This is a genomic window from Streptomyces kaniharaensis (genome assembly GCF_009569385.1).
GTDB classification, from domain to species: Bacteria; Actinomycetota; Actinomycetes; order Streptomycetales; family Streptomycetaceae; genus Kitasatospora; species Kitasatospora kaniharaensis.
In genome coordinates this window covers 395,165-779,833 of the sequence record NZ_WBOF01000003.1, presented here as the reverse complement: position 1 = coordinate 779,833, position 384,669 = coordinate 395,165, and the positions used below count along the sequence as shown (strand labels likewise).

355 protein-coding genes, 1 tRNA gene and 8 pseudogenes (1 of these 364 running past the window's edge) are annotated in these 384,669 nt (G+C 72.4%); 168 read left to right on the top strand and 196 right to left on the bottom strand.

All coding sequences use genetic code 11. The features are described 5' to 3' along the window. The 3 genes from F7Q99_RS34735 to F7Q99_RS34725 all read right to left on the bottom strand — a co-directional run. Positions 1-192: MBL fold metallo-hydrolase (locus tag F7Q99_RS34735; RefSeq protein ID WP_153469303.1), on the bottom strand; the 192-nt coding region annotated here is incomplete at its 3' end. Between the two features lie 209 nt (positions 193-401). Beyond that, positions 402-956 (bottom strand): hypothetical protein, encoded by a 555-nt coding sequence (locus F7Q99_RS34730; protein ID WP_153469300.1) that lies wholly within the window; start codon positions 954-956, stop codon positions 402-404. Positions 957-984: 28 nt separating this feature from the next. Beyond that, entirely contained in the window at positions 985-2,289 is a 1,305-nt protein-coding gene (locus F7Q99_RS34725; RefSeq protein WP_195911370.1) for an MFS transporter, read from the bottom strand. A 101-nt stretch (positions 2,290-2,390) separates the two neighbouring features. Between F7Q99_RS34725 and F7Q99_RS34720 the strand changes: the two genes are divergently transcribed. The 3 genes from F7Q99_RS34720 to F7Q99_RS34710 all read left to right on the top strand — a co-directional run bounded on the left by F7Q99_RS34720 (position 2,391) and on the right by F7Q99_RS34710 (position 5,249). Next, on the top strand, positions 2,391-3,488 hold the full coding sequence (locus tag F7Q99_RS34720) for a DUF5937 family protein (RefSeq protein WP_326847476.1): 1,098 nt from the start codon (positions 2,391-2,393) through the stop codon (positions 3,486-3,488). A gap of 38 nt (positions 3,489-3,526) precedes the next feature. Beyond that, positions 3,527-4,402 (top strand): PhzF family phenazine biosynthesis protein, encoded by an 876-nt coding sequence (locus F7Q99_RS34715; protein WP_153469297.1) that lies wholly within the window; start codon positions 3,527-3,529, stop codon positions 4,400-4,402. Positions 4,403-4,520: 118 nt separating this feature from the next. Further along, the gene (locus F7Q99_RS34710) at positions 4,521-5,249 is read left to right on the top strand and encodes a dienelactone hydrolase family protein (RefSeq protein ID WP_153469294.1); all 729 of its coding nucleotides are present in this window, start codon (positions 4,521-4,523) and stop codon (positions 5,247-5,249) included. Between the two features lie 80 nt (positions 5,250-5,329). Here the strand turns inward: F7Q99_RS34710 and F7Q99_RS34705 are convergent, their stop codons facing one another. Further along, positions 5,330-5,593 carry a ferredoxin gene (locus tag F7Q99_RS34705; protein WP_153469291.1) on the bottom strand — a complete coding sequence of 88 codons (264 nt, stop codon included), beginning with the start codon at positions 5,591-5,593 and terminating at the stop codon, positions 5,330-5,332. After that, the gene (locus F7Q99_RS34700) at positions 5,590-6,807 is read right to left on the bottom strand and encodes a cytochrome P450 (protein WP_153469288.1); all 1,218 of its coding nucleotides are present in this window, start codon (positions 6,805-6,807) and stop codon (positions 5,590-5,592) included. Before F7Q99_RS34700 ends, F7Q99_RS34705 begins: the two co-directional genes overlap by 4 nt. Before the next feature lie 543 nt (positions 6,808-7,350). Here F7Q99_RS34700 and F7Q99_RS34695 point away from each other — a divergent pair. The 3 genes from F7Q99_RS34695 to F7Q99_RS34685 all read left to right on the top strand — a co-directional run bounded on the left by F7Q99_RS34695 (position 7,351) and on the right by F7Q99_RS34685 (position 9,597). Continuing rightward, positions 7,351-8,436: an S-(hydroxymethyl)mycothiol dehydrogenase gene (locus F7Q99_RS34695; RefSeq protein ID WP_153469285.1), complete on the top strand. Its 1,086-nt coding sequence runs from the start codon at positions 7,351-7,353 to the stop codon at positions 8,434-8,436. Between the two features lie 73 nt (positions 8,437-8,509). Then, positions 8,510-9,139: an MBL fold metallo-hydrolase gene (locus F7Q99_RS34690; protein WP_153469282.1), complete on the top strand. Its 630-nt coding sequence runs from the start codon at positions 8,510-8,512 to the stop codon at positions 9,137-9,139. Between the two features lie 56 nt (positions 9,140-9,195). Continuing rightward, positions 9,196-9,597, top strand: a complete 402-nt coding sequence (locus F7Q99_RS34685; RefSeq protein ID WP_153469279.1) for a pyridoxamine 5'-phosphate oxidase family protein — start codon at positions 9,196-9,198, stop codon at positions 9,595-9,597. Positions 9,598-9,606: 9 nt separating this feature from the next. Here the strand turns inward: F7Q99_RS34685 and F7Q99_RS34680 are convergent, their stop codons facing one another. Together F7Q99_RS34680 and F7Q99_RS34675 are read right to left on the bottom strand one after the other, a co-directional pair. Continuing rightward, positions 9,607-10,011, bottom strand: coding sequence for an SRPBCC family protein (locus tag F7Q99_RS34680; protein ID WP_153469276.1), 405 nt, complete (start codon positions 10,009-10,011; stop codon positions 9,607-9,609). Then, on the bottom strand, positions 10,008-10,325 hold the full coding sequence (locus F7Q99_RS34675) for a metalloregulator ArsR/SmtB family transcription factor (protein ID WP_153469273.1): 318 nt from the start codon (positions 10,323-10,325) through the stop codon (positions 10,008-10,010). The genes F7Q99_RS34680 and F7Q99_RS34675 overlap by 4 nt, the downstream gene beginning before the upstream one ends. Positions 10,326-10,553: 228 nt before the next feature. On the opposite strand from F7Q99_RS34675, the gene F7Q99_RS34670 reads away from it, so the two are divergent. Then, positions 10,554-10,961: a YciI family protein gene (locus F7Q99_RS34670; protein WP_153469270.1), complete on the top strand. Its 408-nt coding sequence runs from the start codon at positions 10,554-10,556 to the stop codon at positions 10,959-10,961. Between the two features lie 7 nt (positions 10,962-10,968). After that, the gene (locus F7Q99_RS34665; protein WP_153469267.1) at positions 10,969-12,114 is read left to right on the top strand and encodes an RNA polymerase sigma factor; all 1,146 of its coding nucleotides are present in this window, start codon (positions 10,969-10,971) and stop codon (positions 12,112-12,114) included. Between the two features lie 108 nt (positions 12,115-12,222). Here F7Q99_RS34665 and F7Q99_RS34660 read toward each other — a convergent pair. Continuing rightward, a pseudogene (locus F7Q99_RS34660) lies at positions 12,223-12,545 on the bottom strand (RibD family protein); the annotation flags it as partial. 239 nt (positions 12,546-12,784) lie between these two features. Beyond that, positions 12,785-12,973 carry a hypothetical protein gene (locus F7Q99_RS34655; RefSeq protein WP_153469264.1) on the bottom strand — a complete coding sequence of 63 codons (189 nt, stop codon included), beginning with the start codon at positions 12,971-12,973 and terminating at the stop codon, positions 12,785-12,787. Between the two features lie 87 nt (positions 12,974-13,060). Here F7Q99_RS34655 and F7Q99_RS42120 point away from each other — a divergent pair, with 87 nt between their 5' ends. From F7Q99_RS42120 to F7Q99_RS34620, 7 genes are all read left to right on the top strand, one after another. After that, positions 13,061-13,633: an IS110 family transposase gene (locus F7Q99_RS42120; protein ID WP_230211151.1), complete on the top strand. Its 573-nt coding sequence runs from the start codon at positions 13,061-13,063 to the stop codon at positions 13,631-13,633. A gap of 266 nt (positions 13,634-13,899) precedes the next feature. Beyond that, positions 13,900-14,457 carry a site-specific integrase gene (locus F7Q99_RS34645; protein ID WP_230211150.1) on the top strand — a complete coding sequence of 186 codons (558 nt, stop codon included), beginning with the start codon at positions 13,900-13,902 and terminating at the stop codon, positions 14,455-14,457. Positions 14,458-14,637: 180 nt separating this feature from the next. After that, complete coding sequence (locus tag F7Q99_RS34640; protein WP_195911382.1) at positions 14,638-15,213, top strand: hypothetical protein; 576 nt, start codon at positions 14,638-14,640, stop codon at positions 15,211-15,213. Positions 15,214-15,228: 15 nt separating this feature from the next. Continuing rightward, a complete protein-coding gene (locus tag F7Q99_RS34635) occupies positions 15,229-15,540 on the top strand; it encodes a transposase (RefSeq protein WP_030060918.1) in 312 nt (103 codons plus the stop codon). Next, the gene (locus F7Q99_RS34630) at positions 15,537-16,202 is read left to right on the top strand and encodes an IS3 family transposase (protein WP_153469261.1); all 666 of its coding nucleotides are present in this window, start codon (positions 15,537-15,539) and stop codon (positions 16,200-16,202) included. Before F7Q99_RS34635 ends, F7Q99_RS34630 begins: the two co-directional genes overlap by 4 nt. Next, complete coding sequence (locus tag F7Q99_RS34625) at positions 16,169-17,566, top strand: IS30 family transposase (protein ID WP_153469258.1); 1,398 nt, start codon at positions 16,169-16,171, stop codon at positions 17,564-17,566. Before F7Q99_RS34630 ends, F7Q99_RS34625 begins: the two co-directional genes overlap by 34 nt. 37 nt (positions 17,567-17,603) lie before the next feature. Further along, on the top strand, positions 17,604-17,873 hold the full coding sequence (locus tag F7Q99_RS34620) for an integrase core domain-containing protein (protein ID WP_153469255.1): 270 nt from the start codon (positions 17,604-17,606) through the stop codon (positions 17,871-17,873). Positions 17,874-17,937: 64 nt separating this feature from the next. Here F7Q99_RS34620 and F7Q99_RS34615 read toward each other — a convergent pair whose 3' ends face one another. Further along, a complete protein-coding gene (locus F7Q99_RS34615; RefSeq protein WP_153469252.1) occupies positions 17,938-18,486 on the bottom strand; it encodes a winged helix-turn-helix transcriptional regulator in 549 nt (182 codons plus the stop codon). Between the two features lie 98 nt (positions 18,487-18,584). On the opposite strand from F7Q99_RS34615, the gene F7Q99_RS34610 reads away from it, so the two are divergent. The 5 genes from F7Q99_RS34610 (at position 18,585) to F7Q99_RS34590 (ending at position 23,508) form a co-directional block, all read left to right on the top strand. Continuing rightward, positions 18,585-19,370: an SDR family oxidoreductase gene (locus tag F7Q99_RS34610; RefSeq protein ID WP_326847475.1), complete on the top strand. Its 786-nt coding sequence runs from the start codon at positions 18,585-18,587 to the stop codon at positions 19,368-19,370. A gap of 25 nt (positions 19,371-19,395) precedes the next feature. Beyond that, the gene (locus F7Q99_RS34605; protein WP_153469249.1) at positions 19,396-19,755 is read left to right on the top strand and encodes a nuclear transport factor 2 family protein; all 360 of its coding nucleotides are present in this window, start codon (positions 19,396-19,398) and stop codon (positions 19,753-19,755) included. A 557-nt stretch (positions 19,756-20,312) separates the two neighbouring features. After that, on the top strand, positions 20,313-20,771 hold the full coding sequence (locus F7Q99_RS34600) for a hypothetical protein (RefSeq protein ID WP_326847474.1): 459 nt from the start codon (positions 20,313-20,315) through the stop codon (positions 20,769-20,771). After that, the gene (locus F7Q99_RS34595; RefSeq protein ID WP_326847473.1) at positions 20,768-22,645 is read left to right on the top strand and encodes a GMC family oxidoreductase; all 1,878 of its coding nucleotides are present in this window, start codon (positions 20,768-20,770) and stop codon (positions 22,643-22,645) included. The genes F7Q99_RS34600 and F7Q99_RS34595 overlap by 4 nt, the downstream gene beginning before the upstream one ends. Next, a complete protein-coding gene (locus tag F7Q99_RS34590) occupies positions 22,642-23,508 on the top strand; it encodes a hypothetical protein (RefSeq protein ID WP_153469243.1) in 867 nt (288 codons plus the stop codon). The genes F7Q99_RS34595 and F7Q99_RS34590 overlap by 4 nt, the downstream gene beginning before the upstream one ends. Before the next feature lie 174 nt (positions 23,509-23,682). On the opposite strand, the gene F7Q99_RS34585 is transcribed toward F7Q99_RS34590, so the two are convergent. The 3 genes from F7Q99_RS34585 to F7Q99_RS34575 form a co-directional block, all read right to left on the bottom strand. Beyond that, positions 23,683-24,003, bottom strand: a complete 321-nt coding sequence (locus tag F7Q99_RS34585; protein WP_326847472.1) for a mycothiol transferase — start codon at positions 24,001-24,003, stop codon at positions 23,683-23,685. A gap of 251 nt (positions 24,004-24,254) precedes the next feature. Next, the gene (locus F7Q99_RS34580; RefSeq protein WP_153469239.1) at positions 24,255-26,342 is read right to left on the bottom strand and encodes an HAD-IIB family hydrolase; all 2,088 of its coding nucleotides are present in this window, start codon (positions 26,340-26,342) and stop codon (positions 24,255-24,257) included. 81 nt (positions 26,343-26,423) lie between these two features. Next, positions 26,424-27,347: a carbohydrate kinase family protein gene (locus F7Q99_RS34575; protein ID WP_230211149.1), complete on the bottom strand. Its 924-nt coding sequence runs from the start codon at positions 27,345-27,347 to the stop codon at positions 26,424-26,426. Between the two features lie 114 nt (positions 27,348-27,461). On the opposite strand from F7Q99_RS34575, the gene F7Q99_RS34570 reads away from it, so the two are divergent. After that, positions 27,462-27,971 carry a TerD family protein gene (locus F7Q99_RS34570; RefSeq protein ID WP_153469236.1) on the top strand — a complete coding sequence of 170 codons (510 nt, stop codon included), beginning with the start codon at positions 27,462-27,464 and terminating at the stop codon, positions 27,969-27,971. Between the two features lie 31 nt (positions 27,972-28,002). Here F7Q99_RS34570 and F7Q99_RS34565 read toward each other — a convergent pair whose 3' ends face one another. The 3 genes from F7Q99_RS34565 to F7Q99_RS34555 are packed head-to-tail and all read right to left on the bottom strand — an operon-like array spanning position 28,003 to position 31,024. Beyond that, on the bottom strand, positions 28,003-29,721 hold the full coding sequence (locus tag F7Q99_RS34565; RefSeq protein WP_153469233.1) for a GMC family oxidoreductase: 1,719 nt from the start codon (positions 29,719-29,721) through the stop codon (positions 28,003-28,005). 14 nt (positions 29,722-29,735) lie between these two features. After that, complete coding sequence (locus F7Q99_RS34560; protein ID WP_153469230.1) at positions 29,736-30,143, bottom strand: sugar dehydrogenase complex small subunit; 408 nt, start codon at positions 30,141-30,143, stop codon at positions 29,736-29,738. Between the two features lie 11 nt (positions 30,144-30,154). Further along, complete coding sequence (locus F7Q99_RS34555) at positions 30,155-31,024, bottom strand: thermonuclease family protein (RefSeq protein WP_153469227.1); 870 nt, start codon at positions 31,022-31,024, stop codon at positions 30,155-30,157. A gap of 246 nt (positions 31,025-31,270) precedes the next feature. Between F7Q99_RS34555 and F7Q99_RS34550 the strand changes: the two genes are divergently transcribed. Then, positions 31,271-31,570, top strand: coding sequence for a DM13 domain-containing protein (locus tag F7Q99_RS34550; RefSeq protein WP_195911369.1), 300 nt, complete (start codon positions 31,271-31,273; stop codon positions 31,568-31,570). A 125-nt stretch (positions 31,571-31,695) separates the two neighbouring features. On the opposite strand, the gene F7Q99_RS34545 is transcribed toward F7Q99_RS34550, so the two are convergent. Further along, positions 31,696-31,926, bottom strand: coding sequence for a three-helix bundle dimerization domain-containing protein (locus F7Q99_RS34545; RefSeq protein ID WP_153469221.1), 231 nt, complete (start codon positions 31,924-31,926; stop codon positions 31,696-31,698). Positions 31,927-31,974: 48 nt separating this feature from the next. Between F7Q99_RS34545 and F7Q99_RS43485 the strand changes: the two genes are divergently transcribed. From F7Q99_RS43485 to F7Q99_RS34520, 6 genes are all read left to right on the top strand, one after another. Beyond that, positions 31,975-32,607, top strand: coding sequence for an acyl-CoA synthetase family protein (locus F7Q99_RS43485; protein WP_326847485.1), 633 nt, complete (start codon positions 31,975-31,977; stop codon positions 32,605-32,607). Continuing rightward, the gene (locus F7Q99_RS43480; RefSeq protein WP_326847484.1) at positions 32,529-33,005 is read left to right on the top strand and encodes an AMP-binding enzyme; all 477 of its coding nucleotides are present in this window, start codon (positions 32,529-32,531) and stop codon (positions 33,003-33,005) included. Before F7Q99_RS43485 ends, F7Q99_RS43480 begins: the two co-directional genes overlap by 79 nt. Positions 33,006-33,221: 216 nt before the next feature. After that, complete coding sequence (locus F7Q99_RS34535) at positions 33,222-34,136, top strand: alpha/beta fold hydrolase (protein ID WP_153469218.1); 915 nt, start codon at positions 33,222-33,224, stop codon at positions 34,134-34,136. 42 nt (positions 34,137-34,178) lie between these two features. Continuing rightward, positions 34,179-34,916 carry a MerR family transcriptional regulator gene (locus F7Q99_RS34530; RefSeq protein WP_326847471.1) on the top strand — a complete coding sequence of 246 codons (738 nt, stop codon included), beginning with the start codon at positions 34,179-34,181 and terminating at the stop codon, positions 34,914-34,916. Between the two features lie 431 nt (positions 34,917-35,347). Beyond that, positions 35,348-35,725, top strand: a complete 378-nt coding sequence (locus tag F7Q99_RS34525; RefSeq protein WP_153469212.1) for a hypothetical protein — start codon at positions 35,348-35,350, stop codon at positions 35,723-35,725. 190 nt (positions 35,726-35,915) lie between these two features. Beyond that, a complete protein-coding gene (locus tag F7Q99_RS34520) occupies positions 35,916-37,469 on the top strand; it encodes a Na+/H+ antiporter (protein ID WP_153469209.1) in 1,554 nt (517 codons plus the stop codon). Between the two features lie 50 nt (positions 37,470-37,519). On the opposite strand, the gene F7Q99_RS34515 is transcribed toward F7Q99_RS34520, so the two are convergent. From F7Q99_RS34515 to F7Q99_RS34485, 7 genes are all read right to left on the bottom strand, one after another. Further along, on the bottom strand, positions 37,520-37,723 hold the full coding sequence (locus tag F7Q99_RS34515; protein WP_153469206.1) for a hypothetical protein: 204 nt from the start codon (positions 37,721-37,723) through the stop codon (positions 37,520-37,522). A 75-nt stretch (positions 37,724-37,798) separates the two neighbouring features. Then, the gene (locus F7Q99_RS34510) at positions 37,799-38,002 is read right to left on the bottom strand and encodes an NAD(P)/FAD-dependent oxidoreductase (protein WP_195911368.1); all 204 of its coding nucleotides are present in this window, start codon (positions 38,000-38,002) and stop codon (positions 37,799-37,801) included. A gap of 403 nt (positions 38,003-38,405) precedes the next feature. Next, positions 38,406-39,242 carry a transposase family protein gene (locus F7Q99_RS34505; RefSeq protein WP_326846942.1) on the bottom strand — a complete coding sequence of 279 codons (837 nt, stop codon included), beginning with the start codon at positions 39,240-39,242 and terminating at the stop codon, positions 38,406-38,408. A 71-nt stretch (positions 39,243-39,313) separates the two neighbouring features. Then, the gene (locus tag F7Q99_RS34500; protein ID WP_153463723.1) at positions 39,314-39,817 is read right to left on the bottom strand and encodes a hypothetical protein; all 504 of its coding nucleotides are present in this window, start codon (positions 39,815-39,817) and stop codon (positions 39,314-39,316) included. A 481-nt stretch (positions 39,818-40,298) separates the two neighbouring features. Then, positions 40,299-40,727, bottom strand: a complete 429-nt coding sequence (locus F7Q99_RS34495) for an Hsp20/alpha crystallin family protein (RefSeq protein WP_153469202.1) — start codon at positions 40,725-40,727, stop codon at positions 40,299-40,301. Positions 40,728-40,771: 44 nt separating this feature from the next. Further along, a complete protein-coding gene (locus F7Q99_RS34490; RefSeq protein ID WP_230211148.1) occupies positions 40,772-41,185 on the bottom strand; it encodes a CBS domain-containing protein in 414 nt (137 codons plus the stop codon). Positions 41,186-41,196: 11 nt separating this feature from the next. Then, a complete protein-coding gene (locus F7Q99_RS34485) occupies positions 41,197-41,880 on the bottom strand; it encodes an OsmC family protein (RefSeq protein ID WP_326847470.1) in 684 nt (227 codons plus the stop codon). Between the two features lie 255 nt (positions 41,881-42,135). Between F7Q99_RS34485 and F7Q99_RS34480 the strand changes: the two genes are divergently transcribed. Both F7Q99_RS34480 and F7Q99_RS34475 read left to right on the top strand, forming a co-directional pair. After that, a complete protein-coding gene (locus tag F7Q99_RS34480; protein ID WP_153469196.1) occupies positions 42,136-42,333 on the top strand; it encodes a hypothetical protein in 198 nt (65 codons plus the stop codon). Positions 42,334-42,465: 132 nt separating this feature from the next. Further along, entirely contained in the window at positions 42,466-43,452 is a 987-nt protein-coding gene (locus tag F7Q99_RS34475) for an Acg family FMN-binding oxidoreductase (RefSeq protein ID WP_153469193.1), read from the top strand. 139 nt (positions 43,453-43,591) lie between these two features. Here F7Q99_RS34475 and F7Q99_RS42110 read toward each other — a convergent pair whose 3' ends face one another. Together F7Q99_RS42110 and F7Q99_RS34465 are read right to left on the bottom strand one after the other, a co-directional pair. Next, entirely contained in the window at positions 43,592-45,235 is a 1,644-nt protein-coding gene (locus tag F7Q99_RS42110) for a serine/threonine-protein kinase (protein ID WP_230211147.1), read from the bottom strand. A 365-nt stretch (positions 45,236-45,600) separates the two neighbouring features. Then, a complete protein-coding gene (locus tag F7Q99_RS34465) occupies positions 45,601-47,004 on the bottom strand; it encodes a flavin monoamine oxidase family protein (protein WP_230211146.1) in 1,404 nt (467 codons plus the stop codon). Positions 47,005-47,452: 448 nt separating this feature from the next. Here F7Q99_RS34465 and F7Q99_RS34460 point away from each other — a divergent pair, with 448 nt between their 5' ends. Beyond that, positions 47,453-47,992 carry a TetR/AcrR family transcriptional regulator gene (locus F7Q99_RS34460; RefSeq protein ID WP_153469190.1) on the top strand — a complete coding sequence of 180 codons (540 nt, stop codon included), beginning with the start codon at positions 47,453-47,455 and terminating at the stop codon, positions 47,990-47,992. A gap of 194 nt (positions 47,993-48,186) precedes the next feature. Here F7Q99_RS34460 and F7Q99_RS42875 read toward each other — a convergent pair whose 3' ends face one another. From F7Q99_RS42875 to F7Q99_RS34440, 4 genes are all read right to left on the bottom strand, one after another. Further along, on the bottom strand, positions 48,187-48,885 hold the full coding sequence (locus F7Q99_RS42875) for a helix-turn-helix domain-containing protein (RefSeq protein ID WP_153469187.1): 699 nt from the start codon (positions 48,883-48,885) through the stop codon (positions 48,187-48,189). 14 nt (positions 48,886-48,899) lie between these two features. Then, positions 48,900-49,760: a universal stress protein gene (locus F7Q99_RS34450; RefSeq protein ID WP_153469184.1), complete on the bottom strand. Its 861-nt coding sequence runs from the start codon at positions 49,758-49,760 to the stop codon at positions 48,900-48,902. A gap of 260 nt (positions 49,761-50,020) precedes the next feature. Continuing rightward, entirely contained in the window at positions 50,021-50,524 is a 504-nt protein-coding gene (locus F7Q99_RS43930; RefSeq protein WP_326847469.1) for a hypothetical protein, read from the bottom strand. Between the two features lie 82 nt (positions 50,525-50,606). After that, positions 50,607-52,340: a SulP family inorganic anion transporter gene (locus F7Q99_RS34440; protein ID WP_153469181.1), complete on the bottom strand. Its 1,734-nt coding sequence runs from the start codon at positions 52,338-52,340 to the stop codon at positions 50,607-50,609. A 233-nt stretch (positions 52,341-52,573) separates the two neighbouring features. Here F7Q99_RS34440 and F7Q99_RS34435 point away from each other — a divergent pair, with 233 nt between their 5' ends. From F7Q99_RS34435 to F7Q99_RS34415, 5 genes are read left to right on the top strand one after another with little or no spacing between them, the layout of a single operon-like run. Then, positions 52,574-53,716, top strand: coding sequence for a 4Fe-4S dicluster domain-containing protein (locus F7Q99_RS34435; protein ID WP_153469178.1), 1,143 nt, complete (start codon positions 52,574-52,576; stop codon positions 53,714-53,716). Next, positions 53,716-54,522 (top strand): FAD/NAD(P)-binding protein, encoded by an 807-nt coding sequence (locus F7Q99_RS34430; RefSeq protein ID WP_153469176.1) that lies wholly within the window; start codon positions 53,716-53,718, stop codon positions 54,520-54,522. The genes F7Q99_RS34435 and F7Q99_RS34430 overlap by 1 nt, the downstream gene beginning before the upstream one ends. A 5-nt stretch (positions 54,523-54,527) precedes the next feature. After that, positions 54,528-55,325, top strand: a complete 798-nt coding sequence (locus F7Q99_RS34425) for an NADH-quinone oxidoreductase subunit B family protein (protein WP_153469173.1) — start codon at positions 54,528-54,530, stop codon at positions 55,323-55,325. Continuing rightward, entirely contained in the window at positions 55,322-56,617 is a 1,296-nt protein-coding gene (locus F7Q99_RS34420; protein ID WP_153469170.1) for a Ni/Fe hydrogenase subunit alpha, read from the top strand. The genes F7Q99_RS34425 and F7Q99_RS34420 overlap by 4 nt, the downstream gene beginning before the upstream one ends. Before the next feature lie 5 nt (positions 56,618-56,622). Further along, the gene (locus F7Q99_RS34415; RefSeq protein ID WP_153469167.1) at positions 56,623-57,123 is read left to right on the top strand and encodes a hydrogenase maturation protease; all 501 of its coding nucleotides are present in this window, start codon (positions 56,623-56,625) and stop codon (positions 57,121-57,123) included. A 185-nt stretch (positions 57,124-57,308) separates the two neighbouring features. Here F7Q99_RS34415 and F7Q99_RS34410 read toward each other — a convergent pair whose 3' ends face one another. From F7Q99_RS34410 to F7Q99_RS34390, 5 genes are all read right to left on the bottom strand, one after another. Further along, on the bottom strand, positions 57,309-58,283 hold the full coding sequence (locus F7Q99_RS34410) for a hypothetical protein (protein ID WP_230211145.1): 975 nt from the start codon (positions 58,281-58,283) through the stop codon (positions 57,309-57,311). Next, a complete protein-coding gene (locus F7Q99_RS34405; protein ID WP_153469164.1) occupies positions 58,280-58,891 on the bottom strand; it encodes a cytochrome b N-terminal domain-containing protein in 612 nt (203 codons plus the stop codon). Before F7Q99_RS34405 ends, F7Q99_RS34410 begins: the two co-directional genes overlap by 4 nt. Continuing rightward, positions 58,884-59,057 (bottom strand): hypothetical protein, encoded by a 174-nt coding sequence (locus F7Q99_RS34400; RefSeq protein ID WP_153469161.1) that lies wholly within the window; start codon positions 59,055-59,057, stop codon positions 58,884-58,886. Before F7Q99_RS34400 ends, F7Q99_RS34405 begins: the two co-directional genes overlap by 8 nt. A 90-nt stretch (positions 59,058-59,147) precedes the next feature. Continuing rightward, positions 59,148-61,508 (bottom strand): phosphoenolpyruvate synthase, encoded by a 2,361-nt coding sequence (gene ppsA / locus F7Q99_RS34395; protein WP_153469158.1) that lies wholly within the window; start codon positions 61,506-61,508, stop codon positions 59,148-59,150. 169 nt (positions 61,509-61,677) lie between these two features. Then, the gene (locus F7Q99_RS34390; RefSeq protein ID WP_326847468.1) at positions 61,678-64,599 is read right to left on the bottom strand and encodes a cation-translocating P-type ATPase; all 2,922 of its coding nucleotides are present in this window, start codon (positions 64,597-64,599) and stop codon (positions 61,678-61,680) included. 407 nt (positions 64,600-65,006) lie between these two features. On the opposite strand from F7Q99_RS34390, the gene F7Q99_RS34385 reads away from it, so the two are divergent. Continuing rightward, positions 65,007-65,723, top strand: coding sequence for an ABC transporter ATP-binding protein (locus F7Q99_RS34385; RefSeq protein ID WP_153469155.1), 717 nt, complete (start codon positions 65,007-65,009; stop codon positions 65,721-65,723). Between the two features lie 3 nt (positions 65,724-65,726). Continuing rightward, positions 65,727-68,663, top strand: a complete 2,937-nt coding sequence (locus F7Q99_RS42870; protein ID WP_153469152.1) for an ABC transporter permease — start codon at positions 65,727-65,729, stop codon at positions 68,661-68,663. 296 nt (positions 68,664-68,959) lie between these two features. Here F7Q99_RS42870 and F7Q99_RS34375 read toward each other — a convergent pair whose 3' ends face one another. The 7 genes from F7Q99_RS34375 to F7Q99_RS34345 form a co-directional block, all read right to left on the bottom strand. After that, positions 68,960-70,498 carry an ISL3 family transposase gene (locus F7Q99_RS34375; RefSeq protein ID WP_456114939.1) on the bottom strand — a complete coding sequence of 513 codons (1,539 nt, stop codon included), beginning with the start codon at positions 70,496-70,498 and terminating at the stop codon, positions 68,960-68,962. Between the two features lie 39 nt (positions 70,499-70,537). Beyond that, a complete protein-coding gene (locus tag F7Q99_RS34370) occupies positions 70,538-71,194 on the bottom strand; it encodes a CBS domain-containing protein (RefSeq protein WP_153469149.1) in 657 nt (218 codons plus the stop codon). A gap of 29 nt (positions 71,195-71,223) precedes the next feature. Further along, entirely contained in the window at positions 71,224-71,757 is a 534-nt protein-coding gene (locus F7Q99_RS34365) for a flavodoxin family protein (protein WP_153469147.1), read from the bottom strand. A 92-nt stretch (positions 71,758-71,849) separates the two neighbouring features. Beyond that, entirely contained in the window at positions 71,850-72,695 is an 846-nt protein-coding gene (locus tag F7Q99_RS43475) for a universal stress protein (RefSeq protein WP_326847467.1), read from the bottom strand. 63 nt (positions 72,696-72,758) lie between these two features. Then, positions 72,759-73,637 (bottom strand): universal stress protein, encoded by an 879-nt coding sequence (locus F7Q99_RS34355; RefSeq protein ID WP_153469144.1) that lies wholly within the window; start codon positions 73,635-73,637, stop codon positions 72,759-72,761. Between the two features lie 189 nt (positions 73,638-73,826). Then, positions 73,827-76,379, bottom strand: coding sequence for a cation-translocating P-type ATPase (locus F7Q99_RS34350; RefSeq protein ID WP_326847466.1), 2,553 nt, complete (start codon positions 76,377-76,379; stop codon positions 73,827-73,829). 12 nt (positions 76,380-76,391) lie between these two features. Further along, a complete protein-coding gene (locus tag F7Q99_RS34345) occupies positions 76,392-76,637 on the bottom strand; it encodes a DUF1918 domain-containing protein (protein ID WP_153469141.1) in 246 nt (81 codons plus the stop codon). Positions 76,638-76,955: 318 nt separating this feature from the next. On the opposite strand from F7Q99_RS34345, the gene F7Q99_RS34340 reads away from it, so the two are divergent. Then, positions 76,956-77,567, top strand: coding sequence for an Rv1733c family protein (locus F7Q99_RS34340; protein WP_153469138.1), 612 nt, complete (start codon positions 76,956-76,958; stop codon positions 77,565-77,567). Positions 77,568-77,604: 37 nt separating this feature from the next. Here F7Q99_RS34340 and F7Q99_RS34335 read toward each other — a convergent pair whose 3' ends face one another. Then, entirely contained in the window at positions 77,605-79,965 is a 2,361-nt protein-coding gene (locus F7Q99_RS34335) for a glycoside hydrolase family 65 protein (RefSeq protein ID WP_153469135.1), read from the bottom strand. A 256-nt stretch (positions 79,966-80,221) separates the two neighbouring features. Between F7Q99_RS34335 and F7Q99_RS34330 the strand changes: the two genes are divergently transcribed. Next, a complete protein-coding gene (locus tag F7Q99_RS34330; protein WP_153469132.1) occupies positions 80,222-82,945 on the top strand; it encodes a bifunctional acetate--CoA ligase family protein/GNAT family N-acetyltransferase in 2,724 nt (907 codons plus the stop codon). 5 nt (positions 82,946-82,950) lie between these two features. After that, positions 82,951-83,667 carry a CBS domain-containing protein gene (locus tag F7Q99_RS43470; protein ID WP_153469129.1) on the top strand — a complete coding sequence of 239 codons (717 nt, stop codon included), beginning with the start codon at positions 82,951-82,953 and terminating at the stop codon, positions 83,665-83,667. 2 nt (positions 83,668-83,669) lie between these two features. Here F7Q99_RS43470 and F7Q99_RS34320 read toward each other — a convergent pair whose 3' ends face one another. Continuing rightward, positions 83,670-85,094 (bottom strand): MBL fold metallo-hydrolase RNA specificity domain-containing protein, encoded by a 1,425-nt coding sequence (locus F7Q99_RS34320; RefSeq protein WP_153469126.1) that lies wholly within the window; start codon positions 85,092-85,094, stop codon positions 83,670-83,672. A 161-nt stretch (positions 85,095-85,255) separates the two neighbouring features. Here F7Q99_RS34320 and F7Q99_RS34315 point away from each other — a divergent pair, with 161 nt between their 5' ends. From F7Q99_RS34315 to F7Q99_RS34305, 3 genes are all read left to right on the top strand, one after another. Next, positions 85,256-85,951: a CBS domain-containing protein gene (locus tag F7Q99_RS34315; RefSeq protein ID WP_153469123.1), complete on the top strand. Its 696-nt coding sequence runs from the start codon at positions 85,256-85,258 to the stop codon at positions 85,949-85,951. A gap of 10 nt (positions 85,952-85,961) precedes the next feature. After that, complete coding sequence (locus F7Q99_RS34310) at positions 85,962-86,564, top strand: CBS domain-containing protein (protein WP_153469120.1); 603 nt, start codon at positions 85,962-85,964, stop codon at positions 86,562-86,564. 123 nt (positions 86,565-86,687) lie between these two features. After that, the gene (locus tag F7Q99_RS34305; RefSeq protein ID WP_153469118.1) at positions 86,688-87,278 is read left to right on the top strand and encodes a pyridoxamine 5'-phosphate oxidase family protein; all 591 of its coding nucleotides are present in this window, start codon (positions 86,688-86,690) and stop codon (positions 87,276-87,278) included. Between the two features lie 402 nt (positions 87,279-87,680). Here the strand turns inward: F7Q99_RS34305 and F7Q99_RS34300 are convergent, their stop codons facing one another. The 4 genes and pseudogenes from F7Q99_RS34300 to F7Q99_RS34290 form a co-directional block, all read right to left on the bottom strand. After that, on the bottom strand, positions 87,681-88,379 hold the full coding sequence (locus F7Q99_RS34300) for a response regulator (protein WP_153469115.1): 699 nt from the start codon (positions 88,377-88,379) through the stop codon (positions 87,681-87,683). Between the two features lie 79 nt (positions 88,380-88,458). Continuing rightward, positions 88,459-89,139, bottom strand: coding sequence for an Rv1733c family protein (locus F7Q99_RS34295; RefSeq protein ID WP_153469112.1), 681 nt, complete (start codon positions 89,137-89,139; stop codon positions 88,459-88,461). Between the two features lie 309 nt (positions 89,140-89,448). Then, a pseudogene (locus F7Q99_RS42065) lies at positions 89,449-89,575 on the bottom strand (alkene reductase); the annotation flags it as partial. Positions 89,576-89,763: 188 nt separating this feature from the next. After that, positions 89,764-90,678 carry a glutaminase gene (locus tag F7Q99_RS34290; RefSeq protein WP_153469109.1) on the bottom strand — a complete coding sequence of 305 codons (915 nt, stop codon included), beginning with the start codon at positions 90,676-90,678 and terminating at the stop codon, positions 89,764-89,766. Between the two features lie 158 nt (positions 90,679-90,836). Here F7Q99_RS34290 and F7Q99_RS34285 point away from each other — a divergent pair, with 158 nt between their 5' ends. Together F7Q99_RS34285 and F7Q99_RS43830 are read left to right on the top strand one after the other, a co-directional pair. Next, positions 90,837-91,178 carry a hypothetical protein gene (locus F7Q99_RS34285; protein WP_153469106.1) on the top strand — a complete coding sequence of 114 codons (342 nt, stop codon included), beginning with the start codon at positions 90,837-90,839 and terminating at the stop codon, positions 91,176-91,178. 204 nt (positions 91,179-91,382) lie between these two features. Further along, a complete protein-coding gene (locus F7Q99_RS43830) occupies positions 91,383-91,829 on the top strand; it encodes an SDR family NAD(P)-dependent oxidoreductase (RefSeq protein WP_407697912.1) in 447 nt (148 codons plus the stop codon). Between the two features lie 112 nt (positions 91,830-91,941). On the opposite strand, the gene F7Q99_RS34275 is transcribed toward F7Q99_RS43830, so the two are convergent. From F7Q99_RS34275 to F7Q99_RS34250, 6 genes are all read right to left on the bottom strand, one after another. Then, positions 91,942-94,551, bottom strand: a complete 2,610-nt coding sequence (locus F7Q99_RS34275) for a TniQ family protein (RefSeq protein ID WP_153463676.1) — start codon at positions 94,549-94,551, stop codon at positions 91,942-91,944. Further along, the gene (locus tag F7Q99_RS34270) at positions 94,548-95,684 is read right to left on the bottom strand and encodes an ATP-binding protein (RefSeq protein ID WP_153463678.1); all 1,137 of its coding nucleotides are present in this window, start codon (positions 95,682-95,684) and stop codon (positions 94,548-94,550) included. The genes F7Q99_RS34275 and F7Q99_RS34270 overlap by 4 nt, the downstream gene beginning before the upstream one ends. Continuing rightward, positions 95,681-97,852, bottom strand: a complete 2,172-nt coding sequence (locus F7Q99_RS34265; RefSeq protein WP_326846940.1) for a helix-turn-helix domain-containing protein — start codon at positions 97,850-97,852, stop codon at positions 95,681-95,683. Before F7Q99_RS34265 ends, F7Q99_RS34270 begins: the two co-directional genes overlap by 4 nt. Continuing rightward, positions 97,849-98,601, bottom strand: a complete 753-nt coding sequence (locus tag F7Q99_RS34260) for a TnsA-like heteromeric transposase endonuclease subunit (protein WP_153463685.1) — start codon at positions 98,599-98,601, stop codon at positions 97,849-97,851. The genes F7Q99_RS34265 and F7Q99_RS34260 overlap by 4 nt, the downstream gene beginning before the upstream one ends. Before the next feature lie 102 nt (positions 98,602-98,703). Next, a complete protein-coding gene (locus tag F7Q99_RS34255; RefSeq protein WP_407697903.1) occupies positions 98,704-98,928 on the bottom strand; it encodes a hypothetical protein in 225 nt (74 codons plus the stop codon). Between the two features lie 329 nt (positions 98,929-99,257). Beyond that, a complete protein-coding gene (locus F7Q99_RS34250; RefSeq protein ID WP_153469103.1) occupies positions 99,258-100,079 on the bottom strand; it encodes an alpha/beta fold hydrolase in 822 nt (273 codons plus the stop codon). 290 nt (positions 100,080-100,369) lie between these two features. Here F7Q99_RS34250 and F7Q99_RS34245 point away from each other — a divergent pair, with 290 nt between their 5' ends. Both F7Q99_RS34245 and F7Q99_RS34240 read left to right on the top strand, forming a co-directional pair. Further along, positions 100,370-101,173: a helix-turn-helix domain-containing protein gene (locus tag F7Q99_RS34245; protein WP_153469100.1), complete on the top strand. Its 804-nt coding sequence runs from the start codon at positions 100,370-100,372 to the stop codon at positions 101,171-101,173. A gap of 174 nt (positions 101,174-101,347) precedes the next feature. After that, positions 101,348-101,965 carry a TetR/AcrR family transcriptional regulator gene (locus tag F7Q99_RS34240; RefSeq protein WP_153469097.1) on the top strand — a complete coding sequence of 206 codons (618 nt, stop codon included), beginning with the start codon at positions 101,348-101,350 and terminating at the stop codon, positions 101,963-101,965. A gap of 59 nt (positions 101,966-102,024) precedes the next feature. Here the strand turns inward: F7Q99_RS34240 and F7Q99_RS34235 are convergent, their stop codons facing one another. Then, entirely contained in the window at positions 102,025-102,480 is a 456-nt protein-coding gene (locus F7Q99_RS34235) for a cupin domain-containing protein (protein WP_153469094.1), read from the bottom strand. Positions 102,481-102,564: 84 nt separating this feature from the next. Here F7Q99_RS34235 and F7Q99_RS34230 point away from each other — a divergent pair, with 84 nt between their 5' ends. The 3 genes from F7Q99_RS34230 to F7Q99_RS34220 all read left to right on the top strand — a co-directional run bounded on the left by F7Q99_RS34230 (position 102,565) and on the right by F7Q99_RS34220 (position 104,452). Then, entirely contained in the window at positions 102,565-102,765 is a 201-nt protein-coding gene (locus F7Q99_RS34230) for an SDR family oxidoreductase (RefSeq protein WP_230211144.1), read from the top strand. A gap of 309 nt (positions 102,766-103,074) precedes the next feature. Next, positions 103,075-103,221 carry an RICIN domain-containing protein gene (locus F7Q99_RS34225; RefSeq protein WP_153469088.1) on the top strand — a complete coding sequence of 49 codons (147 nt, stop codon included), beginning with the start codon at positions 103,075-103,077 and terminating at the stop codon, positions 103,219-103,221. 250 nt (positions 103,222-103,471) lie between these two features. After that, on the top strand, positions 103,472-104,452 hold the full coding sequence (locus tag F7Q99_RS34220) for an alpha/beta fold hydrolase (RefSeq protein WP_153469085.1): 981 nt from the start codon (positions 103,472-103,474) through the stop codon (positions 104,450-104,452). Positions 104,453-104,614: 162 nt separating this feature from the next. Here the strand turns inward: F7Q99_RS34220 and F7Q99_RS34215 are convergent. After that, a pseudogene (locus tag F7Q99_RS34215) lies at positions 104,615-105,118 on the bottom strand (ABC transporter ATP-binding protein); the annotation flags it as partial. A gap of 92 nt (positions 105,119-105,210) precedes the next feature. Beyond that, positions 105,211-105,567, bottom strand: coding sequence for an STAS domain-containing protein (locus F7Q99_RS34210; protein ID WP_153469082.1), 357 nt, complete (start codon positions 105,565-105,567; stop codon positions 105,211-105,213). 355 nt (positions 105,568-105,922) lie between these two features. Between F7Q99_RS34210 and F7Q99_RS34205 the strand changes: the two genes are divergently transcribed. Continuing rightward, the gene (locus F7Q99_RS34205; RefSeq protein WP_326847465.1) at positions 105,923-107,632 is read left to right on the top strand and encodes a GAF domain-containing sensor histidine kinase; all 1,710 of its coding nucleotides are present in this window, start codon (positions 105,923-105,925) and stop codon (positions 107,630-107,632) included. 27 nt (positions 107,633-107,659) lie between these two features. Here the strand turns inward: F7Q99_RS34205 and F7Q99_RS34200 are convergent, their stop codons facing one another. The 5 genes from F7Q99_RS34200 to F7Q99_RS34180 all read right to left on the bottom strand — a co-directional run bounded on the left by F7Q99_RS34200 (position 107,660) and on the right by F7Q99_RS34180 (position 110,993). Further along, positions 107,660-108,064: a pyridoxamine 5'-phosphate oxidase family protein gene (locus F7Q99_RS34200; RefSeq protein ID WP_153469079.1), complete on the bottom strand. Its 405-nt coding sequence runs from the start codon at positions 108,062-108,064 to the stop codon at positions 107,660-107,662. 113 nt (positions 108,065-108,177) lie between these two features. Then, a complete protein-coding gene (locus F7Q99_RS34195; protein ID WP_153469077.1) occupies positions 108,178-108,876 on the bottom strand; it encodes a response regulator in 699 nt (232 codons plus the stop codon). A 172-nt stretch (positions 108,877-109,048) separates the two neighbouring features. Beyond that, entirely contained in the window at positions 109,049-109,345 is a 297-nt protein-coding gene (locus F7Q99_RS34190; protein WP_153469074.1) for a hypothetical protein, read from the bottom strand. Between the two features lie 81 nt (positions 109,346-109,426). Then, positions 109,427-110,062 (bottom strand): Rv1733c family protein, encoded by a 636-nt coding sequence (locus F7Q99_RS34185; protein ID WP_153469070.1) that lies wholly within the window; start codon positions 110,060-110,062, stop codon positions 109,427-109,429. Between the two features lie 58 nt (positions 110,063-110,120). Continuing rightward, the gene (locus tag F7Q99_RS34180; RefSeq protein ID WP_153469067.1) at positions 110,121-110,993 is read right to left on the bottom strand and encodes a universal stress protein; all 873 of its coding nucleotides are present in this window, start codon (positions 110,991-110,993) and stop codon (positions 110,121-110,123) included. 431 nt (positions 110,994-111,424) lie between these two features. Here F7Q99_RS34180 and F7Q99_RS34175 point away from each other — a divergent pair, with 431 nt between their 5' ends. From F7Q99_RS34175 to F7Q99_RS34155, 5 genes are read left to right on the top strand one after another with little or no spacing between them, the layout of a single operon-like run. Beyond that, positions 111,425-112,846: an amino acid permease gene (locus F7Q99_RS34175; RefSeq protein ID WP_407697911.1), complete on the top strand. Its 1,422-nt coding sequence runs from the start codon at positions 111,425-111,427 to the stop codon at positions 112,844-112,846. Between the two features lie 20 nt (positions 112,847-112,866). Next, entirely contained in the window at positions 112,867-114,090 is a 1,224-nt protein-coding gene (locus tag F7Q99_RS34170; protein WP_153469061.1) for an arginine deiminase, read from the top strand. A 19-nt stretch (positions 114,091-114,109) separates the two neighbouring features. Beyond that, entirely contained in the window at positions 114,110-115,114 is a 1,005-nt protein-coding gene (gene argF, locus F7Q99_RS34165; protein WP_153469059.1) for an ornithine carbamoyltransferase, read from the top strand. Positions 115,115-115,116: 2 nt separating this feature from the next. After that, positions 115,117-116,112, top strand: coding sequence for a carbamate kinase (locus tag F7Q99_RS34160; protein WP_153469056.1), 996 nt, complete (start codon positions 115,117-115,119; stop codon positions 116,110-116,112). A gap of 24 nt (positions 116,113-116,136) precedes the next feature. Then, positions 116,137-116,907, top strand: coding sequence for a ribosome hibernation promotion factor (locus F7Q99_RS34155; protein WP_153469053.1), 771 nt, complete (start codon positions 116,137-116,139; stop codon positions 116,905-116,907). 274 nt (positions 116,908-117,181) lie between these two features. Here F7Q99_RS34155 and F7Q99_RS34150 read toward each other — a convergent pair whose 3' ends face one another. Then, positions 117,182-118,054, bottom strand: a complete 873-nt coding sequence (locus F7Q99_RS34150; protein WP_153469050.1) for a universal stress protein — start codon at positions 118,052-118,054, stop codon at positions 117,182-117,184. 415 nt (positions 118,055-118,469) lie between these two features. Here F7Q99_RS34150 and F7Q99_RS34145 point away from each other — a divergent pair, with 415 nt between their 5' ends. From F7Q99_RS34145 to pflA, 5 genes are all read left to right on the top strand, one after another. Further along, complete coding sequence (locus tag F7Q99_RS34145) at positions 118,470-119,276, top strand: universal stress protein (protein WP_230211143.1); 807 nt, start codon at positions 118,470-118,472, stop codon at positions 119,274-119,276. Between the two features lie 132 nt (positions 119,277-119,408). Beyond that, positions 119,409-120,272, top strand: a complete 864-nt coding sequence (locus F7Q99_RS34140; protein ID WP_153469047.1) for a universal stress protein — start codon at positions 119,409-119,411, stop codon at positions 120,270-120,272. A 239-nt stretch (positions 120,273-120,511) separates the two neighbouring features. Continuing rightward, complete coding sequence (adhE, locus tag F7Q99_RS34135) at positions 120,512-123,175, top strand: bifunctional acetaldehyde-CoA/alcohol dehydrogenase (protein WP_195911367.1); 2,664 nt, start codon at positions 120,512-120,514, stop codon at positions 123,173-123,175. Positions 123,176-123,191: 16 nt separating this feature from the next. Further along, the gene (gene pflB / locus F7Q99_RS34130; protein ID WP_153469044.1) at positions 123,192-125,456 is read left to right on the top strand and encodes a formate C-acetyltransferase; all 2,265 of its coding nucleotides are present in this window, start codon (positions 123,192-123,194) and stop codon (positions 125,454-125,456) included. 74 nt (positions 125,457-125,530) lie between these two features. Then, positions 125,531-126,337 (top strand): pyruvate formate-lyase-activating protein, encoded by an 807-nt coding sequence (pflA, locus tag F7Q99_RS34125; RefSeq protein ID WP_153469041.1) that lies wholly within the window; start codon positions 125,531-125,533, stop codon positions 126,335-126,337. 81 nt (positions 126,338-126,418) lie between these two features. Here pflA and F7Q99_RS34120 read toward each other — a convergent pair. Then, positions 126,419-126,610: pseudogene (locus F7Q99_RS34120) on the bottom strand (Hsp20/alpha crystallin family protein); the annotation flags it as partial. Between the two features lie 14 nt (positions 126,611-126,624). On the opposite strand from F7Q99_RS34120, the pseudogene F7Q99_RS34115 reads away from it, so the two are divergent. Beyond that, positions 126,625-127,026, top strand: a pseudogene (locus F7Q99_RS34115) (type VI secretion system ATPase TssH); the annotation flags it as partial. A gap of 220 nt (positions 127,027-127,246) precedes the next feature. On the opposite strand, the gene F7Q99_RS34110 reads toward F7Q99_RS34115, so the two are convergent. After that, positions 127,247-127,441: a hypothetical protein gene (locus F7Q99_RS34110; RefSeq protein WP_153469035.1), complete on the bottom strand. Its 195-nt coding sequence runs from the start codon at positions 127,439-127,441 to the stop codon at positions 127,247-127,249. Positions 127,442-127,650: 209 nt separating this feature from the next. Between F7Q99_RS34110 and F7Q99_RS34105 the strand changes: the two genes are divergently transcribed. The 11 genes from F7Q99_RS34105 (at position 127,651) to F7Q99_RS34060 (ending at position 134,107) form a co-directional block, all read left to right on the top strand. Further along, positions 127,651-128,067, top strand: coding sequence for a hypothetical protein (locus F7Q99_RS34105; RefSeq protein ID WP_326847464.1), 417 nt, complete (start codon positions 127,651-127,653; stop codon positions 128,065-128,067). 534 nt (positions 128,068-128,601) lie between these two features. Then, positions 128,602-128,976, top strand: coding sequence for a hypothetical protein (locus tag F7Q99_RS34100; protein WP_153469032.1), 375 nt, complete (start codon positions 128,602-128,604; stop codon positions 128,974-128,976). Positions 128,977-129,257: 281 nt separating this feature from the next. Continuing rightward, complete coding sequence (locus F7Q99_RS34095) at positions 129,258-129,617, top strand: zinc ribbon domain-containing protein YjdM (protein WP_153469029.1); 360 nt, start codon at positions 129,258-129,260, stop codon at positions 129,615-129,617. Positions 129,618-129,908: 291 nt separating this feature from the next. After that, positions 129,909-130,571: a 2-phosphosulfolactate phosphatase gene (locus F7Q99_RS34090; protein WP_326847463.1), complete on the top strand. Its 663-nt coding sequence runs from the start codon at positions 129,909-129,911 to the stop codon at positions 130,569-130,571. 146 nt (positions 130,572-130,717) lie between these two features. Then, entirely contained in the window at positions 130,718-130,894 is a 177-nt protein-coding gene (locus F7Q99_RS34085; protein ID WP_153469027.1) for a hypothetical protein, read from the top strand. Positions 130,895-130,915: 21 nt separating this feature from the next. Beyond that, a complete protein-coding gene (locus tag F7Q99_RS34080) occupies positions 130,916-131,263 on the top strand; it encodes an ArsR/SmtB family transcription factor (RefSeq protein WP_153469024.1) in 348 nt (115 codons plus the stop codon). 56 nt (positions 131,264-131,319) lie between these two features. Next, positions 131,320-132,975, top strand: a complete 1,656-nt coding sequence (locus F7Q99_RS34075) for a SulP family inorganic anion transporter (protein WP_153469618.1) — start codon at positions 131,320-131,322, stop codon at positions 132,973-132,975. A gap of 22 nt (positions 132,976-132,997) precedes the next feature. Further along, on the top strand, positions 132,998-133,159 hold the full coding sequence (locus F7Q99_RS34070) for a hypothetical protein (RefSeq protein ID WP_153469021.1): 162 nt from the start codon (positions 132,998-133,000) through the stop codon (positions 133,157-133,159). 8 nt (positions 133,160-133,167) lie between these two features. After that, a complete protein-coding gene (locus F7Q99_RS34065; protein WP_153469019.1) occupies positions 133,168-133,338 on the top strand; it encodes a hypothetical protein in 171 nt (56 codons plus the stop codon). Continuing rightward, positions 133,335-133,466 (top strand): DUF6126 family protein, encoded by a 132-nt coding sequence (locus F7Q99_RS42060; RefSeq protein ID WP_230211142.1) that lies wholly within the window; start codon positions 133,335-133,337, stop codon positions 133,464-133,466. Before F7Q99_RS34065 ends, F7Q99_RS42060 begins: the two co-directional genes overlap by 4 nt. A gap of 50 nt (positions 133,467-133,516) precedes the next feature. Then, on the top strand, positions 133,517-134,107 hold the full coding sequence (locus F7Q99_RS34060; protein WP_326847461.1) for a GNAT family N-acetyltransferase: 591 nt from the start codon (positions 133,517-133,519) through the stop codon (positions 134,105-134,107). A 106-nt stretch (positions 134,108-134,213) separates the two neighbouring features. Here the strand turns inward: F7Q99_RS34060 and F7Q99_RS43465 are convergent, their stop codons facing one another. The 8 genes and pseudogenes from F7Q99_RS43465 to F7Q99_RS42040 form a co-directional block, all read right to left on the bottom strand. Then, positions 134,214-135,272 (bottom strand): hydrogenase large subunit, encoded by a 1,059-nt coding sequence (locus tag F7Q99_RS43465; protein ID WP_326847460.1) that lies wholly within the window; start codon positions 135,270-135,272, stop codon positions 134,214-134,216. Between the two features lie 130 nt (positions 135,273-135,402). Then, positions 135,403-135,696, bottom strand: a pseudogene (locus F7Q99_RS42045) (NADH-quinone oxidoreductase subunit C); the annotation flags it as partial. A 3-nt stretch (positions 135,697-135,699) separates the two neighbouring features. Then, on the bottom strand, positions 135,700-137,163 hold the full coding sequence (locus tag F7Q99_RS34050; RefSeq protein ID WP_153469016.1) for a proton-conducting transporter transmembrane domain-containing protein: 1,464 nt from the start codon (positions 137,161-137,163) through the stop codon (positions 135,700-135,702). After that, a complete protein-coding gene (locus F7Q99_RS34045) occupies positions 137,163-137,822 on the bottom strand; it encodes a hypothetical protein (protein WP_153469013.1) in 660 nt (219 codons plus the stop codon). The genes F7Q99_RS34050 and F7Q99_RS34045 overlap by 1 nt, the downstream gene beginning before the upstream one ends. A gap of 29 nt (positions 137,823-137,851) precedes the next feature. Beyond that, complete coding sequence (locus F7Q99_RS34040; protein ID WP_326847459.1) at positions 137,852-138,805, bottom strand: respiratory chain complex I subunit 1 family protein; 954 nt, start codon at positions 138,803-138,805, stop codon at positions 137,852-137,854. Beyond that, positions 138,802-140,823, bottom strand: coding sequence for a proton-conducting transporter transmembrane domain-containing protein (locus F7Q99_RS34035; RefSeq protein WP_326847458.1), 2,022 nt, complete (start codon positions 140,821-140,823; stop codon positions 138,802-138,804). Before F7Q99_RS34035 ends, F7Q99_RS34040 begins: the two co-directional genes overlap by 4 nt. Then, positions 140,820-141,302 carry an NADH-quinone oxidoreductase subunit B family protein gene (locus F7Q99_RS34030; RefSeq protein WP_153469606.1) on the bottom strand — a complete coding sequence of 161 codons (483 nt, stop codon included), beginning with the start codon at positions 141,300-141,302 and terminating at the stop codon, positions 140,820-140,822. The genes F7Q99_RS34035 and F7Q99_RS34030 overlap by 4 nt, the downstream gene beginning before the upstream one ends. Positions 141,303-141,801: 499 nt before the next feature. After that, positions 141,802-141,942, bottom strand: coding sequence for a hypothetical protein (locus F7Q99_RS42040; protein ID WP_230211141.1), 141 nt, complete (start codon positions 141,940-141,942; stop codon positions 141,802-141,804). 484 nt (positions 141,943-142,426) lie between these two features. On the opposite strand from F7Q99_RS42040, the gene F7Q99_RS34020 reads away from it, so the two are divergent. Beyond that, positions 142,427-142,915 carry an ATP-binding protein gene (locus F7Q99_RS34020; protein ID WP_153469011.1) on the top strand — a complete coding sequence of 163 codons (489 nt, stop codon included), beginning with the start codon at positions 142,427-142,429 and terminating at the stop codon, positions 142,913-142,915. A gap of 143 nt (positions 142,916-143,058) precedes the next feature. Here F7Q99_RS34020 and F7Q99_RS34015 read toward each other — a convergent pair whose 3' ends face one another. The 4 genes from F7Q99_RS34015 to F7Q99_RS34000 form a co-directional block, all read right to left on the bottom strand. Beyond that, positions 143,059-143,451, bottom strand: coding sequence for an ArsR/SmtB family transcription factor (locus F7Q99_RS34015; protein WP_326847457.1), 393 nt, complete (start codon positions 143,449-143,451; stop codon positions 143,059-143,061). 70 nt (positions 143,452-143,521) lie between these two features. Continuing rightward, positions 143,522-143,869 (bottom strand): STAS domain-containing protein, encoded by a 348-nt coding sequence (locus F7Q99_RS34010; RefSeq protein WP_326847456.1) that lies wholly within the window; start codon positions 143,867-143,869, stop codon positions 143,522-143,524. Between the two features lie 326 nt (positions 143,870-144,195). Further along, a complete protein-coding gene (locus tag F7Q99_RS34005) occupies positions 144,196-144,525 on the bottom strand; it encodes a hypothetical protein (protein ID WP_230211140.1) in 330 nt (109 codons plus the stop codon). 99 nt (positions 144,526-144,624) lie between these two features. Then, a complete protein-coding gene (locus F7Q99_RS34000; protein ID WP_326847455.1) occupies positions 144,625-145,260 on the bottom strand; it encodes a LysE family translocator in 636 nt (211 codons plus the stop codon). A 217-nt stretch (positions 145,261-145,477) separates the two neighbouring features. Between F7Q99_RS34000 and F7Q99_RS33995 the strand changes: the two genes are divergently transcribed. Then, complete coding sequence (locus F7Q99_RS33995; protein WP_153469005.1) at positions 145,478-146,575, top strand: ArsR/SmtB family transcription factor; 1,098 nt, start codon at positions 145,478-145,480, stop codon at positions 146,573-146,575. 167 nt (positions 146,576-146,742) lie between these two features. After that, positions 146,743-146,814, top strand: a tRNA-Glu gene (locus F7Q99_RS33990). Positions 146,815-146,893: 79 nt separating this feature from the next. Here F7Q99_RS33990 and F7Q99_RS33985 read toward each other — a convergent pair. Continuing rightward, the gene (locus F7Q99_RS33985) at positions 146,894-147,907 is read right to left on the bottom strand and encodes a tyrosinase family protein (protein ID WP_153469002.1); all 1,014 of its coding nucleotides are present in this window, start codon (positions 147,905-147,907) and stop codon (positions 146,894-146,896) included. A gap of 1 nt (position 147,908) precedes the next feature. After that, complete coding sequence (locus tag F7Q99_RS33980) at positions 147,909-148,256, bottom strand: hypothetical protein (protein ID WP_153468999.1); 348 nt, start codon at positions 148,254-148,256, stop codon at positions 147,909-147,911. 281 nt (positions 148,257-148,537) lie between these two features. Here F7Q99_RS33980 and F7Q99_RS33975 point away from each other — a divergent pair, with 281 nt between their 5' ends. From F7Q99_RS33975 to F7Q99_RS33965, 3 genes are all read left to right on the top strand, one after another. Beyond that, complete coding sequence (locus F7Q99_RS33975; protein ID WP_153468996.1) at positions 148,538-148,777, top strand: hypothetical protein; 240 nt, start codon at positions 148,538-148,540, stop codon at positions 148,775-148,777. Between the two features lie 951 nt (positions 148,778-149,728). Continuing rightward, a complete protein-coding gene (locus F7Q99_RS40625; RefSeq protein ID WP_195911366.1) occupies positions 149,729-150,688 on the top strand; it encodes an alpha/beta hydrolase in 960 nt (319 codons plus the stop codon). Positions 150,689-150,783: 95 nt separating this feature from the next. Next, entirely contained in the window at positions 150,784-150,930 is a 147-nt protein-coding gene (locus tag F7Q99_RS33965) for a hypothetical protein (protein WP_153468991.1), read from the top strand. 13 nt (positions 150,931-150,943) lie between these two features. Here the strand turns inward: F7Q99_RS33965 and F7Q99_RS33960 are convergent, their stop codons facing one another. Both F7Q99_RS33960 and F7Q99_RS33955 read right to left on the bottom strand, forming a co-directional pair. Continuing rightward, on the bottom strand, positions 150,944-151,408 hold the full coding sequence (locus tag F7Q99_RS33960) for a pyridoxamine 5'-phosphate oxidase family protein (RefSeq protein WP_153468988.1): 465 nt from the start codon (positions 151,406-151,408) through the stop codon (positions 150,944-150,946). Positions 151,409-151,416: 8 nt separating this feature from the next. Then, entirely contained in the window at positions 151,417-152,145 is a 729-nt protein-coding gene (locus F7Q99_RS33955) for a sigma 54 modulation/S30EA ribosomal C-terminal domain-containing protein (protein ID WP_153468985.1), read from the bottom strand. A gap of 209 nt (positions 152,146-152,354) precedes the next feature. Here F7Q99_RS33955 and F7Q99_RS33950 point away from each other — a divergent pair, with 209 nt between their 5' ends. Next, positions 152,355-153,578, top strand: a complete 1,224-nt coding sequence (locus tag F7Q99_RS33950) for an IS4 family transposase (RefSeq protein WP_326847156.1) — start codon at positions 152,355-152,357, stop codon at positions 153,576-153,578. Here the strand turns inward: F7Q99_RS33950 and F7Q99_RS42035 are convergent. Continuing rightward, on the bottom strand, positions 153,481-153,924 hold the full coding sequence (locus F7Q99_RS42035) for a helix-turn-helix domain-containing protein (RefSeq protein ID WP_407697902.1): 444 nt from the start codon (positions 153,922-153,924) through the stop codon (positions 153,481-153,483). The two genes, F7Q99_RS33950 and F7Q99_RS42035, sit on opposite strands and share 98 nt — an antisense overlap. A gap of 249 nt (positions 153,925-154,173) precedes the next feature. Next, complete coding sequence (locus F7Q99_RS33945; protein WP_153468982.1) at positions 154,174-154,389, bottom strand: helix-turn-helix transcriptional regulator; 216 nt, start codon at positions 154,387-154,389, stop codon at positions 154,174-154,176. 57 nt (positions 154,390-154,446) lie between these two features. Here F7Q99_RS33945 and F7Q99_RS33940 point away from each other — a divergent pair, with 57 nt between their 5' ends. The 4 genes from F7Q99_RS33940 to F7Q99_RS33925 all read left to right on the top strand — a co-directional run bounded on the left by F7Q99_RS33940 (position 154,447) and on the right by F7Q99_RS33925 (position 156,754). Further along, complete coding sequence (locus F7Q99_RS33940; protein WP_153468979.1) at positions 154,447-154,587, top strand: hypothetical protein; 141 nt, start codon at positions 154,447-154,449, stop codon at positions 154,585-154,587. Between the two features lie 42 nt (positions 154,588-154,629). Further along, entirely contained in the window at positions 154,630-155,412 is a 783-nt protein-coding gene (locus F7Q99_RS33935) for a TetR/AcrR family transcriptional regulator (protein ID WP_153468976.1), read from the top strand. Between the two features lie 186 nt (positions 155,413-155,598). Next, complete coding sequence (locus F7Q99_RS33930; protein ID WP_153468973.1) at positions 155,599-156,168, top strand: COG4315 family predicted lipoprotein; 570 nt, start codon at positions 155,599-155,601, stop codon at positions 156,166-156,168. A 64-nt stretch (positions 156,169-156,232) separates the two neighbouring features. Beyond that, complete coding sequence (locus F7Q99_RS33925) at positions 156,233-156,754, top strand: DUF6529 family protein (protein ID WP_326847454.1); 522 nt, start codon at positions 156,233-156,235, stop codon at positions 156,752-156,754. Positions 156,755-156,898: 144 nt separating this feature from the next. Here F7Q99_RS33925 and F7Q99_RS33920 read toward each other — a convergent pair whose 3' ends face one another. The 3 genes from F7Q99_RS33920 to F7Q99_RS33910 all read right to left on the bottom strand — a co-directional run bounded on the left by F7Q99_RS33920 (position 156,899) and on the right by F7Q99_RS33910 (position 159,732). Then, entirely contained in the window at positions 156,899-157,123 is a 225-nt protein-coding gene (locus F7Q99_RS33920; protein WP_153468967.1) for an SbtR family transcriptional regulator, read from the bottom strand. A 35-nt stretch (positions 157,124-157,158) separates the two neighbouring features. Further along, positions 157,159-158,676, bottom strand: coding sequence for an MFS transporter (locus tag F7Q99_RS33915; protein ID WP_326847453.1), 1,518 nt, complete (start codon positions 158,674-158,676; stop codon positions 157,159-157,161). Positions 158,677-158,967: 291 nt separating this feature from the next. Next, the gene (locus F7Q99_RS33910; RefSeq protein ID WP_195911364.1) at positions 158,968-159,732 is read right to left on the bottom strand and encodes a DUF4184 family protein; all 765 of its coding nucleotides are present in this window, start codon (positions 159,730-159,732) and stop codon (positions 158,968-158,970) included. A 264-nt stretch (positions 159,733-159,996) separates the two neighbouring features. On the opposite strand from F7Q99_RS33910, the gene F7Q99_RS33905 reads away from it, so the two are divergent. From F7Q99_RS33905 to ligD, 3 genes are read left to right on the top strand one after another with little or no spacing between them, the layout of a single operon-like run. Next, positions 159,997-161,040, top strand: coding sequence for a DUF3048 domain-containing protein (locus F7Q99_RS33905; RefSeq protein WP_195911363.1), 1,044 nt, complete (start codon positions 159,997-159,999; stop codon positions 161,038-161,040). Next, positions 161,037-161,540 carry a DNA polymerase ligase N-terminal domain-containing protein gene (locus F7Q99_RS33900; protein ID WP_326847452.1) on the top strand — a complete coding sequence of 168 codons (504 nt, stop codon included), beginning with the start codon at positions 161,037-161,039 and terminating at the stop codon, positions 161,538-161,540. The genes F7Q99_RS33905 and F7Q99_RS33900 overlap by 4 nt, the downstream gene beginning before the upstream one ends. A 54-nt stretch (positions 161,541-161,594) precedes the next feature. Further along, positions 161,595-162,530 carry a non-homologous end-joining DNA ligase gene (ligD, locus tag F7Q99_RS33895; RefSeq protein ID WP_153468959.1) on the top strand — a complete coding sequence of 312 codons (936 nt, stop codon included), beginning with the start codon at positions 161,595-161,597 and terminating at the stop codon, positions 162,528-162,530. 20 nt (positions 162,531-162,550) lie between these two features. Here ligD and F7Q99_RS33890 read toward each other — a convergent pair whose 3' ends face one another. Beyond that, positions 162,551-163,330 (bottom strand): HAD-IIA family hydrolase, encoded by a 780-nt coding sequence (locus tag F7Q99_RS33890; RefSeq protein WP_153468956.1) that lies wholly within the window; start codon positions 163,328-163,330, stop codon positions 162,551-162,553. Between the two features lie 51 nt (positions 163,331-163,381). On the opposite strand from F7Q99_RS33890, the pseudogene F7Q99_RS33885 reads away from it, so the two are divergent. Then, positions 163,382-163,657, top strand: a pseudogene (locus F7Q99_RS33885) (histidine kinase); the annotation flags it as partial. A gap of 125 nt (positions 163,658-163,782) precedes the next feature. Here the strand turns inward: F7Q99_RS33885 and F7Q99_RS33880 are convergent. The 23 genes from F7Q99_RS33880 to F7Q99_RS33775 all read right to left on the bottom strand — a co-directional run bounded on the left by F7Q99_RS33880 (position 163,783) and on the right by F7Q99_RS33775 (position 187,810). Then, positions 163,783-164,187 (bottom strand): pyridoxamine 5'-phosphate oxidase family protein, encoded by a 405-nt coding sequence (locus tag F7Q99_RS33880; protein ID WP_153468953.1) that lies wholly within the window; start codon positions 164,185-164,187, stop codon positions 163,783-163,785. Between the two features lie 92 nt (positions 164,188-164,279). Then, positions 164,280-165,377: a hydrogenase expression/formation protein HypE gene (gene hypE, locus F7Q99_RS33875; protein ID WP_326847451.1), complete on the bottom strand. Its 1,098-nt coding sequence runs from the start codon at positions 165,375-165,377 to the stop codon at positions 164,280-164,282. Next, positions 165,370-166,494, bottom strand: a complete 1,125-nt coding sequence (gene hypD, locus F7Q99_RS33870) for a hydrogenase formation protein HypD (RefSeq protein WP_326847450.1) — start codon at positions 166,492-166,494, stop codon at positions 165,370-165,372. Before hypD ends, hypE begins: the two co-directional genes overlap by 8 nt. Further along, positions 166,491-166,778 (bottom strand): HypC/HybG/HupF family hydrogenase formation chaperone, encoded by a 288-nt coding sequence (locus F7Q99_RS33865; protein ID WP_153468950.1) that lies wholly within the window; start codon positions 166,776-166,778, stop codon positions 166,491-166,493. Before F7Q99_RS33865 ends, hypD begins: the two co-directional genes overlap by 4 nt. A gap of 6 nt (positions 166,779-166,784) precedes the next feature. Further along, positions 166,785-169,103 carry a carbamoyltransferase HypF gene (hypF, locus tag F7Q99_RS33860; protein WP_326847449.1) on the bottom strand — a complete coding sequence of 773 codons (2,319 nt, stop codon included), beginning with the start codon at positions 169,101-169,103 and terminating at the stop codon, positions 166,785-166,787. Further along, the gene (gene hypB / locus F7Q99_RS33855; RefSeq protein WP_153469583.1) at positions 169,100-169,852 is read right to left on the bottom strand and encodes a hydrogenase nickel incorporation protein HypB; all 753 of its coding nucleotides are present in this window, start codon (positions 169,850-169,852) and stop codon (positions 169,100-169,102) included. Before hypB ends, hypF begins: the two co-directional genes overlap by 4 nt. Positions 169,853-169,857: 5 nt before the next feature. Next, a complete protein-coding gene (gene hypA / locus F7Q99_RS33850) occupies positions 169,858-170,235 on the bottom strand; it encodes a hydrogenase maturation nickel metallochaperone HypA (RefSeq protein ID WP_153468947.1) in 378 nt (125 codons plus the stop codon). A 133-nt stretch (positions 170,236-170,368) separates the two neighbouring features. Then, on the bottom strand, positions 170,369-170,473 hold the full coding sequence (locus tag F7Q99_RS43825; RefSeq protein WP_407697901.1) for a DUF6893 family small protein: 105 nt from the start codon (positions 170,471-170,473) through the stop codon (positions 170,369-170,371). Beyond that, the gene (locus tag F7Q99_RS33845) at positions 170,467-170,973 is read right to left on the bottom strand and encodes a hydrogenase maturation protease (protein WP_326847448.1); all 507 of its coding nucleotides are present in this window, start codon (positions 170,971-170,973) and stop codon (positions 170,467-170,469) included. Before F7Q99_RS33845 ends, F7Q99_RS43825 begins: the two co-directional genes overlap by 7 nt. Next, a complete protein-coding gene (locus tag F7Q99_RS33840) occupies positions 170,970-172,394 on the bottom strand; it encodes a hypothetical protein (protein ID WP_153468944.1) in 1,425 nt (474 codons plus the stop codon). The genes F7Q99_RS33845 and F7Q99_RS33840 overlap by 4 nt, the downstream gene beginning before the upstream one ends. Further along, a complete protein-coding gene (locus tag F7Q99_RS33835) occupies positions 172,391-173,035 on the bottom strand; it encodes a DUF6084 family protein (RefSeq protein WP_326847447.1) in 645 nt (214 codons plus the stop codon). Before F7Q99_RS33835 ends, F7Q99_RS33840 begins: the two co-directional genes overlap by 4 nt. After that, positions 173,032-173,679, bottom strand: a complete 648-nt coding sequence (locus F7Q99_RS33830; RefSeq protein ID WP_230211139.1) for a DUF5947 family protein — start codon at positions 173,677-173,679, stop codon at positions 173,032-173,034. The genes F7Q99_RS33835 and F7Q99_RS33830 overlap by 4 nt, the downstream gene beginning before the upstream one ends. Beyond that, positions 173,676-174,143: a thioredoxin gene (locus tag F7Q99_RS33825; protein WP_153468941.1), complete on the bottom strand. Its 468-nt coding sequence runs from the start codon at positions 174,141-174,143 to the stop codon at positions 173,676-173,678. Before F7Q99_RS33825 ends, F7Q99_RS33830 begins: the two co-directional genes overlap by 4 nt. Continuing rightward, entirely contained in the window at positions 174,140-175,924 is a 1,785-nt protein-coding gene (locus tag F7Q99_RS33820) for a nickel-dependent hydrogenase large subunit (RefSeq protein ID WP_153468938.1), read from the bottom strand. Before F7Q99_RS33820 ends, F7Q99_RS33825 begins: the two co-directional genes overlap by 4 nt. A gap of 80 nt (positions 175,925-176,004) precedes the next feature. Then, positions 176,005-177,051 (bottom strand): NADH-quinone oxidoreductase subunit B family protein, encoded by a 1,047-nt coding sequence (locus F7Q99_RS33815; RefSeq protein WP_153468935.1) that lies wholly within the window; start codon positions 177,049-177,051, stop codon positions 176,005-176,007. 133 nt (positions 177,052-177,184) lie between these two features. After that, a complete protein-coding gene (locus F7Q99_RS33810) occupies positions 177,185-178,873 on the bottom strand; it encodes an enoyl-CoA hydratase-related protein (RefSeq protein ID WP_153468932.1) in 1,689 nt (562 codons plus the stop codon). A 238-nt stretch (positions 178,874-179,111) separates the two neighbouring features. Further along, the gene (locus F7Q99_RS33805) at positions 179,112-180,452 is read right to left on the bottom strand and encodes a patatin-like phospholipase family protein (protein WP_153468929.1); all 1,341 of its coding nucleotides are present in this window, start codon (positions 180,450-180,452) and stop codon (positions 179,112-179,114) included. Next, complete coding sequence (locus tag F7Q99_RS33800) at positions 180,449-180,907, bottom strand: hypothetical protein (RefSeq protein ID WP_195911362.1); 459 nt, start codon at positions 180,905-180,907, stop codon at positions 180,449-180,451. The genes F7Q99_RS33805 and F7Q99_RS33800 overlap by 4 nt, the downstream gene beginning before the upstream one ends. Further along, entirely contained in the window at positions 180,904-181,389 is a 486-nt protein-coding gene (locus tag F7Q99_RS33795) for a hypothetical protein (protein ID WP_230211138.1), read from the bottom strand. The genes F7Q99_RS33800 and F7Q99_RS33795 overlap by 4 nt, the downstream gene beginning before the upstream one ends. A 63-nt stretch (positions 181,390-181,452) precedes the next feature. Next, a complete protein-coding gene (locus F7Q99_RS33790) occupies positions 181,453-182,382 on the bottom strand; it encodes an acetoacetate decarboxylase family protein (RefSeq protein ID WP_153468926.1) in 930 nt (309 codons plus the stop codon). Next, positions 182,379-183,461 (bottom strand): lipase family protein, encoded by a 1,083-nt coding sequence (locus F7Q99_RS33785; protein WP_230211137.1) that lies wholly within the window; start codon positions 183,459-183,461, stop codon positions 182,379-182,381. The genes F7Q99_RS33790 and F7Q99_RS33785 overlap by 4 nt, the downstream gene beginning before the upstream one ends. Then, entirely contained in the window at positions 183,458-185,329 is a 1,872-nt protein-coding gene (locus F7Q99_RS33780) for a hypothetical protein (protein ID WP_153468923.1), read from the bottom strand. The genes F7Q99_RS33785 and F7Q99_RS33780 overlap by 4 nt, the downstream gene beginning before the upstream one ends. A gap of 30 nt (positions 185,330-185,359) precedes the next feature. After that, positions 185,360-187,810, bottom strand: a complete 2,451-nt coding sequence (locus F7Q99_RS33775; RefSeq protein WP_153468920.1) for a GMC oxidoreductase — start codon at positions 187,808-187,810, stop codon at positions 185,360-185,362. Between the two features lie 441 nt (positions 187,811-188,251). Here F7Q99_RS33775 and F7Q99_RS33770 point away from each other — a divergent pair, with 441 nt between their 5' ends. Further along, positions 188,252-188,962, top strand: coding sequence for a hypothetical protein (locus F7Q99_RS33770; protein WP_153468917.1), 711 nt, complete (start codon positions 188,252-188,254; stop codon positions 188,960-188,962). A gap of 93 nt (positions 188,963-189,055) precedes the next feature. Here the strand turns inward: F7Q99_RS33770 and F7Q99_RS33765 are convergent, their stop codons facing one another. Beyond that, entirely contained in the window at positions 189,056-190,744 is a 1,689-nt protein-coding gene (locus tag F7Q99_RS33765) for a serine/threonine-protein kinase (protein ID WP_153468914.1), read from the bottom strand. Positions 190,745-191,202: 458 nt separating this feature from the next. Between F7Q99_RS33765 and F7Q99_RS33760 the strand changes: the two genes are divergently transcribed. After that, a complete protein-coding gene (locus F7Q99_RS33760) occupies positions 191,203-193,938 on the top strand; it encodes a SpoIIE family protein phosphatase/ATP-binding protein (RefSeq protein WP_153468911.1) in 2,736 nt (911 codons plus the stop codon). 152 nt (positions 193,939-194,090) lie between these two features. After that, a complete protein-coding gene (locus F7Q99_RS33755; protein WP_153468908.1) occupies positions 194,091-194,717 on the top strand; it encodes a TetR family transcriptional regulator in 627 nt (208 codons plus the stop codon). Positions 194,718-194,766: 49 nt separating this feature from the next. Here the strand turns inward: F7Q99_RS33755 and F7Q99_RS33750 are convergent, their stop codons facing one another. The 8 genes from F7Q99_RS33750 to F7Q99_RS33715 all read right to left on the bottom strand — a co-directional run bounded on the left by F7Q99_RS33750 (position 194,767) and on the right by F7Q99_RS33715 (position 202,057). Further along, positions 194,767-195,948, bottom strand: coding sequence for an NAD(P)/FAD-dependent oxidoreductase (locus tag F7Q99_RS33750; protein ID WP_326847446.1), 1,182 nt, complete (start codon positions 195,946-195,948; stop codon positions 194,767-194,769). A gap of 34 nt (positions 195,949-195,982) precedes the next feature. Further along, positions 195,983-196,177 carry a ferredoxin gene (locus F7Q99_RS33745; protein WP_153468905.1) on the bottom strand — a complete coding sequence of 65 codons (195 nt, stop codon included), beginning with the start codon at positions 196,175-196,177 and terminating at the stop codon, positions 195,983-195,985. A gap of 32 nt (positions 196,178-196,209) precedes the next feature. Further along, positions 196,210-197,460, bottom strand: coding sequence for a cytochrome P450 (locus tag F7Q99_RS33740; protein ID WP_153468902.1), 1,251 nt, complete (start codon positions 197,458-197,460; stop codon positions 196,210-196,212). Then, on the bottom strand, positions 197,457-197,900 hold the full coding sequence (locus F7Q99_RS33735; protein WP_153468898.1) for a hypothetical protein: 444 nt from the start codon (positions 197,898-197,900) through the stop codon (positions 197,457-197,459). The genes F7Q99_RS33740 and F7Q99_RS33735 overlap by 4 nt, the downstream gene beginning before the upstream one ends. Positions 197,901-197,984: 84 nt before the next feature. Then, entirely contained in the window at positions 197,985-199,553 is a 1,569-nt protein-coding gene (locus F7Q99_RS33730; protein WP_153468895.1) for a sensor histidine kinase, read from the bottom strand. 238 nt (positions 199,554-199,791) lie between these two features. Next, positions 199,792-200,694: a hypothetical protein gene (locus tag F7Q99_RS33725; protein WP_153468893.1), complete on the bottom strand. Its 903-nt coding sequence runs from the start codon at positions 200,692-200,694 to the stop codon at positions 199,792-199,794. 441 nt (positions 200,695-201,135) lie between these two features. Then, positions 201,136-201,480: a hypothetical protein gene (locus tag F7Q99_RS33720; RefSeq protein ID WP_153468890.1), complete on the bottom strand. Its 345-nt coding sequence runs from the start codon at positions 201,478-201,480 to the stop codon at positions 201,136-201,138. A gap of 28 nt (positions 201,481-201,508) precedes the next feature. Next, a complete protein-coding gene (locus F7Q99_RS33715; protein ID WP_153468887.1) occupies positions 201,509-202,057 on the bottom strand; it encodes a nucleoside-triphosphatase in 549 nt (182 codons plus the stop codon). A 206-nt stretch (positions 202,058-202,263) separates the two neighbouring features. Between F7Q99_RS33715 and F7Q99_RS33710 the strand changes: the two genes are divergently transcribed. Then, positions 202,264-203,421 carry a baeRF2 domain-containing protein gene (locus F7Q99_RS33710; RefSeq protein ID WP_153468885.1) on the top strand — a complete coding sequence of 386 codons (1,158 nt, stop codon included), beginning with the start codon at positions 202,264-202,266 and terminating at the stop codon, positions 203,419-203,421. Between the two features lie 147 nt (positions 203,422-203,568). Further along, complete coding sequence (locus F7Q99_RS33705; protein WP_153468883.1) at positions 203,569-204,174, top strand: GNAT family N-acetyltransferase; 606 nt, start codon at positions 203,569-203,571, stop codon at positions 204,172-204,174. Between the two features lie 207 nt (positions 204,175-204,381). Here F7Q99_RS33705 and F7Q99_RS42865 read toward each other — a convergent pair whose 3' ends face one another. The 3 genes from F7Q99_RS42865 to F7Q99_RS33690 all read right to left on the bottom strand — a co-directional run bounded on the left by F7Q99_RS42865 (position 204,382) and on the right by F7Q99_RS33690 (position 207,733). Continuing rightward, positions 204,382-204,789, bottom strand: coding sequence for a hypothetical protein (locus tag F7Q99_RS42865; RefSeq protein WP_153468880.1), 408 nt, complete (start codon positions 204,787-204,789; stop codon positions 204,382-204,384). 19 nt (positions 204,790-204,808) lie between these two features. After that, the gene (locus F7Q99_RS33695; protein ID WP_153468877.1) at positions 204,809-206,530 is read right to left on the bottom strand and encodes an Ig domain-containing protein; all 1,722 of its coding nucleotides are present in this window, start codon (positions 206,528-206,530) and stop codon (positions 204,809-204,811) included. A gap of 138 nt (positions 206,531-206,668) precedes the next feature. After that, the gene (locus F7Q99_RS33690) at positions 206,669-207,733 is read right to left on the bottom strand and encodes a phosphatidylinositol-specific phospholipase C domain-containing protein (RefSeq protein WP_153468874.1); all 1,065 of its coding nucleotides are present in this window, start codon (positions 207,731-207,733) and stop codon (positions 206,669-206,671) included. A 667-nt stretch (positions 207,734-208,400) separates the two neighbouring features. On the opposite strand from F7Q99_RS33690, the gene F7Q99_RS33685 reads away from it, so the two are divergent. Then, a complete protein-coding gene (locus F7Q99_RS33685; protein WP_153468871.1) occupies positions 208,401-209,465 on the top strand; it encodes an alpha/beta fold hydrolase in 1,065 nt (354 codons plus the stop codon). 18 nt (positions 209,466-209,483) lie between these two features. Here the strand turns inward: F7Q99_RS33685 and F7Q99_RS33680 are convergent, their stop codons facing one another. From F7Q99_RS33680 to F7Q99_RS33660, 5 genes are read right to left on the bottom strand one after another with little or no spacing between them, the layout of a single operon-like run. After that, positions 209,484-210,794 carry an NAD(P)/FAD-dependent oxidoreductase gene (locus tag F7Q99_RS33680; protein WP_153468868.1) on the bottom strand — a complete coding sequence of 437 codons (1,311 nt, stop codon included), beginning with the start codon at positions 210,792-210,794 and terminating at the stop codon, positions 209,484-209,486. Then, the gene (locus tag F7Q99_RS33675) at positions 210,791-211,582 is read right to left on the bottom strand and encodes an ABC transporter ATP-binding protein (protein WP_153468865.1); all 792 of its coding nucleotides are present in this window, start codon (positions 211,580-211,582) and stop codon (positions 210,791-210,793) included. Before F7Q99_RS33675 ends, F7Q99_RS33680 begins: the two co-directional genes overlap by 4 nt. After that, on the bottom strand, positions 211,579-213,429 hold the full coding sequence (locus F7Q99_RS33670; protein WP_230211136.1) for a dipeptide/oligopeptide/nickel ABC transporter permease/ATP-binding protein: 1,851 nt from the start codon (positions 213,427-213,429) through the stop codon (positions 211,579-211,581). The genes F7Q99_RS33675 and F7Q99_RS33670 overlap by 4 nt, the downstream gene beginning before the upstream one ends. Positions 213,430-213,436: 7 nt before the next feature. Continuing rightward, positions 213,437-214,405, bottom strand: a complete 969-nt coding sequence (locus F7Q99_RS33665) for an ABC transporter permease (protein WP_326847445.1) — start codon at positions 214,403-214,405, stop codon at positions 213,437-213,439. 14 nt (positions 214,406-214,419) lie between these two features. After that, entirely contained in the window at positions 214,420-216,003 is a 1,584-nt protein-coding gene (locus F7Q99_RS33660; RefSeq protein WP_153468862.1) for an ABC transporter substrate-binding protein, read from the bottom strand. Positions 216,004-216,215: 212 nt separating this feature from the next. Here F7Q99_RS33660 and F7Q99_RS33655 point away from each other — a divergent pair, with 212 nt between their 5' ends. From F7Q99_RS33655 to F7Q99_RS33620, 8 genes are all read left to right on the top strand, one after another. Then, positions 216,216-217,910 carry a DUF885 domain-containing protein gene (locus tag F7Q99_RS33655; RefSeq protein ID WP_153468859.1) on the top strand — a complete coding sequence of 565 codons (1,695 nt, stop codon included), beginning with the start codon at positions 216,216-216,218 and terminating at the stop codon, positions 217,908-217,910. Between the two features lie 300 nt (positions 217,911-218,210). Beyond that, positions 218,211-218,564 carry a DUF5132 domain-containing protein gene (locus tag F7Q99_RS33650; protein WP_153468856.1) on the top strand — a complete coding sequence of 118 codons (354 nt, stop codon included), beginning with the start codon at positions 218,211-218,213 and terminating at the stop codon, positions 218,562-218,564. Positions 218,565-218,755: 191 nt separating this feature from the next. Beyond that, on the top strand, positions 218,756-221,053 hold the full coding sequence (locus F7Q99_RS33645) for an ABC transporter ATP-binding protein/permease (RefSeq protein WP_153468853.1): 2,298 nt from the start codon (positions 218,756-218,758) through the stop codon (positions 221,051-221,053). A gap of 106 nt (positions 221,054-221,159) precedes the next feature. Then, a complete protein-coding gene (locus tag F7Q99_RS33640) occupies positions 221,160-245,249 on the top strand; it encodes a non-ribosomal peptide synthase/polyketide synthase (protein ID WP_153468849.1) in 24,090 nt (8,029 codons plus the stop codon). A gap of 3 nt (positions 245,250-245,252) precedes the next feature. Beyond that, positions 245,253-245,468: an MbtH family protein gene (locus F7Q99_RS33635; protein ID WP_153468846.1), complete on the top strand. Its 216-nt coding sequence runs from the start codon at positions 245,253-245,255 to the stop codon at positions 245,466-245,468. A 10-nt stretch (positions 245,469-245,478) separates the two neighbouring features. Beyond that, positions 245,479-246,756, top strand: coding sequence for a cytochrome P450 family protein (locus F7Q99_RS33630; RefSeq protein WP_326847444.1), 1,278 nt, complete (start codon positions 245,479-245,481; stop codon positions 246,754-246,756). A 64-nt stretch (positions 246,757-246,820) separates the two neighbouring features. Continuing rightward, a complete protein-coding gene (locus F7Q99_RS33625; protein ID WP_153468843.1) occupies positions 246,821-247,567 on the top strand; it encodes an SRPBCC family protein in 747 nt (248 codons plus the stop codon). A 49-nt stretch (positions 247,568-247,616) separates the two neighbouring features. Further along, on the top strand, positions 247,617-247,805 hold the full coding sequence (locus F7Q99_RS33620; RefSeq protein WP_153468840.1) for a hypothetical protein: 189 nt from the start codon (positions 247,617-247,619) through the stop codon (positions 247,803-247,805). Here F7Q99_RS33620 and F7Q99_RS33615 read toward each other — a convergent pair. The 5 genes from F7Q99_RS33615 to F7Q99_RS33595 are packed head-to-tail and all read right to left on the bottom strand — an operon-like array spanning position 247,774 to position 253,772. Further along, positions 247,774-248,250 (bottom strand): acyl-CoA thioesterase, encoded by a 477-nt coding sequence (locus tag F7Q99_RS33615; RefSeq protein WP_326847443.1) that lies wholly within the window; start codon positions 248,248-248,250, stop codon positions 247,774-247,776. The two genes, F7Q99_RS33620 and F7Q99_RS33615, sit on opposite strands and share 32 nt — an antisense overlap. Before the next feature lie 4 nt (positions 248,251-248,254). Continuing rightward, positions 248,255-250,636 (bottom strand): bifunctional salicylyl-CoA 5-hydroxylase/oxidoreductase, encoded by a 2,382-nt coding sequence (locus tag F7Q99_RS33610; RefSeq protein WP_195911381.1) that lies wholly within the window; start codon positions 250,634-250,636, stop codon positions 248,255-248,257. A gap of 11 nt (positions 250,637-250,647) precedes the next feature. Continuing rightward, the gene (locus F7Q99_RS33605) at positions 250,648-252,354 is read right to left on the bottom strand and encodes an AMP-binding protein (protein ID WP_153468837.1); all 1,707 of its coding nucleotides are present in this window, start codon (positions 252,352-252,354) and stop codon (positions 250,648-250,650) included. A gap of 48 nt (positions 252,355-252,402) precedes the next feature. After that, on the bottom strand, positions 252,403-253,293 hold the full coding sequence (locus F7Q99_RS33600) for an acyl-CoA thioesterase (RefSeq protein WP_230211135.1): 891 nt from the start codon (positions 253,291-253,293) through the stop codon (positions 252,403-252,405). Continuing rightward, the gene (locus F7Q99_RS33595) at positions 253,290-253,772 is read right to left on the bottom strand and encodes a cupin domain-containing protein (protein ID WP_153468834.1); all 483 of its coding nucleotides are present in this window, start codon (positions 253,770-253,772) and stop codon (positions 253,290-253,292) included. The genes F7Q99_RS33600 and F7Q99_RS33595 overlap by 4 nt, the downstream gene beginning before the upstream one ends. A 145-nt stretch (positions 253,773-253,917) precedes the next feature. Between F7Q99_RS33595 and F7Q99_RS33590 the strand changes: the two genes are divergently transcribed. The 3 genes from F7Q99_RS33590 to F7Q99_RS33580 all read left to right on the top strand — a co-directional run bounded on the left by F7Q99_RS33590 (position 253,918) and on the right by F7Q99_RS33580 (position 256,220). Further along, positions 253,918-254,334 (top strand): RidA family protein, encoded by a 417-nt coding sequence (locus F7Q99_RS33590; RefSeq protein WP_153468830.1) that lies wholly within the window; start codon positions 253,918-253,920, stop codon positions 254,332-254,334. 54 nt (positions 254,335-254,388) lie between these two features. After that, positions 254,389-255,276 (top strand): fumarylacetoacetate hydrolase family protein, encoded by an 888-nt coding sequence (locus F7Q99_RS33585; protein ID WP_153468828.1) that lies wholly within the window; start codon positions 254,389-254,391, stop codon positions 255,274-255,276. Between the two features lie 95 nt (positions 255,277-255,371). Further along, positions 255,372-256,220, top strand: coding sequence for a PaaX family transcriptional regulator (locus F7Q99_RS33580; protein ID WP_326847442.1), 849 nt, complete (start codon positions 255,372-255,374; stop codon positions 256,218-256,220). Here the strand turns inward: F7Q99_RS33580 and F7Q99_RS33575 are convergent. Further along, complete coding sequence (locus F7Q99_RS33575; RefSeq protein ID WP_153468825.1) at positions 256,156-257,619, bottom strand: MFS transporter; 1,464 nt, start codon at positions 257,617-257,619, stop codon at positions 256,156-256,158. The genes F7Q99_RS33580 and F7Q99_RS33575 overlap by 65 nt on opposite strands. 171 nt (positions 257,620-257,790) lie before the next feature. On the opposite strand from F7Q99_RS33575, the gene F7Q99_RS33570 reads away from it, so the two are divergent. From F7Q99_RS33570 to F7Q99_RS33560, 3 genes are all read left to right on the top strand, one after another. Then, positions 257,791-258,138, top strand: coding sequence for a YciI family protein (locus F7Q99_RS33570; RefSeq protein WP_153468822.1), 348 nt, complete (start codon positions 257,791-257,793; stop codon positions 258,136-258,138). Further along, complete coding sequence (locus F7Q99_RS33565; RefSeq protein ID WP_153468819.1) at positions 258,135-259,388, top strand: RNA polymerase sigma factor; 1,254 nt, start codon at positions 258,135-258,137, stop codon at positions 259,386-259,388. The genes F7Q99_RS33570 and F7Q99_RS33565 overlap by 4 nt, the downstream gene beginning before the upstream one ends. A gap of 78 nt (positions 259,389-259,466) precedes the next feature. Continuing rightward, positions 259,467-260,813, top strand: coding sequence for a DUF2254 domain-containing protein (locus tag F7Q99_RS33560; protein ID WP_326847441.1), 1,347 nt, complete (start codon positions 259,467-259,469; stop codon positions 260,811-260,813). A gap of 46 nt (positions 260,814-260,859) precedes the next feature. On the opposite strand, the gene F7Q99_RS33555 is transcribed toward F7Q99_RS33560, so the two are convergent. Then, positions 260,860-261,036 (bottom strand): hypothetical protein, encoded by a 177-nt coding sequence (locus F7Q99_RS33555; RefSeq protein WP_153468813.1) that lies wholly within the window; start codon positions 261,034-261,036, stop codon positions 260,860-260,862. A 95-nt stretch (positions 261,037-261,131) separates the two neighbouring features. Here F7Q99_RS33555 and F7Q99_RS33550 point away from each other — a divergent pair, with 95 nt between their 5' ends. Further along, complete coding sequence (locus F7Q99_RS33550) at positions 261,132-262,310, top strand: cytochrome P450 (RefSeq protein ID WP_407697909.1); 1,179 nt, start codon at positions 261,132-261,134, stop codon at positions 262,308-262,310. Positions 262,311-262,363: 53 nt separating this feature from the next. After that, a complete protein-coding gene (locus tag F7Q99_RS33545) occupies positions 262,364-262,723 on the top strand; it encodes a nuclear transport factor 2 family protein (RefSeq protein WP_153468807.1) in 360 nt (119 codons plus the stop codon). Between the two features lie 143 nt (positions 262,724-262,866). Here the strand turns inward: F7Q99_RS33545 and F7Q99_RS33540 are convergent, their stop codons facing one another. Beyond that, positions 262,867-263,616, bottom strand: a complete 750-nt coding sequence (locus F7Q99_RS33540) for a FadR/GntR family transcriptional regulator (RefSeq protein WP_326847439.1) — start codon at positions 263,614-263,616, stop codon at positions 262,867-262,869. A 347-nt stretch (positions 263,617-263,963) separates the two neighbouring features. Here F7Q99_RS33540 and F7Q99_RS33535 point away from each other — a divergent pair, with 347 nt between their 5' ends. From F7Q99_RS33535 to F7Q99_RS33520, 5 genes are read left to right on the top strand one after another with little or no spacing between them, the layout of a single operon-like run. Next, positions 263,964-265,406, top strand: a complete 1,443-nt coding sequence (locus F7Q99_RS33535; protein WP_153469539.1) for an amino acid permease — start codon at positions 263,964-263,966, stop codon at positions 265,404-265,406. Further along, on the top strand, positions 265,403-266,761 hold the full coding sequence (locus F7Q99_RS42010) for a glutamine synthetase family protein (protein ID WP_230211133.1): 1,359 nt from the start codon (positions 265,403-265,405) through the stop codon (positions 266,759-266,761). The genes F7Q99_RS33535 and F7Q99_RS42010 overlap by 4 nt, the downstream gene beginning before the upstream one ends. Further along, positions 266,758-267,468, top strand: a complete 711-nt coding sequence (locus tag F7Q99_RS42005) for a gamma-glutamyl-gamma-aminobutyrate hydrolase family protein (protein ID WP_326847438.1) — start codon at positions 266,758-266,760, stop codon at positions 267,466-267,468. The genes F7Q99_RS42010 and F7Q99_RS42005 overlap by 4 nt, the downstream gene beginning before the upstream one ends. Then, on the top strand, positions 267,465-268,838 hold the full coding sequence (locus F7Q99_RS33525; RefSeq protein WP_153468801.1) for an aldehyde dehydrogenase family protein: 1,374 nt from the start codon (positions 267,465-267,467) through the stop codon (positions 268,836-268,838). Before F7Q99_RS42005 ends, F7Q99_RS33525 begins: the two co-directional genes overlap by 4 nt. Before the next feature lie 5 nt (positions 268,839-268,843). After that, complete coding sequence (locus tag F7Q99_RS33520; protein WP_153468798.1) at positions 268,844-269,611, top strand: 3-oxoacyl-ACP reductase; 768 nt, start codon at positions 268,844-268,846, stop codon at positions 269,609-269,611. Positions 269,612-269,723: 112 nt separating this feature from the next. On the opposite strand, the gene F7Q99_RS33515 is transcribed toward F7Q99_RS33520, so the two are convergent. The 9 genes from F7Q99_RS33515 to F7Q99_RS33475 form a co-directional block, all read right to left on the bottom strand. Beyond that, positions 269,724-272,300 carry an SCO7613 C-terminal domain-containing membrane protein gene (locus tag F7Q99_RS33515; RefSeq protein WP_153468795.1) on the bottom strand — a complete coding sequence of 859 codons (2,577 nt, stop codon included), beginning with the start codon at positions 272,298-272,300 and terminating at the stop codon, positions 269,724-269,726. A 209-nt stretch (positions 272,301-272,509) separates the two neighbouring features. Then, entirely contained in the window at positions 272,510-273,250 is a 741-nt protein-coding gene (locus F7Q99_RS33510; protein WP_153468791.1) for an ABC transporter ATP-binding protein, read from the bottom strand. Next, entirely contained in the window at positions 273,247-274,110 is an 864-nt protein-coding gene (locus F7Q99_RS33505) for an ABC transporter ATP-binding protein (RefSeq protein WP_153468788.1), read from the bottom strand. Before F7Q99_RS33505 ends, F7Q99_RS33510 begins: the two co-directional genes overlap by 4 nt. Beyond that, on the bottom strand, positions 274,110-275,453 hold the full coding sequence (locus tag F7Q99_RS33500; protein WP_230211132.1) for a branched-chain amino acid ABC transporter permease: 1,344 nt from the start codon (positions 275,451-275,453) through the stop codon (positions 274,110-274,112). Before F7Q99_RS33500 ends, F7Q99_RS33505 begins: the two co-directional genes overlap by 1 nt. Continuing rightward, entirely contained in the window at positions 275,450-276,379 is a 930-nt protein-coding gene (locus F7Q99_RS33495; RefSeq protein WP_153468785.1) for a branched-chain amino acid ABC transporter permease, read from the bottom strand. Before F7Q99_RS33495 ends, F7Q99_RS33500 begins: the two co-directional genes overlap by 4 nt. Positions 276,380-276,485: 106 nt before the next feature. Continuing rightward, positions 276,486-277,673, bottom strand: coding sequence for a branched-chain amino acid ABC transporter substrate-binding protein (locus F7Q99_RS33490; protein WP_326847437.1), 1,188 nt, complete (start codon positions 277,671-277,673; stop codon positions 276,486-276,488). Positions 277,674-277,926: 253 nt separating this feature from the next. Continuing rightward, positions 277,927-278,415, bottom strand: a complete 489-nt coding sequence (locus F7Q99_RS42000) for a DUF1275 family protein (protein WP_230211131.1) — start codon at positions 278,413-278,415, stop codon at positions 277,927-277,929. 225 nt (positions 278,416-278,640) lie between these two features. Further along, a complete protein-coding gene (locus tag F7Q99_RS33480) occupies positions 278,641-279,942 on the bottom strand; it encodes a HEAT repeat domain-containing protein (RefSeq protein WP_153468782.1) in 1,302 nt (433 codons plus the stop codon). A gap of 96 nt (positions 279,943-280,038) precedes the next feature. Then, positions 280,039-280,701: a TMEM175 family protein gene (locus F7Q99_RS33475; protein ID WP_153468780.1), complete on the bottom strand. Its 663-nt coding sequence runs from the start codon at positions 280,699-280,701 to the stop codon at positions 280,039-280,041. A 274-nt stretch (positions 280,702-280,975) separates the two neighbouring features. On the opposite strand from F7Q99_RS33475, the gene F7Q99_RS33470 reads away from it, so the two are divergent. After that, complete coding sequence (locus tag F7Q99_RS33470; protein ID WP_153468777.1) at positions 280,976-281,875, top strand: endo alpha-1,4 polygalactosaminidase; 900 nt, start codon at positions 280,976-280,978, stop codon at positions 281,873-281,875. A 39-nt stretch (positions 281,876-281,914) separates the two neighbouring features. Here F7Q99_RS33470 and F7Q99_RS33465 read toward each other — a convergent pair whose 3' ends face one another. Both F7Q99_RS33465 and F7Q99_RS33460 read right to left on the bottom strand, forming a co-directional pair. Then, positions 281,915-283,087, bottom strand: a complete 1,173-nt coding sequence (locus F7Q99_RS33465) for a CopD family protein (protein ID WP_153468774.1) — start codon at positions 283,085-283,087, stop codon at positions 281,915-281,917. 67 nt (positions 283,088-283,154) lie between these two features. Further along, the gene (locus F7Q99_RS33460) at positions 283,155-283,820 is read right to left on the bottom strand and encodes a LuxR C-terminal-related transcriptional regulator (protein WP_153468771.1); all 666 of its coding nucleotides are present in this window, start codon (positions 283,818-283,820) and stop codon (positions 283,155-283,157) included. 157 nt (positions 283,821-283,977) lie between these two features. On the opposite strand from F7Q99_RS33460, the gene F7Q99_RS33455 reads away from it, so the two are divergent. Beyond that, a complete protein-coding gene (locus F7Q99_RS33455) occupies positions 283,978-287,154 on the top strand; it encodes a bifunctional cytochrome P450/NADPH--P450 reductase (RefSeq protein ID WP_407697900.1) in 3,177 nt (1,058 codons plus the stop codon). Positions 287,155-287,418: 264 nt separating this feature from the next. Beyond that, positions 287,419-288,186: a hypothetical protein gene (locus tag F7Q99_RS33450; protein WP_153468769.1), complete on the top strand. Its 768-nt coding sequence runs from the start codon at positions 287,419-287,421 to the stop codon at positions 288,184-288,186. Between the two features lie 149 nt (positions 288,187-288,335). On the opposite strand, the gene F7Q99_RS33445 is transcribed toward F7Q99_RS33450, so the two are convergent. Next, positions 288,336-289,070, bottom strand: coding sequence for an SDR family oxidoreductase (locus F7Q99_RS33445; protein ID WP_153468766.1), 735 nt, complete (start codon positions 289,068-289,070; stop codon positions 288,336-288,338). A 136-nt stretch (positions 289,071-289,206) separates the two neighbouring features. Here F7Q99_RS33445 and F7Q99_RS33440 point away from each other — a divergent pair, with 136 nt between their 5' ends. From F7Q99_RS33440 to F7Q99_RS33425, 4 genes are all read left to right on the top strand, one after another. Next, on the top strand, positions 289,207-289,815 hold the full coding sequence (locus tag F7Q99_RS33440; RefSeq protein ID WP_153468763.1) for a TetR/AcrR family transcriptional regulator: 609 nt from the start codon (positions 289,207-289,209) through the stop codon (positions 289,813-289,815). Positions 289,816-289,824: 9 nt separating this feature from the next. Further along, a complete protein-coding gene (locus tag F7Q99_RS33435; protein WP_153468760.1) occupies positions 289,825-290,409 on the top strand; it encodes a TetR/AcrR family transcriptional regulator in 585 nt (194 codons plus the stop codon). A 69-nt stretch (positions 290,410-290,478) separates the two neighbouring features. Then, positions 290,479-290,922: an MBL fold metallo-hydrolase gene (locus F7Q99_RS33430; protein ID WP_153468757.1), complete on the top strand. Its 444-nt coding sequence runs from the start codon at positions 290,479-290,481 to the stop codon at positions 290,920-290,922. A 195-nt stretch (positions 290,923-291,117) separates the two neighbouring features. Next, positions 291,118-292,326: a serine hydrolase domain-containing protein gene (locus F7Q99_RS33425; RefSeq protein WP_153468754.1), complete on the top strand. Its 1,209-nt coding sequence runs from the start codon at positions 291,118-291,120 to the stop codon at positions 292,324-292,326. A 135-nt stretch (positions 292,327-292,461) separates the two neighbouring features. On the opposite strand, the gene F7Q99_RS33420 is transcribed toward F7Q99_RS33425, so the two are convergent. From F7Q99_RS33420 to F7Q99_RS43460, 3 genes and pseudogenes are all read right to left on the bottom strand, one after another. Beyond that, positions 292,462-292,647: a DUF397 domain-containing protein gene (locus F7Q99_RS33420; protein ID WP_153468751.1), complete on the bottom strand. Its 186-nt coding sequence runs from the start codon at positions 292,645-292,647 to the stop codon at positions 292,462-292,464. Between the two features lie 2 nt (positions 292,648-292,649). Next, positions 292,650-293,141: a DUF5753 domain-containing protein gene (locus tag F7Q99_RS41995; protein WP_326847483.1), complete on the bottom strand. Its 492-nt coding sequence runs from the start codon at positions 293,139-293,141 to the stop codon at positions 292,650-292,652. 185 nt (positions 293,142-293,326) lie between these two features. Further along, positions 293,327-293,521, bottom strand: a pseudogene (locus F7Q99_RS43460) (helix-turn-helix domain-containing protein); the annotation flags it as partial. A gap of 140 nt (positions 293,522-293,661) precedes the next feature. Between F7Q99_RS43460 and F7Q99_RS33410 the strand changes: the two are divergent. Next, a complete protein-coding gene (locus F7Q99_RS33410) occupies positions 293,662-294,126 on the top strand; it encodes an ATP-binding protein (protein ID WP_153468748.1) in 465 nt (154 codons plus the stop codon). After that, positions 294,116-294,271 carry a hypothetical protein gene (locus F7Q99_RS33405; protein ID WP_153468745.1) on the top strand — a complete coding sequence of 52 codons (156 nt, stop codon included), beginning with the start codon at positions 294,116-294,118 and terminating at the stop codon, positions 294,269-294,271. The genes F7Q99_RS33410 and F7Q99_RS33405 overlap by 11 nt, the downstream gene beginning before the upstream one ends. A 367-nt stretch (positions 294,272-294,638) precedes the next feature. Here F7Q99_RS33405 and F7Q99_RS33400 read toward each other — a convergent pair whose 3' ends face one another. The 4 genes from F7Q99_RS33400 to F7Q99_RS33385 all read right to left on the bottom strand — a co-directional run bounded on the left by F7Q99_RS33400 (position 294,639) and on the right by F7Q99_RS33385 (position 299,029). Next, complete coding sequence (locus tag F7Q99_RS33400; RefSeq protein WP_153468742.1) at positions 294,639-295,163, bottom strand: P-loop NTPase family protein; 525 nt, start codon at positions 295,161-295,163, stop codon at positions 294,639-294,641. Between the two features lie 248 nt (positions 295,164-295,411). Then, on the bottom strand, positions 295,412-297,055 hold the full coding sequence (locus F7Q99_RS33395) for an MFS transporter (RefSeq protein WP_153468739.1): 1,644 nt from the start codon (positions 297,053-297,055) through the stop codon (positions 295,412-295,414). A 99-nt stretch (positions 297,056-297,154) separates the two neighbouring features. After that, complete coding sequence (locus F7Q99_RS33390; protein WP_153468737.1) at positions 297,155-297,799, bottom strand: hypothetical protein; 645 nt, start codon at positions 297,797-297,799, stop codon at positions 297,155-297,157. Between the two features lie 117 nt (positions 297,800-297,916). Further along, on the bottom strand, positions 297,917-299,029 hold the full coding sequence (locus tag F7Q99_RS33385) for a Vgb family protein (RefSeq protein ID WP_230211129.1): 1,113 nt from the start codon (positions 299,027-299,029) through the stop codon (positions 297,917-297,919). 439 nt (positions 299,030-299,468) lie between these two features. Here F7Q99_RS33385 and F7Q99_RS33380 point away from each other — a divergent pair, with 439 nt between their 5' ends. The 4 genes from F7Q99_RS33380 (at position 299,469) to F7Q99_RS33365 (ending at position 302,524) form a co-directional block, all read left to right on the top strand. Continuing rightward, the gene (locus F7Q99_RS33380; RefSeq protein ID WP_153468734.1) at positions 299,469-300,005 is read left to right on the top strand and encodes a hypothetical protein; all 537 of its coding nucleotides are present in this window, start codon (positions 299,469-299,471) and stop codon (positions 300,003-300,005) included. A 1-nt stretch (position 300,006) separates the two neighbouring features. Further along, positions 300,007-301,119, top strand: a complete 1,113-nt coding sequence (locus F7Q99_RS33375) for a hypothetical protein (protein ID WP_153468731.1) — start codon at positions 300,007-300,009, stop codon at positions 301,117-301,119. Positions 301,120-301,221: 102 nt separating this feature from the next. After that, the gene (locus tag F7Q99_RS33370) at positions 301,222-301,935 is read left to right on the top strand and encodes a molybdopterin-dependent oxidoreductase (RefSeq protein WP_326847436.1); all 714 of its coding nucleotides are present in this window, start codon (positions 301,222-301,224) and stop codon (positions 301,933-301,935) included. Next, positions 301,919-302,524: a cytochrome b/b6 domain-containing protein gene (locus F7Q99_RS33365; protein ID WP_153468727.1), complete on the top strand. Its 606-nt coding sequence runs from the start codon at positions 301,919-301,921 to the stop codon at positions 302,522-302,524. The genes F7Q99_RS33370 and F7Q99_RS33365 overlap by 17 nt, the downstream gene beginning before the upstream one ends. 34 nt (positions 302,525-302,558) lie before the next feature. Here the strand turns inward: F7Q99_RS33365 and F7Q99_RS33360 are convergent, their stop codons facing one another. Continuing rightward, positions 302,559-303,026 (bottom strand): GreA/GreB family elongation factor, encoded by a 468-nt coding sequence (locus F7Q99_RS33360; RefSeq protein ID WP_153468724.1) that lies wholly within the window; start codon positions 303,024-303,026, stop codon positions 302,559-302,561. Between the two features lie 151 nt (positions 303,027-303,177). Between F7Q99_RS33360 and F7Q99_RS33355 the strand changes: the two genes are divergently transcribed. The 3 genes from F7Q99_RS33355 to F7Q99_RS33345 all read left to right on the top strand — a co-directional run bounded on the left by F7Q99_RS33355 (position 303,178) and on the right by F7Q99_RS33345 (position 306,452). Continuing rightward, entirely contained in the window at positions 303,178-304,086 is a 909-nt protein-coding gene (locus tag F7Q99_RS33355) for an N-acetylglucosamine kinase (RefSeq protein WP_195911361.1), read from the top strand. Positions 304,087-304,344: 258 nt separating this feature from the next. After that, complete coding sequence (locus tag F7Q99_RS33350; RefSeq protein ID WP_407697908.1) at positions 304,345-305,541, top strand: family 2 encapsulin nanocompartment cargo protein terpene cyclase; 1,197 nt, start codon at positions 304,345-304,347, stop codon at positions 305,539-305,541. Positions 305,542-305,567: 26 nt separating this feature from the next. Further along, on the top strand, positions 305,568-306,452 hold the full coding sequence (locus F7Q99_RS33345) for a geranyl diphosphate 2-C-methyltransferase (RefSeq protein ID WP_153468718.1): 885 nt from the start codon (positions 305,568-305,570) through the stop codon (positions 306,450-306,452). 72 nt (positions 306,453-306,524) lie between these two features. On the opposite strand, the gene F7Q99_RS33340 is transcribed toward F7Q99_RS33345, so the two are convergent. From F7Q99_RS33340 to F7Q99_RS33330, 3 genes are all read right to left on the bottom strand, one after another. Further along, a complete protein-coding gene (locus F7Q99_RS33340; RefSeq protein ID WP_230211128.1) occupies positions 306,525-307,094 on the bottom strand; it encodes a hypothetical protein in 570 nt (189 codons plus the stop codon). A 56-nt stretch (positions 307,095-307,150) separates the two neighbouring features. Continuing rightward, positions 307,151-307,744 (bottom strand): DUF4291 domain-containing protein, encoded by a 594-nt coding sequence (locus F7Q99_RS33335; protein ID WP_153469518.1) that lies wholly within the window; start codon positions 307,742-307,744, stop codon positions 307,151-307,153. Between the two features lie 143 nt (positions 307,745-307,887). Further along, positions 307,888-308,736, bottom strand: coding sequence for an SAM-dependent methyltransferase (locus tag F7Q99_RS33330; RefSeq protein ID WP_407697907.1), 849 nt, complete (start codon positions 308,734-308,736; stop codon positions 307,888-307,890). Between the two features lie 152 nt (positions 308,737-308,888). Here F7Q99_RS33330 and F7Q99_RS33325 point away from each other — a divergent pair, with 152 nt between their 5' ends. Together F7Q99_RS33325 and F7Q99_RS33320 are read left to right on the top strand one after the other, a co-directional pair. Further along, complete coding sequence (locus tag F7Q99_RS33325) at positions 308,889-309,566, top strand: RNA polymerase sigma factor (protein WP_153468708.1); 678 nt, start codon at positions 308,889-308,891, stop codon at positions 309,564-309,566. After that, entirely contained in the window at positions 309,563-310,267 is a 705-nt protein-coding gene (locus tag F7Q99_RS33320; RefSeq protein WP_195911360.1) for a hypothetical protein, read from the top strand. The genes F7Q99_RS33325 and F7Q99_RS33320 overlap by 4 nt, the downstream gene beginning before the upstream one ends. A 79-nt stretch (positions 310,268-310,346) precedes the next feature. Here the strand turns inward: F7Q99_RS33320 and F7Q99_RS33315 are convergent, their stop codons facing one another. Then, complete coding sequence (locus F7Q99_RS33315; protein ID WP_326847435.1) at positions 310,347-311,978, bottom strand: alpha/beta hydrolase; 1,632 nt, start codon at positions 311,976-311,978, stop codon at positions 310,347-310,349. A gap of 168 nt (positions 311,979-312,146) precedes the next feature. Between F7Q99_RS33315 and F7Q99_RS33310 the strand changes: the two genes are divergently transcribed. From F7Q99_RS33310 to F7Q99_RS33295, 4 genes are all read left to right on the top strand, one after another. Beyond that, the gene (locus F7Q99_RS33310) at positions 312,147-313,511 is read left to right on the top strand and encodes an MFS transporter (protein ID WP_153468702.1); all 1,365 of its coding nucleotides are present in this window, start codon (positions 312,147-312,149) and stop codon (positions 313,509-313,511) included. Positions 313,512-313,566: 55 nt separating this feature from the next. Beyond that, positions 313,567-314,418: an SAM-dependent methyltransferase gene (locus F7Q99_RS33305; RefSeq protein WP_153468699.1), complete on the top strand. Its 852-nt coding sequence runs from the start codon at positions 313,567-313,569 to the stop codon at positions 314,416-314,418. A gap of 659 nt (positions 314,419-315,077) precedes the next feature. Beyond that, a complete protein-coding gene (locus tag F7Q99_RS33300) occupies positions 315,078-315,305 on the top strand; it encodes an antibiotic biosynthesis monooxygenase (protein ID WP_230211126.1) in 228 nt (75 codons plus the stop codon). 190 nt (positions 315,306-315,495) lie between these two features. Further along, the gene (locus F7Q99_RS33295) at positions 315,496-315,714 is read left to right on the top strand and encodes a hypothetical protein (protein WP_153469515.1); all 219 of its coding nucleotides are present in this window, start codon (positions 315,496-315,498) and stop codon (positions 315,712-315,714) included. A 210-nt stretch (positions 315,715-315,924) separates the two neighbouring features. Here the strand turns inward: F7Q99_RS33295 and F7Q99_RS33290 are convergent, their stop codons facing one another. Next, positions 315,925-316,446 carry a helix-turn-helix domain-containing protein gene (locus F7Q99_RS33290; RefSeq protein ID WP_326847434.1) on the bottom strand — a complete coding sequence of 174 codons (522 nt, stop codon included), beginning with the start codon at positions 316,444-316,446 and terminating at the stop codon, positions 315,925-315,927. 168 nt (positions 316,447-316,614) lie between these two features. Here F7Q99_RS33290 and F7Q99_RS33285 point away from each other — a divergent pair, with 168 nt between their 5' ends. Then, positions 316,615-317,016 (top strand): alpha/beta fold hydrolase, encoded by a 402-nt coding sequence (locus F7Q99_RS33285; protein ID WP_153468693.1) that lies wholly within the window; start codon positions 316,615-316,617, stop codon positions 317,014-317,016. Positions 317,017-317,116: 100 nt separating this feature from the next. Here F7Q99_RS33285 and F7Q99_RS33280 read toward each other — a convergent pair whose 3' ends face one another. Both F7Q99_RS33280 and F7Q99_RS33275 read right to left on the bottom strand, forming a co-directional pair. Next, entirely contained in the window at positions 317,117-318,496 is a 1,380-nt protein-coding gene (locus tag F7Q99_RS33280) for an FAD-binding oxidoreductase (RefSeq protein WP_153468690.1), read from the bottom strand. 245 nt (positions 318,497-318,741) lie between these two features. Then, positions 318,742-319,158 (bottom strand): ArsI/CadI family heavy metal resistance metalloenzyme, encoded by a 417-nt coding sequence (locus tag F7Q99_RS33275; protein WP_153468687.1) that lies wholly within the window; start codon positions 319,156-319,158, stop codon positions 318,742-318,744. Between the two features lie 88 nt (positions 319,159-319,246). On the opposite strand from F7Q99_RS33275, the gene F7Q99_RS33270 reads away from it, so the two are divergent. The 3 genes from F7Q99_RS33270 to F7Q99_RS33260 are packed head-to-tail and all read left to right on the top strand — an operon-like array spanning position 319,247 to position 320,843. After that, on the top strand, positions 319,247-319,633 hold the full coding sequence (locus F7Q99_RS33270; protein WP_153468684.1) for an ArsR/SmtB family transcription factor: 387 nt from the start codon (positions 319,247-319,249) through the stop codon (positions 319,631-319,633). Continuing rightward, positions 319,630-320,379, top strand: a complete 750-nt coding sequence (locus F7Q99_RS33265) for an aquaporin (RefSeq protein WP_153468681.1) — start codon at positions 319,630-319,632, stop codon at positions 320,377-320,379. Before F7Q99_RS33270 ends, F7Q99_RS33265 begins: the two co-directional genes overlap by 4 nt. Before the next feature lie 44 nt (positions 320,380-320,423). Then, positions 320,424-320,843, top strand: a complete 420-nt coding sequence (locus F7Q99_RS33260) for an arsenate reductase ArsC (protein WP_326847433.1) — start codon at positions 320,424-320,426, stop codon at positions 320,841-320,843. A 39-nt stretch (positions 320,844-320,882) separates the two neighbouring features. Here F7Q99_RS33260 and F7Q99_RS33255 read toward each other — a convergent pair whose 3' ends face one another. Together F7Q99_RS33255 and F7Q99_RS33250 are read right to left on the bottom strand one after the other, a co-directional pair. Next, positions 320,883-321,647, bottom strand: a complete 765-nt coding sequence (locus F7Q99_RS33255; RefSeq protein WP_153468678.1) for a YqjF family protein — start codon at positions 321,645-321,647, stop codon at positions 320,883-320,885. Between the two features lie 100 nt (positions 321,648-321,747). Next, entirely contained in the window at positions 321,748-322,143 is a 396-nt protein-coding gene (locus tag F7Q99_RS33250) for a cupin domain-containing protein (protein ID WP_153468675.1), read from the bottom strand. Positions 322,144-322,195: 52 nt separating this feature from the next. Between F7Q99_RS33250 and F7Q99_RS33245 the strand changes: the two genes are divergently transcribed. From F7Q99_RS33245 to F7Q99_RS33235, 3 genes are all read left to right on the top strand, one after another. Continuing rightward, positions 322,196-323,188, top strand: coding sequence for a helix-turn-helix domain-containing protein (locus F7Q99_RS33245; protein ID WP_153468672.1), 993 nt, complete (start codon positions 322,196-322,198; stop codon positions 323,186-323,188). A 394-nt stretch (positions 323,189-323,582) separates the two neighbouring features. Next, entirely contained in the window at positions 323,583-324,332 is a 750-nt protein-coding gene (locus tag F7Q99_RS33240; RefSeq protein WP_153468669.1) for a hypothetical protein, read from the top strand. A gap of 178 nt (positions 324,333-324,510) precedes the next feature. After that, positions 324,511-326,082, top strand: coding sequence for a purple acid phosphatase family protein (locus F7Q99_RS33235; protein ID WP_326847432.1), 1,572 nt, complete (start codon positions 324,511-324,513; stop codon positions 326,080-326,082). Positions 326,083-326,169: 87 nt separating this feature from the next. Here the strand turns inward: F7Q99_RS33235 and F7Q99_RS33230 are convergent, their stop codons facing one another. The 5 genes from F7Q99_RS33230 to F7Q99_RS33210 form a co-directional block, all read right to left on the bottom strand. After that, on the bottom strand, positions 326,170-327,564 hold the full coding sequence (locus F7Q99_RS33230) for a cytochrome P450 (RefSeq protein ID WP_195911359.1): 1,395 nt from the start codon (positions 327,562-327,564) through the stop codon (positions 326,170-326,172). Positions 327,565-327,658: 94 nt separating this feature from the next. Beyond that, positions 327,659-328,273, bottom strand: a complete 615-nt coding sequence (locus tag F7Q99_RS33225; protein ID WP_153468663.1) for a GTP-binding protein — start codon at positions 328,271-328,273, stop codon at positions 327,659-327,661. Further along, the gene (locus tag F7Q99_RS33220; protein ID WP_153468660.1) at positions 328,254-328,622 is read right to left on the bottom strand and encodes a DUF742 domain-containing protein; all 369 of its coding nucleotides are present in this window, start codon (positions 328,620-328,622) and stop codon (positions 328,254-328,256) included. The genes F7Q99_RS33225 and F7Q99_RS33220 overlap by 20 nt, the downstream gene beginning before the upstream one ends. 19 nt (positions 328,623-328,641) lie before the next feature. Next, positions 328,642-329,028, bottom strand: coding sequence for a roadblock/LC7 domain-containing protein (locus F7Q99_RS33215; RefSeq protein ID WP_153468658.1), 387 nt, complete (start codon positions 329,026-329,028; stop codon positions 328,642-328,644). A 17-nt stretch (positions 329,029-329,045) separates the two neighbouring features. Then, entirely contained in the window at positions 329,046-330,671 is a 1,626-nt protein-coding gene (locus F7Q99_RS33210; protein WP_153468655.1) for a sensor histidine kinase, read from the bottom strand. A gap of 474 nt (positions 330,672-331,145) precedes the next feature. Between F7Q99_RS33210 and F7Q99_RS33205 the strand changes: the two genes are divergently transcribed. Continuing rightward, complete coding sequence (locus F7Q99_RS33205; RefSeq protein WP_153468652.1) at positions 331,146-332,078, top strand: class I SAM-dependent methyltransferase; 933 nt, start codon at positions 331,146-331,148, stop codon at positions 332,076-332,078. Then, positions 332,065-332,649 (top strand): GNAT family N-acetyltransferase, encoded by a 585-nt coding sequence (locus F7Q99_RS33200; protein ID WP_153468650.1) that lies wholly within the window; start codon positions 332,065-332,067, stop codon positions 332,647-332,649. The genes F7Q99_RS33205 and F7Q99_RS33200 overlap by 14 nt, the downstream gene beginning before the upstream one ends. Here the strand turns inward: F7Q99_RS33200 and F7Q99_RS33195 are convergent. The 4 genes from F7Q99_RS33195 to F7Q99_RS33180 form a co-directional block, all read right to left on the bottom strand. Further along, positions 332,595-332,936, bottom strand: coding sequence for a DUF5713 family protein (locus F7Q99_RS33195; protein ID WP_153468648.1), 342 nt, complete (start codon positions 332,934-332,936; stop codon positions 332,595-332,597). The two genes, F7Q99_RS33200 and F7Q99_RS33195, sit on opposite strands and share 55 nt — an antisense overlap. A 32-nt stretch (positions 332,937-332,968) precedes the next feature. Then, entirely contained in the window at positions 332,969-334,483 is a 1,515-nt protein-coding gene (locus F7Q99_RS33190; protein WP_153468645.1) for a hypothetical protein, read from the bottom strand. Between the two features lie 259 nt (positions 334,484-334,742). Continuing rightward, positions 334,743-336,125: an amino acid permease gene (locus F7Q99_RS33185; RefSeq protein ID WP_153469509.1), complete on the bottom strand. Its 1,383-nt coding sequence runs from the start codon at positions 336,123-336,125 to the stop codon at positions 334,743-334,745. A gap of 206 nt (positions 336,126-336,331) precedes the next feature. Beyond that, positions 336,332-337,339, bottom strand: coding sequence for an NADP-dependent oxidoreductase (locus tag F7Q99_RS33180; protein WP_153468642.1), 1,008 nt, complete (start codon positions 337,337-337,339; stop codon positions 336,332-336,334). A 180-nt stretch (positions 337,340-337,519) separates the two neighbouring features. Between F7Q99_RS33180 and F7Q99_RS33175 the strand changes: the two genes are divergently transcribed. The 3 genes from F7Q99_RS33175 to F7Q99_RS33165 all read left to right on the top strand — a co-directional run bounded on the left by F7Q99_RS33175 (position 337,520) and on the right by F7Q99_RS33165 (position 339,438). Continuing rightward, positions 337,520-338,086 carry a Uma2 family endonuclease gene (locus F7Q99_RS33175; RefSeq protein WP_326847429.1) on the top strand — a complete coding sequence of 189 codons (567 nt, stop codon included), beginning with the start codon at positions 337,520-337,522 and terminating at the stop codon, positions 338,084-338,086. 102 nt (positions 338,087-338,188) lie between these two features. Next, positions 338,189-339,043 (top strand): IS5 family transposase, encoded by an 855-nt coding sequence (locus F7Q99_RS33170; RefSeq protein WP_153468636.1) that lies wholly within the window; start codon positions 338,189-338,191, stop codon positions 339,041-339,043. Then, a complete protein-coding gene (locus F7Q99_RS33165) occupies positions 339,040-339,438 on the top strand; it encodes a hypothetical protein (RefSeq protein WP_326846958.1) in 399 nt (132 codons plus the stop codon). The genes F7Q99_RS33170 and F7Q99_RS33165 overlap by 4 nt, the downstream gene beginning before the upstream one ends. A 116-nt stretch (positions 339,439-339,554) precedes the next feature. On the opposite strand, the gene F7Q99_RS33160 is transcribed toward F7Q99_RS33165, so the two are convergent. Together F7Q99_RS33160 and F7Q99_RS33155 are read right to left on the bottom strand one after the other, a co-directional pair. Continuing rightward, positions 339,555-339,944 (bottom strand): SCO5389 family protein, encoded by a 390-nt coding sequence (locus F7Q99_RS33160; protein ID WP_153468633.1) that lies wholly within the window; start codon positions 339,942-339,944, stop codon positions 339,555-339,557. Positions 339,945-340,054: 110 nt separating this feature from the next. Continuing rightward, on the bottom strand, positions 340,055-341,593 hold the full coding sequence (locus tag F7Q99_RS33155) for an MFS transporter (RefSeq protein WP_153468630.1): 1,539 nt from the start codon (positions 341,591-341,593) through the stop codon (positions 340,055-340,057). 337 nt (positions 341,594-341,930) lie between these two features. On the opposite strand from F7Q99_RS33155, the gene F7Q99_RS33150 reads away from it, so the two are divergent. Beyond that, a complete protein-coding gene (locus F7Q99_RS33150; protein ID WP_153468627.1) occupies positions 341,931-342,917 on the top strand; it encodes an Acg family FMN-binding oxidoreductase in 987 nt (328 codons plus the stop codon). Positions 342,918-342,954: 37 nt separating this feature from the next. Here F7Q99_RS33150 and F7Q99_RS33145 read toward each other — a convergent pair whose 3' ends face one another. The 3 genes from F7Q99_RS33145 to F7Q99_RS33135 form a co-directional block, all read right to left on the bottom strand. Beyond that, positions 342,955-343,392: a universal stress protein gene (locus F7Q99_RS33145; RefSeq protein WP_153468624.1), complete on the bottom strand. Its 438-nt coding sequence runs from the start codon at positions 343,390-343,392 to the stop codon at positions 342,955-342,957. 199 nt (positions 343,393-343,591) lie between these two features. Then, positions 343,592-344,857, bottom strand: coding sequence for an APC family permease (locus F7Q99_RS33140; RefSeq protein ID WP_153468622.1), 1,266 nt, complete (start codon positions 344,855-344,857; stop codon positions 343,592-343,594). Positions 344,858-345,121: 264 nt separating this feature from the next. After that, positions 345,122-345,322 (bottom strand): hypothetical protein, encoded by a 201-nt coding sequence (locus F7Q99_RS33135; RefSeq protein WP_153468619.1) that lies wholly within the window; start codon positions 345,320-345,322, stop codon positions 345,122-345,124. Between the two features lie 188 nt (positions 345,323-345,510). Between F7Q99_RS33135 and F7Q99_RS33130 the strand changes: the two genes are divergently transcribed. Next, positions 345,511-345,972, top strand: a complete 462-nt coding sequence (locus F7Q99_RS33130; RefSeq protein ID WP_153468616.1) for a hypothetical protein — start codon at positions 345,511-345,513, stop codon at positions 345,970-345,972. A 234-nt stretch (positions 345,973-346,206) separates the two neighbouring features. Here F7Q99_RS33130 and F7Q99_RS33125 read toward each other — a convergent pair whose 3' ends face one another. Then, positions 346,207-346,740 carry a flavodoxin family protein gene (locus F7Q99_RS33125; RefSeq protein ID WP_153468614.1) on the bottom strand — a complete coding sequence of 178 codons (534 nt, stop codon included), beginning with the start codon at positions 346,738-346,740 and terminating at the stop codon, positions 346,207-346,209. 213 nt (positions 346,741-346,953) lie between these two features. Here F7Q99_RS33125 and F7Q99_RS33120 point away from each other — a divergent pair, with 213 nt between their 5' ends. From F7Q99_RS33120 to F7Q99_RS33110, 3 genes are all read left to right on the top strand, one after another. Beyond that, positions 346,954-347,631, top strand: coding sequence for a response regulator (locus F7Q99_RS33120; RefSeq protein ID WP_153468612.1), 678 nt, complete (start codon positions 346,954-346,956; stop codon positions 347,629-347,631). A 110-nt stretch (positions 347,632-347,741) separates the two neighbouring features. Then, positions 347,742-348,023, top strand: coding sequence for an SHOCT domain-containing protein (locus F7Q99_RS33115; RefSeq protein ID WP_153468610.1), 282 nt, complete (start codon positions 347,742-347,744; stop codon positions 348,021-348,023). Between the two features lie 22 nt (positions 348,024-348,045). After that, on the top strand, positions 348,046-349,026 hold the full coding sequence (locus F7Q99_RS33110; protein ID WP_153468608.1) for an Acg family FMN-binding oxidoreductase: 981 nt from the start codon (positions 348,046-348,048) through the stop codon (positions 349,024-349,026). 147 nt (positions 349,027-349,173) lie between these two features. On the opposite strand, the gene F7Q99_RS33105 is transcribed toward F7Q99_RS33110, so the two are convergent. Next, positions 349,174-350,889, bottom strand: a complete 1,716-nt coding sequence (locus F7Q99_RS33105; RefSeq protein ID WP_230211123.1) for a sensor histidine kinase — start codon at positions 350,887-350,889, stop codon at positions 349,174-349,176. Positions 350,890-351,082: 193 nt separating this feature from the next. On the opposite strand from F7Q99_RS33105, the gene F7Q99_RS33100 reads away from it, so the two are divergent. After that, the gene (locus F7Q99_RS33100; RefSeq protein ID WP_153468604.1) at positions 351,083-352,126 is read left to right on the top strand and encodes a zinc-dependent alcohol dehydrogenase family protein; all 1,044 of its coding nucleotides are present in this window, start codon (positions 351,083-351,085) and stop codon (positions 352,124-352,126) included. A gap of 89 nt (positions 352,127-352,215) precedes the next feature. Here the strand turns inward: F7Q99_RS33100 and F7Q99_RS33095 are convergent, their stop codons facing one another. Further along, complete coding sequence (locus F7Q99_RS33095; protein ID WP_153468601.1) at positions 352,216-353,082, bottom strand: hypothetical protein; 867 nt, start codon at positions 353,080-353,082, stop codon at positions 352,216-352,218. A 215-nt stretch (positions 353,083-353,297) separates the two neighbouring features. Here F7Q99_RS33095 and F7Q99_RS33090 point away from each other — a divergent pair, with 215 nt between their 5' ends. Next, the gene (locus F7Q99_RS33090; protein ID WP_153468598.1) at positions 353,298-353,726 is read left to right on the top strand and encodes a hypothetical protein; all 429 of its coding nucleotides are present in this window, start codon (positions 353,298-353,300) and stop codon (positions 353,724-353,726) included. Between the two features lie 36 nt (positions 353,727-353,762). On the opposite strand, the gene F7Q99_RS33085 is transcribed toward F7Q99_RS33090, so the two are convergent. After that, a complete protein-coding gene (locus F7Q99_RS33085) occupies positions 353,763-354,305 on the bottom strand; it encodes a GNAT family N-acetyltransferase (protein WP_153468595.1) in 543 nt (180 codons plus the stop codon). A 230-nt stretch (positions 354,306-354,535) separates the two neighbouring features. On the opposite strand from F7Q99_RS33085, the gene F7Q99_RS33080 reads away from it, so the two are divergent. Then, positions 354,536-355,153, top strand: a complete 618-nt coding sequence (locus tag F7Q99_RS33080) for a TetR/AcrR family transcriptional regulator (protein WP_153468592.1) — start codon at positions 354,536-354,538, stop codon at positions 355,151-355,153. Between the two features lie 45 nt (positions 355,154-355,198). Here the strand turns inward: F7Q99_RS33080 and F7Q99_RS33075 are convergent, their stop codons facing one another. Together F7Q99_RS33075 and F7Q99_RS33070 are read right to left on the bottom strand one after the other, a co-directional pair. Continuing rightward, on the bottom strand, positions 355,199-355,984 hold the full coding sequence (locus F7Q99_RS33075) for a slipin family protein (RefSeq protein WP_326847482.1): 786 nt from the start codon (positions 355,982-355,984) through the stop codon (positions 355,199-355,201). 133 nt (positions 355,985-356,117) lie between these two features. Further along, entirely contained in the window at positions 356,118-357,536 is a 1,419-nt protein-coding gene (locus F7Q99_RS33070) for an MFS transporter (protein WP_153468589.1), read from the bottom strand. Between the two features lie 137 nt (positions 357,537-357,673). Between F7Q99_RS33070 and F7Q99_RS33065 the strand changes: the two genes are divergently transcribed. The 3 genes from F7Q99_RS33065 to F7Q99_RS33055 all read left to right on the top strand — a co-directional run bounded on the left by F7Q99_RS33065 (position 357,674) and on the right by F7Q99_RS33055 (position 360,627). Then, positions 357,674-358,600, top strand: a complete 927-nt coding sequence (locus F7Q99_RS33065) for a LysR family transcriptional regulator (RefSeq protein ID WP_153468586.1) — start codon at positions 357,674-357,676, stop codon at positions 358,598-358,600. Positions 358,601-358,787: 187 nt separating this feature from the next. Continuing rightward, positions 358,788-359,450, top strand: coding sequence for a pyridoxamine 5'-phosphate oxidase family protein (locus F7Q99_RS33060; protein WP_153468583.1), 663 nt, complete (start codon positions 358,788-358,790; stop codon positions 359,448-359,450). A gap of 22 nt (positions 359,451-359,472) precedes the next feature. Next, entirely contained in the window at positions 359,473-360,627 is a 1,155-nt protein-coding gene (locus F7Q99_RS33055; RefSeq protein WP_153468580.1) for an MFS transporter, read from the top strand. A gap of 68 nt (positions 360,628-360,695) precedes the next feature. Here the strand turns inward: F7Q99_RS33055 and F7Q99_RS33050 are convergent, their stop codons facing one another. From F7Q99_RS33050 to F7Q99_RS33025, 6 genes are all read right to left on the bottom strand, one after another. After that, entirely contained in the window at positions 360,696-361,055 is a 360-nt protein-coding gene (locus F7Q99_RS33050) for a zinc ribbon domain-containing protein YjdM (protein ID WP_153468577.1), read from the bottom strand. Positions 361,056-361,152: 97 nt separating this feature from the next. After that, complete coding sequence (locus tag F7Q99_RS33045) at positions 361,153-362,061, bottom strand: DUF4190 domain-containing protein (RefSeq protein WP_153468574.1); 909 nt, start codon at positions 362,059-362,061, stop codon at positions 361,153-361,155. 172 nt (positions 362,062-362,233) lie between these two features. After that, positions 362,234-362,977: an SOS response-associated peptidase gene (locus tag F7Q99_RS33040; RefSeq protein WP_153468571.1), complete on the bottom strand. Its 744-nt coding sequence runs from the start codon at positions 362,975-362,977 to the stop codon at positions 362,234-362,236. A gap of 105 nt (positions 362,978-363,082) precedes the next feature. Beyond that, positions 363,083-364,465 carry a pyridoxal phosphate-dependent decarboxylase family protein gene (locus F7Q99_RS33035; RefSeq protein WP_153468566.1) on the bottom strand — a complete coding sequence of 461 codons (1,383 nt, stop codon included), beginning with the start codon at positions 364,463-364,465 and terminating at the stop codon, positions 363,083-363,085. A 127-nt stretch (positions 364,466-364,592) separates the two neighbouring features. Next, positions 364,593-366,971 (bottom strand): RICIN domain-containing protein, encoded by a 2,379-nt coding sequence (locus tag F7Q99_RS33030; RefSeq protein WP_153468563.1) that lies wholly within the window; start codon positions 366,969-366,971, stop codon positions 364,593-364,595. A gap of 199 nt (positions 366,972-367,170) precedes the next feature. Next, positions 367,171-372,252 carry a hypothetical protein gene (locus F7Q99_RS33025; RefSeq protein WP_153468560.1) on the bottom strand — a complete coding sequence of 1,694 codons (5,082 nt, stop codon included), beginning with the start codon at positions 372,250-372,252 and terminating at the stop codon, positions 367,171-367,173. Positions 372,253-372,308: 56 nt separating this feature from the next. Between F7Q99_RS33025 and F7Q99_RS33020 the strand changes: the two genes are divergently transcribed. Then, positions 372,309-373,436 (top strand): hypothetical protein, encoded by a 1,128-nt coding sequence (locus F7Q99_RS33020; protein ID WP_153468557.1) that lies wholly within the window; start codon positions 372,309-372,311, stop codon positions 373,434-373,436. 67 nt (positions 373,437-373,503) lie between these two features. On the opposite strand, the gene F7Q99_RS33015 is transcribed toward F7Q99_RS33020, so the two are convergent. Together F7Q99_RS33015 and F7Q99_RS33010 are read right to left on the bottom strand one after the other, a co-directional pair. Continuing rightward, entirely contained in the window at positions 373,504-373,845 is a 342-nt protein-coding gene (locus tag F7Q99_RS33015; protein WP_153468554.1) for a hypothetical protein, read from the bottom strand. A gap of 69 nt (positions 373,846-373,914) precedes the next feature. Continuing rightward, the gene (locus F7Q99_RS33010; protein ID WP_153468551.1) at positions 373,915-375,102 is read right to left on the bottom strand and encodes a hypothetical protein; all 1,188 of its coding nucleotides are present in this window, start codon (positions 375,100-375,102) and stop codon (positions 373,915-373,917) included. A 442-nt stretch (positions 375,103-375,544) separates the two neighbouring features. Between F7Q99_RS33010 and F7Q99_RS33005 the strand changes: the two genes are divergently transcribed. Both F7Q99_RS33005 and F7Q99_RS33000 read left to right on the top strand, forming a co-directional pair. Further along, positions 375,545-376,486 carry a TIGR01777 family oxidoreductase gene (locus F7Q99_RS33005; RefSeq protein WP_153468548.1) on the top strand — a complete coding sequence of 314 codons (942 nt, stop codon included), beginning with the start codon at positions 375,545-375,547 and terminating at the stop codon, positions 376,484-376,486. A gap of 100 nt (positions 376,487-376,586) precedes the next feature. After that, positions 376,587-376,976 (top strand): ribonuclease domain-containing protein, encoded by a 390-nt coding sequence (locus tag F7Q99_RS33000; protein ID WP_153468545.1) that lies wholly within the window; start codon positions 376,587-376,589, stop codon positions 376,974-376,976. 163 nt (positions 376,977-377,139) lie between these two features. Here F7Q99_RS33000 and F7Q99_RS32995 read toward each other — a convergent pair whose 3' ends face one another. Together F7Q99_RS32995 and F7Q99_RS32990 are read right to left on the bottom strand one after the other, a co-directional pair. After that, the gene (locus F7Q99_RS32995; RefSeq protein ID WP_153468542.1) at positions 377,140-377,469 is read right to left on the bottom strand and encodes an effector-associated constant component EACC1; all 330 of its coding nucleotides are present in this window, start codon (positions 377,467-377,469) and stop codon (positions 377,140-377,142) included. After that, positions 377,457-377,684 (bottom strand): hypothetical protein, encoded by a 228-nt coding sequence (locus tag F7Q99_RS32990; RefSeq protein ID WP_153468539.1) that lies wholly within the window; start codon positions 377,682-377,684, stop codon positions 377,457-377,459. Before F7Q99_RS32990 ends, F7Q99_RS32995 begins: the two co-directional genes overlap by 13 nt. Positions 377,685-377,840: 156 nt before the next feature. Here F7Q99_RS32990 and F7Q99_RS32985 point away from each other — a divergent pair, with 156 nt between their 5' ends. Together F7Q99_RS32985 and F7Q99_RS32980 are read left to right on the top strand one after the other, a co-directional pair. Further along, positions 377,841-380,303: a helix-turn-helix domain-containing protein gene (locus tag F7Q99_RS32985; RefSeq protein ID WP_326847428.1), complete on the top strand. Its 2,463-nt coding sequence runs from the start codon at positions 377,841-377,843 to the stop codon at positions 380,301-380,303. A 117-nt stretch (positions 380,304-380,420) separates the two neighbouring features. Next, the gene (locus F7Q99_RS32980) at positions 380,421-380,864 is read left to right on the top strand and encodes a hypothetical protein (protein WP_230211122.1); all 444 of its coding nucleotides are present in this window, start codon (positions 380,421-380,423) and stop codon (positions 380,862-380,864) included. Positions 380,865-380,900: 36 nt separating this feature from the next. Here F7Q99_RS32980 and F7Q99_RS32975 read toward each other — a convergent pair whose 3' ends face one another. Beyond that, the gene (locus tag F7Q99_RS32975) at positions 380,901-381,812 is read right to left on the bottom strand and encodes a glutaminase (protein ID WP_153469497.1); all 912 of its coding nucleotides are present in this window, start codon (positions 381,810-381,812) and stop codon (positions 380,901-380,903) included. 344 nt (positions 381,813-382,156) lie between these two features. On the opposite strand from F7Q99_RS32975, the gene dnaK reads away from it, so the two are divergent. Together dnaK and F7Q99_RS42860 are read left to right on the top strand one after the other, a co-directional pair. Then, the gene (dnaK, locus tag F7Q99_RS32970; RefSeq protein WP_153468536.1) at positions 382,157-384,013 is read left to right on the top strand and encodes a molecular chaperone DnaK; all 1,857 of its coding nucleotides are present in this window, start codon (positions 382,157-382,159) and stop codon (positions 384,011-384,013) included. Positions 384,014-384,087: 74 nt separating this feature from the next. Continuing rightward, positions 384,088-384,351 (top strand): DUF6213 family protein, encoded by a 264-nt coding sequence (locus F7Q99_RS42860; RefSeq protein ID WP_195911358.1) that lies wholly within the window; start codon positions 384,088-384,090, stop codon positions 384,349-384,351. Positions 384,352-384,402: 51 nt separating this feature from the next. On the opposite strand, the gene F7Q99_RS32960 is transcribed toward F7Q99_RS42860, so the two are convergent. Further along, positions 384,403-384,669, bottom strand: the end of a protein-coding gene (locus F7Q99_RS32960; RefSeq protein WP_326847427.1) for an AI-2E family transporter. 903 nt of this gene lie beyond the right edge of the window; the window shows 267 of its 1,170 coding nt (coding positions 904-1,170); the start codon falls outside the window, past its right edge; its stop codon occupies positions 384,403-384,405.

Below are 384,669 nucleotides of genomic sequence, written 5' to 3'. Positions count from 1 at the left end.
GTCGCCGTGGCTGACGAACACCGTGGTCAGCCGCTTGCCGGTGGCCCGGATCCGCTCGGCCAGCCGGCGGCCGTCGGAGCGGGTGAAGCCGGCGTCCACGAGGAGGGCGTCGTTCGGGCCGGTCACCAGGACGGAGGTCTTGTTGAGGGAGCTGTCCGGGCTGTCGATCACCTCGAAGTCGAGGGCGCTCATTAGAGGACCATCCCTTCTCTCTCTCCGAGCGCTTCGCGCAACGGGTACCTCTCGACGACGCGCTCACTTCGTCCGCTCATGGGTGACGGGTCCTTCCTCGGGGCAGGGCAGGCATCGCGCCCAGGATCGGCGCTGGGCGGCCCGCCCGCATCCGGAGAAGGGTCAGCGTCGAGAAGGGCCAGTGGCGAAGAGGCCAGTGGCCAGAAGGGTCAGCGGCGCCAGAGCGTGAGGTCGCTGCTGGTGGCCACTGCCAGGGTTCGGCCGGACGGGGAGAAGCCGGCGGCGCGGAAGGTGGACCCCACCGAGTTGAAGACGTACCACCAGCCCTTTCCGTGTCCGGCCTCCCAGGGGCCGTTGGAGAGCAGGACCCGGTGGTTCGGCCACTCCGGAGAAGCGACCTCGACGTTCCAGCCGCCGCCGCGGTTGTGCAGGCCGCCGCCCCACGTCCCGGCCACGGGGATCCGGACGTCCGAGACCGGGCCGAGGCCGGGGCAGGAGAGGTCCGGGCCGTCCGGGTCCTCCTCGGGGTCGTAGTCGCGCTCCAGCTTCTCGCCGGTGACGGCGTCGAAGAGGCCGTGCCCGGTGACGGACACCACCAGCACCAGGTCGTTGCCGGTGGCAGGGTCGGTGGCGAAGCCGATGCCCTGCAGTCCGCCGACCGGGATCAGGCCCCGGCCGACGGGCTGCCACGGCTTCGGCGGGGCCGTCACCTCGGCGGCGAGGACCAGGTCGTGGAGCCGTTGCTGGAACGGGTGGAGTGCCATGCGGATGATCATCCCATCGGTGCGGGCGTCACTCCGCCGGGCCATTCCGCAGCACCGCGAGCGCCCCCAGCAGCGTGGCGACCGCGAGCGTCGGCCACAGCACCCCCGGCCCGGCCGCCAACAGCGCCGTCAGCACCGCCGGCGCCGCCGCCCGGCCCACACCCATCGACAGCTCCCACCGGGCCAGCGCCCGTCCCAGCAGCTGGGGCGGCGCGGCGGCCGTGACCAGGGCCGTGCCCGAGCCGGTGTAGAGGATCTCGCCGAGCGTGAACAGCACCGAGACCACCGCGATCCCCGCCGCGCCCGGGGCGCCGCCCAGCGAGCCGGCGGCCCAGAACCCCAGGTACGACAGCGCCAGCACCACGCCGGCGGCTGCCATCACCACGCGCCGGGGACGGTTCGTCAACCGCAGCACCAGGGCCAGCTGAAGCGTGATCACCAACACCGTGTTGCCCACGAACACCCCCGACGACCACGCCGGGGACGCCTGCAGACGCAGCACCAGCAGCGCGGGCAGCGCCACCTCCAGCACGTCGAAGCAGAAGGCGTACGGCAGGTTGGCGACGCCGAGCAGGGAGATCCGCCGCATCGGGGTGTGCGGCCCGGCCTCCGTACGGCTCGCGGACGCCCGCGGCGCGGTCACCCGCAGCGAGTGGACCAGGACGGCGGCACCGAGGCAGGCCACCCCCGTCACCCCGGCGAGCACCCGGATCGCACCGGCCCCGCCGCTCACCACCAGCGTGGCCAGCAGCGCGCCCGCGCCCAGACCCGCGTTGCGCAGCGACCGCCCGGCGGCCAGTGCCGCGTCCCGCAGCCGGCCCTCGGTCAGCGTGCTCACCACCGCCGCGTGCGTGGCCGGCCAGGACTGGCTGCCCACCCCGATCAGCACCGCCGCCACCGTGAACCCGGCCAGACCGCCCGCCACCAGCAGCGTCAGCGCGCCCGCCGCTCGCACCGCCAGGGTCGCCGCGGCTGGGAGGGTCCGCCCGCCCCGGTCGATCCAGCGGCCGGTCAGCGGTACCACCAGCAGGCCCGCGACCATCCCCGCCGACATCGCCAGCCCCGCCGCGCCCGCGCTCAGGTGCAGCACGCCGATCCCGTACAGCAGCAGGAACGGCCTCAGCAGGCCGGTGCCCACCGCGTCCACCAGCAGCGCGCCGGCGTACCGCGGCCCGCCGGCGGCGGTCAGCAGGGTCACCAGGGCGGACGGCCCGCGGCGGCTCTCCCCCAGCCTTGGCGGCTGGGAGGTGCCCCCGCCGATCGGCAGGGCGGGCGGCTCACCGGCCCGGGCGGCCGCGTGGTCGTGGACGGCCTTCTCCTGAATCAGACTCATGGCCGACACCGTCCGCCCGCGCAGGCCGCCCGGGCACGTCGATTGACGGTTCCCGTCAATCGACGACGGGGCCCGTCACCGCTGGTGGCAGGATCGACCGCGTGAGTTTGACCATCGACATCACCGGCCTCCCCGACGAACGGCTCGTCTTCACGCCGTCCCCGCTCGCCGAGCTCAACGCGATGCTGCACGTCCTCGCCGAGCCGGGGCACCACCCCGCGCTGCACGGCTGGGCGTCCAGTACGACCGCGGCCATCCCGCCCGAGCTGTCCGAACGGCTCCTGGAGGCCGACTTCCTCTGGCGCTCCTCCCGCGCCGACTTTCTCGTCCCCGGCCTGCCCGGCGCCACCCTCGCCGAGGAGCTCGACGCCGTCGACCGGATCGACGACGAGCTCTTCGTCGCCGCGGCCCTCATCACCACCTGCGGCTCCTCCCGTCTCACCCACCGGATGGCCTCCCCGCTCACCGACCCGGCCGCCAACGAACGGGCCCGCGAACTCGCCCTCGCCCGCGGCCCCCGCCAGGCCGCCTTCGCCGACCGGCTGCTCGCCGACCCGCCCGCCGTCCGCGCCCTGGTGCGGCGGATGCTGGAGGACTGCCAGGCCGCGTTCTTCGCCGACGCCTGGCAGCGTGTCCTGCCCGACCTCGCCGCCGACGCCCGGCACAAGGCCGACCTGCTGGTGCGGCGTGGCCTCGGCGACGCGGTGGCCGCCATCTCCCCGTCCGTCTCGCTGGAGCAGGGCACCGACGGGCGGCGCCGGATCGTCGTCGACAAGCTCCAGGACAACACCACCCGGGCCGCCGACAGCGGGGGAGTCACCTTCATCCCGACCGCCTTCGGCCGCCCCCACCTGCTCGTCGTGCACGCCGCCGGCTGGCGGCCCGTCGTGCAGTACCCCGTCGCCGAGGCAGGACTCCCCGAACCCGTCTCGCTCGCCCTCGTCCAGCAGCGGCTGGAGGCGCTCGCCCACCCCGTCCGGCTGCGCCTCGCCCGCACCATCGCCCGCGGCCCGCACACCACCGGCGAACTCGCCGCCGCCTGGCAGCTCACCGCCCCCGAGGTCTCCCGCCATCTCGCCGTGCTGCGCAAGGCCGGACTGCTCGTCACCCGCCGGCGCGGGCGCTACATGCTGTACGAACTCGACCTGGCCGGCAGCGCCCGGCTCGGGTCCGACCTGCTGGAGGCGGTGCTGCGGTGAGCGGGAACACCCGGCGGGCGCGCGGTGTTCGTCCGGGCATGACCAACGACGTCACGCCTGCCGCGCCTGCCGCGCCCGAGATCCTCCGCTACGCCGCCTTCGCCACCAGCCCCGAGGGCGGCAACCCGGCCGGAGTGGTGCTGGACGCCACCGGACTGTCCGCCGAACGGATGCTCGCCATCGCCGCCGAGGTCGGCTACTCCGAGACCGCCTTCCTCGTCCCCGGCGAGGCCGAAGGCGCCTACACCGTCCGGTACTTCAGCCCGCTTGCCGAGGTGTCGTTCTGCGGCCACGCGACCGTCGCCGCCGCCGTAGCCCTGGCCGAGCGCACCGGCCCCGGGCGGTACGTCTTCACGACCCCGGCGGGCGAGGTGCCGGTCGAGGTGGACAAGGACGCCGACGGCGTGCTGCGCGCCACCCTCACCAGTGTCGAACCGACGGTTGAGGAGGTCACCGAGGCCGACGTCGCCGAGGCGCTCGCCCTCCTCGGCTGGGCCGCCGCCGACCTGGACCCGGCGCTGCCGCCCCGCCTCGCCTACGCCGGCGCCCGCCACCTCGTCCTCGCCGCCGCCACTCGCGACCGGCTCGCCCGCCTCGACTACGACTTCGACGGCCTCGCCGCCTACATGAGGGCCCGTGACCTGACCACCCTCCAGCTCGTCTGGCGGGAGAACGCCCACGTCTTCCACGTCCGCGACCCCTTCCCCGTCGGCGGTGTCGTCGAGGACCCGGCCACCGGTGCGGCCGCCGCCGCCTTCGGCGCCTACCTCCGCGACCGGCACGCCGCCGAGCCTCCGGCCGTCCTGACCCTCCACCAGGGTGACGACCTCGGCCGCCCCGGCATCCTCCGCGTCGAACTCCGCCCCGACGACCCCCGCATCCGCGTCTCCGGCGCGGCGGTGGCGATCGGGTAGGACCGCGCGCGGCCACCAGTCCACTGCCAAAGTCCCACCCTGGAACGGGAGTCGGCCGGCTTGACGATGGCACTACGATGCGTTGCGACGCTTTCCGGCCGAATCTACGGGGGATCTGATGACTGGTCAGTGGCAGGAGCTGGGCACGCCCGGCGGGATCGAGGCGTACGTGCACCGCCCCGAGGGCGAGGTGCGCGGCGCGGTGGTGGTCTGCACCGAGCTGTACGGGGTCAACGACTACATCCGGGGGATCTGCGCCGAGCTGGCGGGCCTCGGGTACGTGGCCGTGGCGCCGGACTTCTACTGGCGCAGCACCCGTCGCACCGAACTCGGCTACAGCGCCGAGGAGCGGGAGGCGGGCCTGGTGCTGATGCGCGCTCTGGAGCGCGACGAACTGGTCGCCGACGCCGCCGAGGCGCTGGCCGCGGCCCGCGGCCTGGCCAGCGGGCACGGGGTGGCGTTCCTGGGAACGAGCATGGGCGGGCACATCGCGGTGCGCGCGGCCACCGAGCTGCGCTTCGAGCTGGCCGCCGTGTTCTACCCGGGCTGGCTGCTGAACCCCGGCTTCCCGTTCGCCGGCCCGGAGGCGCCGCTGGCGACGGCCGAACGCATCGCCGCCAACGGCGTGTACCTGCTGGGCTTCTGCGGCGAGCTGGACCACATCCTTCCGCAGGAGGAGTGGCGGGAGGCGGAGCGGCGGCTGACCGAGGCCAAGGTCGACCACGAGCTGGTGACCTACCCGGGTGCCCGCCACGGCTTCGCCGCCGACCGTCCCGCGGACCACGACGCCGCCGCCACGGCGGACGCCTGGCGGCGCGTGCACGAGGCCCTGGCTCGTCACCTGTAGGTCGTCTGTCGGTCGTCGAACGGATCAGCGGCCGGGCGAGTGTGCGGTGCCGTCTCCGTCGGGACGGCACCGCAGGGCGCTCACTCCGCCGGGGCGATCCGGTGCCCGCCGCGCGCCGAGTACAGGGTCAGCGCCTCGACCGGGCAGAAGTCGACGGCCTCGGTCAGTTCCGGTGTCAGCTCCTCGCCGTCCGCGCCGTGTCCGGCCACCGGCTCCGCGAGTCCGTCGGCGCCGAGGGCCAGCGAGCCGGGGGCGCTGAGGGCGCACATCCCGGAGCCGATGCAGCGGTCCCGGTCGACCCGGACGACCACTGCGTCGGCGCCCGCCTGCGGCCCGGCCGTCACCAGGCGACCTGGAGGGCGTTCGGGCTGCGGGTCAGCAGGCCGCGCCGCCAGTCGATCTGCTCGGTCGGGCGGGCGAGGCGCAGCGAGGGCAGCCGCCGGGCCAGCCGGTGCAGGGCGAGTTCGAGCTCCATCCGGGCCAGCCAGGCGCCGAGGCAGTGGTGCGGCCCGGCGCCGAAGGTGTACATGGGCGCGGCGAGCGGGGAGAACAGTTCGGTCAGCAGGTCTCCGGTGAAGACCTCCGGGTCGACGTTGGCGGCGCCGGTGTCGGCGGCGACCACGCTGCCGGCCGGTATGACGACTCCGCCGATCTCGACGTCCTCGACGGTGCGCCGCAGCAGGCCGGGCAGGTGGTCGGCGTCCCCGAGCGGAACGGCCCGCAGCAGTTGCTCGGTCGCGGCGGCGGCGCTGGCCTCGTCGGAGGCGAGCCGCTGCCAGGCGTCGCGGCCGTCGCCGAGGAGGTAGACGAGGGCGTTGCCGAGGGTGGTCATGGTGGTCTCGTGCCCGGCCACGACGAGGCCGATGACCAGGGTGATCAGCTGCTGTTCGGTGATCGAGCCGTCCTCGGCGGCGGCCGTGAGCAGGCTGCTGACGAGGTCGTCGCCGGGCCGGTCGCGGCGTTCGGCGATCACGGAGGCGCCGAAGGCGGCGAACTCGGCCATCGCGTTGCCGATCGCCTCGGCGCTGTGGGCGATGGTGGAGAGCGCGTGGTCGCTCCAGTGCGCCAGCCGCTTGCCGTCCAGGCCGTCCAGCCCCATGAGCCGGCTGATCACCGCGACCGGGAGCGGGCGGGTGTAGGCGGCGACGATGTCGGCGGGCGGGCCCTGGTCGATCAGTTCGTCGATCAGTGCCTCGACCACGGAGGCGACCCAGGGCCGCCAGCGGGCGATGGCGCGCGGGGTGAACGCCCGTTGCACGGTGCGGCGCAGTCGTTGGTGTTCGGTGCCGTCGATGTTCAGGAGGCTCTGCGGGGCGTCGAGGAGGTTGGGCGTGAGCGAGACGGGCGGCGCGTCCGGCGCGTAGAGCGGGGCGCGGCCGAGGCGCGGGTCGGTGAGCACCTGCCGGACGTCGGCGTGGCGGCTGACCAGCCAGACGGGGGTGCCGGTGGGCAGCGCGCCGAGCCGGGGCGGGCCGGGCTCCAGGTGGCGCAGGCAGTGCAGCGGGACGAGCGGGGCGGTACCGGTGCCGGCACCGGTCGCACTGTTCTCTGCGGACATCCGTACTCCAGACTCCAGGGCGGTGGGCCGCGGGGGCGGCCCGACGGGGGGTGGAACCGGGGAGGTGCGGGGGGACGGGTGGGGCAGGCCGGCGGACGGCTCGGCTCTGGCCGGCGAGGTCGCGCACGGTCGGACGGACGTGGCGCGCGGTGGCGCACGGTCGGGCGGGTCGGGTGCGGTGGGCGTGCCGTGTGTGCTGAGCGTGGTCACGTGGACCGCTTCTGCTACGACCGTACGTGGGCCGCGGTCCGCCCGTCTGCGGTACTTCCGGCCAAGGGCGATGCTTTCCGGGCATTCGATGCGTGCTGACGGGCGCTCAGCGCGGCCTGCACGCCCCTTCGCCGGGCCGGGATCGCGCCGGGGTCCGGGTATGCCGCCGGCATGTGCGGTGACACGGTGGCCCGGATCGCCGCGGCCTTTCCCCGGCTGTCCCGGGTGGTTCCCCGGGACGGCGGCGGCGCGGGCGATACGCTTCGTGGGCAAGTCGTTTGACGCAGGTCACGCCGGGTGCGGAGCCGCCCCGGCCGACGGAGGTGGAACAGGATGGCCCAGCAGGTCAAGGCAGTCATCGCGCGTGCCAAGGGCGCGCCCGTGGAGGTGACCACGATCGTCGTGCCGGACCCGGGCCCGGGCGAGGCCGTGGTGCGGATCCAGGCCTGCGGGGTCTGCCACACCGACCTCCACTACCGCGAGGGCGGCATCAACGACGAGTTCCCGTTCCTGCTCGGCCACGAGGCCGCGGGCGTCGTGGAGTCGGTCGGCGAGGGCGTCACCGAGGTCGCCCCGGGCGACTTCGTGATCCTCAACTGGCGTGCGGTGTGCGGCCAGTGCCGTGCCTGTCGGCGGGGCCGTCCGCAGTACTGCTTCGACACCCACAACGCCCGGCAGAAGATGACGCTGCTGGACGGAACCGAGCTGTCCCCGGCGCTCGGCATCGGGGCGTTCGCCGAGAAGACCCTGGTCGCGGCGGGCCAGTGCACCAAGGTGAACCCGGCCGCCGAGCCGGCCGTCGCGGGCCTGCTGGGCTGTGGCGTGATGGCGGGCATCGGCGCCGCGATCAACACCGGCGGCGTCGGCCGGGGCGACTCGGTCGCCGTGATCGGCTGCGGCGGCGTGGGCGGCGCGGCGGTGCTGGGCTCCCGGCTGGCGGGCGCGGCGCGGATCATCGCCGTCGACATCGACGACCGCAAACTGGAGACGGCCCGCACGCTGGGCGCCACCCACACCGTCAACTCCCGTACCACGGACCCGGTCGAGGCGATCCGCGAGCTGACCGGCGGCCACGGCGCGGATGTCGTCGTCGAGGCGGTCGGCCGCCCCGAGACATACCGGCAGGCCTTCTACGCCCGGGACCTGGCAGGCACCGTCGTCCTGGTCGGCGTGCCGACACCGGAGATGACGCTGGAGCTCCCGCTGCTCGACGTGTTCGGCCGCGGCGGCGCGCTGAAGTCCTCCTGGTACGGCGACTGCCTGCCCTCCCGGGACTTCCCGATGCTGATCGACCTCTACCTCCAGGGCCGCCTGGACCTGCGCGCGTTCGTCACCGAGACCATCGAACTCGACGCGGTGGAGCAGGCGTTCGCGCGCATGCACCAGGGCGACGTGCTCCGCTCGGTGGTGGTCCTGTGAGCGAGCGGAGCGAGCGAACCATCGAGAGGTGCGCGTTGCGCGAAGCGCCTGCCGAGCGAAGCGAGGTAGGCGTATGAGCGTCCGCGTGGAGCGTCTCGTCACGGCCGGAACCTTCGAACTCGACGGCGGCAGCTGGGAGGTGGAGAACAACGTCTGGATCGTCGGCGACGACGCCGAGGCGGTGGTGATCGACGCCGCCCACGACGCCGACGCGATCGAGGCCGCGCTCGACGGGCGCCGCCTGCTGGCGATCGTCTCCACCCACGCGCACAACGACCACATCGACGCGGCCCCGGCACTCGCCGCCCGCACCGGTGCGCCGATCCTGCTGCACCCGGACGACCTGCCGCTGTGGAAGCTCACCCACCCCGAGCGCCTCCCGGACGGCGAACTCGCCGACGGGCAGCGGATCGAGGTGGCCGGCACCGCACTGACCGTCCTGCACACCCCCGGCCACGCGCCGGGCGCGGTCTGCCTGTACGCGCCCGAGCTCAGCACCGTCTTCACCGGCGACACCCTGTTCCACGGCGGCCCGGGCGCGACCGGCCGGTCGTTCTCGCACTTCCCGACGATCATCGACTCGATCCGCGACCGCCTGCTGACCCTCCCGCCGGAGACGGTGGTGCGGACCGGCCACGGCGACCCGACCACGATCGGCGCCGAGGCCCCGGCCCTGCCGGACTGGATCGCCCGCGGTCACTGATGCCCCCATGGCCCCCGGGGGCTTCGTGTTTCCCCGGGGGCCGTACGATCGCGGCCATGGCCCACGACCCGCGCGACCTCGACGACGCCTTCCTCGCCTTCTGGCGCGAGCGCCACATCTCCACCCTGACCACCCACCGCCCCGACGGCTCCCCGCACGTCGTGCCGGTCGGCGTGACGTACCAGCCGGAGACCGGCGTCGCCCGCGTGATCACCAGCCGGACCAGCCGCAAGGCGCGCAACGTCGCCGCCGCCGGGCCCGAGGGCATGCGCGTCGCCGTCTGCCAGGTCGACCGCGCCCGCTGGTCGACCCTGGAGGGCGTCGCCGTCGTCCGCGACGAGCCCGAGCAGGTCGCCGACGCCGAGCGCCGCTACGCCGAGCGCTACCGCGAGCCCCGGGTGAACCCGGACCGCGTCGTCATCGAGATCACCGTGGACCGCGTCCTCGGCCGCGCCTGAGCCGGATCCTCATTCCGCCAGGGCGGGTGCGATCCGCCGCAGCACGCCCGGCCAGCCCTGCCCCATGCCCTGGTGCGCCTGCCGCCCCATCGGGGTGTCCAGGTCGAAGCCCGCGTGTTCCAGCAGCAGCCGCGTGCCGTGCCCCTCCGGCACAAGCCGCCACGTCACGGTGGTGTCCAGCGATCCCTCGGCGAAGCTGTAGCTCAGCAGCCGCTCCGGCTCGACCGCGATCACCTCGCACGGCTGCTGCCCCCACGGCCCCATGTCCAGCGTGAACCGATGCCCCACCACCGCCCTGACGTCCCCCGGCGCCCACCACCGCGCATGCAGCTCGGGTTCCGTCAGCGCCTCCCACACCCGCGCCGGCGGGTACGGCAGGAACTCGTCACAGGTGATGACGGACTTCTCGGTCATCGGTTGTCCTCCTCGTCCAGAAGCTCGCGCAGCGAACGCATCCGCGCCCGCCAATAGCGCTCAAACGGGTGGAGCCACTCCTCGACCTCGGCGAGCGGGGCGGGCTCCAGGTGGTAGTACCGATGCCGACCGCGCGGCTCCTCGCGCACCAGCCGGGCGTTCTTGAGCACCGCCAGATGCTCGGAGACCGCCGGCCTGCTGAGCTCGAAGTCGCCGGCCAGTTCACCGGCCGCCCGTGGCCCGGCTCGGAGGCTCTCCAGCAGCTTGCGCCGCACGGGGTTGGCCAGCGCGCTGAAGACATCGACATCCGCCATGCCACCACCATGCGTCGGAGACTCCCGACATGTCAACTTCTTCCGACGCATGTCGGGATCTGGCCGGCGGGCCTTGATGAGAGCGGGGCGCACCCACGCAGCGCACGGCAGGCTCATCCACGAAAGCCCGAAAAATATTCGGACGGCGATGTCGAGAACCCGTGACCGGCTCCGTCCCCGGGGTGAACGCGACCACAATGGGTCGCACCAGCACCGAGGAGAAGCACCATGGCCAAGTACCTGCTGCTCAAGCACTACCGCGGAGCCCCGGCCGCGGTCAACGACGTACCGATGGACCGGTGGACGCCGGAGGAGATCTCGGCGCACATGCAGTACATGTACGACTTCGCGGCCCGGCTCGAGAAGACCGGCGAGTTCGTCGACGGTCAGGCGCTGGCCCCCGAGGGCGCTTGGGTCCGCTACGACGGCGAGGGCCGCCCGCCGGTCACCGACGGCCCGTTCGCCGAGACCAAGGACCTCATCGCCGGCTGGATGGTGATCGACGTCGACAGCTACGACCGCGCCGTCGAGCTGGCCGGGGAACTGTCGGCCGCCCCCGGGGCGGGCGGGAAGCCGATCCACGAGTGGCTGGAGGTGCGCCCGTTCCTGGCCGCGCCGCCCACCATCACGGAGTGACCCGCTGATGAACGAGGCCCTGATCCGGAGCCTCACGCCGAGCGTACTCGCCGTCCTCGTCCGCCGCGGAGCCGACTTCGCGGCGGCCGAGGACGCCGTGCAGGACGCGCTGGTCGAGGCCATCCGCGTCTGGCCCGCCGACCCTCCGCGCGACCCGAAGGGCTGGCTGGTCACCGCGGCCTGGCGCAAGTTCCTCGACGCCACCCGCGCGGACACCGCCCGCCGCCGACGCGAGGACCTCGTCGACCAGGAGCCGGCACCCGGCCCCGCGCCCGCGGTGGACGACACGCTCCAGCTCTACTTCCTGTGCGCCCACCCGTCACTGACACCGGCATCCGCCGTCGCGCTCACCCTGCGCGCCATCGGCGGGCTGACCACCCGCCAGATCGCTCAGGCCTACCTGGTACCCGAGGCGACCATGGCACAGCGGATCAGCCGGGCCAAGCGCACCGTCTCCGGCGTGCGGTTCGACCAGCCCGGCGACGTCGCCACCGTGCTGCGCGTCCTCTACCTGGTCTTCAACGAGGGCTACTCCGGTGACGTCGACCTCGCCGCCGAGGCCATCCGGCTCACCCGGCAGCTCGCGGCTCAGGTCGACCACCCCGAGGTGGCAGGGCTGCTCGCCCTCATGCTCCTCCACCACGCCCGGCGTGCCAGCCGGATCGCGCCCGACGGCAGCCTGGTGCCGCTCGCCGAACAGGACCGCACCCGATGGGACACCGCGTTGATCGCCGAGGGCGTCGAGATCCTGCAGGCGGCCCTCGCCCGCGACCGGCTGGGCGAGTTCCAGGCCCAGGCCGCCATCGCGGCACTCCACGCCGACGCGCCCACCGCCGAGGAGACCGACTGGGTGCAGATCGTCGAGTGGTACGACGAGCTCACGCGCCTCACCGACAGCCCGGTCGTCCGCCTCAACCGCGCCGTCGCCGTCGGCGAGGCGGACGGACCGCACGCCGGCCTGGCGGCACTCGCGACGCTTGACGCCGCCCTGCCTCGCCACACCGCGGTCGCGGCGTACCTCCACGAACGCGACGGCGACCTGGCGACGGCAGCACGGCTGTACGCCGAGGCGGCCCACAAGGCCCCCAACCTCGCCGAACGCGACCACCTGACACGCCAGGCCGCCCGCCTCAACGCCCACTCTCGTCGCTGACGGGCCGCGCTCGAGTGCGCCGAAGTCGACGGTGGGGGCCGGTGCTGACGACGTCGGCAAGGCCGTCGAGCGTCTCCCGGACCTTCGGTGCGGCAGCTCAGTGGTCTAGACGACCTTCTTGTCGCCGAAGTGCCAGAACTTGAGGTCCCGGCCCAGATCGCCGCTGGCGGAGATGGTGACCTTGAGCGGGTAGTCGGGCTTGCCGGCCGCGATCCGGTCGGCGCGGCGCTTGTCGCTGTTGACCAGCAGACGGGGATCGCCGCTGCGCAGGGTGTTCCGCCGATGAGGATGGCGTCGGATTCGGCTCGTACCTGGTCGACGCGGTCGAAATCCTCCGCGTTGGACAGCAGCAGGCGCTCGGGGGAGGCGTCGTCGATGTGACCGTCGACGGAGGTCGCGACCCTCAACAGGACGAAGGGGCGGGAGGCCATCGGCGGTCCATTCTCTCGGGACAACGGGGCTCTGATTGGTCATCACACTTCATGGAGCAGGATGCTGTCGAGCGCCTGCCGGAAGTGGGCGACTTCCGCTACGCCTCGACACCCTTGCAGCAGGGTGTCGAGGTGCGCCAGCTCGGTGAGGATCCGGGCCGACCTGGTCGTCGTCGCAATCGACAGCGCCGAGGTAGCGGTTGTGGCGGCGTGCTCGGGACCGTCGGTGTGGAACTGGGCTATGGCCGAGCGGGCGAGGCGCGCTGGGCCTTCACGTAGGGCTCGTTGAGCCACCGGCCTCGGCCGAACGGTGCCTCCGGCGGCTTGGCGAGCAGCGCGAGAGCTTGGTCGAAGGCACGCTGGGCTGTCTTCTCGTCGCCGAGCAGTGCGTGCCCGTGGGCCGCGTACACCGCGCCCATGGCGTTCAACCGAGTTCCCGAGCCGGCCAAGCGCTGGGCCGCTGCGGCGAGGTCGATCGCCTCGACTGAGTCCTGCTGCCGGTGACCATCCCCGGCATGAACACCCGGGCGGCCGAGGTGGTTCTGGCGGAGATCGGCGCGGACATCACGCGGTTCCCCTCGACTGCCAACCTGGCCTCCTGGGCGGGAGTCTGTCCGGGGTCGACGACGCTGAATGGCAGGCCCGGGGAGCTGGTCGCCTCGATCGCGAGTCGGTGGTGCTCGGCGGGAAGGTCGTCGGTGGTGAGGACGGTGGACCCCGCGCCTTGCGACTTGTTGCCGGGCGCGTCCGGATCGGCCTGTACGTGTTCCCGCGCGCAGCACCCGGTCGCCGAGGACCACCACCCGAAACTGGTGTGCCCGTCCTTGGTGAAGTTGCGCGCCTCGCGGGAGAGTAACCAGTCCTGGCCGGATGCGGCCGACAGGCCGTGTGGCGCGACCAGCCCAGCGACGATGGATTTCTCGTTGCCTGAGGATGCGAGATCCTCCGGCAGGCGGGAGCCACCGACGGCACGGACCGAGACCGACCTCGCGATCCGCATCCAGCGGCGTGATCGAGCAAGACAGGGCGCGCTGAATCCGTGTCACTCCGGTGACGTCCACCGAGGTCACCGAGATACCCACTGGTAAAGATCAATTGGGATCGGACGTTCGATCACCGACTTGCGGCGGCGAGCAAACCACCTTGCCCGCTGGCGGAAGTGCTCAGCGGCTCAGGACTGGTGCTGTGCGACATCCCGCGAGTTCACCTGAGCCCCGCTGAGTCCCTGCGCCCGTGGCCAGGGGGTTGTTCCTCCTTCGGGTGCTCTGCGGACTTGTGACGTGACTTCGGGATTCTTGAAGCGTTCTCCTCATCCGACCGATCCACAGTCGGGCCGAAGGTGAGGGGGCTTGGGTTGGCGGCGCTGGCAGTCGTACGGGACCTGCGCGAGCACTGGGCGCCCGCGTCGGCGGAGGAACTGAAGCAGTTCGAGACCGACGCGCTATTCGGGTTCGTCCTCGCACGCGCCTCGGCAGGACTGGCTGACGGCACGATCCGCGGGGATGTCGGGCATCTGGACCAGTCAGGTCCTGGCACGAAGGACGCCCAGCTGCGGATCCCGCCGAGTGAGCCAGAGGTCGGAACGCTCTTCGCCGGCTGGGGTGGTGAGCTGGCCACGTGCCGAAAGTTCGCTCCTACCGCGCGGAACTACACCGCCTCGAAGCTGCTGTCCCAGGTCGGCCTGCGGGTGAGCGAGGCATGCGGGCTCGATCTGGACGACATCAAGTGGGACCTGGGCCGCTTCGGCAAGCTCCACGGCCGCCACGGCAAGGGCACCCGCGGATCGGGCCCGCGTGAGCGCATGGTGCCGCTGATCAACGGCGCCGACCGGACCCTTCGGTGGTTCATCGAGGACGTCTGGGGCCAGTTTGACGACGACCACACCCGCCTCGGCGCCCCGCTGTTTCCCTGAGCGGAAGAACGCCGACGGCTCCTCGCGTCGGATTGGCGACGACGCCCTGCGAGGTGGACTCAAGGACGCGGCCAAAGCGCACCTGCCCGCTTGGGGCGAGAAGCTGACCCCACATGTCCTGCGGCATTTCTGCGCGTCCCGACTCTACGGTAACGGTGCGGCGGCCGGGTCGAGCCGACCGTGCTCCAACCGCTCGCACCCGACAAGATCGACCGCTCCGTCGCCGCGGCCACCACCCCTGCCGCCAGGCTTGTCCTCGCTCTCGCGGCGGTGCACGCGGCCCGGGTCGCCCAGATCGCCACTCTCATGCTCGACGATGTCGACATCGGGAACCGCCGCCTGACCATCGCCGGCCGTGTCCGGCCCGTCGACGATCGCACCCTGAAACTACTGCTGGCCTGGCTGGAATACCGGCGCGAGCGCTGGCCGAACACGGCCGACCTCCACCTGCTGATCAACAACCAGACCGCTACGGGCACTGGTCGCGCCAGTAACCGCTGGATCCGTGGGCCCCTGCGCGGCCAGGAGGCGACTTTGGAACGGCTCCGCGTCGATCGACAACTCGAAGAGGCCATGGTCCAGGGCCCTGACCCCCTCCACCTTGCCGAGGTGTTCGGGCTTCACGAGAAGATCTCAACGACTGGGGAGGGTTGGCAGGTATCACGCCGGCGACAAGCCGGTGCCGCGAGGCTGGTCAGGTTGAGCTGCACTGATCTTCGTGGAGTCCTTGAAGCCTGGGTTACGATCCAGGCGTAAGGAGAGCCACGAGCAGTGCCAGCACCACGCAAGTACCCCGATGAACTCCGCGAGCGCGCCGTCCGCGAGGTCCGCTCGACCGGCCGCCCGGTGGCCCATGTCGCCCGCGACCTCGGCATCCACAAGGAGGCCCTGCGGTCCTGGGTCCGCCAGGCCGAGGCTGACGCCGGCGAGCGCGACGACCGCCTGACCAGCTCCGAACTGGAAGAGCTGAAGCAACTCCGTAAAGAGAACGCCGAGTTGAGGCGGGCCAACGAGATTCTCAAGGCCGCCAGCGTGTTTTTTGCCCAGGAGATCGACCGTCCCCGGACGAGGCCGAGCAGGTGATCGACCACCTGCGAGAGGGCTTCGGGGTCGATCCCGTGTGCCGGGTGCTGGACCTGTCGCCCTCGACGTACTTCGCGCGGAAGACGCGGCCGAAGTCCGCCCGCCGGTTGCGCGACGAAGAGCTGATTCCGTTGGTCACAGCCGTGTGGGAGGACTCCGGCCGCACCTACGGAGCCCGCCGGGTCACCCGCGCGCTGGTCCGCGCCGGCCACGCGGTGGCCCGCTGCACGGTCGAGCGGCTGATGCGGGAGCTCGGGATCGAGGGCGTCATCCGCGGGCAGCGGCGTCGCACCACGGTCCCCGAGCCGACCGCGCCGCGTCCGCCGGACCTGGTCAACCGGCGGTTCACCGCCGAGCGCCCGAACCAGCTGTGGCTGGCCGACCTGACCTACATCCGCACCTGGTCGGGCTGGGTCTACGTGGCGTTCGTCCTGGACGCGTACTCCCGCCGGATCGTGGGCTGGCAGGCCGCCACCCACATGCGCACGGACCTGCCGCTGGACGCCCTGGAGATGGCGCTGTGGCGGCAGAAGATCAAGAAGGACGCCGGCCTCATTCATCACAGCGACCGCGGGTCACAAGGTGGATTCAACTGGTCGTCGCAACACCTCGATTGTGGAGGTGTCGGATGGGGCGGCCTGCGGGGTGGACGACGAAGGTGACGGGGCGTCCGGCGATGCGGTCGCCGGGCCGGCCGCCGGTGCGTCGGGATGTGGAGCGCGCGTTCTGGTTGAAGATCGCCGAGGGACTCACGAGCGAGGATGCCGCGCTGGCGTGCGGCGTGTCCGGGCCGGTCGGTTCGCGGTGGTTCCGCGATCGTGGCGGGATGCCTTCGATCCAGCTCAGTCCGCTGTCAGGTCGGTATCTGTCGTTCGCCGAGCGCGAGGAGATCGCCCTGCTGAGGGCCCAGGACACCGGCGTGAGAGAGATAGCCCGCAGGCTGGGGCGCTCGCCGTCGACGATCTCTCGGGAGCTGCGGCGCAACGCGGCCACGAGGTGCGGGCGGCTCGACTACCGGGCCTCGATCGCGCAGTGGAAGGCCGAGCTGGCGGCAGGCCGGCCGAAGACCGCGAAGCTCGCGGCCGACGAGCGGCTGCGCGAGTACGTGCAGGACCGGTTGGCCGGCTTGATCCAGGCTCCCGACGGGAGGCTGGTGCCGGGTCCGGCGACGCAGGAGTGGAAGGGGCGGAACAAGCCCCGCCGTCAGGACCGGCGTTGGGCGACGGCGTGGAGTCCGGAGCAGATAGCGAAGCGGTTGCTGGTCGACTATCCGGACGACGAATCCATGCGGATCTCGCACGAGGCGATCTACCAGGCCCTCTACGTCCAGGGCCGCGGCGCGCTCGAGCGTGAGCTGGTCACGTGCCTGCGGACCGGGCGTGCCCTTCGGGTTCCGCGCTCGCGCGCCCGCCAGAAGGCGGCCGGTCACGTCACGCCCGACGTGATGATCAGCGAGCGTCCCGCCGAGGCCGAGGACCGGGCCGTCGCGGGCCACTGGGAAGGCGATCTGATCATCGGGACGAACCGGTCCGCCATCGGCACGCTCGTGGAGCGCACGACCAGGTTCACGATCCTGGTCCACCTTCCGCGGATGGAAGGCTACGGCGTCGAGCCAAGGGTGAAGAACGGCCCCGCGCTGGCCGGCTACGGAGCCGAGGCGATGCGCAAGGCCCTCACGGCCCAAATGGCCAATATCCCACAGCAGTTGCGCAGATCGCTGACCTGGGATCGAGGTAAGGAGCTCGCCCAGCACGCCCAGCTGAAGGCCGACACAGGCATCGCCGTCTACTTCGCCGACCCGCACAGCCCCTGGCAGCGGGGCACGAACGAGAACACGAACGGGCTGCTGCGGCAGTACTTCCCGAAGGGCACGGACCTGGCCCGCTGGACCGCCGGCGACCTCGAAGCCGTCGCCGGCGCGCTCAACACCCGGCCGCGGAAAACACTCGGCTGGAGAACTCCTGCGGAGGCCCTCGACGATCAGCTACTCTCGCTCCAAACCAGCGGTGTTGCAACGACCCCTTGAACCCGGTCAATACGTGTCCATTCGCTACACAGAGCGATTGGTCGAGGTCGGCGCCTCGGCGTCCGTGGGCTCCGTCGCCGATTCGTACGACAACGCGATGGCCGAGGCCCTGAACGGCACGTTCAAGGCCGAACTGATCGAGCATCAGGGTCCGTGGCGGGACTTCGACGAGGTCGAGCGGGCCGTCTTCCAGTGGGTCGCGTGGTACAACGGTGAACGACTCCACTCCGCCCTCGGCTACGTTCCGCCCGACGAATACGAGCAGGCGTACTGGGCGAGCCTGGAGGAAGTCCCGCAGACCGCTTGATCATACGATCGCGGACTCCACGAAACTCGGGGCAGCTCAGGTGCAGCCCGTGCTGCGGCCCTGCTCAAGGCTGTACGAGATCTTCCGGGCCTACTTTCGCCTCTTCCGCGGGAATGGCCGGCCGTGCCGCGTAGCGGCTGCGCATCGCGTCGCTGGCTGCGGGGCCCGCGGTGAAGACGTAGGCGGCGCTGTCGTCGAGTCGGCGGCCGGTTTTGGCGTCGACGACCACGGGCTCGACTTCCTCGCCGCTGTGCGCGTCGACGAGGATCATGCTGCGCTCCGTCGGCGTGAGGCGGGAGTTGCCCCACGCGGCCAGGGCGACGATCACCGGGCGCAGGGAGCGCCCGAGTTCGGTCAGGACGTACTCGTGCCGGACAGGGCTGGTCTGGTAGGGCCGACGCTCCAGCAGACCGTCCGCGACCAGGGTCTTCAGCCGGGTGGTGAGCATGCTGGAGGAGATGCCCAGGCTCTCCTGGAACTGGTCGAAGCGGGTGTAGCCGTCGAAGGCGTCGTGGAGGATCAGCAGTGTCCACCACTCGCCGACGTGTTCCACCGTCGTGGACAGCGGGCACTCCCGGTCCTCCAGCCTGATCCGGCTTGCCACGGCGACCATCCCCTCCGTTACTGCTAAAGTCGAAGTTAGTAGCTTCTATTTTAGCAGTAGAGACGGGAGTGGCGCCTCGTATACCCGCGCCCGGGACGGAGCACAATGTGACCACCTTCATCAGCGAATCCCTCGAAGGCCGACGCGCTCTGGTCACCGGCGGCACCAAGGGCACCGGAGCCGCGATCGCCCGGCGGCTCGCCGAGGCCGGTGCGACCGTGCTGGTCACCGCCCGCAGCCGCCCCGACAACGTCGAGGAGAAGACGTTCATCGCCGCCGACCTGTCCACCGCCCAGGGCGCCGCCCACGTCGCCTCCGAGGTGGACGCCCGCATAGGAGGCGTCGATATCCTGGTCAACACCCTCGGCGGCTCCCAGGCGCCAGCAGGAGGATTCGCCGCGCTCGGCGAGGACGACTGGGCAAGGGAGCTGAACACGAACCTGCTGGCCGCCGTCCGCCTGGACCGCGCGCTCCTCCCGCACATGATCGCCACAGGCAAGGGCGCGATCGTGCACGTCACCTCGATCCAGCGCCGCATGCCGCTGTGGAACGGCACCCTGGCCTACGCCGCCGCCAAGGCCGCCCTGACCACCTACAGCAAGGGCCTGGCCAACCAGGTCGCCCCGCACGGCGTCCGCGTGAACACCGTCTCGCCCGGCTTCGTCCAGACCTCGGCCGCCGACAACCTCGTCACCCGGATCGCCCACGAGGCCGGCATCAGCCAGGAAGCGGCGCTGGGCCGGCTCATGGACTCCCTGGGAGGCATCCCGCTCGGCCGTCCCAACCGGCCCGAGGAGGTCGCCGAACTCGTCGCCTTCCTCGTCTCCGACCGCGCCTCGGCCATCGTCGGCGCCGAACACGTCATCGACGGCGGCACCACCCCCACCGTCTGAACCCGCCACCACCATCAGGAGCGTCATGCACGACAACCAGCCCCGGACCATCACCCCGGACGACCTGCCCGAGGTGATCACCCGCTACCTCACAGCGCACCGCGTCCACGACACCGCCACCGCGGTCACGACGTTCACCGACGACGCCACAGTGATCGACGACGGCAACACCTACCAGGGCAGCGCCGCGATCGAACGGTGGCTGGACCGATCCGCCACCGAATTCACCTACACCATCCACCTCACGAACGCCCAGCAGACCGACACGGCCCACTACATCGCCACACACCACCTCGAAGGCAACTTCCCCGGCGGCACCATCGATCTCCGCTATCGGTTCACGCTGCGCGACGACCTCATCGAACACCTCGCCATCGAACCCTGAACCCGCTCCCACACCACCTATTCCCGGCCAGGGGAGAGGCTCCACCCACTCCAGACCGCCCCGTCCCAGCCCTCGTACCCATCCAGCCACCTGACCAAGAGCCAGCCCTCAAGTTCGGCAACCCGCAGATCAGCACTTGCACGCCTGAGGAATCAAGGCGCGCAACTCCGGGGCCATCCTCAGCACAGGGTGAGGAGATTCAAAGGTCTCCGTCTCCATCACCCCGCGAGTTGACCCGGAACCGACGGGGCCATCCCCCAGAATCCGGGCACCGCACCCTCGGGTTCGCGCTGAAGAATCTTCAGTTTCCACGAACTCGCGGGCGTCCTTCCACCGAACTCCGTTCCCGCCCCGGGAGATCTGCGCCGTCCTGTCCGCCACCGCCTGGCATCGGGGTCAGGGTGGTGCGGACGAGGCGTGTGGGCCGGTCCGCGCGCCGGTAGGCGTCGGCGGTGTGATCCGGCCGATTCGCGAACGTGCGCATGATCGTGACCGGACCGAGGAATGATCACGGCGGCATTTGAGGTCATGCGCATGGCGATCACTGGGGGCGGACAGTGCTTGTTGATCACTTCATAGCGATCTCGGCGGAGCTGACCGGCTTCAGCGCCGAGGAGCTGCGTGCGACCGGCATGGCGGGTGTCTATCGGGCGGTGGTGCTGGAGCGGGCGGGCGCGGAGCGTCTGGGTCGGCTGGAGGCTGCGGTGACCGGTGCCGGCGATGGTCCGTTGGGTCTCGACGAGGAGCCGGAGCGCGAGTTGGCCCGGGCGGTGGCACACCTGTGGTATCTCGGGACCTGGCCCGGGCTGCGGGTGCCGGAGGACTCGAAGGCGCAGCGGCTGGCGGGCGAGCCCTTCGTGGTCTCGTCGCGCGCCTACACCGAGGGCCTGGCGTGGCGGACCTTCCACGGGAACGCACCGGGCACGGCGGCTCAGGGGCACGGCAGTTGGTCCACCGCACCCCCGGCCGGAGCTACCCGCGACGCGGACGCCGCCGCACCTGCGGAGCGCCGGTGAGCGCGCCGGAGGCACGGCGTTGGGATGTGATCGTGGTCGGTGCCGGGTTCGCCGGATCCCTGGTCGCCGGACAGCTCGGTGAACGGGGCTGGCGCGTCCTGGTCCTGGAGGCCGGCCACGGTGCACCCGACGCCCAGCAGGGGCACCTCGATGCGCTGGAGTCCTACCGTTCGGCCATGGCCAAGGTCCCCAATTCCCCGTACGCGACGAGCGGTGCGGCTCCATCGCCCGACGTAACGGACCTCTCCGGCAACACCGACGGCGGGTTCGACGCGGGCGGGTACTTCGTGCAGCGCGGTCCGCTGCCGTACGCCAGCGGATACCTGCGGGCCAACGGCGGTACCGGGCTGGCCTGGACGGGACTCGCTCCGCGCATGCACCCGGAGGACTTCCGCGCCGGGGACTTCGGGCACGGCCGGAACTGGCCGATCGGCTACCAGGACCTGGAGCCGTACTACCGGGCCGCCGAACGGGAGATCGGGGTGGCCGGCGACGTCGACGAGCAGCGCGAGGCCGTCGGCCTCCCGTTCCCCGACGGCTACCGGTACCCCATGCAGGCGATCCCGCGCAGCTACCTGGACCGGGTGATGGCGCAAGCCCTGGACGGCAGGCCGGTGCAGGACCCGGCCACGGACGGCCCGACCCGCCTACGGGTCGCCACCACACCGCACGCCCGCAACGGCCTGCCCAACCCCGCCCCCGGCGCCGGGCAGCCTGCCGGGGGGAGGCTGTGCCAGGGCCACGCCAGCTGTGTGCCGATCTGCCCGTCCCAGGCCAAGTACACGCCCCTGAGAACCCAGGCCCGGTGGGGCCCGTCCGTCACCCTGGTCACCCGGGCCGTGGTCACCCGCGTCCGGATCGCCGGCAACGGCCGGGCCGCGGGCGTCGAGTACCAGACCTACCACGAAGACGCCGCCACGCCCGCCGCCGTCAGTACGCACAGCGCCGACGCCGACCTCGTCGTCCTGGCCACGCACGCGATCGAGAACGCCAAACTCCTCCTCGCCTCCGGCGCCGCCAACAGCAGTGACCAGGTCGGCCGCAACCTCATGGACCACCCGGTCCTGCTGACCTGGGGACTGATGCCCCACCGGATCGGCCCCTACCGGGGCCCCGGCTCGACCTCCGGCCTCGAGGGCTTCCGCTTCGGCGCGGCCAGGGCCCGTCGCGCTCCGTTCCGGATCGAGATCGGCAACTGGGGCTGGACCTGGGCGCTCGGCCCACCGGACGGGCGCGTCGCCGAACTCCTGCGCAGCGGCGGCCCGGACGGCCGCGGCCTGTTCGGCGCCGAGCTCCGCCGCACTCTCGGCGACCGGATCGGCCGGGAGTTCGCGTTCCAGTTCGAGATGGAACAGGACGCCGACCCGGCCAACCGGGTCACCATAGACCCCCGCCAGCGTGACGCGCTGGGCAACCCGCGCCCGGTGCTGCACTACGACCTGTCCGACCACGTCAAGCGCGGCATCGCCGCCGCGAAGAGCGTCTCCGACCAGCTCTTCGCCCTGCTCGGCGCCGAGGACCACACCCGCTTCGAACCGGGACCGGCCTGGCCGGGCTACTTCGAGTACGAGGGCCGGCCCTACGCCTACCGGGGTGCCGGGCACGGTGCGGGCACCCACGTCATGGGCGACTCGCCCGCCACCTCCGTGGTCGACCAGTGGCAGCGCTGCTGGGACCACCCCAACCTCTATACCGTCGGCTGCGGCAGCATGCCCACCGTCGCCACGTCCAACCCCTCGCTGACCATGGCCGCTCTCGCCCTGCGCAGCAGCGACGAGATCCACCGCGACCTGCTCGCCCGACGCCGCCCCGTCTCCGTCCGGGGCGCTGCCGGCGTCGCCGACCCCGCACTCCAAGGAGCCGACCGCCCATGAGCCCGGACCAGCCGCTGCCCCTGCCGCCCGTCCCCGCGCCGTACCAACTGCCCTTCCACTACGGGGCGCTGCACAACATCGGTCTTGACTACCTGGTCGATCCGGATCCCGTTCGGGAGGTCCTCGCCGAACACCATCCCGACCTGGTCGCGGCCGACTTCGACGGACGGGCCTGCGTCTCGCTCAACTACCAGCTCTACTTCGCCCAGTACCCGAACGGTGGCGGCATCACCCAGGAGATCGAGGTCAACATCGTCGCCCACCCCGCCGGTGCCGCCGGCCGCCTGCCCGCGCTCGGCTACGACCAGTACGCGCGAGGCTTCGACCAGACCAAACTCCTGGGCATCGCCCGCATCCACGTCCTGTGCGACAACCCGCTCGCCATCGACGCCGGCACCAAGCTCTACGCCGAACCCAAATACCCCGGCTGGTTCGAGACCACCATGCCCTCCCTCAACGGCCCGGCGCAACACAGGACCTGGTCGATCACCTGCAAGCAGGCCGGCCTCACCGTCGACCGCACCGGCATCGACCGCCAGGACCACACCCTGTTCTCCTTCCAGGCCGACCTGACCGGCCTGACCCCCGAGCCCGTCAACAACACCCCCATCACCGGCTACGGCACCGACCCGCTGGGCGGCCTGCTCGCCGGCCCCATGAACGTCTACCAGCCCTACCAGTACCACCCCCTCGACGACACCAACCGAGCCCGGGTCCGGCTCACCGTCGCCGACCCCGCAAGCAGCGTCGGCCGCCACCTCACCGACCTCCTCGGCAACTCCCTTGCCGCCGGAGTCTGGACCTACCAATCGGCTCCCGTGGCCGCCCACAACCGGCCCTACTACATCCCCGCCAAGGTGTGAGGGATTGAGAAGGCGGTAGTCATGACATACACGTTCGGGGGCACCCGGGGCGCTTCCGCTGGTGGGCCACGCGTGGCAGTTGATGCGGCAGCCGCTGGGTTTCCTGGAGTCGCTACCGGCGTTCGGTGACCTGGTGGAGATCCGGCTGGGGCCCACCCGGGCGTACGTGCCGTGTCACCGTGAACTGGTGTGGCAGGCGGCGTCCACGATGTCGCGGGATCGGGCGCACTCCTCGTGCCAGGTCTCGAATGCCTCGACCGGGTCCGCGGTGTCGACGTCGAAAGCACCGCCGTCGCTCCGGGGCCAGTGAGCACTGCTGTTCTCGCCGTTCAACACGCTCCGGAACCAGGTCCGCTCGACGTCGGCCATGTGCCGGACCAGACCGAGCAGGGACAAGCCCGAGGGGGTCAGGGCCCGTTCCCTGAGCTGGTCGGAGGTGAGCCCCGCACATGCCATGGCCAGCGTGTCGCGCTGGCGCTCGAGGAAGCCGCTCACAGGTGGCCGATGCGCGGGCGCGGGCCGCGATGTGCTTCGCCGAGCTCGCCGTGATCATTCCTTGGACCTGACGCACTCATGCATGGCCACGCTCATCGGTTGGATCACGCCGCCACCGCCCAACGGCGCGCGGGCCGGTTCGCGCGCCGCCGCGTCTCCTACGCCAAGGAGTTCGGCATCCGCATCCGGCCGGTGGGCCGGCACCGACCGCGAGGTCGTTCGGTCCCGCGGAGCATGTCCATGAGGCGTGGTCAGGACACGGGATCGGGGCGGCGGATCGCGTGGATGATCTGGGCTGCCCAGCCGGCAGGTCGTTCGTGGCCGAGGAGGGTGGCGAGTCGGTGCATGCGGGTGCGGCGTTCCGTGGGGGTGAGGGTGAGGGCCTTGGCGAGGACAGCGGTGAGGTCGTCCGGGGAGCGCGGGTCGGTGAGGAGGGCCGCGTCGCCGAGTTCGGCGGCGGCGCCGGCGTGGCGGGAGAGCACCAGCACGCCCGGCCCACCCACGCGATGGGAGGGGAGGGTGGCTTGGGCGGCGATGAACTCCTTGGCCGTCAGGTTCATCCCGTCCTGCAGTGAGGTCACCCACAGCACGTCGGCGGCCAGGTACTCGTCGACGACCTCGGCGAAGGAGAGACTTCGGGGGAGATAGTCCACCGGGCGCCAATCCTGCTTCTTCCATGCGTCGTTGACCTCGGCGATGCGCTGCTCGAGGAGGGCACGGGTGGTGTCGTAGGCGGTGAGGCCTGGTTCGGGCGGCGGGCAGACGAGCCGGAAGGTCAGCCGTCCGCGCAAGTCGGGCCGCTGGGCCAGGAGTCGGGCGATGGCGTCGACCTTCTGCACGGGGGCCTTGGCGTAGTCGAGGCGTTCGACGGACAGCACCAGCTGCGCTGCGCCGGCTCGGGGTGATGGTGTGCGGGTGCGTGCGAGGGCTTCGATAGCGGGGCGGTCGACGCCGAGTGGGCAGACCTGGACGCGTGGTCGCGGGGGCAAGCCGGCCAGGGTCCGGCGGAAGTGGTCGGCGAAGGCGGCGGTGTGGAAGCCGGCCCAGTTCAGGCAGGCGAGCGAGGCGCGCAGTTCGGCGGCGACCGGCAGGGTGGCGAAGACGTCCGGGGGAGGGAAGGGGGTGTGGTGGAACAGCCCGGTGCGCAGGTCGGGACGGGCTGCGCGCAGGAGGCCCGGGACCAGCCAGAGGTTGTAGTCGTGCAGCCAGACCGTCGCGCCGGGAGCGGCCAGGGTGCTGATGTGTTCGGCGAAGCGTGCGTTGACGGTGCGGTACTCGGCCCAGGCTCGGTCGTCGAACACCAAGCGGCCCGGTTCGGACATCAGGACCGGCCAGAGGGTTTCCTTGCAAGCGTGGTGGAAGTAGCCGCTCCACTCGTCGGTGGTGAGCGGTACGGGGGACAGCGGCGGCGCGGTGGGTTGCTCGCGGGTGACCTTGGGATGATCGCCGGTCAGGGCGGTGACCCAAATGCCTCCCGGCAGGCCGTCGGTGAAGGCGCTGGTCAGGGTGGGGAGGATGCCGTTGGGGCTGGTGGGAGGCTGCCAGCTCTCGCCGGTCCAGTGCAGGGGCGGGCGGTGGTATCCGACCACGAGTGAGTGGCGGGGTTCGGGCCCGGTGCGGGCCGGGGCGACCCAGCCCAGTGTTCGGAGCGCCGCGAGGATGCCGGCCGCGCCCCGCTGGTGCGGGCGGTGGACCTGGGGATCGTCGGCCACCGCCGCGAGCAGCGCGGGTTCGGCGCCGGCGACGACCACCCCGTGGGCGCCGAGGCGGAACAGTGACAGATCGTTGAGTGAGTCGCCGGCGACCAGGATCTCCTCGGCCGGCCAGTCCAGTTTGTCGGCCAGGGCCCGCAGTGCGCTGCCTTTGGAGGCCGCCGGCGGCAGGACGTCGAAGTAGCGGTCCGCGGAGTACGTCCAGCTGCAGCCGAGGGCGTCCACCGCCTCGGTGAGCTCACCGGTGAGGTGCTCGGGGGCCAGGTGGTACGAGCAGCGGCCGTCCTGGATGACGCCGTGCTGGTAGGTGAGCCCGGGGAAGCGGCGTAATGCGGCCCGGACGCGTTCCTGCCCCGGCCAGCCGGCGCGTAACTGTTCCTGCAGCGGTTCGACGGTGGAGAAGTCGGTGCCGTCGAGCACGGTGGCGCCGACGTCCGCGATGATCCACCGCGGCCTCGGGACGAGCGGGTCCCGCAGGACCTTGCGGATCGACGTCAGTCCGCGGCCAGTTGCGAACACCACGGTCACTTCGGGATGACGGGCCAGCGCGTCCCGCAGCCGGCGCCGGTCCTCCAGGTCGCCGCCGAGTAAGGTGCCGTCCAGATCGGTGACCAGAATTCTCGACATCCGACGGACGCTAACACGATCGCACAGTGGGGTGAAGTGTTCACCTCATCCGGCCCATTGTGTGTGTCGAGGGCGGTGAGGTCACGAGACCGGGTGCTGCTGCCCGCTGTCGAGGTCCTCGGCGTGAAGGGCCGCACTGGAGCCCGGGCCGGTGGTCGCCGCAGCGCCGCAGGCCGCCGCGGCGGCGAGGCAGGCCGGCAACTCCCAGTCGGCGAGCAGGCCGTGGACGAATCCGGCGTTGAAGCAGTCGCCGGCCGCGGTGGTGTCCACGGCCCTCACGGCAACGGCGGGGACGTCATGGCGCTTGCCGTCCCGAACAGCGGCAGCCCCGTCCGAACCCCGCGTGACCACCAGGGTCGGCACCAGTGCGGCGAGTTCTGCGATTGCTTCGTCCAGGTCGACGGCGCCGGTCAGGCGCAGGGCTTCGGCGACGTTCGGCGTGAAGACGTCCACGTGTGCGAGGGCGCGGCGTACCGCTGGATCGTCAAGAGTCACGGGCGTGTCGTGGCAGTCCATGACGACCAGCGTGCCGAGCCGCCGGGCAGCCTGGGATGCTTCCAGCACCTCGGCGTCCCAACGTAGTTGAGGTAGCATCAGAGCCCGGGGCCGATGCCTGTGCAGCAGCGGGACGAGCGGCTCGTGGGTGACCGGATCCTGGTAGCTGACCATGGCCCGGTCGCTAGGAGAGGACAGGGCGACGGTCAGGCTCCTTACCGGGAAGGGATGGTGGCGGAAGGCCGTCTCGACCAGCCCCTCAGCGCGTGCGGCGGCCAGCACCTCGCCGCTGAACAGGTCCGTGCCGAAATCCGCACTCCACACCACATCACGCCCGAGCCGGTGCATCGCCATGGCCAGCGTGTAGGCGCCGCCGGGCACCAGCGCGAAGCCCTCAGCGAACACCTCGCCACCAGGCTCCGCCGACTGCGGCAGGCCGTGGAACACCAGATCCGCGAAGTACGCTCCTATCACGAGCACTTCACACCGGCGCACGCCGTTCGTCTCCATCCGACGAGCATACGGTGCGGCCTGCGGCATCACGCTCGGTCGGCCGGATCTGCCTTGGGAGGCACTGGGGGAGCCGCGGCCTGAGCGGCGGGCACGAGCTGCACGTCAGGCCGCCTGACGGAGATCACCGCCTACATCGGGCTTGGCCTGCTGGACCGGCCCGGCGTCCGCACGGTCGAGGGCAGCGGAGAGTACCTTGACGGCTTCGTCGGCGACAGTCCCCGGCAGCCGGGGCTTCCGTTCTACAACCAGCCGCAGGCCGTTGGCGACACAGCCAGGCTGTTCGCCAAGCAGGTCGAGGGCGGACGAACGGTGGAGCGGGCCGCTCTCGTGCTGGAGGCGCTGCCGGACACGGTTCGACGCGTGGTCGTCTCCGTCAACATGGACGTGGAGACCGGACTGTTCTGCGATGCGCTCACCGGAGCGACTTTGACCGTCGAAGTCGGTGACAGCACCTGGGAGTTCCAACCTCCGGGCGATGCGGAGATCAAGGCGATGGCCGTCGCGGAGATCTACCGTCACCGCTCCGGGAACGAGCAGGTGTGGAAGTTGCGTGCCGTCGGCCTGGGCTGGGCCGATGGGCTCGCGGGGCTGGCCCGCGACCACGGCGTGGTGGTCGACTGAGGGAGCCGGGCCACGCCGTGGTGCTCGGTGGTCAGGGGGTGGTTGCGAGGGCGTCGGCGAGGGCGTCTGCTGTGCGCAGGGTGAGGGCGGCGACGGTGAGGGTGGGGTTGGCGGTGCCGCCGGTGGGGAAGACGGAGGAACCGACGATCCAGATGCCGGGGTGGTCATGGGAGTTGCCCCAGGCGTCGACCACGGCGCTGGCCTTGTCGCCCATGCGCATAGTGCCCATGAGGTGGCCGGCGCCGTTGTACTTGAGGGTCGGCTGGACGGGGTCGATCCGGGTGGCGCCCGCGGTGTCCTCAAGGTGCTGCCACATCCGGCGGGTGACACTGTGGCCGTAGGCGAGGGCGCGTTTGGAGTAGTCGTCGAGCTTGTAGGCGATCTTCGGGTGGGGAATGCCGAGGGCGTCCGTCTTGTCGGAGAGCGTGACGCGGTTGTCCGGGTTGGGGAGCTGTTCGGTGGAGATGCTGATCCGCAGCATCCTGGTGACCTTGTCGGCGACGGCCTGCTGCAGCGGCTTGCCGAGGAGTTTCACCTTCTTGTTGGTGTCGTCCCACAGGAAGCTCTGCAGGGTCTTCTCGGGGGAGCCGCTGCGCCCCCAGCCGTCGTTGCCGATGGTCATGCGGAAGGCGCCGTTGTTCTTGCGGAAGTCGCCGTCGCGGAAGGTGTCGACGCCGAGTGCGGACTGCGGTCCGCGGAACGGGTAGACGGGCTGGCCGAACAGACCGATCATCTCGGCGGAGTGGTGGTCCATGAGGTTGCGGCCGACCTGGTCGCTGCTGTTGTTCAGGCCGGAGAGCAGCCAGAGCTTGGGCGTCTCGATCGCGTTCAGCGCCAGCACCACGTGTTTGGCGGTGAGCTGCTGTTCGGCGTGGTCGACGGTGGTCCAGTCGCGGAAGAACACGGTGTACGGCTGGCCGTCACCCGCCGGCGGGACGATGCGGGTGGCCACGCTGGCCGTCCGCAGCTCCACGCCCAGTTCGTCGCGGGCCTTGTTGACGTGGATGGAGGCGTCGTACTTGGCGCCGGTGGGGCAGACCGGAATGCAGCTGGAGTTGCCCTGGCAGGCGCTACGCCCCCGGTAGGGCTGAGAGTTGCGGGCCTGCGGGGTGGTGACAATCTTCACCGGGATGCCGTCGATCGGCTTGATCGTCGACAGTGCGGTGCGGGCGAGCTCGTCGCCGTAGCTGGGGGCCATGCCGGGCATCGGGTAGTCGCCGCTGCGCGGGGTGATGCCGACCCACTCGGTGGCGTTGCCGGAGATGCCGAGCTCGTTCTCGGCCTGCATGTAGTAGGGCTCCAGCTCGTCGTAGCTGAACGGCCAGTCGACGCCCACGCCGTACTTCGTCTTGAGCTGGAAGTCGTTGGGGACGAACCGCGGGGTGTTGCCGCGCCAGGCCCAGGTACTGCCGCCGATCATCCGCTGGAAGCCGCTGGCGAAGACGTCCAGTTTGCCGTCCTCGTCGTAGTACTGGTTCATGACGGTGAAGTCCGGGACGCCGTCCGAGGAGGGGGCGAACTTCTCCTTGTTGTTGGGCAGTTCGGCGTACGGGGAGGGGACGGACTTGGTGGGAGAGATCTGGTAGGTGTCGACGAAGGCGGCGCGCTCGCCGGGGGTGGTGGGGTTGTTGCCGGCCTCCAGGATGAGGATACGGGCATCGGGCCTGGTGGCCTTGAGCCGGCAGGCGGTGAGGGAACCGGCCACACCGGCGCCGACGATCACCACGTCGTATGGGGCATTCGGGTTCACGGGATCTCCTCGGCTCAGGGGTGCTGGGTCCAGTAGCCGTAGCCGCTGGCCGCCGGGGGTACGGGGGCGGTGGCGAGCGGGTGGGCCTTGATGACCTGCCAGATCAGGCCCGACTGGTACTGCTGCGGGGTCGCGGGCGCGTCGGGCGTCTCGTCGGGCTTGAGGAACTGGGCGGTGTACCAGGCCGTGACGGTCTCCCGGGTGACCCGGGCCAGCTTGGGGTCGGCGTTGACCGCGGTGGTCAGTGCGCCGAGCGGGTTGCCCTGGGTGGCGGCGGCGCGGTAGGCGGTGAGCAGGGCGGGGAGGTCCTGCGGGTAGGCGTCGGAGAGTCGGCCCCGGTAGGCCTCGGCGAGTTGTTCGTCCAAGCCTGTTTCCCCGGTGAGGAGTTCGGAGAGGGCGAGGAAGTCGGTGGCATCGCTCATGATGGGGCTCCTCAGCCTTCGGCGTAGACGATGTCTTCGGGCTGGTTGGTCATCCGGATGGCGTTGCCGTTGATGATCTGGACCAGCGGTTTGAGGGTCAGCTCGGGGGTGTTGGCCGGCAGGACCTTGAGGTTGTCCTCCTTGCCGGCCAGGTAGGCCGGGAAGCAGGCGAGCGTCTGCTCGACCAGGTTGAAGTGGTCCACCAGCCGTCGGAACAGCTTCGGCAGGATCACGACGTCGTTGGTGAGGGAGGACATGCCGGTGATGACTGCGCCACCGGTCGCGGTGGTGACGTCCTTGGGCCAGAGCCCGAGTCCGTTCGTCCGGGCCTGCCTGGCGACCGTGGTCAGCTCGGTCCGCAGATCCTGGGGGAGCTTGCTGTAGAAGGTCGGGTAGACCAGGCCGAGCGAGAGGAGGTGGTGGTTGGCGGTGGTGCGCAGCAGCGCCACGTCCACTTGGACCTGGGTGCCGTCGGCGGCCGGCGGCGCACCCGCGCCGATCAGCGCGACGCAGCGACCGAGCTTGTCGGCGCCCTGGGTGAGGATGAACCCGGGGGTCTGGGCCGGGGTGGCGGCGGTGACCTTTTCGCCGGTGCGCTGGACGTTGCTGAAGCCGAGGAAGGTGAGCAACTCCTCGGCGGCCTTGTGGGCGAATTCCAGTGGCTGGGCGACGCTCGGCCCGGTCCGGTCGTAGTGGGTTTCCAGAGCGTCGATGCCGTCCAGTCGGAGCCGGGTCTCGCCGGTGGTGGCGTTGTGCTTGGGCAGGGTGCACGCCGGAAGCTTGTTCCAGACGGTCGGGTCGGTGGGGACGAAGTGGATGGTGTCGCCGTCGGGCTCAGAGCCGATGATCTTGTACGAGCCTTGGACCAGCAGCATGGTCATGGCAGCCCCTTTGGGGGTGGAGGGCGGAGCCGCCTGTGCGGTCGGTCGGCAAGGTGCGATCTTCGGCGATGCCGCGGTCACAGTCGGCTGAGGCGCCGCTACTGTACGTTCGCACCCGATCGACTTCAATCACCACCGGTGGCGAGCCGTTGCTGCCGAACGGCGTCCGTTCACTGCGTCGGCTGGTATACCAGGAGAGCCGGGTGTCCGTCGGAGCCATGCGTGAGCGGGTAGTAGCTACCTACGGTGGGTCCCGGTGTCGACGGCGACGACGTGGGCGCCGTCGGCGAGATGGGCGCGAACCTCCGCACCTCGGAGGGGCCCGACGTGCGTGTCTACCTCTCCGCCAGCTCCGCAGCCGAATCTCGCGCGGACACGCTCGGTGACGGCCCCGTGGAACTCGACCGCCTGAAGGGCAACCGCGGCAATCAGAACTACACCGTCCCGGCTGGCACCGATTTGTCCAGGATCCGCAGTGTCGTCATCTGGTGCAAGCGGTTCTCGGTCACCTTCGGTGCGGCCGACCTCGCTGCGGCCCCGAGCTGAGCCGCTGCCCAGCGCAGGGTGCGTAGCTTCATGACAGGCGAACCCGGCAGGGGTCGACATCTGGCGGCGCTACTGCGCCGCGGCCTCCCGCCAGCGCCCGGGGTCAGCCCTCGGAGGGTCCGGGGTCAGCTCTCCGGGGCAGGCCGGGCGTCAGGTGACGGCAGTTCGAGCCGGGGTCTGGCGCGGCGCTCCGTCAGGAACGGGACGAACGTCCGGACCTTGGCGTCGCGTAGTTCGTCGTAGGCACCCACGACGAGAGTGTCCACGATGGCCGCGTCGGCCTCGGGGTGGGAGGCCTTGAGCCGGGCGGCGGCCAGCCGCATCGCCACCTCGTCCTCGGGCGACACCCAGGTCACGACATCGACCCCGCCGCCGGCGCATTCGGGGTCCGCCCCGAGCTGCTCGTGGACACATTCCTGCAGGACTGCGCCCCCGAGGTCCAGGCGCAGGCGGCGGACCACCTCGCCCGGCAGAGCCTTCAGGTGACCGGGCAGCCGGTCGGGGCGGACGCATGGCAGCAGGTGCCCACGACCTACCTCGTCTGGCTCAGGACCGGGGCACCCCACCGCGGCTGCAGCGCGAGTTCGCCCGCCGGGCCGACAACGTCGTTGAGCTCGGCGCCGGCCACCACCCGTTCCTCTCCCAGCCTGCAGCGGAGCCGCAGCGAGTACGGCCAGCCGCAGAACTGGCATCCGATCGGCGCCATCGACCCGACCTGCACGAGCATGCCGTACGGAAAGCCGCTCACCAACCAGCACTTCGAGGTCCTCGACAGCGCACTGCGCCGTCGGCCAGGCTGGGTGGCGGGGGAGTTGTACATCGGCGGGCTCGGCGTCGCCATGGGGTACTGGCGCGACGAGGAGCGGACAGCGCGCTCCTTCGTCACCCACCCCCGGACTGGCCAGCGTTTGTACCGGACCGGGGACCTCGGACGCTACCTGCCGGACGGCAACCTGGAATTCCCCGGCCGCGAGGACTTCCAGGTCGAGATCCACGGCTTCGGGTCGAACTCGGCGAGATCGAGGCCGCCCTGCTGAGCCACGAGAAGGCCGCCGTCGTCGTCACCGCCGTCGACGCACCCGGAGGCGGTAAACGGCTGGTCGCCCACCTCACCCCGGCGGACGCCCCGGTCGCGGAGCTGCGGCGACACCTGGCCGGGAAGCTGCCCGGCTACATCGTGCCCGGCCAGTTCGTCGCCGTGGACGCCTTCCCGCTGACCCCCAACAGGAAGCTCGACCGCGCGGCTCTGCGTGGCCCTGAGCACCGGCAACCCGAATTGAGCCCTGGCCGGGTGGCCTCGTCGAACCCGGCGAGGCCACCCGGCCAGGGGACTTACGTCATCCGGTCCCCGCGACGTCCCGGGCCAGCCGAGCCGGCCACGTCACCTGATCACCGAGCCCGGGATCGGCTACCGGTTCCAGCCCTGATCCGGTGACTCGAACGCCGGCGGTGATGGCCGACGGTCGGACACCGGCTACGAGCGCCTGCCGGAGGTGAGCGAAGCGCACCTGACCTGGGCACTCATCACCTTGCGACTCGGCGTCTGACGCGCTCACGACGGTGTACCGCACATTGAACAGCTCTGTGCATTGCGGGTGTTGCGGCGGAGGGGCTTGACTTTGACCCTGCGTCAGGGTTGGAGCCTTGGCGCATGACGAACGAGAACACTTCCTCGACCCTGCTCACTCCTCCCCTCGGCGGCTTCCAGGAGGTCGACGGCCGCCGCCTCTACGTCCACCGCTCGGGCAGCGGCGGGCCGGCCGTCGTCTTCCTGCCGGGCGCCAGCGCCATCGGCCTGGACTACTACGGCATCCAGCAGGAGGTCGCGCGGTTCACCACCGCGGTGGTGTACGACCGCGCCGGCACTGGCTACAGCGACGAGGCGCCGCTGCCGCGCTCCGCCGCCGAGGTCGCCACCGAGCTGCGCGAGCTGCTGCGCGCCCAAGGCATCCCGGGACCGTACGTCCTGGTGCCGCACTCCCTGGGCGGCGCGTACGCGCACCGCTTCGCGCAGCTGTTCCCCGGGGAGGTGGCCGGGCTGGTCTGGCTGGACGCCTTCCACCGGGACTGGGACGACTTCGTGCCCGCCGAGGCGAGCCTGGCTGCGAGCGTGGAGATGTCACCCACCGAGGAGCAGCTGCGGCAGGCGCTGCCCGCCATCCGCCAGATGTGCGTCGAGCTGCTGGTGGACTACCCGCAGGACGTGCGGGACGCGGTGATCGAGTACCACGTGAGCGACCGGTGGATCCACGTGGGCATCGCCGAGCGGGTCTCGATGCCCGGCCTTGCCGTCGAGCTGAAGGCCGCGGAGGACCTGCCCGACGTCCCGGTGATCGCGCTCACCCCGATGGGCATCGACCCCGGCCAGCAGGCGCTGATGTCCGAGGAGACCCTGCAGGCGATGCACGACGGCAAGGCCCGGCTGGACGCGGCGATGGTGAGCGCTGTCTCGCGCGGGGAGCAGCGCATCCTGCCGGATACCGGTCACAGCCAGCTGTGCTTCGAGCGCGCGGATGCCGTGGTGCAGGCGATCCGTGACGTCGTGGACTGGGCGGGGCGCGCCTAGACTCTGGCCCGGCCATACTTCCGAAGACCCAAGGTGGAGACGGTGCTCACGATCAGTCAGCTCGCGGCGACCGTAGGCGTGACCGTGCGCACCGTCCGCCACTACCACCACGTCGGGCTGCTGCCCGAGCCCGAGCGCGATGCCTCCGGCTACCGACGCTACAACGCGCAGGCGGCGGTGGACCTGATCCGGATCCGGACCCTGGCCGACGCCGGGGTGCCGTTGGCCCGTATCGACGCAATGCTGAACGCGCAGTCGGCCGAGTTCGCCGCGGCCGTCACCGACCTGGACGCCGAGCTGCAGCGCAAGATCGACCAGCTCGCCGAGCACCGCCGCCGGATCGCCGACCTGGCGAGCGGCGAGCGGCTCGCCCTGCCGCCCGAGGTGATCGCCATCCTCGACCGGATGCGCGCCCTCGGGGTCAGCGAACGGGCGGTGCGGCTGGAGCGCGACACCTGGATCCTGCTGCAGGCGCTGGACCCGGAGGCCATGCAGCAGGGGATCAAGGAGAAGAACGCCAGCTTCGACGACGCCGAGACCGTGCGCCTGTTCCTCGTCTGTGACCAGTCAATGGACTGGGATCCACACGATCCCCGTGTGGACCGGCTCATCGAGGACCTGGACGCCTGGGAGATCGACCACGGACGCGACAGCAGCCAGGTGGGGAACCTGGAGGTGATCTTCTCCCGGATCGCGGAGGCATCACCGACGTGGCAGCGGATCCTCGCCGTGCTCGCCCACCGCGCCAAGGAGCGCCGAACGGCCGGGCACGACTGCTGAAGCCCGTGCCTTGGTCACGTCCAGCGGTCGATGCACACAGATCGGCACCGGCGGTCACGCCTCCTCGTCGCCCCCTCGGCGGCGGCGCGGTCCACAGGAACAGGCTGTGATCAGCTGCCGGACATGCGTCACCGCCAATGCTTCGTCAAGATGACCGTCGCCTGCGTCAAGGACGCGTCAGGGTGGACGGACGGACGTTCGACGGGACCGAGGTTGATCTGCGAGGAAACGGTTCGCCGTCCGGGCGTGGGGCCTGTCGGTAGACCGTTTGCCGAATCCCGGCCCCGGCGGGTTCCTCCGGGGGAAGGTTCGGCGGCCAGTGAAACACAGGGTGAGGGGGCGCGCGGCGATGCCAACGGGTACGTCGGGCGGTACGGCTGTCGTGGGAAACACGGTCGCGTCGGAGACGGCGCGAGGGGAGACAGCCGTCCGTGCCACTCCCCGCGCCGCGCGCCCCCCGTCACTGGCTCGGCCGTTCCTGGCGCAGCCGGGCGTGGTGGAACACCCCGCGCCTGGTGCGCACTCTCACCGGGCTGTGCGTGGTGGCGCTGGTCGCCGCCAGCTCGGCGACCGCCGCCGTTCTGGGCGAGGCCCGGGACGGCACGGATGTGATCGGCCACCAGGCCGCGCCGCAGGTGGTGCGCTCGTTCCCGGGTGGTGAGGCCGGCGACCGCGCCGCCGTGGTCCACTTCACCTGCGTCACCAGGTCCGCCACCGGCGGCACGGGACAGACGTGGTACTACGCGGCGACGGCCTCCGTCACGAACGCCAGGGCCGACTCCGGCCCGTCGGGAGGCCGCGGAGGGTAGCCGCCCGCGATGGGGTCGCCCCGGTTCGCACCGGCCGCGCTCCGGTGGGCAGGCGAAGACGCCCTGCCACCCCCCGCTAATGTCCCGATAAGATGACCGTAGGTGTGCCGGGAAGCCTGGTCGGCTCGGGGGACGACTGCGGCGATCGGCGGCGGTGACCCCGTTCGTTGTGATGAGGTCTTACCCGCCGATGCGCGTTGTAGGAATCGTTCTCGTCCTGGTGGTTCTGGCCACGACCGTGGCCACGTTCGCCCGGCGGCTGCGTGTGCCCGCGCCCTCCCTGCTGGTCCTCGTCGGCATCGGAGTGGCACTGATACCCGGCGTTCCCGTCCTGCACGTCCCCCCGCAGGCCATCGCCATGGTCGTCCTGCCACCACTGCTGTACGCGTCCGCCGAGGAGCTTTCGCTGCGCGACCTGCGCACGGTGTGGCGGCCGGTGACGATCCTCTCCTTCGGCCTGGTCTTCGCCTCCGCTGCGGCCGTCGGTTTCACGGCCGTCGCCGTCGCCGGGCTGCCCCCTGCGATGGCCTTCGTGCTGGGAGCCGTCCTGTCCAGCACCGATCCGGTGGCCGTCACCGCGCTCGGGCGCCGCCTGGCGCTGCCCGGGCGCGTCCAGGTGCTGGTGCAGGCGGAGAGCCTGTTCAACGACGCCACCTCACTGGTGCTGTTCAAGGTCGCCACCGGAATCGCCGTGGCGGTCGGCGCCTCGGTGAGCCTGCCGGCGGCAGGCGGGGAGTTCCTGCTGCTCGGCGGTGGCGGAAGCCTGGCGGGCGCCGCCGTCGCCGGCCTGGTGTGGCTGGTGCGCCGCCGCACCACCGACCCGGTACTGGAGACCGTGATCGCCCTGGTCACCCCGTATGTGGCGTACGTGCTGGCCGAATCCGTGCACACCTCCGGTGTCACCTCGGTCGTGGTCGCAGGAGTCCTGCTCGGCCGCTCCGGTCACCGCCTCACCGACGCACACATCCGCCTGCAACTGCACGCCGTCTACGCGGTGGTGGTCTTCCTGCTGGAGAGCGTCGTCTTCAGCATCGTCGGCCTCGAACTGCCCACCCTCGTACGGGACCTTCCCGCCGGAACCGGCTGGTGGCCCCTCCAGGCCCTCGCCCTGGCAGGCGTGCTGATCGCGGTGCGCGTCGTGTCCACCCTGCCCCTGACCCGCGTCATCAAGCCCACCCAAGGACGCGGCCGACTGTCCTGGCGCGTCGCCGGGGTGGTCACGTGGGCCGGCACCCGCGGCGTCATGCCTCTCGCCGCCGCCCTGTCCATCCCCCTGGTCACCGACGACGGCACCAAGCTCACCGGACGGCCCCTCGTCCTGGTGCTCACCACCTCGGTCGTCGTCTTCACCCTCGTCGTCCAGGGGCTTACCCTCGCCGCGGTCGTCAACCGCTCCGGCCTCGCCCTCGAACCCGAGCACACCGCCCGCGAGGAGGACGACGCCCGCGACGCCCTCAACCACGCCGCCCTCGACCACATCGACCACCTCGCCACCCTGGAGGCCATGCCTGAAACCGCCATCGACCGGGTACGCCGCGGCCTCACCGCCCGCCTCGACCGCACCCCCGAAACCCCCGACGGCACAACCGCCGACGCCGCCTACCGCCAGCTGCGCCACGAGGTCATCGCCGTCCAGAGCACCGAACTGCACCGCCTCTACGACGAACACCGCATCAGCGACACCACCCGCCGCCGCCTCCAGCACGACCTCGACCGGGAAGAGGCCGCCCTCGGCACTCCGTGACCCTGTCGGCACTGCGAAGGCACGGCGGGGAGGCCCTCTGCGGAGGAGGTTCAGCGCGGGCGTCGCGCCGGGGCGAATGCCGTGAGGGCTGCGCAGACGGTCGAGCCGAACAGCATGCCGACCCACGGCACCTCGCCGCCTGGGCGATGCGTCGCCAGCGCGCAGACGAGGTAGCTGAGCGCGCCGCCGACGAAGAAGAGGACGAAGGCGCGAAGCGCGGAGCGCCACTTGGGACTCGCTGTTCCTGAGGTCACGACGGGGATTATCCACCCGAGCCGGCGGATGCCGACGGGCGGTGCCGGACGGCCCGCCCCGGCGCGAGCCGTGGGTCAACCGCCAGTCCGGTAGCGGCGGATGAACGCGACGGCCATGGCACCCTCGCCGACGCCCGAGGCGACGCGCTTGATCGAGTGGGCGCGAACGTCTCCGGCCGCGAACACGCCTGGGACGCTGGTCTCCAGGTACGGGTCGCGCGCCAGCGGCCAGGAAGCCGGTCGTTCGCCGGAGCCGATCAGGCCGGACAGTGAAGACAAACCCGCGCTCGTCGCAGTCCACGATGCCGCCCAACCCAACCGGTGCGGGGCCGCCCGCCGATGAACGTGAAGACGGGGCTTCGTTCCGAACGTTCCTGGCCAGGGGCGGCCGGAGGCGTACCAGTGGAAGGCCGCACTCGTGGCTGTCGACGAGTCCATCGGGCGGTGACCCCTCGGCTGCGAGGAAGCCCGGCCGGGGACGCTGAGGTGGGTACACGGCCAGGTGTTTCTCGTGGCAGCCCTTCGCGCCGTCAGTTGATCTCACATGGCGGCCGCGAGCGGCTCGCCGTCAGAGCACTGAGGAAGTTTCATCGTGATTCGTGCAGGTCACCGGTCCTGGTGTGACGAATAATTGGGGTGCTCGCGCAGCTCATCACGGTGATCACCGCGCGGAGATCATCCGTCACCGTGCCACCTGGTGGTGCGTCAGCACCAGCAGGGCCCGCACGAGTGCGGTCGCGTGCCGCGGATGCATGCGCACCTTGGTCAGGATCCGGAAGGTCTTCAGGTTCGCGAAGCCGTGCTCGACCGGCGCTCGCAGGCTGCTGACCAGCCGGTTCACGACCTTCTTCGGGGACGAGAGGCGCTTTCCGCCGCTCGCCTTGAACCCCGTGATGACCGCCGGCTGCTCCTGGTCCCCGTCGTCCAGGCCGACGAACCCCAGGTCGGCCACCGCACCCAGTCGAAGTTCCCGCAGCCGCGCGCACAGCTTCTCGTAGCGGGCGGCCGTGATCTCGCTGCAGGCGCCCCGGCGGGCCGAGGAGATCCACAACAGCCGCCCCTTCGCGTCGGTCAGGGCGAGGAACAGCAGGCCATGCGCCTTGTGCTTGCCCGAGTAGTTCTTCCGGTTCGCCCGGCCGGTCCGCCGCCGGGTACGGATCAGCGTGCCGTCCAGAAGCACCACGCACCCGCTGTCCTTGGCCACCTTCGCCAGCGCTCGGTCCAGGCGGGGAGAGCGTGCGGCCAGCAGGTCGATCACCTCCAGTACCCACCGGCGCACCGTGGAGGCCGAGACCGCGTTGCCGCCGGCCAGGTCGGCCAGCCGCTCGTCGTTGCGCAGGTGGGCCAGTGCGATCACGGCGATCCGCCCGGCGTCCAGCTTGCGCCAGCGGGAGCGGATCGTCTTGCGGTGGGCGCGGATCAGGCCGGCCACGTAGTTGACGGTCCGGCTGGACAGCGGCAGGCGGACGGAGTAGACAAGGCTGACGGTGTCCCCGGTGGGGCTGGTCCTGGTTTTCACGAGCTTCCCAACTCCCGCCGGGGTAAGCCGTGTTGCGGCGGGAATCGGCCGTTATTCCGGGACCGCGCGCCCTACCGGGGCAGGTAGCGTCCGGCCGCGGTTCGGGTGATCCAGCCGCGTTCGGCCAGCTTGCGCAGCTTCCCGCGCACCGGCTCCACCTTCGCCGGCACCGGATCCAGTCCCAGCTCACGGGCCACGTCCTTGGCCTGCAGCGGGCCGTCGCCGTCCGCGACGATCCCCATGATCGCCTGATAGTCGGCCGGCAGGTCCTGCGGGCCGCTGTCCTGGCCGCAGTGCGGGATCAGCAGCTGGCCTGCGGCGCCCGGCGTCACACCGGCGCCGGGCGCGGGCGCGGCGGGTTCTCCGCCGGTGGCCTCCTCCAGGGCCTGCTGCCAGGCCTCGGCGTCGGGATGCCCGGCGTCAGCGTCCTCCTGGTACTGCCGGTAGACGACCTCAGCGGCCTCCAACCGAGCCACTTCGGCCTCGGTGTCTGCCAGCTGCTTGCGCAGCCGCTCAACGCGTTCTTCCAGCACCACGCGGCGCTCCAGCAGCCACACCATCAGGTTCTGAGCCATATCCCCTCCCGCGCGGGCCCACCACAGCCCCTGCTCGCACAGTAGGGGACCGGCACACAGCGTGCAGGAGATCCCGGGAAGACAGCCAGAAAGGCTGACGGATGATCTCCGCGCGACGATCACCGTGATGAGCTGCGCGAGCACCCCAACCACTTGTCACACCAGGGCCGGTGACCTGCACGAATCACGATGGAACTTCCTCACTTGTCCGCGCCGTCACCCGGATCAGGCCGTCCTCGTCTGCCACCTCCTCGATGACGAGCGCCGACAGGCCAGAAAGCACCACGCTCACAGGCTCGTTGACAACTCGCACACCATGCCAACGATGCCCGTCACCCTTCGTTACCGCCGATTACGGTGCCTGGACACACCCGGGTCCTGCTTGGTGCGCGTTGGTGTTGTGGTCTTCGTGGTCATCTTCGGGCCTCCGGGGCGCGCTGAGCCCGGGGCACGGTGCCCCGGGCCCGGTCAGGGGCGGGGATCAGCCGCCTCGGGTGATCTCGACCTTGCGGGCGGGCTTCCCGGCCTCGCCGATCGGCGCGCGGACGGTCAGGACACCCTGGTCGTACACGGCGGTGACTTCCTCCTCGCGGACGCCGGCGGGCAGGCGGACGCTGCGGGTGAACGAGCCGTAGCGGAACTCGGAGCGCTGCTTCTCCTTCTTCTCCTCCGCGCGCTCGGCCTGGACCGTCAGGACGCCGTCGCCAACGCTGATCGTGATGTCCTTGTCGGGGTCGACGCCGGGGAGTTCGGCCTTGAGCTGGTAGACGCCGTCGGTCTCGGACTCCTCGATGCGGAGCATGTGCTCGCCGACCGGCATGCGGAGGTCGACGGGGAAGTCTTCGAGGAGGTCTGGCAGGGACGGCCACCAGTAGCCGAAGGGGAATCTTCTGAGCAGGTCACTGGCCATGATGGCCTCCCACGGGACAGGTTGTGATGTTTCCTTGGTGCTGGTCAGACCACGTTCTCGCGCAGCACGCTGCGGGAGACGGGAATGAGCAGGTCGAAAAGCCGCTGGACGACGTCGCGCAGCAGGTCGTCGACCGTGAGCATGCCGATCGGGCGGCCGTCGTCGAGTACAGGGAGGCGTCGGACGCCGGCGCTTCGGAAGGTGCGGTACGCGGTGTCGAGGTCGTCGTCGGCGCCCACGGTGGTGACCGGTGCGGTCATGAGGTCCGCGACCAGCCGCCCGTAGTCGACCCCGTGGGCCAGCCCGCGGAGGGTCAGGTCGCGGTCGGTGAGGATGCCGCACAGCTGGCCGTCCCGGTCCGTGACGAGGACGCAGCCGATCGCCTCCTGCTCCATTCGCAGCGCTGCCTCGAAGGCCGTCGCCGTGGGGCCGACGGTGACCGGCGGTGCGGTCATCATGTCCACCGCCTTCATGACACCAGGGCCTCTCCGGTGTCGTTCAGTGAGACCGTGACATCCGGCGGGTTGTCGAGCGTGTTCTTCACCGTGCAGTGGCGGATGACCGCGAGCAGCCCGGGCGCCCGCTCCGGTGGCAGGCTGGGGGCGGTGACCTCGATGGACACCGAGGCGATCCGGGCCGGGCGATCCCGGGCCATGGTGTAGTCGGCGGTGACGTGGAGACCGTCGCGGCTGAGACCGTGCCGGTCGAGGTAGCCGCCGGCGTAGTGGGCCGTACAGGAGGCCAGCGCGGAGGCGCACAGCTCGACCGGGGTCGGTGCGGCGTCGCCGCCTCCGGCCTGGGCGGGCTGGTCGACCGCCAGGGCGTGCGACCGAAGGCCGATGGCGTACAGGTCGCCCGCCACTGGATCCACCTCGATCCGCCCGGGCCGCAGCGAGTGGGGGTTCTCGACGGCGGCGGCCTGGCGGAGCAGCATCCCCGCCAGCTGCCTGGCCTCGGCCGGGGTGAGCGAGGCCCAGACCTCGTCCGTGTCGTACGGTTCGCAGGCCGTGTCGAGGACGACGCGGCCGACATCCGGCAGGACCTCCGGGGCGAACCGGGACACCGCGATGGTCCGCCCGCAGGCGGTGTGCATGAGCTGCTGGGTGGTGGTGCGAGCGTCGTCGGTCAGCACGGCCGTGCCTCCGGTGTTCACGTCCCGGCACGGTCAACCGGGCCTCTGCTGTCCAGGAGACGGCCGAGTGGCGCGCGGGGGCAGGGCCGTTCGGCCCGCCACTGGGCCCCATCGGTCGGGTCCGCCGGGGCGGTCAGGGCCTGCCCGGTAAGGGTCGGACGCGCCGGCGGACAAGGGCGGTGGAGACCCCCACACAGGGGCCCTGAGCCTCTCGGGGCCACCGCACCGTATACGTCACTGTGGACGTATCCCCTCAGGGGAAGAGAAGGTGAAACGGTGATCATCTCGGAGACGGCGGAGTTCCACATCGGCGACCGCGTGTGCGTGTACCGCGAATCGTCGTACGGCACGATCGAGAGCGCCGTGGTCGTGGACGTCCCTGCGGACCACAGCCTTCGGCTGGAGTTCACCGACGGCCACTGCAACCACCTGCGCAGCGGCCACATCGAACTGCTGGCGTCCGCCTCCCGCTGAAGATGCCCGTCATCGGCGCATCAGGCCGCACGTCCGCCGGCCCAGGGCAGGGCTGTCGGGCCCTCGCCCGGAGCTCACGTCCGGGCGATGCTTGTATCACCGGCGCTTCCAGCCGGCGGGGAGTGAGTGACCATGACAACCGAAGCCGCCCTCACCACTGCGGATCTGCGCCTGCTGGCCGAAGCCGGCGGCGCGGCGCCCTCACTGCACAACAGCCAGCCCTGGCGTTTCCGCCCGACGCCCGACCTGCGAGGACTGGAGGTCCACGCAGACCTGCGCCGGGCCGTCCCGGCCGCCGACCCCGACGGCAGGGCGCTGCACATCTCGATCGGCGCCGCCCTGTTCAACCTGCGCGTGGCCGCCGCCCACCTCGGCCGCGAGGCCGCCGTCCGGCTGCTGCCGGCCGGTGAAGGCGCGCAGCCGCGAGCCGTCCTCGACCTCTCCGCACCGACCGACTGGTCACAGCCCCTCGGAGCCGACCTCTACCCGGCCATCGCGAGGCGCCACTCCAGCCGGCAGCCGTTCACCAACCGGGACGTCCCCGAGGCACTCGTCGCCGACCTCATCACCGCAGCCCAGGACGAAGGCGTCACACTCAGCATGCTCGAAGAGCACGGCGTACGCCGCGTCCTCGCCCTCACCTCCGAAGCCGAGGCCCGCATCGCCGCCGACGTCACCCGCGAAGCCGAAACCCGCCACTGGCTGCGCCTCGAACCCTCCTACGACGGCATCCCCCTCACCGCCCTCGGCTCCCACGACCGCGACGCCCGCGTCCCGATGCGCGGCTTCACCGGCCACCCACCGCGCCACACCACCCCCGCCGAACGCTTCGAGGCCCTGCCCCAACTCGCCACCCTCACCACCCACCTCGACCACCAAGCCGACTGGCTGCGCACCGGACAGGCACTGGAACGCGTCTGGCTGCTCGCCACCGTCCACGGCCTGCGCGCCTCCGTCCTGCACCAGGCCGTCGAGATCCCCGAGACGCGCTGGCGCCTGCGCGACCCCGCCGACGGGCCCGCCCACGTCCAGCTGGTCCTGCGCCTGGGCTACGGCCCGCCCGGTACCGCCAGCCCGCGCCGCCCGGTGGAGGACACCCTCGATCCGCCAGCGGAGTAGAGGACGTTCCTCGTAGGCCCGTTCGAGCAGGCCGACGCCTTGGCCGAGCAGGCCGTGTGATCTGCTTCCCAGCGTTCGCGGGTGGACTGGTCGCGTACGGGCCCCGGGCCGGGTCGTACAAGACCCGGGCGCGACTGGGTCAGGCCGAACGGCGGTAGTAGGTGATGGAGACCTTGACCGGACCGTCGCTCGTGGCGGTGGTGAGCGTGCGGACGACGGCGATGTCCTGACCGCCGGGAGAGCGGACACAGAAGCTGCGGTCGGCACGAAGGGCGGCAAAGGGCAGGGTGGAGGTGGGCTCGGCTTCGACGCCCTTGAGGCAGTCGGAGAGCGTGAGAGGTCCGGCGGGCGCGATGTAGGCGTCGCTGTCCTCCGGGATGACGAAGGCTCCGGACTGACGGGCCAGGTACCAGGCGGAGGCGTCCTGGGTCACCTTCCCGGCTTTGATGTCGAACTCGTGGTCGTGGTCGGGAGAGGTGAGTTCGCGGTCCGTGTAGGCGACGGTGTAGCCGGAGACAGCGGCCTGCTGCGGGGACGCGGAGGAAGAGGCGGGGGCGGGTGCGGTGGACGGGGGGAGGCTGCTGGTGGCGGCAGCGGGTTGTTCGGCGGAGTCGTCGAAGTACTCGAAGTAGTCGAGCAGGAAGAACGTCGCCGCTGCGCCGACGAGGAGGGCCGTAGTCGTCAGGAGCGCCGTGCGGGCGCCCCGGCCCGCGGTTCTCGCGGCTCGGCGGCTACCGGCGGGGACTGAGCCCGGGCGGGCCGGCTCCGTCTCCCGGCGGGTGGGTGCCGGGGCGGGCGGGACGGGTGCGGCCCCGGCGCCGGCCGGGTCGAGGATGGTGGCGGGCGGTGCGGGCGTGGTCGGGAGGTCGCTGTGACGGTTCAGTTCGCTGCTGACCTGCCGGGGCAGCCAGCCGTCGGAGAAACGCAGTTCGCCGCCGGTGGCGGGGTGGCGGCGGGCGGCTTCCACCAGCCAGGCGGTGCCCGGCCGGTCCTCGGGGCTCTTGGCCAGGCAGTGCCGGACGAGGTCGTGCAGGCCGTGCGGAAGCGCGGACAGGTCGGGCTCCTCGTGTACCGCCCGGTAGAGCGAGATCGGCTCGGGCCCGTCGCCGAAAGGGGTCCTTCCGGAGGCTATGAAGGCGGTCAGGGCACCGAGGGCGAAGACGTCGGTGGCCGGGGTGACGGGCAGTCCGAGGGCCTGTTCGGGGGCCATGAAGCCGGGCGAGCCGATGCGCAGGCCGGTGCCGGTGAGCGGGCTGGCGTCGGCGGCGCGGGCGATGCCGAAGTCGATGACGCGGGGGCCGTCGGCGGCGACGAGGACGTTGCCGGGTTTGAGGTCGCGGTGGACGACGCCGGTGGCGTGGATCGCCTGCAGGGCCTCGGCGATGCCTGCGAGCAGGAGCAGTACGGTGCGTTCGGGCAGCGGGCCGTGGCGGCGGACGACCTGGTGGAGGGAGGGGCCGGCTACAAACGTGGTGGCGAGCCAGGGGGCGTCGGCGTCGGTGCCCGCGTCGACGACCTGGGCGGTGTAGAGGCCGTGGATGCGCCGGGCGCTGGCGACCTCCTGGGCGAAACGGTGCCGGAACTCGGGGTCCTCGGCGAGTTCGGGCCGGACCACCTTGAGCGCGACCGGGCGCCCGCCGGGGGTGTAGGCCAGGTAGACCCGGCCCATCCCGCCGGCGCCGAGCCGGGCGCACAGGCGGTAGCCGCCGACCTCGCGGGGGTCCTCGGGGGACAGCGCCTCGAAGGCGGAGGGCGGCTGGGCGCCATAACGGTGTGCGGTCATGCTGGCTCCCAGCGGGTCGTGCGAGGGTACGGGACGCGGTGGAACGGGTGCGGCGGCAGTGCGCCCCGGTTGTGTGCCAGCGTCCGGAATCGCAGCGGATCATATCCGGTGGTGGCTGTCCGCGTCGGGCCCGTCGACCGGTCGCGCGGGCGTTTCGGCCTGTCATGAGGGCACCAGCCGGCGGCCTGCACAAGGGACAGGCCTGTGGAGCCCTCGCCGGTGCGTCCGGGGGTACGCACCGGCGGGGGCTGCCCTCCCGCAGGCGTCGGGGGTCGCCCGCGGGGGCCTCGGTGGACGAAACGTGGTCGTACTGTGCCGCCCGCGCGGCGGGCACAAGCCGGCGTCTCGTCGCGGGGTCGGCTGATTCAGCCGGCGATTTCCTCGGCTGCGCGGATTCCCGACAGGTAGGCGCCGTGCACGGTCGCGAAGGAGTCCCGTTGGGTCGCCTCGCCGGCGAAGTGCACCCGGTCACCGATTCGGGCCGCGAGCTGGTCGCGCATGGCCGGGGTGGAGCCGACCTTGTTGAACGAGTAGGAGCCTCGCGCGTACGGATCGGACGCCCAGCGGGTGATCTGGAAGTCGGTCGGCTGGGGAATGTTGCCGCCATAGATCGTCTTCAGTGTTCCCATGGCGCCGGCGACGATCTGGGCGTCGCTCCAGCCCTCGATCGTGCGCCCGAAGTCGGCGGCGTTGAACCCGAGCAGCACCGGCTGGCCGACGGCGCGGTTGCCGTTGATCCACTGCTCCCACTGCCCGTACTTGTCCAGGTTCGGCACGCACATCAGCCAGTCGGTGTCCGCCCAGAACACCTTGGGGAAGCGTAGGTAGCACTTGTTGAGCACCCCCATGCCGAGTTTGCCGATGGCGGCCTGCTTGTCGGCGGGGAGGCCGGGGCCGAACTTCACCGTGCCGCTTTGCAGCACCCCGAGCGGCAGGGTCACCACCACGTGGTCGCCCTGGAACGCGCCCTTGTCGGTGGTGACCGTCACGCCGCCGGAGTCCCAGTCGATCTGCTGGACGACGTGCTCGGTGCGCACGGTCAGCCCCTTGGCCAGCAGATCGGTGATCTGGTGGTAGCCGCCCGGGAACAGCACGTCCTTGCCGTTGATCTTCTTGTCGCTGTCGAAGTACAGCGCCGACATGTCGTTCACACTGCCGGCGTACTCGTGCTCGTAGTCGTTCAGCGCGAAGGAGACCAGGGACTTGTCGTCGTTCGACAGCGTCGGCCAGTTCAGCGCGCGTTCGACGACACTGCGCACGGAGGTGTCCTTCTGGTCCTCGTTCTTGTCCTGGTTGGTGGCCAGCGCCTGTGCGGTGGCCTTGCGCCATCGCTGGATCGCCTGTTCCGCGGCGTCATCGGCCTGGTGCCCGTTGGCCAGGTAGTCGGTGGCGCTCTCGGAGTCGGTCGTGACCATCCGCGCGCCCGCCTTGTTGGCCAGGTCGGTGATCGGGTTCTTGTCAGTGCCGTGGATCCACGACGCCCCGAGGTCGACCGGCACGCCCGCCCACTGTTCGCTGGTCCAGATCCGGCCGCCGATCCGGTTGCGCGCTTCGAGCAGCAGGACGTCCTTGCCCTTGCCGGCCAGATAACGGGCGGCGGCAAGACCGCTGATCCCGGCTCCGACGACGATCACCCCGCTGCGGCCGGGCGAAGACGAGCCGGACGGGGCCGACGGTGTGCTCTCGCCCGCCGCACCGTCCCCGTCCTCGTTGTTGTCGCACGCGGACAGGGCGCCGAGAGCGGCCACCCCGGTCAGACCCAGGCCCATACTCGTCAGAAACCGTCGGCGGTGCATCGTCATGGGTGTTCTACCGATCTGCGATCTGTCATGAGCTTCTACAAGCCTGTCGGCGACGCTTCGTTGCGCCCGGCGACCTGCCTGCGGGTGTGAAGAGCCGCGCAGCCTCCAGCGGCAGCCCCCGACTCCGTCGAGGCCGCCTCACGCGCGGTGCGTATCCCCTTGCCGGCGTGCACACCGACCGCGCCCTGCCTCCGCGGACGATCCATTCCCCCTGGCGCGGCATGGGAAGACCGGCGCCGGGAACGGGCTGGCCGACGGTGCCCCTGCCGGACGCCGGGGACTTCCGTGTGACCAGGCGCAGGCCAGGCCGCGGGGAACGGTGAGAACCCCTCTCTTCAGTACAATGAGGCTGATACTGCAAAGCATATATTGAGGCACTGATGTGTCAATAGAGGCATTGGAGGTTGGCTCGGCAATGCGTACCGACGCGGCGGAGGTACTGGACTCGGCGATCCCGGTCCTGGCCAAGGACCGGGCGGCGTCCATGCAGGTCATCGCCAAGCGCGCCGGCATCAGCCGGGCCACCCTGGTCCGCCTGTTCCCTACCCGCCAGCACCTCGTGCAGGCCATGGCCGAGAAGATCCTCGACGACTGCGACCGGGCCCTGTCCCGGGCCGAAGCCAACACCGCCCCCATGGAACAGGTGCTGGCCGCGCTGGTCGCCGAATACCCGCCGTTCGCCCAGCTGTGGAACCTGGTCTACGTCGAACCCGACGTCCTGGGCGTCCCCGAGGCCAGCAAGCAGGCTGACGCGATCTTCGACCGGACCGTCACGTTCTTCAAACGCGGCCAGAACGCCGGACTGCTACGAAAGGACATGCCCGCCACATGGCTGGCCTCGACCTTCTGCGGAATAGCCGAGACCGCATGGGAGCTGACCCTCGAAGGCGACATGGGCGCCCGCCAGGCTCCGGACTTCATCGCCGCGATCCTGCTGCACGGCGCGGCCGCCTGACCACGCCCCAGGACGCCGCACCCAACGGATCGGCGCCGCCCACTATCTGTCTGCAGCGGGCCAGCCAAGGTGCGCGCAAGGGGCCATGACGTGATCTCAGAGTCCAACACGCTATCGCCGGCGCCGACGTACGGAGGAAAGGCGACGAGAGCGGAGGTGCAACCCCACGCAACTATCGCGGGATCCATGTCTTCCTACTCGGATCCGATGATCGAGGCGTCGGGGCGGACGATTCGGCCGCTGATTCCGGTGGGCCGGATCCGCATCCAGGTCTCCCGGGTGCCGCCCGCCCAGGGGTTTGGGTCGGCGTGCCGCTCGAACCAGCGCACCGCCTCCTCGTCGGAGACGACCGAGACGGTGCCGTTCACCAGCACGCTCCAGCCCGTGGCGAAGACCTCGTCGAGCTGGTCGACCTCGAAGGCGACCTCGCTGCCCGCTGCCCTCGCGAGGATGCCGTCTGCCGTGGTGCGGTAGAGGATGGTGGCGTCCAGTACACGGTAGTTGACGGGCAGCGCCACCAAACCGTGCGGGGCCGTCAGCACCACGCGGCCGACGCCGCCGGGGGCGATCTTGGCCCAGCAGGCTGCCGGGTCCAGCTCCTCCAGCAGCACCCGGGCGTTGGCGCGGGCCCGGCCGGACGGCCCGTCATGACCACCGCCGAGCAGATTGCCGACCGTGGTGTCGAGCGCGTCGGCGAGCCTGGTGAGCGCGCCGAGGCCGATCGGCGACGCCGTGGTTTCCAGGTACTCCAGGAATCCCGGGTCCATGCTGCCCCGTTCCGCCACCTGCTCGCGGGAGAGGCCGAGTTGGGCTCGGCGCTGGGCGACCCGGCGCCCGAGGTCGCCGGGGTCGGCCGGGTGGGGGTGCGCCCGGCCTTCGTTCGTGGGCTTCATGACGACCTCCGTGCTCAGGACGGGACGTTCGGGACGATCACCAGCGGGACGGTGCAACGGTGCACCAGGGCGCGGCCGGTGGAGCCGAACAGCAGGCCGCGGAAGCCGCCGAGGCCACGGCTGCCGATGACCAGGCAGCGGGCCCGCGTCGCGACCGCGGCCAGCATCGGGGCGGGAGAACCGGTGAGCACCTCGCGCCGGACCTGGATGTCCGGGTACTTCTCCCGCCAGCCGGCCAGGGCTTCCGACAGGTCCACCAGGGACTCCTCGACCAGGTCCGGCTGTGTGGCCTCGGCGGGGCGCCGGACCTCCACGGCCTGGACGTCGGCCCCGGCGAGCGAGGCCTCCTCGAAGGCGAAGCCGATCGCGGCCCGGGAGGACTCGGAGCCGTCCACGCCCACCACCACCGGTCCGGGGCCGGATAGGTCGTCGGGCGGTTCGGGAACCAGGGCGATCGGGCAGCTCAGATGGCCGACCAGGGACGCACCCTTGGACCCGATCGGCAGCGCGGAGTGGGCCTCGGTGAGCCGGCGGATGCCGAGAACCAACTGCGCGGCCCCGTCGGCGGCCTCGCGGAGCACCCGCACCGGCCGGCCCTCGACCAGCCTGGGCGTGATCTCCAGCTCGGGTTGCCGTTCGGCGGCCAGCAGTCGGGCGGTGTCCAGCAGTGTGTCGCCGGCGGCCCGGAGGCCGATCGCCCAGCGGCGGTCCGCTTCTCCTTCCGGCTGGCCGGTCGGCCACTCCTGCGCGTGCAGCAGCTGCAGCGGCAGGCCACGCCACGCAGCCTCGTCCGCCGCCCAGCGCACGGCCCAGCGGCTCGCCTCGGAGCGGTCGACGCCCACGATCACGGGGCGGTGGGTTTCGAAGCCGTTCATCGCAGACTCCTTCTCGGCCCCGGCCGGCGCCGTCACCGGCTCTTGTACGGAGCCCTGACCACCCTCATCGTCGGCCGCCGCAGTGCGGGGCGAGGAGGGCCGGTCGGGCCTGGGCCACGGGCCGGTGGGCCCTCGGAGCTGCCAGCAGGCGCTGGCCGGCCGGGTCAGCGGGCGCCACCGTTCCGGTCCCGTCCGGCCGCCCAGCGCCGCCGGACCGCGTCCTCGTGCTCGGCCTTGCTCCAAGGCCGTCAGCTCAGCGGTCAGGCGGGGGATCCGGTGCCGCCGCAGGGCCCGGACGCGCCGGCCGGTCCGTTCCGTCTCCGCCGCCATGAGCCGGGCCCGTACCGCTCGGTGCAGGAGACACCGGACGGGTGCCGCACTCCCATTGAGACGGTCCACTCGACCACGACGTCGGCCCGGTCCGCCGGCGTGGCGGCGGCCAGGGCCCGCTCACCGCTCAGCAGCAACCCGCGCAGTAGCCAGGTCTCAGCCTCGGCCAGCCGCGCGTGCCAGGCCCGCTCGGTGTCCTGTTCCTGCCGGAGCCGTGCGGCCAGCAGTTGCGCGGCGACGTCGAGGTGGTCCGGACGGGTGCGTCCGAGCCCCGTACCCCTGCGCATCAGTCGGGAGAGCGAGGAGAGCGCGTCCACGGGCGGGTAGACTCCTCGCGCGTGGCCCTCGCGGCTCAGGACGATCTGGCCCTCGGTGATGTAGCCGGTGAGATCCGGCACCGGGTGGGTGATGTCCCCGGCGGGCATGGTGAGCACCGGCAGCTCCTTGGAAGAGCAGGGGCCGGTGGTATGGCGGCGTCGCCCTGCTCCACCGAGGCCGACCCCCCGGCGACCCGCCTCACGAAGCCTCCGCGCCGCCGTCCTGGGCAGCACGCCAGGCCTGGAACGCATCCACGGCGGTGGGCAGGGTGGGGAAGATCCGCCCCGGTCCGATGGACTCGGTCAAGCCGTATGCGTCCAGGTCGTCGAGCAGGTCCTGCTTGACCCGCGCCATGCCGAACACCACACCGCGCCCGGTCAGTTCACGGCGCAGGGCCTCCACCGCGTCCAGCGCGGTGATGTCGACCTCCACGTTGGCCTCGGTGTTGAGAACGAACCACCGGACCGGCGTCGGCTCGTCGGCGACGGCCGCCAGGGCCCGGCTGCGGAAGTCCTCCGCGTTGGCGAAGAACAGCGGGGAGTCGTAGCGGTACACCACCAGCCCGGGAAGGGTACGCGCCTGGGGGTAGTCCTCGATGTCGTGCATGCCGGCCAGGCCGGGGACCAGTCCTTGGACCGCGTCGTGCGGCCGCGCCACCCGGCTCAGCAGCTCGGCGACCGACAGGCCGACGGCCACCAGTACCCCGTACAGGATGTCCAGCGCCAGGACGCCGGCAAGGCAGCCGACGGCCAGCATCAGCTCCCGGTGCCGGAAGGCGGCCAGCCTGCGGAAGCCCGCCAGGTCGATCAGCCGGACGGCGGCGAAGACGACCAGGGCGCCGAGCACGGCGACCGGCAGATGCCTCAGCAGCGGGCCGAGGAACAACAGCACCGCGAGCACGCACGCGCCGCTGACGAGCGCGTACGCCTGCGAGCGACCGCCGGCCGAGCGGGCGAGCGCGGTACGGCTGGCGCTGCTGCTCACCGGAAAGCCGGAGAGGAAGCCGGTGCCGAGGTTCGCGGCGCCCAGCGCGAGCAGCTCCTGGCCGGCCCTGAGATGCCGGTCGTCGCCGGATGCGAAGGCACGCGCGGTCAGGACCATGTCGGTATAACCGACCAGCAGCACCCCGATGGCGGGCAGCACCAGCCGGTGCAGCTCGCCCAGGTCCGGTCGGGAGACGTGGGGCAGGCCGCCCGGGATCGCGCCGATCACCCGGATTCCGTGCCGCTCAAGGCCGAACGCGGCCACCGCGGCCGTACCGAGCGCGACGGCCAGCAGCGGACCGGGCACCTGGGGGAGCAGCCGGGCAACGGCGAACAGGAAGAGCAGGGCGGCGGCGCTGAACAGGACCGTCGCGGTACTCGCCTCGGACAGGTGCTCCGCGAATGAGCGCAGCTGCGGGAAGAAACGGGTGCCCTCGACCGGGACACCGGTGAGGCGGGTCAGCTGGTCCGCCATCATGAGCAGGGCGACTCCCGCCAGATAGCCCACCAGGACGGGACGGGAGAGCAGGTCGGCGACGAAGCCCAGCCGGGCCGCCCACGCCACCAGGCACAGCGCCCCGACCACGACGGCCAGCGTCGCGGCGAGCACGGCGTACCGTCCGGTGTCCCTGCCCGCGAGCGGACCGACCACGGTGGCGGTCATCAGTGCGGTCGTCGACTCGGGCCCGACCGACAGCAGCCGGGACGAACCGAGCAGGGCGTACACCGGGATCGCCGGCAGCATCGCCCACAAGCCCGCCACCGGCGGCAGACCGGCGACGGCCGCATACGCCATGACCTGCGGAATCAGATAGGCGGCCACCGTCAGACCGGCCAGCAGGTCCCCGCGCAGCCATTCGCGCCGGTAGCCCCGGAGCACCGCCAGTCCGGGCAGCGCGGGCACGATACGGTGCCGGTCCGGCCCTGGGCCATCGGCGTGCCGCGCCATGGAGCTCCTTCCTCCGACGAGCCTCAGCATGCAGCCGGGGGCGCCCGACCGTGCGGCGGCTCGGCGGCGGCGCACCCGGTCGCCGTGCTGTTCGGAGTGCCCGACCGGGCCCCGGACGGCCCCAGGGCCGGGGCCGCCCGGCCCATGCGGAATCCCAGGATGCGGCGGACAGTGGAAATACGTGAGCCGCCCACCCCCCGGACGGTACCGGGGAACAGCCCGAGGACAGCCCGATGGACACCAGCGCACCGCCCGCGGAACTGGACGAGGACGGCCTCGCCATGCTCGTCGATGCCCTGCAGGCCCGGGGACTCGCCGTGATCGGGCCCACCGTGCGGGACGGCGCGATCGTTCTCGCCGAGCTGACGTCGGCGGACGAGCTCCCGTACGGCTGGGGCGTCGAGGCCGAGGCCGGCACCTACCGGCTGCGCCGGCGCGACGACCGAGCGGCGTTCGCGCACTCCGCCGGGCCGCAGTCCTGGAAGACCTTCCTGCACCCGCCCCGGGCCCGGCTCTGGCAGGCCGACCGGGCCGAGGACGGCACCGTCACCGTCCGCGAGGACGACGACCCGCCGCCGCGCTACGCTTTCCTCGGCGTGCGCCCCTGCGACCTGCGCGCGATCGCCGTCCAGGACCGGGTGCTGACCGGCGGCGCGTACGCCGATCCGGTGTACGGGCCGCGGCGCGCCGCCGCGTTCATCGTCGTGACCGAGTGCACCGAGCCGAGCGGCGTCTGCTTCTGCGCTTCCATGGGCACCGGCCCGGGCCTGCCGGACGGCGCGGTCTACGACCTGGCGCTCACCGAGACCATCGAGCCCGAAGGCCTCCGCTACCTCGTCCGCGCGGGCAGTCCCGACGGCGAGGACGTCCTCGCCGGACTCCCCACCCACCCCACCGACGGCGAGCACGCCCGCAGGGCCGTCGCCGACGCCGCCGGGCGGATGGGCAGGACCATGGATCCCACCGACCTGCGCTCCCTGATGGCCGGCACGATGACAGCCGAGCGCTGGGACCAGGTCGCCGATCGCTGCCTGACCTGCGGCAACTGCACCATGGTGTGCCCCACCTGCTTCTGCACCACCACCGAGGAGACCACCGACCTCATCGGAGACCACGCCGAGCGCTGGCGCCGCTGGGACTCCTGCTTCGACCTCGACTTCTCCTACCTCCACGGCACCGGCCCGGTCCGGTCCTCCGCCCGCAGCCGCTACCGCCAGTGGCTGACCCACAAACTCGGCACCTGGCACGACCAGTTCGGCTCCTCGGGATGCGTCGGCTGCGGCCGCTGCATCGCCTGGTGTCCGGTCGGCATCGACCTCACCGAGGAGGTCGCCGCGCTGCGCGCCGAAGCCGAAACGTCCGAGGGAGCACCGTGATGCACGCGACGACCCCTGTCCCGTACCGGGTGCTGGCCCGCCGCCGCGAGACAGCCGACACCGTCACCCTCGACCTCGTCCCGGCCGCCGGCCCGCTGCGGCCGTTCCGGCCCGGGCAGTACGCCATGCTGTACGCCTTCGGCACCGGGGAGATCCCGGCCTCCGTCAGCGGCATCAGCGGCGACACGCTCGGCCACACGGTCCGCGCGGTCGGCAAGGTCAGTGAGGCGCTGTGCCGCGCCGAGCGCGGTGACTGGATCGGCGCCCGCGGCCCGTACGGCACGGTCTGGCAGACCCCGCCCGCCGGAAGCGACGTCCTGATCGTCTCCGGCGGCATCGGGCTCGCCCCGCTGCGCCCGCTCATCGAGGAAGTGCTCGACAGGGCAAAGGAGTTCGGCACGATTTCGGTGCTCGCCGGGTACCGGAACCCCGGTGAGCAGCTGTTTCTCGCAGACCTGCCGCGCTGGCGCTCCCGCGCGCACGTCCACGTCACCGTGGACCACCCCGAGCCCGGCTGGCCCGGCGCCACCGGGCTTGTCACCGGCCTGCTGGACAGCGCCGGTTACCGCCCCGACCGCTGTGCCGCCTACCTGTGCGGCCCGGAGGTGATGATGCGCGCCACCGCACGGGATCTGCTGCGCCGTGGAGTCCCCGCCGACCGCATCCGAGCCTCGCTGGAACGCAACATGCGCTGCGCCACCGCCTGGTGCGGGCACTGCCAGCTCGGCCCCGTCCTCGTCTGCCGGGACGGCCCGGTCTTCGGCTGGGACCACGCCGAAGGCCTGCTGTCCACCCCCGAGCGGTGAGCAGCATGGGCACCCCGCGTCTGGCGGTCTGGAAGTTCTCCTCCTGCGACGGCTGCCAGCTCACCCTCCTCGACTGCGAGGACGAACTCCTCGCGCTCGCCGGGAAGATCGAGATCGGCTACTTCCTGGAGGCGTCCAGCCGCCAACTGCCGCCGCCCTACGACCTCTCCCTGGTCGAGGGCTCCATCGCCACCACCGCGGACCTGGAGCGCATCCGACGGATCCGCGAGCAGTCCCGCTACCTGGTGACCATCGGCGCCTGCGCCACCGCCGGGGGCGTCCAGGCGCTGCGCAACCTGGCGAGCCTGCCCGAGTACCAGGCCGTCGTCTACGCCCGGCCCGAGTACATCGACAGCCTCGACCGCTCCACTCCGATCTCCGCCCACGTGCCGGTCGACCTGGAGCTGCGCGGCTGCCCGATCGACAAACGGCAGCTGCTGGAGGTCATCACCGCCTACCTCGCCGACCGCAAGCCCGACATCCCCGCCCACAGCGTCTGCTTCGAGTGCAAGCTGCGCGGAACCACCTGCGTCACCGTCGCCCACGGCACCCCGTGCCTCGGCCCGGTCACCCAGGCAGGTTGCGGCGCGATCTGCCCGGCCTACGGGCGCGGCTGCTACGGCTGCTTCGGGCCGATGGGCGGCTTCAATGGTGAGGGAGGGCCCAACACCCGCGCGCTGCTGCCGCTGCTGCGCCGTGACGGCGTGGCGGAGGCGGACGCCGCCCGCCTCTACCGTACCTTCAACGCCGAGGCCCCCGCCTTCGCGGAGGCGGCCCGACAGGCGACGGAGGACGACGGATGACCCACCGAACCGGGCGGCTGCTCACCGTCGGCGCGCTGGCCCGCGTCGAGGGCGAGGGCGCGCTGCACGTCTCGGTCCGCGGCGACCGCGTGGAGGCCGTCCGGCTGGAGATCTACGAGCCCCCGCGCTACTTCGAGGCGCTGTTGCGCGGCCGCACCTACGCCGAGCCGCCCGACCTCACCTCCCGCATCTGCGGGATCTGCCCGGTGGCGTACCAGATGAGCGCCTGCCGAGCGATCGAGGACGCCTGCGGGATCGTCGTTGACGGCCAACTCGCCCAGCTGCGTCGGCTGCTGTACTGCGGCGAGTGGATCGAGAGCCACACGCTGCACGTCTACCTGCTGCACGCCCCGGACTTCCTGCACCTGCCCGACGCGCTGGCACTCGCCCGTACCGACGCGGCCCTGCTGCAGCGAGGATTGCGGCTGAAGAAGGCCGGCAACGAGATCGTCGAGGTCCTCGGCGGACGGGCGATCCACCCGGTCAACGTCCGGCTCGGCGGCTTCCACCGACTCCCTACGCGCGCCGAACTCGACCACCTGGCAACGGTGTTGCGCCAGGCGCGGACGGACGCCGAGGACACCCTCGGCTGGGTCGCCGGGTTCGAGTTCCCGCCGCTGACCGTCCAGCACGAGCTGCTCGCCCTCACCGAGCCCGACGGCTACGCCATCGACTCCGGCACCCCCACCGGCGCCCTCGCCGGCCCCTTCCCGCTGCGGGACTTCGAGCACCGCGTCCGGGAACACCAGGTGCCCCACTCCACCGCCCTGCACGCCACGCTGGACGGCCAGGCCCATCTCACCGGGCCGCTCGCCCGTTGGAACCTCGGCAGTGAGCGGCTGCCCGCCGAGATCCGCGCCCTCGCCGCCCAGGCCGGGCTCGGCCCGCGCTGCGTCAACCCGTTCCGCAGCATCGTGGTCCGGGCGGCCGAGGTGCTGTGGGCCGTCACCGAGGCGCAGCGCATCATCGAGCAGTACGAGCCGCCGCCGGCCCCGGCCGTTCCCGTCCCGCCGCACGCCGGCACCGGGTACGGCGCGACCGAGGCCCCGCGCGGTCTGCTCTACCACCGGTACGACCTGGACGAGGCCGGATTCGTCCGGCGGGCCGTCATCGTCCCGCCGACCGCGCAGAACCAGACCGCGATCGAGGCCGACCTGCTGGCCTTCGTCGAGCCCCGGCTGCACCTCGACGACGCCGAGCTGACCCGTCAGTGCGAGCGGGTGATCCGCAACTACGACCCGTGTATCTCCTGCGCGGCACACTTCCTCACCTTAACCGTGGACCGGAGTTGACGGGCATGGACGAGTACCGGATCGTCGTCATCGGCGTCGGCAACGAGTACCGCCACGACGACGGCGTCGCCGTGGCCGTCCTCGCGGAGCTCGCGGCCGAGGGGCTCGCTACCGACCGGCTCACCCTGTGCGACGGTGAGCCCACCCGGCTGATGGAGCTGTGGGAGGGGGCCGATCTCGCGGTCGTGGTCGACGCGGTGCACAGCCACCCGGGTGAGCCGGGCCGGATTCATCAGGTCACCGTCGACGCCGACCACCTGCTGGCGGATCCCCTCGCGGATGACGACGCGGCGGTCGGCACCCACGGCCTCGGCCTCGGTCACGCCGTCGCCCTGGCCGCCGCGCTCGCGAAGCTGCCGCGCGAGCTGCTGATCGTCGCGGTGGAGGGTGCGGACTTCTCGATCGGCGAGGGCCTGAGCCCGGCTGTCGCCGACGCGGTGCCGCGCGCCGTCGCCGAAGTCCGCCGGGCCGTGGACGAGCGTCAGGCGGACGCACCGGGGCAATGAACGCCGCGCTGCAGATGAATCGAGGTCCACGGCACCGTCCGGGGCGCCGGCTTCCCCCGCCTCGCTCGGTCTGACCGCGGCTGGTCGGAGACGCGGACAATCGGGACGCGTGGTCCACATGCTCGCCGCGAACAACTGCTCCCGATCTGCTGACCGGCGGTCGCCGTCCCGTCTGCCGGTGTCCGTCAGCCCGCCGCCTTCCCAGGACCACGGGTGCTGCGGCTGGGCCGAGGTTCGCCCCGGTAGTAGTCACGCCAGATCAGGCGGTACACCCGGGTCCAGCGGGGAACGGATCTGAGGCCCGGGATGAAGGGGACCAGAACCAGCGCCAGACTGAGCACAGCCATGATCGCCCAGACCTCCGCGTCCGCGTTCTTCGAGGTCTTGAACGGGTCGATCTGGTACCAGAAGGTGTACAGCCACAGCCAGGCCTGGCCCGGATAGTTGCCGGTCTCGTTCATCATGCCCCACTGGCTGCCGGTCAGGTGCTGGGCGGTCGCCTGGTCCGAGAGGTAGGAGCCGTTGGAGAGGAAGAGCATCGGTCGGGTGTAGTCGGTCTGGTAGAAGCGCCCCTGCGCCAGCAGCTGGCCGTCCAGTGCGCCGGACTGGGCGAGGGCCAGCAGCCCGGCTGTGAGCGTCGGCACCGGGCCGTAGTCGCCGGGGGCCACCTTGGCCGGATCGCCGTCCGGGGCCTTGTCCAGCGCGTCGGCGTACGCCGAACTCCAGGACTGCCGTTGGTCGGCCGAGGCTGTGCTCCAGGTCGTGAGCGCGGCGGTGACCTCGGCGGGCTCGGGTGACTGGCGCAGTGGACGCAGCACGAAGTCCTCGGCTGGGTCGACCGGGATGCGCACCCCGGCGGCGCGCTGCAGTCCGACCGGGCCGATCTTCTGCCCGGCGCCCGGGGTGTAGTTGTAGGGCGGGCCGTAGCCCGCCGAGGTGCTGGTGCCCGCGAGTTCCGCGACCGCCGTGGCAGTGAAGTCGGCCGGGTCGGCGGTCGACCAGACCGCCAGGGTGATCGGCTTCTCGTCCGGCGACGAGAACAACGCGGCCAGGCCCGCGCTCAGCAGGGCGACCACCACCAGGACGATGGTGAACTCCTTGATCAGGTCGTACGGGCGGGTGGGGAAGTCGGCCGCCTCCGGCGTGCCGGAGCGCCTCACGACGTCGTCTCCGGCGGTGCGGCGTCGATCGGCGGCACGATACCGCGCGTGCGGACCAGGAGGATGTGCCAGGCCGTCAGCAGCACCAGTACGAGCGGGAAGAGCACAATGTGCCACATCAACATCTGACCGAAGTCCAGGACGTTGAACCAGGCGCCGATCCCGACGGCGTTGAGGGCGTCCTTGGCCTGTCCGGAGATCCACTGCGAGTCGAAGTTCTGCTGCACCAGGTACCCGGTGAAGGCCGTGGCGATCGCGGCCAGGAAGGTGACCGCACCGGTCACCCAGGTCAGGGCCCGCCGCCCGCGCCAGGCGGCCATGAAGAACTTGCCCCACAGGTGGATCACCATGAATGCCATGAACAGCTCGGCGCTCCACAGGTGCACGCTGTTCACGTACTTCCCGACCGCGGAGGCGTGCCACCACCCCGGGCCCTCCAGCGCCAGAACCCCGCCGGAGACCAGCACCACCACCAGCGAGGACAACGTGAGTACACCGAAAAGGTAGATCCACGAGGCCAGGTACACCGGCTGGGCGTCCGGCAGCAGTTTCTCCGGAGGCAGCCGACGGACGGCGAACCGTCGCACCGCGCCGGTCCAGCTAGTCATCGCGGTGCCGTCCCCTCGGGAACGGCAGCAGCAGCGCGGCCACGAAGAGCAGCACCATCACGCCGATCACGACCAGGTTCGCCACGGAGATCTGCACCACGCCCCAGTGGACGTAGTGCCCGGGATGATTGAGATCGACAGGTGCCGACAGCGGTGTCGCCGCCATCAGGTTCTCCTTTCCGAACGCCGGGAGCCTGGTGCTCCAGTCTCGGCGGGCACCAAGCCCCCGGCACGCGGGGTTGCTCCGGATGGAGGGTCACCCGAGTTCGGCGTCGGCCACGGCGCGCTTGACGGCGGCGAAGCTGTCCGGCGTCACGGAGATCGAGTCGATCCCGGCCTGGACCAGGAAGCGGGTGAAGTCCGGGTCGTTGCTAGGGCGTTGGCCGCAGAGTCCGACGTGGCGGCGGGCCGCGTGGGCGGTCGCGATCAGGCTCTCGATGCTGCGGGTGACGGCCGGGTTCCGCTCGTCGAAGAGGTGGGCGAGCAGGCCGGAGTCGCGGTCGACACCGAGGGTGAGCTGGGTGAGGTCGTTGCTGCCGATCGAGAAGCCGTCGAAGCGTTCGGCGAACTGCTCTGCGAGCAGGATGTTGGCCGGGATCTCCGCCATGACGTACACCCGCAGGCCGTTCGAGCCCCGGGCGAGCCCGCTGTCGGCCATGACGGCCAGCACCCGGTCGGCCTCCTGCGGTGTGCGGCAGAACGGGATCATCACCACGACGTTGGTCAGTCCGAGTTCGTCGCGGGCTCGGCGCAGCGCCCGGCACTCCAGGGCGAAGCCCTCGCGGTACCCGGGGTCGTAGTAGCGGCTCGCACCGCGCCAGCCGATCATCGGGTTGGCCTCGGTCGGCTCGAACGGTGTGCCGCCGATCAGCCGGGCGTACTCGTTGGTCTTGAAGTCGCTGGTGCGCACCACCACGGGGTCCGGCCAGCGGGAGGCGGCGATCCGGGCTACGCCGTGGGCGAGCCGGTCGACGAAGTAGTCGGTCCGGTCCGGGTAGCCGTAGGCCAGCTCGTCGACGACCCGCCGGTCCTCCGCCGACAGGCGCTCGGGGTAGACCAGCGCCATCGGGTGGACGCGCACCTGGTGGGCGACCACGAACTCCGTCCGGGCCAGCCCCACGCCGTCCGCCGGCAGGCGCCACCAGCGGAACGCGGCGCCGGGGTCGGCCAGGTTGAGCATCACCTTGGTACGCGTTGTCGGCAGTGAACCGAGGTCGGTCTCGGTCGCCTCGTAGTCGACCAGGCCCCCGTAGACGTGGCCGTCCGCGCCCTCGGCGCAGGAGACCGTCACCTCCTGACCGTCCGCCAGCACCGCCGTGGCCGACCCGGTGCCGACCACCGCCGGCACGCCCAGCTCGCGGCTGACGATCGCCGCGTGCGAGGTGCGCCCGCCGTGGTCGGTCACGATGGCGGATGCCCGCTTCATCAGCGGCTCCCAGTCCGGGTCGGTGATCGGCGTGACCAGGACCGCGCCCTGGGGGAAACGTTCCAGCCCGACCGGCTCGGCGAGTGCGCACACCGGCCCGGCCCCGATCGCCTCGCCGACGGCGATGCCGTCCACCAGCCGCTCGCCCGTGCCGGTCAGCCGGAAGCGACGCAGCACCTCGCCGTGGCGGCGGGACTGCACCGTCTCCGGCCGGGCCTGAACGAGGAACAGCTGCCCGCCGATCCCGTCCTTGGTCCACTCCAGGTCCATCGGGCAGCCGTAGTGCTCCTCCACCGCCACGGCCCACTCGGCGAGCGTGCGGATGTCGCCGAGGCCGAGCACCTGGCGCGCCCGCTCGCGGGCGTCGGTGTCGACGGTCCGGGTCGAGCCGTTCGCGGCGTACACGGCCTTGCGGCGCTTGGCCCCGAGCTGGACGTGGACCACCGGGTCGAGCCGATGGTCCTTGAGTGTCGGCTTGAACACCGTGTACTCGTCCGGGTCCACCTGGCCGCTGACCACCGTCTCACCCAGCCCCCAGGCGGCGCTGATGACGACCACCCCGGGGAAGCCGGTCTCGGTGTCCAGCGTGAACGCCACGCCCGCGCCCGCGAGGTCGGAGCGCACCATCAGCTGAACGCCGACCGACAGGGCCAGGGCGAGGTGGTCGAAGCCCATCCGCTCGCGGTAGTCGATCGCCCGGTCGGTGAACAGCGAGGCGAAGCACCGTCGGCAGGCCTCCAGCAGGGCCTCGGCGCCCCGGACGTTGAGGAAGGTCTCCTGCTGGCCGGCGAAGCTCGCCTCCGGCAGGTCCTCGGCCGTGGCGCTGCTGCGGACGGCGACGTCCGGGTCCTCCCGCCCGGCTTCGCGGGCGAGTCGCCCGTACGCCTCCACGACCTCGCGTTCGAGCGCCAGGGGCAGGGGAGCGGCCAGGACGGCGGAGCGGATGGCGGCGCCGACCTCGGCCAGCGGGGCGCCGTCGTGCAGCCGATCGACCTGCGCGGCGATCCGTTCCCGCAGGCCTCCGGCGTCGAGCAGCTCACGGTAGGCGTCGGCCGTGGTGGCGAAGCCGTCCGGCACCCTGACCCCGGCGGGGCCCAGAGCGGTGATCAGCTCGCCCAGCGAGGCGTTCTTGCCGCCGACCAGGCCGACGTCCTGGCGGCCGAGGCCGCGGAAGCGGATGACACGGCGCATGGCGTCCTCCAGGCGCGCTCGCAAAGTGCCCTCGTAGCGCCGGACGCGCCGAGGGTTCCCTCACTGCCACTGTCCACCCGGGGCGGTCGCCGCCCGCAGAGGCGGACGCCCCCGGGAACCGGCCCGGTCGGTCGCCGAATCAGGGCCGTTCGGCCCGGTTGCCGGGAGCTCACCGCGCTCGGTGTCCGTGCTGGGCGGCGATCCGGTGGGCGTGCGCGACGATGTCGGCGGCCGCGTGCTCGCCGACGCCGAGGGCGTGGGTGAGCCGGTGGGCGCTCCAGCCGTGCCGGGCGAGCAGGACGGGGAGCGGATGATGCGGAGTCTCCTCGGCGGCGGCCGGCACCGGCGCGGGCGGCGCCGAGGGCGTCGGCGCGGCCGTGTGGCGGCGGACGACCGCGCGGCGCAGTTCGTCGGCGCCCCAGACCAGGAACGGGAACGGAGCCACGGTGAGCAGCTGGGCGGGGGAGAGCGCCGCCGTGCCGAACACCCTGTGCAGCGCGGGCGCGTAGACGATCGCGGCGGCGAACGCCAGCGAGAAGCCGATGCCGCCGAGCAGCTGCGGATTGCTGAACACGCCGATCGCGCGCAGCGGGGCCCGGTCCGTACGGGCGGCGAAGGCGGTGCCGATCTGGCAGGCGACGATGCCCAACCAGGCGACGGTGGTGGCCTGTTGGTACGTCAGGTGCAGCGCCGTACCCGGCCCGGTCGGGTCGCCGGGCTGCCACCCGCCGACACTGAGGGTCAGGAAGTAGCCGCCCATGACCAGCGCGGCGGAGATCAGACCGAGGAAGCCCCAGGCACGGGCGAGCATGGCCGGTCGGATCACCCGCTCCGAGCGGGGCCGGGGCGGTCGGTCCATCAGCCCCGGCTCGGCGCGCTCGCGGCCGAGGGCGAGGGCCGGGAGCGTGTCGGTGCCCAGGTCGATGGCGAGGATCTGCATCACCGTCAGCGGCAGCGGGATCGCGCCGCCGGCGAGGGCGAAGGCCAGGAAGGGGACGACCTCCGGAACGGCGTGGGTGAAGATGTAGACGATGAACTTGCGGATGTTGTCGTAGGTGCGCCGCCCCTCCTCGACGGCCGCGACGATGGTGGCGAAGTCGTCGTCGGTGAGCACCATCGTGGCGGCCTCCCGGGCGACCTCGGTGCCGGAGCGGCCCATGGCGACGCCGATGTCCGCACGTCGCAGAGCGGGCGCGTCGTTGACCCCGTCCCCGGTCATGGCGACGGTGTGGCCCTCGGACCGCAGCGCGTCGGCGATCCGCAGCTTGGCCTCGGGCGAGGTGCGGGCGAAGATCACCTCCTCGCCCCGGGCCAGCAGCGCGTCCAGGCGGTCGTCGCCCATCGCGTCGAGCTCGGTGCCGGTGACGATGCGCATACCGCGGTGGCCGATGCCGACCTGCTCGGCGACGGCCGCCGCGGTCAACCCGTTGTCGCCGGTGACCACGTGCACGGTGACACCGGCCCGGTGGGCCTGCCGGATGGCCTGCGCCACCTCGGGCCTGGGCGGGTCGGCCATGGCGACCAGGCCGACGAGGCAGAGGTCGTGTTCGGCCTCCTCACGGCGGGTCGGAGGCGGTTGCCCGGGCGGGAGCGGCCGCCGCGCCACGGCGAGGACGCGAAGTCCGCGTGCGGCCATCCTGCCGACGGCGTGGACCACCTCGGTGCGGTCGGCCGGGGTGAGCGGGCGCGCGGTGCCGTGGTCGAGCAGCTGGGTGGCGTGGGTGAGCACCTCCTCCGGGGCGCCCTTGGTGTGCAGGACGACCGCGCCATCGCGGGCGTCGGCGGTGGTCATCAGCTTGACGTGCGGGTCGAAGCGGAACAACGCCCGGCGCTCGTGGTCCCGTCGGCCCGGTGTGCGGGCGGTACCGAGGCGGGCGGCCAGGTCGAGGAGGGCGAGTTCGGTCGGGTCCCCGTGCCCCGCCGCCGGATCGGCGGTGGTGCAGGTGGCGGCGGCGTCGGCAAGCAGCAGAACCTCCTCACCCGGCTCGGCGGTCCCGGTCGTCCCGGTGCCCGGAGTCCACACCTCGGTGACCCGCATCCGGTTCTCGGTCAGCGTGCCGGTCTTGTCGGTGCAGATCACCGTCGTCGATCCGAGGGTCTCCACGGCGGACAGCCGCTTGACCACCGCCCCGCGCCGGGCGAGGTCGCGCACGCCCGAGGCGAGGGCGAGGGTGATCGTCGGCAGCAGGCCCTCGGGCACGTTGGCGACGAGCAGGCCGATGGCGAAGGCCACCGCCGCGGTCAGCGACAGACCCGCTGCCAGGCCCATCGGCAGGAACGCGACCCCGACCCCGACCGCGATCACGGCGATCAGCCGGGCGACCCGCTTGACCTGGTGCTCCAGCGGGCTCTCCTCGCGCCGGGTGCGCTGGCTGAGCGCGGCGACCCGGCCGAGCTCGGTGTGCATGCCCGTCGCCGTCACCACCGCCAGGGCCTGCCCGCCGGTGCACGAGGCACCGGAGAACAGCAGGTCGCGGGCGTCCAGCAGAGGACCGCCGCCATCCGTGAACTCGGCGGACCGGAACACCGGCAGCGACTCGCCGGTCAGTGCCGAGAGATCGACCTCCACCCCGCCCGACAGGAGCCGGGCGTCGGCCGACACGCGGTCGCCCTCCTCCACCACCAGGACGTCGCCGGGCACCAGCTCCGTCGCCGGCACCGGCCGTCGCCGGCCGTCGCGGATCACCGTCGCCTCCTCGGGCAGGAAGCCGGCCAGGGCCTCCACCGCACGCTCGGCCTGCCGCTCCTGTACGAAGGCGAGCAGGGCGTTCAGAGCGATCACCGCCACGATCGCGCCCGCCAGGTTGGGAGCACCGCTGACGGCGGCCAGAACGGCGGCGCACGCCAGCAGCAGTGCCAGGGGGTGGGTGAACTGGCGGGCCAGCTCGCGCGGCCAGCGGCGGCCCTCCCGACGGGTGAGCGCGTTGGGCCCGTACACGGTCTGCCGGCGAACGGCCTCGCGTTCGGTCAGGCCGTCGGATGAGGTCCGCAGATCGCGGAAGAGCAGACCGAGGGGCTCGCGCGGGTCCGGGGCCTCCTCACCCGCACCCGGTGGGGCGGGTCGCCGGGTGGCCTGGCCGTTGCCGGTCACGGTCAGGCCCACTCGTCCGTCGGGCAGGACCCGGGCGCGTCATCGTCGAGTGCCGCTGCGGGGCGTTCGCTGGCGGATGTCATCACTTCCTCCACCGGGTGGTGCCGCGTGCCTCGCCACCACCGTAGGAAGGGGCTCCGACGGGGCGGCAGGGCCGACCGGCCCCCTCGACCAGGGCCGGTCTGCGCCCGCGAAGGGCCCTGGTGGTCCGGGGGAGGGCGCCCGACGGCCCCTGCCCGCTCACCGACGCGGCGACGAGAGTGGGCAGCGAGCCCGATCCCCGAGGAGGTGGCGGAGATGATCCGCATCAAGGTCATCACCCGGCCCACCCGCCCGCAGCAGCCTCCGCCTCTGGACCTGCGCACGCCGTCCGGCCGGCCGCTGCCCTACTGACTCCGGGAGTTGCCATGGATTTCCGCCGGCCACTGCTGGCCGCGACCGGCGTGCGCAAGACCTACCGGACCGGGACGGTCGAGGTGACCGCCCTGCGCGATCTCGACCTGACCGTGGAGCACGGGGAACTGGTCGGCGTGATGGGCCCGTCGGGGTCGGGGAAGACCACCCTGCTCAACTGCCTCTCCGGCCTCGACGACATCGACGCCGGCCGGGTCGAGGTCGAGGGCCGGGACCTGTTCGCCATGTCGGACGCCGAACGCACCGAACACCGGGCCCGGGCGATGGGCTTCGTTTTCCAGGCGTTCAACCTCATCCCCGTCTTCACGGCCGCCGAGAACGTCGAACTCCCGCTGCTGCTCACCGGCACCCCGCCGCGCGAGGCCCGCGCCCGCGCGATCGGCATGCTGGAGCGGGTGGGCCTCGAAAGCCGGGTGACGCACCGCCCGAGCGAGCTGTCCGGCGGCGAGCAGCAGCGCGTCACCATCGCCCGGGCCCTGGTCGCACGTCCGGCCGTGGTCTGGGCCGACGAGCCCACCGGCAACCTGGACAGCATCATGGCCGGCCAGGTGATGGACCTGCTGACGGCGCTCAACCGCGACGAGGGGCAGACCATCGTCCTGGTGACCCACGACGAGGCGATCGGCCGCCGACTGCCCCGCCTGGTCCGGATGCGCGACGGCCGTCTCGTCTCCGACCAGCGGCAGACCGAACTGCAGCGGGCGGGCTGAGCGATGTATCCGAACCTGCTTCCGCCGGTGCTCGGTGCGGTCGCCGCTGCCCTGCTCGCCCTTCTCGTGATCGCCGTGCGGCAGCCGGTGGTCCGGCGGCTGGCGCTGCGCCAGGTCGCCCGGCGCCGCACTGAGGCGGCCCTGGTCATCACGGGCTCCGCGCTCGGCACCGCCATCATCGTCGGCGCTCTCGTCGTCGGCGACACCCTGAACTTCTCCGTCCGGCAGCAGGCCTACCAGACGCTCGGCCCCGTCGACGAACGGATCGTCACCACCGACGCCGGCGCAGGACGGGCCGTGGCGGACCGATTGCAGCCGCTCGCCGCCGATCCCGAGGTCGACGGCGTCCTCACGGCTCAGGTCGCCCAGGCGGCTGCCGCGAACCACGGCGGCGCCCAGCCGCTGGCCGAACCACGGGTGCTCGCCTGGCAGATGGACCTCAGCGCGGCCGGCCGCTTCGGCACGGCAGGCGGGGGCTCCGGCCTGCACGGCCCGACGCCACAGCCCGGCCAGGTAGTGCTCAACGAGCCCCTCGCCCGGTCGCTCCGGGTCGGCAGCGGGCAGCTGATCACGCTCTACCTCTACGGGCAGCCGGTCGACTACCGGGTGGAGCGGGTGGTGCCGCAGCAGGGCCTGGCCGGGGCCGGCCTCGGCGGCCGCGTCAACCGCGACGTGTTCCTCCCCCCGGGTGCGCTGGACGCGGCGCGAGGCGCCACGGGCGCGCAGCCGCTGTCGGTGACCATGGTCTCCAACCGGGGCGGTGTCGAGACGGGCGAGAAGCTCACCGACTCCGTCACGGCGAAGATCCGTACCGCCCTCGGTCCAGACGCGAGCCGCGCCGCGGTCGACGCTCCCAAGCACACCGTGCTCCAGGAGGCCAAGCGGACCGGGGACGTCCTCGGGGCCTTGTTCCTCATGATCGGCAGCTTCAGCATCATCGCCGGCGCACTGCTACTGGTGAACATCTTCGTGATGCTCGCCGAGGAGCGGAAGCCGCAGCTCGGCATGCTGCGAGCGGTCGGCCTCAAGCGCTCCCGCCTGGTCGGCTCCTTCACCCTGGAGGGCGCGGCCTACGCGTTGGCGGCCACGATTCCCGGGGTGCTGATCGGCGTCGGCGTGGGCTGGGGAGTCGCCCTGATCGCCGCCCAGATCTTCCGCGGCTGGTCGGTGGACGGCGGCGGCCTCTCCATCGTCTTCGCCGTCACGCCGACGAGCCTGCTGAACGGGGCCGCGCTGGGGCTGGCGATCGCCCTGGCCGCGATCGCCGTCACCAGCGCCCGGATCAGCCGCTTCAACGTCATCGCCGCGATCCGGGAACAGCCGGCCGAGCCCGGCCGCCGGCCCCGCCGCCGGCTTCTGGCGATCTCCAGCGCGTTGGCCGTGCTGTGCGCCGTGGCGGCCGTTCCGGCGGTCGCCCGCAGCCAGGCGGAGCAGACCTACCTGCTGCCCGCGCTCGCCGTCGCCTTCGCCGTCCCCGCGGCCCGGCGCGTGCTACCGCGCCGCGTCGTCGCGAGCGTCGCCGCAGGTCTCGTCCTGGTCTGGTCCCTGACCGCCAGCGTGGTGCGCCCGCGCGTGTTCGACACCCCGTCGATGGCCGTGTACGTCATCCTCGGCAGCCTCGCCGCCTTCTCCGCGGTGATCCTGGTCAGCGAGAACCAGCAGGCACTGATGCGGCCGCTGCGCCGCGCGATGGCGCGCCCCACCCAACAGGGCCTCGCCCTGCGGCTGGCCGCCGCCTACCCACTCTCCAAGCGCTTCCGCACCGGCTCCACCCTGGTGATGTACACCCTCATCGCGCTCGTCCTGGTGCTGCTCACCGAGATCTCCGGCCTGGTGAACGCCAGCGTCGGCCAGGCCACCAGGGACGCGACCGCCGGCTACACGTTGCGGCTCGACTACAACCCGCAGGCCGTCGGCGGCGATCCGCTCGCCGCCCTGCGCACCGGTCCGCTCGCCGCCCAGACGGCCGGCGTCACCCCGCTGCTCAACGCGCGCGGGCAGTCGACCGACCCCGGACACCGCACCACGCGGCCGCTGGACACGGCGGTCGTCGGCGTGCCCGACGGCGCGGTCACGAGCATCGCCTTCCGCGACCGGCTGCCGGGCCTTCCCGACGACCGGGCCGTCTGGCAGGCGCTCGCCACGCACCCCCAGTACGTCGTCGTGGACAACTTCTTCGGCTCCACCGGCGGCCCCGCGGGCAAGTACTTCACCCCCGGCGACTCCCTCACGCTCACCGACCCGAGCACCGGCCGCTCCGAACAGAAGGTGATCGCCGGCGTCCTGAAGAGCGGGCTCGCGTTCTACCCGGCCAACGGGAACAGCGCCACGATCTACCCGCTGATCGCCGGCGAGCGGGGCGTGGCCCGGCAGTTCGGTGCCGACGCGCAGACCGCCAGCGCCCTGGTCCGCACGCTTCCCGGGGTCTCCCCTGAGGCGCTGGCCGGTCGTCTCCAGGGCGAGCACCTCTCGGCCAGCCTGGTGGCCAGCCCGATCGCCTCCGACGTGCACCGGTTGTTCGCCGCCGACACCGCCTTCTTCAAACTGATGCAGGGCTTCCTCGCCCTCGGTCTGCTGATCGGCATCACCGGCCTCGGCGTGGTCATGGTCCGGGCCGTTCGGGAACGCCGCCGCACCATCGGCGTGCTGCGCGCCCTGGGCTGCCAGGCCCGGACGGTCGAGCGCTCGTTCCTCTGGGAGAGCGGCTTCGTCGCCCTGGAAGGCGTCCTGCTGGGCAGCGTCCTCGGCGTGCTCACCACCTGGCTGATGTACCAGAAGAGTTCGGCCTTCACGGGGCTCGAAGGCGGCTTCCCGATCGAGTGGGGCCCGATCCTCACCCTGACCGGCGCCACCCTGCTGGCATCCCTGCTGGCCGCGCTCGGCCCGGCCCGGCACGCGGCCCGGATCAGGCCCGCCCTCGCGGTGCGCCTGTCCGACTGAGTCGGGAACACCTCGGTGCCGTGCCCGTTGCCCCCGCCGTCGGCCCGGCGGGCCGGGTAGTGGCTCCAGCCCGACCGTTGCTGTGGAACCCCGACAGCCGCTACTCCAACTCCCGCGGTCGGGACGGAGGCGCGGCCCGCCGGGCCGGATCCCGAAGGATCCGGCCCGGCTGTGATGTTCAGTGGTGGGGTGCCGAGTGGGAACCCAGCACCGCGCGCACTTCCGGGGGCGCGGTGATGGCGGGGGTGTCGTCGTTCCGGCTCTGTCCCGTAATCGGTGGTAGCGCTGTGTAGTGATCACTGGAGGAGGATGCGGTGACGGAGGAGGGTGAACCCGGCTCGGCCGTGCATCTGCCTCATGATCCGCTTGGTTCGCGTGTTGACGCCCTCGGTGCGGCCGTTGTGGTACGGGGTGGTGAGTCCGGCATCGACGGCGGCACGGTCGAGTTCGAGGCCGTTCGCGAAGGAATGCAGGTGGGGCAGGTCGACGGTGTGAACTGCCGTGATCCAGTCGGTGAGCTTGGCGTCGTTGCCCTTTGCCGGGGTCAGAAGCTTTGCGAACTCACCTGCCAGACAGGAGAGTTCGGTCATCTCGGGGCAGGCCTTGGTGAGTTCCCGCAGCAGTGCGGCGTCCTTGTCGCGCAGGTTCTCGGGGCGGGTGAGAAGGAGGCGGGCGAAGCGCTGTGGGGTGGTGACGGGCTTGTCGCCCTCGGCCCGGCCCTGGGTGATGTAGCGGTAGAGCAGGTTGAGGCTCCCGGTGTAGCCCAGCTCCTTGATCTCCCTGAAGAGCTGGAGGACTGGGACGGCCGGGTCTTCCACGCGGCGAGTACGCAGGTGGTCGCGGTAGGGGTCGACGAGCGTGGGCTTGTAGCGGGGTGCACGGCGGTCGCCGGTGGGCTCCATCATGCGGGCGTACCGCTTGACGGTGTTCAGGGCGACATCGAGGCGGCGGGCGCATTCGAGCAGGCCGACGCCCTTGTCGAGCAGATCGTGGACCCGCTGCCAGCGCTCGCGGGTGGTCTGCTCGCGCACGCCCCCGGGCCGGACGGGGTTCACGGCGGTGGCCCAGCAGGCGGCGTGGGAGCGGACCTCGGCCAGGACCTTGCCGCACAGGTTGCTCCACAGATGCCACCTGTCACTGACCTGGACCGCTTCGGGCAGGGCCTGGCGGATCGCCTCGCCGTAGGAGCCGGAGCCGTCCCTGCAGACGTACTCGGCCCCGGGATGCTCGCGCAGCCACGCCGCCAGGGTCTCGCCGCTGCGATCGGGCAGGACGTCGATCCGTTCGCCGGTCTCGGCGTCGATGATCACGGTCGCGTAGCGGTGTCGGCGCTTGAGGGCGAAGTCGTCGACGCCGAGCACGCGCGGGACGCGCGGCGGCGGCAGTGCCCTGCGCATGAGCACGCGCAGGGCGGTCGAGCGGGAGATCCAGCAGGCCAGCACGCGTGACAGGCGGGCGCCCGCCCGGCCCGCTAACTCCTTGACCACAGAGCCGAGCTGGTCGGCCAGACGGTTGGTGCGGCGCTGATACCGCTCCACGACGCCGGGAACCTGCTCGCGGAACGTCTGCCGCCGGCAGTCGAGCACCGGGCACACCAGGCGCCGCAACCTCACCGAGACAACGACCCGCCGTCCGTCCACCGGCACGTCCGCGACCCTTCGCCCGTGGAAACCGTGTACCTGCCCTGTTGGCGTCCCGCACACGGGGCACGGCACCGGCTCATCCCGGGTCCGCGCCGTCACCCGGATCAGGTCGCCCTCGTCCGCCACACCCTCGATGACCAGCGCCGAGAGCCCCGAAAACACCACGCTCACAAGCTCGTTGACATCTCGCACACCACGCCAACGATGCCGGTCACCCTTGGTTACCACCGATTACGGGACAGAGCCGTCGTTCCGGTAGCCGAGGGACTGGCGGACGGCCACCACGCCGTCCAACGAGCGGCACATCCGCTCGACGACCGGGACGAGGCTCCGGCGTTCGACCGTGCCCGTCAGCGTGACGACGCCGTCCTCCACGGTGACGTCGACATCGCCGGCCGGTAGCCACAGGGTGCCGAGCAGGACGTCGTGGGTGATCTCCGTACGGATCTCGGCATCGTCGCGCAGGAAGGGCCGCAGCAGGTCGCCGCGGCTGACGATGCCGGTCAGTCGGCCCTCGTCGTCGACCACGGGCAGCCGCTTGAGCCGCCTGCGCTCCATCACCCGCGCGGCCTTGACCAGCGTCCAGTCGGCCTCGGCGGTGACGACCGGGCTGGTCATCAACTGCTCGGCCAGCTCGGCCTCCGCGAGGTACCGCCGGTGCGGGTGGAGCCGCCGGGTGAGCGGGTGGTCCTCGTCCAGGAGGGCGGACTCCCTGCGGACCAGGTCGGCTTCGGACACGAGGCCGACCGGATGGTTCCGTTCGTCGACCACAGGAACGGCCGAGATGGCGTTGCGGTGGAACAGGCCGGCGATCTCCTTGAAGGTGGTCTCGCGGTGGGCGACGACCACATCCCGGGTCATCACGTCACGGACGGTTCGATGCTGCATGGTCTCCCCTTCCGGAGGCGTCGGGCCGATCAGACCAGGCCGGCGCCCCAGGCACGGGCGCGGTCGAGTTCGCCGCTGCGCAGCGGGCCGTCGAAGCCCTCGACGACGAAGCCCTCGGGTTCGGCGACCACGTCGTAGTGATGGCGGGACAGCCGCTGGGCGATGCCCTCGGCGGCGCCGCCGGATCCGGGCGTCGCGCCCCGGGTGTCGAACGCGGCGGCGTAGGTGCCCGGCTCGGTCTTCGGGAGGCTGTGGAACCAGGAGCGCAGGCCCGGCCCCTCGGCGGTCGTCCGGGCCTCGGCGGCGGCGGCCTCGTGGCCCTCCTTGTGGTTCTCGGCCGCGACGGCCATCCGGCGGCTGAGCCCGGAGGACATGCTGCGCATGTGGGTCGGTCCGCCGACGACCAGCAGGTCCGCGGACCGCGTCACGTCGGTGCCGGCCTCGGTCAGCGGGAGGCAGTCGACGGACGCGCCGGGGTCGGCCTCGTGGACGCCCTCGGCGATGGCCTCGGCGATTTCGCGGGTGTTCCCGTACATGCTTTCGTACACGATCACGGCGTGCATGGTCTCCACCTTTCGTCACCCTCAGGCTTACGCCGGGAGTACCGTCCGGGCGCGGGCCGTTCGGCCCGGATCGGGCTGCCGGACGGTCCGGATCAGCCGTGCGGGACGACCGCGACCGGGCAGCGGACGTGGTGGATGACGGCGTGGGCCACCGGGCCGAGGTGGGCACCGAGCGGCATCCGGCGGGTGCGGCGGCCGACGACGAGCAGCCGGGCCGTCGCCGCAGCGTCCACGAGGACGGCGGCGGCGTGGCCCCGGACGAGGCTCGCCGTCACGTCCATGTGGGGGTACCGGGCCCGCCAGGGCGGCAGGACCTCCGCAAGCCGGGTGCGTTCGATGGAGGACAGGTCCTTCTCCTGCCCCCCGATCGCGTCGAGCGCCATGTACTCGCTGCCGGCCGGAGGCGACCAGGCGTGGACGATCCGCAGTGGTGCCTCGCGGTGGGCGGCGGCCTCGAAGGCGAAGGCGAGTACCTCGTCCGCGGGGTGCGCGAGGTCGAGGCCCACCAGCACGGCACCGTCCGGCTCGCCCGCCCCGGAACGGACGAGCACCACCGGGCAGGCGGCCCGGCGCAGCACCTCCTGGCTCACCGAGCCGACCAGGAAGCCGTGCACGGCGCCCAGCCCGCGTGAGCCGAGCACCAGCAGGGCGGCGCGCCGGCCGGCCTCCTCCAGCGCCTCGGCCGGCTCGGCGCGCACGTGGGAGGAGGTGACCGGAAACCCGGTTCCCAGGGCACTCAACTCCGCCTCGCGGGTCGCCAGTTGCGCCATGGCGCGGTGGTAGGTCTCGTCGCTCCCGACCACGTCCCGCGTCGGCCAGGGCCAGGCTCGGAGGAGCACGAGGGGACACCTGCGGCCCTGCGCCTCGCGGACGGCCCACTCGGTGGCGGCGAGGCTTTCGGGCGAGCCGTCGAATCCCACGACGACCGGGCCGTTCACGATGTCCTCCGTACAGGTCGGGAGCGGGGAGTCGAGGTCGGCGTCTCTCGACGTCGAGCCGGTTCAGCGCGGGGAAGAGGGCACGATCACGACCGGGCAGTGCGCGCGGTGCAGCAGGCCGTGCGGGACGGAGCCGAGCCGCATCCCGGTGAAACCGCCGCGCCCCCGGCGGCCGACAATCACGGCGAGGGCGTGCTCGGAGGCCCTGCCCAGTTCCTCGACCGGGTGGCCGTGCACCAGCTCGTGGGACATGGCCACGTCGGGATGGAACTCGTGCCGCCCGGTGGTGCTCTCGAAGAGCAGCCGCCGGAGGACCTGCTCGGTGGCGGCATCGTCGGGATTGCCGACCGGCGGACGCTGCCAGACCCAGAGGACGCGCACGGCGGCATGCCGTTCGTCGGCGAAGTCGCAGGCGAAGTCGACGGCGGGCTCCGAGGACGGGCTGCCGTCCACGCCGACCACGACGTACGGCGGGTCCTGGGTGATGTGCTCGGGGTCGCGGACGACGACCACCGGGCAGTGAGCCTGCGCACTGACCGGGACGGTCACCGAGTAGGCGCTCAGGGCCTCCGCCGTCCGGCCCAGTCGGCGTGAGCCGAGGACGACGAGTGCTGCGTGGGCGGACTCCCGACACAGCACCGGGGCCGGGACATCCTCGGCGATGGCGGTGGTCACGGCGAGATCGGGGTGCCGTTCCCGGGCCACGGCAGCGGCCCGGTCGAGCGCCTGATCGCCGCGTTCGCGCAGGGCCTTGTGGTAGCGGCCCTCGTCGAAGGCGCGGAACTCGCGGAACAGGGATGGGACGGCGTGCACCAGCTGCAGCGGCAGGCCCCGGCGGTCGGCTTCGTCGGCGGCCCAGGCGGCGGTCATCCGGCCGGTGTCGTGTGCGTCGACACCGAGAACGACGGGACGGCGTAGGCCGTCGGAACTCGGGGGTGTCATGGCTCCTCCTCGGGCCCGGTGCCCGGACTCCTGCTCCCACGCTAGACAGGCCCGGCGCCCGGCACGAGGGCCGACCGGCCCAGGCACCGGAGCCACCCCTCCAGCGGCGTTCGTTCGGCTCCGGGGCCCGGCTCAGGTAGGACTCCACGAAGGCTTCGTAGCGGTCGGTGGCCAGCGCGGCCGACGGCGTCAGATCCCCTGTTTGCACAGCCGTGCCGCCGCGAACCCGGCGAGCCCGGCAGCTGCGGGCGCGGCGAGGTCGGCCGGGGACAGCGGCGCGGTGTCGAGCACCTCGCGGAGGAACGGCAGGTACAGGGCGGCCGCCGCGAGCGCGGCGGAGGCGAGGACGGCTGCGGGGAGGAACGGGTTCGCGCGGGTCAGCAGCCTCTCGCGCAGGCCCAGGACGGTGCCGAGCTGCGCGGCCAGGAGTGCGAGGAACAGGACGGTCTGCCAAGGCCGTTCGCCGTTGCGGGCCCAGAGCGCCGCGCCGAGGGCGACCGCGGCGACCACCAGGCCGAGCAGCAGTACCCGTTGCCACACGCCGGAGCCCAGGATGTGCTGGTGCGGAGGGCGCGGGGGCCGGGCCATGGCGCCGGGGGAGGCCGGCTCCGCGCCCATGGCGACGCCGGTGAGGCCGTGGGTGAGCAGGTTGATCCAGAGGATCTGGCCCGCCCGCAGTGGCAGCGCCAGGCCGAACAGCGGGCCGGCCAGCATCACCAGGATCTCGGCCGCGCCGCCCGCCAGCCCGTAGACCAGGAAGCGGCGGATGTTGTCGTAGACCCGGCGGCCCTCCTCCACCGCGCTGACCACGGTGGCGAGTTCGTCGTCGGCGAGGACCAGGTCGGCGGCCTGGCGGGCGACTTCGGTGCCTCGCCGGCCCATGGCCACACCGATGTCCGCCTGGCGCAGGGCCGGGCCGTCGTTGACACCGTCGCCGGTCATCGCGGTGACGGCGTCCCGGGCACGCCAGGCCTGGACGATGTCGAGCTTCTGCCGGGGGTCGGTCCGGGCGAACACCCGCGCGCGGGTGAGGTCGGTGACCTCCCCGGCCGCGAGGGCCTGCCCGTTCACCACCGCTTCGGGGCCGGCGGACGGTTCGAGCAGGCCGATGCGGACGGCCAGGGCCCGGGCGGTGGCCGGGTGGTCGCCGGTCACCAGGACCGGTGTGATGCCGGCGCGGCGGCAGGCGGCGAGGGTGGCGGCCGCGGAGGACCTGGGCGGGTCGGCGAGCGCCGTCAGGCCGAGGAGCTTCAGCCCCTGCTCGGCCTCCTCCGGTGGTTCGGGGAGGTGATCGAGGCGTCGCTCGGCCACGGCGAGCACCCGGGAGCCCTCGGTGGCGAGCCGAGCGGCCGCGCGTCGGGTCTTCTCCAGCAGCTCCGGGGGCTCGGCCAGCACGGCAGGGTCGAGGACTGCCTCCGGTGCACCCTTGAGGCAGGCCAGCAGACTGCCGTCGGGCGCCCGGTGGACCGTGCTCATCAGTTTGCGGGCGCTGTCGAACGGCGTCTCGGCGACCCTGGGGAACGTCTCCCGCAGCCGCTCGTAGTCCAGGCCGGCCTTGCCTGCGGCCGTCAGCAGGGCGGCCTCGGTGGGATCGCCGAGCGCCCCCCATTCGCCGTCCTCGCCCGTCGGCGGCCGGAGGGCGGCGTCGTTGCAGAGCGCGGCAGCAGTGAGCAGGTCCTTCAGCTCGTCGTCGGCAGCTCCGTCGAGCCGGAGCTCACCTGCGGGCCCGTACCCGAGGCCGGTGACGGTGGCCGCCGAATGCGGCGACCAGAGGCGCTCGACCACCATCCGGCCCTGGGTGAGCGTCCCGGTCTTGTCCGTGGCCAGGACGGTCACCGAGCCGAGCGTCTCCACGGCTGGCAGCCGTCGGACGACGGCGTGGCGGGTCGCCATCCGCCGCGCGCCCAGAGCGAGCGCGAGCGTGACGACGGCGGGCAGCGACTCCGGTACGGCGGCGACCGCCAGGCTGATCGCCGTCACCCCCATCTCCCCGGGTGGCTGGTGCCGGAGCAGACCGAGGACGAAGACCACCGCGCACAGGCCGACCGCCACGGCGGCCAGCACCCGGCCCAGTCCGGCCAACCGCCGCTGGAGCGGCGTGGGTTCGGGCCGGGGCCGCAGCAGCGCCGCGATCCGGCCGAGCGCGCTCGCGGCGCCGGTGGCGGTGACCACGGAGAGGGCCCGGCCCCGCAGGACCACCGTCCCCGCCTGCACCACGCCGTCCGCCGGGCGTTCGGCCTCGACCGCCTTGGCCACCGGGAGGGACTCGCCGGTCAGCATCGATTCGTCGACCAGGAGGGCCGCCGACTCGATGAGCCGGGCGTCGGCCGGGACGACGTCTCCCTCGGCGAGGGCCACCACGTCGCCCGGGACGAGCTCGGCGGACGGGACCTTCCGCTGCTCCCCGTCGCGCAGTACCCGCGCGGCCGGCGCGGAAAGCCGCGACAGCGCCGCGACGGCGCTCTCCGCCCGGACCTCCTGGACGACGCCCACAGTCGTGTTGACGACGATCACCAGCGCGATGACCACCGCGTCGGGGTGGTCGCCGATGGCCAGGGTCAGCGCCACGGCGCCGAGCAGCACCATGATCAGGGGGTCGCGCAGCTGGGCGGCCACCCGGGCCCACAGCGGTACCCGGTGGTCGGCGGCGACCACGTTCGGGCCGTGCTCGGCGAGCAGCCGCGCCGCCTCGGTGGTGGTCAACCCGTCGGCGCTGGTCGGGGCATGGGAGGCGACGGTCACGGCGGCGGTCCGTCAGTCGGCGAAGAGGTGCGGGTTCGGCGGGACGGTCACGGCGGCGTCTTCGTCCTTGTGGTGGTAGTGGTGGATCCGGGTGTCGGGACCGGGGAAGTACTCGGTCACCCGGTCGTTGTCCGACCAGCGCACGTCGTACGGCGGACTGCCGTCAGGGTGGTGCAGGCCGACGATCTCGCCGTCCCTGCGCGCCGCGCCCGGCCGGGTGCCCTGGACGATGATGCGGTCTCCGACGGCGGCTTTCATGCCGTCCTCCCTGGGTCGGTGTGGGGCCGGGGCGCGCTCGGCCGCCCGTACTTCCATGTCACCACCGGCCTGCCCGTGCCGCAGGGGCCGGACGGTCCCGGCTACAGGGCCCGCCGGCCCCTGCGCGCAGCGCGGCCGGAGGTTGTGCTCGGGAGAGCGGGCGCAGCGGAAAGCTCGCGCCTCGCGGAGGACGAGTGACCGTGACGAGGGCCCTCGGGACCTGACACCGGGGCCGACCGGCCCTCGGACGGCGGAAGCGGGCTCGCAATACTGAGCCGTGACAGCAGATGGCCGTCCCGGCACGGAGGAGGGCGCGTCATGTCCGCCGTAGCCACCAGACAGAGGCACCCGTCCTCGCACACGTCCCTGCGACAGCACGTCCGCCGGGCCGCCGGCCGGGACCGCAATCCGCTCTGCCGCCCGCTCGACCGGGCGTACAGCCGTCTGGTGTCCGGGCTGGCGCTGACGATCCTCGCCGCATTCGTTGTGGCGACGGTCGCGGCGCTGGTCATGTACCGCGCGGAGACCCACAGCGCGCAGCAGACCACCCGGCACCGGCACACCGTCACCGCCCTGACGACGGGTTCGGCGGTATCGGATGACGCCCGGTCGGGCAGCGCGTGGGCGCATGCCCGCTGGACGTACCCGGCCGGTCCCGGCGCCGGCAGCATCCAGGTCCCGGAGGGCACGCTCGTCGGGACGGCCGTCCCGGTCGGGCTGAACGACGCCGGGTACCCGGTCGGCGCACCCAAGGGGACCGAGGAGATCCTCTCCGACGCCGTCCTGGTGGGCCTCGGCACGGTCGCAGTACTCGGGCTGGGCGCGGAGGGCGCCTTCGCGCTGCGCCGCCACCAGCTGGACCGGCGGGCCGAGGCGGGCTGGGAGTCCGCTTGGGAGCAGGTGGAACCGCGCTGGTCCGGACGCCGGTGAGGGAGTAGACGCCGGTGAGGGAGTGCGGGCGACGGCCTCAGAGGTGGAAGCGGCGGGTCTCGCCGGGCCGGATCACCGCCTGCGTGCCGCGCAGGCGGATCCGGACCGGCTCCTGGCGGTCCTCGCGCAGGCTCACCGTGGCCGTCCGCCGGTCGACGGCGATGACGAGGCCCCAGTGGCCCCGGTAGCGCAGGTCCAGTTCGAGCCGGCCGAGGGCGGACGGCAGGTGAGGGTCGAGCCAGAGGGCGTCCTCGCGGATCTCCAGGCCGGTGTAGCAGCGCTGCAGCAGGTCGACCGCGCCCGCCATGGCGCCCAGGTGGACGCCCTCCGCCGTGGTGCCGCGCTGGCTGTCCAGGAGGTCGGCGACCAGGGCGTCGCGGAAGTGCCGCCAGGAGGCGCGGCGGTCGGAGCGGGTGAGCACCCAGGCGTGCACTACGGAGCTGAGCGTCGAGCCGTGGACGGTGCGCCGCAGGTAGTAGCCGGTGGTGCGGCGGAGCAGTTCGTGGCCGGCGGGGTGGCCGAGTCGGCGCAGCAGGTCGCGGACCTCGCGGGCGGAGAAGAGGAACCAGAGCATCAGCGCGTCGGCCTGCTTGGACGCCTTGTAGCGGTTGACCGTGTCGCCCTCGGCCTCCAGGATCCGGTCGAGCCGGCGCAGGTCGGGGTAGCGGCGCCGGTAGGCCTCCCAGTCGAGTTCGGCGAGCCGCTCGTAGCCGGCGAACTGGCTGAGCACGCCCTCGTGGAAGGGGACGTGCAGGTGCCGGCCGACCTCCTGCCAGCGGTCCAGCTCACAGTCGTCGAGGGCGAGGCGCTCGCGCAGCTCGTCGCGGCGGTAGCCGGGCAGGACGTCCAGGGCGTCCTGGGCGCGGGCCAGCACCCAGGACGCCAGGACGTTGGTGTACGCGTTGTCGTCGAGGCCCGGCCGGTCCGCCCAGGGGTAGGCGTCGTGGTACTCGTCGGGGCCGAGCACGCCGCGGATCGACCAGCGCCCGCGGCTCCGGTCGTAGGCGGCGGCGGAGGACCAGAACCGGGCGATCTCCAGCAGCGTCTCGGCGCCGGCCGTGGCGAGGAAGTCCCGGTCCCCGGTGGCCTGGTAGTACTGCCAGATGTTGTAGGCGACCGCCGAGCCGACGTGCCGCTGGAGGTGGGTGTGGTCGGGCAGCCAGCGGCCGGACAGCGGGTTGAGGTGCAGGTACTGGGACTCCTCCCGGCCGTCGCTCGCGCTCTGCCACGGGTACATCGCGCCGTGCATCCCGATCTCGTGGGCCTGCCGGCGGGCGGCGTCGAGGCGGCGGTGGCGGTAACGGAGGACGGCGCGGGCGAGTTCGGGGAAACGGAGGTTGAGCAGCCGCAGGACGAACAGCTCGTCCCAGAACACGTGGCCCCGGTACGCCTCGCCGTGCAGTCCGCGGGCCGGGATGCCGACGTCCAGGTCGACGGAGTGCTCGGAGTAGGTCTGGAGCAGGTGGAAGAGGTTCAGGTGCAGCGGGCCGGTGCCCTCGAAGTCGGCGTCGATCCGGCAGCGGCGCCACAACTCCGTCCAGCGCAGGGCGTGTTCGGCGAGCAGCTCTTCGAAGCGCCCGGCCTCGGCGGCGAGCAGGAGGGAGGCGCGCAGCGGGGTTTCGATCGCCGGGTCGCGGGAGGTGTGCAGCGCGACCGTCTTCTCCACCGTGACGGGCTCGCCGCGTTCGGCGTCCACGGTGAGGAGGTGGGCCACCCAGCCCTCGCGGCACTCGGTCGTCACTTCCGCCCGGTCCGTACTCGTCCGGGCGCAAAGGGCGATCCGCAGCGGCGAGTTGGCCGCATCGGCTTCCAGTTGGAGCAGCCCCGCCTCGTCCACGCCCTGGCCGGCCGGGACGAGGTGGCGCTCGGTCAGTCCTCGGTAGCGGGAGACTCCGGTGTTGGCGACGCCGCCGTCCAGGCCGGAGCGGACCTCCAGCGGGCCGGACCAGTTCTCCGGGGTGAAAGTGCTCTCCAGGGCGAGCAGATGCGGCCGGGCCTGGCTGGCGAGGCGGCGCTGGACCAGTCGGGTCCGCCGTCCCCGGTCGTCGACCACGAGGGCGGTGCGGGTCAGCACACCTCGGCGCAGGTCCAGCTCCAGGGTCTGCTCGGTGGGCGGGCCGGTGAACCAGGTGCCGCCGGCCGGGCGGAACGTCAGGGGCAGCCAGTTCGGGCAGTTGATCAGGTCCTCGTTGGTGACGACCCGCCCCGCGACCGTCGACTCCGCCCGGTCGTAGCAGCCGGCCAGGTACGTCCCCGGGTAGTGGACGCCGTCGGCGACCGCCTCGGGCGCGGCCCCCCGGCTGACCACGTAACCGTTGCCGACCGCGCACAGTGCCTCCCGCAGCCTCTCCTCGTCGGGGTCGAAGCCCTGGTAGCGGAGGGTCCACGGGTCTGGCATGTCGGGATATCCGGATGCTTCGTCCGCTGCCACCTCGTGACCTCCGTGCCGACCGGCCTGACTCCAGTCTGCGCACCGCGCCGCCGGGCCGCTCGCCGCCATCCGCCGGCTCTATGCGGGGGCGGGGCGGCGCGGCCTTCGTCCTGGGGGCGGGTACCCCCATCGGCGGTGCGGGCGGGGCCGGTCGGCCCTCCCCTCGTGAACGACGGGGTCGGAGGCTGGAGGAGCAGAACGGCGACGGCCGAGGAGTTGCGCCATGTCCACCGTCCACCCGCCGCAGACCACCGCCGAGGCCCTGCTGGCCGACGGCACCACGATCGGGATCCGGCCGCTCGGCCCGCAGGACCACCAGGCGGTCCTGGACCTCCACACCGAGGGGATGTCCGAGGCGAGCCGCCGGATGCGGTTCTTCGGGGTCAGTCGCAACGCGCCGGGACAGGCCGCCGACCGACTCTGCGGGCCTCCGAGGACCGGGCTGCTGGCGCTCGGCGCCTGGGCGGGGGAGGAACTGGTCGGCGAGGCGGACTGCGAACGACTGGAGGACCCGCCGGAGACGGCGGAGCTGGCGCTGGCGGTGGCCGACCGGTGGCACCACCGGGGCGTGGCCACCCTGCTGCTGGAACACCTCGTGCACACCGCCCGGGCCGTCGGCATCCGTTTCTTCGAGGCCGACACCCTGAGCGGCAACCGGGCCGTCCACCGGGTCTTCGCCGACCTCGGCCTGCCCGTCCAGCGCCGCTTCGCACAGGGCGAGGTCAGGATCCGGGTGCCGCTGGACGAGGCGGACGAGCGCTACCGCACGGCGGTGGACGAACGAGGGCGTCGCGCCGACGTGGCCAGCCTGGCGGCGCTGCTGCGTCCGGCCTCGGTCGCGGTGGTCGGGGCATCCCGCCGGGAGGGGTCGGTCGGGCGGACCGTCCTCGGGAAGATCCGGCGGGGCGGCTTCACCGGCGCGGTCTGGGCGGTCAACCCGCGGGCCGAGGAGATCGACGGCGAGCCCGCCTACCCGTCCGTCGCCGCGCTGCCCGCCGTGCCGGACCTCGCCGTGCTGGCCGTCCCGGCCGCGGCGGTGGGGGAGGTAGCCGAGGAGTGCGGCGACGCCGGGGTCCGGGCGCTGGTGGTACTCACCTCCGGGCTCGGCCCGCAGGACGCACGGCGACTGATGCGCGCCTGCCGCCGGCACAGCATGCGCCTGGTCGGCCCGAACAGCCTCGGCCTGGCCCAGGCCGATCCCGCCGTCCGGCTGGACGCCGAGTTCGGCGGGGCGTTCCCGAAACCCGGGACCGCCGGGGTCGCCGTCCAGAGCGGCGGCGTCGGGATCGCCCTGCTGGAACGGCTGACCTGGCTGGGCGTCGGGGTGTCGAGCTTCGTCTCGCTCGGCGACAAGTACGACGTCAGCGGCGACGACCTGCTCCAGTGGTGGGAGGCGGACGGCCGCACCGATCTCGCTCTGCTCCACCTGGAGTCCTTCGGCAACCCGCGCGCCTTCGCCCGCACCGCCCGCCGCGTCACCCGCACGATCCCGGTGCTCACCGTCGACGCCGGGCGCTCGACCGCCGGCCGCCGCGGCGCCGCCTCGCACACCGCGGCCGCCGCCACCCGCACCGTCACCCGGGAGGCGCTGTTCCGGCAGGCGGGCATCACGGCGACCCACAGCATCGACGAACTCGTCGAGGCCGCCGCGCTGTTGCACGCCCAGCCGCTGCCGGCTCCGCGCGGCGCGGTCGCCGTGGTGTCCAACGCCGGCGGCATCGGCATCCTGGCCGCGGACGCCTGCGCGGAAGCCGGCTTGGTGCTGCCCGAACTCCCGCAGCGCCTGGCGGCGTTGCTCCCAGACGGAGCCTCCATACGAAACCCGGTGGACACCACGGCAGCCGTGCGCCCCGCCGAACTGGCCCGCTTCCTACAGGCGTTGGAGGGTGAACCAGCCGTCGACGCCGTCCTGGTGTGCCTGGTGCCGACGGCGCTCTGCGCCACCCCGGAACAGGATCCGCTGCGCGCCCTGCTGGACGGCCCGGCCGGCCGCCGCGTCCCGGTCGCCGCCGTGCTGCTCGACCAGCAGGTGCCCGTCCGCTACCTCACCTGCGCCGACGGCGGCGCGCTTCCGGTCTACTCGGACACCGTCGCCGCCGCCCGCGCCCTCGGCCACGCCCAGGACCGCGCCCGCTGGCTCGCCGAGCCTCTGTCCGTACCGGCCGACGCCCCGGACTGCGACCGGCGCACCGCCCGCAGCCTGGTGGACGGCTACCTCACCGCCCATCCCGAGGGCGGCTGGCTCGACCCGCTGTCCACCGCCGACCTGCTGGAGGGCTACGGCCTGCCGCTGACCACGTCCGTGTGGGCCCGCGACGAACACATGACGGTCGTCACCGCCGCCGGGCTGCGCAGGCTCGGGCACGAGGGAAAGGTGGCTCTGAAGGCGTACTGGCCCGGCCAGGTGCACAAGAGCGCGGTGGGCGCCGTCCGCACGGGCCTCGCCACGGACGCCGAAGTGCGCTCCGCCTACCGCGAGTTCACCCGGCGCTTCGGCACGGAACTGGCCGGAGCGGTGGTCCAGCCGATGGCCGCGCCCGGGCTGGAACTGCTGGCCGGCGTGGTCCAGGACCGGGTCTTCGGCCCGCTCGTCGTCCTCGGCCTGGGCGGCACCGCCACCGAGGTCCTGGCCGACCGGGTGGCCCGGCTCGCCCCGCTGAGCGAGCGCGACCTGACCACGATGGTTGCCGAACTCCGCAGCGCACCACTGCTGTTCGGGCACAATGGCGGTCCGGCCGTCGACCTGGCCGCCGTGCGGTCCGTCCTCGCCCGGCTGTCCCGGCTCGCCGACGACTTCCCCGAGCTCGCCGAGGCCGACCTCAACCCCGTCATCGTCCGGCCCGACGGCGCGGTCTGCGTGGACGCCCGGGTCCGCCTCGAACCGCGTCCCTCCTTCGACCCCTACCTGCGACGGCTCCGGCGCCCGGCGGCCGCCGAGGGGAAGTGAACACGGTGAAGCACAGCATCCTCGACGGCACGGCGGCCGACACATTCCCGGCGTCCGAGCCCGACCGGGCCCCCGGCCGCATCCGGGTCCGCGACTGCATGAGCTTCCCCCAGCCTTCGGCCGGGAGGCGCCCCCACCCAGCAGTCGCCGTCACCCCCGGCACCGACTTCGCCACCGTCGCCGCCGTACTGAGCGCCTCGCGGCGCGGCATCGTGCCCGTGGTGTCGGTGGACGGCACGGTCACCGGCGTGGTCGCCGCCTCCGACCTCCTCGCCGCCTATGCCGAGGAGGACACCAAGGGCGAACTGCTCGCCCGCGACCTCATGGCCACCCCAGCCGTCACCGTCACGGAGGACACGAGCGTCACCGAGGCGGTGGCCCTGGTGACCGAGCACTCCCTGCACCACCTGCCCGTCGTGGACGGCGATGGTCGGCTGACGGGCCTGCTCTCCTCGCACGATCTGCTCGACGCGCTGCGCCGCGAGGACGAGGCGATCCGCTCCGAGGCGCTGGCGCTCGCCCTGACTCCCGGAAGCGCCGTTTTCCCCGGCTCGCTGCACGTCCGCTGCGAACGCGGAGTGGTCTCGGTGAGCGGCCGCACCCGCACCCGCAGTGACGCCGCCGCCCTCTGCCTCCAGATCGCCCGCATCGACGGCCTCACCGGCCTCGCCGACCACCTCACCTGGGACCTCGACGACACCGAGCCACCGTCACCTGCCTGACGTCAGCGGATCAGCACCCGCTCGCCCGAGCGCGGGACCACGGCCGTCCAGCCGAGTTCGCGGTCGATCCGGTCGCGCAGCGCCTGGGAGCCCTCCGGCTCGCCGTGGACGAGGTAGACCGCACTCGGCGGCGGGGCCGCACGGAGCCAGTCGATGATCTCGGCGGCGTCGGCGTGCGCGGAGAAGGCGGGGACGTTGACGACCTCGGCCCGCACCGGCACGTACGTCCCGTACATCTTCAGCGTGCGGGCGCCGTCCACCAGATCCCGGGCGCGGGTGCCCTCGGCGGCGTAACCGACCACGACGACGGTGTTGCGGGCGTCGGGGAGCAGGCGGCGCAGGTGGTGGACGACGCGGCCGCCGGTGGCCATGCCGGAGGCGGAGACGATGACGGCGGGGCTGTGGGCACGGTCGAGGGCGAGTGAGTCCTGGAGCGAGTGGATCAGCGTGAACGGTTCCGGGTCGAGGGCGGTCGGGCCCTGAGCGAGGACGTCGGGGCGCAGCTGGTCGGAGGCGGTGGCGAAGGCCTCCCGGTAGATCTGGAGGGTGGCGAGCGCCATCGGGCTGTCCACGTACACGGGCACGTTGGCGGGCAGCCGGCCTGTCCGGCGCAGCTCGGTCAGCTGGTGCAGGACGACCTCGGTGCGATCGACGGCGAAGGAGGGGATGACGACGGTGCCGCCGCGGGCGAGGGTACGTTCCAGCGCACGGGCGAACCACTCGCGGGCGGCCGTCTCCTCGTGGTGCCGGTGGCCGTACGTGGACTCCATGAGCAGCACGTCGGCGCCGGTGAACGGCTCGGGCGGGCGCAGCAGCGGGTGGACGGGGCGACCGAGGTCGCCGCTGGCGGCGATGGTGCGGCCGTCCTCAAGTACCACGTGGGCCCAGGCGGAGCCGAGGATGTGTCCGGCGCGGTGCAGCCGGAGGACGATGCCGGCGGTGATCTCGACGTCGGTGTCCAGCGGGACGGGGTCGAACATCCGCAGCGTGTTCTCGACGTCCTCGTCGTCGTAGAGAGGCTGGGCGGGCCGGTGTTTGGACCAGCCGTGCTCGTTGGCGTGGTCCGCCTCCTCGCGCAGCAGGTGGGCGCTGTCGCGCAGGATCAGCTCGGCGATCCGGGCGGTGTCGGGGGTGGTGAGCACCGGCCCGCGGAAGCCGTCGCGGACCAGCCGGGGCAGGTAGCCGCAGTGGTCGAGGTGTGCGTGGGTGAGCACGACGGCCCGGACGTCGGCGGGGTCGAGCGGCAACGGGCGGCGGTTGCGGCGGCGCAGCTCGGCCAGGCCCTGGAACAGGCCGCAGTCGATCATCAGGCGGGCGTGGTCCGTCTCGACCAGGAACTTGCTGCCGGTGACGGTGCCCACGCCGCCCAGGAAGGTCAGCAGGCCCGGTCGGGGCTGCGGTCGGGGCTCGCCGGTGTCCGTCGTCATGGCCGCCTCCAGCACGGGTCGAGGTCCCTCCCATCGTCGCGCCGCCCGGCCGCGCTGTCCTGGGCCGGACCGGCCCAGGCGGTAGGGACCGTCCGGCCCTGTCCGGCGGCCTCCGGTGGTCGGACAGTAAAGACGGGACCATCCGAGGAGGAGTGAGGACGATGCAGCACCGCAGCGTCAATGACGTGATGACCCGTGAGGTCGTCACCGCCCGGCCCGACACGCCGTTCAAGGAGATCGCGGCGCTGTTCCACCGCAACGACATCACCGCCATCCCGGTGATCGACGACCAGGGCCGGCCGCTCGGCATGGTCTCGGAGGCCGATCTGCTCCGCAAGGAGGCCGTCCTGCCCGACCCGGAGGGCCGCTTCCCGGGACGCTGGCTGGACGCCAAGGACCGTGCCCGTGCCGAGGCCGAGACCGCCGGGGGGCTGATGACCAGCCCCGCCGTCACCGCCCGCCCGGGCTGGTCGGTGCCCGAGGCCGCCCGCGCCATGGACAAGCACAAGGTCAAGCGGCTGCCCGTGGTCGACGAGATCGGCCGCGTGGTCGGCATCGTCAGCCGGCGGGACCTGCTCCAGGTCTTCCTGCGCCACGACGCGGCCATCCGGGACGAGATCAACCACGACGTGCTCGGCCAGACCCTCTGGCTCGCTCCCGGCGACGTTCAGGTGGCGGTGACCGAGGGCGTGGTCACGCTGGAGGGGCGGTTGCCCCGTCGCAGCCTGATCCCGATCACCGAGCAGCTGTGCCGCGCCGTGGACGGCGTGGTAGCCGTCCACCACACCCTCGACTGGGCCGAGGACGACACCAGCCCGGACCTGGAACACCCCCGCGCCTACCGCGCGGCATCGTAGGAGGCCAGCCATGACCCGCACACCGAGCACCGTCGGCGACGTCATGACCCACGCGGTGGTGGCGGTCGGCCGCGACGCGGACTTCCGTGAGATCGCCGAGACCCTGCAACGCTGGCAGGTCAGCGCGGTGCCCGTGCTGACCGGCGACGGCCGGGTCATCGGCGTGGTCTCCGAGGCCGACCTGCTCACCGCCCGGGACCGGGACGGCGAGCGGGCCGAAGCCCTGACGGCCGGGCGGATGATGTCCGTCCCGGCGGTCACCGTGCACCCCGGCAGCCCGATCAACGAGGCCGCCCGGGCGATGGCCCGCGGGCACCTCAAGCGGCTTCCGGTCGTGGACGAGGAGGACTACCTGGTGGGCATCGTCAGCCGGGGCGACCTCCTCAAGGTCTATCTGGAGGACGACCGCGAGCTCGCCGATCGGGTCCGCTTCGAACTGACCGCCACCCTCGGCCCGGCGGCGCCGGTGGGCATCGACGTGCGGTCCACGGACGGACGCATCACCCTGTCCGGCGACCTGCCCGACGCCGTCACCGCGCCCGTCCTGGAGCGGCTGGTGCGGTCCGTGCCGGGCGTGGTGGGCGTCGAACTCCGCCTCACGGCCCCGGCCTGACAGGGGCGTGAACGTGCTCGATGACGTGAGGAGGAAGGTGCACCATGACGGACCGCTTTCGACCCCGGCGACATCGCCCGCCGCGTCGTCCAGCGCCGTGACCATCTCGGCCTGAGCGACCAGATGCTGGCCCACCGGGCGGCCATGGCGCCGGCCTACCTGCGCCAACTCCTGCGGGCCGGACCGGAGTTCGACCCGCCGGGGTTCGTCCGGATTGCCGCCGTGCTCGGGATGGCCTGGCCGGAGTTGCTGTCGGGTCGGCGCCCCGATGCCACACCGGGGCAGGCGGAACCAGAGCAGACGGAGCCCGGCCCGCGCCCGATGCTGCTCCACCTCACCGAGCCGCAGTGCTGGGAGCTGATCGGCACCCACGGTGTCGGCCGGGTCGGTCTCCCCGTCCAGCCGGGGCCGTTGGTGCTCCCGGTCAACTACGCGGTGGACGCCGGAACGGTCGTCTACCGCACGGCTCCCGGGGGCGCCGCAGCCCCGTCCGAGGGCTCGCCGGTCTCCTTCCAGGTGGATCACATCGATGAACGTCGGAGCCGTGGCTGGAGCGTCCTCATCCTCGGCGAGGCCCACCACGTCGACGACCTGGACGAGGAGCAGCGACTCTCGGCGCTGCCCGGCACGACACCATGGGCCGGTGGCTCCCGGCCACTGTGGGTGCGGGTCCGGCCCGACGAGGTCACCGGCCGCCGGATCGCTACGGCGTGAAGGTTTCTTGGTGAGACTGGCCAAGCGCTCGGACCACTGCCGAGGCTGAGCTCCAGCCAGCGATATGTCGGCTCATCGCCGAAGAGTGTGGACTTGGCCGGCCGGTCCGGTATGCGGCTGTCCTCATTTGGGGCGCTGTCGATCCACAAGGCCTTGTGCTGGATAGCAGGGTGGCGGTGGTCGGCGGGGCTCCATGCCCAGCTGAACTGGCCACGGGGGGATATCTCCCTCCGCTTCAGCCGGACCCGAGCAGGGGCGGTGCAGCGGCCTTTCGCCCGCCTCGAACCGCGTCGGCGACGGCTCGGGCGGAAAGGTCGGAGGGCCACCGCCCGCAGGCGGTGGCCCTCCGGCATGCTCGCAGTCGGTGCGTGCCGTCGCGCTTTCGGCACGCGCGAGTGCCGGTCAGACGGTCCTGCGGGCCGCCGGGTTGTCCTGGCCCGATAGTACCTGGGTGGCGATCACGGCGGCCTGGACTCGGCGTTCCACGCCGAGTTTGGCGAGCAGGCGGGAGATGTGGTTCTTGACGGTCTTCTCGGCGAGATAGAGCCGCTGGCCGATCTGCCGGTTGGTCAGGCCCTCGCCGACCAGGGCGAGGATTTCCCGCTCGCGGTCGGTGAGGTGCGGGCCGTCGGACGGCTGCTGAGCGGCCTCGCCGCGCAGTCTGGCCATCAGCCGGGTGGCGGCACCGGGGTCGAGCATGGACTGGCCGGAGGCCACGGTGCGGACCGCCGAGACGAGGTCGGTGCCGCTGATCTGCTTGAGGACGTAGCCGGCGGCGCCGGCCATGATCGAGTCGAGCAGCGCCTCCTCGTCGTCGAAGGACGTGAGGATCAGGCAGGCCAACTCGGGCATCCGGGACCGCAGTTCGCGGCAGACCGTCACGCCGTCGCCGTCGGGCAGCCGCATGTCCAGGACCGCGACGTCCGGCCTGAGCGCCGGCACGCGGGCGAGCGCCTGCGCCACGGTGGAGGCCTCGCCGACCACCGTGAAGCCGGGCTCCGCGTCCAGCAGGTCGTGCACGCCTCGTCGTACGACCTCGTGATCGTCCAGGAGGAACACCTTCACCGGGTCGCCCGCGCCCGCCGCCGCGTCGTCCGCCATCACCGCTCCGTGCTCATGGCCGTACAGATCTCATCGCAGTGTGCCGGATGCCGGGTGGGGCCAGTGGGGTCCGACGGCCCTATTGACGAGGGTCGTTGGGATGGTTCGTCGGGGCGTCGTGCGGGCGCCCCGTTCGGTTGTCGCGGTGGGCGCGACCGCTCCAGAACGGCTCCAACAGCGTCCAGGAGTGCTGCCAGGCCTGGTCGGCCCGGCGGTCCAGGGCATTCAGGCGGATGCCGAGCCCGGCGCCGAGGACAGCGACGAGGCTGCCGAGGGTGAACAGCCCCAGGCAGGCCGCGTCGGCGACGATCTCGGCGGTTTTGGGTGGGGGCGGCGCGAATCGGCTGGTGTCGTCGACCAGGATGCCGACGGTCGTACCAGGGGTGGTGCCACGCGGAACCGTGACGGTGCCCGTGTTGTTCGGGCCGCCGGGCCCGGCCCAGACGGCACCGGCCTCGTACCGCTTCTTGCCGGTGTCGCTGTCGGTCCGCCGCTGGGCCGGGGTGAGCACGACCGCCTGGACCCGGTGCAGGTGGGCGGCCCTCACGGAGACCCGGTGCCGGACGGTGGAGAAGTCGGCTGCCGCGGCGCCGGCGCTCCCGAGTACGGCCAGCCCGATGCCGAGCACGGTCAACAGCGCGGCGCGGCTGCGTGAGCGGTCGACCGGGCGGATCAACGGGTTGTGATCCTTCCCGAGCGCCTGCCGCAGGTGGCGGCGGAAGGACTGGACCCGACCGGCGGGCCCGGAAACGGCGGTCATGCCTGTACTCCTTCGTCAACGGTTCGGTGGGCGGAGCCCGCGGGTGCCCGGCGGGAAACGATCGCCGCTCGGCTGCCCCACCACTGTGCCCCCGGTCCTCGTCCGGGCCCAGGGACCGACGGAACCCACCGGTGGGCCAGTGGTCCCGACAGGGCGGGGACGCCGGCCGCGAGCGGGTGCGCTGCGCCGAACGCCAGCCGCCCCGCCCCGCCTCGCCCTGCCGGAGCCGAGCAGGACTGAAGGGGCAGAACACCGACACAGCCAAGAGGTTGGACCGGAAGGGCCGAGCCCGACGGGTCGTGTCAACGGCTTATCGACTCCCCAGAACGTCCAGCCCGGCGAGAGGCGGATGCCGGTCCTGGCCTTGCCGACGGCCTTGACGGTGGCGGGACGCCGCCTCTACGCCGAAACGGATCCGGTTGGCCACCCTCCTTCCGGGCCCGCCCTCGGCCAGCCCCGCCTTGCCCCACCGCGTGTCTCGGCCGCACCGCCCTCCGCCAAGCAGCGGGACCCGACCCGCCGTCATCCCTGGGGGCCTGTGTCTCGTTTTGACCCAGCCCTCGGGGATGCACCTCTCGAGTGCTGTGCCCGGACTCGTTTCGCCGGCCAGCGGGGTATATCTCCTCAGAAGATGGACCAACCGGTGACGGTGGTCAGGGTGTCGAGGGCGGTGATGCCGGCGATGGAGTTGCCGTGGTCGTCCAGTGCGGGGCCCCAGGTGCACAGGGTGCAGCGGCCGGGGATGACGGCGATGATGCCGCCGCCTACGCCGCTCTTGGCGGGCAGGCCCACGCGGTGGGCGAACTCGCCGGCGGCGTCGTAGGTGCCGCCGATCAGCATGACGGCGTTGACGCGCTTGGCCTCGCTGCGGGTGAGCAGGCGGGTGCTGTCCGCGCGCACGCCGTGCCGGGCCAGAAAGCCGGCGGCCAGGGCCAGGTCGCGGCAGTTCATGGCGAGGGAGCACTGCCAGAAGTAGTGGTCGAGAACGTCGGGGACGGGGTTGTCGAGCCGGCCGTGGTCGGCGAGCAGGTGGGCCAGGGCGGCGTTGCGGTGTCCGTGGCGGCTCTCGCTCCAGGCGACCTCGGCGTCGAAGTCGATGCGGGGGTTGCCGCTCTCCGCGCGCAGGAAGTCGCGCAGGGTGCCGCGGGCGTCCCCGGTCAGGGTCAGCAGCCGGTCGGTGACCACCAGTGCTCCGGCGTTGACGAACGGGTTTCGCGGGATCCCCTGCTCACGCTCGAGCTGTGCCAGGGAGTTGAACGCCGCGCCCGAGGGCTCTTTGCCCACCCGGCTCCACAGCGCCTCGCCGTCGGCAGCCAGTACCAGGGCGAGGGTGAACACTTTGGACAGCGACTGGATGGAGAACGGCACCTGCCAGTCCCCGGTCCCGCGCGGTGTCCGCGAGTCGGTGTCCGCGATCGCCAGGCCGAACCGGTGCGGGTCTACCGCGGCCAGCGCCGGGATGTAGCGGGCGACCCGCCCCTGCGCCAGCGCCGGCTGGACGGCGCGGGTGATGCGCTCGAACAGGTCTCGATCGTCCATGTCACCCCCATGGGCGGGACGCCGTTGTCCTGCCGGGGACCAGCATGCGCCGGGCCGCTGGATCGGGGAAGAGCGCCTGAACGGGGCGCGAGGCACTGCCGACCGCGCTATGGTGACGTTCAGGCACGATGCACAACCCGAAAGTGACGGTCCCTCGGATGCTGAAGCACCTCCCCCCAGCCCAGGAACCCACCGGCGCACCATCAACCGGCTCGGCAAGCTACTCCACCGAGGCGACGCCGCGCCCCATCGTCATCAAATGCATGGGCCGCCGCTACCGGGCCACCGGGGCCGATGGAACGCTGACCATCACCGACGTCACCGACATCACCCGACCCGTTCCCCTCGGCACTGCCCACCCGGACGGCGCCGGCACCTGGCAGGTTCGCACCGCACGCCGCAGCTGCCGCACCCCGGCACGAGACCTGCCGGACGCAATCGCCCTGCTGCACGAAATCGCCTGGCCGACCCGCACCCTGTGGCCGCAGGCGCCCAGCTGACGCGTCGGCATCGCGCTTGCTCCGCCGCGACGGGTGGACACCCCGAAGATGGGTCTGCCTATCGAAGGAGGTCACCGCCGTACTCGACGGGCGTATCGACATGCTGGCCAACAACGCCGGCCTGTACCGGGGCGATCGCCATCGCGGACCTGACCGACGGTCACCTCGGCGCCATGCTCGCGGTCAACAAGCGCGCCCAACGTCCTGGTCGGGGCCATCGCTCCGACTATGGCCGAGCGCGGCAGCGGAGTGATCGTCAACATCGGCTCATGGACGGCCCGGGCCAGCGGATCCTTCGCGGCCGTGTGCACCGCGACCAAGCCGGCCGACGAGCAGCTCACACGCGGCTGGGCCGCCGAGTACGGGCTCCACGGCGTGCGGGTGAACGCGGTCGCACCTGATGTCACCCTCGCTCCTGGCAACGAAGCCCACCGCGCGATTCCCGACGCGGTGACCGCTGCGACACCCGCCGGGGTGGTGATCCAACCCGATCGCGCGGTGGCATCCAGCAGTACGGGGCATCCTGGACGGCATCGTCCCCGGCTACGCCTTCCCCGACCCGTTCACGGTGCTGGACGTCACCACCGACTGCCGGCTGTTGGACCGGTTCTTCGCCGGCGCGGGCGCGTTTTTCCGAACAGCAGGGCCTAGTCTGAACCGACGTCACGAGGACCGCCCGGCTATAGGGTCCGCGACTGCATGCGCATCGCATCCTGCGGGAACGTCGAGAGTCGAGGCTGATGCGCACTGGCTGTGTCCGCTGTCAGTGCGCACTACGCCTCCCTGGCTGCGGTTCGCCAGTAACTGTCTGTGATGAGTGGCGGTCGAGCAGAAGTAGCAGGAGCTCGGCTTCTGCGAGGAGCTCACGGCCGGGAGCGGTGGCCGCGAGCGGGCTGGTTCTCCATGTGATCACGGGGAATCCTGTCGTCTTCTCGATGGCGTTGATCTGGTAGCGCAGGACGCTGTCGCGCAGCCCCAGTGCTTTGGCTGCCGCCGCAACGTGTGGCTGTCCGGGGAGTTGGATCAGATGGCGGAGTCGTTGAACGCAGTTCGGGGTGCGGTTGACGGCTGCCATGGTCGGCGAGAGCTGGATGTCGAGCGGTGCGAAAGGGTTGGAGTGCAGCCCCGGGGTGTTCCGGGGGATTTCGTACTTCTTGATCAGCTTGATGACTGGGTTCTTGTGGAGACCGAGCTCGCGTGCGATGTCTGGGGCGCTTCGGCCCTTGATGCGGTACTCGGTTTCGAGCCAGTCACGGTCGATAGTGCGTTCGAAGACACCGTTGGGACGACGCTGCGGGGTCGAAATTCCTGCTTCTCGGAGGGCTTGGCTGACCGTGCTGCCACTGCAGCCCGCGAGTCGGCCTATCTGAGCTGTCGTCATCTTCTGCTTGATGTAGCGATCGTGTAGCTGGTCGGGAGCGAGCGGGCCGACTCTCGGGACGCCCTTGCCTCTGGTGCGGCCGGTGGGTCGGCGGGCCGGCTTGGGTGAGGGCGTGATGGTGATGCCGAGGCTTTCGCAGTAGAGCCTGAAGTGGGTCGTGGTGAGACCGAGCTCTCGGACCAGGAGGGCTTCAGAGAAGCCCGCTGCCGCAAGGTGGGACGCAAGACCGTGATCGATGTTGTCGCTGTCGAATCCCGGCCAGGTGTCGACGGTGGCCCAGTCGTCCGGGGGTTCCCAGCGGACCGGCTCGTCGATCCCGAATCGCTCCAGATTGGCCTCGGCTTGGTCATGGAGGAAGTCTTTCAACGGTCGAGGCATGTGTAGCCGGAATCGGTGATGAGTCGTGATCTTGTCCTGGACGGATTCCGGAGAAGAGCCGAGGAGGAGGTCAAGAAGATGCCATCGGATGAGCCTCGTTCGGGCGGGCTCGGAGTCCCAACCGAGCTTGGTGGAGATGGTGTTGAGGGCTGGGAGGTCGAGTCGGATGGTGTCCTCTCGGAAGAGCCTGCGGCGGCGGGCGTAGTCGATGGGAGCCCCCTGTTCGTCAATCGCCCAAGCCAGTTGAGCGATCACGGAAGCCAGCACGTCCTGGGGGTAGGAGTCCAGCATCCTGCGCGCCTTGGCGTTGGGCTTGTGGTCCAGGAGCGCGGTGGCGGGGCCATAGTCCAGGCGGGTGCCGGGAAGCATGAGCAGGGTGCTGGCGGCTCGTCGGAACCTGTCAGCTGACCGGCCATTGGCCAGGGCGGGTGTAAGGAGGCGCATGGTCCAGGACGGCCAGAGCTTGTCGGGCAGCGAGGCAGCCCGCCGACGGATCTGGTCTTGGGTGAGGCTTCTCCAGTAGGGACGGGGTGCGGCAGTGCCGTAACGCACTCGTGCGATGAGGGTCAGGTCGGCATCGAGGCGAGCCAGGGCGTATCCGGAGAGGTGCGGGCTGGCTCGTCTCCAGGCGGTGGCGCGAGAGCTCGGACTGGAGCCGTCCTGAGCGGTGCTCAACTGGTCGCTGGTCTTGAGGATCCATTCGAACAGCTTCGGGTCGGCCGGTGTGGGACGTGGGTCGGCCAGGCGGGCCAGCGCCGTCCCGATGGCGATGCTGCGGACGTCGGTGGCGTCCTGGGCGTGAGTCTGGATCGGCATTGCGCCACCGGTCTCCTCCAGCACCTGGTGGACGACCCGCGGTGCTGAGCCGAGGTCGGTAGCAAGACCGGCAAGGGATCGCCAGCCCAGGGAGTACATGTCGTGCAACTGCGTTCGCGCCGAACCCGGTTGGGAGAAGCGGTCCTGGAGCAGAGCATCGACGTGCTGCTGAGCCTGAAGGACCAGGCCGGATGCCGGCAGAATTTGGGCAGGTGACTGGGCGAGCGAGAATCCGCAGGCGACGAGGACTCGGCGGCATCCTTCGGTGCGGTGCCGGCCTCGGGTGCAGTGCGCCGGTTTCGAGGGGCCGCCGACGCGGGTTCCCTGCGCGCGGACGAACTGCTCGCAGGCGGGGCATCGCTCCAGCAAGAGACGGCGGTGCCGCAGGCAGGCGAACGACCAAGGCTGGCGCCAGGCCAGCAGCCACCGGCCGCGGGTGTCGTCCAGGCAGGCCGGGCAGAACCGGCTGTGGGTGCCGTAGTACCGCCAGGTCGGAGGACGATTCATGCCGTCCTGGCCTGACTTGAAGGTGACCGTCAGCCCTTCATAGGGTTCCAACGTCATCGCGGCGAGCTCCTGTGGGCTCAGCCCGGTCACCTGGCTCAGGATCTCGCGTTCACTTCCGCTCAGGCGTTCGGTCATGCGTGAGGGGCGGGACCCCCGGAGCCCAACGAAGGCCATGAAGACGTGGGTGGTCACCCTCAGCCGCCGTGCGTATGCCTCCAGCCAACTGTCCAGTGCTTCTCCGGGCAGAGGAGGCACCCAGATCGGGATCCGCTGGTCGGTCCACTCCTTCATGCCGACTTCCTTCGACGCTGCGGCTTCGGCGCCGGGTGTGTGGTCAGAAGACCGGCTTCGATTGCTGCCTGGAGTTCCTTGCGGGCCTCCTCGGCAGCGGCGTCGTTCTTGACCTGGTTCATCAGGTCTATGTCGAGGCGCTCGCGACCGGATCGGATCGCGCGCAGGCAACCGCGGTTGATGAGTGCCATGAGTGAGGCAAAGTGTCCGGTGGAGCGGGCGTAGAGGTAGTCCGACAGGTCCCGGGCGAGCATCCCCGGGTACTTATCGGTCAGGACGAGCTTCTGCTCGATCGTCTTGAGCAGGGTCTGCCACTCAGTTCGCCCCTGATCGTGTTCGATCTGGAAGGGCGCCAGGGTCAGTGGGGTGGTGCGGCGCCCGAACTGGGCGAGCTCCGTCTGCTGGCCGGAGAATCCTTCACGCAGCACACCGCGATGTTGGACGCCGACGCCGACGTAAATCAGGGTGACGGGGAAGACGTTCGCCAGGTACTTCAACTGGTTGGCCATGCGGACCGAGTTGGAGTTCACCCCGGCGAGGAAGTGGATATCGTCGATGACGATCGCGGAGGTCCTCATGGACAGCACGGCGTCAACGGCCCGTTCGGCCAGTGTGTCGGCGTCTCCGGTGACAGGCAGGCCGTAAAAGCGGCAGATTGCCGCGTTCAGCCCCCGGATCCGGGTGTTGCCGCTCAGCGCGATGTAGATGATGGGGACTCTGCGGTGTCCGCTGGGTGTGGTCTCCCCACGCAGGGCCACTTGTTTGCGGAACAGAGCACGTCCGTAGGCCCGAACCGCCGTGCTCTTGCCGAGCCCCGGATAGGCGTCCACCAGGGCCGCCGGCTTGGTCTTGTCGCCGTCCTGCCGGTTCGACTCGACGATCTCCGCCAATCCATCGTGAAGGGAGAGGAGTTGGGGTGTTTCGATAGGGCCGATGTTGGCGTGCCATACCTCCCGGCCGTCGTTGTGCACCAGCAGCTCCCGGGGTGACAGGTCGGCGAGCTGGGCACGGGTGAGCTGCTCGGGCTGGATGCGGTCCGGTCCGTTGACCTCCTGCAGCCAGCCCGCCAACCGGGTGGGGGTGTACTGGCGGTCATCGCCCTCGAACGGCTCGATGCCAGCCTCCGTGCTCAACGGATGTCCCAGACGTCGGCGTAGTAGTCGTCCTCATCGATCTGGGCGGCGCCGTCGCCGGGGAGGGCAGCGTCGCACTCCCCGTCCTCGTCGTCGTCCCCGCCCAGATCCGCGTCGCCCGGCGCGACCAGGTGCAACTCCGGCGCGGTTTGCTGGTCTCTGCTCTCCACCGGGGCGTTCAGGGCAGCCAGGCGGCGCACAGAAGGAAGGTCGGCGACGGCGTCGGCCGGGGCGTCCTCAGTGACCAGATGCAGGCGTTCCTGCGAAAGTCGCACCGCCATCCGCCGCTCGGTGCGGTCTGCGGTCAGCCCCGTGCCCCAGCGTTCCAGCAACTCGATCAGGGCGCGCTTGGTGTCCGGGAACCGGTGTGTCTTGGCCGCGATTCGCCGCGCGTACTTCAACGCCTCCAGGCTGGCCGGCCCGTTCAAGGCCGGGGCGTGTTCCCAGTCCAGCCGATGCCATAGGTGCGGGGCTTTCGGGTCCTGGAAGTAGATCTTCCTGATGTCGGCGCGGTCCACCCCGACCGGCCACTTGCCGGCATGCTCGCCGCGGTGCGCGCTGATCTGGTTGCGGTAGTCGTTGAGCCCCGGGCCGTTGTAGCGCAGCCCGTTGACTTCCACCCCGTAGCGGTGGATGGGGCACCACTCCTCCTCCAGGAACTCGAACGCGAGCCCCGGCCGGGACGGGATCCGCAACGGTCCCGCCCTGGTCACCCCGTGTTCGAACATCTCCAGCGGGCTCAGCTTCAGACCCGGGACCTCCGGGATCGTCAGCCCTCGGTGGACCCGCCTGTGATAGATCAGCGTGATCCACTCGCGGATGATCGCCTCCAGCTCGTCCAGGAAGAAGTACGCCTCCTCCTCGACCTTCTCCCCCCGACTGTGCACGTCCGGGCCCTTGTAGCCGGGCAGTGCCGCCAGCAGGCCCTGGTTGAGCGTTTTGAACCACCGCTCCACCGGCTTGTCGGTGGGCGTATACGGACGCGCCGGCTGCAGAGAGATGTCGAGTTTCGCGCAGACGCTCGCGATGTGGTTCGAGACGTAGACCTTGCCGTGGTCGTAGATGATCGTCTCCGCGGCGACAGGCGGCAGCAGCGGTTGGCCGTGGGCGTCCACCAGCTTTTCAGCGTCCAACACCACGGTGGATGGGACGCCGCAGTACGGAAGCGGCTCGCCCCGGTCGTCCGGCACTTCGCGGGGGCGGATCGTCTCGAACAGGACGCCGGCCACATCCGTCGACTTCGTCGACACCGGTGTCAGCCGCAGTCCGGTGATCACCTTGCTGTAGAGGTCCATGGCGATGGTGAGCTCGCACCGCACCCACCTGCAGGTCACCGGCTCCATCGCGAAGACGTCCAGGCTGTTGGTGTCCAGCACGACGTACTCACCAGGACGCGTCGCGCGCAGCCTGCCGTAGACCCCCTGCGGGCTGTTCGCGATCGACCGCTTGCCCTTCGTGCTTCCCTCGAACGCGTTCGTCCCTCGGCCCAGCTCGCGCAGCAGGGCATAGCCGGTTGACTGCTTCGGGATCCGCACCGCATCGCGACCGTACTCCTTGGCCAGACGCTCCTCGATCTCCATCAGCACCAGACCCCGCACCGGGCGGCTGGACTTCTCGTATCCCTTGATCACCGATCGCGCCATCTCCACCCAGCGCGGATCCGCCCGGTCCAGGACGCCTCGGGCCTGACGCTTGCTCACCAACCCCGCCGGGCCGGCTTCCTCGACCTTGGATACCCAACGGCGCACCGTCGCCGGGTCGACTCCCAGCTCTGCGGCCTTCGCCCGGTACCGGTGCATCAACGGCACCCCCGGGGCGTAGTCCGGCCGCGGCTCGCCTTCCAACGCCAGTTCGGCAGAACCCAACTGATAACCGCAGCGGACCTCCTGGACATGCCGGAACCGGACAGTGAGCGCATCGTCCTCAGCGCCGCTGAGACCACTCAGCAGCACTGCGGCCGCCGGCTCTGCAGGCGGAGCCTCCACCAGGAACTCAGTCGAGGGATCGGCCAGCAGTACCGAGAGGTCGACCTGCCGCCACGAGGGGCGGCCGTGGGCCGACGACTGCTGCAGCAGGACCCGGCGGCCCTCGATCTCCGCGATGGTGAACTGCTCGCCGTCGTAGGTCAACGGCAGCCCCGGTCGAAGAGTCGTCGTCCACGTACTCACGCGGACCTCCGCAGAACCCAGTCGCCGCTCAGGGGGCGGGACAGATCAGTAGTCAGGCGACCGGACCACACCAGTGCCAACAGTGCAGGACGCGCCTCGTGATCCGGCCGTCCGGCCGCCAGCCGACGCTCGGCGACCCCGAGCCGGTCTCCGTCCCGCACGCACTCCCATGCGCGCTCGATGTCGGCCTCCGGGACCAGCCCTGGACGGCGGTAGGCCGCGAGGAATCGGACGTTCTCCAGCAGCACCCGATCCGCTCCGGACCAGATCTCGTACTCCCAGCCGTGCCGCCCGACCAGTTCACCCGGCCAGGCCAAGGCTTCCGCGATCTTCGGATCTGCGGCCCGGTCAGCAGGTTTGACGTTCACCACCCGCACCACGCCCGAGTCCATGACCAGCAGGAAGTCGGGCACGTGCCGACGTACCCGGCCACCGACCCGGGCCGTCAGATGGCAAGGCTGGGCGTAGATTCCACGCACTGCAGGATCCATGTCGGCCAGGAGAAGTCGCGCGAGCTCCAGACGGCTCTCATAGACCACTGGGCCGGCCATCGTCGCCGATGCGTAGCGCCCCGAGTAGTGCGTCTGGCCATGGACGGAGCGGAACTTCCTCCACGGCACAGACCAGGTGAAATCCGCTAACCGCAGGTCTCCGAAAGGGACCTTCCGCACCGATGCGTCGTCGTACCGGATCGACGCGATCGGCTGTTCGTACTTCCCGCGGACTCGGGCTGGACTCTGAACGATCATAGGAGGGACCTTAGTTACCGTCCGGAGTCGATGCGCAGCGAATCCTGGAATTGCGTATTCACTGCGCATCTCACGTATCCATTGCGCATTCATCCGTGGAACCTAGACCGGCACGCGCCAGTGGTGGCCGGAGAGTTGGGCGGCCCACATCCGGGCGTAGCGGCCGTCGGCGTCGGCGAGCAGTTCGGTGTGGGTGCCGAGTTGGGCGACGCGGCCGTCGTCGATCACCGCGATCTGGTCGGCTCCGACGACGGTGGACAGCCGGTGGGCGATCACGAGGACGGTCCTGCCGGCCACCAGGTTGTCGATGGCCTGCTGCACCACCACTTCGGACTCGGTGTCCAGGGCCGCCGTCGGCTCGTCGAGCAGGACGATCGGTGCGTCCTTGACGACGAGAGCTTCGACTGGCTGATCGCCTTTGCCGACCGCGGCCTGCGCGCGCGGTGGGATCGCTGCCGAGGTGCCGACACGAGGCCAACCAAACGTGTGGCGCGACGACTTGGTCGCCCAACGGGCGTGCGAAGACCGGGAGCGCCTCGACCGCTCGTCCGGCTCCTGGCCTCCCGCGCGCGGTGGCCTTCACGTCGACGCGCGATCTGCCGCTGTGCGCCGGAGCTCTGCGGCGAACTCCGGCGTCCAGCCGATCGCCTGGCAGATCAGGCTTGGCCGGGCTTGACGACCGCGTCGACGAATTCACCGACGGCTCCGAGTGTGGCTTCGAGTTGTTCGATGTGCGGGAAGTGGCCGGCGCCCGCCACCGGGACGAAGTGGCCGCCCGGGAGTGCGTCGGCCCAGTCCCGTCCGTAACCGGCCGGGGCGATGCCGTCCTGCTCGCCCCAGACGACCAACGCCGGCACGGTGACGCGGTGCAGGCGGCGACGCAGCTTCGGGTCGTGCGTGAAGGCGTGGCCGGCGTAGGTCGCCAAGGCCTGCTGGTTGCCGGCCATGACGGCGCGCTGGTCCTCGGTGAAGGAGGCGAAGTCCGGGCGGAACGCCTCGTTCGCGAAGGACAGTTTGCCGATCTCCCCGGGGGCGACGGTGCGGACGTCCAGGACCTGCTCCTCCCCCTTGGCGCGGATGCCGACCGCGTTCAGCAGGACGAGGCACCCGATCCGGCCGCGGGTGTCGCGCAGAGCCATCTCCGCCGCGATCCAGCCACCCAGGGAACTGCCCATCACCATGACGCCGGTCAGGTCGAGTTCGTCGAGCAGGTCGAGGTAGGCCTCGGCGAGATCGGCGACCGTGTCGAACCCGTCCGGCCGCGGCGTGCCGTCGAAGCCGGGGTGGGTCGGGGCGATCCCGTAGACGTGCCCGGAGAGCGCGGTCGCGATACCGGCCATCGTGCGCGGTCCGGCTCCGCCGTGCAGGTACAGGACTGCGCTGCCGTCGGCGTTGACTCCGAACTCCTGGATGGCGATCGACATCCCGGTGGGGAGAGTGATGAGGCGTGAGGTGTTGGTGGGTTTAGGGGTGCTCATGATGCGGACTCCCTGTCGCGACTTCGTGAGAGCTGACTCTCATGAGAGTAGGCGGGTACGATTCCTCATGCAAGTCCACTCTCATCATGGGAGTATTGGCGCATGTTCTCGTCGGTCTCGGGGCAGCGGTGCGCGGAGCGGAGCTTGGTGCTGTCCGGGCGCTTCGCGCGACCGAGACATGGCCGGGATCCTCCGTTGCGGCCGTGGTCCCGGAACCGGAGGATCGGTGGGGTGAGGGCTTGGCCGATCAAGGCCACGCGGACGCCGCCGCCACGATGCGATGAGGTGCGATGAACGGCGACCGATCTGACGCCGGCGGGGCGTTCCGTCTGGATTCCACGATTCCCGGCGGTGTTCCCCGGGCATTCGACGTCTTCCTGGGCGACTGGCGGACGCACGTCGGTGACGGCTTCCCGATGCCGGGCTTCACCTCCGCAACGATGGCGGACTTCCGCGTCAGCGCACGCGCGGCCAGGGTCGGCGATGTGGCGATCACCGACATGATGGGCGCCTCGGCCCTGCGGACCGCGGGTGCCCTGCCCGAAGCCGAGGACCAGGTGCGGCTGTACGCGGTGTACCGCGGTGCGTGGACGCTCGGCGACTCACCCCGCCACAGTTCCCATACGGTCGTGGCCGGGCCGGCGAAGGCCGTGGCCCTGGGCCGCTTCGACGACGTGGAACCCCGACTTGCCCCCGCGCTCACCCAGGCCGCCAAGGACATCGCCGACAGTCTGCTCGCCGATCCCGGACTGTCCGCGGCGATGCTGGCGGGACGGCTCAACGTCTCCGTGCGCACGTTGCACCGAGCCTTCGCGACGACGCAGGAGTCCGTGACCGCCTACATCCGCCGCCGACGACTCGAGGAGGCCCGGCTCGCCCTCTCCTCGCAGCCCGGCAGGCCGGCCATCTCGGAAATCGCCGCCCACTGGCAGTTCGCCGACAGCAGCCACTTCTCCCGCGCGTTCAAGAGGCAGTACGGACAGGCGCCCACCGACTACGTCCGTTCCGGCGCTCGGCTGTGCGGGCACACCGGCCGGCATGGCACGGGTGCAGGGAGATCGGCTGAGCCGGGAGGGCCTCGGCCTGCTGTGTGACATCGCGGGCCCCTGCTCGGACGGTGCACCTGTCGAGGATCAGGTGATCGCGACGCCATTCACGCCCCCACGCTGTGAGAGTATGCTCTCATGAGGGAAGAGGGCTCGCGTCAGTCGGGCGCGGATCTTCCCGGCGAGAGGCCGGGGCCTGCGGGTCACACGGGCGGGAGGAACATGGAGACGCCGGCAGTGGGTGGTCGCGCCAACCAGAAGTGGCGCACGCGGACCGCGATCGTCCAGGCGGCGGCAGAGCTGGCCGGTACGGGCGGTGAGGTCACCATGCCGGAGGTGGCGAAGGCCGCCCGGGTGTCCGAAGCCACGGCCTACCGCTACTTCCCCGACCTCGCCAGCCTGCTGGCCGAGGCCATCGCCGACCAGCTGCCCCTGCCCGAGCAGGCGCTGGCGCACGTTGGGGAGAGTGTGGACGTCGTGGAGCGGGTCGCTGCCGCGACCGACTACCTGATGCGTCACATCCTGGCGCGTCAGGGTGCGGTCCGCGCCATGATCGCCGCCACCGTCGTCCGCCCGGGGGAGGTCGCTACCCGCCCCGGCCTGCGGTTCGGCCTTATCGACCAGGCGCTGGCGCCTCTCGCGGCGCACCCGCAGGGGTTGGACGCTCGGGCGCTGGCGCAGCTCAAGCGCGACCTCTCCGTGGTGATGAGCGCAGAGGCGCTCTTCACGCTGACCGACCTGGTGGGTCTCGATCCCGAGGCGGCGGTCGCCAGCGCCGTGCACACGGCCACGGTCCTTGCCCGGGCCGCTGTCGTGAACGGCGGCGGGGTTCAGGGCTGACGCCTTCGGCTCTTCGGGGAGCCTGCGGCGACCGGACCGTAGCCGGCCGTGGCCGACGCTCAGACGTCGGTGGCGACCTCTGTCGCGTAGCGGCCCATGACCGCGGCCACGGAATCCGGAGTCATCTGCCGGCCGCCACTGATCATGTCGCGCAGGTCCCGGAAGTACTGCACGTACAGGTCCGGCGTGAACGTGTTGAGCATGACGAGTGGCTCGTCTCCCAGGTTGGCGAAGGTGTGCGGGGCTCCAGGGGGCACCATGACCAGCGTCCCCGGGGAGGCGTCGTGCGTGGTGTCGCCGACGGTGAAACGGGCTGTGCCCGAGATGATGTAGAACCCCTCGTCGTGCTGGGCGTGCCGGTGCTGGGGCGGCCCGTCCGTGTGCGGCGGGATGGTGATCTCCGCGATCCCGAGGCGGTGCGCGGTGGTCGCGCCGCTTTCGAGGACGCGGATGCGGGCGGTTCCGAGGTCGATCACTTCGCCGCCACCAGGGCCGACGACGGAGACATCGTTCATGGCTCACTCCTTCACGGATACCGGCGAGTTCGCCGGTATGCAGCCAGTTCATGATGAGAGTACACTCTCATGACGGGAGCTTGGTTGCTAGAGCTCACTGCCGAGGCACCGGTGGTCAGGTCGTTCGCGGAGCGCATCCCCCTCGGCAGGGTCGCGTGCCCCGAGGAGATCGCCTCCGTGGTCAGCTTCCTCGCCGGTCCGGAGGCCGGCTATGTGACCGGTGTTCAACTCCCCGTCGACGGCGGCCTCAGCGCCGCCACCGGACAGCCGCGCATCGCTCCATGAGCCTCCTACCGCATGCGGTGACCGTGTGGCCCCCGACGGGCCCCGCAGAACCTCGCCTCCTTCCGGGCAGCACTGGCCGACGGGCCGGACGGCGAGTCGCGCCGCGCCCGCCTGCGGGAACTCCAGCACACCCAGCGCACCGAATGGCAGCACCACGACATCGAACTCGGCTACGGCTACGGCTACGAGAGCGGTGCCCTTCTCACCGACGGCACCCCGCCCCGCCGACGCGACCCGGCGGGACTCGACCACACGCCCAGCGCACGGCCGGGCGAGCGCGCACCGCACGCCTGGTTCGACCGCGACGGGGTGCGCGCCAGCACCCACCAACTTCAGTCGGGCCGTTGCCTCGACGACCCGTCCGGCCAGGTCGCGCAACTCCAGATCTGGGACTGCAACTTCGGGGGGAATGCGAACCAGCACTGGGACATCGTCGGCTACGACGGGACGATGTAGAGCCCCGAACGACCGTCCGCAGCGGAAGAGCGGCACAGCGGCGGACGCTGCTGTCCCGGGCGCCCGAGGACGCGTGGTCAGCGGTCCTCGGGCGCCCGGGGTGTGGGAAGGAATTTGCCGAACCGGCAAGGGGGGCTGACCTTCCGGCCGGATCGCGCGCATGATCGGCAGCGGGGCGTACGGAACAGGGCCGATCCACCCGCTCCAGCCGTCCCGGAACACATCGGCCCCACGTTCTCGGAGAAGACGCATGCTGCAGCACGACACAGAGCTTTCACACCGGCTGGTCCCCTCGCCGGGCGGACGGATCCACCTGGCGGAGCAGGGAACCGGGCCGCTGGTGCTCCTGGTCCACGGCTTCCCCGAGTCCTGGTACTCCTGGCGCCATCAGCTGCGCGCACTTGCCGAGGCGGGCTACCGCGCGGTGGCCGTCGACGTACGCGGCTACGGCCGCTCCTCCAAGCCGACCGCGACCGACGCCTACCGGATGCTCGACCTCGTGGAGGACAACGTCGCCGTCGTCCGGGCCCTGGGCGAGGAGACAGCCGTGGTCGTCGGCCACGACTGGGGTGCGACCATCGCCGCGCACAGTGCCCTGCTGCGCCCGGAGGTGTTCCGCGCGGTCGGGATGCTGAGCGTTCCCTACACGCCGCCCGGTGGGCCACGCCCCGGCGACGTCCTCGCCGCGATGGGCGGGAACGAGGAGTTCTACGTCTCGTACTTCCAGCAGCCCGGCCGCGCCGAGGCCGAGATCGAACCCGACGTGCGCGGCTGGCTCGCAGGCTTCTACGCGGCCCTGTCCGCCGACACCATGCCCGAACCCGGCGCCCCCGACCCGCACTTCGTCAGCCGCGGCGGGACCCTGCGCGACCGGTTCCCCACCGGTCGGCTGCCCGGCTGGCTCGGCGAGCGGGACCTCGACGTCTACGCCGCGGAGTTCGAGCGCACCGGCCTGACCGGAGCGCTCAACCGCTACCGGAACATGGACCGCGACTGGGAGGACCTCGCCGACCTCGCCGGCGCCCCGATCACCCAGCCCTCCCTGTTCGTCGGCGGCAGCCTGGACGCCTCCACGACCTGGCTGGCCGACGCGATCGCGGCGTTCCCGGCCACGTTGCCGGGCCTGGTTTCCTCCCATCTCCTCGACGGCTGCGGCCACTGGATCCAGCAGGAACGCCCGGAGGACCTCAACCGTCTCCTCGTCCATTGGCTCCACGCCCTGCCCGCCTGAGCTTGACTCTGAAGCTTCTATAGATCGTCAAGCTGTAGGAGACGGACCGGGTATGCCGCTGGATGCGCTGGTCAGGTGGTGGTAGACCTCGCGCGCGACGAAGCGCTTGAGGCACCTGAAGATGTCCTTCGTTTTGAGTCCTTCGAGGGTGCGCCGGGCGACGACCTCCTCCATCAGGGGGTCGAGCCCGGAGGTGGGCTCGTCCAGGAGGAGCAGTTCGGCGTCCGAGGCGAGCGCCGCGACCAGGGCCACCTTCTGACGGTTCCCCTTGGAGTAGGCCCGGCCCTTCTTCGTGGGGTCCAGTTCGAAGCGCTCCAGGAGGTCGGCCCGGCGGCTGGGGTCCAGTCCGCCGCGCAGCCGCCCGAGCAGGTCGATGACCTCTCCTCCGGTGAGGTTCGGCCAGAGCGTCACGTCCCCCGGCACGTAGGCGAGGCGACGGTGCAGGGTGACGCTGTCGCGCCACGGGTCCCCGTCCAGGAGTCGGACGGTGCCGGCGTCCGCCCGTACGAGGCCGAGCAGGATGCGGATGGTGGTCGACTTGCCGGAGCCGTTGGGCCCCAGGAAGCCGTGCACCTCCCCGGGGGCGACGGTGAGGTCGAGCCCGTCGAGGGCCCGGGCTCGGCCGAAGGCCTTCACCAGGCCGGACACTTCGATCACTGATGTCATGGGGGGGCGAGCCCTCCGTTCGGATGTGGTCGTGGTGGGCCGATCGAGGAGCGGCCGCCGTGCCGGTGCCCGGGCGCACGCCGGTTGGCGGGTCAGGGCCGGGCGGGCGGCGCGAACTCGCACGGCACGGTTCGGTGCAGGCCCAGCAGTCGCAGCACCTTCGCGGGCTGTCGGGAGACGCCGCGCAGAAGCAGCCGGGTGCCCGCTGCCAGGCGCCGGTTCACCTGCAGGAAGGCGTTCGCCCCCGAGCTGTCGCAGAAGCCGACCGCGGAAAGGTCGAGCACGAGCTCGTGATCGCCTTCGCCTGCCAGGCCCAGCAGCGACGGGATCAGCTCGGATGCGGTGAGCACGTCCAGTTCGCCGTGCAGCCGTACCACCGTGGTGCGGGCCTGCGGATCGCGGGTGACCGAGTGGATCAAGCCGCCCGTGACTGGGGCGGGTGCGGTCATGACCGCCTCTGCCGTTGTGCTCACCACAACCTCCTGGAAGTCTCGTCGTCCCTGGCGGCCTGCCCGGCCGTGCGGTCGCCCTCGGGGCGGGCGGTCTCGTGCCGCACCGAAGCCAATCAAGTGCCGGGCGGTACGCGGCAGATCCGTTCGGGCCCGGGTGGGCGGGCCAGTGGTCCCTGTATCGAGATGTTCGGCAGGCCGGGTGCATCCCGTCGGGACGGCCCATCGATCGGCCGCGCCGGTTCGTGCCCTGGCCTGGGGCCTTACGGGACCGGAGACGGGGCAGGGCCGGACTGTCGGTGGAGGGCTTCTGCGACAATCGACCGGCCGGTAACCAGGACGGAAGGAGGCTCGCGTGGGCGGGGACGGGGTGCGGTCGCGGATTCCGCAGCTGCGGCTGGACGAGTTGCTGGAGGAGCTCCAGGCGCGGATCGACGCGGCCCGGGGCACCCGGGACCGGGTGCACAGCCTGCTGGAGGCGGTGCTTTCGGTCGGCCGCGAGCTGGACCTGACCCAGGTGCTGCGGCGGATCGTGGAGGCCGCGGCGGTGCTGGTGGACGCGAAGTACGCGGCGCTCGGCGTGATCGGGCCGGACGGCGAGACGCTCTCCGCCTTCCTGACCGTGGGCCTGTCGGAGGAGGAGATCGCGAAGATCGGCTCCTACCCGACGGGCCGGGGAATTCTCGGCGAGCTGATCCGCAACCCCGAGTCACTGCGGCTGGGGAACCTCTCCGAGCACCCCGCGTCGTACGGCTGCCCGGTGCACCACCCGGTGATGCGAACCTTCCTCGGCGTGCCGGTACGGGTGCGCGACGAGGTCTTCGGCAATCTCTACCTGACGGACAAGCGGGGCGGCGAGGAGTTCGACGCCGACGACGAGTCCGTGATCGCCACTCTGGCGGTCGCGGCCGGCGTGGCAATCGACAACGCCCGGCTGTACGAGGAAGCCCAGCGCCAGCAGCGCTGGCTGAGCGCGAGCGCGGAGATCACCCGCGCCCTGCTGTCCGGGGGGTCCCGCTCGGAGGTGCTGGAGCTGATCGCGCAGCGGGCCCGGGAGATCACCGGCGCCGACCTCGCCGATGTCTCCGTGCCGCTGGCCGGGACGGACGCCGTGCGGGTGGAGCTGGCTCTCGGTGGGGACGCGGTCGGCCGGACGGGCCTGGTCGTGCCGTTGGCGGGGTCCTTGTCGGGTGAAGCCTGCGCTTCAGGCGTGCCGGTGACCACGGCGGATCTGGCCGGTGAGCCGCGGCTGTCGGCGGGGGCGGGCCGGTTCGAGGGGCTCGGTGCGGCGGTCGCGGTCCCTCTGGGCCGGGCCGAGGGGCAGATCGACGGTGTGCTGCTGCTGGCCAGGGAGACCGGCGCGCCCGAGTTCACCGACCGCGAGATCGGCCCGCTGCTGGGCTTCGCCGACCAGGCCGCGCTGGCCCTGGAGCTGGCGGAACGCCGCCGGGACGCCGAGCAGCTGGCGATGCTGGAAGACCGTGACCGGATCGCCCGCGACCTGCACGACCTGGCCATCCAGCGGTTGTTCGCGACCGGGATGACGCTGCAGAGCGCCGCCCGCTTCATCGAGCACCAGGGCGCGTCGGACCGGGTGCTCCGTGCGGTCGGGGACCTGGACGAGACGATCAAGATCATCAGGTCGACGATCTTCGGGCTCCGCGCTCGTGAGGAGCGCTCCGGCCAGGGCCTGCGGGCCAGGGCCATGCGGGCCGTCGAGCAGGCGCAGGCGGTCCTGGGCTTCCCGCCCCGGCTGAGCATGGAGGGTCTGCTGGACACCGACGTGCCGGCGGAGATCGCGGAACACGTCGTGGCCGTCCTGGGGGAGGCGCTGAGCAATGCGGCCCGGCACGCGAAGGCGGACCGGGTGGAGGTCGTGCTGGGCGCTACGGGGCAGCAGGTCGTGCTGACGGTGCAGGACAACGGTGTCGGCGTTCCCGATCAGGGGCGGCGCAGCGGCCTGCGCAACCTCGCCGAGCGAGCGGAAGGGCTCGGGGGCGTGTTCGAGCTGATCAGCCCTGCGGAGGGCGGTACTCGACTGACCTGGTCCGCCCCGTTGCGGTGAGGCGGGCCGGCCGGGGCCGCGGGCCGGTCACACCTCGCACGCGGGTGAAGCGGGCAGGGAACGCCCGGACACCAGTTCCGGACGGATCCGGATGGTCACCCAGTCGGCCGTACTCAGGGGGGCGGGAACGGGATGGCTCGCCGCGATGTCGGATGTGACGCCGGCCCGGCCGAGGACAGTGACGCTCCATCCGCTGCCGTCGGTCTCGCTCAGCTCGCTCGCCTCGAAGGCGACGACTGCGTCGGTGACGGCGCGGGCGATCTCGGAGCCGGCGTTCGTGTGGAGCAGGACGCTGCCGTCGGCCGCGATCCGGTACCGGACCGGCATCACGGCGGGTAGGGCGCCGACGGTGTAGACCAGGCGGCCGACGGCTGTCCCGCCTAGCAGTCTCAGGCACTGCGACTCGTCGAGTGGAGTGAATTCGGCTGTCATGGCATCCATGCTCGGCGGAGGCCGGTCGGCCTGCGAGGGTCCGATGGTCCCTCGCAGGACTTCTGGCGGTCCTGCTGTGCGGGGGCCTGTCGGCCCAGGGGCATCCCCCGGGATCAGACGGCCGTGCGGGCTCCCGCCTGGTCGCGTCCAGACAGTACCTGGGTGGCGATGATGGCCGCCTGGACTCGGCGTTCCACGCCGAGTTTGGCGAGCAGGCGGGAGATGTGGTTCTTGACGGTCTTCTCGGCGAGATAGAGCCGCTGGCCGATCTGCCGGTTGGTCAGGCCCTCGCCGACCAGGGCGAGGATTTCCCGCTCGCGGTCGGTGAGGTGCGGGCCGTCGGACGGCTGCTGAGCGGCCTCGCCGCGCAGTCTGGCCATCAGCCGGGTGGCGGCACCGGGGTCGAGCATGGACTGGCCGGAGGCCACGGTGCGAACCGCGGAGACGAGGTCGGTGCCGCTGATCTGCTTGAGGACGTAGCCGGCGGCGCCGGCCATGATCGAGTCGAGCAGCGCCTCCTCGTCGTCGAAGGACGTGAGGATCAGGCAGGCCAACTCGGGCATCCGGGACCGCAGTTCGCGGCAGACCGTCACGCCGTCGCCGTCGGGCAGCCGCATGTCCAGGACCGCGACGTCCGGCCTGAGCGCCGGCACGCGGGCGAGCGCCTGCGCCACGGTGGAGGCCTCGCCGACCACCGTGAAGCCGGGCTCCGCGTCCAGCAGGTCGTGCACGCCTCGTCGTACGACCTCGTGGTCGTCCAGGAGGAACACCTTCACCGGGTCGCCCGCGCCCGCCGCCGTGTTGTCCGCCATCACCGCTCCGTGCTCGATGCCTGTCCCCAGTGGCAGGTCATGCAGATCTCGTCGCAGTCTGCCGGATGCCGGGCGGAGTCGATAGGGCCGGAGGGCCCTAATCGTGAGGGGTGTCGGGACGGTTGGCCGGGCCGCCGTGTGCGCGGGTCGGCCGCTCGCGTGCCGGGCTCCGTCAGGCTACGGCGGTCGGCGCGGCGGTGGGCTCCGGTACCAGCCGATCTGTCGGTGGTACGGGCATGCGGCGCGGAGTGGGGAAGCCTACGGGGCCGTACCCGACCCTCAGCAGCATCTGAGGTGCGCCGCGATGCGGGAGGGATCGGGCCAGCCGGTTGCGCAGGTCGGGCCATTCCATGGGCTGGTGGAGCATCGACGCGTGCAGCCCGTGGAGGATGAGGATCAGCAGGGCGTGCTGCAGGGCCTGGCCCGCACGCAACCAGTCGGCGGGCCGGTCACTCCGGGTGGCGAGCATGAGGAGGTGCGGGTCGGATTCGTGCGGTCATGGGATCGTCTCCTTCAGAGGGGCCGAAGTGGCTGGGCGTGGTCGGCACGGTCAGCCCGTCCGGTTGTCACGCGAGACCCGGCCGCTCCACACGGGCTCCAGCAGTGCCCAGGAGTGTTGCCATGCCAGGTCGGCCCGGCGGTCCAGGACGTCCAAGCGGATGCCGAGACCGGCGACGACGAGGACGCCGAGGCCTCCGAGGATGAACAGTCCGAGGCAGGCCGCCTTGGCGGCGACGGTGGCCGATCCGGGCGGGGGAGACACGGATCGGCCGGTGTCGTCGACCCGTATGCCGACGGTCGAACCGGGGGCCGTGCCGCCCGGCACCGGGACGGCGCCCGTGGTGCGCTGCCCGGCGGGGTAGGCCCAGGCGGCATCAGCCTCGTACCGCCACCCGCCGCTGCCGGCGCCGGACTGTCGCCGCGCCGGAGTGAGCACGACCGCCTGGACCTGGTGGAGGGTGGCGGCCGTCACCGAGGCCTGGTGCCGGACAACGGCGAAGTCGACCGCCGCCGCGCCCGTGCCGCCGAGCACGGCAAGTCCGATGCCGAGGACGGCCAGCACCAGGGCCCGGCTGCGCGAGCGGTCGATCGGGCGGACCATCGGATTCCGGTCCTTTCCGAGCGCCTGCCGCAGATGGTGGCGGAAAGGCGGCACCGGGTCGGCTTGCTCGGGTGCGGTGGTCACTTCCGGTACTCCTTCGTGGACGGTCTGGCAGATGGCGGCGTCCGGAGGGCGCTCGATCTCAGGGGTGGGGGATGACCGCTACCGGGGTGGTGGAGTGGTGCAGCACGGCGTGCGCGACGGGCCCGAGCAGCGCGCCGACGTGATGACGGCGCTCGCGCCGGCCGATGACGACCAGCTCGGCACCGGCGGCGGCGTCCAGGACGGCCCTCGCCGCGCCCCCGAGCCGGATGTCCTCGACGACGGTTACGCCAGGGTGCCTTGCGCGTGGGCCCGCGAGGTGCCCGGACAACAGGGCCGACTCCGTGCTCTTCTGTGCCGGGAGATCCACGGGTGGCAGGACGACTCCTCCGAAGGCCCAGGCCGGGACCGGGTCCCAGCCGTGGACGGCGCGCAGGGTGGCGCCGTGGCGTTCCGCCTCCGTGAAGGCGAAGTCCAGGACGGCTTCGCCCGGTTGGCGCGAGTCGATCCCGACCACGATTTCGCCCGTGCCACGGGCGAAATCGTGGTCGGGAGACTTTCCGCGGACGAGGACCGTGGGGACCGTGGCGCGGGCGGCGACCGCGAGGGAGACCGAGCCGACCAGCAGGCCGGCGAAGCCCCCGAGCCCTCGGGAGCCGAGGACCAGCATCTCCTGCCCCCGTGCTTCGGCGATCAGGCCGTCGACCGGGTCGTCGGGCCGCACGGCAACCTCCACCGCCAGACCCGGGTGGGCGAGGCGGATGCGGTCGGCGACGCGGGCGAGGGCGTCGAGCGCGGCCGGCCTGAGGTCACCGGGGTTCGACCGGTCCACGTTCTCGCCGCTCAGCCAGGGCCAGACGTGGAGAAGGCACAGTGCCGATCCGAGTCTCTGAGCCTCCTGCGCAGCCCATACGGCGGCGGCCTCGCTCTGCGGTGAGCCGTCGAGTCCCACCATGACCTGTCGTGTCGTCACGACCGCTCCTCACTTGTCGCTTTGGGCCGGGGCCGGGTGCCGACCGGCTGTGCGCAAATCTCCCGTCGGGCCGAGCGGGAGCCAAGGGACTGACGGGACCCGGTGGTGGGCCGGTGGTCCCTGCGGGACGCGGCGGGCGGTGCGTCGCGCGCCGGTGCGCGCCGTGACTCCTCGGGACCATCGGGCGGGGGAGGCAGGGACCGCTGGGACGGGAGAACGGGACTGTCGGCCCATGGGATGTGCCGCCCGCCGATCCGAAGATCTTTCTCGGCGGGTCGCGGCGAAGGCCGGGCCCATCCGCACGGTTTCAGCACTTGGCAAAGGAGCCTCCGATGTCCGTACACGACCGCGGAAAACCACCGGCGAGCACAGCTGGGGACGGATCGCGAGGCAGGAGCGGCACGTTCGGGCTTCCAGCCGCGACCGCGCTGGTGGTCGGCAGCATCATCGGTACCGGCGTGTTCGCGCTGCCGTCGGCGCTCGCACCGTACGGGCCGATCGCGCTGGTGGCGTTCGTCCTGGTGACCGTCGGGGCGCTGGCGCTCGCGGTGACCTTCGGGCGGCTGTCGGAGCGGGTGCCGGGCAGTGGCGGGCCGTACGTCTACGCCCGCGAGGCGTTCGGCGAGTTCGCCGGGTTCCTCACCGCATGGTCGTACTGGATCACGGCCTGGGCCGGGAACGCGGCCATCGTGGTGGCCTGGGTCGGCTACGTCGAGGTGTTCGTCAACAAGGGCCACCACACCGGGGCCTCGATTGCGATAGCGCTGGTGGGCCTGTGGCTGCCCGCCATCGTGAACCTGACCGGTGTGCGCAGCATCGGGGCGTTCCAGGTGGTCACCACGGTGCTCAAGTTCCTGCCGCTGGCGTTCATGGCCACGGCCGGCCTGCTGTTCGTGAAGTCCGGCAACTTCGGGGCCTTCAACGCGAGTGGCGGCTCGGCGCTGGGCGCCGTCTCGGCGGCCGGGGCGATCGCGCTGTTCAGCTACATCGGCCTGGAGACCGCCTCGGTGGCGGCCGGGCGGGTGAGGGATCCGGAGCGCAACGTGCCTCGGGCGACCGTGTACGGCACCCTGGCCTGCGCGGCGATCTACCTGCTCGGCACCCTGGCCGTGTTCGGTACTGTCCCGCACGCGCAACTCGGTTCCTCCACGGCGCCGTTCACGGATGCGATGAACGGCATCGCGGGCGGGCACTGGGCCGGGAACCTGGTCGCCGTCGCCGCGATCGTCTCCGGGCTCGGGGCGCTGAACGGCTGGACGCTGATCTGTGCGGAGATGCCGATGGCCGCCGCCCGCGACGGACTGTTCCCGGCCGCCTTCGCCCGTACCCGAGGCCGTGGCGAGGTGCCGGCCTTCGGCATCGTCTCCGCGACGGTTCTCGCGTCGGTGCTCACCGTGATCAGCTACACCCGGTTCACCAAGGTGTTCACCGAGATTGTGCTGTTGAGCGTGCTCACCGCCGTCATTCCGTACCTGGTCTCGGCGGCCGCACAGCTGTACTGGCTGGCGCTGCGCGGCCGGGAGGTGCCGGACCGGCGCCGCCTCGCCCGCGACACGGCCGTCACCGTCCTGGCGCTGGCCTTCTCGTACTGGTCGATCCAGGGCAGCGGCTACCAGACCGTCTACTACGGCCTGTTCACCATCCTGCTCGGCATCCCGGTCTACATCTGGCTGAAGCGACCGCAGGCCCGACCCGCGACCGGCGCCCTCACGGATACCGGCACCGACACCCGACCGACCGACATCCGTCCGGCCCATCGTGACGCACCGCCCGCCAAGGCGGCCCGCACCGCCCGCCCGGTCGGCTTCACCACCATCGTCCTTCGCGCACTGACGCCACGTCACCAGCACTGAAAGCAAGGGAGCACACCGAGATGTCCACACTGCATGTCGACTCGGAGGCCGGCCGCCTGCGGCAGGTGATCCTGCACCGCCCGGGCCTGGAACTGGCCCGGCTGACCCCGCGCAACGTCGACGAGCTGCTGTTCGACGACATCCTGTGGGCCAAGCGCGCCCGCGAGGAGCACGACGCCTTCGCCCAGGTGCTGCGCGACCACGGCGTGCGCGTCCACCACTACGCCGACCTGCTCGCCGAGACGCTCGACCTGGCGCCCGCCAGGGCCTGGCTCCTCGGGCAGGTGGTCACCCCGGCCACCGTCGGCCCCACGCTCGTCGAGCCGGTACGGGAGCTGTGCGAGCAGCTCGACGGTGCGACGCTCGCCGAGTACCTGATCGGCGGGGTCCTCAAGGACGACCTCCCGCTGCGCAGCCCCCATAGCCTGTTCTGGAACACGCTCGGGGAGCAGGACTTCGCCCTCCCGCCGCTGCCCAACCACCTCTTCCCGCGTGACAACTCCTGCTGGATCGGCGGCCGTTACAGCCTGAACCCGATGGCGAAGCCGGCCCGCCGACGGGAGACCCTGCACACCGCCGCGATCTACCGCTTCCACCCGCTGTTCGCCGAGACCGCGCCCCCGCTGCTCGACGGCACCACCACGGCGCCCGGGCTGAGCCTGGAGGGCGGGGACGTCCACGTCCTCGCCCCGGGTGTCGTCATGGTCGGGATGGGCGAGCGCACCACCGCCCAGGCCGTCGAAACCCTCGCCCAGCAGCTGTTCCTGACCGGCACCGCGCACCGGCTGATCGCCGTCCGCCTGCCGGAGAGCCGGGCGTTCATGCACCTGGACACCGTCCTGACGATGATCGACCGGGACACCTTCACCGTCTACCCGGGCCTGGCCGACGACCTGCGCTCCTGGACCCTCACCCCCGCCCCCGAGCGCCCGGCCGGCCTCGACGTGCGGACCGACACCGACCTCGCCGCCTCGCTCGCCGAGGCCCTCGACCTGGACAAGGTCCGCTTCCTGTCCGCCGAGCAGGACGCCCGGGCCGCCGAGCGCGAACAGTGGGACGACGGCAGCAACTTCCTCGCCCTCGCCCCCGGCGTCGTCGTCGGCTACGAGCGCAACACCACCACCAACACCCACCTGCGCGAGCAGGGCGTCGAGATCGTCACCATCGCCGGCTCCGAGCTCGGCCGCGGCCGGGGCGGCCCGCGCTGCATGAGCTGCCCGATCGAGCGCGACCCCGCCAACTGACCCCCGAGGAGCAACCGTCATGACCGTCGACCTCAACGGCCGCCACTACCTGCGCGAACTCGACTTCACCGCCGCCGAGATCCACCACCTGCTCGACCTCGCCGCCGAGCTGAAGGCGGCCCGGCGGGCGGGCACCGAGACGCCCCGGCTGACCGGCCGCAGGATCGCCCTGATCTTCGAGAAGAACTCCACCCGGACCCGCTGCGCCTTCGAGGTCGCCGCGGCCGACCAGGGCGCCACCACCACCTACCTCGGCCCGGACGGCTCGCACATCGGCCACAAGGAGAGCGTCGCCGACACCGCCCGCGTCCTCGGCCGGATGTACGACGCCATCGAGTACCGCGGCTTCGCCCAGGACACCGTCACCGAACTCGCGGCCCATGCTGGTGTCCCCGTGTACAACGGCCTCACCGACCAGTGCCACCCCACCCAGAGCCTGTGCGACGTGTTCACGATGCGCGAGCACAGCGGGAAGCCGCTGGAGGAGATCTCCTTCTGCTACCTCGGCGACGCCCGCAACAACACCGCCAACTCCCTGATGGCTATGGGCAGTCTGCTCGGCATGGACTTGCGCATCGCGGCCCCGAGCGACCTGTGGCCCGACCCGGCGCTCGTCGCCGAGTGTCGCCGGCTCGGCCAGGACAGCGGCGCCCGGTTCACGCTCACCGACGAGGTCGAGGAGGCCGTGCGCGGAGCGGACTACCTCTACACCGACGTGTGGGTGTCCATGGGCGAGGACCACGCCCGGTGGCCCGAGCGCATCGCCCGGCTGCTGCCGTACCAGGTCAACGCCAAGACGCTGGCGGCGACCGGCAATCCGGACACCGCCTTCCTGCACTGCCTGCCCGCCCTGCACGACCGGCGCACCGACCTCGGTGCCGAACTCGCCGCCGAGCACGGGCTCGACGGCCTCGAAGTCACCGACGAGGTCTTCGAGTCGCCGGCCTCGCTGGTCTTCGAGCAGGCCGAGAACCGCATGCACACCATCAAGGCGGTCCTCGCCGCCACCCTGGGGAGGAAGTGACCATGCGCATCGTCGCCGCTCTCGGCGGGAACGCCCTGCTTCAGCGGGGCGAACACCCCGACGCCGACATCCAGCTGCACCACGTCCACGACGCCGCCCGCTCGCTCGCCGAACTCGTGACCGTCGGACACGAGTTGGTGATCACCCACGGCAACGGTCCGCAGATCGGGCTGCTCGCCCAGGAGAGCGAGGCCGACCCGGCGCTCACCGCGCCGTACCCGCTGGACGTCCTCGGCGCCCAGACCCAGGGCATGATCGGCTCCCTGCTCGCCCGCGAGCTCATGGGCCGGCTGCCGGACCGGGCCGTCACCGCGCTGGTGACCCACACCGAGGTCGACCCCCACGACCCCGCCTTCGAGCGGCCGGGCAAGTTCATCGGCGGGCAGCTCACCGAGCAGCAGGCCAGGACGATGGAAACGGAACGCGGCTGGACCACGGCGCGCGACGGTGAACACCTCCGCCGGGTCGTCCCCTCGCCCCGCCCTGCGGCGATCGTCGAACTCCCGGCCGTCCGAGCCCTCCTGGCCACGGGCGCAGTGGTGATCGCCGCCGGAGGCGGCGGTGTGCCGGTCACACGGGACCAGGACACCGGCCGCGTGCGCGGAGTCGAGGCCGTCGTCGACAAGGACCTGGCCGCGGCGCTGCTCGCCGAACAGCTCGACGCCGACGCGCTGCTGATACTCACCGACGTCACCCACGTGTTCACCCGCTTCGGGTCCACCCGTCCCGGTCCGCTGGTCACCGTCACCCCCGACCGGCTGCGCGCACTGGACCTCCCCGAGGGCTCGATGCGGCCCAAGGCCGAGGCCGCCGCCACCTTCGCCGAGCGGACCGGCGGCCTCGCGGCCATCGGCCCCCTCGACAACGCCCTCGGCACGATCCTCGGCACCACCGGCACCACCGTCCGCGCACCGCGGACGGCCGGAGGACCGGGACCCAAGGCCCTGCCGACGGGACCTTCGGCCCTCGGCCCGGCGGATCAGCGCGCGGCAGTCTGAAAAACCACTCGGAAAGGAACTCTGATGACCCGTCTGCAGAGCCGGCCCGCCACCGACGTCCTGGTCGCGACCCGTGGTGAAGTCTCCCTGGCCGCGCCCGAATACGCCCGGACCAAGCTGCTCGCGGTGCTCGAACGCCTCGACGAGCCGGTCCTCACGGCCCGGGTGAAGCTCACCCAGGAGGCCAACCACGCGGTCGCCCGGCCGTCGATCGCCCAGGCCACGCTCGACCTCAACGGACGGCGCGTGCGGGCGCACGTCGCCGCCACCACCATGCAGGAGGCCGTCGACCTGCTCCAGGACCGCCTGAACGCCAGGATCGCGCGCCTGCGGACCCACCGCCACCACCGCCACCACGCCGCGCCATCCGCGGCCGCCCGGCACGAGCACCGGCCCCAGCGCCGTGCGCTGGGCATCGAGGAGCGCCGCATCGTGCGGCACAAGACCTACAGCCTCGCGCGGCAGACTACGTGGGCGGCGGTGTTCGAACTGGAGGCGATGGACCACGACTTCCACCTGTACACCGACGCGGTGACGGGCTGCGACAGCGTGGTCCACCACGACGGGACGACGGAGGCCTACCGCATCACCTCGGCCGGCCCGGCGCCCGAGGCCGAGCCGGGCATCGCGGTGAGCGCCCACGCCGTGCCCGGGTTGACCGTCGCCGAGGCCGTCTCGCGCCTCGACCTGAGCGGCCTGCCGTTCGTCTTCTTCACCAACACCGAGACCGGGCGCGGCAACGTCCTGTACCACCGGTACGACGGCCACTACGGCCTCATCACTCCCGCGGACTAGCAACGCGGGTGAGGCCCGGTCGGTTGTGGGGACTCGACCGGGTCAGGGCAGAGCGCCGGGAGCGGGTGGGGCCGCTCCCGGCGCCTCTTGCCGTCTTGCCCGGGTCGGGAGATGGCAGGTCGCCTCGTCGGTGATCACCAGCAGGGCTCCGGAGAGACAGGCGCGGACCGGCGATCTTCCGGCGAGTCCGTGCTCGGGAAACGGGCGAAGGCGGCACACACAAAGGTGGCGCCCACGGACGGGTGACCCGCCGCAGGCGCCACTCGGGCAGTACTCAGTCGTGTGGTACGACCGCCACCGGCGCGTCGGCGTGGTGGATCACCGCGTGGGCGACAGGCCCGAGCCGCATGCCGAGGCTGCGCGACCGCCGGCGGCGGCCGACCACCACGAGGTCCGCGTCGCCGGAGGCGTCCACCACCGCGCCGGCACCACCGGCGACCCGGCAGTCCTCGACGACCACGACCGCCGGGTACTTCTCCCGCCACGGGGCGAGGGCCTGGGTGAGCAGCCCCGCCTCGACGGCCCGGAACTGTTCCGCCTCGGTGTCCGGCGCCACCCACCCCGCGTAGCCCCAGACGGGCGGCGGCGTCCAGCCGTGCACGGCCCGCAGCACGGCCCGCCGTGAGGCGGCCTGCCGGAAGGCGAAGTCCAGCACCTGGTCGGCGGGTGCACGGGTGTCGACACCGACGACGACCTCCGGAGCATCGGGGCCGGTGACACGCTCCTCCTCCCCGGCACGGACCAGCACCACCGGCACCTCGCACCTGGCCGCGGCGGCCAGGCCGACCGAGCCGACCAGCAGCCCCTCGAAGCCGCCGAAGCCCAGCGATCCGATCACCAGCATGTCGGCCGCCTCGGCGGCCTCCAGGAGCACCGCGACCGGATCGTCACCGTCGAGGAGGTCGGTACGCAGGTCCAGCTCCGGGTGGGCCGTCCGGACGTTCCGCGCGGCGTCGGCGAGCATGCGCGCGGTGAGCGTACGGAACTCCTGCGGCTGGCCCGGATCCGCGTGGACGTCGTCGAGCCAGGTGCGGGCATGGACCACCCGGAGGCCGAGGCCCCGGCGGACGGCCTCGGCGGCGGCCCACCGGGCCGCCGCCGTGCTCTCTTCGGAACCGTCGACACCGGTCAGCACATAGGTGTTCATCGTGCTTCTCTCCCACTCGTCAGGTTTCCTGCCGTGCGGCGCGCCTGCACCGTTCGGCAGATGCTGCCAGCCTGCGGCAGAAGCGGTACCTCCACGCAGGGCCGGCAGTCCCCTTTCCAGGGCCCTACGTCCCGGCGGCGGGCGGGGGACTCGGCCGTTCGGGTGAAGCCCTGGACGGGCAGGGACCACCGGCCCTTTCCCGCTCGCGGACTGTGGCCTGTTCGGCCCTTCGAAGTCTCCGGCGGCGGAGTGACGATGAGTGTCGACCGCCCGTCGGCCGCCGGCGGACCCGCTGCTGCGCGAGCCGCTGCCCCGAGCACATCAAGCCCCGGCTGCTGGGCCACCGGGGCACCTCGCCGGCCTCGACCTCGTGCGCCAGGGCCGACCCGAAACCAGGGGGGCCGACCGTCAGGAGATGAGCACCATGGAGCTACCCGTCACCGTCGGAGTCGACGGCTCCGAAGCCAGCCTGGCCGCCGCCGACTGGGCCGCCCGCGAGGCGCTGCTGCGGGGCTGCCCGCTGCGCGTCCTGCACGCCCTGCCGCTGATGCCCCATCTGCTCCCCAGCCGGCTCGCAGGACGGCGGCCCGACCCGGGCGCCCTGTTGCACGAGGTCCGCCACGTCCTGGCGGTGCGCTACCCGCGGCTGGAGACCCGCACCGACGAGGTCCACGACATCGCTACTGCGGCGCTGGTGGCTGCCGGGGAGGACGCCGAACTGCTCGTCGTCGCCGCCCGTGGTGCCGGCGGCTTCCCCGGACTGCGCATCGGGTCCACCGCCCTGCACCTTGCCGCCCGCGCCGGCTGCCCGACCGTTGTGCTCCCGGTGGAGCCGCCGGGCCCGGAGCCGCGCGAACAGGTCGTGGTCGGGCTGGACGCCCGCCGACCCGCCGAGGCGGCCCTGGAGTTCGCCTTCGTCGCCGCACACCGCCACGGACTGCCGCTGCACGTCGTCCACGCCTCGGCCGCCGGGGCACAGGACGACGAGGACGAACTCCTCGCGCGTGCCCTCGAACCGTGGCAGGCCGCCCATCCGGAGGTCGAGGTCGTCGCGGACACCGCGTGCACGGGAGCGGGCCTGGCGCTCGTGGAGGCGTCGGCCAAGGCCCGACTGCTGGTGCTGGGCAGGCGGCCCGCGGATCCGGTCGGCTCGCTCGGTCCGGTCGGTCACGCCGTCCTGCACCACGCCACCTGCCCGGTGGCCGTGGTCGCGGACGCGTGAACGGGACCTTCGGTCCGTACCCGAGGGCTGCTCGGCCTCTGTGACCGCCCGGCGGCGGCCGCGAGTCTGTACCGGACACCGAGGGTCGCGTGCAGCCGTGCCGCGACCGCTGAACGTGGGAGGAGCGTCATCATGTCGCACGCCGTAGTGGTCGGAGTCGACGGGTCGGACACAAGCAAGGTCGCGGCCGAGTGGGCCGCTCAGGAGGCCTACCGCAGCGGCCGGCCGCTGTGGATGATCCACGCCGGGGCGGCGGCGGAGGCCTTCGCGCCGACGGAGCCCGACTTCGGCGGCGAGCTCCTGCCGCAGCCGGTGCTCGCCGTGCGGGACCACATCGCGCGCGTGCTGCCGGGCCTGGAGATCGTCTGCCGGCACGTCCCCGGCAATCCGGCGTACGTGCTGGCCGCTGCCGGCGGGCGGGACGGCCTGCTGGTCGTCGGCTCGCGCGGATCGGGCGGGTTCACCGGTCTGCTGGTCGGCTCGATCGCGCTGCGCACGGCCGCGCGTGCCCACTGCCCTGTGGTGCTGGTCCGGGCCGGGGCGGACGGGCCGGGAGCCGCCTCCGGAGACGTGGTGGTCGGGCTGGACAGCGGTCTGCCCAGCGGCGAGGTGCTCGCCTTCGCCTTCGAGCAGGCCGCCGCGCGTGCCGCGACGCTGCGGGTGCTGGAGAGCCGGACGCTGCCCGCCGGGCCGTACCTGACGGAGGCCCCGGTGGGGCAGTGCGAGATCCGGGACTCCCTGGCGGCGGCGGAGCTGGCGCGTCTTCAGGACGCGCTCGCGCCCTGGCGCGAGAAGTTCCCCGAGGTCCGCGTCGAGGCCGAGGTGACGGCCTGGCCGGCCGGGCGGGTGCTGGTCGAGGCGTCGCGGGGTGCCTCGTTGACGGTGGTGGGCCGCCGGACGTCCGGGCTGCACTCGGCCGCACCCTGGCTGGGCGGTGTGGCCCACGCCGTCCTGCACCACGCGCACGGCCCGGTGGTGGTCGTGCCGCACGCCTGAGCCGTCCGCACCGAGGTGGCCGTGGTACCGACCGGCAGGTCGGCACCACGGCCACCGGCGTTCCGGGCGCGCAGTGCCGTCCGGGACCGGCAGCCCTCGGACGAGGGACTTTCGGCCTCCGGGTGTGGCCCATTGGCCGGGTCCCCGGCCAAGGCCGGCAGGGGAGGCTGAAGTCGTCAGCGCGAGCGGGACACCCGGACGCGCGACCTCTGATGACGAACCGAAAGGTGGTCGAAGCCATGCCTCGTCGCCCGCAGACCGAGGAGCAGGCCTCCTCCGTTCCGGCCCCCCACCCGGACGCGGCACCGGGCCCTGACGCCGTCGTCGGCATGCTGGTCGCCGACGCGCTGACGGCGCTCGACGCGTACGCGGACTTCACCCAGGAGCAGGTCGATCACATCGTCAAGAAGGCCTCGCTGGCCGCGCTGGCCCGGCACACCGGGCTGGCGGTGCTGGCGGTGGAGGAGACCGGGCGAGGACTGTTCGAGGACAAGGCGGTGAAGAACGTCTTCGCCTGCGAGAACGTCACCCACGTGATGGCCGCGACGAAGACGGTCGGCGTGGTGTACCGGGACGACATCGACGGCATCGTGGAGATCGCCGAGCCGGTCGGGGTGGTCGCGGGCGTCACGCCGGTGACCAACCCGACCTCGACCACGATCTTCAAGTGCCTGCTCGCGCTCAAGACCCGCAACCCGATCGTGTTCGCCTTCCACCCCTCGGCGCAGCGCTGCTCGGCCGAGGCGGCGCGGACCGTGCGGGACGCGGCGGTGGCGGCGGGTGCTCCGGCGCACTGCATCCAGTGGATCGAGGAGCCGTCGATGGCGGCCACCCGCGCGCTGATGAACCATCCGGACGTCGCGACGATCCTCGCCACCGGCGGCAACGCGATGGTGCGCGCCGCCTACTCCTGCGGCAAGCCGGCGCTGGGCGTCGGGGCGGGCAACGTCCCCGCGTACGTGGAGCGGAGCGCGGACCTCCGGCGGGCGGTGAACGACATCGTGCTGTCGAAGTCCTTCGACAACGGCATGATCTGTGCCTCGGAGCAGGCGGTCATCCTGGACGCGGAGATCCGGGACGCGGCGCTCGCCGAGTTCCGGAAGCTGAAGGCCCACCACGCCGACGCACAGGAGAAGGCCCTGCTGGAGCGGCACCTGTTCGGCTCCGGTGACGGCTCCTCCTGCGCCGGGGAGCGGCTGAACGCCGACGTGGTGGGCCGCTCGGCCGCGCAGATCGCCGAGGCGGCCGGCTTCGAGGTGCCGGCCGACACCTCGGTGATCCTGGTGGACGCCGAGCGGGTCGGGCCGTCGGAGCCGCTGACCCGCGAGAAGCTCTGCCCGGTGCTCGCCGTGCTGACCGCGCACTCGCGCCGGGAGGGCGTCGAACTGGCGTCCACGATGGTCGAGTTCAACGGTCTCGGGCACTCGGCGGCGGTGCACACCGAGGACGCGGCGTTCGTCGAGGAGTTCGGGCACGCGGTCAAGGCCTGCCGGATCATCTGGAACGCGCCCAGCTCGCAGGGCGGCATCGGCGACGTCTACAACGCCTTCACGCCCTCGCTGACCCTCGGCTGCGGCAGCTACGGGCACAACTCGGTGGCCGGCAACGTCTCGGCGCTGAACCTCCTCAACATTAAGCGGATCGGGCGGCGCAACACCAACATGCAGTGGTTCAAAGTCCCGCCGAAGATCTACTTCGAGCGCAACTCGGTCAAGTACCTGGCGAGCATGCCGAACGCCCACCGCATCGTCGTCGTGACCGACCGAACCATGGCCGAGATCGGCCACCTGGAGCGGGTGCGCGGCATCCTGGACCGGCGCCGCGAGCCCGTCGAGGTCCGCGTCGTCGACTTCGTCGAACCCAACCCGAGCATCGACACCGTGGTCAGGGGCGCCGAGCTGATGCGCGGCTTCCGGCCCGACACCATCGTGGCCCTCGGCGGCGGCTCGCCGATGGACGCGGCCAAGGTGATGTGGCTGATGTACGAGCACCCGGAGGTGGAGTTCGCGGACCTGAAGGAGAAGTTCTTCGACATCCGCAAGCGCGCCTTCACCTTCCCGGACCTGGGGGAGAAGGCGAAGCTGGTGTGCATCCCGACCACCTCGGGCACGGGCAGCGAGGTCACCCCCTTCGCGGTCATCACCGATACCGCCACCGGACAGAAGTACCCCCTCGCGGACTACGCGCTCACCCCGAGCGTGGCCATCGTCGACCCGGCGTTCACCACCCGCCTGCCGAAGCACGTCACCGCCGACTCCGGCTTCGACGCCCTCACCCACTGCATCGAGACCTATGTCTCGGTCTACGCCAACGACTTCACCGACGGCCTCGCCCTCCAGGGCATCCGGCTGATCTTCGACAACCTGGAGGAGGCCGTCACCAACGGTCCCGCCAGCCCGCTCGCCCGGGAGAAGATGCACAACGCGGGCACGATCGCGGGCATGGCCTTCGGCTCGGCCTTCCTGGGCGTGGTCCACGCCATGGCCCACACGCTGGGGGCGACCTTCCACGTCGCCCACGGCCGCACCAACGCCCTCCTGCTGCCGCACGTCATCCGCTACAACGGCGCGGCGCCCGCCAAGGTCACCAGCTGGCCGAAGTACCAGAGCTACATCGCCCCCGAGCGCTACCGGGCCATCGCGAAGATGCTCGGCCTGCCGGCCGCCACCCCCGAGCAGGGCGTCGAGTCCCTCGCGGCGGCGGTCGAGGAACTGCGGGACCGGGTCGGCATCCCGCGCTCCTTCAAGGACGCCGGCGTCGACGAGGCGGCCTTCCTGGCGGCCCTGCCGCAGCAGGCGATGAACGCCTACGAGGACCAGTGCGCCCCGGCCAACCCGCGGATGCCGATGCTGGAGGACATGCGGCAGCTGATGCGCCAGGCCTACTACGGCGACCAGGCCTGAGGGAGAGGACACCGAGATGACCACCTCGCAGCACGAGCGTCCCACGGGCGCCTGGGGCGGCTTCAAGGGCGGCCTGTGGCGGGACGCGATCGACGTCCGCGACTTCATCCAGCACAACTACACCCCGTACGAGGGCGACAGCGCCTTCCTGGCCGGCCCCACCGAGCGGACCCTGGCCGTGTGGAAGCAGATCACCGACCGCTTCCCCGAGGAGCGGGCCAAGGGAGTCCTCGACGTCGCGTACGACATCCCGTCCACCATCACCGCGCACGCGCCCGGATACATCGACCGGGAACGGGAGTTGATCGTCGGCCTGCAGACCGACGCCCCCCTGAAGCGCGCGATCATGCCGAACGGCGGCTGGCGGATGGTCGCGGGCGCGCTGCGGACCTACGGCTACCCGGTCGACCCGGAGCTGGAGAAGGTCTTCACCCGGTACCGCAGGACCCACAACGACGGCGTGTTCGACGCCTACACCGCCGAGATCCTCGCCGCCCGCAAGGCCGGCGTCGTCACCGGGCTTCCGGACGCCTACGGGCGCGGTCGGATCATCGGCGACTACCGCCGCGTCGCCCTGTACGGCGTGGACCGGCTCATCGCGGCCAAGCGGGCCGAGAAGGCCGAGCTGGACCCGGCGCCCACCGACCCGGCGCGGCTGGAAGAGACCATCCGCGAGCGTGAGGAACTCGCCGAGCAGATCCGGGCGTTGGGCGAGCTCAAGGAGATGGCCTCGGCGTACGGGTACGACATCTCGGGCCCGGCCTCGACCGCCCGCGAGGCGATCCAGTGGCTGTACTTCGCCTATCTCGCGGCAGTCAAGGAGCAGAACGGCGCCGCGATGTCGCTCGGCCGCACCTCGACCTTCCTCGACGTCTACCTCCAGCGGGACCTCGCTGCCGGTCTGCTGACCGAGCCCCGGGCACAGGAACTGGTGGACGACTTCGTCATCAAGCTGCGGATCGTCCGCTTCCTGCGCACCCCCGAGTACGACGAGCTGTTCTCCGGGGACCCGACCTGGGTCACCGAGTCGATCGGCGGCATCGGCGAGGACGGCCGCACGCTGGTCACCCGCACCTCCTTCCGCTACCTGCAGACCCTCTACAACCTCGGCCCGGCCCCCGAGCCCAACATGACCGTCTTCTGGTCACCGCAACTCCCACAGGGCTTCAAGGAGTTCTGCGCCCGGGTGTCGATCGACACCTCCAGCATCCAGTACGAGTCCGACGAGCTGATGCGCCCGCGCTTCGGCGACGACACCGCCATCGCCTGCTGCGTCTCCGCCATGGAGGTCGGCCGGCAGATGCAGTTCTTCGGCGCCCGGGTCAACCTGGCCAAGACCCTGCTCTACGCGATCAACGGCGGCCGGGACGAAATGTCCGGCGTCCAGGTCGGCCCGGCCACGGAGCCGGTCGGCGGGGCGGTGCTCGACTACGACGAGGTCCTGAACCGGCTCGACCAGCAGATGGACTGGCTCGCCGAGACGTACGTCCACGCGCTGGACGTCATCCACTACATGCACGACAAGTACGCCTACGAGCGCCTCGAGATGGCCCTGCACGACCGGGACGTCCGGCGCACCATGGCCTGCGGCATCGCCGGCCTCGCGGTCGCCGCCGACTCGCTCTCCGCGATCAAGTACGCCGAGGTCAGGCCCGTACGGGACGAGACCGGCCTGGTCACCGACTACCTGGTCGACGGCGACTACCCGGCCTACGGCAACAACGACGACCGGGCCGACGAGATCGCCGTTCGACTGGTCGAGGACTTCATGGCGAAGGTGCGCAGGCACCCCACCTACCGGGGCGCCGAGCACACCCAGTCCGTCCTGACCATCACCTCCAACGTCGTCTACGGCAAGAAGACCGGCAACACCCCGGACGGCCGCCGGGCCGGCGAGCCCTTCTCCCCGGGCGCCAACCCGATGAACGGACGCGACGCCCACGGCTACGTCGCCAGCTCGATGTCCGTCGCCAAGCTGCCGTACGAGCAGGCCGAGGACGGCATCTCGCTCACCAACACCGTCACCCCGGACGCGCTCGGCCGCACCCCCGAGGAGCGGATCCGCAACCTGGTCGGCGTGCTGGACGGCTACACCACCTGCCACGGCTTCCACATGAACGTCAACGTCCTCGACCGCGACACCCTGCTGGACGCCATGGACCACCCGGAGAAGTACCCGCAGCTCACCATCCGGGTCAGCGGCTACGCGGTCAACTTCGTCCGCCTCACCCGCGAACAGCAACTCGACGTGATCAACCGCACCTTCCACGGCTCGCTGTAGCAGCGACCAACCACGTGGTGCCGGCGCCTCCCCGACCACAGGCGTCGGCACCCGCCGCTTTCCCGGAGACCCCCATGCCCGAACCCGCCGTTCCCGCCCACCTGCCGAGTCGAAGCGCGCTGGCCGCCACACCCGCCGCAGCGCGCCGCCCGGTCGGCGGGATGCTCCACTCCTGGGACCTGTCCACCGGCGTCGACGGCCCCGGCACCCGCTTCGTCGCGTTCCTCTCCGGATGCCCGCTGCGCTGCCTGTACTGCCACAACCCCGACACCTGGCGCCTGCGCGACGGCCAGCGCGTCGCCGCCGACGAGATCCTCCGCGAGGCGGCCAAGTACGTCGAGTTCATCCACGCCTCCGGCGGCGGCGCCACCATCAGCGGCGGCGAGCCGCTCCTCCAACCCGTCCTCACCGGCGAGCTGCTGCACCGCTTCAAGCACGAACTCGGCCTGCACACCGCCCTGGACACCTCCGGCTTCCTCGGCTCCCGCGCCACCGACGCGCTGCTCGCCGACACGGACCTCGTCCTGCTCGACATCAAGTCCTGGGACCGCGCCCTCTACCGCCACCTCACCGGGCAGCAACTCGCCCCCACCCTGAACTTCGCCCGCCGCCTGGCCGACCTCGGCAAGGAGGTCTGGGTCCGTTTCGTCCTCGTCCCCGGCCTGACCGACCCCATCGAGAACGTCGAGGGCGTCGCCGCCTTCACCGCCTCGCTCGGCAACGTCACCCGGGTCGACGTGCTGCCCTTCCACAAGCTCGGCATGGAGAAATGGCGCGCGCTCGGCCTGGAGTGCACCCTCGCGGACACCCCGCTGCCCACCGGAGACCAGACGGACGAGGCACGCGCGGTGTTCGCGGCCCACGGCCTGCACGCCGTCTGACGGCCCTGATCGGAGACGGACGGAAGCCGGTGGAGTCTCTGCGGCGTCCAGCTGCAGAGACTCCACCACCGGGCCGGTCGGTCAGGACTGCAGTTCCTTCTTGCCGCCCTTGATTTCGATCTTGCGAGGCTTGGCCTGCTCGGCCACCGGGATGTGCAGCTTCAGCACACCCGCGTCGTAGGCGGCCTCGATGTGTTCGGTGTCGAGTGCCTCCCCGAGGGAGAGCTGGCGGGTGAACGTGCCAGCGGGTCGCTCGGAGACCAGGACTTGGGCGTCGTCCCCGTAGCGCCCGCGCCGCCGTCATGGACGAATTGCGCCGCCACTTCCGGCCCGAGTTCCTCAACCGCATCGACGACGTGGTCCTCTTCAAACCACTCACCATGCCCGAGATCGAACGCGTCGTCGACCTGCTGACCGAAGACCTGCGTCACCGCCTCGCCGACCGCCGCCTGGACCTGCGCCTGACCGAAGCGGCCCGCCGCCACATCGCCGACCAGGGATTCGACCCCGTCTACGGGGCCCGGCCCCTGCGGCGCTTCATCCAGCGCGAAGTCGAGACCCGCATCGGCCGGGCCCTGCTCGCTGGCGACATCGCCGACGGCTCAACCGTCACCGCCGATGCCGAAGCAGGACACCTCACCATCCACATCGCCGAGCCTGCCGCAGCCGCACCGCACGCCCCTCACTGATCGGGCCAACCGCCTGCCACAGCCGGGCCCGAGCGCACGGACTCACGGGGCCGGCTCCTGAACCCGTCAGGGCTGACCTGTCGGTGCTCCGCTCTGCGTCGAACACGAGACGGTCCGTCCCCGGCGGCGCCCCTTGACGCCAAGCGGGCGTCAGGGGCGGTTTGGCCGGATGGTGATCCCACCGAGTGACCGTACCCCGGTGATCCGACGCGCGGCGGGGTCAGGCCTGCTCAACCGCGGTCGCATGCATGCCTTCCTCGACTCTGTATCTGACCCTGTCCCCTCGGTGCAAGGTCAGGGCCTCGTCGGGGTTCAAGAGATCGTCCGAGGAAAAGTCCAGACCATCGCCTGCGTCGTCCCGGATGCACCCCTGGCCCGCCTCCGAATACCAGACCTCAACCTTTCCTTCGTGCATGGTGGAATCTCCTTCGCTCAAGGACCGTGATGTTGGAGACAACCTGGACGTCCGCTTCAAGGAAACCTCGTTCTGCGGTTGTGCCGACGACCAGTTTGGAGGTATACGGACTGATAGGGCGGTCCGCAGGATGGCCGGCCGGATGCCGTGCCGCCGCAGCGACCGCGTGAGCCGGACAGCGAACCGCGTCGACGAAGGAGGTGTCGACAGTGATCACGGAACTGGCCCTGGAACGCGTGGAGTTCACCTGCGGCCACTGCTGGCACCAGTGGAGCATGGACTACGACGTCCAGCACTACCGCGATGACGACGGACGGGACTGGGAGTACTTCTCCCGCGACGGTGTAGCGGTGAACTCGCCGTACACTCCCCAGGGTGCGCCGCCCTGCCCCGAGTGCGGGCGCCGCTGGGTGGGACGCGTGGTGGCCCGCCGGCCGATTCCGACGCCGCCGGGCCCGGTCGGCACCCCGCGGCAACCGATCGCCGATGCCGCTGGCCACCGGCCGGAGCGGCACGGTGCGCCGCCGCTGGGCGCACAGGCCCATGTCCAGCCGGCGCAGCTCGGAGCGCCTGATGCGGACGGTGAGCGGGTGAAGGTCGAGGCCGACGCGGGAGAGGGGGTGTGAGGCGATGGCGAGGCTGACGGTCGAAGGCGCGGACCTGGTGGTCCGGCTGCGCTGGTGGGAGCGGCTCGTGACGCGGTCGGGGCCGGTGCGGGTGCCGCTGACGGCAGTGGAGCAGGTCACGATCACCAGGCAGCCGTGGAGGGTTGTCCGCGGACTTCGTGAGAGTGGCCTGCTGGTCCCCGGCAGGCTGTGCCTGGGGGTGTGGCGCCATCCCGGTGGCCGGGACTTCGTGGCCCTGCGTCCGTCCAGGGATGTCGTGGTGAGCGTCGACCTGAACCGGCCCTCGCCGTTCGCGCGCGTCGCGGTCCACTCAACCGAGGCGCCGCAAACGGTGGCTGAACTGCGTACGGCGATGAGCCGAGCCGCCGCCGCGTCACAGGAGCACGATGAGGGAGCCCCCGGAGCGGTGCCGGTTCCTGAGAGGCCCCCCGTGTGCCTGTCGCCGTCCCGGCCCGGCGCCAGGGGTCGGCGGGTGCGCGTTCCGGTCCACGCCTGAGCACCGGTCGGCGCCGAGGTGCAGATCAAGGAGGTGTCGTGATGCTCACGGATCGCACACCGTGCGAGATCTCGGTCGCAGCCGCCGATGAGGTCCGTCGTCTCAACGAGTGCACCGTGCGGACCGGTGCCTATCCCTATCCGACGGATGTCCATCACACTATCGGCGCGCTGGCCGGCCTGCTGGAGCAACTGCCGCGTTCATTGCACCAGCTCGCGGCCGGTCTGAACTCTATCGACCCCGAGCATCTGGCCGTCTACGCCGACCCGCCGACCCCCGTTCAGCGGCAGGCGGACTTCGCGTCCGAGCTGGGTCAGGCCATTGCCGCGGTCGAGCGTGCCTGCGCTCACCTGCGCCGGGCGCAGCACACCGCGGCGGAGCTGGTCTACACCGGCCCGGTCCCGGGGATCTGACCAGCGCTGAAGGCGGGGCTCACTCCAGGTCGCCCTCGAGGGCTCTGGCGACGATCGGGCGTTCACACCGAGTCCCTGGGTGGACGAGGCCATGGACTCCGTCGTCCGGATTGCGCCCGGCCTGGTCAGCGGCTTCAGGCTGGCCGAGGCGTGAGGTCGGGCAGCTTCCCGCCGTGTCATCGACCGGAGTTGGGTCGGTGCTGTCGGCGCAGGCGGCGTCCACGGTGATGGCGAGGAGCAGTGGCGCGGGTGCACTGCCGGAGGGCGGATACGCTGGTCATATGAGCGAGAACCTCCCTCCTTGCCCGAAGTGCTCGAGCGAATACACCTACGAGATGAACGCCCTCATGGTCTGCCCGGAGTGCGGCCACGAGTGGGTGCCCGCGGCGGGCGGCGCCGGCGCCGAGGGCGGTGCCGGCGATCGGGTGATCAAGGACGCGGTCGGCAACGTGCTGAGCGACGGCGACACGGTGACCGTCATCAAGGCCCTCAAGGTCAAGGGCAGCGCCTCGGGGATCAAGGCGGGCACCAAGGTCCGCAACATCCGCCTGGTCGACGGCGTCGACGGGCATGACATCGACTGCCGCATCGAGGGCTTCGGCGCCATGCAGCTCAAGTCGAGCGTGGTCAAGAAGGCCTGACCCTTTCGGCCCCTGCCGGCCAGGGCGAACGTCGGCCCGGACTGCGGATGCGGTCCGGGCCTTCGTCAATCGACGAGGGGTGCCGCCACCCTTCAGACACCACCGAGAAGGGTGGCGGCGGCCGCCACGGTTGCCAACTTTAGCAAATGCTAAGGTTGATTCGCTCATGGCGGTGCATTGATGGCAGCATGATCAACTGTGAGTGATTACTTTCTGCCATCGGGTCATGGAGTGCGTTTCGACTGGGGGCCGACCGGCGCGAAGCACCTCGCCCGTGAGGTGTCCTGCCTGGTGGTCGTCGACGTGCTGTCGTTCACCACGTCGGTGTCGGTCGCCGTCGAGTCCGGCACCCGTGTCATCCCGTGTGCCAGGCGTGACGGGAATGCCGAGAGGTTCGCAAAGCAGCAGGGTGCGCGCCTTGCTGTGGAGCGTCGAGCCGTGGGTCCGGATTCGCCGTGGTCACTCTCGCCGGCGGCCCTGCGCCGGGCCCCCTTCACTCCGAGTCTGGTTCTCCCGTCCCCCAACGGATCGGCGATCGCCGCGGCGGCGGACGGGGTTGCCGTGGTGGCCGGCTGCCTGCGGAACGGTGACGCCGTTGCCGAGTGGCTCGCTGAACGCGGCTACGGGACGGCTGATCGTCCGGTCGGTGTCGTCGCCGCCGGCGAGCGGTGGCGCGATGGCAGTGTGCGCCCTGCGCTGGAGGACTTGCTCGGTGCCGGAGCGGTGATCGCGGCACTTCGGCAGGCCGGCCTCTCCTCGCTGTCGAGGGAGGCCGAGGCGGCGGCCTCGGCGTTCGAGTCGTCCGGGGACGTGGCCGAGGCCGTCAGGGAGAGCATTTCCGGCCGGGAGCTCGCCGCGGGCGGCTTCGCCGACGACGTGTCCATCGCGACCGAGCTGAACGGCTGTGCGGTCGTTCCGGTCCTCACCGACGGGGCTTTCACCGCGTCGGTCTGATGGGCCGGGGCGGCCGCCACCGTGAACAGCCATCTGCGAAACATACGATTTGAAAAATTCTTCATGTTCATACATGCTGGTGTGCTGTTGGATCGGTATGAAGTGCGCCGGGCGGCCACGGCTGTCGGGGCGCGGGAGGGACGACGGTGTCCGAGGTCTTCGACCAGGAACTGCGGGAGCAACTCGCCCAGGCGCGCCGGGCCCAACAGAAGGCCGAGGCGGCCGGTGACGACGACGGGGCGCAGGCCTATGCCGGCCGGGTGGCCGGACTGCTGAGCATCGCCGCCCGTCACGGCATCGCGATCGTGGACCACACCGAGTAACTGCAAGGAGAAGGCTGAGTCATGGCCGTCCCGCTGTACCAGGCGAAGGCGGAGTTCTTCCGCACCCTGGGTCACCCGGCGCGCATCCGTGTCCTGGAACTGCTTCAGGACGGCCCGATGCCCGTGCGCCAGCTGCTGGCCTCGATCGACATCGAGGCCAGCAGCCTTTCCCAGCAGCTCGCGGTGTTGCGCCGCACGAACATGGTGACGGCCACCCGCGAGGGCAACACCGTGGTCTACGCGCTCGCCACCCCGGACGTCGCCGAGCTGCTTCTGGCCGCCCGCCGGATCCTCGGCGAGATGATCACTGACCAGCGCCAGCTGCTCGCCGAGCTGCGGACCGGAGCCACTCAGGGGGCGCGGGCGTGAACGCCGTCATAGGCCGGGTGCGCAACGTCCTCCCGAACCGGCAGATCCTCGCCACCATGGGTCGCTCCCCGCGCAAGGACCTGCTCGCCGGGCTCACCGTGGCCATCGTCGCGCTGCCGCTCGCGCTCGGTTTCGGCATCTCCTCGGGCGCGGGCGCCGAGGCGGGCCTGGCCACCGCCGTCGTCGCGGGCGCGCTGGCCGCGATCTTCGGCGGCTCCAACCTTCAGGTGTCCGGGCCGACCGGCGCGATGACCGTCGTCCTGGTGCCGATCGTGGCCCGCTACGGCACCGACGGGGTGCTGACCGTGGGGTTGCTGGCCGGGGTGATCCTGGTCGTTCTGGCGCTGGCCCGGGCCGGGCGCTGGATGGCCTACGTGCCGGTGCCCGTGGTGGAGGGCTTCACCCTCGGCATTGCCGGGGTCATCGCGCTCCAGCAGGTGCCCGGCGCGCTCGGGGTGAAGAAGCCCGCGGGCGACAACCCTGCCGTCGTCGCGGCGAAGGCGTTCGGGGACTTCGCCGCCGCGCCGCACTGGGCGGCGCTCGGCCTTGCTCTGGCCGTGGCGGCCGTGATGCTGATCGGCGTGCGGTGGCGGCCCTCGCTGCCGTTCTCGCTGATCGCCGTCGTGGGCGCGACGATCGTCGCTTCGTCGGCGAATCTGCCGGTCGCGACCATCGGCCACCTGCCGGCCGGACTCCCGGCGCCCTCGCTGGGCTTCCTCGACCTCTCCGCCGTTCCGGCCCTGCTTCCGTCCGCCCTCGCGGTCGCGGCGCTGGCCGCGCTGGAGTCGCTGATGTCCGCGACCGCCGCGGACGCCATGAGCGTGTCCGAGCGCCACGACAGCGACCGCGAACTGTTCGGGCAGGGCCTGGCCAACCTGGCCGCTCCGCTGTTCGGCGGCGTCGCCGCCACCGGCGCGATCGCCCGCACCGCCGTCAACGTCCGCTCCGGCGCCGTCTCCCGCCTCGCCGCCCTTGTCCACGCGGCGGTGCTTGCGGTGATCGTCTTCGCTGCCGCACCGCTGGTGGCCGGGATCCCGCTGGCCGCCCTGGCCGGCGTGCTGATCGCCACCGCCGTGCGGATGGTCGAGGTCGGCTCGCTGCGGGCGATCGCCCGCACCGGGCGAGGCGAGGCCGCCGTCTTGGTCCTCACCGCCGCCGCCACGCTCGCCTTCGACCTGGTCACCGCCGTCGTCGTCGGCCTGCTCGTCTCGGGCGTGCTCGCGCTGGCCGCCGTCGCGAAGGCGGCGCGGGTCGAGCAGGTGCCGCTGCACGATGACCTTCCCCCGGCGGACCACCACGACGAGGAGCAGGCGCTGCTCGCCGAGCACATCGTCGCGTACCGCATCGACGGCCCGCTGCTGTTCGCCGCCGCGCACCGCTTCCTCCTCGAACTCACCGAGAGCGCCGACGTCAAGGTCGCGATCCTGCGGATGTCGAGGGTCAGCGCGATCGACGCCAGCGGCGCCACCGTCCTCGGCGACGCCATCACCAAGCTCCAGCGCCGCGGCACCCTCGTCCTCGTCTCCGGCATCCGCGACGAACACCAGCGCCCCCTCGACGCCCTCGGCGTACTCGACCAACTCCGCGCCGACGGGCACGTGTTCGAGACGACCCCGGACGCCATCAGCTACGCCCGCACCCATCTCCACGGCCCCCTCGTCCCGGCCGGCCGCACGGCGCCGGACGTCACCGCCGCAAGCGTGAGTAGGTGACCGCTTCCGCCGAGGACTCTCGATGATCCGGCGCCGGCGGGACCGCCGTCACGGTGAACCGGCCGACAACAACGCCCGGCGCGAGCACCTCGACGGTGAGCCGACGATCGAGCCCGACCCCGGCGGCGGCAGGACCGTGCGCGTCCGCCCGCCCCTGACCCCGTCCACCACGACCTCGGATTGAGGCCGCACTTGCGTTACACCATCACGCCCTACGACGACCACGGCGCCACCGAGCCGGCGGAGGTGGTCGACCTGCCGACCCTGACAGCCCTCCTCGCCGAGGCCGCCGTCACCGGCCGGCGCATCCACATCCGCCCCCAGCCCCGTCAAGACCGTTCCCCCGCACAGGAGTCCCGATGAGTGACAGCGTCAGCGACGAGAAGAGCCGCCGCAAGGCCATGCTGATCCGCGCCGGGGTCTACATCCTCGGCACCCACCTCTTCGCCGGGTTCGTGATCCTGCTCTTCGCCCTCGGCAACCGGCACTGAGTCGACGCAATTCCCTGGTGGCGGCGCACGGGGTACGGCAGCCTGGGGCGGTGACCTACATCGATCCGATAACCCCCGTCGTCCCCGAAGGCCGGATGGGGCAGCGCGAACAGCCCCGACTACGGCTCGCCGACGGGTCGGTGCTGCGTCCGTGGCGGGTGTCCGACGTGGGCGCCCTCGTGGCAGCGTCCGAAGACGCGGACATCCGGCACTGGAACCGGCTCGGCCGGCTCTCGCCGGAGGAGGCCCGGGCGCGGATCGGGCGGTGGGGCACCTACTGGCGGGACGAGTCGGCGGCGATCTGGGCCGTCGCACCGGCGGATACCGACGAGGCTCAGGGCCTGATCGGTCTGGGGGACGTCAGCCTCGCCGACGGCACGGCCGAGTTCCTGTACTGGCTGCTCCCCGCCGCGCGCAGGCGCGGCCTGGCCGCCGCGGCGCTCGCCGAGGTCACCCGCTGGGCGCTCGGCGAACTGGGCCTCCACCGGCTGCGGTTGACGCACTCGACGGCCAACGCGGCATCCTGCCGGGTGGCCGAGCGGGCGGGGTTCGCGCTGGAGGGGACGATGCGCAGCGCGCTGCTGCACGCGGACGGCTGGCACGACGAGCACCTCCACGCGCGCGTCCGGAGCGAGGCCTGAACCACGAGCAGCCCCACCGCGGCGGCCCCGGGCACACGAGGCTCTCGCCTGCAGCAGCGGCTGGCTCATGACCGCGGCCCTCAGCGTCCACCTCCTGCGCCGGCGGTCACAGGTCGTTGCCCGCGTAGGACAGGTTGAAGCTCTTGTTGGTGAGGGGGAAGTCCGGGACGATCGTGTCGGCCAGGGCGATGGGCAGGGCGGGCCAGTTGAAGAAGGACGGGTCCGCGATCCTCACTCGGGTGAGGGCGCCGTCGGGGGCGAGTTCGACGCGGGTGGTGATGGTGCCGCGCCAGCCTTCGGCGATGCCTGCGCCGGAGCGGCGGGCGGGTCCGTGCGGGGTGAGGTCGATGGCGGCTCCGGGGGTGAGCCCGTCGGCGAGGTGGTCGATCAGGTCGAGGGCGTCCTCGGCCTCCTGGGTGCGGACGGTGAAGCGGGCGAGGACGTCGCCGGTGTCGAGGACGCGGGTGGTCAGCAGGTCGCCGAGGTCGTGGAACGGGTGGTCGCGGCGGGCGTCGGCGGGCAGGCCGCTGGCGCGGGCGACGTAGCCGAGGCAGCCGAGGTCCCGGGCGGCCTGGGCGGGCAGGATGGCGGTGCCGGTGAAGCGGTCGCGGATGGTGGGGTGGCCGAGGGCGAGTTCGACGAGACTGCGCAGGTCGGCGCGGACGTGGGCGAGCTCGGCGTCGTCGGGCAGCCTGCGGAGGACGGCGCCGCCGGGGGTGACTCCGCCGCGCAGCAGTCGGTGCCCGGTGACGGAGTGGTTGAGGCGGAGCAGGCGTTCGCGGATGCGCCAGGCGTGGGCGTTGAGGATGCCGTGGCCGACGTCGTTGCAGAGCGCGCCGAGGTCGGTGACGTGGTTGTGGAGGCGTTCGAGTTCCAGCAGTAGGGCGCGGGCCCGCTGCGCCCGGGCGGGTGCCCGAAGGCCGGCGGCCTCCTCGACGGCGAGGCAGAAGGCGAGGGCGTGGCCGACGGCGGTGTCGCCGCTGATGCGTTCGGCGAGGGCGAGGGCGTGCTCGGGGCGCCGGCCTTCGAAGAGCTTCTCGACGCCCTTGTGGACGTACCAGAGGCGGGCCTTGAGCTTGAGGATGCTCTCGCCGACGACCGAGAAGCGGAAGTGTCCGGGTTCGATGAGGCCGGCGTGGACGGGGCCGACCGGGATCTCGTACACGCCGGGGCCTTGGACGGTGAGGAACGGGAACGGTCCCTCGGGCGTGCCGAATTCGGGCGGGGGGGCCGGCGTCGGGGTGCATCGGGTACCAGCCGCGCGGCCAGTGGGGGTGGCGGACGAGGCGGCGGGGGAGCGGGTGGCGGAGCGGGACGACGCCGTGCAGGTCGCGCATCTCGCGTTCGAACCTGCCTGCGGGGAAGGAGAGTTCGGCCAGGGTGGGGACGGCGGGCTCGCGGGCGTCGAGGCGGACGTGCAGTTCCGTGCGGGTGTCGGGCGGGCCCTGGACGAACAGGTACACCACGCGGATTGTGGCCGGGTCGTCGTGGTGGGCGGCGACCAGCGCGAGCCGGTGGCCGGCGGCGAGCAACCGGGCGGCGTGGTCGGGGAGTTCGTCGGGGGAGAGGTCGGTGCTGGTGCGTGGCACGGCTCAGTGGCCTCCGATCGCGGCAGCGGCGTCGAGCAGGTCGCCGAGCGGGGCGACGGTGATGCCGAGCGCGGCGCACACGGCGAGTCCGGCGGCGAGCGGCAGCCAGACGCTCACGCCGGATCGGGCAGGGGCGGCGTCGGGAACAGGCCCTGCGCCGAGCAGCATGCGGGCACCGCGCCCGGCGATCGCGGCGAACGCGATCAGCACCAGCACCAGGGCGACGGCGACGACCCAGCCGAGCCCGGCGTTGAACCCGGCGCGGGCGATGCCGAGTTCGGAGGCGAAGAGGCTGAACGGCGGCAGCGCGAGCAGCGCGAGCAGGGCGAGGCCGAAGGCGGCGCCGAGCGCGGGTGCTCGGCCGAGCAGCCCGCGGACGCGCCCGATCCGGGTGGTGCCGGCCAGGTGCAGCAGGTGACCGGAAGAGCAGAACGCGACGCCCTTGGCGAGCCCGTGGCCGGCCATGTGCAGCAGCAGGGCGGCGGTGGCGAGCCGGGTGCCGATTGCCGCGGCGAGGGCGATCAGGCCCATGTGTTCCATGCTGGAGTAGGCGAGCATGCGTTTGTAGTCGCGCTGGGCCAGCAGCAGGGCCGCTGCCAGCGCGAGCGTGACGAGCGCCACCGCGACCAGGAGCACGCGGGCGAAGCCGGTGCCGAGTGCCGCGTCCGCGATCACCTTGTGGCGCAGGACCGCGGTGAAGGCCACCGCGAGCAGCACGCCGGACATCAACGCGGAGACGGGGGCCGGGGCTTGGCTGTGCGCGTCCGGCAGCCAGGCGTGCAGCGGGACGAGCCCGGCCTTCGCGCCGAAGCCGAGGACGGCGAGCGCGGTGCCGAGCCGCAGGGTCGGGTGGTCGAGCCGGTCCGCGTGGGCCGCGAGGGTGGGCCAGTCAAGGGCGCGGGACTCGGGGATGCCGGCGTGCCGGGCCGCGTAGTAGACCAGCACCGTGCCCAGGAAGGCGAGCGCGATGCCGACCGAGCAGATCACCACGTACTTCCAGGCGGCCTCGACACCGGCCCGGGTCCGGTGGTGGCCTACCAGGAAGGCGGTGACGATGGTGGTGGCCTCGATCGCGACCCAGAGCACGCCGAGGTTGACGGTGAGCGTGGCCAGGGCCATCGCGGCGAGGAAGAGGTGGACGAGGACGCCGTAGCGGCGGGCGGAGACGGGGTCCGTCCGTTCGGCGGCGAGGTACGCCGGGCTGGCGGCGCAGGCCAGTGCGCCGACCGCGCCGATGCCGAGCAGGATCCACACGGTCAGGGCGTCGGCGCGCAGCAGGCCGTCGTACGCGGTGGCCGGGCCGCGCGTGGGCACCCGGGCGGCGAGAGCGGTGGCGCAGGCGAGGATGGCGGCGGGGGAGAGCAGTCCGGCCCACGCGGTGGTGCGGCGCCAGCCGAGTGCGGCGTAGCCGGCGGCGACGGCGAGCGGTGCGGCGGCGGGTGCGGTGAGGAGGAGGGCGTCGGGCATCAGTCGTGCAGCTCCCGCAGGTCGTCGAGGTCGGTGCCGCCGAAGGCCGCGCGCATCCGCGCGGTGAGCACCTGGAGGACCAGAGCGGCGAACAACACGTCGAAGGAGACGCCGAGTTCGACGATGAGCGGCACGCCGGAGGCGGCCAGGAAGGCGACCGCGGTGATGCCGTTGTCCACCAGCAGGAAGCCGGTCACCTGGGAGAGCGCGCGGCGGCGGGTGACGAGCGCGAAGAAGCCGATCAGCACGACCGCGAGCCCGACCGGCAGCGCGCGGGTGGCGGGCGAGGGCGCGAGCTCGGTGAGCGGCCGGGCGACGGCGTAGGCGAGGAGGGTCAGCGCGGCGGCGGCGAGCAGCGAGGCCGCGACGTTGACCAGCGGCTCGGTCTCGGCGCTTTCGCCGCCGGCGACCAGGGCGCGCCGCATGAGGCGGGGGAGCAACCCGGCGCGCAGGACGGCGACGAGCACGGCGACCCCGAGCAGGTCCCACCGGTGCTCGTGCCGGGCGAGCAGCGCGGCGATCGCCGCGAGGGCGAGCCCCTGGGCGGCGAACACCCTGACCATGGCGGCGAGTTCGCGGCGCCACAGGACCAGGACGGCGGCCAGCAGGAAGATCCCGCAGGCGAGGTCGAGGAGTTGGGTGAACAGGCCCTCACTCATCCGCCACCTCGTTTCGGTCGTTCATCGTGTCACTCCCCGGTGAGGAAGTAGGAAGCGGCGACGGCGAGCAGCGCCAACAGGAAGGAGCCGGTGAGCAGCTCGGGAACCCGGAAGAGCCGGATCTTCGCCCACCACACCTCGGCGGCGGCCAACGCCGTACCGAGCACCGCCACCTTGGCCGCGAGCAGGACGAGGGCGAGCAGGAGCGAGGCCGGCGAGCCCGTGGTGGCGATGCCCCAGGGCGTGAACAGGGCGGTCAGCAGGCCGAGCAGGACGGTGAGCCGCAGCTGGGCGCCGAGTTCGATCAGGGCGAGATCGGGGCCGGAGTACTCCAGCACCATCGCCTCGTGGATCATCGTCAGCTCCAGGTGGGTGGACGGGTTGTCGACGGGCAGCCTTCCGGTCTCGGCGATGGTGACGGCCGCGAGGGCGACGGCGGCGAGCAGACCGGTGGGGGTGGCGAGTCGGGCGGGGTCGTGGACGGCGCCGGAGACGATGTCGGCGAGGTTGGTGGAATCGGCGGGGATGGACAGTGCGAACACCGACATCAGCAGGGTCGGTTCGACCAGCGCCGTCACCGTCATCTCGCGGCTGGCGCCCATGCCGCCGAAGGCGGTACCCGTGTCCAGGCCGGCCAGGGCGAGGGAGACGGTGCCGAGGGCGAGCAGCGCGACCACCACGATCAGGTCCGCGTACCCGCTGACCGGGGTGCGGGTGGAGGCGAGCGGGACCAGGGCGGCGACGACCAGGGCGGTGGCGACCAGGACCAGCGGCGCGGCCCGGAAGGCCGATCCGGTGCCGCCGGCCGTGACCGGCTGTTTGCGCAGTTGCTTGCGCAGGTCCCGCCAGGGCTGTCCGATGCCGGGGCCGGCCCGCCCTTCGAGCCGGGCGCGGACCTGGCGCATCAGCCCGGCCAGCCAGGGCGCCCCCGCCGTGACCAGGACGACCTGGGCGGCGACGGCCACGGTGCCGGTCGCGTTCACCGGGCCACCGCCAGGACGAGCAGCAGGGCGACCAGCGTGGCGAAGCCGTACCCGAGGTAGCGGTGGACGCTCCCGTCGGCGAGCCCGCGGGCGGCCCGTCCGGCCCGGGCGAGCAGGTGCAGCACCGGGAGGTAGAGGCGGTGCTCGATCCGGTCGGGCACCTTGCGCTGGTAGCGCACCCGCTCGACCAGGTAGGCGGATTCGCGCACGGGCGTGACCTCGACGTCCTGCTCGGGTGCGAGGACGTCGTCGAAGACGCGCTGCAGTGGTTCGGCGAACGAGGTGGCGGTGTATTCCATCCGCGCGGTGGGCGCACCGGCCCCGCAGTCCCACAGCGGCGCGTCGACCCGGCGCGGGGCACGGGCGGCGGCGCGTACGAGCAGCAGGACCACGGCGCCGGCCGCCACGAGCGCGGCGGCGATCCAGAGCGGGGCCAGCCGGCCGGACAGCTGGGTCAGCCGCAGTTGCAGCTCGCCACCGCCAAGTGGCCTGGAAACTTGCACTCCTGATGCTTCGACAGCTCGATCCAGCCCGTCGGCGAGCGCGCCCGGCAGCAGGGCGAGGCCGACACAGGCGGCCGCACACAGCCCCATTCCCGCGAGCATCGGCCGCGGACTCTCCACCGCCCGCTCGGCGGCAACGCTGCGCGGCCGGGCGAAGAAGCCCACGCCGAGCGCCTTGACGAACGCTGCCGCGGCCAGACCGGCGGCGAGCGCGATGGCGGCGATGGCCACCGGCAGCACGACAGCCGTGGCGGCCCCGGGCACCGCGAGCCCGTGGATCAGCGACTGGAGCAGCAGCCACTCGCTGATGAATCCATTGCCCGGGGGCAGGGCGAGCGCGCCCAGCGCACCGAGCGCGAACAGGGCGGTGGTGTACGGCATCCGCGGGCGCAGTCCGCCGAGTGCGTCCAGGTCCCGGGTGCCGGTGGCATGCAGGACGGAGCCCGCCGCGCCGAACAGCAGGGCCTTGAACGCGGCGTGGTTGACCACGTGCAGCAGGGCGGCCGCCAGACCGAGTGCGGCCGGCGCGGGGTTGCCGCCCGCCTCGAACAGCAGCGCCGCGCCCACCCCGATCAGCACCAGGCCGAGGTTCTCGCTCGTCGAGTAGGCCAACAGGCGCTTGAGGTCGGTGGCCACGGCGGCCTGGACGATCCCGTACACCACTGTGACCGCGCCGAGCGCCAGCGTCAGCACTCCCCACCAGCGCGGGCCGCCGCCCAGGAGATCGAAGCCGACCCGGATCACGCCGTACGCGCCGAGGTTCACCATGGCCGCGCTCATCAGCGCCGAGACGTGGCTGGGGGCCTCGGGGTGGGCGCGGGGCAGCCAGGCGTGCAGGGGCACCATGCCGGCCTTTGATCCGAAGGCGACCAGCGAGAGCACAAAGACCGTTCCTCGTACGGAAGGTGACAGTCCGTCGGCAGAGGAGCGCAGCACGGGAAAGGTCTCGCCGCCCGCCCGGGCCGCGAACAGCACCAGAGCGATCAGCAGGGCCACCAGTCCGAGGTGGGTCATCACCGCGTACCAGACGCCGGCCTCCCGGACCGAGGCCCGCCGCCGGTGCTCGGCCACCACAAGCAGCAGCGAGGCCGCCGCCATCAGCTCCCAGAGCAGCAGGAAGGTCGAGACGGCAGCGCCGGCCGGAACCATGACCAACGTCCAGGCGAACAACGGCAGCACGGCCTGGACGCCTCGCCCGGTGAGGCCGTGCCGGGTGTAGCCGATCCCGTAGACCGCGGCGGCGACGATCACGCCCCCGGACACCGCGACGAACAGCCCGGACAGGGCGTCCATCGCGAGGTGCATCCCGGCCAGCGGCAGCAGGTCCGGAAAGGACGCCGCCCAGCGCTGCCCGCCCAGTGCGGCAACACCCGCGACCAGGCCGGCGGCGCCCACGCCCGCCGTGCACGCCCCGACCGCTGCCGGACGGGCGCGCTCGGGCAGCACCAGCCCGCAGGCGGCGCCGCCCGTGGCCAGGGCGCTCGCCGCCGCCAGCGCGGGAGCGATCGCGCTCACCGCCCGGTCACCCGGCGCAGCGCCGCGACGATCGCCGCCGGCTCCGGCGGGCAGCCGGGCACCTCCAGGTCCACGGGCACGATGTCGGCCACCGCGCCCGCGACGCCGTAAGCCCCGGCGAACAGGCCGCAGTTGATCGCGCAGTCGCCGACCGCCACCACGACGCGCGGCTCGGGCACAGCGTCGTAGGTGCGGCGCAGCGGGTCGGCCATGTTCCGGGTCACCGGGCCGGTGACCAGCAGCACGTCGGCGTGGCGCGGGGAGGCGACCAGTCGGGCCCCGTACCGCTCGGCGTCGTACACCGGGCCGAACGCGCCGCCGATCTCGATCTCGCAGCCGTTGCACGACCCGGCGTCGACGTGGCGCACCTGCGCCGAGCCGCGTAACGCACGGGCGGCGGGCGGGGTTTCGCCCTCGGGGCGCGGCGGTGCCGGCTCGGCGACCCGGCCGACCTCGCGGATCCTGCGCAGCAGATCCATCACGGACCTCTCCGTCTCGACGCACGTCTCGGGTTGTGCTGTCCGGGGTTCGGCGGTCCGGCCGAGGGGCCTGACGGCCTGCCAGAACGGCGGCGCGCACTGCGGGCAGCACCCTTCCGCCAGCCTTTCGCGGCCGGTGCGGAGAGTGCCCGTCCCGTTACGGCGAGAGACTATAGACCTGTTGGTGAGCCTCCGGAAACGTCGACGAGATGAAGCCGCCTGCCGCCGCCTCCGGGGCACCACGTCCGGGGGCGGCGACAGGCGCGAGGCCCCCATCGGCCGACGTCGGCCTCGGGAGGGTGGGGCGTCCGGGGTGTTCGCGGCGTTCCCGCTGGCCCGAGCCGTGGAGCACAACTTCCACGGCGCCGGGTCCGAGTGCCTGCCGTCCCGTCGCGAACCGTCCGGTGGGTACGCGCCCACTCGCCCGTCGCCTCGCAGTTGCGTATGTTAGCAACTGATCAGGTCGTCATGCTCCCGTGTGTCGCTGATCAGGGCTTTGTCACACCAGGAGGTTCGCCTTGATCGACCTCGCCCGGTGGCGGGCCATGGCCAGGTTGGCGCGGTGCCGGTCGAGGATCAGGTAGAGGAACAGCCGGCCCGCGCGAGGTCGGTGGCCGTAGCGCCCGCCAGCGCGAATCAATGCCGCCCGCGCGGCCGCGAGTACCGAGTGTCATACCGCTCCCGGAGTCGACCAGCGCCGCCCCGAGTGCGCGTCGATGGCCATCGCCTCCTCGAGAGCCGCCTCGACGTCGACCATGCATCCTCCCGATCTCCTGAACTGCCCGGCGGGCGGCCGGGCAGACCGCCAGCGATTCGTGCGCCGAGCGTAGGAGCGAGGCCGGTTTCGTCCGTCCGGAAGACTGCTACTGATCGGAAGAGATCGTCATTGTCTGAATCAATCACCTATGAAAATGCCGAGTTGAAAAATTCTTCATGTCACTCCATGATGTCGAGCTGTCCGACCGGCACGGAGCGCCGACGGCCCTCCCCGGCGGAGCGGTCGGATACGGGAGGGGAAGCGGTGGCGGAGGTCTTCGAACAGAAGCTGCGCAGGAGGCAGCTGCTGGCCGAACTGCGAGAAGCCTCAGGGAGGTTCCAGACGTGATCACGGTCAAGGGGCCTCGGTGAGTCGACGCTGGCGGGACCGCCGCCGGCACGACCCGGCTGTCCCCGTGCCGGCCGAGCGGGCCGACGGAGGCCGGCGCTATCGGATGAGTCTGGCGAGCAGCTGGGCCGCCGCCAAGGTCGTTCGCAGGATCACGGTGACCGTCCTCACCTCCTGGCGCGTGCCACCGGGATCCACCGTCCACGACGCAGCCGTCTTCGCGGTCACCGAGCTCACCACCAATGTCGTCCGGCATGCCGCACCACAGTCCCCGTTCTTCGAACTGCTGCTCACCGTCACCGACAGCCATGTCGAGGTCGGCGTCCGGGACAGCCACCCGGGCCTGGTCGAGCACCCCGAACCGGGGGCGGTGGGCGGCCTGGCCGTCGTCGCCGACCTCGCCCACCACCTCGGCGGCGCGCTGGCCATCCGCCCCGACCCCGGCGGTGGGAGGACCGTGTGCGTCCTGCTGCCTCTTGCCCCGCCTCTCGGCCACCGACGACACTGAACCGGCCGGGATCGGCCCTGCGCCGATACGAGCCGGAACCGGTGGCCACGTCCGGGCTGATCCGCGCGACATGGTTCATGGCGTACTGCGCGTGCACTGACCGCCGCATTCCGGCGCGCCCCGTTGTGCGACCGCGCCAGGGGCTACGACCGGCGCTGTGTGGGGCCGGTATCGGTACGGAGTTCGTCGAGGAGCCCGGCTTGGTCGGTCAGAAGCGTGCCGAGGATGGAGCGGGCAACCGCCAGCAGATCGGCGACCTCGGGGGTGGTGAGGCGGTAGAAGACGGACGCGCCCTCCCGACGGGAGAGCACCAGCCCGGTGCGGCGCAGGATCGCGAGCTGCTGCGACAGATGGGCGGCTTCGACCCCGACCTCGGGAAGCAGTTCAGCGACGGCCTGCTCGCCGTCGCTGAGCAGCTCCAGGACCCGGATGCGGACGGGGTGGCCGAGCGTCTTGAAGAACTCGGCCTTGCGCTGGTACAGCGGCACGGTGACGACCGACGGCTGTCGCGGGGCGTCGGCACTCACCGGGCTCACGCTTCCCCTCCGGCGCTGGTCAGGCAGGACATCATCACGTGTGACTCTAGCAATTCCGCCCGCACATAGATCAACTCGCCGCTATGGCGGTGACCGCTGCGGCGATGTCCGGATAGAGACGGATCAAGCCGAGGCCGTGAGAGGTGAGCAGCAGCGGCGCGCTCCGCTCACCCAAGCCGCAGACCGCGAGCGGGCCCTGCTCCGGAGCGAGGAGAGCAGCCGCATGCACGATGGCCCCCTCGCCGCCGTTGCTCCAGCCTCGGAGCGCAGCGAGGTCGAGGACGATGGGCCCGGCGCACCGGGCGCGGATCCAGTCGAACGCACCGGCAAACCGGTGGACGGCCTCGTCACCGAGGAACCCGGACATGTGCACCAGGCCGATGCCGTCGCCCTGCTCCAGCTCCCATTGGATGCTCACCGCCACCCCTTTTCCGCACACGCGGGGCGGCGGTGAGCCAAGGCGAGGCCCCGACGACCCATCGGTGGCTGGGATCCGGGACGCCCGAGCCGCGTCCGCAGACCCCGCCCTCTTGCCACTGGACGCCCCAAGGCATCCAGCACCACGAACGGAGCGAGCGGCACCTGCACACGCCGGCGCGGTGAGATACGCATCCCGATTCCCTTCCTCGCAGTTGCCAATCTTAGCAACTGCTAAGGTTTGAACTGTTGCGGCCCGCCGGAAGCGGCCGTACCAGGGCGGCCGCTCCGGAACCGACGCCGGCGCGGCCGCCCAGCCCTGGAGCGTCAGCGAACGGGGCCCGGCAGTGCGGTGCCGACTCGCTCGCGGACGGCCTCGACCGCTTCCCACTCGGCCGCGCTCAGGGCGGCGAGGGCGGCTGGGAAGACTCCGTCCTGTTCCTTGAGGATGTGCTCCCGCAGCAGCCCGAGGACGTCCAGCAGGCGCTGCGGCCAGGTCGGGTCGGCGGGGACGGTGCCGGTGGCTTCGCCGAGGACGGCCTCGATCCGGTGGGGCCGGACATCTGTGCCGACTTCGAGGACGTGGTCGCGCAGCTGCTCGCGCGCGCCGAAGAGGGCTGACGTAGCGATGGCGGACGGCCGCGGGGACAAGTTCACCCGGCCGTCCGCCTTTCGCTCGCTATGCGGTGGCCAGGCCGGTCATGTCGCGTCCGGCTGGGGAGCGGTCCCACCCGGGGCGGCTCGGGTTAGTGGAAGTCAGTGGCGAGTGGCGGCGACGATGAGCCCGAGACCGATCAGTGCGGTGCCGCCCGCACTGCTGATCATCGCCAGACGGCGGTCGGAGCCGGCGAACCAGGAGCGGGCGGCCGAGGCGCCAAGGGCCCACGAAGTGTCACAGACCAGCCCGATCGTGGCCGGGATCAGGCCGAGGATCATCATCTGGAGCGTGGCACTGCCGGTGCCGTGGTCCACGAACTGTGGCAGGACCGCGGCGAAGAAGACGAGGCCCTTCGGGTTGGTGGCGCCGACGAGGACGCCGTCGAGGACGGTGCGCACATCGCCCCGTGGCTGGACTTTCGTCGCGGTCATGTCCGCGCGCAGCCGGTTGCGGTGGCGGATCGCCTGAACACCGAGGCACACGAGGTAGGCGGATCCGGCGAGCTTCACCGTGGTGAACACCGCGGTCGAGCTCTGAACCACCGGGCCGAGCCCCAGGGCCACGACGATGACCAGGGCGCAGCAGCCGACGAGGTTGCCCAGGACCGTGGCGAGCGCGGTGCGGCGGCCGTGGGCGAGAGCGCGGCCGATGACGAACAGGACGCTCGGTCCGGGGACCACGATCACTACGAAGCACATTGTGGTGAACGCCAGCAGGCTGGATGAGGAAGCCACGGGCCGGTCCTTTCCGGGAACATGTCGGGGCGGTGCCGGAGCGGCACCGTGCGAGTCGCGCTGTGCGTGTGCTCATGCGCGGCCTGCGGCTTTCGACGGGGCGATTCGGGTGAACCCGGCTCTGCGGAACCCGGCAGAGGGGGCCGGCGATGCCTGCTCCCGGTGAGCCTGATGGACACGCCGGGATTCGATCAACTGATTGCGGGATCATGCAATCGTGATTACGTTGCGCTTCAGCGAGACGGCCGAGGAGGCCCTTGCCTTCTCGCTCTCGCCGCTGCTCGAAGCCGTCCATTCCTGGCACGTGCTCACCGCCCCGGGACATCACGCCCTGCACGTGCCCTGGGTGCGGCGGTGCCGCCGGCTGCCGGCTGCGCTTCGCCGACGATTGCGCGAGCACGGCTTCGTGGTGGCCGACTACATCCCGGCCTTCTTCGAAACCCTGGCCGACGACCCGGACGCGGACTTCGACCAGCAGGTCGCGGCAGTGCGCGCGCTGCCGCCCGCGCAGCTGGCCGCCGAACTCGCCCAGACCCTTGTCGACACGACCCGCTTCAACGGACCCGACCTGGTCGCAGACGCCGCCACCCGCGATGCGGCCCTCGCCGCACTCCGCCAGAGCGCTCCTGACACAGCCGCACAACTGAGTGACGTCCTCACCGACCCCCTCCCCGTCCTGGAGGGTGCGCTCACGACGCTCGAGGACTACTGGAGCGCCGCGTTCGCCCCCGAATGGGGACGTCTCGAACCCATCCTCCACAAGGCGATCGCCCACGTCGGACAGCACATCGCCCACCACGGCGTCTTCCCCATGCTCCGCACCCTGGTCCCGCAGATCCGCATCGACCCCGCACAGCGCACCCTGCGCCTGGACCGCCCGCACGACCACGACATCGCGGTCACCCCCGCCCGCCCGGTGACCTTCACGCCCAGCCACTACGTCTGGCCCCACGTGCGCGTCACCTGTGACTCGCCGTGGCCTGTGCGGATCACCTATCCCGCCCTGTCCCTCGCGCCCGCGTCCGCACCCCGGCCCGCCAGCCAGGCAGAAATCCTCACCGCGCTACAGGCCCTGGCAGCCGCCCCACGCCTGCAGATCATCACCTGCCTCGCCAGGCAGAGCCGCAGTACCCAGGAACTCGCCACCCTCCTCGGTCTGTCCCAGTCAGTGGTCTCCCGCCACCTCCAGCAACTGACCCAGGCCGGGCTGACCACCACACGCCGCGAGGGCTACTACGTCCTCTACACCCTCGACCGCACCCGCCTCGACCGAATCGCCGCCGACCTCGCCAGCCTCGCCACACCACACAACTGACCTGCGTCCCGGGGCCGGTGGCCCTGCTCGGCATCGGCCCGGACGAAGCGACCCGTGGCCCCCATGGCTGCCCGGTCCGTGCGGATTTCATCTTTTGATCATCCGCTGATAGGTTTTCCATGTCGGCGGGACGACATCGCGGAAGTGATCGAACCTCAGGCCGTCAGGCGTCGGTGGTGCATTGGTAGCACGCCCACTTTCAGTGGGAAAAGTCTGTTCGATTCAGGCCCGGCGCTCCAACTCGCAGGGGCGGAAGTCGATTTCGACTTCCGCCCCTGTCGGTTTCCGGCCGGTGACGGTTTTTCGGCTGCGACGGCGTCAGGGCAGGACGTCATAGGTGTAGACCGAGGAGATGTCGAGCACCGACCTCGGCGTCGCGGAGGTCCCGAGCGGGGAGACGATCGGGTCGTCGATCCGCTCACCCTTGAACGTCGCCGCCGGGGCGGTCATGTCGGGGACGTAGAGCCGGCCGAAGCGGTTCATCCAGCTCTCCCAGATCCGGTCCACGTTGCAGTGGTGGAGGAAGAACACGGGATCGTTGGGGGAGGTGCCGGGCGCCATGTCGCCGCTGATCCACACGTGCACCTGGTTGTGCATGTGGGGCCCTCGAGGATCCCTCGGGATCCAGCCCTCGAGCAGATTGCGGAAGCCCTGCGAGGCGCTGTTGAAGTTGGGAGTGTCGTAGCGGTCGGCCGGATTGGTGCTGGTGGCCGGTGGCGAGTAGTCGAGCGTGGTCTTGACCTCCCCGCTGGTCGGCAGCGTGGGCCAGTCCGTGGCGAAGAGCCGCTCCAGGCCACGGACGGGGTCGGTCTGAACGGGCATCCCGTTGGGATCACTCTCGATGCGGATGGCGAAGGTGTTCGGATCGGCGGCGTTGAAGGCGAACTTCCCGGTGCTGACCGGTGTGCCGGTGACCGGGTCGCTCTGCCCACCCAGGTAGTCGTCGGTGAAGATGGTGGCGTTGGTCGGCGAGCCGAGGTCGCCGTCGGCCGCCCAGTCCCAGTAGGGAAGCGCGAAGCCCGGCTTGTTCAGAACGCGTTGAAGGTTGCTCTCCAGCAGACTGAGCATCACCCGGTGCCAGGGCAGGAAGATCGGTCCGCGGTGGGCGGCGTTGCGCTTCAGCGGATCCCCGCCCGGCGGGATCGGGGTCATCATGGTCCAGCAGTGCCAGATCACGAACAGGTCGTAGGTGAACACCGGTGCGGGGTTCCCCGGGACGCCGAGCTGGTCGGTGGTGAAGTTGGTCCGTTCCTGCTTGAGCGCGAGGACGCCCTCGATGTAGTCGTCCCGCGCGGTCGCGTCGGTGAGGATGTTCTTCCGGACGACAGGCATCTCACTCGTCCTTCGGGAAGTACTTGGGGAACTTGCGGATCAGCTCGCGGACGGTGTCCAGTGCCGAGGAGAACTGGTAGGCGGGCAGGCCGTGACAGGCCAGGATCCCGTCGTCGTCCACGTCGAGTCCGGCCTTCAGCGGCCGGCCGTCCACGGTGACCTCGTAGGTGGTGACGATCTTGATCTGGTGGCCCTCGAACTCCGCCGTACGGATGGAGGACGATCGGCCGGCATGGTGGTCCGGGCCGCCCATGTGGTCGTGCTCGGGCTTGATGCTCGTCAGGTAGCTCCCGAACGTGTCCGGGTCGGCGGCAGCGGTCAGGTCTGCCGGGGTGATGGTCGGGTCCATGTCCACGTCCCGGGGAAGGTTGCGGTTCCGGCGCTCCGCCGGACTGCGGACGCCGTCCACCTCCCACCATCCCGCCGGGGGTAGACCTCCGCAGCTCAGACGGCCCGACGGCCACGCAGCGCGACCGTTGGGCGAGAGAGGAGGGATTGAGGTGAACGGACGGTGACGGTGAGCCGATGCCGTCACGGTTGGGTCAATCTGAGGGCCGCTCGGGTCAGCCCGTCGGTTTCACCGGGGGGAGCGTGATCACCGGGCCGATCGGGCGGCAGCCCATGTAGGTCATGGCCTGCAGGGGTGGGCAGGAGGCCGAGGTCGGCACAGGAGGCAGCGTCGGCAGTGGCGGCCTCGGCGGCACGGTCCAGTCGGGAACCGCCTTCGCGGCCGGCGCCTTGGGCGGGGCGGGCGCCTGCGGCTCCGACGTGGCCTGCGCAGCTGTGGGCCTGGCCGGGGCCGGCTTCGCGGTCGGAGCCTTGGGGCGGGCGGGCGTCTGCGGCTCCGGGGTGGCCCCCGCTTCCGTCTGAGGATCCGCCGGGGTTTCGGCGGGGGAGGGGCTCTGCTCGGCCGTGGAAGGTGCGGCCGGGGACGGTGCGGTCGGAGCGGGACTCACCGGAGTCGGCGTACCGGGCAAGGCAGTTGACGAAGCCACAGGGCTCGGACCGTCCTCCGGCACGGCCGACGCGGCCCCGTGCGAGCAGACCAGCAGCAGCCCGCTGACGCCGGTTATGCCCAGCAGGCACGCTCCTGCGGCGATGGCGAGGGTACGTCTGCGACCAGGCGACTCCGTGGTCCCCTGCTGCTCGCCCCCACTGCCGTGCATCCGTTCCCGCCCTGCCTGATCTGCCGTCTCAACTGGGCGGATGCTAGCAGAGGGGCGTTCCCTGACCTCCGCCCGCCGCCCGCTGCGACCCATCACCGCTGTGGTGCGTCATGGCCGTTGGACCTGGCCGGACCCGCGGCTTCCGCGCGGCCTGTGCCATGATCGTCTGCCGTCAGGCCGACCACGGGGGATACATGAGTCGAATCAACTGCCCGCAGTGCACAGCTCCGGCTTCTCAACCGTTCGCCGGCGCCTGGAGCGCCGCCTACCCGTGCCTGCGCTGCCACGTCGCCGGGGTTGCGGGTTTCCGTCAACAGCTCGATCGTGCCTGACCTCGCCGCCCGCGATCTTCAACGGGACCGGGCCGAACCCGCCGACGGCGAACCCGCACCCCGCCGGCGAAACCCGCACAGCCAGGCCTGCCCTGCGGTGCGCGCCACCCGGCACCGCTGTTGCCGGCCTGCTGCCGCTGCTCCGGATCGCCGCGTGCCGCCCGTGGCGCTGGGGGCTGTCGTGTTGGTCGCCGGAGCCGGGCCGGCTGGGCGGTCATCAGCTGCATGCACCACATGACCGCGGGCATGTTCACGCGCTTGGACTGTGCGGCGCCTGCCTGCGGCCGCACGTACGAAACCGAACGGCGAAAGGGTCGACAGACATGACCACACATACCGACAACGTCACCGAGCAGCCCTCGGCGGATCCCGTCTACCGTGCGGTGTCGCGGCGACGCCTGCTGCGGCTCGGGGCCGGCGTCGTGGGAGGCGGTGCCCTGCTCGGGGCTGTCGCCGGGGGAGGGGTGCTCGCCGGGTGGCTGCCCGGTGGGGTGGAGCTGAAGAAGGTGTTGGGGCTGACCGGGACGGACGGTACGGTGCCGGACGTGGCGCCGGGAGTGGTGCGCGTCGAGCAGGTGCACTCGGCGGCGCGGGGTCGGGAGGTCACGATGGTGACCATGCTCCCGCCCGGCACTGTGGCGAGCACGAACCTGCCGGTCTGCGTGATGCTGCACGGGCGCGGGAGCGACGCGCAGGGCATGGTGGCGCTGGGGACGCCGCAGTTCCTGGCGGCGGCGGTCAACGGCGGGGTGCCGCCCTTCGCCGTGGTCGCGGTGGACGGCGGCGACGCCACGTACTGGCACCAGCACGCCGCCGGTGACGGCGACGACCCGCAGACGATGCTCCGCGAAGAACTCCCGGGCTGGCTGCACGCCCGCCAACTGCCCACACCGCGGGCCGCGATGGGGATCTCCATGGGCGGTTCGGGCGCCCTGCAGTACGCTGCCGGGCGCACGCAGAGCGGCCGCAACCTCGACGCCGTGGCGCTGCTCAGCCCGGCCGTCTTCCGCACCTGGGCGGACGCCCGCACCACCGGCGGGTACGCCGACGAGGCGGACTGGCAGGCCCACGAGCCGACACTGCGCCTCGACCGGACCCAGGTCGGCACCCTCGGCGTGTGGTGCGGCCAGGAGGACCCGTTCTGCCCTGCCGCCCGCCAGGTCGCGCGGCAGGCGCGAGCGCGAGAGGCGCGGTTCCCCGACGGAGAGCACACGGATGGCTTCTGGCGGCGGGTGATGCCCGACGCGATGTCGCTGCTGGGACACGCGCTCGCCACCACGTGAGAACCGGCGCAGTTGGTCGGCGGTGGCGGTCAGGAACCGGAAGAGCGACGCGGGCTTTTCCCCGGGTGCCGCGTCGAAGAGGGCTCAGTGGCGCCTTGACTGAGGCTGGAGCTCCGCAAGGCGCAGCCTCCAACACCGCGGAGCAGCTGCTCAACCGGCAACGGAGGAGCGGGCTGATCGCGGTGGCGACCTGGTTGGGCTGTCCCGTGATCCTGCTCTTCGCCCTCGGCAACCGGCACTGACCCGCGTCGGAGGTCAGTGCTGCGCCCGGACCAGCCGGAATCCGGTGACCAGGTCGGGGCTGATCCGTACGACGCGGTCCATGGATCCCTCCACCCACGGGGTCAGCAACGACCGGTAGCCGTCGGCCGTCGCGGGGGCGCTGACCAGATGGGCGTAGCCGGTGACGACCACGCTCCAGCCGAGCCGACTGACCGGGTCGATGGCGTCCGCCTCGTAGGCGACGACACCGGGCTCACCGGTGACCGTGTTCGTGAGCGCCGCACCCTCGTGCGTGCGGATGACGATGCTGCCGTCGACGACGACGTGGTTGACCGGACGGATGGCCGGCAGAGCGTGACGGGTGAACACGACGCGTCCGAACGGGGCGCTGCCCAGCAATTGAAGCGCTTCTTCCTCGTCCAGCGGCACCATCTGCCGGGGCACTCGATCGTGCTGCTGGAGGTCCTTCACGGCGCCGTGCACCGCCTCGTCGTTCATCGCGCGGTTCATGCCGCGCCCGCGATCAGGCCGAGGTGGCCGTCGAAGCGCCGGTAGAGGACCCGGCCGCGCCCGGTCTCGGGGTTCGCGAAGAACAGGAACGGCAGTTCGGCGCACACCAGGCGGTCGACGGCCTGCCGCTCCGTCAGGCGAGGCGCGCCGTGCGGGCTGACGGTCAGTGGCACAGCGCCGCGGCGGGGCGGAGCGGCCGCGGTGGTGCGGGCGAGGCGGTAGCCGGTCGGGCCGACGCGGTAGACGACGGCGTCGGTCTCCGTCGCCGGATCGGTGAACAGGTGGATGTCGTAGTCCATCGCGTCCATCGTCCGGGCCGCCGCCTCCGCGGAACACCACACCAGCGTCGGCTCCTTGACCCGCACGATCCGTGGCACGCCGCCCGCCGCGACGGCTGGACCGCGCCGACGTGCCGTCAGGGGCCACGGATGCGGCACCCAGCTCTCGGTAGCGGCCCGGATCCGCCCGCGCAGTGCCTGGGCCATCCGGTCCAGCGACTGGCCGAATTCGGCAGCCGCTTCCTGGACGCGGATGCGGCGGCCGTCGACCTCGGCGTTCACCTGAGCCAGTGCTCCGTCGGCCGCTGTTCCCAGCCGGACCCGCAACGATTCCACCAAGGTACCCACCCCGGCAGTGGCCGTTGCGGCTGCCACCCGGGCACGCGCCTCGGCCAGGATCTCGCCCGGAAGGCCGTCGAACGCCTTCACCGTGATCGCCTCGCCCATTTTCCCGGCCCTTCTGCCAGCTGTCGGCGGACCTCCGTCCACGCGGCGACAAGGATCACGCTTGGCCGAGTGCTGCCACAAGGGCCGAACGACCCCATGTCCGTGATCGGGACCTCGGGCTTCCCCGCGGGCGCGTCACCGGTGAGAACCACCTCTGGGCCTAAACGCAATGCCAGTGACTTTGTGGTCCGTGCCTCGTTGGTTGTGGTGTGGCGAGGGTGGGGCAGGTCAAGTCGCCTGCGGGTGAGCGGTTGTCGGACCGGATCGCGATCGGGGTGCTGACCCAGGCGTTTCCGCCGGGTCTGGTCGATGAGGTGATCGCCGAGACCGGGCGGGGCGAGAAACGCAGCCGTCTGCTGCCGGCGCGGGTGGTCGTGTACTTCGTCCTGGCGATGTGCCTGTTCTTCGGGCAGGGCTATGAAGAGGTCGCCCGGCTGCTGGGTGAGGGGCTCGGGGACGGGCGGCGGTCGTGGCGGGTGCCCACGACCGCCGCGATCGGGCGGGCCCGCCGGCGGCTGGGCCCGGAGCCCTTGCGGCTGCTGTTCGCGCGGGTATGCCGTCCGGTGGTGGTGCCCGGGACGGCGGGTGCCTGGTACCGGCGCTGGCAGCCGGTCGCGGTGGACGGGACCACGCTGGACCTGGCGGACACCGAGGCCAACGACGAGTTCTTCGGCCGGCCGGGATCAGGGCGCGGGAGCGGCGCGTTCCCGCAGGCCAGGCTGGTCGGGCTGGCGGAGTGCGGCACCCACACCGTGTTCGGCGCCGCGTTGGGGCCGCTGTCGGTCAGCGAGCAGACCCTGTCCCGGCAGTTGTTCGCTCACCTGCGGGCGGGGATGCTGCTGCTGGCCGATCGCGGCTTCTACGGGTTCGAGCTGTGGCAGCAGGCGCGGGCCACCGGCGCGGACCTGCTGTGGCGGGTCAAGAAGAACGCGGCGCTGCCGGTGACGCGGGTGCTCGACGACGGCTCCTACCTCAGCACGATCCACGCCGAGCGGGACCGCGGGACGCGCCGCAACCCGGTGACGGTGCGGGTCGTGGAGTACACCCTGGCCCGCACTGGCGAGGCAACCGTCTACCGCCTGGTCACCACCCTCCTGGACCCGAAGGAGGCACCAGCCGCCGAACTCGCGGCACTCTACGTCCAGCGCTGGGAGATCGAGACCACCCTGGACGAGATCAAGACCCACCAGCGCGGCCCCAGGCTCGTCCTGCGCTCCAAGTACCCGTGGGGAGTCGAGCAGGAGGTCTACGGCCTCCTGCTCGTCCACTACGCGATCCGACAGCTGATGCACCAGGCCGCCCTGCACCAGGGCATCGACCCCGACCGGCTGTCCTTCACCCGCAGCCTGCGGGTTGTACGCCGCCAGGTACCCGCCCAGGCGGGACTTTCCCCCCGGCAGACTCGCCAGGGCACTCACCCGCACCCTGGCTGAGATCGCCGAACGCCTGCTGCCCGAACGCCGCCACCGGACCTGCCCCCACGTCATCAAACGCAAGATGTCCAACTGGCCCCTCAAACGCGCCCAACACCGCAACTGGCCACCGCCCCAACCGGCCACCGTCACGATCACCCAGCGGGACACAACTTAAGTCACTGGCATTGGGCCTAAACGTCACACCCTCGCGGGACAGCACCCGGTGGACGAATCCGTACGACGTCCCGTAGCTTTCCGCGATCTCGCGCACCGGGGCGCCCGCCAGGTACATCCGGCGCATGTCCTCCACCACGCTCTGATCCGGCACCTGAGCCAGAGAGTTGCTGCCGCCCCTTGAGGCCATGCTTCTGTATCCCTCCCGTCCGTCGGTGGCACCGAGGCCCGGGCCGCCGTCGACCGCGATGTCGCTCAGGCGACCGCCTCCGTCCACAGCGTGCCGACAGCCGGCTGGCCCTGGATGTCATGGCCTGGTCATTCTGTCGTGGCGCCAGGTGTGGACGACAGGGCCGATCGACCTATTGCCCTGCGGCGGCGGATGGGATCGCCGTCCGGGAGCCCGGCCGCGGCCCGCTGGGGCGGAACCCGCGAGATCCTACAACTGGGGGTGCGTGGAGCCGCCCTCGCCGCGAAGCTCGTCGAGGAGTCGGGCGCGGTCGGTGAGAAGGGTGCCGAGGATGGATCGGGCGACCGTCAGGAGGTCGGCAACCTCGGGGGTGGTGAGGCGGTAGAGGACGGTGGCGCCCTCCCGGCGGGAGGTGACCAGCCCGGTACGGCGCAGGATCGCGAGTTGCTGGGAAGCGGCCGCCACCCGGGGCGGCCGGTCCGGAACCGACGCCGGACCGGCCGCCCCGGCGCAAGGCCAGCCTTGGGGCAGGGCGCGGCCGCCACCGCCCGGGAGTACGCCGCCTGCCTCGACGGCGAGTTGGCCGAGCACCTCCGCGTCTACCTGTTCTGGCTCGACGAACGGCGCCCTCCGAGACCGGCGGACCGGCTGCCGCGACTCTAGACGCTACAGCTGACAGTGTCAGCAAAGTCAAGTGGAGACGGGATGCCCGACCAGCCGCTCACCCGCCGCGAGCGCCAGCGCGAGCAGACGACTGCGGAGATCCTGACCGCCGCCCGGCACCTGCTCGCCGCCGACGGCCCGGCCGCGCTCACCCTGCGCGCCACCGCCCGCGAGGTCGGCATGACCGCACCCGGGGTCTGCCGCTACTTCCCCGACCACCGCGCCCTCGTCCAGGCCGTCGTCGCCGACCTCTACCGCGACCTCGCCGCCGACCTCGAAGCCGCCCGCGATGCCCACGCCGACGCGCCGACCGCGGACCGGCTCGCCGCAGCCGCCCGCGCCCTGCGTCGCTGGTCGCTGGCACATCGCAGCGAGTTCACCCTGCTCTTCGGCAAGCCCATCGCGGACGCCGGAACCGCCCCGGAGGACCCGGCACACGACGCGGGCTGGCGCTTCGGTCAGGTCTTCCTCGGCCTGATGACCCAACTGTGGCGCGAGGGCACCGTTCCCCCGCCCGCCGCCGATGAGTCCGTCCCGGCCTGGTGGACCCAGTACGACGACCTGCGCGAACACCTCACCGACGACATCCCGCTGCCCGTCCTCAACCGCTTCGTCCAGGCCTGGACCCGCATCTACGGCCTCGTCGCCCTGGAGGTCTTCGGTCACCTGGACTTCACCCTCGCCGACCCCGAGCCCTTCTTCGAACAGGCCCTGAGCGACGTACTCACCTCGCGCCGCGCGACCCCGGCTGCCGCGGTGTCAGCCGTCGAGAGCGGGAAGTGGACAGTGCCTACCACCGCGGCGCAGGCGGCGCCGGTGTCGTAGAGGGTACGGAAGCGATCGACGACCGAAAGTCGTCAGCGGTGATCACTCACCCGCCTCGCGCCATCGCCCGTCCGGCCGCATCTGCGTCCCCCGTCGCGCTGAATAACCGGTGCGCCGCCGAGGCCGCGCCAGGCCGTACGGGCCGTAGTGGTGCCACCGAACCCCGTCGATCCGCCGGAGGATCCCATGCATCAGCGCCGCCTGGCGGCTGTCTCGCTCGCCGTCGTCACCGTGCTCACCGCGGTGTGCGGCGGTTGCTCCAGCAGCAAATCGACCACCAGCCAAGCGAGCCCGTCCCCCGCGGTGACGCCGTCGGCAAGTGCCTCCCCGAGCGCGTCGCCCAGTGCCAGTGAGAGCGCGTCCGCGAGCGCCTCGGCCGGCGCGGGCGGCGGGGCGATCGTCGCGGCAGCACCCATCGGCAAGCTCGGCGAGATCCTGGTCGACTCCCAGGGCAGGACCCTCTACCTCTTCGAGAAGGACACCTCGGCCACCTCCACCTGCTACGGCGACTGCGCCACGGCCTGGCCGCCCGCCCTCACCACGGGCGCACCGACCGCCGCCCACGGCGCCGACCAGAGCAAGCTGTCCACGACCACCCGCACCGACGGCAAGACCCAGATCGTCTACAACGGCCACCCGCTCTACAACTTCCAGGGCGACAAGGCCCAGGGCGACACCAACGGCGAGGAATCCACCGCCTTCGGCGCCAAGTGGTACGTCGTGAACCCGGCCGGCAACAAGGTCGAGGGCGACTGATCCGATGACCGGCAGTGAGCGCCCGATGCCCGCTCGGACGGCTCGTGGGCGGACGGTTCGGGCCGTGCTCTGGGCGCTCCCGCCGATCGCCGCGGTGGTCGGCGTGTACTGGTTCGGTCGTGCACACACTCCCGATCTCGCCACCAGCCTGTTCGGCGCCCGCTACGGCGAGGCCCAGCAGCTGAAGGCCGAGCTGGGCACCGCCCTGCTCGGCCTCGCCCTGATCCAGCTGCTGCTCGCCCTCTGGCTGTACGGCCGACTACCCGGCCTGGGGGCAGCGCCGCGGCCTGTCGGCCGGATCCACCGGCTCGGCGGCCTCGCCGCCTTCCTGCTCTCCCTGCCGATCGCCCGGCACTGCCTGGTCGCCTACGGGGTGCAGTTGACCGACGCCCGCACCACCCTGCACTCGCTGAGCGCCTGTTTTCTCTACGGGGCCTTCGTCGCCAAGGTGATCGTGGTCCGGCACCGCCGGCTGCCCGGCTGGGCGCTGCCCGTGGCCGGCGGAGCCCTCGTCCTCGCGATCGCGCTGGTCTGGTACACGGCGGCGCTCTGGTACGTGAACGACTCCCACGCGCCGGGCTTCTAGCGCCGCATTAGGCAACGCTCGCTCGGCGCCAGCCCGGAGCCCTCGTGCTGACAGTCCGGCTGGTTCTACGGAAGATGCGGCACCGGCAACAGCTCATCGGCGGCCGTCCGGCCGAGACGCTCGCTCGGCCTGTCGCCACGGTCCTCAACTCGATGGCCGGAGTCCGGCGAGGGTGACGTCGACGAGACGATGGACGGCGGCCTCCGAGGGCAGGCCGCCTGCGGACAGTGCGTGCAGGCAGTAGTCGGCCAGCTCGTCGGCGGAGACGTCGTCGCGGACCGCGCCGACCGTGGCGGCTTCGGCGATGATGCCGCTGACGAGGCCGTGCAGCTGCTGCTGGGCCTGGACGACGTGCTGATCCCGGTGCACGAAGGCGGCCGGGAACGCACCGCTGCAGTGCGGACCTATGCCTCTTGGCGGTCGATCTCGTTCTCGCGGACCAGCCAGAGCGCGAGGGCGGCGCCGACGAGGCTGACCAGCCCGCCGAGCAACAGCACGATGTTCATGCCGTCGAGGAAGCCGGCCCGGGCGGCCGCCGACGCGGCCGCGCGCGCCGGCTCGGGGATCGCGGCGAGTGCCTGCGGCAGGCTGCCGGAGGAGGCGGCCTCGATCAGTTCGCGCGGGTGGGCTCCCTCCGCGATCGGCGTGCCCGCCGCCAGCTCGCGCACCTTGTGGGAGCCCCGGCCGACGAAGATCGCCCCCCAGACGGCGATGCCGACCGCGATGCCGACCTGCCGGAAGGTGTCGTTGATGCCGGCCGCCATGCCGCTCTTCTCCTTGGGCACCACGCTCACCGCGACGTCGGCGATCACCGGGTTGATCAGACCGACGCCCGCGCCGCCGACGAGGAACCCGGCCAGCAGGCCGGTCCAGGTGTCGTCGGGCTGGATGTCGCCCATCAGCAGCATGCCCGCGCCGACCGCGACGAGGCCGACGCAGAGCATCAGCCGGGCCGGTACCCGGGAGAGCAGGGCTCCGGCCACCGGCGCCACGAGGAAGCTCATCACGGTGATCGGCAGGTAGCGCACACCCGCCGCGAACGGTGAGAGCCCGAGGTAGTTCTGCAGGTACAGCGTCAGATAGAGGAAGAGGGCGAACAGCGAGCTGGAGACCGCGAACGCGGCCAACTGCACTCCGGTGAACGCGTGCCGGCGGAACAGCCCGAGCGGCAGCATCGGCTCCGGGACGCGGCGTTCGATCAGCACGAAGACGAGGAGCAGGATGGCCGCGCCGACGAACAGACCCACGATCAGCCCGCTGCCCCAGCCCTCGGCGTTGCCCCGCACCAGCGCGAGGACGAGCAGGAACAGCGCGCTGCTGAAGGCCGCGACCCCGGCCCAGTCGATCCGGGTGGCGTTGGGGTCGCGGCTCTCCGCCAGTTTGAGGTAGGTGACGACCAGGGCCGCGGCGCCGATCGGCACATTGAGGTAGAAGATCGACTCCCAGCCGAGCGAGCTCGTGAGCGCCCCGCCGATGAGCGGCCCGACGGCGACGGCCACCCCGATCGTCGCCCCGTAGACGCCCATCGCGGTGCCGCGCTCGCGGCCGGGTGGGAACTCCTGCGCGACCAGGGCCAGCGAGACCGCGAACATCACCGCGCCACCGACCCCCTGCACCGCACGGGAGACGTTGAGGAAGACCGGGTTCGGCGCCAGTGCGCAGAGCAGCGAGGCGATGGAGAAGATCACCAGCCCCGCGGCGAAGGCGCGGCGCCGCCCGAGCCGGTCGGCCAGCGAACCGGCCGTCAGCACCAGGGCGGCCAGCGAGAGGGCGTAGGCGTCGAACACCCACTGCAGGTCGGTGAAGCTCGCGCCCAGGTCCTTGCGGATGGACGGCAGGGCGACGTTGACCACCGTGATGTCGAGCAGCAGCATGAACGTCGCGACCGAGACGGCGATCAGGGTCCACCACTTGCGTTGCACGGCTGCGGGCCTCCTACGACGGGGTTCGCACGGTCCGCCGGCCGGGGTTGGGCGGCGACGTCGTCGACCGACCGTACGCAACGCCGCGCCCGAACCCGGGCAGACACGGTCGGACGCGCCCGCGGAGGCCCCGTCCGGTGGAGGCCGCCGCCCCGTCACCGGCTCAGTGGAGCTGGTGGAGTGAACCGGAACGGGCCGGCCCGCTGTACACCCTCGGCGATCCGCCCGGCGGGCGATGCCCTCGGGGGCCGCAGTACCCGGCGCTCGCTCGTAGCCGTCCAGGGCGGCAGTTCACCCCCGCCGAGGAGCCGCCAGCGCGTACAGCACCAGCGCGCCGCCCGCACCGGCGACCGCACCGAACGCGACCACCGGGATCAGGGAGAGCAGCGGCATACCGGGCTGCCCCCACCCGGCGAACCGGTACGCCGCGCCCAGCACGGCCGCGGCCAGCGTCAGCCAAAGCACCCTCCGGCGGACGGCCGCCGTCGCCACCCGCACCGGTCGGCCGCCGTCTGCCGCCGCGCGGCGCAACTCCCGTACCGCATGCCAGCCGAGCAGCACGAGAGCGATCGCGGAGGTGCCGTACTGCAGCGCGGCGTAGAGCGGCTCGCCCAGGATCCGGGCCGTCGTGAGCACCGGGAACACCCGCGTGCCGAGGCGGCCCGGGTGGGTGAAGGCGTCCCAGAACACGTGCGTGGCCGCGCCGAGCGCCGCGGACAGCGCGAACCACGGGGCCCGCGACCAGCGGATCCGGCGGTCGGAAGGACCGGTCAGCCGCTCGGCCGCGCCCGCCCAGCGAACGGGCAGCAGGCCGATCAGCGGTGCTCGCAGCACCAGCTGCCACACCGCGGCCAGTGCCAGGGTGATCGCCACATCGAGGGTGGGCACCGCCCACCACCGGTGCGCGAGGTCGCCCCAGGCGAAGGCGCCGGCGAAGTACGGCGTGTCCGGCGCCATCGCCCCGAACACGAGTGCCGACCCGATCATGCGCCCCCGGCCACGGCCGTGACGGAGGAGGGGGAGAACGGCGGCGGGATGGCTGAACGTGAAGGGCACGGGCGCCGATCTTACGCACGGGCCCGGCAGAGTTTGGGGGGGAGGGGCTTCTGGCCGGACAGGAGGTCGGCGACGGTCTCTGGTCCGTTTCACCCTGCGTGGCGTGGGCAGGCGTTGGTTGAACGGTGAGCCTGATGAGTCCCGTCCCTGTTCCGGATGGCGGCGCGGGGCACCGGTGCGAGGTCATCGGGCAGGACGGTCGCGGGTTCTGCTGCGGCAGCCGGCGGCCGTCCGATGACTCGAGAAGGTCGACAAGGGGCTTCGGTGAACATCCGCAGCACCGCCCGTCCGGCGGCAGCCCGGTCCGCCGGTCCGAGCAGGCGTGCGAGGGCAGAGGTGTCACTCGCCGTGGTCGGGGCCGCGATGGGGCTGGCCGCCGTCCAAGGATGCAGCAGCTCTGGCTCCGTACCGCCCGCGCAGACGGCGCCCGCCACGCCGGTGCCGAGCCAGTCGCCGACGCCGAGCCCGTCTCCGCCCGCGCAGCAGCCCTCGAACCCGCTCGACAACGTCGGCACGGCGGGCAACGCCCTCGCGGTGAAGATCGACAACGTGGGCGCGCACGTCCAGGCGATCCACCAGGGGCTCGCCGAGGCCGACATCGTGTACTGGGTGGAGGTCGAGGGCGGCCTGTCCCGGTTCCTCGCCGTGTACGACGCGAACCACCTGCCCGCCATGATCGGTCCCGTGCGCTCCGCCCGGCAGACCGACATCCCGCTGCTCCAGCAGTACGGGCGCCTCGATCTCGCCTACAGCGGCGCCATCAGCGGGCTCCTCCCGCTCCTCGACAAGGCGGACCTGCAGAACGTGACCCCGTTCAACGACCCGGGGGCGTTCACCAACCACGCCGTCGACCCCACCTTCATCGACCCGCACCAGATCCTCGGCCGGTTCCCGTCCGTGGCCGCCCGTTCCCCCGGCTTCGTGTTCGGCGCCGCACCCGGTGGCGGCAGCGCGCTCGGCACCATGACCTGGCACCTGCCGGCCGCGTCCATCGGCGTGCGCTTCAACGGCAGCGCGTACGACGTCACCGTGGACGGCCATGCGGCGTGGTCGGGTACCGCGACGGTCGTCGTCCAGCACGTCAGCATCGTTCCCGGCCTGTTCACCGACTTCAACGCCGGGCACCCGGACAACGAGGTGTTCACGCAGAGCACCGGCTCGGGCCAGGCGGAGGTGCTGCGCGACGGCAGGGCGTGGAGCGTCCACTGGAGCCGGCCCGACCCGGCAGCAGGCACGTCGTTCACCCTTCCCGACGGCAGCACCATGGCCTTCGCCACCGGGCCCGTGCTGGTGGTGATGGTGCCGTGATCCATGACGCGACGGCGATGCACTTCGACTTCCGCCTGGAGGTCGACGGCGTGCTGAAGTCCTGGGCCGTCCCCAAGGGACCGTCCCGCGACCCGCACGACAGGCGCCTCGCCATGCCCACCGAGGACCACCCGCTGGAGTACCGCGAGTTCGAGGGCGTCATCGCCGAGGGCGAGTACGGCGCGGGCACCGTGATCGTCTGGGACGAGGGCACGTACCGCAACCTCTCCACCGACCGGGACGGCCACGACGTCCCGTTCGCCGACGCCCTCGACAGCGGACACGCCTCCTTCCGCCTGTACGGACACAAGCTGCACGGCGGCTACTCCCTCACCCGCATCCGCAGCGACCGGGCCGGGCAGCGGGAAGCCTGGCTCCTGGTCAAGCACGCGGACGCCGACGCCTCCACCGACGGCACGCCCGCCCCGACCAGGGCTCGCTCGGCACGCACCGGGCACACCCTCAAGCAGGCCGCCGAAGCGGCCGGCGGTGCGTCATGACGAGCAGCCTCCCGGCGTGAACCCCTCCCGCACGAAACCCTCCGGGGAGGAGCGATGACCACCACCAAGAAGCTGCGCTCCGGCGGCCGGACCATCGACCTCGGCCGCCCGGACAAGGTGCTGTTCCCCGAGGACGGCATCACCAAAGCCGAGCTGGCCGACTACTACCGGGCCGTCGCCCGCCGGATGCTGCCGCACCTGCGCGGCCAGCCGCTGATGCTGGAACGCCACCCCGACGGCATCGACGACCCCGGCTTCATGCAGAAGGACGTCCCCGACCACTTCCCGGAGTGGATCCACCGGGCCGAACTGCCCAAGCAGGACGGCACCGTCACGTACGCCGTCTGCGACGACACCGCCACCCTGCTCTACCTGGCCGATCAGGCGTGCATCACCCCGCACCGGTTCCTCTCCCGCGCCGACCGACCGGACCACCCCGACCGGCTGGTCTTCGACCTCGACCCTCCCCCGGCCTTCGGCGGGGGGACCCCCACCGGCGAGGACTTCACCCCGGTTCGCGAGGCTGCCTGCCTGCTCCACGAACTCCTCGACGAGCTCCGGCTGCCGTCCACCGTCATGACCACCGGATCCCGCGGGCTGCACGTCCTCGTTCCGCTGGACCGTCAGGCCCCCTTCGACGACGTCCGTGCCTTCGCCCGCGACCTGGCCGAACTCCTGGCCGCACGCCACCCCGACCGGCTCACCACCGAGGCCAGGAAGAACGCCCGCCGCGGCCGGCTCTACCTGGACACCCAGCGCAACGTCTACGCGCAGACCGCCGTCACCCCCTACGCCGTACGGGCCCTGCCCGGCGCCCCCGTCGCCGCACCGGTCGCCTGGGCCGAGGTGGACGACCCGGACCTCACCGCGCAGCGCTGGACCATCGCGACGGTCGACCGGCTCCTCAAGGAGAACCCCTGGCAGGACGGTCCCCGCCGCGGTCGCTCCCTCGACCTGGCCCGCCGGCGCCTGGCCGCCCTACAAGCGTGACGCCACCGCAGGATTCCCTCTCACGCGGGTCGAAGCCGTAACAGCAGCTCCGGCAGGTACGCCACCGAGTCGAGCACGTGGTCCGGTTCGCCGTTCCCCTGTCGCGGAGCGCCCGACGCCGCCTTGCCGGTGCGGACGAGCACGCCGGTGATCCCGTGGCGCTGGGCGGCGAGTACGTCCGACTCGATGTCGTCGCCGACCATCACCGCCTCGGCCGCGGCGACGCCCAGGTGCGCGAGGGCGGCGGCGAAGAACGCCTCGGCCGGCTTGCCGAGCACCTCGGCCCGCACGCCCGCCGCGTGCTCCAGCCCCGCGACGAAGGCGCCGCTGTCGAGCCGCAGTCCCTCCCCCGTGCGCCAGTAGGCGTTGCGGTGCATCGCGACGAGCCGGGCTCCGCCCTGGAGCGCGGCGAAGGCCCGATCGAGCGCCCGGTACCCGAACTCTGGCCCCGCCCCGCCGATCAGCACCACCTCGGCATCGTCCGGATCATCGACCAGTTCGAGACCGGCCAGGTCCTCGCGGATGTCGCCGCTGTTGAGCAGCAGGCAGCGCAGGCCCGAGAGCCGTTCGGCGGTGGCGGCGGGCGCCGTGAGCACCGACTCGACGCCGACCGGGAACCCCGCCTCCGCGAGCGTCTCGGCGATCGAACGCCTGGTGCGCGAGGTGGTGTTGGTCAGCAGCACGTACGGCACACCGTCGGCGCGGAGCTCCCGCAGGGCTGCCACGGCGCCCGGGATCGGCTTCCAGTCCACCGTGAGCACGCCGTCGATGTCGAGCAGCACCGCTTCGCATCGTCCCATGCCCCGACCATAGCGCCGCCCGCCGCCGCCCACCCCGCCGGTCGCGGCGCCCGGGGCGGGGAGGAGTTCGACGCCGACGACGAGGCGGTGATCTCCACGCTGGCCGTGGCCGCCGGAGTGGCGATCGACAACGCCCGGCTGTACGAGGAGGCCCAGCGCCAGCAGCGCTGGCTGAGCGCGAGCGCCGAGATCACCCGGGCGCTGCTGTCCGGCAGCTCGCGCTCGGAAGTGCTGGAGCTGATAGCGCAGCGGGCGCGGGAGATCACCGGGGCGGACCTCGCCGACGTCTCCGTGCCCGTGGCCGGCACCGGAACGGTGCGGGCGGAGAGGCTGGGCGGGTCGTTCGAGCTGGGCTGCCCGGCGGGAGGCGGTACCCCGGTGCTGTGGTCGGCGCCGCTGACCGTCTGAGCCGGGCCTGATCCAGTCGGAGCCCGGCCTGATCCCGCACCCTGTCAGGGCAGGAGGCGGCCGGTGACCAGTTCGGGTCGGATCCGGATCGAGACCTGGCCGGGCGGCTGGGCCTGCGGGGCCGCCGACCCGGCGGTGGGGTCCTCGGAGACGGCCGAGACGTCCGCGCGCCCCAGCACGGTCACGCTCCAGCCCGTTCCGTCCGTCTCGTCGACCTCCCCGGCCTCGAACGCCACCAGCGCGCCGGAGACCGCCCGCACCAGTTCGGACCGGGCGGCGGCGCGCAGCAGCACGCTGCCGTCCCAGCCGAGCCGGTAGCGGATCGGCAGCACGGCCGGCAGGGCGCCGACCGTGTAGACCACGCGGCCGACCGAGGCACCTGCCAGAAGACGCCGGCAGTGCCGCTCGTCCAGCAGAGCGTCCGCGGTGGGGGTGTGGTCGGGTTCCATGGATGCGATTCTTCGCGTCGCGGGCACGGCGGTCGAGGGCCGTTCGGTCCCCGACCGCCGGCCGAGCGGCCCGGCCCGATCGCGTCCACAGTTCAGCAGATTCGCGGCAGTTGCTCGCCCATCGGGAGGTCGACGACGCGGGTGCCGCCGAACGCCGTGCGGGCGACGACCATGCCGGGGTGGTCCGCGACGCACTCGCCGATCACGGCCGCTTCGGTGCCGAGTGGGTGGGACCGCATGGCGGCGAGTACCGCGTCCGCCTCCCGGCGCGGGACGAAGGCGACCAGCTTGCCCTCGTTGGCGACGTACATCGGGTCGAGGCCGAGGACGGCGCAGGCGTTGGCCACCTGCGGCGGGACGGGGACTGCGCGTTCGCTCAGCACCACGCCCACGCCTGCCCCCGCCGCGATCTCGTTGAGCGCCGCCGCCAGCCCGCCCCGGGTGGGGTCGCGCAGGACGTGCAGGTCGGGGGTGACGGCCAGCATCGCGTCGACGAGGCCGCCGAGCGCCGCGCAGTCGCTCTCGATCTCCACCCCGAACTCCAGGCCCTCGCGGACGCTCATGATCGCCACCCCGTGCAGGCCGATCGCCCCGCTGACGATCACCACGTCCCCGGGAACGGCGCGCTGCGGCCTGATGTCGACCCCGGCCGGGACGAGCCCGATGCCGGCGGTGTTGAGGTACACGCCGTCGCCGTGACCGGCCTCGACCACCTTGGTGTCGCCGGTGGCCACCTCGACCCCGGCCCTGCGGGCGGCGGCGCCGAGTGCTCGGGCCACCCGGTCCACCACGGCCATCTCCACGCCTTCTTCCAGGATGAAGCCGCAGGACAGGTAGGCGGCCCGGGCGCCGCTCATGGCGAGGTCGTTGACGGTCCCGTTGACGGCGAGGTCGCCGATGCTGCCGCCGGGGAAGAAGAGGGGGCGAACGACGAAGGAGTCGGTGGAGAAGGCGAGTCTGGCGCCGCCCAGTTCCACGACGGCGGAGTCGCCGAGTGTCGCGAGGGTCCGGCCGCCGAAGGCGGGCGCGAAGACGTTCTCCACCAACTCGGCGGACATCGCTCCGCCCCCGCCGTGCCCCATCACCACGCGGGGATGGTCGCGCAGCGGCAGTGGGCAGCTCCAGCCGGAGAAGTCCGGTGCGGCGGGCGGCTCGACGGCCGTCCCGGAGAGGGTCTCGGTGTCAGCCAACGCGGCTCGCCTCCTTGGGAGCGGGCGGCGTGCTCAGCCGCCGGTAGAGGTAGTACGCGGCGCAGGCCCCTTCGCTGGACACCATGGTGGCGCCGAGCGGGGTGCGGGGGGTGCAGGTCGTGCCGAAGGCCTCGCACTGGTGGGGTTTGAGCAGGCCCTGCAGGACCTCTCCGCTGCGGCACTGCGCGGGTTCGCGGGTGGTGATGCCGGTGACGTCGAAGCGGTGCTCGGCGTCGTGGTCGCGGTAGCGCTCCGAGAGCCGCCAGCCGCTCTGCGGGATGACGCCGATACCGCGCCAGGCGCGGTCGGTCACCTCGAACACGTCCTCCAGCATGGCCCGGGCCGCCGGGTTGCCCTCCGGGCGGACGGCCCGCGCGTAGGCGTTCTCGACGGCGTGCTCGCCGCGCTCCAACTGCCGTACGGTGCGCCGGATGCCCTCCAGGATGTCCAGCGGCTCGAAGCCGGTGACGACGATCGGGACCTCGTGGCGTTCGGCCAGCGCCGGGTACTCGGCGGTGCCCATCACGCTGCACACGTGGCCGGCGGCGAGGAAGCCCTGCACGCGGCAGTCGGGCGAGGCCATGATGGCCTCGATGGCCGGCGGCACCCGGACGTGCGAGACGAGCATGCTGAAGTTGCGGATGCCCAGCTTCCTGGCCTGGTGGACGGCCATGGCGTTCGGCGGGGCGGTGGTCTCGAAGCCGATGCCGAAGAAGACGACCTCCCGGTCGGGGTTGTCCCGGGCGATCCGCAGGGCGTCGAGCGGCGAGTACACGACGCGGACGTCGCCGCCCTCGCCGCGGACCCGGAACAGGTCGCGGTCGGTGCCGGGCACCCGCAGCATGTCGCCGAAGGAGCAGAAGACGACGTCGGGCCGCGCGGCGATCGCCAGCGCTCGGTCGATCATCTCCAGCGGGGTGACGCACACGGGACAGCCGGGGCCGTGGATCAACTCGACGCCGTCCGGCAGGAGTTGGTCGATAGCGTGCCTGATGATGGTGTGCGTCTGCCCGCCGCACACCTCCATCAGCGCCCACGGCCGGGTGACCGTCGCCCTGATGTCGGCGAGCAGTCCGCTCGCCAGCTCCGGATTCTGGAACTCCTCGAGGTACTTCACCGTCCGGCCTCCTCGTCCGCTCGCGCCGCCGCTTCCCACGGATCGCCGAACTCCTCCTGCAACATGCCGAGTTCGGCGAAGAGTTCGAGCGTGCGCCGGGCCGACTCCTCGTCCAGGCGCTGGAGCGCGAAGCCGACGTGCACGATGGCGTACTCGCCGACCGCGAGGTCGGGCAGGTACTCCAGGCAGACGTCCTTGACCACCCCGCCGAAGTCCATGACCGCCATCCGGGTCCCGTCGCGTTCCGCGATCTCCGTCACCCTGCCGGGCACCGCCAGGCACATCCGCTCTCACTCCTTCCGGGTGGCCGACGACCGGGCGGCCACCATCAGCTGGCCGAGCGCCAGTCCTCCGTCGTTGGGCGGCACCCGGCGGTGCCGCAGCACGGTGAAGCCGTCCTCTCCCAGGCCGCGGGCACAGGCCGAGGAGAGCAGCGCGTTGGCGAAGACGCCGCCGCTGAGCGCTACCGTGCCGGTGCCGTACCGGTCCCGGACGGCCGCGCAGACCCGTCGGACCAAATCGGCCACCGCGGCGTGGAAGCGTGCGGCGACCAGCCCGGCGGGCGCACCGGCGGACAGGTCCGCCACCACCTCGGCGAGCACCGGGGCGGGTTCGGCGAGCCAGCCGTCCGACTCCGGCCGCAGGCCGAAGGCGTACCCCGGTGCCGGGCCGAACTCGACGGCCGCGGCCTCCAGTTCGATGGCAGCCTGGGCCTCGTACCCGGCCCGGTGGCAGATCCCGGCGAGTGAGGACACCGCGTCGAACAGCCGGCCCATGCTGGAAGTCGGCACACAGTTCAGTCCGCGTGCCAACTGCTGCTCCAGAAGCCTGAGTTCGTCGTCCCGGCAGGCCGAAACGGGCGGCAGCCAGGGGGGCCAGGGGAGTCCGGCGGCGCGCAGGTGCGCCAGCGCGGCCCGGTACGGCCGTTCCACCGCCGCGTCGCCGCCGGGCAGCGGCGCGTACCGGAGGTGGGCCAGGCGGCGGAATCCGGCGTAGTCGGCGAGCAGGACCTCGCCGCCCCAGACCGCGCCGTCCTCGCCGTAGCCGGTGCCGTCGAAGGCGAGGCCGAGGACGGGTCGGCTCCCGTCCAGGCCGTGTTCGGCCATCACCGCGGCGATGTGCGCGTGGTGGTGCTGCACCCGGTGGAGCGGCCGCCCGGCGTAGGTCCGCTCGGCGTGCCGGACCGAGCGGTAGCCGGGGTGCCGGTCGGCGGCCACGAGTTCGGGCCGCACTCCGCTGATCGCGGTGAGGTGCTCGACCGCGCGGTCGAAGGCGTACAGCGTGGCCAGGTCGTCCATGTCGCCGAGGTGGCCCGACAGCCAGGCGTAGCCGTCCCGGGCCAGCGCGAAGGTGTTCTTCAGGTCGCCGCCCACGGCCAGGGCCGGACGGACCGGCACCGGCAGGGGGAGCGGCAGCGGTACGTAGCCCCGGGAGCGGCGCAGCGGCAGCAGCTCGCCGTCCACCACGCGGACCACCGAGTCCTCGCAGGGCACGTGGATCGGGCGGTCGTGCGTCAACCAGCCGTCGACGAGCGGGGCGAGCCTGGTCAGCGCCTCGTGGTCGTCGGTGACGATCGGCTCGCCGGAGAGGTTGGCGCTGGTCATCACCAGCAGGTCCGGGCCGGGCGCGGCGAGCAGCAGGTGGTGGAGCGGTGCGTAGGGCAGCATCACGCCGAGGTCCGGGGTGCGCGGCGCTGCCGCCCGGAGCTCGGGCGGCAGCGGGCGGGTTCGCCGCAGCAGGACGATCGGCCGTACCGGGCCGGTGAGCAGCTCCCGTTCGACGGGGCCGACCGCCACCAGGGCCTCGACGGTGGGCAGGTCACGGGCCATCAGGGCGAAGGGCTTGGCGTCGCGCCGCTTGCGCTGCCGGAGCAGGGCGACGGTGCGGGCGTTGCGGGCGTCGCAGGCCAGGTGGTAGCCGCCGATGCCCTTGACGGCGAGGATCGCTCCGGCGGCCAGCATCCGCCGCGCCTCGGTGAGAGCGGCCTCGCGCTCCAGCGCGGCGCGCCCGAGCACGGCCAGGGAGAGCTTCGGGCCGCAAGCGTGGCAGGCGACCGGTTGGGCGTGGAACCGGCGGTCGGCCGGGTCGGTGTACTCCCGGGTGCAGTCGGCACACATCGGGAAGCCGGCCATGGTGGTGCCGGCCCGGTCGTAGGGCAGGTTGGTGACGATGGTGTGCCGGGGGCCGCAGTTGGTGCAGCTGATGAACGGGTGCCGGTGGCGCCGGTCGGCGGGGTCGGCCAGTTCGGCGAGGCAGTCGGCGCAGACGGCGACGTCCGGCGGGATCAGCGTCGCCCGCGGACCGTCGGCGCGGGAGGGGACGATCGCGAATCCGTCGACGCCGGTCGTGGCCAGCAGCGCGGCCTCGACCGAGGTCACCCGGGCCAGCGGCGGCGCGTCGCTGGCCACCCGGCGGCAGAAGGCCGCCACGGCCTCACGGCTGCCCTCGACCTCGGCGAGCACGCCCTCGCCGGTGTTGGTGACGCTGCCGGCCAGCCCGAGCTCGCGGGCCAGCGTGAAGACGAACGGCCGGAAGCCGACGCCCTGGACCAGACCGCGGACGGCGACCCGCCGCCGTTCGACGCCCGGGACCTCCTGACCGGCGGTCACGAGCCGTCCCGCACCACGACGGGCTCGTGGTGATGCAGCCCGTGACCGTGCCCATGATCCTGGGCGGCGGCCATCACCGGCCGGTGCGGTTCGGCGCCGTCCAGGACGGCCAGGGCGCGTTCCAGCAGCACGCCCGCGCCCTGCCCGGTACGGGCGGACGTGAGGACCACCTCCACGCCGGGGTTCACCCGGGCGACGTTCGCCAGGAACGCCGCCTCGTCGAACTCGGCCGCCGCCGCCAGGTCGGCCTTGGTCACCAGCACCAGGTTGGCCAGCCCGAACGCGGTCGGGTACTTGAGCGGCTTGTCCTCGCCCTCGGTCACCGACGCCAGCACCACCCGCAGTGACTCACCGAGGTCGTAGGAGGCCGGGCAGACCAGGTTGCCGACGTTCTCCACGAACAGCAGCCGGGTGTCGTCCGGCAGCCAGCCGGTCAGGTGTCCGGCGAGCATCACGGCTTCCAGATGGCAGAGCCCGTCGGTGAGCACCTGCTTCACCGGCGCACCCGAACGGGCCAGCCGGAGAGCGTCGTTCTCGGTGGCGAGGTCGGCGGTCAGCGCGGCGACCGGTACCCCGCGCCGCCGTGCCAGGCCCAATTCGGCCTCCAGCAGCGCGGTCTTGCCGCTGCCGGGGCTGGAGAGCAGGTTCACCGCCACCGTGCCGCGCGCGGCCAGCGCCGCGCGCAACTCCCGTGCGCTGCCGTCGTTGCGGGCGAGGACCGCCTGACGGAGATCCACCGTGCGACACATCGGCATCAGCCTTCCTGACCGGCCCGGACATCCGGGAGCCCGGCCCACTCGACGTCGAGGATCTGCAGCTCGCGTCCGGACAGCAGCTCCACACTGCCGCCGCCGCAGCTCGGGCAGCCCAGGTCCGGCGGCATGCCGACCGCCCACTCGACCGCGCAGGCACGGCATCTGGCGCGCGCCGCGACGGACTCGGCCTCCAGCACCGCCCCCTCCACCAGCGTTCCGGCACAGGCCAGTTCGAAGCAGAAGTCGAGCGCCTGCGGGACCACGCCGGCCAGTTCGCCGACGTGCAGCCGCACCCGCGCCACCCCGGGCATCCCGTGCTCGCGCGCGGCCGCCTCCACCTGCTCGACGACAGCGACGGCGATCGACATCTCGTGCATCGGCCCCCTTCCCACGCGCGGCGGCGGCCCGGACGGCCTCGGAACCCGCCCCATTACAGAGCGCGGTGGCGGCCGCGACTCGAAGCCGCGCCGCCACCGCGCCCGGGGCTACACGTTCGCAGCAATCCGCGTCTCACATCCGTGCGATGCGCAGGTAGCGCTTGATGTCGGGCATGGCCTGCCAGACCAGGGCCCCGATCGCGGCCACCAGGACCGCGCCGAACAGCTTCTTCAGCATGGCGACTTCTCTCTCTCCGGCTGCGCGGCCTCGTACACGACCCGCAGGATTACCTGGACCGCCTCCTCGACGGCGGCGGTCACCGGGGTGCTCAGCCCGATGCCCTCCTCCACCGACGCCGGCTCGCAGCCCACCACCAGCACCCGGCCCGGCGGCCGTCCGCCGGTGCCCGCGGCGAGCGTGGCCAGCAGGGCGAGCACGGCGTCCGGGCCCATCCGGTGGCCGTCCAGCACCGGCACGGCGACCGGCTCGGCCTCCGCCTCGATCAGGTACACCGTGCCCGGCTCCCCGCCGCGGGCGGCGGCGTCCACCAGCACCGCGGTCCGGTACCCATCGAGCAGCCGGTACGCCAGGTCCACCCCGCGGACGCCGACGTCGACGACCTCGACCCCCTCCGGCAGTGGGTGCCCGGCCAGCCTGCGGACGGTCTCCACGCCGAACCCGTCGTCGCCGAGGAAGATGTTGCCGATCCCGGCGATCAGTACCGTCCCGGCGCTCACGGCCCCTCCAACGGGGCGACCGCGTCCGGGGATTCGGCGGACACCGGGGGTGCGAGGCCGGCGAGCGGGGTGACCTCGTCCGGCTGGAAGTAGCGGAAGCGCCCCTGTGCCCGCCAAAGGTCCGCCCCGGGATCGCCCTCGACCGTGACGGCCAGGTGCACCGATCCGTCGACGTCGTGCAGCACCGCCTCCACGATCGCGGTCCGCCCGCGCAGGAACAGGTCCTGGGCGTCGGTGCGCCGCCGGCCGGGCCGCAGCAGCACCCGGCTGCCGGCGCCGACGGCCATGCCGTCGACCACCACGCGGTCCCGCTCGGGGGCGACGTCCGGGTCACTGCCCGGATCCCACCACGGCTGCCCCGTCCCGGGCGAGCCGCCGGTGACCTCGCGCAGCCCGCGGACGGCGCCGTGCAGGCGCTCCAGCACCTCGGGGGGCATCGAGTCGGCCAGGTCGATCACGGCGCCGGCCCGCTCGTCGGTGCCCCGGGCCTCCCGCTTCTCCTCGTCGGTCAGCGCCGCGGTCCGCAGCGCCAGGATCTCGTCGATCTCGGTCGCGTCGTAGAGCGTGCCGAGGCTCTCCGGAGCCACCTGGGGATGATCCTCCAGGATGATCGGCGAGGAGAGCACCACCCGGCCGCCGCCGTCCGGGCCGGCCAGCACCGGCCAGGTGTGCTCGTTGCGGCACTGCTCGACGGCCGACCGCGCCCACTCCGGGGGATCGGTGGCCGACAGGAAGGCTCCGTGTTCCAGGCCGAGCAGCAGATGAGCGGAGACCAGCGCGCGCGGCAGGACCTCCTCCCGCAGGGTGTCACGAGCCGGTGCCCAGCCGGAGGCGTTCTCCACCACCACCGTCAGGCGCTGCGCCCGGTACGGGCCGGGAAGCTCCTCGGCGGTCAGCCGCAGCAGGCCGTCGACCTGCTCGCGGCGGCGCAGCACCCGGCCGGCCGCGGTGCCGTCCTCGCGCAGCAGCTGCAACTCGGCGGCGGCCGGGAGCCGGAACGGCCGCAGCACCCCGTCGCCGGCCAACTCATCGACGGGAAGCAGCAGTTCGATCCGCTCCTCGACGCCCTCGTCCCACGGGACGAGCACCCGGTCGGCCAGCTCCAGCCGGTCCACCGGCTCGAAGCCACCCGTGGCGGTGGCCCGTTCGATGGTCCGCCGCTGGACCCGCAGGAAACGCAGCTCGACCGCCAGCCGGTCGTTCCGGCGCGGCTCCATCAGGCACTCGGTGCGCTGGTGGGAGTGCTCGGCGCCCTGCGCGGTGTACTCGGGCGGGACGAGGACTCCGAACTGCCATCGCAGCCGGTTCTTGGCCGCCGAGGCGCGGTACGGGTAGAGCACGTAGCCTTCGAGCAGCACCGCGTCGGCGATCTGCCGGGCTGCCGCGAAGCCGCTCTCGATCCCGGCCGGGAAGGCGGTCATCGCGCCACCTCCTCGATCGCGGCCGCACCGAGCAGCTCACGCACCGTCGCTTCCCAGGAGGGCAGGGCCCGCCGGGAACGGTAGGCCAGCAGCGCGTCCATGAGGTCGTCCGGCAGCCGCAGCCAGCCGCATCCGGGGAAGTGCTGGTCGATCGCCTCCCGCCAGACCCGCACCGGCATCCGCACCGAGGCCTCCCGGTCCCAGGGCACCGGCGTGACCTGGAAGCCGGCCGGGCCGGCGAAGGCGGTGCCGGAGAACAGCAGCAGCAGCGGCACCTCGCCGCCGTCCAGCGCCCGGAAGTAGCGCGCGGAGGCCACCTCCAGGTCGTAGCTGCACGGCACCGCCAGATCCGTCTCGGTCTCGCCGGTGAAACCCGGCACCAGCAGGGGGACGGTGGCGAACTGGATCGGGTTGAGCGTGCTCGCCCAGCGCTCCCGTTCGCCGAACAGGTCGGTCAGCCGCTCGCCCTCCGCCGCGGCGTACGGCCGGCGGCCCGGCTCGATGCGCAGCTGGCAGCGGAGCGCGAGGGCGTGCACCCGGGTGCCCGCGGGGGCGGTGATCCGCAGCCGGAACACCAGGGTCGGCGCGGCCGCGTAGGGGTCGGACCGCACCCCGGTGCAGGCGAAGGCCAGGGCGGTCACGCCACCACCTCCGAGGGCAGCGCGCGGGCCCGGGCTTCCAACCGCTCGAAGAACACGTCGAGTTCGGCCCGCGCCTCGGCGCCGCCGTCGAAGCCGTGCCAGCACAGCCGCAGTCGGCCGACCAGCTCGTAGCAGACGTCGATCGGCACCAGGAAGCACGCGACAAGGCCCTCGGTGCGGCGCAGTAGTAGCGCCTCCACGTCCGGCTCCAACGCGGCGGCGAGCCGGCCGGCGCCGATCGTGCTCTGCCAGGCCGCGTCGTCCAGCTCGCTCTCGGTGGCGCCGGCCGGGCCCGGGTAGCAGGCGACCAGCCGGTCCAGCCGGGCGTTGCGGAACAGGAACGCGGTGCCGACCGGGATCCCCAGGACCGTCCAGGCCCGCTCGTCCAGACGCTCGTCCGGGTCGACGAGGTAGCGGTCCGGCACGGTGCGGTAGCGGCCGTCGGCCGCGCCCGGCTGCTGGAAGAGCAGGCCGCAGGCCGTGCAGGCGCAGGCGAGCGCGCGTTCCTCGGTGTCCACCAGGTGCCGGTGGCCCGGTGGCAGGTCCAGGCCGCAGAACGCGCAGCACTCGGGCCGGCGGGGCGCAGGCTCGCGCAGCCGGCGCAGCAGGGCGGTGCCCTCGCGCGGGAGTCGACGGGTGCTCATCGCACCTCCGCGGTCTGCGGAGGACGGGTACCGATCTGCAGCAGCTGAGGGGCACGCTCCAGCCGCACGGCCGTCACCTCGGGCGCGTGGCAGGCGAGCGCGGCCTCGACCTCCCGCTCGCCGCACCCGCAGCCGGAGGCGGTCCGGCGCAGCCGCAGCGTGCCGCTCGCCGGATCGAAGCCGAGCAGCTCGACCGGCTCGGGCAGCGAGGCGAGTGCCCGGCCGATCCGGGCGGTGACGTCCTCCGGGTGCAGGTCGTGCAGGATCAGCAGCCCGGCCACCGCCGGGTCGTCCAGCAGCCTGGCCAGGGACGGCGGGGGAACCGCCGGTACCAGCCGGGCCAGCCCCTCGCCGTAGAACGCCATCAGCTCGCGGACCAGCTGTTCGCCGGCCTCCTCGGCGCCACTGCCGGCCAGCCGGTCCAGGGCCTCCTGGATCCGCTGCCCGGTCTGCTCCGCCGTCATGCGGTCAGCCCGCTCAGGCCGGTGGGCACGTGCATGGTCTGCAGGGTGCGCCCCCCGCCCACGTACATGTGCACGCCGCAGGGCAGGCAGGGGTCGAAGCTGCGCACCGCGCGCATGATGTCGATGCCCTTGAAGTTCTCCGGGGAGTTCTCCTCGAAGATCGGGGTGTTCTGCACCGCGTCCTCGTACGGGCCCGGGGTGCCGAAGCTGTCGCGGACGCTGGCGTTCCACGGGGTCGGCGGGTACGGGTGGTAGTTGGCGATCTTGCCGTCCCGGATCACCAGGTGGTGGGAGAGCACGCCGCGCACCGCCTCCGTGAAGCCGCAGCCGATCGACTCGTCCGGCACCTCGAAGCGCTCCCAGGTCTGGCTGCGCCCGGCCCGCACCTCGTCCAGCGCCTTCTCGGCGAAGTGGAGGGCGGCGGCGGCCGCGTACGCCTGGAAGTAGGTGCGGGCGCGGTTGCGCTCGATGGCGTTGCTCCACTGCGGGATCTTCCACTCGAACGTCTTCTCCGGCTTGGTCATCGAGCGGGGCAGGTTGATCTGCACGCTGTGCCCGGTGGCCTTGACGTAGCCGATGTCGACCAGCCCCGACAGGGCGGTGGACCACAGCCGGGCGATCGGGCCGCCGCCGGTGTCCAGGGCCAGGTAGTCCTTGCCGTCGAACCACCGCGGGGACATCACCCAGCTGTACTTGCCGTCGAAGTCGCGCTTCTGCGGCTGCGGGATGGTGTGCTGGTTCCACGGGTGCCGGGGGTCGACCGGGTTGCCCAGCGGGTCGTGGGTGACGAAGAGCTCCTTGCCCTGCCAGTCCTCGTAGTAGGAACTGCCGAGCAGGATGCGGATGCCGAGGTTGATCTCGGTGAGGTCGTTGGTGAGCAGCTTGCCGTCCACGATGATGCCGGGGGTGACGAACATCTTCCGTCCCCAGTCCGACATGTTGCGGTAGGTGAAGTCGCAGTGGTCGGGATCGTTGAGGCTGCCCCAGCAGCCGAGCAGGACCCTTCGCCGGCCGACCTCCTCGTAGCCGGGCAGCGCCTGGTAGAAGAAGTCGAAGAGGTCGTCGTGGAGCGGCACGACCTTCTTCATGAACTCCACGTAGCGCATCAGCCTGGTCAGGTAGTCGGTGAATAGCTGGACCGTGGCCACCGTGCCGACGCCGCCCGGGTAGAGCGTGGAGGGGTGCACGTGGCGGCCCTCCATCAGGCAGAACATCTCCCGGGTGTAGCGGCTGACCTGGAGGGCCTCGCGGTAGAACTCGCCCTCGATCGGGTTGAGCGAGCGCATGATGTCGGCGATGGTCCGGTACCCGTGGTCGCCGGCGTGCGGTGCCTCGGTCCGTTCGGCCTGTTCCAGCACGCCCGGGTTGGTCTCGCGGACCATCTTCTCGCAGTAGTCGACCCCGACCAGGTTCTCCTGGAAGATGTTGTGGTCGAACATGTACTCGGCGGACTCACCGAGGTTGATGATCCACTCGCCGAGGTGCGGCGGCTTCACGCCGTAGGCCATGTTCTGCGTGTAGACCGAGCAGGTTGCGTGATTGTCGCCGCAGATGCCGCAGATGCGGCTGGTGATGAAGTGCGCGTCGCGCGGATCCTTGCCGCGCATGAAGACGCTGTAGCCGCGGAACACGGACGAGGTGCTGTAGCACTCCGCGACCCGCTTCTGCTTAAAGTCGATCTTCGTGTGGATGCCGAGGCTGCCCACGATCCGGGTGATCGGGTCCCAGGACATCTCGGTCAGGCCGCTGCCGTCGCCGGCCGCCTTGGTTGTCGGTGCCATCGTGTGTCATGCCCTTTTCTGCGAGCGGGGAGGGGGCGGCGGCGACGGGCCGCACGCCGGGGGGCGTGCGGCCCGAGGGTTCACCAGGGCGGGCGGTAACCGGTGGTCAGCCGGCCGCCGGTGCGGCGCCACTTCGGTTCCTTGTCGACGGTCGCCTGGGTGATCCCGCGGAGCCGGCGGATCAGCGTCCCGTAGGCGGAGCTGACGCCGGAGGAGACCCGGGAGCCGGGCGGGGGGTCCATGAACGGCATGAACTTGTCGGGGAAGCCCGGCATCGTGCAGGCGATGCAGATCCCGCCCACGTTCGGGCAGCCGCCGATGCCGTTGGTCCAGCCGCGCTTGGCGACGTTGCACTTGACGACCGGACCCCAGCAGCCGAGCCGGACCAGGCACTCGGGCGTGCCGTAGTCGGTCGCGAACTGGCCCTGCTCGTAGTAGCCGCCGCGGTCGCAGCCCTCGTGCACCGTGGCGCCGAACAGCCAGGCGGGCCGCAGCTTGTCGTCCAGCGGGATCATCGGCGCGGAGCCCGCCAGCTGGTACAGCAGGTAGGTCAGCGTCTCGGCGAAGTTGTCGGGCTGGATCGGACAGCCCGGCACGCAGACGATCGGCAGCCCGGCCTTGGACTTCCAGTCCCAGCCGAGGTAGTCCGGCACGCCCATGGCGCCGGTCGGGTTGCCGGCCATGGCGTGGATGCCGCCGTACGTGGCACAGGTGCCGATCGCCACCACGGCGGTCGCCTTGCCGGCCAGCCGGTCCAGCCACTCACTGGTGGTGACGGGCTGGCCGGTCGCGGGATCGTCGCCGAAGCCGCACCAGTAGCCCTCCTTCTTGATCTTCTCGTTGGGGATGGATCCCTCGACGACCAGGACGAACGGCTCGATCTCACCGCGGTCGGCCTTGAAGAACCAGTCGACGAAGTTGTCCGCGCCCTGGACCGGCCCGCACTCGAAGTCGATCAGCGGCCAGTGCACCGCGACCTTGGGCAGGCCGGGCAGCGCGCCGGTGACGATCTCCTCGATGCTCGGCTGCATGGCGGCGGTCAGCGACACGGAGTCGCCGTCGCAGCTGAGGCCGGCGTTGATCCAGAGAACGTGCACCAGGTCGGTGTCGGTTGTTGCAGCACCCATGAGGATGCCTCCTCGGGGATGGGAGCCGGACGAAATGGCTCAAAGTCAGTCATAGCAACGGTTCGGGTCGCACGCCGGTCCGGACGGCCGACGGGGTCGCCCGAGGAGACGCAAGCCGGCGGGGCCGTTCGGGTCACTTTGTCGCGACGGTCCCGGCGGGAGCGGGCCGCTTGCGGACGAACGCGGACCGCAGCGCGTGATACGGCGATTCGGGGGAGAAGAACTGGTGGCGCATCACTGCCAGCTCCTCCTCCCGGTAGGCGGCGAGGGGCTTGGCCCGCTCGTCGGCCTCGCGGGCGGCCTTCTTGGCGGCGATCCGGTCCAGCACGGTGGGCGAGGCGGCGAGCAGCCCGGCCAGGCGGGCCGCGGCCCGACCGAACTCCTGCGGCTCATAATCGAGCACCCGGTCGACGAGGCCGATCCGCTGAGCGGTCGCGGCGGAGACCGGCAGCGCCCGGTCGGTCAGCCGCTCGGCCTCTGCCACCCCCACCCGGCGCGGCAGGGTGTACGTCCAGTACTCCGAGCCGTACAGCCCCATCAGCCGGTAGTGCGGGTTGAGCACCGCGCCCTGACGGCACCACACCTCGTCCGCGGCCAGCGCAAGCATCACCCCACCGGCCGCCGCGTTCCCGCCGAGGGCCGCGACCACCAGGCGGTCCGTGGTGGTGAGCACCTCCGCGACCAGGTCGTCGATCGCGACGATGTTGGCCCAGGACTCGCGGGCCGGGTCCGCCGCGGCCTCGATCACGTTGAGATGGATGCCGTTGGAGAAGAAGTCCCGAGCGCCGCCGAGCACCAGCACCGAGGTCGGCCGACCCGCGGCGAAGCGGTACGCCGCCAGCAGCCGCCGGCAGTGGTCGGTGGACATGGCGCCACCCGGGAAGGAGAAGCGCAGGAAGCCGACCGGGCCGTCCTCGCGGTAGTGGATGTCGGACCAGGCCGGGTGGCCCTCGACGGGCATCAGCGGCGCCGCCACCTCCGGCACCCGGGGCAGCAGCCCGCCGAGCGCCGTCACCGCCGGGAGCTTGAAGGTCTCGGGGCCGCCCGGTGCCCGCCGCCGGCGCAGCTCGGGAATCCACACGGCGCCGTCCGTGGTCGCCCGGCAGACGGCCCCGGAACGGGTCGCGAGCAGTTCACCCGGACGGCCGTGCAGCTCCGGCTCCCGGTGCCCGCCGTGCAGGTACCACTCGCCGCCGGCCAGCTCGTCGAGCACCCCGGGCTGGGAGTCCGCGGCGCGGAGCCTGCGAAGCACGGCGTCGGTGGAGTCGCGGGCCCAGTCGATCCGACGCTCCTCCTGGCGCAGGTACGGCCGGCTGCGGACCGGCACCCGCCAGGTGGGGCCGTGCTGCGGCTGCGGCGTGTACGTGCCGGAGGCGAAGCGCTCCACGGCGAGCAGCGCGGCTGCCACGGCGGCGTCGGAAACCTCGTTGCGGTACACGTCGCTCTTGCCGGCCTCCGGCAGCCGGCAGGGCAGTGAGGCCCAGACCGCTCCGGCGTCCATCACCTCCTCGGCCTGCAGCACGGTCACGCCCCACTCCGTGACACCCTCCTGGATCGCCCGGTCGAGCGAGGACGGGCCGCGGTCGCCCGGCGGGCCGGGATGGACGACGAGGCAGGTGAGCGCCGACCAGACGTCCCGCGGGATCGCGGTGCGCAGCATCGGTGCCAGCACCAGGTCCGGTTCCAGCCGGCGGACCGCCACACGCAGCGCGTCGTCGTCGCCGGCCAGGTGGACGTCCACCGTGTTTCGGAGGTCGCGCAGCTCGGCGTGGAGTCGCTGGGTCAGGCTGTTGAACGCGCTGGCGAGGAGCAGGATCCGCATGGGGACCTCCGGCGGTACGGGCATCCGTGAACCCGGCGATCATCACCCCCGGTCCGCCGGGCCCGCGGCCCCGCCCGCCCCGCCGCGCCGCCCGTTCACCCGCCCAGCAGGCGCGGGCGGATGGCCGCCCTGGCACTCGGGCGGCGGGATAGGGGCAGGGGCGTCGGACCTTCGCCCAGCACCCCCGGACACCTCGCGCGCACGCGGGACTGTGCGGGACTGCGCCGGGCGGTCCTCGTTACGCTCCCCGGCCCGCCAGGGTGCGCCGTAGGCCCGTCCTGGCGAGTTCGGCGAGTGCCTCGGTGCGGCTCAGGAGGCCGTGCGCGCCGACCGGCTCCACCGACTCCAGCGAGCGGGCCGCGTCGCCCAGGCTCAGGTCGAGGCGCCCCGAGCAGCCGTCGCCCGTCGAGAAGGCCACCGTGCGGCCTTCGGAGAACAGGTCCACGGCCCGGTCGCCGCCGATCTCGCGGCGGGCGCTCACCTCCTGCCAGGTCCTGGCAGGGCGGGCCCGCGCGAGGTAGGTCAGCCCGGTGCGGTCGGCCTCGACGCGTCCGTCGGCCAGCAGCACCCGGCCGCCCCAAGGCTCGTGGTCGATGTGCCCCACCAGCCGCGCACCGGGCGAGGAGTCCCCCTCGGCGGGCAGCGGCAGTTCGACGCTCACGTCCAGGACCAGGCCGGCGCCGTCGACCTCGCCCCGCATCCGCTCCCGGAACCGCACCCCGCGCGGCGGGTCGTGCATCATCGTGCACGTCGGGTCCTTCGCCACGCCGGAGGGCTCGGCGACGTCCAGGTAGTTCCACGTGTCGCGGTAGCCCATCTCCATCAGCGTGTCGGCCGTGATCCGGCCGGTGAAGAACTCGGGGTCGAGCGGCAGCGGATAGGACGGCTTGACCACGTGCAGCACGAACGGACGGTCCGCGGTGGCGAGTTCGGCGAACAGTGCCCCGTTGGCGCTCATCTCGATCATGTGGACGTACTGCTCCAGCGGGCCGTCGCCCCAGTACCGCGAGTTCCCGATGCACCAGACCAGCCACACCTCGTGGGCGCCGCGGCGCAGCGCCTCGCCCACGTTGGCGTCCTTGACCCACACCGCGTCCGTCCAGACGTGCCCGTCGCGGCGCAGCGGCGGCATGAAGAGCGGCAGCGACATGCCCGCGGCCATCAGCTCCAGGTCGATCTCCGTGTTCGGCACCGCCACGCAGGTCTTGGTGACGAAGTCGACCATGTTGAACGTGCCCTCCACCGGAGAGGACCGGACCGCCTCGACGTCGATGCCGAGCCCCGGGAGCACCTTGTGCACCACCCCGTCGGCGCTGCCGAGGGCCGGCAGCGACCACGGCCCCTTCACGTAATCGGCCAGCGGCAGCGCCGAGTTGAAGTCGTGGACGTCGAGCGCGGACCACCGCCGGCCCATCTCCGCGGAGTCCTGCCCGGACAGCACCATGCCCGTGGTCATGATCCCGCCCGACGTGCCGTCCACGTGGTCGAAGGTCAGCCCGTACTCCCGCAGCGCCCGGACCACGCCGGTCTGCCAGGCCACCCGCATCCCGCCGCCGGCCAGTACCAGCGAACGCCTCATGTTCTCTCCTTGGTCGCGGCCGGCTCCTCCGTGGGTACGGCCGGCGCCCCGGCCCGGTGGATCAGCAGCCGCCGCCACATCAGTGCGCACAGGATGGCGGTGGCGAAGTCGAACGCGGCCACCAGCAGGGCCACCGGCCCGAAGAGGTCGCGGGCGACGGCGACGGCCACCAGCACGGAGGCGGCGAACTTCTGCAGCCCCACCCACAGCGGCAGGTAGGACGGCGGTGCCGGTGACAGCAACCCCTGCACGACCAACCCGCCGATGACGATCATGAACATCCCGACCGTCGCGAACAGGTGCCGGCCGGTCGGCGTCGACTCCGCCGACAGCACGTCCAACACGGCCCCGGGCACGACGAGTTGGACCAGCCCGGTGAGCACCGTCACCACACCGATCAGCACCAGCACCAGGCGTAGCGGATCGCCGGTGACCCGGCTCGGCAGCGGGCTCACGAGAGCGCTCCCGCCAGGTCGCCCTTCGCGGCGACGTACCAGACGATCGCCGCCCAGGTCACGGTGGAGCCGACGAACCGGATGTCGTTGAGCCGCATCCACCGGATCAGCAGGGCGGTGAGCCCGGCAGGGCCGTCGAACTGCCCGCCGCGGATCCGCTTGTTCACCGGGATGATGTTCAGCTGGCCGACCCAGGTGAGCACGGTGATGCCGGCCAGGCACACGGCCGACAGCGCGACGTACCAGCTGCCCCACTCCTGCCACACCAGCACGATCGCGGTGACGAACATGGGCGGGACGACGACGGTGAAGAACCTGGTCGCCAGGATGGTGGGCACCCCGAAGTGGGCCTGGACGTTGTCCGGGGTCAGCGACCGCCAGGTCGGGTAGAGGAAGAACCGCAGCACCCACATGGTGCCCATGTAGAGCGTCGCGCCGAACAGGAAGTACAGCGTGTTCAGCGTCAGCAGGGCCTCTTTCACGGCTGCTCTCCTTCAAGGACCTTCGACTTCACGGACCTTCGGGTTCGCGACCTCCGACGGAGTTCACGGCCGCGTGCCGACGTCGATGCGCGGCGGGCCCAGCCACTGCTGGGACAGGCCGAGGTCGATGACGCTCGTCAGCGGCTCGCCGTAGGTCAGGCCGGGTGCCTCGCTGGTGAGGAACCAGCACTCGAAGTGGTCGTCGAGCACCCCACGGGTCGACGGCAGGTAGCAGGTGAACAGCGGGTTCGGGGCGATCCCGAGGTCGTGCAGCACGGCGACCTGCGGCGCGTCGCCGATGAGCAGCCGGGCCCGGGCGCGCCTGCCGACCGCGACGTCGGCCTCGCCCTCGAAGTAGATGAACGACTTCATCAGCATGCCGCGGAACGCGCAGTAGTTCGCCGCCTTGACGCGCAGCGGCAGCGCCGTCGCCGGGGGGCGGTCGATCGAGATGAACGTCCCCAGCCGGCCGTCGACCTGGTACTCGCTGGACACCGCCGCCTCGGTGACCCGGAAGTCGAGGTTGGCCTGGTGCTTGGGCATGCCCCAGATGCCCTTGCCGCCCTTGACCGAGATCTCGCTGCTCACCGGCAGGTCCAGGACGTACTGCCCGGTGCCGAAGGCGCCCTGCAGGAGCCCCGGGACCAGCGGCGGGGCGGGCCGGCTGCCGTGGGTGCAGGCGAGCGCGATCGAGTACTCGATGTAGCAGCCGATGTCGGTGCGCACGTAGTTGACCACCGTGATCATGAGCAGTCCGCGGCCGCCGGGGAGGGCCACCGGGTGCAGTTCGCCGCCGGGCAGCAGCCGGGCGGCCGCCGCGCGGTCGACGGTGAACGCCGCCATCAGGCACGGCGTGTCCGCCGAGTTGACCGGCATCTGGAACGGGATGCCGTCGACCAGCGCGTTGCGCCCGGCGAGCCGCCGCTGCCGGCGCGGGTACGGCGACGGCACGAGCGACAACCCCAGCCGCGCGAGGGACAGGACGGGCTTCATTGCGCCAGCTCCTTCAGGATCAGCGGGTAGGTGTCGACCGCCGCGCGGCGGCCGAGGAAGACGTCGAGGTGGCCGTAGCCGGGCAGCAGATGGAGGGTGTCGCGGCCGGGGCGGTGCTGCTGCAGGAAGTCGAAGGTGCGCTGCTGGCTCTTCGCCAGGAAGCACCGGTTCTGCTCGCCGGCGAGCAGAACGATCCGCGCATCCGTCTCGGGCGCCCGGTCGGTGACGGAGCGCGGCAGGCCGGCGATGGGCTCCGTGCGCACCAGGTGGCCGGCCCGGATGCACCGGTCCATCTGCGCGAAGAATGTCATCGGGACGTCGGCGAACTCCCCGCGGATCCAGTCGTGGGTGGTCTCGTCGAGGTTCTCGTGGGACCACAGGGCCGGCCGGCCGGTGCCGTAGGTGAAACTGACCATCCGGCACACCGAGTTGCGGCACTCCGGGTGGGTGGCGCGGACGACCCCGACCAGCAGCCGGGAGAGCGGGCCCTGCGGCCGGTCGCCCCAGCCGGGCGAGATGGCCGGCAAGGCGCGGGAGATGAGCGGTGCGAGCCGGCCGATCTTGAACGCCGACCAGCCCGGGACGACCGGGTGCAGCGACACCGCGTTGCTGACCACGGTCTCGACCTCGGGGAGCAGCCCGGCCGACAGCGCCATCATGAACGAGGTCGAACCCTGGCAGTGCACGACCGCTTTGAGCCGCTGCGCGCCGGTGGCCGCCAGCACGTGGGCCACGGCGGCGGGGTGGTCGTACGCGGCGGCCTGGTCGAGTGTCCAGGGCACCGGTTCGAGGTCGATCGAGGCCCGCCAGTTGAGCAGCCAGACGTCCCAGCCGTCGTCGATCAGGGCGTCGACGAAGGTGCGCGGCAGCGGCGGGCGGAACAGCTCGGCCCGTACCCCGGCGCCGTGCGCGACCAGCACCGGTCCGCGGACGGGAGGGTGGCGCCCCTGGACGTGCACCAGGCTCAGCGGCCGGCCGTCGAGGGCGGTCAGCGGCCGGACCTCGGTGACGTGGTCGAGGCGGGTCGTCGGCCTGGTCCTCGGGCGGGTGGGCGCTGTCGACGTCCATGCGGCGGTCATGGCGGGCTCCCGTTCCGGGTGATCACGACCGGGTCCTCGAGCAGCCGTACGGCCGGCGGTTGGGCGGGCACCGGCCGCTTGCCGAGAGCCAGGTCGTCCCGCAGCTCCCAGTCCCGGCAGATGCCGTCGAGCACCAGCGGGTAGAGGGTCAGGTCGCCGTCCGGCGCGAGGTGAAGGCGGAGGAACCCCTTGTGGTCCTCGATCGACTGGCCCGACATCTGCCACTCGACGGCCGCGCCGCTGCGCGCCGACAGCACCCACAGCGCGAAGGCCTCGGAACCCAGCAGCGCGCCCACCAGGCCGGCCAGCACCAGGCAGGCCACCAGCACCGTCCACCCGGACCAGGAGTCCGGGAACGGGACGGCCACGGCGACGGCGAGGACCGCCAGCGCCACCGCGACCTGCAGCAGCACCGCGACCAGGGCCGTCGACGGCGTCGCCCGCACCCGTGGGCGGGCCAGCCGGTAGGCCCAGCGGAGCGCGAGGAGGGCCACCACGGCGGCGCAGAACCCGCCGACGAAGCCGCCGACGTCTCCGGCACCGGCGTCGCGCACGGCGTCGACGGGCCGCAGCACGCCCTGTGACAGGGCGAACAGGAAGCTCAGGAGCAGGAACAGGACGGCGTGCAGGCCACCGGTGAGCTCGGCGAACCCCGGGTTGCGGCGCGGCAGCCAGCCCGGGCACCACGGCTCGGCGAGGCCGCGCACGATCCGGCGGGACTCCGCCGGGGTGGGGTGGGTCGTCCCGGCACGTTCGAACACCACCGGCGGTTCGTCCCTCTCCCGCAGCCGCGAGCCGCCCGGCGGCAGCGGCAGCGCGGCCGGCAGCCGGTGCGTCGCCGCGAGGTACGCGCCGCCCAGGCCACAGGTCACCATCTGACGCCGCCGCGGGTCCGGGGGCAGGCCGCCGTCGGAGCCTGCCGGATCCTCGGGCAGCCGCTCGGCGTAGCGGGTGTAGTGGTGCCGGTCGCCGGTCAGCCAGAGCCGGATCGACGCGTGGGTCGGGCTGCGCTCCCCGGTCTGCGGATCGACCCGGGTGCGGACGTAGTTGCGGTCGAACCAGTGCAGCGCGTCGAAGGCGTCGGCGTCCTTGTCGGCGCTCTTCACCCAGGTCGGCTCGGCGGAGCAGACGATCACGCCGTCGCCGGGTTCGAGGTTGGCCGACAGGTGGCTGGCGAAGTAGCGCAGCTGGGGGTCGTCGAAGTACTCCCCGAGCTGGCTGTCCAGGCCGACCAGCCACCACCGCTGCGGCAGCTGCACGACGAAGTAGCTCCGGGTCTGCCGGGTCTGCCAGCCGCCGATGGGCCGCTGCTGGGCGAAGATCCGCAGGAACGCGGTGAGGCCGTCGTACCAGTCGTGGTTCCCCGGCAGTGCGACCAGCAGCGGCTGGTCGTCCGCGCTCGGCAGGGCCGCGCGGTACGGGCCGCTCATCTTGTCCTCGTAGCCGCGCGCCGACGCCACCGGGTACACCTCGTCACCGCCGAGGACGAGCAGCGAACCACGGCTCAGGCCGGGCGGCGCCTGGCCGGGCGCCTCGACGGTGAGCTTCTCCGCCGCCAGGGCCCACGCCACGGAGCTGGTCGCGTCGAAGCCGTCACCGAGGTCGGCGACGAAGTCGAACCAGAGCTCCTGAGCCTCGCTCTCCCGTGCCTCGCTCTCGTGCGCCCCGCTCCGGCGCAGCGGGGCGTGCAGCAGGCGCGACGGGAGCGCGCCCTGGATCTCCCGCTTGTCCGCGTAGCCGGCGAAGACGAGGGCCAGGACGACCTTGACGGCCGTCCGGGCCAGTTGGCTCGGTGCCAGCCACCGCGTCTGCTCCTGCGGGGTGAAGCCGATCTCCTCGGCGTGCTCGCGGAGCTCGTGCACCTTCATCGTGGCTCCTCGGTGACACCGGTTCCCCGGTCACACCGGCTGATCCGCCCGGCCGAGGTGCGGGCCGTACACGGCCCACAGCTGGCCGAGGAACAGCCGGCCGAAGTGCTCCATCGCCTGGGCGGGGTGCGGACCGGTGGTGCGGAAGGTGGTCAGCTGGTGGACGAAGTCCCGGACCAGGATGTTGACGACCCCCGCGCCGAGCAGCGGCGCGGCCTCGTCGCCGTCCGGGAGCACGTGGCCGGACAGCAGCCGGAAGTAGAGCGTCGAGGTGTCGCGCCACAGGTCGAAGCCGGGGTCGTCGTGCACGTCCTTGTGGCCGACCAGGGTCACCGGGTTGCCGCCCGGATCGCGCAGGTGCAGCCGGTACAGCATCAGCCGGCGGCCCGGGTCGCCGTCCCGGGTGAACAGGTTGAACCAGCCGTGTTCGACGGGCAGTAGGCCGCCGAGCAGGTCGCACTCGACGTGGCCGACGGCGGTGGCCGGGTGCCCCGGGTCGGCGACGAAACGGTCCACGTCGGGCGCGGTGATGGTGAGCCGGAACATCAGGCGCTGGTGCCGGGAGCGGCCGAGTGCCCGCCCCTCCTCGGGGTCCGCGGCATCGAGCGCGACGTAGCCCTTCATCTCCTCGGTGAAGGAGAGGCTGGTCGCCCGCTCGCCGTCGGTGGACGGCGTCGCCGGGCCGGCGGTTCGTACGGCCGCGGCCGGTCCGGGGGTGGTTGCCGGCACCGGTGCGGCGACCTCGACCCGAGGCGCGGAGGTGTCGGTGAGGATGTGGTCGCAGGCCCGGTCGGCGAAGGCGGCGATCGTCAGCGACGGGTTCGCTCCCACCGGCCCGGGCAGCGCCGAGCCGTCGAGCACGTACAGCCCGGGCAGGCCGAACACCTCGCCGTGGGAGTCGCAGACGCCCTCGGTGGGGTGGCGGCCCATCGGGGCGCCGCCCAGCGGGTGCACGGTGATCACCCGGTGCGCCCACCAGAGCGGGTTGTCGACGAACTCGCCACCGAGTTCCTCGGCCAGCGCGCGCATCGTCGAGCGGACGCGTTCGAAGTACCGCAGCGAGGTCTCCACCGTCCAGTCGACCTCGAGGAAGCCCCCGGCCAGGCTCATCCGGCCGTCCGGGACGTCCCGGCCCATGCCGAGCAGCGGCAGCGCCGACTCCGAGAACACGCCCGAACCGAGCAGCAGCGAGAGTTGACGGCTGAGGTGGCTCTGCCGGGTGCGGGCGAACCGGGCGCGTAGCCGGTCCACGCCGAACGCGACCGTCCGGCGGAGGTCGCCCGGGATCTGGGCCTCCTCGGCCAGCCAGTCCACGAACGCCGGGTAGCCCGCGTCCTCGACGTAGAAGCCGCGCCCCGTGGAGCCGTCCCCGTCGAGCTCGTCGCCGACCCGGACGGCGGTGGTGATGACCGGGCCGGTGCTGCTGTCCAGGCGGCGCGGGCCGCGCCCGGCGGCACCGTCGGTCGCTTCGAGCACCAGCCCCAGCAGGTCGCCGTTCCCGCTGAACCGGGTGCCCAGGGCCGGGCTGATGCCGGGCAGGCCGCCCCGGTTGCGCAGCAGGAGGTAGGTCGATCCGAAGGTGCCGGCCGCCAGGATCAGGCGCCGGCAGCCGATCCGCCGCAGCGGGAGGCGGTCGGTCGCGGTGGGATGGCCCTCGCGGGCGGGGTCGTGCACCACGTAGCGGACCTCCCAGCCGCCTCCGGGCCGGGGCGCGAAGCCGCGCACCTCGCAGCGGGTGCGCAGGTCGGCGCCGTGGTGCCGGGCGGCGGAGAGGTAGGTGTGGTCCAGGGTGTTCTTGGCCCCGAAGTTGCAGCCCACGTCGCACTCGCCGCACAGCCGGCAGGTGCTCCGGGGTAAGCCGTGGACGTTGCCGTACTCGGGCTCCGGGACGGGGGCGCCGGGGACGGGCTCCCCGCCGGGCCGGGGCGCGAAGGTGACGGCGATCGGTGGCCGCTCCGCCCGCAGGCCGAGCCGGTCCGCGGCCTCCTCCATGGCGCGGGTCTTCGCCGTGTCGCGGTACGGGTAGGGCGTGGCGCCGAGCATCCGCTCGACCCGGTCGTAGTGCGGGTCGAGGTCGGCGCGGCTGATCGGCCAGTGCTCGTAGCCGCCGCCGGGCAGCGGCGACTCCTGCACGAACCACTTCTCGTCCTTGCGCAGCAGCACGTTGGCGTAGATCAGCGAGCCGCCGCCCAGACCGCTGGAGACCACCCCTTCCAGACCGCGGAAGGACCAGACGTCGAACAGGCCGTACAGGCCCTCGCTAGGGTCCCAGAAGTTGCGGGCCATGGCGGCGGGTGAGCGTGCGAAGCCGCCCGGCGGGTACGGTCTGCCGCGCTCCAGCACGACCACGGAGCGGCCGCCCTCGGCGAGGCGGTAGGCGGCGACCGAGCCGCCGAATCCCGAGCCGACCACGACGACGTCGACGTCGGCCTCGGCGTGGTCCTGGGTCGGGGCGTGGTTGAGCAGCCGTTCGTTCGTCATCGGCGTTCCCCTTGTCGGGTCCTGAGGGGCATCGGCGCCACCGGTGTGGCGCTGGGCCGACGGTCGTTCTGTATGCGAATTGTCCGGGCCTGGCGAGCCCGCGAGCGGCGGAGCCGGTAGCGGTCGTCCGAGTCGCCCTTCCTTCCACCATGCGCCTGTTGTGCCGCGATGTCACCCGGACGGGCTAACGGTCCGCCGGGTTCGTGGACTGCGGGGCCGACGGGGCTGCGGTCGAGGCCCATAGGGCTGCGGCTGGCCTCGCGTCAATGATCCGACGGTCGTTGTGCCAGGTTTCGGACAAGGTGGCGCCCAGGGCGGAATTCCTGGAACCTCCACCGAATTTCCATGCTGCCATCACATAGGGTGACTCCCGCTCCGCCGCCGGGCGTCCGGCGGTCCGGACAGCTCTCTCATCGCCAACCCGAGTGGAGTGAACTGCACATGAATGCCCGTCAACGATGGAAGCGTGCGACGGCCGCGGTCGTCCGCAGGGGGATAGGCGCCACCGCGGCGGCGTTCGCGCTGGTCGCGGCCGTCGTCCTCGGCGGCACGGTCTCCGGCATGTCCGTGGCGGAGGCCAAGCCCTCCTGGGGCTTCTCGGGCAAGTGGGCCTGCTCCGGGCAGCCCGTCCAGGCCGGATACGTCATCACGGACTACGACAGGAAGGGCTGCGGCGGCTGGGGCTCCTGGTACCAGCAGCCGGCCAAGGACGGGATCTGGACCTGTTCCGGCTCCCCGGTGGTCGCCGGGTACGTGATCACCGACCACACGACGTACGGCTGCAATGGCATCGGCTCATGGCGTCACAGCCTCGTCCGCGACGGCATCTGGACCTGCGCCGGTTCGCCGGTCGTCCCCGGGTACGTCATCAGCAACCACCTGCGCGCAGGTTGCGGCGGCATCGGGTCCTGGCAGCACAGCCGCCCGCACGACGGGATCTGGACCTGCTCGGGCTCCCCGGTGGTCGCCGGGTACGTGATCACCGGTCACACGACCTGGGGCTGTGACGGTGCCGGCTCCTGGCGCCACAACACCGCCCGCGCCGGCCTGTGGGCCTGCCCGGGATCCCCCGTCCCGCCGGGCTTCCGCTCCACCAGCTACAACGCCGGAGTCTGCGACGGTCTCGGCGGCTGGCTCCTCGCCCGCGCCTGACGGCCCGACCGGCCGGCGCAGCGCGAGGCCGGGCTGGTGAGCTGATCCGTACGGCCGGCGCGACGGTGGATCGCGTCGCGCCGGCCGATCTGGCTACCCCTCCTTCGCCGAGGGCGGGATGAAGACCGTCAGCTTCGTCTTGTAGGTCGGCGCGGGCGGCGTCGCCTCGTCGGATTCGGCCTGGTTCTTGACGATGTGCTCGATCTTGAGCATGGCGAGGCGGCCCTTGGGGGTGAGGGTGCAGAGCACGTCGCCCTCCGCGATCGGCGACTTAGGGCCGTTGAGGTCGTCGGATGTCAGGTGGCTGGGCAGGAGCGTCGAGCCCGTCGCCGCCGCCGCGCACTCCTCGACCGTGGTGCCGGTGCTCTTGCCGAACTCGGTGTAGAACGACAGGGTGTTCCGGGTCCGGCCGATCTCCCCGGCCGTCGTGTTGTTGGGGTCGTTGAGCGCGATGCCGCCGCCTTCCAGGCTGAAGAGCACGAGCATGCTCCAGGAATGGGCGGCCTCGTTCGCCGTGGGGATACTCAACTCGAAGTCCACGGCGTTGTACGCGCCGACCTTGAAGGCGCTCGGGTCCTCGGTGGACCTGCTCTGGGCCGCCTGGTGGTCGGTTCGGTTGCGCAGCGCCCAGTACGCTCCTCCGCCCGTGAGCAGCGACAGGACCAGTGCACCGGCCAGCGCCCTGGGGGTCAGCCCCCGCTGCCTGCGGCTACGGAGGGCCAGCTGCGCCGCGCGGGCTGCCTGTATCACGTCGGCAGGGGGAGGGGAGGCCTGGGCGAACCGCGTAGCGAGCACGGTCGGGGTCGGCGGGGCAACCGGGGCCGGGGCCGGCGGCGCGGCAGCGGGCGGAGCCGCCGTCGGGATCTGCCGCGCCATGTGCTCGCGCCGCGCGACCTCCTCGCCGAGCGCCGCCGGAAGCCAGCCGGCGAAGTCGCGCAGCTGCCGCCCCGACAGCTGTCGGCACCACTCGGCCAGGGCGGCGGGCGTCGGCCGGGCGGCGGGATCGGCCGCGAGGCAGGCCTGGAGCAGCGGCCGCAGCGCCTCCGGATAGCCCGAGAGGTCGGCCGGCTGCTGCGCGGTGTTGGCGATCTGCGCCGCGATGGACAGGCCGCTCCCGTCGCCGTACGGGTGGCGGCCGGTGGCCACAACGGCGGCGATCAGGCCGAGGGCGAAGACGTCGGTGGCCGGGGTGACGCGCTGGCCGAGGGCGTGCTCCGGCGACATGTACTGCGGGGTGCCGATGAACCCGCCGGTGCGGGTGAGCTGGGTGGTGTCGGTGGCGCGCGCGATGCCGAAGTCGATGACCCACGGGCCCTGGGAGCCGAGCAGGATGTTGCTGGGTTTGAGGTCGCGGTGGATGACCGACGCGGCGTGCACGATGTCCAGTGCGTGGGCGGTGCAGCCGATCAGCTGGAACGCCGTCGGCAGTGGCAGCGGGCCGAAGAACGCCAGTGCGTCGTCGAGGGCGAGGCCGGGCACGTACGTCGTGGCGACCCAGGGTTCGTCCCCGCTCAGGTCGTGGTCGACGACGGGCACGATGTGGTAGCCGGAGACCCTGCGGGCGGCCTGGACCTCCGCCTCGAAGCGGGCACGGAAGTCCGGGTCCTGGGCGTACTCCCGCCGGATCAGCTTGAGCGCGACGGGCTGCCCGCCCCGGGAGTGGGTCAGGTAGACCGCTCCCATGCCGCCCTCGCCGATCTTGGCGACCAGCCGGTAGCCGGCGACCTCACTCGGATCGCCCGCCCCTAGCGGCTTCACGACGGACTGATTGACGTGCGGCATCGCGCTTCTCCCCGTTCGACGCCCGGAACCGGCCAGATGCTACCGCGCGTGCTCGGGGTGGGTGCGTTGCGGAGACCGCATGGAGCTCAGGATCGAGGCCACCGACCTGCGGGGGCGTGACTGCGGCCCGGCGCCCGGCTTCCCTGAACGAAACTCGCCGAACAGGAGGGCCGGTTCAAGGACTTCCTCGACCTGCAGAACGATCGCCCGCCTCCCCGGCTGGCCCGCCCATCGCCAGTCCTCACCATCACGTCCCGGCTACACCGACGAAAACTACGTCTGGATCTCGCCCAGTTCCGACCCGCTCCGCGATGTGGGCCAGATCGTCCACGAGGCGAGTACTACTTGGCCCTCCCGGCCAGTGGCTTGCGCGTTCGGCGATCCCGGCCCGGCCGCGGCCATGCGAGTTGGCGCTTCTTCCTTGCCCACCATCGCACGCGTGGTGTTAGAAATGACGCATGGTCGAACACGCCGGCCGATCGCGGATCGTATTCCGGAGGTCACTGATCGCGAAAAACCCCAGGAGCGTTGCCGCACAGGTCTTCGTGCTGGAGGTCGTGGTCGTGGTACTGCTCGTCCTCGGGGCGATCCTCGCGCTGGTCCTCGAATCGCGGCGCAACAGCGACACCGAGGCCAAGAACCGGTCGGTCGCCGTCGCGGAGACCTTCGCGCACTCCCCGGGCCTGCTCGACGCGCTGAAGTCGCCCAATCCCACGGCCATTCTCCAGCCGATCACGGAGGCGACGCGTCAACAGGCCGGCGTCGACTTCATCGTGGTCATGAACACGCAGGGCATCCGGTACACGCACCCGCTGCCGGACCGGATCGGCAAGCAGTTCGTCGGCACCATCGGCCCCTCCCTGGCCGGGCACATCTACACCGAGAGCGTGCACGGCCCGCTCGGCCACGAGGTCCAGGCGGTCGTGCCGGTCAACGCCCCCGACGGATCGGTCGCCGGCCTGGTGTCCGCCGGGCTCAAGGTCAACAACGTCACCGCCGTCGGCAACCGGCAGCTGCCGCTCATCCTCGGCATCGGCGCCGCCGCCGTCGCCGTGGCCACGACCGGGACCGCCCTGATCGCCCGGCGGGTGAAGCGCCAGACCCACGGCATGGATCCGGTCGAGCTGGCCCGCATGTACGAGCACCACAACGCCGTCCTGCACGCGGTGCGCGAGGGCGTGGTCATCGTCGGGCAGGACGGGCGGCTGCTGCTGGCCAACGACGAGGCGCGGGAGCTGCTGGGCCTGCCCGCCGAGGCCGAGGGCCTTCACCTGAGCGAACTGCGGGACCTCGACCCCGACATCGCGGAACTGCTGCTGTCGGGCAGGGTGGTCACCGACGAACTGCACCGTGCCGGCGTCCGGCTGGTCGCGGTCAACCAGCGGCCGACCGACCCCGACAGCCGCAAAATGGGCACGGTCACCACGATCCGCGACTCCACCGAGCTCCTCGCGCTGTCCGGCAAGGCCGAGGTGGCGGGCAAACGGCTGGCCATGCTCTACGAGGCCGGCATCGGCATCGGCACGACACTCGACGTCGAGCGCACGGCCGAGGAGCTGGCGCGCGTCGCCGTCCCCGGCTTCGCGGACTTCGTCACCGTGGACCTCGCCGACCCCGTCCTGCAGGGCGACGAGCCCGGCGGCGGCGCCATCAACCTGCGCCGCACCGCCGTCCACGGCATCACCGACGACCACCCGTTCTACCCGCGCGGCCGACTGATCGCCTTCATCCCCTCCACCCCCATGGCCCAGGGGTTCGACAGCGGCCGCTCGCAGGTCGTCCCCGACCTGTCCGTCGCCCACGGCTGGCACGCCCAGGACCTGGAAACGACCCGGCGGATCCTCGACCACGGCGTCCACTCGCTCATCACCACCCCCCTGCAGGCCCGCGGCATCGTCCTGGGCGTGGTCAACTTCTGGCGCTCCCAGAAACCCGAGCCGTTCGACGACGAGGACCGCTCGCTGGCCGAGGAACTGGTGGCGCGGGCCGCCGTCAGCATCGACAACGCCCGCCGGTACACCCGCGAGCACGCCATGGCCGCGACCCTGCAACGCAGCCTGCTGCCGCGCGCGCTGCCCGACCAGAGCGCCTTGGAGGTCGCACACCGCTACCTGCCCGCGCACTCCGGAGTCAGCGGTGACTGGTTCGACGTGATCCCGCTGCCCGGCAGCCGGGTCGCCCTCGTGGTGGGCGACGTGGTCGGCCACGGGCTGCACGCCGCCGCCACCATGGGCCGGCTGCGCACCGCCGTGCACAACTTCTCCGCCCTCGACGTCCCGCCGGACGAACTGCTCGGCTACCTCGACGAGCTCGCCAACCGGATAGACCAGGAGGAGACCGACAGCGGGACCGGGACGGGCGTCACCGGAGCCACCTGCCTGTACGCGATCTACGACCCGATCTCCCGGCTCTGCACCATCGCGACCGCCGGCCACCCCCCGCCCGCGCTGGTCAGCCCGGACGGCAGCGTCGTGTTCCCGGAGCTGCCGACCGGCCCGCCGCTGGGAGCGGGCGGGATGCCGTTCGAGACGGCGCTGGTGCAGCTGGCCGAGGGCACCCAGATCGTGCTCTACACCGACGGGCTGATCGAGGAGCGCACCCGGGACTTCGACGTCGGCATGGAACTGCTGCGCGCGGCGCTCTCGTACCGCGGCCGCGAGCCCGAGGAGCACTGCCGGGCCGTGCTCGACGCCCTGCTGCCGGCCAATCCGCAGGACGACGTGGCGCTGCTGATCGCGAAGACCCGGGTGCTCGGCCCGGAGCGGGTCGCCGAGCGGGAGGTGCCGTTCGATCCGGCCGCCGTCGCCGACATCCGTGCGTGGAGTGCCGCGACGCTGGACGCGTGGGGCCTGACCGATCTGGCCTTCGCTACGGAGCTGGTCCTCAGCGAGCTGGTCACCAACGCCATCCGCTACGGCTCGGCGCCGGTGCGGGTACGGCTGCTGCGCGACCGCAGTCTGATCTGCGAGGTGTCCGACGGCAGCAACACCTCGCCGCACCTGAAGTACGCGGCGACCACGGACGAGGGCGGCCGCGGGCTGTTCCTGGTGGCCCAGCTCACCCAGCACTGGGGCACCAGGTACTCCCCGCAGGGCAAGATCATCTGGGCGGAGCAGCCGTTCCCCGCATCCGTCCGGAACCTGGCCGCCCAGCGGCAGGAAGCACCGGCGACGGTTCCGCTGACATCGCCCTGATCCGCCTCGACGGCCCGGCCGGCCCCCGTCGCGCCGTGCGCGAGCCGACGGTTCCTTCGCGAGCCCGCGGTTCCCCGCGAGCCCACGGTGACCTGCGGCTTTCCGGCAGCTGTGCCAAACGGCAGAGGTGCCGTTTCGCGTAGTCTGGTCGCATGGTTCGATCGGATGCTGCCCCTGCTCCCGGACTGCGCGAGCGCAAGAAGGCCGAGACCCGGGAGGCGCTGCGCAGTGCGGCCGCCCGCCTGTTCGCCCAGCGCGGGTTCGCCGAGACGACGGTCGCGGAGATCGTGGAGGCGGCCGGGGTGTCGCCGCGGACGTTCTTCCGCTACTTCGACAGCAAGGAGGACCTGCTGCTGCCGGACCTCGCGGCGTCGTTCGACCGCTTGGTCCGGGAGCTGGAGCGCCGCCCGATCGAGGAGCCCCCACTGGTCGCGCTGCGCGAGGCGGTGTTGGCGGCGGTCGCCAATGCCCCGCAGACCACCCTGATAGCGCTGGCACAGCCGTTCGCGGGCGCGGAGGCGGTGGTGACCGACCGGCTGGTGTACGCCTTCGTGCAGTTGGAGGGCCGGCTCACCCGGTTGCTCGCGCAGCGGCTGCCGCCGGGCCCCGACGCGGATCTGCGGGCCGCCGTGATCGCGATGACGGCGATGTCGGCGATGCGCGCGGTGGTCCGTACGGTCCGGGAGCGGCGCAAGGCCGAGGAGGTGCCGGTCGGGGCCTTCGCCCGGCTGCTGCCCACCGCGTTCGCCGTGCTGGCCGAGACGAGCGCGGACCTCTGATCCGTGCGCGCCCGCCCCGGCCGTCGCCGGTCAGCCTGCCCCCGGGCCGTCAGCCTGCCCGGGCCGCCGGGCGGGTGAGGGTCGCGAGGTGGGAGCGCAGCGGCCGAGGGCTGTTCCAGCCGAGTGCGCCAGTGACGCGCCCGCCCGTGCGGTGGAGGGCGACGAAGGAGCGTTTCGCCGGGTCGCCGTCCACCACCTCGGTCTCCGCGTCGGCGGTGCGGATTCCGTACGCCTGGATCCTGGCGTCGTACTGGTCGCTCCAGAAGTAGGGGAGCGGCGTGTACGGTTCGCCCGCGCCGAGGAGGTTGCGCGCTGCGGCGATGGCCTGTTCGGCGGCGTTGGTGCGGTGTTCCAGCCGCAGGGTGGTGCCGAGGTCCTGGTGGTACCACCGGGCGACGTCGCCGGCGGCGTAAACGCCCGGCCCCGCTTGGCAGTAGGCGTCGCACAGCACACCGTCGCCGATGTCCAGGCCGCTGCCGTGCAGCCAGCCGGTGGCCGGTGTCGAGCCGATGGCCACCACGACGGCGTCGGCCTCCACCCGGGAGCCGTCGGTCAGTCGCACGCCCGACACCCGCCCCTGCGACCCCACCAGGGAGCTGACGCGGGCCCCGGTGCGCAGCCGTACTCCGTGGTCGGTGTGGAGCTCGGCGACCAGCTGGCCGATGTCCTGGCCCAGGCGTTCGGCGAGCGGGGACGGGCCCTGGCAGACCAGGGTGGCGTCCAGGCCGAGGGTGCGGGCCGTGGCCGCGACCTCGGCACCGGTGAACCCGCCGCCGATGACGGCGAGTCGGGGTCTCCGCAGCAGGTGCTGTCGCAGGCGCAGGGCGTCGTCCAGGGTGCGGAGGACGTGGACGCCGTCGAGGTCGTGCCCGTTCGGCAGCCGGCGGGGCGTGACGCCGGTGGCGATGATCAGTCCGTCGTAGTCGAGGCTGGTGCCGTCGTCGAGTTGGACTCTTCGCCGGTCGGCGTCCAGTGCGATGGCCCGGCGGCCCGGCCGCAGGTCGAGATCGAGCCGGGCGTAGTCGTCGGGGCCGCGAAGGGCCGAGGCGCTCGGCGGCCGGCTCCCCGCCAGGATCTGCTTGGACAACGGCGGTCTGTCGTACGGGAGATGGGGTTCCTCGCCGATCAGGGTCAGGTGGCCGTGGTAGCCCTCGCGGCGCAGCGTCTCCGCCGCCGTGAGTCCGGCGGCGGAGGCGCCGACCACGACCACCCGGCGCAGCGTGGTGCTCATGTGAGCGCCTCGCCCGGTCCGGAAGGCTGCGTGGTCATTCCGTCTCCACGCGGATGGCGGCGGCGGGGCAGCGGGCGGCCGCGTCGTGGACCGAAGTGGCAAGCTGTGCGGGCGGGTTGGGGTCGAGGAGGACGACGATGCCGTCGTCGCGCTGGTCGAAGACGTCGGGGGCGGTCATGACGCAGGTACCGGCGCCGCAGCAGCGGTCCTCGTCGAGGGTGATGCGCATGGGGTGTCCTTGTCGGGGAGTCGGGGGTTGCTTCACCAGGTGACGGGCAGCTGGTGCAGGCCGTAGATGAGCATGTCGTCGCGGAAGGGCAGGCTCTCGGCCGGGGCGGCAAGGCGCAGGCCGGGGAAGCGGCTGAACAGGGAGGTGAGGGTGATCTGGAGTTCGGCGCGGGCGAGTTGCTGGCCCAGGCACTGGTGCGGGCCGTAGCCGAACGCGACGTGGGCGGCGGGGGTGCGGGTGATGTCCAGCCGGTCAGGGTCCTCGATGCCGAGGCCGGGGTCGCGGTTGGCCGAGGGGAGCGAGGCCACCACGTACTCGCCGGCCCTGATCGACCGGCCGCCGAGGGTGAGGTCCTCGGTCGCCATCCTGACCAGGCCGAACTGGATGATCGTCAGATGGCGCAGCAGCTCCTCCACCGTGCGGTCGGCCAGGGCGGGATCCTCGCGGAGGGCGGCGAGCTGGTCGGGGTGCTCCAGTAGCGTCAGGGTGCCGAGCGCGATCATGTTGGCGGTCGTCTCGTGGCCCGCGATCAGCAGCAGCGAGCCGAGCACGGTGAGCGCGATGTCGGTCAGCGGGCTGTCCGGATCGGCGTCGGCCTCCGCGATCAGGGTGCTGAGCAGGTCGTCATCCGGCTTCTCGCGCTTGGCGGCGACCAGGGCGGCGATGAAGGACGCGAGTTCCGCCCTGGCCTGCTGGCCCTCCTCGGGCGAGGACTCGATGGCCAGCAGCCTCCCGGCCAGGCCGTGGAAGGTCTCCCGGTCGTCGTAGCTGACGCCGAGCAGCTCGCAGATGACCAACGAGGTCACCGGCAGGGCGAGTTCGGCGACCAGGTCGACGGGCCCGCCGGCCCGCTCCATGGCGTCCAGTCGCTCGTCCACGATCTGCTGGATCCGGGGCCGCAGCTGCTGCACGCGCTTGACGGTGAACGCCCGCATGACCGGGCGCCGGTAGCGTGCGTGCTCCGGTTCGTCCAGACGCAGCAGGGCGCCGGGCAGCGGCTCCGGCAGGGCCGCCACGGCGGTGCGCACATGCGGGGCGGCGGCGGACAGTCGCGAGCTGAACCTCGGGTCGGCCAGCAGCGCGCGGACGTCCTCGTAGCGGGTGACCAGCCAGCCGGATCCGCCGCTGGGGAAGGCGATCCGGGTGATCGGGGCGGACTCGCGCAGGTGCGCGTAGCCGGGCGCCGGGTCGAAGGGGCACCCGCGCTCGCGGGGCAGGCCCGGAAGGTCGACGGTGTCGGTCGGGTCGGTGGAGTCTGTCGGGTCGGCGGTCGTCTCGGTCATGGAAGCCTCCGGTCGGGTCGGGCGGGGGACAGGGATTGCGGGGACGCGGCGTCGTGCCGTCGGTGCAGTGCGGGGCCGCCCAGCGCGATCGCCAGGAACAGGCCGGCTCCCGCGATCAGTTGGGCCTCGGACGTCCAGCGGGCGAGCAGCAGCCCCGCGCCGGCCGCCAGGACGACCAGCGCCAACTTGCCCAGCAGCAGGCTTCGCAGCGGCAGCCGGAGCGGCCCGACGGTGCCCGTGCGGCGACGGCGCCGCCACCTGGCGAGCTGCACCAGGGTGGAGAGCACGGCCATCTGGGCCAGCACCCGCGCGGCGCGCTCCCACACCGGGCCGTGTTCGACGAACGCCCAGCGCCAGCCGAAGTAGGCGCCGGCTACGGCGTAGCCGATCTGGATCGCGCGGTGGGAGGGGGCGCGAGCCCCGGATAAGAAAAGTGGCACAACTGCCACAATAAAGAAAGTGGCACAACTGTCAAGTTGTTCCGAGCTGGATCGGCCGGGGCGGCAGGGGGAGTATGCGTGGTGTCAGCGGCTGGGTTCTCGTGTGCGGTTCGGCTCCAGCAGGGGCAGGCGCAGGGTCACGCTGGTTCCCTTGCCCTCCTGGGACCGGATCCGGACGTCGCCGGAGTGGTTGGAGACGATGGTCCGCACGATGGACAGGCCGAGGCCCGCACCGGGAATCTCCAGCTCGGTGGCGTTCGAGGCCCGGAAGAACCGGGTGAAGAGCGACTTCTGCTCCTCCGGAGGAATGCCGATCCCGTTGTCGCTGACGTTCACGACCGCCTGGCCGTTCTCCGCGGTGACGTCGATACCGACCGCGCCCCCGGCGGGGGTGAACTTCACGGCGTTCGACAGCAGGTTCATCAGCGCGCGCTGGAGCTGGCGGGCGTCCCCGTCGACGACGACGGGATCCGGCGGGTGGGTCGCTTCCAGCGCGACGGGGACCGAGTCCGCGGCCGGTCGGATGACGGTGATCGTGGCATCCAGCAGCCGGGCGAGGTCCACGGGGCACCGGGCGGTGGTGGTGAAGGCACCGGACTCGATCTGGGAGAGCGTGAGCAGGTCTCCGATGAGGGACTGCAGCCGGGTGGCGTTGCGATCCATGGCTTCGAGCATGTTGACCTGGCGCTGCGAGAGCCGGCCCTCGCCCTCGTCCATCAGCAGTTCGAGGTAACCGGAAATGCTGCTGAGCGGGGTGCGCAGCTCGTGCGAGACGGTGGAGAGGAACTCCTCCTTGACGCGGTCGAGGGATCGGAGCTCCTCCGTGACGCGCTCCTCGGCCTCGCGGAGCCGCGCGAGCTGGAGCACGGGGCCGAGTCCGGCGGCGACCGACTCCGCGGCCCTGATCTCGTCCGAGCGCCACACCTGCCCCGTTCGGGAGCGGATGAGGGTCACTGAGCCGAGCAGCGTGTCGCCGACGCCGAACGGCGTGGCCAGGACCGCGACCGCGTGGAGCTCGCCCAGGGCTGTCAGATGCCGGGAGGGCAGGTCCCTGAGATCGGTCGCCACCTGCGCGTCGGAGGGATCGACGGAGTCGGCGAGGAGCTCGCCGAAATCGTCCACGTACCAGCTGACGCCCGCGTCGTAGAGCTCCTGCAGCTTCTGCGACGCTACCGGGGGCAGGTCGGGGCCGGGAGCCGGGCCCACCGGTGTGTCCTCGGCCTGCCATCGACGGACTACCGGGGCGACGTCGCCCTCGATCAGCCTGATCATCACGTAGCTGGCGTCCAGGCCGCTGCCGAGGCCCTCCACCGCCCTGTCGAGGACCGCCGCGCTGTCGGCGCAGTTGCGGATCGTGGCGCCGACGGACCGGGCGACCGTATCCAGCCGGTCGCGCTCGTCGCAGGCCAGGCGCAGCGTCTCCGCCCGGTCCACCACCTCGTCCACCTCACGCGCCGTGCGCACCATCACGGCGACGGAGACGGCCACCGACACGACGATGGCGACGACCCCGGCGACGACGAGCGGTAACCGGGAGCCGCCGCGGTCCGGCACGACGGCACCGAGCAGGATGCCGACACCGGTCAGCCCGACGAGCGCGATCGGGAGTCCGAACGCGAGATGCAGCCGCCGAACTGGACTGACGGTCCTCATGGCTCGCCACCCTCTTCGGGAGGAGTCGGTCTCGATGGCACCTGCCGGCACCTGGGACTGGTCCTCAATCCCCGGGAACGGGCGGCGGCGCGCGGACGATCGGCATCGGGGGAGCTCGTGCGGTAGTGCACTGTTCCCGCTCCTTCAGGTTACGAGGGAGACACGGTCGGTGCGAGTGCGGCTTCGCGCCCGCCCCGGCTGACCTGCACAAGCATGGGGTGGCGGGGAAGACGGGGGCTCAGCCGAGGTAGGAGGCGAGGAAGTTGTTCAGGTTCTCGATCGCGTTAGAGAGATCGGTGCTGCTCAGCTTCTGGCCGACGGCGCTGGTGGCGAGGAAGAAGTCCAGGCTCGCCTGACAGTTCGCCGTCGCCGCGGGCTTGGGCATCGCGCAACTGATCTCCTGGGCCGTGCCGCCGGGGCCCTGGAGGGTCACCAGGGCGACCACCGGATTCGTCTGCCCGGACGGCGGGGCCTGTTGGCTCGCGGCGATGTTCGACTCCCGGACGCCGGCCGGGACACCGACCGCCGTGACGAAGAGGCCGGGGGTGTTGGTCGGCACGACGTGGACCTGGTCGGCGGGCTGCCGGGGCTTCGCCAGGCACGTGCCCGGCTGCCCGCCCGGCTGGGCCGGGGCCGTGGCCTGCGGGATGAAGGGGCAGGCGAGGTCGACGTCGGTCTGCACGCCGCCGCTGTTGAAGACGGCCTGCACGAGCGAGGTGTACTGGGCGCTGAGCGGGTCGTTCGTGTGGGCGCCGGGGTGGATGTACGCCTGCTCGCCGCCGTCCCCGCTGAAGAAGACCACGTCGCAGGACCAGTCGCTCGGCGCCACCAGGTACTGGGTATTGCCCGGATAGCGGGCCCCGAAGACCGCGGTCCCGGCCGCAAGGTGGACCGGGTCGGGCAGCGGCACGGTGTTCGGCAGGGGCTTCAACGGCGGCAGACCCGGGGTGAGCGGCTCGTCCGGACACGCGTGGACGGGCGCCGTCCGGGCGGCGGAGGCCGGTGACCCGCTTTTGCCGGCTGCCACCGCGTGGCCGGGCGGGCCGATCCCGCAGACGGCGGCGGTGAGAGCCGTCGCCGCGAAGAGGGCCCCCGCTCTCCTCCTCCGTAAGGTCTCCCGTGAAGCGGTCGTGCGGAGCATGCTCCCACCTCCCCGGGGCGCTGCGGCCGACGCCCCGCTACGGGCGGTTGTCGGAGCACCCCTTCGGGCGAAACCGTCGGACAGGGACTTCGGGCAGGGCCGGCCTCCCGCCGGGCGTCCACCCGACCGGACGAGGGGAGCCGGCGGCCGTGCCGTCGGGACCGCCCGCGAGTCGCTGTCAGCCCGACATGCCGCAGGGCGGTCATACCGTCAGGTTAGATCCCACCCACCTCGCTCGCGCGCGGGCTTGACGCCTGGCCGGACCGTCAGATCGGGAACGTGCAGGTCGCCGTCCGTGTCCTTCCGCGTGAGCCATCGCGTCCCCGCGATCCGCCGAGGCCTCGGCGGTGCTCAACTCCGCCCACTTGACGACCCGCTGGAAATCCACGTCGAAGTCGGCGGAGGGGTACGGCGCCGACGAAGGCCTGCCGGGCGGACGCCTCACAGGACGAAGGCCAGGGCGGTGAGTGCTCCGCGGAGGATGCGGGCGAGGATCAGGCAGGACGGGCGGGCCACCCGGCACCACGCCCGCGCCGTGCCGCCGACGGCCCGGTACCACGCGATGCCGAACGGGAGGGCGATGTGGAACCACGACGGGGGCGCCATCTCGCCGGGCCGCTCCGCTCCCTCGCGCGCCCAGCGGCGGCACCGCTCGACGCCTCGGGCGGTCCAGCGGGCGCACCGGTCGGCGCGCTCGGCCCAGCGGGCGGAGGCGCCCAGCAGCCCGGCGTTCCAGTCGTCGCGTCGTCGGACGATCGCGGCTGCCGTCCGGCCGTGGCGGGCCATCGTGTGCGTCCTCTCGTGCCGCGCCGGCTCAGCGCCCGGCCGGCTCCAGGCGTGCCGCCAGCTCCGCCGGAAGGGCGTCCCGGTTCGCCCGGGTGAGCCGGAGGACCTCGACATCGGTGCGCTGCTTGAGGGCGTCGGTGAGCGGACCGGGCTGCGCCCGCACGGTGGCGACGACGTCGACGTCCGCCGCGAACAGGACCCGGACGGCGTCCTCGAACGGGCGGTACGCCAGCTCCATCCGCCCGAGCTCGTCGATGAGCACGAGCGCCCGTGGAGACGGCGCGGCGGAGGTGTCCGGAACGGCCCACGCCAGGGAGGGCAGCGCCAACTGCTCCATGACCCCGAGGTCGACGCCGTACCGCCCGACCCGTGGCGGCCCCGGAAGGCCGACATGGGCGAGCACGGCCCGCCGGCCCGCCAGCGTCTCCAGCGCGAAGCCGACACGGACACCGTTCACGCGGATCTCCTCCGTGGTGAACCCGACCGCCTCCCGGGCGTGCAGCAGCGCCGCCAACCGGCGGATCGCGGTGGTCTTTCCGGTGCCGGGGCGTCCCTCCAGCAGAATCCTCGTCGTCATCGCGGGCTCCGCAGCGAGGACCGCTGGTGAGCGGTCGGGATCGAGTCGTCCTGCTACCAGCCTCCCACCGGGGCGGCCGGGCGGCCGTGCCGGCCTTCGCCGGCGGTCATGAGGCGAACTCGCGCACCAAGCGCGGCTCACCGGGTGTCCCCGGGCCGGGGCCGGGTAGGTGCCCGAGTAACCCAACTGACCACGGGGAGGCCGTTATGGACCTTGCGTTTCTCACCCCGTTGCTCGACCGGCCCGGCCCCTGGGCCTCCGTCTACCTCGACACCTCCCGCACCACCGAGGACGCCGCCCAGCGCCGGGCGCTGATCGATCGCGCCTCCGTGCACCGGCTCGCCGACCTCGGCACCGACGAGCGCACCTGCGCCGCCGTCCGCGACCACCTCGCCTCGGAGCCGGCCGCCGACTCCCCGCCCGGGCGCGCGCTGTTCGCCGCGGACGGCGAGGTGACCCTCGACGTCCCGCTCGCCGTCTCGCCGCCCGACATCGCCGCCACCTGGGCGCCGCTCCCGCACACCGCCCCGCTGCTCGGCCTGCTCGACGACGCGGTTCCCAGCTGCCTGGTCGCCGCCATCGACCGCACCGGCGCCCAGCTGGAACGGCACGACCTCGGCGGCGCCGCGCAGGTCGGCACCGTCGAAGGGCCCCAGTGGCAGGGCCGCGGCCACCGCGCCCCGCCCGCCGACCGGTACGAATGGCACTACCGGCACCGCGTGGAGGACACCTGGGACCGCACCGCCACGATCATCGCCGACCACCTCGCCCGGGTCTGGCCCGAGAGCGGCGCCCGCCTGCTCGTCCTCACCGGCGACGTCCGCCAGCGCCGCGCCGTCCACGAGCGCCTGCCGCAGCAACTGCGTCCGGACACCGTCGAGGTCGACGGCGGCGGCCGCGCCGACGGGATCGCCCGCGACGTCTTCGACCTCCGCATCGCCGACGCCTGGAACGACCACCGCAGCCGCCACCTGGACACCGTGCTGGACGCCTTCCGGGTCGGCGTCGGCCGCCCCGGCGAACACGCCACCGACGCCAACGGCACCGAGACCGCACCCGGCGCCGCCGCCCAGGGCATCCCCGCCGTCGTCACGGCCGCCCGGCAGCACCAGCTCGCCGCGCTGCTCCTCCAGACGAGCGGGCACGACCCCGAACGCCCGGTCTGGACCGGCCCGCGCCCCGAGCACATCGGCGTCCAGCGCGGCGACGTCCGCAGCATGGGCGTGCCCCAGCCGCAGCAGGCCCCCGCGGCCGACGCCCTGCTGCGCTGCGCCGCGGACGTGCGGGCGGAGGCCCTGCTCGTCCCGGACACCGTCCCCGGTCCGCCCGGCGGCCTCGGCGCCGTGCTGCGCTGGGCCGGCTGAGCCGCTCTGCGGGTTACGGCGTTTCCTCGGCGCCCCGGGGAAACGCCGTAATCAGGGCGGCCTGGGAACGCGTGGTACCCGCGTGCGACCACCCGGCGCCGGGTAATCCCGTTGCCGTGGGGAGCCACCGCAGACGATCCTCCCTGCATGGACCTTCCACAGCAGGTGATCGACCTGGGCGACCTGACGCTGCGTCGCTTCGACGGCGAGGCGGATCTTCCGGAGTTCTTCCGGGTCATCGAAGAGTCGCTGGAGCACCTGCGCCCGTGGATGCCGTGGGTCGCCGAGCACAGCCTGGCCAAGACCACCGAGTTCCTGGCCGGCTGCCCTGAGCAGTGGGCGAGCGGCGAGGGGTTCACGTACGCGATCGTGCTGGACGGCGCCATCGTCGGCGCCTGCTCACTGTTCCGGAGCGACGGCACCCCGGACGACGGTCGCGAGATCGGCTACTGGCTGCACCCCGCCGCCACCCGCCGCGGAGTGGCCACGCGGGCCGCGCGCGCCCTGGTCGACCAGGCCTTCCGCCTCCCCGGCGTCGACTGGGTCGAGATCGTCCACGACCCGGCCAACCACGCCAGCGCCGCCGTCCCGGCCCGCCTCGGCTTCACGGAACACCTGCGCCGCCCCGCCGAGGCCCTCGCCCCGGCCGAGACCGGCGAGGAGCAGGTCTGGCGGCTGACCTACCGTCAGTTCTTCGCGCACCACCGGGGCGTCACGGCTGAGCCGCGGCTCGGCGTGCCGGAGACCCGCTGAGACCGCGCGGTGAGCCGGCTGGGTCGACCACGATCAGGCCGGCGGCGTAGTGCATATCAAGTCGCGTCAGCAATCCACCAGTTGCTGGCCATTTCAACTCAATGCCAGGATGTTCGGCCGCCAGGCGGGCGAGCTCCCGGGGTGGCGTGGGTGTCGTCACCGTTCTCCTGGGCCCAGCGGTACCGAGAGCTCGGCCCGGCGAAGTACTCAAGGGCCTCCCGCAGGGCGGCCGTTCCGCTCGTGCGTCCGGGCGAGCTCGCTCGGTGACGGCGGGTCTGCCGCCGCCCCCTGCGAAGCCTTCGGCTTCTGCACCGCCGCGGCCTCCTGCTCGGCCATGGAGGCCTGGGCCGCCCTCGCGGCGCGACGCAGGCGCCGGGCCTCCTTCCGTGCCCTGGGGGCGCCCTTCATGGCGGCGCGCTCGTACCACGCCAGCGCCTCGTCCGTCGGGCCCGTCTGCTCCAGGATCGCGGCCGTGTCCTCCATGGACGGCAGGTGCTCCTTCTCGGCCGTCGGACGGTACAGCGCGAGGGCGTCGGAGAGCAGCCCCTGCTCGCGGAGCCGACGGAAGTTCGCCGGTCGCCCTCCCGGGTGGGAGGGCGACCGGCGGCCGTTCACGTCCGGGTCACACCGGGTGTCAGGACACGTTGACGGCGGTGTCGTCGAGGACGAAGGAGGTCTGCTTGGTGTAGTCCTCGGCGCCGGTGAACTTGAGGGTCACCGTCTGGCCGGCGTAGGCGGCCAGGTTGAAGGTGTGCTTCTGGTAGCCGGCGGCCGCGTCGACGTTGGAGTAGGTCGCCAGGGTGGTGCCGTTGGCGGTCACCGTCAGCTTGTCGAAGGCGGTGGTGCCGCTCGCGGCGGTGTCGATGTGCAGCCAGAAGCTGAAGGTGTAGGTGCTGCAGCCGGTCGGCAGGGTCACCGTCTGGGCGAGCGTGTCGGTGTTGGTGCTGCCGTAGCCGTCGAGCCAGGCGTCGTACGTGCCGGAGTGCGGCGGCTCGCTGGAGCTGCTGTTGATGGTGCTGGAGCCGCCGGAGTTGGTCTCCGTCCAGCCGGCCGAGGAGCCGGTCTCGAAGCCGGGGTTGGTGAGCAGCTGGGCCGCGGTGCAGGTGCTGCCGCCGCCGGAGGGCTGGACGGTCCAGGTGAAGGTTGCGGTGGCGGACGGGCCCTTGGAGTCCGTGGCGGTGGCCGTCACGGAATAGGTTCCGGCGGTGGTCGGGGTGCCGCTGATCAGCCCGGTCGTGGTGTTGATGCCGAGGCCGGCGGGCAGGCCGGTGGCGGCGTAGCTCAGGGTGCCCCCGGCAGTGTCGGTAGCGGAGAGCTTGAGGCTGGTGGCGGTTCCGGCGGTGGCCGTCTGGGCGCCGGGGTTGGTGAGGCCGACGCTGCCGGTGGTGGCGCCGCCGTTGCCGGAGGCGAGCCAGGCGGTGGCGTTGAGGGCGAGCGCGGCGTCGGTGCCGGCCGGGTCGTTCCAGCCGTCGAAGATGTTCTTGCCGGGGTCGCCCGTGCCGTCGTCGATGGCCGAGCTGTCGCCCCAGATGGCCATGCGGCCCTTGCCGAAGGAGCTGGTGGCGAAGAAGGCGCCGGTGTTCCCGGAGTAGCCGGTGCGGTAGACGATGCCCTTGACGGTGGGGTTGTCGGTGGGCTTGAGGGTGAAGGTGGTGCCGTTGCGGATGATGCTGCCGGTGACGTCGCCGAAGGAGCCGTGCAGGACGGGGTCGTTGGCGTCGTTGATGGCGGTCGGGTTGTCGGTCTGGATGTTGAGCAGGTCGACCGAGAGCCCGAAGGGGTCGTTGCTGTTGACCGAGTTGGTGGTCATCAGGTCGTTGATGATGGCGGGGGAGTCCCAGCCGTCGTTGTTGCGGTCGCTGCGGGTGTGGTCGGAGATCAGGAAGAGCCCGCCGCCGTTCTGGACGAACGTCATGACGGCGGTCTTCTCGGCGTCGCTCAGCCGGATGTTGGGCTCGGGCAGGACGAACTCGTCGAAGTTGGCGAGGTCCAGCGCGCCACCGGTGCCGTAGGTGATGGTGGAGCCGCTCGGCAGGGTCTTGAGGCTGTACTGGCCGGTCTTCTGGAGGGCGACGCCCCAGCTGGAGAGGGCGCCCGTCCAGTCGCTCTCGGACTGGGGGTTGGCGTTCTCGGCGAGCGGGTCCGGCTGGCTGGTACTGATGATCCAGTCCGCGTTGCCGGCGGTCTCCGCCTTGCTGTTGTCGAACAGGATCCGGTGCGGCGCGGTCGCGCTCGTCGCGGCGGCCGGCGTCGCGGCCGCGGCGACCTGGTGGGGTACGGCGCTCGCGCCGGCGAGCACCGTCACGGTGGCGGCGGCGAGGGCGAGCGGTCTGATGGTGTTTCTGGCACTGCGCATGCGTCAGTTTCCTTGCGTTGTGGGGGACATGCAGGAGGCGGCGCTACGCGCGTAGGCGCGCAGGACACCGTCCCATGGTGGGGTAATCGGCATCTGAACGGAACACGGCGAACCGACGTCGGCCTCGCCGCGGCAGGTTCAGCCTCGCGGCAGGACCAGCGACTGGACGGACGGCAGCCGGCGCCAGTCGCTGGACACGATGCTCGCGTGCGCCCGGGCGAGCTGCGCGGTACGGGCCCGGGCCTGGTCGGCCGTCGGGTCGGTGGCGCTGATCGCGGGGGCGACGTTCTGGGCGTCCGTCATGACCAGGAGGTAGTGCGAACGGTCGTACCAGGCGGTGTCGATGCCGCCGGTGTAGGTGGCGGCGTCGCCGTCGAAGACGACGAACCACGGCCTGATCCCGGCGTCCGCGCCGGTGTACGCGGTGCGCGGGTCGCCGGCGGCGGCGCCGTGCACGGCGGGGAAGAGCTGGGCGTCCTTGATGCGCCCGGCCGCGGCCAGGTCGCGCAGGTGCCGCCCGTACTCGACGTCGGTGTGCAGGGTGTCGAAGGGGTTGCTCTCCTCGACCGTCCCGGGGATGGCGTACAGCAGGACACGCCCCGAAAGAGCCGCCCGGCTGGGCCAGTTGCCGGCCCGCACCGCCTCGTCGACGGTGGCGTACGAGCCGCCGCCGGGCCGGGCGAGCAGGTCGGCGGGGCGGAGCACGGCGGAGCCCAGGTGGGCGGCGATCAGCGCGTCCAGCTGCGCGGGCCCCATGCCGTGGTTGGCGGCGAAGCCCGCCTTGAGCTCCAGCTTGACCACCAGCGGACCGGATCCGGGGTGGGCGCCGAGCCAGACCCGGATGTCGTCGAGGCAGTGCTCCAGGTTCTTGTTGGCGCCGCCGGAGTAGAGCTGGGCCGGAGTGCTCGCGGCGGTGCAGTTGTTGGCGTTGCCGAGCGGGTTGGAGTGGCTGACCTTCCACTCCTTGGTGATGACGTCCGTCCAGACGTCCAGCTCGATCATGCCGGTGCCGGTGTCCAGGCCCTGGGCGAGGTACCCGAACGCGGCGGGGTCGTAGGTGTTGTGCAGGCCGACGGTGGTGGCCGAGCCGAACGGCAGGTCGCCGGTGCCGGCGGCTCCGGCCGGCGTCACCGGCACCAGGGCGGCAGCGGTGGCGAGCAGGCCGATGGCGAGTGGTGCGGCGATGGTGCGGCGTGTGGTCATGGCTACGGTCCCCCCGAGTTTCAAAGCGCTCTCCGGTCACCCTGTGTCAGGGGCGCCCGGGCGAAGCATCTCCTGTTCGGAGGTGCTTCGTGTGAAGCAGGCATGACGATAGCGTGACGTCTTGTCATGTTCTTCCACTGGGGCGGGGTTCACGGGAGCGGGTGCACAGTGCCGGAGAATGTGCGGCCGTAGTGGAGTGGGAACAGCCTGTTATTCCCACACGTTGATGGTGGTTCAGGTGAAGCCGATGCCGTGGTCCGGCCGGGCTCGGCGGACACGGTGAGTGATCAGCGGGAGCCCGACGCCGTACAACAGGGCGTCGGCCACTTGGGGTGGCCAGCAGGTCGGGGTCGGTCTCGGGGTGTTCAGAGCCTCGCCGACGAGGGGCCCAGGCGAGCCGCTCGACGGCCGAGGCGGCAAGCGTGTCGATCAGTGCCTGCCGGCCGGCGAAGCGGCGGTGGACGGTGGCGCGGGCCACTCCCGAGGCCTCGGCGATCTGCGGTGGGGCTGAGTCCCCGGTGACGTCGGGCTTCCGGTCATGTGCGGTGTGTTTCCTGTTGGTTGCGGGCCGACGCCTGCGTCGTGAGGGACGGTTGGGGGAAGGAGACGAGCAAGGATCGGTTTCGGATGCTGTTGCCGCGGAGGACCGATGCGCCGGGACGGACGAGTGGCGAACTCCTTACTGACGCTGCTGAGCCGTGACTGGCTGGGGGTGCCGGTCGCGCTGCTGGTGGTCGCGGTCGGCGCCGGTCTCGTGGCTCTCGACGTGGCATGGGCGGTGGCGCTCGGTGGCGCCATGGTGGCTGTCGGTGCGGTGCTGCTGGCAGGGGCCGTGCGCCACCTGGTGCTGGTGGCCCGTGCGGCGCGTGCGCATCGGCCGCCGGGGCGGCTGGTCGATGTGGGCGGTCACCGGATGCACGTCCTGGGTGAGGGAGAGACCGCGGGCACCCCGACGGTCGTGTGGATGCCCGGTGGGCACGCCGCCGGCGACGACTTCCGGGAGCTGCACACGCTGCTCGCGGCGCGCACGCGCTCGGTCCTGGTCGACCGGCTCGGTTCGGGCTGGAGCGACGTCGGTCCCTTCCCGCGGACCACGGCGACCGAGGCGGAGGAGCTGCTGACAGCCCTGGAGGCAGCCGGGGAGCGGGCGCCGTTCCTGTTCGTCGGCCATTCCTTCGGCGGCCTGCTGGTCGCGAACGCGGCGCGGCGGCGACCGGACCTGGCGGCCGGAGTCGTGCTGCTGGACCCGACGCCCCCGGAGGTGATCGCCTTCGCGCCGTCGAACAGGCTCGTCGCGGGGATGCGCCGGAGGTTCGTGGTGAAGGCGGTGCGGCACCTGTTCGGTGCATACCGTGGCGACGGCGGCCGCACCGGCCAGGACTGTGCCGCCGCGTCGATCTTCGCCGAGCTGTCGCCGTCCGGCCTGGCGAGGGTGGGCTGGGAGACGGTGGTCTACGACGGGGACCTCGGTGACCTGCCGCTGCTGCTGGTCACACCCCGCGACCTCACGGGCGGCGAGACGGTGCTGGAAGCGGCCCGAGACGCCGCCGAGGCCGAGCGGATCGGCCGCTTCTACCTCCGCACCAGGACGCGCTACCTGGCGACGTCGACGGCGGCTCGGGCCGTCCACACACCCGAGGGCACCGGCCATGACTTCCCGCACGAGGTGCCCGAGTTCGTGGCCGACGTGGTCTGGGATCTGGCGCGCGAGCTCGGTACTGAGCCCCGTTGAGCGGCGGGCGCCGGTCGGTCAGCCCATGACCGTGCGGGGGGAGCCCTCGCGGACCGGGCGCCGGCGGGAGAAGGCGCCCAGGTCGACGACGTTGCCGGTGTGCTCGCAGCGGTGGCGGACCGGTTCGTGGTCGTGGTCCTGACCGGCTTCGACCCGGTCGATCAGCGACGCCAGGAAGCGGCCCACCAGCGGGGCGTTCTTGAACTGGTTGCCGCTCGTGCCCATGGCGACGTAGTAGCCATCGAGGGCGGTGCGGTCGTAGATCGGGGTCCAGTCGTCGGCGACGTCGTACACGCCGGCGACACCGAGCGGCCGGTTGGGGACGGCGAGCCCGGGGAAGCGGCGCGCCGCCCGGGTCACCTGGGTCCGGAAGCGGTTGGCGGTCGGACGGGGGTCGGCCGCGTCCGGATCGTCGATCCACTCCGGCGGGTCGCAGGCCGGCTGGGTGCCGCCGACGAGCAGCCGGCCGCCGGGCGCGGCTCTCATGTACGTGCCGAGGTCGAGGTCAGCGACCACGGGGCCGAGGCCGGAGCCGGTGGCGTAACCGCCCGGTGCGGCGACCTGGTGGACCTCCTGGCGCAGCGGCCGCACACCGACGGTGAAGTCGCCTTCGACGCCCGCCAGCCGGTTGAGGCCGCCCGACCACGGGCCGGCGGCGTTGACCACGACCGGCGCGGCGATCTTCGTCCCGTCGGCCAGGCGGATGCCCGCCACGCGGTGTGCGCGCCGGTCGACGCCCGTCACGGTGTGGTGGAACAGGAATCGGGCCCCCAGCGCGCCCGCCGCGTCCGCCAGGTTCTGCGCGGCGAGCTGGGGGTCGTCGACGAATCCGGCGTCCGGGGTGATCAGGGCGCCGAGCTCGCCGGTGGGCTCGGCGAAGAACGCGTCGTCGTCCACCGGCTTCGGCGGCCAGTACCGCCCGGGGTCGATCCCGGGGAGGCGCCGGCGCAGCGTCGGGGTGTCCCATCGCTCGTACGGGACGCCGGCGCGGTCGAACAGGGCGATAGCGCTCGCGGGTGCGGCGCCAGGGGCGTCGAGCAGCACGGCTCCGGTGCGATGGAAGGCCGCGAGCGGCCGCCGGCCGGTGAGCCGTAGGTGGTCCGGCCAGGACGCCCAGATGTGGTGGGCCTCCCATGCGGTGGCGACGCTGGCGAAGGTGGAGTAGTTGAACCTGATGATCGCACTGGAGGCGCTGGTGGAGCCGTGGCCGGCGGCCCCGCCCTTGTCCACGACGACGACCCTTCGTCCGCCGCGCGCGAGTTCGAGGGCGACGGCGGCGCCGATCACGCCGGCTCCGACCACCACGGCGTCCGGTGGGCTGACGGTCATGAGGGCCTCTCTGCGGGCGGTGGGGTGGGCAGGGTCGGTACGGAGGCGAGCAGTGCCCGGGTGTACGGGTGCCGGGGGCCGCGCAGGAGGTCCTCGGTGGGGGCCGTCTCGACGATCCGGCCGCGGTGCATCACGGCCACCGTGTCGGAGACGTGGCAGACCGCGGGCAGGTTGTGGCCGATGAACAGCATGGACAGGCCCAGCTTCCGCTGGAGCTCGCGGATCGTGTTGAGGACGGACGCCTGCACGGAGACGTCGAGCGCCGACGTGATCTCGTCGGCGATCAGCAGGCCGGGCCCGACGGCCAGGGCGCGGGCGATGGCGACCCGCTGGCGCTGGCCGCCGGACAGCTGCCGTGGCAGCCGGTCGGCGAGCCGCGGATCCAGCCCGACGAGGTCGAGCAGGCCGGTGACGCGCTCGGCGCGGGCGCGCCGGTCGAGCCGGTGGAAGGCGGTGGCCGCCTCGACGAGCGTCTGGCGGACCGTCATCCGGGGGTCGAGCGCGGTGTCCGGGTCCTGGAGGACGATCTGGACCAGGCGGCCCAGCCGGCGCCGGGCCCGGACGGTCCGGACGCGGACCTCCTGGCCGTCGAGCAGGACCCGGCCCGCGTGCACGGGGGTGAGCCCGACGATCGCGCGGGCCAGACTCGACTTCCCCGAGCCGGACTCGCCCACCAGCCCGAGCGTCGTGCCGGGCGGGATCTCCAGCGAGACGCCGTCCACCGCGGTGACCGGGCCGTGCGGTCCGTGGTGGTGGACGGTCAGGTCGCAGAGCCTCAGACCGGTCATGACGGGACCGCCGGCCGCGGCAGTGGGTGCCAGCACGCGACCCGCTGGCCGGCGTCGAGGCCGGCCAGGGGCGGGGCCTCCTCTGCGCAGCGCTCCCGCCGGTGCGCGCAGCGGGGCTCGAACGGGCAGCCGGGGTCAGGAGCGAGCGGGTCGGGAGGCGTTCCCTCCACGGTCGGCAGTGGCAGGTCGCGGTCCGCGGTGAGGTCCGGCACCGACGCGACCAGGGCCCGGGTGTAGGGATGCCGGGCGGCGCTGGCGAGCCGGTCGGCGGGCAGGCTCTCGACGACCGTCCCGGCGTACATCACCAGGACCCGGTCGCACAGCTCGGCCACGAGCGCGACGTCGTGGCTGATGAACAGGACGGCGGCGGAGGTGCCCCGCCGGATGTCGGAGAGCAGCCGGGTGATCTGCCGCTGCACGGTGACGTCGAGTGCGGTGGTCGGCTCGTCGGCGATGATCAGTCCCGGCCGTACCATCAGGCCGGACGCGATCATCACGCGCTGGCGCTGGCCGCCGGAGAGCTGGTGGGGGCGTGAGCGCAGGAGCGCCGGGAGGAGGGCGACCTGGCGCAGCGCGTCGGCGGCCTGTTCGGCGGCCTGTGCGCGGCCCGCGCCGCGGTGGGCCCGGACGGTCTCGGTGAGCTGGGTGGCGACCCGGAGCGACGGGTTGAGCGCCGTGGCCGGGTTCTGGAAGATCATCGCCAGGCCGGTCGCGAGGTGGCGGTCGCGTTCCTTCGGCGTCATGGTGGCGAGGTCGGCGCCGAGCAGGCGCAGGGTCCGGCGGTGGACCCGGGCCGGGGCCGGGAGCAGGTCGGCGATCGCGAGTGCGGTGAGCGACTTGCCGGAGCCGGACTCGCCGACGAGCCCGACGATCTCGCCGGCCCGCAGGGCGAGCGAGACGCCGCGAACCGGCCGGATCAGCCCGTCCGGCGTGGGGAGTTCGACGGTGAGGTCCTCGACCTGGAGCACGTGGCCGTCCTCGGCGGGCCCGCTCGGAATGGTCGGTGGCGGGGGTGTGCGGGACGCCGGGCCGCGCCGGGCGACGCCGCCGGCCAGGACCTCGCCGAGCAGTTGGAACGTCAGGGCCGCGTAGAGGATGGCGAGGCCGGGGGCGAGGGCGGGCAGCGGCTGTGCGTAGACGCGGTCGAGCCCCTGGTTGAGCAGTTGTCCCCAGTCGTAGCCGGGCGGCTGCACGCCCAGACCGAGGAAGCTCAGCCCGGAGAGGGCGACGAGTGCCGTGCCCGCCGCCGTGGTGGCGCCGAGCATCAGAGGTTCGGCGATGTTGGGCAGGACGTGCCGCACGAGGAGACGGTGCCGGCGCAGGCCGAGGACGCGGGCCGCGGCCAGGTGGTCGGTGCCGGCGACCGCGGCGGCGAGTGTCTGGGCGAGCCGGGCGAACCCCGGGACGCCCGCGACGGCGAGGGCGAGCATCGCCCCGGCGGGCCCCGCGCCGAGGACGACCGCGAGGAAGAGCGCGACCAGCAGGGCGGGGAAGGCGAGCAGGAGGTTGATCAGCGAGGCGAGCAGGCGGCGGGCACGAGTGCCCACGACGGCGGTGGACGCCCCGAGGAGGACGCCCGCGGTGGCGCCCAGCACAGCCGCCGCCAGCGCGAGCAGCAACGAGGGCCGGGTGGCCGTAAGCACCCGGGCGAGCAGGTCCCGGCCGAGGTTGTCGGTGCCGAACGGGTGCACGGCGGACGGGCCCTGCAACACCGCGGAGGGGTCGGGGCGGTCGGCCGTCTCGCCCCAGACCAGCGGGCCCACGAGCGCGAGGAGGACGAGCGACGCCAGCATCGTGGTCGCGACCCAGGCCATGGGCGAGCGCAGCTGCCGGAGGGGGAGGGACATCGGCTCCTCACATGTCCCGCAGGGCCGAGCGCGGGTCCAGCAGCGCCAGCACCAGGTCGACCAGGAGGCCGGCGAGCAGCACCGTCGCACCCAGGATCAGCACCATCGCCTGGACCACCGGGTAGTCCTGCGCGACCACGGACTGGGCCATCGCCGAACCGATGCCGGGCCAGGCGAACACCTTCTCGACCAGCACCGTGCCGGCGATCATGGCGGGCAGCAGGCTGCCGGCGACGGTGAGCGCGGCGGTCGCCGTGTTCGGCGCCGCGTGCCGCAGGTAGCGGCGGGCCGGTGACAGCCGCTTGGCCCGGGCGGTGCGCATGTAGTCCTCGGACAGCACCTTCAGCGCCTCGACCCGGACGATGCGCACCAGGACGGCGGTGGGCGCGAGGGAGAGCGCGAGGACCGGCAGGACGAAAGACTCGGCGCCCGCCGCGCCCGCCACGGGGAGCAGCTGGAGGCCGACGGCCAGCAGCGCGGTGAGCCCGGCGGCCAGGACGAAGTCCGGCACCCCGGCCAGGCCCGCGGTCAGCGCCGTGAACGCCAGCTCGGTGCGCGGGCGCCGCCCGTCCCGGGTGTGGACGGCGGCGAGCAGCCCGCAGGGCAGGGCGACGGCGAGGGTGACGAGGAACGCGAGGAGGGCGACTTCGAGGGTGGCCGGCAGCCGGGTGCGGACCAGTTCCGCGACCGGTGTCCCGGTGACCAGCGAGGTCCCGAGATCGCCGTGCACGAGGCCCTCCAGGTACTGCCGGTACTGGGACGGGAAGGGAGCGTCGAGCCCGAGTTGCTGCCTGCGGGCGGCCACCAGGGCGGGGGAGGCGTCGACGCCGAGGGCGGCGCGGACCGGGTCGCCGGGGACGAGGCGGATCATCGCGAAGGACGCGGTGAGCACGACCCCGAGCGAGAGGACCAGCCGGGCCGCGCGACGGGCGAGGAACGCCGTCCATGGGTGCCGCGGCAGGTGGGGCAAGGACACGTCGGGTCCCCCGGTCACTGGTGGAGGCGGATGCTGGTGGGGATGACGGCGCCGCCGAAGGTGGTGGCGAAGGTGGTGCGGTGGCCGTAGACGGTGCTCTGGCCGTCCGCGATCGGGAGAGCGTCGGCGGAGCGGAACAGCGCTGCGGCGGCCCGGTTCCAGGTGCCGCAGCCCGCCGTGTCGGTCTCCTGGAGCGCCTGGGCGACCAGGTCGTCGTACTCGGGGTTGGCGACGCCCGCGAAGTTGAGCCCCTCGGCGGGGGCCGGGCCGGAGAAGAACGGGACGAAGCCGACCGGCAGGGCGAAGCCCGGCGTGCTGCCCACCACGACGTCGAACTCGCCGGTCTGGTACATCGCGTTCACCAGGGCGGGCAGGCTCTCGCCGACCAGCCGGACGTCCGCGCCGAGTCCCGTCCAGGTCCGGGCCATCAGCTCGGCCACGGACGGCAGGGTCGGGCCGAGGTCCGGGCTGGTGATCAGGCGCAGCCGGAGCGGTCGCCCGTCCTTGGCCAGGGGACCGCCGCCGGTGCGGGTCCAGCCGGCGGCGCGCAGTGCCTCGGCGGTGTCCAGCGCGGGCAGGTTGGCGGCGGCGAGGTCGGCGTGGCAGACGGCGCCCTCCGCGCCGAAGTCGGTGGCCGGGCGGCCGGTGCCGCCGACGGCGACGTTGGCGAGGCCCTGCCGGTCGAGTGCGGCCACCATGGCCCGGCGCAGCGCCGGGTCGCCGAGCGGGCGGCCGGGTCGCTGGTTGAAGAAGGTCAGCCCGACCACGGTCGGTACGTCGGTGGCGGCGAGGCCGTGGCCGGTGAGCCGGGCACGGTCCGGCCCGGACACCGTCGCGATGTCGACGCCCCCGGTGAGCAACAGGTTCGCGGCGGTGGACGCCTGGGGCACCACCGAGATGACGATCCGCGTGGGAAGGCCGGGCGTCGCGGTGGTCGCTCCGGCCGGTCCCCAGGCGTAGCCGTCGCGGACGGTGAACTCGTACGGCCCGCCGGGGGTGTAGCGGGTCAGCACGTACGGGCCGGTGCCCTGGCTGGTGCGCTCCAGCGACCGGGGCCGGTCCAGGCCGGCAGGGCAGACGACGGGCAGCAGGCCGAGGGTGCGGGTGAGAAACGGGAAGGGGGCGACGGTGGTCGCCGACACCGTGCCGGTCGGGTCGTCGGCGCTCGCGGTGAAGGGGACGCCGGGCAGGACGGTCCGGGCGCCGGCGAGCTGGTGGGCCGGGTCGCCCGCGTAGGTCAGGGCCCGGGCCACCGCCGAGGCGGTGAGGGGCGTGCCGTCGGAGCAGGTGATCCCCGGGCGGAGGGTGAAGGTGGCCGTGGTCGTGGTGGCCTGCCAGGACGAGGCGAGGCCGGAGACCAGCGTGCCGTCGGCGGCGACGTTGACCAGCGAGTCGTACGCGTAGCGGGCCGGGGCGGCGCCGAAGGCCGAGTACGGGTCGAAGCTGGGGGTCTCGTTGGCCGCCGCGATCCGGACGGTCCCGCGGTCCACGAGGGGTGTGCTCGTCGAGGACCGGGCGGCGCCGCCGCAGCCGGCCAGCGCGAGGGCCGCGGCGGTCCCGGTGGCCGCCAGGCGGACCGGCACGGTGTGACGGGGCATGGCCGTCATGGTGTCACCGCGGGTTGGCGAGGGCGAGTCAACTTCGCTGCTCGGCAAGCCCGTTCGGCGGACTCGAGTGAGCCGGCGGTGGCCGCCCGCCTTGGCCGACGGGCCCGGGGAGCGGCCGGTGGGATTCCCTCGTTCGAGGGATCTCGCGGCCCGTGCCTCGCCGGCCGGCCGACCGAGCGGTGCGTCATCGCCACACTGTCCGCGTGAGGACGAACGAACCGGGCCGCGAGATCGGCCTTCTGGCGGGCCGCTACTGGGAGTTCCTGCTGGAGCGGGACCCGCTGCTGAGAGTCCGCCAGGGGCTTCCGGTCGAGAGGCTGCCGGGGGCGTCGATCGGCGAGGCCGAGGAGCGGGCGCGGTTCGCGGAGGGTGTCCTGGCGCAGGTCCGGGAGCTCGACGGTACGGAGCTGTCCGGCGCCGACGCCGACACCGCCGCGTTCCTCGTGGGGCTCGCCGAGCAGGAGGTGCGGGTCCGCCGCTGCTACTGGCTGACGCCCGCCGCGACGCCGTACCGGCTGTTTCCGCTGTCGCAGTACGTCGATGCGGTCCTCGGTCCCTTTCGTTTCGCCGAACGGCACGACGTCGACCGGTACTTGGCGCTGGTGCGCGAGCTGGCCGGGGTGGTCGGCTCGATCGGCGACAAGGTGGTGGCGCAGGCGGCCCGCGGCTTCCACGTCCCCGCGCCGGCCCTGGCCGGGGCTCGCGCCACACTCGTCGGTCTGCGGACCTCCGTGGCACGCCGGGTGGAGGTGGACGAGGGCCGGTTCGGCGGGCTGGGGCAGGTCGAGCGCGGAAGGCTGCGGGAGGGCGTACGGCGGCTGGTCGCAGTCGAGTTGGCGCCGGCGTTCGACCGTCTGCTCGCCGTCCTCGACGATCCCGCTTACCTGCGCGCGGCGCCGTCGGCCGTCGGCTGGGCGCGGTACGAGGGCGGCGAGGAGGCGTACCGGGAGTTCGTCCGGACCCACACCGCGGGTGACACGCCGCCCGACCGGCTCCACGAGCTCGGCCGCGACCAGTGCCGCGAACTGGCCGAGCGGATGCGCGAGGTGCGCACGACCCTGGGCTTCCGGGGCCCCGAGGACGAGTTCCACGACCGGCTACGGACCGAGCCGCGCCTCCACGCCCGGACGCCCGAGGAAGTCGAGGCCCGCTACCGCGGCCACCTCGACCGGCTGGCCCCACTGCTGCCACGATGGTTCGCCGCCCTGCCGGCCGCCCCGTACGGACTGGCCCGGCTGGACCGGGCGCTGGAGGCGGGCATGACCTTCGGGTACTACCAGCAGCCGACCGCCGCCAGCCCCGTCGGGCGCTACCGCTACAACGGCTCCGGCCTGGCGCAGCGGTCGCTGCTGGGCGCGGCCTCGCTGATCTACCACGAGCTGGCGCCGGGGCACCACTTCCACCTCGCCAGGCAGGCGGAGGACCCGCACCTGCCGCAACTGCGGCGCGAGGTAGCCGAGTTCGGCGCGTTCAACGAGGGCTGGGCCGAGTACGCGGCCGGGCTCGGCTGGGAGATGGGCCTCTACGACGACCCGTGGGACGCGTACGGGCGCCTCGCGCAGGAGCGGTTCACCGCGCAGCGCCTCGTCGTCGACACCGGGCTCAACCTCGGGACGATGAGCCTGGAGCAGGCGCGCTCCTTCATGCGCGCCAACTCCACCGAGGCGGACGGCCAGATCGCCTCGGACCTGCTGCGCTATTCGACGGACCTGCCCGGGCAGGCTCTCTCCTACCGCGCGGGTTTCCTGGAGTTCGGCCGGCTGCGGGCCCGGGCCGAGGCGGTGCTGGGCGCAGGTTTCGACGTGCGGGCCTTTCACGAGGCGGTGCTGGGCGGCGGCGGGCTGCCGTTTCCCGCCCTGCGGCGGCGGGTGGCACGCGAACTCGGCAGTCATCTTTGAGCAGGAAAGCGGGCGAAGGGTCCGTTCGGTGAGTGTGCATACGGCAATCCGAGGTAACCGGGAAGCCTAAGAGCACTCGCATGAGTGAAACAGGCCGGGACTGTTTGGTCTCGATGCACATGACTCGACTACCGTGGCGGAAGAGCGGGCGATGGACCCCATCGGTGAGGAATTAGATCCGGTACCCGAATCGCGAATTCCGAACAATGGGTGCTTTCGCCTGCCCAGCTGTGCGCTGCTCCGGTGTCTGCAGTGTCCGGGGTCCCCTGTCATACGTATGCGTAGAGAGGATGGAGCATCATGCCGCCCGTAGTACCGCCCTTCCTGGTCGGCCTCATCGTCGCGCCACTGGCCAAGCGGCTCCTCAAGCCGCTGATGCGCGGCGTCGTCAAGACGTCCGTCGGACTCGCCCTCGAGGTGAAGAAGGCGGCCCATGAGGCCGGAGAGAACATCCACGACCTCGCGGCCGAGGTGGCCGCCGAGATGGTGGCGGCGCAGATCGCCGCCGGTGACGTCGGAGTCCGTGCGGACGGCGAGCAGCGGGCCGCCGACGGCAATGCCCAGAACGGTGAGAAGGACGAAGCCGGCCGGGCCGAGAACGAGGCGAGGACCTCGAAGATCCGCCCGACCGCCGGCGCTGCCAAGGTTCACTGACGCCCGTGCGGCGGAACGGGCCGCCGCGTGCGCGGGCATTTCGAAGGCTTCGGGAAATGCGCCCACGCGGCGGTCGGCCGCAGGTCCGCTGACTGCATGACCCTGATTTCTCCAGACCTTCCGATCTGTCGCACTGCTCCGTCGTGCCCGTGACGGTTTTTTGCGACCTCCGCAAACAGGTGATCGTACACATGCCATCTCTGCTGGGTGCCGCAGCCGGATATCGCAACGTGGATCTGGACGTGCGCCCGCGCTCGGTCATTCCGGGCCGCCAGCGCTGGGACGTCAAGCCGGTTCTCGGACGGCCCAGGATCGCCGAAGTCCTCGCCGCGACCCTGCGGCGCGTTCCCGGTGTCACCGAGGCCCAGGCAAGCCCGATCACCGGCGGGGTGCTCGTCCGCCACGACGCGCGGGTGAGCGCCGCGGACGTCGGCCGGTTCATCCGCAGAGCCGTCACCCTGGTGGTGGAGAACGCGGCGGGCGCCGCCCGTCCCGCACCGGCCCGACCCGCTGCCGCGCGGGCCCCGCGAACGGATCGCGGCGTCGTGCGCTCCACGCTCGCCGTCGGAGGCGGGGTGGCGGCCGGTGTCGCCCTCATCCGCGGGTCGGTACTGAGCAGGCAGCTGGTGGCGCTGGGCGGCGTGGCGGCCGCGACCACGGCCGTCCTCCGGCGGGCCTGGCGCAGGACGGCCGACGAGGCCCGGCAACTGTCCGGGGCCGGAGCCGCACGCCACCCCCTGCTGGAGATCGTCGGACCGCACCGGCGGCGCCTCTACCGGGCCTCGGCCCTGTCGGTCGCGTGCCAGGTCTCGGAGATGGCGCTCGGCACGTTCCTCGGCTGGACCGCGCTGGTGCTCATCAAGGGCCGGGCCGCCCCGCTGGCCAGTCTCGGGCTGACCACCGCCTCCGCCCAACTCTGGGGCCTGGCAGGACTGGTGGCCGCGGCCTGTGCCGCCGTGGCGGGCCTCTCGTACACCTCCAGCCTCCAGTGGCGCCGGCTCGGCCAGGACATCCAGCACGACTGGCGGGGCCGCACGTACGCGCACGTGCAGCACCTCGAACTGCGCCACCTGGAGGGCGAGCGGACGACCCGGGTCGCCGGCGCGCTGACGGACGACGTCGGCCAGCTCGGCGCCTTCTTCGCCACCTCCGCCAACGACGTGCTGCAACTGGGCACCAGCCTGGTCCTCCTGGTGCCGCTTTTCCTGCTGCTGGCACCGCAGATCGCCTGGATCGCGTTCCTGCCCATCCCGGCCATCGCCTGGCTGTCGTTCCACTACCAGGAGAAGGTCGCGGCTGACTACGCCGTCTCCGGCGAGCACCGGGCGAGGCTGCACAGCCAGCTGGTCAACACCCTGGAGGCCGGCGCCACCGTCAAGAGCTTCTGCACCGAGGACTACGAGGCCGAGCGCATCGACCGGCTGAGCGAGGCGGCCCAGGAGAGCAGCCGGCAGACCGACCGGAGCACGATCCGCCACGCGGAGATCGTCCGGGTCTGCACGACCGGCTCCATGGCCGGCACCCTGCTGATCGGCGGCCGCTCGGTGCTGAAGGGCACCCTGCCGTTCGAGGTGTTCAGCCCGCTGATCGGGCTGCCCCAGATGGTGCTGCTGCGGATGAACCGGCTCGGCGGCATCGTCGACCAGTACCAGCGCACGCTGGCCGCCTATGACCGGGTCCAGCGGCTGCGCGCCCTGCCCGTCGAGACCGACGGCACCGGCGGACCGCTCGACGCCGAGAAGGTGCACGGCGAGATCGTCCTCGACGAGGTGACCTTCGCCTACCCCGACCGGCCGCCCGTGCTGGAGAACGTCTCGCTGACCATCCCCGCCGGGCGGGTCACCGCCATCGTCGGCGCCACCGGCTCCGGCAAGACGACGATCGCCAAGCTGCTGATGCGCTTCCAGGACGCGGAGTCCGGCAGCGTGCTGCTCGACGGGCGGGACCTGTGCGACATGCCGCGGCAGGACGTCCGCAACGCCATCGGCTTCGTCGCCCAGGACCCGTTCCTCTTCGACGGCAGCATCGCCGAGAACATCCGGTACGGCAGCTTCGGCGCCTCCGACCACGCCGTGGAGGAAGCCGCCCGGATGGCCGAGGCGCACACCTTCATCGCGACGCTGCCGGACGGCTACCACACGCTGATCGGCGAACGCGGCGCCGCGCTGTCGGGCGGTCAGCGGCAGCGGATCGCCCTGGCGAGGGCGATCCTCAAGAACTCCCCGGTCGTGATCCTCGACGAGGCCACGTCCGCCGTGGACAACGAGACCGAGGCCGCCATCCAGCGCACGCTCCGCGACTTCGCCACCGACCGGACCATGGTCATCATCGCCCACCGGCTGTCCACGGTCCGCCACGCCGACCGGATCTACGTCATGGACAAGGGCGGCGTCGTGGCCGAGCAGGGCACCCACGACGAACTGCTCGGCCAGCACGGACTCTACGCATCCCTCTGGCAGCTCCAGGCCGGAGACCTCGCCGCCGCCTGACCGCAGAAGCCGCGCCTCCCGCCCGCCGACCGCGTGACGTCACCGCGGTCGGCGCGCTCCCGCGCGCCCGGCCCCCACGCCTGCCCACACTCCTGGAGGTACCCCCATGTCCCGTCGCGACGGCGACGCCCTTCCCCTGACGGCGGCCCAGCGCGAGATCCGGCTCGCCGAGCAGTGCTCCCGGACGGCGATTCCGGCCTACCGCATCGGCGAGTACGTGGAGATCCACGGGCCGGTCGACCGGGACCTGTTCGAGACCGCGCTGCGCCGGGTGGTCGACGAGACCGACGCGCTGCACGTGAGCTTCGCCGATGACGGGCCGGACCCGCGCCAGGTCCGCCGCGGGAGGTGGGACTGGGCACCGGCCTTCCTCGACCTCGGGGAGGAGCCGGCACCGTTCGCGGCGGCCCTGGAGTGGATGGCCGAGGACCGGATGCGGCCGCTGGACCTCGCCCGCGACCCGCTGTTCAGCCACGCCCTGATCAGGCTGTCGCCGACGCACCACCTCTGGTACCAGAACTACCACCACCTGGTGATGGACGGGTTCGGCTACGCCCTCGTCCGGCAGCGGGTCGCGCAGACCTACACGGCGCTGGCCGAGGGCCGGCCGGTCCCGTCCGGAGCGTTCCGCTCGCTGGACGATCTGGTGGAGGCGGACGCCGACTACCGCTCCTCCGCACAGTTCACCGCCGACCGGTCGTACTGGACGGAGCGCTTCGCCGACCGGCCGACCCCGACCCGGCTCACCGACCGGGCGCCGGGCGACCCGGGCGGTGCCCTCCGGGCGGTCGCGGCCTCGGCGGTGCTCCGCTCGGAGGCGTTGCGGACGGCGGCAGGGCGGGCCGGCGTGCGCTGGTCCCGCCTGCTGATCGCCGCGACGGCGCTCTACGCGCACCGGCTGACCGGGGACCGGGACGTGGTGATCGGCCTTCCCGTCACCGGCCGCGAGCGAGCGGTACCCGCGCTGATGGCAGCGCCCGGCGCGGTGTCGAACCTGGTGCTGCTGCGGCTGACGGTGCGACCGGACATGCCGTGGCACGACCTCGTCACCCAGGTGGCACGCGAGGTCGACGCCGCGCTCGCGCACCAGCGCTACCGCAGCGAGGACCTGCTGCGGGACCTCGGCCTGCCCGGCGTCATCGGGGCGGCCTTCCCGCTCATCGTCAACATCATGGTCTTCGACTCCCCGCCGAGCTTCGCGGGGCACCCCGCCACGGCCCACCACCTGGTCGCCGGCGCGACGACCGGCCTGGCGATCTCGCTCGTCGGGCACCGGGGCGGCGACGACCTGCAGATCAAGCTCCACGGTTCACCGGAGACCTGGAGCGACGGCGAGCTGGCCGCCCATCAGCAGCGCCTGCTCGCCCTGCTGGACACCGTCGTGGACTGCGACCCGCAGGAGCCGGTGGGCCGGATCGGCCTGCTCGCCGCGGACGAGCAGCGCGAGTTGCTGGCCCTGGGCGCCGGGCCGGTGGTGAAGGCGCCCGCCGACAGCCTGCCCGAACTGTTCGCGGCGCAGGCCGCCGCGACACCGGACGAGGTCGCGCTGGTCTGCGGGAGTGTCTCCCTGACGTACGCCGAACTGGTCGCGCGGGCGAACCGACTGGCGCACGCCCTGATCGCCCGGGGCGCGGGGCCTGAGCGGGTGGTGGCGCTCGCCCTGCCGCGGTCGGCCGACCTGGTGGTGGCGATCCTCGCGGTGCTGAAGGCGGGGGCGGCCTGGCTGCCGGTCGACCCGGAGTACCCCGCCGCCCGGATCGCCTACCTGCTCGGCGACGCCCGGCCGGCGCTGCTGGTGACCGACGCCCAAACCCGGGACCGGCTTCCCGAAGCCGGCCCCGTCGAGCGGCTGGTGCTCGACGCCCCGGAGACGGCCGCGTCGCTGGCGGGTCACCCGCCGGTGGACCCGGCGGTGGCCGTCGACCCGGGCCACCCGGCGCAGATCGTCTACACCTCCGGTTCCACGGGCCGGCCCAAGGGCGTGGTGACGACGTACGGCGGCCTGCGGAACCTGTTCGGCAACCAGCGGTCCGTGCTGTTCCCGTCGCCGTCCGGGCGTCGGCTGCGGGTGGCGCTGACCACGTCGGTGTCGTTCGACGCCGCCTGGGACCAGCTGTTCGGCCTGTTCGCCGGCCACGAGCTGCACGTCCTGGACCAGGCGACCTGGACCGACCCGGACGCCTTCGTCGACCATGCCCGGCGGTGCCGGCTCGACTACGTCGGCGCCACCCCTTCCTACCTCCATGTCCTGCTCGCACAAGGGCTGTTGAGCGATCCGCAGCAGCGCCCGGCGGTGGTCGCGGTCGGCGGTGAGGCCGTTGCCGAGCAGCTGTGGGCGCACCTGCGGGCGTCCGACGGGGTGGCGTGCCTCAACCTCTACGGGCCGTCCGAGTGCACCGTCAACTCGGCGATCGCACCCCTGGATTCGAGCCCGCGCCCGGTGATCGGCCGGCCGGTCGCCAACGCCCGGCTGTACGTGCTCGACGGCGCCCTGCGGCCGCTGCCGGCCGGTCAGCCGGGTGAGCTGTACATCGCCGGTGCGGGGCTGGCCCGCGGCTACCTGAACCGCCCCGGTCTGACCGCCGGGCGGTTCGTGGCGGACCCGTTCGGGCCGACCGGATCCAGGATGTACCGCACCGGCGACCTCGTGCGCTGGGGCTCGGACGGGAATCTGGAATTCCTCGGGCGCAACGACGACCAGGTCAAGATCCGCGGATTCCGGGTGGAGCCCGGCGAGATCGCGGCCGTACTCGCCGAACACCCGGACGTCGCGCAGGCCGCCGTCGTGGTGCGCACCGACGACGAACCCCGGCTCGTCGCCTACGTCGTTCCGGCGACCGGCGCCACGGCGGCGGCCGCCGCTCTGCGCGGCCATCTGCGGGAGCGCCTGCCGGAGCACATGGTGCCGGCCGCGTACGTGACCCTGGACGAACTGCCGCTGACCCCGAACGGGAAGCTCGACCGGCGGGCCCTCCCGGCGCCCGAGCTGCAGCCGTCCGCCCCGGGCCGCGCCCCTCGCACCGCGACGGAGCACCTGCTCGCCGGGCTGTTCGTCGAGGTGCTCGGCGTACCCGAGGCCGGGCCGGACGACAGCTTCTTCGAACTCGGCGGGCACTCGCTGCTCGCCACCCGGCTGGTCGCCCGGGCGCGGTCCGTCCTGGGCGTGGAGCTGACGCTGGGCGACCTGTTCGACGCGCCGACGGTGGCGGAGCTGGCGGCGGCGGTGGACGGCGCGGGCCGGGCCCGGCCCGCGCTGACGCGGCGCGAGCGCCCCGAAGCGGTGCCGCTGTCCCACGCGCAGCGCCGGCTCTGGTTCCTGCACCGCATGGACGGCCCGAGCGCCACCTACAACGTGCCGCTGGCGCTGCGGCTGTCGGGAGCCCTGGACCGGCGGGCGCTGGCAGCCGCCCTGGCGGACGTGGTCGAGCGCCACGAGAGCCTGCGCACCGTGTTCCCGGCGGTCGACGGCGTGCCCTGCCAGCGCGTGCTGGACGCAGAGGCGGGCCGTCCCGCGCTGCCGGTGACCGAAGTCGCCCGGCACGAGCTGCCGGACCGGCTGGCCGAGGCGGCGCGGCACGGCTTCGACCTCGCAGCGGAACCGCCGCTGCGCGCCGAACTGTTCGCGCTGGGGGCCGACGAGCACGTGCTGATGCTGGTGGTACACCACATCGCCGGTGACGGCTGGTCGATGGCCCCGCTCTCGCGGGATCTGACCACCGCCTACGCGGCCCGGAGCGCGGAGGCGCAGCCGCAGTGGGCACCGCTGCCGGTGCAGTACGCCGACTACACCCTCTGGCAGCAGGAACTGCTCGGGGACGCGTCGGACCCGGACAGTCCCCTGAGCAGCCAACTGGCCTACTGGTCAGAACAGTTGGCGGACCTGCCCGAGCAGGTGGAGCTGCCGTTCGACCGGCCCCGGCCGGAGGCGATGTCGTTCCGGGGCGCGCAGGTGCCGGTACGCGTCGACGCCGAGCTGCACCAGGGACTGCGGGCGCTCGCCCGCGACGGCGGCGCCAGCATGTTCATGGTGCTCCAGGCCGGGCTGGCCGCCCTGCTGGGCAAGCTCGGCGCCGGCACCGACGTCCCGATCGGCACCCCGATCGCCGGACGCACCGATGAGGCCGTGGACGACCTGGTCGGCTTCTTCGTCAACACCCTGGTGCTGCGCACCGACCTTTCGGGCGACCCTTCGTTCACCGAGCTGCTCGCCCGGGTCCGGGAGACCGCGCTGGCCGCGTACGCGCACCAGGACCTGCCGTTCGAGCAGTTGGTGGAGGCGCTGAACCCGGCCCGGTCGCTGGCGCACCACCCGCTGTTCCAGACCATGCTCACGCTGCAGAACGCGCCGACCGGCGGGTTCGACCTGGCGGGGCTGCGGGTGGCGGCCGAGCTGGTCCACACCGGCACGGCCAAGTGCGACCTGACCTTCATCCTGGCCGAACAGGCCGGCGCGGACGGGCTGTCGGGCGTGCTGGAGTACAGCACCGACCTGTTCGACGAAGCCACCGCGGCCGGCATCGTGGAGCGGTGGCTGCGGCTGCTGCGGGCCGTCGTGGCCGACCCCGGCCGGCGGCTCGGCCGGGTGGACGTGCTGTCCGCCGAGGAACTCCTGGCGCTGCTTCCGGCCGATGCGGGTTGCAGCGACGAGACCCCGGAGAGCGGCCTCGCCGCACTGTTCGAGCGGCAGGTCCGGCTGGACCCGGCCGCGGTCGCCCTGGTGAGCGGCGATGTGACGCTGACGTACGGCGAGTTGAACACCCGGGCCAACCGGCTCGCGCACGCCCTGATCGCCCGGGGTGTGGAGCCTGAGCACCTGGTGGCGCTGGCCCTGCCGCGCTCGGCGGAGCTGGTCGTGGCTGTGCTCGCGGTGCTCAAGGCTGGTGCCGCGTACGTGCCGGTGGATCCGCGCTACCCGGCCGCGCGGATCGCCTACCTGCTCCAGGACTCCAGGCCCTCGCTCCTTCTGACGACGAGCCGGACCGGCGAACTGCCGGGTGCGGACCCGGTCGAGCGGCTGCTGCTGGACGACCCGGCGACGGCCGAGCACCTCGCGGCCCTCCCGGACGCGGACCCGGAGGTCCCCGTCCGTCCCGGGCACCCCGCGTACGTCATCTACACCTCCGGCTCGACGGGCGACCCCAAGGGCGTGGTGGTCCCGCACCGGAACGTGGTCCGGCTGTTCGCCACCACCCGGGCGCTGTTCGACTTCTCCGCCGACGACGTGTGGACGCTCTTCCACTCCTACGCCTTCGACTTCTCGGTGTGGGAGCTGTGGGGCGCGCTGCTGCACGGCGGCCGCCTGGTGGTCGTGGACTACGAGACCAGCCGCTCGCCCGGCCGGTTCCTGGAGCTGCTCGCCCGTGAGCGGGTGACGGTGCTCAACCAGACGCCGTCCGCCTTCTACCAGCTGATGCAGGCGGACGCGGAGGCGCCGGAGACCGGTCGTTCGCTCGCCCTGCGCACCGTGGTGTTCGGCGGCGAGGCGCTCGAGCCCGCCCGGCTGGCGAGTTGGTACGAGCGGCACCCGGACGACGCCCCGCTGCTGGTCAACATGTACGGCATCACCGAGACCACGGTGCACGTCACGTACGCGGCGCTGGACCGGCTGGGCTCCGCCGCCGGCCTGGTCGGCACGGCCCTGCCGGACCTGCGCGCGTACGTGCTGGACGACCACCTGCGGCCGGTGCCGCCGGGAGTGCCCGGCGAGCTGTACGTCGCGGGCGCCGGGCTGGCGCGCGGCTACCTGAACCGGCCGGGCCTGACCGCCGGGCGGTTCGTCGCCGACCCGTTCGGGCCGGCCGGCGCCCGGATGTACCGCAGCGGCGACGTGATGCGCCGGGCCGCCTGCGGGTCCCCCCGGCCGGAGCGCGGGGGAGGCAGCCTGCGGTTCGTCGGCCGGGCGGACGACCAGGTGAAGGTCCGCGGTTTCCGGATCGAGCTCGGCGAGATCGAGGCGGCGCTGGCCGCGCACCCCGGCGTCGCCCAGGTCGCCGTCCTGGCACGGCAGGACCGCGCCGACGACACCCGGCTGGTCGCCTACCTGGTGCCGGCCCCGGGCGCGGCGCCACGCCCGGCCGACCTGCGCGACCACCTGGCCGAGCGGCTGCCCGACCACATGGTGCCGTCGGCGTTCGTGCTGCTGGACGCGCTGCCGCTGACGACCAACGGCAAGCTCGACCGCCGGGCCCTGCCCGCCCCCGACGCCACCCCGGCCGCCACCGGCCGCGCGCCGCGCACCCCGCAGGAGCAGATCCTCTGCGAGCTGTTCGCCGAGATCCTCGGGGTGGCCGCGGCCGGCGTGGAGGACAGCTTCTTCGACCTGGGCGGGCACTCGCTGCTGGCGACCCGCCTGGCCGCGCGGGTCCGCGCGACGCTCGGGGTGGAGCTCGAACTGCGCACCCTGTTCGAGGCGCCGACCCCGGCGGGCCTGGCCGCCGCCCTGGCGGGGGCCGGCCCGGCGCAGCGGGCACTGGCGCCGTACCCGCGGCCGGAGCACATCCCGCTGTCGTTCGCCCAGCGGCGGCTCTGGTTCCTGCACCAGCTGGAGGGCGCCAGCGCGAACTACAACATCCCGCTGGCGTGGCGGCTGTCCGGCCCGCTCGACCGGCACGCGTTGCACGCGGCCCTGACGGACGTGGTGGCCCGGCACGAGAGCCTGCGGACGGTCTTCCCGGTGGTCGACGGCGTGCCGTACCAGCAGGTACTGGACGTCGTGGCGGCCCGCCCGGGTCTGGCCGTGAGCCGGACGACCGAGGGTGAGCTGTCCGGCGTGCTGACGGCGGCGCTGACCCACCGGTTCGACCTGGAGGTCGAACTGCCGCTGCACGTCGAGCTGTTCGAACTGGCACCGGACGAGCACGTGCTGCTGCTGGTGATCCACCACATCGCCGGTGACGGCTGGTCGCTCGGCCCGCTGGCCGCCGACCTGACCGAGGCGTACGCGGCCCGCTGCCGCGGGGAGGCGCCGCGGCGCGAGGCGCTGACGGTGCAGTACGCCGACTACACCCTGTGGCAGCACGAGCTGCTCGGCGAGGCCACCGACCGGGACAGTTCGTTCGCCCGTCAGGCGGCCTACTGGACGCACCGGCTGGCCGAGCTGCCGGAGCAGATCCAGCTGCCCACCGACCGGCCGCGCCCGGCGGTCGCCTCGCACCGGGGCGGCTACGTGCGGGCCGGGCTGGACGCGGAGCTGCACCGCGGCCTGCGCGAGCTCGCGCGCACCACCGGGACCAGCCTGTTCATGGTGCTCCAGGCCGGGCTGGCGGCACTGCTGAGCAGGCTCGGCGCGGGCGACGACATCCCGGTCGGCAGCCTGGCCGCCGGCCGGAGCGACCAGGCGCTGGACCAGCTGGTCGGGTACTTCGTCAACACCCTCGTGTTCCGTACGGACACCTCGGGCGATCCGACGTTCACCGAGCTGCTCGCCCGGGTCCGGGAGACCGCGCTGGCCGGCTACGCGAACCAGGACCTGCCGTTCGAGTACCTGGTCGAGGCCCTCAACCCGGTGCGGTCGCTCTCCCACCACCCGCTGTTCCAGGTCATGCTGGTGCTGCAGAACAACGCCCGGGCCGAGTTCGCCCCGCCCGGCCTGCGGGTCGGCGAGGTGGAGCTGACCACGACCACGTCCAAGTTCGACCTGGTCTTCTCGCTGTCCGAGCGGCACGCGGGGGACGGTCCCCCTGGGCCTGGCGGCCCGGGAGGTGCCCCCATCCCGGCGGGGATCGACGCGTTCGTCCAGTACGCGAGCGACCTGTACGACCCGGCCACCGTCGAGACGATGCTCGCGCGCTGGAGGCGGCTGCTGACCGCGGCCGTCGCCGACCCGCAACGCCGGCTCAGCCGCATCGACCTGCTGTCCGCGGAGGAGCGCCGCGAACTGCTGCCCGCCGCCGAGGACATGGCGGACCCGCCCGCCGAGAGCCTGCCCGCGCTGTTCCGGGCACAGGTGGCGGCGACCCCGGAGGCCGTCGCCCTGGTCGGTGACGGGGCTGAATTGACGTATCGTCAACTCGACGCCAGGGCCAACAGGTTCGCGCATGCGTTGATCGCTCGGGGCGTGGGACCGGAGCAGGTCGTGGCGGTGATGCTGCCGCGGTCGGTGGAGTCGGTGGTGGCCGTCCTGGGCGTGCTGAAGGCGGGCGCCGCGTATCTGCCGGTGGATCCGGCGTACCCGAAGGCGCGGATCGCGTTCATGCTGGAGGACGCCCGCCCGGCGGTGGTGGTCGACGATCCTGCGATGGTCGCGGAGACGGAGGGCCACTCCGACGCAGATCCGATGGCGGCGCTCGATGTCCGGCACCCGGCCTACGTGATCTACACCTCGGGTTCCACGGGCCGGCCCAAGGGCGTCGTGGTCAGCCACGCGGGTGTGCCGAGCATGGTGGCGGCGCAGGTCGAGCGGCTCGGCATCGATGCCGGCAGTCGGGTGCTCCAGTTCGCGTCGCCCAGCTTCGACGCCTCGGTGTCGGAGATCTTCACCGCCCTGCTGTCCGGTGCCGCCCTGGTGGTTCCTCCGTCGTCGGAGCCGGTGGCCGCGTTGACCGACCCGGACCTCGCGATCACCCACGTGACCGTGCCGCCATCCGTCCTGGCGGCCCTGCCCGAGGGCGAGGTGGCGGTGCCGACGCTGCTGGTGGGCGGCGAGGCGTGCCCGCCGGAGCTGGTGACGCGCTGGGCGCCGGGGCGGCGGATGGTCAACGGGTACGGTCCGACGGAGGCGACGGTGTGCGCGACGATGAGCGCCCCGCTGTCGCCGGGCTCGGGCGTGCCGCCGATCGGGCGTCCGATCGCCGGTTTCCGGGTCCACGTGCTGGACGAGCGCCTGGGCCTGGTGCCGCCGGGCGTGCCGGGCGAGCTGTACATCGCGGGCCCGGGGCTGGCGCGTGGCTACCTGAAGCGGCCGGGGCTGACGGCCGGGCGGTTCGTGGCGTGCCCGTTCGGTCCGGCGGGCTCGCTCATGTACCGCACCGGCGACCTCGTCCGCTGGCGCGCCTGGGAGTCCCCCCGGCCGGAGGCTGGGGGAGAGCTGGAGTACCTCGGTCGTGCGGACGACCAGGTGAAGGTGCGCGGCTTCCGGATCGAGCTCGGCGAGATCGAGGCCGTGCTGGCCGAACACCCAAGGGTCCGCCAGGTCGCGGTGATCGCCCGGAAGAACCGGGCCGAGGACACCCGCGTGGTCGCCTACCTGGTGCCCACCGGCGGGGCCGAGGTCCCGCCGGACGAACTGCGCGCCCACCTCCGCGAGCGGTTGCCGGACTACATGGTGCCGTCGGCGTTCGTGGTGCTGGACGCCCTGCCGCTGAGCGCGAACGGCAAGCTGGACCGGCGCGCCCTGCCCGAGCCGGAGTTCACCGCGGCGCGGACCGGCCGGGCCCCGCACACCCCCCAGGAGCAGGTCCTCGCCGAGCTGTTCGCCGAGGTGCTGGGCGTGGCCGGGGTCGGCGCCGACGACGACTTCTTCGACCTGGGCGGGCACTCGCTGCTCGCCACCCGGTTGGTGGCCCGGATCCGGGCCACCCTGGGCGTCGAGCTCGGCCTGCACACCCTGTTCGCGACCCCGACGGTCGCCGGACTGGCCGCGGGACTGGCCGGAGCCGGCCGGGCCCGGCTCGCGCTCGGCCGCACGGAACGGCCCGACCGGGTGCCGCTGTCCTTCGCCCAGCGCCGCCTGTGGTTCCTGCACCAGCTGGAGGGCGCCGGCCCGATCTACAACATGCCGCTGGCGTGGCGGCTCTCGGGGCCGCTCGACCGGCCGGCCCTGGAGGCGGCGCTCGGCGACGTCGTCGCCCGGCACGAGAGCCTGCGCACGGTCTTCCCGGCGGTGGACGGCGTGCCGTACCAGGAGGTGCTGGACGCCACGGAGGTCCGGCCGAAGCTGGACGTCACCCCGGCCGACGAGACGGACCTGCCGGAGCTGCTGGCCGGGGTCGCCGGGCGCGGATTCGACCTCGCGGCCGAACCGCCGCTGCGCGCCGAGGTGTTCGAGCTCTCGGCGGACGAACACGTGCTGCTGCTCGTGGTGCACCACATCGCCGGTGACGGCTGGTCGCTGGGCCCGCTGTCCGCCGACCTGGCCACCGCGTACGCCGCCCGGTGCCGCGGTGACGAGCCGCGGTGGGCGCCACTGCCCGTCCAGTACGCCGACTACACCCTATGGCACGACCGACTGCTCGGGGACCGGACCGATCCCGAGAGCCCGTTCGCCCGGCAGTCGGCCTACTGGACCGAACGGCTGGCCGGCCTGCCCGAGCAGATCCGGCTGCCCGCCGACCGGCCCCGCCCGGCGACCACCTCCTACCACGGCGGGCACCTGACGATCGAGCTGGACGCGGAACTGCACGGCGCCCTGGTCCGCCTGGGCCGGGAGCATGGCGCCAGCGTCTACATGGTGCTGCAGGCCGCCCTGGCGTCGCTGCTGGACAAGCTGGGAGCGGGAACGGACATCCCGGTCGGCAGCCTGATCGCCGGCCGGACGGACCAGGCCCTGGACGAGCTCGTCGGATTCTTCGTCAACACGCTGGTGCTGCGCACCGACACCTCCGGCGACCCGACGTTCGCCGACCTGCTGGTCCGGGTCCGGGAGAGCGCCCTGGCCGCGTACGCGCACCAGGACCTGCCGTTCGAGCACCTCGTCGAGGCCCTCAACCCGGCCCGGTCGCTCGCCCGCCAGCCGCTCTTCCAGGTCCTGCTCGCGCTGCAGAACGTGCCCCGCACCGCGTTCGAACTGCGTGGCCTGCGCACCGAGATCCTGCCGGTGCGCACGCCCACCGCGATGTTCGACCTCGGCTTCCACCTGTTGGAGCGCGGCGGCACCGGCGGGCCCGCCGAGGGAATCATCGGACGGGTCGAGTACGCCACCGACCTGTTCGACCACGCCACGGTGGAGACGCTGGTCGCCCGCTGGCTGCGCCTGCTGGCGGCGGTCGTCGCCGAGCCGGACCGGCCGCTGAGCCGCATCGACGTCCTCACCGCCGAGGAGCGGCACGAGCTGCTGGTCGCGCGCAACGACACCGCGGCCGCGGCCGACTTCACCGGCCTGCCCGCCCTGTTCGAGGCGCGGGTCCGGGCCGTCCCGCAGGCCCCGGCGGTGGTGTTCGAGGACACCGTGCTGACGTACGCCGAGCTCAACGCCCGGGCCAACCGGCTCGCCCACGCGCTGATCGGGCGCGGGGTGGGACCGGAGCACCTGGTCGCGCTGCGCCTGCCGCGCTCCCCGGAGCTGGTGGTCGCCGTCGTCGCGGCGCTCAAGACCGGCGCCGGATACCTGCCGATCGACCCGGACTACCCGTCCGCCCGCATCGCGTACATGCTGGAGGACGCGCGGCCGACCGTCGTGCTCGACGACCTCGCGGCCGTCGACCCGCCGGGCGACCACCCGGAGACCGACCCCACCGACGCCGACCGGACGGCGGCACTGTCGCCGCAGCACCCGGCCTACGTCATCTACACTTCCGGCTCCACCGGCAGGCCGAAGGCCGTCGTCATGCCCGCCGCCGGGCTGCTGAACCTGCTGCGCTGGCACCACGGAGCCGTCGGCGGCGAACCGGGCACGCGCACCGCGCAGTTCACGGCGATCAGCTTCGACGTCTCGGTGCAGGAGATGCTCTCCGCGCTGCTGTTCGGCAAGACCCTGGTGGTGCCGACCGACGAACAGCGCCGCAGCGCCGAGCTGTTCGCGCACTGGCTGGACCGTCACCGGGTCGCGGAGCTGTTCGCGCCCAACCTGGTGGTCGAGGCGCTGGCGGAGGCCGCCGAGGAGGCCGGACTCGACCTGCCGAGCCTGCGGTTGGTCGCGCAGGCCGGCGAGGCGATGCGCCTGGGCGGAGCCGTCCGCCGCTTCCAGACCCGCCGGCCGGGCCGGGTGCTGCACAACCACTACGGCCCCGCCGAGACGCACGTCATCACCGCCTACCAGCTGCCGGCCGACCCCGCCGACTGCCCGCTGCCGGTGCCGATCGGCCGTCCGATCGCCAACTGCCAGGTGTACGTGCTGGATCCGGCGCTGCAACCGGTCGCTCCCGGCGTGACGGGTGAGCTGTACCTGGCCGGCGCCGGGCTGGCGCGTGGCTACCTGAACCGGCCGGGGCTCACCGCCGGGCGGTTCGTGGCCTGCCCGTTCGGCCTGCCGGGCTCGCTCATGTACCGCACCGGCGACCTGGTCCGCTGGCGCGCGGACTGGGAGCTGGAGTTCGCGGGCCGGGTGGACCACCAGGTGAAGGTCCGCGGCTTCCGGATCGAACCCGGCGAGATCGAGGCGGAGCTGACCGCGCACCCGGGCGTCGCCCAGGTGGCCGTGCTCGCCCGCGAGGACCGGCCGGGCGACACCCGGATCGTCGCGTACGTGGTGCCCTCGGCCCGGAACGGGGCCACCGCGCCGGAGTTGGCGGCGTACCTGCGCGACCGGGTGCCGGACTACCTGGTGCCGGCCGCCTTCGTGGTGCTGGAGGCGTTGCCGCTGACGCCGAACGGGAAGTTGGATCGCGCTGCGCTGCCCGTGCCGGAGCCGGTGGCCACGGGGGCGGGGCGGGTTGCGCGTACGCCGCGGGAGCAGATCCTGTGTGAGCTGTTCGCCGAGGTGCTGGGCCTGCCGCAGGTCGGGGCCGACGACGACTTCTTCGACCTGGGTGGGCACTCCCTGCTCGCCACCCGGCTGGTGTCGCGGGTCCGCGCGACACTCGGTGTCGAGGTGGAGCTCCGCAGCCTGTTCCGGACGCCGACGCCCGCCGGGCTCGCGGCCGGGCTGCACGACGCCGGCGCCGCGCGACAGGCCCTGGTGCCCCGGCCCCGCCTCGACCCGATGCCGCTCTCGTTCGCCCAGCGCCGGCTCTGGTTCCTGCAGCAGTTCGGGGCACCGAGCGCCACCTATCACATGCCGCTGGCCCTGCGGCTGTCCGGCGACCTCGACGAGACCGCGCTGCGCGCCGCGCTGGCGGACGTGGTGGCCCGGCACGAGACCCTGCGCACGGTCTTCCCGCACACCGACGGCGTGCCGCGCCAGCGGGTGCTGGACGCCGCCGAGGCCGCCGTCCCGCTGACGGTGCGCGCCGCCGGTGAGGCGGAGGTGCCGGCACTGCTGCGCGAGGCGGCGGTGCGCGGATTCGACCTGACGTCGGAAGTGCCGCTGCGCGCCGAGCTGTTCGCGCTCGCGCCGGACGAGCACGTGCTGCTGGTGGTGGTGCACCACATCGCGGGTGACGGCTGGTCCCTGGAGCCGCTGGCCCGGGACCTCGCCACCGCGTACGCCACCCGGCGGGCCGGCGAGGCGCCCGACTGGCCGCCGCTGCCGGTGACGTACGCGGACTACACGCTGTGGCAGCACGAGATCCTCGGCGACGAGCACGACGCGGACAGCGCGTTCGCCCGCCAGGTCGCCTACTGGACCGAGGCGCTGGCCGGGCTGCCCGACCAGCTGGCACTGCCGGTCGACCGGCCGCGTCCGGCCGCGATGTCGTACGGCGGCGACCTGCTGGACGTCCGGATCGACGCCGAACTGCACGCGGCGCTGGTGGAGTTGGCGCGGCGTTCGGGGGCGAGTCTGTTCATGGTGTTGCAGGCGGCGCTGGCGGCGTTGTACTCGCGGTTGGGTGCGGGGGACGACATTGCGATCGGGAGTCCGATCGCGGGGCGTACGGACGAGGCGCTGGATGATCTGGTCGGGTTCTTCGTCAACACGCTGGTGTTGCGGACGGACACGAGTGGTGATCCGAGTTTCGCCGAGTTGTTGGGGCGGGTGCGGGAGACGGCGTTGTCGGCGTTCGCGCATCAGGACGTGCCGTTCGAGCATCTGGTGGAGGTGCTGAACCCGTCCCGGTCGCTGTCGCACCACCCGCTGTTCCAGACCGGGCTGGTCGTCCAGAACGCACCGGGCGGCGACTTCGACCTGCCCGGCCTCAAGGTCTCCGGGGTGACCGTGCCCACCGGTACCTCGCGGCTGGACCTGACCTTCAGTCTCGCGGAGCGGCGCGGGCCCGACGGCGCGCCGGCCGGGCTGAGCGGCATGATCGAGTACAGCACCGACCTGTTCGACCGGCGGACGGTCGAGACCCTCTTCGCCCGGTGGAGCCGGCTGCTGGCCGCGGTCGCCGCCGCCCCAGGCCGGCCGATCGGCACGATCGACGTGCTGGACGCGGAGGAGCGCCGGCTGCTCGAGCAGAGCAACCTGACCGCACGTGAGGTTTCGGCCGTCCCGGTGCCGGAGGCGTTCGCGGCGCAGGTGGCGGTGACGCCGGATGCGGTTGCTTTGGTCTCCGGGGGCGAGGAGTTGACGTATCGGGAGTTGAACGTTCGGGCGAACCGGTTCGCGCATGCGTTGATCGCTCGGGGTGTGGGGCCGGAGCAGGTCGTGGCGGTGACGTTGCCGCGGTCGGTTGGGTCGGTGGTGGCCGTCCTGGGCGTGCTGAAGGCCGGTGCCGCGTATCTGCCGGTGGATCCGTCGTATCCGCAGGCGCGGATCGCGTTCATGCTGGAGGACGCGCGGCCGGCGGTGGTGGTCGACGATCCGGGGACGGTGGTCGAGGGCGCGTGGCCGGACACCGATCCGGTCGTGGCGCTGGACGTTCGGCACCCGGCCTACGTGATCTACACGTCGGGTTCGACCGGCCGCCCCAAGGGCGTGGTGGTCAGCCACGCCGGCGTGCCGAGCATGGTGGCGGCGCAGGTCGAGCGGCTCGGTGTCGAGGCCGGCAGCCGGGTGCTCCAGTTCGCCTCGCCGAGCTTCGACGCGGCGTTCTGGGACCTCTGCAGCGCCCTGCTGACGGGTGCCGCCCTGGTGCTGGCTCCGTCCGAGGCGCCGCTGGAGGCCCTGACGGACCGCGGGCTCCGCGTCACCCACGTGACGCTGCCGCCCTCGGCGCTGGCCGCATTGGACGGTGCCGAACTCACGGCCGCCACGCTCGTCGTGGCGGGTGAGGCGTGTGCGCCGGAGTTGGTGGCGCGGTGGGCGCCGGGGCGGCGGATGGTGAACGCGTACGGTCCGACGGAGACGACGGTGTGCGCGACGATGAGTGATCCGTTGTCGCCGGGGTCGGGTGTGCCGCCGATCGGGCGTCCGATCGCGAATGCGCGGGTGTTCGTGCTGGACGGGCGGTTGCAGCCGGTGCCGCCGGGTGTGGCAGGGGAGTTGTACGTCGCGGGTGCGGGTCTGGCGCGTGGTTATCTGAACCGGCCTGGTCTGACGGCGGGGAGGTTTGTGGCGTGCCCGTTCGGTCCGGCGGGCTCGCTGATGTACCGCACCGGTGACCTCGTCCGCTGGCGTGCCTGGGGGTCCCCCCGGCCGGAGGCTGGGGGAGAGTTGGAGTACGTCGGTCGTGCGGACGACCAGGTGAAGGTGCGCGGTTTCCGGATCGAGCTCGGCGAGATCGAGTCGGCTCTGGCCGAGCACCCCGCCGTCGCCCGGGCCGCCGTCCTCGCCCAGGACGACCGGCTCATCGGCTACGTCGTCCCCCGCCAGGACGCCACCGTCCGGCCGACCGAACTGCGCCGATACCTGGCGGCCCGCCTGCCGGACTACCTGGTGCCGGCCGTGTTCGTGGTGCTGGAGGCGTTGCCGCTGACGCCGAACGGGAAGTTGGACCGCGCTGCGCTGCCCGCACCCGAGTCGGCGGCCACGGGGGCGGGGCGGGTGGCGCGCACGCCGCAGGAGCAGATCCTCTGCGGGCTGTTCGCCGAGGTGCTGGGCCTGCCGCAGGTCGGGGCCGAGGACGACTTCTTCGACCTGGGCGGGCACTCCCTGCTCGCCACCCGGCTGGTCGCGCGGGTGCGCTCGGTGCTCGGCGTGGAACTGGGGCTGCGCGCGCTCTTCCAGGCGCCCACCGTGGCGGGGCTGGCGGCGGCGCTGGACGGGGCCGACCGGGCCCGGCCCGTGCTGACCGCGCGCGAGCGGCCGGAACGGGTGCCGCTCTCCTTCGCCCAGCGCCGGCTCTGGTTCCTGCACCGGATGGACGGCGCCGCCGCGACGTACCACATTCCGCTGGCGCTCCGGCTGACCGGAACCCTCGACGGAGCGGCGCTGGAGGAGGCGCTGGCCGACGTCGTGGCCCGGCACGAGAGTCTGCGGACCGTGTTCCCGGAGGTCGACGGTGTGCCGTGCCAGCGCGTCCTCGACGCGGACGCGGCGCGGCCCGGGATGAGCGTGACCGAGGCGCGGGAGGACGACCTGGCGGAGCGGCTCGCCGAGGCGGCCCGGCAGCCGTTCGACCTGGCGGAGGAACCACCGCTGCGGGCGGAGCTGTTCGCGCTCGCCCCGGACCGGCACGTCCTGCTGCTGGTCGTGCACCACATCGCGGGTGACGGCTGGTCCACCGGCCCGCTGGCCCGAGACCTGGCCGAGGCCTATGCCGCCAGGTGCGAGGGCCGCGTACCGCACCGGCCGGCCCTGCCGGTCCAGTACGCCGACTACACCCTGTGGCAGCGCGACCTGCTCGGCGACGCCGCCGATCCGGAGAGCCGGTTCGCCGAACAGATCGGCTACTGGAAGCAGCAGCTGGCCGGCCTTCCCGAGCAGCTCCGGCTGCCCGCCGACCGGCCGAGGCCGGCCGTCGCGGGCTGGCGGGGCGACCACGTCGGCCTTGAGCTGACTCCCGAACTGCACGCGGCGTTGGTGGAGTTGGCGCGGCGTTCGGGGGCGAGTCTGTTCATGGTGTTGCAGGCGGCGTTGGCGGCGTTGTACACGCGGTTGGGGGCGGGAGAGGACATTGCGATCGGGAGTCCGATCGCGGGGCGTACGGACGAGGCGCTGGACGATCTGGTCGGGTTCTTCGTCAACACGCTGGTGTTGCGGACGGACACGAGTGGTGATCCGAGTTTCGCCGAGTTGTTGGGGCGGGTGCGGGAGACGGCGTTGTCGGCGTTCGCGCATCAGGACGTGCCGTTCGAGCATCTGGTGGAGGTGCTGAACCCGTCCCGGTCGCTGTCGCACCACCCGCTGTTCCAGACCGTCCTGGCCGTGCAGAACGCGCCGATGGGCCGGTTCGCGCTGCCCGGCCTGGACGTCTCGACCTATGCGGTGGCTACCGGAACCGCCAAGTTCGACCTCGGCGTGAACCTGGCCGAACGGTTCGGGCCGGGCGGAAGCCCGGCCGGGATCGTCGGCGCGGTGGAGTACGCCACCGACCTGTTCGACCGCTCGACGGTCGCCGCCCTCGCCCGGCGCTGGACGCTCCTGCTGGAGGCGGTGACCGCCGACCCGCAGCGGCCCATCGGGCGGATCGACATCCTCGACGAAGGCGAGCGGCACCGGCTGCTCGAGCAGAGCAACCTGACTTCGCGTGAGGTTTCGGCCGTCCCGGTGCCGGAGGCGTTCGCGGCGCAGGTGGCGGTGACGCCGGATGCGGTTGCTCTGGTGTCCGGGGGCGAGGAGTTGACGTATCGGGAGTTGAACGTTCGGGCGAACCGGTTCGCGCATGCGTTGATCGCTCGGGGTGTGGGGCCGGAGCAGGTCGTGGCGGTGACGTTGCCGCGGTCGGTTGGGTCGGTGGTGGCCGTCCTGGGCGTGCTGAAGGCCGGTGCCGCGTATCTGCCGGTGGATCCGTCGTATCCGCAGGCTCGGATCGCGTTCATGCTGGAGGACGCGCGCCCGGCGGTGGTGGTCGACGACCCGGCGATGGTGGTCGAGGGCGCGTGGCCGGACACCGATCCGGTCGTGGCGCTGGACGTTCGGCACCCGGCCTACGTGATCTACACCTCGGGCTCGACCGGCCGCCCCAAGGGCGTCGTGGTCAGTCACGCCGGCGTGGCCGGCCTGGTCGCCGCGCAGATCGAGCGGTTCGCGATCGATCCGGGCAGCCGGGTGCTCCAGTTCGCGTCGCCGAGCTTCGACGCCTCGGTGTCGGAGATCTTCACCGCCCTGCTGTCCGGCGCGGCGCTGGTCCTGCCTCCCGCGTCGGAGCCGGTGGCCGCGTTGACCGACCCGGGCCTCGCGATCACCCACGCGACCGTGCCCCCGTCCGTCCTCGCGGCCCTGCCCGAGGACGAGGTGACGGTGTCGACGCTCGTCGTGGCGGGTGAGGCGTGTGCGCCGGAGTTGGTGGCGCGGTGGGCGCCCGGGCGGCGGATGGTGAACGCGTACGGTCCGACGGAGACGACGGTGTGCGCGACGATGAGCGATCCGTTGTCGCCGGGGTCGGGTGTTCCACCGATCGGGCGTCCGATCGCGAATGCGCGGGTGTTCGTGCTGGACGGGCGGTTGCAGCCGGTGCCGCCGGGTGTGGCGGGCGAGTTGTACGTCGCGGGTGCGGGTCTGGCGCGTGGGTACCTGAACCGGCCGGGTCTGACGGCCGGGAGGTTTGTGGCGTGCCCCTTCGGTCCGGCGGGCTCGCTGATGTACCGCACCGGTGACCTCGTCCGCTGGCGTGCCTGGGGGTCCCCCCGGCCGGAGGCTGGGGGAGAGTTGGAGTACGTCGGTCGTGCGGACGACCAGGTGAAGGTGCGCGGTTTCCGGATCGAACTCGGCGAGATCGAGTCGGCTCTGGCCGAGCACCCCGCCGTCGCCCGGGCCGCCGTCCTCGCCCAGGACGACCGCCTCATCGGCTACGTCGTCCCCCGCCAGGACGCGACCCGCGACAGCGGCCTCGAAGCGGACCACGTGGGCGAGTGGCAGGACATCTACGACGCCCTGCCCATCACCCCGGGGGAGACCGCCTTCGGCCAGAACTTCGTGGGCTGGAACAGCAGTTACGACGCGAGCCCGATCCCGGTCGAGCAGATGCGGGAGTGGCGGGACGCCACCGTGGCGCGCATCCTGGCTCTGCGCCCCCGCCGGGTCCTGGAGGTCGGCGTCGGAACCGGCCTGCTCCTCTCGCGGATCGCACCGCACTGCGAGACGTACTGGGCGACCGACTTCTCCGCCACCGCGATCGACGCGCTGGCCGCCCAGGTGGCCGGGCAGGCCGACCTGGCCGAGCGCGTCGTCCTGCGGACCCGCCCGGCGCACGACACCGACGGGCTGCCCGCCGGGATGTTCGACACCATCGTGCTGAACTCGGTGGTCCAGTACTTCCCGTCCGCCGACTACCTCGCGGAGGTGGTCGACCGGCTGATGCGGCTGCTCGCCCCCGGCGGCGCGCTGTTCGTCGGCGACGTCCGCAACCTGCGGCTGCTGCGCCCCCTGGCCACCGCCGTCCAGCTGCACCGGGCCGCTGACGGCGCCGACCTGTCCACGGTGCGCCGCGCGGTTGAACAGGCTCTCCTGGTCGAGAAGGAACTCCTCGTCGACCCGGACTTCTTCACCGCCGTGCGCGACCGCGGCCGGGACATCGGCGCCGTGGCCGTGGAGGTCAAGCGCGGCCGGCACCACAACGAGCTGACCCGCTACCGCTACGACGTCACCCTGCACAAGCGGCCGACCGCGCCGGCGGCAGCGGTCGAGCCGATCGGGCTGGAGTGGGGCCGGCAGGTCGCGGGGCTCGCGGACCTGCGTGAGCTGCTCGCGCGGCACGGTGCGGACGCGGTGCGCCTCACCGGGGTGCCGAACCGCCGCGTCGCGCGGGAGGCCGCGCTGGCCCGTGCGGTGCAGACCGGAGAGGGCGCACTCACCGAACTGGTGGACCGCCTGCACGGCCTGGACGACGACGGCGCCCTGCCCGACCCGGAGGACTTCCGGGCGCTCGGCGACGAACTCGGCCGCCGCGTCGACGTCACCTGGTCGACCACGGCGCCCGACGCGCTGGACGTGCTCTTCGCGGGAGCGTCGGCACCGCAGGACGCCCCCGTCGAGGCCTACCGGCCGCTGCGGCCGTCCGGCACCGCCCTGTCCTCGCTCACCAACCGCCCGACCGGGTCCCGCAGCAGCGGCGCCCTCATCGGCGAACTGCGCGACCGGCTCCGTGACCGCCTGCCCGACTACCTCGTGCCGTCGGCCTTCGTCGTCCTGGACGCGCTGCCACTGACCGCCAGCGGGAAGCTCGACCGTCGTGCCCTGCCCGCTCCCGACCTCGGGACGGCCGGGGCCGGGCGGGCGCCGCGCACCCCGCAGGAGCAGCTGCTCGCCGAACTCTTCGCCGACGTGCTCGGGCTGGCGCAGGTCGGTGTCGAGGACAGCTTCTTCGACCTCGGCGGGCACTCGCTGCTGGCGACCCGCCTGGCCTCCCGGGTCCGGGCGACCTTCGGCGCCGAGCTGGAGGTCCGGACGCTGTTCGAGCACCCGACCGTGGCCGGGCTGGCCGCCCGCCTCGACGGCTCCGTAACGGAGCGGCCCGCGCTGACGGCCCGTCCGCGCCCCGAGCTGATCCCGCTGTCCTTCGCCCAGCGCCGGCTGTGGTTCCTGCACCGCATGGACGGCCCGAGCGCCACCTACAACATGCCGCTGGCGCTGCGGCTGGACGGCCGGCTCGACCGGCAGGCCCTGGGGGCCGCGCTCGCGGACGTCGTCGCCCGGCACGAGAGCCTGCGCACGGTACTCCGCGAGGCGGACGGAATGCCGTACCAGCTCGTGCTGGGCGCGGCCGAGGCGCACCCGGCCCTGCCGGTGACCGAGCTCGACGAGGACCGGCTGGCCGAGCGGCTGGCCGAGGGCGCCCGGCGCGGGTTCGACCTGGCCGCCGAACCGCCGATCCGGGCGGAGCTGTTCGCGCTCGCCCCGGACCGCCACGTCCTGCTGATCGTGGTGCACCACATCGCCGGCGACGGCTGGTCCATGGGCCCGCTGTCCCGGGACCTCGCCGCCGCCTACGCGGCCCGTTGCCGGGGCGAGGAACCGCAGTGGTCGGCGTTGCCGGTCCAGTACGCCGACTACACCCTGTGGCAGCGGGACCTGCTCGGCGACAGCGCCGACCAGGGCAGCCTCTTCGCCCGGCAACTCGACTACTGGACAAGGGAGTTGTCCGGCCTGCCGGACCAGGTGCCGGTGCCGGCCGACCGGCCGCGCCCGGCCGAGGCCTCCCAACGGGGCGGCCGGATCGAGGTCCGGCTCGACGCCGACCTCCACCGGGACCTGCGGGAGCTGGCCACCGCGCACGGCGCCAGCATGTTCATGGTGCTCCAGGCCGGTCTCGCCGCACTCCTCACCCGGCTCGGCGCCGGCACCGACATCCCGATCGGCAGCCCCATCGCCGGGCGGACCGACCAGGCGCTGGACGATCTCGTCGGGTTCTTCGTCAACACCCTCGTGCTGCGCACCGACACCGGCGGCGACCCCGCTTTCGCCGAACTGCTCGGCCGGGTACGGCAGAAGGCGCTGGCCGCCTACGCCCACCAGGACGTGCCGTTCGAGTATCTGGTCGAGGTGGTCAACCCGACCCGGTCGCTGTCCCACCACCCGCTGTTCCAGGTCATGCTCGCCCTGCAGAACGCCCCGGTGGGCGAGTTCACCCTGCCGGGCCTGGAGACCGCCCACCTGGCGGCCCCGACCGACACCGCGCGCGTCGACCTGACCGTCAGCCTGGCCGAGCAGTACGGTGCGGACGGTCCCCCTGAGCCTGGCGGCCCGGGAGGTGCCCCCACCCCGGCGGGCGTGCTCGGCGCGGTGGAGTACGCCACCGACCTGTTCGACCCGGCCACCGTGGAGCTGCTGTTCGCCCGCTGGGTGCGGCTGCTGCGGGCGGCGGCCGCCGATCCTGACCGGCCGATCGGCCGGCTGGACATCCTGTCCGCCGAGGAGCGCCGCGAGCTCCTGGTCGCGTTCAACCGGACCGACGCCGAACTGCCGGAGGCCGGCCTGCCGGAGCTGTTCGCCCGCCGGGTACGGGCCACGCCGGACGCGGTGGCGGTCGTCGCCGACGGTGCCGAACTGACCTATCGGGAGCTGGACCGGCGAGCCAACCGCCTGGCACGGGCCCTGATCGGCCAGGGCGTCCGGCCGGAGACCCCGGTGGCGGTGCTGGTGGAGCGCTCGGCGGAGCTGGTCGTGGCGATCCTCGCGATCGTCAAGGCGGGCGGCGCCTACGTCCCGCTCGACCCGCGTTTCCCGTCCTCCCGGATCGACCTGATCGTCCGGGAGACCGGCGCGGCGCTGGTGCTCACCGAGGACGTGCTGACCGCCCTGAGCAAGGCCGAAACCGACGAGTCCGACCCGGAAGTCGGCTGCGACCCACGGCAGTTGGCGTACGTGATGTACACCTCCGGCTCGACCGGCCGGCCGAAGGGCGTGGCCGTCACCCACCGCGACGTCGCGGCGCTCGCGCTGGCCCCGTGCTGGCGCGAGGGCGGTCACGACCGGGTGCTGCTGCACTCGCCGACGGCCTTCGACGCCTCGACGTACGAGCTCTGGGTGCCGCTGCTCGGCGGCGGTCGGGTCGTCGTCGCCCCGCCCGGCCGGCTCGACCTCGACCTGCTCGCGGGAGCGGTCGCCGACCACGGGGTGACCGGACTGTGGCTGACGGCCGGCCTGTTCCGGCTGGTGGCCGAGGAACGGCCCGGCCTGCTCGCCGGGGTCCGCGAGGTGTGGACCGGCGGCGACGTGGTGTCGCCGGCCGCCGTCGCGCAGGTGCTGGCGGCCTGCCCCGGGCTCACGGTCGTCAACGGCTACGGCCCGACCGAGACCACGACCTTCGGCGCCCACCACCGGGTCCACGACCTTCCCGAATCCGCCGCGACCGTGCCGATCGGCCGGCCGATGGCGAACATGCGGGCGTACGTGCTCGACGCCGGACTCCAGCCGGTGCCCGCGGGCGTGACCGGAGAGCTGTACCTCGCCGGTGCGGGCGTGGCCCGCGGCTACCTCGGCCGGCCCGGCCTGACGGCCCAGCGGTTCACGGCGGACCCGTACGGGCCGCCCGGCGGCCGGATGTACCGCACCGGCGACCTCGCCCGGTGGCGCTCCGAAGGCACGCTGGAGTTCGCCGGCCGGGCCGACGACCAGGTCAAGCTGCGCGGCTTCCGGATCGAGCCCGCAGAGGTCGAGGCCGTCCTTGCCGCGTGCCCGGGCGTCGCGCAGGCGGCCGTCGTCGCCCGCGAGGACCGGCCGGGGGACCAGCGACTGGTCGCCTACCTGGTGCCCACCGCCGAGGGCGCGCCCGAGCCGGACGAACTGTCCCGGCGGCTCGGCCGCGACCTGCCCGAGTACATGGTGCCGACGGCGTTCGTCACCCTGGACGGCCTGCCGCTGACCGCCAACGGGAAGCTGGACCGAGCCGCCCTCCCGGCGCCCGAGTACGACACGGCGGGCAGCGGCCGGGGCCCCCGCACCCCGCAGGAGCAGCTGCTGTGCGCCCTGTTCGCCGAGGTCCTCGGCCGCGACCAGGTCCGCATCGACGACAGCTTCTTCGACCTCGGCGGCCACTCGCTGCTCGCCGCCCGCCTGGTCTCGCTCGTCCGCGAGACACTGGGCGTCCAGGTCGGCCTGCGCACCCTGTTCGAAGCACCCACCGTGGCAGGTCTGACGAGCCGCCTGGCGATGAACAACCCCGAGGACGCCTTCGACGTGGTGCTGCCGCTGCGGTCGACCGGCACCCGTCCGCCGGTGTTCTGCATCCACCCCGGCGGCGGCATCAGCTGGTCCTACTCCGGGCTGCTGAACCACATCGGCCCCGAGTACCCGGTGTACGCGATCCAGGCGCGCGGCCTCGCCCGGCCCGAGGAGCTTCCGGCCTCCTACACGGAGATGGCGGCCGACTACGCCGACCAGATCCGCAAGGTCCAGCCCGAGGGTCCCTACCGGCTGCTCGGCTGGTCCGCCGGCGGCCTGATCGCCCACGCGATCGCCTGCGAGTTCCAGGCCCGCGGGGAGCGGACCGACCTGCTCGCGATCCTCGACGCCTACCCGGTGAAGGACGTGACGTTCGAGCAGGTGCCCGTGCCCAGCGAACGGGACGTCCTGGTCGGCATCCTCGACTGCGACCCGGAGGAGCTGGGGGACGGGTTGCTGACCTACCCCGAGGTCGCCGAGATCCTTCGCGGGCGCGGCAGCGCCCTGGCGGGCCTGGACGAGCGGCGCATCGAGGCCGTCGTCCAGATCATGATCAACAACGCCAGGCTGGCGGTCGACCACGTCCCGGACCGGTTCCACGGCGACCTGCTGCTGTTCAACTCCACGATCGACCGCACCGAGGACTCGGCCTGCGCCGGGATCTGGCAGCCCTACGTCGCCGGGCGGATCGAGTCGCACGACATCACCACCCGCCACGACCGGATGACCCAGCCGGGCTCACTGGCCCAGATCGGGCCGATCGTGGCCGCCCGTCTCGCCGGGATCACCGGAGACCTCACCGACGACTTCACCGGCGACCTCGCCGGCGAGCCCACCACCCCCGACCAGGAGGACTGACCCATGACCAACCCGTTCGACGACCAGGACGCCACCTTCCTCGTGCTCGTCAACCACGAGAACCAGCACTCGCTCTGGCCGCAGTTCGCCGACGTCCCCGCCGGCTGGACCGTCACCCACGGCCCCGACACGCACGCCTCCTGCCTGGAGTACGTCGAGCGGACCTGGACCGACATGCGGCCCAGGAGCCTCGCCGACGCCATGGACGCCCAGCGGTAGCGCGGCCGACGTGACCGACACCGACACCCTGGGCACCGACACCCTCGGCACCGACACCCCGGCCGACGCCCGCCCCGCCGCGGGCCCGGCCGGGCCCGGCGACCTCGCGGCGGCGCTGAACACGCCCGAAGTCCGCCGGGACCCGTACCCGTGCTACGCCCGCATGCGCCGCGAGAGCCCGGTCCACCGCAGCGACCAGGGCATCTGGTACCTCACCCGTTACGCCGACGTCGAGGCGGCCCTGGGCGACCTGCGGCTGTCCAACGACCGGGACCGGATGACCCGCGCCTTCGGCGGCCTGGGCGGCAACCTGAAGGCCCTCAGCCGGCTCACCGACCGGCTCGGCCGGGTGATGACCAACACCGACCCGCCGGACCACGCCCGGCTGCGGAAGCTGGCCAACCGGGCGTTCACCGCCCGGCGCATCGAGGCCCTGCGCGACGGCGTCCAGGCGATCGTCGACCGGCTGGTCGACCAGGCCGTCGCCGCCGGGCCGGCCATGGACCTGATCGAGGCCGTCGCCTCCCCGCTGCCGCTCGCCGTCGTCTGCGAGCTGTTCGGCATCCCGGCCGAGGACCGCCCGCAGGTCAAGAGCTGGTTCGGCCGTCTCGGCAAGCTGACCGAGGACATCGGCCTGGCCGAGGCGGCGATCGGCCAGTGCGAGGAGTACCTCGACCGGCTCGTGCGCCTGCGCCGGGCCGAGCCGGGCGACGACCTGATCAGCGCCCTGGTCGCCACGCAGGCACAGGACGACCGGTTCACCACCGCGGAACTCCTGTCCACCTGCTTTGTCCTCATCACCGCCGGCGACGAGACGACCACCCACCTGATCGGCAACAGCGCCCTCGCCCTGCTGCGCCACCCCGACCAGCTGGCCCGGCTGCGCGAGGACCCGGCGCTGATCCGCAGTGCCGTCGAGGAACTGGCCCGCTACGACACGCCGACCCAGGCGATCGTCCGGGTCGTCGCCGAGGACGTCCCGATCGGCGGGCGGACGCTGCGCGAGGGCGAGCTGGTGTACCTGTTCCTCGCGTCGACCAACCGCGACCCCGATCGCTTCGACGACCCCGACCGGCTCGACCTGGCGCGCACCGGCAACCGGCACCTGAGCTTCGGCAACGGCCCGCACTTCTGCCTGGGCGGCCCGCTGGCCAAGCTCCAGGCCGAGGTGGCCCTCGGCACGCTGGTCCGCCGGCTCCCGCACCTGCGGCTGTCCGACGAGACGACCCTCGAATGGCGGCCCAACCCACTGCAACGGCGGCTGAGCGCCCTCCCGCTCACCTTCTGACACACCTCACCTTCTGACACCTCATTCGACCAACGCCTCATCGACTGCAAAAGGAGAACCGACCATGGCCCGGGAGTTCCAGGTGCGCCGGGAGCAGAACCTGCCCGCCGCACCCGAGCAGGTCTGGCACGCGGTCGCCACCGGTGCCGGCAACCTCGGCTGGCTGTACCGCATGGAGATCGAGCCGCGCCTCGGCGGGGCCGTCTCCCGCGGCGGGGGCACCGTCGTGGAGTGGGAGCCGCCGCGGCACTTCGCCGCCAAGGTGACCAGGGACGACGGCTTCTCCAACACGCTCAGCTACCACATCGAGCGGCTCGACGGCGGAACGAGCCGGCTGCACATGGGGATCCACTGGGTGCACGAGGGCACGGTCGACGCGGGCTGGGACACCAGGGCGGACGCGGCCGAGAAGCACGTCGACTTCTACCAGCACAGCCTGGCCGAGTACCTGACGCACTTCGCCGGCCGCCCGGCCGTCTACGTCAAGGCCGACCGCCCCGAACCCACCGCCGACCCGGGCGAGTTCGCGGCCCTGCGCCGACGCCTCGGCCTCGCCGACGGCACGGCCGTCGGCGAGCGGCTCTCGCTCGACCTGCCGGGCGGGGACGGCGTGAACGGCAGCCGGGTGGACGTGGTCGTGGACTACCTCAGCCGCGACTTCGTCGGTCTGCGCGGCCGGGACGCGCTGTACCGGTTCTTCGACGGCAGCTCCTGGAACTGGCCGATCTGGGTGGGCCACCACCTGTTCGCCGAGAGCGCGGACGAGGAGAAGGCCGTCCGCGCGTGGGGCGCCTGGCTCAACGGCGCGTAGGCCCGCCGCCCTCCGCCCGCCGGGACGACCGACAACCGAAGGACCTCTGATGGAGACACTGCTCTACACCGCCGAACTGATTCAGGAAGGCGACACCTACACGCTCGTGGTGCAGGACCTGGTGCGGGACACGGTGCAGACCACCCCGGTCCCCAAGACCGCGGTGGACAGGCTTCCGGTCTTCCTGTCGGCGCTCACCGCCAAGCTCAACTCCGTACCGTCGCGCGGCCGCTGGTGACCGGCTCCGGGGCGGGCGTCAGGTGCGTGGCGAACTCCCTCCAGGCGGTGACCCATTCCTCCGGCCAGGGCGCGCTCTCGCGCCGGCCCCGGGGCACGTGGACGGCCACGTACCGGCCGGAGGCGGCGAGCTGCCGGGGGCCGCGGTCGGTCGGCTCGCCCCACACCTCGAACCGGAAGGTGACGGAGCTGGTCCCGACGCGCTCGACGGCGAGCACCGTCGTCACCTCCTGCCCGAACCACAACGGGGCCGTGAAGTCGGCCTCGTAGCGCACGCGCGGCGCGGCGCCGAAGTACCCGGTGACGCCGCACGCTCGCATGAGCTCGGCCTCCGCCGCCTCGACGTAGCGCACGACGGCGGTGTTGTGGTGGTGGCCGGCGGCGTCGGTGTCCATCCACTCGACGCGGCACCGGTGGACGGCGCGGGCGAGGCCCGTGCCGTCCACCGGCTCAGGCGACGGGGGCCGGCTCACGGGGCGGGGTCCAGCGCAGGTGGACGGCCTGGTCGGTGTCGTCGGCCCGGAGCAGGGTGAGCCGCGGCCGCACGGCGTCCGTCCGGGAGGTGGGCGGCTTGCGGCGCCCGGCCTGGAAGGGCAGGGGCCAGTCCGCCGCCGGGCCGCGGTAGTTCTGTTCGGCCGCGGCGTGCAGGGTCCAGTGCGGGTCGTAGAGGTGGGTGCGGCCGATCGCGCAGAGGTCGGCGCGTCCGGCCATGAGGATGGAGTTCACGTCGTCGTAGGAGGCGATGGCGCCCACCGCGATGACGGCGGTGCCGGTCGCGGCGGCGACCTCGTGGCGGATCCGGTCGGCGAACGGCGTCTGGTAGGAGCGGCCGTAGGCGGGGCGCTCGTCCTTGGTGACCTGGCCGGTGGAGACGTCGATGGCGTCGGCGCCGTGGGCGATGAAGGCGCGGGCGATCTCGACGGCGTCGTGTTCGGTGTTGCCGTCCGGCGCCCAGTCGGTGGCGGAGATCCGCACGCTCATGGGGCGCTCCGCGGGCCAGACGGCGCGGACGGCGTCGAAGACCTCCAGGGGGTAGCGGAGCCGGTTCTCCAGCGGGCCGCCGTACTCGTCGGTGCGGCGGTTCGTGAGGGGGGAGAGGAAGGAGGAGAGCAGGTAGCCGTGGGCGCAGTGGAGTTCGAGCAGGTCGAAGCCGGCCTGCGCGCCGCGCCGGGCGGTGGCGACGAACTCCGCGGTGATCCGGTCCAGGTCGGCCCGGGTGGCCTCGCGCGGGATCGCGGACGCGGGCCCGTAGGGCAACGCGGACGGGCCGAGCAGGTCCCAGTTGCCCTCCTCCAGCGGGTCGTCCATGCCCTCCCACATGAGCCGGGTCGAGCCCTTGCGGCCCGAGTGGCCGATCTGGAGGCCGATGCGGGCCGTGGTGTTCTCGTGGACGTAGGAGACGATCCGGCTCCAGGCGTCGCGCTGGGCGTCGGTCCACAGGCCGGTGCAGCCGGGGGTGATGCGGCCCTCGGGGGAGACGCAGACCATCTCGGTCATCACCAGCCCGGCGCCGCCCATCGCCTTCGAGCCGAGGTGGACGAGGTGGAGGTCGCCGGGCAGACCGTCGACGGCGGAGTACATGTCCATGGGGGAGACGACGACCCGGTTCTTCAGCTCCAACTGCCCGATCCGGAACGGCTGGAACATCGCCGGGACGACCTCGGCGGCGCCCTGGGCCTCGGCGAAGGCGGCGTCGACGCGGTCGGCGAACTGCGGGTCCCGGGTGCGCAGGTTGTCGTAGGTGATGCGGCGGGAGCGGGTCAGCAGGTTGAAGCAGAACTGGGTGGGCTCCTGGTGGACGTACATGCCGATGTTCTCGAACCACTCCAGCGACGCCTGGGCGGCCCGCTGGGTGGACTCGACGACCGGGCGCCGCTCCGTCTCGTAGGCGGCCAACGCCTCGTCCAGACTCGGGTGTTCGTGCAGGCAGGCGGCGAGCGCGAGGGCGTCCTCCATGGCCAGCTTGGTGCCGGAGCCGATGGAGAAGTGCGCGGTGTGCGCGGCGTCGCCGAGCAGGACGAGGTTGCCGTGGTGCCAGCGCTCGTTGCGGACGGTGCTGAAGTTGAGCCACTTCGAGTTGTTGGCGAGGAGGCGGTGGCCGTCGAGCTCCTCGGCGAACAGCTCGCGGATCCGCTCGACGGCAGGCTCGTCGGAGGCGCCCGGCGGGAGGTCGGCGCCCTCGGCGGTGTCGAAGCCGGCCCGCCGCCAGACGTCCTCGTGCATCTCCACGATGAAGGTGGAGCCGGTGGCGGAGTAGGGGTAGCCGTGGACCTGCATGGTCCCCCACTCGGTCTGCTTGACGAAGAACTGGAACGCCTCGAAGACCCGGTCGGTGCCGAGCCACATGTACTTGTTGCGGCGGGTGTCCACGGTGGGCCGGAAGACGTCCGCGTGCGCCTGCCGGACCTGGGAGTTGAGGCCGTCGCCGGCCACCACCAGGTCGTGGCCGGCGCGCAGGGCGGCGGCGTCGGGCGCGGGCGTGCCGAAGCGCAGGTCGACGCCGAGACCGCGGCAGCGCTCCTGGAGCAGGTGCAGCAGCTCCCGGCGGCTCATGGCGGCGAAGCCCTGCCCGCCGACGGTGTGGCTGCGGCCTCGGAAGTGGATGTCGATGTCCGTCCAGCGGGCGAAGCGCTCGGCCATGGCGGCGGCGAACTCGGGGTCGGCGTTCTCGATGCCGCCGAGCGTCTCGTCGGAGAAGACGACGCCGAACCCGAAGGTGACGTCCGGGGCGTTGCGCTCCCAGACGGTGACCTCGTGGGCCGGGTCGAGCTGCTTCATCAGCGCGGCGAGATAGAGGCCGCCCGGGCCACCGCCGACGATCGCGATTCTCACGGGAGTTCCTCTCACTGCTCGTCGGCGACGGTGTGTTCGTCGTCGGCGGTCTTCTCGTCGGTGACGGTCTTCTCGTCGGCGGTGATCTCTTCGTCCGTGACGAGCCGGCGGAGCACGAAGCGCTGCAGCTTGCCGCTGGTGTTGCGCGGCAGGGCCTCGCAGAACCGCACCTCGCGCGGGTACTTGTAGGGTGCCAGCACGTGTTTGACGTGGTCCTGGATCTCCCTGGCCTTGGCGGCGTCGCCCGGCACGCCGTCCCGCAGGACGACGAAGGCGCACACGATCGAGCCGCGTTCGGGGTCGGGTTTGGCGACGACGCCGGACTCGATCACGTCCGGGTGGGTGTCGATGGCGGCCTCGACCTCGGGGCCGCCGATGTTGTAGCCCGAGGAGACGATCATGGCGTCGGTGCGGGCCTGGTAGAAGAAGTAGCCGTCGCCGTCCCGGTAGAAGAGGTCGCCGGTGACGTTCCAGCCGTCCACCACGTAGTCGAACTGGCGCGGGTCGTCGAGGTAGCGGCAGCCGACCGGGCCGATCACCGCGAGCCGTCCGGGCTCGCCGGGGCCGAGCTCGCGGCCGTCGAGGTCGAGGATGGTGGCGCGGTAGCCGGGCAGGGGCCGGCCGGTGGCGCCGGGCCGGATGTCGTCGCCGGCGGCCGAGATGAAGATGTGCAGCAGTTCGGTGGCGCCGATCCCGTCGATGACGCGGAGTCCGAGCCGGTCGCGCAGCTGCTCCCACGTGGTCTGGGGCAGGTGCTCGCCGGCGGACACCGCGATCCGTAGCCGGGCGAGCCGGTGCTCGTGCCCGTCGCGCAGGATCGCCTTGTAGGCGGTGGGCGCGGTCGCCAGGACGGTGATGCCTTGGCGCTCGACGAGTTCGGCGAGCTGCGGCGGCGTCGCCGACTCGGTCAGCAGCGCGCAGGCGCCCGCGCGCAGCGGGAAGACGACGAGCATGCCGAGGCCGAAGGTGAAGGCGAGCGGTGCCGAGCAGGCGACGGTGTCGCCGGGGCCGAGGCCGAGCAGCGGGCGGCCGAAGGTGTGGTCGATGGAGAGCACGTCCCGGTGGAAGTGCATGGTGATCTTCGGGACGCCGGTGCTGCCGGACGTCGGTCCGAGCAGGGCGACGTCGTCGGCGGCGGTCGGGACGTTGGTGAACTCGCCCGACTTCGCGGCGGCGCGGGCGACGAGGTCGTCCGGGCCGAGGCCGCCGTGGGTGATGACCGCCATGGACGGGAGGCTGCTGTTCCGGGCGGTCTCGATCTCCTCGGTGAAGCGGTGGTCGACGAGGGCGACCGAGGGCCTGGTCCGCTCGACGATCGGGGCCAGCTCCCGGGCGCGCAGCGCGGCCATGGTGGTCACGGCCACGCCGCCCGCCTTCAGCACTCCGAGCCAGGCCGCCACCGCCCACGGGTTGTTCGGCGAGCGCAGCAGCACGCGCTGGCCGGGGACGAGGCCCAGGTCCTCGGTCAGTACCTGGGCGACCTGGTTGGCCCGGCATCGCAGGAGTCCGTAGGACCAGGTCTCCCCGTCCGGTGTGCGCAGGGCGGGGAGGTCGGGGCCGTGCTCGTGCACGGGGCGGTCTATCAGCTCGGTGGCCGCGTTGAGCCGGTCCGGGTACTGGAGTTCGGGGGTGGTGAACTCGATCGTCGGCCACAGTTCGGCCGGGGGCAGGTGGTCGCGGGTGAAGGTGTCCAGGTGGGCCGACGGTGAGAGGGACATCGGGGGAGTCCTTCCAGGAGCTCGCGGGGCGCGTACGGCCCGGCGAGGTCAGGCGGTGCGGATCATGCCCTCCTGGGCCACGGTGGCGAGGTGCCGACGGTCGCGGGTGAAGAAGCGCCCGGTGCCGAGGCCTCGACCGGAGTCGGCGGCGACCGCCTCCTGGACGTAGAGCAGCCAGTCGTCCAGCGGCCCGGGCCGATGGAACCACATGGCGTGGTCGAGGCTCGCCGTGACCAGCCCGGGCCGCGCCCACGGCAGGCCGAGCACGCGCAGGACCGGCTCCAGGATGGTGTAGTCGCACACGTAGGCGAGGGCGGCCTGGTCCCGCTGCGCGTCGCTCAGGCCCTCGACGGGTCGCAGGCGGTCGAAGGGTCGGAGCCACACCGCCTGGTGCGGCGTCTGCTTGCCCTCGACGGTCAGGTAGAGCGGGCCGGGCACATGACGCATGTCGAAGCTGCGGCCGCCCGACCAGTAGGCCTTCGAGGCGTCGGTCATCGTGCCGCCGCTGCGCCCCGCGAGGTACTCGGCGGAGCTGGGCAGGCTCTCGGGGTCGGGGACGTCGTCCTCGAAGGCGGCGTGGAAGCCGCCGCCCGCCTCTCCGGCCGCGAAGTTGGCCAGGCAGACGTACAGCGGCTTGCCGTTCTGGTAGCCGCGCACCTGCCGGGTGCTGTAGCCGCGCCCGTCGCGCAGCACCTCGACCTCGTATCGGACGGCGGCACCGATGTCGGCCGGGCGGAGGAAGTAACTGTGCATCGAGTGCAGGGACTTGCCGTCCGTCACCGAGCGGATGGCCGCGGCCGCCGCCTGGGCGACGAGGTCGCCGCCGTACGCCTTGGGCCACGGGCAGGGCTGGGTGGTGGCGGTGAAGGCGAGGTCGAAGTGCTCGGGCTCGGCGGGGGTGAGGGTGACGGCCGAGGTGAACACGGAGGAGGTGGTCAACGGTCCGTCCAGTCGCGAAGGTCGGCGTCGGCGACGTCCGGCAGGTTGACGACGATGTTCTCGGGTGTGCGGGTGGTCATCCACACCAGCCGCTCGGTGCGCGAGAGGTTGCACTCGATGTGGGGCATGAAGGGCGGCACGAAGACCCAGTCGCCCTCCTCCATGTCGATGTAGTCCTCGAACCGCTCGCCGAAGTAGATGCGCCCGCGGCCCTCCAGGACGTACCCGCCGGTCTCGGCCTCGCCGTGGTGGTGGGTCACCGAGCGGTAGCCGGGTTCGTTGCTGACCTTGCCGAACCAGAGCCGGCGGGCCGGGGTGTGCTGGATGCTGACGCCGGAGATCCGGACGGCCCCGCCGGAGTCGGCGGTGCTCGGATCCTCCAGGCCGCGGCGGGTGACGACGGGGGCGACCAGACCGCTCGGCAGGCGGTACATCGAGTTGTCGCCCTCGAGCTGGTACTTGCTGAGATCGGGTTCCATGCGGACGGCTCCGTTTCGTGGGGCGGACGTCGACGCGATCGGTATCTCGTTTTTTTCACGACCGTCATCTACTGTCAATACACCTCGCCAAGACACCCGCTCGACCGGGGCGACCCGGTCCGGCGCAGCCCCGACCGGAGGTGGCATGACGCCCGTCGCCGTGAACCCGAGCTCCCTTCCCGCACCGAGCGGCTACTCGCACGGCACGCTGGCCGGGAACACCCTCCACCTCGGCGGTCAGACCGCCCTCGACGCCGACATGCGGATCGTCCCGGGCGGCATCGTCGAACAGTTCCGCCAGGCCTTCGGCAACCTCCTGGCCACGCTGCGCGAGGTGGGCGGCGAGCCGCAGGACCTGGTCAGCGTCACCATCTACCTCACCGACATCCCCGACTACCAGGCCCACGGCAAGGAGATCGGCAAGGTCTGGCGCGAGCTGGCGGGCCCGGTCTACCCGGCGATGGCCGGTATCGGCTGCACGGCGCTGTGGCAGCCCGAGGCGCTGATCGAGATCCTTGGTGTGGCCGTGATCCCGGACGAGCGCCTGGTGCGGCCCGCCTGAACCGATCATTCCCGACGCACCCAACGAAGGCGACCCCAACGAAGGCGTGAAGGCATGAAACTCGCAGCTCTCACGATCGACGGCGCCCGGCGGACCGGCGCCCTCGTCGAGGCCGACGCGGCGGTGGCGCTGCTGCCCGAGCCGCTCGGCACCGTCGACGACCTCGTCCGCGGCGGCCCGGACGCCCTGGCGGCGGTACGGGCCGCGCTGGCGGAAGCCCCGTCGGTCAAGCTCGCGGACGTCCGGCTGGAAGCGCCCCTCCAGCGCTTCAACCGCGACATCCTCTGCACCGGCTGGAACTACTGGGACCACTTCGAGGAGTCCCGCGGCAAGCGCGGCGGGCAGGACCCGGCCGACCGCCCCACCCGTCCGACCTTCTTCACCAAGGGCCCGGACACCGTCATCGGCCCGGCCGACGACATCGCCTACGACCCCGCCCTCTCCGCCCAGTGGGACTACGAGGCCGAGATCGCCCTGGTCATCGGTCGCGACGGCCGGTCGATCCCGGAGTCCGAGGCCCTGCGCCACGTCTTCGGCTACCTCGTCGCCAACGACGTCTCCCAGCGCGACCTCCAGCGGGCGCACGGCGGGCAGTGGCTCAAGGGCAAGAGCATCGACGCCACCATGCCGCTCGGCCCCTGGCTCACCACCGCCGACGAGGTGCCCGATCCCGGCTGCCTCCAGGTGCAGTGCGAGGTCAACGGCGAGCTGCGGCAGGACGCGTCCAGCGCCCAGATGGCCTTCCCGATCGCCCGGCTCATCGCCGAGCTGAGCCAGGGCATGACCCTGCGCGCCGGGGACGTCCTGCTCACCGGCACACCGAGCGGCATCGGCAGCGCGCGCGATCCGCAGATCTTCCTGCGTGACGGCGACCTCGTCGTCACCCGGGTCGGCGGCCTCGGCGAGCTGCGCAACCGGGTCGTACGGACGTCGCTGCTGTGATCGGGTGAACGGGAGAGACGATAGGCTGCCCGGCGATTGGCATGATCGACATGGCGATCGACACCACCCGGTCCGAGGCGAGGAGAACCACACACGTGACGGCCGGGCATGAGGAGTCTCCAGGGGCCGGCCGCGACGCCCGGCACGGCCCGCTGATCATCACCAGCTTCGGCCTCTACGCGCGGGGCGAGGAGAACTGGCTCTCCGTCGCGTCGGTGGTCCGGCTCATGGGCGACCTCGGGGTCGAGCCGCAGGCCGTCCGGTCCTCGATCCACCGCCTCAAGCGGCGCGGGGTGCTGGCGAGCGATCGGCACGCGGGCGCGGCCGGCTACTCCCTCGTGCCGTCGGTGCTGGAGACGCTCGCCGAGGGCGACGTCCGGATCTTCGAGCGCGTCCGAGCCGGCGCCGAGGACGGCTGGATCGTGGTGATCTTCTCCGTCCCCGAGTCCGAGCGGCAGAAGCGCCACGAGTTGCGGACCAGCCTGACCCGCCTCGGCTTCGGCACCGCCGCGCCCGGCGTCTGGGTCGCCCCCGGCAACCTGGCCGCCGAGACGCGCCGGACCCTGGACCGCCGCGGGCTCTCCGCCTACGTCGACATCTTCAGCGGCGAGCACTACGCCTTCGGCGACCTGCGCTCGAAGGTGCGCAGCTGGTGGGACCTCGCCGAACTCACCGAGCTGTACGGGGAGTTCATCGCCCGCTACCGCCCGGTGCTGGACAAGGTGAAGGCCTCCGGCGTCACCCCGCTGGAGGCCTTCCAGGTCTACGTCCCGATGCTCACCCAGTGGCGCCGCCTCCCGTACCGCGACCCGGGCCTGCCGCTGTCGCTGCTTCCCGAGGACTGGAACGGTGTCAGTGCCGGCGCCCTGTTCGACGAGCTCAACGTGACGCTGAGTACGGGCGCACGGGAACACGCGCTCGCGGTGATCCACGCCGAGCGGTGACGTCCTGCGCCGGCGTAGTTCGCCGGGGCCCGGCCAGTCCGACCAGGACACCGACGGCGGAGAGCCCGACGCCCACCCACAGGGCCGAGGTGAAGCCGTCGACGAACACGCCGGGCGTGGCGTACGCACCGGGCCGGGCGAACACGGAGGCCAGGACGGCCACGCCGAACACACCGCCGAGTTCGCGCATCGCGCTGTTCGTCCCGGCGGCCATCCCGACGTCCTCGCCGTCGACGGACGCCACCACCTCGTTGGCCACGGTCGGGAACACCAGCGAGGTGCCGATCCCGGCGACGGCCAGGGCGATCCCCAACTCGGCGAAGCCAAGGCCCGGTTGGGCGATGGCCGCCACCCAGGCGAGTCCGCAGGCCTGGAGCAGGAGACCGCCCACGATGAACGGCCGGTTCCCGTACCGGTCGGCCAGGCGCCCGGCGAGCGGTGCCACGACCATCGGCGCCGCGGTCCAGGCCAGCAGCCGCAGGCCCGCCTGCATCGGCGTGAGGCCCTGGGCCGTCTGGAAGAACTGCGCCATCAGGAAGAGCGCCCCGAACAGCCCGGCGTAGAGGAAGAAGCTGACGCCGTTGGCGGCCGAGAAGCCGCGGCGGCGGAACATCGTCAGCGGCAGCATCGGTGCCGGGGCCCGCCGCTCCCACCACAGGAACGCGCCCACGAGGGCCGCGCCCGCGATCAGCGACCCGACGACTTCGGCGCTGCCCCAGCCCACCGTGTTCGCGCGGACCAGCCCCCAGGTGATCCCGAAAAACCCGGCCCCCGCCAGGAGCAGCCCGGGCACGTCGAGGTGCGGACGAGGACCGAAGCTCTCGCGCAGGCGGGTCAGCGCGAGCGGGATCAGAGCGAGCCCGATCGGCACGTTCAGCCAGAAGATCCAGTGCCAGCTGATCCCCTGGACGACCGCGCCGCCGACCACCGGCCCGGCCGCCACCGCCAGCCCGGCGATGCCGCCCCACAGACCGATCGCCATGCCGCGCTTGCCGGCCGGGAACGCCTCGCTGATCAGGGTCAGGGTCAGCGGCATCACGAGGGCCGCCCCCGCGCCCTGCACCGCCCGGGCGGCGACCAGCGCGCCGACCGTCGGGGAGAGCGCCGCGGCGGCCGAGGCCGCGGTGAACACGGCCAGGCCGACGCCGTACATCCGCCGCCGGCCGAAGCGGTCGCCCAGCGCCGCGCCGGTGAGCAGCGAGCAGGCGAAGCACAGGTTGTACGCGTTGACCGTCCACTCCAGGTCGGTGAGGCCGCCGTGCAGCGACACCCGCAGGACGGGCAGCGCCGTGGTGACGACCAGGGTGTCGAGGGCGGTCATGAAGACGCCCAGCGAGGCCAGGACCAGGGTCCAGGCCTGGCGCGTCGGCCGTGCCGCCGCGCCGGTCTCGGTAGCCATGGCGGATGGCACCTCCTCGGTTGGCTTCCACGGGTGAGACGTACGGGGTCGGCCCGGATGGACACCGATGGCCGGTCCTCAGCGGGCGGCGCAGGATGAGTCCATCGGGGCCCGTCCCGTTCGTCCCACTGGTGACCGACCGGAACGCACCGGACGACGAGGAGGATCGAGATGCGCTACCTGCTGATGATCTGCACGGACGAGAACGCCGTCGGCGCGCTCGGGCCCGAGGAGGGCGCGGCGATGCTCGCCCAGTACACCGCCTTCGGCGAGGAGATGGGCCGGCGCGGCGTGCTCCTCGGCGGGGAGCGGCTGCGGCCGACCACGGACGCCACCACCGTGCGGGTGCGCGGCGACGAGGTGCTGGTGGCCGACGGCCCGTTCGCGGAGACGAAGGAACAGGTGGGCGGCTACTACATGGTCGACGCCCGGGACCTCGACGAGGCGATCGAGATCGCGTCGAAGATCCCCGGGGCCCGCCACGGGACGATCGAGGTGAGACCGATCTGGGAGCGATGACCGACCACGCGGCGGACGCCGTCGCCGAGACCTTCCGCTCCGAGTGGGGCCGCATCGTCGCCGTCCTGATCCGCTGGACCGGCGACTGGGACCTCGCCGAGGAGTGCGCCCAGGACGCCTTCGCGAAGGCACTGGAGCGGTGGGGCCGGGACGGCGTCCCCGCCAACCCCAGGGCGTGGCTGATCGCCACGGCCCGCAACCGGGCCGTGGACCGGCTGCGCCGTACCCGGACCGAGGCCGCGAAGCTCCGGGAGCTCGCCATGACCACCCCCGACCCCGAACCACCCGTGGTGGACGACAGCGGCATCGGCGACGACCGGCTGCGGCTGATCTTCACCTGCTGCCACCCCGCCCTGCCGCTGGAGGCCCGGGTCGCGCTCACCCTGCGGACCCTCGCCGGGCTGACCACCCCGGAGATCGCCCGCGCCTTCCTGGTCTCGGACCAGGCGATGGCCAAGCGCCTGGTCCGGGCCAAGGCCAAGATCCGCAACGCGAACATCCCGTACCGGACGCCGCCCGGCCACCTGCTGCCGGAGCGCACGGCGGGCGTGCTCGCGGTGCTCTACCTGCTGTTCAACGAGGGCTACAGCGCGACCGGGGGCGCCGACCTGATCCGGGCCGGCCTCTGCGCGGAGGCCGTCCGGCTGGCTCGCCTGCTGGTGGAGCTGATGCCGGACGAGCCCGAGGCGCTCGGCCTGCTCGCGCTCATGCTGCTGCACGACGCCCGCCGGGCGGGCCGGGTGAACGAGGCGGGTGAACTCGTCCCCCTGGAGGAGCAGGACCGAACCCGCTGGAACGCGGAGACCATAGCCGAGGGCCGCGCCGTCCTCTCCGACGCCGCCCGGCGGTCGGCTCGCCCCGGCTTCTACCAGCTCCAGGCCGCGATCGCCGCCTGTCACGCAACGGCGCGCACGGCCGCGGACACCGACTGGCCCCGGATCGCCCGCCTGTACGGCCGCCTGGCCGAGCTGACCCCCTCGCCCGTGGTCGCCCTGAACCTGGCCGTGGCGAGAGCGATGGCCGAGGGCCCGGCCGTGGGCCTGGAACTCCTCACCCACCTGTCGGACGATCCGCGGCTGGCCGACAACCACCTGCTCCCCGCCACCCGCGCCGATCTGCTCCGCCGCCTCGGCCGCCACCGGGAAGCGGCAGCCTCCTACCGCGAGGCGCTGGCGCTCGCCGGCAGCGACGCCGAACTCCGCTACCTCCGCCGCCGTCTGGCGGAGGTGGCACCACCTGACGGGCGGTAGGCCTCTGCAGGGCCCGCACGGGCCCGGGTGTTTAGGGTGGATATGTTCCGCTCGGCCGGACGTACGGAGGTGGGCGAGGTGATCCGCGGTGTCCACCTGGAGGCGCAGTGGCGGCGGGAGGCGCTGCGGACCAACCTGTGGGTCGTGCCGATCCTGGAGGTCGGGCTCGCCGGACTGCTGTTCGTGGTCACCGTGTCGCTGGACCGCGCCGCCTACCGCGGGGACCTGGACCTGCCGTCCTTCGTCATCAGCGGGACGGCCGACGCCGCGCGGCAGACCCTGGCGGCCATCGCCGCGGCGCTGATCACCGTCGTGGGCGTGGTGTTCTCCATCATGATCGTGACGCTGACGCTGGCCTCCACCCAGTTCGGTCCGCGCATGCTGCGTACCTTCATCCGGGACCGCACCACCCAGCTGACCCTCGGCACTTTCGTCGGCACGTTCGTCTACGCGATCCTCTCGCTGGTCGTCATCGGACCGGCCTCGCACGGCGACTTCGTGCCCCACCTGTCCATCACGGTGTGCATGGGCCTGGTCATGGCCGACCTCGCCGTGCTGATCTACTTCATCCACCACATCGCCACCTCCATCCAGCTGCCCCGGGTGATCGCCAGCATCGCGGCGGAGCTGTCCGAGGCGATCGAGGCGGGCGCGGGCGGGCAGGAGCCGGCGGGCGTGGCCGCGGCGGGGCCGACCGCCGCCGAACTGAACGCCCGGCTCGACACCTCGGGGGCGGCCGTCCCGGCGCCGGCCAGCGGGTACCTGCAGTTCGTCCGGCACCGCACGCTCGTGCGGATGGCGACCGAACTCGACGCCGTCATCCGGCTGGACCACCGGCCCGGGCACTTCCTGGTGCAGGGGCACCAGCTGGCCACCGTCTGGCCCGCCGAGGCGGCACCCGAGGTGGCCCGCAGCTTCGCCCGCGCCCACATCACCGGCTCGACCCGCACCCTCGCCCAGGACATCGCCTTCGCCGTCGACCAGCTGGTGGAGATCGCCATCCGGGCGCTGTCCACCGCCGTGAACGACACCTTCACCGCCCTGACCTGCATCGACTGGCTCGGCGAAGGCCTGTGCCGGATCGCCTCGCGCTGGAGCCCGAACCCGGTCCACCGGGACGAGGCCGGGTACATCCGGGTGATGACCGTCCCCGTGAGCTACGAGCGGCTGGTCCAGCGCGCCTTCGAGAAGATCCGCCAGGCCGCCCCCGGCATGCCGGCGATCCTGATCCGCCAGCTCGACGCACTCGCCGAGATCATGGCGGAGACCAGGACCGAACCGCAGCGCCGGGTGCTCCTCGCCCAGGCCGAGATGATCGAACGGCTGAGCCGGGAGTCGGTGGCCGAGGCCGCCGACCGTCATGACGTCCACCGCCGCTACCTGGCCGTCCTGGCGGCCCATGCCCACGTCACCGAACCCGGCTGACGCAGGGCCGACGTACGGAGCCCCGCCTCGGGGAGCGCCCCCATGGTCAGGCCGGGTCTTCGAAGCCGGACTCGACGGGCTCCGGCAGGTCCTCGCGGACCCAGCCCTCGTTCTCCAGCCGGATGTACTGGATGGCGACGGGCTTTTGCTGCCGTTCGCACTCCGGACCGGTCTGGCCGCGTCGGTCCGTCCAGAGGTGGAGGTTTCGGTAGTGTCGGCGCAATAGAGGAAAGCTGCCAAAGCGGCCCAAGTCTCGGTGAAAATCGGACAGTTGGACGTTAGGTCTTTCCTTTCGCCTGTCGAACCAGGAGGCCCCCCATCACGTCCGCCGCCACAGGTCTCCCCCCGCTACACCGGCTCCCCTTCGCCCCTGCCCAGCCGCCCCGGCCGACCGCGCTGGCCGACGGAACACCCGCCTGGCTGGTCACGCGCTACCGCGACGTGCGCAGGGTGCTCACCGACCCGCGCTTCACCCGGGACGACCTACACACCGTCGGCACCGGCGGGAAGGGCGCCGAGGTGGCCAGCAATCCGGCGTCGATGTTCAACCTCGACGGCCCGGACCACCACCGGCTCCGCGTTACCGTCCAGCGGGCCTTCACCCCCCGCGCGGTCGAGGCCTGGCAGCCGTGGGTCGCCGAGGCCGTCCAGCGCGCGGTGGACGCCCTGGCGGCGGGCGCGCCCCCGGTCGACCTGGTCACCGCGTTCACCCGGCCGGTGCCCTTCGCGGTGACCAGCCGCCTGATGGGGCTGGACGGCCCGGACGGCATCGACGAGGCCCGCCTGCACCGCTGGGCCCGGGTTCTGCAGGCGGACGGTGACCGCGGCGATTGCGCCGCGTCCGACCTCGCCGAATCCACCGCCTACGCCGCCGAACTGATCGCCCGCCGCCGCCGTGAGGGCGGCGAGGACCTGGTCAGCAGCCTGGTCCGCGCTGCCGACGAGGACGGCGGGATCCCGGAGAGCTGGCTCGTCTACCTGGTCTGCGGCCTGGCCGCCAGCGGCAACGAGAGCGTCACCGGCGCCCTCGGCAACGCCCTCCTCTACCTGCTCGACGAGCGCCCGGCCCACTGGCCCCGCCTCGCCGACCCCGGCGCCGCGGAACGCGCCACCGAACGGCTGCTGCACTTCATCCCGCTCGGTGACGACGAGGCCACCACCCGCCGCGCCGCCGAGCCGGTCGACCTGGGCGGGGTGACGATCCCGGCCGGCGCCGTCCTGGCCGTCAGCCTCAACAGCGCCAACCGCGACGGCACGGTCTTCCCGGACGGCCTCGACGCCGATCTCGAGACCCCGCTCGCCGCCCCGACCATGGCCTTCAGCGCCGGCCCGCACTACTGCCTGGGCGCCTGGCGGGTGCGCTTGGAGATGCGGGAGTCCCTCCAGCGCCTGGCCGCCGCCCTTCCCGGCCTGCGCCTGGTCGAGCCCGCCGCCCGGATCCGCTGGCAGCTCGGCGGCACGACCCGCAGCCCCGAGCACCTTCCGGTCACCTGGTAGCGCTTTCCGCAAAAGCGGGCGGACGCAGCCCGATTGACGTAGCGTCCACGGTTATGGATCTCGCCTTCGCCTCCCGTTTCGCCCAGGAGTGGGCCGCCGCCTGGAACTCGCGCGACCTGGAGCGCATCCTCGCGCACTACACCGAGGACGTGGTCTTCGCCTCACCCCGCATCGTGGAGTTCCTCGGCGACCCGTCCGGCGAGGTGATCGGCAAGCGGGCCCTGCGCGCCTACTGGGCCAAGGGCCTCCAGCTCCTGCCCGACCTGCACTTCACCGTCGAGGACGTCCGCGCCTCCGTCGACACGGTCGTCATCAACTACCGCAACGAGCGCGGCCAGGCCGTCGCCGAGGTGCTGACCTTCCGCGACGGCCTGGTCTGCCGCGGCCTGGGCGCCTACGGTCCCGAGGCCTGAACCGCTGCGGTCCTTCGTCGATGCGTCGAAGGACCTGTGTGAACTCACCGGTCTCCGTGCGCCGGTTGTGACGGTTCGAATGCGTCCTCGCCCGGCGAGCGTGCGCCGTCAGCCCCTGATCCCCCAGGGCGTGTCGCCGAGCCTCAGGCCAGGAAGCCCCGGAGCAGTGCGGCTGTCGCGGCGAGGTGTTCCTCGGTGGCGCGCCGGGCGGCGTCACCGTCGCCGGCGAGGATCGCCCGGACCATCGCCCGGTGCTGCTCGGCGGCGTGCTCGATGTTCCGGTCCAGCATCGGGATGGCGTTGAGCAGGTCGTTGAGGCGCATCCTGGCCTCGGCGATGGCCGCGGCGAGGGTGGGGGAGCCGGTGAGCTCGCCGATGGCGAGGTGGAAGCGCGAGTCCAGCTGGCGGTAGTGCTCCGGCGGGGCTCCCTCCAGGTCGGTCAGCCGGCTCTCCAGGTGGGCTCTCTGGTCGGGGGAGAGGGCGCGGCGTGCGGTCGCCTCGGCGGCGCCGACCTCCAGCACCTGGCGGTAGGCCAGCGCGTCCTCCAGTGCGCCGCCGAGGTCGCGGGCCGCCCGGCGCAGGTCGGCGACATCCGGTGCGGGCATCCGGTAGGTGACGAAGGTGCCGCCGTACCGGCCGCGGCGGGGTTCGACGCAGCCGGCCTGCTGCAGCGTGCGGAGCGCCTCGCGCAGGGTCTCCCGGCTGACGCCGAGCCGGGCGGCGAGGTCCCGTTCGGCGGGCAGCCGGTCGCCGAAGCCGAAGACGCCGAGCTTGATCGCCTGGAGCAGCCTCTCGACGGTCTCCTCGAAGGCGTTGCCGGTCCGGACCGGGCGGAAGATCGCCCCGGCCTGCCAGTCGAGCCGCGCCTGCTCACGTGCTTCGTCCAGGTCCACGCCGGAATCGTACCTACGAGCGGGTTCTCGGACTCGTTCCGTCTCGTTCCCTCTTCGCTCTTGACGCGGCCCGGGCCCAACCGGAACGATGCTGCTCACCCACCCCAATGGCCTGATTCCAGACCATTGAAGAGCCGTCCGAACCGTCGAACCCGCCGGGGCGACCGCGCCACGCCGTCGTGGCCGTGTGCTCCCCCGGCACACCTCAACCCCCAGGGGTGCCCATGACCGACGCACGCTCACCCGACCACCCTGCCCCCGCCGTGTTTCCGGAGAACACCGCCCCCGTTTCCGCAGACGAACAGCGGCTCCGCGAACTGGGCTACACCCAGGAACTGGCCCGCTCGATGTCGGGCTTCTCCAACTTCGCCGTCTCCTTCTCCATCGTCTCGATCCTCTCCGGCTGCCTGACCCTGTACGGGACGGGGATGAACACCGGCGGCCCCGCCATGATCATCTGGGGCTGGCCCGTGGTCGGCCTGCTGACGCTCTGCGTCGGCCTGGCGATGGCCGAGATCTGCTCCAGCTACCCGACCGCCGGCGGGCTCTACTACTGGTCCGCCAAGCTCGCCCGCACCCGCGGCCCGGCCTGGAGCTGGTTCACCGGCTGGTTCAACTTCCTCGGCCAGGTCGCGGTGACCGCCGGCGTCGACTACGGCGCCGCCTTCTTCACCAACGCCTTCCTCACCCTCCAGTTCGGCATCGAGGCCAGCCCCGAGCACACCATGGAGATCTTCGCCGTCATCCTGCTGGCGCACGGTCTGCTCAACACCCTGGGCGTACGCCTCGTCGCCGTCCTCAACAACCTGTCCGTCTGGTGGCACCTGGTCGGCGTCGCCGCCATCGTCGGCGCGCTCGTCCTCCTCCCCGACCAGCACGCCTCCGCCTCGTTCGTCTTCACCGAGTTCGTCAACAACACCGGTTTCCAGAACCAGTTCTACGTCGCGATGCTCGGCCTGCTGATGGCCCAGTACACCCTCACCGGCTACGACGCCTCCGCGCACATGACCGAGGAGACCCACGATGCCGCCCGCTCCGGCCCGCGCGGCATCGTCAACGCCATCACCGTCTCCCTGGTCGCCGGCTGGGTGCTGCTGCTCGGCATCACCTTCGCCATCCGGGACTACGACGGCGCACTCAACAGCGACACCGGCGTGCCGCCCGCGCAGATCTTCATCGACGCCATCGGCGCCGACGGCGCGAAGCTCCTGCTGCTCATCGTCATCGGCGCCCAGTTCTTCTGCGGCATGGCCTCCGTCACCGCCAACTCCCGCATGATCTACGCCTTCTCCCGGGACGGCGCGCTGCCCGGCTCACGCCTCTGGCACCGCATCGACCCGCGCACCCAGACCCCGACCAACGCGGTCTGGATGGCGACCGGCGGCGCGCTGCTGCTCGGGCTGCCCGCGCTCTGGAACACCACCGCCTACACCGCCGTGACCTCCATCTCCGTCATCGGCCTCTACATCTCCTACGTCATCCCGGTGTACCTGCGGCTGCGCCAGGGCGAGGACTTCCCTCGCGGACCCTGGCACCTGGGCCGGTGGAGCCGGCCGATCGGCGTCGTCGCGGTCGGCTGGACGGCGGTGATCACCGTCCTGTTCATGCTCCCCACCGTCAGCCCGATCACCGCCGAGAGCTTCAACTACACCCCCGTCGCCGTGGCCGTCGTGCTCGGCTTCGCCGGCCTGTGGTGGCTGGCCTCCGCCCGGCACTGGTTCACCGGGCCCCACGTCCAGAGCACGCCACCCGAGCCCGACGCACGGGACACCGAACTGGAGGTCCGATGACCAGCCCCCGGCTCACCCTCGACGAGCTGCGCGCCCGCGTCGCCGACGGGTCCGTCGACACCGTCGTGCTCGCCATGACCGACATGCAGGGGCGCCTCCAGGGCAAACGCGTCGCCGCCGAGTACTTCCTCACCGACGTCGTGCCCGGTGCCGCGGAGGGCTGCGGCTACCTGCTGGCCGTCGACATCGACATGAACACCGTCGAGGGCTACGAGATCTCCTCCTGGGAGCGCGGCTACGGAGACCTGGTGCTGCGCCCCGACCTCGCCACCCTGCGGGCCGTGCCCTGGCACCCCGCCACCGTCATGGTCCAGTGCGACGTCACCCACCACGACGGCAGCCCCGTCGCCGTCTCCCCGCGGCAGGTCCTGCAACGCCAGCTGGACCGCCTGGCCGGCTACGGCTGGCAGGCCCACGCCGCCACCGAGCTGGAGTTCATCGTCTTCCGGGACAGCTACGAACAGGCCTGGGACAAGGACTACACCCGGCTCACCCCGGCGAACCAGTACAACGTGGACTACTCGATCCTCGGTACCGGCCGGATCGAGCCCCTGCTGCGCCGGCTCCGCAACGACATGGCCGGCGCCGGCCTCACCGTCGAGTCCGCCAAGGGCGAGTGCAACCTCGGCCAGCACGAGATCGCCTTCAAGTACGCCGACGCCCTCACCACCTGCGACAACCACGCCGTCTACAAGACCGGAGCCAAGGAGATCGCCGCCCAGGAGGGCTGCAGCCTCACGTTCATGGCGAAGTACGACGAACGCGAGGGCAACTCCTGCCACATCCACCTCAGCCTGCGCGACCAGCAGGGCGCACCCGTGTTCGCCGGCGACCGGCCGCACGGCTTCTCCCGCACCATGGAGCACTTCCTTGCCGGGCAGCTCGCCTGCCTGGCCGACTTCGCCCTGCTGCTCGCACCCACCGTCAACTCCTACAAGCGCTACGTGCCCGGCAGCTTCGCGCCCACCGCCATCGCATGGGGCCGCGACAACCGCACCTGCGCCCTGCGTGTGGTCGGCCACGGCCCGTCGCTGCGCTTCGAGAACCGCGTCCCCGGCGGCGACGTCAACCCGTACCTCGCGATCGCCGCCCTGATCGCGGCCGGGCTGCACGGCGTCGAGCAACAGCTCGAACTCGAACCGGAGTTCACCGGCAACGCGTACGCCTCCGACGCGCCCAGGGTGCCCGCCACCCTGCGCGACGCGGTCGACGCCTTCGAGCGCAGCGCCGTCGCCACCGAGGCCTTCGGCAAGGACGTCGTCCGGCACTACACCCACGCCGGACGCACCGAACTCGCGGCCTACGACAGGGCGGTGACCGACTGGGAGCGGCGCCGCGGATTCGAGCGGCTGTGAGCCGCGACCGCCGACGACCGCTGATCGGCGTCACCAGCTACCAGGACGACGCCGCCTGGTCCGTCTGGAACCAGCGCGCCTCCCTCGTGCCCCAGACGTACGTCGACGCCGTCGTCCGCGCGGGCGGCACCCCGGTGCTGCTGCCGCCGCAACCCGGCGGGGCCGACCACCTGCTCGACGCCCTGGACGGGCTCGTCCTCGCCGGCGGACCGGACGTCGACCCGGCCCGGTACGCGGCGACCGCCGATCCGCGCACCGGCCCGCCCCACCACGCACGGGACGACTGGGAGAGCAGACTCCTGGGCGCCGCGCTGGCCCGGGACCTGCCGTTGCTCGGCATCTGCCGCGGCATGCAGCTGCTCAACGTCGAACTCGGCGGCACCCTCCTCCAGCACCTGCCCGACGGGAGCCACCAGATCGTCCCTGCCCGCTTCGTCCGCCACCGCGTCGGCCTGGTGGAAGGCAGCCGGCTCGCCGCCGTCCTGGGGCCGGCCGCCGAGGTCTCCTGCTACCACCACCAGGCCGTCGACCGGCTCGGCACCGGCTTGCAGGCCAGCGCCCGGAGCGCGGACGGCACCGTCGAGGCGCTCGAACTGCCGGGCCACCGCTTCGCGTTGGGCGTCCAGTGGCACCCCGAGACCGACCCCGACGACCTGCGCCTCTTCCACGCCCTGATCACCGCCAGCCACCGGGAGACCACCCCATGACCGAACCGGACCTCTTCGAGGTCGTCAACCCCGCCACCGAGGAGGTGATCACCACCGTCGAACTCGCCGGGCTCGCCGAGACCGACGCCGCCGTCGCCCGCGCCCGCGCCGCCTTCGACACCTGGCGCCGGGTGGCCCCCGCCGACCGGGCCCGGCTGCTGCGCGCCTTCGCCGCCGCCGTCGACGCCGACCGCGAGCACCTCGCCGCACTGGACGTCGCCAACGCCGGCCACACCATCGGCAACGCGCGCTGGGAGGCGGGCAACGCGCGTGACGTCATCGAGTACTACGCCGCCGCCCCCGAGCGGCTGTTCGGCCGGCAGATCCCCGTCGCCGGCGGCATCGACGTCACCTTCCAGGAACCGATCGGCGTGGTCGGGGTCATCGTGCCGTGGAACTTCCCGTTGCCGATCGCCGCCTGGGCCCTGGCCCCGGCACTGGCCGCCGGCAACACCGTCATCGTCAAACCGGCCGAACTCACCCCGCTCACCGCCCTGCGCCTCGGCGAACTCGCCCTCCAGGCCGGGATCCCGGAGGGCGTGCTGCAGATCCTGCCCGGCCGCGGACCGGTCGTCGGACAGCGCTTCGTCACCCACCCCGACGTGCGCAAGGTGGTGTTCACCGGCTCGACCCGGGTCGGCAAGGAGATCATGGCGGGCTGCGCCGCCCAGGTGAAGCCCGTCACCCTCGAACTCGGCGGCAAGAGCGCCAACATCGTCTTCGCCGACGCCGATCTCGCCAGGGCCGCCGCGACCGCACCGTACGCGGTCTTCGACAACGCCGGCCAGGACTGCTGCGCCCGCTCCCGGATCCTGGTCGAAGCATCCGTGTTCGACGAGTTCCTGGCACTCCTGGAACCAGCCGTCCGCGGGGTGCGGGTCGGCGACCCGGCCGACGAGAAGACCGAGATGGGCCCGCTGATCTCCGCCGCCCACCGGGCGCGGGTCTCCTCCTACGTCCCGGACGGGTCGGCCGTCGCCTTCCGTGGCAGCGCCCCCGACGGGCCCGGCTTCTGGTACCCGCCGACCGTCCTCGCGCCCGTGCGGCACGACGACCGCGCCTTCACCGAGGAGATCTTCGGCCCGGTCGTCGCGGTCGTCCCGTTCCGCGACGAAGAGGACGCCCTGCGCATCGCCAACGCCACGGAGTACGGGCTGTCCGGCTCCATCTGGACGAGGGACGTCGGGCGCGCACTGCGGGTCTCGCGCGGCGTCGACGCCGGCAACCTCTCCGTCAACTCGCACTCCTCGGTGCGCTACACCACGCCGTTCGGCGGCTTCAAGCAGTCCGGACTCGGCCGCGAGCTCGGCCCGGACGCCCTCGACGCCTTCACCCAGACCAAGAACGTCTTCATCTCCACGGAGGATTGATCAGCATGACCCAGCGACTCGACGGCCGGGTGGCCGTCATCACCGGCGCGGGCAGCGGCATCGGCCTGGCGACCGCCCGCCGTTTCGCCTCCGAGGGCGCCAAGGTGGTCTGCGTCGATCTCGACGCGGAGACCGGGGCCAAGGCCGCGAGCGAGGTCGGCGGCCTCTTCATCGAGGCCGACGTGACCGACGAGCAGGCGGTGCGCGACCTCTTCCAGCGGGTCGTCGACGAGTTCGGGCGCCTGGACATCACCTTCAACAACGCGGGCATCTCCCCGCCGGACGACGACTCCATCCTGGTCACCGGCCTGGACGCCTGGAAGCGCGTCCAGGAGGTCAACCTGACCAGCGTCTACCTGTGCTGCAAGTACGCCATCCCGCACATGCAGCGGCAGGGCAAGGGCTCGATCATCAACACCGCCTCGTTCGTCGCCGTGATGGGCGCGGCCACGTCGCAGATCTCCTACAGCGCCTCCAAGGGCGGAGTGCTGGCCATGTCCCGCGAGCTGGGCGTGCAGTTCGCCCGCGAGGGCATCCGGGTCAACGCCCTGTGCCCCGGCCCGGTGAACACCCCGTTGCTGCAGGAACTGTTCGCCAAGGACCCGGAGCGGGCCGCCCGCCGACTGGTCCACATCCCGCTCGGCCGCTTCGCCGAGCCCGAGGAGATCGCCGCCGCGGTGGCCTTCCTCGCCTCCGACGACTCGTCCTTCATGACCGCCAACACCTTCCTCGTCGACGGCGGCATCTCCGGCGCCTACGTGACGCCGCAGTAGCGGCGGCCGACCCCGGAGGACGCCGACGGCTCGTCCGCCCCTGCCTTGGGGCGGACGAGCCGTCGGCGGTACGGGCCTGCTCCCCTCATGCGGGGCAGGCGGGCCATGTGCGTCAGGTGAGGCGGCGGAAGGCGGTGTGGAGGCGGCGGGCGTCGCGGAGACGCTGCTCGTAGGTGGCGCCGAGGGCGAGCAGGAGAAGGCCGGCGGCGGCGAGCGGGGCCCAGCGGGGGAGGAGGCCGAGGGCCTGGACGACGGTGGGAGCGAGCTCGTGGACGGCGACCACGAGGAGGGTGGCGCCGCCGAGGACGACTGGGCTCTGGAGGCGCAGACGCACGCCGAGGACGGTAGCGGTCAGCGCCGCGCAGCCGAGCAGCAGGGGCCGCAGCCAGTGGCCGTCCGCGAAGAGGGCGGGCACGCTGGGTAGCAGGCCGACGGCCAGGCCGAGGCCGTACGCCGGCCAGGAGCCGATCTCGGGGAAACGGCGCCGCCGCAGGTGGCCGAGGACGAGTGCCGCGGCCGCGACGGACAGGCCGTACGCCTCGGGCTCGCGGATCTCCCACTGCGCGAGCCGGATCCAGGAGGCGCCGATCAGCAGCGCGACTCCCACACCCGGGGCAATCTGCCGGCGGTCGGCCCGCAGTGCGACGCCGAGGGCGGCCACCCCGGCCACCGCCAGGTCGAAGGAGAGACGGCCGGGGTGGTCCGTCGTCAGCAGCAGGGCGACGGCGGCGAGTCCGTACCCGGCGACCTCGACCGCGAGCGCGACGGGCCGCGCGTCGATCCGAGCCGCCACCGGGGCGGTGGCGACGGCGACCGCGAGGACGGCGAGCAGCAGGTCGGGCAGCGCGAACCCGGCCGTGGCGCCGACGGCGGCCGCCTCCGCACCGAGCGCCACGACAGCCAGGGCGGCGGTGACGGCGGGGGCCGGGCGCCCACGGACGGTCAGCGCGACGGCGAGCGCCGCGCCGAGCGCCAGGACGGCGATGGTGGCCGGACGGTCGGCGAGCGCCCAGAGAAGTGCCAAGGTGGCCGCGGTGGCCGGCCCCGCCACGATCTGCTGACGGGCCGCCGCCCACCAGCCGCCCGCGAGCGCGAGCGCCGTCACGACGCCCACCACCACCGGGTACGGCAGGCCGAAGGCCACGGGCAGCAGCGCGAGCGCCACCGCCGTCATCGCCGACAGCGCCGCATCCGCCCCGTCCACGGTGAACCCGAGCACCCGGACGGTCCCGGCAGTGGCGACCAGCAGCCAGAGGCAGGTCAGCGCGGCGGTCGACGCGTGCCAACTCCAGCCCGGCGTAAGCCCGTTCACCCAGGCCGCACGAAGGTGTGCCGATGTCGACGGCTCGAACACTGCGGGCAGCAGCTGCACCGCCGACACCAGCGCGGCGGCCGACACCACACCGCCCGCCACCACCAGCAATCCGACCGGGATCACCCGCCCGTCGCGCCGACCCCGCCGCAGCCGTGCGGCGGCCGCGACGGTGAGAAGGGCGGCCGGTGCGGCGTAGCCGACCGCGCCCCAGCCCGCCGGGAGCAGGGTGCAGAGCGTTCCACCGGCAGCCGCCAGCGCCGCCGCACCCGCCGTGGCGGCGGCCGTACGACGGGCCGTGGTGCCCAGCCCGGGGTAGCCGAACCGGGGGTGGGGCAGGGCGACGGCGAGGGCGAGCAGAGTGAGGGCGCCGAGCGGCAGCCAGGCCTGGAGCGAGACGGCGAGCCGGTCGTCGTCGGACTTGTGCCACAGGTCGAGCCCGGCCGCCAGCGAGGCGTTCAGGGCGAGCGCGCCCGCGGTCGCGGTCCAGACGGTGGTGATGACGACGGCGGCGGGGAGCAGGGCATTCATCCGCAGCCGAGTGCGCCACTGCGGGCGTCCGGCGAGCTCCCGCAGCAACGGGTAGTCCACGGCGGCGGTGGCGACCATCGCGGTGGCCGGGGCGGTGAAGGAGTCGAGGCGGAGGGCGAACACGAGCAGCAGCCCGGGCAGCCGGGCCAGCAGGAAGCCGGCCAGCAGCGGCACCCGCAGCCGCAGCGCGCAGCCGTACGCCACCGAACCGGTGGACACCAGGGTGGTGACGAAAGCCCAGTAGCCGGGGGCGCGCACGGCGTCGAGCCCGGCCAGCCCGGCGTACCGCAGGGCGAGGCAGTCCACCAGGACCAGGGCGAGGCCGATCGCGGCGAAGGTCTCGGCGGTGGCCGAGAGCCGGCGGCGACGCAGTGGCAGCGGGGCGGCGAGGGCGCAGCCGGTCACCGCGAGCAGCACGGCGGTGCGTCCGCCGATGTCGAGCCGGCCCCAGCTGACCACCGTGAACACCAGTGCGGCGATGCTCACCAGCACGCCGCCGAGCACCAGCAGCACGTTCTGGGCGGACCGGCCGGAAACCTCGGGCCCTACAGGCTGCGGCACGCTCCGCACCTGCGGCGGCGGGGGAGCCGCGACGGGCCGGTCGCGCAACGCCCGCAGCTTGGCGAGCAGCTCCGCGCGCAGCCGCAGCAGCGTCTCCCGCTGCTGCTCGACAGCCTCGAGCCCCTTCTCCACCTGCCGGAGCCGCTCGGCCAGGCCGCCGTGCAGCGGCAGCCGGCAGGCGGGGCAGCGGGCGGGCATGGTCGGGTCGAGCGTGGCGCCGCAGTCGGGGCACCCGAGCGGTGCGCGAGGCGGCTGCCCGGGTACGGGCGGCATGCTGCTGGTCATGGTCGGGAGTCTGGCCGCTGGTGCGAGGCGCGCGCATGAGTAGCCGTACTCAATTCGATCAGGGCCGGGTGCTCGGCGGGCGGAAGCGGCCCGTCGGGGGAGTCCCTGGCCCGGGCTCCCGGTCCGGCCAGGCCGGAAGGGCGCGACAGCGCCTCGCGGTGCTCACCTTCGAGTTCGCGCACGGCTCGGCCGTCCCGCCGCCGCCTGGCTCAGTCCGCCGTCTCCCCGAGGTAGGCGGCGCGCACCCGCGGGTCGTTGAGCAGTTCGCCGGCCGAGGCGGTCATCACGATCGACCCGGTCTCCAGGACGTAGCCGCGGTGGGCGAGTTTGAGCGCCTGCGCGGCGTTCTGCTCGACCAGCAGGACGGTCGTCCCCTGGATGTTGATCTCCCGGATGATGTCGAAGATCTGCGTCACGATCAGCGGTGCCAGGCCCATCGACGGCTCGTCGAGGAGCAGCAGGCCCGGGCGGCCCATCAGCGCCCGCCCGATGGCGAGCATCTGCTGCTCACCGCCGGAGAGGGTGCCGGCCTGCTGGCCGCGCCGCTCGGCGAGCACGGGGAACAGGCCGAAGACGCGGTCGAGGTCCTCCTTGGGGACACCTCGGAAGCGGTAGGCGCCCATCTCCAGGTTCTCCAGGACGGACATGGCCGGGAACACCCGCCGACCTTCGGGGGCGTGCCCGATCCCCAGGCCGACCACCTCGTGCGGCGGGACGCCGTCGATCCGCAGGCCGTGGAAGTGGATCTCGCCCTGCCGGGGCCGCAGCAGGCCGGAGATCGCCTGCAGGGTGGTGGTCTTGCCGGCGCCGTTGGCTCCGAGCAGGGTCACCACCTCGCCGTCCTCGACGGTCAGGTCGGTGCCCTTGAGCGCCTCGATCGCACCGTACGCGACGTGCAGTGCGCGGAGCTCCAGGACGGGTACCGGTACCGGTTTCTCGGTGGCCGTCATCTCTCACCCTCCGCCTCGGCCGAGCCCAGGTAGGCCTCGATCACCGCCGGGTCGCGCTGCACCTCGGCCGGGCGGCCGTGGGCGATCACCTTGCCGAAGCTGAGTACCGTCACCCGGTCCGCCACCGACATCACCAGCCGCATGTCGTGCTCGATCAGTAGGACGGTCACCCCGAGGTCCCGGTTGATCTGCCGGATCAGCTGCTCCAGCTCGCGCTTCTCGGTCGGGTTGGTGCCCGCCGCGGGCTCGTCCAGCAGGAGCAGCGCCGGGTCGGTCGCGAGGGCGCGGGCGATCTCCAGCCGCCGCTGGACGCCGTACGGGAGCGAGGAGGCCAGCTCGTTGGCGACCGGGCGCAGGCCGACGAAGTCCAGCAGTTCCTCGGTCGTGGCGTCGCTGCGCCGGTCGTTGGCCCGGGCGTGCGGCAGGTGCAGCATGGCGCCGACCGGGCCGGTGCGCTGTCCGGTCTCGGCCGCGACCTTGACGTTCTCGTAGGCGGAGAGGGCCGCGAACAGCCGGATGTTCTGGAAGGTCCGCGCGATGCCGGCCTGGTTGACCATGTGCGGCTTGCGGCTGCGCCGGCGCCGCGCGGAACCGCTGACCAGCTGGACGGCGCCGGCGGCGGTGGGCGGTGCGAACTCGATGGTGCCTTCCTGCGGCGTGTACACGCCGGTGAGGCAGTTGAACAGCGAGGTCTTCCCGGCCCCGTTCGGCCCGATGACGGCGAGGATCTCGCCCCGCGCGACGGTCAGGTCGACATCGCTGAGGCTGGTCAGACCGCCGAAGCGCAGGGTGACGCCGCGGACGGTCAGCAGCGGCTTTCCGTCGTCCGTCGTGGCGCGGCCGTTCGTGGGGGTCGCCATCACGCCCTCCCCTCGGGAGACTCGGACATCGCGTCGGCGTCCGCGATCCCCTGGGCGGCGAGGCCCAGCTCACGCCGGCGGCGGCGGGACGGGATCAGGCCCTGCGACCGGAAGATCATCATCACTACCAGGATCGCACCGATCCAGATCGGGATGTCCTCCTGGCGGACGAGCTCCTGCTCCTGGAAGACCGCGGGCAGGAAGGTCAGCAGCGCGGCGCCCACGATCACGCCGATCAGCGAGCCCATCCCGCCGAAGATCACGTACGAGAGCACGCTGATCGACAGCACCACCGGGAAGCTCGCCGGGTTGATGTAGCCGATGCGCGAGGCGTACAGGACACCGGACAGGCCGGAGGTGGACGCACCGATCGCGAAGGCCATCAGCTTGTACTTGACGGTCGGTACGCCGTTGGCCGCCGCGGCGACCTCGTCCTCCCGGATCGCCGTCCAGGACCGACCGACCTTGGAGTGTTCGAGACGGCTGAACAGGAACACCACGATCGCCAGCATCCCGATGAACAGGTACCAGTACGGGAGCGAGTCCAGGCCCCACTGGTAGTGGATGCCGAGGATGTCGATCGAGAAGTGCGGGATGCCTCCGGCGCCCTGGTTGCCGCCGGTCCAGGTGTCCTTGTTGACCAGGAACAGCTGGACGATCTCGTGGAAGCCCAGGGTCACGATCGCCAGGTAGTCGCCGCGCAGCCGTAGCGTCGGTGCGCCCAGCAACAGCCCGGCGACCAGACAGACCAGCACGGCGATCGGCAGGATGACGAACGGGTTGAGGGCGAACGGTGGCTTCACCGGCAGCGCCCGGGTGAAGTACGCGCAGGTGTAGGCGCCGATCGCGAAGAAGGCCACGTAGCCCAGGTCGAGCAGGCCGGCCCAGCCGACCACGACGTTGAGGCCGACGGCGAGCAGCACGAACACCGCGACCTGGTCGACCAGGACGCGCTGGTAGAACTCGCTGACGAACTGGGGCAGGACGATCGCCGCCACCGCGACGGCGAGCAGCAACAGCCGCTGGTTGAGCCGCCGGTCCGCGATCCGGCGCCACTGCGCCCGTGCGCCCGCCGTCCGTTCGGTGAGCTGCGCCCCGACGCCGCGGGCCTGCCACACCTCCAGCAGCGCCCAGACGACGACGGCGGCGATCAGCCAGCCGATCAGCGCGGCCGAGCCGAGGGTCTCGCGCAGGACGAGCCAGTGGTCGGTGGGTGTGCCCTCCTGGGTCGAGGTCAGCACGGTGAGCAGCGCGCCCACGGCCAGCCAGCCGACCAGGCGCATCCAGCGCGGGGGGATCCGGCGCGAGCGCGGGACCCGTACGGGGGCCTTGTCGACGGTCATGCCGCACGCCCCAGTCGCTGGCCGAGGAGGCCGGTCGGGCGGAACATCAGCACGAGGATCAGGACGACGAAGGCCACGACGTCGATCCACTGGCTGGACATGCAGGACTGGCTGAGGCTCTCCACGATGCCCAGCAGCAGGCCGCCGAGCATGGCGCCGCGGATGTTCCCGATCCCGCCGAGCACCGCCGCGGCGAAGGCCTTGATGCCGGGCAGGAAGCCCATCTGGTAGTGCACGTTGAGGTACGTGCCGAACAGGAATCCGGCCGCGCCGCCGAGCAGGCCGCCGATCACGAAGGTCTGTGAGATGACCCGGTTGATGTTGACGCCCATCAGGCTTGCGGTCTGCGCGTCCTGGGCCACCGCACGGATGCCGGAGCCGAGCTTGGTCCGGTGCACCACGCCGTCCAGCAGCACCATCATGGCGAGCGCGGTGCCGATGATCACCAGCTGCTGCACCCGGACCTGGGCGCCGAACAGGGTGAACACCACGCCGTTGTGGTACAGCTCCGGGATGTCGGTGCGGTCGCGGCCGAACAGCTTGCCGGCCAGGTTGAACAGGAACAGCGAGGCGCCGATCGCGGTGATCAGGTAGACGAGGCGGGGTGCGTTGCGCCTGCGCAGCGGCCGGTAGGCGACGCGTTCCAGCAGGAAGGCGACGACGGCGCCGAAGAACGCGCCGCCGAGCAGGCCGGCCACGGTGTAGAGGACCGACTGCGCGCCGTGCGGGGTGACGCCCGTGGTGACCAGGGCCTGGGTGATGAAGAGACCCGCGAAGCCGCCGGTCATGAATACCTCGCTGTGCGCGAAGTTGATCAGCTGCAGGACGCCGTACACCAGGGTGTAACCGATGGCGATCAGGGCGTAGAGGGAGCCCAGGGTGATCCCGGGGACCAGGAACTGCCAGAAGTGGTCGGTGAGACACATGCGGCGATCGACCTTCCGCCTGGGAGTCGCGGGACGCCCGCGCGGTGGTCGCGCAGGCGTCCGAACTGGTAGCGGGACCGCCCGTGCGGGCGGTCCCGGAGGGAGATCATCCGGAGATCAGCTTGTCGACGGTGCCGATCGCGGTGATCTGGCTGTTCTTGACCTCGTAGACGTAGATTCCCTTCTCGGTGACCTCGCCGTTGGGCTGGAACTTGATCTGCTTGGTGAGGCCCTTGTAGTCGACGCCGCGCAGGCCGTCCACGACCTTGGCCCGGGTGACGTTGGACCCGAGCGGCTTCATCACCTGGATGAACGTGTTGGTGACGTCGTAGCCCTCGGGCGAGTAGGTGCCCGGAGGCTGGTTCGCCAGTGCCGTGTAGTCGGAGACGAACTTCTTGGCCGCCTCGTCCGACGACGCCGTCGCCGACAGGCACGGGCAGGTCATCTGCCAGCCCTCGCTCGCGGAGCCGCCCAGCTGGATGAACTTGGGGTCGTTGGTGCCGTCGTCCGACATCGCCTTGCCGGTGAACGAGGTGTTCTTCAGGGCCTTGGCGAGCGGGGCCGCGTCGGCGTAGTAGCCGGCGTAGTAGACCGCCTGAGCGCCGGAGTTGGCGACCTTCGTGGCTACTGCGGAGTAGTCGTTGGTCCCGGCGGCGACGCTGTCGCCGGTCACCTGGACGCCGTTCGCGGTCAGCTGGCTCTTGATGTTGCCGGCCAGGCCCACGCCGTAGTCCGACTTGTCGTCGATCAGGTAGACCGACTTCACCTTGAGGACCTTGGTCATGTAGTCGGCGGCCGACAGGCCCTGCGCGGAGTCCGGCGGGACGATCCGGAAGAAGGTCTTGAAGCCGTTGGCCGGGTCGGTGAGCGAGGAGTTGGTCGCCGATGCGCTGACCGAGGCCATACCTGCCTGGGTGAACAGCGGTTCCGCGGCCTTGGTGGCGCCCGAGAAGGTCGGGCCGACGACACCGATCACGCTGCTGTCGCCAATGAGCTGCTGGGCCGCGGTCGGTCCCTTGGCGGGGTCGCCCTGGTCGTCGGCCTCCTTCACCTTGAGGGTGAACGGCAGGTCGCCCTTCGCGTTGGCCTGCTGGACGGCGAGCTTGACTCCCCAGTCGATGTTGATGCCGAGCTGGGCGTTGGGGCCGGTCAGGGGGCCCTGGAAGCCGATGGTGTACGTCGGCTTGCCGCCACCGCCGCCGCCCCCCTTGCTGCCTCCGCTGGAACACGCGGACAGTGCCAGTGCGCCGGCGATGACCGGCGCGCCGGCCATGATGATCATTCTTCTGCGCACGATGCACCTCTTGGGCTTGTGCTTATCCGATTTTGGGGCAAATCGGCTTTAAGGCCAGTTTGGGGCAAATCGGTTTAAGTCAAACATGCGATTCCGGAGCGGGGACGGCAGGCGAAAACGGACACGCCGAGGCGGGCGCCGTCGGTGCCAGTGCCCCGTCGGCCCGCCGGCGCCCGCTGGATCCTCGAGGCCGAGGCTCGCCCCGGGCAACCGCCGCCCGGCAGATTCTCGCCCCGGACCATCGCGAGCTCGTTCAGGCGATGGTCGAGGGCGCGGTCCCGATCACGGAGGCGCCCACAGCCTTGGCGGGACAGGCGATAGGCACCCCGAAGCCCAGCAGCAGGACGTTCCCAGTGGCCGGCGCGGCGAAGGCGTGCCCGAGCCCGAGGAAGGTGACGGCGTCGATCGCCCCGGCGCTCACGGTCGGCGCGGACATCGCCGGGCTGATACGGGCGTGGCCGCGGGTGGGATCGGCGGGAACGCTGCCGGTCTGCCCACGCCGCGGGCGCCGGCCGCTGGAAATGCCAGGTCTCCGGTCGCTCGCCGCCGTCGGCAGCATGCCGCCATGACGACGAATGAGCCCGCGACGACGGCCGATGCGGTGCGGGAGCCGCGCGAGATCGCCCGCTGGTGGGCGGACCGGCTGCCGCTGGCCCGCTGGTGGGCCGCCGAGATCGTCGGCGGCTGGCTCGATCCTGTGGAGGGCGCCGAGCTCATCATCGACGACATCGTCGAAGTCCATAGCGAATGCTGGGAGTTGGCGCCAATGGTCGATGCCGTGCTCACCATCTGGGGGCCCCGGTGCGCCCGAGCTGTCGGCGGCCGATGTCACCGCCTGCCTGACCCGAGCCGCCCACGCCGTCCTCGCCCGCATTCCGGCGCCGCCCGCAGCATCCGGGCTGTGACCCGGCAGGGAGTGCGGCAGGCACCGCGCGAAGGCCGCGGTCAGGGGACGTCGGCGGTGCCGTCAGGCGTCGGACAGCTGGGCGTACGACCGCATCGCCGGGCGGTCCTGCGGCAGTCCCCAGGCCCGCAGGATGTCCACGAAGTTCATCCAGCGCCAGGTGGCCTCGTCGCGTTCGGCAAGTACACGTATCAGCCGCTGCCGCCGCTCGTCGAGGTCGGGGAACGACGGCAGGGGTCCGTGCTGCGTGCCGAACGCCAGGCGCAGGGCCGCCGCGGTGACGGCGAAGGCCGGGACGCCCGAGGTCCGGGCGAGCCCGTCGGTCACCGCGTCGAGGGCTTCGTCGGGGTGGGTGTCGGCGAGCAGCGTGAGCGATACGGCGGCGTAGCCGCGCAGGTCGCCGTCGTGGAAGGCGATGCCGGGCGGGCCCGGCTCCGGGGGAGTGGCCTCGGCGGCGGCCAGCTCGGCGAGCACCGCCGCGGTCAGGTCCGGGTCATTCGCCGGGTCGTCCGCCGCGTCATCGGCCGCCGGGGCGTCGTCGGTCGCCAGCCGCGCGAGCGCGACGGCGGCCGCCCAGCGCGGGAGCCGGTCCTCGGCGGTCAGGAAGGGGCGCAGGCGCGGGACGAGCGAACGGTCGCCGAGCAGTCCGACGGTCACCAGGGCGGTGGCGGTGACAGCGGCCTGCGCTTCTTCCCCGTCAGGGGCGTTGTCCAGCAGGGCGAGCAGGTGCGGCAGCGTGTGCGGGGCCTCCTCGGGGAACCAGGCCAGCAGGTACGCGGTCGCCGCGCGGACGCCCGGGTCGGGGTCCGCCAGCAGCGCGACCAGCCGCGGCACCTCGCCGCGGACGGCGTCGTACGCACCGAGTTCCGAGTTCATGGCTTCCAGATGCTCGTCGTACTCGAAGCAGGTGCGCCGGAACTCCCGGCTTTGGCGCTCGTTCTCGTCGGCGGCCTCGGCGACCCAGGCGTCGAACTCGGCGAGAATGGTGGCCTCGTCCTTCGCGGTGAACTCGGCGTGTGAGCGCCGCCACGGGGCGATCGCCACGCCGCAGGGCAGGTGCGCGTTGTCGTAGCCGATCGCCAACGAGGCCAGCAGTCGGAGGACTTCGGCCCGCTCCGGCAGGGTGGTGTCCGCGGCCATGCGGGCCAGGAAGGGCACCGCGACGGCCGAGGCGGGGTAGCGGCTGCCCTGGTGGAAGATGTTGCCGTTGAAGGAGTGGAGCGCTTGCTTGCGTCCGCCCTCGTCGGGCCCGCACAGGGCGCGCAGCTGCTCCGGTACGTCGCTCGCCGGGCCGTAGGCGTGCTCCAGCTCGGCCCAGTCGATCGCGTCCAGGCCGGACAGGGGGTCAGTGGTCGTGCGTCTCATGCCCGGCACTGTGCCACGCGGCACCGACAACCGGCCCGCCGTCCCGGGCACCACCGGCGGCCTCGCTGCCGCGGGGCGGCCGGTGGGAGCCCGTGGTCAGGACGCCCTGCGGGCCGGGGCCAGCTGGTCGAAGCAGTAGTAGAGGGCGAGCGCGGCGTGGGTGGCGAGCATGGCCACCGGGCTGATGTAGGCGAGGGCGATGGTGGCGACGTAGCAGATGCCGCCGACGCTGAAGCGGCGCATCGCGGCCCGCCGGGCGGCGGGTGGGATCGGGTGGTGGAGGGCCTGGGCGTCCCGGGTGAAGGCGAGGAAGAGGAGGGAGAACGCGGCACCCATGGCGACCATGGTCGCGGCGTAGAACGCGGCGGCGGTGTGGGCGTCGGTGTTGCGGGCGGTGAGGTAGGCGGCCAGCATCCGGGTCGGGTACGGGATGACGGAGACGGTGAGGAGCAGCAGCAGGTTGGTGAAGAGCGTGCGGCGGTCGACGCGGCGGGCGAGCGCGCACATGGCGTGGTGGTTGATCCAGATGATGCCGATGACGAGGAAACTGACCAGGTACGCGAAGTAGGCGGGCCACTGGTGCGCGAGGGCGCCGGCGAGGCTCTGCCCGTCGAGCGTGTCGGGTTCGGGCACCTTCAGGTCGAGGACCAGGAGGGTGATGGCGATGGCGAAGACGCCGTCGCTGAACGCCTCCAGGCGGGCCGTGCTGAAGTCCGTTGCGGGGCGCCGGACTTGCTGCGGGTCGGGATCGGTGGTCACGTGGTCTCCGAGGCGGGGTGGCAGGCGGCGCGGACCCTACCGGGCCCGGGCCCGGCGCGAGGTCGAGGTACCGGTCCGTGGCGGCGGGCCGTTCCGCCGGGCCGGTATGAACCGAACGTTAAGCGATCATTGGGATTTCGTCGCAGTCCGGTACGGCCGTCCTGGCGTGATCGGCCAGCCGGTAAGGTGAGCCTCAGCGCCGTACGCCCCGACCGGGCCGCCATCACCGTCGAGGGCAGCACCTGCGGGGACCTGTCCTCCCTGGAGTCCGCCGATGCCCAACAGCCTTGCCCGTAACGGTCGTTCCTGTCGTTCCCGTGGTTCCCGCCGCCGGGTGGCCGCCGCGCTGGCGGTCTCCGCAGCGGCAGCTCTCGTGCTGTCCTCGTGCAGTTCGTCGTCCAACGACGACTCCGAGCCGGACGCCACCGAGACGGCCTCCGGGCCGGCCCTGCCGTCACCGACGAGCGTGGCTCTGCCGCCGGCGCACGCCGGGTTCGACTACCAGATCGCCGGGCCCTACACGCCGCCTGCCGGGGTGTCGGTGGTGAGCCGCGATCACGCGGCGCCGCCGGCCGCCGGGATGTACAACATCTGCTACGTCAACGCCTTCCAGGCGCAGTCCGGCGCCGAGAAGGAGTGGGATCCGGACCTGCTGCTGCGCGAGGCGAACGGCAAGGTCGTCTACGACACGAACTGGAACGAGGCTGTCCTGGACATCCGCACCGACGCCAAGCGCCAGCGGGTGGCCCAGAAGGTGAACGCCTGGATAGACGAGTGCGCGGCGAAGGGCTTCAACGCCGTCGAGCCGGACAACTACGACAGCTACACGCGCTCGGCCAACCTCCTGACGGCGGCCGACGTCGAGGCGCTGCAGACGATGATCGCCGCGCACGCGCACGAGAAGAAGCTGGCCATCGGCCAGAAGAACACGGTGGAGCTGGCGGGGGACCGCCAGAAGGTCGGCCTGGACTTCGCCGTCGCGGAGGAGTGCGGCGAGCAGGACGAGTGCAACGGCTACGTCGAGGCGTTCGGCGACCGGGTGTACGTGATCGAGTACACCGCCAAGGGCCTGTCGAAGGCCTGCAAGGGCTGGGGCGACAAGCTGAGCATCGTCCGGCGCGACAAGAACGTGGTCCCGCAGGGCAAGTCCGGCAACCTGCGCGAGACCTGCTGACCCGCGCCCCTCCCATACACGGGAAGGGGCGCGGCGGGATCAGGCCGCGGTCGTGGCGGCCTGGCGGCGGGACAGGGCGTCGGAGGCCTTTGCCGTGGCGTAGAGCGAGACGATCAGCGCGACGGCGAGGGCGGCGCCTCCGGCGAACAGGCTGCCCGAGGAGACAGCCTTCGGGGTGCCGGCCTCGGTGCGGGCCGAGCCGGTGATGAACGGCACGACGGCGAGCACGGCCACGCCGAGGACCACTTCGCCCCAGACCACCGCGGGGAAGTGTCGCAGCGTCAGGTGCAGCAGCGAGGCGCTGTCGTCGGCACGGCGGGCCCGGGCGATGCGGGGCATCAGCCAGAACTGGTTGAAGACGCCGGCGGTGACGAGGCCGAGGACGAGAAGGAGCTTGACGAGCAGGGCGATCCCGTAGCCGGTGGTCCACAGCTGGGAGATCCCGCCGACGTGCTTCCAGCTCATCCAGAGCCCGGAGATGACGACGCCGGCGACGCAGACCATGGCGACGAGTCCGAACCGGCGCCACAGGTCGGCCCAGAGCAGGCCGGCGCCGTCGCCGAGACGCCCGCGGGTGCCGGCCAGGGCGGCGAGCAGGCCGAGGCCGCCGAGCCAGACGGTTCCCGAGACGATGTGGACCTGGTCGAAGGCCAGGTTCAGCCAGGCGTCGGTGTCGGCGGGTGCGGTGGCCGGGACGGCGGCGATCAGGGTGACGGCGAGCGCGAGCGGCAACGCGGTGAGGGCGATCCCGTCGGCGTGGCGGCGGGCGGCCGGTGCGAACAGGGCGATCAGGGCGGCGGCCGTCGCGACGAGGACGACGTTCTGGGCGAGGTAGATCGTGCCCTGGGGTATCCAGGCGCCTTTGGCGGCGGGCGCCCGCAGGAAGTCCCAGATGTGGCCCGGCGCGAGGGCGTCGGCGAACGGCATGCCCTTTCCTGCGCGTGCGACGCGAGCGGCGAGCTGGAAGTAGCCCGCGACCAGCAGGACCACGCCGGCCGAGGCGAGGTAGGCCGCCGATCGTCCGCGCAGGACGGTGGCGTCCTCGGCGCTGCTCTCCGGTGCGCGAAGCGCCGGGCGCACGGTGGTCGCGTAGGTGACGGTGGCGCCGATGGCCCCGCACAGGCCGAGGAAGTAGCCGGTCTTGGTGAGGATCCGCCAGAGCGGGGGCATGGCGTATCCGGCCGTGTTCGCGGCCAACAGGGCAGTGCTCATGAGGTAAGGCTAACCTAAACGAACGGGTCGCCGCATCGCTCTTCTTCGGCACCCCTGCTCATGGTGATCAGTCCAGGCGGGCTGGCTCCGGCGGCCAGACGTCCGCCATGAGGACGCCGGTGGCGTAGGCGCGGGCGACCAGCGCCGTGCGGTTGGGCACCTGCCAGCGGCGGGTGAGCCGCGCGAGGTGGTAGTTGATGCCGTCCGTGGTGAGGCCGATCTCCTTGGCGATCTGGGCGGTTGTGGCGCCCCGGGCGGCCGCGGCGAGGATCCGGGCCTCGGTCGGGCTGACCTCGGCGCGCGGGGCGGCCGGCGCGGCGGGGGGTTCGTCGAGGGTGCGCAGCGTCAGCAGCAGGTCGGGCGTCTCCTCGGGGGTGTCGCTGACCAGGGCGGCGGTCATCTCGCCGTGCCGCTCCGTGCCGTCGGCGGACGTCCACGAGACCCGGGCCGGGTACTGCGAGCGGCGGTGCAGTCGGACGGCCTCGGTGACCGTCTGCAGGGTGGCGCTGTCCCGGAGGGTGAAGAACTCGAGGATCTTGCGGCCGTGGAACTGCCCGGTCATCAGGCCGAATTCGGCGGCTAGCGCGCGGTTGACGATGCGGATCCCGCCGCCCAACGCGCACACCGCGATCGGCACCGGCACGTGGTCGAGCAGCCGCAGCGTCCGGTTGCGCCAGACGACGGCGCGGTCGTACCAGGTTTCGGCGTCCGGACCGCAGTCGGTGAGTTGCATGTCGGGTCCCCTCCAGCAGATCTGACGGTGCGTTGGCAAGGATCTCGTCCCGCCGGTACTACACAATCATGTAGTCGACGGGGGTGGGGCACCGACCGCGGTGGGCGCAGAGTGGAGGGCGTCGATATCCCTCCTGCCATGGAAGGGCAACCCACTCATGTCCGAAACCATGACCGACCCGATGACCGCTCCCATGACCGACAGCCTGATGGCCGCGCAGACGGACGCCGACGTCCCCCTGGTGGACATCTCGTCGGCGCCGCCGATAGCGGTCCCCGTCCTGCGGAGCATGGAAATGGCGAGGCAGTACGGGCCCGCCTTCGTCCAGCGCCTGCACGGGCGGGACCTGATGATGGTGAGCAGCCTGGACCTGGTCGAGGAACTGGCCGACGATGAACGGTTCGTCAAGGGGATCGGGCCGGGCCTGGTCAACGTCCGCGAGTTCACCGGCGACGGCCTGTTCACGGCGTACAACGAGGAGCCCAACTGGGCCCGGGCGCACGACATCCTGATGCCCGCCTTCGCGCTCGGCTCCATGCGCACCTACCACCCGGTGATGCTCAGGGTCGCCCGCCGTCTCATCGACTCCTGGGACCGCAGCTCGGCTGCCGGAGCGCCGGTGGACGTGCCCGGCGACATGACCCGGATGACCCTGGACACCATCGGCCTGGCCGGCTTCGGCTTCGACTTCGGCTCCTTCGAGCGGGACGAGCCGCACCCGTTCGTGGAGGCGATGGTCAACTGCCTGGAGTGGGCGATGACGAAGATCACCCGCTCGCCCGAGCTCGACCACGGCGAGCGCGACGCGGCGTTCCGGGTGGACGTCGACTACCTGACCGGCGTGGTGGACGAGGTGATCGCCACCCGCGCCGGAAGCCCCGAGCCGGGCCCGGCCGAGGACCTGCTCGGCCTGATGCTCGGCGCCGTCCACCCCGGCGACGGCACCAGACTGGATGCCGAGAACATCCGCAACCAGGTGATCACCTTCCTGATCGCCGGCCACGAGACCACCTCGGGGGCCCTGTCCTTCGCGCTGTACTACCTCACCAAGCACCCGGCGGTGCTCCGCCAGGTCCAGCGGGAAGTGGACGCGCTCTGGGGCGACCAGGCCGACCCGGAGCCGTCCTACGAGGACGTCGGACGGCTGCGCTACACCCGGCAGGTGCTCAACGAGGCGCTGCGGCTGTGGCCGACGGCCCCCCAGTTCAGCCGGGCGGCGCGCGAGGACACCCTGCTCGGCGGCCGGATCCCGCTCCGCGCCGGGCAGACCGTCATGGTGCTCTCCACGATGCTGCACCGCGACCCGGCCTGGGGCGACAACCCCGAGCTGTTCGATCCGTCCCGCTTCGACCCGGAGGCGGAGGCGGCCCGCTCGCCGCACGCCTTCAAGCCGTTCGGCACCGGCGAACGCGCCTGCATCGGGCGGCAGTTCGCGCTGCACGAGGCGACGATGCTGCTCGGCATGCTGGTCCACCGCTACCGGCTGATCGATCACGCGGACTACCGGCTGACCCTCAAGCAGACGCTCACCATCAAGCCCGACGACTTCACCCTCACCCTCGCCCCGCGCACGCCCGCGCCCCCGGTCGTGGTGGACGCACCGGCCCGTACGGCGGAGCTGCCCGGGCGGGTCCGCCAGGGCATGGGGCTGCTGTTCCTGCATGGCTCCAACTACGGCGCGAGCCGCGAGTTCACCCGCCAGCTGGCCGAGGCGGCCGCCGAACTCGGCTGCGACACCGCCGTTGCCCCCCTGGACGCGTACGCGGGCGGGCTGCCGACCGACCGTCCCGTGGTGATCACCGCCGCCTCGTACAACGGCCAGCCGACGGACGACGCGGCGGCCTTCGTCCGCTGGCTCCGGGAGGCCGGCGAGGGCGCCGCCGACGGCGTCGAGTACGCGGTGCTCGGCATCGGCGACCGCACCTACGCCGCCACCTACCAGCGCATCCCGACCCTGATCGACGACCGCCTCGCCACCCTCGGCGGCACCCGGCTGCTCGCCCTCGGCGAGGCCGACGCCTCGGGCGACCTGGCCGGCGGGGTGGGAGCGTTCAGGACGGCGCTGCGCGGCCTGCTGCTGGAGCGGTACGGCGACGCGGACGCCCCCGCCCGGCAGCAGGAGACAGCCGCGTACACGGTGACCGAGGTGGTCGGCGGCCCGCTGGACGCCCTGGCGGCGCGGCACGACATGACGCCGCTGACCGTCACGGAGGTCGGCAGCCTGACGGACCCGGCGTATCCGCGCGTGAAGCGGCTGGTGCGGCTGGCACTGCCCGAGGGGGTCGGCTACCGCACCGCCGACCACCTCACGGTGCTGCCGGCCAACGACCCGGCGCTGGTCGAGCGCGTGGCGAAGCTGTTCGGCGCGGAGCCGGAGACCGTGCTCAGCATCGCGGCGCACCGGCGTTCCGGCCTCGCCGTGGACCGGCCGCTGACGGTGCGCGAACTCCTCACGCACCACGTCGAGTTGCAGGACCGCCCGAGCGCCGAGCAGCGGGCGACGCTGGTCGCGCTCAACCCGTGCCCGCCCGAGCAGGCCGCGCTGCGGGCCCTGCCCGACGACGACCCGCGCACCCTGCTGGACCTGATCGAGGACCACCCGGCCCTGTGCGAGGCCCTGACCTGGCCTGTGCTGCTGGAGCTGCTGCCGCCGATCCGGCCCCGGCACTACTCGATCTCCTCCTCGCCCGATGGCGACCCCTCCCACGTCGACCTGATGGTCTCCGTGCTCACCGCTCCTGCCCGTTCGGGGCGTGGCACCTTCCAGGGCACCGGCTCCGGGTACCTCGCCCGGGTCGCGGTCGGGGACACCGTGCTCGCGCGGGTCCAGCCGTGCCGGGAGGCGTTCCGGATCGACCACAGTGCCGCCCCGGTGATCATGGTCGGAGCCGGGACGGGCCTGGCGCCCTTCCGCGGCGCCGTCGCCGACCGCTGCCGACTGCTGGCCGAGGGTGCCGAACTCCCGCCGGCCCTGCTGTACTTCGGCTGCGACGCGCCGGACGTCGACTACCTGCACCGCGACGAGCTCCACGCGGCCGAGCACTCCGGCGCCGTCTCGATGCGCCCGGCCTTCAGTGAGGCGCCGGTCGACGGGCGGCGCTTCGTCCAGGACCGCATCGCGGCGGAGGCCGAGGAGGTGTGGGAGCTGCTGGCAGCAGGAGCCGAGGTGTACGTCTGCGGCGACGGCGCCCGGATGGCCCCGGGCGTGCGGGCGGCGTTCCGCGAGCTGTACGTGCGCCGGGCGCCGGGGGCGGGGGAGGAGCAGGCCGAGGCCTGGCTCCAGGGCCTGATCGAGACCGGCCGGTACGTCCAGGACGTCTACGCGGCCCGCTGAGCAGCGACCGATCGGGAGCAGGAAGTCGGTGTGGCCGACTTCCTGCTCCCGATCGCCTGGCTCACCTCACGGGTGTGTGCCCTTGGTCAGTGGGATGGGTGCTCTGGAGCGAAACCGTGCCAGGCATGTCACGGGTTGGTCCCGGCCACGGAGGCGTCGGCATCATGCGGTAACTTGATCGGCCGTCAGCGATCCATGATCCAGTCTCATCGGCCGACTGACACCGTCAAGTGATCCGTTCTGATCTCGGGGGATTTCCGAACCATGCGTTCTACGCGTATTGCCCTGGTCACGGCCGCCATCGCGCCGCTCGCCCTGACGCTCGTGGCCTGCGGCCCCGGCGACGACCCGATCCCGTCCGGCTCCGCGTCCGCCACCGGCGCCGTGTCCAAGGCGCCCACGGGTGCCGCGCCCGCCACGTCGGGGCCGGGCAAGGCAGCAGCGAAGCCGCTGACGCAGGACCAGCTCGTCAAGGCGCTGCTCACCAAGAAGGACCTGGACGCGGACGAGCAGCGGTCCGTCGTGGGCCCGCCCCAGCACGAGCACAAGCAGACCGCGGACAAGCCCGCCTGCCAGCCCATCGTGGACCTGGACGACGCCGGGAACGCCGCCCAGGCACCGGTCGCCTCCGCCACGGGCGCCTACTACCACGGTATGGGCCGCGAGTACCTGGAGATCCACCTCACCCAGTACGCGCCCGGGCAGGCGGAGAAGGCCATGGCCGCCGCCGAGTCGGCTCTCGCGTCCTGCGCGAACTTCAAGGTCACCATCACGAACATGCCCGAGCCGAAGCACCAGGCCAAGTTCAGCAAGGCCACCTACCAGTCGTCCGGCGACGCCACCCTGGCCCTGAAGGCCGAGTACCACGAGGACGGCGGTCAGAACACGCTGATCGAGACGAAGACCTACGTCTTCGTCCGCACCGGAGACGTGATCACGATGGTCGCCGACTCGGCCCTCGCCGACACCGACATGCCGGACCAGAAGTGGGTCAAGCAGCAGCTCGACAAGCTCAAGACCGCCCAGGGTTGATCACCCCCGTCAGGGCCCGCCGGCACCGCGCCGGCGGGCCCCGACCGCATTCGGACGGCACTGCCGCGGACGCCGTACAGCGGCAGCCCTGAGCCGTACAAGGGGCGTTTGTCGGGCGGGTGTTGGCTTGTCGTGCGTGAAGACGGGCCCTAACCCTGCGCGGTAGGGCGGACGACGATGTCGCCCACGTCGACGGTGTCCGGCTGCTCGATGGCGAAGGCGATGGCGCGCGCGACGGCGTCCGGCGGAATCGCGATCTTGCCCATGGTGTCGTCGACTTGGGCCTTCATCTCGGGTGCCATGGGCTCTGTGAACTCCGTGCGGGTGACGCCCGGTGAGACGACGGTGACCCGCAGGCTGTCACCGGCTTCCTGGCGCAGCCCCTCCGAGAGGGTGCGCACGGCGTTCTTGGTGGCGGCGTACACCGACTGGAGCGGGACGATGCGCAGTCCGGCTGTGGAGACGGTGTTGATGAAGTGCCCGAAGCCCTGTTCCCTGAACACCGGCAGGGCGGCTGCGATGCCGTACAGGACGCCCTTGAGGTTGACGTCGATCATCTGCTCCCAGTCCTCGACGCGGAGGTCGTCCAGCGGGGAGATCAGGCCGATCCCGGCGTTGCTGACCAGGACGTCGAGCTTGCCGAATCGGTCACGCGCCAGTTCGACGAGCCCGGCGACGTCCTCGCGCCTCGTGACGTCGGTGCGAGTCCAAGCGGCTTCGCCGCCGGCTTGTGTGATCCGGGCGGCCAGGGCCTCGAGCCGCTCCGGTCGGCGTGCCCCGAGGACGACCCTGGCGCCCCGTTCGGCAAGCAGTAGGGCGGTCGCCTCGCCGATGCCGCTGCTGGCACCCGTGATCGCCACGACCTTGCCTTCGATTCCTGGCATGATCGTCAGTCCTTCCACGTGAGGAGTGCGGGCCGCCGACGCGGTGCCCGAGATGAAATTGGAGGCGCCTCCATTTAATCTGAGACTAATTGGAGGCTCCTCCAGTTGGCAACCGGACAAGGAAAGAGGCACGTCGATGGCCCCGGACGCAGAACGGCCGTTGAGAGCCGACGCACAGCGCAACAGGGGGAAGATCCTCACCGCCGCGGTGCGCGTGTTCGCCGAAGAGGGACTGGACGCGCACCTCGAGCGCATCGCCAGGGAAGCCGGCGTGGGCATTGCGACCCTCTACCGCAACTTCCCCACCCGGGAGGCCCTGGTCGAGGCGGCCTACCGCAATGAAGTGGCCCAGCTGTGCGACGTCGTCCCGGATCTCCTCGCGACCGAGCCGCCGCTCGAAGCCCTGCGCGCATGGACGCGTCTCTTCATGGACTACGCCAGGGCCAAACTCGGCATGGCCGACGCCCTGCGAGCCGTGGCCGCCTCGGGGAGCAACCCCCATGCCCAGAGCCACGACATGATCCAGAACGCCATCGGCTCGCTCATGGAGGCCTGCACCACCGCCGGCGTGATCCGTGCCGACATCAGCCCGACCGACCTGTTCGCCGCCCTCGCCGGAATCGCCCTCACCTCGGCGAAGCCCGAACAGCGGGAGCAGGCCGAACGACTTCTCGACCTGACCCTGGACGGGCTGAAAGCCACTGCCGCTGACAGCTGCACCCCAGACGCAACTTCTTTGCATTAAGCTGTGAGCATGAATCCCCGAGCATCCGCACGCCCCGGCGGGCGCAGTGCCCGTGTCCAGCAGTCCGTGCACCAGGCCGTACGAGAACTCGAGGCGGAGCTGGGCCGCGACGCGCTCACCGTGCCCCTGGTCGCCGCCCGGGCGGGAGTCACGCCGTCCACCGTCTACCGGCGCTGGGGAGACCTGCGGGAACTGCTGTCCGACGTGGCCGTCGAGCGGCTGCGACCCGATGAGGCACCGGCCGACCATGGCAGCCTGCGGGCGGACCTGGAAGCGTGGGCGGAGCAGTTCGCCGAGGAGATGTCCTCGGCGGCGGGCCGTACGTACATCCGAGATGCCCTGCTGGGCGACCCCGAACACGGCAACGCGGCCCGCTGCTCCGACTACGCCGTCGAGCAGTTGAAGGCCATCGGTGTGCGCGCGGCCGGGCGCGGGGAGGCCGTGCCCGATGTGGAGACACTGCTGGACATCGTCGTCGCTCCCCTGATGTACCGCATCCTGTTCCGCCCCTCGGACCTGTCGGCGGCCTACACCAACCGCCTCGTGGAGGCGGCGGTCGGCCGGACTCTCCCCGCCCCCTCGCCTAAAAGCTAAATAGTTGCGTTCCAGGGCAGCCTAGTTTGCTTAACGCAAAGCGTCTGCCTTAAGGCCCGGAGGTGCTCCATGCCCAGCGTCACATCCCGTCAGACCGTCCCCTCCACCACCGGTCCGGCATGGAACCTCGGCGACATCGCCGTGCGCCGCGTCGACGTGCCCGAGGACGGCCGCGAGGTGGGACCGGGTGTCTTCCTGGTCCCGGCGCCAGGCCACACCCCGGGGCAGGTGGCCGTGGAACTGCGCGGCAGCGACCGCCGGGCAATGATCACCGGCGACAGCATCCACCACCCCGTGCAGCTGTCCCACCCCCACGTGAACAGTTGCGTCGACATCGACCCCGCCCAGGCGCTCCGCACCCGCGGCCGGCTCCTCGACGCCCTGGCCGACACCGACGCCCTGCTCCTCGGCACTCACTTCCCCCAGCCCACGGCCGGCACCGTTCGAAGCGACAACGGACGCTACCGCCTGCTCGCCGAGCCCGGCACCGAGATCCCGCCCACCTCGGCCTGAGCTTGGATCCGGACGCTCCCGCAGCCAGGCTGGGGACGGCGGTCGTCGCAGCCCTGCGGGCGGGCCGCCCGCAGGGCTGACCGGGCGCTGGGTCGGGATCACCCATCGGTCGCCGTCGGCCCTGACGGGTGATCCCGTCGCGCGTCGGTACCGGGCTGCGGGGCGCGCGATGCGGGGCTGCCGACACTGTGGGCCATGAGACGCTCAGTAATCACCAGTTTGTTCTGTGTCACGCTGCTCACCGGCGCCGCCGCCCCCGCCACCGGGGCCGTCCCCACACACCAGGACGGTCACCGCCGCGGCTGCCACGCCACAGCCCCACACGACGACTCCGGGCGCGAGGCGCTCCGGATCGCGGAACAGGCCAAGGAGGAGCTCGACCTCAACTCCGTGCTGCTGCGGGTCACCGAGGATGGCCGGGACCTCGTCACCGCCGCGGTCGGCGAGTCGATGACCGGCGTCCCGGCCGACCCCGCCATGCACTTCCGGGCCGGCTCGGTGGCCATCGCTTACCTGGGCACCACCCTGCTCCAGCTCGTCGACGAGGGGGAGGTCGGCCTCGACGACCCCGTCGGACGCTGGTTGCCCGAACTCCCGCACGCCGGCGAGATCACCCTGCGGATGCTTGCCAGCTCCGACAGCGGCCTGGTCGACTACGTCCGGGACCCGGACTTCGTCGCCGCCCTCGAAGCGGACCCGTTCCGCCAGTGGACCGCCGAGGAACTGGTGGGCATCTCGACGAGCCAGCCGCTGTGGTACGAGCCGGGAACCAACTGGAACTACTCGCACGCCAACTTCGTCATCCTCGGTGCCGCCCTGGAGAAGATCACCGGCACCCGGCTCGACCACCTGCTGGAAGAGCGCATCATGGGCCCGCTCGGACTTCACCAGACCCGCAACGGCTTCACCCCGGACATCCCGGCACCGGTGCTGCACGCCTTCACCTCCGAACGCGGCACCTACGAGGAGTCCACCTTCTGGAACCCGTCCTGGACCACCGCCCCCGGCGCCGTCCTGACCACGGACATCTGCGACCTGGCCACCTCGGCGGTGGGCATCGGCTCCGGCCGGCTGCTCTCGCCGCAAAGCCGTCAAGAGCTGCTGGACCCGGGCACCGTGGGCCTCGGCGGCCCCACCGACACCTGCCCGGCGACGGTCTGCCAGCTGAACACCGAGGCCCGGCACTACGGCATGGGCGTCGTCGTGAGCAACGACTGGGTCGTGCAGAACCCGTCCTTCTTCGGCTACGCCGCCGTCCAGGCCTACCTGCGGTCGAACGGGCTGGCCATCGCCGTGTCCACCACCAAGGGCCGCAACACGCCGGACGGCAACACCGCCCAGATCATCACGAACCGCATCGCCGCCGCCCTCGCCCCGGATCACCCCCTGCCGCCGGAGGTGTAGCCGTGGGTTTCCGTGCTGAGCAAGGGATTGGCCTGGTGTGACGCACCGGCCCAGGTCACGGGCTGCTCCAGGGTGCTCTGACGGTACGCCGACGGCCCGCCGCTGCCCAGCGGCGGGCCGTCCGGAGGCCGGTTTTCAGACCTCGGCGGTCGCGGCGAACTCCACAAACGCCTTCCACGCGGCTGGCTCGAACGCCAGCTGCGGGCCGCTCCTGTCCTTGGAGTCACGCACGTGGATGGCACCGAGCGTCTCCGCCACCTCGATGCACTCGGCGCCCTCGTTACCGCTGTAGCTGCTCTTGAACCACGCCAGCTCGGCCATGCTTACCGCTCTCCCAGGATCATCTCGATCAAGGCCAAGGACTCCCTCATGTTGAGGGCCTGCGCCCTGAGGGTGCCGTTCCTTGCAGCCATGTTACGGACTTCACTGGAATCCGTGATCAACCTGTTGACGTGCTGGACCTCGACGTACGCGATCTGCGGACGCCCGGGCGGAGTGAGTAGAGTGAACGGCCCACCCATGCCGGCGTTCTCCGTTCTATCAAGCGGCATCACCTGTAGCTCCAAGCCGCGGATCTCTCCGACCTTGAGCAGATGGCGCAGTTGCTCCTTGTGTACGTCCCAACCGCCCAAGGGGCGCCGTAGGACGCTCTCGTCAAGCACCCAACTCATCAATGGCAAAGGCCATTTGCTCAGGATCTCCTGCCGAGCCAGTCGCGCCGCCACCCATTGATCGATCTGCTCGACAGAGAGCCACGGCCTGCGCATGTCGTACAGCGCCCGAGCGTGAGCTTCCGTCTGAAGCAGTCCGGGGATGTCGAGGGTGCTGTACCCGTGGATCTCGATCGCCTTCGCCTCCTCGGTGGTGAAGGCCTTGGAGAGGCTGGGTGGCGCGTGCTCACTCGGACCTTCGCCCTCATCACGTCGTCGGCAACGACCTTCAACACACCTTCAGCACCCAGGAGTTCGTCCGCCGCCATGAGGTACTCGACCCTCGGGGTCCGGTTGCCGCGCTCGATCGCCCCGACCATGTCCTCGCTGTACCCGATTCTCTCTGCAAGCTGGCGCTGCGTCAGGCCCGCACGCTCCCGGAAGATCTTGATCTGCTTTCCCACCGCGCTGTAGAACTCCGCGACCCCGTCCGAGTTCTCCGCCGTCTCGCCGTCGTCGAAGACCGTGTTCTCGACGCCGCCCATGGCCGTCACCCGCCCCTTACTGCGTTTTCGAGCGATTGATCTGGGTCGCCCGACCGGCGAACCCTCCGCGTCCGTACAAGCACTCTCCGTGCTTGCCGAAGTCATGGTCAGCGTACGTCGCAGGCCTCACGATTTTGCCCATGACGACTGAAATCCCCCTGGACGACCCCCGCCGCCACACCACCGTCCTCACCGCCAGCCCCAAGGGTGCGGCGATCGGCCGGCGCGTTGCGCGGCGTCAACTCACCACCTGGGGGCTCAACTTCACCCACGCCGAGCCGTACTACTCCGCGTTGCTGATCGTCGCGGAGCTCGCCGCCAACGCGATCACGCACGGACGTGTTCCGGGGCGCGGGTTCGAGCTGCACCTCTCGCTCACCACCACCGTGCGCCGGGGCACCACGCTCCGGATCGAGGTCTCCGACTGCCGGGGCGACCGCCTGCCCGTCCTCCCGGCCCGCCTCAACCCCAACTCCCAGTCCGGGCGCGGCCTTACCCTCGTCGACGCCCTCGCCGACCGCTGGGGCACCATCCCGCGCCACCCCAACGGCAAGACCATCTGGGCCGAGCTCGACCTCCCCAACAGCGGCGCCGATGCGTCCTGACGTCACCCCCACCACCGCGACCGCCTACACGGTCCTTCCCTTCACCCTCCTCCTCGCCCTCATCGCCTGGGCCCACCCCATCGCCCATCGTCACCACCCGCCGCCACCGGAGTCGGCCCCGACCAGCCGTCCGGCGACCCGCTGAAGGAAAAGTGTTATCCGCGACGCCCGGCACGGTCTCCAATGCGTGGGAACGAACGCGACTCCTCGCCGCGGCTGGAGGGTCTACGGCGAGGCGCGGGGACAGCAAGATGGGGCACCCCGAGCGCGTTCGTTCCCCGCCGTGTCCGGCGGTACTCCCCTTCCAGCCGGCACGCCCCGGCGGTCCGCACACTTCCCCCACGGAGGCGGACCGCCGGGTCATAGCCCGTTTCGAACGCGGAGGCGCGCCGCCGCAACATCCGCGGCGGGGTGTCGGCGACGACGAGCAAGACCTCATACTCCTGAGCGTCCCGGAGACCCGCCGCAGCCGGGCCCGATCCCGACACTCCCACTACAAGCGCCGCGCGGGCTCAGCCTGAGTAGTTCGCTGAGCTGAGTAGCCAGTCCCGGGCATGCCTGACGCTCACCAGCCGGACCACCGTCAGGTGCGGGTGCTGGGCAAGGCGTTCGGCCGTGGAGCTACGTTTCTTGGCGTAGTTGGCCCAGGCCCAGCGCATCGGGTGATCGGGGTCGACTAGGTCCCGCCAGGTCTCGCGGTTTCCGTTCCACAGCTCGCGGCGGGTCAGTACGCGCAGCAGCGAGCGGCTGACGACCCGTCTCGTGACGGTCCGCCGGGGAAGGTCGAGCCAGACCAGGGTATCGGCGCGCTCCCAGAGCAGGCCGCCCAGCACGCCGTAGTACTGCTCTTCGCAGACCCAGGCGGGGCCGGCCGTGAAACGGTCCACGTCGGCTTCGAACTCGGGGCGTTTCACCCAGCCCGGGCCGTGGTGCAGTGCGTCCAGTTCAGCGCGCGGCAGGCCAAGCTGGGCCGCGAGGGCGGCGGCCATCGTGGTCTTGCCCGCGCCCGAGCTGCCGGTGATGATCACACGTTTCATGTGCGCCATCATCCCCCGCGCGGGCGGCGCCGGGACCACCAGCACCTGGCAGGCGGCGTGGTGGATGGCGGCCGCGCTGAGCCGAGCAGCAGGCGGGTGAAGCCGTCGTTGCCGCGCGTGCAGATCACCAGGGTGCGCTGGTCGACCGTGTGAGCCAGCAGCACCTCGAGTCAATCCGCAGCTTCCGCACGATCCCTGTTCATTAACACTCGGTCGTCCGACTTTCGCTAACCACCGACATCGCGAATTCAACCTGAGTAACCCGAACTGTGCTCCGAACCGGGCTGGGTTGTCGGGATGCGTTGAACGAAGAACAGTCCGATGAGCCCGGTGAGGACGAGGATGGCAAGGGCGGCCTTGAGGCCGTCGATCCGGGCGTCGGCGTTGGCGTCCAGCGCCGCCTGGGTAACCTCCGAACTCGCGCCGGCCTCGTCCAGGGCGGTCCGCAGTTGGGCGTCCGAGATGAACGGGACGCCGCCCGAGAGCTGCACGGTGGCCTGGCTCTTGACCTCGGGGGGGAAAGCCGGGTTCTGTTCCACGTTGTTCAGGAAGGACGCGGTGAGCACCCCAATCATGATCGAGCCGGCGAGTGCCGTGCCGATCGAGGCGCCGAGGTTGGTGACGGTGTTCTGGACACCGCCGACCTCGGCGCTCTGCTCGTCCGGAACCGCGGAGACGGTGACCGAGCCGAGCTGGGACGCGAGTGCGCCCATACCCAGGCCGACCAGCAGCAGCGGAATGGTCGTGACCTCCGCTCCCGAGCTGGTGTCCAGGGCCGCCATCAGGACCACGGCACCGGCCATCATTGCCAGGAGGCCGATCCGTACGACAGCCCTCGGAGACACCTGGGGGAACAGGCGGGGGATTCCGACCGCGGCCAGGAGAAGTGTCAGCGACAACGGCATGACGCGGACGCCCGTCGTCAACGCCGAGAGGCCGAGCGCGACCGACAGATAGAGCGGGACGACGAAGAACACGCCCATCTGGATGAGGTACTGGAAGAAGAACATCGTCAGGCCGCCCGAGAGCTGCCGGTTGTGCAGCATGGTGAGGTCCACCAGGGGCTCCCTGCCCGACTTCATGAGGCGGCTCTCCCAGCGGAGGAAGAGCCACATCACGAACACGCCCGCCAGCATCAGCCAGACGACCGGCGAGATCCCGAACCAGGAGGGTTCCCCCGGCTTCGGCCTGAACCAGCCCCACTCGTCCGAGCGGAGCACGCCGTAGACGAAGGTACCGAGCCCGAGAGCCGACAGGACCGCACCGACGACATCGACCCGAGGACGCCGGTCCGGCGGTGCATCGGCCATGCGACGGGCGAGCGCGAGGATCGCGAGGACCACCACGACCTCCCCGGCGAACACCCAGCGCCAGGAGAAGTACGTGGTCGCGATGCCCCCGATGAGCGGCCCGAGCGCGATCGCGATCGCCCCGGCCGCTGCGACCAGCCCGTAGGCGGCGGGACGCTGCCGCTCGGCGAAGTTCCCGGCGACCAGTGCCACGATCGCCGGCAGGATCAGAGCCGCTCCGACCCCCTCCAGAAACGACCAGCCCAGCAGGAGCACCGGCAGGTTCGGCGCGATCGAGGTGGTGAACGAGCCGCAGCCGTATACCGCGCACCCGATCATGAACGCGCGCTTGCGGCCGATGAGTGCGCCGACCTTGCCGCCGGGAATCATGAGCACCGCCATCACCAGGGTGTAGGCCGTGATCGCGCCCTGGATCCCGGTCACCGAGGTGCCCACGTCCTTTGCCACCGTCGCGATCGACACGTTCATCACGGAACTGTCGAGCGCCATCAGGAACTGCCCCGAAGCGAGCGTCAGAAGGACAGGTCTCGCGGCGGTGACCATCTCGGACGAGTCACCGGACACGCCGGTTCGTGCAGACATGGCCGCATCCTTCCGCCCGGTGCGGACGGTTTCCACTCGCCCCGCCGGAGCCGGGTGGGGTCCGCCGGCTTCGGGCGGCCCGGTCGGCCTGGGACGGCGTCAGTGGAACACGATGGCATGGCCGTCGGCGATGCTCGCCAGGCAGGCCCGGTAGAGCTGGTACCAGGTCGTCCTCTCCGGCTCGAACGGGTCGTCGGACGGGAAGGTGGCCAAGCGCCCCGCTTCCTCGTCGGAGAGAACGCCGCCGTCGTCGAGGCGGATGCCGATCGACGGTGCGATGCCGACCAGTTCGGCCAACAGGCGGTGGCTGGATCCGACCATCCCGCCACCGGCGACTCCCGCCTCGGCGTCGAGGAAGAGCGGATCGCCGAAGTCGACGGGGACGTAGTAGCCGGAACTGTCGGAGTGGCAGAGCAGATGCGAGCTCAGCATCGACATCTCGTCCAGGATCCTGCGGCGGTCGCGGGCGTACTGCTTGTCGTCGACGGCCATCGCGGGCGTCACCGGGTCGCCGCACGCGACGAGCGCGAATACCCGGCGCAGGTGGATCAGATAGCTGTACGGGAAGCCGCCGGAGAAGGTGTGTGCGGACGGGGGTTCGGTCATCCCCGGTTCCTGCCACTGGATGCCGGCGTCGGCCAGCGCCCGGCTGAGACGGGCGAAAGCTCGCCGGTGGTGCTCCAGTCCCTCAAGGTCGTTGCGTGCCTGGTCGTAGAGGAGTCCGACCGATATCGACAGTCCCATGAGCGCTCAGCGTAGTGACCGGCTCTGACAAGCCCTCGCGCGCGCGAGCCCCCGCTCCTGCCGAGGTGTCGGCGGGAGCGGGGCCTGGTGGCGCGATCGTTCACACCGCCGACGCCGTCAGGGGATGACCTGCCCGATCTGGCTCGCGACGTTCTCGGTGAACCAGAGGTTGCCGTCGGATCCGGTGGCGATCTCCAGCGGGCTCGCGCCGAAGGTCGGGACCGGCAGCTCGGAGATGGTCCCCGACGTCGTGATGCGGCCGACGTCGTTGCCGTACGTCTCGGTGAACCACAGGGCGCCGTCCGGGCCGGCGGTGATGCCCCACGGGAACGGGAGGACGGGATCGGTGAGGTTGTAGCCGGTGAACACGCCGGCCGTGGTGACCTGTCCGATCTGCGCCGCGCCGGCGTCGGTGAACCACAGGGCGCCGTCCGGCCCAGCGGTGATGCCGATCGGCAGCGAGTCCAGGGCGGGGACCGGGTACTCGGTGACCGTACCGTCGGTGGCGATCCGGCCGATGCTTCCGGACAGCACTTCGGTGAACCACAGGGCGCCGTCGGAGCCGGCGGCGATGCTCAGCGGGTAGGCGCCGAAGGTCGGGACCGGGTACTCGGTGACGGTACCGTCGGTGGCGATCCGGCCGATGTTGCTGGCGCCCGGCTCGGCGAACCACAGTGCGCCGTCCGGCCCGGCCGTGATGCCCCACGGGTAGGCGCCGGAGGACAGGACCGGGTATTCGGTGACCGTGCCGTCGGTGGCGATGCGGCCGACGGTGTCGGTGTTGGACTCGGTGAACCACAGGGCGCCGTCCGGCCCGGCGGTGATCTCGGCCGGGCCCGAGTTGGGGGTGGGCACCGGGTATTCGGTGAACAGGCCGGTCGTGGTGACGGTGCCCACCGCGTTCGCGGCGTTCTCGGTGAACCACAGGGCGCCGTCCGAACCGGCGGTGATGCCGAGCGGGGCCGAGTTGGCGGTGGGGGTCGGCAACTCGTTGATGGTGGAGGTCAGGTGGTGCTGCGGCGGCTGCGGTCGGTCGTGTCTCTTGAGGCAGTTGACGAGTCCTGCAGGCCCCCGGTGCCGGAGGCAGTACTTGACCCACGAGCGCAGGGGTCCGGGGTGGTGCGCGGAGTCACCGAAGGCGGCGGTGCCGGGCGCGGCGACGGCGACCGTCAGGGCCAGGACGGCGAGCGCACGGTAGAGCCGCCTGAGGCGGCCGGGGCGGTGGGACATGGGACACCTTTCCGAAGAACACCGTGGGGGGCCGAGGCGCCGGCATGACGCGTATGGCGGCGTCGGGTTGGAGGGGAGAAGGCGGCGCAGCTGCCCAGTCCGCGACACGCGGCTGGAGCCGGAACACTCGCGCGATCGGCTGCGCACGTACGATCCCCGCCGAGTCGAGGTCAAAACGGTGGCCAGGAAAGAAGTCTCGGATTTCCTCTTCAGGGACTCCGAGGGGGCGCCTCGCATGTGACTTCCTTTCGGAAGTCGTTCTGGCTGTCGATAATGCGTGTGCTTCCCGGTCCTGCCTGGACTGGTCTCTCCGTGGACGTATTCAGTCGGATGGGGGAATTGGGTTTGAATTCTCTGCGCGCGTGGATAGTCATATTGGCCGTCACTGTGCGTTATCCGGATCGTTGTCGATCCATGCCTGGATGACGAAGGAGATCCCATGCGCATCCGATATTCCGTGGTCGCCGGAGTCGCGATGGCCGTCGCCGTCTCCGGAGTGGCCGATGCCGCGCCCGGGGACACGACGGTCACGTTCTCCGTCTCGGGTTCCTCGTTGTCGATCTCCGTCCCGAGCTCGGTGAGCCTGGGGGCCGGGCTGCCCGGCGCCACCGTCGGCGGACAACTCGGCGCCGTCACGGTCACCGACGCCCGGGCCCTGCTCACGGCCTCGTGGACGGCGTCGGTGATCTCCACCAGTTTCACGACGGGTGGTGCCACGAGCGCGGAGACGGTCGCGGCCAGCGCGGTCTCCTACTGGTCGGGAGTCGCGACGGCGACGAGCGGTGTGGGCACCTTCACGCCCGGCCAGGCGACGGCGGGCGTGGCCCAGACCCTCAACAGCAGTCGCACGGCCTACAGCCTCACGGCGGGCGTCGGCAACAACTCCGCGACCTGGAACCCCACGCTCTCCATCGCGCTCCCTGCCAGCGCGGTGAACGGCACCTACACCGGGACGGTGACGCATTCGATCGCATAGCTTGGCACGCCTGCTGTGCGCGGCCGCAGTGGTACTCGCATCGGTGCTCGCGTCCGTCCTGGGCGCGAGCACCGATGCGGTCGGCGTTCAGGCCCAGACGCCGCCATCCACTGCCGAGGACAGCATCGGCCTCAAGCTGCTCGACGCGCCGCAGGACCGTGAAGCCGATCCGCGTGCGCACATGTACATCGTCGACCACCTCGCTCCAGGCAGTGTCATCCGCCGCCGGTTGCAGGTGACGAACACCTCCGGCCTCGATCAGCGCGTCGACCTCTACGCGGGCTCCGCCGCGATCAACGGCGGCACGTTCACGGCCGAGCCCGACCGCACCCCGAACGAGCTCACGACCTGGGTCTCGGTGGACGACTGCGTCTCGGAGGCGGATGTGGCCGCCGGGGCGACGGACTGCGGCGCACCGGAGAAGGCGGAGCCGGAGAAAGGGGCCACGGGGCCGTCCGCGCCGCCGTCCGCCGTGCGCGAGGTGCCGGCGCACGGCACGGTCGTGGTCCGGGTCAGCGTCCGGGTGCCGCCGAAGGCGTCGGCCGGCGAGCGGTACGCGGTGCTGTGGGCGCAGGTCGCGGGCCGGGCCACCAACGTCCGCCTGGTCAACCGTGTGGGAGTGCGGATCTACCTCGACGTCGGCGCCGGCGGCGAGCCGCCGTCGGACTTCCGGATCGAGGAGCTGACACCCGAGCGCGCGCCCGACGGCATCCCGAAGGTGGTGGCCAAGGTCCACAACACCGGCAAGCGTGCCCTCGACCTGACCGGATCCATGGCGCTGTCCGACGGGCCGGGATCGCTCAGCGCCGGTCCCTTCCCGGCGAACCTCGGCACCACACTCGCCGTCGGAGGCACCGAGCCCGTCACCGTGCCTCTGGACCGGCGGCTTCCGGACGGCCCCTGGAAGGTCCGGCTCACCCTGGCCAGCGGGCTGGTCGAGCGCACCGTCACGGCCACTGTCACCTTCCCCGCCGGCTCCCGAGCCGGCGCGTCGGTCACTCCGGACGCGGCGGACTCCGCCTCGATGACGCCGGGCCTCACCGCCGGCGCGTCTGCCGTCGCGCTCCTGGCCGTCTGCGGATACGGGGTGGCGCGTCGCAGACGGGCGCGCTGAAACCGGTCCGGGAAGCGAACCCGGTCCGGGAAGATGACGAAACGCTGACGACCCGCCCCCGGCCCTGGTCAGGGCGGGGGTGCGGCTGGTCGAATCGGGGCCGTGGACAGAACAGTGCAACACCCCAAGGGCACGCCGGTGGGCCGCAGGGTCGTGCTCGGGCTGCTCGGGCTCGGCGCGGCCGGCGTCGCGGCCGGGCCGTACCTCCAGCGGGCGCAGGACACCGTGGCCGGGAAGGACCCGACCGGGCTGACCGGGCTGCTGCCCGGGGGCGGCGGCTTCCGCTACTACTCGATCGTCGCCTCCGTCCCGGACCGCACCGCCGAGACCTACACCCTCACCGTCGACGGCCTGGTCGACCGCCCGGCCACCTACCGGCTGCCCGACCTCCAGGCGATGCCACAGCGCCGGACCGTCCGCGACGTGCAGTGCGTGACGGGCTGGCGCGTCCCCGACACGCCGTTCGAGGGCGTACCGCTCGCCCACCTGCTCGACGCCGCGGGTGTCCGGCCGGAGGCCCGGGCCGTGCGCTTCAGCTGCTTCGACGGCGCGTACACCGAGAGCCTCACCCTGGAGCAGGCCCGGCGAGACGACGTACTGGTCGCGCTGCGGATGCAGGACGCCGAGATCTCGCACTCCCACGGCGGCCCGGTGCGGCTCTACGTCGCACCGATGTACTTCTACAAGTCGGCGAAGTGGCTGTCCGGGATCACCGTCACCGAGGCGGTGCAGCCGGGCTACTGGGAACGCAACGGCTACGACGTCGACGCCTGGGTCGGCCGGTCGAACGGACGTGACGATGCGCCGACCGTCTGAGCTGCTGCTCCGCTTCACCCGCGCCGAGCGGTGGGTCCACCGCACCACCGCCGCGCTGATGCTGATCTGCCTGGCCACCGCGGCCTGCCTCTACGTGCCGCCGCTGGCCGAGCTGGTGGGCCGGCGGCGGCTCGTCGTGACCGTGCACGTCTGGTGCGGCCTGGCGCTGCCGGTGCCGCTGCTGCTCGGGCTCGCCTCCCGGGCCCTGCGGGCGGACGTCTCCCGGCTCAGCCGGTTCACCGACGCCGACTGGGCGTGGCTGCGGGCCGCCCGCACCCGTGCCGCCGAGCGACGGGCGGGCAAGTTCAACGCCGGGCAGAAGCTGTACGCACAGTGGACGCTCGGGTCCATGCTCGTCATCCTCGGTACCGGGCTGCTGATGTGGCTCACCCACCTGGCGCCGCCCGCCTGGCGCACCGGCGCGACCTTCGTCCACGACTGGCTGGCCGCCGCCATCGCCGTGGTCGTCGCCGGGCACATCCGGATGGCGCTGCGGGACCGGGAGGCCCGGCGCGGGATGCGCACCGGGCTGGTGGACCGCCGCTGGGCCGAGCGCGAGCACCCGGAGTGGGAGCGGTCCGCCGGTTAGCGCTGCTGCTGCGGGAGCTGGGTGCGGACGGCCGTCAGGCGTTCCGGCCGAGGGCGAGGACCTCCGCGGTCGTGGTGCCGTCGGGCGTCTCGTAGGTCACCGTGTCGCCGGCGCGGCGGCCGAGCAGGGCGCGGCCGAGCGGGCTGTGGGAGGTCACCAGGGACTCGTCCAGCTCCTCGGCCAGCTCGCCGACGTGGAAGGTCGCCTCCGTGCCGTCGGCGAACCGGACGGTGACGGTGCTGCCCACCCCGATCACGTCCGTGGAGGGCGGGCCCGCGATGGCCGCCTCGCTGATCCGCCGCTCGACCTCGGCGATCCGCCGGTCCAGCCGCGTGACGTCCGAGGCCCGCTGCAGCTGGTCCGCCTCGTCCGCCCGGTCGCCCGACGGTTCCGCGCTCCGCAGGGTCGCGGCCACCCTGTCCCGGTCGGCGCGCAGCTCGGTCAGCTCCTGGCGGAGCGCGTGGAGGGCGTCGGCGCTGATGGGCTCGGGGCCGTCGGTCATTTCCTGCTCCCGCGGGGCCGGTGGAACGGGTCACGTACCCGGAGCTTCAATTACCGCATCGCGTGTTGAACGCGGCAAATCGCCGGGCGGGGCGGTGTGGGACGGTGGTGGTCGCGGTGGAGGTGTACGGACGCGGCGTGGAGGTGGCGGGGTGCGGTTCTTCCTCGGGCTGGACGCGGGCGGCAGCCGGACCAGGGCGGTGGTCCTCTTGGGCGACGGCCGGGTGGTGGGCCGTGGCGAGGCCGGGGGCGGCAACCCCGCCGGGGCGGATCCGGCGGTGGCGATCGGGAACCTCACGCGGGCGGCCGGCCTCGCCCTGCACGGTCTCGACCGCGGCCGGGTGGCCGGGTGCCTGGTCGGCCTCGCCGGATACCGGTCGCTGGCCGACCCCGAGGCCTACGCCGGGCAGTGCCGCGCGGCGTTCGGTCTCGACTGCCCCGTCCGGCTGGTGCCCGACGCGGTGCCGGCGCTCGCCTCGGGCGCTCCGGGCGCTCCGGGCGGGACTGGCGCAACGGGCACGACCGGCACGGTGCTGATCGCGGGGACGGGTGCGGTCTGCGTCCGGTGCGTCGAGGGCCGGACGGTGGCGAGCACCGGCGGCCTGGGGTGGCTGCTGGGCGACGAGGGGAGCGGGTTCTGGCTCGGCCGGGAGGCCCTGCGGCACGCTCACGCCGAACCGGGCGGGCGGCTGGGGCGCGCGGTGCTCGACCACTGTGGCGCCAAGTCCGCTGCGGAGCTGGTGGGTTGGGCGTACGCCGGACCGCCGCGCCGGCTGGCCGAGCTCTCCCCGCTCGTCGGCGGGGCCGCGCGGGACGGGGACGCCGCCGCCCTGGCCATCGCCCGTACGGCGGCCGGGCACCTGACCGCCCTGGTCCGGGCGACGGCCGTGGCGCACGAGCTGCTGGTCCTGTCGGGGTCGGTCGCCACACGGCCCGGCCCGGTCCGCGACCACCTGCTGGAGCTGCTCGCCGACCTGGATCCCCGCTTCCCGGTCACCGACGCGGCCACGGCGGCGGCGTCGCTCGCCCGGGGAGGGTTCCGAGGGACAGACGGCCCCTGATAGCCCGAGGACCGTCGTTTCCAAACCCGGTAGACCCAGACGTTCACCTTATCGGGTGTAGAAGATCGTCCGTCGCGATGGAGTACGTGCCCTCCGCCCTACGGTTGGGGTCGAGCGAGACGGGCGGCCTACGGAGATCCCCCTCTCGCCGGGCGGGATGACGATCCGTCATGTCCTTTTTCGGCAACCCTTCTCAGCGGGAGGTCCCTCCATGCCCCTGGGCACCAGGACGCGGACGCGGCACGTGGCGCGGCGCCGATCCGTCGACGTCGCGGCGGTGCGGCCATGAACGCCACGGGCGTGAACCCCGCGGCCGCGAACCCGATGGCCGTGAACGCGACGGCCGTCAACTCCCCGGCCATCGACCGGATTCTGCGCGGTCCCAGCGGAATCGGGACGGCCGGCCTACACCTGGCGCCGCGCGTGGAAGCGGCCGGTCGGACAGCACCGGCACCGGCCGCGGGCAAGCCGAAGCCCGGTGATCCCGTCCCCGGCCTGTACCACCACCCGATCGCCGAGCCCGACCCCGTCCGGGTGGAGGAGCTCGGCCTGAAGATCAAGTCCTGGGCGATGGACGAGGTCGAGCTCTACCCGCCGGAGTGGGAGGACCAGTTCGACGGCTTCTCGACCGGCCGCTACATGGTGGCCTGCCACCCCGACGCACCGAGCGTCGACCATCTGATGCTCGCCGCCCGCCTGATGGTCGCCGAGAACGCGGTCGACGACTACTACTGCGAGGACCACGGCGGCTCGCCGATCGGCCTCGGCGGGCGTCTGCTGCTCGCGCACACGGCGATCGACCCGCTGCACACCACGGCGGAGTACGGCCCGCACTGGGAGACGTCGCTGCACGGGGACGCCCCCCGGCGCGCGTACCGCTCCGCCATGGAGTACTTCACCCGCGCCGCCACGCCCTCCCAGTCGGACCGCTTCCGGCACGACATGGCGCGGCTGCACCTCGGCTACCTCGCCGAGGCGTCGTGGGCCGAGACGGAGCACGTCCCCGCGGTGTGGGAGTACCTGGCGATGCGCCAGTTCAACAACTTCCGCCCCTGTCCCACGATCACGGACACCGTCGGCGCGTACGAGCTGCCCGTCGAACTGCACGCCCTGCCCGCGATGCAGCGCGTCATCGCCCTCGCCGGCAACGCCACCACGATCGTCAACGACCTGTACTCCTACACCAAGGAACTCGCCAGCCCCGGCCGGCACCTCAACCTGCCCGTGGTGATCTCCGAGCGCGAGGACCTCTCCGAGCGCGACGGCTACCTGAAGGCCGTCGAGGTCCACAACGACCTCATGCACGCCTTCGAGTCCGAGGCCGCCGCCCTCGTCGCCGCCTGCCCCGTCCCCACCCTGGTGCGCTTCCTCCACGGAGTCTCCGCGTGGCTGGACGGCAACCACTACTGGCACCGGACCAACACCTACCGCTACACCCTGCCCGATTTCTGGTAACCATCCGTACCCGAGGAGCTCGACCCATGTCCTTGACCGACGACCTCACCACCGCGGCCGGCCACGCCGCCATCCCCGGTCCGGCAACGCCCTACCAGGGCGACATCGCACGCTACTGGGACCACGAGGCCCGGCCCGTGAACCTCCGCCTCGGCGACGTCGACGGCCTCTACCACCACCACTACGGCATCGGCCCGGTCGACCGGGCCGCGATCGGCGACCCGGCCGACAGCGAGCGCGAGAAGAAGGTGATCACCGAGCTGCACCGCCTGGAGTCCGCCCAGGCCGACGTGCTCCTCGACCACCTCGGCCCGATCACCCCCGACGCCATGCTCGTCGACGCCGGCTGCGGGCGCGGCGGGTCCATGGTGATGGCCCACCAGCGCTTCGGCTGCCGGGTCGAGGGCCTCACGCTCTCCACCAAGCAGGCCGACTTCGGCAACCAGCGGGCCCGCGAGCTCGGCGTCGGCGACTTCGTCCGCTCCCGGGTGTGCAACATGCTCGACATGCCCTTCGAGACCGGCTCGGTGGCGGGCTCGTGGAACAACGAGTCCAGCATGTACGTCGACCTGCACGACCTCTTCGCCGAGCACTCCCGCGTCCTCGCGGTCGGCGGCCGGTACGTCACCATCACCGGCTGCTGGAACCCGGCCTACGGCCAGCCGTCGAAGTGGGTCTCGCAGATCAACGCGCACTTCGAGTGCAACATCCACTCCCGCCGGGAGTACCTGCGCGCCATGGCCGACAACCGCCTCGTACCGCAGGCCGTCATCGACCTGACCCCCGACACCCTGCCGTACTGGGAGCTGCGCGCCACCTCGTCGCTCGTCACCGGCATCGAGGAGGCGTTCATCAACTCGTACAAGGACGGCTCGTTCCAGTACGTGCTGATCGCCGCCGACCGGGTCTGATCCGATCGACGGCACAACGGCGGTGGCGGCCCGGCGAGTTCGGGACGGCCACCGCCACCGGGGCCGGTGGGGCTAGTGCCCGCCGGAGGGTACGTCGCAGCCGCTGTGGTCCGGATATCCGCCGAAGGCGTCCGCCCGGGTGGAGGCCTGGTTCATCGTGCCCTCCAGACACATCCGGGGAGCCTCGACGAGGAAGCTGACGCCGGCGGTGTCCTGGTACACCTTCACCTTCCCGGCCTCGTAGCCGAGACCGGTGAGCGCGCTCCGGGCGCTTTCCGCCTTGTAGTCGCCCCGCTTGCGCAGCGGATCGAGTGCCCCCTCGATCCGCTTGACGGCATCGAGTCCGTCGCAACGCGGCTGCCCGTGCAGCGGAATCGGCACCTTGAAGCCGTTGTTCTCCCGGTAGTGGTCGCCGGCCTCCGCCGGCACCGCGCTCGACTCCGTCGTGGCCGTCGCGCTGGGGCTCTCCCCGGGACACGGGAAGTCCAGGGGCGTGGTCGGCGTCACCACCGCGGGCCGCGAGGGCGTGCCCGCCCCGGCGACGTCCCCTGCCCGCTGCGTCCCGCACCCCGCCACTAACAGGCCCAGCGCCGCCACGGCCGGTATCCCGGCCCGAACCCTTGCCATCTTGATCATCGTCATGCCCGGATCCTCACCCGTCGGCGAGTCCGGTGTCATGAGTACTTCTACTCATGTGCTCAGGCACGCAGGTGGGCCAGCAGCTCGTCGGCGATGGGATACGGGGTCTCGTCCGGGAGGAGGTCCCGGGCCGCTACCAGGTCGCCGGCGCGGACGAGGGCGTGGACCTCGTGGGCGAGCGGCGTCACGTCGGTGATCGACCGTATCCACTCGTCGGCGTACCGGTGTGCGGACTCCCCGGCGAGCCCGAGCTGTAGGGAGCGGTGGGGCAGCGGCTGGAGGTGGAGGCTGCGCTCCGGGTCCCACTGGACGCGGGCGGGCGCGCGCTTCAGCGTGCGCTGCCAGGAGGCGCGGTCGTCGTGCAGGCCGCGCACGTAGTGGGAGAGGCAGGCGTGTCGCAGGGCCCACTCGAAGCCCTCACGGGAGATCTCGACGGCGAGGACGGTCTCCTGGCCCTCCTTGGCAGCCCAGCCGCAGCGGTACATCATCCACAGGAACGACGGCTTGATCCACGTCATGCGGTCGCGCTTCCAGGCCTCCGGGAAGCGGCCGTCGCGGGCGGCGGGCAGGCCGATGTGCGGCGCGTAGGCCTGGTAGACGGTGATCGTCTCCGGCGTGTGGCGCGCGCGGATCTGGTGCAGTGGTACGTCCATCACGGCCCCGATCATGCCGCCGGTCGCGGCCTTCGACCACCGGTTTTGTCGTTGCCGCGACGCCTCGGCGGAAGCGGACACGGGGACTCGCTCACCGCCGAGGACGTCACCTCACCCACGAAGGGCGGTACTCCGCATGGATGTCAGGGCTTGACCGCGACCGCCGCGTAGGCCGAGATCTGGGCGTCGGTGACGGTCGGATCGGTGTCGCCGTCGGGGCGCCAGCGGTGGGTGGCGACGAGGCCGGGGTCGAGGAGGCGCCAGCCGTCGAAGAAGCGGCCGATCTCCTCCCGGGTGCGCTGCTGCACGGCGGTGCCGGCGGCGGTGTACACCTGGGCGACGCGCGCGGTCTCGGCGGGGGCGAAGTCCCGGGTGCCGTGGCTGAGCACGAGGGCGCTGCCGGAGGGGAGTGCGCGCTTGAGCCGGTCGACGACGGCGTGGGCATCGTCCGAGCCCGGCACGAAGTGCAGGAGGGCGACCAGGCTGAGGGCGACGGGCCGGGTCAGGTCGAGGGTGTCGTGCAGCATGGGGGAGTTGAGGATGGCCTCGGGATCGCGGACGTCGGCCTGGACGTAGGCGGTGCGGCCCTGCTCGGTGGAGTGCAGCAGGGCCTGCGCGTGGGCGTACACGATGGGGTCGTTGTCGGTGTAGACCACCCGGGCCCGCGGGTTCACCCCCTGGGCGACCTCGTGCAGGTTGGGACTGGTGGGTATGCCGGTGCCGATGTCGAGGAACTGGGCTATACCGGTGCCGGCCAGCACCCGCGTGGAGCGGTGCATGAAGGCGCGGTTGGCCCGGGCTGCGGTGCCGGCCCAGGGGAAGACGGCCATGGCCTGTCCGGCCGCCTCCCGGTCGGGGGCGAAGTTGGTGGTGCCGCCCAGGAAGTAGTCGTACATCCGGGCGGAGTGCGCCCGGTGCAGCTGGAGATCGATCTCGGCCCCGTCGCCGCCCGTCGTCATCGTTCCCCCTTCGTGATCGTTCCCGTGGCCCATCATTGGGTAACGGTAAGTCAGTTCGTGGCCCGGTCCTATTTTTGTCGACGGCCCGGGAGTGCGTGGCGGGTTTGCACAACCGGCCCGCGAATGCGCTTGCATGTGTCACGGGGGCTCGCACGTTCCCCTCGACCACACGGGGAGGACACCGCATGACCATCGACCGGGACGCGCCCGCCCAGACGAGCGGGCGCGGGGGAGGGCGGACCATGAACGACGGCGGCGGCACCGCGCCGGACGGCGCCCGTCTGAGAATCACCTTCGACGCCTTCTGCAGCACCCACGAGCGGGCCTGGACCGCCTTCGCCCGCACCCAGGTCGGCGCCCACGGGGACGCCGCCGCCCTGGTGGTCCGCCGGACCAAGGACCACCTGCTCCACAACTGGCCGCTCGCGCTGCGCCAGGAGGCCCCGGCCGCGTACGCCTGGCGGCTGCTCAAGGAGCACCTCGCCGCCTGGCTGGCCGCGCAGAGCGAGGCCGCCGTGCTGCAGACCGCCGCCATGGACGCCGCGATCGGCCGGTTCTGCCACCGGGCGGGGCTGCGCCCGCAGACGCTGTCCGAACAGCTCGCGCTGCTCGGCGCGATCCTCGACCTGCCCGAGCGCCAGCGCGACACCGTCGTGCTCGCCTACTGCCTCGGCCTGGACGACGACCAGGCCGCCGGCTACCTCGGCATCACGCCGGCGACGCTGCGCTCGCACCGCTGCCAGGCCCGCCGCCGGATCGCCCGGGCCACCGGGCGGCTGGACTTCGCGACGCCGGGGCTCAGGGGCGGAACGGAACCGGACGTGGAAACGGAACCGGACACGGAACGGAGGGACGACCGATGAGCGAGCAGTACGGTCTGCTCGGGTGGCTGAACGGGGATGCCGACACCCCGCCGCCCGGCAGCGGCGGTGGGGGCGAACAGGTCCGGCAGGTGCGGGTGTTCCCCTGCGTGCCCGCCGCACAGCCCTCCCGGCTCGACCGGGTGACCGCCGCGCCCGCGCCGTTCCCGTCCGAGCACGAGCAGGCCGCCCACGAGCTCGACCTGGCCACCGCCCTGGTCCTCGGCGCGCCGCAGGCCGGGCGGTCGCTGGACCTGCTGGTGAACAGCAACCGGATCCACCCCGAGGGCGCGCTGGTCTTCGCGTGCCTGCTCGCGGTGACCGGACGGGACGACCCCGCCCAGTTCTGGTGGCAGTTCGCGGCCGGCTCCGGCAGCCCCACCGCCGCGTACCTGCTCCACCTGCACCACCTTCGGCTGGGGGAGACCCGGGACGCCGCCTACTGGCGCGACCAGGCCGAGCGGCTCGCCGCCAACCCTCGTAGCAACGTGCGGAGTTACCGCGCCAAGGCGCCCCTGCTGCCGGAGGACGTGCGGCACGACATCCTCGCGCGCTGCCACGAGGGGCTCCACCCTCGCCTGCCGGCCGCGCTGGAGGCCGTCGTCAACCGGCTGACCGTCACGGCCGACGACGATGACTACGGCGAGATCCCGCAGCCGGGCTCGGCCCTCGTCGACGAGCTCGCCTCGCCCGAGACAAGCTGACGGCCCGTACCGCCCGCGACCGCGGTGAGGGCGGTACGGGCCGTCAGGTGCCGGTCGGCACCGGCACCGGCGCGCGGCGTCAGTCGGTCGGGCAGCGCGTCCCGGCGGCCGGGACGGTGCCGTCCACCAGGAAGGCGTCGACCGAACTGCGGATGCAGCTGCTCGCGCCGTACGCGGTGTGCCCCTCGCCCTCGCGGGTCAGGAGCACGGCGTTGCCGAGCTCGGTGGTCAGCCGCTGCGCCCACGCGTACGGCGTGGCCGGGTCGCCGGTGGTGCCGACGACGACGATCGGGGCGGTCGCGAGCGACTTGACCGCGTGCGGCTGCTCGGTGGAGCGGAACGGCCAGATCCGGCAGTCCGGGTCGAACAGGGCGAGGGTCGGGTCGTGCTTGCTGACCAGCGGGGCCTTGGCGGCGAGGTCGGTGAGAGCGGCCTGGAGCTGCTCGCCAGACGGGGCGCCGGTGGCGCCGTCCGCGCAGTGGATGGCGGTGTAGGCATCCGCGGAGACGCCGTAGTGGCCGTCCTTGTCCCGCCCGTTGTAGCCGTCGGCGAGCTGATAGAGGTAGTCGCCGTTGCCGCGCTGCATGGCGGCGCCGAGCACGCCGCGCAGGTCCTTCCAGGCCCGCTCGCCGCCGTAGAGCCTGCTGAGCACGCCCGTCCAGGCCGCGTTGGCGGTGAGGGTCCGGCCGTCGGACGTGGTGAGCGGCTTGTCCTTGAGGCCGTCGAGGAAGTCGGCGAGCTTCTGCGGGGCCTGCTCCGGGTCCTTGCCGAGCGGGCACACGTCCTTGGTGGTGCAGTCGGCGGCGAAGGCCTTGAGGGCGCGTTCGAAGCCCGCCTGCTGCTCGATGTTGTGCTGCACCAGCGACGTCGACGGGGACGTGGCGCCGTCCAGGACGAGGTGGCCGACCCGGTCCGGGAACTCCTCGGCGTACAGCGAGCCGAGGTAGGTGCCGTAGGACATGCCCAGGTAGTTCAGCTTCTGGTCACCGAGGACGGCGCGCAGCACGTCCATGTCGCGGGCGGTGTTGCGGGTGCTGACGAACGGGAGCACCTTGGCGAACCTGGCCTGGCAGGCGTCGGCGAGCGCCTTGCCGTGGTCCGCGCCGGGCTGGTCGGTGGTGACCCAGGTGTCCCGGGCCTTGTCGTCCAGGCAGTTGACCGGGTTGGTGCCGCCGACGCCGCGCGGGTCGAAACCGACCATGTCGAAGCGGTCGTGCAGTGCACCCTCGTAGCCCTTGGCCCAGCCCTTGACCATGGCAACGCCGGAGCCGCCCGGGCCGCCGGGGTTGAGCAGCAGGGAGCCGACCCGCTGGTCCTGCTTGCGGGCGGGATTGCGGACCACGGCGACGTCGAGCGTGCCGGTGGCGGGACTGGCGTAGTCGAGCGGCACCTTCAGGGTGGCGCACTGCACGGGCGAGTCGTCCGTCTTCCCGGTCTCGGGGTCGGCCGGGCATGCCGCCCAGGCGAGCTGCTGGCCGTAGAACGGCTTGAGCGCCGGGTCGTTGGCGCCGGTGGGCCTGGGCGTCGGGGTGGGTGCGGCGGCCGGCGTCGGGGCCGCGCTCGTGGTGGTGGCGGATGGCGTGGGCGTCGGCGTGCCGGAGGCGGTGCTGCCTGCGCCGGAGCCGGAGCCGGTGCAGCCGGCGAGGAGGGCCGCGGTGGCCGCGGTGACGGCCACGGGCAGTGCGCGTCGGGAGGTCCGAAGGATCTTCACGGGCACACACATATCATCCGACTGCGACATCGATCGCATGAGGAGGGTCCCGAGAGGCCCGTCGGCGGCCCGAGGCCCGGGTGGAACGCGGACGAAGTCGAGGAATCCCGGACGGCCGTTGCGGCGAAGAGCATTCCAACGCCTGCTCGCCGGTGTCATTCTGAGGACATGACAGCAGATCAGACCGCAGCCGTGACGCTGCGCGACGCCGTGCCGGCGGCCGACCGGCGACGGCGTGAACTGGCGGCCGCCACCGTGGGATCGGTGGTCGAGTCCTTCGACTGGAACGTCTACGCCGTCCTCGCGCCGTACTTCGCGGCGGACCTGTTCGGGCACGGCAAGGGCGGCGTCAGCGGGCTGCTGGCGGCGTACGTCGGGTTCGCGGTCGGGTTCGTGGCGCGGCCGGTCGGGTCGTTCCTGGTCGGGCGGCTCAGCGACAGCCGGGGGCGGCGCTTCGGGCTGACGCTCAGCATGTCGGTCATCGCCGCCGCGAGCCTCGGGATCGCGCTGCTGCCGGGACAGCACACCATCGGCGCCTGGGCGGCCGTCCTCGCCGTCGCCGCGCGCATCGTCCAGGGGCTCGCCTTCGGCGGCGAGACCCCGACGGTGGCCGCGTACGTGACCGAGACCGCCCCGCCCCGGCACCGGTTCGCCTTCAGCTCGGTCTCCTATGGCGGCACCATCCTGGGCTCGCTGCTCTCGTACGGCGTGCTCACCCTGCTGATCCACACCCTCGGCAAGTCCGGTCTCTCGAACGGTGGTTGGCGCTGGGGCTTCGTCGTCGCCGCCGCGCTGGGCCTGACGGCGGTGTGGGTGCGGCGGACCGCCCCGGAGAGCGAGGACTTCCGCCGCACCCGGGAGGACGCCCGCGGCGGGCGCCCGCCGTTCCTCGGCATGCTGCGCAGGCACCGCTGGGCCGTGCTCACCGTCTTCCTGCACACCCTTGGCGGCACCACCGGCTACTACTTCGCCCTGGTCTACCTGCCGCAGTACGCCGCCGCGTACGGCGTGATCGGCAAGGAGGAAGCGGCCTCCTTCATGACACTGGTGCTCGCGGTGGTGCTCGCCACCATGCTGCTCAGCGGCGTCCTCGCCGACCGCGTCGGGCTGCTGCCGGTCATGCGGACGGCCTTCGCGCTGACCACCGTGCTGGTCCTGCCGCTGCTCGCCGCGCTGCGGCACGGCTGGCTGCCGTTCCAACTCGTCGCCGTCGTCCTCGGGATGCTCGTCGCTACCGTCCTCGGCACCATCAACGTCTTCACCGGCCTGCTGTTCCCCACCGCCGTACGGGCGGTCGGCCTCGGCGTGGTCAGCGCGGCCACCATCGCGGCCTTCGGCGGCACCTTCCCGCTGCTCGCCGAATGGCTGCACGGCGACCACCACCTCGGCGTGATCCCGTACTACGTCACGCTCTGCGCGTTCGGCCCGCTGCTCGCCACCTTCACCGCGTTGCGCGTCCCCGCCTTCACGGGTGCGATCCGGAACTCCCGCCCCCGGACAGCCGGTGGTCGTGTACAGTCCGGAAACGGCTGATGGTCGGTCATCTTTCGAGGCCGAACGGGCCGAAACCGCCACACGGGGAGGAAACATGGTGGAGCGCGACGAAGCCGGCGAATGGCTGAGCCGGACCGGGTCGGAGCCGATGCCGTCGGTCGACCTGCGGACGGACCGTGCGCACCCCGCCCGCGTCTACGACTACATGCTGGGCGGCAAGACCAACTTCCCGGTGGACCGCGAGGTCGGCGACCGGATCCTCGCCGAGTGGCCCGGCTCGCGCACCGCCACCCGCGCGTCCCGCGCCGTCATGCACCGGATGACCCGCCGCCTCGCCGAGACCCACGGCATCCGCCAGTTCCTCGACATCGGCACCGGCATCCCCACCACGCCCAACCTGCACGAGGTCGCCCAGTCCGTCGACCCGACCTGCCGGGTCGTCTACGTCGACAACGACCCGATCGTCCTCGCCCACTCGCGCGCCCTGCTCACCAGCGCTCCCGAGGGCCGCACCGCGTACGTCGAGGGCGACTTCCGCGAGCCCGAGCGCTTCCTCGCCGACCCGGCGGTCACCGGCACCCTGGACTTCACCCGGCCGATCGCCGTCATGCTGGTCAACCTCGTGCACTTCCTCTCCGACGAGGCCGCGCACCCGCCCGTCCGCAAGATCCTCGACGCCCTCCCGTCCGGCAGCTACCTCGCCCTGGCCGCCGGCACCGCCGACTCGATACCCGAGCTGGTGTCCGTCGGCTCCCGGCGGTACTCCGAGGCCGGGATCGAGAACCACCTGCGCCCCCGCGCCGCGGTCGAGCGCTTCTTCGACGGGCTGGAGCTGGACGAGCCCGGCGTCGCGCTGGTCAACCGCTGGTACCCGGAGCTGGACGACGAGCCGGCGCTGGCGGACCACGACGTGGCGTCCTACGCGGGGCTGGCCCGCAAGCCGTAGAGCGGCGCCGTCCGGTCCTCGGCGCGAGGGCGGCCCGTACCGGAACGGGCCGTCCGGGAACTTCTTCGTCGAGACCGTCCTGCCGGGTGGCGTGCTGCGCGAGCTGGGCGAGGAGGAGATGGCCGTGTACCGCGCGCCGTTCCCGACGCCACGGTCCCGGGTGCCGACGCTGGTGTGGCCGCGGGAAACTGCCGATCGACGGGCAGCCGGCGGACGTGGTCGCGCTGGTGGAGTCGTACGGCCGCTGGCTGGCCAGCAGCGACGTGCCCAAGCTACTGGTGTCGGCCGAGCCGGCGGCGCTGCTGACCGGCCCCGCCCTGGAGTTCGCACGCAGCTGGCCGAAGCAGCGGGAGGTCACGGCGCCCGGCAATCACTTCGTGCAGGAGCGCCGAAGGCGATCGGCGCGGCGCTGCGGGCGTTCGTCCGTGACCTGTGTGATCCCTGAGCGGGTGTTGCGACCGGGGACGTGTGCTGCCCGGGGGTCGGAGGCGGCAGAGCCACGGCGCCCGTTTGGCCCAGGCTGGCTCGTACGTTGCCCACCACGGTGATCGACTGGACGGGACCGCATCCACCTGAAACGGAGTTCACCATGGCGATCGCCGCAGTCTTCGAGATCTCGGGTATGACCCAGGCCCCAGTACGAGCAGAGTGCGGACGCTGTGACCGGCGGGCGCGGCCCGGTCAAGAGCCCCGCCGACTGGCCCGTACCCGGCCTCATTTCGCACACCGCCGGTCCTACTCCCACCGGCTGGTTCGTCGTCGACGTCTGGGAGTCGGAGGAGGCCTTCCAGCGGTTCGGTGAGATCATCATCCCGATCCTGCGTGAGCTCGGCGTTCCGAACGTGCAGCCGAAGGTCTACCCGGTGTTCGCCATGGTGACCGGCTAGGAACGGGTCCTCTCCGAGATGCTGCGATCGGGCGGCAGTTGCGACCTGGCGCGGCATGTGGAGGGGGTCCGCGGAGCAGGCATGCCCCCCGCTCGGGTGACTCCCGCACCTGCTCCGCCCCCATTCCGCGGAACACCCGCCGGTGATCACGGGCCCCGTGAACCGAACCCCCGCACTCTGGAAGGCCCTCATGCCCGCCGACGACGAACTCCACCGCTTCCTCAACGCTCTCAGCCCGGCCAGCCGCGACAAGGTGCGGGCGCAGCCACGCGAGCGGCAGGAGCAGCTGGCCGCCGCGTGGGAGACCGAGCTCAGCGAGGACACCGATCTGGACACGCTCGACGAGCTGTCGCCCGACGCGGCCGCGGAAGAGGCGGCCGAGCGGGTCGTACGAGACTCCTTCGAGTAGTGACCCACGGGACCGAACTGCCCTGGGAAGTACCGGAACTCACCACCGGCCGTCGAGCCCCCGCGGCGCAGTTCAGCCTGTCGTCCGCTGCGGCAGACGGCTGGTCGTTGTCCGGAGAACCGGTTTGGCCGGCTGCAACCCGCCCGGGCCGCTGCCCGGCGTCAGCCCGCGGGGACTCACCTTGGCCGGACGCGGAACCGAGCTCGCTTCTCAGGTCTGCTCCTCGCCCGGGGATGTCGGACCGACGGGGAAGCGGACGGGACTGAGCAGGTAGGGTGCGCGGCCCGGTGCGGGCCGGTTGGCGAGCCAGGGGTCCAGTATCGCAAGCAACTCACTTGTCATCTGGGCGAGTTCGTCCGGGCTGAGCCAGAGGGTGCCCTGGCGGTAGGAGACCCCGTCGGCAACCGGGTCGGCGCCGTCGCGGTCGAGGTAGGCGTTGAACTCCGCGATCAGCACGGCCATAGCGGCGGCGAAGCCCCGGCGGTGGTCCTCCGGCGTCATCGCGGCGGCAGCGTCGGTGTCGACGGCGGGGCGGTTCTGGCGGAGCCGGTAGTGCCGTTCGACGGCGCCGCGCACCCGCTGCTCGTCGGCCACCTCCAGGAAGCCCGCCTCGGCGAGCAGGGCGACGTGCCGGTACATGGTCACCTTCGGCACCTCTGGCATGCGCTCGCACAGCTGGGCGGTGGTGAGCACTCGGCCGCCGGAGAGCGCGTGGACCACGCGCAGGCGCACCGGGTGGAGACTCGTCGCACACAGCATGGGTGGCCTGGTCGCGCGCCGCGCCGTGGAGAGGCTGGGGCCGCGGCTGCGGGGCTGCTGCTGCTCGATCCGACACCCGAGAGCTCGCCCGTCTACGATACCTTCGAGCAGACCGCCGCGAACGTCGACCGGGCACTGGGCGTGACGCAGGCTCTGGTCAGGCTCCGCCCGCTGGCCCGCATGGCCAGCGGGAACGTCCGCCGCGTCTTCCCTCCGGACACCTACGCGACCATGCTCGCCGAGGACTTCGTCCCGGCCGGCATCGCGCAGACGAGGAAGGAGTTCAAGGCCGTGGCCGAGGCCATTCCCCGCTTCCGTGCTGAGCCGCCCGGCCTGCCGACGTGCCGTACCGTCCTGCTCTCGGCGTCCCGCCCCGAGAAGGGCCGGGAACGGCACCACGCCGCATTGGCCGAGCACCAGCGGCGTTGGGCCGAGACGCTGCCCGACGGCAGGTTCGAAACGGTCGACTCGGGTCACTTCATCCAGGCCGAGCAGCCGGGGATCGTCGCGGACCGGGTCCGAGAGCTGTTCCCGAGGACGTAGAGGTCCGCGTCGACGGGCACTGGAATCCTGGCAGGGGCCACGCGAACTACTCGGCCAGGGAGCGCCGTCTCTGAAGGAGACGTCGTGGGTCGCGGTCCGGCTACCGGGCGGGCCGGATGTTCTGGTTGACGTGGAAGAGGTTGTCGGGATCGTACGCGGCTTTGACCTGCGCGAGCCGCTGGTAGTGGTCGCGGTAGGCGGCCTGGACCCGATCGGTTCCCTCGCCGCTGCCGAGGAAGTTCACGTAGGTGCCGCCCATGGAGTGGGGGTGCAGGTCCTGCCAGTAGTCGATGCACCACTGCCGGACGGTGGCGGCATTGGCGGGGTCGGGGTCGATGCCGCCGATGACGCCGGACCAGGTGGCGTCGCGGTAGCTGAAGGCGGTGTCGTCCGTGCCGACCTGGTGGGCTGCGCCGTCGACCGGGTACAGGTGCATGGTGGACAGCATGGTCGGGATGTTCGAGCCGTACTTCAGGTGGACGTCGATGGCCTCGTCGGTGATGCGGTCGAAGAAGTCGCCGCGCCAGTACCACTGCAGTCCGGGCGGGATCAGTTCGTCGAACAGGCTCTGCAGTGCGGGGAAGGGCATCGGGGTGGCGAACCGGAAGGCGGGCCGGCCTGGTTCGGCCACCGGCGCGATGGCCTCCTCCAGCCGGTCGGGGTCGCCGGTGTAGCACCACACGATGGCGCACATCTTCTGCAGGTGGATCTCCTCGGGGAAGGGAGGCCCGGGCGGGACGACGATCAGGGCGACGAAGCCGTACAGATCCCCACCCGCCTGCGGGAGAAACTCCCGGTACCACTCCAGCACTTCACGCGTCCGCTCGATCGGCCACACGGTGATCGCCATTCCCACGGTGTCCACCGGTTGGAGCCGGTAGGTGAAGGAGGTGACGACGCCGAAGTTCCCGCCACCGCCGCGCAGCGCCCAGAACAGGTCCGGGTTGGTCGCCTCGTCCGCCCTGACGAAGCTGCCGTCGGCGAGGACCACGTCCGCCGACAGCAGGTTGTCCACGGTCAGCCCGTACTTGCGGGTGAGGTACCCGTGTCCGCCTCCGAGGGTGAGACCGCCGACTCCCGTGGTGGAGACGATGCCGGCGGGCACGGCGAGGCCGAAAGCGTGCGTGGCGTGGTCGATGTCCGCGAGCAGGCTCCCGCCGCCGGCCTGCGCGGTCCGGGCTTCCGGGTCCACGCGCATCCACCGCATCGGCGACAGGTCGATGGTCACGCCGTCGTCGACCAGGCCGAGGCCGGGCCCGCTGTGCCCGCCGCCCATGACGGCGAGCTCCGGACCGTTGTCGCGGAGGAAGTCGACGGCGGCCATCACATCGGCGGCGTCGGCGCATCGCACGATGGCCGCGGGGCGCTTGTCGATCATCGCGTTGTAGATCGTGCGGGCCCGGTCGTACTCGGGGTCCTGTGGCCCGATGACGGGCCCGCGGAGCGTTGTCCGCATCGCTTCCAGCGCTGAGGCTTCCATGTCGACCTCCCGCCATCGACCGATCCACCCCGTCCATCGCCCGGCGGCAGGCCGCGTATCGCCGACCGCCACTCGTGACAAGGGGTGCCGATGCAGACACCTCGGGGGGCTTCATCACCAGCATCACCCGGCTTGTGGCAGCCCGCGAACCGGAGACCCACTGCTCCGACGAGCCGCACGCGACCGGGCGGTTGGTGTGGCAGGCGGAGAGCTTTCAGTAGCACCCCGCCAAATCCACACGCCGCTCAGCTGCCGCAGCAGGCGTCCGGCACCGCAGTGCTCTTGCCGAGCGTGTCGGCGTCGGCCTTGACGACGTAGACCTCCCAGGGTTCCTTGCCCGGGCCGGTCACCCACGTCTTGTCCTGGAGCGCGTAGCAGCAGGAGGTGTCGTTCTCCTCGAAGGTGGCCAGGCCGGCGTCCTTGAGGCGGGTGGTAGCGGCGGTGACCTGCTCGGCGCTCTCGACCTCGACGCCGAGGTGGTCGAGGCGGGTGTCCTGGTCGGTCTCGCCCTCGATGAGGACGAGCTTGAGCGGGGGCTCGGTGATGGCGAAGTTGGCGTAGCCGGGACGGCGCTTGGCCGGCTCGGCGTTGAAGAGCTTGGAGTAGAAGGCGATGGAGCCTTCGAGGTTGGCGACGCGCAGGGCGAGCTGAACGCGGGACATGGCGGTCTCCCCGATCCGAGGTCTTGTTTCGACGTCTGTCGATACAGTAAGCTTGCCTCTCTGAATAGATGGCTGTCAACATAGACGTATGTCGAATCTGGAATTGCCGGTGCTCGGTCAGGACGACGCGGTGGCGTGCTGCTCGCCAATGGTCCGCGAGCCCCTGGGCGAGGAATCCGCCGCCGACCTGGCGAAGATGTTCAAGGCTCTGTCGGACCCGGTCCGGCTGCGGCTGCTGTCGCTGATCGCCTCGCACGAGGGCGGCGAGGCCTGCGTCTGCGACCTGACCGGCCCCTTCGATGTCTCCCAGCCGACCATCTCCCACCACTTGAAGGTGCTGCGCGAGGCCGGACTCGTCGGCTCCGAGCGGCGCGGCACCTGGGTCTACTACTGGGTGCTGCCCGCCGCGCTGGCCAAGCTGTCCGCTCTGCTCCAGGCCCCGGCCGCCACCGTCTCGGCAGGCGGTGCGAGATGACCGAGATAGCCCCGCTTCCCCGCCGCGCGGCGGTCGAGTTCGTCGGCACCGGCGCGCTGGTCGCCGTGGTGGTCGGCTCCGGCATCCAGGCCACCAAGCTGTCCCAGGACGTCGGCGTGCAGCTGCTGGCCAACTCCCTGGCCACCGTGTTCGGCCTCGGCGTGCTGATCGCGCTGCTCGGCCCGGTCTCCGGCGCGCACTTCAACCCCGTGGTCACCCTGGCCGCGTGGTGGACCGGCCGGCGCGACGGCGAGGGCCCGACCCTGCGCGAGGCCGCCGCCTACCTGCCCGCCCAGATCCTCGGCGCGATCGGCGGGGCGGTGCTGGCCGACGCGATGTTCGCCGAGCCGCTCGTTGCCTGGTCCACCGACGCCCGCTTCGCCCCGCACCTGTGGCTGGGCGAGGTCGTCGCCACCGCCGGGCTCATCCTGCTGATCTTCGGCCTGGCCCGCACCGGCCGCGCGCACTTCGCCCCGGTCGCGGTCGCCTCCTACATCGGCGCCGCCTACTGGTTCACCTCCAGCACCAGCTTCGCCAACCCCGCCGTGACGGTCGGCCGCGCGTTCACCGACACCTTCGCCGGCATCGCGCCCTCCTCCGTGCTGCCGTTCGTCGCCGCCCAGCTCGTCGGCGTGGTGGTCGGCGTCGCCCTAGTCGCCGTGCTGTTCGGCCGCCCCGCCGCTGCCGCCGCCGAGGACGTCGTGGTCCCGCACGGCGAGCACCACCCGGCCGCCACCAGCCGCTGAACCCCGCACCGCCATTCCTGTTCCTGCCCGAAGGAAGTACCCCCGTGAGCTCTCCCGCCATCCCGTCCGTGCTGTTCGTCTGCGTCCATAACGCCGGCCGCTCCCAGATGGCCGCCGCCTTCCTCACCTACCTCGGCCGCGAGCGGGTCGAGGTCCGCTCCGCCGGCTCCGCCCCCGCCGACACGGTGAACCCGGCCGTGGTCGAGGCCCTGGCCGAGGTCGGCATCGACATCTCCGCCGAGGTGCCGAAGGTGCTCACCGTCGCGGCGGTGCAGGCGTCCGACGTGGTGATCACCATGGGCTGCGGCGACGCCTGCCCGTACTTCCCCGGCAAGCGGTACCTGGACTGGAAGCTGGAGGACCCGGCCGGCCAGGGTGTGGACGCCGTGCGCCCGATCCGCGACCAGATCGAGCAGCGCATCCGCGGCCTCCTCGCCGACCTCGGCATCGAAGCCGCCGCATGACCAGCACCCCGGGTTCGCCCAGCGCCCACATGCGCGAGCTCAGCGGGTGGGCAGGCCGCCGGGGCGAGCGGGGCGGCCGAAGCGGACCGGAACGCCTGGGGAGTACAGCACGCTCACCGGCGGGCCGACCGGCAAAGGCAGCCCGGCGGCGGTCACCAACTCGTCCTCGCAGTGCAGGAGTTCCGCCCGGTGCAGCGGCCAGCGCTGGTGGGAGTTGGGCAGGTACACCATCCGGCCGAAGTACGCGTTGTGCATGCCCCAGCGGGCGGTCAGGAAGTGTTCGAGCGCGGTCGGCTCCTCGATCCGCTCGCCGATGCGCACCGAGATCCGGGAGCGCGCCCCACGCGGCCCCGGCCAGCGCCGGCTACTGGTGTAGCTGATGGTGTCCGCATGGCGGTGGATCGCCATCCGGGCCCACATGTAGGGCAGTCGGAAGGTGCTGCGGGCGATGGCCACCGGCACCAGGCGCGAGGCCTCCAGCGAGCGGAAGACCACGCCGCGCCGCCCGTGCCGGTCCACCGAGTAGAGCCGCACGTTGGTCTCCGGAAAGGTGCCGAGGTACGGGACACCCGGCACCTTGAACCAGCCCACCCGATGCATCCGGAACGCCACCAGGCCGACATAGGTGAGCCCGTCGTGCGTGTCCGGCACGGTCCCGGCCGGCAGCAGCGGTGCCACGTCCGCAGGGTCCGCTGCCCAGTGCAGAAACGACAGGTCGAGCCAGGACTGGGTGAGCAGCGTGTCCGGCACCTCGCGCACCGGATCGGGCGTTATCGGCTCCGCGGGGACATGGGCGAGCGACATCGGATCAGGGTCGCACACTCTTACGGTCGACAATCAGGGCACCCCCGGCCGACCCGACCGGATCGGCGCGATCGACCCGGTCCTCCGTGCCCGAAGGCGTTCACGATTCGAGGGCGTGCCCCGTCGTCGCGTCGATGTGGTCGGGGATCTGATCGTGGCGATCACCGACAGTCGGCGTCCCCGTGGGCTCGAACATGAGGATCGCGGCGCCGGTGGGGGCGGACGGCTTGTGCTCCGTGGCCCGGGGGACGGTGAAGACCGCGCCCTGGGGAAGCCGGACCGTGCGTTCGCCCGCCGGCTCGCGCAAGGAGATGAACAGCTCCCCGTCGAGCACCAGGAAGAACTCGTCGGTGTCGTCGTGGGCGTGCCAGAGGTGCTCGCCCTCGACCTTGGCGATGCGTACGTCGTAGTCGTTGACGCGAGTGACGATGCGGGGACTCCACAGCGCGTCGAAGGAGGCCAGGGCCTCGCCGAGGTTGATCGGGTCGTTGCTCATGAGGGAATCCTTGCCGGTGGGCCGCAACCGACGTGAGTGCTAGGAATTGCATATGCCGCAAGATTCCTCTCACATGGACCCCACGGCGGACCCGCACCGGGTCGTCGTGATCGTGGACGAGAACTCGAACCCCTTCGAGCTCGGCTGCGCGACCGAGGTGTTCGGCCTGCGCAGACCCGAGATCGGCCGCGATCTGTACGACTTCCGCCTCTGCTCGCCCGAGCCGAGCACGCTGATGCGCGACGGCTTCTTCACCCTCACGGGAGTGGCCGGTCTGGAGGCAGCGGACTCCGCGGACACGCTGATCGTCCCCAACCGGCCCGACGTCGACGTGCCCCGCCGGCCGGCCGTACTCGACGCCGTCCGGCGGGCGCACGAGCGCGGCACGAGGCTGGTCGGGTTCTGCAGCGGCGCCTTCACGCTCGCCGAGGCCGGGGTTCTCGACGGCCGGCGCGCCACCGCGCACTGGCAGTGGGCGGACTCCTTCCGGGCCCGGTTCCCCGCCGTCCACCTCGAAGAGGACGTCCTGTTCGTCGACGACGGCGACATCCTCACCGCCGCGGGCAGCGCGGCCGCACTCGACCTCGGGCTGCACATCGTCCGACGGGACCACGGTGCGGAGATCGCCAACTCCGTCAGCCGGCGGCTGGTCTTCGCCGCGCACCGGGACGGCGGGCAGCGACAGTTCATCGAGCGCCCTGTGCCGGACATCCCGGACGAGTCCCTCGCACCGCTGCTGGCCTGGGCACAGGAGCGACTGGACGCACCACTGACGGTGTCCGGCCTGGCGGCGCGTGCCTCGGTCAGCACGGCGACGCTGCACCGCCGCTTCCAGGCGCAACTGGGCACGACACCGCTGGCGTGGCTCACGCGGGAACGCGTCGCACTGGCATGCCGGTTGATCGAGCGGGGCGAGTCGCGCTTCGAGATGGTCGCCCGGCGCAGCGGGCTGGGCACCGCCGCCAATCTGCGTGCGCTGCTGCGCCGTGAGACCGGGCTCGCGCCATCGGCGTACCGGCGCCGGTTCGGCCCGGGGGCGGGGTAGTCGGGGCCGTTCCGTCCTTCGGACCTCCCGGGCGTCGGCGTTCGGATGCCCAATTTCTGTTATCGGCAGCCGGTCGTTCGTATCTCCTGGTTATCGCGGCCCGACCGGCCGAACGACGGGAGAGCAGGCAAGAGTGAACACGCGCATCGAGCAAGAGAAGTCGACGGCCACCGAGCGGGGGGACTCCCCTTCGACCAATCAGTGGGCGGGGCACCGTCTCCTCTGGGCCTTTTCCCTCGTACTTGCAATCGGTGCGATCGCCTTGCTGGTTCTGCCCGCGCGAAGCTCGTCCGCGGACACGGAGCACTCCGGCATGCCCGGCATGGACCACGGAGCGATGGCGATGCCCAGCGCGGCGCCCTCGGGAATGCCCGCCATGCCAGGGATGCCCGCCATGCCAGGGATGCCGGGCATGGCGGGCATGACCACGGGAGACGGCCTGGCCGCCGAACGCGACGGCTACCGCCTCGACTCCTCGGCCACCAGCCTTCCCGCCGGCCGAGCAGCGAGCTACCCGTTCACCATCACCGGTCCGGACGGGCGGCCCGTCACCGACTTCGCCGAAGTCCAGACCAAGCGGCTGCACTTCTACGCGATCCGCTCGGACCTCACCGGCTATCAGCACGTGCACCCCACGATGGCCGCCGACGGCACGTGGACCACCGACCTCGCCGCCCTCGAACCGGGCAACTGGCGCCTGTACGCCGAGTTCACGCCGAACACCGGCCCGCGCAAGGGCAGTGAACTCGTCCTCAGCCGCACCGTGACGGTGCCCGGCGAGGCCACCGCGGTGCCACTGCCCGCCGCGGCCGACAGCACCACGGCCGACGGCTACACCGTTGACGTCCGAGGCGAGTTGACGGCCGGGACGCCCGGCCCGCTCATCGTCACGATCAGCAAGGACGGTCAGCCCGTCACCGACCTCCAGCCGTACCTCGGCAGCTACGCCCACCTCAGCATCATCCACGAGGGTGACCAGGCACTGGCCCACCTTCACCCCGTCACCCCCGCCACCGCGGAGCACGGCGGGCCGTCGCTGACCTTCTACGCCCTGCTCGGCGAACCCGGCAACTGGCGGGTCTTCCTGCAGTTCCAGACCGGCGGACAACTGCACACCGCAGTGCTCACCCGTCACGTCGCCTGAGCCGCCGACGGTCCAGGAGCCGCTGACTTCAGGTGAGTTCGGGCATTGACCGATCGCCCGGGCATGCTCATGCCGGTACAGTGCTGCGACGTCATCGTCCCGGCAAGACAACGGAGTTCCATTGAGCATCGCCCGCAGATCGTTACTCAAGGGATCGTCGGCGGCCGGAGCCGCACTGGTGGCGGGAGTCGCGGCCCCGACGACCGCCACGGCGTCGGCGGGGGAGGCGGGGGAACCCAGCCCGCTGCTCCAGTCCACCCCGCACCGGCTCGGCGCGCCCAGCGTCAGCGGGCTCCACCTGCAGTTCGGCACCGACCCCTCCGGCGAGATGACCGTCTCCTGGATCACCCCGCAGTCCGTCGGCCGCCCGCACGTCCGGCTCGGCTCCCCGGACGGCGGCCTCGGTCGGGTCGTCGAGGCCGAGACCCGCACCTACCGGGACTCCCTCTCCAAGGACGAGGTGTACGTCCACCACGCCCGACTCTGCGGACTCCGCCCCGCCACCACCTACCTCTACACCGCCGGCCATGACGGTGCGAGCCCCGAAATGGGCTCCTTCACCACCGCCCCGCGCGGCCGGGCCGCCTTCACCTTCACCAGCTTCGGCGACCAGGCCACCCCGAACCTCCGCCGGCAGGTCGTGTTCCCCGACGGCGTCCCCTCCCCGCTCGGCCGCTACCCGGTGTTCACCAGCAGCCAGGTCGGCTCCCCGGCCGCCGCCGACATCGTCGCCGCCGTCGAGCGCGTCGGCCCGCTGTTCAACCTCGTCAACGGCGACCTCTGCTACGCCTCCTACAGCGGCCGCCACGGGCAGAGCCGCACCGCGACGTGGGCCGACTGGTTCATCAACAACAGCCGCTCGACCCGGCTGCGCCCCTGGATGCCCTGCGCCGGCAACCACGAGAACGAGGGCGGCAACGGCCCGATCGGCGCCCTCGGCTACCAGACCTACTTCTCGCTGCCCGACTCGGCCGCCTCCTCCGACGACGAGACCGCCGGCATGTGGTACGCCTTCACCGTCGGCGCGGTCCGCTTCATCAGCCTCGCCAACGACGACGTGGCGATCCAGAACAGCGGCGACACCTACCTGCGCGGCTACTCGGGTGGCGCCCAACAGCGCTGGCTGGAGCGAGAGTTGCGAGCCGCCCGGGACAGCCGGGAGATCGACTGGATCGTCGTCTGCATGCACCACCCGATGATCTCCAGCTCCATGCACGGCAGCGGCAGCGACCTCGGGATCCGCGAGGCCTGGGGCCCGCTGTTCGACGCCTACGGCGTGGACCTCGTCGTCAGCGGCCACGAGCACTACTACGAGCGCTCCCACCCCGTCCGCGGGACGCTCCCGAATGACACCCGCACCCCGGTGCCCTCGGACACCGACCCCGACCTGGTCTACACCGACCGCGGCACCGTCCACATGATCATCGGAGCCGGCGGCAACGCCGCCACCACCCAGGATGACCTCTTCGAACAGCCCAAGGGCCGCGTCGTCGTCGCCCTGGAGGACAAACCGCGCCCGGGCGCGCCCTACCGCGAGTCGATCTGGGTCACCGAGGACGCCCCCTGGGCCGCCGTCCAGGACCGCCGGCACACCCACGGCTTCGCCGCCTTCGACGTCGACCCGGGGGACCGCCGCACCGGCCGCACCCGCATGCGGGTCACCTACTACACCTTCGACGGCCCCCACGGCGACCTCACCCCGGTCGACACCTTCACCCTCGAACGCAGCCGCGCCGACGCCCGGGACTGAAGCCCGGACGCTCGTCCTGCCCGAGGACGCCGGACGCCCGAGGACGCCTGGCCCCAATGGCATAAGGGCCAGGCGTCCTCGAAGCCGTCAGCGGCGGAACCGGGCCGTCAGCAGGCTCCACCAGCTGCGGCGCGGGCGGGGGACGGCGGCCGCGGGCGGGGCGGGAGGTGCCGGGTCGGCCACCGGGGGGACGGAGGCCGTGGGCTCGTCCTCGCCGGCCGGCTCGTCGTCGAGGGTCCTGGGGGTGAACTCGACGGGGAGGCGCACGAGGTGGCGGGAGAGCCAGGCCGAGGTCCAGGTCAGCTCCCCCTCCTCGACGGCCAGGCGCAGGTCGGGCAGGCGGGTGAGGAGGTGGTCGATGCTGGTCTCGGCGATGGCGCGGCCGATGTCCTGCCCGGGGCACTCGTGCGGGCCGCTGCCGAAGGACAGGTGGGAGCGGTTGCCGAAGAGCGGCGCGGTGGGGTCGGGCCGGACGGTCGGGTCGTAGTTGCCGGCGGCCAGGCCGAGGAGCAGCAGGTCGCCGGCCTTGATCTGCTGCCCGCCGAGCTCGGTGTCGCCGGTGGCCCAGCGGCCGGCGACGATGATCAGCGGCGGGGAGTCCCACAGCACCTGGTCGAGGGCGTCCGGCAGGGTCATGTGCCCGCCGGAGAGGTGGGCGCGGAAGCGGGGGTCGGTGAGGACCATCTTCAGGGTGTCGGCGATGAGGTTGACGGTGGTCTCGTTCGCGGCGAGCAGGACGAGCCGCAGGTGTGCCAGCACCTCGTCGTCGGTGAGTCCGGCCGGGTGCTGCATCAGCGAGGAGACCAGGTCGTCCCCGGGCGCCGCGCGCTTGCGCTCGATGGTGCGGCGCAGCGTCGCCACCACGTAGTCGTTGCTGGCGATCGCCGTCTCGGTGCCCTTCATGAGGTCGCGGGCGGCCTCGACCAGCCGCGGGCCGTACTCGTCGGGCATGCCGAGGAGCTGGGTCATGACGAGCATCGGCAGGTGCTCGGCGAACTGGGTGACCAGTTCGGCGCGGCCGGTGGGGCCGTACTCCTGCACCATCTGGTCGACGAACCGGGTGACGTGGCGCCGGATGCCGCGCCGGTCGAAGCGGTTCAGGCCGTCGTTGACGGCGCCGCGCAGGCGCCGGTGTTCCTCGCCGTCCGTGAACACGCACATCGGCTGCCAGGCGACAACCGGCAGCAGCGGCGAGTCCGCGCCGACCCGGCCGTCCTGGAACGCCGTCCACCGGCGGGAGTCCCGGGAGAAGCGGGACGGGGTGCGCATCGCGGTGAGGTTGGCGGAGTGGCCGAGCACCAGCCAGGCGGGCACGTCGCCGTGGAGCAGGACGGGGGCCACCTCGCCGTGCTCGGCGCGCAGCTTCTCGTACAGGGCCCACGGGTCGGACTCGGCCTCGGGGCCGTAGAGACGGCGGACGCCGCCCGGGCCCAGCAGGCCGGGGTCGAGGCCGTGGGCGGGGCACCCGGGGGGCGGGAGCACGGAGGAATCGTCAGGGAGCGGGGCGGTCACGGGGTCTCCGGGGTCGGAACGGAAGGCTCGGATCAGAACGGAAAGCTCGGATCGGAAACGGCGCTCACGGGCGCGACGCGGCGAGGTCGTACAGGTGGCGCATCAGGGCCATCAGGACGTCCCGGCAGGAGTCGCGCCGCCGGGCGTCACAGGCGACGATCGGCACCTCGGGCGGCAGGTCCAGGGCGGCCCGCAGCTCCTCGACCGGGTGGTCCGGCGACTCGGGGAAGCCGTTGACGGCGACCACGAAGGGCACGCCACGGTCCTCCAGCCGCCCGATCACCTCGAAGCTGACCTCCAGCCGGCGGGTGTCGACCAGCACGACCGCGCCCAGCGCCCCCTCGAACAGGCCGTTCCAGAGGAACCAGAACCGCTCCTGCCCGGGGGTGCCGAACACGTACAGCACGAGCTCGTCGCTGATGCTGATCCGGCCGAAGTCCATCGCGACGGTGGTCTCGGTCTTGCGCTCCACCCCGGCGAGGTCGTCGACGCCCGCGCCGGCCAGCGTCATCGTCTCCTCGGTGGTGAGCGGACGGATCTCGCTCACCGAGCCGACCAGGGTCGTCTTGCCGACGCCGAAACCGCCGACGATCACGACCTTGACGGCCGTCGCCGCGGTGGCCGGGAGCAGGTCCGCGCCCGAGGGACCGACCAGCGTGTCAGAGTCTCTGAAGTCCATGGATCACCGCTTCCAGCAGGGCACGGTCGGGAAAGTCCGCCGGGGGTACGGCGGCGCGGGCCTCGATCAGGCCGTCGGCGAGCAGGTCCGCCAGCAGGACGGTGACCACGCTCGTCGGCAGCCGCAGGTACGCGGAGATCTCGGCGACGGACAGCGGCGAACCGCACAGGCGCAGGATCGCCGCGTGCTCGGGCTGCATGGTCGGCGCCGGCTCCGCGCGTGCGACGATCAGGGTGACGAGGTCGAACGGGGTCTGCCCGCCCGGGCCGCTGCGTCCACGCGTGATGACGTACAGACGCTCCGGCTCGCTCTCGTCCGCCCAGCCGCCACGGCCGGGGGGCTCAGTCATGAGTCGACCTTCCGCTCACTCACGCGACCTGCTCGCCGCTCCGCGGGGGTGCGGTCAGGTGCTCGCCGATCCGGGCGACGAGGTCCCGCATCTGCATGCTCACCAGCCCGGCGTCGACGCCCTCGTCGGCGAGGACGGCGAGGTAGGCGCGGGAGCCGGCCGCCATCATGTAGAAGAAGCCGCCGCTCACCTCGATCACGACCATCCGCATCCGGCCGTCGCCGTGCGGGAACTCGTGGGCCACCGCGGTGGCCAGGCTCTGCAGGCCGGCGCAGGCGGCGGCGAGCCGGTCGGCGGTGTCCGGGTCCGTGCCGTACTGGGCCATCCGCAGGCCGTCGGCGGACAGGACGATGACGTGACGGGCGCACGGGACGCTCTCCGCAAGATCCCTGAGCATCCAGTCCATGTTGGTACGGTGCTGAATCACTGCTCGCCTTTCCCTGACGTCTCTTCACTGGTCTGGCCGGCCGAACCGGTGGACGGTGCCTCGCCGTTGACGCCCTCCATGAACGCGGCCAGCCAGACGCCGGGTTCGACCGGCTTCCGGTCCGCGGTCCCGGTGGTGTCCCCGGTCGGTTCGGGGGCCCGGGCGGGCCCGGGCACGCCGGTCCCGGTCGGTCCCGGGCGGTGGCGCCGGCGCTGCGGCAGGCCGTTCGCGGTGCGCTCGGTCACCACGGTGACGTCGTCCTCGGCCGGCCCGGGCCGTACCCCGTTCGCTCGCGTCGGGCCCGGCCGCATGGGGCCCGACGCGGCCCACGGCGAGGTGCCGGAGGACGGGCCGGATGCCGCGACCGGTGCTGCGGTCGCCCCCCAGGGTCGCGAACCGGCCTTCTGGCGAGGCGGGTTGGCCGGCAGCGGCCGGGGGCCGGAGAAGCTGCCGATGCCGTGCGCCCGGCCGGTGGCGGGCGCGGTGGTGAGCAGTTCCTGCGGCACGATCAGCACCGCGCGCACCCCGCCGTAGGCGGACGGGCGCAGCGACACCTGGAAGCCGTAGGCCCGGCAGAGCCGGCCGACCACGGCCAGGCCGAGCCGGGGGGTCTCGCCGAGGTCGTTGAGGCCGAAGTCGCCCTGGGCCGTCTTGAGGATGCGTTCGGCGCGGATCCGGCTGTCATCGCTGAGGCCGAGGCCGCCGTCCTCGATGTCGATCGCTATCCCGCTCTGCACCTCGGACGCGCTCAGGTGCACGTGGGTGTGCGGCGGGGAGTAGCGGGTGGCGTTGTCCAGCAGTTCGGCGACCGCGTGGATGAGCGGTTCGACGGCCGGGCCGACCACGGCGACTTCGGCCACCGGGTGCAGGTCGACCCGCTGGTACTCGAGGATGCGCGACATGCCGCCGCGCAGCACGCTGTACAGGGCCACCGGCCGGCTCCACTGGCGGCCGGGGCGGGCGCCGCCGAGGACGGCGATGCTGTCGGCGAGGCGGCCGGTCAGCGCGTTGCCGTGGTCCAGGCGCAGCAGGTCGTCGAAGACGGCCGGGTCGTTGCCGTGGCGGTCCTCCATCTCGCGCAGGTCCTGGGCCTGGCGGTGGATGATCGCCTGGACGCGTCGGGCGATGTTGACGAAGGCGCGCTGCGTGGCCTCGCGCAGAGCCTCCTCGTTGTCGACGATCTGGAGGACGCGGTACAGCACCTCGTCCCGGGCGGCCTGGAACTCGGGGCTGAGCAGCGGGTCGCGGGTCTCGTGCGCCCGCATCGCGTTGTCGACCGAGCCCGTGCGCTGGAGCCGGCGGACCGCCGCCGGCAGGGTCTCCTTCGCGAGGGTGGTCGTCGCGACGTCCTGCCGGGCGAGGCGTCGGCTCAACTCCGCTTCGAGTTTCGTGTGTTGCTCGCGCAGGATGGCCAGCGCCCGCCCCCGACGGCCCGCCTCGGCGGCCACCACGGCCACCGCCGCCGTGCCCGTCAGACCGCACCAGAGCACCTCGGCGCGGGCCCCGGCGGACGCCGCGGCCGCGGCGGTGACCGCGGCTGCGGCCAGCACGGCCGTGGGCAGCAGCCACGAGAGCAGGGGAGCGGAAGGCCGTCTGCCTGGTGACGATCCAGCTCGAAGCATCAGCATCCTCAAACGATCGGAAGGGGACGGGGGCGGTGGTTCGGGGCAGCATAGCCGGGGTCCGACATTTCTGAGTGAAGCTCAAAAATACTGCTGTAGAGCCGACTTGGTGCGAAATTGCGGGACATGTCAGACGATTCGCCCAGTGGTGCGGGGCTTGCTGGCATGGCCGCCGCCGTCTCGGCAGGGGACGGCGTGTCCACCAAGGTTTGTCGCCGCCGGGCGGTCGTACCGGCATTCAAGCTTCGGATTCGCTCATGCTGGGGGTTTCTGGGTGAAGTCACCGACAGGGGTGGTGAGTTCGTGGTATCGGGGTCAACAAGTGGCGATGGGATTCCCTGGAAGGGGTGAGGCGGGCGTCATCGCCATGACGGGCGTGAGGCGGCGGCCTCGCCGGTGGGGTTGGGCAACATCTGTTGCCCTCGAAGCAATATCTGTTGACGGCCTTCGGGAGCCCGGCGTACATTGCCGCCCATGACTGTCGATGATCTTGCTCGGCGCATCGCCGACGACGTCGCGGGCGACGGCGGACTTGCCGGACTGCGCCGTCTGTCCGGCGTGATCGCCACGCTGGAGGACCGCCGCACCGTCCTGGTCGAGGAGTTGCGCCGCGGACGGCACGCGACCTGGGAGGAGATCGGCCGGGCCTGCGGGATGACCCGCCAGGGCGCCACCCGGCGCTGGTCCGGCAAGCTGCGGGCCCGGTCGTTCGGTGCGGCGGCGAGCGCGTACCAGCAGGGGCGGCCCGGCTATCCGCAGGCGCTGATCGGCTCGGTCGTTTCGCGCGAGGCTCGACGGGTGCTGGACCTGGGTGCGGGCACCGGCAAGCTGACCCGGCTGCTGGTGGACGCGGGCCTGGACGTGGTCGCGGTCGAACCGGACGAGGCGATGCGAGACCAGCTGGCGGCGGCCGTCCCGAAGGCGGCCGTGCGCGCGGGCTCGGCCGAGCGGATCCCGCTGGCGGACGGCAGCGTGGACGCGGTGGTGGTGGCGCAGGCCTGGCACTGGTTCGACCAGGGCGCGGCGGTGCCGGAGATCGCGCGCGTGCTCGCCCCGGGCGGGACACTCGCGCTGGTGTGGAACGTCCGCGACGAGTCCGAGCCGTGGGCCGCCGCACTGGGTGCCCTGATGCACCGCTCGACCCGGCAGGTGATCGACACCCAGCCGGTGGTGCCCGCGCCCTTCGGTGCCCCCGAGCGGCTGGAAATCCGCTGGCAGCACGTCACGACCCGCGCGGAGATCGTCGACATGGTCGCGTCGCGCAGCTATGTGATCGCCCTGCCGGAGGCGGAGCGGGCCCGCCTGCTGGCGGACGTCGAGGAGCTCCTCGCCACTCACCCCGACCTCGCGGGCCGCGACGAGATCGCCATGCCGTACATCACCCGGTGCACCCGTGTCAGCCGCTAGCGGGGTCGTCATCCGGCGGCTGCGCGTGGCCGATGCCGAGCGGTACCGGGAGTTTCGGCTCACCGCCCTGCGGGAGACGCCGAGCGCGTTCACGTCGAGCCACGAGGAGGAACGGGAGAAGCCGGTCGCGGCGACCGTGCGGCGGCTGGCCGAGGCCGAGCGCGGGCCGGGCGCCCTGCTCGGGGCGTTCGACGTGGACGGCGAGCTGGTCGGGACGGCCGGGCTGCGCGTGCCCGGCCGGCGCCAGGAGCGGCACAAGGCGACGCTGTTCGGCATGGCCGTCGCCCGCGCGGCCGGCGGCCGGGGTGTCGGCCGCGCGCTGGTCGAGCGTTCTCTCGAACGAGCCGCTGGGGACCGCGAGTTGCGTCAGGTGCTGCTGACGGTGTCGGAGGGCAACGACCCGGCGATCCGGCTCTACACCTCCTGCGGGTTCGAGGTGTGGGGCCGGGAGCCGCAGGCCGTTCTGGTGGACGGACGGGCCGTCACCAAGCTCCACATGGTGCGCCTGCTGGACGCTCACCAGTCCCGTGCGGCTATCAGCCCCTCCACGTCCGCGCCCGGGAAGTCGTAGGCCTCGGCGATGAAGGCGAAGTCCTCGGCGATCTCCTCGCGGGCGACCGTCTCGATCTCGCTGTCCGCCGCCTCGAACGCCTCCTGGAGGACGTTGAACTCCTCGGTGGCGACGGCCGTGAGGGCGTACAGGGCGGCGAGGTCGGACGGCCGCTCGGCCTCGATCCGCTCGCACAGCCGCAGCAGGATGTCGCGGCCCTGGTCGACGACGGCATCGGGGTAGTAGTCGTCCGCGTACAGGGCGCGCAGGAAGCGGCGCTGGGCGACCCGCTCGTCGGTGATCGGCATGGTGAGGCTCCTCGGCTCGTCGGATGCCCCGATCATGCACCCGGGCACTGACAACCCGCCGGCAGCCCGGTGCGGTCGAGCAGGTGGTGCAGCTGCTCCGCGGACAGGGTGGGGTTGGCCGCCGCGCCCTCGGCGTGGGCGGGGTCGTCGAGCAGGGTGCCGAGGAGGTCGGCCGGGAGGAGGGGGTTCGCGGCGGCGGACTGCCGGACGCGCTCGTCGGGGTCGGTGAGCAGTTCGACGGGCGGATGGTCGAGCGTCGGGTCGGCCGCGGCCAGCGCGCGGACCCCGGGGTCCTCGTGGACGAGGAGACGCTGAAGCCCGGTGCGGGGGAACGAGGGCAGCGTCAGCAGGTACGGGCGCTCGCCGGGGGTCGCGACGAACGCGGAGAGGAGGACCTCGGGCGGCGCCAGCGGGTGGTGGTAGGCCAGTGGGTGCCGCACCTCGGGATCGGGATCGGCCGCGAGAGCGGCGACCAGGTCCTCGGGAAGACCGGGCCAGGCGGCGGCGATCCGGCGGAGCACCGGGTGCTCGGACTCGGCGCAGGCCCGGTACCAGTCCGGGGCCGACGTGTCGTGCGGTCCGACCGGCGGGCCGATCTGGTCGGCGGTCCAGCCGGTGACCTCGTCGATGACGCCGTACTGCTTCCAACGGCGGTGCAGCGCCTGCACCAGCGCACGCGAGCGGACCCCGGCGTCGAGGTCCTCGGCCAGCTCCGCCAGGAGCACGGCGTCGAGGTCGTGCCGGGATGCGACCCGTGCCCGCACCTCGGGGTCGGGGTCGTGGGCCAGCCGGGCGACGGCGTGGGCGGGGGTGTGCGGGTTGCCGGCCAGGGCCCACAGGTTGCGGCCGCTGGCCAGGCAGGCTTCGGCGACGGCGTCGGAGATGGCGAAGTTGCAGAGCAGGACGCTGCGGTGGTGGCAGTCGCGCTCGGGCAGCTCGGCCTCCATGGCGGCCGGGTCGAGATAGCGGCTCGCGCGGTGCGCCGCCGCCCGTACCGCCGGATCGGGATCGGCGAGGAGGGCGTCGCGCTGCTCGGCGGTGAGCTGCCAACCAGAGTCGGCGGCGAAGGCCCGGATGCGTGGGTCCGGGTGATCCATCGCCCTGAGGATGAAGGATCGCGGAATCTGAAAGGAGGCAGTCAGTTCCGCCCGGATCTCGTCCGCGGTGAGGAACTCGTTCCGGTCAGGGTGGTCCTGCGCGGTCAGCAGGGTCACCAGCGCCTCGTCGGGCAGCGGGGGGACGCGGTCGAGCCGCAGGCGGCGGGGGCCGGAGGCGACGCTGGCGCGCACGCGCTCGTCAGGGTCGTCGGCCAGCCGACCGCGCTGCTCGGGCGCGACGTACCGGTTGCGGGCGGCGATGCGACGCACCGCCCGGTCTGGGTGCGTGATCACGGCCTCGACGACGTCGGGGGGAAGAGGAGTGTCACGGAGAGTCGACCACGCCGGCTTCCCCTCGGGCCTCAGCAGGCGCAGCAGGACGTCCGACGGCGCGCCCGGGTTCGCGGCGACGCCACGCAGCAGGGACTCGGTGAGCGGGGAGGAGGTCATCGCGCCATCGTCGCAGTGATCTTGGCGGGGCGTCCATCCGCCTGCTCGAACGCCCTCCGAACCCGGGCGTTCGGCCACTGGCTCACCCCGGGAGTCACCGAATCGCCGGCATGACGGCGCGTGCCCCTGACGATCTGTCGACCTGACGACTTGGTGCAGAAGAGACGTGACGACCCGGCGACGAAGAAGCGCCCGGCGGTACGCGTCCACCAGTGAACGAGTACCGCCGGGCGCTGGGACGTCCCCTGTGCGCGGTCCGTCAGGCCGCCGCGCGCCGCCCCGCCATCCAGACGTAGACCAGGATCCCCGCGAACAGGAACAGCACGCCCTGGTAGACGGCCGCGTAGCCGGCCCCGGCGACCAGCCAGAGCGAGAAGCCGAACGCGCCGACACCCAGCACCGCGTTCCTGGCGAGCCGGCCCGGGGCCACCGCCCGGCCGCCGCGCACCAGCCAGTACAGCTGCGCGGCCGTGGAGAGCAGGTAGGGGACGGTCGCGGTGAACGTGGTGACCAGCACCAGGATGTCGAACGCGCCCTTCGCGCCGGAGGCGAAGTTGAGCACCGTCAGCAGCGAGGCCAGCGCGACGCTGACCACGACGCCGAACACCGGCACCCCGTGCCGCTCCCGGCCGAACGCGGCCGGGAACAGCCCGTCCTTCGCGGCGGCGTACGGCGCCTGGGCGGCCAGCAGCGTCCAGCCGTTGAGCGCGCCGGTCATGGACACCAGCGCGGCGACGGCGATGACCGTGCCGCCCCACGAGCCGCCGAACATGGCGTTCACGGCATCCGAGAAGGGCGCGGTCGAATGGACCAACTGATCGTGTGCGACCGTGCCGAACACCGCCAGCGTGCCCAGCAGGTAGACCAGCGCCGCCCCGGCCGTGCCGAGCACGCTCGCCCGGCCGACGTTGCGCTCCGGGTCGCGGACCTCGCCCGCGCTCATCGCGGCCGACTCCACGCCCAGGTAGCTGAAGAGCAGGATCGCCGCGGCGGCCGTCATCCCGCCGAGCCAGCCCTGGCCGGAGGCGTCGAACGGTCCGAGGTTCTTCGGGTCGAAGAAGCCGAGGCCGCCCACCGCGACCAGCGCCAGCGGGATGAACTTCAGTACGGTGGAGACGAGTTGGACGGCCCCGACGAAGCGGGTGCCGGCCAGGTTCGCCAGCGCCGGCAGCCACTGGACGGTCAGCGCGGCGGCGATGGTGAGCGCGGTGGAGTGGCCGATCGGCACCAGCACGTCGAGGTAGCCGACGGCGGCCACCGCGAGCGCGGCGTTGCTGACCCAGGTGGTGATCCAGTACGACCAGGCCGACAGGAACCCGGCGAAGTCGCCGAACGCCTCGCGGGCGTAGACGTACGGACCGCCGGTGCGCGGATTGCGGCGCGCGAGCTGCCCGAAGACCAGCGCCAGAGCGATCGCGCCGATGGTCAGCACGGCGAACGAGACCAGGCTGACCGTCCCGAAGGGGGCCACGGCGGCCGGGATCATGAAGATGCCGCCGCCGATGATGTTCCCCATCACGAGGGCGGTGGCGGTCGTCAGCCCGAAGCGGCCGCCCGGCCGGGGTGAGGGGGTGACCGTTTCCGCGCCGGTGGGCGGGGTCGGTCGGGATGCCTGCCGGGGTACGGCCGGGCTGGTCTGCATGAGGGTGGTGCGCCTTTCCTGGTCCTGCTCGCGCTCGGTGGAGCGACCGCTCATGCTCACCCGGAGTAGGTGCCCGGTACCAAATCGGTGGGATTCGTCCGGTCGTACCTGCCCCGCTACCGCAAGAATTGCGGCCGGACGGCACCCGGACCGGCACTCGTCCTGCGGTTCTTCTCGCGGACCTTCCGCCACCCGGCCACGGCCCGTCAGGTCAGGCGCAGCACCAGCTTGCCGGTGTTCTCGCCGCGGAACAGCATCTGCAGCGTCGCCGGGAAGTCGCCGACGGTGCCCTCCACCACGTGCTCCTTGACCCTGATCCGGCCGTCGGCGATCCAGCCGGCGATCTCGCGGGACGCCTCGGTGTAGCGACGGGCGTAGTCGAAGACGACGAAGCCCTCCATGCGCGCCCGACGCACCAGCAGCGACAGGTAGTTGGACGGGCCCTGCACGGCCGTCTCGTTGTTGTACTGGCTGATCGCCCCGCAGACCACCACCCGGGCGCGCATCGCGAGCCGGGTCAGCGCGGCGTCCAGGATCGCGCCGCCGACGTTGTCGAAGTACACGTCGATACCGTCCGGCGCGTGCGTGCGCAGCGCCTTGCGGACGTCCTCGGAGCGGTAGTCGATCGCCGCGTCGAACCCCAACTCGCCGGTCAGCAGAGCGCACTTCTCCGCGCCGCCCGCGATCCCGACGACCCGGCAGCCCTTCACCCTGGCGATCTGGCCGACCATTGTGCCGACCGCACCGGCCGCACCCGAGACCACGACGGTCTCGCCCTCCTTGAGCGCCCCGACCTCCAGCAGTCCGAAGTACGCCGTCATGCCCGGCATCCCGAGCGCGCCGAGGTACGTCGACAGCGGTGCGAGCGACGGATCCACCCGCAGTGCGCCCTTCCCGTCCGACACGACGTAGTCCTGCACCCCGAACGCGCCGACGACGTGGTCACCCGGCCGGAACTCGGGGTGCTCCGACGCCACGACCTCGACCACCGACCCGGCCCGCATCACCTCCCCGATCCCCACCGGCGGCAGGTACGACGGCCGATCGTCCAGCCACCCCCGCATCGCCGGATCCAGCGAGACGTACCGCGTCCGCCCCAGGAACTGCCCCGGCCCCGGCACCCCGACCGGCTCCACCACCTGCTCCCAGTCCTCGTCCCGCACCTCCCCGACCGGGCGGCGAGCAAGACGGACCTGGCGATTCACTGCGGACATGGACGTCTCCTGGGGACGGCGATGAGTCGGACGCCGATTCTAAGCAAGCGCTTAGTCAGATGGCCAGAGGTAATGGGACCGGTCGGAGCGTGACGCAGGGTCGGGCCTCGTGTACCGGTAGTATTGCCCCGAGGCGGGCCCATCGGGTGCGGCGCCGCCGCCGGACAGGGGAGCAGCGGAGTGAGCACAGCGCACGCCGGCCCGGGCGACTACAGCCGTGTGCCGAACCCGGAACAGGCCCTCAAGTACGCGATTCAGCACATCGCGGGTGACCGCGTCGAGATCATCGAGGGAGTCATCACCCCTGTGTCTCCGTCCTGGGCGCATGAGAGCGCCATCGATCTCATTCGCGAGCAGATCGGCCCGCGGATGCGCGAACTCGGCCTCCGTGCGGGCTCCGGGAACCTCGACCTGCCGGGCACGGCGAACTTCTACGTCCCGGACCTGGCGGTCGTTCCGGCCGAACTGGCCAAGACCGAAGGTGCGTTGCTGCCCGACCAGACGCTCCTCGTCGTCGAGGTCACCTCGCCGTCGAACGCCGACACGGACCGCACGGCGAAGCGCCGCCGCTACTCCCAGTTCGGCGCTCCGGTCTACCTGCTGGTCGACCGCCAGGAGCGCGCCTGCACACTCTTCTCGCAGCCGGGTGCGCTCGGCTACACCCTGGTCGAGGGCCCGCACCCCTTCGGCGTCCCGGTTCGGCTGCCGGCGCCGTTCGATCTGGAGCTCGCGACCGGGGAGTTCTGAGTGGACGTTAAGTCCCTTTTCTCTCGGCTCGTGATCGCTCGTTCGTGTGAACGTTGGCCGTACTGGCGTGCCAGTCGTGGTTCGGGTGATGTTCTGCGGCGCATGGACAGACGGGCGTATCCGAGCGACTTATCGGACGAGCAATGGGCGTTGATCGAGCCGATGATCACGGCCTGGAAGCAGGACCGGGTGGCGCGATCGGCGACCGGGGATCCGGGGTCCTGTGATCTGCGGGAGATCGTGAACGCGGTCTTCTACCAGAACCGGACGGGCTGTCAGTGGCGCTACCTGCCCCATGACCTGCCGTCCTGGTCGGCGGTGTTCTACTACTTCGGCCTGTGGCGCCAGGACGGGCTCGACCAGCGGATCCAGGAACTCCTGCGTTGCCAAATCCGGGAGAGGGCCCGCCGATTAGAGGACCCGTCCCTCGTGATCATCGACACCCAGTCCGTCCGCGCGGCCGCCGGTGTTCCGAAGAGCACCACGGGACTGGACGCGAACAAGAAGGTGTCGGGCCGCAAGCGGGGACTGGCCGTCGACGTCATGGGGCTGATCATCGGTGTCGTCGTCCTGGCCGCCTCCACCCACGACAACGCCGCCGGCACCGCCCTGCTCGACCAGGCCGCCGAACGGTGCGGGATGCGTCTGGAGAAGGCCCTGGTGGACCAGGGCTTCAAGGACGAGGTCGTCATCCACGGTGCACTGCTGGACATCGACGTCGAAGTCGTCCGCCGCAACCCGGCCGACCAGGGCAAGGGCTTCGTCCCGCAGCCGAAACGGTGGGTGGTGGAGCAGACGAACGGCACCTTGATGCTGCATCGACGCCTCGCCCGCGAGTACGACCACCGGCCCGACACCTCCGCCTCACGCGTCTACTGGGCCTCCACCGCGAACATGACCCGCCGCCTCACCACACCAGCCCCGGCCTGGCGCGACACCCTTGGACTGGCCGCGTGAACGTCGCCGAACTCCTGGCAGACCTCCAGACCCGGCAGGACGAGGCCGCCGCCCGGGCCGCAGAACTACGGGTCCGGATTGAAGAGCTCGCCGCCGACCTGACCGAGACCGAAGCGCGGCTCACGGACCTGGCCACCACCCGAAAGATCATCGCGGAGGTCACGCCGGCAGGAGCCGAATCCGAACCACCCGAGACGAACACCACCTACCAGGCAATCGTGAATGCCTTCAACCAGCACCCCGACCAGGCATTCCGGGCACGCGAGCTGCACAAACTCCTCGGCATACCCACCGACGAGGCGTCCGTCAACATCACCCGCAGCCGCCTCGGACGCCTCACCCGCCAAGGCTTCCTCACCCAACCCGGACGAGGCCGCTACCAGAAACGGACTTAACGTCCACTGAGGCGGCGACCATTCCGGGACATCTCGCGGTCGCCGAGTGGGCGAAAGCCCCCGGCAACGTAGCGGGCCCCCGCTCGCTCGGCGAGCAGGGGCCCGTGTGCTTGAGGTCAGCAGCTGCGCAGTTCAGGGGTCTGGTTGAGGATCTGGTTCCGCAGCGAGGTGAACTCGCGGTAGGTGTCGCTCTGCTCGGCGCCGGGGCGGAACGCGGCGACGCGGTGGCAGTTGACGAAGGCGAGCTTCACGCCGAAGTGGTTCTCCAGGCTGCCCCGGATGGCGTTGCTGGCCAGGGCGCGCAGCAGCTGGGCGCGCTCCTCGTCGGTGGGGGTGGTGTTGTCGTCGACGAACTCGACCTCGGTGGCGCCGAGTTCGGTGCTGAGGCCGGCGACCACCTGGTAGGCGTAGGGGAGGGAGGTGCGGACGGTGTCGAGGAAGTCGGCCTCGCTGACCTGGCCCTGCTCGGCCTGGGCCAGGAGGGCGGGGGAGACGTCGAGCGACATAGGGGTCCCCTTTCGCGGGGGTTGCGGGATCTGGACCTGACGTTGCGGCGGTTATCGAAGATGAAAACCATTGCAACATAGAGGACTGTCCTCGACGCCCCGACGTCCTGTCAAGTGCCGTCCCCCGGAGGAGTGGCGGGTAGGTCGTCCCGGCGCACCTTGATGACGAACACCGCGATCACCACGGCCAGCGCCGCGAACACCAGACCCATGGAGAAGGCGCTGGAGATGCCGTGCACCAGCACCTCCGACGAATACGGCTCCGGCAGCTTCCCGGTCGCCTTGAACTGGGCGGCCTCCTGTGGCGCCGCCTGCTGGAGGAACTTCCCGACCTGCTGTCTCGCCTCGTTGCGGCTGGCCGTGCCGTACACCGTCACCAGGATCGACAGGCCCAGCGAACCGCCCACCTGCTGCGTCGTGTTGAGCATGCCGGTCGCCGCGCCGGTCTCGTGCGGGGCCACCCGGGACACGGACGTCAGCATCACCGGGACGAAGATCGATCCCATCCCGAAGCCGAACAGCAGGGTCGGCCCGAGGATGCCGCCGACGTACGTGGTGTCGATGTCGATCTGCGTGGCCCAGAAGACTCCGCTCGCCACCAGGAGCGAGCCCGTCACCATGAAGGGCTTCGGGCCGAACCGCAGCTGGTTGCGGGCCGCGAACTGGGCGGCGGCGATGATCGCGGCGCTGATCGGCAGGAACGCGAAGCCGGCCCGCAGCGGGCTGAAGCCGAGGATGTTCTGCACGAACAGGGTGATGAAGAAGAAGATGCTGAACATCGCTGCGGCCAGGCAGAGCATCAGCCCGTACGCGCCGGAGCGGTTGCGATTTCGGAGCAGGTGAAGCGGGGTGATCGGCTGCGGCACCCGCCGCTCGTTGAGCAGGAAGGCGGCCAGCAGGACGACCGCGAGGCTGAACGCGAGGAGGGTCACGGGGTCCGTCCAGCCGTGCTCGGAGGCCCGGATGAAGCCGAACACCAGCGACACCATGCCCGCGGTGGAGGTGAACGCGCCGAGGAGGTCGAAGCGGCCGGGATGCCGTTCGGACTCGTTGATGTAGAGCGGTGCCAGCAGCGCGATCGCGATGCCGATCGGCACGTTGACGAAGAGCACCCAGCGCCAGGACAGCCAGGAGGTCAGCATGCCGCCCAGCAGCAGGCCGATGGCGCCGCCCGCGCCGGCGACGGCGGAGAAGACGCCGAAGGCCCGGTTGCGCTCCGGGCCCTCCTTGAAGTTGGTCGCGATCAGCGCGAGCGCGGTCGGCGAGGCGATCGCGCCGCCCAGGCCTTGGAGGGAGCGGGCCGCGAGCAGCCAGGCGGCGGACTGGGCGACGCCGCCGAGCAGCGAGGCGAAGCTGAAGATCAGGACGCCGGCGATGAAGACGCGCCGGCGACCGAGGATGTCGCCCGTCCGTCCGCCGAGCAGCAGCAGTCCGCCGAAGGTGAGGGTGTAGGCGTTGATGACCCACGACAGGTCGGTGGTGTTGAACTTCAGCGCCTGCTGGATGTGCGGCAGGGCGATGTTCACGATCGTGATGTCGAGGACCACCATCAGCTGGGTGGCCGCGATGACGGTGAGGGCTATCCCTGGGTGCTGGCCGCGTCGTGCGGGCGCGGGCGGAGCCTGGGTCAGGGCGCGCGAAGTGGCCATGGCAGGTCCCCCGATGACTTGGGAGCGAGCGATTAGGAGGGAACGCATCCGTTCACTAACAACGACAGTAGACCCGGGGCGATAGGGAACACAATCGTTCATTACGGACAGGCGGCGAATTTCGGACTATCGGTGAACGGAGACGTGAGGTCGCACCGGAAGGGCCGCGCGTGGTCGGCCTGCTACGGAGTGGTCGTTCGCGGCGAACGTCCGAGAGGCCGACCCGGCAAGGCCGTACGGCCGACGGTCCAGGGCCGTTGGGCCCTCGCCCGGGAGGCCGTTTCAGGGGACGCTCGAATCACCGGCGCTCCCCGCCGGGAGCAGGGAGTGGACCACCATGACCACCGAAACCGCCCTCACCACCGCCGACCTGCGCCTGCTGGCCGAAGCCGGCGGCGCGGCGCCCTCACTGCACAACAGCCAGCCGTGGCGCTTCCGCCCGACGCCCGACCTGCTCGGCCTGGAGGTCCATGCCGACCTGCGCCGGGCCGTCCCGGCCGCCGACCCCGACGGCAGGGCGCTGCACATCTCGATCGGTGCCGCCCTGTTCAACCTGCGCGTGGCCGCCGCCCACCTCGGCCGCGAGGCCGCCGTCCGGCTGCTGCCGGCCGGTGAAGGCGCGCAGCCGCGAGCCGTCCTCGACCTCTCCGCACCGACCGACTGGTCACAGCCCCTCGGAGCCGACCTCTACCCGGCCATCGCGAGGCGCCACTCCAGCCGGCAGCCGTTCACCAACCGGGACGTCCCCGAGGCACTGGTCGCCGACCTCATCACCGCGGCCCAGGAGGAAGGCGTCACGCTCGGCATGCTGGAAGAGCACGGCGTGCGCCGCGTCCTCGCCGTCACCTCCGAGGCCGAGACCCGCATCGCCGCCGACGTCACCCGCGAGGCCGAGACCCGCCGCTGGCTGCGCCTCGAACCCTCCTACGACGGCATCCCCCTCGCCGCCCTCGGCTCCCACGACCGCGACGCCCGCATCCCCATGCGCAGCTTCACCGGCCACCCGCCACATCACACCACCCCCGCCGAACGCTTCGAGGCCCTGCCCCAACTCGCCACCCTCACCACCCACCTCGACCACCAGACCGACTGGCTGCGCACCGGACAGGCACTGGAACGCGTCTGGCTCCTCGCCACCGTCCACGGCCTGCGCGCCTCCGTCCTGCACCAGGCCGTCGAGATCCCCGAGACCCGTTGGCGCCTGCGCGACCCCGCCGACGGGCCCGCCCACGTCCAACTGGTCCTGCGCCTGGGCTACGGCCCGCCCGGTGCCGCCAGCCCGCGCCGCCCGGTGGAGGAGATCCTCGACCTGGTGGAGGACTGACGGGGCCGCCCGGAGCAGCCGGGACCCGTCCGTCGGCTCACTGCGCGCGGACGATGACCACGGGGCAGGTGGCGTGCTGCGCGCAGCGCGTGCTCACCGAGCCGAGCAGGGCCCGGGTGAAGCCGGTGTGGCCGTGGCTGCCCACCACCAGCAATTCGGCGCCCTGCGCCGCGTCCAGGAGTACGTCGGAGGGATCGCCCATCACCATCGTCTGCCGAACCTCCACCGGCCGGTCCGCGCCGAGCACCGCTTGGAGTTCATCAGTGAACCGCCGCTCGGCCAAGTCCTTGTCGTAGGACATGTCGACCACCGGCGCCGACCAGCCGAAGTGGCTCGGCGGCTCCCACGCGCCCACCGCGTCCACGACCCCGCCGATCAGCTTGGCGTGCCGGACCGCCCAGCGCAGCGCGGCGTGCGACGACGGCGAGCCGTCGACGCCGACCACGACGCGGGGAGCGGAGTCGTTCGCGTCCATGTGCACCGTCCTTCAGGTCGTCGGCCCCTGTCACCACGGTGCGCGCCGCTCGACGTCACCGCCAGTACGGCCCGGCAGCCGGGTGACGGCGACGGTCGGCCTCGACTCCGCGGAGCAAGAGGCTCTTTCCGGGCCTGGGGAGGTCGCCGCCCCAAGGGACTGGGGACGAGCGCGCACGGGCTCCACCGCCGATCGGCGTTCAGGTGCGGGCGAGCACCTTGCGCACGCCGTACGCGGCGGCGCCGAGCGCGATCACCACTGCGCCCCACAGCACCGAGGCGGCCGGGAGGGCGAAGGCGAGGACGAGGCAGCCGGTCGCGCCGAGGACGGGCACGATCCTGGGCGGGCGGCCCTCGTCGGGGGTGAGGGTCCAGGCGGAGGCGTTGGCGACGGCGTAGTAGGCGAGCACGCCGAAGGACGAGAAGCCGATCGCGCCGCGTACGTCCGCGGTGGCCGCGAGGACGGCGACGACCGCGCCGACGGCGAGCTCGGCGTGGTGCGGCACCGCGAAGCGCGGGTGGACGGCGGCGAGTTGTCGGGGCAGGTGCCGGTCGCGGGCCATCGCCAGCGTGGTGCGCGAGACCCCGAGGATCAATGCGAGCAGCGAGCCCAGGGCGGCCACCGCGGCGCCGACGCGCACCACCGGGGCGAGGCCCGGCACCCCCGCGGCCCGAACGGCGTCGGCCAGCGGTGCCGCGGTGTGGGCGAGGCGCTCGGGGCCGAGGACGGCCAGGACGGCGAGCGCGACGGCGGCGTAGACGACCAGGGTGATGCCGAGCGCGAGCGAGATCGCGCGGGGGATCGTGCGCTGCGGCTCGCGGACCTCCTCGCCGAGGGTCGCGACGCGCGCGTACCCGGCGAACGCGAAGAACAGCAGCCCTGCGGCCTGCAGCACCCCGTGGAACCCGGCCTCCGCGCCGACCGTCCAGTGGCCACGGTCGGCATCGGCGCTGGTCAGGCACACGGTCACCACCGCGGCGAGCACGGCCAGCACGACGGTGACGATGGCCCTCGTCAGCCAGGCCGCCTTCTGCACCCCGACGTAGTTGACCGCGGTCAGCGCCACCACCGCCGCGACCGCCACGGCGTGGGCCTGCGCGGGCCACACATAGGAGCCGACCGTCAGCGCCATCGCCGCACACGAGGCGGTCTTGCCGACGACGAAGCCCCACCCGGCCAGGTACCCCCAGAACTCGCCGAGCCGTTCGCGGCCGTAGACGTAGGTGCCGCCGGACTGCGGGTAGCGGGCGGCCAGCCGCGCCGAGGAGGTCGCGTTGCAGTACGCCACCACGCCGGCCAGCGCCAGCCCGATCAGCAGCCCGGACCTGGCCGCCGCGGCCGCGGGGGCGAGCGCGGCGAAGACACCCGCGCCGATCATCGACCCCAGCCCGATCGCCACGGCGTCGAACACGCCCAGGTGGCGCCTCAGCTCCTCGGTCGCGGCGGATGGCGCCGACGTGCTCATTGACCTGTACCTCTCCACAGCGGGTTTCGACGTCGGTGCACGCTACTGGAGGAAGGTTGCGAGGGGCCGAACGAGGGCGGCCACCAGGCGCCGGGGTGCCGGCCCAGTTCGTCACCCCGGATGCCTTCCGGCTCACCGGCAACGGCAAGGTCGACCGTGCGGCTCCACCGGTCCTCGCCGAGGGACCGGCGGAGCCGTGAGCGACAAGGGCGGGCCGGAACTGCCCCGGCCCACCCCTTCGGCCTGTCGGGCTCGGGCTGCCTCTCAAGCGGGCGGCGCCTGCTTAGCCCGGCTGCGCAGCCACCGGCGCGCCATGACCGCCGCGGTGAGGTGGCAGGCGAGGCCGGCAGCCACCGCGAGCAGGGGGAGCTTGCTGCCCACCCACAGATGGAGGGCCAGCCCGCCGGTCACAAGCGCGATCGCCGCCGCTCGCACGGCGCCGTTGCGGGGCGGTGCCGCGCTCACGCCGGAACCTCCGGCTTGGTGGCGGTCACGTAGCGGACCCGGAGTCCACCCGTAGCTGACGAAGGGGCAGGGGGCGGCAGAGTCGGCGGGGCGGCTGGAGCCGCTCGACGGGCGGCCGCCGAGCACCCTGCTGCGGTGCGACTACCCTCGGCTCAGGTCCAGGTCACACGCTCATCTAGTCTGGCGGTATGACTGAGGCTCTGATGAATCGTTACCGCCAGACTGTGGAACCGCTGCTGGAACCGGGCGAGCACCTGATGGATGTCGCGACGGTGATACCCGTGGCCGGGGCGCGCGGGGTCGGGCACGGGCCGGGGGCACTGGTCGGCAACGCCCTGGGGCGACTCGGCGCGGTGTCAGGGGAGTCGGGCAGCCTCGCGAGCAGCTTTCCGAGCACGGCGGGCGCGGCAATGACGAAGTTGCTGGCGGTCACCGACCGCCGGGCCGCGTTCGTCACGGCGCGGGACATCCGGAAAGCCGGACAGGTGCTGTGGCACGCTCCGCGGCACCTGGTCCTGCGGGTGGAGCGACGCCCGAGGTTCCAGGCGATGGCGAGGTTCCGGCTGCACTTCGCGGACGGGTCGGCGGTGTCGATGTACACCGCGCGACGTCGCACGATCGAGGCCCTGGCCGATCACCTCGGACGCTAGCCCGCATGCACCGCCGGAGATCGTCTTCGGAGATCGGATCCGGAGCAGCGTTGAGGCGATGGCGGTGGTCGGCCGCGCCGCTGCTGAAGCCGGTTGAAGCGTTCAACGACGTCCCGGAGCCGATGGACGTGGCGGTCGAACCCAGGTGCCGGCCGCCCCGGCTGCCCCGTCCGAGACGCCGAGCGGCTTGGTCGATTCGCTCGGGGAGCGTGTGGCCGTTCCTTCCGGGCCCGGTCAGACCAGGTGGGCGCCCCAGGCGCGGGCGCGGTCGAGTTCGCCGGTGCGCAGCGGTCCGTCGGAGTCCTCGACGATGAAGCCCTCGGGTTCGGCGACCAGGTCGTAGGAGTGGCCCGAGAGGCGGTTGGCGATGCCCCTGGCGGCGCCGCCGGCGTGGGGCGTGCCGGCGCGGGTGTCGAAGGCGGCGGCGTGCGTGCCGGGTTTGGTCCTCGGGAGGTCCTGGAACCAGGAGCGCAGGCCCAGGCCCTCGGCGGTCTCCTGTGCCTCCTTCGCGGCGTCCTCATGGCCTTCCTTGCGCCGCTCCGCGGCGGCGGCCATGCGGCGGCTGAGCCCGGAGGACATGCCGCGCATGTGGGTGGGGCCGCCGACCACGAGCAGGTCGGCGGTGCGGGTCACGTCGGTGCCGGCCTCGGTCAGGGGCAGGCAGTCGACGGACGCGGACGGGTCGGCCTGGTGGACGCCCTCGGCGATGGCCTCGGCGATCTCGCGGGTGTTGCCGTACATGCTCTCGTACACGATCACGGTGTGCATGGTCTCCACCTTTCGTCACCACCAGGCTTGCGCTGCGGGGACCCTGCGGAAGCGGGCCGTTCGGCCCCGATCGGGTCGCCGGACGGTCCGGATCAGCCGTGAGGGGCGACCGGGCAGCGGACGCGGTGGACCGCGCGACTGACACCGTGCGCCTCGAGGTGCGGGCGCGCAGACTCGGTGGTGTCACCGCTCGCGCACGCCAGGGAGCAGGCCATGGACACGCCCCAGCCCATCCGGGTGTTCCTGCTGGACGATCACGAGGTGGTCCGGCGCGGCGTGCGCGACCTCCTGGAGGCCGAGTCCGACATCGAGGTCGTCGGCGAGGCGGGTACCTGTGCCCAGGCCCTCGCCCGGGTGCCGGCGCTGCGCCCGGACGTCGCCGTGCTCGACGTGCGGCTCCCGGACGGCGACGGGGTGTCCGTCTGCCGGGACCTCCGTGACCGGATGCCCGGCCTGGTCTGCCTGATGCTGACCTCGTTCGACGACGATGACGCCCTGCTCGACGCGATCATGGCCGGAGCGGCGGGCTACGTGCTGAAGCAGGTCAAGGGCGCCGACCTGGTCGGCGCGGTGCGCACGGTGGCCTCGGGCCAGTCCATGCTCGACCCGGCCACCACGCACAAGCTGATGGAGAGCCTGCGCCACCACGAGGAGAGCGAGAGCGACGCCGCCCTGGCCGGGCTCACTCCACGGGAACGGGAGATCCTCGCCCTGGTCGGCGAGGGCAAGACTAACCGGCAGATCGGCCAGGAGCTCTACCTCGCCGAGAAGACCGTGAAGAACCACGTCTCGCGCCTGCTCGCCAAGTTGGGCGTCGAGCGTCGTCTCCAGGCCGCCGTCCTCGCCGCCCACGCCGAGCAGCCCGATCAGCACCACCAGCGCCCGCACTGAGGCGCCCCCGCCCAAGTGGGCCCCGAGATAGAGCCGAACGGCCCAAGCGCCGCCGCGGACCCCGGCCGCACGGTGGAGATGGTCCACCCGTCACGGCCGAGGAGACGGCGATGATGTACTGGCACGACGGCGGCATGAACGGCTGGGGCATCGGCCTGATGACCGTGAGCATGCTGTTCTTCTGGGCGCTGGTGGTGTTCGGCGTGGTGGCCCTGGTCCGGTACGTGAGGCGGGCGCTGGCGGCCCCGCCGGCTGCCGCGGTGCCGCCGGAGCGGCCCACCCCGGAACAACTGCTCGCCGAACGCCTCGCACGCGGCGAGATCGACCCCGACGACTACCGCAGCCGCCTGGAGACCCTGCGCGGTGGCGGAGCCCCGCCCGCCTCAGGCTGACACCGCACCCTTGGAGGCGGTCATGCCCACTCTCGCCCTCGACGCAGCCGCTCTGGAGAAGCTCGTCTCCGCGGCGGTCGCCGCACCCTCGATCCACAACAGCCAGCCCTGGCGCTTCCGGCTGGAGCCGGCTACCTCGACGCTGGAGGTCCGGGCCGACCGCGGCCGGGCCGTTCCGGCCGCGGACCCGCAGGGCCGGGCGCTGCACATCTCCGTCGGTGCGGCCGTCCTCAACCTGCGGGTCGCCGCCCGTCACCTCGGCTGGGCGCCCGACGTGCGCCTGCTGCCCGACCCGGCCGAACCGGATCTGCTCGCCACCATCCGGCTCGACGACCCGGCCACCGCGCCGGTGCCGGGTACCGAGAAGCTGTACGAGGCGATCTGGCACCGGCACTCGATCCGCACGCCGTTCACCGGCGAACCGGTCCCGCCTGCCGTCCTCGACGAACTCGCGACCGCCGCCCGGGCCGAGGACGCCACGCTCCACCTGCCCGACCACGCGGAGACGGCCCGGCTGCTGCACCTCACTGCCGAGGCCGAGCGCCGCAACACCACCGAGCCGGCCCAACGGACCGAGAGCCGAAACTGGATACGCACCGGCGACGCGCCGCCCTACGGCATCCCGGTCACCGCGCTCGGCCCGCAGGACGCGGCCGGCCACCTCCCGATGCGCGACTTCGCCGCCCTCCGAGCCGCCGAGCACCAGGCCCCCGCCCGCTTCGAGCACGAGCCACGCATCGCCGTCCTCACCACCGACCACGACACCCCGCAGGACTGGCTGCGCGCCGGACTCGCCCTGGAACACGCGCTGCTGGCCGCCACCGTCCACGGCGTCCGCGCCTCCCTGCTGCACCAGGCGATGGAGTGGCCCTACCTCCGTTGGGAAGCCCGCGACCCGCACCAACGCCCCGGCTACGTCCAGATGTTGATCCGCCTCGGCTACGGCCCCGAAGGCGCCCCGACGCCTCGCCTTGAGGCCAAGGACGTCCTGGACCCGCCGTGACGGAGTGCGCTGCGGAAGCCCGTTGAGCCTGGGGCGGCGGGTGGTGACGCCCGCTCGGCTCACCGACCTGGTCGACGAGATGTGACTGTCCGAAGTGGCAGCAAGCCAAGGGGCATTGCCGGCAGGCCGCACGAGGAGAGGTGACGCTCACTCGCCGGGGAGCGGGACGCGCCAGGTGAGTTCGGTGCCGCCCTCGGGGCGGGTGCGGGCGGTGAAGGTGCCACCCAGGGCGGTGGCCCGGTCGGCGAGGTTGGCGAGGCCGCTGCGGCGGCCGCCTTCCGGAAGGCCGACTCCGTTGTCGGTGACGGTGACGGTCAGGTCCGTACCGGCCGCGACCGCGGCCTCGACGGCGTCGGCCTTCGCATGGCGGGCGGTGTTGGACAGGGCCTCCTCCAGAACCGCGACGGCCGCGTCCGCGATCCCGGCGGGGACGGTGACGTCGAGCAGGCCGGTCATCCGCAGGCCAGGGGTGAAGCCGAGGGCGCGGGCGGCGCGCTCGACCACTCCGACGATCCGGGTGCGCAGGCCGGCCGCCGCCGGACCGGTCTCGCGCAGGCGCAGGCCGAAGATGGTGGCGCGGATGGTCCTGGCGGTCTCGTCGAGGTCGTCGATCGCCCGCAGGACGCGGTCGGTGGCCTCGGGGTGCTCGATGAAGCGGATGGCGCCCTGAAGGGTCATGCCGGTGGCGAAGAGTCGCTGGATGGCCAGGTCGTGCAGGTCGCGGGCGATCCGGTCGCGTTCCTGCAGCAGCGCGACCTGCTCCGAGTCGCGCCGGCGCTCGGCGAGTTCCATCGCCACCGCCGCCTGCCCGGCGAAGCCCAGCAGCGGGCCCGACTCGCCCTCGTCGAACAGCGGCGCTCCGGCCGCCCGAGCCAGCATCAGCACGCCGCGGATGCCGCGCTCGGCGGTGCCGACGGGGACGGCGACGGCCGGCCCGAGGCCCTCCCAGCGTGGCGGACCGGCGGTGATCCTCGGGTCCTTCTGGACGTCCGGACTCACCACGAGCCCGCCGGTACGGACGGCGGCTCCCACGAACGAACCCTCCACCGGAAGCACCAGACCGCGGTGCTGCTCCTCACCGAGCCCGACGGCGATCTGCACCCCCAGCTCGCGGGCCTCCGGCAGGGGCAGGGCGACGACGGCGAGGTCGGCGCCGGCGATCTCGGTGGCCCGGGCGAGCAGCAGGTCCAGCACCTCCTGCTCCGAGCTTCCGGAGAGCAGGCTGCTGGTGACCTCCGCGCTCGCCTCCAGCCAGCGCTGCCGCTGCCGGGCCCGGTCGTAGAGCCGGGCGTTGTCGATCGCGACCCCGGCGGCGACGGCGAGGGTGGCCAGCACCGACTCGTCCTCGGCGTCGAACTCGCCGCCGCCGCGCTTCTCGGTCAGGTAGAGGTTGCCGAACACCTTGTCCCGGATCCGGATCGGCACCCCGAGGAACGTCCGCATCGGCGGGTGGTTGGCCGGGAAGCCGTACGAGGCGGGGTGGTCGGAGATCCGGGCGAGCCGCAGCGGTTCGGGGTGGCGGATCAGCTCGCCGAGGATGCCGTGCCCGGCCGGCAGGGCGCCGATCAGCTCGACCTGCTCGTCCGGGACACCGACCGGGATGAACTGCGACAGCCGCTGGTCCTCGCCGATCACGCCGAGCGCACCGTACTCGGCGTCGACCAGCGTGACGGCCGCCTCCACGATGTGCTGCAATGCCTGGCCCAGCTCCAGGTCGCGCCCGACCGCCAGCACCGCCTCCAGCAAGCTGTGCACCCGGTCGCGAGTGCCCCGGGCCGCGTCCAGCCGGGCCTGAAGCTCGTCCAGCAGCTCGTCCAGGCGCAGCTTCGGCACGGGGGCGGAACTCTCCGATGCGCTGCCCAAGGAATCCTCCGTGGCTCGCCAGACGCCACTGACCAGCCTATGCGTGCAAGGCCAGGCCATGCCGCGCGCAAGGGGCCCAACGGCCCAATCGGAGGGCCCCACCGGGCCCCTGGCGGCGGGCTCCGCCGCGCAGAAGGCTGGAAGGGCGAGCGGAACCGGCCCGGCTCCGCCGTCCGAGAGGAGCGACCGCGGCATGAAAGCGCTCACCTACCACGGACCCGGCCGCCGCACCTGGGGCGACGTCCCCGACCCGGTCGTCCGCGACCCGGAGGATGCCGTCGTCCGGGTGGACGCGGTGACCATCTGCGGCACTGACCTGCACATCCTCAAGGGCGACGTCCCCGAGGTCACCCAGGGCCGCGTCCTCGGCCACGAGGCCGTCGGCACCGTCACCGAGACCGGACCGGGCGTGCGCACGGTCACGGCCGGCGACCGCGTCCTGATCTCCTGCATCTCCGCCTGCGGCCGCTGCGCCTACTGCCGCACCGCGAGCTACGGCCAGTGCACGGGCGGTGGCGGCTGGATCCTCGGCCACCTGGTCGACGGCTGCCAGGCCGAGCACGTCCGCACCCCCTTCGCGGACACCTCCCTGCACAAGCTGCCCGACGGCGTCACCGACGAGGACGCCCTGCTGCTCGCCGACATCCTGCCGACCTCCTACGAGGTCGGGGTGATCAACGGCCGGATCGGGCCGGGCGACACCGTCGCGATCGTCGGCGCCGGGCCGATCGGACTCGCCGCGATCCGCACCGCCCAGCTCTACAGCCCGTCCCGCGTCATCGCGATCGACCTCGCCCGGAGCCGCCTCGACGCCGCCAAGCGCTTCGGCGCGGACACCGTCCTCACCCCCGCCGAGGCCACCCCGGAGGCCGTACGGGAACTGAGCCGGGACGGCCTCGGCGTGGACGTCGCGATCGAGGCGGTGGGCGTCCCCGAGACCTTCGAACTGTGCACCCGCCTGGTGCGCCCCTGCGGCCGGGTGGCCAACGTGGGCGTGCACGGGAAGCCGGCGGTGCTGCACCTGGAGGACCTCTGGATCCGCAACCTCACCATCACCACCGGTCTCGTCGACACGCACAGCACCCCGCTGCTGCTCGACCTGCTGGCCGCCGGCCGGCTGGACGTCGCGGGGCTGGTCACCCACCGCTTCGGCCTCGACGAGATGCAGGACGCGTACGACGTCTTCGCCGACGCGGCCGACACCGGAGCCCTCAAGGTCGCGCTCTTCCGGACGTGACCTCTGCCGTGGATGGAGCCGTGCACGCACAACGGGCTCTCGGGGCGGGGTGGCCGCCACCGCTGGAACCCGGCGACCTCTTCATCCGGTCAACCGGCGTTCAGCTCACGGCCGGTGCCGGTCGAGGCCTTGTCGAGCGACACTCCCGGCTGCGGGGCTGCCGCCTCCACCGCTTCGGGACCGCTCTGCTCGATGCGGCTCAGCAAGCGGGCGACGGAGTCGGTGCGCTCCCGCAGTGTCACGACACGGGCGGCCTGGGCCGGAACAGCAGGCTGCTCGGCGGGCCGGACCGGGATGCCGCGACTGCGGGCGGTCGCGATCAGACTCTCGCCGACCTGGCCGGCGACGACGAGAGTCGCGGCGGCGAACGAACCCGTGTCCAGGGTGCGCTGCCGACCGAGCAGGCCGCGGTGGACGATCCGCGTCGGCACGGTCAGCTCGTCCAGGCGCTGGTCGACGGAACCGCGTTCGAGTGCCGCGAGGACGACGGTGGCCAGCGCCTCGCCGGCCTTGGTGACGACCCACTTGCGGCCGGGCACCGGCGGAAGGAACTCGCGGATCCTGTCCACCTCGTGCTCCAGGGCGGTGGTGGTCAGCACCTCGAAGGCGTTGCAGGTGCGGATCTCGACGACCTTGTCCCACTCGATCTCCTCCCCGTCGAAGCCGACCTTCGTGGGCCCCAGGTGCACGGCGCCGAGGCCGTCGAGGAGCCCGAGCAGCTTGTGCACCACGGCGGGGGTCAGGGGGTGACGGCCGATCAGTGTGCCCACCGACAGCTTCCACGGCTCGGTGGCGGGAACGGGCGGCGGAGCGACAGAGGTGAGGGCCGTGAGCGCCCACCGGCCACCCACTGCCGCGCGCCCGCCCCGCAGCACGGCCTGCCGCCCGGCCTCGCCCAACTCGGCCGCCGCTCCTATCAGACGTCCCAGACCGCCCGCCCGCTCGCCCGTGCGCAACCGCCCGCCCCTCTCATCACCTTGGTAGCTCGGAGATCCGCCATGCTACGGCCACCCGGGGTGGGCGCGCGGCCATGGCTGATGGAGGGTCGGGAGGCGGTGCCCATTCATGCCGGCCGATCGCGGTCGGCCGCACCCCTTCTCGTGAGCTCTCGGACGTTCGGGATCCCAAGGCTTGTTCGATAACGCGTTCGAATGACGTCACCTCAGATAAGTTGCCGTGCACGGAAGTTGTTGCAGCCATCGAACAGGCGCTGCGGGAGAACCCCGACGACCTCGCCTCATGGCTCCGCCACGCCGACCGGCTCCTCACACAGGGGGACGCCAGGGGCGAGCTGATCCGTCTGGAACAGCTGCGGGCGCGTACCCGCCCCGCCGATCGCGAGGCCCTGGCGGCCGAGATCGGCGCCACCGAGGACGAGCACCGGCACGCCTGGAACGCGGAGTCACCGGTCTACGTCCCGTCGTTCAACTCCGGTTCGCGCGGCGGCGAGCGGTGTTCCGCTGCAACCCACTGGTGGGTCGAGAAGCCCGAGCTGGGCGAGCAACTGGCCGAGGCCTTCGAGGAGTACGAGGACTACTTCGATGCGGACGAGGGCGATGTCGTCGAGGACGACGTGGCCGACGACGACGAGGACGACTGAGGCACCGGCTGTCCTGGGCGCCCCTGGCGGGTTCCGTCAGGGGCGCTCGTTGGGCAGGTCGCTGGGGCGGATCCGGAAGACCTGCAGGTTGAGGTCGTAGTACTTCGTGGTCTCGCCGACCCACTGCATGCCGAGCCGCTTGGCCACGGCGACGGCGCGGACGTTCTGGGGGCGGGCGACCGCGAAGATCTCCTCGACGTCCATGGTGAACGCCCAGCGGATCAGCGCCAGGCCCGCCTCGGTGGCGTAGCCCTGGCCCCAGGCCTCGGGTGCCAGCTGCCAGCTGATCTCCAGGTCGTTCTCGTACGGGGGCAGCAGGCGGATGCTGAGGCCGCCGACGACCGCACCGTCGTCCCGGCGCTGAACGGCCCAGCGGCCGCGCGGAGGCGGGAGGTTGGGCTGGGCCTCGCTCCAGGCGTGCAGGACCGATCGCATCGCCGCGACGTCGCCGACGCGTTCCATCACGGGGGTGAGCCAGCGGCTGACGTCGGGCGAGCCGTAGATCGCGAGTGCGTCGTCGGCGTCGTCGACGGTCCAGTTCCGGACGACGAGCCGGTCGGTGGTCAGGGTGATCTCCATGCCCGGAACCCTTCTCGATCGCTCCTACCTCCACTGTGGACCCCCTGGAGCGGATGCCAAGGGCCCGGGAGCAAGCGATTAGGAGGGAACGGATCCGTTCACTAACATCGACAGTGGACCCGGGGTGACGGGGAACGGGACGATTCATCACGGACTGTTCGATCGATCCCCCCGGCCCGTCGAACCGGAGAACCCGGGAGAGCCCGGAAGAGCACACAGGGGGTGAGGGCATGCCCGCCGAACCGGAAGGCGCGCTCGCGCCGGCGACGGCCGTCCCGCTGCGCCGGCGCGGCGAGGCGCTGGAGAGCGCCATCTTCGAGGCGGCCCTCCGGCAGCTCATCACCGACGGGTACGCCCGCCTCACCATGGAGGGCGTCGCCGCCGCCGCACAGACCGGGAAGGCCGCCCTCTACCGGCGCTGGTCCTCCAAGGAGGAGCTGGTGAAGGACGCGCTGCGCGCCTGCCTGCCCCCCGCCCGACCGGCCCCCGACACCGGGAGCCTGCGCGGCGACCTGATCGAGGTGGTCACCCGGCTGCGCACGGCGATGTTCAGCGAACCGGGCGCCGCCGTCCGCGCCATCATGGGCGAACTCGACCACCAGCGCGCCCACGCCTTCCTGGAGATCGTGGCCGCCCGCGTGGTCGAACCCACCACCCGGCTGATCGCCGAGGTCCTCTCCCGCGGCGCCGCCCGCGGCGAGGTCCGGCCCGGCGCCGTCACCCCGCTGGTCACCGACGTCGTCCCCGCGCTGATGCTCTACCGCATCAAGATGTGCGGCGGCACCTCCGCGCAGCTCGACCCGGAGGCCATCGTGGACGAGGTGCTGCTGCCGCTCGTCCGCTGCTGAGCGGGGCGCCGCCGCCGGGCGGGGCCGGGTCGAGCCCTCAGGAGATCAGGCGCTGTCGGACGGCGCCGCCGGGTCGGTGAGGCGGGTCGTGGAGGCCTCGAAGAACCGGAGGAGCTCGATCGGGAACGGCAGGACGAGCGTGGAGTTCTTCTCGGCGGCGACCTCGACCACGGTCTGGAGGAGACGCAGCTGCATCGCGGCCGGGGTCTCGGCCATCTTGGTGGCGGCCTCGGAGAGCTTGGCGGCGGCCTGGAACTCGCCGTCGGCGGTGATGATGCGGGCACGGCGCTCGCGGTCGGCCTCGGCCTGGCGGGCCATCGAGCGCTTCATGGAGTCGGGCAGGGAGACGTCCTTGATCTCCACCCGGTCGATGTGCACGCCCCAGCCGGTGGCGGGGCTCTCCAGCATCACCTCCAGGCCGCGGTGCAGGTGCTCGCGGCCGGAGAGCAGGTCGTCGAGCTCGCTCTTGCCGATGATGGAGCGCAGCGAGGTCTGGGCGACCTGGAGCATCGCGAAGCCGTAGTTCTGGACGTCCACCGTGGCCCTGATCGGCTCGACGACGCGGAAGTAGAGCACGGCGTCGACACTGACGGAGACGTTGTCCCTGGTGATGCCCTCCTGGGCGGGCACCGGCATGGTCACGACCTGGACGTTGACCTTGCGCATCCGGTCCACGATCGGCACGAGCAGGGTGAGCCCGGGCTGACGGACCCGCCCGCGCACCCGGCCGAGCCGGAAGACCACGCCGCGTTCGTACTGCTGGACCACCCGGACGCCGGTGATCAGCCAGAACAGTCCCAGGACGAGGATGAGTACGACAATCGCCACGATTCTGCGACCTCCCCCGTCGCGGCGCAGCCGGGCCGGGACCGGAGTGGCCCTGTCGCGCGGGTGCGCTGCGCAGCACAGTATGCGCTCGCATCGCCCGCTCCGACAGGGACAGAGAAACGGATGTGATGATTCGTTATCTGTCGGGGCGTCCCGAACGGGAGCGCCCCACCACGGCGTTGAGCGCCGCGATGGCGAGGCCGAGACCGGCCGCGATGATCCAGGCCGGCCGCTGGTGGACGGTCGCGCCGTCGGCCGGTCCGGCGGCGACGGTGGCGAGGACGGCGACGCCCAGGGTGTTGCCGAGCTGGCGCGAGCCCGAGGCCAGGGCCGAGGCGACCCCCGCCTGCTGGGGTGGGAGTCCGGCCACCGCGGTGTTGGTGATGGGCGGGTTGATCAGGCCGAAGCCGAGGCCGAGCGCGAGGTAGCCGGCGGCGTACGGCAGGTACCCGGTGCTTCCGCCGGCGAGCGCGAGGACGCCCGCCCCGAGGGCCAGCAGCAGTCCGGAACCGACGAGCAGCCGGCGAGCGCCGACCACGTGGATGAGCCGGCCGCTCAGCGGCGACACCACGGCGATGGCGAGGGTGGCCGGGAGCAGGGCGAGACCGGTCTGCAGCGCCGAGGCGTGCCGGTCGTGCTGCCAGTACACGCTGGAGACGAAGAGGAATCCGGCCAGGATCGCGAACGCGAGGACGGCGGTGACGGTGGCGGCGGTGAAGGTGCCGTGCCGTACCAGCGCGAGCGGGAACACCGGGTGCCGGCGCCGCCGTTCGACGGCGACGAACGCCACCGCGCCGCCGACCGCGAGCGTCGCGCACACCACCGGCGTGACGCCGCCGTACCCGTGGTGGGCGCCGTGGATGAGGAGTTCGGTCAGCCCGAGGACGGCGACGGCGCCGAGCGCGAGCCCGAGCGGGTCGAGCTGCCGGGAGGTGCCGCCCCTGGTCTCGGGGACGCGGACGGACGCGGCGAGGGCGAGCGCGACGACGGGCAGGTTGATCAGGAATATCCACCGCCACCCCAGGGCGTCGATCAGGGCGCCGCCGATCAGCGGTCCGACGGCGGAGGCGAGCCCGAAGATCCCGGCCCAGAAGCCGATCGCCCGGGTCCGCTGGACCGGGTCGGTGATCGCCGTCGTGAGGGTGGACAGCGCGTTCGGCCCCAGCATCGCCGCCCCGCAGCCCTGCACGACGCGGACGGCGATCAGCTCGTCCGGCCCCGTGGCGAGGGCGCAGCCCAGCGAGCCCAGGCCGAAGACCAGCAGTCCGGCGCGGAACAGGGTGCGCCGCCCGAGCCGGTCGCCGAGGGCGCCGGCGAGCAGGAGCAGCACCGCCAGGGTCAGCGTGTAGGCGTCGACGATCCACGCCAACCGGTCCGTCCCGGCGCCGAGTTCGGTCCGCAGGACGGGCAGGGCGACGTTCACCGCCGTGGAGTCGAGGCTGGTGACGAACAGGGCCGCGCCGCAGACGACGGTCAGCCCGACCGGGCCGAGCGTGTGGGGGCTGCCGGGGGCGCCGGGCATGCCGGGGGCACGCCGGGGCAGGGCAAGCGTCATGGAGGACCCCTTCCGGGCCGTGAGTGGGAGGAGCGCCGTTCGAACGCGGGCAGTGGGCCGCGGGCCGCTCCACCTCGAACGTAGGCCGCGCCGAGAGTTGCAGCAATCGGTAATTCGGCAACTGATAGTTTCACCTGGTGCAACTGTCGTCGGTCGATCTCAACCTGCTGGTGGTCCTCGACGCGCTCCTCGAAGAGGGCTCCGTCACCCGGGCCGCGCACCGGCTCAACCTCTCGGTGCCTGCCACCAGCCGGGCCCTCGGGCGGCTGCGCCGCGCGTTCCAGGACCCCCTGCTGGTGCGCTCGGGCCGCGGCCTGAGCCCCACGGCCGCGGCCGTCGACCTCCGGCCGCGCCTGCGGCTCTGGCTCGAACAGGCGGAGGACCTGCTCGACCGGGAGGCCCGGCCCCTCGCCCGCAGCCTGACGGTCGTCGCCCCACAGGACCTGATCCAGACCAAGGTCGATCGGCTGCTCGCCCGGCTCTCCGCCACCGCGCCCGCCGCCCAGCTGCGCCTCCTCGCCGCCGACAGCGGGCGGGACGGTGCCGAGGCCGTCCGGGACGGCACCGCCGACCTCGCCGTGGTCGTCAACGCGGCCAAGTACCCCGACCTGCGGTCCCTCGGGCTGGTCCGGGCCGGCCTGACGGCCGTCGTCCGGGCCGGGCACGAGCTCACCCGCGGCGAGGTGACCGTCGAACGTTTCGCCGCCGCTGCCGGGCACGTGCTGGTGTCCCGCAGCGGCCGCCCGGACGACGCGCTCGACCGGGAGCTGCGCGAGGCCGGGCACCCGCGGACGGTGCGCTGCGTGGTGCCCGGCTACCTCGCCGCCCTCCACCTGGTGAGCCGGACCGACCTGGTGACGATCGCGCCCGCCGCCCTGGTCGGCGAGCTGGCGGACACCCTCGGGCTGACGCCGGTCGAGGCGCCGACCCGCCTCCGCCCGCTGCGGGTCACCCAGGTGTGGCACCCCCGCCGCGACCAGGACCCGCTGCTGCGGCTGCTGCGCTCGGCCCTGACGGCGCTCGCGGACGAGCTCGCCGGCCCGGAGGACGAGCCGCCACACTGACACGATGCGCGGGCGGCGGCCGGTGCGGACCGCCGAAATGATCGCAGCGGTCGGAAGAGCGGATCAAGACTGCTTCGTCAGATGATCACACCGCAGTCGTTCCGACACGCACGGCGGCTCGCCGTTCCTCGACTTGGCGGCGGTCGGACGGTTGGATGGGCCCGCGCCGAGCCGAGGAGCCGCCCCCGTGAACGACACCCCCGCCGCCGAGCCCGACCCCGCCGCCGCGGCCCGCCGGATCACCGAGCGGCGCGAGAAACTCGGCCTCACCGAAGCGGAGTTGGCCGCACGGGCGGCGATGGCGCCGAGCTACCTGCGGTTCCTGCTGGAGGCCGGACCGGGCTTCGACCAGGGCGGCTTCGTGCGCATCGCCGCCGTGCTCGGGGTCAGCCGCGCGGAACTGGTGGAAGGCCGTGCCGACGCCCCGCCCGGCCAGGGCGGCGCCGGGCCGCGGCCGCGGCTGCTCAACCTCACCGAAGAGGAGTGCTGGGGCCTGGTGGGCACCCACGGGGTCGGCCGGATCGGCCTGCCGGTGCGGCCCGGGCCGGTCGTCTACCCGGTCAACTACGTGGTCGACGCGCGGGCGATCGCCTACCGCACCGCCGAACGCAGCTCGACGGACCCCCCCGAGGGCGCGGCCGTCTCCTTCCAGATCGACCGCATCGACGAGTACCTCGGCCGGGGCTGGAGCGTGCTCGTCCTCGGCACGGCGCAGCACGTCGGGGACCCCGACGAGATCCGGCACCTCGCGGGCCTGCCCGGCGCGTCCCCGTGGGCCGGCGGCGACCGACCGTTGTGGGTGCGGGTGCGGCCCGACGCGATCAGCGGGCGGCGGATCGTCAGCGGCTGACCGGCCGCAGGAGGGTTTGCTGATGCGACCGTGGCGGTTCGTGGTCTGGTTCGGCATCATCAGCCTGCTGGCGGACTATGTGTACGAGGGCGCGCGCTCGGTCACCGGCCCGCTGCTGGCCTCGCTCGGGGCGTCCGCGGTGGTGGTGGGTGCGGTGACCGGCGCGGGCGAGGCGGCGGCGCTCGGGCTGCGGCTGGTGTTCGGGCCGCTCGCGGACCGCACCGGGCGGTTCTGGGCGCTCACGATCGCCGGGTACACGCTCACCGTGGTCTCCGTCCCGCCGCTCGGGATCGTCGGGGCGCTCGTCCCGGCCTGCGTGCTCGTGGTCGCGGAGCGGGTCGGCAAAGCGGTGCGCTCCCCGGCCAAGGACACCCTGCTCTCGCACGCGACCGCCGCCACCGGCCGGGGCCGCGGCTTCGCCGTCCACGAGGCGCTCGACCAGGTCGGCGCCGTCGTCGGCCCGCTCACCGTCGCCGCCGTGCTCGGCTCGGGAGGCGGCTACGGCCTGGCGCTGGGCGTGCTCGCCGTTCCGGGTGCGGCCGTGCTGGTCCTGCTGTGGTGGCTGCGGGCCCGGGTGCCCGATCCGGCGTCGTACGAACCGGAGGAGCCGACTCCTGCCGAGACGCGGCCCGAACCGGTCGGGCTGCCGCGGGCGTTCTGGGTGTACGCGGCGTTCACCGCGACGACCATGACCGGCTTCGCCACCTTCGGCCTGCTCTCCTTCCACCTGGTCCGGCACCACCTGCTCGCCACCGCCCTGGTGCCGGTCCTGTACGCGGGCGCGATGCTGTCGGACGCCGCGGCGGCGCTGGTCGCCGGCTGGGTGTACGACCGCATCGGCCCACGCGTCCTGGCCGCCCTCCCGCTGCTGGCCGCGGCCGTCCCCGCGCTCGCCTTCGCCGACACCCTCACGGCAGCCGTCGTGGGCGCCCTGCTCTGGGGCGCCGCGACGGGCCTCAGCGAGGCCGTCCTCCGTGCCACCGTCGCCGACCTCGTCCCCACCCCGCGCCGGGCCACCGCGTACGGCGTCTTCGCCGCGGTCACCGGCACGGCCGCCCTGGCCGGCGGAGTCCTGACCGGCGCCCTCTACGAGGCCTCGATCCCGGCACTCGTCACGGTCGTCGCCGGCATCCAGGCCGCGGCCCTGGGGCTGCTGGCGCTCGTGCGGCCGAGTTGACGCGACGACGGCGCCCGCCGGGCCGTTGCAACGGCCCGGCGGGCGCCGGATGACCAGATGTACGGGGGTCAGGCCTTCTTGACCACGCTCGACTTGAGCTGCATGGCGCCGAAGCCCTCGATGCGGCAGTCGATGTCGTGCCCGTCGACGCCGTCGACCAGGCGGATGTTGCGGACCTTGGTGCCCGCCTTGATCCCCGAGGCGCTGCCCTTGACCTTGAGGGCCTTGATGACGGTCACCGTGTCGCCGTCGCTCAGCACGTTGCCGACCGCGTCCTTGATCACCCGATCGCCGGCACCGCCCTCGGCGCCGGCGCCGCCCGCCGCGGGCACCCACTCGTGGCCGCACTCGGGGCAGACCATCAGCGCGTTCATCTCGTACGTGTACTCGCTGGAGCACTGCGGGCAGGCGGGAAGGTTGTCGCTCATGGAAGCCCAGCATGTATGAACTTGAAGAATTTTTCAAATGACCGTTTTGTCGTGCACGGTTCGTCCTGCCGGCTTCGGCTGTCAGGGATTCGCGCCGTCAGACGGGCGTGGACGCCTTGGGCCCGTTGCCGGGCTTGACCGTGCCCGACCACGGGGTGGCGGAGGTGAAGACGCACAGCGCGTCCCGGTCGTCCGCGAGCACCCAGCGGGCCTTGCTCGGGTAGAAGTACCCGATCGAGCCGCCCTTCGGGACCGCCGTGGAATCCGTCCGAGCCTGGCACAGCCCGCGCGCGCTCTTCTGGGCGCTCGCCACCCCGGGATAGGAGTCCCCGCCGGGAATCGTGGCCGAGGCGTAGACCTCCAGCCGGTGCGGCTGGTCGCAGGGGACGACGCGGAAGTGGCTTGGGTCGGCGTGGTGCGTGCTGAGGTCGTCGAGGGCGCAGTCGCCCGCCTTCAGGTACCACAGTCCGGCCCGCCCCGCGGCGACGGGGTGCCCGTCCGCGCCGCGCGCCGGTCCCGACGTCAGATCGTGCAGGCCGTACGCGACGAGACCGCCCACCGTGACGGCGACCATGGTCCAGGAGCAGGCGAGCACGAGGCCCGCGACGGCGAACCCGAACCCGCCCTGGCGGCGCCGGAAGATCCGGCGGAACGCGCTGATGGCGAGCCCGATCGACACCAGCGAGAGCGGCGGGACGAACCCGAGGAGGCCGAGCACGAAGGACGTGATGGCCATCCCGCTGGCCTTCGCCTTCGGCTGCGGGACGGCATGCGGGGGCCAGCCGTGCGGTCCGGGGCCGTACGGTCCGGCGGTGTACGGCCCGGGCGCCTGCGGCGGCTGCGGGTAGCCGGGCAGGACGGCCTGGGCGGCGGGCTGTTCGATGGCCGGCTGTTCGGAGCTCGCGCGGTCGGTGGTCGCCGGATCGCCGGGCGGGGCTGAAAGCCCGGCGTCACTCGTCGGCGGGGTGGGCTGGGCGGCGGACGGGTCGTCAATGGGCCGTGACAAGATGGCTGGTTTCCCCGGAGAGTTCGGTGCGTACGGGCCCGTTCCCCACGAGCCGCCCGGCGAATATAGCCGATGATCAGATCACCACTCATTCGCATTCCCGTCGGAGGGAAGGCGCTCACGCGCGCCGTTCCGGCTGGCCGGACCGATCGGTGAGCGGAAGCCGACTGGTTCAGTCGGCGAGGCCGAGCGGGTCAGGGGCGGCGGCGAGCAAGTCGGGCCCGTTGGCGCGGACGCTGTTGACGGCGGTGGAGACGGCCCGCACGCGCAGGGCGCCGTCGGCGGGGCGGCGGAGCAGATGGTGCAGTTCGGCGGGGTCGGTGAGGTCGGGCGCGAGCCAGGTGGGGACGTCGTCGGCGGCGATGGTGAGCGGCATGCGGTCGTGGACGCGGCCGGCGGTGTCGGTGGCGTCGGTGGTGATGATGGTCGTGGTGGCCAGCCAGGCGGTGGGGTCGTCCTCGGGGCGGGTGCGGTCGCGCCAGAACTCGTACAGGCCGGCCATCAGCATCACGGAGCCGGTGGAGAGGAAGTACGGCTGCTTGTACTTCTTGCGGTCGGCCTCGGCGGGCACCTCGCGCCACTCGAAGTAGCCGTCGGCCGGGATCACACAGCGCCGCGCGGCGAAGGCCTTGCGGAAGGCGGGCTTCTCGTGGACGGTCTCCGACCGGGCGTTGATCATGCGTGCCCCGCCGGACGGGTCCTTGGACCAGGACGGGACGAGGCCCCACCGCAGCGGGCGGATCTGGCGCAGCAGTTCACCGGTCTCGCGGTCCACCCGCTCCAGCACCGCCGGCACCGGATCGGTGGGCGCGACGTTCCAGCTCGGCGCGAACGCCTCGGCGGGGTCCCAGCGGAGCTCGCCGAGCAGGCCGACGAGGTCCTGGGGCGTGGTGGTGGAGACGAAACGGCCGCACATGCTCCCCACCCTGCCACCTCCGACCGACAAGCGCCGGGTGGTCAGGCCGTGAACGCCCCCACCACGTCCACGTAGACGCGGAACAACCAGCCCCGGCCCTTAGGCTCAAACCGTCTGCACGGCCTGCGCCAGTGCCGTCGCCGTCCGCCGGACGTCCGACTCGGTGGTCCGCCAACTGCTGAACGCCGCCCGCAGTGCGGGTACGCCGGCGTAGCGGGTCGGCGTCACGAACGCCTCCCCGGCCAGCTCCGCGGCGAGCGCGGCGAGCCGCTCGGCGGTGGGGTCCGTCGTCAGCGTGAAGCAGACGACGTTCAGCCGCACCGGCGCGAGCAGGCGCAGCCCCTCGATCCCCTCCACCGCCTCTCCCAGCGCCCGGGCGCCCGTTACGCAGCGCTCGACGATCTCCCGGTGGCCGGCGCGACCGTAGGCGCGCAGCGTGAACCAGGCGGCGAGCGCGCGCAGCCGGTGCGAGTTCTCCGGCGTGAGGTGCACGAGGTCGGGGTCCTCGCCCAGCGGGCCGAGGTAGGCGGCCGCGTTCTGGAACACCCGGGCCTGCAGGTCGGGGCGGCGGGTGAACTGCACCGCGCTGTCGTACGGCACGTTGAGCCACTTGTGCAGGTCCACGCAGACCGAGTCGGCCAGGTCCAGCCCGGCCACCAGCTCCGCGTGCTCGGGCACCAGCGCGGCGAAGGCGCCGAACGCCGCGTCCACGTGCAGCCAGAATCCGTACCGGTCGCGCAGCTCGGCGATCGCCCGCAGATCGTCGAAGTCCACCGTGTTCACCGTGCCCGCGTTGGCCACCACCACGCACGGACCGTCCGCCTCGGCCAGCGCCCGCTCCAGCGCGGCCACGTCCACCGCCTCGCGGCCGGGCAGCGCGGACACCGTGGTCAGCGCCGCGCGCCCCAGGCCCAGGACGGACAGTGCCTTGGCCACGCTCGAGTGCGCACTCCCCGACAGCACCCGCACCCGCCCGAGCGCTCCCACCCCGTCCTCGGCCACGTCCACGCCCAGCCGCTCGCCCAGCCACTCCCGCGCGATCGCCAGCCCGACCGTGTTGGACATGGTCGCACCGCTGACGAAGGTGCCGCTGTGCGCGGCCGAGAGCCCGAACAGCCCGCGCAGCCGGCCGATCGTCTCCCGCTCCAGCTCCTGACCGGCCGGGTCCAGCGCGGAGTTGGAGTTCTGGTCGGCGGCAGCGGTCAGCCAGTCGCCGGCCAGCGCCGCCGGGGTCGCACCGCCGGTGACGAACCCGAAGTAGCGCGGTCCGGCGCTGGCCGAGAACCTCGGCTGCCAGCGGTCGACGAACTCCGCCAGGGCCGCCCGCAGTCCGCCGCCCTCCTCGGCGAGCGGCGCCGGCCCCGGCGGCTGCGCCCGCGGGACCACCGGCCGCTCGTCGAGGCCGGCCAGGAAGGCAACGGCCTGCTGCCGGGTCTCCTCCAGCAGTGCGGGCAACTGGCCCAGGTCGGCGGCGAGTTCATGGTGCATGGGTGTTCTCCGTAGATCGACTGTGCGCCCGAGGCTAGCCGCCCGCACACACGGCGTCCCGGTCCAATTCCACCCAAGTGGCCTGACCCGCCCCAGCGGCCATGGGAGGGAGAGGTGACCGGCGGTGTCAGCCGGTGACGGTCACGGTCGCGCTCCGCCCGGAAGCGACCGGGACAGTGGCGACCGTGTACGTCCTGCCGTCCAGGGTGATGGTCCGCACCGGCCGGGCGATGCCGTCGACGGTGATGCCGGAGTGTGAGCCGGGGAAGCGAGCCTCCCATGTCAGCTCCGCCGCACCGGTGTTGGTGAGCGTGCTGCTGCGTCGCCCGTCGTGCCGGACCGTCACCGTGCCGTCCCCGACCGGGATGTCGGCGACCTGGAGCCAGCCCATCGAGGCGGGCAGCCGGGAGGCCGTCACCAGGGTGCCGGCGGCGGCGTCCGGCTCGACGCCGAGCAGGCCCTGGACGGTCTGGGCGAGCAGGGTGAACGGCACCTCGGGGTAGTCGCCGTTGAGCATCCGGCCGCTGGCGTGCACCTGGTCGACGCCGCGGTGGATCTCCCGCATCCACTTCCACGCGGTGTCGCCGTCCTGGTTGGCGAAGAAGGCGTCCGGCAGGTAGGTGTAGGCCTCCAGGTTGGCCGAGCGCTGCGGGCCGGAGTCCTGGGCGTCGACGTACGCGAGATAGGCGTCCCGGCGCGGGCCCGGGTCGAGCAGCTGCTTCACGGGCATCAGGACGCTCGCCTCGTAGCCCCAGCCGGTGAGCGGCCGGCGGGAGGTGTCGTAGCCGTGGACGACCTCGCCGGGGTGCTGCGGGTCCACGCTCCATGTGGTGTTGACGTACCGGCGGAGCTCGGCGGCGGCCTGCCGGTAGCCGGAGGCGGCGGTGCCGTCGCCCCGCGCCTCGGCCAGCATCGCGGCGGCGAGGTAGGCCTGGTACTGGGCGCCGAGCGCGTCGCCGGCCTGGGCGTAGGTGCTGGTGGCGTTCTCGGCGTAGCTGGCGGTGCCGGCGAAGATGCTCCGGCTGGTGGCCTGCGGGATCGGGACGCCGCCGTTGTCGACCGGGCCGGGGTGCTGGGCGATGAACGGGCCGAGGGTGTTGCGGACGTAGCGGCCGAGGGCGGGGTCGTCGGCGTAGTCGCGGTCCCCGGTCCACCGGTACGCCTCGCCGGCCTTCTCCACCAGCTCGAACGGTGCGGGCAGTTCCCGGACGAAGCGCGCCGGACTGCGGTAGTCGATGCTGCCGTAGGTTCTGGCGTCGAAGTTGATCGACCAGACGGGGTAGAGCTTGTTCACCTCGGTCGCGGACGCGGCGAAGGCGCGCAGCATGGTCTTGTTCTGGGCGTCGAGCCCCAACAGGTGGGCCCCGACCAGCTGGTGGGCGAAGTCGCGGCTGTAGAAGTCGGAGCGGAACGGGTAGCCGGCCCAGTAGGTGGTGTCGTAGTCGGCGGTGCCCGTGCCGCCCGGGTTGTTCTCGTCCAGGTTGAGGACACCGGGGGCGCCGGCCTGCTGGACCCAGCTGTCGGCCTTGGTCATGGCCCAGTCGAACAGCGCGACGACCTCGGGGTCGGAGGAGCTGATCCGCGGGTCGTTCGGTGCGGCGGGGGCCACCGAGGCCTCGTCCACGTTGACCCAGCCGGAGGGGGAGGAGCCGACGGCCAGGGTGAGCCGGTCGCCGGCCTCGACCTGCACCCGGGGGAGGGTGTACTTCGCGTAGACGGCCTGGCCGGGGAGGGTGAGCGAGCGCACCACGGCGCCGTTGACGGCGACCGAGAAACTGCCGCCCGCCGCGCCGCTCGCGATCCAGGCGGACAGGTCGTACGTGCCCGTGGTGACGGCGGTGACCTGCTGGCTCACCCGGTAGCCGGTGCCCGCGTCGAGGTAGGCGAGGCGGCTGCCGGTGTGCGGGTTGTTGGTGGCGACGCCGGTGTGCGCGGTGAACTCCCAGCCGGCGGTGCCCTGTTCGAAGCCGGGGTTGGCGAGGACGAGCGGCTCGGTGCGGGTCAGCGTCCAGCGCTGGGCCGGCCTCGGCGTACAGGGCTGCGCGCGGACCGGGCCGGCGGCCTGGTCGTCGTCCTGCTCGCCGGGGGCGGTGAGGCAGCGGCCGTCGGCGGTCATGGTGAAGCCGTCCGGCGTGGGGGAGACGGTGAACTGCGCAGCGGTGGTGCACTCGCCGGTGGCTGCCGCCCTGTCCGCGTTGTCGCCGACGCTCAGGCAGAGCTTGCTCGCGGCGTTGACGAGCAGGTAGCCGGCGTTGCTGCGGCGCAGCTGCCAGCGCTGGCTGAGCAGTCCCTGGCAGGCAGCTGCGACCACCGGCGTGCCGGCGGCGGGCTGGGCATAGCGGGGGCTGAGGCAACTGCCGTCCAGCGCGGACGAGATGACGTATCCTCCACCGTCCACGGGCTCCTGACCTGCCGCCCGAGCCGGGCCCGCGCCTGCGGCCTGGGCGGCGAGGACGGTCAGGACGGCGAGGCCGGATGGCAGGGCGCGGGCACGGGTGCTGGGCATGACGGTCTCCTGAAATCGGTCCGGTGAGGTAGCGACTTTGAACGGGCGGGTTTGAACGTTCAAATCTCGCGACCGGCGGCTTGGGCGCCGAGCGAGGGAGGTTCAGGTGGAGGGTGACATGTGCTATTTCACATTCGTAGCCGAGGCCCCGTCAATGGCCGCGACGCCGCGAGGAGAGAGCACCGGCCGACGTGGGTGTTCACTCCAGGCCTGTCCAACGTTCCGATCCGCTGCGGGTGTTGAGGCGCTCACCGATGCGGACCGTCTCCACGACCATGGTGGGGTTGCCGCTGTCGGCGGCGGTGGCCAGGAGGAAGGCCGCCGGGTCGTCGGTCCGGCGGCGGATGCTGACGCGGATGAGCAGGCGTTGGAGTTGGGGCGGGCCTTCCCAGCACAGGCGGACGAGGTGTTCCCACTGCTCCCGGTCGGTGCGGGCGGCCAGTTCCGAGACGGGCCGGTACCACCGTTGGACGACGCCTTCGAGCGAGCCGCCGATCGCCGCGAGTCGCCGGGCGGCGACGCCGAACAGGGTGACCGCCTCGGTACGGGCCTCGACCGCGAGGCGCTCCAGCAGGCGGCCGACCACTGTCACCTGCGCCGCCTCGGTGGCCTCCAGGAGGTGGCGCTGGGCGGCGCGACGGGCGGCGGACGCGGCCGACGCCGGGGTGATGGGGCTGTGCCGGAAGGTGAGGACGGCCCGGCACTCGCGGGCGACGTCCTCGCACTCCGCCTGCCACTTCCTGCTGTCACCCCGGTACTCGGGGACGCCTTCGCCGGCGGCGCTGCGCCGGAACTCGGCGTCGAGCGCTTCGCGTTCGACCGTGCTCAGGGTGCCCGGCGCGGAGTGCTCCACGACCGACCGGGCGAGCAGCAGCGTGGCCTTCCTCGCGTGCGGGTGGCCACCGAGCCGCAGGGCGGCGAGCAGCCAGCCGACCGACGGCCGCTCGATGGCGCCGCGTTCGATCAGCCGGGCCCACAGGTCCTGCGACTGCTTCTCCGCCGCCGAGCCGTACTGACCGGCCCGGCCCTCCTGGCACAGCGCCGTGAGGGTCGCGCTGTGCCGCCGGAGTGCGGCCGTGAGGCGCACGTCCTCCGTGACGGCCTTCTTCTTCTCGTCGGCAGCGGCCTTCCTCAGCGACCACGCCAGCCAGCCCGGGTCGAGGAAGCGGTCGACGGTGCCGTCGGCGAAGAGGTGGTCGAGGAGTTCCGGATGACGGGGCAGCAGCGGCTGGAGGCAGGTGGTGATGGTGCGGTTGACGTGCGACCGCTCCGCCTTTCCCTGCTCGTGGCCGAGCGCGGCACGCCGTTCGCGCCACAGCCGCAGCGCCGTGATCGCGTGCCGGTGCCCGGCGGCGGCGCCGGCGGCGACGATCGACTCGGCGCGCTTGTCGGTGAGCCAGACCCGCTGCAGGGTGTCGGCGGACGGCACGCGGGGGGCAGGCGAACCGGGGGCGCCGTCCGGCCACGCCTCGGCAAGGAGGGCGGCGACGGTCTCCACCGGGAGGGCGCGGCCCCAGGCGTGTACGGCCAGCAGCTCGGGTTCGGCGGCGGGGGAGGGATCCGCCAACAGCCGGAGCTGTCCAGCGAGCCAGCCGCGGACGATCGCCGGGACCGCGTCGCTTCCGTGCGGGGCGGGACCTGCGGGCGTGTCACCGCCGACGGAGTCCGTCCGCGCCTGATCCGCCGTGAGCAGCGGCACCAGCAGACCGTCCGTCAGCAGCATCTTGTTCCCGTGCGTCGAGCAGTCGACCGCGGCGGCGAGCAGCGCGCCGGCCCGATCGGGCGCCGCCCGCAGGGCGAAGTCGCCGACGGCCCGCACCTGCGCGTGCGAGGTCAGCGACTTCGGCCGCCGGACCGCCGCCCCGAGCACCCGCTCCAGCGGCGGCTGCCGGTCGGCCGGACGGGCCAGCCAGACGGCGGCGGTCATCCGGCCGAGTGCGGCCTGGAGCCTGATCGCCTCCTCTCCGGTGGGGCTGTCGCCCGGCCAGCGCCGCCGCATCAGGACGCGGATCAGGGTGAACGGCGTCTCCGGCCACTCGTACGGCCGGGCGGCCAGGCGGATGCACCGGGCCAGCGGCACCAGCTGCCGGCGCGGGTCGACGAGCAGGGCCCGCAGCCGCGGCCACACCCAGCGCGGGTGCTTCTCGCCGAGCGCCTCCAGCAGGTGGAGGGCCCGGCTGACCTCCGACTCCTGGCCCGCGACCCGGGCGACCAGCCACGCCCACAGGCAGCGGTCCGGCTCGCAGGCGCCGAGGCCGCAGGCCCCGGGCCGGTGCGGCACAGACAGTCGGGGGCAGGTGCGGTCGACGGTGGCCACGGCGCTCTCGGGGAAGCTCTCCGCGAACCGGCACAGGACGTCCACGATCGCCCAGCGCACCTTGGTGTTCCCGGTCCGCCAGAGCCGGTGCAGCTCGTCCGCGATGCGGGCCGGATCGCGGTGGCAGACTCCCGGCAGGGCCTCCAGGTAGACCTGGGCGAGTTCGGCCGACAGGCCGCCCTGGTCGTCGTATGGTGCCTCGTTGTGCGGTTCCTCGTTCGGTGCGCCGTTCGGGGCGACGTGCACGGCGCCGTCCAGGACGCCGGCCATGGCTGCGCGCAGCGCGGGCCCCGGCTGGGGCAGCCGCGCGTAGACGCGCAGCAGCAGGGCCTGGCGGTTGTGCTCAGGCGAAGGGTCCCGGGCCAGGTCCTCCAGCAGCGCCTCCGCACGGGCGGCGACGCCTCCTCCCGACCGGCCCGCCTGGACGAGGGCCTGTTCGACGACCGCCAGGCGGAACTGGTCGTTCGGACGGGTGCGGAGCCAGTCGAGCAGGTCCTGGACGGGGTGGCCGAGGCCACGGCCCTCCAGGGCACAGAGGCCGTGCCCGGCCGCGTACTCGAAGAGCGTCTGGTGGAAGAAGGAGTACTGGAGCAGGGCGCCCTCGCCCTGGCGTTCCACCACCCCGCGCGTCACGAGCGCGTCGAGCCCCGGCGCGGCGTCCGCCTCGGGCCGGAAGGGCGCCATCCGTCCCGGCAGCCGGCCGCGCACCGCGGCTGCGGGCAGTTCGGGCCGGCCCTCGGCGAGCATCAGCTCGGCCAGCGCCTCGGCGGCCCGGGAGACGTCCGCGGTCTCCGCGGGGGCCGTGCCCGCCCGGAGGTCGCGGCGGATCCGGTGCTCCCAGTACCGGTCGTACAGGTTGGTCGCGTCCACCTCGGCGACGTCCGGCAGGCCCGGGGCGGAGACCTCGAACAGCAGCCGCAAGGTCAGCGGGACGCGGCAGACCTCGCGCAGCGGCAGGCCCTTCACCGCCGCCGTGGTGACCGCCTGGTAGACGTCTTCGACGGAGACCTCGGCGTTCCGCGCGTAGAAGTACCGGGCGTGGGTGCGGACCGCCTCGTCCTGCTCGCGGTCGTTGTACGGGCCGAGCTGCTTCCACCCGAGGCGGTAGTCGTCGGCGGTGCCGCGCAGACGGTGCGAGTCGAGATCCCGGCTGGTGAGCAGCAGGGGAATCGCGTGCTCTGCCGCGAAGTCCAGCAGTCCGAGGAGGAGTTGGTCGCCGCCCGGCTGGGAGAGCAGGACGTCGGCGGTGTCGACGAGGAAGGCGGCCCGTTCCCTCAACAGCGTTCCGGCGGTGCGCAGTTGCTCCAGGGAGACGGAGGCGGCGCCGCTCCGGTCGGCCTCGCGGGCGCAGAGGTCGCCCGCCCGCAGCAGGTAGGGGCGTCGGCCGTTCGCGCCGTCGTGCTCGGCGTCGTGCCCGGCGGAAGCCGTGGCCGCGGCCAGGCGTGCGTACAGCCGCCACAGCAGCGTGGTCTTGCCCATGCCGGGCGCACCCACGACGCAGGCCGACTCGCCGTCGTTCAGCATCCGGAGCAGGGACCATTCGAGGTCGCGCTCCACGTACAGCGAGGCGAGGTCGAGCGTCGCGTCTCCGAGGGCCGTCCCGTCGTGGTGCCCGGCCGCCTTGAGCGCGGAGCGGCTGCAGCGTTCGAGGTCCCGGAGGGCGGCCTGTGCCGGGTCGCCGGGGTGCACGTGCTGCGCCGTGTCAGGAGCCGTACTGACGGCGACGGAACTCGGCGCGGTCGGTGTGGCGGGCTGCTCAGCGGGGTCGGGAAGCGGGAACACGTCCGTCGGTGTCCAGTGCCGGTCGTACTGCTGCATGAACGCGGCTGCCGCGGAAGCCGCCAGGCGCAGGTACCACCACTGCCGCGCCGGCTCCCGCGACCATCCGATGAACAGCAGCGCGTTGGCCGCGAGCGCGAGCCGGGTCGCCATCCGCCACTCGCCGCCCCAGTTGTTCCGCCGGGCCCAGTCGAGGCCCGTCCGGTGGACGGCGGCGACGGCGTTGCGGAGGTTGGTGGGCAGGACGCCGTCGTCCGACGCTTCCGGGTCGACGGCGAGGAGGTGGCGCCGCAGCGCCTCCTGCTGGTGCTCGTCCGTGGGGAGTGCGAGGTCGGCGACGGAGAGCAGGAGGGTCATCGGGTCGTGCGCCAGAGGCAGGTCAGGGCCGAACGAGGCGAGGTCGATGAGTCTGAACTCGACGTTCCCCCGGGCGAGTTCAAAGGTGTCGAGCAGGACGTTGCCGGGGTGCAGGTCCCCGTGGGCCCGGCCGACGAGCACGTCGAACCCGATGTCCGCGAAGGCCTCGTGCCCGCGGGCCATGGCCAGCGGGTTCGGGGTGACCGTCCCGTCCGGGAAGCGCAGACCCGGCGCCGTGCTCCCCCACAGGCCCGGCACGGTCGCGGCCCAGCGGGCCAGCTTGCCGCTGTCGGCCAGGCGCGGGCCCAGCTGGGGCGCGAGCACGTCGTGTACCGTACGGACCTCGGTCTCCGCCTCGGGGTTCCACCCGGACAGGACGGCCCGCACCACCGCGGCGCAGAGCTCCGGGGTGACCGAGGTGCCGAGGCGGTCGCCCAGCAGCGCGGCACCGTCGAGGTCGCCGAAGGCGATGTCCTGGAACATCAGACAGCCGCCGTCCGGCAGGGGGACCGGGTCCCACGGCTGGTCCACCAGGTAGGAGTCCCGGAAGCCTTCCGGGGAGAGCTGGAACGCGCGCTTGTGCGCGCCCGCCTCGCGACGCGCACGTTCCCCGGGCGGGCAGTGCTTGAGGAGCGCCTTCCGCGTGGCGCAGCCGTCCTCCTCGACGGCGATGCTGACGACCGCCGCGTCCGTGCCACCGCCGCCGATCCGCCCGGGCCTGGCCGTCCGCGCCGTACGGCAGGTCTCGCGCATCCAGCCCTCAAGCGCCCGCCAGGCGTCCTCGCCGAGGATCTCCCGGAGCTCGCCGGCCATCGACTGCCGTGGCACGTACACCCCCTGATCACCGATCAGGAATACTCTACGGCGGATCGAAGGGGGAGCACATGGCCGTGGTGCGGGGCGGTAGCGGATCGAGGGGCGGATGGCCGGTCCGGCGTTGGGCTGCCGTCGGGATCGGAGCGTCGGCGGGGTTCGGGCTGCTCAGCCTCCTGCTGTACGCGACCCAGTGCGGCGAGCCGCTGGCCGTGCTCGGCTCCGGGCTGGCGGTGGCGGCGGCCGCAGCGGTCGGGGGCGGCTCCGTCGGCTTCCTCTTCGGCATTCCCCGGGCCGTGGCCGCCGAGGGACACGACGCCGCAGGCACGCAGGGCGCCCTCGGTGGAGCCGCACCGGCCGCACGCCCGACGTACACCGCCAACACCAACCTGGAGCAGGTGTCCGACTGGCTGACCAAGCTCCTCATCGGCGCCGGCCTGACCCAACTCGGCGCCGTGGGCGACGCCGCCCGCAGCATGCTCGACGCCCTCGCCCCGTCGCTCGGCGGCCGTCCGGACAGCCGGACGTTCGCGGCGGCACTGGTGCTGGACTTCCTCGTCCTCGGCTTCCTGACCGGCTGGCTGCTCACCCGGCTGCTGCTCGCAAGCGCGCTCTCGCACGCCGACCGCCAGGCGCTGGAGTCCTTCGTCACCGCCCAGAACCTGTCGGACACCGGCGACGTCGAGGGGGCCGACCGGTACCGGGCCCGGGCGATGGAAGCCCTCGGCCTGCCGGTCGCCGAAGCCGAACGGTACGACGGCATCCGTCGGACACAGCCCAGCGGACCCCCGCGTACGGCCACCATGCAGGCTCTCGTCGACGCCGCACGCCAGTCCGCCGCGAGCACCGGGCTGACGGCTGACCAGGTGGCCGACTTCTTCGCAGCGGGCGGCGAAGGGCAGCGGATCTACGCGCTGGCCCTCATGCAGGGCGATCCCTCCCTCGTGACCTGGACCTGCGTGTTCGACGCCATCGAGCACTCGCGTTCGGCCTTCGAACAGTTCCAGGCCCTCGTCGCGGCCCGAACGGCCGTCCACCGCCTGCCTGCCGTGGAGCACGCCATGCTGCGGCGGACCCTGGAGGCCCAACTGCACGGCGGCTGGATATCCCGCTCGGTCCAGCGCCGTCACATGACCGAGGACATCCTTGCCGCCCTCGCCCACCCCGCGGGCGCGCGCCCGGCCGCGGAGCCGATCTGAGCTGCGGCGCCGGCCGACGGGACGCACGCCTGCCTCTACGTGGCGCCTGCCGTCACCCCGCCTGTCGTCACCCGCAGAACGGGGCGCGGGCGGCCAGGACGGCGCCGAGGCCGGCGAGGGCGGCGACGAAGGCCAACGCCCAGGCTGCGATGCGCATGTGCCGTTGCTCGGAGAGGGCGGCGAGCCAGGACAGAACGAGCGCCACGGCGCCCGCGCCCGAGAGGACGATCGCCCACAGTTCGGCGACCATCCGGCCGGTGCCCTTGCCCCAGCCGCAGCCCTCACCGGGGTGTCCGAGGAGATACCAGGAGGCCACGGCGCCCGCCACGAGCAGGACCGTGCCGATCAGCGGCGCGAGCGCGCGCCGTGTCGCCGGGGGAGTGCGGGGAGTGGGGGGAGTGTCAGTCACGCTTGGGTTCCCTTCGCCGTGCGGTACGGGGTGGGCCGGCCCCGGCCCACCCCGTGACCCGTCACCGCTCTACTGCCCGCGGACCGCGGCGCTGAGGAGTGCCGCGGTGTGGATGTTCCACCGCACCGCGTAGGAGACGTTGTCGCTGGTGCCGCCCTGCTGGTAGCCGCCGAGCGAGGCGATGGCGATGCCGTACCCGGGCGCCTGCTGGCCGAAACGCTCCATCAGGAGGGAGCCGGAGACCCCTTCGTGGTAGTTGTCGCAGGGGAAGACGAGCTGCCAGAGCCAGTTCCGGGCCTGCCGGGTCCAGGTGTAGCACTGGAGCGGGTTGTCCCGGTTGTCGGGGTAGCCGGTGATCTCGACCCAGTTGTCGTAACCGGCGGTGGTGCGCCAGCCGTTGGCTCCGACGACGTCCTGGATCTGCCGGCCGTTGCGCTTGTTGAGGACCATGAACCCGTAGTCGTAGTCGGGGTGGAGGTTCTTCCTCCAGGAGGACGCGATCCAGCGGTCCTTGACGGTCCACTTGCCGTACGGGGCCTGGCCGTTGTGGTAGCCGGGCACGAAGACCGGGTTGGGCATCGGCACCGGCGGCAGCCAGCTCGCCAGCTTGTTCCAGATGCAGTGGCCCGCGGTGGCGATGATGTTCCCGGTGGAGGTGCTGATCACGGTGCCGGTGCAGCGCTGGTGGATCGGGCCGACGTTGAAGAACAGGGCGCCGACGGTCGGCAGGCCGTTGGTCGGCCAGGAGCTTGACCTCGGCTGGGCGATACGGCCCGTGAGGTCCTGCGCGGTGTCACCGGAGTTGTCGGTGTCGTCGGACTGGGCGTCGTCGGGCGGGTTGTCGACGGGCGTCGCGTCCGCGGAGTCGGCGTCCACCGGTCCGGTGGGTGCGCCCGGATCGACGGTGGCGTCCGGCGTGGCCGGGGCGGGCTGGGCCAGCCAGGACTGTGGACCGATGATCGGGGCGCCGGTGACCGAGGAGTCGCCGCCCGACACGCCAGGCGCGACGTCCATGTTGACGGCCGACTCCATCGCCTCGGGCGTCCAGGAGTCGAGTAAGGCCTGAGTCGCGTCCGGGTCGCTGTCGTCGTCGCCGGCGATCCGCTCGACGTTGGAGTACCCGGACAGGTCGTCGGAGGCTGCGCTGACGGACGGCCCGGTGGGCGGGCCCGCCGCGAGCGCCGAGGCGGAGGTGCCCAGCGTGGCGGCCGAGAGGGCGAGCGCGATCAGGGTTGAGAGTGCGGCATTTCGGAGCAAACGAGGACGTCTCATTGGATGTTCCCCCGGTTGGATGAGAGCGCAGGGGGCAGCCGAAATGCCGTCGCGCGATGGCCCCCCGGTGCGCGGTGAGCGACCACCGCCCGGTGGCCGACGGTGGGTAGCGTCTCAACGCTCCATGGGGGCGGTCAAGGTTTTCGCCGCGCTGGGAAAGTCGTGTGATGAGACGTCAAGGTTGATGCGAGTATTGACAGTTGGGTAATCGTGGCGCTGCTGTGGCGGGCTGTCGACGGTGAGGCGGAAGTCCATCCGGCATCCGGCGCCGAAGGCCTGTGCCTCGACCGTCGGAGCCCGGAAGCGGCCCGCATCGCCGACGTTCGGGCCGCAGGGTTCCGGCGCACCTCAGGGGACCTTCCGGCCCAACTTTGAACGCGTTCAAGTTTTTGGGTTACGCTCAGAGCCGGACATGAGGGGAAGTCTGATGAAGATCGTCATATCCGGAGGATCCGGGCACCTGGGCATGCTGCTCGACCGCACGCTGACCGCCGCAGGCCACGAGGTCGTGATTCTGACCCGCAGGCCCCGGCGCGAGCGTGAGGTCGGCTGGGACGGTGAGACCCTGGGTCGCTGGGCGGCCGAGGTGGACGGCAGCGACGTGGTGGTGAACCTCGCCGGTCGGAGTGTCAACTGCCGCTACACCGAGACGAACCGGCGGGCCATGATGGACTCCCGGATCAACTCCACCCGCGTGCTCGGCGAGGCCGTCGCGGCAGCCGAGCGCCCGCCCGCCGTCTGGCTCCAGATGAGCACCGCCACCATCTACTCCCACCGTCACGACGCGCCCAACGACGAGCGCGACGGCCTGATCGGCGGCGACGAGCCCGACGCCCCCGCGTACTGGCGCTACAGCATCGAGATCGCCCGTGCCTGGGAGCAGGCCCAGCGGGACGCCGACACCCCGCACACCCGCAAGGTCGCGCTGCGGACGGCCGTCGTGCTCGGCCCCGAGCGGGGTGGCGCCCTCGACGCGCTGTCCTGGCTGGCCCGCCTCGGTGTCGGAGGCCCGATCGCGGGCGGACGGCAGTACGTCTCGTGGATCCATGACCGCGACTTCGCACGCGCTGTCGAGTTCCTCATCGCCCGCGAGGACCTTTGCGGTCCGGTGAACCTCGCCGCCCCCAACCCGCTTCCGCAGCGCGAGTTCATGCGAGCGCTGCGCGCCGCGTGGGGCGTGCCGCTGGCTCTGCCCGCGACCCGGTGGATGGCCGAACTGGGCGCGTTCGCACTCCGCTCGGACACCGAACTGCTGCTGAAGAGCCGCCGTGTGGTCCCGGGTCGCCTGCTGGAGGCGGGGTTCGACTTCGAGCATCCGGACTGGCCGGCAGCGGCCGGCAACCTGGTGCGTCGCCTGCGCGGCCGTTGACTGACTTCCTCAAGTCGCCTGCTCGTACCGGCAGTTACCCACAAGTGAAGAGTTGTCGCGGGGCTTTCGGTGCGAGCCTGCGGCTCGCACACTTGTTTGCATGACTCGAACTCTACGCGCGTGGAAGACCTGTGCCGCCGCTGCCGTCGTCGTCCTGACCGCCCTCGCCCCCGTCGCCGTCGCCACCGAGGCGAACGCCGCCGTGAGCGGCAACGTCTGCCTCACCGCCCTGCCGCCCCAGGCCAGAACCACGCTCAACCTGATCGCCTCCAACGGGCCGTTCCCGTACCCGCACGACGGCATCGTCTTCCAGAACAAGGGCAGCGTGCTCCCGCGCCAGTCCTACGGCTACTACCACGAGTACACCGTGGTGACCCCGGGCGCTCCGACCCGCGGCGCCCGGCGGATCGTCACCGGCCTCCGGTACCACGAGGACTACTACACCAGCGATCACTACGCCACGTTCCATCTGATCAACTTCGGCTGCTGACGCCAGGAAGCAGCCGTCCGTCCACGGCCCCGGCACACTCCGCGCCGGGGCCGCCACCATGTCCGAGCCTTTGCGTTCGAGCGCGACCGGAGTTGGAGTGCCCGCCCGGAGCCCCGACGGACCGAGCACCGGCGCAGTCGGACCTGCCCCCCGCCGCAGGGGCTCAACCCCGGAGCCGCTTCAGCCGCAGGCGGCCCGGTGCCTCCTTGCCGCCGCCGTCCGCGTGCAGGGTGATCGTCCAGTCCGCGGCCCGCACGGTGACGCAGGCGCGGGAGCGGCGGGAGCGGATGTAGGCCGGAAGCGTCCGGACGGCCCGGGTGAGTGTCCCGCGGTCGGCGGTCACGATCAGGAGTGCCGCGCGGGCGGGCGGGCCCGCGATCTCGTCGACGTCCACCACCCCGGGGATCCGGCGCAGGTGCTTGCGCAGCGAGCGCAGTTCGCCCGGATCGGACACCGACACCTCGGCGCGTCCGCCGGTCGTCAGCGGTGGCACGAGGCGGCCAGGACGAGCAGCAGGATCACGACGCCGAGCGTCGCGAGGCAGCCGGGGCCCTCGCCCGGCTTCTTGCGGTTGGTCTCCACGCTGCCGCCGGGCGGGACGTCCGGGTGCCGCTTCGCGTAGTGCTCGATCTGCAACTCCTGGGCGCGGGACTCGCCGAGCCATGGTGTTCTGTACCCGCACTCACCGCACCAGTAGCGGTAGGCCATGTCGCATCCTCCAGTGTCGTCGGTGTCCGGAGCGGACAGTCCGAGCGTGGAGTTCGTGCGGGTCGGTGGACAGGTCATGGCACCGGCCATTTGTGACCGGCCGTCACGGTAGGCTCACCGGCGGTCGTACGCGGTCAAACGGAGGGGTATGCCGGAGTGACGGAGCAACTCGGCGCGCTGTTGCGTCGGTTACGGATCGAGGCGGGGCTGACGCAGGAACAGGTGGCGGAGCGGTCCGGGGTGAGTGTCCGGACGATCCGCAGGCTGGAGCGGGGCGGGTCCACCGATCACCGGCTGGGGACGGTGAACCTGCTCGCGGACGCGCTGGGGGCCTCGCCCGAGGACCGGCGGCGGCTGGCGGCGACGCTGGCGAAGTCGCAGCCCGTACCGGAGTCCGGGCCGTCCGAGCCCTCGTCCGCTCCCGCCGAGCCCGTGGCTGGACCCGCGACCGAACCTGCTGACAAGCCCGCCGACGCCCCGCCCCCGATCCCTGCCGTCCTCGCCGACGCCGCCGCCGAGTTGGCGACGGAGGTCCGCCGCCGCTGGCGCTGCGAGGAGGAGCAGCGCCGGGTGCACGACCCGTTCCCGCTCCCGGTGCGGTGGCAGCGAGCGCCCGAGGGCCTCATGGACGGCCCGGAGAACGTCCAGCGCCTCGCGCCCGGCGAGGCGCCCGGCCGCCTGGACCTGGACGGCGACCTGCGCTCGGTGGCCGATGCCTACCGCCGGATCCCGTCCGGCCGGCTGGTGGTGCTGGGCCGGGCCGGCTCGGGCAAGTCGATCCTGACGATCCGGTTCGTGCTGGACTTCCTCCAGGCGAGGGCCGCGCCCGACCGGGTCCCGGTGATCTTCAGCCTCGGCTCGTGGGACCCGACGACCACCGCGCTGCGCGACTGGCAGATCGACCTGCTCCTGCGCGATCACCCGCACCTGGTCGGTCGCGGCCCGGGCGGAGCGACGCTCGCCGCCGCCCTGATCGACGCCGATCTCGTCCTCCCGGTGCTGGACGGCTTCGACGAGATCGCGGAGGGCCTGCGCCAGGAGGCCCTCGACGCGCTCAACGCCACCTCGCAGCCGCTCGTGCTGACCAGCCGGCGCGGTGAGTTCGCCGAGGCGGTCGAGGCCGCCCGCACGCCGCTGGTCTGGGCCGCCGGGATCGAGCTCACCGACCTGACCCCCGACGACCTGGCCGCCTACCTGCCGCGCACCGCCCGGCCGGTGGCCCACACCGCCGGCGGCGACGCCGAGCCGATCTGGGACCCGGTCCTGGAGCAGCTGCGGCGGCGGACGGAGGGCAGCGCGCACCTCGCCAGGGTCCTGAGCACCCCTCTGATGGTCATCCTGGCGCGGACGATGTACAGCGACGCGCCCGACCGGAAGCCCGCCGAACTGCTGGACGCGGAACGATTCCCCACCGAGCACGCGCTCGAGGAACACCTGCTGGCGGGCTTCGTCCCGGCCCTGTACCGCCGCCGCGCCCCGGAACGCGACGCGGCCGGCCCCCGGCGCCGGTGGCGGCACCCGGACGCGGATCGCGCCGAACGGTGGCTCGGGCATCTGGCCGACCACCTGATCCGGCTCGACCGGCACGACCTCGCGTGGTGGCAGATCGGCGGCTCGGTGCGGCGCCCGACCCGCGTCCTGGCCACCGTGCTCGCCTCCGCGCTGTGCGTCGCCGCGGCGGAATGGCTGGTCGGCCTGTTCCTGGTGGTGGCCTACGCCGGCGACCCGACCGTCAGGGGCGAGAGGTACCTCCTGGAGGGCGTCCTGCTGGGGCCGATCGGCGGGCTCGCCTTCGGGTCCGTGTACGGGGTCATGACGGTCCTCGGCGTCCTGGCCCCGGAGCCCACCCACGTGCGGCTCCGGCTGCCCGGCACCCGTCACGGCGGCGGCCCCAGACCCGTCCGGGTGTTCACCGGCCGCTTCGCGATCATCCTGCTCGGCGGCACCGTGATCGGCATCGGCGGTGCCACCGCCCAGACGCTGGAACGCGCGGTCTACTTCGGCCTCCCGCTCACGGACGGCGGGGTGATCGAGGGCACGCTCATCAACATGCTGGTGTACGGGCTGATCTTCGGCGCGGCCGCCGGGCTGGTGTTCGGGCTCACCGGCATGCTCGAAGTGCCGCTGGACACCGCCTCCGCGGCCACCCCCGTCGCCCTGCTGTCCTCGAACCGCGCCGCGGTGAGCCGGCAGGTCCTGGTCCTCGTCCCGGCGTTCACCCTGGCTATCGCCCTGGGCGGGCGCCTGATGGTCGACCTCCTCCGGGGGCCGCTGGGCGAGATGTACTGGCCGCTCGGGGACGGGTTCTTCATCGGAGCCATCGGCGGGATCGGCGGCGCGCTGTCCTATGCGCTGGGCTTCACCGCCTGGGGGCAGTGGCTGATCCTGGCCCGCGTCTGGCTCCCGCTGACCGGCCGGCTGCCGTGGAACGTCGCCGCCTTCCTGGACGACGCCTACCAGCGGGGGGTGCTGCGCCAGACCGGGGCGGTCTACCAGTTCCGCCACCTGCGGCTCCAGCACCACCTCGGCCACGCCTTCCGCCGCCGGCAGGCCGACTACCGGCCGGCCACCTTCCCCGACCGCGATCCCGACCGCGACGAGGCCCCGGCCGGGAGCTGAAGCGACGGGCTTCCGTTCGTGGTTGACAGCCGGGATGACGGGGCTGAGACTCGTCGGACGTGAAGTGGCCGCTGGAGGACCAGAGGGCCCGCCCCATGGCACGAGGGGTGCTGAACCATGACCCTCTACACACCGTCCGACGGAGTTCCCGAGACAGCGGCTGCCCGGCCGTCGGCCGTCCGCTGGCCCGGAGCCGTGCGCCAGCCCGGGTGCCCGGGGTTCGAGCAGTCGGCCAAGGACTGGCTGTTCGACCTCGCGCCGGCGCGCTGGCGTCACGAGCAGGTGTTCCACCGCCATCCGCTGGAACTGGCCTGCATGCTCCGCCTCCACCTGGACGCCCAGGTCATCGCCCTGCAGGCAGGTCTGAAGGCGCTGCGGACGGCCCTGCTCGGCACACCGCAGCGCGCCGACGACGCCGAGACGATCGGTGCCTACGTCCGCGAGCAGGCCTGGGCCAAGGCCGTCCGGGAGCAGGTCAAGCTGGTCGAGAACGCGCTCCACGCCGCGGGCGGCAGCGCCGCGCGCAAGCGCGTCGCCTGGCGCATCGTGACCAACCCGTGAGGAGTCGGCCGGGCTGCCACCGCTTCTCGGCAGGCCTCAGAAGATCGAGCAGCCCGACAGCGTGGTCAGCGTGTCCAGGGCGGTGACCGCCGCCACCGAGTTGCCGGCCTGGTCCAGGCGCGGGCCCCAGGCGCAGACCGCGGCCCGGCCGGGCAGTATGGCGAGGATGCCGCCGCCCACGCCGCTCTTGCCCGGCAGACCGACCCGGAAGGCGAAGTCGCCGGCGGCGTCGTAGGTGCCGCAGGTGAGCAGGACGGCGTTGACGCGCTTGGCCTCGCTGCGCGACATCAGCCGGGTGCCGTCGGTGCGCACGCCGTAGCGGGCCAGGAAGGAGCCGGCGAGGACCAGGTCGCGGCAGCTGGCGGCGATCGCGCAGTGCGCGTAGTAGTGGTCGAGCACGGTCTCGACGGGGTTCTCCAGGTTGCCGTGGCTGGCGATGAAGTGGGCCAGTGCGGCGTTGCGGTGGCCGTGCTCGGCCTCCGAGGCGGCCACCACCGGATCGGTGTCGAGCAGCGGGTTGCCGGACTCCCGCCGGAGGAACTCGCGGACGGCCCCGGAGGCGTCGCCCGTCAGGCTCTGCAGTCGGTCGGTGACCACCAGCGCGCCCGCGTTGATGAACGGGTTGCGCGGGATGCCGTGCTCGGTCTCCAGCTGCACCAGCGAGTTGAACGGGTTGCCGGACGGCTCCCGGCCCACCCCGCGCCACAGGGCGTCCCCGCCGTGCGCCAGCGCGAGCGCCAGGCTGAAGAGCTTGGACACGCTCTGGATGGAGAACGGGCGCTCCCAGTCCCCGACCCCGTACAGCTCGCCGTCGACCGTCGCCACGGCCATCCCGAACGCCTCCGGATCGGCCGCGGCGAGCGCCGGGATGTAGTCGGCGACACGCCCCTGACCCGCCGTCGCCAGCGCGGCCGCTGCCGCCGCGTCCAGCAACCGCCGGTAGTCCAGGCTCTCCTCGACGGGCACACCGCTCACCGCTGTTCCTCCACCACGCGCACGATCTCGGCCACGATTATCCGTGCTCGGCCGCGACCGCCGAACCCGGGGCACCCGTCGGGCTCTGTTGCCGTCCGCCCGCGGCCACGGCGCCGCCGACACGGGCGCGGTCCGCGCTTCGGGTCCCCCCGATCGGCGCGACCGCGCCCTTGGCCTTCGTGATCGAAGCACCCAGGCCCGCGGCGGCGTGCGGCCCTCTCGCTTGACGGCGCCTCGATCAGGTCCTACGCCTGAAGTGGAGGCGAAAGCCGCCGGGGGGTCCTGCCGGAGGAGGGGGGAGGACCAGGAGGCCGGAGATGACACGCGCAGTCGGGATAGACCTGGGCACGACGAACTCGGTGGTCTCCGTCCTGGAGGGCGGCGAGCCTAGCGTCATCACGAACACCGAGGGCGCACGGACCACACCGTCCGTCGTCGCCTTCGCGAAGGGCGGGGAGGTGCTCGTCGGCGAGGTGGCCAAGCGCCAGGCGGTCACCAACGTCGAGCGCACCGCCCGGTCGGTCAAGCGGCACATGGGCGAGAGCAGCTGGCACTTCCCGGAGAGCGGGGACGTCGAGGGCAAGCGCTACACCGCGCAGGAGATCTCGGCCCGGGTGCTCCAGAAGCTCAAGCGGGACGCGGAGTCGTACCTGGGCGAGAACGTGACGGACGCCGTGATCACGGTGCCCGCCTACTTCAACGACGCGCAGCGCACCGCGACCAAGGAGGCCGGTGAGATCGCCGGGCTCAGGGTGCTGCGGATCATCAACGAGCCGACCGCCGCCGCCCTCGCCTACGGGCTGGACAAGGAGAACGACCAGACCGTGCTGGTCTTCGACCTCGGCGGCGGCACCTTCGACGTCTCCCTGCTGGAGATCGGCGAGGGCGTCGTCGAGGTCAAGGCGACCAACGGCGACACCCACCTGGGCGGCGACGACTGGGACCAGCGGGTCGTCGACCACCTGGTCAAGCAGTTCGCGAACGGCTACGGCATCGACCTGTCCAAGGACAAGATGGCCGTCCAGCGTCTGCGCGAGGCCGCCGAGCGGGCCAAGGTGGAGCTGTCGGCGGCGACGGAGACGACGATCAACCTGCCCTACATCACGGCCTCCGCCGAGGGCCCGCTGCACCTGGACGAGAAGCTCAGCCGTGCGCAGTTCCAGCAGCTCACGGCCGACCTGCTGGAGCGCTGCAAGTCGCCGTTCCACCAGGCGGTGAAGGACGCGAAGATCAAGCTCTCGGACATCGACCACGTGATCATGGTCGGCGGCTCGACCCGGATGCCGGCCGTCACCGAGCTGGTGAAGGAGCTCACCGGCAAGGACCCGCACAAGGGCGTCAACCCGGACGAGGTCGTCGCCATCGGCGCCTCCCTCCAGGCCGGTGTCCTGAAGGGCGAGGTCAAGGACGTCCTGCTGCTCGACGTCACCCCGCTGTCCCTCGGCATCGAGACCAAGGGCGGCATCATGACCAAGCTGATCGAGCGCAACACCACGATCCCCACCCGCCGGTCGGAGGTCTTCACCACGGCCGAGGACAACCAGCCGTCCGTGCAGATCCAGGTCTACCAGGGCGAGCGCGAGATCGCCGCGTACAACAAGAAGCTCGGCATGTTCGAGCTGACCGGCCTGGCACCGGCGCCGCGCGGGGTCCCGCAGATCGAGGTCACCTTCGACATCGACGCCAACGGCATCATGCACGTCGCGGCCAAGGACCTCGGCACCGGCCGGGAGCAGAAGATGACCGTCACCGGGGGCTCGGCGCTGCCGAAGGACGACATCGACCGCATGGTCCACGAGGCCGAGCAGCACGCTGAGGAGGACCGGCAGCGCAAGGAGGCGGCCGAGACCCGTAACACCGCCGAGCAGCTCGTCTACTCGACGGAGGCGTTCCTCCGCGACAACCAGGACAAGGTCCCGGGGGACGTGCGCGGCGAGGTGGAGACGGCCGTGGCGGAGCTGAAGGAGAAGCTCAAAGGCGAGGACGGCGCCGCGATCCGGGAGGCGAGCGACCGGCTCGCCCGGGTCAGCCAGAAGCTCGGCCAGGCCATCTACGGCCAGGCGTCCGCCGGGGGCGACGGGACGGGCCCGTCCGGCGGGCCCGGTGCCGCGGCCGACGAGGAGGTCGTGGACGCCGAGATCGTCGACGACGAACGAGGAGGCAAGGCCGGCTGAGCCCTCTTGTCCATTCGGCCCGAGCGGGGAGACGCTGGGAGGAAGGGGGTGACGCCGAGGGCAGGAGGCATGCCGTGATCCAGGTGAACGTCCCCGTGCTCTTCCCGCACAGCGGCGGCGTGCTCATCCCCGCCGCGGAGGTCACCACGATGCTCCGCCGGGTGGCGATCAGCTGGGTCGACCTGGCGGACGACGAGGACGGGGCGACGGACTTCGACCCGGAGACCGTCCGCGCCCTGGCCGGTGCGCTCGGCCGCCTCGCCGACCAGATCGACGTCGAGTGCATCGCCTTCGCGTCGGACCCGCCGCGCACCGCGGGCCCGGCCGGTGGCGAGTGAGCGGGGCCGCCCGCGCCGGGCCCGTACCGTCTCGTCCCGCCGGTCGAGCGGTCACTCGCGCGCCGAAGCCCGTGCCCCCGCGCGCGTCCGCGTGCCGTGGTCCCGCAGTTCGCTGATCACCGCCCAGGCCACCGACACCACCGGTACGGCCACCACCGCGCCCAGGACGCCGGCCAGGACGGCGCCGCCGGTCACCGACAGGGCGATCACCACCGGGTGGATCCGCACCGACCAGCCCAGCACCAGCGGGTGCAGCAGGTGGCCCTCGATCTGGCCGATGACGACGATCAGTCCGAGCACCACCAGGGCGATCACCGG

Coding starts and splice junctions, on each gene's coding strand:
- F7Q99_RS34730 (WP_153469300.1), bottom strand. CDS start 956: ATGGCACTCCACCCGTTCCAGCAACGGCTCCACGACCTGGTCCTCGCC.
- F7Q99_RS34725 (WP_195911370.1), bottom strand. CDS start 2,289: ATGAGTCTGATTCAGGAGAAGGCCGTCCACGACCACGCGGCCGCCCGG.
- F7Q99_RS34715 (WP_153469297.1), top strand. CDS start 3,527: ATGACCAACGACGTCACGCCTGCCGCGCCTGCCGCGCCCGAGATCCTC.
- F7Q99_RS34710 (WP_153469294.1), top strand. CDS start 4,521: ATGACTGGTCAGTGGCAGGAGCTGGGCACGCCCGGCGGGATCGAGGCG.
- F7Q99_RS34700 (WP_153469288.1), bottom strand. CDS start 6,807: ATGTCCGCAGAGAACAGTGCGACCGGTGCCGGCACCGGTACCGCCCCG.
- F7Q99_RS34695 (WP_153469285.1), top strand. CDS start 7,351: ATGGCCCAGCAGGTCAAGGCAGTCATCGCGCGTGCCAAGGGCGCGCCC.
- F7Q99_RS34690 (WP_153469282.1), top strand. CDS start 8,510: ATGAGCGTCCGCGTGGAGCGTCTCGTCACGGCCGGAACCTTCGAACTC.
- F7Q99_RS34685 (WP_153469279.1), top strand. CDS start 9,196: ATGGCCCACGACCCGCGCGACCTCGACGACGCCTTCCTCGCCTTCTGG.
- F7Q99_RS34680 (WP_153469276.1), bottom strand. CDS start 10,011: ATGACCGAGAAGTCCGTCATCACCTGTGACGAGTTCCTGCCGTACCCG.
- F7Q99_RS34675 (WP_153469273.1), bottom strand. CDS start 10,325: ATGGCGGATGTCGATGTCTTCAGCGCGCTGGCCAACCCCGTGCGGCGC.
- F7Q99_RS34670 (WP_153469270.1), top strand. CDS start 10,554: ATGGCCAAGTACCTGCTGCTCAAGCACTACCGCGGAGCCCCGGCCGCG.
- F7Q99_RS34665 (WP_153469267.1), top strand. CDS start 10,969: ATGAACGAGGCCCTGATCCGGAGCCTCACGCCGAGCGTACTCGCCGTC.
- F7Q99_RS42120 (WP_230211151.1), top strand. CDS start 13,061: ATGAACACCCGGGCGGCCGAGGTGGTTCTGGCGGAGATCGGCGCGGAC.
- F7Q99_RS34625 (WP_153469258.1), top strand. CDS start 16,169: ATGGGGCGGCCTGCGGGGTGGACGACGAAGGTGACGGGGCGTCCGGCG.
- F7Q99_RS34615 (WP_153469252.1), bottom strand. CDS start 18,486: ATGGTCGCCGTGGCAAGCCGGATCAGGCTGGAGGACCGGGAGTGCCCG.
- F7Q99_RS34605 (WP_153469249.1), top strand. CDS start 19,396: ATGCACGACAACCAGCCCCGGACCATCACCCCGGACGACCTGCCCGAG.
- F7Q99_RS34590 (WP_153469243.1), top strand. CDS start 22,642: ATGAGCCCGGACCAGCCGCTGCCCCTGCCGCCCGTCCCCGCGCCGTAC.
- F7Q99_RS34580 (WP_153469239.1), bottom strand. CDS start 26,342: ATGTCGAGAATTCTGGTCACCGATCTGGACGGCACCTTACTCGGCGGC.
- F7Q99_RS34575 (WP_230211149.1), bottom strand. CDS start 27,347: ATGGAGACGAACGGCGTGCGCCGGTGTGAAGTGCTCGTGATAGGAGCG.
- F7Q99_RS34560 (WP_153469230.1), bottom strand. CDS start 30,143: ATGAGCGATGCCACCGACTTCCTCGCCCTCTCCGAACTCCTCACCGGG.
- F7Q99_RS34555 (WP_153469227.1), bottom strand. CDS start 31,024: ATGACCATGCTGCTGGTCCAAGGCTCGTACAAGATCATCGGCTCTGAG.
- F7Q99_RS34535 (WP_153469218.1), top strand. CDS start 33,222: ATGACGAACGAGAACACTTCCTCGACCCTGCTCACTCCTCCCCTCGGC.
- F7Q99_RS34520 (WP_153469209.1), top strand. CDS start 35,916: ATGCGCGTTGTAGGAATCGTTCTCGTCCTGGTGGTTCTGGCCACGACC.
- F7Q99_RS34500 (WP_153463723.1), bottom strand. CDS start 39,817: ATGGCTCAGAACCTGATGGTGTGGCTGCTGGAGCGCCGCGTGGTGCTG.
- F7Q99_RS34495 (WP_153469202.1), bottom strand. CDS start 40,727: ATGGCCAGTGACCTGCTCAGAAGATTCCCCTTCGGCTACTGGTGGCCG.
- F7Q99_RS34490 (WP_230211148.1), bottom strand. CDS start 41,185: ATGATGACCGCACCGCCGGTCACCGTCGGCCCCACGGCGACGGCCTTC.
- F7Q99_RS34475 (WP_153469193.1), top strand. CDS start 42,466: ATGACAACCGAAGCCGCCCTCACCACTGCGGATCTGCGCCTGCTGGCC.
- F7Q99_RS42110 (WP_230211147.1), bottom strand. CDS start 45,235: ATGACCGCACACCGTTATGGCGCCCAGCCGCCCTCCGCCTTCGAGGCG.
- F7Q99_RS34465 (WP_230211146.1), bottom strand. CDS start 47,004: ATGGGCCTGGGTCTGACCGGGGTGGCCGCTCTCGGCGCCCTGTCCGCG.
- F7Q99_RS34460 (WP_153469190.1), top strand. CDS start 47,453: ATGCGTACCGACGCGGCGGAGGTACTGGACTCGGCGATCCCGGTCCTG.
- F7Q99_RS42875 (WP_153469187.1), bottom strand. CDS start 48,885: ATGAAGCCCACGAACGAAGGCCGGGCGCACCCCCACCCGGCCGACCCC.
- F7Q99_RS34450 (WP_153469184.1), bottom strand. CDS start 49,760: ATGAACGGCTTCGAAACCCACCGCCCCGTGATCGTGGGCGTCGACCGC.
- F7Q99_RS34440 (WP_153469181.1), bottom strand. CDS start 52,340: ATGGCGCGGCACGCCGATGGCCCAGGGCCGGACCGGCACCGTATCGTG.
- F7Q99_RS34435 (WP_153469178.1), top strand. CDS start 52,574: ATGGACACCAGCGCACCGCCCGCGGAACTGGACGAGGACGGCCTCGCC.
- F7Q99_RS34430 (WP_153469176.1), top strand. CDS start 53,716: ATGCACGCGACGACCCCTGTCCCGTACCGGGTGCTGGCCCGCCGCCGC.
- F7Q99_RS34425 (WP_153469173.1), top strand. CDS start 54,528: ATGGGCACCCCGCGTCTGGCGGTCTGGAAGTTCTCCTCCTGCGACGGC.
- F7Q99_RS34420 (WP_153469170.1), top strand. CDS start 55,322: ATGACCCACCGAACCGGGCGGCTGCTCACCGTCGGCGCGCTGGCCCGC.
- F7Q99_RS34415 (WP_153469167.1), top strand. CDS start 56,623: ATGGACGAGTACCGGATCGTCGTCATCGGCGTCGGCAACGAGTACCGC.
- F7Q99_RS34405 (WP_153469164.1), bottom strand. CDS start 58,891: ATGACTAGCTGGACCGGCGCGGTGCGACGGTTCGCCGTCCGTCGGCTG.
- F7Q99_RS34400 (WP_153469161.1), bottom strand. CDS start 59,057: ATGGCGGCGACACCGCTGTCGGCACCTGTCGATCTCAATCATCCCGGG.
- ppsA (WP_153469158.1), bottom strand. CDS start 61,508: ATGCGCCGTGTCATCCGCTTCCGCGGCCTCGGCCGCCAGGACGTCGGC.
- F7Q99_RS34385 (WP_153469155.1), top strand. CDS start 65,007: ATGGATTTCCGCCGGCCACTGCTGGCCGCGACCGGCGTGCGCAAGACC.
- F7Q99_RS42870 (WP_153469152.1), top strand. CDS start 65,727: ATGTATCCGAACCTGCTTCCGCCGGTGCTCGGTGCGGTCGCCGCTGCC.
- F7Q99_RS34370 (WP_153469149.1), bottom strand. CDS start 71,194: ATGCAGCATCGAACCGTCCGTGACGTGATGACCCGGGATGTGGTCGTC.
- F7Q99_RS34365 (WP_153469147.1), bottom strand. CDS start 71,757: ATGCACGCCGTGATCGTGTACGAAAGCATGTACGGGAACACCCGCGAA.
- F7Q99_RS34355 (WP_153469144.1), bottom strand. CDS start 73,637: ATGACACCCCCGAGTTCCGACGGCCTACGCCGTCCCGTCGTTCTCGGT.
- F7Q99_RS34345 (WP_153469141.1), bottom strand. CDS start 76,637: ATGAAAGCCGCCGTCGGAGACCGCATCATCGTCCAGGGCACCCGGCCG.
- F7Q99_RS34340 (WP_153469138.1), top strand. CDS start 76,956: ATGTCCGCCGTAGCCACCAGACAGAGGCACCCGTCCTCGCACACGTCC.
- F7Q99_RS34335 (WP_153469135.1), bottom strand. CDS start 79,965: ATGCCAGACCCGTGGACCCTCCGCTACCAGGGCTTCGACCCCGACGAG.
- F7Q99_RS34330 (WP_153469132.1), top strand. CDS start 80,222: ATGTCCACCGTCCACCCGCCGCAGACCACCGCCGAGGCCCTGCTGGCC.
- F7Q99_RS34320 (WP_153469126.1), bottom strand. CDS start 85,094: ATGACGACGGACACCGGCGAGCCCCGACCGCAGCCCCGACCGGGCCTG.
- F7Q99_RS34315 (WP_153469123.1), top strand. CDS start 85,256: ATGCAGCACCGCAGCGTCAATGACGTGATGACCCGTGAGGTCGTCACC.
- F7Q99_RS34310 (WP_153469120.1), top strand. CDS start 85,962: ATGACCCGCACACCGAGCACCGTCGGCGACGTCATGACCCACGCGGTG.
- F7Q99_RS34305 (WP_153469118.1), top strand. CDS start 86,688: ATGCTGGCCCACCGGGCGGCCATGGCGCCGGCCTACCTGCGCCAACTC.
- F7Q99_RS34300 (WP_153469115.1), bottom strand. CDS start 88,379: ATGGCGGACGACGCGGCGGCGGGCGCGGGCGACCCGGTGAAGGTGTTC.
- F7Q99_RS34295 (WP_153469112.1), bottom strand. CDS start 89,139: ATGACCGCCGTTTCCGGGCCCGCCGGTCGGGTCCAGTCCTTCCGCCGC.
- F7Q99_RS34290 (WP_153469109.1), bottom strand. CDS start 90,678: ATGGACGATCGAGACCTGTTCGAGCGCATCACCCGCGCCGTCCAGCCG.
- F7Q99_RS34285 (WP_153469106.1), top strand. CDS start 90,837: ATGCTGAAGCACCTCCCCCCAGCCCAGGAACCCACCGGCGCACCATCA.
- F7Q99_RS34275 (WP_153463676.1), bottom strand. CDS start 94,551: ATGAAGGAGTGGACCGACCAGCGGATCCCGATCTGGGTGCCTCCTCTG.
- F7Q99_RS34260 (WP_153463685.1), bottom strand. CDS start 98,601: ATGATCGTTCAGAGTCCAGCCCGAGTCCGCGGGAAGTACGAACAGCCG.
- F7Q99_RS34250 (WP_153469103.1), bottom strand. CDS start 100,079: ATGAGCACCCCTAAACCCACCAACACCTCACGCCTCATCACTCTCCCC.
- F7Q99_RS34245 (WP_153469100.1), top strand. CDS start 100,370: ATGAACGGCGACCGATCTGACGCCGGCGGGGCGTTCCGTCTGGATTCC.
- F7Q99_RS34240 (WP_153469097.1), top strand. CDS start 101,348: ATGGAGACGCCGGCAGTGGGTGGTCGCGCCAACCAGAAGTGGCGCACG.
- F7Q99_RS34235 (WP_153469094.1), bottom strand. CDS start 102,480: ATGAACGATGTCTCCGTCGTCGGCCCTGGTGGCGGCGAAGTGATCGAC.
- F7Q99_RS34220 (WP_153469085.1), top strand. CDS start 103,472: ATGCTGCAGCACGACACAGAGCTTTCACACCGGCTGGTCCCCTCGCCG.
- F7Q99_RS34210 (WP_153469082.1), bottom strand. CDS start 105,567: ATGACCGCACCCGCCCCAGTCACGGGCGGCTTGATCCACTCGGTCACC.
- F7Q99_RS34200 (WP_153469079.1), bottom strand. CDS start 108,064: ATGACAGCCGAATTCACTCCACTCGACGAGTCGCAGTGCCTGAGACTG.
- F7Q99_RS34195 (WP_153469077.1), bottom strand. CDS start 108,876: ATGGCGGACAACACGGCGGCGGGCGCGGGCGACCCGGTGAAGGTGTTC.
- F7Q99_RS34190 (WP_153469074.1), bottom strand. CDS start 109,345: ATGCTCGCCACCCGGAGTGACCGGCCCGCCGACTGGTTGCGTGCGGGC.
- F7Q99_RS34170 (WP_153469061.1), top strand. CDS start 112,867: ATGTCCACACTGCATGTCGACTCGGAGGCCGGCCGCCTGCGGCAGGTG.
- argF (WP_153469059.1), top strand. CDS start 114,110: ATGACCGTCGACCTCAACGGCCGCCACTACCTGCGCGAACTCGACTTC.
- F7Q99_RS34160 (WP_153469056.1), top strand. CDS start 115,117: ATGCGCATCGTCGCCGCTCTCGGCGGGAACGCCCTGCTTCAGCGGGGC.
- F7Q99_RS34155 (WP_153469053.1), top strand. CDS start 116,137: ATGACCCGTCTGCAGAGCCGGCCCGCCACCGACGTCCTGGTCGCGACC.
- F7Q99_RS34150 (WP_153469050.1), bottom strand. CDS start 118,054: ATGAACACCTATGTGCTGACCGGTGTCGACGGTTCCGAAGAGAGCACG.
- F7Q99_RS34145 (WP_230211143.1), top strand. CDS start 118,470: ATGAGCACCATGGAGCTACCCGTCACCGTCGGAGTCGACGGCTCCGAA.
- F7Q99_RS34140 (WP_153469047.1), top strand. CDS start 119,409: ATGTCGCACGCCGTAGTGGTCGGAGTCGACGGGTCGGACACAAGCAAG.
- adhE (WP_195911367.1), top strand. CDS start 120,512: ATGCCTCGTCGCCCGCAGACCGAGGAGCAGGCCTCCTCCGTTCCGGCC.
- pflB (WP_153469044.1), top strand. CDS start 123,192: ATGACCACCTCGCAGCACGAGCGTCCCACGGGCGCCTGGGGCGGCTTC.
- pflA (WP_153469041.1), top strand. CDS start 125,531: ATGCCCGAACCCGCCGTTCCCGCCCACCTGCCGAGTCGAAGCGCGCTG.
- F7Q99_RS34110 (WP_153469035.1), bottom strand. CDS start 127,441: ATGCACGAAGGAAAGGTTGAGGTCTGGTATTCGGAGGCGGGCCAGGGG.
- F7Q99_RS34095 (WP_153469029.1), top strand. CDS start 129,258: ATGAGCGAGAACCTCCCTCCTTGCCCGAAGTGCTCGAGCGAATACACC.
- F7Q99_RS34080 (WP_153469024.1), top strand. CDS start 130,916: ATGGCCGTCCCGCTGTACCAGGCGAAGGCGGAGTTCTTCCGCACCCTG.
- F7Q99_RS34075 (WP_153469618.1), top strand. CDS start 131,320: ATGGGTCGCTCCCCGCGCAAGGACCTGCTCGCCGGGCTCACCGTGGCC.
- F7Q99_RS34070 (WP_153469021.1), top strand. CDS start 132,998: ATGATCCGGCGCCGGCGGGACCGCCGTCACGGTGAACCGGCCGACAAC.
- F7Q99_RS42060 (WP_230211142.1), top strand. CDS start 133,335: ATGAGTGACAGCGTCAGCGACGAGAAGAGCCGCCGCAAGGCCATGCTG.
- F7Q99_RS34050 (WP_153469016.1), bottom strand. CDS start 137,163: ATGCCCGACGCCCTCCTCCTCACCGCACCCGCCGCCGCACCGCTCGCC.
- F7Q99_RS34045 (WP_153469013.1), bottom strand. CDS start 137,822: ATGAGTGAGGGCCTGTTCACCCAACTCCTCGACCTCGCCTGCGGGATC.
- F7Q99_RS34030 (WP_153469606.1), bottom strand. CDS start 141,302: ATGGATCTGCTGCGCAGGATCCGCGAGGTCGGCCGGGTCGCCGAGCCG.
- F7Q99_RS33985 (WP_153469002.1), bottom strand. CDS start 147,907: ATGCCTGTCGTCCGGAAGAACATCCTCACCGACGCGACCGCGCGGGAC.
- F7Q99_RS33980 (WP_153468999.1), bottom strand. CDS start 148,256: ATGGACCCGACCATCACCCCGGCAGACCTGACCGCTGCCGCCGACCCG.
- F7Q99_RS33975 (WP_153468996.1), top strand. CDS start 148,538: ATGGCCTGCAGGGGTGGGCAGGAGGCCGAGGTCGGCACAGGAGGCAGC.
- F7Q99_RS40625 (WP_195911366.1), top strand. CDS start 149,729: ATGACCACACATACCGACAACGTCACCGAGCAGCCCTCGGCGGATCCC.
- F7Q99_RS33960 (WP_153468988.1), bottom strand. CDS start 151,408: ATGAACGACGAGGCGGTGCACGGCGCCGTGAAGGACCTCCAGCAGCAC.
- F7Q99_RS33955 (WP_153468985.1), bottom strand. CDS start 152,145: ATGGGCGAGGCGATCACGGTGAAGGCGTTCGACGGCCTTCCGGGCGAG.
- F7Q99_RS42035 (WP_407697902.1), bottom strand. CDS start 153,924: ATGGCCTCAAGGGGCGGCAGCAACTCTCTGGCTCAGGTGCCGGATCAG.
- F7Q99_RS33935 (WP_153468976.1), top strand. CDS start 154,630: ATGCCCGACCAGCCGCTCACCCGCCGCGAGCGCCAGCGCGAGCAGACG.
- F7Q99_RS33930 (WP_153468973.1), top strand. CDS start 155,599: ATGCATCAGCGCCGCCTGGCGGCTGTCTCGCTCGCCGTCGTCACCGTG.
- ligD (WP_153468959.1), top strand. CDS start 161,595: ATGACCACCACCAAGAAGCTGCGCTCCGGCGGCCGGACCATCGACCTC.
- F7Q99_RS33890 (WP_153468956.1), bottom strand. CDS start 163,330: ATGGGACGATGCGAAGCGGTGCTGCTCGACATCGACGGCGTGCTCACG.
- F7Q99_RS33880 (WP_153468953.1), bottom strand. CDS start 164,187: ATGGAACCCGACCACACCCCCACCGCGGACGCTCTGCTGGACGAGCGG.
- F7Q99_RS33865 (WP_153468950.1), bottom strand. CDS start 166,778: ATGTGCCTGGCGGTGCCCGGCAGGGTGACGGAGATCGCGGAACGCGAC.
- hypB (WP_153469583.1), bottom strand. CDS start 169,852: ATGTGTCGCACGGTGGATCTCCGTCAGGCGGTCCTCGCCCGCAACGAC.
- hypA (WP_153468947.1), bottom strand. CDS start 170,235: ATGCACGAGATGTCGATCGCCGTCGCTGTCGTCGAGCAGGTGGAGGCG.
- F7Q99_RS43825 (WP_407697901.1), bottom strand. CDS start 170,473: ATGCTGAAGAAGCTGTTCGGCGCGGTCCTGGTGGCCGCGATCGGGGCC.
- F7Q99_RS33840 (WP_153468944.1), bottom strand. CDS start 172,394: ATGACCGCCTTCCCGGCCGGGATCGAGAGCGGCTTCGCGGCAGCCCGG.
- F7Q99_RS33830 (WP_230211139.1), bottom strand. CDS start 173,679: ATGAGCACCCGTCGACTCCCGCGCGAGGGCACCGCCCTGCTGCGCCGG.
- F7Q99_RS33825 (WP_153468941.1), bottom strand. CDS start 174,143: ATGACGGCGGAGCAGACCGGGCAGCGGATCCAGGAGGCCCTGGACCGG.
- F7Q99_RS33820 (WP_153468938.1), bottom strand. CDS start 175,924: ATGGCACCGACAACCAAGGCGGCCGGCGACGGCAGCGGCCTGACCGAG.
- F7Q99_RS33815 (WP_153468935.1), bottom strand. CDS start 177,051: ATGGGTGCTGCAACAACCGACACCGACCTGGTGCACGTTCTCTGGATC.
- F7Q99_RS33810 (WP_153468932.1), bottom strand. CDS start 178,873: ATGCGGATCCTGCTCCTCGCCAGCGCGTTCAACAGCCTGACCCAGCGA.
- F7Q99_RS33805 (WP_153468929.1), bottom strand. CDS start 180,452: ATGAGGCGTTCGCTGGTACTGGCCGGCGGCGGGATGCGGGTGGCCTGG.
- F7Q99_RS33790 (WP_153468926.1), bottom strand. CDS start 182,382: ATGAAGCCCGTCCTGTCCCTCGCGCGGCTGGGGTTGTCGCTCGTGCCG.
- F7Q99_RS33785 (WP_230211137.1), bottom strand. CDS start 183,461: ATGACCGCCGCATGGACGTCGACAGCGCCCACCCGCCCGAGGACCAGG.
- F7Q99_RS33780 (WP_153468923.1), bottom strand. CDS start 185,329: ATGAAGGTGCACGAGCTCCGCGAGCACGCCGAGGAGATCGGCTTCACC.
- F7Q99_RS33775 (WP_153468920.1), bottom strand. CDS start 187,810: ATGACGAACGAACGGCTGCTCAACCACGCCCCGACCCAGGACCACGCC.
- F7Q99_RS33770 (WP_153468917.1), top strand. CDS start 188,252: ATGAATGCCCGTCAACGATGGAAGCGTGCGACGGCCGCGGTCGTCCGC.
- F7Q99_RS33765 (WP_153468914.1), bottom strand. CDS start 190,744: ATGCCGCACGTCAATCAGTCCGTCGTGAAGCCGCTAGGGGCGGGCGAT.
- F7Q99_RS33760 (WP_153468911.1), top strand. CDS start 191,203: ATGGTCGAACACGCCGGCCGATCGCGGATCGTATTCCGGAGGTCACTG.
- F7Q99_RS33755 (WP_153468908.1), top strand. CDS start 194,091: ATGGTTCGATCGGATGCTGCCCCTGCTCCCGGACTGCGCGAGCGCAAG.
- F7Q99_RS33750 (WP_326847446.1), bottom strand. CDS start 195,948: ATGAGCACCACGCTGCGCCGGGTGGTCGTGGTCGGCGCCTCCGCCGCC.
- F7Q99_RS33745 (WP_153468905.1), bottom strand. CDS start 196,177: ATGCGCATCACCCTCGACGAGGACCGCTGCTGCGGCGCCGGTACCTGC.
- F7Q99_RS33740 (WP_153468902.1), bottom strand. CDS start 197,460: ATGACCGAGACGACCGCCGACCCGACAGACTCCACCGACCCGACCGAC.
- F7Q99_RS33730 (WP_153468895.1), bottom strand. CDS start 199,553: ATGAGGACCGTCAGTCCAGTTCGGCGGCTGCATCTCGCGTTCGGACTC.
- F7Q99_RS33725 (WP_153468893.1), bottom strand. CDS start 200,694: ATGCTCCGCACGACCGCTTCACGGGAGACCTTACGGAGGAGGAGAGCG.
- F7Q99_RS33720 (WP_153468890.1), bottom strand. CDS start 201,480: ATGGCCCGCCACGGCCGGACGGCAGCCGCGATCGTCCGACGACGCGAC.
- F7Q99_RS33715 (WP_153468887.1), bottom strand. CDS start 202,057: ATGACGACGAGGATTCTGCTGGAGGGACGCCCCGGCACCGGAAAGACC.
- F7Q99_RS33710 (WP_153468885.1), top strand. CDS start 202,264: ATGGACCTTGCGTTTCTCACCCCGTTGCTCGACCGGCCCGGCCCCTGG.
- F7Q99_RS33705 (WP_153468883.1), top strand. CDS start 203,569: ATGGACCTTCCACAGCAGGTGATCGACCTGGGCGACCTGACGCTGCGT.
- F7Q99_RS33695 (WP_153468877.1), bottom strand. CDS start 206,530: ATGCGCAGTGCCAGAAACACCATCAGACCGCTCGCCCTCGCCGCCGCC.
- F7Q99_RS33690 (WP_153468874.1), bottom strand. CDS start 207,733: ATGACCACACGCCGCACCATCGCCGCACCACTCGCCATCGGCCTGCTC.
- F7Q99_RS33680 (WP_153468868.1), bottom strand. CDS start 210,794: ATGACCGTCAGCCCACCGGACGCCGTGGTGGTCGGAGCCGGCGTGATC.
- F7Q99_RS33675 (WP_153468865.1), bottom strand. CDS start 211,582: ATGACCGGTCTGAGGCTCTGCGACCTGACCGTCCACCACCACGGACCG.
- F7Q99_RS33670 (WP_230211136.1), bottom strand. CDS start 213,429: ATGTCCCTCCCCCTCCGGCAGCTGCGCTCGCCCATGGCCTGGGTCGCG.
- F7Q99_RS33660 (WP_153468862.1), bottom strand. CDS start 216,003: ATGCCCCGTCACACCGTGCCGGTCCGCCTGGCGGCCACCGGGACCGCC.
- F7Q99_RS33650 (WP_153468856.1), top strand. CDS start 218,211: ATGCCGCCCGTAGTACCGCCCTTCCTGGTCGGCCTCATCGTCGCGCCA.
- F7Q99_RS33645 (WP_153468853.1), top strand. CDS start 218,756: ATGCCATCTCTGCTGGGTGCCGCAGCCGGATATCGCAACGTGGATCTG.
- F7Q99_RS33640 (WP_153468849.1), top strand. CDS start 221,160: ATGTCCCGTCGCGACGGCGACGCCCTTCCCCTGACGGCGGCCCAGCGC.
- F7Q99_RS33635 (WP_153468846.1), top strand. CDS start 245,253: ATGACCAACCCGTTCGACGACCAGGACGCCACCTTCCTCGTGCTCGTC.
- F7Q99_RS33625 (WP_153468843.1), top strand. CDS start 246,821: ATGGCCCGGGAGTTCCAGGTGCGCCGGGAGCAGAACCTGCCCGCCGCA.
- F7Q99_RS33620 (WP_153468840.1), top strand. CDS start 247,617: ATGGAGACACTGCTCTACACCGCCGAACTGATTCAGGAAGGCGACACC.
- F7Q99_RS33605 (WP_153468837.1), bottom strand. CDS start 252,354: ATGTCCCTCTCACCGTCGGCCCACCTGGACACCTTCACCCGCGACCAC.
- F7Q99_RS33595 (WP_153468834.1), bottom strand. CDS start 253,772: ATGGAACCCGATCTCAGCAAGTACCAGCTCGAGGGCGACAACTCGATG.
- F7Q99_RS33590 (WP_153468830.1), top strand. CDS start 253,918: ATGACGCCCGTCGCCGTGAACCCGAGCTCCCTTCCCGCACCGAGCGGC.
- F7Q99_RS33585 (WP_153468828.1), top strand. CDS start 254,389: ATGAAACTCGCAGCTCTCACGATCGACGGCGCCCGGCGGACCGGCGCC.
- F7Q99_RS33575 (WP_153468825.1), bottom strand. CDS start 257,619: ATGGCTACCGAGACCGGCGCGGCGGCACGGCCGACGCGCCAGGCCTGG.
- F7Q99_RS33570 (WP_153468822.1), top strand. CDS start 257,791: ATGCGCTACCTGCTGATGATCTGCACGGACGAGAACGCCGTCGGCGCG.
- F7Q99_RS33565 (WP_153468819.1), top strand. CDS start 258,135: ATGACCGACCACGCGGCGGACGCCGTCGCCGAGACCTTCCGCTCCGAG.
- F7Q99_RS33545 (WP_153468807.1), top strand. CDS start 262,364: ATGGATCTCGCCTTCGCCTCCCGTTTCGCCCAGGAGTGGGCCGCCGCC.
- F7Q99_RS33535 (WP_153469539.1), top strand. CDS start 263,964: ATGTCGGGCTTCTCCAACTTCGCCGTCTCCTTCTCCATCGTCTCGATC.
- F7Q99_RS42010 (WP_230211133.1), top strand. CDS start 265,403: ATGACCAGCCCCCGGCTCACCCTCGACGAGCTGCGCGCCCGCGTCGCC.
- F7Q99_RS33525 (WP_153468801.1), top strand. CDS start 267,465: ATGACCGAACCGGACCTCTTCGAGGTCGTCAACCCCGCCACCGAGGAG.
- F7Q99_RS33520 (WP_153468798.1), top strand. CDS start 268,844: ATGACCCAGCGACTCGACGGCCGGGTGGCCGTCATCACCGGCGCGGGC.
- F7Q99_RS33515 (WP_153468795.1), bottom strand. CDS start 272,300: ATGACCAGCAGCATGCCGCCCGTACCCGGGCAGCCGCCTCGCGCACCG.
- F7Q99_RS33510 (WP_153468791.1), bottom strand. CDS start 273,250: ATGACGGCCACCGAGAAACCGGTACCGGTACCCGTCCTGGAGCTCCGC.
- F7Q99_RS33505 (WP_153468788.1), bottom strand. CDS start 274,110: ATGGCGACCCCCACGAACGGCCGCGCCACGACGGACGACGGAAAGCCG.
- F7Q99_RS33500 (WP_230211132.1), bottom strand. CDS start 275,453: ATGACCGTCGACAAGGCCCCCGTACGGGTCCCGCGCTCGCGCCGGATC.
- F7Q99_RS33495 (WP_153468785.1), bottom strand. CDS start 276,379: ATGTGTCTCACCGACCACTTCTGGCAGTTCCTGGTCCCCGGGATCACC.
- F7Q99_RS42000 (WP_230211131.1), bottom strand. CDS start 278,415: ATGGACTTCGACGATGTCGTCGATGATGAGCTCGGCGCCCTCCACAGG.
- F7Q99_RS33480 (WP_153468782.1), bottom strand. CDS start 279,942: ATGAGACGCACGACCACTGACCCCCTGTCCGGCCTGGACGCGATCGAC.
- F7Q99_RS33470 (WP_153468777.1), top strand. CDS start 280,976: ATGCCCAACAGCCTTGCCCGTAACGGTCGTTCCTGTCGTTCCCGTGGT.
- F7Q99_RS33465 (WP_153468774.1), bottom strand. CDS start 283,087: ATGAGCACTGCCCTGTTGGCCGCGAACACGGCCGGATACGCCATGCCC.
- F7Q99_RS33460 (WP_153468771.1), bottom strand. CDS start 283,820: ATGCAACTCACCGACTGCGGTCCGGACGCCGAAACCTGGTACGACCGC.
- F7Q99_RS33455 (WP_407697900.1), top strand. CDS start 283,978: ATGTCCGAAACCATGACCGACCCGATGACCGCTCCCATGACCGACAGC.
- F7Q99_RS33450 (WP_153468769.1), top strand. CDS start 287,419: ATGCGTTCTACGCGTATTGCCCTGGTCACGGCCGCCATCGCGCCGCTC.
- F7Q99_RS33445 (WP_153468766.1), bottom strand. CDS start 289,070: ATGCCAGGAATCGAAGGCAAGGTCGTGGCGATCACGGGTGCCAGCAGC.
- F7Q99_RS33440 (WP_153468763.1), top strand. CDS start 289,207: ATGGCCCCGGACGCAGAACGGCCGTTGAGAGCCGACGCACAGCGCAAC.
- F7Q99_RS33435 (WP_153468760.1), top strand. CDS start 289,825: ATGAATCCCCGAGCATCCGCACGCCCCGGCGGGCGCAGTGCCCGTGTC.
- F7Q99_RS33430 (WP_153468757.1), top strand. CDS start 290,479: ATGCCCAGCGTCACATCCCGTCAGACCGTCCCCTCCACCACCGGTCCG.
- F7Q99_RS33425 (WP_153468754.1), top strand. CDS start 291,118: ATGAGACGCTCAGTAATCACCAGTTTGTTCTGTGTCACGCTGCTCACC.
- F7Q99_RS33420 (WP_153468751.1), bottom strand. CDS start 292,647: ATGGCCGAGCTGGCGTGGTTCAAGAGCAGCTACAGCGGTAACGAGGGC.
- F7Q99_RS33410 (WP_153468748.1), top strand. CDS start 293,662: ATGACGACTGAAATCCCCCTGGACGACCCCCGCCGCCACACCACCGTC.
- F7Q99_RS33405 (WP_153468745.1), top strand. CDS start 294,116: ATGCGTCCTGACGTCACCCCCACCACCGCGACCGCCTACACGGTCCTT.
- F7Q99_RS33400 (WP_153468742.1), bottom strand. CDS start 295,163: ATGAAACGTGTGATCATCACCGGCAGCTCGGGCGCGGGCAAGACCACG.
- F7Q99_RS33395 (WP_153468739.1), bottom strand. CDS start 297,055: ATGTCTGCACGAACCGGCGTGTCCGGTGACTCGTCCGAGATGGTCACC.
- F7Q99_RS33390 (WP_153468737.1), bottom strand. CDS start 297,799: ATGGGACTGTCGATATCGGTCGGACTCCTCTACGACCAGGCACGCAAC.
- F7Q99_RS33385 (WP_230211129.1), bottom strand. CDS start 299,029: ATGTCCCACCGCCCCGGCCGCCTCAGGCGGCTCTACCGTGCGCTCGCC.
- F7Q99_RS33380 (WP_153468734.1), top strand. CDS start 299,469: ATGCGCATCCGATATTCCGTGGTCGCCGGAGTCGCGATGGCCGTCGCC.
- F7Q99_RS33365 (WP_153468727.1), top strand. CDS start 301,919: ATGCGCCGACCGTCTGAGCTGCTGCTCCGCTTCACCCGCGCCGAGCGG.
- F7Q99_RS33360 (WP_153468724.1), bottom strand. CDS start 303,026: ATGACCGACGGCCCCGAGCCCATCAGCGCCGACGCCCTCCACGCGCTC.
- F7Q99_RS33345 (WP_153468718.1), top strand. CDS start 305,568: ATGTCCTTGACCGACGACCTCACCACCGCGGCCGGCCACGCCGCCATC.
- F7Q99_RS33340 (WP_230211128.1), bottom strand. CDS start 307,094: ATGACGATGATCAAGATGGCAAGGGTTCGGGCCGGGATACCGGCCGTG.
- F7Q99_RS33335 (WP_153469518.1), bottom strand. CDS start 307,744: ATGGACGTACCACTGCACCAGATCCGCGCGCGCCACACGCCGGAGACG.
- F7Q99_RS33330 (WP_407697907.1), bottom strand. CDS start 308,736: ATGGGCCACGGGAACGATCACGAAGGGGGAACGATGACGACGGGCGGC.
- F7Q99_RS33325 (WP_153468708.1), top strand. CDS start 308,889: ATGACCATCGACCGGGACGCGCCCGCCCAGACGAGCGGGCGCGGGGGA.
- F7Q99_RS33320 (WP_195911360.1), top strand. CDS start 309,563: ATGAGCGAGCAGTACGGTCTGCTCGGGTGGCTGAACGGGGATGCCGAC.
- F7Q99_RS33310 (WP_153468702.1), top strand. CDS start 312,147: ATGACAGCAGATCAGACCGCAGCCGTGACGCTGCGCGACGCCGTGCCG.
- F7Q99_RS33305 (WP_153468699.1), top strand. CDS start 313,567: ATGGTGGAGCGCGACGAAGCCGGCGAATGGCTGAGCCGGACCGGGTCG.
- F7Q99_RS33295 (WP_153469515.1), top strand. CDS start 315,496: ATGCCCGCCGACGACGAACTCCACCGCTTCCTCAACGCTCTCAGCCCG.
- F7Q99_RS33280 (WP_153468690.1), bottom strand. CDS start 318,496: ATGGAAGCCTCAGCGCTGGAAGCGATGCGGACAACGCTCCGCGGGCCC.
- F7Q99_RS33275 (WP_153468687.1), bottom strand. CDS start 319,158: ATGTCCCGCGTTCAGCTCGCCCTGCGCGTCGCCAACCTCGAAGGCTCC.
- F7Q99_RS33270 (WP_153468684.1), top strand. CDS start 319,247: ATGTCGAATCTGGAATTGCCGGTGCTCGGTCAGGACGACGCGGTGGCG.
- F7Q99_RS33265 (WP_153468681.1), top strand. CDS start 319,630: ATGACCGAGATAGCCCCGCTTCCCCGCCGCGCGGCGGTCGAGTTCGTC.
- F7Q99_RS33255 (WP_153468678.1), bottom strand. CDS start 321,647: ATGTCGCTCGCCCATGTCCCCGCGGAGCCGATAACGCCCGATCCGGTG.
- F7Q99_RS33250 (WP_153468675.1), bottom strand. CDS start 322,143: ATGAGCAACGACCCGATCAACCTCGGCGAGGCCCTGGCCTCCTTCGAC.
- F7Q99_RS33245 (WP_153468672.1), top strand. CDS start 322,196: ATGCCGCAAGATTCCTCTCACATGGACCCCACGGCGGACCCGCACCGG.
- F7Q99_RS33240 (WP_153468669.1), top strand. CDS start 323,583: ATGCCAGGGATGCCGGGCATGGCGGGCATGACCACGGGAGACGGCCTG.
- F7Q99_RS33225 (WP_153468663.1), bottom strand. CDS start 328,273: ATGGACTTCAGAGACTCTGACACGCTGGTCGGTCCCTCGGGCGCGGAC.
- F7Q99_RS33220 (WP_153468660.1), bottom strand. CDS start 328,622: ATGACTGAGCCCCCCGGCCGTGGCGGCTGGGCGGACGAGAGCGAGCCG.
- F7Q99_RS33215 (WP_153468658.1), bottom strand. CDS start 329,028: ATGGACTGGATGCTCAGGGATCTTGCGGAGAGCGTCCCGTGCGCCCGT.
- F7Q99_RS33210 (WP_153468655.1), bottom strand. CDS start 330,671: ATGCTTCGAGCTGGATCGTCACCAGGCAGACGGCCTTCCGCTCCCCTG.
- F7Q99_RS33205 (WP_153468652.1), top strand. CDS start 331,146: ATGACTGTCGATGATCTTGCTCGGCGCATCGCCGACGACGTCGCGGGC.
- F7Q99_RS33195 (WP_153468648.1), bottom strand. CDS start 332,936: ATGCCGATCACCGACGAGCGGGTCGCCCAGCGCCGCTTCCTGCGCGCC.
- F7Q99_RS33190 (WP_153468645.1), bottom strand. CDS start 334,483: ATGACCTCCTCCCCGCTCACCGAGTCCCTGCTGCGTGGCGTCGCCGCG.
- F7Q99_RS33185 (WP_153469509.1), bottom strand. CDS start 336,125: ATGCAGACCAGCCCGGCCGTACCCCGGCAGGCATCCCGACCGACCCCG.
- F7Q99_RS33180 (WP_153468642.1), bottom strand. CDS start 337,339: ATGTCCGCAGTGAATCGCCAGGTCCGTCTTGCTCGCCGCCCGGTCGGG.
- F7Q99_RS33170 (WP_153468636.1), top strand. CDS start 338,189: ATGGACAGACGGGCGTATCCGAGCGACTTATCGGACGAGCAATGGGCG.
- F7Q99_RS33160 (WP_153468633.1), bottom strand. CDS start 339,944: ATGTCGCTCGACGTCTCCCCCGCCCTCCTGGCCCAGGCCGAGCAGGGC.
- F7Q99_RS33155 (WP_153468630.1), bottom strand. CDS start 341,593: ATGGCCACTTCGCGCGCCCTGACCCAGGCTCCGCCCGCGCCCGCACGA.
- F7Q99_RS33150 (WP_153468627.1), top strand. CDS start 341,931: ATGACCACCGAAACCGCCCTCACCACCGCCGACCTGCGCCTGCTGGCC.
- F7Q99_RS33145 (WP_153468624.1), bottom strand. CDS start 343,392: ATGGACGCGAACGACTCCGCTCCCCGCGTCGTGGTCGGCGTCGACGGC.
- F7Q99_RS33140 (WP_153468622.1), bottom strand. CDS start 344,857: ATGAGCACGTCGGCGCCATCCGCCGCGACCGAGGAGCTGAGGCGCCAC.
- F7Q99_RS33130 (WP_153468616.1), top strand. CDS start 345,511: ATGACTGAGGCTCTGATGAATCGTTACCGCCAGACTGTGGAACCGCTG.
- F7Q99_RS33125 (WP_153468614.1), bottom strand. CDS start 346,740: ATGCACACCGTGATCGTGTACGAGAGCATGTACGGCAACACCCGCGAG.
- F7Q99_RS33120 (WP_153468612.1), top strand. CDS start 346,954: ATGGACACGCCCCAGCCCATCCGGGTGTTCCTGCTGGACGATCACGAG.
- F7Q99_RS33115 (WP_153468610.1), top strand. CDS start 347,742: ATGATGTACTGGCACGACGGCGGCATGAACGGCTGGGGCATCGGCCTG.
- F7Q99_RS33110 (WP_153468608.1), top strand. CDS start 348,046: ATGCCCACTCTCGCCCTCGACGCAGCCGCTCTGGAGAAGCTCGTCTCC.
- F7Q99_RS33100 (WP_153468604.1), top strand. CDS start 351,083: ATGAAAGCGCTCACCTACCACGGACCCGGCCGCCGCACCTGGGGCGAC.
- F7Q99_RS33085 (WP_153468595.1), bottom strand. CDS start 354,305: ATGGAGATCACCCTGACCACCGACCGGCTCGTCGTCCGGAACTGGACC.
- F7Q99_RS33080 (WP_153468592.1), top strand. CDS start 354,536: ATGCCCGCCGAACCGGAAGGCGCGCTCGCGCCGGCGACGGCCGTCCCG.
- F7Q99_RS33070 (WP_153468589.1), bottom strand. CDS start 357,536: ATGACGCTTGCCCTGCCCCGGCGTGCCCCCGGCATGCCCGGCGCCCCC.
- F7Q99_RS33055 (WP_153468580.1), top strand. CDS start 359,473: ATGCGACCGTGGCGGTTCGTGGTCTGGTTCGGCATCATCAGCCTGCTG.
- F7Q99_RS33050 (WP_153468577.1), bottom strand. CDS start 361,055: ATGAGCGACAACCTTCCCGCCTGCCCGCAGTGCTCCAGCGAGTACACG.
- F7Q99_RS33040 (WP_153468571.1), bottom strand. CDS start 362,977: ATGTGCGGCCGTTTCGTCTCCACCACCACGCCCCAGGACCTCGTCGGC.
- F7Q99_RS33035 (WP_153468566.1), bottom strand. CDS start 364,465: ATGCACCATGAACTCGCCGCCGACCTGGGCCAGTTGCCCGCACTGCTG.
- F7Q99_RS33030 (WP_153468563.1), bottom strand. CDS start 366,971: ATGCCCAGCACCCGTGCCCGCGCCCTGCCATCCGGCCTCGCCGTCCTG.
- F7Q99_RS33020 (WP_153468557.1), top strand. CDS start 372,309: ATGGCCGTGGTGCGGGGCGGTAGCGGATCGAGGGGCGGATGGCCGGTC.
- F7Q99_RS33005 (WP_153468548.1), top strand. CDS start 375,545: ATGAAGATCGTCATATCCGGAGGATCCGGGCACCTGGGCATGCTGCTC.
- F7Q99_RS33000 (WP_153468545.1), top strand. CDS start 376,587: ATGACTCGAACTCTACGCGCGTGGAAGACCTGTGCCGCCGCTGCCGTC.
- F7Q99_RS32990 (WP_153468539.1), bottom strand. CDS start 377,684: ATGGCCTACCGCTACTGGTGCGGTGAGTGCGGGTACAGAACACCATGG.
- F7Q99_RS32980 (WP_230211122.1), top strand. CDS start 380,421: ATGACCCTCTACACACCGTCCGACGGAGTTCCCGAGACAGCGGCTGCC.
- dnaK (WP_153468536.1), top strand. CDS start 382,157: ATGACACGCGCAGTCGGGATAGACCTGGGCACGACGAACTCGGTGGTC.